The 461,373-nt window shown below is 41.2% G+C and carries 371 protein-coding genes, 9 tRNA genes, 1 rRNA gene, 1 other RNA gene, 1 pseudogene and 1 riboswitch (1 of these 384 only partly in view); of the genes and pseudogenes, 161 read left to right on the plus strand and 222 right to left on the minus strand.

What is annotated here, in order from left to right; all coding sequences use genetic code 11:
• Window positions 1-520 (minus strand): 16S ribosomal RNA (locus DC083_RS00005); the annotation flags it as partial.
• A gap of 936 nt (window positions 521-1,456) precedes the next feature.
• Between DC083_RS00005 and DC083_RS00010 the strand changes: the two genes are divergently transcribed.
• Window positions 1,457-2,929: a catalase gene (locus tag DC083_RS00010; RefSeq protein ID WP_109188262.1), complete on the plus strand. Its 1,473-nt coding sequence runs from the start codon at window positions 1,457-1,459 to the stop codon at window positions 2,927-2,929.
• A 73-nt stretch (window positions 2,930-3,002) separates the two neighbouring features.
• Here DC083_RS00010 and DC083_RS00015 read toward each other — a convergent pair whose 3' ends face one another.
• Entirely contained in the window at window positions 3,003-4,442 is a 1,440-nt protein-coding gene (locus DC083_RS00015; protein ID WP_109188263.1) for an aminotransferase-like domain-containing protein, read from the minus strand.
• A 517-nt stretch (window positions 4,443-4,959) separates the two neighbouring features.
• On the opposite strand from DC083_RS00015, the gene DC083_RS00020 reads away from it, so the two are divergent.
• Window positions 4,960-5,745 (plus strand): restriction endonuclease, encoded by a 786-nt coding sequence (locus tag DC083_RS00020; protein WP_157954848.1) that lies wholly within the window; start codon window positions 4,960-4,962, stop codon window positions 5,743-5,745.
• 185 nt (window positions 5,746-5,930) lie between these two features.
• Here DC083_RS00020 and DC083_RS00025 read toward each other — a convergent pair whose 3' ends face one another.
• Entirely contained in the window at window positions 5,931-6,512 is a 582-nt protein-coding gene (locus tag DC083_RS00025; protein WP_109188265.1) for a HutD/Ves family protein, read from the minus strand.
• Between the two features lie 378 nt (window positions 6,513-6,890).
• Here DC083_RS00025 and glmS point away from each other — a divergent pair, with 378 nt between their 5' ends.
• Entirely contained in the window at window positions 6,891-8,732 is a 1,842-nt protein-coding gene (gene glmS / locus DC083_RS00030; protein ID WP_109188266.1) for a glutamine--fructose-6-phosphate transaminase (isomerizing), read from the plus strand.
• A gap of 168 nt (window positions 8,733-8,900) precedes the next feature.
• Here the strand turns inward: glmS and xseA are convergent, their stop codons facing one another.
• Together xseA and mazG are read right to left on the minus strand one after the other, a co-directional pair.
• A complete protein-coding gene (gene xseA, locus DC083_RS00035; RefSeq protein ID WP_109188267.1) occupies window positions 8,901-10,316 on the minus strand; it encodes an exodeoxyribonuclease VII large subunit in 1,416 nt (471 codons plus the stop codon).
• An 87-nt stretch (window positions 10,317-10,403) separates the two neighbouring features.
• Window positions 10,404-11,201: a nucleoside triphosphate pyrophosphohydrolase gene (mazG, locus tag DC083_RS00040; protein WP_109188268.1), complete on the minus strand. Its 798-nt coding sequence runs from the start codon at window positions 11,199-11,201 to the stop codon at window positions 10,404-10,406.
• 584 nt (window positions 11,202-11,785) lie between these two features.
• Between mazG and kdsB the strand changes: the two genes are divergently transcribed.
• The 5 genes from kdsB (at window position 11,786) to rplI (ending at window position 14,824) form a co-directional block, all read left to right on the plus strand.
• Entirely contained in the window at window positions 11,786-12,562 is a 777-nt protein-coding gene (gene kdsB / locus DC083_RS00045) for a 3-deoxy-manno-octulosonate cytidylyltransferase (RefSeq protein ID WP_109188269.1), read from the plus strand.
• A gap of 19 nt (window positions 12,563-12,581) precedes the next feature.
• A complete protein-coding gene (asd, locus tag DC083_RS00050; RefSeq protein ID WP_109188270.1) occupies window positions 12,582-13,439 on the plus strand; it encodes an archaetidylserine decarboxylase in 858 nt (285 codons plus the stop codon).
• A 243-nt stretch (window positions 13,440-13,682) separates the two neighbouring features.
• Window positions 13,683-14,087, plus strand: a complete 405-nt coding sequence (rpsF, locus tag DC083_RS00055; protein ID WP_109188271.1) for a 30S ribosomal protein S6 — start codon at window positions 13,683-13,685, stop codon at window positions 14,085-14,087.
• A 46-nt stretch (window positions 14,088-14,133) separates the two neighbouring features.
• The gene (gene rpsR / locus DC083_RS00060; RefSeq protein WP_026879079.1) at window positions 14,134-14,358 is read left to right on the plus strand and encodes a 30S ribosomal protein S18; all 225 of its coding nucleotides are present in this window, start codon (window positions 14,134-14,136) and stop codon (window positions 14,356-14,358) included.
• A 19-nt stretch (window positions 14,359-14,377) separates the two neighbouring features.
• Window positions 14,378-14,824 carry a 50S ribosomal protein L9 gene (gene rplI / locus DC083_RS00065; protein ID WP_109188272.1) on the plus strand — a complete coding sequence of 149 codons (447 nt, stop codon included), beginning with the start codon at window positions 14,378-14,380 and terminating at the stop codon, window positions 14,822-14,824.
• A 281-nt stretch (window positions 14,825-15,105) separates the two neighbouring features.
• On the opposite strand, the gene DC083_RS00070 is transcribed toward rplI, so the two are convergent.
• From DC083_RS00070 to artP, 12 genes are all read right to left on the minus strand, one after another.
• Complete coding sequence (locus tag DC083_RS00070; protein ID WP_109188273.1) at window positions 15,106-15,852, minus strand: SapC family protein; 747 nt, start codon at window positions 15,850-15,852, stop codon at window positions 15,106-15,108.
• A gap of 91 nt (window positions 15,853-15,943) precedes the next feature.
• The gene (locus tag DC083_RS00075; RefSeq protein WP_229822269.1) at window positions 15,944-16,432 is read right to left on the minus strand and encodes a (2Fe-2S)-binding protein; all 489 of its coding nucleotides are present in this window, start codon (window positions 16,430-16,432) and stop codon (window positions 15,944-15,946) included.
• Window positions 16,433-16,572: 140 nt separating this feature from the next.
• Window positions 16,573-19,509: a xanthine dehydrogenase family protein molybdopterin-binding subunit gene (locus DC083_RS00080; RefSeq protein WP_109188274.1), complete on the minus strand. Its 2,937-nt coding sequence runs from the start codon at window positions 19,507-19,509 to the stop codon at window positions 16,573-16,575.
• A gap of 369 nt (window positions 19,510-19,878) precedes the next feature.
• Window positions 19,879-21,066, minus strand: a complete 1,188-nt coding sequence (locus tag DC083_RS00085; RefSeq protein WP_109188275.1) for a cupin domain-containing protein — start codon at window positions 21,064-21,066, stop codon at window positions 19,879-19,881.
• Window positions 21,067-21,211: 145 nt separating this feature from the next.
• Window positions 21,212-21,928, minus strand: coding sequence for a YoaK family protein (locus DC083_RS00090; RefSeq protein ID WP_109188276.1), 717 nt, complete (start codon window positions 21,926-21,928; stop codon window positions 21,212-21,214).
• A gap of 25 nt (window positions 21,929-21,953) precedes the next feature.
• Complete coding sequence (locus DC083_RS00095) at window positions 21,954-23,765, minus strand: carbon-nitrogen hydrolase family protein (RefSeq protein WP_109188277.1); 1,812 nt, start codon at window positions 23,763-23,765, stop codon at window positions 21,954-21,956.
• A gap of 512 nt (window positions 23,766-24,277) precedes the next feature.
• A complete protein-coding gene (locus DC083_RS00100; protein ID WP_133243353.1) occupies window positions 24,278-25,978 on the minus strand; it encodes a hypothetical protein in 1,701 nt (566 codons plus the stop codon).
• 424 nt (window positions 25,979-26,402) lie between these two features.
• Window positions 26,403-26,493, minus strand: a tRNA-Ser gene (locus DC083_RS00105).
• 123 nt (window positions 26,494-26,616) lie between these two features.
• On the minus strand, window positions 26,617-27,282 hold the full coding sequence (gene artM, locus DC083_RS00110) for an arginine ABC transporter permease ArtM (protein WP_026878494.1): 666 nt from the start codon (window positions 27,280-27,282) through the stop codon (window positions 26,617-26,619).
• A gap of 9 nt (window positions 27,283-27,291) precedes the next feature.
• Entirely contained in the window at window positions 27,292-27,984 is a 693-nt protein-coding gene (locus DC083_RS00115; RefSeq protein ID WP_109188722.1) for an ABC transporter permease subunit, read from the minus strand.
• Between the two features lie 128 nt (window positions 27,985-28,112).
• The gene (locus DC083_RS00120) at window positions 28,113-28,850 is read right to left on the minus strand and encodes a transporter substrate-binding domain-containing protein (RefSeq protein ID WP_109188279.1); all 738 of its coding nucleotides are present in this window, start codon (window positions 28,848-28,850) and stop codon (window positions 28,113-28,115) included.
• A gap of 217 nt (window positions 28,851-29,067) precedes the next feature.
• Entirely contained in the window at window positions 29,068-29,793 is a 726-nt protein-coding gene (artP, locus tag DC083_RS00125) for an arginine ABC transporter ATP-binding protein ArtP (protein WP_109188280.1), read from the minus strand.
• A 646-nt stretch (window positions 29,794-30,439) separates the two neighbouring features.
• On the opposite strand from artP, the gene DC083_RS00130 reads away from it, so the two are divergent.
• A complete protein-coding gene (locus DC083_RS00130; RefSeq protein ID WP_109188281.1) occupies window positions 30,440-31,285 on the plus strand; it encodes a hypothetical protein in 846 nt (281 codons plus the stop codon).
• Window positions 31,278-31,685, plus strand: coding sequence for an Mth938-like domain-containing protein (locus DC083_RS00135; RefSeq protein ID WP_109188282.1), 408 nt, complete (start codon window positions 31,278-31,280; stop codon window positions 31,683-31,685). Before DC083_RS00130 ends, DC083_RS00135 begins: the two co-directional genes overlap by 8 nt.
• An 877-nt stretch (window positions 31,686-32,562) precedes the next feature.
• On the opposite strand, the gene DC083_RS00140 is transcribed toward DC083_RS00135, so the two are convergent.
• The 3 genes from DC083_RS00140 to ttrB form a co-directional block, all read right to left on the minus strand.
• Window positions 32,563-35,679 (minus strand): molybdopterin dinucleotide binding domain-containing protein, encoded by a 3,117-nt coding sequence (locus tag DC083_RS00140; RefSeq protein ID WP_109188723.1) that lies wholly within the window; start codon window positions 35,677-35,679, stop codon window positions 32,563-32,565.
• Between the two features lie 196 nt (window positions 35,680-35,875).
• A complete protein-coding gene (nrfD, locus tag DC083_RS00145; RefSeq protein ID WP_109188283.1) occupies window positions 35,876-36,988 on the minus strand; it encodes an NrfD/PsrC family molybdoenzyme membrane anchor subunit in 1,113 nt (370 codons plus the stop codon).
• Complete coding sequence (ttrB, locus tag DC083_RS00150) at window positions 36,985-37,725, minus strand: tetrathionate reductase subunit TtrB (RefSeq protein WP_109188284.1); 741 nt, start codon at window positions 37,723-37,725, stop codon at window positions 36,985-36,987. Before ttrB ends, nrfD begins: the two co-directional genes overlap by 4 nt.
• A gap of 576 nt (window positions 37,726-38,301) precedes the next feature.
• On the opposite strand from ttrB, the gene DC083_RS00155 reads away from it, so the two are divergent.
• From DC083_RS00155 to recQ, 3 genes are all read left to right on the plus strand, one after another.
• Window positions 38,302-40,206: a sensor histidine kinase gene (locus DC083_RS00155; RefSeq protein ID WP_109188285.1), complete on the plus strand. Its 1,905-nt coding sequence runs from the start codon at window positions 38,302-38,304 to the stop codon at window positions 40,204-40,206.
• Window positions 40,207-40,298: 92 nt separating this feature from the next.
• Entirely contained in the window at window positions 40,299-40,898 is a 600-nt protein-coding gene (locus tag DC083_RS00160) for a response regulator transcription factor (RefSeq protein WP_229821999.1), read from the plus strand.
• Window positions 40,899-41,162: 264 nt separating this feature from the next.
• The gene (recQ, locus tag DC083_RS00165; RefSeq protein WP_109188286.1) at window positions 41,163-42,992 is read left to right on the plus strand and encodes a DNA helicase RecQ; all 1,830 of its coding nucleotides are present in this window, start codon (window positions 41,163-41,165) and stop codon (window positions 42,990-42,992) included.
• A gap of 334 nt (window positions 42,993-43,326) precedes the next feature.
• Here the strand turns inward: recQ and DC083_RS00170 are convergent, their stop codons facing one another.
• The 3 genes from DC083_RS00170 to DC083_RS00180 form a co-directional block, all read right to left on the minus strand.
• Window positions 43,327-44,688, minus strand: coding sequence for a class I SAM-dependent methyltransferase (locus tag DC083_RS00170; RefSeq protein ID WP_157954849.1), 1,362 nt, complete (start codon window positions 44,686-44,688; stop codon window positions 43,327-43,329).
• A 54-nt stretch (window positions 44,689-44,742) separates the two neighbouring features.
• Window positions 44,743-45,009, minus strand: a complete 267-nt coding sequence (locus DC083_RS00175) for a putative periplasmic lipoprotein (RefSeq protein ID WP_109188288.1) — start codon at window positions 45,007-45,009, stop codon at window positions 44,743-44,745.
• 314 nt (window positions 45,010-45,323) lie between these two features.
• On the minus strand, window positions 45,324-47,042 hold the full coding sequence (locus DC083_RS00180) for a DEAD/DEAH box helicase (protein ID WP_109188289.1): 1,719 nt from the start codon (window positions 47,040-47,042) through the stop codon (window positions 45,324-45,326).
• 300 nt (window positions 47,043-47,342) lie between these two features.
• On the opposite strand from DC083_RS00180, the gene trxA reads away from it, so the two are divergent.
• The 5 genes from trxA (at window position 47,343) to DC083_RS00205 (ending at window position 52,668) form a co-directional block, all read left to right on the plus strand.
• Entirely contained in the window at window positions 47,343-47,666 is a 324-nt protein-coding gene (gene trxA / locus DC083_RS00185) for a thioredoxin (RefSeq protein ID WP_026878652.1), read from the plus strand.
• A 326-nt stretch (window positions 47,667-47,992) separates the two neighbouring features.
• A protein-coding gene (gene prfB, locus DC083_RS00190) for a peptide chain release factor 2 (RefSeq protein WP_109188290.1) occupies window positions 47,993-49,094 on the plus strand; the annotation gives its coding sequence in 2 pieces (ribosomal slippage) (window positions 47,993-48,067 and window positions 48,069-49,094; 1,101 coding nt in all).
• A gap of 51 nt (window positions 49,095-49,145) precedes the next feature.
• The gene (gene radA, locus DC083_RS00195) at window positions 49,146-50,504 is read left to right on the plus strand and encodes a DNA repair protein RadA (RefSeq protein ID WP_109188291.1); all 1,359 of its coding nucleotides are present in this window, start codon (window positions 49,146-49,148) and stop codon (window positions 50,502-50,504) included.
• 303 nt (window positions 50,505-50,807) lie between these two features.
• A complete protein-coding gene (locus tag DC083_RS00200; protein WP_109188292.1) occupies window positions 50,808-52,031 on the plus strand; it encodes a sugar transporter in 1,224 nt (407 codons plus the stop codon).
• A gap of 43 nt (window positions 52,032-52,074) precedes the next feature.
• Window positions 52,075-52,668, plus strand: a complete 594-nt coding sequence (locus tag DC083_RS00205) for a LemA family protein (protein ID WP_109188293.1) — start codon at window positions 52,075-52,077, stop codon at window positions 52,666-52,668.
• 137 nt (window positions 52,669-52,805) lie between these two features.
• Here the strand turns inward: DC083_RS00205 and DC083_RS00210 are convergent, their stop codons facing one another.
• Window positions 52,806-64,769, minus strand: a complete 11,964-nt coding sequence (locus DC083_RS00210) for an autotransporter outer membrane beta-barrel domain-containing protein (protein WP_109188294.1) — start codon at window positions 64,767-64,769, stop codon at window positions 52,806-52,808.
• Window positions 64,770-65,158: 389 nt separating this feature from the next.
• Between DC083_RS00210 and DC083_RS00215 the strand changes: the two genes are divergently transcribed.
• Window positions 65,159-66,520 carry a TPM domain-containing protein gene (locus tag DC083_RS00215; protein WP_189364497.1) on the plus strand — a complete coding sequence of 454 codons (1,362 nt, stop codon included), beginning with the start codon at window positions 65,159-65,161 and terminating at the stop codon, window positions 66,518-66,520.
• 132 nt (window positions 66,521-66,652) lie between these two features.
• Here the strand turns inward: DC083_RS00215 and DC083_RS00220 are convergent, their stop codons facing one another.
• The 4 genes from DC083_RS00220 to DC083_RS00235 all read right to left on the minus strand — a co-directional run bounded on the left by DC083_RS00220 (window position 66,653) and on the right by DC083_RS00235 (window position 71,312).
• The gene (locus DC083_RS00220; protein WP_109188296.1) at window positions 66,653-67,090 is read right to left on the minus strand and encodes an ExbD/TolR family protein; all 438 of its coding nucleotides are present in this window, start codon (window positions 67,088-67,090) and stop codon (window positions 66,653-66,655) included.
• Between the two features lie 8 nt (window positions 67,091-67,098).
• Entirely contained in the window at window positions 67,099-67,827 is a 729-nt protein-coding gene (locus DC083_RS00225; protein ID WP_109188297.1) for a MotA/TolQ/ExbB proton channel family protein, read from the minus strand.
• A gap of 227 nt (window positions 67,828-68,054) precedes the next feature.
• Window positions 68,055-68,933, minus strand: a complete 879-nt coding sequence (locus DC083_RS00230) for an energy transducer TonB (protein WP_109188298.1) — start codon at window positions 68,931-68,933, stop codon at window positions 68,055-68,057.
• A 162-nt stretch (window positions 68,934-69,095) separates the two neighbouring features.
• Window positions 69,096-71,312: a TonB-dependent receptor domain-containing protein gene (locus tag DC083_RS00235; protein ID WP_109188299.1), complete on the minus strand. Its 2,217-nt coding sequence runs from the start codon at window positions 71,310-71,312 to the stop codon at window positions 69,096-69,098.
• Window positions 71,313-71,623: 311 nt separating this feature from the next.
• Between DC083_RS00235 and DC083_RS00240 the strand changes: the two genes are divergently transcribed.
• Window positions 71,624-73,048, plus strand: coding sequence for an MFS transporter (locus tag DC083_RS00240; protein WP_109188300.1), 1,425 nt, complete (start codon window positions 71,624-71,626; stop codon window positions 73,046-73,048).
• A 98-nt stretch (window positions 73,049-73,146) separates the two neighbouring features.
• Here DC083_RS00240 and DC083_RS00245 read toward each other — a convergent pair whose 3' ends face one another.
• From DC083_RS00245 to DC083_RS00355, 23 genes are all read right to left on the minus strand, one after another.
• A complete protein-coding gene (locus tag DC083_RS00245; protein WP_109188725.1) occupies window positions 73,147-74,040 on the minus strand; it encodes a prephenate dehydrogenase in 894 nt (297 codons plus the stop codon).
• A 355-nt stretch (window positions 74,041-74,395) separates the two neighbouring features.
• Window positions 74,396-75,487 (minus strand): transaldolase, encoded by a 1,092-nt coding sequence (gene tal, locus DC083_RS00250; protein ID WP_109188301.1) that lies wholly within the window; start codon window positions 75,485-75,487, stop codon window positions 74,396-74,398.
• Between the two features lie 227 nt (window positions 75,488-75,714).
• The gene (locus DC083_RS00255) at window positions 75,715-76,884 is read right to left on the minus strand and encodes a lytic transglycosylase domain-containing protein (protein ID WP_229822001.1); all 1,170 of its coding nucleotides are present in this window, start codon (window positions 76,882-76,884) and stop codon (window positions 75,715-75,717) included.
• A 506-nt stretch (window positions 76,885-77,390) separates the two neighbouring features.
• A complete protein-coding gene (argH, locus tag DC083_RS00260) occupies window positions 77,391-78,773 on the minus strand; it encodes an argininosuccinate lyase (protein WP_189364500.1) in 1,383 nt (460 codons plus the stop codon).
• On the minus strand, window positions 78,754-80,961 hold the full coding sequence (locus DC083_RS00265; RefSeq protein ID WP_229822003.1) for a sensor histidine kinase: 2,208 nt from the start codon (window positions 80,959-80,961) through the stop codon (window positions 78,754-78,756). Before DC083_RS00265 ends, argH begins: the two co-directional genes overlap by 20 nt.
• A gap of 2 nt (window positions 80,962-80,963) precedes the next feature.
• Window positions 80,964-81,716 (minus strand): DUF4390 domain-containing protein, encoded by a 753-nt coding sequence (locus tag DC083_RS00270; RefSeq protein WP_109188303.1) that lies wholly within the window; start codon window positions 81,714-81,716, stop codon window positions 80,964-80,966.
• 227 nt (window positions 81,717-81,943) lie between these two features.
• Complete coding sequence (rsmB, locus tag DC083_RS00275) at window positions 81,944-83,281, minus strand: 16S rRNA (cytosine(967)-C(5))-methyltransferase RsmB (RefSeq protein WP_109188304.1); 1,338 nt, start codon at window positions 83,279-83,281, stop codon at window positions 81,944-81,946.
• Complete coding sequence (fmt, locus tag DC083_RS00280) at window positions 83,282-84,208, minus strand: methionyl-tRNA formyltransferase (protein WP_189364521.1); 927 nt, start codon at window positions 84,206-84,208, stop codon at window positions 83,282-83,284.
• A 70-nt stretch (window positions 84,209-84,278) separates the two neighbouring features.
• Window positions 84,279-84,797, minus strand: coding sequence for a peptide deformylase (gene def / locus DC083_RS00285; protein ID WP_109188306.1), 519 nt, complete (start codon window positions 84,795-84,797; stop codon window positions 84,279-84,281).
• A gap of 266 nt (window positions 84,798-85,063) precedes the next feature.
• Window positions 85,064-86,287, minus strand: a complete 1,224-nt coding sequence (locus DC083_RS00290) for an SGNH/GDSL hydrolase family protein (protein ID WP_109188307.1) — start codon at window positions 86,285-86,287, stop codon at window positions 85,064-85,066.
• A 150-nt stretch (window positions 86,288-86,437) separates the two neighbouring features.
• On the minus strand, window positions 86,438-87,973 hold the full coding sequence (locus DC083_RS00295) for an SGNH/GDSL hydrolase family protein (RefSeq protein WP_109188308.1): 1,536 nt from the start codon (window positions 87,971-87,973) through the stop codon (window positions 86,438-86,440).
• Between the two features lie 9 nt (window positions 87,974-87,982).
• Window positions 87,983-89,443, minus strand: a complete 1,461-nt coding sequence (locus DC083_RS00300) for an MBOAT family O-acyltransferase (RefSeq protein ID WP_109188309.1) — start codon at window positions 89,441-89,443, stop codon at window positions 87,983-87,985.
• A gap of 341 nt (window positions 89,444-89,784) precedes the next feature.
• On the minus strand, window positions 89,785-90,435 hold the full coding sequence (locus DC083_RS00305) for a HEPN domain-containing protein (RefSeq protein ID WP_109188310.1): 651 nt from the start codon (window positions 90,433-90,435) through the stop codon (window positions 89,785-89,787).
• Between the two features lie 177 nt (window positions 90,436-90,612).
• Window positions 90,613-91,560, minus strand: coding sequence for a ferrochelatase (gene hemH / locus DC083_RS00310; protein ID WP_229822004.1), 948 nt, complete (start codon window positions 91,558-91,560; stop codon window positions 90,613-90,615).
• 237 nt (window positions 91,561-91,797) lie between these two features.
• Complete coding sequence (locus DC083_RS00315; protein WP_109188311.1) at window positions 91,798-92,778, minus strand: malate dehydrogenase; 981 nt, start codon at window positions 92,776-92,778, stop codon at window positions 91,798-91,800.
• Window positions 92,779-92,937: 159 nt separating this feature from the next.
• Window positions 92,938-94,020 carry a phospho-N-acetylmuramoyl-pentapeptide-transferase gene (gene mraY, locus DC083_RS00320; RefSeq protein ID WP_109188312.1) on the minus strand — a complete coding sequence of 361 codons (1,083 nt, stop codon included), beginning with the start codon at window positions 94,018-94,020 and terminating at the stop codon, window positions 92,938-92,940.
• 87 nt (window positions 94,021-94,107) lie between these two features.
• Window positions 94,108-95,478 carry a UDP-N-acetylmuramoyl-tripeptide--D-alanyl-D-alanine ligase gene (locus DC083_RS00325; protein ID WP_109188313.1) on the minus strand — a complete coding sequence of 457 codons (1,371 nt, stop codon included), beginning with the start codon at window positions 95,476-95,478 and terminating at the stop codon, window positions 94,108-94,110.
• A gap of 4 nt (window positions 95,479-95,482) precedes the next feature.
• Window positions 95,483-97,030 carry a UDP-N-acetylmuramoyl-L-alanyl-D-glutamate--2,6-diaminopimelate ligase gene (locus DC083_RS00330; RefSeq protein ID WP_109188314.1) on the minus strand — a complete coding sequence of 516 codons (1,548 nt, stop codon included), beginning with the start codon at window positions 97,028-97,030 and terminating at the stop codon, window positions 95,483-95,485.
• A gap of 204 nt (window positions 97,031-97,234) precedes the next feature.
• A complete protein-coding gene (locus tag DC083_RS00335) occupies window positions 97,235-98,968 on the minus strand; it encodes a peptidoglycan D,D-transpeptidase FtsI family protein (RefSeq protein WP_109188315.1) in 1,734 nt (577 codons plus the stop codon).
• Between the two features lie 98 nt (window positions 98,969-99,066).
• Window positions 99,067-99,384, minus strand: a complete 318-nt coding sequence (gene ftsL, locus DC083_RS00340; protein WP_109188316.1) for a cell division protein FtsL — start codon at window positions 99,382-99,384, stop codon at window positions 99,067-99,069.
• Window positions 99,381-100,316, minus strand: a complete 936-nt coding sequence (gene rsmH / locus DC083_RS00345; protein ID WP_109188317.1) for a 16S rRNA (cytosine(1402)-N(4))-methyltransferase RsmH — start codon at window positions 100,314-100,316, stop codon at window positions 99,381-99,383. Before rsmH ends, ftsL begins: the two co-directional genes overlap by 4 nt.
• A 246-nt stretch (window positions 100,317-100,562) precedes the next feature.
• Entirely contained in the window at window positions 100,563-100,985 is a 423-nt protein-coding gene (locus DC083_RS00350; RefSeq protein ID WP_109188318.1) for a hypothetical protein, read from the minus strand.
• Window positions 100,986-101,203: 218 nt separating this feature from the next.
• A complete protein-coding gene (locus DC083_RS00355) occupies window positions 101,204-101,803 on the minus strand; it encodes a pilin (protein WP_109188319.1) in 600 nt (199 codons plus the stop codon).
• A 324-nt stretch (window positions 101,804-102,127) separates the two neighbouring features.
• On the opposite strand from DC083_RS00355, the gene DC083_RS00360 reads away from it, so the two are divergent.
• Window positions 102,128-102,922 carry a M48 family metallopeptidase gene (locus DC083_RS00360; RefSeq protein ID WP_109188320.1) on the plus strand — a complete coding sequence of 265 codons (795 nt, stop codon included), beginning with the start codon at window positions 102,128-102,130 and terminating at the stop codon, window positions 102,920-102,922.
• Between the two features lie 42 nt (window positions 102,923-102,964).
• Here the strand turns inward: DC083_RS00360 and DC083_RS00365 are convergent, their stop codons facing one another.
• The 14 genes from DC083_RS00365 to tpiA all read right to left on the minus strand — a co-directional run bounded on the left by DC083_RS00365 (window position 102,965) and on the right by tpiA (window position 113,543).
• The gene (locus DC083_RS00365) at window positions 102,965-103,933 is read right to left on the minus strand and encodes an AAA family ATPase (protein ID WP_109188321.1); all 969 of its coding nucleotides are present in this window, start codon (window positions 103,931-103,933) and stop codon (window positions 102,965-102,967) included.
• A complete protein-coding gene (tmk, locus tag DC083_RS00370) occupies window positions 103,930-104,577 on the minus strand; it encodes a dTMP kinase (RefSeq protein ID WP_109188322.1) in 648 nt (215 codons plus the stop codon). The genes DC083_RS00365 and tmk overlap by 4 nt, the downstream gene beginning before the upstream one ends.
• 46 nt (window positions 104,578-104,623) lie before the next feature.
• Window positions 104,624-105,691, minus strand: a complete 1,068-nt coding sequence (gene mltG, locus DC083_RS00375) for an endolytic transglycosylase MltG (protein WP_109188323.1) — start codon at window positions 105,689-105,691, stop codon at window positions 104,624-104,626.
• Window positions 105,691-106,935: a beta-ketoacyl-ACP synthase II gene (gene fabF / locus DC083_RS00380; RefSeq protein WP_109188324.1), complete on the minus strand. Its 1,245-nt coding sequence runs from the start codon at window positions 106,933-106,935 to the stop codon at window positions 105,691-105,693. Before fabF ends, mltG begins: the two co-directional genes overlap by 1 nt.
• 150 nt (window positions 106,936-107,085) lie before the next feature.
• Window positions 107,086-107,319: an acyl carrier protein gene (gene acpP / locus DC083_RS00385; RefSeq protein ID WP_026878288.1), complete on the minus strand. Its 234-nt coding sequence runs from the start codon at window positions 107,317-107,319 to the stop codon at window positions 107,086-107,088.
• Window positions 107,320-107,441: 122 nt separating this feature from the next.
• Entirely contained in the window at window positions 107,442-108,176 is a 735-nt protein-coding gene (gene fabG, locus DC083_RS00390) for a 3-oxoacyl-ACP reductase FabG (protein WP_109188325.1), read from the minus strand.
• A 215-nt stretch (window positions 108,177-108,391) separates the two neighbouring features.
• Window positions 108,392-109,108: a cell division protein ZapD gene (gene zapD / locus DC083_RS00395; RefSeq protein ID WP_109188326.1), complete on the minus strand. Its 717-nt coding sequence runs from the start codon at window positions 109,106-109,108 to the stop codon at window positions 108,392-108,394.
• Between the two features lie 40 nt (window positions 109,109-109,148).
• Window positions 109,149-109,766: a dephospho-CoA kinase gene (gene coaE, locus DC083_RS00400; RefSeq protein WP_109188327.1), complete on the minus strand. Its 618-nt coding sequence runs from the start codon at window positions 109,764-109,766 to the stop codon at window positions 109,149-109,151.
• Between the two features lie 27 nt (window positions 109,767-109,793).
• Window positions 109,794-110,573 (minus strand): prepilin peptidase, encoded by a 780-nt coding sequence (locus tag DC083_RS00405; protein ID WP_109188328.1) that lies wholly within the window; start codon window positions 110,571-110,573, stop codon window positions 109,794-109,796.
• Window positions 110,570-111,613 (minus strand): type II secretion system F family protein, encoded by a 1,044-nt coding sequence (locus DC083_RS00410; RefSeq protein WP_189364502.1) that lies wholly within the window; start codon window positions 111,611-111,613, stop codon window positions 110,570-110,572. The genes DC083_RS00405 and DC083_RS00410 overlap by 4 nt, the downstream gene beginning before the upstream one ends.
• Window positions 111,614-111,853: 240 nt before the next feature.
• Window positions 111,854-111,938, minus strand: a tRNA-Leu gene (locus DC083_RS00415).
• 409 nt (window positions 111,939-112,347) lie between these two features.
• Window positions 112,348-112,432, minus strand: a tRNA-Leu gene (locus DC083_RS00420).
• 16 nt (window positions 112,433-112,448) lie between these two features.
• Window positions 112,449-112,772 (minus strand): preprotein translocase subunit SecG, encoded by a 324-nt coding sequence (gene secG, locus DC083_RS00425; protein WP_109188330.1) that lies wholly within the window; start codon window positions 112,770-112,772, stop codon window positions 112,449-112,451.
• 21 nt (window positions 112,773-112,793) lie between these two features.
• Entirely contained in the window at window positions 112,794-113,543 is a 750-nt protein-coding gene (gene tpiA, locus DC083_RS00430; protein WP_109188331.1) for a triose-phosphate isomerase, read from the minus strand.
• Window positions 113,544-113,737: 194 nt separating this feature from the next.
• Between tpiA and DC083_RS00435 the strand changes: the two genes are divergently transcribed.
• The 9 genes from DC083_RS00435 (at window position 113,738) to pckA (ending at window position 124,795) form a co-directional block, all read left to right on the plus strand.
• Window positions 113,738-114,787 (plus strand): rod shape-determining protein, encoded by a 1,050-nt coding sequence (locus DC083_RS00435; protein ID WP_194508279.1) that lies wholly within the window; start codon window positions 113,738-113,740, stop codon window positions 114,785-114,787.
• A 238-nt stretch (window positions 114,788-115,025) separates the two neighbouring features.
• Entirely contained in the window at window positions 115,026-115,883 is an 858-nt protein-coding gene (mreC, locus tag DC083_RS00440) for a rod shape-determining protein MreC (protein WP_157954850.1), read from the plus strand.
• Window positions 115,870-116,361: a rod shape-determining protein MreD gene (gene mreD / locus DC083_RS00445; protein ID WP_157954851.1), complete on the plus strand. Its 492-nt coding sequence runs from the start codon at window positions 115,870-115,872 to the stop codon at window positions 116,359-116,361. The genes mreC and mreD overlap by 14 nt, the downstream gene beginning before the upstream one ends.
• 7 nt (window positions 116,362-116,368) lie before the next feature.
• Window positions 116,369-118,522 (plus strand): penicillin-binding protein 2, encoded by a 2,154-nt coding sequence (gene mrdA / locus DC083_RS00450; protein ID WP_157954852.1) that lies wholly within the window; start codon window positions 116,369-116,371, stop codon window positions 118,520-118,522.
• Complete coding sequence (gene rodA / locus DC083_RS00455; RefSeq protein WP_109188336.1) at window positions 118,512-119,648, plus strand: rod shape-determining protein RodA; 1,137 nt, start codon at window positions 118,512-118,514, stop codon at window positions 119,646-119,648. Before mrdA ends, rodA begins: the two co-directional genes overlap by 11 nt.
• Window positions 119,645-120,742 (plus strand): lytic murein transglycosylase B, encoded by a 1,098-nt coding sequence (gene mltB, locus DC083_RS00460; protein ID WP_229822006.1) that lies wholly within the window; start codon window positions 119,645-119,647, stop codon window positions 120,740-120,742. The genes rodA and mltB overlap by 4 nt, the downstream gene beginning before the upstream one ends.
• Before the next feature lie 2 nt (window positions 120,743-120,744).
• Window positions 120,745-121,893, plus strand: coding sequence for a septal ring lytic transglycosylase RlpA family protein (locus DC083_RS10150; protein ID WP_157954853.1), 1,149 nt, complete (start codon window positions 120,745-120,747; stop codon window positions 121,891-121,893).
• Between the two features lie 14 nt (window positions 121,894-121,907).
• Complete coding sequence (locus DC083_RS00470) at window positions 121,908-123,080, plus strand: D-alanyl-D-alanine carboxypeptidase family protein (RefSeq protein WP_034855190.1); 1,173 nt, start codon at window positions 121,908-121,910, stop codon at window positions 123,078-123,080.
• 104 nt (window positions 123,081-123,184) lie between these two features.
• The gene (gene pckA, locus DC083_RS00475) at window positions 123,185-124,795 is read left to right on the plus strand and encodes a phosphoenolpyruvate carboxykinase (ATP) (RefSeq protein ID WP_109188338.1); all 1,611 of its coding nucleotides are present in this window, start codon (window positions 123,185-123,187) and stop codon (window positions 124,793-124,795) included.
• Window positions 124,796-124,960: 165 nt separating this feature from the next.
• Here pckA and DC083_RS00480 read toward each other — a convergent pair whose 3' ends face one another.
• Genes DC083_RS00480 through DC083_RS00490 form a run of 3 tightly spaced genes read right to left on the minus strand, consistent with a single transcriptional unit; the run spans window position 124,961 to window position 129,150 of the window.
• Window positions 124,961-125,998, minus strand: a complete 1,038-nt coding sequence (locus DC083_RS00480) for a class I SAM-dependent methyltransferase (protein ID WP_109188339.1) — start codon at window positions 125,996-125,998, stop codon at window positions 124,961-124,963.
• On the minus strand, window positions 125,982-126,710 hold the full coding sequence (locus tag DC083_RS00485; protein WP_109188340.1) for a pseudouridine synthase: 729 nt from the start codon (window positions 126,708-126,710) through the stop codon (window positions 125,982-125,984). The genes DC083_RS00480 and DC083_RS00485 overlap by 17 nt, the downstream gene beginning before the upstream one ends.
• Window positions 126,703-129,150, minus strand: a complete 2,448-nt coding sequence (locus tag DC083_RS00490) for an ATPase, T2SS/T4P/T4SS family (protein ID WP_109188341.1) — start codon at window positions 129,148-129,150, stop codon at window positions 126,703-126,705. Before DC083_RS00490 ends, DC083_RS00485 begins: the two co-directional genes overlap by 8 nt.
• Before the next feature lie 233 nt (window positions 129,151-129,383).
• Between DC083_RS00490 and DC083_RS00495 the strand changes: the two genes are divergently transcribed.
• From DC083_RS00495 to DC083_RS00525, 7 genes are all read left to right on the plus strand, one after another.
• A complete protein-coding gene (locus DC083_RS00495) occupies window positions 129,384-130,391 on the plus strand; it encodes a PhoH family protein (protein ID WP_109188342.1) in 1,008 nt (335 codons plus the stop codon).
• 214 nt (window positions 130,392-130,605) lie between these two features.
• Entirely contained in the window at window positions 130,606-131,085 is a 480-nt protein-coding gene (ybeY, locus tag DC083_RS00500) for an rRNA maturation RNase YbeY (RefSeq protein WP_109188343.1), read from the plus strand.
• Between the two features lie 134 nt (window positions 131,086-131,219).
• Complete coding sequence (locus tag DC083_RS00505; RefSeq protein ID WP_109188344.1) at window positions 131,220-131,729, plus strand: hypothetical protein; 510 nt, start codon at window positions 131,220-131,222, stop codon at window positions 131,727-131,729.
• 690 nt (window positions 131,730-132,419) lie between these two features.
• A complete protein-coding gene (locus DC083_RS00510) occupies window positions 132,420-133,607 on the plus strand; it encodes an acetate kinase (protein WP_109188345.1) in 1,188 nt (395 codons plus the stop codon).
• 178 nt (window positions 133,608-133,785) lie between these two features.
• Complete coding sequence (pta, locus tag DC083_RS00515) at window positions 133,786-135,459, plus strand: phosphate acetyltransferase (RefSeq protein ID WP_109188346.1); 1,674 nt, start codon at window positions 133,786-133,788, stop codon at window positions 135,457-135,459.
• 187 nt (window positions 135,460-135,646) lie between these two features.
• The gene (locus tag DC083_RS00520; protein WP_109188347.1) at window positions 135,647-136,090 is read left to right on the plus strand and encodes a type II toxin-antitoxin system RatA family toxin; all 444 of its coding nucleotides are present in this window, start codon (window positions 135,647-135,649) and stop codon (window positions 136,088-136,090) included.
• Window positions 136,071-136,409: an RnfH family protein gene (locus DC083_RS00525; RefSeq protein WP_109188348.1), complete on the plus strand. Its 339-nt coding sequence runs from the start codon at window positions 136,071-136,073 to the stop codon at window positions 136,407-136,409. Before DC083_RS00520 ends, DC083_RS00525 begins: the two co-directional genes overlap by 20 nt.
• A 280-nt stretch (window positions 136,410-136,689) precedes the next feature.
• On the opposite strand, the gene DC083_RS00530 is transcribed toward DC083_RS00525, so the two are convergent.
• Window positions 136,690-137,160, minus strand: a complete 471-nt coding sequence (locus DC083_RS00530) for a tRNA (cytidine(34)-2'-O)-methyltransferase (RefSeq protein WP_109188349.1) — start codon at window positions 137,158-137,160, stop codon at window positions 136,690-136,692.
• Between the two features lie 115 nt (window positions 137,161-137,275).
• Entirely contained in the window at window positions 137,276-138,886 is a 1,611-nt protein-coding gene (locus DC083_RS00535; RefSeq protein WP_109188350.1) for a CTP synthase, read from the minus strand.
• 317 nt (window positions 138,887-139,203) lie between these two features.
• Here DC083_RS00535 and tkt point away from each other — a divergent pair, with 317 nt between their 5' ends.
• The 7 genes from tkt (at window position 139,204) to DC083_RS00570 (ending at window position 153,982) form a co-directional block, all read left to right on the plus strand.
• Window positions 139,204-141,171, plus strand: a complete 1,968-nt coding sequence (tkt, locus tag DC083_RS00540; RefSeq protein WP_109188351.1) for a transketolase — start codon at window positions 139,204-139,206, stop codon at window positions 141,169-141,171.
• A gap of 622 nt (window positions 141,172-141,793) precedes the next feature.
• On the plus strand, window positions 141,794-142,174 hold the full coding sequence (yajC, locus tag DC083_RS00545; protein ID WP_229822013.1) for a preprotein translocase subunit YajC: 381 nt from the start codon (window positions 141,794-141,796) through the stop codon (window positions 142,172-142,174).
• A gap of 123 nt (window positions 142,175-142,297) precedes the next feature.
• Window positions 142,298-145,138, plus strand: a complete 2,841-nt coding sequence (gene secD, locus DC083_RS00550; protein WP_109188352.1) for a protein translocase subunit SecD — start codon at window positions 142,298-142,300, stop codon at window positions 145,136-145,138.
• Between the two features lie 340 nt (window positions 145,139-145,478).
• Window positions 145,479-148,754: a DNA translocase FtsK gene (locus tag DC083_RS00555; protein WP_109188353.1), complete on the plus strand. Its 3,276-nt coding sequence runs from the start codon at window positions 145,479-145,481 to the stop codon at window positions 148,752-148,754.
• A gap of 135 nt (window positions 148,755-148,889) precedes the next feature.
• Window positions 148,890-150,275, plus strand: coding sequence for a leucyl aminopeptidase family protein (locus DC083_RS00560; RefSeq protein WP_109188354.1), 1,386 nt, complete (start codon window positions 148,890-148,892; stop codon window positions 150,273-150,275).
• Between the two features lie 260 nt (window positions 150,276-150,535).
• Entirely contained in the window at window positions 150,536-151,846 is a 1,311-nt protein-coding gene (locus DC083_RS00565) for a D-alanyl-D-alanine carboxypeptidase (protein WP_109188355.1), read from the plus strand.
• 666 nt (window positions 151,847-152,512) lie between these two features.
• Window positions 152,513-153,982 carry a DASS family sodium-coupled anion symporter gene (locus DC083_RS00570; protein WP_109188356.1) on the plus strand — a complete coding sequence of 490 codons (1,470 nt, stop codon included), beginning with the start codon at window positions 152,513-152,515 and terminating at the stop codon, window positions 153,980-153,982.
• A gap of 376 nt (window positions 153,983-154,358) precedes the next feature.
• Here DC083_RS00570 and ung read toward each other — a convergent pair whose 3' ends face one another.
• On the minus strand, window positions 154,359-155,039 hold the full coding sequence (gene ung, locus DC083_RS00575; RefSeq protein ID WP_268248481.1) for a uracil-DNA glycosylase: 681 nt from the start codon (window positions 155,037-155,039) through the stop codon (window positions 154,359-154,361).
• Between the two features lie 76 nt (window positions 155,040-155,115).
• Here ung and DC083_RS00580 point away from each other — a divergent pair, with 76 nt between their 5' ends.
• Window positions 155,116-155,502 carry a fluoride efflux transporter FluC gene (locus DC083_RS00580; RefSeq protein ID WP_109188357.1) on the plus strand — a complete coding sequence of 129 codons (387 nt, stop codon included), beginning with the start codon at window positions 155,116-155,118 and terminating at the stop codon, window positions 155,500-155,502.
• 315 nt (window positions 155,503-155,817) lie between these two features.
• Here the strand turns inward: DC083_RS00580 and ychF are convergent, their stop codons facing one another.
• From ychF to DC083_RS00605, 5 genes are all read right to left on the minus strand, one after another.
• The gene (gene ychF, locus DC083_RS00585; RefSeq protein ID WP_026878252.1) at window positions 155,818-156,912 is read right to left on the minus strand and encodes a redox-regulated ATPase YchF; all 1,095 of its coding nucleotides are present in this window, start codon (window positions 156,910-156,912) and stop codon (window positions 155,818-155,820) included.
• Between the two features lie 18 nt (window positions 156,913-156,930).
• The gene (gene pth, locus DC083_RS00590; RefSeq protein WP_109188358.1) at window positions 156,931-157,491 is read right to left on the minus strand and encodes an aminoacyl-tRNA hydrolase; all 561 of its coding nucleotides are present in this window, start codon (window positions 157,489-157,491) and stop codon (window positions 156,931-156,933) included.
• Window positions 157,492-157,573: 82 nt separating this feature from the next.
• On the minus strand, window positions 157,574-158,233 hold the full coding sequence (locus tag DC083_RS00595; RefSeq protein WP_109188359.1) for a 50S ribosomal protein L25/general stress protein Ctc: 660 nt from the start codon (window positions 158,231-158,233) through the stop codon (window positions 157,574-157,576).
• Between the two features lie 81 nt (window positions 158,234-158,314).
• Complete coding sequence (gene parC, locus DC083_RS00600) at window positions 158,315-160,558, minus strand: DNA topoisomerase IV subunit A (protein ID WP_109188360.1); 2,244 nt, start codon at window positions 160,556-160,558, stop codon at window positions 158,315-158,317.
• Window positions 160,559-160,738: 180 nt separating this feature from the next.
• Window positions 160,739-161,404 carry a protein-L-isoaspartate O-methyltransferase family protein gene (locus DC083_RS00605; RefSeq protein ID WP_109188361.1) on the minus strand — a complete coding sequence of 222 codons (666 nt, stop codon included), beginning with the start codon at window positions 161,402-161,404 and terminating at the stop codon, window positions 160,739-160,741.
• Between the two features lie 187 nt (window positions 161,405-161,591).
• On the opposite strand from DC083_RS00605, the gene glyA reads away from it, so the two are divergent.
• On the plus strand, window positions 161,592-162,851 hold the full coding sequence (glyA, locus tag DC083_RS00610) for a serine hydroxymethyltransferase (RefSeq protein ID WP_109188362.1): 1,260 nt from the start codon (window positions 161,592-161,594) through the stop codon (window positions 162,849-162,851).
• Window positions 162,852-163,348: 497 nt separating this feature from the next.
• Window positions 163,349-163,990 carry a YdcF family protein gene (locus tag DC083_RS00615; protein ID WP_157954854.1) on the plus strand — a complete coding sequence of 214 codons (642 nt, stop codon included), beginning with the start codon at window positions 163,349-163,351 and terminating at the stop codon, window positions 163,988-163,990.
• A 73-nt stretch (window positions 163,991-164,063) separates the two neighbouring features.
• Here the strand turns inward: DC083_RS00615 and dbpA are convergent, their stop codons facing one another.
• The 6 genes from dbpA to DC083_RS00645 all read right to left on the minus strand — a co-directional run bounded on the left by dbpA (window position 164,064) and on the right by DC083_RS00645 (window position 172,490).
• A complete protein-coding gene (gene dbpA, locus DC083_RS00620) occupies window positions 164,064-165,443 on the minus strand; it encodes an ATP-dependent RNA helicase DbpA (RefSeq protein WP_109188364.1) in 1,380 nt (459 codons plus the stop codon).
• Window positions 165,444-165,799: 356 nt separating this feature from the next.
• Window positions 165,800-166,732: a MetQ/NlpA family ABC transporter substrate-binding protein gene (locus tag DC083_RS00625; RefSeq protein WP_229822021.1), complete on the minus strand. Its 933-nt coding sequence runs from the start codon at window positions 166,730-166,732 to the stop codon at window positions 165,800-165,802.
• Between the two features lie 53 nt (window positions 166,733-166,785).
• Complete coding sequence (locus tag DC083_RS00630; RefSeq protein WP_109188365.1) at window positions 166,786-167,946, minus strand: acyl-CoA dehydrogenase family protein; 1,161 nt, start codon at window positions 167,944-167,946, stop codon at window positions 166,786-166,788.
• A gap of 311 nt (window positions 167,947-168,257) precedes the next feature.
• Window positions 168,258-168,932, minus strand: a complete 675-nt coding sequence (locus tag DC083_RS00635) for a methionine ABC transporter permease (protein ID WP_109188366.1) — start codon at window positions 168,930-168,932, stop codon at window positions 168,258-168,260.
• 3 nt (window positions 168,933-168,935) lie between these two features.
• Window positions 168,936-170,018, minus strand: a complete 1,083-nt coding sequence (locus DC083_RS00640; protein ID WP_109188367.1) for a methionine ABC transporter ATP-binding protein — start codon at window positions 170,016-170,018, stop codon at window positions 168,936-168,938.
• 396 nt (window positions 170,019-170,414) lie between these two features.
• Window positions 170,415-172,490, minus strand: coding sequence for a bifunctional (p)ppGpp synthetase/guanosine-3',5'-bis(diphosphate) 3'-pyrophosphohydrolase (locus DC083_RS00645; RefSeq protein ID WP_109188368.1), 2,076 nt, complete (start codon window positions 172,488-172,490; stop codon window positions 170,415-170,417).
• 693 nt (window positions 172,491-173,183) lie between these two features.
• Here DC083_RS00645 and DC083_RS00650 point away from each other — a divergent pair.
• Complete coding sequence (locus DC083_RS00650; RefSeq protein ID WP_109188369.1) at window positions 173,184-173,531, plus strand: DsrE family protein; 348 nt, start codon at window positions 173,184-173,186, stop codon at window positions 173,529-173,531.
• A 152-nt stretch (window positions 173,532-173,683) separates the two neighbouring features.
• On the opposite strand, the gene tsaA is transcribed toward DC083_RS00650, so the two are convergent.
• The 7 genes from tsaA to DC083_RS00685 form a co-directional block, all read right to left on the minus strand.
• The gene (gene tsaA / locus DC083_RS00655; protein ID WP_109188732.1) at window positions 173,684-174,604 is read right to left on the minus strand and encodes a tRNA (N6-threonylcarbamoyladenosine(37)-N6)-methyltransferase TrmO; all 921 of its coding nucleotides are present in this window, start codon (window positions 174,602-174,604) and stop codon (window positions 173,684-173,686) included.
• A 1-nt stretch (window position 174,605) separates the two neighbouring features.
• On the minus strand, window positions 174,606-176,663 hold the full coding sequence (ligA, locus tag DC083_RS00660; protein WP_109188370.1) for an NAD-dependent DNA ligase LigA: 2,058 nt from the start codon (window positions 176,661-176,663) through the stop codon (window positions 174,606-174,608).
• Window positions 176,664-176,870: 207 nt separating this feature from the next.
• Complete coding sequence (locus tag DC083_RS00665; RefSeq protein WP_109188371.1) at window positions 176,871-177,923, minus strand: cell division protein ZipA C-terminal FtsZ-binding domain-containing protein; 1,053 nt, start codon at window positions 177,921-177,923, stop codon at window positions 176,871-176,873.
• A 156-nt stretch (window positions 177,924-178,079) separates the two neighbouring features.
• Window positions 178,080-179,207: an RDD family protein gene (locus tag DC083_RS00670; RefSeq protein WP_109188372.1), complete on the minus strand. Its 1,128-nt coding sequence runs from the start codon at window positions 179,205-179,207 to the stop codon at window positions 178,080-178,082.
• A 149-nt stretch (window positions 179,208-179,356) separates the two neighbouring features.
• Window positions 179,357-180,013, minus strand: coding sequence for a UbiX family flavin prenyltransferase (locus DC083_RS00675; protein ID WP_109188373.1), 657 nt, complete (start codon window positions 180,011-180,013; stop codon window positions 179,357-179,359).
• A 205-nt stretch (window positions 180,014-180,218) separates the two neighbouring features.
• On the minus strand, window positions 180,219-181,115 hold the full coding sequence (hslO, locus tag DC083_RS00680; protein ID WP_026878540.1) for an Hsp33 family molecular chaperone HslO: 897 nt from the start codon (window positions 181,113-181,115) through the stop codon (window positions 180,219-180,221).
• Window positions 181,108-182,685 (minus strand): TerC family protein, encoded by a 1,578-nt coding sequence (locus DC083_RS00685; protein WP_189364527.1) that lies wholly within the window; start codon window positions 182,683-182,685, stop codon window positions 181,108-181,110. Before DC083_RS00685 ends, hslO begins: the two co-directional genes overlap by 8 nt.
• Window positions 182,686-182,794: 109 nt before the next feature.
• On the opposite strand from DC083_RS00685, the gene mutS reads away from it, so the two are divergent.
• The 3 genes from mutS to DC083_RS00700 all read left to right on the plus strand — a co-directional run bounded on the left by mutS (window position 182,795) and on the right by DC083_RS00700 (window position 186,519).
• Complete coding sequence (gene mutS, locus DC083_RS00690) at window positions 182,795-185,446, plus strand: DNA mismatch repair protein MutS (protein WP_109188375.1); 2,652 nt, start codon at window positions 182,795-182,797, stop codon at window positions 185,444-185,446.
• A gap of 108 nt (window positions 185,447-185,554) precedes the next feature.
• Window positions 185,555-186,346, plus strand: coding sequence for an alpha/beta fold hydrolase (locus tag DC083_RS00695; protein ID WP_109188376.1), 792 nt, complete (start codon window positions 185,555-185,557; stop codon window positions 186,344-186,346).
• 88 nt (window positions 186,347-186,434) lie between these two features.
• A tRNA-Leu gene (locus DC083_RS00700) sits at window positions 186,435-186,519 on the plus strand.
• A gap of 132 nt (window positions 186,520-186,651) precedes the next feature.
• Here DC083_RS00700 and DC083_RS00705 read toward each other — a convergent pair.
• Together DC083_RS00705 and DC083_RS00710 are read right to left on the minus strand one after the other, a co-directional pair.
• Window positions 186,652-186,849: pseudogene (locus DC083_RS00705) on the minus strand (Txe/YoeB family addiction module toxin); the annotation flags it as partial.
• Window positions 186,850-186,866: 17 nt separating this feature from the next.
• A complete protein-coding gene (locus DC083_RS00710) occupies window positions 186,867-187,124 on the minus strand; it encodes a type II toxin-antitoxin system Phd/YefM family antitoxin (protein ID WP_109188378.1) in 258 nt (85 codons plus the stop codon).
• 147 nt (window positions 187,125-187,271) lie between these two features.
• On the opposite strand from DC083_RS00710, the gene DC083_RS00715 reads away from it, so the two are divergent.
• Window positions 187,272-187,976: a YoaK family protein gene (locus tag DC083_RS00715; protein ID WP_109188379.1), complete on the plus strand. Its 705-nt coding sequence runs from the start codon at window positions 187,272-187,274 to the stop codon at window positions 187,974-187,976.
• Window positions 187,977-188,285: 309 nt separating this feature from the next.
• On the opposite strand, the gene DC083_RS00720 is transcribed toward DC083_RS00715, so the two are convergent.
• Together DC083_RS00720 and sufU are read right to left on the minus strand one after the other, a co-directional pair.
• The gene (locus DC083_RS00720; protein ID WP_026878547.1) at window positions 188,286-188,675 is read right to left on the minus strand and encodes an iron-sulfur cluster assembly protein; all 390 of its coding nucleotides are present in this window, start codon (window positions 188,673-188,675) and stop codon (window positions 188,286-188,288) included.
• A 59-nt stretch (window positions 188,676-188,734) separates the two neighbouring features.
• Window positions 188,735-189,181, minus strand: a complete 447-nt coding sequence (sufU, locus tag DC083_RS00725) for a Fe-S cluster assembly sulfur transfer protein SufU (RefSeq protein WP_109188380.1) — start codon at window positions 189,179-189,181, stop codon at window positions 188,735-188,737.
• A gap of 457 nt (window positions 189,182-189,638) precedes the next feature.
• Here sufU and accD point away from each other — a divergent pair, with 457 nt between their 5' ends.
• From accD to DC083_RS00840, 23 genes are all read left to right on the plus strand, one after another.
• Window positions 189,639-190,508, plus strand: a complete 870-nt coding sequence (gene accD / locus DC083_RS00730; protein ID WP_026878549.1) for an acetyl-CoA carboxylase, carboxyltransferase subunit beta — start codon at window positions 189,639-189,641, stop codon at window positions 190,506-190,508.
• A gap of 238 nt (window positions 190,509-190,746) precedes the next feature.
• Window positions 190,747-192,081 (plus strand): bifunctional tetrahydrofolate synthase/dihydrofolate synthase, encoded by a 1,335-nt coding sequence (gene folC, locus DC083_RS00735; RefSeq protein ID WP_109188381.1) that lies wholly within the window; start codon window positions 190,747-190,749, stop codon window positions 192,079-192,081.
• Window positions 192,074-192,961: an SPOR domain-containing protein gene (locus tag DC083_RS00740; RefSeq protein ID WP_109188382.1), complete on the plus strand. Its 888-nt coding sequence runs from the start codon at window positions 192,074-192,076 to the stop codon at window positions 192,959-192,961. Before folC ends, DC083_RS00740 begins: the two co-directional genes overlap by 8 nt.
• Before the next feature lie 49 nt (window positions 192,962-193,010).
• On the plus strand, window positions 193,011-193,613 hold the full coding sequence (locus DC083_RS00745) for a CvpA family protein (RefSeq protein WP_157954855.1): 603 nt from the start codon (window positions 193,011-193,013) through the stop codon (window positions 193,611-193,613).
• Between the two features lie 178 nt (window positions 193,614-193,791).
• A complete protein-coding gene (gene ubiG, locus DC083_RS00750) occupies window positions 193,792-194,481 on the plus strand; it encodes a bifunctional 2-polyprenyl-6-hydroxyphenol methylase/3-demethylubiquinol 3-O-methyltransferase UbiG (RefSeq protein WP_109188384.1) in 690 nt (229 codons plus the stop codon).
• A gap of 380 nt (window positions 194,482-194,861) precedes the next feature.
• Window positions 194,862-195,587 carry an SDR family NAD(P)-dependent oxidoreductase gene (locus tag DC083_RS00755; protein WP_109188385.1) on the plus strand — a complete coding sequence of 242 codons (726 nt, stop codon included), beginning with the start codon at window positions 194,862-194,864 and terminating at the stop codon, window positions 195,585-195,587.
• Window positions 195,588-195,641: 54 nt separating this feature from the next.
• The gene (locus tag DC083_RS00760; RefSeq protein ID WP_109188386.1) at window positions 195,642-197,120 is read left to right on the plus strand and encodes a M16 family metallopeptidase; all 1,479 of its coding nucleotides are present in this window, start codon (window positions 195,642-195,644) and stop codon (window positions 197,118-197,120) included.
• Entirely contained in the window at window positions 197,113-198,537 is a 1,425-nt protein-coding gene (locus tag DC083_RS00765) for a M16 family metallopeptidase (RefSeq protein WP_109188387.1), read from the plus strand. The genes DC083_RS00760 and DC083_RS00765 overlap by 8 nt, the downstream gene beginning before the upstream one ends.
• A gap of 535 nt (window positions 198,538-199,072) precedes the next feature.
• Window positions 199,073-201,022, plus strand: coding sequence for a DNA repair helicase YoaA (locus DC083_RS00770; protein ID WP_109188388.1), 1,950 nt, complete (start codon window positions 199,073-199,075; stop codon window positions 201,020-201,022).
• A 20-nt stretch (window positions 201,023-201,042) separates the two neighbouring features.
• The gene (plsY, locus tag DC083_RS00775; protein ID WP_109188389.1) at window positions 201,043-201,645 is read left to right on the plus strand and encodes a glycerol-3-phosphate 1-O-acyltransferase PlsY; all 603 of its coding nucleotides are present in this window, start codon (window positions 201,043-201,045) and stop codon (window positions 201,643-201,645) included.
• Between the two features lie 252 nt (window positions 201,646-201,897).
• Window positions 201,898-203,442, plus strand: coding sequence for a 23S rRNA pseudouridine(2605) synthase RluB (gene rluB / locus DC083_RS00780; protein ID WP_109188390.1), 1,545 nt, complete (start codon window positions 201,898-201,900; stop codon window positions 203,440-203,442).
• Window positions 203,443-203,639: 197 nt separating this feature from the next.
• Entirely contained in the window at window positions 203,640-204,599 is a 960-nt protein-coding gene (locus DC083_RS00785) for an ABC transporter ATP-binding protein (RefSeq protein ID WP_189364504.1), read from the plus strand.
• Window positions 204,592-205,365: an ABC transporter permease gene (locus DC083_RS00790; RefSeq protein WP_109188392.1), complete on the plus strand. Its 774-nt coding sequence runs from the start codon at window positions 204,592-204,594 to the stop codon at window positions 205,363-205,365. The genes DC083_RS00785 and DC083_RS00790 overlap by 8 nt, the downstream gene beginning before the upstream one ends.
• Window positions 205,366-205,537: 172 nt before the next feature.
• Window positions 205,538-206,329: an MlaA family lipoprotein gene (locus tag DC083_RS00795; RefSeq protein ID WP_109188393.1), complete on the plus strand. Its 792-nt coding sequence runs from the start codon at window positions 205,538-205,540 to the stop codon at window positions 206,327-206,329.
• A 90-nt stretch (window positions 206,330-206,419) separates the two neighbouring features.
• Window positions 206,420-207,226 (plus strand): 16S rRNA (uracil(1498)-N(3))-methyltransferase, encoded by an 807-nt coding sequence (locus DC083_RS00800; RefSeq protein WP_109188394.1) that lies wholly within the window; start codon window positions 206,420-206,422, stop codon window positions 207,224-207,226.
• A gap of 170 nt (window positions 207,227-207,396) precedes the next feature.
• Window positions 207,397-208,398: a glutathione synthase gene (gene gshB / locus DC083_RS00805; protein ID WP_189364506.1), complete on the plus strand. Its 1,002-nt coding sequence runs from the start codon at window positions 207,397-207,399 to the stop codon at window positions 208,396-208,398.
• Window positions 208,399-208,478: 80 nt separating this feature from the next.
• Window positions 208,479-209,540 (plus strand): M42 family metallopeptidase, encoded by a 1,062-nt coding sequence (locus tag DC083_RS00810; protein WP_109188395.1) that lies wholly within the window; start codon window positions 208,479-208,481, stop codon window positions 209,538-209,540.
• Between the two features lie 100 nt (window positions 209,541-209,640).
• Window positions 209,641-210,507, plus strand: coding sequence for a YicC/YloC family endoribonuclease (locus DC083_RS00815; protein ID WP_109188396.1), 867 nt, complete (start codon window positions 209,641-209,643; stop codon window positions 210,505-210,507).
• Window positions 210,508-210,585: 78 nt separating this feature from the next.
• Window positions 210,586-210,662 (plus strand) — tRNA-Arg (locus DC083_RS00820).
• A 131-nt stretch (window positions 210,663-210,793) separates the two neighbouring features.
• Complete coding sequence (locus tag DC083_RS00825) at window positions 210,794-211,825, plus strand: metal ABC transporter substrate-binding protein (RefSeq protein WP_109188397.1); 1,032 nt, start codon at window positions 210,794-210,796, stop codon at window positions 211,823-211,825.
• A 232-nt stretch (window positions 211,826-212,057) separates the two neighbouring features.
• Window positions 212,058-213,704, plus strand: coding sequence for a glutamine--tRNA ligase/YqeY domain fusion protein (locus tag DC083_RS00830; RefSeq protein ID WP_109188398.1), 1,647 nt, complete (start codon window positions 212,058-212,060; stop codon window positions 213,702-213,704).
• A 2-nt stretch (window positions 213,705-213,706) separates the two neighbouring features.
• The gene (locus DC083_RS00835; RefSeq protein WP_229822049.1) at window positions 213,707-214,405 is read left to right on the plus strand and encodes an ABC transporter permease; all 699 of its coding nucleotides are present in this window, start codon (window positions 213,707-213,709) and stop codon (window positions 214,403-214,405) included.
• Complete coding sequence (locus tag DC083_RS00840; protein WP_373296732.1) at window positions 214,405-215,094, plus strand: ABC transporter permease; 690 nt, start codon at window positions 214,405-214,407, stop codon at window positions 215,092-215,094. Before DC083_RS00835 ends, DC083_RS00840 begins: the two co-directional genes overlap by 1 nt.
• Before the next feature lie 604 nt (window positions 215,095-215,698).
• Here the strand turns inward: DC083_RS00840 and dnaG are convergent.
• The 8 genes from dnaG to DC083_RS00880 all read right to left on the minus strand — a co-directional run bounded on the left by dnaG (window position 215,699) and on the right by DC083_RS00880 (window position 227,683).
• The gene (dnaG, locus tag DC083_RS00845) at window positions 215,699-217,435 is read right to left on the minus strand and encodes a DNA primase (protein WP_157954856.1); all 1,737 of its coding nucleotides are present in this window, start codon (window positions 217,433-217,435) and stop codon (window positions 215,699-215,701) included.
• Window positions 217,436-217,837: 402 nt separating this feature from the next.
• The gene (locus tag DC083_RS00850; RefSeq protein WP_109188402.1) at window positions 217,838-218,281 is read right to left on the minus strand and encodes a GatB/YqeY domain-containing protein; all 444 of its coding nucleotides are present in this window, start codon (window positions 218,279-218,281) and stop codon (window positions 217,838-217,840) included.
• A gap of 220 nt (window positions 218,282-218,501) precedes the next feature.
• Window positions 218,502-219,980 (minus strand): hypothetical protein, encoded by a 1,479-nt coding sequence (locus tag DC083_RS00855; protein WP_109188403.1) that lies wholly within the window; start codon window positions 219,978-219,980, stop codon window positions 218,502-218,504.
• A 131-nt stretch (window positions 219,981-220,111) separates the two neighbouring features.
• Window positions 220,112-221,110, minus strand: a complete 999-nt coding sequence (gene dusA, locus DC083_RS00860) for a tRNA dihydrouridine(20/20a) synthase DusA (RefSeq protein WP_109188734.1) — start codon at window positions 221,108-221,110, stop codon at window positions 220,112-220,114.
• 289 nt (window positions 221,111-221,399) lie between these two features.
• Window positions 221,400-223,238 carry an RNA polymerase sigma factor RpoD gene (gene rpoD, locus DC083_RS00865; RefSeq protein ID WP_109188404.1) on the minus strand — a complete coding sequence of 613 codons (1,839 nt, stop codon included), beginning with the start codon at window positions 223,236-223,238 and terminating at the stop codon, window positions 221,400-221,402.
• A gap of 219 nt (window positions 223,239-223,457) precedes the next feature.
• The gene (locus tag DC083_RS00870) at window positions 223,458-224,537 is read right to left on the minus strand and encodes a sigma-70 family RNA polymerase sigma factor (RefSeq protein WP_109188405.1); all 1,080 of its coding nucleotides are present in this window, start codon (window positions 224,535-224,537) and stop codon (window positions 223,458-223,460) included.
• A 324-nt stretch (window positions 224,538-224,861) separates the two neighbouring features.
• Entirely contained in the window at window positions 224,862-226,031 is a 1,170-nt protein-coding gene (locus tag DC083_RS00875; RefSeq protein WP_109188406.1) for a MalY/PatB family protein, read from the minus strand.
• A gap of 212 nt (window positions 226,032-226,243) precedes the next feature.
• Window positions 226,244-227,683 carry an aminoacyl-histidine dipeptidase gene (locus tag DC083_RS00880; protein WP_109188407.1) on the minus strand — a complete coding sequence of 480 codons (1,440 nt, stop codon included), beginning with the start codon at window positions 227,681-227,683 and terminating at the stop codon, window positions 226,244-226,246.
• Window positions 227,684-228,097: 414 nt separating this feature from the next.
• Here DC083_RS00880 and modA point away from each other — a divergent pair, with 414 nt between their 5' ends.
• The 4 genes from modA to DC083_RS00905 all read left to right on the plus strand — a co-directional run bounded on the left by modA (window position 228,098) and on the right by DC083_RS00905 (window position 231,533).
• Window positions 228,098-228,871, plus strand: coding sequence for a molybdate ABC transporter substrate-binding protein (gene modA, locus DC083_RS00885; protein WP_109188408.1), 774 nt, complete (start codon window positions 228,098-228,100; stop codon window positions 228,869-228,871).
• 432 nt (window positions 228,872-229,303) lie between these two features.
• Window positions 229,304-229,999, plus strand: coding sequence for a molybdate ABC transporter permease subunit (gene modB / locus DC083_RS00890; protein ID WP_109188409.1), 696 nt, complete (start codon window positions 229,304-229,306; stop codon window positions 229,997-229,999).
• 83 nt (window positions 230,000-230,082) lie between these two features.
• Entirely contained in the window at window positions 230,083-230,757 is a 675-nt protein-coding gene (locus DC083_RS00895; RefSeq protein WP_109188410.1) for a molybdenum ABC transporter ATP-binding protein, read from the plus strand.
• A gap of 299 nt (window positions 230,758-231,056) precedes the next feature.
• Window positions 231,057-231,533, plus strand: coding sequence for a hypothetical protein (locus tag DC083_RS00905; RefSeq protein ID WP_109188412.1), 477 nt, complete (start codon window positions 231,057-231,059; stop codon window positions 231,531-231,533).
• A gap of 270 nt (window positions 231,534-231,803) precedes the next feature.
• Here the strand turns inward: DC083_RS00905 and DC083_RS00910 are convergent, their stop codons facing one another.
• From DC083_RS00910 to tehB, 6 genes are all read right to left on the minus strand, one after another.
• Complete coding sequence (locus DC083_RS00910; RefSeq protein ID WP_109188413.1) at window positions 231,804-232,331, minus strand: hypothetical protein; 528 nt, start codon at window positions 232,329-232,331, stop codon at window positions 231,804-231,806.
• 368 nt (window positions 232,332-232,699) lie between these two features.
• Entirely contained in the window at window positions 232,700-234,118 is a 1,419-nt protein-coding gene (locus DC083_RS00915; RefSeq protein WP_109188414.1) for an MATE family efflux transporter, read from the minus strand.
• Between the two features lie 529 nt (window positions 234,119-234,647).
• Window positions 234,648-236,828: an exodeoxyribonuclease V subunit alpha gene (gene recD / locus DC083_RS00920; RefSeq protein ID WP_109188415.1), complete on the minus strand. Its 2,181-nt coding sequence runs from the start codon at window positions 236,826-236,828 to the stop codon at window positions 234,648-234,650.
• A gap of 120 nt (window positions 236,829-236,948) precedes the next feature.
• Window positions 236,949-240,758 (minus strand): exodeoxyribonuclease V subunit beta, encoded by a 3,810-nt coding sequence (gene recB, locus DC083_RS00925; RefSeq protein WP_109188416.1) that lies wholly within the window; start codon window positions 240,756-240,758, stop codon window positions 236,949-236,951.
• Window positions 240,759-241,069: 311 nt separating this feature from the next.
• On the minus strand, window positions 241,070-241,621 hold the full coding sequence (locus DC083_RS00930; RefSeq protein WP_109188417.1) for a Smr/MutS family protein: 552 nt from the start codon (window positions 241,619-241,621) through the stop codon (window positions 241,070-241,072).
• Between the two features lie 41 nt (window positions 241,622-241,662).
• Window positions 241,663-242,289, minus strand: coding sequence for a tellurite resistance methyltransferase TehB (gene tehB / locus DC083_RS00935; RefSeq protein ID WP_026878609.1), 627 nt, complete (start codon window positions 242,287-242,289; stop codon window positions 241,663-241,665).
• A 495-nt stretch (window positions 242,290-242,784) separates the two neighbouring features.
• Here tehB and DC083_RS00940 point away from each other — a divergent pair, with 495 nt between their 5' ends.
• Window positions 242,785-243,795: an NAD(P)-dependent oxidoreductase gene (locus DC083_RS00940; RefSeq protein WP_109188418.1), complete on the plus strand. Its 1,011-nt coding sequence runs from the start codon at window positions 242,785-242,787 to the stop codon at window positions 243,793-243,795.
• 163 nt (window positions 243,796-243,958) lie between these two features.
• Window positions 243,959-244,216, plus strand: a complete 258-nt coding sequence (locus DC083_RS00945; RefSeq protein WP_026878611.1) for a hypothetical protein — start codon at window positions 243,959-243,961, stop codon at window positions 244,214-244,216.
• Between the two features lie 121 nt (window positions 244,217-244,337).
• Here the strand turns inward: DC083_RS00945 and rlmB are convergent, their stop codons facing one another.
• Window positions 244,338-245,087, minus strand: a complete 750-nt coding sequence (gene rlmB, locus DC083_RS00950; RefSeq protein WP_109188419.1) for a 23S rRNA (guanosine(2251)-2'-O)-methyltransferase RlmB — start codon at window positions 245,085-245,087, stop codon at window positions 244,338-244,340.
• A 388-nt stretch (window positions 245,088-245,475) separates the two neighbouring features.
• On the opposite strand from rlmB, the gene DC083_RS00955 reads away from it, so the two are divergent.
• Window positions 245,476-246,804 (plus strand): cytochrome ubiquinol oxidase subunit I, encoded by a 1,329-nt coding sequence (locus DC083_RS00955; RefSeq protein ID WP_109188420.1) that lies wholly within the window; start codon window positions 245,476-245,478, stop codon window positions 246,802-246,804.
• A gap of 3 nt (window positions 246,805-246,807) precedes the next feature.
• Window positions 246,808-247,818 carry a cytochrome d ubiquinol oxidase subunit II gene (locus tag DC083_RS00960; RefSeq protein WP_109188421.1) on the plus strand — a complete coding sequence of 337 codons (1,011 nt, stop codon included), beginning with the start codon at window positions 246,808-246,810 and terminating at the stop codon, window positions 247,816-247,818.
• A 570-nt stretch (window positions 247,819-248,388) separates the two neighbouring features.
• On the opposite strand, the gene fbaA is transcribed toward DC083_RS00960, so the two are convergent.
• Together fbaA and DC083_RS00970 are read right to left on the minus strand one after the other, a co-directional pair.
• Window positions 248,389-249,474: a class II fructose-bisphosphate aldolase gene (fbaA, locus tag DC083_RS00965; RefSeq protein WP_109188422.1), complete on the minus strand. Its 1,086-nt coding sequence runs from the start codon at window positions 249,472-249,474 to the stop codon at window positions 248,389-248,391.
• Window positions 249,475-249,810: 336 nt separating this feature from the next.
• Window positions 249,811-251,010, minus strand: a complete 1,200-nt coding sequence (locus tag DC083_RS00970) for an aminotransferase class I/II-fold pyridoxal phosphate-dependent enzyme (RefSeq protein WP_109188423.1) — start codon at window positions 251,008-251,010, stop codon at window positions 249,811-249,813.
• 654 nt (window positions 251,011-251,664) lie between these two features.
• Between DC083_RS00970 and typA the strand changes: the two genes are divergently transcribed.
• On the plus strand, window positions 251,665-253,488 hold the full coding sequence (typA, locus tag DC083_RS00975) for a translational GTPase TypA (protein ID WP_109188735.1): 1,824 nt from the start codon (window positions 251,665-251,667) through the stop codon (window positions 253,486-253,488).
• 344 nt (window positions 253,489-253,832) lie between these two features.
• Here typA and DC083_RS00980 read toward each other — a convergent pair whose 3' ends face one another.
• From DC083_RS00980 to DC083_RS01005, 6 genes are all read right to left on the minus strand, one after another.
• Window positions 253,833-254,141 carry a hypothetical protein gene (locus DC083_RS00980; protein WP_109188424.1) on the minus strand — a complete coding sequence of 103 codons (309 nt, stop codon included), beginning with the start codon at window positions 254,139-254,141 and terminating at the stop codon, window positions 253,833-253,835.
• A 615-nt stretch (window positions 254,142-254,756) separates the two neighbouring features.
• A complete protein-coding gene (gene nagZ / locus DC083_RS00985) occupies window positions 254,757-255,731 on the minus strand; it encodes a beta-N-acetylhexosaminidase (RefSeq protein ID WP_109188425.1) in 975 nt (324 codons plus the stop codon).
• Between the two features lie 321 nt (window positions 255,732-256,052).
• Entirely contained in the window at window positions 256,053-256,859 is an 807-nt protein-coding gene (locus DC083_RS00990) for a ferritin-like domain-containing protein (protein WP_109188426.1), read from the minus strand.
• Window positions 256,860-256,914: 55 nt separating this feature from the next.
• Window positions 256,915-257,973 carry a Holliday junction branch migration DNA helicase RuvB gene (gene ruvB, locus DC083_RS00995; protein WP_109188427.1) on the minus strand — a complete coding sequence of 353 codons (1,059 nt, stop codon included), beginning with the start codon at window positions 257,971-257,973 and terminating at the stop codon, window positions 256,915-256,917.
• A gap of 239 nt (window positions 257,974-258,212) precedes the next feature.
• Entirely contained in the window at window positions 258,213-259,025 is an 813-nt protein-coding gene (gene folE2, locus DC083_RS01000) for a GTP cyclohydrolase FolE2 (protein WP_157954857.1), read from the minus strand.
• Between the two features lie 219 nt (window positions 259,026-259,244).
• A complete protein-coding gene (locus DC083_RS01005) occupies window positions 259,245-259,760 on the minus strand; it encodes an LPS-assembly lipoprotein LptE (RefSeq protein WP_157954858.1) in 516 nt (171 codons plus the stop codon).
• A gap of 360 nt (window positions 259,761-260,120) precedes the next feature.
• Here DC083_RS01005 and lpxL point away from each other — a divergent pair, with 360 nt between their 5' ends.
• From lpxL to fabB, 3 genes are all read left to right on the plus strand, one after another.
• A complete protein-coding gene (gene lpxL, locus DC083_RS01010) occupies window positions 260,121-261,032 on the plus strand; it encodes an LpxL/LpxP family Kdo(2)-lipid IV(A) lauroyl/palmitoleoyl acyltransferase (protein ID WP_109188430.1) in 912 nt (303 codons plus the stop codon).
• 379 nt (window positions 261,033-261,411) lie between these two features.
• Complete coding sequence (gene fabA, locus DC083_RS01015) at window positions 261,412-261,927, plus strand: 3-hydroxyacyl-[acyl-carrier-protein] dehydratase FabA (RefSeq protein WP_109188736.1); 516 nt, start codon at window positions 261,412-261,414, stop codon at window positions 261,925-261,927.
• 20 nt (window positions 261,928-261,947) lie between these two features.
• On the plus strand, window positions 261,948-263,168 hold the full coding sequence (gene fabB, locus DC083_RS01020; RefSeq protein ID WP_109188431.1) for a beta-ketoacyl-ACP synthase I: 1,221 nt from the start codon (window positions 261,948-261,950) through the stop codon (window positions 263,166-263,168).
• Window positions 263,169-263,566: 398 nt separating this feature from the next.
• On the opposite strand, the gene DC083_RS01025 is transcribed toward fabB, so the two are convergent.
• The 7 genes from DC083_RS01025 to rsfS form a co-directional block, all read right to left on the minus strand.
• A complete protein-coding gene (locus DC083_RS01025) occupies window positions 263,567-265,246 on the minus strand; it encodes a glycerol-3-phosphate dehydrogenase/oxidase (RefSeq protein ID WP_109188432.1) in 1,680 nt (559 codons plus the stop codon).
• 80 nt (window positions 265,247-265,326) lie between these two features.
• Complete coding sequence (glpK, locus tag DC083_RS01030; RefSeq protein ID WP_109188433.1) at window positions 265,327-266,835, minus strand: glycerol kinase GlpK; 1,509 nt, start codon at window positions 266,833-266,835, stop codon at window positions 265,327-265,329.
• Window positions 266,836-267,059: 224 nt separating this feature from the next.
• Window positions 267,060-267,908: an MIP/aquaporin family protein gene (locus tag DC083_RS01035; RefSeq protein WP_109188434.1), complete on the minus strand. Its 849-nt coding sequence runs from the start codon at window positions 267,906-267,908 to the stop codon at window positions 267,060-267,062.
• A 450-nt stretch (window positions 267,909-268,358) separates the two neighbouring features.
• A complete protein-coding gene (locus DC083_RS01040) occupies window positions 268,359-269,210 on the minus strand; it encodes a c-type cytochrome (RefSeq protein WP_229822271.1) in 852 nt (283 codons plus the stop codon).
• Between the two features lie 194 nt (window positions 269,211-269,404).
• Window positions 269,405-270,058, minus strand: coding sequence for a c-type cytochrome (locus tag DC083_RS01045; RefSeq protein ID WP_109188435.1), 654 nt, complete (start codon window positions 270,056-270,058; stop codon window positions 269,405-269,407).
• A gap of 587 nt (window positions 270,059-270,645) precedes the next feature.
• Window positions 270,646-271,116, minus strand: coding sequence for a 23S rRNA (pseudouridine(1915)-N(3))-methyltransferase RlmH (gene rlmH / locus DC083_RS01050; RefSeq protein ID WP_109188436.1), 471 nt, complete (start codon window positions 271,114-271,116; stop codon window positions 270,646-270,648).
• Window positions 271,117-271,205: 89 nt separating this feature from the next.
• A complete protein-coding gene (gene rsfS / locus DC083_RS01055; protein WP_026879699.1) occupies window positions 271,206-271,535 on the minus strand; it encodes a ribosome silencing factor in 330 nt (109 codons plus the stop codon).
• Window positions 271,536-271,701: 166 nt separating this feature from the next.
• Between rsfS and hemL the strand changes: the two genes are divergently transcribed.
• From hemL to DC083_RS10155, 10 genes are all read left to right on the plus strand, one after another.
• The gene (gene hemL, locus DC083_RS01060; RefSeq protein WP_109188437.1) at window positions 271,702-272,982 is read left to right on the plus strand and encodes a glutamate-1-semialdehyde 2,1-aminomutase; all 1,281 of its coding nucleotides are present in this window, start codon (window positions 271,702-271,704) and stop codon (window positions 272,980-272,982) included.
• Between the two features lie 12 nt (window positions 272,983-272,994).
• The gene (gene rpe, locus DC083_RS01065; RefSeq protein WP_109188438.1) at window positions 272,995-273,675 is read left to right on the plus strand and encodes a ribulose-phosphate 3-epimerase; all 681 of its coding nucleotides are present in this window, start codon (window positions 272,995-272,997) and stop codon (window positions 273,673-273,675) included.
• Window positions 273,676-274,743: 1,068 nt separating this feature from the next.
• Window positions 274,744-275,847, plus strand: a complete 1,104-nt coding sequence (locus DC083_RS01070) for a type IV pilus twitching motility protein PilT (RefSeq protein ID WP_109188439.1) — start codon at window positions 274,744-274,746, stop codon at window positions 275,845-275,847.
• 124 nt (window positions 275,848-275,971) lie between these two features.
• Window positions 275,972-276,208 carry a 50S ribosomal protein L28 gene (rpmB, locus tag DC083_RS01075; protein ID WP_026879696.1) on the plus strand — a complete coding sequence of 79 codons (237 nt, stop codon included), beginning with the start codon at window positions 275,972-275,974 and terminating at the stop codon, window positions 276,206-276,208.
• 10 nt (window positions 276,209-276,218) lie between these two features.
• Entirely contained in the window at window positions 276,219-276,374 is a 156-nt protein-coding gene (gene rpmG, locus DC083_RS01080) for a 50S ribosomal protein L33 (RefSeq protein ID WP_026879695.1), read from the plus strand.
• A gap of 546 nt (window positions 276,375-276,920) precedes the next feature.
• The gene (locus DC083_RS01090; RefSeq protein ID WP_109188441.1) at window positions 276,921-279,677 is read left to right on the plus strand and encodes a valine--tRNA ligase; all 2,757 of its coding nucleotides are present in this window, start codon (window positions 276,921-276,923) and stop codon (window positions 279,675-279,677) included.
• Window positions 279,678-280,556: 879 nt separating this feature from the next.
• Window positions 280,557-281,957, plus strand: coding sequence for an alanine/glycine:cation symporter family protein (locus tag DC083_RS01095; RefSeq protein WP_109188442.1), 1,401 nt, complete (start codon window positions 280,557-280,559; stop codon window positions 281,955-281,957).
• A 233-nt stretch (window positions 281,958-282,190) separates the two neighbouring features.
• Window positions 282,191-282,496: a hypothetical protein gene (locus DC083_RS01100; RefSeq protein ID WP_109188443.1), complete on the plus strand. Its 306-nt coding sequence runs from the start codon at window positions 282,191-282,193 to the stop codon at window positions 282,494-282,496.
• On the plus strand, window positions 282,493-282,693 hold the full coding sequence (locus tag DC083_RS01105; RefSeq protein ID WP_109188444.1) for a hypothetical protein: 201 nt from the start codon (window positions 282,493-282,495) through the stop codon (window positions 282,691-282,693). Before DC083_RS01100 ends, DC083_RS01105 begins: the two co-directional genes overlap by 4 nt.
• Before the next feature lie 352 nt (window positions 282,694-283,045).
• Window positions 283,046-283,195: a hypothetical protein gene (locus DC083_RS10155; RefSeq protein ID WP_157954859.1), complete on the plus strand. Its 150-nt coding sequence runs from the start codon at window positions 283,046-283,048 to the stop codon at window positions 283,193-283,195.
• Between the two features lie 120 nt (window positions 283,196-283,315).
• On the opposite strand, the gene DC083_RS01110 is transcribed toward DC083_RS10155, so the two are convergent.
• From DC083_RS01110 to DC083_RS01130, 5 genes are all read right to left on the minus strand, one after another.
• A complete protein-coding gene (locus DC083_RS01110) occupies window positions 283,316-287,665 on the minus strand; it encodes an autotransporter outer membrane beta-barrel domain-containing protein (protein ID WP_109188445.1) in 4,350 nt (1,449 codons plus the stop codon).
• 929 nt (window positions 287,666-288,594) lie between these two features.
• Entirely contained in the window at window positions 288,595-292,137 is a 3,543-nt protein-coding gene (locus DC083_RS01115; RefSeq protein ID WP_109188446.1) for an autotransporter outer membrane beta-barrel domain-containing protein, read from the minus strand.
• A gap of 503 nt (window positions 292,138-292,640) precedes the next feature.
• Complete coding sequence (locus DC083_RS01120; RefSeq protein WP_109188738.1) at window positions 292,641-293,819, minus strand: linear amide C-N hydrolase; 1,179 nt, start codon at window positions 293,817-293,819, stop codon at window positions 292,641-292,643.
• A 136-nt stretch (window positions 293,820-293,955) separates the two neighbouring features.
• On the minus strand, window positions 293,956-294,507 hold the full coding sequence (locus tag DC083_RS01125) for a hypothetical protein (protein ID WP_109188447.1): 552 nt from the start codon (window positions 294,505-294,507) through the stop codon (window positions 293,956-293,958).
• A gap of 236 nt (window positions 294,508-294,743) precedes the next feature.
• Complete coding sequence (locus DC083_RS01130) at window positions 294,744-296,702, minus strand: PhoX family protein (protein WP_109188448.1); 1,959 nt, start codon at window positions 296,700-296,702, stop codon at window positions 294,744-294,746.
• A 324-nt stretch (window positions 296,703-297,026) separates the two neighbouring features.
• Between DC083_RS01130 and DC083_RS01135 the strand changes: the two genes are divergently transcribed.
• A complete protein-coding gene (locus DC083_RS01135) occupies window positions 297,027-298,391 on the plus strand; it encodes an AAA family ATPase (RefSeq protein WP_109188449.1) in 1,365 nt (454 codons plus the stop codon).
• Between the two features lie 443 nt (window positions 298,392-298,834).
• Here the strand turns inward: DC083_RS01135 and DC083_RS01140 are convergent, their stop codons facing one another.
• A complete protein-coding gene (locus DC083_RS01140) occupies window positions 298,835-299,167 on the minus strand; it encodes a hypothetical protein (RefSeq protein ID WP_109188450.1) in 333 nt (110 codons plus the stop codon).
• Between the two features lie 339 nt (window positions 299,168-299,506).
• A complete protein-coding gene (locus DC083_RS01145) occupies window positions 299,507-300,292 on the minus strand; it encodes a HesA/MoeB/ThiF family protein (RefSeq protein WP_109188451.1) in 786 nt (261 codons plus the stop codon).
• A gap of 142 nt (window positions 300,293-300,434) precedes the next feature.
• Between DC083_RS01145 and hslV the strand changes: the two genes are divergently transcribed.
• A complete protein-coding gene (hslV, locus tag DC083_RS01150) occupies window positions 300,435-300,974 on the plus strand; it encodes an ATP-dependent protease subunit HslV (protein WP_109188452.1) in 540 nt (179 codons plus the stop codon).
• 200 nt (window positions 300,975-301,174) lie between these two features.
• Window positions 301,175-302,515 (plus strand): ATP-dependent protease ATPase subunit HslU, encoded by a 1,341-nt coding sequence (hslU, locus tag DC083_RS01155; RefSeq protein ID WP_109188453.1) that lies wholly within the window; start codon window positions 301,175-301,177, stop codon window positions 302,513-302,515.
• A 197-nt stretch (window positions 302,516-302,712) separates the two neighbouring features.
• On the opposite strand, the gene DC083_RS01160 is transcribed toward hslU, so the two are convergent.
• The 3 genes from DC083_RS01160 to DC083_RS01170 form a co-directional block, all read right to left on the minus strand.
• Window positions 302,713-303,852, minus strand: coding sequence for a hypothetical protein (locus DC083_RS01160; RefSeq protein WP_109188454.1), 1,140 nt, complete (start codon window positions 303,850-303,852; stop codon window positions 302,713-302,715).
• 237 nt (window positions 303,853-304,089) lie between these two features.
• Window positions 304,090-305,754 carry a hypothetical protein gene (locus DC083_RS01165; protein ID WP_109188455.1) on the minus strand — a complete coding sequence of 555 codons (1,665 nt, stop codon included), beginning with the start codon at window positions 305,752-305,754 and terminating at the stop codon, window positions 304,090-304,092.
• A gap of 116 nt (window positions 305,755-305,870) precedes the next feature.
• Window positions 305,871-306,230 (minus strand): YajD family HNH nuclease, encoded by a 360-nt coding sequence (locus tag DC083_RS01170; protein WP_109188456.1) that lies wholly within the window; start codon window positions 306,228-306,230, stop codon window positions 305,871-305,873.
• 423 nt (window positions 306,231-306,653) lie between these two features.
• On the opposite strand from DC083_RS01170, the gene DC083_RS01175 reads away from it, so the two are divergent.
• The 7 genes from DC083_RS01175 to DC083_RS01205 all read left to right on the plus strand — a co-directional run bounded on the left by DC083_RS01175 (window position 306,654) and on the right by DC083_RS01205 (window position 309,813).
• Window positions 306,654-306,902 (plus strand): hypothetical protein, encoded by a 249-nt coding sequence (locus DC083_RS01175; protein ID WP_109188457.1) that lies wholly within the window; start codon window positions 306,654-306,656, stop codon window positions 306,900-306,902.
• A gap of 147 nt (window positions 306,903-307,049) precedes the next feature.
• The gene (locus tag DC083_RS01180) at window positions 307,050-308,315 is read left to right on the plus strand and encodes a multifunctional CCA addition/repair protein (RefSeq protein WP_109188458.1); all 1,266 of its coding nucleotides are present in this window, start codon (window positions 307,050-307,052) and stop codon (window positions 308,313-308,315) included.
• A gap of 70 nt (window positions 308,316-308,385) precedes the next feature.
• Window positions 308,386-308,462, plus strand: a tRNA-Pro gene (locus DC083_RS01185).
• Window positions 308,463-308,499: 37 nt separating this feature from the next.
• Window positions 308,500-308,576 (plus strand) — tRNA-Arg (locus DC083_RS01190).
• Between the two features lie 65 nt (window positions 308,577-308,641).
• Window positions 308,642-308,717 (plus strand) — tRNA-His (locus tag DC083_RS01195).
• A 72-nt stretch (window positions 308,718-308,789) separates the two neighbouring features.
• Window positions 308,790-308,866, plus strand: a tRNA-Pro gene (locus tag DC083_RS01200).
• A gap of 497 nt (window positions 308,867-309,363) precedes the next feature.
• Window positions 309,364-309,813, plus strand: coding sequence for an MORN repeat-containing protein (locus tag DC083_RS01205; RefSeq protein ID WP_109188459.1), 450 nt, complete (start codon window positions 309,364-309,366; stop codon window positions 309,811-309,813).
• Between the two features lie 119 nt (window positions 309,814-309,932).
• Here DC083_RS01205 and DC083_RS01210 read toward each other — a convergent pair whose 3' ends face one another.
• The gene (locus DC083_RS01210) at window positions 309,933-311,348 is read right to left on the minus strand and encodes an MFS transporter (protein WP_109188460.1); all 1,416 of its coding nucleotides are present in this window, start codon (window positions 311,346-311,348) and stop codon (window positions 309,933-309,935) included.
• A gap of 470 nt (window positions 311,349-311,818) precedes the next feature.
• On the opposite strand from DC083_RS01210, the gene rnpB reads away from it, so the two are divergent.
• The 3 genes from rnpB to DC083_RS01225 all read left to right on the plus strand — a co-directional run bounded on the left by rnpB (window position 311,819) and on the right by DC083_RS01225 (window position 313,973).
• Window positions 311,819-312,171, plus strand: an RNA gene (rnpB, locus tag DC083_RS01215) — RNase P RNA component class A.
• A gap of 20 nt (window positions 312,172-312,191) precedes the next feature.
• A complete protein-coding gene (gene prmC / locus DC083_RS01220; RefSeq protein WP_109188461.1) occupies window positions 312,192-313,043 on the plus strand; it encodes a peptide chain release factor N(5)-glutamine methyltransferase in 852 nt (283 codons plus the stop codon).
• 123 nt (window positions 313,044-313,166) lie between these two features.
• Window positions 313,167-313,973 (plus strand): IclR family transcriptional regulator domain-containing protein, encoded by an 807-nt coding sequence (locus DC083_RS01225; RefSeq protein ID WP_109188462.1) that lies wholly within the window; start codon window positions 313,167-313,169, stop codon window positions 313,971-313,973.
• Between the two features lie 273 nt (window positions 313,974-314,246).
• Here the strand turns inward: DC083_RS01225 and htpX are convergent, their stop codons facing one another.
• The 5 genes from htpX to DC083_RS01250 form a co-directional block, all read right to left on the minus strand.
• Window positions 314,247-315,128, minus strand: coding sequence for a protease HtpX (gene htpX, locus DC083_RS01230; protein ID WP_109188463.1), 882 nt, complete (start codon window positions 315,126-315,128; stop codon window positions 314,247-314,249).
• A 454-nt stretch (window positions 315,129-315,582) separates the two neighbouring features.
• Complete coding sequence (gene rplS, locus DC083_RS01235) at window positions 315,583-315,954, minus strand: 50S ribosomal protein L19 (RefSeq protein ID WP_026879683.1); 372 nt, start codon at window positions 315,952-315,954, stop codon at window positions 315,583-315,585.
• Window positions 315,955-316,043: 89 nt separating this feature from the next.
• On the minus strand, window positions 316,044-316,664 hold the full coding sequence (locus DC083_RS01240) for an L-threonylcarbamoyladenylate synthase (protein WP_026879682.1): 621 nt from the start codon (window positions 316,662-316,664) through the stop codon (window positions 316,044-316,046).
• Between the two features lie 648 nt (window positions 316,665-317,312).
• Entirely contained in the window at window positions 317,313-317,960 is a 648-nt protein-coding gene (locus DC083_RS01245; RefSeq protein WP_109188464.1) for an NUDIX domain-containing protein, read from the minus strand.
• 99 nt (window positions 317,961-318,059) lie between these two features.
• Window positions 318,060-318,686 (minus strand): YcbK family protein, encoded by a 627-nt coding sequence (locus DC083_RS01250; RefSeq protein WP_229822057.1) that lies wholly within the window; start codon window positions 318,684-318,686, stop codon window positions 318,060-318,062.
• Window positions 318,687-319,068: 382 nt separating this feature from the next.
• On the opposite strand from DC083_RS01250, the gene dnaB reads away from it, so the two are divergent.
• On the plus strand, window positions 319,069-320,463 hold the full coding sequence (gene dnaB / locus DC083_RS01255) for a replicative DNA helicase (protein WP_109188466.1): 1,395 nt from the start codon (window positions 319,069-319,071) through the stop codon (window positions 320,461-320,463).
• Window positions 320,464-320,888: 425 nt separating this feature from the next.
• On the opposite strand, the gene recO is transcribed toward dnaB, so the two are convergent.
• The 16 genes from recO to DC083_RS01335 form a co-directional block, all read right to left on the minus strand.
• Entirely contained in the window at window positions 320,889-321,656 is a 768-nt protein-coding gene (gene recO, locus DC083_RS01260) for a DNA repair protein RecO (RefSeq protein ID WP_133243354.1), read from the minus strand.
• Window positions 321,657-321,680: 24 nt separating this feature from the next.
• Entirely contained in the window at window positions 321,681-322,214 is a 534-nt protein-coding gene (mlaD, locus tag DC083_RS01265) for an outer membrane lipid asymmetry maintenance protein MlaD (protein ID WP_109188468.1), read from the minus strand.
• A gap of 110 nt (window positions 322,215-322,324) precedes the next feature.
• Entirely contained in the window at window positions 322,325-322,927 is a 603-nt protein-coding gene (gene rnhB / locus DC083_RS01270; RefSeq protein WP_109188739.1) for a ribonuclease HII, read from the minus strand.
• A 314-nt stretch (window positions 322,928-323,241) separates the two neighbouring features.
• Window positions 323,242-324,447 (minus strand): lipid-A-disaccharide synthase, encoded by a 1,206-nt coding sequence (gene lpxB, locus DC083_RS01275; protein WP_229822066.1) that lies wholly within the window; start codon window positions 324,445-324,447, stop codon window positions 323,242-323,244.
• A gap of 450 nt (window positions 324,448-324,897) precedes the next feature.
• Window positions 324,898-325,686, minus strand: a complete 789-nt coding sequence (lpxA, locus tag DC083_RS01280; protein WP_109188469.1) for an acyl-ACP--UDP-N-acetylglucosamine O-acyltransferase — start codon at window positions 325,684-325,686, stop codon at window positions 324,898-324,900.
• Entirely contained in the window at window positions 325,686-326,150 is a 465-nt protein-coding gene (gene fabZ / locus DC083_RS01285) for a 3-hydroxyacyl-ACP dehydratase FabZ (RefSeq protein ID WP_373296733.1), read from the minus strand. The genes lpxA and fabZ overlap by 1 nt, the downstream gene beginning before the upstream one ends.
• Window positions 326,151-326,343: 193 nt before the next feature.
• The gene (lpxD, locus tag DC083_RS01290; protein ID WP_229822069.1) at window positions 326,344-327,399 is read right to left on the minus strand and encodes a UDP-3-O-(3-hydroxymyristoyl)glucosamine N-acyltransferase; all 1,056 of its coding nucleotides are present in this window, start codon (window positions 327,397-327,399) and stop codon (window positions 326,344-326,346) included.
• A complete protein-coding gene (locus tag DC083_RS01295; protein ID WP_157954861.1) occupies window positions 327,386-327,925 on the minus strand; it encodes an OmpH/Skp family outer membrane protein in 540 nt (179 codons plus the stop codon). Before DC083_RS01295 ends, lpxD begins: the two co-directional genes overlap by 14 nt.
• 20 nt (window positions 327,926-327,945) lie before the next feature.
• The gene (bamA, locus tag DC083_RS01300; RefSeq protein ID WP_157954862.1) at window positions 327,946-330,480 is read right to left on the minus strand and encodes an outer membrane protein assembly factor BamA; all 2,535 of its coding nucleotides are present in this window, start codon (window positions 330,478-330,480) and stop codon (window positions 327,946-327,948) included.
• Window positions 330,481-330,570: 90 nt separating this feature from the next.
• Window positions 330,571-331,944, minus strand: a complete 1,374-nt coding sequence (rseP, locus tag DC083_RS01305; protein ID WP_109188473.1) for an RIP metalloprotease RseP — start codon at window positions 331,942-331,944, stop codon at window positions 330,571-330,573.
• Between the two features lie 28 nt (window positions 331,945-331,972).
• Window positions 331,973-333,160: a 1-deoxy-D-xylulose-5-phosphate reductoisomerase gene (dxr, locus tag DC083_RS01310; RefSeq protein ID WP_189364513.1), complete on the minus strand. Its 1,188-nt coding sequence runs from the start codon at window positions 333,158-333,160 to the stop codon at window positions 331,973-331,975.
• A 64-nt stretch (window positions 333,161-333,224) separates the two neighbouring features.
• Window positions 333,225-334,100 carry a phosphatidate cytidylyltransferase gene (locus DC083_RS01315; RefSeq protein WP_109188474.1) on the minus strand — a complete coding sequence of 292 codons (876 nt, stop codon included), beginning with the start codon at window positions 334,098-334,100 and terminating at the stop codon, window positions 333,225-333,227.
• Between the two features lie 6 nt (window positions 334,101-334,106).
• Window positions 334,107-334,817, minus strand: a complete 711-nt coding sequence (gene uppS, locus DC083_RS01320) for a polyprenyl diphosphate synthase (RefSeq protein WP_268248483.1) — start codon at window positions 334,815-334,817, stop codon at window positions 334,107-334,109.
• 18 nt (window positions 334,818-334,835) lie between these two features.
• Window positions 334,836-335,393: a ribosome recycling factor gene (gene frr, locus DC083_RS01325; protein ID WP_109188475.1), complete on the minus strand. Its 558-nt coding sequence runs from the start codon at window positions 335,391-335,393 to the stop codon at window positions 334,836-334,838.
• 500 nt (window positions 335,394-335,893) lie between these two features.
• The gene (pyrH, locus tag DC083_RS01330) at window positions 335,894-336,622 is read right to left on the minus strand and encodes a UMP kinase (RefSeq protein ID WP_109188476.1); all 729 of its coding nucleotides are present in this window, start codon (window positions 336,620-336,622) and stop codon (window positions 335,894-335,896) included.
• A 326-nt stretch (window positions 336,623-336,948) separates the two neighbouring features.
• Entirely contained in the window at window positions 336,949-337,437 is a 489-nt protein-coding gene (locus DC083_RS01335; protein WP_109188477.1) for an accessory factor UbiK family protein, read from the minus strand.
• 263 nt (window positions 337,438-337,700) lie between these two features.
• Between DC083_RS01335 and DC083_RS01340 the strand changes: the two genes are divergently transcribed.
• Both DC083_RS01340 and epsC read left to right on the plus strand, forming a co-directional pair.
• A complete protein-coding gene (locus DC083_RS01340) occupies window positions 337,701-338,510 on the plus strand; it encodes an RNA methyltransferase (protein ID WP_229822074.1) in 810 nt (269 codons plus the stop codon).
• A gap of 181 nt (window positions 338,511-338,691) precedes the next feature.
• A complete protein-coding gene (epsC, locus tag DC083_RS01345) occupies window positions 338,692-339,477 on the plus strand; it encodes a serine O-acetyltransferase EpsC (protein ID WP_109188478.1) in 786 nt (261 codons plus the stop codon).
• Between the two features lie 250 nt (window positions 339,478-339,727).
• On the opposite strand, the gene DC083_RS01350 is transcribed toward epsC, so the two are convergent.
• From DC083_RS01350 to DC083_RS01395, 10 genes are all read right to left on the minus strand, one after another.
• Entirely contained in the window at window positions 339,728-340,390 is a 663-nt protein-coding gene (locus DC083_RS01350) for a GntR family transcriptional regulator (RefSeq protein ID WP_109188479.1), read from the minus strand.
• An 82-nt stretch (window positions 340,391-340,472) separates the two neighbouring features.
• Window positions 340,473-341,090 (minus strand): malonate decarboxylase holo-ACP synthase, encoded by a 618-nt coding sequence (locus tag DC083_RS01355; protein ID WP_109188480.1) that lies wholly within the window; start codon window positions 341,088-341,090, stop codon window positions 340,473-340,475.
• Window positions 341,081-342,760, minus strand: a complete 1,680-nt coding sequence (gene mdcD, locus DC083_RS01360; protein WP_109188481.1) for a biotin-independent malonate decarboxylase subunit beta — start codon at window positions 342,758-342,760, stop codon at window positions 341,081-341,083. The genes DC083_RS01355 and mdcD overlap by 10 nt, the downstream gene beginning before the upstream one ends.
• A complete protein-coding gene (locus DC083_RS01365) occupies window positions 342,750-343,049 on the minus strand; it encodes a malonate decarboxylase subunit delta (RefSeq protein ID WP_109188482.1) in 300 nt (99 codons plus the stop codon). The genes mdcD and DC083_RS01365 overlap by 11 nt, the downstream gene beginning before the upstream one ends.
• The gene (locus DC083_RS01370) at window positions 343,030-343,965 is read right to left on the minus strand and encodes a triphosphoribosyl-dephospho-CoA synthase (RefSeq protein ID WP_109188483.1); all 936 of its coding nucleotides are present in this window, start codon (window positions 343,963-343,965) and stop codon (window positions 343,030-343,032) included. Before DC083_RS01370 ends, DC083_RS01365 begins: the two co-directional genes overlap by 20 nt.
• Entirely contained in the window at window positions 343,966-345,606 is a 1,641-nt protein-coding gene (gene mdcA, locus DC083_RS01375; protein ID WP_109188484.1) for a malonate decarboxylase subunit alpha, read from the minus strand.
• Window positions 345,603-346,517, minus strand: a complete 915-nt coding sequence (locus tag DC083_RS01380) for an ACP S-malonyltransferase (RefSeq protein ID WP_157954863.1) — start codon at window positions 346,515-346,517, stop codon at window positions 345,603-345,605. The genes mdcA and DC083_RS01380 overlap by 4 nt, the downstream gene beginning before the upstream one ends.
• Before the next feature lie 10 nt (window positions 346,518-346,527).
• A complete protein-coding gene (locus DC083_RS01385) occupies window positions 346,528-348,111 on the minus strand; it encodes a purine/pyrimidine permease (RefSeq protein WP_109188486.1) in 1,584 nt (527 codons plus the stop codon).
• 124 nt (window positions 348,112-348,235) lie between these two features.
• Window positions 348,236-349,333: a M42 family metallopeptidase gene (locus tag DC083_RS01390; RefSeq protein WP_109188487.1), complete on the minus strand. Its 1,098-nt coding sequence runs from the start codon at window positions 349,331-349,333 to the stop codon at window positions 348,236-348,238.
• 387 nt (window positions 349,334-349,720) lie between these two features.
• A complete protein-coding gene (locus DC083_RS01395; protein WP_109188488.1) occupies window positions 349,721-352,606 on the minus strand; it encodes an insulinase family protein in 2,886 nt (961 codons plus the stop codon).
• A gap of 556 nt (window positions 352,607-353,162) precedes the next feature.
• Here DC083_RS01395 and lepA point away from each other — a divergent pair.
• The 7 genes from lepA to DC083_RS01430 all read left to right on the plus strand — a co-directional run bounded on the left by lepA (window position 353,163) and on the right by DC083_RS01430 (window position 360,417).
• Complete coding sequence (lepA, locus tag DC083_RS01400) at window positions 353,163-354,956, plus strand: translation elongation factor 4 (protein ID WP_109188489.1); 1,794 nt, start codon at window positions 353,163-353,165, stop codon at window positions 354,954-354,956.
• 55 nt (window positions 354,957-355,011) lie between these two features.
• On the plus strand, window positions 355,012-355,848 hold the full coding sequence (gene lepB, locus DC083_RS01405) for a signal peptidase I (RefSeq protein WP_229822089.1): 837 nt from the start codon (window positions 355,012-355,014) through the stop codon (window positions 355,846-355,848).
• A 1-nt stretch (window position 355,849) separates the two neighbouring features.
• Window positions 355,850-356,518, plus strand: coding sequence for a ribonuclease III (gene rnc / locus DC083_RS01410; protein WP_109188490.1), 669 nt, complete (start codon window positions 355,850-355,852; stop codon window positions 356,516-356,518).
• Between the two features lies 1 nt (window position 356,519).
• The gene (era, locus tag DC083_RS01415; RefSeq protein WP_026878419.1) at window positions 356,520-357,410 is read left to right on the plus strand and encodes a GTPase Era; all 891 of its coding nucleotides are present in this window, start codon (window positions 356,520-356,522) and stop codon (window positions 357,408-357,410) included.
• A gap of 124 nt (window positions 357,411-357,534) precedes the next feature.
• The gene (locus tag DC083_RS01420; RefSeq protein ID WP_109188491.1) at window positions 357,535-358,473 is read left to right on the plus strand and encodes a DMT family transporter; all 939 of its coding nucleotides are present in this window, start codon (window positions 357,535-357,537) and stop codon (window positions 358,471-358,473) included.
• A gap of 305 nt (window positions 358,474-358,778) precedes the next feature.
• Window positions 358,779-359,837: an aminodeoxychorismate synthase component I gene (locus DC083_RS01425; RefSeq protein ID WP_157954864.1), complete on the plus strand. Its 1,059-nt coding sequence runs from the start codon at window positions 358,779-358,781 to the stop codon at window positions 359,835-359,837.
• A complete protein-coding gene (locus DC083_RS01430; protein WP_239990946.1) occupies window positions 359,797-360,417 on the plus strand; it encodes an aminotransferase class IV in 621 nt (206 codons plus the stop codon). Before DC083_RS01425 ends, DC083_RS01430 begins: the two co-directional genes overlap by 41 nt.
• 45 nt (window positions 360,418-360,462) lie before the next feature.
• Here the strand turns inward: DC083_RS01430 and purU are convergent, their stop codons facing one another.
• Window positions 360,463-361,311, minus strand: coding sequence for a formyltetrahydrofolate deformylase (purU, locus tag DC083_RS01435; RefSeq protein ID WP_109188494.1), 849 nt, complete (start codon window positions 361,309-361,311; stop codon window positions 360,463-360,465).
• 648 nt (window positions 361,312-361,959) lie between these two features.
• Here purU and DC083_RS01440 point away from each other — a divergent pair.
• The 12 genes from DC083_RS01440 (at window position 361,960) to DC083_RS01495 (ending at window position 375,614) form a co-directional block, all read left to right on the plus strand.
• On the plus strand, window positions 361,960-363,198 hold the full coding sequence (locus DC083_RS01440; RefSeq protein WP_109188495.1) for a uracil-xanthine permease family protein: 1,239 nt from the start codon (window positions 361,960-361,962) through the stop codon (window positions 363,196-363,198).
• Between the two features lie 150 nt (window positions 363,199-363,348).
• Window positions 363,349-364,560, plus strand: a complete 1,212-nt coding sequence (mutY, locus tag DC083_RS01445) for an A/G-specific adenine glycosylase (protein WP_109188496.1) — start codon at window positions 363,349-363,351, stop codon at window positions 364,558-364,560.
• Window positions 364,561-364,710: 150 nt separating this feature from the next.
• Window positions 364,711-367,452, plus strand: a complete 2,742-nt coding sequence (locus DC083_RS01450) for a tetratricopeptide repeat protein (protein ID WP_109188497.1) — start codon at window positions 364,711-364,713, stop codon at window positions 367,450-367,452.
• A 70-nt stretch (window positions 367,453-367,522) separates the two neighbouring features.
• Window positions 367,523-368,350: a symmetrical bis(5'-nucleosyl)-tetraphosphatase gene (locus DC083_RS01455; protein WP_109188498.1), complete on the plus strand. Its 828-nt coding sequence runs from the start codon at window positions 367,523-367,525 to the stop codon at window positions 368,348-368,350.
• A 229-nt stretch (window positions 368,351-368,579) separates the two neighbouring features.
• Window positions 368,580-369,200, plus strand: a complete 621-nt coding sequence (gene yihA / locus DC083_RS01460) for a ribosome biogenesis GTP-binding protein YihA/YsxC (protein WP_189364514.1) — start codon at window positions 368,580-368,582, stop codon at window positions 369,198-369,200.
• Entirely contained in the window at window positions 369,190-370,173 is a 984-nt protein-coding gene (locus tag DC083_RS01465) for a glucokinase (RefSeq protein ID WP_109188499.1), read from the plus strand. Before yihA ends, DC083_RS01465 begins: the two co-directional genes overlap by 11 nt.
• Window positions 370,174-370,187: 14 nt before the next feature.
• A complete protein-coding gene (locus DC083_RS01470) occupies window positions 370,188-371,021 on the plus strand; it encodes a MurR/RpiR family transcriptional regulator (RefSeq protein ID WP_109188500.1) in 834 nt (277 codons plus the stop codon).
• A 134-nt stretch (window positions 371,022-371,155) separates the two neighbouring features.
• On the plus strand, window positions 371,156-371,980 hold the full coding sequence (gene truA, locus DC083_RS01475; RefSeq protein ID WP_229822108.1) for a tRNA pseudouridine(38-40) synthase TruA: 825 nt from the start codon (window positions 371,156-371,158) through the stop codon (window positions 371,978-371,980).
• Between the two features lie 328 nt (window positions 371,981-372,308).
• Window positions 372,309-373,316, plus strand: a complete 1,008-nt coding sequence (gene trpS, locus DC083_RS01480) for a tryptophan--tRNA ligase (protein WP_109188501.1) — start codon at window positions 372,309-372,311, stop codon at window positions 373,314-373,316.
• A gap of 196 nt (window positions 373,317-373,512) precedes the next feature.
• On the plus strand, window positions 373,513-374,298 hold the full coding sequence (locus DC083_RS01485; protein ID WP_109188502.1) for a segregation and condensation protein A: 786 nt from the start codon (window positions 373,513-373,515) through the stop codon (window positions 374,296-374,298).
• Between the two features lie 165 nt (window positions 374,299-374,463).
• Entirely contained in the window at window positions 374,464-374,829 is a 366-nt protein-coding gene (locus DC083_RS01490; protein ID WP_229822110.1) for a ComEA family DNA-binding protein, read from the plus strand.
• Between the two features lie 152 nt (window positions 374,830-374,981).
• Window positions 374,982-375,614, plus strand: a complete 633-nt coding sequence (locus DC083_RS01495; RefSeq protein WP_133243355.1) for a GspH/FimT family protein — start codon at window positions 374,982-374,984, stop codon at window positions 375,612-375,614.
• A gap of 80 nt (window positions 375,615-375,694) precedes the next feature.
• Here the strand turns inward: DC083_RS01495 and DC083_RS01500 are convergent, their stop codons facing one another.
• Window positions 375,695-376,771: an AI-2E family transporter gene (locus tag DC083_RS01500; protein ID WP_109188504.1), complete on the minus strand. Its 1,077-nt coding sequence runs from the start codon at window positions 376,769-376,771 to the stop codon at window positions 375,695-375,697.
• A 458-nt stretch (window positions 376,772-377,229) separates the two neighbouring features.
• Here DC083_RS01500 and DC083_RS01505 point away from each other — a divergent pair, with 458 nt between their 5' ends.
• Together DC083_RS01505 and nth are read left to right on the plus strand one after the other, a co-directional pair.
• Window positions 377,230-377,871 carry an RnfABCDGE type electron transport complex subunit B gene (locus tag DC083_RS01505; protein WP_109188505.1) on the plus strand — a complete coding sequence of 214 codons (642 nt, stop codon included), beginning with the start codon at window positions 377,230-377,232 and terminating at the stop codon, window positions 377,869-377,871.
• Between the two features lie 286 nt (window positions 377,872-378,157).
• Window positions 378,158-378,790 carry an endonuclease III gene (nth, locus tag DC083_RS01510; RefSeq protein WP_109188749.1) on the plus strand — a complete coding sequence of 211 codons (633 nt, stop codon included), beginning with the start codon at window positions 378,158-378,160 and terminating at the stop codon, window positions 378,788-378,790.
• A gap of 318 nt (window positions 378,791-379,108) precedes the next feature.
• On the opposite strand, the gene DC083_RS01515 is transcribed toward nth, so the two are convergent.
• From DC083_RS01515 to lon, 5 genes are all read right to left on the minus strand, one after another.
• Window positions 379,109-380,164 carry a nitronate monooxygenase gene (locus DC083_RS01515; protein WP_109188506.1) on the minus strand — a complete coding sequence of 352 codons (1,056 nt, stop codon included), beginning with the start codon at window positions 380,162-380,164 and terminating at the stop codon, window positions 379,109-379,111.
• Window positions 380,164-380,937: a TatD family hydrolase gene (locus DC083_RS01520; RefSeq protein ID WP_157954865.1), complete on the minus strand. Its 774-nt coding sequence runs from the start codon at window positions 380,935-380,937 to the stop codon at window positions 380,164-380,166. The genes DC083_RS01515 and DC083_RS01520 overlap by 1 nt, the downstream gene beginning before the upstream one ends.
• A gap of 99 nt (window positions 380,938-381,036) precedes the next feature.
• Window positions 381,037-381,573 (minus strand): YecA/YgfB family protein, encoded by a 537-nt coding sequence (locus DC083_RS01525; protein WP_109188508.1) that lies wholly within the window; start codon window positions 381,571-381,573, stop codon window positions 381,037-381,039.
• Between the two features lie 190 nt (window positions 381,574-381,763).
• Window positions 381,764-382,042, minus strand: a complete 279-nt coding sequence (locus DC083_RS01530) for an HU family DNA-binding protein (RefSeq protein ID WP_026878398.1) — start codon at window positions 382,040-382,042, stop codon at window positions 381,764-381,766.
• Between the two features lie 130 nt (window positions 382,043-382,172).
• Entirely contained in the window at window positions 382,173-384,623 is a 2,451-nt protein-coding gene (gene lon / locus DC083_RS01535) for an endopeptidase La (protein ID WP_109188509.1), read from the minus strand.
• Window positions 384,624-384,806: 183 nt separating this feature from the next.
• Between lon and uvrB the strand changes: the two genes are divergently transcribed.
• The 8 genes from uvrB (at window position 384,807) to DC083_RS01575 (ending at window position 396,914) form a co-directional block, all read left to right on the plus strand.
• On the plus strand, window positions 384,807-386,849 hold the full coding sequence (gene uvrB / locus DC083_RS01540) for an excinuclease ABC subunit UvrB (protein ID WP_109188510.1): 2,043 nt from the start codon (window positions 384,807-384,809) through the stop codon (window positions 386,847-386,849).
• Window positions 386,850-386,977: 128 nt separating this feature from the next.
• Entirely contained in the window at window positions 386,978-387,811 is an 834-nt protein-coding gene (proC, locus tag DC083_RS01545) for a pyrroline-5-carboxylate reductase (protein WP_109188511.1), read from the plus strand.
• Window positions 387,812-388,496: 685 nt separating this feature from the next.
• A complete protein-coding gene (locus DC083_RS01550; RefSeq protein ID WP_109188512.1) occupies window positions 388,497-389,060 on the plus strand; it encodes a YggT family protein in 564 nt (187 codons plus the stop codon).
• A 244-nt stretch (window positions 389,061-389,304) separates the two neighbouring features.
• On the plus strand, window positions 389,305-389,817 hold the full coding sequence (gene tadA, locus DC083_RS01555; RefSeq protein ID WP_109188513.1) for a tRNA adenosine(34) deaminase TadA: 513 nt from the start codon (window positions 389,305-389,307) through the stop codon (window positions 389,815-389,817).
• A 62-nt stretch (window positions 389,818-389,879) separates the two neighbouring features.
• Window positions 389,880-391,013 carry a cell division protein ZapE gene (gene zapE / locus DC083_RS01560; protein WP_109188514.1) on the plus strand — a complete coding sequence of 378 codons (1,134 nt, stop codon included), beginning with the start codon at window positions 389,880-389,882 and terminating at the stop codon, window positions 391,011-391,013.
• A gap of 257 nt (window positions 391,014-391,270) precedes the next feature.
• Window positions 391,271-394,270 carry an FAD-binding and (Fe-S)-binding domain-containing protein gene (locus DC083_RS01565; protein WP_229822112.1) on the plus strand — a complete coding sequence of 1,000 codons (3,000 nt, stop codon included), beginning with the start codon at window positions 391,271-391,273 and terminating at the stop codon, window positions 394,268-394,270.
• Between the two features lie 232 nt (window positions 394,271-394,502).
• Window positions 394,503-395,471, plus strand: coding sequence for an NAD(P)H-quinone oxidoreductase (locus tag DC083_RS01570; RefSeq protein WP_109188515.1), 969 nt, complete (start codon window positions 394,503-394,505; stop codon window positions 395,469-395,471).
• 357 nt (window positions 395,472-395,828) lie between these two features.
• On the plus strand, window positions 395,829-396,914 hold the full coding sequence (locus DC083_RS01575) for a YeiH family protein (RefSeq protein ID WP_109188516.1): 1,086 nt from the start codon (window positions 395,829-395,831) through the stop codon (window positions 396,912-396,914).
• Between the two features lie 52 nt (window positions 396,915-396,966).
• Here DC083_RS01575 and DC083_RS10285 read toward each other — a convergent pair whose 3' ends face one another.
• The 11 genes from DC083_RS10285 to DC083_RS01630 form a co-directional block, all read right to left on the minus strand.
• Window positions 396,967-397,626 carry a methylated-DNA--[protein]-cysteine S-methyltransferase gene (locus tag DC083_RS10285; RefSeq protein ID WP_275667216.1) on the minus strand — a complete coding sequence of 220 codons (660 nt, stop codon included), beginning with the start codon at window positions 397,624-397,626 and terminating at the stop codon, window positions 396,967-396,969.
• 102 nt (window positions 397,627-397,728) lie between these two features.
• Window positions 397,729-398,907: a dual-specificity RNA methyltransferase RlmN gene (gene rlmN / locus DC083_RS01585; RefSeq protein ID WP_109188517.1), complete on the minus strand. Its 1,179-nt coding sequence runs from the start codon at window positions 398,905-398,907 to the stop codon at window positions 397,729-397,731.
• Window positions 398,908-398,999: 92 nt separating this feature from the next.
• The gene (ndk, locus tag DC083_RS01590) at window positions 399,000-399,437 is read right to left on the minus strand and encodes a nucleoside-diphosphate kinase (RefSeq protein WP_109188518.1); all 438 of its coding nucleotides are present in this window, start codon (window positions 399,435-399,437) and stop codon (window positions 399,000-399,002) included.
• Between the two features lie 128 nt (window positions 399,438-399,565).
• On the minus strand, window positions 399,566-400,510 hold the full coding sequence (locus DC083_RS01595; RefSeq protein ID WP_109188519.1) for an ABC transporter substrate-binding protein: 945 nt from the start codon (window positions 400,508-400,510) through the stop codon (window positions 399,566-399,568).
• Between the two features lie 152 nt (window positions 400,511-400,662).
• On the minus strand, window positions 400,663-402,570 hold the full coding sequence (locus tag DC083_RS01600; RefSeq protein WP_109188520.1) for a TonB-dependent receptor plug domain-containing protein: 1,908 nt from the start codon (window positions 402,568-402,570) through the stop codon (window positions 400,663-400,665).
• A 22-nt stretch (window positions 402,571-402,592) separates the two neighbouring features.
• Window positions 402,593-402,719, minus strand: a riboswitch (cobalamin riboswitch).
• A 147-nt stretch (window positions 402,720-402,866) separates the two neighbouring features.
• The gene (locus DC083_RS01605; protein ID WP_229822114.1) at window positions 402,867-403,964 is read right to left on the minus strand and encodes a FecCD family ABC transporter permease; all 1,098 of its coding nucleotides are present in this window, start codon (window positions 403,962-403,964) and stop codon (window positions 402,867-402,869) included.
• 12 nt (window positions 403,965-403,976) lie between these two features.
• The gene (locus tag DC083_RS01610) at window positions 403,977-404,720 is read right to left on the minus strand and encodes an ABC transporter ATP-binding protein (RefSeq protein WP_109188521.1); all 744 of its coding nucleotides are present in this window, start codon (window positions 404,718-404,720) and stop codon (window positions 403,977-403,979) included.
• Between the two features lie 132 nt (window positions 404,721-404,852).
• Entirely contained in the window at window positions 404,853-405,815 is a 963-nt protein-coding gene (gene tolA / locus DC083_RS01615) for a cell envelope integrity protein TolA (RefSeq protein ID WP_109188522.1), read from the minus strand.
• Between the two features lies 1 nt (window position 405,816).
• On the minus strand, window positions 405,817-406,668 hold the full coding sequence (locus DC083_RS01620; RefSeq protein ID WP_109188523.1) for a hypothetical protein: 852 nt from the start codon (window positions 406,666-406,668) through the stop codon (window positions 405,817-405,819).
• A 188-nt stretch (window positions 406,669-406,856) separates the two neighbouring features.
• On the minus strand, window positions 406,857-408,830 hold the full coding sequence (locus DC083_RS01625) for a UvrD-helicase domain-containing protein (RefSeq protein ID WP_109188524.1): 1,974 nt from the start codon (window positions 408,828-408,830) through the stop codon (window positions 406,857-406,859).
• A gap of 16 nt (window positions 408,831-408,846) precedes the next feature.
• Window positions 408,847-409,821: a KpsF/GutQ family sugar-phosphate isomerase gene (locus DC083_RS01630; protein WP_109188525.1), complete on the minus strand. Its 975-nt coding sequence runs from the start codon at window positions 409,819-409,821 to the stop codon at window positions 408,847-408,849.
• 333 nt (window positions 409,822-410,154) lie between these two features.
• Between DC083_RS01630 and DC083_RS01635 the strand changes: the two genes are divergently transcribed.
• From DC083_RS01635 to recN, 3 genes are all read left to right on the plus strand, one after another.
• Complete coding sequence (locus DC083_RS01635) at window positions 410,155-411,108, plus strand: arsenic resistance protein (protein WP_109188526.1); 954 nt, start codon at window positions 410,155-410,157, stop codon at window positions 411,106-411,108.
• A gap of 51 nt (window positions 411,109-411,159) precedes the next feature.
• Complete coding sequence (locus DC083_RS01640) at window positions 411,160-411,390, plus strand: glutaredoxin family protein (RefSeq protein WP_109188527.1); 231 nt, start codon at window positions 411,160-411,162, stop codon at window positions 411,388-411,390.
• Window positions 411,391-411,551: 161 nt separating this feature from the next.
• A complete protein-coding gene (gene recN, locus DC083_RS01645; RefSeq protein WP_109188528.1) occupies window positions 411,552-413,225 on the plus strand; it encodes a DNA repair protein RecN in 1,674 nt (557 codons plus the stop codon).
• A gap of 322 nt (window positions 413,226-413,547) precedes the next feature.
• On the opposite strand, the gene DC083_RS10290 is transcribed toward recN, so the two are convergent.
• Both DC083_RS10290 and DC083_RS01655 read right to left on the minus strand, forming a co-directional pair.
• Entirely contained in the window at window positions 413,548-417,609 is a 4,062-nt protein-coding gene (locus tag DC083_RS10290) for an autotransporter outer membrane beta-barrel domain-containing protein (RefSeq protein WP_109188529.1), read from the minus strand.
• Window positions 417,610-418,099: 490 nt separating this feature from the next.
• Window positions 418,100-418,537 (minus strand): DNA polymerase III subunit chi, encoded by a 438-nt coding sequence (locus DC083_RS01655; protein WP_157954866.1) that lies wholly within the window; start codon window positions 418,535-418,537, stop codon window positions 418,100-418,102.
• 95 nt (window positions 418,538-418,632) lie between these two features.
• On the opposite strand from DC083_RS01655, the gene tgt reads away from it, so the two are divergent.
• The 3 genes from tgt to lptG all read left to right on the plus strand — a co-directional run bounded on the left by tgt (window position 418,633) and on the right by lptG (window position 422,048).
• Entirely contained in the window at window positions 418,633-419,754 is a 1,122-nt protein-coding gene (gene tgt, locus DC083_RS01660) for a tRNA guanosine(34) transglycosylase Tgt (protein ID WP_109188753.1), read from the plus strand.
• 169 nt (window positions 419,755-419,923) lie between these two features.
• A complete protein-coding gene (lptF, locus tag DC083_RS01665) occupies window positions 419,924-420,979 on the plus strand; it encodes an LPS export ABC transporter permease LptF (RefSeq protein WP_109188531.1) in 1,056 nt (351 codons plus the stop codon).
• A 31-nt stretch (window positions 420,980-421,010) separates the two neighbouring features.
• A complete protein-coding gene (gene lptG, locus DC083_RS01670; RefSeq protein WP_109188532.1) occupies window positions 421,011-422,048 on the plus strand; it encodes an LPS export ABC transporter permease LptG in 1,038 nt (345 codons plus the stop codon).
• A 307-nt stretch (window positions 422,049-422,355) separates the two neighbouring features.
• On the opposite strand, the gene DC083_RS01675 is transcribed toward lptG, so the two are convergent.
• From DC083_RS01675 to hfq, 5 genes are all read right to left on the minus strand, one after another.
• A complete protein-coding gene (locus tag DC083_RS01675) occupies window positions 422,356-423,654 on the minus strand; it encodes an adenylosuccinate synthase (protein ID WP_026878373.1) in 1,299 nt (432 codons plus the stop codon).
• A gap of 67 nt (window positions 423,655-423,721) precedes the next feature.
• Window positions 423,722-424,777 carry a protease modulator HflC gene (gene hflC, locus DC083_RS01680; RefSeq protein ID WP_026878372.1) on the minus strand — a complete coding sequence of 352 codons (1,056 nt, stop codon included), beginning with the start codon at window positions 424,775-424,777 and terminating at the stop codon, window positions 423,722-423,724.
• A gap of 18 nt (window positions 424,778-424,795) precedes the next feature.
• Window positions 424,796-426,142: an FtsH protease activity modulator HflK gene (hflK, locus tag DC083_RS01685; protein ID WP_109188533.1), complete on the minus strand. Its 1,347-nt coding sequence runs from the start codon at window positions 426,140-426,142 to the stop codon at window positions 424,796-424,798.
• Window positions 426,143-426,421: 279 nt separating this feature from the next.
• Entirely contained in the window at window positions 426,422-427,738 is a 1,317-nt protein-coding gene (hflX, locus tag DC083_RS01690) for a ribosome rescue GTPase HflX (RefSeq protein WP_109188534.1), read from the minus strand.
• Window positions 427,739-427,857: 119 nt separating this feature from the next.
• Window positions 427,858-428,124 carry an RNA chaperone Hfq gene (gene hfq / locus DC083_RS01695; RefSeq protein ID WP_109188535.1) on the minus strand — a complete coding sequence of 89 codons (267 nt, stop codon included), beginning with the start codon at window positions 428,122-428,124 and terminating at the stop codon, window positions 427,858-427,860.
• 310 nt (window positions 428,125-428,434) lie between these two features.
• Here hfq and DC083_RS01700 point away from each other — a divergent pair, with 310 nt between their 5' ends.
• The 11 genes from DC083_RS01700 (at window position 428,435) to DC083_RS01750 (ending at window position 438,090) form a co-directional block, all read left to right on the plus strand.
• Window positions 428,435-429,232, plus strand: a complete 798-nt coding sequence (locus tag DC083_RS01700) for a Cof-type HAD-IIB family hydrolase (protein WP_109188536.1) — start codon at window positions 428,435-428,437, stop codon at window positions 429,230-429,232.
• Window positions 429,233-429,498: 266 nt separating this feature from the next.
• Window positions 429,499-430,296: a phosphatase PAP2 family protein gene (locus DC083_RS01705; RefSeq protein ID WP_109188537.1), complete on the plus strand. Its 798-nt coding sequence runs from the start codon at window positions 429,499-429,501 to the stop codon at window positions 430,294-430,296.
• A gap of 331 nt (window positions 430,297-430,627) precedes the next feature.
• Window positions 430,628-431,392 (plus strand): peroxide stress protein YaaA, encoded by a 765-nt coding sequence (gene yaaA / locus DC083_RS01710; RefSeq protein ID WP_109188538.1) that lies wholly within the window; start codon window positions 430,628-430,630, stop codon window positions 431,390-431,392.
• Between the two features lie 326 nt (window positions 431,393-431,718).
• Window positions 431,719-432,255 carry an oligoribonuclease gene (gene orn / locus DC083_RS01715; protein ID WP_109188539.1) on the plus strand — a complete coding sequence of 179 codons (537 nt, stop codon included), beginning with the start codon at window positions 431,719-431,721 and terminating at the stop codon, window positions 432,253-432,255.
• 151 nt (window positions 432,256-432,406) lie between these two features.
• Window positions 432,407-432,889 (plus strand): phosphatidylglycerophosphatase A family protein, encoded by a 483-nt coding sequence (locus DC083_RS01720; protein WP_109188540.1) that lies wholly within the window; start codon window positions 432,407-432,409, stop codon window positions 432,887-432,889.
• Between the two features lie 14 nt (window positions 432,890-432,903).
• Window positions 432,904-433,518 (plus strand): thermonuclease family protein, encoded by a 615-nt coding sequence (locus DC083_RS01725; protein WP_109188541.1) that lies wholly within the window; start codon window positions 432,904-432,906, stop codon window positions 433,516-433,518.
• A 76-nt stretch (window positions 433,519-433,594) separates the two neighbouring features.
• Entirely contained in the window at window positions 433,595-434,701 is a 1,107-nt protein-coding gene (locus DC083_RS01730; RefSeq protein WP_109188542.1) for an MlaE family ABC transporter permease, read from the plus strand.
• Between the two features lie 12 nt (window positions 434,702-434,713).
• Window positions 434,714-435,541, plus strand: coding sequence for an ABC transporter ATP-binding protein (locus DC083_RS01735; protein ID WP_109188543.1), 828 nt, complete (start codon window positions 434,714-434,716; stop codon window positions 435,539-435,541).
• Window positions 435,525-436,469 carry an MlaD family protein gene (locus DC083_RS01740; RefSeq protein WP_109188544.1) on the plus strand — a complete coding sequence of 315 codons (945 nt, stop codon included), beginning with the start codon at window positions 435,525-435,527 and terminating at the stop codon, window positions 436,467-436,469. Before DC083_RS01735 ends, DC083_RS01740 begins: the two co-directional genes overlap by 17 nt.
• Window positions 436,470-436,606: 137 nt before the next feature.
• Entirely contained in the window at window positions 436,607-437,200 is a 594-nt protein-coding gene (locus DC083_RS01745) for an ABC-type transport auxiliary lipoprotein family protein (RefSeq protein ID WP_109188545.1), read from the plus strand.
• A gap of 26 nt (window positions 437,201-437,226) precedes the next feature.
• Window positions 437,227-438,090 (plus strand): NUDIX hydrolase, encoded by an 864-nt coding sequence (locus DC083_RS01750; RefSeq protein ID WP_109188546.1) that lies wholly within the window; start codon window positions 437,227-437,229, stop codon window positions 438,088-438,090.
• A gap of 338 nt (window positions 438,091-438,428) precedes the next feature.
• Here DC083_RS01750 and cls read toward each other — a convergent pair whose 3' ends face one another.
• The gene (cls, locus tag DC083_RS01755) at window positions 438,429-439,913 is read right to left on the minus strand and encodes a cardiolipin synthase (protein ID WP_109188547.1); all 1,485 of its coding nucleotides are present in this window, start codon (window positions 439,911-439,913) and stop codon (window positions 438,429-438,431) included.
• A gap of 199 nt (window positions 439,914-440,112) precedes the next feature.
• Here cls and DC083_RS01760 point away from each other — a divergent pair, with 199 nt between their 5' ends.
• Together DC083_RS01760 and ilvA are read left to right on the plus strand one after the other, a co-directional pair.
• Window positions 440,113-441,012: an adenylyltransferase/cytidyltransferase family protein gene (locus DC083_RS01760; protein ID WP_157954867.1), complete on the plus strand. Its 900-nt coding sequence runs from the start codon at window positions 440,113-440,115 to the stop codon at window positions 441,010-441,012.
• A gap of 177 nt (window positions 441,013-441,189) precedes the next feature.
• The gene (gene ilvA, locus DC083_RS01765) at window positions 441,190-442,701 is read left to right on the plus strand and encodes a threonine ammonia-lyase, biosynthetic (RefSeq protein WP_109188549.1); all 1,512 of its coding nucleotides are present in this window, start codon (window positions 441,190-441,192) and stop codon (window positions 442,699-442,701) included.
• A 258-nt stretch (window positions 442,702-442,959) separates the two neighbouring features.
• Here the strand turns inward: ilvA and ispH are convergent, their stop codons facing one another.
• The 31 genes from ispH to rplD form a co-directional block, all read right to left on the minus strand.
• Window positions 442,960-443,916 carry a 4-hydroxy-3-methylbut-2-enyl diphosphate reductase gene (gene ispH, locus DC083_RS01770; protein WP_109188550.1) on the minus strand — a complete coding sequence of 319 codons (957 nt, stop codon included), beginning with the start codon at window positions 443,914-443,916 and terminating at the stop codon, window positions 442,960-442,962.
• The gene (locus DC083_RS01775) at window positions 443,909-444,535 is read right to left on the minus strand and encodes a beta-class carbonic anhydrase (RefSeq protein ID WP_109188551.1); all 627 of its coding nucleotides are present in this window, start codon (window positions 444,533-444,535) and stop codon (window positions 443,909-443,911) included. The genes ispH and DC083_RS01775 overlap by 8 nt, the downstream gene beginning before the upstream one ends.
• A gap of 209 nt (window positions 444,536-444,744) precedes the next feature.
• On the minus strand, window positions 444,745-445,275 hold the full coding sequence (lspA, locus tag DC083_RS01780) for a signal peptidase II (protein ID WP_109188552.1): 531 nt from the start codon (window positions 445,273-445,275) through the stop codon (window positions 444,745-444,747).
• On the minus strand, window positions 445,268-448,045 hold the full coding sequence (gene ileS / locus DC083_RS01785; RefSeq protein WP_229822283.1) for an isoleucine--tRNA ligase: 2,778 nt from the start codon (window positions 448,043-448,045) through the stop codon (window positions 445,268-445,270). The genes lspA and ileS overlap by 8 nt, the downstream gene beginning before the upstream one ends.
• Before the next feature lie 90 nt (window positions 448,046-448,135).
• Window positions 448,136-449,077 (minus strand): bifunctional riboflavin kinase/FAD synthetase, encoded by a 942-nt coding sequence (ribF, locus tag DC083_RS01790; RefSeq protein WP_109188554.1) that lies wholly within the window; start codon window positions 449,075-449,077, stop codon window positions 448,136-448,138.
• 61 nt (window positions 449,078-449,138) lie between these two features.
• Entirely contained in the window at window positions 449,139-449,522 is a 384-nt protein-coding gene (gene rplQ, locus DC083_RS01795) for a 50S ribosomal protein L17 (protein WP_026878354.1), read from the minus strand.
• Between the two features lie 29 nt (window positions 449,523-449,551).
• The gene (locus DC083_RS01800) at window positions 449,552-450,556 is read right to left on the minus strand and encodes a DNA-directed RNA polymerase subunit alpha (protein ID WP_109188555.1); all 1,005 of its coding nucleotides are present in this window, start codon (window positions 450,554-450,556) and stop codon (window positions 449,552-449,554) included.
• Between the two features lie 60 nt (window positions 450,557-450,616).
• Window positions 450,617-451,237 (minus strand): 30S ribosomal protein S4, encoded by a 621-nt coding sequence (rpsD, locus tag DC083_RS01805; RefSeq protein WP_026878352.1) that lies wholly within the window; start codon window positions 451,235-451,237, stop codon window positions 450,617-450,619.
• Window positions 451,238-451,264: 27 nt separating this feature from the next.
• A complete protein-coding gene (gene rpsK / locus DC083_RS01810) occupies window positions 451,265-451,654 on the minus strand; it encodes a 30S ribosomal protein S11 (RefSeq protein ID WP_026878351.1) in 390 nt (129 codons plus the stop codon).
• A 22-nt stretch (window positions 451,655-451,676) separates the two neighbouring features.
• Window positions 451,677-452,030: a 30S ribosomal protein S13 gene (rpsM, locus tag DC083_RS01815; RefSeq protein ID WP_109188556.1), complete on the minus strand. Its 354-nt coding sequence runs from the start codon at window positions 452,028-452,030 to the stop codon at window positions 451,677-451,679.
• A gap of 68 nt (window positions 452,031-452,098) precedes the next feature.
• Window positions 452,099-452,212 (minus strand): 50S ribosomal protein L36, encoded by a 114-nt coding sequence (gene rpmJ / locus DC083_RS01820; RefSeq protein WP_084331415.1) that lies wholly within the window; start codon window positions 452,210-452,212, stop codon window positions 452,099-452,101.
• A gap of 23 nt (window positions 452,213-452,235) precedes the next feature.
• Window positions 452,236-453,660: a preprotein translocase subunit SecY gene (gene secY, locus DC083_RS01825; RefSeq protein ID WP_109188557.1), complete on the minus strand. Its 1,425-nt coding sequence runs from the start codon at window positions 453,658-453,660 to the stop codon at window positions 452,236-452,238.
• A gap of 2 nt (window positions 453,661-453,662) precedes the next feature.
• The gene (gene rplO, locus DC083_RS01830) at window positions 453,663-454,097 is read right to left on the minus strand and encodes a 50S ribosomal protein L15 (protein WP_026878348.1); all 435 of its coding nucleotides are present in this window, start codon (window positions 454,095-454,097) and stop codon (window positions 453,663-453,665) included.
• A 14-nt stretch (window positions 454,098-454,111) separates the two neighbouring features.
• The gene (rpmD, locus tag DC083_RS01835) at window positions 454,112-454,294 is read right to left on the minus strand and encodes a 50S ribosomal protein L30 (protein WP_026878347.1); all 183 of its coding nucleotides are present in this window, start codon (window positions 454,292-454,294) and stop codon (window positions 454,112-454,114) included.
• 3 nt (window positions 454,295-454,297) lie between these two features.
• Entirely contained in the window at window positions 454,298-454,816 is a 519-nt protein-coding gene (gene rpsE, locus DC083_RS01840; RefSeq protein ID WP_109188558.1) for a 30S ribosomal protein S5, read from the minus strand.
• 15 nt (window positions 454,817-454,831) lie between these two features.
• Entirely contained in the window at window positions 454,832-455,185 is a 354-nt protein-coding gene (rplR, locus tag DC083_RS01845) for a 50S ribosomal protein L18 (RefSeq protein WP_109188559.1), read from the minus strand.
• Window positions 455,186-455,194: 9 nt separating this feature from the next.
• Window positions 455,195-455,731: a 50S ribosomal protein L6 gene (gene rplF, locus DC083_RS01850; RefSeq protein WP_109188560.1), complete on the minus strand. Its 537-nt coding sequence runs from the start codon at window positions 455,729-455,731 to the stop codon at window positions 455,195-455,197.
• Between the two features lie 13 nt (window positions 455,732-455,744).
• Complete coding sequence (rpsH, locus tag DC083_RS01855) at window positions 455,745-456,143, minus strand: 30S ribosomal protein S8 (RefSeq protein WP_109188561.1); 399 nt, start codon at window positions 456,141-456,143, stop codon at window positions 455,745-455,747.
• A gap of 11 nt (window positions 456,144-456,154) precedes the next feature.
• Window positions 456,155-456,460 (minus strand): 30S ribosomal protein S14, encoded by a 306-nt coding sequence (gene rpsN, locus DC083_RS01860; protein ID WP_109188562.1) that lies wholly within the window; start codon window positions 456,458-456,460, stop codon window positions 456,155-456,157.
• A gap of 17 nt (window positions 456,461-456,477) precedes the next feature.
• The gene (rplE, locus tag DC083_RS01865; protein ID WP_026878341.1) at window positions 456,478-457,020 is read right to left on the minus strand and encodes a 50S ribosomal protein L5; all 543 of its coding nucleotides are present in this window, start codon (window positions 457,018-457,020) and stop codon (window positions 456,478-456,480) included.
• A 195-nt stretch (window positions 457,021-457,215) separates the two neighbouring features.
• On the minus strand, window positions 457,216-457,449 hold the full coding sequence (gene rplX, locus DC083_RS01870) for a 50S ribosomal protein L24 (RefSeq protein ID WP_109188563.1): 234 nt from the start codon (window positions 457,447-457,449) through the stop codon (window positions 457,216-457,218).
• Window positions 457,450-457,467: 18 nt separating this feature from the next.
• Window positions 457,468-457,836 (minus strand): 50S ribosomal protein L14, encoded by a 369-nt coding sequence (rplN, locus tag DC083_RS01875; protein ID WP_109188564.1) that lies wholly within the window; start codon window positions 457,834-457,836, stop codon window positions 457,468-457,470.
• A gap of 2 nt (window positions 457,837-457,838) precedes the next feature.
• Window positions 457,839-458,108, minus strand: a complete 270-nt coding sequence (gene rpsQ / locus DC083_RS01880; protein WP_109188565.1) for a 30S ribosomal protein S17 — start codon at window positions 458,106-458,108, stop codon at window positions 457,839-457,841.
• Entirely contained in the window at window positions 458,108-458,317 is a 210-nt protein-coding gene (gene rpmC / locus DC083_RS01885; RefSeq protein ID WP_026878338.1) for a 50S ribosomal protein L29, read from the minus strand. Before rpmC ends, rpsQ begins: the two co-directional genes overlap by 1 nt.
• 15 nt (window positions 458,318-458,332) lie before the next feature.
• Window positions 458,333-458,746, minus strand: coding sequence for a 50S ribosomal protein L16 (gene rplP, locus DC083_RS01890; RefSeq protein WP_026878337.1), 414 nt, complete (start codon window positions 458,744-458,746; stop codon window positions 458,333-458,335).
• 2 nt (window positions 458,747-458,748) lie between these two features.
• Complete coding sequence (gene rpsC / locus DC083_RS01895) at window positions 458,749-459,441, minus strand: 30S ribosomal protein S3 (RefSeq protein ID WP_109188566.1); 693 nt, start codon at window positions 459,439-459,441, stop codon at window positions 458,749-458,751.
• Between the two features lie 15 nt (window positions 459,442-459,456).
• Window positions 459,457-459,789, minus strand: coding sequence for a 50S ribosomal protein L22 (gene rplV / locus DC083_RS01900; protein WP_109188567.1), 333 nt, complete (start codon window positions 459,787-459,789; stop codon window positions 459,457-459,459).
• Between the two features lie 14 nt (window positions 459,790-459,803).
• Window positions 459,804-460,076, minus strand: coding sequence for a 30S ribosomal protein S19 (gene rpsS, locus DC083_RS01905; protein ID WP_026878334.1), 273 nt, complete (start codon window positions 460,074-460,076; stop codon window positions 459,804-459,806).
• Between the two features lie 23 nt (window positions 460,077-460,099).
• Window positions 460,100-460,924, minus strand: coding sequence for a 50S ribosomal protein L2 (gene rplB / locus DC083_RS01910; protein ID WP_109188568.1), 825 nt, complete (start codon window positions 460,922-460,924; stop codon window positions 460,100-460,102).
• Window positions 460,924-461,232 carry a 50S ribosomal protein L23 gene (gene rplW, locus DC083_RS01915; protein ID WP_109188569.1) on the minus strand — a complete coding sequence of 103 codons (309 nt, stop codon included), beginning with the start codon at window positions 461,230-461,232 and terminating at the stop codon, window positions 460,924-460,926. Before rplW ends, rplB begins: the two co-directional genes overlap by 1 nt.
• Window positions 461,229-461,373: the 3' end of a 50S ribosomal protein L4 gene (gene rplD, locus DC083_RS01920; RefSeq protein ID WP_109188570.1), read on the minus strand. It continues 464 nt past the right edge of the window; 145 of the gene's 609 nt are visible here — the last part of the coding sequence; its start codon lies beyond the right edge, outside the window; the stop codon is at window positions 461,229-461,231. Before rplD ends, rplW begins: the two co-directional genes overlap by 4 nt.

The raw sequence follows: 461,373 nt of genomic DNA on the forward strand, positions 1-461,373 counted from the left end.
CTGGCACGGAGTTAGCCGGTGCTTATTCTTTAGGTAACATCAGATTCAGTAGGTATTAACTACTAAACCCATTCTCCCTAACAAAAGTGCTTTACAACCCTAGGGCCTTCTTCACACACGCGGTATTGCTGGATCAGGCTTGCGCCCATTGTCCAATATTCCCCACTGCTGCCTCCCGTAGGAGTCTGGGCCGTGTCTCAGTCCCAGTGTGGCTGATCATCCTCTCAAACCAGCTAGAGATCGTCGCCTTGGTGAGCCATTACCTCACCAACTAGCTAATCCCACATAGGCTCATCTCTTAGCGCAAGGTCCGAAGATCCCCTGCTTTAAACCGTAGTCCACATCCAGTATTAGCTACCCTTTCGGGTAGTTATCCTAGACTAAAAGGTAGATTCCTATGCATTACTCACCCGTCCGCCACTCGCCACCAAAGAGTAAACTCTCCGTGCTGCCGTTCGACTTGCATGTGTTAAGCATACCGCCAGCGTTCAATCTGAGCCAGGATCAAACTCTTCAGTTTAAATCCTTAATAATGTTTTAAATCATCAGATCTAACCCATTTACTCAATTACTGCTACTATTCCCATTATTAAAAATAGTGCTGGAATTGTTTGGTTAGACTTCTATCTTTTTTGCTCTCGCAAAGCGATACAAGCCCCCATACAAACTTACTTAAGATTAATTTGTTAAAGAACGCTTAGTGAACAGTAAAAGTATTCATCACCCGAAGGTCCGTTTACTTGTTTCTCACTGCCCTAAGCAGACGAACAATACTACAGATCGAGATGCTTATTGTCAAATTTATTTTTGAAGTTTTTTAATCTTTTTGAAATCAGTTCTCAATGAATTTTTAAAGCCCATTAAAACCAACACTGAGACTAAACACTTCTAAATCTGACCGTTTTAAAAGTTAAAATAAAAATTAAACATAACTCCCAAAACCGCTCTCTTCTATGCCACCTCGAAAGGTGTCGTCTGAATCAAGAAGGAGAATTCTACACTCTTTTTGAGATCTTGCAAGGGGTTTTCTGAAATAATTTTACTATTTCCCCACAACAACACTTAACCACTTGTATCGAATAAGTATTACTGAATACTTATTTTATTATCATCCCTGCAACCCCTCAACATCACATCATGAGAATGAACTTATATATGATATCTAGGGATAAAGCATTTATTCTTCATTTTGTTTACAAATAAATAAAATAACCTAAACTTGATTTACATCTTAAGTCAATAGAGCTTAATTCAATATACTAGCTAGGGTATGTAATTTATAACTCATCAACAACTCATCCAATAATATAGCCCTCTTATTAATATTTTTTATAAGCCTATTTATATTCGATGCAATATCTCTTATCAAAACTATTCAATTTTCATATAGAGATCGATTCACTATGCTAGCTACAGTTCAAAAATAACTTATCCGTTACTTAAGGAGTATTAGTATATGCCTGACCACAAGAAACATTTCACTACCGCCGCTGGTGCACCTGTCGCAAACAACCAAGATGTCTTAACTGCCGGTCAACGTGGCCCTATGTTACTGCAAGATGTTTGGTTTCTAGAAAAACTCGCCCATTTTGATCGAGAAGTAATCCCTGAACGCCGTATGCATGCAAAAGGTTCTGGCGCATTTGGAACATTCACTGTCACTCATGATATTACCCAATATACTGCAGCGAAGCTCTTTTCAGAAGTAGGCAAACAGACAGAGATGTTTGTTCGCTTCTCTACAGTCGCCGGAGAACGAGGTGCAGCCGATACCGAGCGGGATATTCGTGGATTTGCAATGCGATTTTATACAGAGGAAGGAAATTGGGATTTAGTAGGTAATAATACTCCTGTATTTTTCTTTAGAGATCCGCTGAAATTTCCAGATCTAAACCATGCAATCAAACGTGATCCTCGCACTAATATGCGTTGTCCTAACTCAAATTGGGATTTTTGGACATCTCTTCCTGAAGCATTACATCAAATCACTATTACAATGAGTGATCGGGGTATTCCAAGATCTTATCGCCATATGCATGGCTTTGGTAGCCACACATTTAGCTTCATCAATGCAGAAGGCCAACGTTATTGGGTAAAATTCCATTTCCATACTCAGCAAGGTATTGAAAATATTACCGATGAAGAAGCTGAAAAAATCATCGGTAAAGATCGTGAGGCGAATCAAAAAGATCTCTATGAAGCAATAGAATCTGGCAACTTCCCTAAATGGGATATGTTTATCCAAGTAATGACTCTAGAACAAGCGGAAGCAATGGAGATGAATCCTTTTGATCTTACAAAAGTCTGGTACAAAAAAGATTTCCCATTAATTCCAGTGGGTACATTTGAACTTAATCGCAATCCTGATAACTACTTCCAGGATGTTGAACAAGCAGCCTTCAATCCTGCACATGTTGTTCCTGGAATCGGCTTCTCTCCAGATAGAATGTTACAAGGGCGCCTCTTCTCCTACGGCGATGCACAGCGTTATCGTTTAGGCGTGAACCATCATCAAATTCCTGTAAACTCTCCTCGTTGCCCTGTCCATAGTTATCATAGAGATGGCGCTATGCGGGTTGATGGTAACCAAGGTAGCCGTATTGCTTATGAGCCTAATAGCTACAATGAGTGGACGGAAGCTCGTCACCTCCAAGAGCCTGAATTGAGTTTAATGGGGCCGGCAAGTCGCTGGGATTTCCATGAAGATGATAATAATTACTTTGAACAACCGGGCAAACTCTTTATGTTGATGAGTGACGATGAGAAAGCAAGATTATTTGCAAATACAGCTCGTAATATGAACGGCTGTGAAACACATATTAAAGAGCGCCACATCAAACATTGTTATCAAGCTCACCCTGATTATGGTCGTGGCGTTGCCGAAGCGATGGAGATCCAAATTGAACCGCTTATTGCAACCCTAGGGTAATAAATCAAATTCAGCTTTGAATAGATAGAGAGATTATGGTCAACATAATCTCTCTTTTATCTCTAAGCCTTCTCTAAGCCACACTTTTTTCGCCTAACAATTGTATTAACCCCCCCAATGTTTGCATAGCCCGATCTAACCGATCATTCCATTTCATCCCATAATTCAAGCGAATATAGTGCTGATATTGTTGAGAGGCTGAAAATATTGGGCCTGGTGCAATACTAATATGATGTGTTAAAGCTTCATCATAGAGCGCTAATGCTAAAATATTAGCAGGTAATTTTAGCCACAAGAAATATCCTCCCTTTGGAACCATCACAATTTCAACTTGCGTAGGGAAATAACGATGAATTGCAGCAATCATTCTCTGCTGTGACTTTTGAAACTCTACTCGAAGCTTTGCTAAATGCCGGTCGTAATGCCGATGTTTTAAATAGTGAGTAATCGCTAACTGTGATGGCACTGACGGTGAGATTGTGGTCATTAACTTCAATCGTTCGATTTTAGTGGCATAACGCCCTGCCGCAACCCATCCCACTCTAAATCCTGGCGCTAGCGACTTACAAAATGAATCACAATGCAGAATCAACCCCTCTTCATCAAAGCTCTTTAAATAATCTGGTAACGCCGTCCCATAGTAGATCTCAGAATAAACATCATCGACAACTGCCGGAATTTGATATTTTTTAATCAGCTGATACAGCGCTTTTAAGCGACTCTTAGGCATCGTACTACCAACAGGATTTTGAAATTTCGTCATCAAGACGATCGCTTTCAAATCAAACTGCTCAATGGCTGATTCTAATTCTTCAATACGCATCCCCCACTCAGGATCAACCGGGATTTCTACTGCGCGCAACTGTAATCGCTCTAGAATCTGTAAGATTGCATAAAAACAGGGAGATTCTATCGCTACTATATCACCGGGGTTCGTGATTGCCTGTAGTGATAAACTCAATGCCTCCATAGCTCCACTTGTAATCACAATTTCTGAGGCATTGATCTTGAGACCATTTAAAAAGTAACGGAACTCAATTTGTCGTTTAAGCTCATTACATCCCCCATTCATATCAGTGACTAATTCATAAGGTGTTGAAGCTAAGTTATTCAGCCCCTTTGCCATACTTACCGCAAGATGATTAATCGGAAAGAGTTCAGGGCTTGGAAATGCCGAGCCAAAAGGAACATTGGTCTGATCTTTATGCGCATTTAAAACGGAGAAGATAAACTCACTCATCTCGACCTCTTGCCCTGTTAAAGGATCAACAGCAATCGGCTGAGTCATCGCTTTCATCTCGTTAAAAATCGGTGTAACATAAAAACCTGAACGCTCTTTAGCGTAGATAATACCTTGTGTTTCTAATAAATAATAAGCTTGTTGAATCGTTGCAGGACTCGCATCAAACATCTTACTCGCTTTACGAATCGAGGGAATCTTTTCCGCTGGCTGTAATATTCCTGATTGAATTAATTGGCTAATTTCATTAGCAATATTTTCATAACGTGTCATACATTCTTCCTTGAATAGACTTTATTCACCCATATAGCGAAAAAGTAATTACCTACCCTATATTTAAGACCTAATTTATTACCCTCTACATATGTTAATAAATTAATAAACTAGACCTCAGATTCCTTAAGGGCAATTGATCATTATAACAAGGCTTTTTTAATTTCCCGGGCAAACTTTCTATTTATTCACAATATTTACCATAATCACCCAGAGGAAGCACTCTATTTTATATAAATAATTACTAATAATTTCAAAAGGTTAAATTCAACGAAGTGATAGGAAATAAAATAAAATTAATCTATCTAACACATCAATGCTGAAATACTTTTCTCGCTCAACCTTGCTATTTTGCGCCCTTTTGCAACATTTTCCTGATTGTTCGATAAATGATGTGTTAATATGTAACTCCTCTATTTACCTAGCTTTTGCGCAACACCTTATTTAATAATCGATAATTACACCTGAAATGAATTGCGCATTTACTATTTCAAAATATCTATTTAGTTATTTTTTAATGCCTTTTACTATCCTATGCGCTTTAGCATTTTTAGGGTTCAATTTTTTACGCGCCGAAAATATGCTACTTTCTGGTTTTGGGACTATTAATATCCTGCTCCTTATCCTCATTCCTGGCTTATCATTTGCCAAACTTCTGAAGATATCACCGGCAGAAACCACGATTGGCATTTTGGTCATTAATCTATTTCTACTCTATATTACCTTTCTCCATCATACGAATCCTCTATTTCTACTTTTAGGACTAATAGTCACTTATATCCCCACATTTAAAATGTTAGGCGATGAGATATTGCAGCTTGGGTCATATATCACTAATCGTCCTCTATTTCGCAAAATATTTCATAAAATCCCAATATTACAGAATCATTATCATAAAGATCGGAATACCAAAAATTATACCCTTGCCGAGATTGATGAAATGGATGGGGAAAAATTTGAGCATTATGTGGCTAATCTCTTAGCGCTATATGAATTTAAGAATATTAAAGTTTCACCCTATAGCCAAGATCAAGGGCTCGATGTCTATGCCGAACATCAAGGCATTAAATACGGCTTTCAATGTAAACGTTGGGGGAAAAATATCCCGCTATCGGCCATTCAAGAGATTTATACCGCCAAAGAGCTCTATCAAATTGATCGAGCCATCGTCATTACGAATAGTGGGTTTACACGCGCGGCGATTAATGCAGCTTTAAAGCTCGACGTGATCCTCATCGATCGTAATCGCCTTGATGAGATGATTAGAAATATTCAAAATCCCGATCGCGGTCGACTTTTCTAATATATTACAGATGCTCCATTAACAGAGAGAAATTGAAAAATTCTGTAGATAAAATAAATTAAAGAGTTATGAATAAACTCGCAATCAAATTGATAAAAGAATATAAAAGAACATAAAAACACCACAATTAGTCAATTGTGGTGTTTGTCTTCTGCAGTTGATCTGTAGTACTGAAGCAGTAATAATTACGCCTCGTTCCAAATTTCTGTAACCAACATATCTACTGTATCTTGATCATTCTCAAAAGAGAACTCTACAGCATCCCGCTCTTTAAAGAGCACTGAATCAAATTCGGCCATCGGTACAACATTACCAGCAACGATTAAATCACAGGCATTGAAAACAGTAATTAATGTAAAATCACCACGACGTGTATAAAGCGCTTTTTTAGAGAGAGAAACATAATTCAGCTCATGACTTACAGCTTTATCGCGGCTCATGACGTTATAATCAAGCACAGGCCCATTGGCACTTAATACTTCTGCATGATCTCCGCCATCAAAGCGTAGAATTTCACCTTTGTAAGATAATGTTTTAGTCGTTTCACCAAGTTTAAGTTCGGCACTTTTCCCTGATAATACGCCTAAGCTTCGACTGACTTCAGGATAATGTGAAAAATGTCCCGGGAAGATAATCGAAGCTGCACTCACACGCCACTCAAAATTGGATAAGTCTGCATCTAATGGCCAAATCACGATCTCACGAGTGGTTCCAAGACCATTTTTCCAAGGTTTTTCCTCTAATGCACTGTAACGAATGAGTTCCATAATTAATTGTGTCCTCTATGTTATAAATATATTCTTGATTCTACTGTCACTACTGATACATCTATTAATATATTAAGTAACTATTAACTTCAATATTTTCTTGATAGTAATTATTTAACAATCTTAATGATTAAGATTACTACGACAATCATCATAAAAATTCTTCTGTGATTTTGCAAAGATTCTTCAATAAATATCAAAAGACACATTTAATAATAAGTAGGATAGCAGATATCAGAATGAGGATAGTATTCAAATCTAGATAAGAATTGCAGTGAATAATGACATGAACATGCTTTTATCAATCGTGATTAGTAGGTTTTCAATAGTTTTTCTAGTATAATTACCGGCAGTTATATTTAAAGGAGCAGTTACAGAATGTGTGGCATTTTTGGTATCGTAAGTCAAGAAGACAATATCCTCCCTACCTTATTAAAAGGTTTAGAACAATTAGAATATCGTGGTTATGATTCTGTCGGTATCGCCTTTTTATCCGATAATAAACTCAATCGTATTCGAGCGGTAGGTAGAACACAGAACCTCCTGACAGAAGCAGCTCACTATCAAAGCTCTATCGGCATTGGTCATACTCGCTGGGCAACCCATGGCGGTGTTAGTGTTGAAAATGCTCACCCGCACCAATCGCATAATTTGATGATTGTTCATAATGGTATTATTGATGACTATGAAACGCATAAACGTCGCTTAATCGAAAAAGGTTATCAATTCACTTCGGAAACAGATACCGAAGTACTTGCTCATCTTCTCCATGAAGCACAACAACAAGAGAAAGATCTGCTGTCTGCCGTAAAATCGGTCATTGCTACCATCTCCGGTAACTACGCTTTTTTAGTGATCGATGAAAATAATCCTTCACAAATCATTGCCACAGCGCAAGGCTGTCCACTTATTCTCGGCGTGAGTGAAAATGCGACCTATATCGCTTCTGATATTGCAGCTATTGTGAGTGAAACCAATCGTTTGATCTACCTTAATGCCGGAGATCTTCTTATTATGGAAGCAGGAAATATTCCTTACTTCCGTACACCTGAAGGCGTTGAATTAAGCGCAAAAGAGATCGAAGCTAAAATTCATATTACTGATCTCACTATTGAAAAACTTGATATCGGTACTTATGAGCACTTTATGCTCAAAGAGATTTTTGAGCAACCCGCGGTGATTGAAGCAACGGCACAATCTGCATTTAAAACCCAATTTGCGCCTGAAATCTTTGGCGACCGAGCTACAGAGATCTTCTCTAAAATTAAGCGTATTCAAATTTTAGCATGTGGAACCTCCTACTTTGCAGGTTTAGTGGCTAAATCTTGGCTAGAAGGTTTTGCAAAAATCCCCACAAGCGTTGAAATCTCTAGTGAATATCGTTATCGCGATATTATTATGGAAGAAGATACGCTTATCGTGACGATCTCACAATCTGGTGAGACACTCGATACTATTGAAGCAATGAATCATGCTAAAGAGAATGGCGCAATGGCAACGCTCTCAATCTGTAATGTCAAAGAGAGTGTTTTACCTCGTACAAGTGATTGTCGTTTCTATACAGAAGCTGGCATTGAAGTAGGCGTTGCCTCTACTAAAGCATTCACAACGCAATTAGTGGCGCTCTATATTCTTGCCAACACGCTTGCAAAACATCGTAATACGCTTGATCAACCTACATTATTGAGCCATTTACAAAAACTGCATGAATTGCCTGCAATGATTATTCAGAGCTTCAATTGCCAAGAAGATGCAAGTCAATGGGGAACGCTCCTTATTGAAGCAAAAAGCGCTCTCTACCTCGGCCGAGGAATCCATTTCCCCATTGCCGCAGAAGGCGCTTTAAAGCTCAAAGAAATCAGCTATATTCATGCAGAATCTTATCCTGCGGGTGAGTTAAAACATGGTCCGCTTGCGCTAGTAGATGAACATATGCCGATTATTGCGCTATTGCCACACGATGCACTTTTTGAAAAAGTCCGAGCAAATCTACATGAAGTATTAGCTCGTAAAGGGCAGCTCTTTATCATCACAGATAGCAAAGAACCTCTTGATGATCTAAAAGGTGCGCATATCATGCATGTACCAGAAGTGAGTGATAGCTTAAGCCCTATTCTATTAACAATTCCAGTACAATTAGTGGCTTATTATGCGGCGTTAGTACGTGGTGAAGATATTGATAAACCTAGAAACTTAGCGAAATCATTAACCGTTGAGTAGATTAGCAATCACTATTAATGTTGTAACAACTAAGATTTAATCAGTATTCAAATCATTAAAAAACTCTACTTCAATATGAACGTAGAGTTTTTTACTACCTAAAAATGCATTCGATGGAATAATCTAAATGCGAACTCACATAGGCGGGCTGTTATTTATACACAGCCTTTACTCTATTGCTATCACCTTTGCACTAATAGTCCCATCTGCAACTTGAATCGATAATGAGTCACCACTTTGTACCTGGGTAATACTCTTCACAATCTTGGTCGTCCCTTTTAAAGTTGTTACGGAATAGCCTCGCAATAAGACATTCAATGGGCTCAGCAGCGTCAATTTTTCAACACTAAATTGAAACTCTTGCCTGCATTGATCTAGCTTTATCTGCATAGCTCTCGTTAGACGTAAGGTTAACTCCTCTTTTGTAGTGGTCAATCTCTGATATTGTCTCTGCAATAACTGAGGAGATAAACGCTGTTCTAACGTTGATAATGTCTGCTTTTCTTTAGAAAGATGAGATTGCAATTGATGATTAAGGCGCTGTTGATAATAAATCAATTGCTGCCGAAAGTGTTGCAACTGTAATTTTGGCTCTTTGAGCTGTAGACGATGATAATACTGTTGAACCTTTGAACGTTGAGCCTCGATTTTAGTGACTATTCTGGCAATTAACTGCTCCTGATATTCGGCTAATATCTGATATAATTCATCCTTTGATTGTGAAGAATATTTAGCCGCAATAGAGGGTGTGGGCGCTCTAAGATCAGCGACAAAATCAGCAATTGTACTATCCGTTTCGTGACCTACACCGGTAATAATCGGAATATTCGATGCAAAAATCGCACGAGCAACAACCTCTTCATTAAAACACCATAGATCCTCAATACTACCGCCCCCACGAATCACTAACAGTAGATCGCAACTATTTTCATGATTTGCCCGTTCAATGGCACTTGCAATCTCTAACTCAGCGCCATTACCCTGTACTCTTGTTTCATAGAGTGTTAAAGGAATATCCGGCCGATGTTGCCGAAACACATTCAATACATCTTGTAGAGCAGCCGCCGTTGGAGATGTAATGATTCCGATTCTCTTTGGATGCTTAGGAACAGCTTTCTTATATTCTGGCGCGAAGAGGCCTTCTTGCGCTAACTTTAGTTTCAGCGCTTCAAATTGTAGATGTAGATCTCCTTTACCCGCCTCTTCTACACGGGAAATCACTAATTGATATTCTCCTCTCGGAGCATAGACAGTAATTTTGCCTGTGACTTTTACTTTTTGCCCATTTTGAATAAGCGCTCGATAAAGCATAGCTTGAGATCGCCAGATAACCCCCTTTACAACAGCTTGATCATCTTTCAAATTAAAATAGATATGACCTGATTGCGGAAAAGCGGCATTAGAGATCTCCCCTTCCACTTGACAGTAGAAAAGATTCCCTTCTAACAGCTCTCGAATCGTGGCATTTAATTTTGAGACACTCATCACAGAAGAGGAATCTGATGAATTATCAATAACACCATCTCTATTCATCATTGATGGACTTGTTCTGTGATTCCATAGATCGGGGAGTTTTCCTACCATTTATACAATCCTTCAGCTGATCAAATCTAAATATCTACGTGAACTATAGTAGTTATAGTCATTTTGATAAATTTTAGTGAGTGAATATTAACGCTTCTCATCCATTTTCGCTTCATCCCAATAACGATCTAATTCGGCTAAGGTCAGTGTCGTTAAAGGCTGATTAGCATGTCGCTCAATATAATTAAAACGACGTTTAAATTTCTGATTGGTTCTATTGAGTGCTTTTGAAGCATCTATCTCTAAAAACCGAGAGAGATTCACAATTGAAAAGAGTAAATCTCCTAATTCTGCCTCAATTTCATCCTTGTCTTTCAAGGCGATTGCTTCCATCAATTCAAGCTTCTCTTCATCCACTTTCGCAATCACATCTTCAATATGATCCCAATCAAACCCCACTTTAGCCGCTCGAGCTTGTAATTTTGTTGCTTGATCTAAAGCAGCTAATGCATTTGGAATACCCGATAATAGCGACTGATCCTCTAAAGCAGGCAATCCTTTCTCAGCGCGCTCTTCCGCTTTTATTCGCTGCCAATCAGCTTTCTGCTCTTCAATAGATAGATACTCTTTACCGGCAAATACATGAGGATGACGCCGGATAAGTTTCTGCTCTAACAAATGCATCACATCTTGAAAATCAAAATGACCTAATTCAGCCTCAATCTGGCTATGTAGTAGAACTTGAAATAACAGATCAGCGAGTTCCTCTTTAAGTGCTTCAGGATGATTCTCCTCAATAGCATCAATCACCTCAGCACCCTCTTCTTGTAGAAAAGGAATTAAAGTTTGATGAGTCTGCATCCGATCCCATGGGCACCCCCCCTCTTCCGAACGCAATTGTGAAACTACTTTCAAGAGGTTATCCAACTGCTCTCTCTTTTCCATCTACTATCCTTTCTAATCTTATTCATTCTTCTATCAATCGTGATCATCATAACAAAAAAAATAGAAAAAAATCTGGACAGATAACAAAAAGCTGATTACTTGACTTTTAGAGTTTTATCGATCTATTAAAAGATACCCACAGAACCTGTGGATAACTTTGGGGATAAATGTCTTAAAAAGATCAAAAGGGTCATACGAATGCTTACTTTGAATTAATGTCTAAAAATTAGACACCCTTATAACCCTCTAATAGCAGTCTATTTCAAGAATTGTAAAAACACTTTCTTGTAATATTGGGAAAAGTCACTGGTTGCTTAAACTTTGAAACATTGTGAATAAGTCAAGTCCTAAAAATAGAAAATTTAACCTAAATTTTTGCTCTCTAGCTTCTCATCAAAATTGCTCAATTTTTACGATAAAGATCAATTTTTTTATCTCTCCCAAAAATGAGGATTTTTTTCCTTCAAAATCATCTACCCATTCATCTATCCACGAATCTAGAAATCAATCTATTCTATAATTCTGTTCTATAATATTAATTTGTTATAATTGCTCTTTTGATCCTCAATAAAAGGTTCTTCTCAATGGATTATATTATTGTTATTCCAGCAAGACTTAAGTCTTCCCGTCTTCCACAAAAAATGCTACGTTCTTTAAATGGCAAACCGCTTATAGAGTGGACTTGGCGAGCAGCTCTAAAAAGCAGTGCTAAACAAGTGATCGTTGCCACTGATGATCAAGCTATTTACGATCATCTTACAACCATTGGCGCAACAGTAGTCATGACAGCTGATAATCATGAATCAGGCACAGATCGACTCAGTGAAGTTGCACAAAAGTTATCGTTTAATCCTGATGAAATAATCGTTAACTGGCAAGGAGATGAACCTTTTCTTCCCGCTCACTTTATTGATCTAGTGGCAGAATCATTAGCGAATAATCCATCAGTCGCCATGAGTACGCTTGCAACACCTATTTACGACTGGGCTGAGATTCAAGATCCCAATGCAGTGAAAGTTGTGTTAAATGAAGCCGATGAAGCACTTTATTTCTCCCGTGCGCCCATTCCTTATTTGCGAGGTGAAATGAAAACAGCAGGAACCATTACCGGAGAAACACCTTACCTTCGCCATCTTGGTCTCTATGCTTATCGCGCCGAATTTCTCTGCCAATATCCTCATTTAATCCCTTCGCCGCTAGAATCACTAGAAAAATTAGAACAATTAAGAGCACTTGCGAACAATTATAAAATCGCAGTAGCAATCTCGTTAAAATCTCCGCCTCCAGGCATCGATACAGAAGAAGATCTCGAGAAAGCCACAAGTTGGCTGACAGAACATCAAGCGCAGTCATTAAAATAGAAATAGGATAGATCCCATTATGTTCAGAAACAGTTCAATTCAACGTGCCTCTTCATGGCTATTTCGAAAACTTACACGCATTAAAACAACCTGGTTCAAAAACCTATTTATCACTCAATTTGCCAAACTCTACAAAATCGATTGGCAAGATTGCGTACGGCAAAAGCCACAAGAGTATCTCCACTTCAATGACTTCTTCACAAGAGAACTCAAAAAAGATGCTCGTCCCATTGCCGATAACGCGATTGTTTCTCCAGCAGATGGACGAATTGCGGCAGCAGGCTCTCTCTCTAACACAGATTTTATCAGAGCCAAAGGTCATGATTTTACCCTAGAAGCGCTCATTGCAGATCCATCTCTTGCAGAACTCTTTAGGGATGGCCATTTTGCAACAGTTTATCTCTCACCTCGTGATTACCATCGCATCCATATGCCTGTAAGCGGCAAGTTACTCCGTACCATTCATATTCCTGGAAAGCTCTATAGTGTTTCAATGAAGATGGCGGATAAAATCCCAACACTTTTTGCTGAAAATGAGCGCCTTGTATCCCTTTTTGAGACAGAGTATGGCAAAGTGATGGTCATTCTAGTAGGTGCGATTAATGTTTCAAGCATTGAAACTATTTGGGCTGGCACAATCACACCACCTTACGGTAAAGTATTGCAATATAGCGATTACCAACATGAAAATATCACCATCGAAAAAGGACAAGAGATGGGGCGCTTTAATATGGGGTCTACTGCAATTGTGATCACCGAGAAAGAGGGGTTATCACTGCTTACCAATATCCAAGAAGGTGCCGTCATTCGATTAGGTGAAGGACTACTCGATACCATAGCCCATTCAAATAGTGAAAAAACACCTGAAGAAAAATAGACAAACCTTACTCATTTCATTAATCACTCTTCCCTTTCAAAGAAAGAAGCGATATAATGCCGAGCTTGATTTTGACCTTTTATAACGATGTAATGGAAGTTGATTATAGATAGTGGTTTTCTATTACGAGAAACAACGATTCAATAATATGATTTCTATTTCTAATAAGAGGGCTTGGTCTCCTTGTCTTTTGTTTGGTGCAAAAGACTTTAAATATTTTTAAATCCATAAGGAGCATGAATAATGCGTCATTACGAAGTAGTTTTCCTGGTTCATCCAGATCAAAGTGAACAAGTTCCTGCAATGGTTGAGCGTTACAAAGCCATTGTGACTGACAATGGTGGTGCTATCCATCGTTTAGAAGATTGGGGCCGTCGTCAACTTGCTTACCCTATCCAAAAAATTCATAAAGCTCATTATATTCTAATGAACATTGAATGTGGCAAAGAAGCTTTAGCTGAACTTCAAAGCGCGTTCCGTTTCAATGATGCAGTCATCCGTGACTTAATCATCAATAAAGAAGAAGCGATCACTGAAGTTTCTGCAATTGCAGCAAAACCTGAGCGTACTACTGAAGTTCGCGAAGAAATCGAAGTTGAAGAAGATAGTGAAGAAGCAACAGATGCTGATGACAGCGCTGAAGCTTAATATTTCATAGCTATTTCTTAAATCTATTACAAAAGGTAAATAAATTATGTCACGTTTTGTTCGTCGTAGAAAATATTGTCGTTTTACCGCTGAAGGCGTTAAAGAGATCGATTACAAAGATGTTAATCTCTTAAAAAATTACATCACTGAAACTGGTAAAATTGTACCGAGCCGTGTAACGGGTACAAGCGCACGTTATCAGCGTCAACTTGCAACTGCAATCAAACGCGCACGCTACATTGCATTGCTCCCATATACTGATCAACACTAATCGTCCAAAGGGAGATACAATGAAAGTTATTCTTTTAGAAAAAATTGAAAATTTAGGTTCTCTTGGTGATACTGTCGATGTAAAACCAGGATATGCGCGTAACTATCTTTTACCACAAGGTAAAGCAACTGAAGCAACACCTGCAAACATTGAGCGCTTTGAAGCACGTCGTGCTGAGCTTGAAATGAAACAAGCAGATCTTCTTGCATCAGCAACTGCGCGTGGTGAGAAATTATCTGGTTTAGTGATGACTGTTGCTGCAAATGCAGGTTCTGAAGGCCGTTTATTCGGTTCAGTCACTGCACAAGATATCGCAACACACATTACTGAAGCAGGCGTTCCTGTTGATCGTAAAGAAGTGCGTATCAATGATGGTGCTATCCGTCATTTAGGTGAGCATATCGTTACACTTCACCTCCATGCAGATGTGAATGTAGAGATCACTGTAAACGTTATCGCAGAATAAATTATTGATAATTGTGCCCTACTCTTCATACGGTAAGGTACAATCATTCAAACTTAAAAATTAATAAAAATTCATCCTAAGACAATGAATCAACAAAAACCACTGATATGCTCAGTGGTTTTTTATTATCGAGGAGTTTATTCTCTAACTGTCTAGATCTTTAAATCTAATACCTACAGTTATCTATAACAAAAGGCCACTCTATTTGATTAGAATGACCTCTGATTCCATACGTAAATTTTACAAGTAGCTTCTATAACAAACTATTTAAAGTCTACTGATTAGTTTGCTTTACTCTTTTTCTCACGCGCATTACGGAAACGTTCAAAAAGTGCAGGGAAATTATTTAAAGACACTAAATGTGCAAATACCCATCCCAACATACCTTGTTTATTCAATGCGTGAAGCGTTTCACCATCTAATTCCATAAATTTAGCTTCATCAATGATATATACATTCTGTACTGCAAATGTTTCACCATCTGGGCTTTGAATAGTCACATTCTTGCTCTCGAACAAATTTTTCTCAGCTAATACTTTCACAAATTCTTGTGTACGCTTCATGTCAATATTGTAGCTAGAGAGTAATGCTAAAGCATTTTCTAAAAATGGGGTATTTTCACCTTTTTTTGTGAAAAGTGCTTCCCCTTTTTTCTTATCCCAACCTTCATAGTCGGCATCAATACAAACCGTTAACTGATCTTTTTTCCCAGTTTCTGCCAAAATAAATGGATAGCGACGGATAAATGCAGGAATATATGCATCTTTTTCCCATTGACCTGATGCATCAATAAAGAGATTTTTATCTTCTTCTAAGCCTGTTAATGCAACAGGGATATAGTTCTCGCCTTCTTTTAAAAAGATAACCGGATATTTAGTAGATGTGCTAAAAAACTCAATTCCGGCTAAAGGAATACAATGATTTTTAAGTGCGAAATTATATTGTTTGGTAGGCTGTAATTTTAAATTAACATGCTCCTCTTTTGATAAAGGTTCTACATTTTTATAAAAAAATACACTATTGGCCATCTCTTATCTCCTAGATAAAATTTTAAATATAGATAACAATTGAGGAAATATTAATATTTTAGCAAATCTAAAACTATTTTATATCAATATATTACTCATCGATTACGCAACCCGGCGTTGCTAAGGCAACATCCCGAATTGCTTCATAATATCGGACATATCCCGTACAACGACAGATATGTGGATCTAATGCTTCCTCAATAGCTTGCTCTAAATGAGCTCGCTTAATAGGTTCTCTATTTAATTTATCTAAAAATACTGTCGCTCCCGCCACAAACCCCGGCGCACAATAACCACATTGAAATGCAAAATTATCAATAAAGGCTTGCTGAATAGGCGTTAATTGCAACTCACCATTCTTATCCTCTATTGCTTGCCCTTCGATTGTCACAATATTTTTACCCGCAAAGAAATGAGCGCCATAAATGCAAGTTCGTAACTCTTCTTTACTTCCATCAGGTAGAATCTCAACAACAGTACAGGCATGACAAATCCCCTGTCCGCAACCAAAATGGGTTCCTGTTAAATCTAGATACTCATGTAAAAAATCGATCATTAACATATTTTCAGGAACATCCATCGGTCCGATCAATTTACCGTTAATTGTTAAGGTTAAGGGCTTTTTCACTAATAATGCCGAGATTTCTTGATTGATCTGTTCACGATCTTTCGCTGTTAAATCAGTAATTTGTGCCATAGAGGCTGAAGTTGTCTCTTTCATTATGCGTTATCCTCTTCTGCTAAAGCCGCTAAAATCTTCTCTGCTGTTACAGGGAACTGATAGAACCGTTTACCTGTCGCATGCGTCAACGCATTCCCTACTGCAGGTAAAATAGGAATCATTCCTAATTCTGCCATTCCTTTCGGTGGAGAGGTTTCTGATAAAGGCGGAAGATAATCTGCACTTTGACTCCAAACGGCAACTTCACTTGCTCGTGGTAAATGATAACGGTTAAAATTCCAAGTCCCATCACCTGGCCCATCTGCATACAAAGGGAGCTCTTCATAAAGCGCATGCCCAATACCCATCGCTGTTCCACCTTGTACCTGTCCTGACACTAACTCTGGCACAATCATTTTTCCAGGGTTCATCATCATATGGTGATGTAAAATTTTCACCTCTCCTGAGGCTCGATCTACATCTAATGCTACGATACAAGATGCCGGGGTTACTGTCGTAGGATCAGCGCCTGAACGATCTGTCGGCGGGAAGAATGCTTCTGTACGCTTAATAAAATCATAGCCGCCCGTTGTCATTCGATCTTTCAATTTTTGAGGTGCGCCATCTCCATACTTAACAGCGAGCGCATCTAATGGCAATCGTCTACTACCGACTGTCGGAATATCAAATTCCGCTTCAGCCCATTGCCAACTTGAATAAGCATGTACAGCAACGCCTGTAATAAGCCCCATCTCGTGTGCTTTTTTCGCTAAAACTTCAAATGGAATCGGAGGCATTCCTCCTCCCGTTAACCCCTCTTCTGTGACTCGCAGATCTTCAACTGTTACATGTAGGCTATTCATCACTCCGCCACCATAGCCCTCACTCCAAATAGCTTTCGCTGCAGGCCAGAGGCTATTTTCAAGCAAAAACTTACCTGCTTGTCTTGTACCAAATCCGATATAGTAGACCCCACTCGAAGAGCTCATATCTGGAATTAAGCCTGGCGTCCAATAAGGATCTGTTTTTGCAAGCTTATCTTGTTGTTTCTGATCAGCCCAACTCGTATGAAGCGGTAATTCCTCAAATTCTGTAACACCAAACTCCACATAATCGGGGGCTTTCCCTAAGGCTTGCCACACCATTACCTGTTGTGAAGTCGTTCCACCTGTTCCAATCTCTTGCACACAATGGCGCATAGAGAGTCGACCCTGAGCATCAAACTCTAAAGAAAGAATAGTCGGCACACCACTTGATCCATATACCTGTTGAACATGGGCAAAGCCAACGCCATATAGATGACCCGGGTTCTTTGCCTCATACGCCTTTTTGTCAGCTTCTCGATTTTGCCATAAGGGATATTTTGCCGCCATATCAAGCATCTCAATATTACGAGGATCGCCGGCAAAAACACCACCTTGTGTATTCACATAGCCTGTTTTTACCGCATTTCGCCGACGAAGCTCAATCGGATCTATTTTTAGTTCATTGGCAATTTCATCCACCATCAATTCTGTAATAGCCATCGATTGCAAAGAACCAAAGCCTCGCATTGAACCCGCTTCAACTGCTGGCGTTGCCATTGCCAGCGCGGTAAGATCGGATTTTGGGAAATAGTAGATGGATTGCGCACCACGAACTGCTACATGAGAAACGGCGACAGATAAATTCTCTCGACCACCCCCATTACAACTGTAGGTCCCTTTTAAGATCTCAAATTGTCCACTTTGACGATCAACACTGATCGCTACATCCATCTCAACGGCATGTCGCTTCATTCCCATTTGGAACTGTTCATAACGGTTATTGGCCATTCTAACTGGCAATCCACCGCTATAGAAGCTCGCCGCCATCGCATAAATAGGATAGACAGAGTAATCTTTAGAACCATATCCCACCGTTGATCCGGTTAATAGCACAATATTCTTCACATCGGGATGAAAATGACTATTCTTAACTAGATCAGCTGCCATAGTAGCAACACCCGCCGGTGATTGAGTGGCGGTTAAAATATGAAGCGTTTGTGTTGAAGCATCATACCAACTATTACAGTTATCCGGTTCCATCGCCGATGGGTCAATAGATTGTGAAAAACCTTGACGCTGTAATACAAATTTATCAGGATTATGAGTCGCAGCTTCTAACTCTTGACTAATTGCATCAGCATGTTCCATCGCAACACGCTGAATCTCAGGTTTTTCATCTGCCTTTTTAAGCGCACGAATAAACCCACCGCTACGTTCTTTATGCAATAAACTAGGCACTAACATTGGAGCCGCGATTGCTTCAGGAGGCCAAACGACATTATTACCATCAAATACCCCTTTAATCGCCGAATCTTGATAAGGCGAAAAAACAGAAGGCGAGGTTGGTGTTTCACCGCCAATACGGACATATCGTGCAGCACCATAATTTTTAGGAGGTTTAATCCCTGTTTCTTCGCCATACAGCACGACATCATCTCGGAATTGTAACCGACGATAAGCAGCACTATAACGATCAAAATCTTTGTAGATTAAAATTGCGACAGGATGACCATAGATAGGGGGCGTTTCCCCTTTAGGCACTAAAATATTCTCCCCATAAAACTCAGACCCCATTCCGGTATCTCGTGGAATATTAAGGCCATCTTGGATAAGATCTTCCTGTAAAACTAATCGATCTGGTTGTAACTCATCCCCTAAAAGAGAGAGATTAATTCCCTCAAAAGTTCGATCAGCTTGAGTACTTTTTAACATAAAAGCATATGCTTGTTCCTGTGGCCAGCCGGGGATATCTTTCGCGCGATAATCTCTAGCAAAGTTCTTCTGCCCAGTGACTTTACGAATAGCATCCCAGCGATATTTAACTTTACCATCTCGACCAATCCAATCGGTAGAGGTTACACCTGAATTCATCTCCGTTGCATAGGCCATCGGTAATTTACCAACCATAACAGTAATACCGGCAATAACACCCAACTTAATAAATCCACGACGTGAGATCCGCATACTCATCGACTTATCCCCTATAACAGTGAAAGGAACACAACCTTAATATTTTGCTATCTGCCCATATTTTCAAAAGATATATTCGTGAGAGATATATTTTAAGAGTTATATTCTTAAAGAATATATTGCAATATGATGTTTAAAACAGATACGGCGATTTTTAATATCCCAAAAACCTTAAGACCGTTAGCCTTAAGATCATCATAATCAATAAAAAATATCAGCCATCCTAATTAGGATAGCTGATATTTTACCGTATAGACCTTACATTATAAATATATATTTAATATATATTTATAAAATATAATTTATGATCTATTAAATTTACATTCCTGTAAGCCAAAAACGATTAAAACACTAATAGTATGAAGACTTCTACTCAGGTTTTTTATACCAGATCACAGGTTCAGAACGATCGGTATGAGGAAGTGCTTCAGCTTCTTCTAAAGTTAAGTTCAAATGGTCTGCCACAATCTGTGTCGGCGTACTTGCAAGCCAAGCATTCAAAGAGATATCTGAATAACGTGAGATAGGATAAGCATCCGGGCGTTTAAATACTTCAATGAAGCGTACAGGTTCATCCCCAATATTTTGGATATAGTGCCCCGCTACAATCGGTACAACACCGACATCCCCTGCTTGATAGTTAAAGGTTCTTGCGGTTCCTTGAGAGTTAAAAACAGTCATACGTGCCTTACCCTCTAAGAAATAAAGCCATTCAGAAGCTCTTGGGTGCCAATGGATCTCACGCATTCCCCCTGGTTCAATCTCAACAAAAGCAGCTGAAATAGTTTTCGCAGCTGGGAAATTACGCTCATCAACAAAATAGACACTACCCGCTTCACTCTTATAAGGCGTGACACTATCTCTATGGAAAGTAAATGGTGAAGGGACATCGCCATGTTGATTATGCTTACGTACAACATTAATCGGCCCCGGCACTTCCCCTTTGAAGATATACTTCTCAACTTGCGGTAATTTTTTGATTGTCTCTAAATCGCTTTTAAAATTAGCAGCTAAAACATCTTGGGGAATATGTGCGACAAGCTCTGTTAAAAGGAAAGTATTATTTTCAGAGAAATCGGCTTCACTAAAGACTAATAAAAACTCACACCCCTCTTCTAATCCTTGAATTGAATGGGGAATCCCTGCTTCAAAGTTCCAAAGGTCTCCGGCTTTCACATCATCAATAAAGATGCGACCATCTTCATCAATCGCCGTCACGCGCGCACTACCATAGAGCATATAGCCCCATTCAGCTTCTTTGTGCCAATGTAACTCCCGATACGCACCTGGCTCAAGTGACATATTCACACCAGCAACATCTAATGATGCAGGCAATTCACGATTCGTTACTTCCCGAGTCCAACCACCCTCTTCAAGACGCATGTGCGCATCTGAAAAGCTAAAGCGAAGATTTGGAATTGTGCCATGATCAGTTTTGGGTGGCACCATTAGATCTGGATTCTCTCGGTCACGCGTTAAATTACGAGGACCATGATCAATCCAACCTTTACCATCAGATTCTCTAAATGGCTGTGGAATATTTGTATCTTTCGACATATTTATTTCTCCTTATCAATTAAAATACACAGAAAATATCAGTTTGAATCTATGTGAAAATTGAGTGAAAAATAACCGCTTCCCTGCTTATCATTTTTCAATGACACACAATAGCTATACTCATTAAGTTACTAATATTTAATCTTTAAGTGGGATCTACGGCTTCTGCTTTTTCTACTTTCATAAAGAAAGTATAAATGGCCAATAACACTAACATCCCTGCCGGCAACAGTAGAGATAACTCATCATATTTAAGGGTTGTTAATGTCCCGATTAATCCACCCGCTGCAAACCCCAATAATACTAAGAAAAAGAGGGCTGCTGTTTTTAGAGCGGCTCTCTGTCCTCCGATAAATTGCATCAGATAATTAAATGCTAATTGCACCACTAAAGTAACAGCCACATTACCGTAAAGCATTCCTTTAATCTTATGGAAACCATTCCCTTGCATTCCTGCGATAAATGAGATCACCATACAGATCTGAACAATTGTTAAAGCCTCATTTAAGAAACCTAATGCAATCACTCCTAAAATCGCAGCTTCAATCAATAGAATGATATAAGTCCAAGTATGACGACTCTTAATATTGATTAAAATCTCCACTAACATCGTAAACATCGAACCTAAACCGAAAGCTAAAACTGTCATCGCAATGGTTCGCAATCGCTCCCAATCTTGCGTAGCTATCGTTTCCCCTAGCAGAATAATATTACCTGACTGAACGGTACTAAATACATGTGAAACATGGTAGGTATAACCATTCATCATGCCGGCAATAATCGCCAAAATAAAAGCAATATAAGGGCGCTCCATTAATGGCAATGCACCTACTAAAGCACTTACAGACTTTTTCTCCTTCATAATGTCTCCTTCCTAATTATTAGTGTTAATTAAACTGATCACTCACAAGCGGAGGGAACCAAATCGCTTCTTGCCCATGAATCAGTCGTTCCTGATTAATCCAAGTAAAAGGTGCTGGCACACGACTCTCTAACGAAACGCGCTTATCACCTGGAGCAGCTAATAGAGTCGGTGTCAATACAATTGGCTCTGGCCCATAAATGCCACTTGAAGTAAAAGCCCCTACTTCACGACCTCCGCACACGACCCAAAGCTGCTGTAATGTTGCTGTCGCATAAGGATAATATTCCGCAACGCCTGTCGGTGCGGGAGATACTGCATAAAGCCGGGCATCTGCTTCTACTTTTAGGCTAGTAGGTGCGCCTGACGGAACAGCTACAATATCCGCTCTTAAAACACTATATAACCCAGAAAAATCCACAATTTCCAACTCATACGAAGCCGCTAATGCAATTCGACCCATCGCCGTCTCAACAACCGTTGGGCGCTGACCTGCTTTTGCCCATCCTTGATCCCGCTCATTAAGATGCGTGACACGATGTCTTGCAAGAATAGTCCCCTCAGGTCCGGCTAATACTACAGTGTGATAGAGATGATCCTCCTCGATTTCAGGATAACTCCCTACCACATAACCTTGTCCTTTACCTGCAATCGCCATTAGTTGCTGTTCAAATAGGCCATTAGGATGATCACTCGCTTCTAAAATATCCCCTTGACTCTCTGACAGCGCTATTGCGGAAAACTCCGGCAATACTAATAACTGATCTTTCCCAACACTAATTTCACCACGATCCACTAGATCTTGTAGCTTATCTTGTGGTTGCCACTGAGCGCTGATCATCGTAATTTGAGCAGGAGTCTCCCACACTGCCGAACGATTGCTATCCGTTGGCGCACGATGCAAAGCTAATAAGGGTCGATAGAGCTCAGGGCGACGTCTTTGTAAAATCGCCATACGGGCATTATCAGCATCTTTTAAATCAATAATCGCAGTATATATCCCATTCAAACCAGGCGTAATCTCAACAGGCGGGATAACCGGCGCTTGTGTCACTTTATGCCCTTCCGGCGACCAAATACTTGAACCACCATTGTAATAGAGTGCCTCTTTGGTTAGAGGATTACGTTCAATGCCACTACGGGTTGCACAGACTGCCCAGACACCATTCATCGCACTCAGATGCTGTACATGCGCAACAGTTGAATGATCCCCCAATTTCTCGATTGGACTCGCTGTTGGCATTACACGATCGGACACAGAGTGCCAACCAATAATCTGCGCCCCTTTCAACATCGCAATGCGGGGATATTGCCAATAAGTATCGTCATAGCAGATCAGAAGCCCAATGCGGCCAATCGGCGTATCAAAGACTTCAACATCACAATTACCCGGTGCAAATAATTTTTGATCTTGAGAATTCAAACCAATCTTACGATATTTCCCAATAATCCCTTCAGGCCCCATTAAAACAGCACTGTTATAAGCAACACCTGTGGCAACATCTAACTCGGCAATTCCAATACTGATATAGAGATTATAAGTCTTTAATAAGGGTAAGATCGCCTCAGTTGTTTTACCTGGAATCGTATCTAGATAAGGATAAATCTCTTCATAATCTGAAAAGAGATAACCACAAAGGGCTGTTTCAGGAAAGACAGCATAATCGACATCCTCTTTCGCAACTTGCTCCACCGCAGTCACTAAACGCGTAATATTTCCCGATAAATCTCCCCAGGCAGGAATAAAATCAACCGCAGCAACTTTAATCGGCTCCGATCTCTGCATTTCACTATCAATGCTCTGTTTATTAAAATTGTTATGATTTTGATTGGCCATTGAATCCCTTTAATTAGCAACTAAATATCAAAAATATTAATAAGTTATATTTAAATATCTAATAACTAAAATTAAGACTATTTAAAATATAATTAAATTTATAATAATTAAATATTTTTTTCAATTGTTTTAATTTTATAATTTTAATTATAAAAAATAATCTATAAATCCACGGCTATTCACTCAGAAATTTATAGTAATATCGGTTCTAAATAAGCTTATTTAAATGCCGGCGCATCAGCTGTAAAAAGCGAGGAAGCCATTCTATCCGGCATCTTGCAAGTGTTGTTTAGCACGGTTTTATGTTCTTTTAAACCCCCACAATAGCTGTTTAAAAACCATTTCTCTTAAACCAAATTTACTATAATAAAAAAGGAATCTCGTAAGATTCCTTTCAAAGTTTCAAATGTTTTGAATATCTTATTCCCTTATATCTAGATCATTAGAGAGTAGATCTTCAGGAAATAGATAGTAAGATCAGCTCATTGGGCTCATTCTCTACTTTTTACTCTTTAATCATTCTCTAGCGCCACATTTTTTCGAGGTAAACGCCAGCCTTTTTCTCGTGCTACGGTTAGAGCCGCTCTCTGTAATAATCGAGGAACCGCATAATAAGAACCTTCAGCCCCCGCACTCATTCCCATACTCATTCCAAAGACCAGATCTCCATAGATATTAAAACCTTGATAATTAGCGCCAATAGAAGTGACTTTATCTGAAAGCTCTGAATCTTTAGTTACTTCCGCTTCTGCTGCCGATTTCAAAATCTCGATAATCTGATCAATATCATCTCCATAGTGGCTATAATCCAGAATAAATTTAGTGCTCGCAAGATACCCCACAGAGATATTCTTAGGCTTTCGATTCACAAAATCAGCAGTATCATACTCAATTGCAGAACCATAATTATCTAAATAAATCGTTTCTGGCGTTTGCCGTACAATTTTGGCATAGACGCCATCAATAATGACGGTATCGCCGGCCATTGTCGGATAAAAGGCTTCACTATGCGCCACTTCCCGAGAAATCATATTTTCTAAACAATCGATCGTTAGACGAATACGACCATTATCCAAAAGAGGATTGACTAAATAGACGGAATAGAGATTAATATGCTCAATTTCCCAAGGAATCCCTTGATAGATTACCCGCTCCCCTTCTCGTGCAAGCCCCATATTGAGAAACGTTCTCAATCGTTTAAAGTAGGCCGGCACAGAGTTTCTAAAGCTGATAATCATCGCTAAGATAATCAAAATGGCAAAGCCGAAAAGCACCATATCGCCCGATGAGTGTAAAATTACGAGCATCGCCGTAAAGGCAATAATAAAGGAAAAGATCTCATAAAGTAGTAACATCAAACGCCACGCCAGGCTTGTTTTACGATGTTGTCTGTGCGCTTGCAGTTTCTTCTCGTGACGCTGTACTAACTTACGCAAGATCCAAGAGAAGAGATAGAGTAAGCCGAAGAAAGCCCCCAAGCTCAAGAGCAACGTCTTTCCTTGATTACTAATAAAATTCCACGCGCCTTGAGAGACACGCTCCGCAAAGGTTCCCTCTTTCTCAAGCTCCCGATATTGTAAATTAATCAAATCTAGCTGATTAGCATAATAGGTACGTTTTAACTCCCAACTATTTTTAATCTTATCAAGCTGTTTGATAGACGCTTCTGAGAGTTGGGATTCATCAATCTCGTTCAGATGTTCAAGCGCATCATCAATGGCCACAAGATTTTGCTGTAACTCTGAACGAGTGGTTCGAATAAAATCCCGTTTTCGCTGAGATTCTGTCAAATTTTGCAGTGAACTAAAGACAGGTTGAACAATCTTAATTAGCTCTTTTTGCCAATCATAATGAAGAATCTCCTCCTCTTCATTATCAGAGACATCATAGAGTTCAACCTCTAAGCCGCCGAGCGCACTCTTTTCAAACATTCTCTCAAAGTTGCGCTTCTGCTGATCGAGTTGCGATAATGTAAATTCAAGGCTCTCTTTCTGCTCAGGATCATCCACGACTTTAAGCTCGGCAATCACCTCTGCCCGTTTGTTATTCACCTCATCTAGATTCCCGCGAATCTGATTGAGCGATAAAGTCGTCTCCTCAATACTGACATTATTCCCCTTCACTACCTGCGAAAAGCTAGGTATAGATAAGGATAGAACCATCATTAGCCAGAAAATAGCAAAATATGTAATACGCTTTTGTTGTTTTAGCAAAATTATTTCACCCTATATTTCATATTATTAATTGATAAATATAGAGTATATTTTACATATATTGATATTAATTACAAAGATCAATGTATTGCATCAAAGGAATTACTCTCTTTTGGCAGTTTTTTAATTTTGAAGGAATAGCAGCAGCGATTTAATATCTCTAAGTAAGTTAAACTAATTCCATTAGCATCAACCTAAGATCAATATTCTAATTTTGATATTTTTTTAAAAAATTTCCTAAAACCTTTTCTAATTTTCTTTATTAATTATTCTTTCATTCGTCGCATCACCATATACCAGAAATTCAAGTTTATTTATTATCACCTCTACGGATCTTTTATTCATTGGCTAATGAGATAGAGAGTACGTCTTTTTGACAAATAACAAAAAACCCTTGATCCGAAAATCAAGGGTTATTGAATAATGGCGGAAAAGGAGGGATTCGAACCCTCGATACGCTATTAACGTATACACCCTTAGCAGGGGTGCGCCTTCAGCCACTCGGCCACTTTTCCAAATTGTGCTACTTGCTGTAAGTAGACGTCTATTATAATAATTCTTTTGCAGATGTAAAGTCTAAAATGTTTACAATCCTACTTATTTGCTCTAAAGCGCAAAATTAATGCAATTATAGGTGACTACTTCTCAAATGCCAGCGCTCTACGCTCCATGAGTTTGGCAAAAATAATGAGAATTGCGTTAATCACAAGATAGATTAATCCCGCCATTGCATAGTAAGTCACCGAATCATAGGTTTGGCCGGCAAGCTCTCGAGCTCGTCCCATAATATCTAATAGCGTAATACCTTGCACAAGGGAGGTACTTTTAAAGATAAGGACAATCTCATTCGAGTAACTCGGTAACGCTCTGCGAAGTGCAAGCGGAATCAGAATCTTCATTGCTTCAAAGCGACTCATTCCTAACGCTAAACATGCTTCCCACTGATTCTTAGAGATATTTTTTACTGCACCATAAAAGAGCTGTGCTGTGTAAGCAGCTGAATTAAGTGATAATGCTAAAATCGCACAAAACCAAGCTTGTGAGAAGATATCCCATAAAAATGAATTTCGGATAAAACCAATCTGCCCCGGCCCTGTATAGAAGAGTAAAATCTGTACGAGTAACGGTGTGCCAGTAAAGAAGATAATAAAACCGCGGGCAATTTTGGCTGGCCAGCGCTTTTCCCATAAGGTCAAAATGCCGGTTAATAATAAGGCAATAATAAAGCCACAAAAGAGTGAAGCGACCGTTAATGCTAAGCTAAGGGGTGCGCCTTCTAATATAAATAAAAATTGATCTAACATAGTACGCTCCTATTTCGCCGGCTCAAGGTCGTATGCAGTGATACGATTATAGAGAAGATCCTGAATCTTTTGACTCACAAGAGAGATCACAAGATAGATCAGTGCTGCAATTGCGTACCAGATAAAATCATTCGTGGCACTATAGATATAGTCCGTTTCCTTCATCAACTCATGCACACCGATTAGAGAGACAAGCGCCGTATCTTTGAGCAACACAAGCCATTGGTTACTTAATCCCGGAAATGCATGGCGCCACATCTGAGGCATAACAATATAGAAGAATGTAGCCGGTTTAGAGAGCCCTAATACAGCCCCTGAACTCCACTGCTCTTTGGGAACGGCTAATAGCGCTCCTCGAATCGTTTGTGAAGCATAAGAAGCGTAGATCAGTGAGAGCGCAAAAGCGCCTAATCCAAAGAAGAGGTATTCACCGTAACTATCGAGTAGCGAGAAATAGGCATCCATTACCCACTCAGGTAATACCATCTCATATTCTAAAAAGAGATAAGGTAATCCTAGCCCGATCAAAAAGATCACGATCAATTCCGGCAATGAGCGAATCACAGAAACAAAAAATGTCACAGGCCAGCGGATAATTCGCCATCGACTTAATTCTAAAACCGCTAAAATATTCGCCCATAAAAATCCGAGCACCAACGCCACTAACGCCAATAAAATCGTTGTCTTTGCAGCGATTAACATTGATTCAAAATAACGCGTCGTAAAGAGCTCAAAAAAACTGATTATGCCACTCACTGTATCTCCTCTATTTGCAAACAAAAAGCGATGTAGTTCATCGCTTTCTGCTCTACTGCTATTTCATTACACAATTACTTCTGTTCAAACCACTTGCTGTAGATCTCATCATATTGACCGTTCTCTTTGACGGTTTTTAATGCTTCATTGATCTCTTCAACAAGCGCTTTATTTCTTAAACCTGTACCAATGCCTAAACCTTGACCGAAGTATTTAGGATCAGTCACTTTCTCGCCTACCATCACAAAATTATCGTTGCCTTGAATATACTCATTGACTACTTCGCCATCGCCGAAGACGACATCTACACGACCTAGCGCTAAATCATTCATCGCTGACGGATATTGTGGGTATACAGAGATATCGCTACCATTGTAGGTATCTTTGATATATTGCTGATGCGTTGAACCGGAAAGAACGCCGATTTTTACATCTGCAACGTCATTGATTTTATCTGCTTTATCTTTAGTCGTGATATAGATTGAGTAGTTTTGATAATAAGGGTCACTGAAGGCTAACTGTTTTGCACGCTCTTCAGTAATATCCATTCCTGAAATAACCGCATCGTAACGGCGGAGTCGAAGATTAGGGATCAATGCATCAAATTCTGCTTCAGAAAAAACACACTCTTTTTGCATCGCTTCACATACGGCATTCATCAGATCGATATCAAAACCGAGTAATTCATTATTTTCCCCTTTATACTCAAAAGGAGGATATGCCGGGTTTGTACCGATATTTAATTTATCTTGTGCCATTGCTGTTGTGCTCATTAAGCCTGCAGCAAGTAGTAAAAGTCCTAATTTTTTCATAACTCAACTCCATCTATTATTTTTTATTGATGATCACTCTATTTTGATCAATCCAATGATTCTTGACATTCAATGATTTTTGAATTGATCATTAAGTCATTGTCTTAATTGCTTTTTTATAACAAGAAGCATTAAGTTTGACTGAATCAGATCCCTTATTTCCAAAAATCCCTTTGAAAATGAATCCTCATCTTTTGCAGTATAGCGCGAAGATTATTTAATGGGAAAGATACTGTTTAAATTCTTCTGTTTTTGGCGAAACAAAGATTGATGCATCGCCCTCTTCCACAACTTTACCTTGCTCCATATACACCACATACGTTGCAATTCGTTTTGCAAAATCGACATCGTGCGTAACAACAATTTGCGTAATGCCTGTTTGTGCTAACTCTTCAATAATCGTTGCCACTTGTGACGTAATTTCAGGGTCGAGCGCCGCCGTAGGCTCATCAAATAGCAGTACATCAGGGTCCATCATTAAGGCTCTTGCAATCGCCACTCGTTGCTGTTGACCCCCCGAGAGTTTCAGTGGGTAGCGATCTTCTAACCCTTCTAGCTTTAAAGAGTGAAGCGCTTCAACACCTCGTTTTTTCGCCTCTTCTAGAGACATTTTGCCTAATTTAACCGGCGCATAAGTGAGATTTTGTAAAACGGTACGATGTGGCCAGAGATGATATTGCTGGAAGATCATTCCCACTTTCTGCCGAAGATCACGAATCGTCTTCTCAGAGATACTCTGCGAAAAATCAAATTCAAAACCGGCAATCTCTAATTTCCCTTCTTTAGGGCGCTCAAGAATATTTAAAATTCGAAGCAGAGAGCTTTTACCTGCACCACTTGGGCCCAATAACACAACAATCTCACCTTTTTTGGCTTGCAGTGAAACATCAAATAGTACTTGTGTTTCCCCATAAAAGTAGTTTAAGTCTTTCAGCTCAATCATTTCATCCTGTCTCTCTACTTAGTGCATCGATCATTAAAGTTAGTTAAAATTCTGTCATTCAACTCAGGCAATTAAACAATTAAAGTATTTCAAATCAAAGCATTTCATCTGTGGCTTATCTTTAGAATAATGCCGATACCGATTTCTATGCCGATGTTGATCTTGATTGAATAACCCGCATTTTCAACTATTACATTTAATATGATACGTGCGATTTATACTCATCCGATACTGGGTTTGTAACAATAGAATTATCCCCTGCTACCTCTCTATCACCCTATTTTGAGTATCGCGCTTCTTCTTTTTGACTCATATTATTATTTTTAAACCTGCCTATTCTACGGTATTTTTTACTTTTCTGCTGAACCTTTTCCAAAATTTTCTACATCAGAGCAATATCAGAATCATATCAGAGCCATACGAGGCTAATAATCGTATGATATTTATAGAAAAACTCTCTGCAACAATGAATTTCTCTGAAATAAAGTGCATCCAACATCGCAGAAATAAAAGATACTTTGCGCCGATTAAAAGTTCTTTGCTAAGATGAGGAGAATTTTGTAAATATGCTGGGTATGGTAGCTATCTAAATCGCAATCCCATTCCCTAATTATCTATTTCACTACCTTTGTAGAGCACGACGACCATGACTAAACAAGATCGCCTATTACAACTTCTCAATCAGCCTCAAAAACGCATTGCCCTTATGGGAATGAGTGGTGTTGGAAAAACGCATCTCTCCAAAAAGATGCCGGCATCTCAATGGTTTCACTACTCTATTGACTACCGCATTGGTAGTTTTCATCTCAAAGAAGCAATTCATGACTTCCTATTAGAAGCAGCGCTTGAGCAACCTCTGTTAGCGAATCTGATTCGACAAGGAGCCATCTCAGTACAATCGCAGCTCACTATTAGTAATTTAGCGCCACTCTCCGCTTATCTTGGAATGGTCGGTAATGAAGCACTCGGCGGCCGTCCACTTGAGCTCTTTTTAGAGCGACTAGAAAAACACCGTTTAGCAGAGATTGCAGCAGTCAAAGATATCCCCTATTTTGAGCAAAAAGCCTCTAAGCTTCTCAAGTTCCCCCATTTTATGATTGATTTAAGTGGTAGCTTTTGTGAGTTACAAGATGAAGAGAGTTGGGATCTGATTGGTCAGCAATCGCTCTTGGTCTATCTCAAGGCTTCAGAGAAGGCCAAAAACTATCTCATTGAACGGGCGGTGACCCATCCTAAACCGCTCTATTATCAGCGGGATTTCCTACTCCCTAAAATCACCGAATACCTTGCAAATAACCAATTAAATGGCCCTGAAGAGATTGATCCTGCTGATTTTACCCGTTGGATTTTCCCTCAATTGATCGAGCACCGACTAGCACTCTATGAGATGCTTGCAGAACGATATGGTGTTACGATTGATGCAGAAAAACTCTATCACGTTGCTAATGAAACCCAATTTTTTGAACTAATTAAGGAAGCAATTTATGGATAATCAAGCAGGCGCTACCATCAAAAAAGAGGTAACCGATAATCTTCATATTAAGAGCTATGCCCCAAACTTCTTCCGTCTAAACGATGAGAGCGAATGGCACAATACATCGATTTTGTTACAAAACAAAGAAGTCTTAACAGATACCACATTACTCCCCGCCACATTTGATGAGATTACCGAGGCACATATTCAAGCTTGGATTTCTCGAAAACCGACACTTGTTCTAATCGGTACCGGCAATAAAATGGAGTTTCTCGCTCCACAATGGCGCGCACTACTCTATCAAAATGGCATTGGCGTTGAAACAATGGCCACAGAATCTCTCTGCCGGACATTTGCGATTTTAGCAGCCGAAGATCGTAATGCACTTGGAGTCTTCTTCCCCATCATCGAAGCATAATTAGCCAATATAGTCTCTTCTATGAATAGTTGTAAGACTGATGATTACGCGAGTCTAAAAGAGAGTCATTCACCTAATCCACTCTAATCTAATTGACTCTAAAAATGCTCAATAAAAAACCCGCAGCCTTTATGGTTACGGGTTTTGCACATCATCTTGATGCTAATCTCTTCCTTGATTGCTATGATCCTTCATAACAACCTCTCAATTCTGTGCATCCTGCACACCTCATCCTGAGAATTGACCGAATAATCCATCAATGTTGAACGCTCTCCTGAGATTGAGGGAAACTCCTATTTCATCCTTGAGATGTAACATCCTTGCTACGTGAATTAATTTTAATATTAATGTGTTAGCGGTTCCAATTAAAAAAATTAATCATATTTTAAAGTTTTATCACAAAAATAGTGGTAATAAACCCCTAAATAAACATTTATTCACCATTTGTGAATACCTCAATAAACAACGAATTCCCCTTCCACTATTTGTTCAAATATCTTTTAAAATATCTTCTAAGCGAAATATCATCATCTTTCTAGAGTAATGTCGGTTTAAAATAAGTTTATTTAAAATAAGTTTATTTAAAATAAGCTTATTTAAATGCCAGCGCATCGGCTGTAATAAGTGAGGAAGCCATTCTATCCGGCATCTTGCAAATGTTGTTTAAAATTCTTTTTCTTAAACCAAATTTACTATACCTAACCGTTAAACGATAAAACAAAAAAGAAGCAGATTCAAGAAAATCCCTCTGACTCTCTTGCCTCTGCTTCTTTAAACGCCGCAATATAGTGATTGAATAAAACTGATTTATAAACTCATTTTTATAGCCTCATTTTATAGGCTCATCGTTTATCCGCTTATAATGATTTGCTGATGATTACAGTTTTACAATACGTGCTGGAATACCTTGCCGTACAGCTGCTCCTGTTGCCCAATCAAGCCAAGGAGCAGGGATTGGGCGAGATGGATCTGCAACGGCTAAATCATTTAGATTTAAGCCACTGCCCACATGCTGACTAAATTGCATCGGAACACCATCGATCATATGCGCTCTAGCACCCACATCACGCCGGCCATAACCATGTTCTACCGCTAATACGCCTGGTTTAACACCATCGAGAATCATAATTTGTGCTTCTTGCGCGCCATTAGGCGACTCAATTCGAACAAGATCTCCATTCTCAATATTCCATTTCAAAGCATCCACTTCGCTAATTGCAACAATATTCGTCGGCTTAATCATTCGTAATCGTAATGTTGAACCTGAAGTACTGCTCACAATATTCGATTTAAAAGAGGTTAATAGCAGTGGCCACTCCTGTTTCGGAAATCTCTCCTCTACACTACTGCCATCTGCAAATCGTGGCGGATAATAGGTTGGCACACCACTATAGCGCTCACCATTGGCAAAATGTCGATGAACACCTACCGTCTCATTCCAAAGCTGTAAAGTTGGTGCCCACTTCTTCGTCATAAGATCCCCTTGCCAGCCGGTATCATAACCCGCAAATCTGCCACCACGCGCATAGACATAAGCCACCCGCATCTGCTCTTCGGGCTTTAAGACCCTTTCAATCGCCGGCATAATTCGATCAACGCCGGTAAGGACTAATTCTTGACGATTTGATTCAGGTACTGGCGAACCATCAAAGGCCATATTAGCGGCTGCTTTAAGATAGAAATCTTCCGTTGTATTCACAGGGTAGAGTTTTCCGGCGCTATCGGCAATGGCATTCTCTCCAAATCCTGGTAGTTCCATCTTTTTCGCCACTTCAATAAAGAAACTCTCCATCGAAATGGGGCGACCCGCTTGATCCTTTTCAACACGAGGTTCTACAATCGGCCATCTAGCTGTCGAAGTTTTAAAAGGCACACCAGCCCAGGCATTACCAAAGCCCCAGCTCTCAAAATTATGAGTATCAGGAACAATATAATCCGCCATTGCTGTCGTTTCATTAATAAAGGCATCTACAGCAATAAAGAGTGGCAGTACTTTAGGATCTGCTAATTTATCAAGCAGTAATTCTCTAAATCCGGCAATACCATAAACTGGATTGGTCATATTACTAATCCAAGCTTTAAGCGGATAAGGATCAGCATTGAGTGCTGAGATCAACATCTCGGTGGCTTGCCCGCCGGCAAAAGGATACCAAGGACGACTTGCAGGATAGGGGTTCTCTCCTTTCGCTTTCCGTGTTTTATACTCAGTGGAGCTCTCATAAGGCTTCTTCGCACGTCCAATCATAATGCCTTTAGGCTGAACCATTCCTGGAAATGTTTCAAAATTGTAACGAGGACCTGCCGCATAATCGGCATATTTCCCGCCATTAACGTGCATCCCTCCTTTATAATTCATATTACCAATTAAGACATTGAGTGCCATTACAGACCAAGTATTATAAAAACCATTACCGCTCATCATCCCACCATGAGTAATCACTGCGGCTTTATGGCCATGGCTTGTAAACTTACGAGCTAATCCTGTAATTGTCTCAACGGGCACTCCACAAAATTCACTATATTCCTCAAGGCTAAACTTATCGGCTGATTGCTTTAATAAGTGAAAACTAGTCGCAACAGCCACATTACTCCCATCGGGTAGAGCCACATTACCGGTATAGTCGAGCACACCTTTCTCAATCGTATCGATATCTTGCAGGAAATGGCTCACTGAATCTACCGCTAAAATCGGACTATTTCCTCGTTCTCCACCCTCAATATCCGCTAAACGTAAAAACTGACCATATAGCGGATGATCTTCCGAAGTTACGACTAAATGCGTGGCATTGGAATGACTTGGGAATTTTGAGACTTCCATGCCTGCTTTACCAGGGACACTTAAGTAAGCATCGTTGTAACGTTTCTCATCGAGAATATAACGAATCATTGCCATCGCCATCGCTGAATCGGTACCAGGCAAAATTGGAATCCAAGTGTTATTCGCCGTCGCTAATGTATTGGTCATCGGTAAATTAGGAGCAACTACGGCATAACTAAAATCTTGTGCTGATTTAGTACGCGCTTTTGCTAATAACCGTCCTTGACGTTTAAATGGGTTTCCCGATTGTGCCGGTGATGTTCCCATAAAAATGGCAAATTCGACATTATCTAAATCTGGTTTCGCATGGGCATTTTTATTCATATCGTTCATTAATGCCCCAGAACCTAATCGATACGCTAAACCACAATAAGCACCATGCGCCGTAAAGTTTCGAGTACCAAAAGCATTATTAGCGAAACGCTTTACAAAAAATTCCCGCCCTTCATTACCGGCATTCGATACTAATAGCTGATTCGCTTTCACTCCATATTCCGGATTTTCAGGATCAATCAAAGTTTCTAAATCTCGAATTGCCTTTAAACCATCGACATGACCCTCACCAAACAGGTCACCCCCATTGACTACTTCATCAATCAATTGTTCAAAGCTAATTCTCTCCCACTTCCCTTCGCCTCGTTTTCCAACCCGCTTTAACGGCCAAAGTACGCGATAAGGACTTGATACAGATTCCCCCATCTGTGCACCACGAGCACATGCAGTAGAGCGATCCTCTAAACCACTTTCCCCACCAAGCTTCACCCAGGCTTCATTGATCGGCATTGTATAGTTAAATTGCTCTTCATTCGAGAGCGGATGATAAGGATTACCGGCGATACGAATCACTTCATTTTTAGCTTTATCGACCCGAACACGCACACCGCAAACAGTCCAACAACCAAAGCATTGCGTATTAGCCATCGCTTGTGCGGGATTTTGTACCCATTGACCATTCTCTATATCGCCCTCAACCTGTAACGCATTACCAAAAATAGCATTTTCAGTAGGCTCTGCCGAAGTACCCTCTACTAACCCTGTCACTATATTTTTAACAGTATTACTATAGCCCACCGCAAATGCCGCAAGCCCGCCGGCAGCCGCAACGCCTTTTACCACATTACGTCGTTTTTGACGTGCCGAATCCTCTGTAGAAGCGCTATGATCTCCTGTTTCCATTGCAACATTATTCAATTGCTCTTGATTATTGGGCGCTTGATGTGACTCTTCTCTGTTGTGATCTTTGTTATAACTCATAATTTCTCAGCCTCGCTTATATCTTTCTTATATCTTTTTATTCAGAACAATATCTGCCTTAATTGACTCAATTGTTTTAACTACCTTGAACTACCTCATAGACACGATTATCTAGATATTAAGCGGGTTGCTGACCTCCTTCTACTTGACTAAGGCGAGGGGAAAACTTGAACCAGTTATCCTGTAATAGACTCCAAACGATGACGAGCATAGTAAGCCACAACCCAAAGGTTGATAAAATCCCTAAGAACCCACTAAAGCCCCAATCTAAGTGATAAGGATTAATCACAATATTGTATTTTGGTAATGTTTGTGTCTGCATCAAAATTGCCCAACGAATAGTCCACGCTAATGAGAGCGACATTAAAGCTAATAAGAGATCGACCCAACGACAATGAAGACGGCGCTGATTAAAATTCATTAAGCTATAGATTAAGAGCAGCGCCCAGTAGATAAAGAGGCTAATCCCAATAGTCCACCAAACAGACCCATTATTGGGAAGATCTCTAAAAGCGGCTCCGGCAGGGGAATCACTTATCGCCCACCCGATAAGTGCAACAGCAACGCCGAGTAGTGCTACCACTTGAATACGACTTAAAATTGCTGTTTCATTAGGTTGAATGGCCCATCTTGATGAAAAGGCACACCAAGCTTTCACACACATCGGAACCACTTGTAGTGCCGTAAAAAAGAGTGCCCAAGGTAACCAAGGTGTAAACCATAATGCTTGTGATTTAAGCACATTGAGTTCTTTTCCGGTATAAAGCAGAATCATAAAAGCCGATACTAATAGCCCCATTGCTGTCCAAGGAAGCCATTGAGAGGCATTAAAACTCCCCCAATGCAGTGCTCGAAACCATTTATAAGTCCCTTCTTTACTACTGTTTTCTCGTAATAAAAGTAGGAATTGTAGGATTAAAAAGAGAACAAATAACGGCACAAATAGTGCGCCGATCCACATCCAAGACCAAGGGGCCATCTGTGTATAGAAGTTAATAAAGCGCCCGGGCTGATGAAGATCTGCTAATAGTGCAATAGGTCCGACAATACCGGCGGTAATTCCAAAACCTACCACGACTAATTCTAAGGATCTCAATTCACCATGTTTCCACCAACGCAATCCAACAGCAATCAGTGCACTACTTGCTGCAATGCCGATAAAGAAGAAGTATTGCACCGCCCAAGGAAGCCATGCGATATCTTGAGGTAAGGTTAATAATTCCCGAATCATAATACAATCTCCTGCCATAACATTGCTTGCCCTTGTACTTGCGATTGGAACGCTTCATCAAGGCCGATATAGAAGACTTGTGGCATAGTACCCTGCGCAGGTTTAAGGACTTTAATTTCATCCTCAAACTCCACCAACATTTTGCTGATCGTACTATTAGGGTCTTTCATATCCCCAATAATCCGCGCACCCCCGACACAAGACTCCACACATGCCGGTAATAACCCTGCATCTAATCGATGAGCACAGAAAGTACATTTATCTGCCGTACCCGTTTCCTCATTAATAAAACGTGCCTCATAAGGACAAGCCTGTACACAATAAGCACAACCCACACAAATTTTATTATCGACAACTACAATGCCATCTTCCCGTTGATAAGTGGCTTGGGTTGGGCAGACAGGAACGCATGGCGGATTATCACAATGATTACAAAGTCTTGGTAATACCACATTTGTCGCTTGATCTTGAGCTTCATCAATTACCTGATATTGACGAACAGTGGTTCTAAATTGCCCAGCTGGCATCTGATTTTCCACAGTACAGCTTACGGTACAAGCCTGACAACCGATACAGCGCCGCAGATCGACAATCATGCCATAGCGTTTATTAGGATCCCCCTCTCTACGAGGCGGCACTCTCTTTGCTTCGGCCCTAGCCTCTTTGAGCGTTAATACCGTAGCTCCTACGGTTAAAGCTCCGATCTGTTTTAATAAATTACGACGAGTAATACTCATGCTTCTCTCCTTGTATAATCCCTTTTCACTACCTTTTTCACCCGTTCATTCAAGACTTTTGATACTCTTCTTGATGCTCATATCCCATTGATTAAAAGGGTGTAAAATTAAAACGATACTGAAATTCAAGATTATTTAAATTGCACTTTTCATAACACTCATCTTGCAAGCTTTCAGAAAATCTCTCTATTGTGGGAAACCACATACAAGGTTACTTATTGATCTAGGGCAAAGCTTTAGAAGAGATTTCAACTAAAACCACTGTTGATTTCGAAAAAATCAGTTAAGAGGTTACTAAGCGATTAAAATAATGGCATTATTCATCTACCGTTGCCGGCTTTACCCATTCAAGATGTTACCCATTCGGTATAAATTATAGTGAGATCGGTTCAAAATAAGCTTATTAAAATACCGGCGCATCGGTTGATAGAGGCAAGGAAGCCGTTCTATCCGGCATCATGCAAGTATTGTTTAAAAGCCATTTTTCTTAAACCAAATTTACTATATGTATTCAAGATTAAGTACTCAATACAACGCGCGTTATTCAAGAGCGAATAATCAATAGAGAGGATTTTGATGTTTTTAGGCCTATACTATTTTTGTCAGCCGCAATCATATCGCCAATCGTATCGGCGAATATATGCCTTTATTCTCGGCTGTTTATTGAGTCTGCTAATTCCCCCCCTATATGCGTTAACGAACGAAACCTTGCCCCTAAAAAACTCAACTTATGCCGGCTGTGGTATCCCACAATCAGAAGAGCCACCTACAAATAGGCGGGTAAAAGAACAACAGATTTCTACAGCAAAGAGAAATATCGTCGTGGGTATTTTGGCACCTTATGGCGAGCAAGTAGCCGAAAAAGAGTGGTGTCCTTGGATTACGGCACTCAATGATGCATTGCCGATGCTACATTTCATCCTCAAGCCACTTCAAATTCATAATATTGAACGGGAGGTTGCAAGCGGAGATCTAGATCTTTTACTCTCACACCAAGGGACTTTTATCAATTTAGATGCGCAGTATCCTATTCGCGCAATGGCGAGCCTCAAGAAGAATGTCCATTTAGAAGATGATACCCCCAAAATTGGCAGTGCCATTTGGGTACGACAAGAGAGCCCTATTCATACATTATCGGATCTCAAAAATCGCACAGTTCACGCAGTAAGCCCACAAGCATTAGGAGGATTTCTCTTAGCCTACTATGAAATCATGCAATATGATCCTACCTTACAGCGCTCTATCGATTTTCAATATCATGGATTTCCCATTGAACGCCTGTTTCAGTATCTTACAGATGATAAACCAGATTCCAAACAAACGGCGATTATCGTGCCTGCTTGTCTTTATGAGCGATTAGAACGACAAGGGTTACTGCCAACGGCACAGCTTCGCCTCATTCATCCGATCACATTACCTGACTTTCCTTGTCAAACAAGTAGTGAATTAATGCCTAGCTGGTCTCTAGGCGCACTCTCTTCACTCGATGATACGACAGCTAAAATGATACAAGCGACCCTTTTTAATCTCAAATCCCCCAATCTCCCTATTTGGCAACTACCCTACACGCTAACTGATATTACCCAATTGACCTATGAGTTAAAACGTTTCGAAAATCATGAAACACTCTGGGATACCTTAATTCGACTCGCAGATACCTATAAAATTTGGCTCTTCCTCTTAATCATTGTGCTCTTGATGCTTCTTGTCAATCATCTGTGGCTAAGTTACGCGGTCACTAAACGCGGAAAAGCCTTAGAACAGGCCTATCAACAGATGCATCACTATGAAGCAATGCTCTCAAAAGCAGATCGTATGAATATTTTAGGCGAAATGGCAAGCGGTATTGGTCATGAACTCAAACAACCTCTCTCCACCATTCGCAATTATGCAGAAGGATCGATGTTAATCCTTCAAAAAGAGCCCGATGAATCCCAAGCGCGATCTTTGCTGCTACCCTTGCAGAAAATTAGCGAACAAGTGACACAATGTCACCATATTATTAATAATCTTCGCACCTGGGCAAAACCGAAAGCGGAAATAACGCAAGAAACCATCATTCTTAAACATTTCCTCGAGCAGATCATTGAAATCACTCGACTCCGGGTTCAAGATAAAGCGGAAATTAGCATCGATGTCCCCGAACATTTTACGATTAATAGTACCCCCTCAATTTTAGAACAAGTCATTGCTAATTGCCTAATGAACTCCGCACAAGCCGGCGCGACAGAACTTGCTATCCGCCTTAAAATTTATCCTAATTATATTAAACTCTTTATTAGCGATAATGGACCAGGATTCACCGCTGAAGAGCTCTCCTCGCCCTTTGTCCCTTTTCGGACTTCTAAGCAAGATGGATTAGGTCTCGGGCTGGTGATTTGTCAGCGTTTAATTGAGAACTTAAATGGTAAAATGCGAATTGCTAATCGGAAAGATGGTCATCAAGGAGCTGTTGTCCGGCTGATTTTACCAAGATCATAATGAGTACAGCAGAGAAAATATTTAAATATCAAGTCTCACTAATCATCTACAATCACCTACAATCGTATTATTAGAAGAATCGAGGTATCCTGATGCAACATCCCCTGACCGTCCATATCGTTGATGATGAGCCGAGTGTTCGAGAATCTTGTCAATTTCTCGTATCAACACTCAATTATAGAACCCAGCTTTGGGAAGATGGTCGCGATTTTATAGATAAAGTTAATCTCTCTTTACCGGCGATTGCTATTATTGATCTACGAATGCCAAGGCTTACCGGCGATGAAGTAGTGACCCTACTTCATAATGCTAAAAGTCCTATCAGCGCTATCATTCTTACAGGACACGGAGAGGTTGCTACAGCCGTTAAAACACTCAAAGAAGGGGCGATCGACTTTTTAGAGAAGCCGGTAGAACTTCCCCAATTAGTCGATGCTTTAAAACGCGCTGAAGAGATCTCACAGGCACGTTACGCGCGCAATCAGCGCTTAGCGTGTTTTGAGCGCTTAACGGATAGAGAAAAGCAGATTGCAACGCTAGTTTATGAAGGATTGACGAATAAAGAGATCGCCGAGAAAGTGCTAGTCTCTGTTCGTACTGTCGAAGTACAACGCGCTAATGCGATGAAAAAGATGCAAGCTGAAACGCTCGCTGAATTTATTGCCTATCTCACAGAAATCCATACACCCTAATATGGATTGAATCTCAATTGCTATCACTTATTTAAGTGACACTCTAGATTATGCTCTAGATTCAATGAGTTTTCTAATTATGGAATGATCCTCTCGTGCTATTGTCCCAAAGTAATTAATGGTAAACTATACTCCTTTTCAGAAGCGCTCTGATCAAAGCGTATGACTCAATGAAATCGACTAAATTCTTATTTTAGGGGAAAAGATATCAATCGTTTCAATTCATCCTCCCATAAGCACGAATCGCTCCAACACTCGAGTGAATTGGTAGCGCTCTCCCATTCACCGCTTCTTGATGCCACCGATGCATTACAGAACTATTTTGGTTATACCGAATTTCGTGAAGGGCAAGCACCGCTTGTGGAAGGCGTACTATCTGGCCAGGATGTTCTTGGAATTATGCCCACAGGGGGCGGTAAATCTCTCTGTTATCAGATTCCGGCACTCCTTTTACCTCATATCACGCTTGTCATCTCTCCGCTGATTTCCCTGATGAAAGATCAGGTGGATGCACTACTTGAGATTGGTATTTCCGCTACGTTTATCAATAGCACCTTAGATGAAGCAACACTCCGAACCCGCCTCATTGAGATACGGCAAAAACAGTATAAACTGATCTATATTGCGCCGGAAAGGCTTAATAGCTATCTTATTCGCTCGCTCTTTAGTGCGCTGCCCATTAGTTTTATTGCCGTAGATGAAGCCCACTGTATCTCCAAATGGGGCCACGATTTTCGCCCTGCTTATGGTGAAATCATCGATTTTGTCCATCAACTGCCCAATCGCCCTGTTATTGGTGCCTATACAGCAACCGCCACATCGGAAGTGATCCACGAAATTAAAACGTTGTTACAGCTACATAATCCTATCGAATCGATTATCAGTTTTGACCGCACGAATCTCACCTTTGAAGTGCTAAAAGTCTCTGATAAACGCCGATATATCATCAATTTTATACGCCGATTCTACCCCAATGAATCGGGAATTATCTACTGTGCAACCCGCAACAATGTGGAAAAACTCACAGAATTTCTTAAAAATGCCGGTCTTAAAGTCTTGGCTTACCACGGCGGAATGGAGCATCACGAGCGGGAAAAGAATCAAAATGCATTTATTCGCGATGAAGTGCAGATTATTGTGGCTACCAATGCCTTTGGTATGGGTATTGATAAATCGAATGTCCGCTTTGTGATTCACTATAATATGCCCCAAAATATGGAAGCTTACTATCAAGAAGCGGGGCGAGCGGGCCGAGATGGCGCACCGGCGCACTGTTTACTACTCTATGCACCAAGAGATGTCTCCAATCAAAAGTATCTGATTGAGCATAATGATTTTATTACCGATCCCGAGCGTAAAGATATTCTCTACCATAATCTTGAAGCGCTCATCGATTACTGTCATACCGAAGAGTGTTTACGTGCAGAGATTCTTCACTATTTTTCTGAGACACCTCAATTCGATCACTGTAATAATTGTAGCAATTGCACCAACACAGCGCCGAAGATTAATATCACTATCGAAGCCCAAAAGATTCTCTCCTGTGTCTATCGTGCCGAACAAAATTGTGGCATTACAACCATTATTCAGATTCTACGAGGCTCGAAAAATCAACACATTCTCTCCCGTAATCTCGATCAGCTCTCTACTTATGGCATTATGCGGGAATATTCGGAATCGGGACTCAAAGAGATGATTATGACGCTAATCGCAAGAGGTTACCTCTATCAAACAACCGAAGCAAGACCGCTACTTAAGCTCAATATTGGCAAAGCAAAACTGATTTTAACCGGACAAAAACAGCTCTTTCATCGACAAGATCTGCTACTGCATAAAACTTTTTCAGCACCGGAAAATCACTATCATTCACCGCTCTACGAAGAGATTCGCGCTTTTCGCTTAATGCTCTCTAAAGAGCGAGATGTGCCGGCATACACCATTTTTAGCGATAAAACTCTCAGAGAACTTGCAGAGAAACAACCGACTACGCAAGGACAGATGTTGCAGATTCACGGTATTGGCGTTAAGAAATTTGATCTCTATGGCGAGCGCTTAATGGAATTAATTCGTCATCATCAAGCGCATCAAGCCTAAATGATCAGTAGTGTTAGTGAGGTCATTATGAACGATTTTTATATCGTACATTTAATTTAAGGAAAATGGTTTTTAAGTAACGAATGTTGGATTTTAAAAGAATATAAAACCGTACTAAATAGCACTTGCAAGATGCCGGATAGAACCGCTTCCTCACCTCAATCAGCCGATGCGCCGGCATTTCAATAATGCTTATTTTGAACTGATCCTACTATAAAACCATACTAAACAGTACTTGCAAGATGCGAGATTGAACCGTTTCCTCGCCTCAATCAGCCGATGCGCCGGCATTTCAATAATGCTTATTTTGAACCGACATTACTATACTATCAATTTACAAATGATGCGCATAATCGTGAATTGAGAAGCCTTGTAGCGCCTCTTCAAAGTTTTTACCTACTGCTAATACCTTAAAGCGCTCACCCATCTCTTCAGGATGAATCAAGTGTTGAACCCGCTTTGAGAGCTCAAACCAAGCTAATTCCCGGGCAACCTTACTGTCTGTATCATCATCCGCCGTCTCTTCTGCCTCCATCGCTTCCACCTGATTCTCCTCAATACGCGCTTTCTCCTCAGCAATCATTGTTTGTAGATGATTCCCCATCAAGAAGTACGCTTGTGCGGTATAGCCCAAAAACTCCAATCCCATATCCACTAAAATCGTCGCTACTTCTGTGAAATTCACATTCGCAGTGAGATCTTGCAATCCCGGATAGAGATAGAAATCTTCGTGAGCACGATGCTTATAATGAGCAATTAAGGTTCCGGTCATTCGCTCCGGGCGATAATACTCTTTCTCGTCATAACCATAATCGATAAAGAGCGCAACACCCCGCGTTAAATGGGTGAAAAATGGGACTAACCACGGTTGTAACATCGGACAATATTCGCTCTCATACCCATCAGGAAAGTGAAATCCTTTCTCCACTAAAGATTGATAATAATCATTGAGTGCCTGATCTGCTTCTCGTAAGTGAGGTGCAAAATGCAGGGTCGAACTTTCTGAGAGAGTTGAGCTTAGCTCTTCTGTAGAAGCGACCTTATTTGATGACTCTTGATGATCCCGATCTTCAGCAAAAGGCGCTAATGTCACATCTACGTAATAGGGCTTTCCATCGACAACCCGAAATCGCTCAACGGGAAGCGCATCTAAAACTTCATTCGCTAAAATCACTCCTTCCCAAGCAGATTCCGGCGGTGTGTCAATCCATTGTACTTGGGCAATATACTCGGGAAGATATTCCGTTAAAAGTGCTTTTTGTCTTTCACGCAAATTAGGGGAGACTTCTAAAATAAGATATTGCGCCGGCAATTGATCTTTCTCAGCTAGATGCAACAGAAGATCTTTCGCCATCGTGCCATTACCTGCACCGATCTCTAAAATTTGCCAATTTTCAGAGAGATGTTGACTCACCTCGATCACTTGTTCGGCAAGAGATTTTGAAAAAAATGGCGAGATTAGTGGTGCGGTAATAAAATCCCCTTCCCGTCCAAATACTGCCTGTGGACCTGTGTAGTAACCATATTGTGGATGATAGAGCGCCAGCTCAAAAAAACGAGAAAAAGGGATCGCCCCTTGTCGTTCAATTTCCGAAGCAATCTCCGCCACTAAAGCCGATGACAAAGCATAATCTTCCGCTGTTGGTTCTAGGAAATTCTCAATATTCGCTTGCTCGGCATCCGTTCTAAATGTCACACACAGCTCCTCTAGGGTTCATTAATACAATATATTCAGATCAAATCGATCAATCTACAGCGCGGTAACAGAGCCAAATCCACGACTATTTCGTTTAATACTCACTTCTTGCCCAGGATAAACTGTCGCTTCTCCTGAAACGATTACCGGAATATGTTTCTTATCCGCAGTTTCCACATCAATTTCACTATTACCCTCTTCGTTCATCACGATCGAAACCACTTTCCCTTTTCCTGAATAACTGCCTAAACCATCTTCTAAACCTGTTGCACAGCCGGCAAGTAATAATAGTGTTGATCCGATTAACATTAATTTTTTCATTGTAGATAATCCTTCTTATCTTATTATAATTTTAGGGTTCTTTACGCTATTCGTAAAAGCTTCTGAAAAAGCGATGTGAGAAAAAGCTATTTGAGAAAGCCCATTATAGAATGGGCTATGATCTCTATAATAGAAAGGGATCTCCCTAATAGTAGAGAGATCCTTTTTGAGTGTAACAGCATTAACTTAACGCAAGCTTAATACTGACCGAAGCTATTCATCTATGCATCTATGCATCTATGCATCGATTCATATTTACCAAAGAGATAACGAATGGCATCAAATGAGTGATGATCGCAATAATCATTGCGTTCCTATGATTCAGCCCCTTCCGATTTATTTTGATTCGCTTGATTAGGGCGGCGATTGCGGCGTAACGTTCGGCGAGGGCGGCGCTGTGTTTTACGCTCATTATTTTGCCCTTCGCTCTGCTCTACGACCTTACTATGGTCAGCGGGTGCAGTACTATTAGCACCGCTCTCTTCTCTATTTTGTGAATGCGCTTCTCCACTTTGTCTTCTACGAGGTGCACGACGTGGTGTCCGAGGCTTACGGCGATTATTGTTCTCGCCATTCGCCTCATTCTTTTGCTGATCACTCTTTTGCTGATCGTTATTTTGCTGACCGCTATTTTCAGCCTGCACGCTATTTTGGGTATTCTCTACGATTTGCTCACTCGCTTTTGCTTCATCGTTATGAGCAGCATTATCGCTACGATTAGGGTTACTCCGAGCGTTATTACGGGAATTATTACGATTATTGCCTCGTCCCCGATTATTATTGCGCTCGTTGCCTTGATTGCCATTTGCAGAACGTGGGGTACGACCTTTACGAGGATATTTACGTTTCTCTGCCGTCACTTCAGGGGTAATAAGCAGCTCTTCTGTAATCGTAGCAACAGGAATCTCCTCTTTAATATAATCTTGGATATCCATTAAAGAGTAGACATACTCTTCACAAGCAAAACTAATTGCCGTACCTTCAGCCCCTGCACGAGCCGTTCGGCCGATACGGTGAACATAATCTTCCACATCTTGCGGTAGATCGTAATTGAATACGTGAGAAACATCAGGAATATGTAGACCACGCGCCGCAACATCCGTTGCCACCATAATATCTAGCTCACCATTTTTAAATTCTTCCAGCAGTTTTTCCCGGCGATTTTGCGGAATATCCCCTGACAATACCGCCGCTTTAAAACCATTGGCATTTAAGGTATCAAAAACCTGATCCGCTGCACGTTTAGTATTCACAAAGACGATAGATCGCTCTGCTTTTTCTTTCTTTAGAAGTCCAAATAGGAGCGGTAATTTTTCATCCGATGAGACGTGATAGAGCTGCTGCGTAATTCGTGCGCCGGTGACTTGTTCTGACTCGACTTTAATGGTTAAAGGATCATTCATATGCTCATAAGCTAGCTCTAAAATTCGTTGCGAGAATGTGGCTGAGAAAAGCATATTTTGACGCTCTGTCGCTTTCGGCATCTGTCTCAAAAGGAAACGAATATCATTGATAAAACCTAGATCAAACATTCTATCGGCTTCATCTAATACAAATACTTCTACATTGCGCAGATTAAATTTTCGCTGTTTAAAGAAATCTAAAATTCGTCCTACTGTACCAATAACGATATCAGGATCCGCTTCTAAAGCTTCACTTTGAGTACCATACGCAGCGCCACCATAAAGAAGCGCATATTTAAGTCCGGTATAGCGGCCGAGCATTTTTGCATCATCATAAATCTGAACTGCAAGCTCTCGAGTTGGCGCCATAATAATGGCATAAGGACCTTTCTTTCCTTCTTCGACCGGCGTTGTCATTAAGTGGTTTAATGTTGCTAATAAGAAAGTTGCCGTCTTACCGGTTCCTGTCTGTGCTTGGCCTGTGACATCGCGCCCTTTAAGTAGATCGGGCAATGCTTTTTCTTGAATCTCGGTACAAAATTCGTACCCGTTATCTGCTAAGCTCTCTTTCAGTGAATCGTGTAAATCTAAATCTGCAAACTTCATCGAAGTTAAATGTGGTTTTCCCATAGATGACAACTTAAACCCTTAATATATAAAATGTAATAGTGATTATAATCGCGTTCATTATATCGTTTATTGTTATCGGTTCAACTGAATAAACAGATCCCTACAATGCCCGTTTCCATGCTATTTCTATAAAATTCTTTAATCACTACATTTGAAAAATATTATTCAACCTAAACCTTGTCATTTACCCTGTTTTCGGTTGTAATAGCTTTGGTATTATCATATTTTATATAAGAAATTCCAAATCTAATTTTGGATATCTTGATCAAATTCAATCAAATTCATTAAGGAGAGTTAATAATGAGTCAATTAATCAATGCAACCGATGCAACATTTGCAGATGAAGTACTCAAAGCAGATCTTCCTGTTCTCGTCGATTTCTGGGCAGATTGGTGTGCACCTTGCCGAATGATTACTCCTATCATTGAAGCAGCAGCAGAAGAGTATGCGGGTAAATTAAAAGTCGTTAAATTAGACGTGCAAAATAACCAAGAAGCTGCGGTACAATTCCAAATTCGTAGTATTCCTGCACTTATGATCTTCAAAGATGGCAAAATTGTAGGACAACACGTTGGCGCATTAAATAAAAACCAATTAGCGCAATTTATCGATAGCCATATCTAAGTAAAGATATCTCGATAAGCAATATTCGTAAACTTCTTACAGATATTGCCTTTAGTGAATCGCTAACATAAAAATAAACCGATGACAGATTTCTCTCATCGGTTTTGTTTTGTCATATTTTTTGTTTTATCCACTTATTTCAGAATGATGAGTATCAATGGTATCAAGGGTAGCAATACTCTCCACAGCTTCTCTAAGGACTAATGAAAAACAACATCTCTATTGAAGATCAAGTATAATAGTGGGTTTTCATAAGAATCAAAAAGAATCAAATCTACTCAATCCCACACACTCAGCTTAATAATTCATATAAGGGTGCAATCGACATGGAACTGATTAATACTCTCAATCATACTATTGATGATCTTTTACAACGAGCGACCGACCTTCGGAGGTATCTTTGACTTCGATCAGAAGCAAGAGCGCTTAACCGAGGTCTTAATGGAACTTGAAGATCCTAATATCTGGTCTGATAATCCTGAAAAAGCCCAAAAACTCGGGCAAGAACGCGCAACATTAGATGATTTTGTCAGCGGTATGATAACACTTGATACTGCGCTGAAAGATGCTAAAGAATTAGTAGAACTCGCGGCAGTTGAAGAAGATGAAGCAACGCTAGAAGCGATTTCTGATGATCTTAAACAATATCAGAAAGAGATTGAGGCTTTTGAATTTAAGCGAATGTTTAGCGGTGAAATGGATGCTTGTAATGCCTTCTTGGATATTCAAGCAGGCGCCGGTGGAACGGAAGCACAGGATTGGGCTTCAATGGTGCTACGGATGTATCTAAGATGGGGAGAAGATCATGGCTTTAAAACTGAGCTTCTTGAAACCTCTCCCGGCGATGTTGCGGGCATTAAATCGGCGACTATTCGATTTGAAGGGGATCATGCTTACGGCTGGCTTCGGACTGAAACAGGCGTACATCGCTTAGTCCGTAAGTCACCATTTGATTCCAATAATAAACGCCATACCTCATTCTGCTCTGTCTTTGTCTCACCTGAAATTGATGAAAATATCGAGATTGAGATCGATCCCTCAGATCTGCGGATCGATGTTTACCGGGCATCAGGTGCCGGTGGTCAGCACGTTAACGTGACAGAATCAGCTGTTCGAATTACCCATATTCCCACAGGTGTTGTCGTACAATGTCAAAATGAACGTTCACAACATCGCAATAAAGATGTGGCTATGTCGCAGTTACGTTCAAAACTCTATGAGCTAGAGTTACAGAAAAAACGCGATGCTGCCGACGCATTGCAAGATTCAAAAGCCGATGTGGGCTGGGGAAGTCAAATTCGCTCTTATGTTCTCGATCAAGCGCGAATTCGCGATGTTCGTACAGGCTATGAAGTCGGCAACCCACAACCTGTGCTTGATGGAGATCTCGATCAATTTATCGAAGCAAGCCTAAAAATGGGATTATAAGCTACACTTTCAATTACAACCGACCGATACCTATTCTCAAGGAGTGTCACTATGAGCAAAGAGAGAAAACAATTTGTCTGCCGAGATTGTGGCGCTATTGCGACTAAATGGGCGGGACAATGTTTAGAGTGCAAATCGTGGAACTCCATTGAAGAGATGGTTGTTGAGAAAACCCCTACCCGCTTATCCGGTTATTCAGGAACAGCGGGAACAGAGGGTGTGCAGATATTAACAGATGTCCAAAAAGAGGAACTCTCCCGTTTTCCAACTGGCCTCAATGAATTAGATCGAGTATTAGGCGGTGGCTTAGTACTGGGTTCAGTCGTTTTAATTGGCGGCGATCCGGGAATTGGTAAATCTACTATTTTGTTACAGACCTTAGTTCATTTAAGTCATAATCATAAAAATGTGCTCTATGTAACAGGGGAAGAATCTCCGAGCCAAGTGGCATTACGCGCAGATCGATTACAACTTGATGGTTCAAAACTGCAGCTTCTCTCCGAAACCAATGTAGAGAAGATCCTACGAGTTGCCGAGCCAATGAAGCTCGATGTGATTGTCATCGATTCTATTCAAACAATCTTCACAGAGCTTTTGAACTCGGCACCGGGGAATGTGGCACAAGTGCGGGAAAGTACCGCTCTCCTTACCCGCTTTGCTAAGCGAACCGGTGTCTCCATCTTCCTTGCAGGTCATGTGACGAAAGAGGGCGCCATTGCCGGCCCACGTGTCCTTGAACATATGGTTGATTGCGTTCTCTACTTTGAGGGGGAAGTGGATTCTCGTTTTCGAATTATGCGCTCTTATAAAAATCGTTTCGGCGCACTTCACGAAATTGGGGTCTTTGCGATGACAGAAACAGGACTTCGGCCCATTAGCAATCCATCGGCCATCTTCCTCTCCCGTCAACCTGAAAGAAGCTCCGGTAGCGTCATTATGGTGACTCGGGAAGGAACTCGCCCGCTCCTCATCGAAATTCAATCGCTAGTAGATGATTCACTTGGAGGCCAACCTCGGCGTGTTACGCTGGGTCTTGAACAGAATCGTCTGACGATGCTTCTTGCAGTCCTTCATCGTCATGCGGGCATTGCGATGATGGATCAAGATGTCTATGTTAATGCGGTAGGCGGTGTAAAAGTCACAGAAACAGCTTCTGACCTTGCCGTTATCGCTGCCGCATTTTCAAGTTTTAAAAATATTATTCTTCCTTCTGACCTTGTCATTTTCGGGGAAATCGGTCTTGCCGGAGAAGTTCGTCCTGTACCTCATGGTGAGGAGCGCCTCAAAGAAGCCGCCAAACATGGCTTTAAACGGGCTATTGTTCCTATTGCCAATAAACCAAAGAAACCGATTCAAGATATGGAAGTCATTGGCGTTGCGAAGATTAATGAGTTAATGGATCATCTATAATAGGCAATTGTTACTCTTCTCATCCTTCACCCTTCATCCTTCAATGAAGTTTTTTGAAGCTACAAGGATCGACCATAAAAGGGCTTTCCATCAATACATTCCTCATTAAGCGATCTCATTTTTAACATATTTATATTGAAAGATATTTACACGATAATTCAATGATTATTGTAAGAAGTGCGTTAAAATAGATGCGCATTTGTGAGTAATGACAAAAAGATCAATCACAACACAATCGCTATAAAGCAGTTTAATAAAAATCTATCATTTCCCTCTTTTCAACAGATAACCAAGGTAAAATTAATGTTACATGCTCCTCATGATAATAAGCAGTTTAATCTTGCGTGGATTCGCGTCATTGCACTAGCAATTGCGGCCTTTGTATTTAATACCACAGAATTTGTCCCTATTGCGCTCTTAACCGATATCGGTGCAAGCTTTGGAAAAACAGCTGAACAGACAGGAATTATTATCACTATCTATGCTTGGATTGTCGCAATCGCCTCTTTACCACTCATGTTATTAGTCGGTAAATTTGAACGAAAACGACTTTTAACAGCGATTTTTATCCTCTTTGTCGTTAGCCATATTGTGACTTTCCTTGCAACTAAATTTGAGATTCTAGTCATTGGCCGTATCGGTGTTGCAATCTCCCATGCAATTTTCTGGTCAATTACAACGGCTTTAGCCATTCGTGTCGCACCGCCCGGCAAACGTTCACAAGCCTTGGGGATTTTGGCAACCGGTACCGCTCTTGCAACGGTCTTAGGGATTCCTCTAGGTCGTATTATTGGGCAGATGATTGGCTGGCGTTATACTTTCTTGTTAATTGGTGGCGTTGCCTTTGTCACCCTCATTATCCTCTACTTTATTCTGCCACGTTTACCGAGTCAAAATGCAGGATCAGCGAAGAGCATACCTATTATTTTCAAGCGCCCGGCTCTTGTAGGAATCTTCTTTATTACAGCCATTGCTGTATCGGGACACTTTACCGCCTATAGCTATATTGAGCCCTTTAGTGAGATGATTGCAAAAATTAGCCCGAATCAAACAACGCTCTTACTTCTGATTTTCGGTGGTGCCGGCATTATCGCAAGCTATCTCTTTAGCCGCTTAAATGCGAAATTCCCGCTTCTCTTCCTGCCAGGAGCAATTGCACTCATTATGATCTCATTAGCATTAGTCTTGCCAAGTACTCATATTCCGAATGGGATTCTCTATCTCTCGGTATTATGGGGCGTTTCATTCACCTCACTTGGTCTTATTATGCAATTAAAAGTCCTAGAACTTGCACCTGATGCTACCGATATCGCAATGGCGATCTATTCTGGTATTTTCAATATCGGTATTGGCGCCGGCGCTTTGATCGGTAATATTGTGATTACGAAGAGTTCATTAGTCGAAGTGCCATTAGTCGCTTTCGGCATTATGGCTGTCGCATTACTGATTGCGAGTTTCTGTTTTATTCGCTATAAAGGAGCCTTCTTAGCGGGCGCTTCTGCAAAACAAGATATCGTTATTCATTAATCACTTATAGACTATTCAACATCTATTTTTAAAGGATTACATTATGAAACCTGCCAATTGGGCTTTTATTCCTATTGCTTTGATTGTCATCGTTGTTGGATTTCTCTCAATGGGATATTACAACACTATTCAAGATTTAGCGGAAAAACAGAATGCAACTGCTGCTGAAATTATCAATCAATATCAACGCCGAGCAGACCTCATTACGAATCTTGCTAATACTGTGAAAGGTTATTCCAATCACGAGCAATCCATCTTCACCGAGATTGCCAATTCACGTGCGAAACTTGGTTCAATGCAGATTAATCCCGATGATTTCAGAGATCCTGCCAAACTCGAAGCATATGAAGATGCACAGCAAACATTACAATCGCAGCTCTCTAAATTAATGGTGATTGTGGAAAATTACCCTGATCTAAAAGCGAGTAATCTCTATCAAAACTTAATGGTACAATTAGAGGGGACAGAAAATCGGGTAGCCGTTGCTCGCAATCGCAATATTGAAGCTGTTCGAGAATACAACACGCTCATTCGCCGATTCCCTTATGTGCTACTTGCCAAAGTATTAGGCTATAGCCCACTACCACAAATGAGCGCAGCTCCCGGTATCGAACAAGCACCGGTGATCTCTTTTTAAGAATGTTGTAAACAACAAAATTATTCATTAAAGAAAAGCCCAATACTTCTTATCAAGTATTGGGCTTCATTATAAAAATATATAAGTCAATATAATATTATGAAATAGTAGAGTTCATCTTCTAGTCAATCAAAACATTATTTCTCGAAGTTATAGCGAAGACCGAAGCTTACAGAGATATCTCGATAGCTATGAGAACCGCTACGATAACCTACGCCTCCCCAGAGATTTAACCCTGGTTTTACTTCACCCTCTACGCCGGCTTTGATCTCTCCCACATTTTTCATTCCTCTTAACTCCGCTTTTTCACCATCAAACGAAGTATAGAATGGTTTAGAATTATGGTAGTAATTCACTTCAAGATAAGGATTGATCTTATGACCATTCTCCAGCGTTTTCTCCATAAAGAGACGCACACCTAAACGGGTTTCAAGATTATTTTCACTTCCCGTAATATGCGTACCGCTATGATCGGTCATTCGTTTCATATGCGCGCCCATCCAAGTCAACTGACCTTGTGGCTGGATATAGATATCCTGATCAATCTGCCAGGTATAACCTGTTTCCACTGATCCTATGAATCCACGAATCTTCATCGTTTCATCTTGAAGACCTTCACCAGAAACTTTATTTCTAAAGTTCACATATTGCAGATAGCTATCGAAATAAGCCCCCTCTTTCAATTGATCCCCTAAAGTCACGTAAGCCCCTACACCAAAGCCATTACTACGACCTTTTGCTGAATAGTAATAATCTTGTCTATTCGGTTTACGCTGCTGTTTAGCATCAATACTACTGTGACCATAAGCTGCAAATAAACCAACGGTAATTGGGATATTCTCATCTAACTGATCTTTAATTAAATCTCCCCCAATCATCATTCTAAAGCTATCAACGGTTACCTTATTTCCTTTATTACGATCATAAGCTTTACTAAAATCTCCGCCTACAATCGTCCATAAACGATTGGATGGATCGAGATAGTTACGATCAGATAACTGATGTGCAAAGAGTCGGTTCGCCGTATCTAAGCCTGCAGTATAAACGGCTGTTTCAGGTCGTAATATTGGTCCATCTCCATTGCTTCCAGAGCCGTTACCACCAGATCCATTACCGCCGGAGCCGTTTCCACCAGATCCATTCCCGCCGGAACCATTACTGCCAGATCCGTTACCGCCAGAGCCATTACCGCCAGATCCGTTACCGCCAGATCCATTGCCTCCAGAGCCGTTTCCACCGGAACCATTACCTTCAGAACCGTTACCGCCGGAACCATTACCTTCAGAACCGTTACCGCCGGAGCCGTTTCCGCCGGAACCATTGCCGCCAGTATCATTTACTAACCACCAGTTGCCATCATCTTCTTTCACTAAGAAATAATCGTAAGCACCGCGAACCACTCGACCCTGTTGTTTAAGATCTAATGTATTCACTTTTCCACCAATAGTGACGACTTCTACTTTTTTCGTACCATCAGCCAATTCTGTTAAAGGTTGGCCATGTATATCATTCACTTGTAGCGAGCTATTTCCTTCGGCATTTCCGGTAATGATTAAGCGACCAGCCTCTTTACCATCACTTGCAATACGAATCAAACTTCCATCAACAGCCTTAAAATCTCCAAAAATCGTAAAGTCACCTAAAGGTCCTCCTGTTGTACGGGACATTGTGCTACCTACATTCAATTGTCCTTGTAATAGCACATTACCTTGTACAGCGCCATAACCGCCTAAGAGACCATTATCTGCAACTGTAATAGTACCTTCACCATTACCATAAATCGCATCTTTGATAATGTTCATACGGCCATTTTGGACAGTGGTATTGATACCCACAGAATGACTACCTTCGATAGTTAATTCGTCATCGACTGTTTGACCTACAAAGTTTAATTTCCCAGCAGTTCCTAAAAGCGTCCCCCCTTTCAATGTACTGCTTTGACGAACTGTTAGATCTCCTTCATTAATATTGAGTGTTGAGTCATCACTGATCGCTAAAGTATCCACAATCTGGGATTGACCACTCAAATCAAAATGACCCTTGTTAGAGATGGTTAAATTACCTGATTTACCAAAGACATTATTCATCCCTGCAGTAATTGAAGTTCCATCGATTAAGGTGTTGCCGGTATAACTATTTTCATTCCCTGATAGGATTATTGCTTCACTGCCCTTAAAGATAAATCCACCTTTACCAACAAGTTCTACCCGCAGATCTCGGCTATCTGTTTTCACATTATCTGAATTAGATAAAACAACCACATTCTTATCTTTAAAGGCTTCAAGCTCATCAAGCCCATAATTGAGATGAATTCCCTTATCATCAGTTTTAAGGCCATTAAAACCATAGTAGGCTTTGCCGGCATCATTCTGAATGAGCGCAGTACTTTGAACTACATCGTTCGATTCAATCAATTTCCCATCTTTATCCGCTAAGAAAATCGCTTCAAAATCGGGATTCACCACGCCATTATTGTCTTGAACAATGACGTTACCAGAGATTAAAGTTTCTCCATTTTCACCAAACTGCTGGTCTAAGAATGAGATCTTTTGATCCACATCTTCGAGTTTTAGTGGGTTTTTAGGGATTTTATTAGGATCTACTTTAATGAAGTTTTGATCGCCGATTAAGGTGATATCACCGCTCACTTTAAGATGATTCATCAATCCAGGTTGACTATTATTAGGATCAAGATAGATCGAACCTTTGTCAAAGGTCAGATTGGCAAGTGTTTGATCATCCACATTTAGATCCGCCTCTCCACCTAATAACCCTAAATTCGCATCCGTTAAAACGCCAAATGCAGTTTTATCTAAGAGTAGTGAACCTTTTTTGACATTCATCGTACCGGTGAAGTCTTTACCGTCACCATTCAAAATTTGAATGGTCTCTTTTGCTGTAACATCTATCAAGCCTGATCCCGCCAAAGCATAGTTGATATTATAATTTTCTGTGCCAGATACACTCCAAGTTGAACCTTCATTTAAAGTCAATAACCCCTTAAATTCATTATGCATCCCTGTAACATTGAGTGTATTACCATTGAGCTTAATTTCACCATCGCCGGTAAAGGCATTCTTGAAATCGCCACTTACTGTTGAGTTAGCAAAATTGAGCTTTCCGGCAATATCCACTAATCCGGTTCCAAGATTACGCAGACGATTGACATTAGCTTGAGCCTCTTGCGCAATATTAACAGTGCCGGCATATTCGCTATTATTACCTAAGAGATTAATCTCACCACTATTTAAGTTAAGCGCATGATTGCTATCTTTCCCGGTAAGATTATTGGCAAAGTCGCCACCACCATTGATATCAATGCTATTAGCGCCGAGTAGATTGAGATTCCCTTTACCAAGCGCATCTGCGTTTGCCAATGTTGCGGTTACCTCTTCACCGAGATTGATTGCAGCGGTGAGATCAGCATTATTTGAACTCACCGTAAGTGAACCTTGCTCCACATTGAGCGTTGAACTACTATCGCCCTTGATTGCGCCGTCAATCATATTTTTACCATCCTTCAATGATAAAGTACCACCAGCGAGATCAAGCTTAGAGTCTTTATCAGCCATTAACTGATCCGCTCTCTGCTCAAAGCCGGCAAGATTGAGTATGCCACTTGTGAGCACTAATGCACCCTCACTTCCGAGCGCATTATCAGCACCGAGATTAACGGCACCACTCTCAACTGTGGAAGTACCTTGATAATCATTCTGCTTGCCGGTCACAGTAATTGCTTTATCGCCGGTATAGGTGAAGCCACCATCGCCGGTTAACTTCACAAAGAGTTTCTGTTCATCAGCACCGCTACTATCGATTTTGATTGACTGACCACTATTCGCAGAGAGCGCTTCAAGCCCATAACCTGCGTGAATGCCGATATCATCAGCGACTAATCCCGTATAATCATAGATACCATCGCCGGCAGTTTCCTGCCCTTTGAGCTGAATATGAATATCCTTCACTTCGGTAATCTCATTACCATTCGCATCAATCAGGGTAATCATCTCTTTATCCCCTGAGGTTTCTCCTTTGGCAAAGAGCTCACCGAGATTAGCGATATTTTGTTGATCTAATAATCCTTTATCAGTATCAATTTCGGCATTACCTAAGAGCTCTTTATTGTCGATTTCAACTTTCGTGTCGCCTTGAAGCACAATACCACCGCTTGCAGTGAGGATATTAAACTTCCCATCTTGATCTGTCACTTTTAGGGTGCTGTTATCGAGCTCAAGCGAACCGACAGTAATATCTTGCAGAACAGTTCCTTGACTGCCATTAGAGAAGTGGAGATTCCCTGTCTTAAGCGCATTTTGAGCGCCATTATCTAATTTCAAATTGCCATTTTTCACATAGAGATGACCGCTAAAATCACTCTTATTTTCATTTGTAAATTGGATATTGGCAGGATTTTTAACATCCCCTCTTTCTACCGCAACCGTCATCGAACCATTGCCGGAAAGTTGATAGTTTGCACTATAATCCTCGTGTCGTTTAATGACCCAATTCGCTTTCTCACCGAGAGCTACAAGACCAGTAAAGTACTGATGTGAGCCATTTGCCGCTATCTCACTATCTGTTAAAGTAATTATCCCTTTGCCTTTAAAAACGTTAATCAAATCACCATTTGCACCTTCTTTAAAGGCTAAATCTCCGGCAATCCCGATCACTCCAGTTCCTAAGTTATTCAGTGCATTGACATTTGCTGTCGCTTTTTCAGCAATATTGATAGCGCCGGCATAGTCAATGTTATCCGCCCTTAAGTCGACCGCTTCTTTGCCATCATTCTCATTGATATTGAGCGTATTAGTAGCATCGCCGGTGAGTTTATTGGCAAAGTAACCACCACCATTGAGGTTAATCGTGTTACCACCCTGATTCAGCGCAATAGTGCTTGCCCCTAAACCATCAGCTTTTGCAAGATTCAATTCTACATTTTTACCAAGATCCACACTGCTTTGAAGCTCACTATTGCTTGAATTAACATTCACAGTCCCTTGGTTAATATTGAGCTTAGAATCTTGATGAGTGCCTAATAGTGATCCAGCAATAATCGATGCTTTATCATCTAAGAGCGTTAATGTACCTTTGTTAAGGTTAAGAGTCGAGCCTTCGTTAAGATCGAGCTTGCTGACCTTTTGGGCATATTGATCAAGATCGAGCTTCGCTCCTTTCCCGGCTTCAGTTGTCAGCGTTAACGCTCCTTGCTGACCAAAAATATTGTCACTTTTTGCGGTAATATTCGCGCCCATTATCTGGGTATCACCTTGATAATCATTGGCAAAGCCATCGATTACAATCGCTTTATCCCCTTTAAAGATAAATCCGCCTATACCGGTTAATTTTGCTCGAAGGATATTGAATGTAGTGGTATTCTCATTCGTTGAATTCACTTCAATATTCTTATCTTCAAAAGCATTCAGCACCGCTAAACCGTAATTGAAATGAATGCCATCATCATCGGGACGAAGTCCATTAAAGCCAAACAATGCAGTTCCACTCCCATCTTTTAAGTCTTGGGAACTCATTGGAACATCTTTCGCTTCAATCAAGTTTCCATCTTTATCGGCAAGGAAAATCGCACCATTTTTCTTATCTACTTGACCTTTAACAACTGTTTCACCCGAAATACCATATTGTTGCTCAATAAAGGAGAGCGATTCTAATTTCTCAAGTGCATCTTCGTCGAATTCTTTACGCACAATGGAATCTGCCGAGTCAACTTTTATATAGTTATCTTGCCCAATAAGTGTCACTTTTTCAGAAACAGAGAGGTGATTTAACCGATCCCCATTATTAAACGGGGCAAGATAGAGCGATCCGTTATTAAACGTTAGATTTTCTACCTTTTGCCCATCAAGCATGAGATTCGCCTGCCCACCTTTTAAGCCTAAAGAGGCATTAGTGAGAACATCAAAACCTGTTTGATCGAGTAACAGTTGCCCTTTAGTAACATCAAAGTTTCCTGTAAACGATTTTTCGCCGGCATTTTTAAGCGCAATGATCCCGCCGGCATTCACGATTGCTGTCCCGTTACCGGAAAGTGCATAGTTGATATCGTAAGGATCTTTTTGGGTTACACTCCATGTTGCTGTTTCACCAAGATTCGCAACACCGGTAAAACCTGCATGATCACCTTTAATATTAAGCTCATTATCGGTTAATGTGACAGTTCCTGCACCTTTTAGCATATTATCGAGATCACCATTGACACCCTCATTGAAGTGTAAGGTGCCATCAATCCCTAATAGCGCTTCACCTAAGTTATTGAGATTCGTTACATTCGCTTTAGCATTTTCGGCAATATCGAGCGTTCCAGAATAGGCACTATTATCACCTAATAAGGTCACATCACTATCTGTTCCTTGAATATTGAGCGCAGCACTGCTATCGCCCATTAACTCATTCGCAAAATTACCACTGCCATTGACATTAATAACGCTATTTTCAGCTAAATGGATCTTCCCTTTTCCAAGCGCATCTGCTTTCGCTAGATTAGCAATCACGTGAGAATCTAAATGAACCTTTGAGGCTAGCTCTGCATTACTCGATGTAACATTTAACGCGCCCTTCTCAACGGTGAGAGAAGATTGATCTGTTCCGCTTAAAGCGCCTTCAAAAGTAGAATCTTGCTCACCAGTTAAGGTTAAGTGACCACTATTGAGATTGATTGTCGACTCTTCATTTTGCGTTACACTATCAGCGACTTGGGAAAATGCACCTAAATCGAGACTGCTAATACCGCTAAAGATCAATGCCCCTTTCTTGCCGAGGGCATTATCTGCGCCGAGCGCGACTTGACCCTCGGCAAAAGTGGAATCTCCTAGGTAATCATTATTTTCGCCAGTAACTGTGATCACTTGATCGCCGGTATAGGTAAAGCCCCCTTCGCCGGTAAGCTTCACAAAAAGTTTCTGCTCTTCAGCACCAGCACTATCGATTTTGATCGAGTGATCCTTATTTGCCGAGAGCGCTTTGAGTCCATAACCTGCGTGAATACCGATATCATCAGCGACTAATCCCGTATAATCATAGATGCCATCGCCGGCAGTTTCCTGCCCTTTGAGCTGAATATGAATATCCTTCACTTCGGTAATCTCATTACCATTGGCATCGATCAGGGTAATCGACTCTTTATCCCCTGAGGTTTTCCCTTTGGCAAAGAGTTCACCGAGATTAGCCATATTTTGTTGATCTAATAACCCTTTATCGGTATCAATTTCGGCATTGCCTAAGAGATCTTTATTGTCGATCTCGATTTTTGTCTTTCCTTTAAGGGCAATACCATTCGTTGCGGTGAGAAGATTAAACTTGCCATCGGTTGCAGTGACTTTCAAAGTACTCTTATCAAGCTCAAGCGATCCCACGATTAAGTCATTCTCAACCGTTCCTTTTGTGCCGGCTAATAGATGAACATTCCCCGTTTTAAGTGCATAACCTGCTGTGGTATTGAGCACTAAATTGCCTTGATGAACATTGAAATTACCACTGTAGCTCTGATTCTCATTTTCGTTATTGAGGAGAATATTTTGTTCTGCACCCACATTCATTGTGCCATTGCCTGCAAGGGCATAGTTGATATTGTAATCCCCCGATCGATCGGTCACGGACCAAGTGGCATTCTCAGCGAGATTGAGCAGACCTGTAAATTTATCGTGTTCGCCGGTAACATCGAGTTCATTACCATTGAGCGTAATCTCTCCATCACCTTTAAATTGATTATTAAAATTACCAGAAGCCTCAGAATTAAAAGCAAGATTACCCGCAACCCCGATAATACCGGTTCCTAAGTTATTAAGCGTATTCACATTCGCTTTAGCGTCTTCAGCAATATTGATCGCGCCGGCATAACCACTATTGTCAGCCACAAGATCAACCGCCACTTTGCCATCATTCGCATTGATATTGAGCGTATTAGTGGCATCGCCGGTGAGTTTATTAGCAAATTGACCGCCACCATTGAGGTTAATCGTGTTACTACCCTGATTCAGCGCAATAGTGCTTGCCCCTAAACCATCAGCTTTTGCAAGATTTAATACCACTTTTGTACCCAGATTCAGAGCACTTTGTAATTCACTATTGCTTGAATTAACATCGACAATACCTTGATTAATATTGAGCTTAGACTTTTGAGTTCCTTGAAGTGAACCATCAATTGTTGAAGTTTTTGCATCTAAAAGCGTTAAAGTTCCTTTGTTAAGGTTAAAAGTAGAGCCTGCATCAATATTGAATGCACTCACCTTCTGCTGGTATTGATCAAGATCGAGTTTTGCCGCGGTACCATCATTGGTTCCAAGAGTTAATGCACCCACATGGCCAAAGATATTGTCACTTTTTGCGGTAATATTCGCGCCCATTATCTGGGTATCACCTTGATAATCATTATCAAAACCATCGATTACAATCGCTTTATCCCCTTTAAAGATAAATCCGCCTATACCAGTTAATTTCGCTCGAAGGATATTGGATGTAGTGGTATTCTCATTCGTTGAATTCACTTCAATATTCTTATCTTCAAAAGCATTCAGCACCGCTAAACCGTAATTGAAATGAATGCCATCATCATCGGGACGAAGTCCATTAAAGCCAAACAATGCAGTTCCACTCCCATCTTTTAAGTCTTGGGAACTCATTGGAACATCTTTCGCTTCAATCAAGTTTCCATCTTTATCGGCAAGGAAAATCACACCATTTTTCTTATCTACTTGACCTTTAACAACTGTTTCGCCGGAAAGGCCATATTGTTGTTCAATAAAGGAGAGTGATTTCAATTTCTCAAGTGCATCTTCGTCGAATTCTTTACGCACAATGGAATCTGCCGAGTCAACTTTTATATAGTTATCTTGCCCAATAAGTGTCACTTTTTCAGAAACAGAGAGGTGATTTAACCGATCCCCATTATTAAACGGTGCAAGATAGAGCGATCCGTTATTAAACGTTAGATTTTCTACCTTTTGCCCATCAAGCATCACATTCGCCTGCCCCCCTTTTAAGCCTAAAGAGGCATTAGAGAGTGTGTCAAAACCTGTTTGATCCAGTAATAGCTGTCCTTTAGTAACATCAAAATTCCCTGTGAAAGATTTTTCCCCGGCATTTTTAAGCGCAATGATCCCACCGGCATTCACAGTCGCGGTTCCATTGCCTGCGAGTGCATAGTTAAGATTATAGTCATCTTTTTGTGTCACATTCCAAAGGGCTTTCTCACCAAGATTTGCAACACCGATAAAACCTGCGTGATCACCTTTAATGTTAAGCTCATTATCGGTTAATGTGACGGTTCCTGCGCCTTTTAGCCCATTATTAAGATCACCATTGACACCATTATTAAAGTGTAAGGTACCAGCAACGCCGATCATTCCTGTCCCTAGATTATTCAGCGCCTTAACATTCACTTGCGCTTTATCGGCAATATTGAGTTCACCGGCATACTTACTATTATCCGCAGTCAAGGTTACGGCACCATCTGTACCCTTAATATTGAGTTGGTTGGAATGATCCCCTTGCACACGATTGGCAAAATCCCCGGCACCATTGATTGTAACTTGATTACTACCCGCAAGCTGAATATCGCCTTTCCCTAAACCATCCGCTTTAGCAAGCGTCGCAGTTGCATTAGATCCAAGATTAATATTCGCTTCTAGTGTGCCATTACTCGAATTAACAGTTAAAGCGCCTTGATTGAGGTTTAAACTCGAATCTTTTCCGCCTTGTAATTGCCCATCAATCGTACTCTCTTGATTCGCTGTCAGATTTAATTCACCACTATTGAGGTTGAGTGTTGAGGCTTTATCTACCGAGGTAAAACCAGCACTTTGCGCAAATGTGGCAAGATTAAGATTACTCTTATTCTTTAGTAGCAGAGCCCCTTGTTGCCCTAATGCATTTTTAGCGCCTAAATTGACCAGACCATTATCTAATACAGAATCACCAAGATAATTATTCTCGCTATTGGTCACTGTTATTAATTTGCTACCGGTATAGGTAAAGCCACCATCTCCAGTCAGTTTAACAAAGAGTTTTTGCTCCGTTGCATTGCCACTATTAACCGATACTGATTGACCTTTATTCGCCGAAAGTGTTGTTAAACCGTAGCCAGCGTGAATTCCGGTATCATCAGCCACCAAACGGCTATAATCATAAAAGGCGGTTCCTTTATCTTCTTGCCCAACAATCGCTTTAGAGGTTTTTACAACATCGGTAATCGTATTTCCATCGCTATCCACAAGCGTAAGAGAGTTTTGATCGCCACTCGTTGAACCTAATGCAAAAGTTTCCCCTGTCACCACTTGATTCTGCTGATCAAGCAGAGCGCCACTCGGCTTGATATTATTAATTGCTGAAGTTTTTCCTAATAGCTCTTTATTGGAAATCTCAATCTTGTTATCCCCAGTTAAAGTAATGCCCTTAGTTGCCGTAATGAGATTAAATTCATTATTGCTATCATTCGTTACTGTTAATTTACTATTATCAAGTGTGAGACTCCCTACAGTTACATCATCTAATACTTTTCCACTACTATCATGACTTGTTAAAATTAGATTTGCTTTCCCCAAGACGTTTTGGCTCAATTGATCAAGGCTCAATACACCGCGATTGACAGTAAAGTTCCCAGTGAAATCTTGATTCTCTGTCGTGTTTTTAAAGGTAATTCCTTGCTTCGCACCTCCAGCAGTGATCGCAACATTACCCTTGCCTTGCAGCTGATAACGGAAATCATAGTTAGCAGTTTTGACCAAATTCCAGGTAGAATCTTGAGTTGCGACATTGACAATCCCGTTAAAATCACTATGTTTTCCTGTTACTTTAATGTTATTAGCGCCAACATTAATCAAACCTCCTGAGCTAATCGTATTATGAAATTCATTCACACTACCATCTTGGAAAGTTAGGGTGGAAGTTGGTCGTATCCAGACAGTCCCTTTTTCCCCAAAAGCATTATTAGCGGAGACCGTTGCTGTCATCCCTGCCGTAATATCCGTATCCCCTGTAAATCGGTTTTGTGTCTCTGTAAAGTCATTATTCGCTCGTATAGACAGCTTACCCGCACCGACTAACTGATTGAGGAATTGACCATCTTCCTTGGTATCAAGCACAGATTCAGCGGCTAAATTTAAGGCGATGGAACCATAAGCATCAAGTTTATAAAGCCGGACGATAGATTTGCTACTTCCATTACCGATATTAACAATCCCTTTAAAATCAGGATTTGATGTTTTAGCATTAACGGTGGCATTCGTTACATTATAAATCCCAGTACCATCGCCCATAAGGCGTAAATTATCATTAGATGCGGGATTATCCACATTATCAGAACCGATGTTTAGTACACCCCCATTGGTTAAGTTAATGAATCCTTTCTTGTTTCGATCGATTTCAATGACAGGGGGAAAACCTTGAATAAGGTAGGTATTAGTACTACCAACATTAAAAGTGGCACCATTCGTAATTTCAACGCCACCAGCTATTCCTAGTTTAAGGCTCGGCGCTAAAACGGTACTCCCATTATCCACTTTCACAACAAATTGATGGGTTTTATTCAACTCTGTTGTAGGACCAACATAAAAGCTATCATTCACTTCCAAGATACTTTTATTATCAATCAATGTGTAATAGGTGCTAGAATCGGGCTTTGTTACGCCCGATGGATCTACTCCAGTGTAAAAACGTCCATTGACAATTAGCTTACTATTGTCCATCGTGAAGTTAGTTGAACCTGGTATTCCACCATTATTAACCCACTTTATTTCGTGGTCATCTTTGATCGAAGAGCTAAAATTCAACGTATAAATCTGATCTTTCATCACAAAAGATTCGCTAGTATAGTAAAAAGCTCGTTTTGAAGACGTTCCCTCAGTTTGACCATTATTTAATAGATCTTGAAGACGCTCAGCATAACTGAATGAACCAATACCTGCCCCTAATATCAGTAACAGTGACAATGCTATCTTTGATTTTGACCCATTGAAGTTTATAGGCTCTGTTTCAATATGATGCACCACTGTAGTTGAACCACTATTTTTAACTGTTTTCGCCAACTCAGAAGCAACAACCCACAATTTTGATACTTTATTCCAAACAATTTTAAAAATATTACGATTCATAATGGCCTCGCTGGTCGTTATTCTATATTTATTAAATTAAAATGTAGCTATCGATAAATTTATTAAAATAAATCTTAATAAACAAATGTTTAATTACATATAAGTACAATTTACATACGTAAAATATATTTACAATAGTTAACGTTTTTTTATTATCGAAACAAAATAAAATATCAATAAGCAATATTAATGATCACCTAATATAAAAAATCCCTACATCAGACTGTAGTCACGTAAAATATTCTAATCTCAAGAGTCAATAGATCATTTACCTAGAAGCAGTTATCATAGTGTTATTATTCAAATAGATATTTCTATCCTATACCGAGCTTTTCAGCATGACATTTAGATCTTATTTACAACGCCTTTTTGATATAGGACATCCACAAATGTCCATTTCATCAATACGCCCTATTTCAAAAATCATTGAACGGGCATTGATCTCTTTTACGATCTTATTAATGCTAAGTCTCTCATTAAACCAGCTAAGTATTGCGCAGACTGTAATCCCCAAACTCACTGCCGGCGTGATGGATGAGGTGGGATTATTATCAAGCGTCGAGAAAGATCGAATTGATAGTAAGATTATGCAACTTGAGCGGGAATCAGGCTCGCAAATTGCGGTACTGATTATTCCCTCATTACAAGGCGAGGATCTGACTGATTATGGCGTGAAAGTGATGGAATCTTGGCAATTAGGTCGTAAAGGGATTGATGATGGCCTACTCTTATTAGTCGCGGTCAATGATCGCAAAATGCGTATTGAAACCGGCTATGGCTTAGAAGGAGCCATTCCAGATCTATTGGCAAAGCAGATTATAGATCAATATCTAGTACCCCAATTTAAGATTGGTCAATTTAGTCAGGGTATTGATCAAGCAGTTGATGCCATTATTAGTCAAATCAAAGGAGAAGCGCTTCCCTCTCTTAAAGAGGCCCCCTTTATCCCCGTCACAGATCAAACAGACAATCGATCTACCACAAATCCATCTCATAGCACTTTCTCCCCCTTCGACTCTTTTGGGGGCTATCTACTCTTAATTGGCGGTGGATTTATTCTCTTTATTGGGCTTGCGACCTTTCTCTTTGCACGCCGGCAAACTGCGACTAATAGTATCGGCTGGGAAGAACATCGCCGACAACAAGGCAATAAACTCGCAAAAGGGGAAATTGATCACAATCAAGCGCCCACAACGATGGTACAGAAAGTGCCCTCAAAAATGACAAAATGGGAAGAGAGAGCCAAGAACTTAGAAAAAAGCCTTAATGTTCCGAAAGATCAACCGGCCCCCTTTAAAGTTGCAGCACTGAAAGCGGCAGGTTCCGCATTTGTTGGCGGTATTTTTATAGGACTATTTCTCGAAAATCTTCTACTCGGCATCGGTGCTGGTATGGCGATTTTTATCGGTCAATTCTTCTATCACGCCACCTCTTTTAAGAAATATCGCTGGTTTCAATCGCTCTTTGCCGCACTTCCTTCCTCAATCATCTTAGGTTTCGCTGTGACCTTGATGATGGGATCCCCCATGGGTATCTTAATTGGCATTGGACTTTTGTTAATACAGACGATTGCCTTAACGCTCGGATGGATGAAACGCCCCATTAATATTGCTATCGGTAATGGCAGCATTAATACAAGTAGTGGAGGATCTCGTTCTGGCGGATCAAGTAATCGATCAAGTGGCGGTTCTAGTGGCCGAAGTGGCGGTGGTGGCCGAAGCGGTGGCGGTGGTGCTTCCGGCGATTGGTAATCACTCAAATGTATAGCAAGCAACCATACAAAAAAGCGATAACTTTATGAATCCCAAGTCATCGCTTTTTAATCAATCTGATATGGAAATCTCGCTATGAACTACACCGCTCAATAGCACTTACAAATCAAGCTATTGCCCCTCTTCCGGCAAGCTCACAAAACCGATATTGGCAAGTCCAACTTTACTGAGAATGGTCACAATTTTATTCACCTCTTCGTAAGGCACAGAGGCATCAATATGTAGTTGTACCATTGGTAACTTTTCTCCGGCTTCTAATTTAATGAGTGCAAGCTTATCAAGCGCTTCTTCTTGAGAAACTAATTCATCATTCACAAAGAGTTCTGAGTCCGCATTAATCGCAATTAATACAGGCTTCTCTACCTCTTGTGCCGCCACCGTCTCTTTAAGATCCACCGCTTCTGGTAATTTCAATTTCACAGATTGCGTGACTAGAGGCGCTGTCAAGATAAAAATGACCAAGAGTACCAACATAATATCAATAAGTGGCACCATATTAATTTCAGCCCGGGATTGCTCTCCACCTTCCCGTAAACGACCAAATGACATATTGCCTCCTATTGCTGTGCCGGCGCTGTTTTGGGCGATGTTGTTTGTGCTTCTGCTTTTTGTGGCGCACCATCTAATACTGCTAAAAGTTCAAAAGCAAAGGAATCTAAACGCCCCATCTGTAAACGATTACGACGCACTAACCAGCTATGGGCCATAACCGCAGGAATTGCAACGGCTAGACCTAAACCAGTCATAATCAAAGCTTCACCAACAGGACCTGCGACTTTATCAATCGTACCTGCACCCGTTGAGCCAATCTCAATCAGTGCGTGATAAATACCCCATACAGTACCAAATAAGCCGACAAAAGGCGCAGTCGCCGCTACAGTGGCTAGAATTGCAACCCCATTTTCAATCGTTAATTGAATCTTATCAAGCGTCACTCGCAAAACCGAAGTAAGATACTCTGCTCTCGTGCCATTACTCTGAATATTAGTTAAACCAGACTGATATTTCTGCAATGCAACAAATCCCTCTTTAGCCAATAATTCTGGCGGCGTTGTTGGTTTTTGCGAGACTAATTTCGCAGCCTCGGGTAAGGTTTTTGCCTGCCAAAAAGCGTCTAAAAAACGCTTTCCTTGAATACGATCAACAATACCTTGAAAGAATTTCAAAAAAATTACAAGCCAAGACAAAATCGACATAATAATCAGAATCACAAATAAGGTTTTTGTGACCATATCACCTTGGCTAATAAAGCTGACAAATCCTAAATTTTCTGCAACAGGTTCCATCTTATTCCTTTCTCTTGTTTAGATGATTCTATTTGACCTTGATAACACTTATCACTCAATCGTCTCTTACAACGTTAAGCAAACCTTATTACCCTGTTCTTTATTAAAGCTTCTTTATTAAAGTTTCTTTATTAAAGCTTATTTTAAAACATTCTTTCTTACCCTATTCAGAGCTTGCGTAGTACTCATTGTGTAATGCACTACGATCAATACCCTTTCAATTTACCTTACAATTTAAATTGATAGCTGATAGTGACATTAATCGGTGTCGCAACCCCATTGATTTTAACAGGTTTTAATCGAACCTTCATTGCCGCTTTCTCCGCTGCACTATCTAGCAATTGATGACCTGATGAACGGGCAATTTTTACCGATTGTGGTACACCTTGCGCACTCACTTGAATCAATACTTGTACCGTTCCCTGCATTCTACGTTGTAATGCCGCTCTTGGATATCCCGGCATTGGTTTACTCAATACACTCACATCTGTTTCGCTATACACCGCTTTGGCTTGTTGTGCCGCTCGGTTGCTCTCTGCTCCCGCCTTAGGCTTTGGTTTCGGCTTGGACTCCGTTTTAGGCTTTGGTTTCGGCTGAGGTTTTGGTTTTTCTACCGGTGCTTTAGGCTGAACAACTTTCTGCTCAGAGGGTGCTTCTGTTGCCACCACTTTCTCAACAGGTGCTTCGACGACTGGCTCAGGTTCCTTGATAGGTTCTGGTTCGATGACTGGCTCTACAATGGGCTCAGGTTCCACAATAGGTTCTGGCTCGACAATCGTCTCCTCTACTACAGGTTCTTCTACTATAGCTTCCTCTATTACGGGTTCTTCAATGACAGGCTCTTCGATCGGTTCAATACTCTCTTCTGGCTCAGCTGTGTCCGGAACATCTTCTCCGGCTTCCGCTGAATCTTCGGCATTCCCCTCTACCGCTTCAGAAACACCATTTAACTGAAACTGATGCATCGTTAACATCGATGCATCACCTTCTTGCATCAATGAAACAGGCGTTTGCCCTACCGCTGTTAAGCCGACATAAGCCCCTGCGTGCACTAAACTCACACAGAGTACTGCCACTATAATGGTAAATCCATTGCCTCGTTTCATACTATCCTATTGATATTTAACTATCTGACCGCTTGTAACATTCACTGGTAACATTCATTGATCATTCAATATTTTGTAACACTATACAATTGGCTAAAAGTATAATACTCAAAGAACTTATCTCTACTATCAGAGATAAGTTTTTGATATCCCTAACAATCATTAAAACTCATAATTCATTTTTAACCAAAGGCGACGACCTTCTTCAACTCGCGCATAGCGGTTTTGGAACTCTGTACTCGCTGTCGGTGCTTTAGTCCCTGTTTGTGCCACTGAATAATCCACAAAGTCCTTATCGAAGAGATTATCTACCCCAAAGTTAATGGTCATTTCACGAGACGGCTTGTAACTTGCTCCGATATTCACGAGCGCATAATTACGATAATAGACCTTCTCTTTATTCCAATTAAGATCATCATACTCTTTCGCACGATATTCCCCTTCTACCCAAAGATTCCATTGTGCGGCAACTTTCCAATCCGCTCTCAAGTTCACCATATGTTGTGGCGTCGTACTGAATGGGATTTTTTGCCCTTGGTTATTGGTATATCTGCTGTGAGTATAAGTATAGTTCGCAGATAAGCCTAGATTCTCCAATGCTTGGAATTTAGCCCCTAATTCAAGTCCATATAATTTGGCATCATCCACATTGAAGCGCTTGCTGAAAGTCTCTGAGTTCTTATCATCCCCAGTGATTGAAACACATCCGGCAGATGGATCTAGTCGGCAGTTAGCAACCGTTTGTGATTCGATACGATCTTTAAATTTGGTATAAAAAGCAGTTGCATTAAATCTAAAGTTATCTTGATTATCAAATGAGAAACCAAGTTCCGCAGAGGTTGCAGTTTCAGGTTTAAGATCAGGGTTTCCTAATAGTGGCAAACGTCCTTGGCGACCAAGCCCGATAACACCGGGACTCATTAACTGCACATCAGGCGCTTTAAAAGCGCGGCTCACGCCACCTTTGATTTGCCAATTATCATTAATATTCCACACTAAGTAAGCACGTGGACTGAAGTGGCTACCGAAATCTTCATTCTTGTCATAACGCAGACCTAACGTACCGATAAGATTATCATTGAGCATCCACTCATCTTCTGCAAACAGTGCCCATTGATATTGTTTCTTATCAATATTGGCACCTTCTAAATTATCTTTTAATTTTTGTTGACGGTACTGCATCCCGGCACTAATGAAGTGATCACCAAGGCTAAACATCCATTTATTATCAAACACAATATTGGTATATTTGATATCGCGTTGAGCTCCGGAAAGTGAGGTATATCCTGTCGCAGAATTTTTATCAGCCACTAAAGGATTTAAACGACCTAATGTTTTAGTTTGGTCCCATAATAATCCTGATTCAACTGTCGCAAAATCAAGTTCTGCACGATGTGTTAAGCCGATGCGCTCACGGGTAAAGTGCATATGATCTGCATATCCGCCGCCTGTTTTACCCGGTGCAATTGTACTATTTTGTGTTCCTAATTGATTATCATCATTTTCATAACGCTGCACACCACGGTCATAGCTTAAAACAAATTCTTGGTTTTCTGGGGTAAAGGTTAAACGCGCGCCATAATTAAAGTTCTTACGCTCGCCTAAACCACTAAAGTTCGCAAGTTTCCCTGTATGTACGCCACTTGCAACTTCTGCTTCATTAATGGCATAGGTTCCTTTTGCATTACGTTTAGTTTGGAAGCTTCCCATTAAGGCAAGGCCAATCAGATCATTCTTAATCGGGCCGGCAACATAAAATGATGTAGTATTACCACCGGAGAATTTGCTATCGGTCGGCTCTTCAATAGAGAAAGAGACTTGCCCGCCCCATTTTTCAGGGACTTTCTTCGTAATCACATTGATAACACCACCGAGCGCATCTGAACCATAAAGCGTAGACATTGGCCCACGAACTACTTCAATTCGTTCAATTGCAGAGCTTGGGGGAATAAAACTTGAATCTACATCGCCAAAGCCATTAGGACGCGCCCCCGAGCTATTTTGGCTCAAGCGTTGCCCATCCACTAAAAGTAGAGTGTAGTCATTTCCTAATCCCCGAATACCGATATTGACCCCACCCGATTTACCACCTCGGCTAATATTCACTCCTTCTACATCTTTAAGAACATCGCCAATATTGTTAAAGGGTTTTTCATTAATGGTCTCTTGACCAATGACAGAGATAGAGGCTGGTGCATCTTTTACTTCTTGCGCAAAGCCTGAGGCCGTTACAACTAATGAGCCTAGATCAATACTATTCGTAGTATCTACATTCTCTTCACTACTCACCACTTGAGCGGAAGCGATTGTGAACAATGAGGATGAGGCTACAAGAAAAAGGGCGATATTAAGTTGTTGAGCAAGAGCATTCCGACGCATGAATGAAGATCCTTCCAGATAAAAGTGACTAATCTAATAAAAATAAAGCTTTGCTAAAAAGCAATATGATTCACATCAGCAAGTGTTAATATTTGACTAATAGGAATTATTCCTATTAATAAAGATAAAGTCAATGCCAATGATAACTATTTTCAATTAAGAGCGACTTTTAAAGAATTTGTAAAATAAGTTGGCTTTATTTTTTATCTTTACGAAACTTTGCGATATCATAGCGTTACAAAATAGATCTATTGGAATAGCGATATTACTTTTATTGCGTTTAGCACGCCCTGACTTAACACAACTCTCTTATGCTACGAACGATTACCACTTTCTCTTCGCTCTATCTCGCAACGCTCTTTATGCTCTTTGCGAATGGACTTTTGACGACCTATCTAGCTCTCGATCTTGAAAGTAAAGGTGTCGGTGATGTCATTATCAGTAGCTTAACATCCGCCTATTATGCCGGCTTAGTCATTGGTGCAAAATTTGGCCATCGTCTCATTGCTCGAGTGGGACATATTCGTAGTTATGCGGCTTGCGCCGGTATTACTGCAGCAACTGTGATATTAATGGCTTTAATTGACTATACGGAATTTTGGTTGGCAGCCCGCTTTTTGATGGGCTTAATGATGATGTGTCAATATATGGTCATCGAAAGTTGGCTCAATGATCAGGCGGAACCTAAGCAGCGCGGAATTGTCTTTGGGATCTATATGGCAGCAAGTTCTCTTGGAATTTTATTAGGTCAATTGGCCATCTCACTCATCGATCCAATCGATGTCAGAATGATGATGATTGTCTCGATGTTCTTCTCGCTCTGCCTTGTCCCGCTCTCTGTTACACGCGCTATTCACCCCATTCCACTAAAAGCGGCTCCTTTAAATCTCTTCTACTTTCTCAAAACGCTACCGCAAATTCTCTTAATTGCGTTATTCGGTGGAATGATGGTCGGTTCATTTTATGGTCTTGGTCCTATTTTTGCCACACGATTAGGCTTAGATACGCAAGATGCCGGGATCTATATGACCATCGCTGTCGGTGGCTCACTGATTATTCAGTGGCCTCTCGGGTTACTCTCAGATCGTATGAACCGTCTCTTATTAGTCACGATTGTTGCCCTTATTTTATCCCTATTAGCGATCTTTATTAATCTACCGGCAATCAGTAATCTTTACATTATTATTGCCAGTTTCTTAGCTATTGCATTGCAATTTACCTTTTACCCGCTTGCTGTTGCCATTGCTAACGATAATATTGATGAAGATAAGCGGGTTTCCCTAAGTGCTATTTTACTGATGCTCTTTGGTATTGGCGCAGCAACAGGACCGCTTATCTCTGGTTATTTGATGGAATACTTTGGGGCAAAAGGGCTCTACATTTTCACTCTTGGCGTTGCAGGGGCTACTATTTGGCTTAATCTACTTCGAGCAAGTCGCAAACTACACACGCCGGTGGAAGAATCGCTTCCTCACGTTATTATGGCCGATGCAAATATCTCCCCTATCGCCGCAGCCACTTTAGATCCTCGTATTGACGAAGAAGCTGTGAAAGAGGTGATGAAAAATGAAGAGGCGGAAGAGATTAAAGCCGCCCTTCGAGAAGAGATTGAAGCGGATGAACTTGAAAAGAGCAAATCAAAAATTGAGCGTTATGCGTTAATTCCTTATGGGGAATATAGTTATCAACGCTTCTTGCAACAATATGGTAAACCTGATAATGAACAGGAATCTTAATGCCTCCTATCTGCGGGCGCGGGATTTGTCTGGATTTGCAAACATTCCCTCCCGCCCCAAATCAGCTTTGATTCAATATCAATAGCATCAATAATTATCTACTGTGGTTCTTTGTAGAAATTATCCCGAGCGTGTTTTGCTCTAGCAAAGATGGTTCGTAATACTTCACGATCTTCATCTTCAAGTGCATGGCGTAACATATCGATTTTTTTCTGATATGCCACTAAAACTTCTAAAATTGATTCTCGATTTTGCAAGCAGATATCAGACCAAAGTTCTGGATCTGAAGCTGAGATACGGGTAAAATCTCGGAATCCCCCGGCAGCAAATCGAAATATCTCCGCACGATCATCTAAATTTGCCAAGGTATCAACGGTTGCATAGGCTAAAAGATGAGGAATATGGGAGGTTGCGGCTAATACCTGATCATGATGCTTTACGCCCATCTCTTCTGTTTCAGAACCAGCCGCGACCCACATTTCATGAACAGTCCGCACTGCATCATGGCTATTTTCTAAATGAGGAATCACTAGGGTTCGGCGTTTTTCAAAAAGTGTTGCAAAGGCATTCTCAACCCCATGCTTTTCTGTACCGGCAATGGGATGAGCAGGTACAAAACGCTCAGGAAGATAGCCTAATTCTGCCCGGATACTATCAATTACAGAACCTTTTGTTGATCCTACGTCTGTCAGCACCGCATCAGGTTTTAAGTGTGGCATAATTTCCCGAACAATGGCTCCCATTGCTGTAATGGGGGTTGCAAGAACAATAATATCGGCATTTTCTGCAGCTTTAATGGGATCATTGTAAACTTCATCCGCAACCCCAAGTGCTAAAGCTCGCTCAAGCGCTTCTTCATTACGATCATATGCAATAATCTTGCCAACCGATTGATTCTGTTTAAGCGCTAAGGCTAAAGAACCGCCAATAAGACCAATTCCCATAATTGCAATGCGTTCTTTAAAAAAGGGTTGTGATAATTCTATCTTCATGCCACTCGTTCCTAATTTTCCTACTTGATTAGTTTTACTTTTAGCAATACCTCTAGTCATTAACTAGAGTTTCTAACTTTCATTATTATGTAATCCAAATACTCAATACGATTTTGGTATCTTTCCATTATGTCATTGAGTATCCGATTCAATCCTATTTACAGTATAGCGCTCCCATAAAAAAGGCAACATATTCCCTTGAATATATTGCCCTAAGTTTAAACACTCTTAGCGAGACTTGTTAATGACAGATTGATGGCATCACACAAAAAGCACGCTTTTCTCTCTCATTACCCATCGACTCTAATCTACAAAACTCTAATATAGAAGATCTATAGTCTACGAGTCTTAGAATCTATGCTTCACTGCGCGCATGTTCAATTGTCGAGAGTAGAGAATCAAAAGCAGATACAAATTGTTCAATGCCCGCGGCTTCTAAGTTATCACAAATAGCATTGAGATCGATTTCTAGTGATTTCAATTCGGCTAAACGCGCCTCGGATAAAGCAATCTCTTCGGCAATCTCGGCTTTGACCTCAGCTTGAGCTGCTAAAAAAGCTTGATAGGTTTTCGGCGGCACTGTATTGACGCTCTCTGCCCCCATCAATTGTTGTAGATAGAGTAACTCAGGATACTCTGGGTTCTTCACGCCGGTCGAAGCCCATAATAGACGTTGTGGCTGCATTCCTGCTTTTTTGAGTAATTTTGCACGCTCTAAGCCCATCTCAAAGAGATAATGTTGGTATGCCATTTTGGCATTATCTACCGCGATTTTCCCCATTAAATGAGGCGCTTTTTCTGCCACTAGACTATCAACAACGCTATCAATCCGAGAGATAAAGAAACTTGCCACAGAAGCGATACGATCAATAGGTAATCCCGCCTTCACACGCGCCTCTAATCCTTTGAGGTACGCCTCTAGTACTGCTTTATAGCGATTAAGCGAAAAGATTAAAGTGACATTCACATTAATCCCTTCAGCAGTTAATGTCTCAATAGCCACTAATCCTGCTTTTGTTGCCGGTACTTTGATCATTAAATTCGGACGATTAACCTCTTCCCATAAAACACGCGCTTCCATAATCGTGCCATTCGCATCATGGGCTAAATCAGGGGAGACTTCTAAGCTCACATAACCATCTCGATACTGCGTATCCTCATAGGTTTTAGCAAATAGATCACACGCTTGACGAATATCTTGAATGGCAAGATGAAAAAAGAGTTCTCTTGCCGTTAAAGCTTCATGCGCTTCATTACGGATATCGGCAATATAAGCATCACTGCCGGCAATCGCTTTCTCAAAAATAGCAGGATTTGAAGTGATACCTAACAATCCTTCCTCTTCGATCATTTTCGCTAAAATGCCCGATTCTCCGAGCATTTGGCGTTCAATATTATCAAACCAAATACTTTGACCAAGGCTTGCTGCTTTTCGAATGTTTCCCATAATATTGTTTCTATCCTTTTTACAGAATCTGTGTTCTCAAATAGAAGATGAAGAATTTCAAGGAGTTCCTCATAGTAACTCCTCATCCTCTCTAACCTTCACTACTTTAAGCCCTTATTGGCCGTTTTTCTACTATTTTTCTACCGATCAATCTCTCTTTTGCTAGATCCTTAAGGCATTTTAGTGCTTATCTATAGATTATGACTATTCTTGCATCAGATTGAATATTACGGCTGAATTTTACTCAAACGATAAAAGCCTCTATTTTGAATCTGTTTTGTCGTGCCCTTCGGAAGCCAAATATCGTAATTAGCAGGGATTTCAGCTTGATTATTCAAAATATTACGTAACCAGGCAGGATTAAGATCCACTAATAGAGAAGCCGGTACATTCACCGCTCGAGAGAGATCTTCTAACTTCATCGGCACGACTAACTCGATCCCTTCAATACGACTTGGGTAGACACGATAACGAAATCCTGGGAAATAACGACTAGGATTTTCTGCAATTCGTTTAGCAGCTAAGAATTCAGCATAGAAGTTACGCGATGCAAATTTAAAGGCACCTTCATTATATTCAAATACAATTTTGCCGATATTCTTACCATAACGCTCTTTTGCACGAATACCATGACCTGCCCCCGAATTATAAGCTGTAATCGTTAAAGGCCAATAACCTAACTCTTTATGATTTGCTCGCATTAGGTTCGCAGCTCCCTGCACCGCATGATAAGGATCATAGCGAGAGTCGATGACATTGGCCCGCATTGGCATAAAGCCTCTGGCTGTCGAGGGCATAAATTGCCACATTCCTGCAGCGCCCACTTTTGAACGGGCACCTGTATTAAAAGAAGATTCTACATGAGGTAGATACGCTATCGCTTCTGGTAATCCTGCATCACGCATGACCGCTTTGAAGTAAGGAATATAGATTTGACTCCGCTCTAATCCCGCAAGGAATTCAGATTTAAGCCCCCGTTGCCCTCGTAGACGTTCAGCCGCGCCTATAATGGCACGCGTTCCGCCGGCTTTTACCAACATATTTTTCATCCGGGTTTGTGCTGAGGTTAAAGGACGTTTATCAACCAAGGAGGCTTCTACAATTAAGAGATCATCTTGAATAAGTCGAGAAGTCGTATCCCAGGCAAGTCGATCTCCACGAGGAATCACAGCAACATCATAAATGACATCCATATAACGATCATCATGGAAAGCCACTTCGTTGGTTTCCCAAACGCTATAGACTTTTACCCAAAAATCAACCATAGGTTCCATGGCCTTTGGTTCTTCAAATCCGACTTTTGAGCGCGATGAAGAAGCACAACCTGCAACGATTAATATTGCCATCATTACAATCAGTAACCGGCGCCACATTACCATTTTTTTTCCTAATGCCATTAATGAAACAATTCCTCTTCTATTCTTTTTGTATTAATAAAAAATCCGTTAATCAATGATTGAATACATGAACTTATACTATAACCTATACGGCAAGCTACACTAACAACTCACGACATAACCCATTGATCTAATATCATAAGTATATAATCTTCTATTTATTAGTAAAATAGGTTCAAAATAAGCATTATTGAAATGCCGGCGCATCGGTTGTAATAAATAAGGAAACTGTTCTATCCGGCATCTTGCAAGTGTTGTTTAGTACACTTTTATGTTTTTTGAAATCCCACAATAGCTGCTGAAAAAACCATTTTTCTTAAACCAAATTTACTACATAACAGATCATGATTATACCTGATATAGCTCTCTAAAATGTTCCCTAAAATTTCGCATATTCCCTGTAAATAATCGCAAGGAAATGAAAAAGATCTATCAATCTCGGCTTATTTGCCTATTCTGATAGATCTTTTGCGCTCATTATCGTAAATAATGAATTAAATAATCAATTAGATCATTGCTTTCGCGCGCTCAATGGCAGCGAGTACCTGTTTAGGTGCAGTGCCACCATGATGATTACGGGCCGCTACAGAACCTTCTAAGGTGAGATAATCAAAAACATCCTCTGCAATGAGATCAGAGAATTGCTGTAACTCTGCTAATTCCATCTCCGAGAGATCACGTCTTGTCTCAACACCTAAACGGACAGCATTCCCCACAACTTCATGGGCATTTCTGAAAGGCATTCCTTTACGCACAAGGTAATCTGCCAAATCCGTTGCTGTTGCAAAGCCTAATTTGGTTCGAGCATACATATTCTCTTTTTTACTTGAAATCGCCGGAATCATATCCGCAAATGCACGTACTGATCCAAGAATGGTATCCACTGTATCAAAGAGTGGCTCTTTATCTTCCTGATTATCCTTATTATAAGCTAAAGGTTGGCTCTTCATGAGCGTTAATAGTGAGAAGAGATGACCATAAACGCGACCTGTTTTACCTCGCACTAACTCTGGTACATCTGGATTTTTCTTCTGAGGCATAATCGATGAGCCGGTACAGAAACGATCTGGCAGATTAATAAAATCAAATGCCGGCGTTGCCCAAAGCACTAATTCTTCAGAAAAACGGGAAAGATGCATCGCTAAAATAGCTGCATCTGCCGTAAATTCAATTGCAAAATCACGATCAGACACAGAATCAAGCGAGTTTTCTGAGGGCGCACTAAACCCTAAAAGTGAAGCTGTTAAGTGACGGTCAATCGGATAAGTCGTACCCGCAAGAGCAGCTGCACCTAATGGTGAAATATTGAGGCGTTTACGACAATCCTGGAAACGTTCCCGATCGCGCTTAATCATCTCAAACCAAGCCATCAGATGATGACCAAAAGTGATCGGCTGCGCCACTTGTAAATGGGTAAAGCCCGGCATAATGGTATCATGCTCTTTCTCAGCAACGGATAAGATGCCTTGTTGTAGACGCTTTAATTCAGCATCAATACGATCTAATTGATTGCGCAGCCAAAGACGAATATCAGTAGCGACCTGATCATTACGTGAACGCCCTGTATGCAGGCGTTTTCCGGCAATACCAATCTTCTCTGTTAAACTTGATTCGATATTCATATGAACATCTTCAAGCTCAATAGACCATGGGAAATGACCCGCTTCAATCTCCGCTTTCACCGCCGCTAAGCCCTCTTTAATCAAGTTGAAATCTTCCTCTGTTAAGATTCCTTGTGTAAAGAGCATCTCGGCATGTGCCAATGATCCCGCAATATCTTCGGCATACATTCTCTGATCGAAATCCACCGATCCTGTAAATGCTTGTACAAAAGCATCTGTGCTCTCTGAGAAACGTCCACCCCACTGTTTATTGACTTTGTTCGTCATGATTTTTCCTATCCTCTAACTGTTCTTGACCTATGGGTAACACAACTTCCACCTGCGTTCCTATTCGCTCTTTACCCGAATAGATCGCAATCTGACCACTATGTTCTTCCACTATTTTTTTAACAACTGATAAACCTAAGCCTGTTCCTTTCTCTTTGGTTGAAACATACGGCTCAAACATACGATTGATAAGCGATTCATCAATACCATTACCATTATCTGTCACTGTTAAGATAACATGATTTTCCAACTCATCCATCTTCAAATCCACTGCAACACGACCATGTAAAATCTCATGATTCTCTTGGCAAGCTTCTACCGCATTCTTAATTAAATTATGTAATAACTGCCGCAACCGAATCTCATCACCGTTAATAAGTATCGCTTGTTTTGGCCGATCTAAAGTCACCTCAATGCCCCGCGCATAATCGCTGTATAAAAATGTCACCTCTTCAGAAAGCATTGAAAGATCAATCTGTTTTAGATGTAATTTCGGAGCTCTTGCATATTGACTAAAAGCATTGACCATCTTCTTCATCGCATTGACTTGCGTGATGATAGTTTGTGTTGATTTCTCTAATAACTGCTGATCTTCAACCGCTAACTTCGGTTGTAATTTAAAGGCTAAACGTTCCGCTGAGAGCTGAATTGGCGTTAAGGGGTTTTTAATTTCATGGGCAAGGCGGCGAGCAACTTCTCCCCAAGCGGCTTCCCGCTCAGAATTAATGAGCTGAGTGATATCATCAAAGACAATGGCGTAACCACTTGGTAAACTACGATTTTCTAAAGGTTCTGAAGTACGAATAGAGATAATTTGCGCAATAGCCTTCTCTACGCGCATCACCTCAAATCGATCCCCTTCACTACCTTTCGATTTTTTCTCTAGATAATCATGCAGGGGCGAGAAAAAGAAGTGTAATGATTCATCAATCGTCGATGAATCCTCTAGAATAATCTTTTGTAGCATCTCCCGTTTGGTACGTAAAATTGAGAGTGCCGCCTCATTATAGGTTCTAATTCGCCCGTGATTATCAAGTACCAGAACACCCGATGAGAGATTCGCAAGTACCGCTTCTAAATAAGATCTCTGTGCAAAAAGTAGACGTTGAGAAGCTTTCTCTGCTTCATTTGCTTGCCGTAATTTGATCATCATCTCATTAAAAGACTCTGTTAAAAAGCCAATTTCATCATTTGATTTAACAGTCAATTCTCGATCAAAGTCCCCTTCTGAAACCGCCTTTGAAGCAATTGAGAGTTTACGAATAGGATTGACTAAACGTCTTGTTGCAAAATATGATCCCCCTAACGCAAGCAGAATTGCTAAGAGCGAAACAAGCGTTAAGATCGCCATTAATTGACCTTTAAGCGATTGCTGTAAGGTTTTATACTGCTTATAGCTCTCCACTGAGCGTTGAGTTGATAAGCCTAGCTCCGTATAACGCGGGGGAATTTCATAGATCGCTTGTACAACTCGTGGCGCTTCTGAATCAATTCGAATAATCACTCGAACCTGCAATTCATCATCCCCCACAGGTTCAAGCCAGACATAATCCATATCATTGAAGACACTCATCAAGACAATATCATTGGGCAATTCGGGGAGATTGACAGTCGTATTACTTGAACTCGTCGCTAAAATTCGACCCCGATGATCAAAAACTGTCAAATCTAGGGCATTCGCATCAAAACGAAGATTCTCTAATTCATACGCAAGGTCTAAGGAATTGAGATCTGCAATTCGACTGCCAATAGCTTGAGTAATCTCAAGCGCATCGATTCTTCGTGTTTCAAGTGCCGACTGCGCCAAAGTTAAGGCATCATCAAAGCCTTGGTCAAGCGATTCATCGAACCAACTATCAATGCCTCGCTGAATCATAATGCCAGCAAAGAGAAAGAGTATCACAATGGGCACGATTGAAAGCCCTGAGAAGAACATCATCATTCTTGCATTCAATCGAGCACCAAGGCGCTTCTTTCTCACGCCTTGCAGTAACTGCACCAAAAAATAGAGCACTAAGCACATTAAAGAGAGGAAACAGACTGCACCGGCAATAATAATCCACGTGTAGTAGCGCGAATAGAGTACGGCCGACTCAATCGAACGAAGCATAACGGCTAAAATAATGGTTAATAGCAAGGAAAGCAGTAGAAAGATTGTAAAACCTTGTTTACGGATAAAATTCATCATTATCAAAATTCCCACTTAAACCATTGTGAATTGAGCCACCAATTAGGCGATAGATAGGCAGGAATACGAAGCGGTGTTGGTAGGGCTTCAATATCTAACCACAACTTAGCTCGACCTTGATACTCCTTGAGCACAAGCCCCGCCGAATCCTCTAAATGAAACTCAATATCTGTCGGTGTTGAGATCGACAAAATCGCAAGACTTAAGGTGGGATAACTATGCTGCTTGCCATTTTCAAGATTTCGCACTACAAATTGTTTTGAAAGCCCATGATAGTAGAGCCGATAGTGAATCTCTTGCATATAACTTTGTGTAGCCCAAAAAAGACCGGGCTTCTCGATTCGCACTTCATAAACAAACGTGAGCGGTATCCCATTTAAAAGCATCTGTTCTTGTGCATCACTCATCACAATTTTACTACGAAATGAGAGCTCAATATCGAGCGCTGTAGGATGTTCTTGATAGAGTTTTTCTATATCCTGTAGGCGCTGATTAGGATGTTCAGGCAGATAAAATTCTGTTTCTACCTGTTCAATCGCCAATGAGGATTGCTTCATTTGTCTAGTATGTTGTGGTAGATCATTTGTACCTGCAATCGCGATAGAAGTCATCAAAATGATGATGATAAAACTCCATAAGAAAAAGCCCATTAAGCCATTTTGAGATGTAAAACCCTCTCTTAATGATCGATCTTCTAACTCAAGTCCCTGACTTGAATATCTAAGAATCAGCTGTTTCTCGCTTACTATCTGCATCGTTTCTCTATCTATTCCTACTAAAAATAGCGCTTCACTCTCAAAAAAATAACCGCTTGCATCTCCATTTCAGCACGACTTCATCAAGCATACTGAGCCTAATGAAGTATAGTCCCTAATCATCTGTTTTACTAATACTTTTCAGCCTTCAAACTGAGAAGCGGATCATTTTATAAAACCGATACTTTCTCTTATGCTTTCCCTTATGCTTTCTCTGATGTCTTCTTTTATACTCTCTTCTCTAAAAGCGCATAATAGAAACCATCAACGCTCTGATCCATATCGAAATAGAGTGGCAAAATCTGATGTCCTACATCGCGACTTTCACCAAAGGGAAGCGATAATTTAAGCTCAACCGCACCAGGTTCGGCTTTTAAGAATCGACGAATCTGCTGCTCATTTTCATCTTTTAAAATAGAGCAAGTGGCATAAAGTAAACGTCCACCCGGCGCAAGTAGTGTCCAAGCATGCTCTAATATGGCATATTGAATGGCTCTTAACTTTTCAATGTCTTGAGCTTGACGCAAACGCTTAATATCAGGATGTCGATGCATAATACCGGTTGCAGAACAAGGCACATCTAATAAGATCCGATCAAAAAGAACCGGCGCTTCATACGTTTCTGCAGGTGTTGCCACGACTTCTACTGAGGCAGGTACTTCACCACAAATGCGAGCAATATTCTCAAAAACCCTCGATAATCGCTCTTCAGAGCTATCAAGCGCTACTAATTGCGCTATCCCTGGCGCATATTCTAAAATCGCAGTACTCTTCCCTCCGGGGGCTGCACAAGCATCAAGAACCCGCATTCCTGCTTGTGGCGAGAGTAAACCTGCCGCTAATTGTGCAGAAGCATCCTGCACACTAACAAAACCTTCCTCAAATTTTGGCAATTTTTCCACATTCACCGCTTGTTCAAGCACAATCGCACTCTCTACCCATTGGTGAGCTTCTGCACTAATACCGGCAGCTGCAAGCAGAGCAAGATAACTTGCTCGATCCGTCTTTTGTCGATTGACTCGCAGAATCATCTCAGGATGCAACTGATAAAAAATACCAATCTTCTCGAGGCTCTCTTTACCCCATTGTGTTTCAAGCCGTTTTGCTAACCACGCTGGCAGATTACATTTCCCGGCTAAACTCTTCGCCGGTGGCAACTGCCCACGTTGAATATTACGCAGTACTGCATTGGTTAAACCGCTCGCCCAAAGCTTATCCATCTCTTTAATGAGATTGACCCAATTATTTAAAATAGCATACTCCGCGGTTGCCATTTCAAGAAGTTCGTAAGATGCTAAAATTAACACTAATTTCACCTCCATTTCTGAAGGCTTAATAGGCTTTGAAAGCATTTGTGCAACACGATCTTCTAACGCATCATATTGCCGTAAAGACCCATAGAGTAAATGTTGGACAAAGCGACGATCTTGGTCAGAAAGTTTCTCCGTATAGTGTGGCAGTGCATCACTGAGTGAGCTACCATTTAAAACTTGTCTTATAATCTCTACCGCAACAAAACGAGGATTTTTCATTAATTTGGGATAGAGCGCTTCTTGAATTGTCATCTATTGACATACCTTTTGATTAAGTTCATGGCCTTTGATAAAGAGGGTACTCTCCATCTTCCGTTTGCCGGCTGCTTGTAATTCTAATATTTCTAAGGCTAATCCATCGCCGGCGATTACAAATAATCGATCATCGATCACATGTAAACTTCCAGGAACAGCTGAGATTGCCTTATCGCTCTCAATCACTCTAAAAATTTTCAAAAGAGCCCCATCCAGTGAGGTATAAGCCCCTGGAAATGGATTGAAAGCGTGGATTTTACGCTTCAGAGTGAGTCGATCTTCCTGCCAGTTGATCATAGCTTCCTCTTTTGAGATCTTCTCGGCATAGGTAATACCCACCTCTGATTGAGCAGTAGGATGTTGATCGCCGGCAACAATCATTGGAATGGTATCCACTAAAAGCTTAGCGCCCACGCTCTTCAATTCATCATGTAATTCACCGGTGGTCATATTCTCATCAATTTTAACAACCGCTTCACGCCATACTGCACCGGTATCTAAACCTTGATCCATCTGCATAATCGCAACGCCACTCTCTTGATCCCCTGCTTCAATAGCACGATGAATAGGGGCAGCTCCCCGCCATCTTGGTAGTAACGAGGCATGAATATTCACACAACCATACCGAGGCATCTCTAAGACCGCTTGCGGTAAAATGAGCCCATAAGCCACGACAACCATTAGATCGGCATTCAATGCTTTAAGTTCTTCTTGTGCTTCCATATTTCTAAGCGAAACAGGTTGCATCACCGGGATATTATGAGAAACCGCCACCTCTTTCACCGGGGTAAACTGTAACTTCTTCCCACGCCCTCGGGGCCGATCAGGCTGCGTATACACCGCCACTACCTGATGTTCACTCGCAATTAATGCTTCTAATACCTCTACCGAAAATTCTGGCGTTCCGGCAAATACAATGCGCAAACTCATGATTTTCTCCCTCTATGAAATGATCTTTTGCTACCATCGCAATACATATCTTATGTAAACAATACTACTGCTCTTGATCACGCTCTTTGAGCACTTTTTCTAATTTTTTTAAAATCCGATCTTGTTTCATTCGTGAGAGATAATCGATAAAGAGCACACCATTAAGATGATCTAATTCATGTTGAATACAGCGAGCAAGCAGACCTTCCGCTTCTAATTCAAACCATTCACCTTCAACATTTTGCGCTTTAACGGTCACTTTAGTAGGGCGAATCACAGGACCACCATACATCGTGGGCAATGATAAGCATCCCTCTTCCGCCGCATCTGTCTCTTCTGATGCTGCAATAATTTCAGGATTAATAAAGACCATCGGCGCATCACGTTCTTCTGAACAATCAGCAATAAATAACCGCTGCAATATATTCACCTGATTAGCCGCAAGCCCAACGCCTTTTTCCTCATACATTGTGTCAAACATATTTTCGACTAATGTTTTTAATGCATCGTCAAATGTTGTCACCGGTAAGGCCTTCTCCCGTAACGTAGGATGTGGAACGGTAATCACCTCTAAAATGGCCATAAAACTCTCTCTACCTCTTTTTTAATCAAACAATCACATAAACGAGCCATTTTACACCAAAACCCCTTCTCTCGATAGCATCTAAATGGAGATTTTCATTTTTATAATCGATAGAAAAAAGCGCCTATCTGCTCGATAGGCGCTCCCTATAAAAAGTCATTTTTATCAATGCACTATCTTATTTAATAGAAAATAAGACCCTATAAACATATATAATAAACAACATCTTATAAATCGAATATGATCAATTACTCTCTCAGAATAGCCTAGTGACGTAATCCAGCAAATTGCATTAGATCTTTATAGAACATCTTCGCACTTAAACGATAACCCGCCGCACTTAAATGAACTTTATCGCGTCCGGCAAGCGTCTCTTTCTGCCACTTTTCAATACTGCAACGACCGCCCATCGCTTTCTGCCAATCCCAATAGAGTAAGCGCTCTGATTTCGCAACTGATAACTGCACTGCTTTCACCATCTCGTATGATGGCGGATATTTATCAGAACAAGAACCCTGCTTATTCTGCATTAATGCATCCGGCGGGCTCATTAATAGAATCGCGGCATTCGGTAATTGTTGACGAATGGTGCGAATACTCGTTAAGAGCTGTCGTTTATAATCTTCTCGATCTAAGGTATCGTTGAATGCTTCATTCGTCCCATACTCCAAAATCACCAGATCACTCTGTGTTGCCGCTAATTCCGCAACCCACTCAGGCGACCACCGATCCCAGATAGAGAGCTGTGCGCCATTCGTAGCGATAGAAGAGACAATTGCCCCCGGTTGACCACTTCTTTGTAGCCATAATCCACCGAGTGCTACATTGCGCTCAAGGGCTTCAATACGAAAAGGCATTGCTGTACGAATGCGGAGCTGTTTCCAACTACCATTCCCCACCAATGCATTCTCTAAATTTAAACGGCCACGATCATTACTAATCGCAAACGCTTCACTATTAGGGGCTTGAACCACTAATCGTGCATCCCATAACCCTTGATATTGCTCCGGCTTTTCGAGTAACACATCAATCGTTGCTCCAACTCTATTGGGCGTTGCTCGATAACCTCCCATTGCAAAAGGTTGATCCGACACAGTACGACTACTTGCTAAATCCCAACGTTGACTCTTCCAAGCGACCTCAGCACTGCGCTGCCCACGCACAGACATTGGCGTTACCCAACCAATCCCGGCATTCCCTAACCGAGATTGTAAGTGATCTCGCAGTCCGCCGGTAAAAAAGTCCGCAGCAGAATGAGAATCACCAAATTGAGTCACCGTTAACACTTGATTTCCCCCTTGGGCAAGTTGGATCATCTTCTGTTTTAAAAGATCCGCGTTACGTTCACCATAATTGGTAATGCCGGGGCCAATTTCCCGGCGATAATCACCGAGGTCATCCGCACTGCAAGCGGCAATTAAGAGCATTCCCGCACATAGTAATAGGCTATTTTTTAGATATAGCCCTAATTTTGCCTGTTGTTTTTTCATCTGATTATCCTTTGTCTAGATTATTCATCCTTGAATATTCCGTTCTTCATCTATTTAGATTTAGCACCATATCCTCTCAATATGTAAGAGCGCTATAACCGTACAACGCAATGAACCTACTCGCTGATTGATAGATTTATCGATTCATTCTTACTCAATTGAAAGTAATTTAATCATCGGTACCTGATTAACTTTAAGAGGGTTCTCCTTAATTGAGGGCGTTTTTTCTGCATCTGTTGAAGTTGTATTCTCTAAATGAACTGTTTCCTGTAGATTTTGAATAACGGGCTCATTATTGGTTCTTTTCTGTAGATCTGTCTGAGTATCTACCTGGATATCTGTCTGAATATCCTGACGAGTATCTTGATCAGAATCTTTTGGCAACCTATCTTCTACATCTGCTTCTACAGAATGCCTGTCTTTAGCAACATCATTCACACCTTTCATCTCTATTGAAACGTCCGGTGCTAACTGCGTTTCACTCTCTACTTCAACTTCAGGAAGAATCACCAATTCCGCAATAATACGATCCGCTAACAGCCGTTGCCCTGTCACCGTAAAATGAATCCCATCGTTTGTTCGTACTTTCTGATTCCCTTTTTCCGTCTGTGCATAGGCCTCATAACCAGCATCACTACATCCTAAAATGCCACTAGTCGGAATGTAATGACCATTAAAGCGGGTGACTTCTGATTGATAGAGAGTGTTAAGATAAACCATATCTTTGTGCAGTTTATCTTTACGCATACAAGGCGCTCCCAACCAGATTACAGGAAGATTATATTGCTGCGCCGAGAGTAAGATATTACGTATTCGCCCACGATAAGCGCGCTCCCATTCAGGACTCTTAAATTTCAGGTATTTTTTACGCCCAGGGATTGGGAAATCCCAAGGATCATTGGGTCCAAGGTAGACCACAACCGCTTTAATACCACCATCTTGTTGTAAGGTTTCAGCCACCACTTTGGGCCAATTATAAAAGTTCGGATAAGCAAGACCTGTACTCTGCTTACTGAGATCTACACCATCAATATTATCCCGTTTATAGAGAATTTGACGCACGCGCGGTGCAACGCCTTGCATTAGAGAATCCCCGACAAAGAAGATCTTATCACCCGATTCTAAAATCACATCCCAAGGTAATTGGGGTATAGTTGGCCCCACAAATTGTTCCGTTTCAACATTAAGTCCGGCAATACTCCCTAACTCTAGCGCCGGGATTTCAACATTATCAACAAGCTGTTCTTCGCCATCAACACTCTCATTTATTGTTAAATCAGTATCATTTGTAGCATCTGATGATTGAAGAGTGCTTTCAGCTATATCGATAACAGAGTCTGTAGCGGATTGTGATGCAGATTGGCTAGCAGTATCTTCCCTAACCTCTACATCTGTCACTGCGACTGTTTCAGTATCCCTATCGATCACAGCTTCAGCAAGATCACGATGCTCTTCTGTATCTTGAGTATCATCTTGAGTCTCGTCCTGAATGCCGACTTGATCAGATTGAGTTGCTATAATCGTTTCATCAGGATTTAGCCAATGATGAATTTGCCGTTCAACTGCCACGATAGGCGAATCTGTATGATAGGTTTGTATCCAATAGACATTAATCGACTCTTTATAGAGAAAAAGCATCCCTAGAAGCGTAATGATCAGAATATAAGCTACTTTAAACTTTGCCATTGTCGCCTCCTAGAAACTTGCGTAGATAAATTGTGGAATGCCGGACGGTGCCATATAGATCGCCCCCCACAATATCGCGATAAAGAGAAATGGCAATAGCAGCCAAGGAATCTTCTGACTCCAAGTAACAAACCATCCTGGCACTTTTACTAACCAAGGATAAACTGCAAAAATAAGCAATATTAAACCTAAGAGTAGCCCTAGCGAATGCGCTGGGAAGAGTTCAAATTGTAAGTTATGCCAAAGTGATTCAAGGTAAACTAATGAGTCATCAAAGCTTTCGCTACGGAAAAAGATCCAACCTAAACAGATATAGTTAAAGGTTAAGAAGCGATAGAGATAGACTTTCCAACCTGCCACTTCGGTTTTAAAGTAGGATTTCACCTCGGCATCAGATAGACCTTGTGCCACTAAGCGCCCTTTTACAAGGTGATCTTTAAGATTTAAAAAGACAACGCCAATTCCATGAATCGCGCCCCAAATTAAGAAGTTGAGCGTTTCACCATGCCAAAGTCCAGAGAGAACCATCGCAATCATCACGTTGATCTGTGCTCTCGTCAAACCACGCCGACTTCCTCCTAATGGAAAATAGATATAATCCCGAATCCAAGTTGAGAGCGAGATATGCCATTTATCCCAAAATTGCTTGAGGCTAGTCGCAAGATAAGGTGCATTGAAGTTAATCGGTAACTTAAAGCCTAAGAGCAACGCAATACCAGTTACTAAATCGGTATAGCCTGAAAAGTTGAGATAAATCTCAACCGCATAAGCGTAAATTGCTAAAATTAACTCAATCGTATGAAATTCACTGGGGTTATCAAATACAGGTCGCACTAAGGCTTCAGAGAAGAGCGCGCTGACCCAATAGACTTTGATAATCGCAAGAATAATCAACATAAACGCGCGATGCGGTTCTAACACATCTCGATGTTCTCTAGTTTGAATCTGTGGTAAAAAATCTTTTGCGCGATTAATCGGGCCTGCGATGACGCTCGGGAAAAATGAGAGAAAGAGTGCAAAATCAAAAAAGTTCACCGGCTCAATCTCTTTCCGAGAGAGCGATACAAGATAACTAATCGAGTGAAATGTATAGAATGAAATCCCGATCGGTAGGATAATCTCGGCAATCGGAAAACTAAAATCAAAACCAAAACTCGATAATTGCTCCGATAAAGTGGGGGCAAAGAAATTATAATATTTAAAGACTGCTAAATTCCCAATTCCTACAATAATTGCTATGGCTAACCATAATTTGGGCTTTCGGCTACTGTGAATCGCAGTCGATAAGAGATAGATCACGACAGTGTAACTTGCCAAAATAATCGCAAATTGTAGACTAAATAGCCCGACAACCAGATAACTACTCACGAGTAGCAACCCATTTTGTAAACCGACAAAAGGGCGAAGACTCCAATATAGTAGAAAAAAGAGGACAAAAATTGTCGCAAATTCTATAGAAAGATAACTCACTCGTAAACCTTGCTTATGCTATTTTGACAGGATCTCATCTCAGAAAAATCATCTTATTTAGATCAATTTAGATAAAATTAGATAATCTTCTCAATGTACTCAACAATCATTCACAATATATATATAACATTAGCTTAATGTTATTTCCCCGATGTCAATGACTGAGCAATTCTATCACTTGTTATCCATAAATAGTAATGCCTTCTCATTGTTTTACGATGAAAATTCTAATTGATACGAAGAAACCCAATAAGATTGATCAATCACACTGATCGCTCTCGTTGGGTTTTCTTGGTTTTCAGCTCAAGCTTGATAACTTATGAGTCATTACGCTTGCAATGTTACTCTTGAATATACGGATAATAGGGTTTTCCCCATTCGCTCTCATCCGGATTTTCCAAAATCACTTGTAAAAAGAGTTCGGTATAAACTTCTAAGAGATCACATGCATTGATTAATGCCCTGCGATTCGCTTTACTCCCATAGGTTGCACCGCCATGAAAGACTTGATTACGCAACGTATAGATTCGATTGAAAAGGATGAGTAGTAAACCTGCTGAATCTTGTGTTTCAAGCGAGCGTTTTGTTCGCTCTTTCTCACTCGCAAAATCCTCAAGCCAAGCCTCTTCTGTAATCTGACCATTATGGAAATCCCAAAAGCCTTGAAATACAAATTTATTCTCTAAGAAAATCCGTATTTCACTTGAATACTTTTTCCAAGTAATTTGATAGAGCTCTTCGCCTGCCCGATTATTGATAAGGTGGATAAATTGATTAAAAGCTGATTTATCACTCACCGCAAATTCAACATCTTTGGCATAAATCGCATTAAAAGCAATCCAGAGCGAAATAAAACGCATATCAAGATCGCCTTGCGCTTCCCTAGCCTTTTTTAACCAACTTAAACAACGATAGGTTCGTAAATTCACTGCTTTGGGAATATCAAGCTTAATCTCTTCAAATAATTGTTTTAAATTCTCTAAATTACTCATCTCTCGTCCTTATCATGGGTCATTACCTAATATTCAATGGAGATTATCCATCATCAATCTCGCACTTTTCTACCATCCATTCAATTTTATAGTCATTTTTATAACTATTAATTCATAATCTGTTTAGTATACTGAATATATGGCTATTTACCAAAATCATAGGGATAATCTTTTCACTTACTCTATCACAATCTCTTGCATCATCTCTATGTGTAGCTCATTGTTATTAATACATGGGATGAAATGGTAACTCTCTCCATTGGCACCTAAAAAAAGATCCCGATTCTCCATCGCCATCTCTTCAAGCGTTTCTAAACAATCGGCACTAAACCCTGGGCAGAAAACGGCAATATTTTTAATGCCTTTTGCAGGTGCGGTTTCAAAAAACTCAGCGGCATAAGGTTGTAGCCATTCAGCCTTTCCAAAACGAGATTGAAAAACTGTTTCAAAGCGCTCTAGTGGCTCACCCATCTTTTCTGCGATCAATTTGGTCGTTTCCATACAATGATCATAATAAGGATCCCCATCTTTGTAGGTCTGTAGCGGCATTCCATGATATGAGAAGACATAACGATCAAGGGATTTCCCTTCTGTTTCTTTACGAATCTGATCGACACAAGCTTCAATATAACGAGGATGTTGATAATAAGCACCTAACACTCGAAGCGCCGGGAAATAACGTAACTCTTTTAAGACTTCCCCTACTTTATCCATTACAGAAGCTGTTGTTGCAGCAGAATATTGTGGATAAAGCGGAAAAATGACAATCTCATCCACTTTCTCAGCAATCATCTCTTTAATCGCGGACTCAATCGAGGGATTTCCATAACGCATCGCGATATTAACTCGATAATTGTCCGGCAATAATGCTTGTAGCTGCTCGGCCTGTCTTTTCGTAATATTGAGCAACGGTGAGCCATTATCCCAGACAATCTGATACTTTTCGGCCGATTTTTGAGGACGAACATTTAAAATAATCCCGTAAAGAATCGGATACCATTGCCATTTAGGCAGTTCTATCACTCTAGGATCTTTGAGAAACTCCTCTAAATAGACTTTTAATGCAGCTTTAGTCGGTGCCTCAGGAGTTCCTAGATTGGTTAATACAACGCCTATTTTTTTCATATTAATGATCTTCTCTTTCATTCTGATAGAAATAACTTTAACGCTACGTTGCTCTTGATAAAAGAAGCACGCTTTGTGGGTAGCTTACAATATAAAAAAGCCACATTCACTTAGGAATATGGCTTATTCTATCAGTTATTTCAAAGTTATTGCTAATGAATCTCATTTATCAGACTAATTATCTTATATTAAATAATATCTGATATTCACAGATCTTCATCGATTCACTGACGGCAATTAACCTAATAGACCTTTAACTGCATCTGCCTCTTCACGAAGCTCTTTCTCTGTTGCATCAATTTTAGCTTGCGAGTAATCAGAGATTTCAAGCCCTTGAACGATTTCAAAATCACCGTTTTTGCAGACACATGGATACGAGAAAATAATCCCTTCTTGAATACCGTAAGAACCATCAGCAGGTACAGCCATTGAAACCCAATCCCCTTCTTTAGTACCGAGTGCCCATGAACGCATATGATCAATAGCCGAAGAGGCTGCAGAGGCCGCTGAAGAAGCACCACGCGCTTTAATGATTGCCGCACCACGTTGTTGAACTTGTGGGATATAATCATTCTCATACCATGCTCGATCTACTACTTCTAATGCAGGTTTACCGTTGATTGTTGTGAAAGTTAAATCAGGATATTGTGTTGATGAGTGGTTACCCCAAATTGTCATCTTCGTAATATCATTAATATGCGCACCTGTTTTCTCTGCAAGAAGACTTAAACCACGATTATGATCTAAACGAGTCATTGCATGGAAGTGTCTTGGATTAAGATCTGGTGCATTTTTCATAGCGATTAATGCGTTTGTATTTGCAGGGTTACCTACCACTAATACTTTTACATCACGGCTCGCATGATCATTTAAAGCTTTACCTTGTGGGCCAAAGATTGCGCCATTTGCTTCCAATAGGTCTTTACGCTCCATACCAGGGCCACGAGGACGCGCACCGACTAACATTGCATAATCTGTATCTTTAAATGCCACATTTAAATCATCTGTAGCAACAATACCTTGTACTAATGGAAAAGCACAGTCATTGAGCTCCATTACAACCCCTTTAAGCGCTTCTAAAGCCGGTGTAATTTCGAGCAATTGTAAGATGACAGGCTGATCTGGACCTAACATATCGCCGGCTGCGATACGAAATGCCATTGCATAGCCGATATTACCGGCAGCACCAGTGATTGTTACGCGTACAGGTTTTTTCATAATGAACTACTCCTATTAAATAAAATATCAGATATATAAAAATATAAGATCTATGAATTTGTAGTGAAAATGTAATAAAAATTTGTATTCGCTATTATACGCCAATCACGATGAATGTCTTCTATTTTAGCGATTTTTCCTGTACGTTATGTAGCATCATTAACGCAATTTTAGAGAGGCAAGTCCGATTAATACAAGGATAAAGGTGAAAATCCAGAAGCGAACAATGACCCTAGGTTCAGGCCAACCTTTTAACTCAAAGTGATGATGAATTGGTGCCATACGAAATAGGCGTTTCTTGCGAAGTTTGTAAGAACCTACTTGTAAAATAACCGACAACGTTTCCACTACAAAAAGCCCGCTCATAATAAAGAAAACAAGCTCTTGGCGTACAATGACGGCGATCACACCTAAGACTCCCCCTAAGGCTAATGCCCCAACATCGCCCATGAAGACTTGGGCAGGATAAGTATTAAACCATAAGAAACCAAGGCCAGCGCCAACAATCGCAGCACAGACAATAAGCACTTCCCCAGCACCATCAACAAATGGCAATGCCAAATAATCACTATAGATTACATTCCCGGCAATATAGGCAAAAATTCCTAAAGCACCACCGACCATAATCGTCGGCATTATCGCAAGCCCATCTAGACCATCTGTCATATTCACGGCATTACTCGCTCCTACAATCACAAGGTAAGTAAAAGGAATAAAGAGAATCCCTAAAGGAATCGTTAGATCTTTAAAGTAAGGAATTAAAAGTGCGGTATCTGCTTCTGTTTTTGCCGTAAAGTAGAGCGCGCAGGAAGCAATGAGGCCTGCAATCGTGAGATAGAGATACTTCTCTTTAGCACGAAGCCCTAGCGATTGCTTTTTAATGACCTTTTTATAATCATCTAAGAAGCCGACAGCCCCAAAAGAAACAAGGACAAAAAGAACAATCCAAATATCGATATTACGTAAATCAGCCCATAAGAGTGTCGCAATCAGAATACCAAAGATAATGAGCAAGCCCCCCATAGTGGGCGTCCCCTGCTTTGAAAGATGACTTTCAGGCCCATCATTACGCACAAACTGACCGATCTGTTGTTTTTGTAATAAACGAATAAAAGCAGGACCAAAACCAATACTAAAAACGAGCGCCGTTAAAGCCGCCATAATACCGCGCATCGTAATATATTGAAAAACACGTAATGGGGACCAATAATCGGCTAAATGGGAGAGTAGCGCGTACAACATAATGTTAAATTAATTCCTTTCCTTATAAAATATTGATCGGTACTATCCCTAAGATCAGTGCCGCTCTATAGCTAAAATGATTAAAATCTATCGAATTTCACTAGGGGCTAATGTTTCATAAAAATATTGCATATTCATACTATTAGACCCCTTCAATAGAATCGTTAAAAGTGCATCCCCTTGATATTCTGCAATAGCCGATTGTAAAGCGGTTAATAGTGCCTCATGATTCTCGTAGCTGCTTCCCCCATCACCGAAAGCAACTGCCGAATGCGCAGCTAACTCACCTAGTGCAAAAAGCTTTGTAAACCCGGCCTCTTTTGCATAACGCCCAGCATCTTGATGAATCACAACTTCTTCACTTCCCAATTCTCGCATATTGCCTAGCACTAACCAACGAACACCGGCATGGCAAGCATCGATTCCGGCTCTTAATGAATTAGGATTTGCATTATATGCATCATTGATTAACTGCACTTTATCTTGAATTTTGACAACCTGTAACCGCCCTTTTACCGGCGCTACCGCCTCAAGACCTGTAACAATTGTCTCTATCGTCTCGCCCGCACTATAAGCCGCAGCGGTTGCTGCAAGGGCATTTAAAATATTATGTCGGCCTAAAAGCTGTAATGTGACATCCGCCTCAAGCGCTGAAACTTGAGATGAAGGCTCCCCCGATTGAATCGAGAGATGAAAGTGTTGTCCATCAAGCGCACTGGCCATCACATTTGCAGGATGATCTATTCCGAAAGTCATAACCTTCTGCCCTTCTAAATTACTCTGCCAAAATTCGGCAAAAGCATCATCAGCATTAATAATGGCGGTACCACTTTCACTTAATCCCATAAAGATTTCCGATTTTGCTTTCGCAACACCCTCAAGAGAGCCAAATCCCTCTAGATGACAAGCGCCGGCATTATTTAAAATTGCAATATCAGGTTGTACGATCTTCGTCAAAAACTCAATCTCTTTTGGGTGGTTTGCACCCATTTCGATGACTGCATGTGTATGGTGGGTATTTAAACGCAATAACATCAATGGACAACCCACATGATTGTTATAATTTCCTTCCGTTGCGAGCACTTCGTGTTTCACTGAAAGAATTGAGGTAATCATCTCTTTCAGTGTTGTTTTGCCATTAGAACCGGTCAGCGCAATCATCGTCCCTTTCCATGCTTTGCGCCAAGCCTTTGCAATTTTTGCAAGTGCCTTTTGACTATCTTTTACCACAATTTGGGCAATTTGTGCTGAGGGAATAAAACGTTCAACCACTGCACAAATAGCCCCCTTCATCTCTGCACTTTCAAGATAATCGTGCGCATCAAATCGTTCACCTTTCCAAGCAAAAAAGAGCTCCCCGGGTTTTAACTTTCGTGTATCACTCGCTGCCCCAAAAAAATAGGCATCTTGCCCAATAAGCTCACCATTCATAATTTTTGCGGCTTCAGATAGCTTCATAGATTTATAATTCCTCATTATTCTTCTTAACTTCAGCAAGATCAGAAAAATAGATCTCTTTATCACCTAAGATTTGATAATCTTCATGTCCTTTACCAGCAATTAAAATAATATCGCCGGGCTGACTGCGCATAATCGCTGCTTTAATCGCTAAAGCCCGATCTGGCTCTACCACGATATGCGAACCCATTGGATTTTGTAACCCTGCTTTAATATCTTCAATAATCATTAAAGGATCTTCAAAACGAGGATTATCACTCGTGATCACCACTTCATCAGCATATTTTTCAGAAATTTCCGCCATTAATGGCCGCTTCCCTTTATCGCGATTTCCTCCACACCCAAAGAGCGAGATTAATTTCCCTTTTTCTAAATGGGCGCGCAGGGAAATGAGTGCTTGCTGTAATGCATTCGGTTTATGCGCATAATCAACGACTGCCACCGCTCCATTTTTGAGATGCACCATCTCCATTCGTCCTTGTACATAGGCAATCTCTGGAATAACCGTCATAATACGAGTAATCTCCAATCCAAGAGAGAGCAATACGCCGATAGCTGCTACTAAATTATAGGCATTAAATGCCCCATAAAGATGACTTTCAACAGGATAATCATGGCCTTGATAGCGAAGAATAAAATTTAAACCTTTCTCATGCAGTTTTAACTCAGCAATCTGTAGATAATGCGCCGCTTCGTATGGTTCACTACCAAAAGGATAGTAACGAATCTCTGTATGAGTTTGTTGTAATGATTCATATAACTTCTTGCCAAATGAATCATCAATATTAATCACACTACTTTGCTGCGGATATTCCCAAAAAAGTCGAGCTTTAGCGGCACCATAAGCTTCGACAGTGCCATGATAATCAAGATGATCGCGATTTAAATTAGTAAAAACAGTTGTTTGAAAATGTAAGCCCTCAACCCGTTTCTGATCTAATGCATGAGAGGTGACTTCAAGCGCCACAGGTAAGCGACCATTCTCTAAAGTGTGTAAGCCTTCGACCTTAGCAATATCATCAAGCGACTGATAGAGTGCTAATAGATCCGGCGTTGTGTGAGTATTCTCTTTGAGATCCCCCAAAATACCGATACCATTTGTACCAATTACGCCACAATCAATTTGAAACAAATGAAAAGCCTTTGCAATAAACTGTGTCACAGAAGTCTTTCCTTCTGTTCCCGTTACACCGATCAAGGCTAAATGATCTTGTACCGATTGATAGTATCGTTGTGTCACTACTCGCATTAATGCATCGATCGAAGAGACCTCTAAAGCATAGATATCATTAGGTTTAGTTATTGCCTCATCTTTCTCATAGATAATGGCGGCAATACCGATCTCTAATAATTGTGGGAGATAGTCTAACCCATGAGATTTCGCCCCTTTTTTCGCAAAGAAGAGATCCCCTTTACGAGCATAACGGCTATCAGAAGAGAGCCCTGTAATTTCAATCTCCGGAATCTCTGGTAAATTCGCAAGGATATTAGAAACTTCTGGTGGAACTGCACCATTTCCTTGTTCTATTTGAAGCAATTCTCGTAAAGTCATTCTATACTCCTTCTCTTTTTACTCGCGACTCATTCCGCTCTTTATACTTTTGATGATACTTGTGAATGGCTCATTATGGTAACGGTCATTTTTGAGCAATCACGTTTGATCTATAAAATCTGCTAACAAAGATCTGCTAACGATTTATAATAAAATAGGGATTATCGAACCCCTATTCACCTCAATGATTAATCTTTCCTCATTTTACCTTGCGATTAACTTAATATTTACATCATCTAACAAGGCATCGGGCTTCGTTCCCATAATCCGTAATGTACTTCGCATTACTTCACTGAAGATAGGCGCTGCCACTAATCCCCCATAATAACCCTCTTTCTTCGGATCATCTAACATCACTGCAACTACATATTGTGGATCTGAAATCGGGGCAATTCCCACAAAGAAACTGCGATGATGATCGCTACTATATTTACCATTGATAATTTTACGAACCGTACCTGATTTACCACCAATTCGGAAATTAGGAACATTAGCCCGCCAACCGCCGGCCCCTTTCGCTTTATTGGTCGCCGCTTCTAACATTAAAACCACTTGTTCTGTGACTTTAGGGCTAAATATCGCAGTCGTTTCAGGATAATAATCATCTTTTACGAGACGTAAAGGTCTAAAAGAACCTTGATTACCAAAAACTGTATACATCTGCGCTAACTTGAGGGTATTGACACTAATACCATAACCATACGCTTTAGTGGCATATTCAAAAGGATCCACTTGCCAACGACGAAGTGAGCCCAATCTTCCGGGCTCTTCTCCTGTTAACCGGATCTCACTCTTCTTACCAATGCCAATATGATCATAAATCGTATAGAGAAGTGCCGGATCTAATGTTTCGGCAATTCTTGCAACACCGATATTACTAGACTTCATCAAGACGGTTGTAACATCCATCGAATCAGAAGGCGACACATCTCGTACCACATTTTTACCAATCCGATAGCCCCCGCGCCCTGTTTTGACGACAGAGTTGGGTTTCCACTTGCCCGATTCTAGTCCGGCAGCGACAACAAAAGGTTTGATTGTAGAACCAGGTTCAAAGGTATCGGCAATTGCTCTATTTTTAAGTAGAGATGCTTGACGATCGGCCAAACGATTAGGATTACCAGCCGGCTGATTTACCATCGCTAAGATATCGCCGGTACGCATATCGGCTACCACCACAGAACCGGCTGTGGCATTATGTTTAATCATCGCTGCTTTAAGCGCACGATAAGCAGAAATTTGTATACGTCGATCAATAGTCAACGTCAAGTCTTGGCTTGCATGGTAATTCTCAAGATCAATAATTTCAGTACGCTCAATCACACGTCCTTTTGCATCTTTACGAATACGCGTGACGGTATCATCCCCTTTAAGCCAATCTTGATAGGTAAGCTCAATCCCTTCAATTCCATTATCATCAATATCCGTAAAGCCTAAGATATGAGAGGTGATCTCGGCATCAGGATAGTAACGTTTATACTCTACTTGCTCATAAACGCCGGGAATTCGAAGATCCATAAGCACTTTCGCTTCATGCGGAGGTAATTGACGTTTGAGCCAATAAAAACGAGATTCTTGACGGGAAAGTACAAGTTGCTTGAGATCCTCTTCGGGACGATCTAGAAAATAAGCCAACTTGGGTAATTCATGCAGATTTTGGCTTAAAATACTAGGATCAATCCAGATAGATCGAACCTCTGTCGAGATAGCAATAGGTTCACCATTACGATCATAAATGGTACCGCGTACTGCTTGGTTCTTAATGTGGCGTACAAAACGGTTATCACCCTGCTCTAGCAGAAAATCCGTATGATAATATTGTAAGTAGAGTCCACGACTAATCACCGCAATCGCAACGATTACAAAAAAACTGAGCACAAAATATTTTCGCCAGCGAATATCTTTAGTCTTTTTAGACTTTTTAGATTTATTTTTCATCAGTTATTTTTCAATCTCTCTACAAGCTTTTGTAGGAATGAAATCCCAAATTTTATCAAATCGGATTCCGCAATATCCAACAATCCATTACACCTATTTTATTGCGCATTAATAGTAGGCTCTAATCCTACATATTTCACATCTGTATCCGTTTCAATAATATAAACAACGGCAGTTTCATCAGGAACGACCATGTGTAACTGCTCTCTCGTCTCTTGATCAAGAAGCGCTTCGGTTACTAGCATACTCTCTTCTAAACGTAGGCGACCATATTCTTCCTGAAGACTACGATTTGCACGCTCTAGATGATCGATCTCATTCCAAAGTTTATAACCTTCTTGAATAGTCATTGCACGATTAACACCAAGGCTAACCACTGCAAGCATGACAACAATGATTAATTTTTCTACTCTCATATTACCCTCTCTGCAACTCGTAAAATGGCGCTTCGAGAACGCACATTATCTCGACATTCGGCTTCACTTGCCTTGACAGGCTTGCCAATAATTTTTAAAGGGGCTTTCCCCGTACTAATTAAGATCGGTAGATCAGGATAGAGATCCTTTTCAGTTGATTGCGCTTTCATAAAATGTTTCACTATTCGATCTTCTAAAGAGTGAAAACTGATAACCGCTAATCGACCTTTGGGCGCTAATAACTCTGATGCTTGTGATAACGCACTCTCTAACTGATCAAGTTCCCCATTTACTGCGATACGGATTGCTTGAAACACTCGAGTTGCGGGATGAATTCGTCCTTCTTTAAAAGGCATAGCATCGCTAATAATATTCGCTAACTGTACAGTTGAAGTGATGGGCGTTTCTTGTCGGTAACTGTCTATTGCTCTTGCAATCCGACTAGAAAAGCGCTCTTCTCCATAAGTTTTAAATACCCGAATCATCTCATCTACATCGGTGTCTGAAATCCATTTCTCAGCGCTCAATGGTGCATCTTGATCCATTCGCATATCAAGAGGTCCTTCCTTCATGAAGCTAAACCCACGTTCAGCGACATCAAGTTGTGGAGAAGAGACCCCGATATCCATCAAAATTCCATCGACCTTATCAATCCCTAAATTTTGAATTAAAGTCGCCATATTACCCATCTCTCCCCGTACAAAACGAAAGTTTTCAAACTGAGAAAAATGTTCTAAAGCATAAGCTTGTGCTGTTAAATCGCGATCAATACCGATCAATAATCCATCTTGATTTAGATGTTTTAAGATCTCTCTCGAATGCCCACCTCGTCCAAAAGTCGCATCAATATAGGTCCCTTCGGGCCGAATATTGAGTGCTTCAATCGACTCTTCTAGGAGCACAGAGATATGTTTATTTGATGTGGTCTTCACAGCAACCCTTTAATTCTATTTAGTAATCAGGAATATTACACTTTATTGTTTGATTTTGCCACTTTTCCCCACAATTCTCCACAAAATTTATTTTTTACCAAAAAAAACGCAACCATTTGTTGCGCTTTTAGTAATTTCTAATCCAACGGGATACTCTTTAGTCGTTACTGCTTAGAGTTCACAATAATCGGGCTAAAAATAAGCAAAATCCCTCTATTTCTATTAAAAATATCGGATTTTTATCATTTATAATCGACATTGAGTAGGCGTTTTTCGATTAGGTAAAGAACTTTCAATACATTTTACTTTGCCTGAACGTAACTCCGAAAACGACTTAAATGCAAACAGTAATGAGGGTCCCTCTTTCTGTGATTTCCCTTGATATTGCACATAAATCTGCTGATTAGGGTAGAAAGTGATTTCTGCTATTTGGGGCATTTTTTCAGAAAGATAATCCCCTGGAACAGTCATCGGCATCGGTAGGCCATCTTGCGGTAAATTCGGTGCAATCACTGTAAAAATGGCCTTTAAGGACTTAATATCTTCATCGATTTGCCATTTTTTCCAGTAATCCCACACAATTATTCCACTTAGCCCCACTACGATAAAAAACAAGACCAACATGATAGTAGATTCTGGTTTGATTCGATCTAACAGTTTTTCATTCACAGCTCTATCCCACTCTCTCTTTCGGTTAATACTCAAATGCCATTAAACAATAATATTGAATAGCCTTACATCGAGTTTCATAACATAAGCCTCTAGAATATCACGAAATATCCCTTTTTTTTGCAGGAAAATTCTCAAGTTATAGCGCTATGACAACAATCAGTCATAATCTTTGAACCCTCTCACACTACCTAAACAGATCTTTTAATATCAATCAATTAAGACTTACAACTACTTGGAAGATCTGATTCTTTTATGTTTATTCCCTCACATTTCCAACGAATTAGACCACTATCCACCACATTTCCCGTTAAAATGAGTTGTACAGCGCCATCCTTCTCCCCAGAAATATCATCATTAAATGTAACCGTAATTGTCTCTCCTTCTAATTGAATGGAATCGACACTATTTCCTCGATAACTCTCCGCATCAGGAAGTCCCAATACTTTATTATTATCGGGCCATTTACCATTTAAGGTGTAGTAGACTTCAGCATCTAACTGCATTGCACTTGCCAGCGTCATACCTTCAGTAATTTTCGCACTCTGTACATAATTCCGATAAATAGGGACTGCAATCATACTCATCACCGCCACTAAAGCTAAAACAATCAAAAGTTCCATGAGCGTAAAACCTGCCTCTTGATTCGCCTTATCTTTTAAATGATTCGCATAGAAAGCTGATGAAATTTGATGATTCTGCTTTGATTGATCATTCGATGAATAATGCGATGGATAATCCAATAATATTTTAGGCATTATTTGCGAGGATACTTGATTTTTCCAATGATTTATTACTGCTTTCCATAGATTTTTCATTTGCTTTTACCTCTTTGAAGTACTATTCAAAGTACTCTTTAAAATAATCAAAATGGTGATATACCCATTTTAAAGTTAGTACAGCATTGCGAAATATGGAAAAAAACATAATAATTAACAATAAATGGATCAGTTAATATCGTGTAATGATCAGATGCCATAGATTCAGTATCATTAGTTCTGTGAAATGAATTCGTGTAATAGATTTATATAATCGAATGATGACTTGAACTAACATAGATACAATCTACAGAAAAGCCCCTTTATCAATAAAATCCGAATTCCACTATACTATTCAATATTTCAACTCATAGGAATGAGCACATGACACTACTATTTCGTTCTTTTGCACTCTTGCTTATTGGATTATTCTTAACGGCTTGTGCTAACACTACACAAATGGGATTAACTGGCGTAAAACGTTCACAGCTTCAATTAATTCCAGCCGAAACCCTTAATAATCAATCTAAAGAACAATATATGGGGCTTATTTCAGAAGCAAAGCAACAAGGTGCAATTGATAATAATTCAAAAACAGCCCGCCGAGTGACGACAGTCTTTAAAAAGCTCGTTCCTCAAACTCGCCAATTTAGACAAGATAGCAATCAATTTGATTGGGAAATTAACGTTATTCGCAGCAATGAACTCAATGCTTTTGCGATGCCCGGCGGGAAAATGGTGGTGTATAGTGGTATTGTTGAACGATTAAATCTCTCTGATGATGAAATTGCCGCGATCGTCGGTCATGAAATGGCCCATGTATTACGGGAACATAGTCGAGAAAAAGTATCGCAAGAGGTCTTAAAATCATCAGGGATCTCAATTGTCTCACAAGTATTTGGATTAGGAGATGCCGGCGACTCACTACTACAACAAGCTGGGAACCTAGCCCTTTCTCTCCCCTTCTCTCGCACAATGGAAAGTGAAGCAGATGTCATTGGGCTTGAGCTAATGGCTTTAGCGGGATATGACCCGAATGCAGCAGTCACACTATGGCAGAAAATGGGACAAGCCGGTGGCAATAGCGGGAGTTCCCTTCTTTCAACGCATCCCTCCGGACCTGAAAGAATTACCAATTTACAAGCACAAATTCCCAAAGTCAGTCATTTGAAAAAATAACATTCAAACCACTCAAAAGAGATTGAAGAAACATTAAGAGAATTAAGAGAAATTAATGAACCATGCTTCAAGTGCCCAAGAGGTGCGTGTTTGCGTGGTTCTTGCACGATTAATCTCTACTAACTGTTCATATTGTGTTAACCGCTTTTGTGCCGAAAATTGCTTAACTGATTGAACTATCGCTTGTAACTCTACTGGGATCTCTCCTCGATAAAGATCAAGCGAAGCAATCATCACAAAAAAGAGCAAAGCAAAAGTGAGCGATTCAACTGTGATAAGTTCATTCACTTGACCAATTTCTTGAAAATCTCCGACAAAAAGGCATTCCAGAATCGCTATGATGTCACGCCCTTTCTCCTGATAACTCGGTAGTAATGCTAAAGCAGATAAAGGCGCATTTAAACTAATTGCGAGCAAAAGTGCTAAATCTTGGGGCAAAGCCGATCTGTGCGTCATGAGCTCTAAGCTGTGCAAAGCTTCAAGCGGTTCTGGTGAAGCGATATAATCGCTCTGACAACGACTTCTTACAGTGATTGGCAAGCGTTCCATAGCACTACTCTCTAGGATAAAATAGAGCTCTGCAGGGGGTTCTTCTAAAACCTTTAAAAGACTATTCGCAGCGTTAATATTGAGCCGGTCGGCCTCTTTAATCACCACAATTTTCCGCCCCGTTTCCGGCGTTAATTGAGCAAAATGATGAATTTTTCGCACTTCATCAACTTTAATCTCTTGCTCCCCCCCCATAGTATAAAGATCAGGGTGAAATCCGGAAGCAAGCCAACGACAACTCTGACATTGCCCACAAGGCTCCAAAGTTTCACTGACCGATTGACATAAAATTCCGGCAACAAGATGATCAATCAAAATCGATTTACCAATCCCTCGCTCACCGTACAAGAGCAAAGATTGAGGCGGCGTCAGATCTGATTGCTGATAACGGATCATTAATCGCTGATAATCGTCTAACAACCAAGGAAGCTGATGAAAATGCACGATTTGAGGAGTAGTCATAATCCTTGAATCCCCTTTACCGCATGCATAGCAATGAGTTGATCTAATTTTTCCTCGATCATCGCTGTCACTTTCTCAATCGATTGAGTCGCATCGATACGATAAAATTGTGAGGGACGCTGTTCAGATAATGCTTGAAAACCACTTGCAATGGACTCAAAAAAAGCAATATTTTCCACTTCAAATCGATCCTGCTCCCCTCGGCGATTAACCCGCTTCATTCCTTCTAATATAGGAATATCAAACCAAAAAGTACAATCAGGGCGCAGATCCCCCTGTACAAGTTGCTCAAGAATTGCAATATTCTCTAAAGGCATCCCGCGACCATAGCCTTGATAGGCATAACTCGATTCTGTAAAACGGTCACAGAGCACCCATTTCCCAGCCTGAAGCGCCGGGAGAATCACCTGTGATAAATGCTCAGCACGGGCAGCAAACATCAGCAGCAGCTCTGTCATTTGGCTCATTTTTTGTGATTTATCGAGGAGTAAACCTCTAATCTGTTCACTAAGCGCTGTTCCACCGGGTTCACGAGTTGTAATCACTTCTAAACCTTGTTGTTGCAGAAATTTTGAGACAGCCAAAATTTGTGTACTCTTTCCTGCACCCTCTGTCCCTTCAAAAGTGATAAAACAGCCTTTCATCTATTCCTCTTCTTCTCTTTTCTCGGTGCATTGACTGATCTTACAATCATTGCGATGATTTTTTCTGTGTCGCTTCCCACTGCCGATAAGCCCGCACAGCTCTATTATGTTCTTCTAGCGTATTGGAAAATTGATGCCCTTCCGATACATATCCTTTCGCCACAAAATAGAGGCTTTTACCAGGCTTAGGGTGGCTTGCAGCCCAAATAGCTTCGCGACTCGGCATCGCAATCGGTGTCGGCGGCAAGCCATCTCGCGTATAGGTATTGTAAGGCGTATCTCGCTGCAGATCACTTCGATAAATTTTCCCATTACCTGCATAACGCTCTCCTAACCCATAGATGACTGTGGGATCTGTTTGTAAACGCATCCCTTTTTGCAGTCGACGGACGAAAACCCCAGCAATTTCAGGCCGCTCTTCAGGAATGGCACTCTCTTTCTCAACAATAGAGGCTAAAGTTAACAATTCATGAGGGGTTTTCACTGGTAAATTCTCATCCCGCTTTTCCCAAGCTTGAGATAAGACCTTATCCATCGCTTCGTAACTTCTCTTAAGAAGATCTGCATCACTATAATTTTTGGGGAAGAAATAAGTATCCGGCAAAAAATACCCCTCATAAGGTTTTCCTTCAAGCCCTAATGCTACCATCACTTCATCGGGTGTAAGACCTTTCAGTGTCTGCTTAAGATAAGGGGATTTTTCTAATGCTTCTCTAACTTGCGTAAAATTCCAGCCTTCAATAATCGTAAAACTGTATTGAATACCGCGCCCACTCGTTAAAATAGAGAGCAGTTCAACAGGGGTTAACATCGGTTCAAGGGCATATTCACCCACTTTAAGCTTGCTTGCTTCCCCCGTCAAACGCGCATACCACTTAAGATAGTTGCCATTTTTTAAAATATTGTCCCGCTCAAGTTCCGCAACAACATTCTCAATGGTCATACCTGAACGAATATCTAACACCATTCCTGTTTCGGGTAGATTAAGTGGTGTACGTAAATTTGTCTCGATTGTTTGTACCGAAACAATTAAGCCACAAAGCACAACTCCCAAACAGAGAATGGCGGTAATTTTAGAAAAAAGGCAGCGTAATAAAAATCTTAGAAAACGCATTATTCATCGATCTTCTTGAAGATTAAACTACCATTAGTGCCCCCAAATCCAAAAGAATTTGAAAGTACGATATTGAGAGATGCAGGTTGTGGTTCTTGACCAATAATATTAAATTCCGCAGCAACAGGCTCTGGTGATTCAAGATTAATAGTTGGCGGAATAATCTGATCTCTTAACGCTAAAATAGAGAATACTGCTTCAATACCCCCTGCAGCACCTAAGAGATGGCCCGTCATAGATTTAGTTGAGCTAATAGCAACTTTACTGGCAGATTCTCCAAATGAACGTTTTACCGCTTCAAGCTCCATTAAGTCGCCCACCGGCGTAGAGGTACCATGCGCATTAATATAATCAATTTCTGAAGCTTCGATACCTGCATCTTTAATTGCTGCATCCATACATTGTGCGGCACCGGCTCCATCTGGCGAGGGGCTTGTAATATGGTATGCATCAGAACTCATTCCAAAGCCGATCAATTCTGCATAAATATGAGCTCCACGTGCTTTAGCATGTTCATACTCTTCAAGCACTAATACACCCGCACCATCTCCTAATAGAAAGCCATCCCGATCAACATCCCAAGGACGAGAAGCTTTTTCTGGTGCATCATTACGACGAGAAAGCGCTCTAGCTGCTGCAAATCCTGCAATACCTAAAGGGGTTGTCGCCATTTCAGCACCACCGGCGAGCATCACATCCGCATCACCATAGGCAATTAATCTTGCCGCAAGCCCAATAGAGTGAGTAGCTGAAGCACAAGCTGTTACCGCTGCAATATTAGGACCTTTCAAGCCTTTTAAAATTGAGAGCTGTCCTGAAACCATATTCACGATAGAACCGGGTACAAAAAAGGGGCTAACTTTACCAGGGCCTTTTTCTAATAATACCGAATGATTCTCTTCAATCCCCGGTAGCCCCCCGATACCAGAACCAATCATAGCACCAATTCTGTCGGCATTTTCTGCAGTTACTTCAATCTTTGAATCAGCAAAAGCATCAAGTCCGGCTGCAATTCCATATTGAATAAAAAGATTCATACGACGTGCATCTCTTGGTGAAATATATTGAGAGATATCAAAATCTTTAACCGGTGCAGAAAATGTCACAGGTGAATTTGTGGCATCAAAATGTGTAATCGGTGCCGCACCACTTTTCCCTGCTAAAATATTCTTCCATGATTCTTCAAACGTATTTCCTACTGGAGTTACAGCTCCTAAACCTGTCACGACCACTCGGCGTTTCATTAAAAGTTCCCCTTTTACATTTTCTGATCTGCGATCCTAAATATGATCTTCAATAAAAAAACGACTGTGTAGAGCTTAAAAAGATCTAAACAGTCGCTTCTATTTCACTCGATTTAACCTAAAAAATAGGATAAATGCTTAGTTCAACTATTATAAGTTAGCATTCACGTAGTCGATAGCTTGCTGAACTGTAGTAATTTTTTCCGCTTCTTCGTCTGGAATATCGCAGTCAAACTCTTCTTCAAGAGCCATTACTAACTCAACAGTATCAAGTGAATCCGCACCTAAATCATCAACGAAAGATGCTGAGTTTACAACTTGCTCTTCTTTCGCATCAAGTTGTTCCATGATTACTTTTTTGACTCGTGTTTCGATGTCGCTCATAACTTCAAATCCTTAAATATTATAACAAAATGGTCTTTGCCAATTCTGTACTAAAAAAACGACTGTTGAATTAACAGTTCACCAAAATTAATACATTGGCAATTATAACGAATAAAAAAAAATTAGTCCATTAGCATTCCACCATTCACATGAATGGTTTCACCTGTAATATAACCTGCATCAAGAGAAGCAAGGAAAGTAACCGCTGATGCCACCTCTTTTGGCGCACCTAAACGGCCTAATGGAATATTAGCCAAAAGTGTCTCTTTAACTGATTCTGGTAGATCTTTAGTCATATCTGTATCAATAAATCCTGGCGCAACACAGTTCACAGTAATCCCACGAGATCCTACTTCTTTTGCCATTGATTTAGTAAAGCCGATCACACCCGCCTTCGCTGCGGCATAGTTCGTTTGCCCTGCATTCCCCGTAATACCAACCACTGATGTGATATTAATAATACGACCAAAACGCGCTTTCATCATCGGACGTAATACCGCTTTAGAGAGCGTATAGACACTCGTTAAATTGGTTAAAATAACATCATTCCACTCATCATCTTTCATACGCATTAAGAGCTGATCTTTCGTAATGCCGGCATTGTTGATCAATATTTCTACAGCACCTTTTTCTGCACTGATCGTTTCTAGTACAGATTCGATGCTTGTTTGGTCAGTAACATTGAGCACTAAGCCTTTACCTGAATTACCCAAATATTCACTAATGGCATTTGCACCATTCTCTGAAGTCGCTGTTCCAAAAACATAGGCACCTGCGGCTACAAGCTCTTCAGCAATTGCACGACCAATACCACGTGTTGCACCTGTTACCAATGCGATTTTTCCATTTAAATTCATCAACTTTCCTCTTTGAATAAATCATATGAGCTCAATAATTAATACTCTTTCTATATACTACTATTTTGTATTGTATTATTTATGCTCACTAAAATATTTATTTTTTACTTCCCTATACTTTATTTTTCTATACCGACAACATTAATACTCAGTATAAAACAGACCAGTGTTACATTATAAACATGTAACGCTCAAAATATGACTATCAACAATGGTTATACACCGCAAATTTCCACTTTCAAAGTGATATCCGTATCTACTTGTCTTGGTGGCTCCCATGGCGTTTCTTGCTCTACTAAACGAATACTCAATTGATGACGATTTCCACTAAATTCAGGGAAAAAATGATAGCCCGATGTATTAATACGCAATAAAGCGGCACGCCATTTCACAGATCGATAATAAAAACCATGCTTAAAAACACACTCTTCTTCTACAGAATTTTGGCGAATATAAGATAAAACGAATTTTACCGCATTGAGGATATTGTCAATCACCTTCATCCATTCATAAAAATGTTGTTTACGCACCTCAAAAGGCTGACTCAACCAATTATGCAATACAGGTAAATCAAAAGCACAAATTCCTCCGACAATCACGAACCGTTGCCGAAGTGTATTTAAGAATACATTTTCCTTGATTTCATCATAAGCCCGAAAAGATTGATGACCTAAAATATCTTTCAGCTCAGCAGCTTTCTGCCGCTCCTCTAAAGAATTAGAAGTGGTCACCATCATCGTATCAAGCTGTTTAATAAGCTCAATTTTTGTGTCATTTTTAGAAACTAAAGTCACAAGGTCTAACAGTGCTCGAACAGCTGCAATTGTACTATATTCAGAATCATGCTCGATATAGACTAAAGATTGCTCAACAAGCATCTCAATGCGCAAAAATCGTCTAATGCTTTCAGTTAATGGAAATTCGTAAATCATTATTTTCCTTAGTAAATTCAATATTTAATTCGTTTATTGCCTACATATCAGCATAATACTGATGAAGCTGATCAAGAATGCGTTCAACAAAAGATCTATTCTGATTCACTATAATATACCGACCTAGTAAACGTCTATCTAGCCTTGAAATTTGTGATTCGATCATTTGCTCTGCTAACGATCTATCAATCTTATCACGCTCAATCAATCTCTGTAACTGTAATTCATAAGGCACTTCAACCACTAACACCTCATCACATAGTGATAAATAAGGAGATTGTGAAGATATTAAGGGTACTACCACTACATAATAAGATGATTGTGTAGGGATAGAAAGCCTCTCTTTTACCACTTGTAGAATCCGCTGATGCAGTAGCGATTCTAAGATTTTTTTAGCGCCTTCATCTGCAAAAATCAGCGCACGCATTTTTTGTCGATCAAGTGCGCCCTCTTGCGTCAGAATCCCATCTCCAAAATTTGCCACAATCTCTTGTAGCACCATTTGGCTCTCAGCACTTTTACCTTCAGTCAATGAGCGAGCAATCAGATCGGTATCAATGATTTCAGCACCTTTGTTCGCCAAATAGTCAGAAATAGCCGTTTTCCCACAAGCAATACCACCCGTTAATAAAACGCTATATTTCTTCGATTGACCCATTTTTTACACCCTGAATGCGCAATAACCTTACCTAAACGAAAACAACATTAAGTAGTGAATTATACCTGAAATCCCAAGAAAAGGACCAAAAGGAATGACCTGCACCCTTACCCTTTGCCTAATCTGTTTCAATACGATGCATGATAACGCCAATAAGGTAGCCAATAGCAGTACAGAAAAAATGGCCTCCAATCCACACCATGCTGCTAAAGCGGCCGATAATTTCAAATCTCCAAGACCTAAAGCATCTTTTTTCCCTGCCCACTGATAACTCATTCGAATCCCCCAAAGCAAAAGATAGATCAGAATGACTGCAATAATCGATTCTTCAAGCGAAATCACACTTATCCCTAAGAGCGCTACCACAACGCCACTCCATAAAAGTAGATAATTCAAAGGATCTGGTAGCAGATAATAACGTGCATCGAACACTATAAGGCTAGCAACTAAAGTATAAAAATAAGATATTAGACCCAAAGCGACTAATACCTCATCAAAATTGTAATCATTAAATTCACTCACAGTAAAAACTTGGGCAGTAAAGAGTGAAAGCATGAGCAACAATATGACGATCGCTAATAATCCATAGGTAGCTTTTTGCGACTTAATCCGGCAATAAAAGAATGTGCTCCACCACCTTATAGATGATAAATCGGGTCGCATAAGATCAATAGCAGGCAAATTCTTGGCAATCACTCCGCGCTTTATTTCAAAAAAAGTGACAATCCCCAAAATAATGATTGGTGCAATAAGTGATATCAAGAGTAACAGCACTATTAATAAAATAATATCGATTGAGAACATCATCCTATCGCCATTCCCATACTAAATAGCGGGAGATAGAGTGCGATCAAAATAATGCCGACAATGATACCGACAAATAGTAAGGCAATAGGGTCTAATAAGGCGATAAATCGAGTTATACGAGTTTCGACAATGACTTGATGATATTCACCTGCTTTTGTAAGCGATTGTGCAAGCTGACCACTCATCTCGCCTACTGCAATCAAGGTCAACATCACATCGGTAAAAATAGGGATATTTTCACCTGAAATGGAAAGAGATTTCCCTGCACTTATCTGTTGTGATAATAACGATACTTGCTGCTGTAAATAACGATTATCAATACCCGCATTAAATAAGGCCAATCCTTTCATCATTGGCACGCCTGATGTGATCATAATCGCCATGACCGTCCCGAATCTTGCATTGAAACTCGCCATTAAAATAGGTCGGAGAAAAGGGACTTTTAAACTCAACCGATCCACTTGATATCGAATAAGACCCGATTTCTGATACACTTTCAACAATAGACTTATCAGAATAAAAATAATCAAAAGTCCACGAAAGCCGACATCTGATAAAACCCATTGTGAAAGCGACATAATATGTTGCGTCAGCAGAGGAAGTTCAGTACCACTAGAAGCATAGAATGATTCAAAGGTCGGTACTACAGCAATTAAGATAAATAAAAGCACCCCGATTGCCACCACAAATATCATCAAGGGATAGAGTAATGCTTTTCTGATTGAGCAGATCATTCCCTGCCTCTCTTTTTCAATTGTCACAATATGAGATAGAAGCATTGGTAATTTTCCGGCGCTCTCTCCTACCTGCATTAATGCAATATAAAGTTTAGGGACTCCTTTGATATTCGCAAAAGTCTCTGATAAAGGCGATCCAGATTTAATTTGAACTTCTGATTTTTCGAGAAACTTTCGAAATCCTCGGCGAGCTGCCATCCTTTGAAGTAACTGTATTGCAGAAACAATAGCCACGCCTGCACCTAACAATAATGCAAGTTGCTCCATTAAAAATAGTTGCTCTTCTCGCTTTAATTGCACCATCCCCAATATCCTTACAAAACTTTCAAACACCGATTGTGTCATCTAATGAATAAGGAAAATATAGTAAACAATATCTGAACGTGGGAAGATCAACCTCTATCAACTTAAAACATCTGTAAACTTAAAATATCCCTAGACTTAGAAGTTATAGCTTCCGCTTTAAGCTTTATTCTTGTGCAATGTAGTACAAATATTAGAAATGCAAAAAACCTAGTAGATTTCTCTACTAGGTTTTATATTTGGTACCGACGCCCAGATTTGAACTGGGACGCAGTTACGCACTACCACCTCAAGGTAGCGTGTCTACCAATTCCACCACGCCGGCATTTCAACTCAACTCGAAATATAAACTACTTCTTGAATCGAGAAAAAGATTATATCTTCTCCCTAGAAAAAAGCAATTGTATGGGCAAAAAATAAACAGCATTTTCTTCTACAATCCCCCTATAAATACGCATCTCTTTCATCTCATTACATATCTCTATATCAGTTATATTACCAAGTACTATAGTAATATCGATTCAAAATAAGCTTATTTAAAGGCCGGCGCATCAATTGTAAGAAGTGAGGAGGCCGTTCTATCCGGCACCTTGTAAGTGTTGGTGAGTCAGGCTTTATATTCTTTTACCCCCCACAACAGCTGTTTAAAAACCATTTTTCTTAAACCAAATTAAAGCTTCACCAAATTTCTAAATAGAAAAAGCTCTAGTACTTAACATACTAGAGCTTTTATATGGTACCGACGCCCAGATTTGAACTGGGACGCAGTTACGCACTACCACCTCAAGGTAGCGTGTCTACCAATTCCACCACGCCGGCATTAAACTGTTGCAAATTATTGCGATTGAGAAGTTGTTGGAGCTTGCCCGCCAATCATAGGAACTTGTTGAACAGGTAACGAATCAATCACACTTTTGCTAGCGGTAATCTTACCAGAGTTAAACATCATTACAAGGCTCGTGATAAAAAATAGTACAACCATCCACTTGGTCATTCTTGCAAGGAAATTTGCTTTACCGGCAGCGCCAAAAACCGTACCTGAAGCGCCTTGCCCAAAAGAAGCACCAATATTAGCACCTTTACCTTGTTGTACAAGCACAAGACCAATAATGATAAGACATACCACTACATGAAGAACATAAATTAGATTCTGAAACATCTTCTCTACCTTAATTTGCAATTATGCTAAAGCGATTTTTGTAAATCCTTCAGCTTCTAACGATGCGCCACCTACTAGCGCGCCATCAATATTTTCTTTAGCAAAGAGTGATTCGACATTTGAAGCATTCACACTTCCACCGTACACAACTCTCACTAGATCGCAGATTTTATCACTGTATTTCATTAATGTACAGTGAATAAAATCATGCACTGCATCCGCTTCTTCTGGCGTTGCCGTCTTACCTGTACCAATTGCCCATACAGGCTCATAAGCAATAATGGCGTTATTAAATGCATCAATCCCAATAGTATCAATCACTGAAGTAAGCTGAGTCGCAATAACCGCTTCAGTTTGACCATTCTCTCTTTCTGAAAGCGTTTCGCCGACACAGATGACTGGCGTTAAACCCGCTTCAACGGTCGCCTTCATTTTGCGTGCGACATCGGCATCAGTTTCACCAAACAGAGTACGGCGCTCAGAGTGACCAATTAATACATATTCACAACCAAACTCTTTGACCATAGCGAGCGAGATTTCACCTGTAAAAGCCCCTTTGGGTTCAGGTGAGATATTTTGCACACCCACTTTAATATTGCTATCTTCTAAAATTGTACTTACTTGTTGTAAATAGATTGATGGTGGGAACACAACCACTTCAGCAGTCGCATCTTTTAGCGAATCGCTTAAGTCATTAAGCAATGCACGATTAGTAGCTAAACTACCATTCATCTTCCAGTTTCCTGCTACAAAGCGTCTTTTTTGACTCATCTTGTTACTCCTTTAAATTACATGGATACAACATCGTAAAATACAGCATAAAAAATAAAAATTTACCAAATATTTAATCATTGAATGCCATTAATTGCTATAATCGTACCTTATTTTCCTAGGTCTGCCTACTTTTGCAATTTTATTTGGTAGTGATAACACGATAACTGATTTTTCATTGAGTACATAATATGATCCCAAAACGTTTGAAATCCTTTTTTTCCCGCGATCTTTCAATTGACCTTGGTACAGCAAATACACTGATCTATATGCGTGGCCAGGGAATCGTTCTCAATCAACCATCTGTTGTAGCCATTGAGCGTGACCCTAAAACAGGTAGACCACGACTCTCAGCTGTTGGTCAAGAAGCAAAATTAATGTTGGGTAGAACGCCTGATACAATTGAAACGACTCGACCTCTAAAAGATGGTGTTATTGCGGATCTCCCTAAAACAGAAATCATGTTAGAAAACTTTATTAATCAAGTTTTGAAACGTAACTTTTTCTTAGGTCGACCTAACCCTCGTGTCATTGTTTGCGTTCCTTCAGGAGCGACACACGTTGAACGCCGGGCAATTAAAGAAGCCGCTGAAAGCGCCGGAGCATTAGAAGCGCGCCTAATTCCTGAACCAATGGCAGCGGCCTTGGGAGCTGGTATTCCTGTGCATGAAGCAACAGGATCTATGGTACTTGATATCGGTGGGGGAACTTCTGAAGTTGCAGTGATCTCTCTTACAGGGATTGTTTACGCTAATTCTGTCAGAATTGGTGGCGATACATTCGATGAAGCAATTATTAATTATGTTCGTCGAAACTACGGTATGCTCATTGGTGAACCGACAGCTGAACGTATCAAACATGATATCGGCACAGCATTCCCTACGGCTGAAGTATTAGAAACACAAGTACGCGGTCGTAACTTAAGTGAAGGTCTACCACGGACATTCTCTCTTACTTCAAATGAGATTTTAGAAGCATTAATGGAACCGCTACAAGGAATTGTCAGTGCAGTTCAATTAGCGCTTGAATCAACACCACCAGAGCTTGCCGCTGATATTTCAGAACGCGGCATTGTCATTACCGGCGGTGGTGCATTACTTCGTAACATCGACCAACTGATCTCTGAAGAGACAGGGCTTGATGCCATTATTGCAGATGACCCATTAACCTGCGTTGTTCGCGGTGGTGGTAAGGCACTCGAATTACAAGGATTATATGGTAGTAATGCCTTTGGTCTTGAGTAGTCGTATTGAGTAATCGGCTTAACTAATGAATAAAAGATTGATACCCATCAATCTTTTATAGTTACTTTCTAAGGTTTTATAGCTATTTAACTATAAAAGTAACCACTTATAACTACCTGTCACTATTTAACTTACTCTATTTGCTCATCAGAATTCAACAACCTAGTATTTTGATGTATGTAATATCAGTTATATCAATATAATGACATCCCAAGAACTTTCTCATAATCGTAGATCCATGGATAAAAAAGAACAAGGTCAAACACAATTTGATTTCCATGCCTTTGGATTAAAAGGAAAGGCGGTACTCTTCTGCCTTTTTTCGATTGTGCTCATGTTCTTAGACCATAGAACTGATTATCTTCGTCTTCCCAAATATTATCTAGAAGAGATCACGCACCCTCTTTCACTAATTGCAGAGTCACCATCTAATGCATTGAATACTTTTAGTGATTGGTACACCGAGAAAGAGAAACTTTTACAACGAATCAAAACCCTAGAAGAAAAAGAGCTCTATCTTGCCTATGAAACTCAGCAGATGGCCGCACTAACTGCAGAAAATCGTCGGTTACGACTATTATTGCAATCTTCTTCTAAATTAGAACATACCACGATCATTGCCGAACTGATTAATATTAGCTCAGACCCTTATCGTCATATCGTACTTTTGAATCAAGGGGCAAACCAAGGCGTTGAAGAGAATTTCCCTGTACTCAATAATCTGGGAATCGTAGGTCAAACAGTGTCTGTTTCCCCCTCATCAAGTAAAGTGATTCTCCTTACTGACCCGCATCACTCTCTACCTATCGAAATTAATCGAAATGGTATTCGGGGGATCGCCAATGGTAACGGAAAATTGAATGAGATCGAAATTACCAACATTGCCTTCGATGATGATGTAAAAGTGGGTGATTTATTAGTAACCTCTGGGCTTGATGAACGCTTTCCGCAGGGTTATCCTGTTGCCATTGTTAAATCAATCACCCTTGATTCAAGCGGTTACTTTGCCAAAATCATCGCAACACCGACTGCGAAATTAGATCGTATCCGCGAAGTATTAATTCTCACGAATGGGGACAATCATGATATCGATTAAACGTAGCCTCATTATTCTCATTACCTTTGGAATCGCAATTGTTTTAGATACCATTTCGATGCCTCCCTTTTTTGAAGCTATTCGTCCACATTGGGCAACGATGACAATGCTCTTCTGGTCGATTAAACTTCGCTATCACTTTAGTATTGGCTGGGCTTGGTTTAGCGGTCTTTTATTAGATATTTCTAAATCGTATGTATGGGGATTGCATGGTTTTATCTTCACACTACTCTGCTATCTTATTAAACGCTACTATCCTAGAATTAGATCTCTCACATTACCTGAGCAGACGATTCTAATCCCGGTTGTTTTTATTGCTCAATCGCTTATCGCTATTTGGGTCAATGGTGTTTTAGGTAACGCGACACCTAGTTTTATTCATTGGATCATGCCCATTATCGTTTCGAGTCTTTTCTGGCCTATTCTCAATATTATTTTGAATGAAATATGTGAGATTTTTGGCATTACGGATCAATAAATCTGCTATGAAAAGAGATACCCCCCAAAAAAAGCACCTTAAAAAGCAGAACAACAGTAACCCGCATTTTTTAGGGCGGGCTATTATCAGTTCTTTTCTAATTTTAATAGGACTCATCTTTTTAATTGCGCGCCTATTTCATCTGCAAGTCATTGAGCATGAGCTCTATACAACCCGTTCAAATGACAATCGTATTAAACTGTTACCGCTGCCACCGACACGCGGACAGATCTTTGATCGTAATGGAAAAGTTTTAGCGACCAATGTCCCCACTTACAATCTTGAAGTCATTCGGCAGAATCTTACAGTTCCTCTAGATGAATTAGTTGAGAATGTAAAAGCACTTATTCCTTTAAGTGAGAATGAACTCAAACAGTTTGAAAAAGCACTTCGCCGAGCTAATCGTCAAGAGAGTGTAGTGCTCAAAAAAGGTCTAACCGAAGAGGAATCAGCCCTTATCGCAATCAATCTTCATAAACTCGGCGGCGTTCATTTACAAGCAGATCTTGTGCGAACCTACCCTTACAAAAACCGAGCTGTACATGCGATCGGATATGTGGGACGTGTCGATCCTCGCGATATTCGAGAAATTGAAGCGCAAGGCTTAGAGCATGAATACAATGGTATTACCCATATGGGTAAACGAGGGGCCGAAAAGAGCTTTGAGAATATTCTTCGCGGTTCAATGGGCTTTGAGACAGTTGAAGCAAGCTCATCGGGTAGAACCGTACGAAAAATCAGTGAAGTCCCCCCCGTTCCCGGCCAAAACATCTATCTTACCATTGACCTGCGATTACAGGTCATTGCCGAAGAAGTATTGGAAGATTATGATGGTGCCATTGTTGCGATTGATCCGCAAACAGGCGATATTCTAGCCTTCGTATCTAAGCCCACTTATGATCCTAATCTCTTTGTTGATGGCATCAGTCACGATGATTTCAATGCCCTCAATACAGATCCTTCAACCCCCTTTCTTAATCGGGTCATGCAAGGACTCTATCCACCAGGCTCAGTGATCAAACCCCAAATTGGACTTGCAGGCCTCGAGAATGACTTTATCACTGACAAAACCATTATCAATTGTAAAGGTTACTTCTCTGTTCCCGGAAATAATCATAAATTCAGGGATATGGGTTATTATGGCCCCTCTGATCTTCGCAAAGCGCTGGAACGCTCTTGTGATGTCTACTTCTATGAACTTGCCTATAATATGGGGATTAATACCCTAACCGATTTCCTTGCACCATTTGCTCTTGGAACCAAAACGAATATCGATCTTTTAGGGGAATCAAGCGGTGTTGCGCCAACCCCCGAATATAAACGCCAACGCTTTAAACAACCTTGGTATACCGGTGATACCATTACAGCCGGAATTGGTCAAAGTTATTGGCTGACAACACCGTTACAAATTGCTCAAGCCACAACAATTGTCAGTATGCATGGTAAAGCCTTTGAACCCCATATTTTAGGGGCAACTGCTTCACCGACAGAAACTGAGAAACACTTTATTGAACCTACACCGATTAAACCTATTGTCCTAAAAGATGATCGTTACTGGGATACGGTAATAGATGGCATGATCGCTGTTGTCCATGGTACACGAGGTACTGCACGAGCCACTAAATCCAATGATTATTTAACTGCCGGAAAGACGGGAACAGCACAAGTTAAAACTATTGCACAAGGCGCTAAATATGATGCTAAAAATTTAGATCGCCGACACCATGATCATGCTTGGTATGTGGCCTTTGCACCTGCCAAAGATCCTAAAATTGCAGTTGCGGTTATTGTTGAAAATGGTGGGTCAGGGTCACGTGTTGCAGCGCCGATGGCTCAGAAAGTGATGGATGCTTGGATTAAAGATTTCGATACACCTTATGCCATTGAAGTCTTAAATAAGTTTCAAGCGGAAGAAAATACTATTTTGCAAAGCAATAATAGCGAACTCTTCTTACCTGTTTTACAATTAGAATCCACCCCTTACCAAGAGCTAGATCTCTATCATTCGCCATCAGAAACTGATCAAACACCGGAATCGGACAAAGAAAAAAATGTTAAATCACTGATGAATATCCGCCTTGGAAAAGATGATCGTCCGAAATCCACAGAGTCAAATGGATTAATTCGGATCGAAACAGAGAGGAGAGAACATGAAATATGAAGAGTTGTATCATACCGAAGAGGTGAAGCCAAAAGGGCTGCTCACTTTCTTCCACCTTGATACAGTTTTAACCTTCCTGATCTCGATGCTGACACTTTTTAGCATTCTTGTGCTCTATAGTGCCTCTAATCATAATATGGCTTATGTGACTTCACAGGCATTGAAGATCGGGGGCGGTTTTGTGCTGATGATTATCATCGCTTTTATTCCGCCGGCTCGAATTAAACAACTCACACCGCTTTTCTATATCTTTGCACTACTCTTACTAACTGCCGTTATTTTTATCGGTGTAGAAGCCAATGGTGCGCATCGTTGGATTGACCTTAAAGTCATTCGATTTCAACCCTCAGAAATCGCTAAATTAGCTGTTCCGATGATGGTTGCTTACTATCTTCATAAAACGAATTTACCCCCTAAGCTTATCAATATTGTAGGCTCCCTAATTCTGATCGGTATTCCATTTGCACTGATCTTTATGCAACCGGACTTAGGAACCGCGCTCATTATTCTCTTCTCAGGATTAGCAGCACTCTTTCTCGCCGGTATTCAATGGCGCTATATCTTTATTGCGACTGTATCTGTGGCTATTGCTATTCCTTCGATGTGGTTTTTTGGTATGAAAGAGTACCAAAAAGATCGAGTCATTACCTTTTTAAACCCCGAAAGCGACCCGCTTGGTAAAGGCTATCAGATTATTCAATCTAAAATTGCGATCGGTTCTGGCGGAATATATGGTAAAGGCTGGCAAAATAGTACGCAGGTTTCTCTACAATTTCTCCCCGAGGCGACGACAGACTTTATTTATGCCATCATAGGGGAAGAGTTTGGTTTAATCGGTACTTCATTTCTAATTATTGTCTATCTCCTGATTATCTGGCGAGGACTCTATATTGCGCTTCATGCCCGAGATAGTTATTTTCAATTAGTCGGCGGCGCTATCTGTCTAGTATTCTTCTTCTATGTCTTTGTTAATACAGGGATGGTGAGTGGCATTTTACCCGTTGTCGGTGTACCCTTACCTTTTGTCAGTTATGGGGGTACCGCAATCATGACACTCTTTGTTTCATTTGGTATCTTAATGAACATCTATTCTCACCCGGCTTCAATTACGAAAAGGATTCAATGATGAGATTATCACTATTAACGTTCACCTTAGTCAGCGCACTCTCTCTTACCGCTTGTGCAAGTGATTCAAAAGGGAATTTGACACAATCGAATAAGAGTAACAATGCTTATACGCCCGTAACGCAACCTGCACCGCCGAAAAGTTTAGAGAGTTACCCTGAAACGAATTTAGCTGCACGGGCTGATGTTAAAGCATTTATTGCGAAAACAAGCCGGGAAAATAATCTGGATGCAAAATGGATGACGGATATTCTCAACCATACAACACTACAGCCTAAAATTGTAGAAGCGATGAATCGCCCTGCAGAAGGTGTCATGAATTGGGGTCGTTATCGTCCGATCTTTATGACCGAAAAACGTATTAATGATGGTATTAAATTCTATAATCAGTATGAAGATGCCTTTGCTCGAGCAGAAGCGGTGTACGGCGTTGATCGTTTTGTCATTGCGGCAATTATTGGCGTTGAAACAGGTTATGGTCAAAATAAAGGCTCTTGGAAAGTCGTCGATGCACTCTCGACACTTGCCTTTGATTATCCGCGCCGAGCCGATTATTTCTCTAAAGAATTAGCCAACTTCTTTAATATTCTTGCAGAAAATGGGGGCGATCCTATGAGCTATAAAGGCTCATATGCCGGCGCTATGGGTTACCCACAATTTATGCCTTCAAGCTATCTTGCTTATGCTGTCGATTTTGATGGCGATGGTCATCGGGATCTTTGGAATAATCCAGTGGATGCCATTGGTTCAGTTGGCAATTACCTCATGAAAAGTGGTTGGGTAAGAGGTGGCAAGATCGCTGAGCAAGTTTCAGTCAGCCCAACTAACAGCGCTTATCAAGCACTTAAACAGACAGGTCGCTTAACACCGCCGAAAGAGACGGTAGCACAGCTCAAACAAGCAGGTGTCATCACCAATGCAGATCCTTCGGCAAAAGTGACCCTTTTTGAATTTGAAGTCACGAGCAATCCAAAGGTAGATGAATGGTGGTTAGGCTATCAGAACTTCTATGCAATCACGCGCTATAATCATTCAAAACTCTATGCTTTAGCCGTTTATCAAGTCTCTGAGGCGATTAAACGAGGAGTCCGCTAACAATGTTAGAGCTCAAAAACCATTTGAAAGGATATAAAGGGTTACTACTGATCGCTCTCTCTTGCTTCATTATTGCAAGTTGTGCCTCAAAAAACGCCTCTGAAGCCAAGCATAGTGGCGTCGGTGCAACTCCGAAAGCATTACCACTGAGTAAAAGCGGTAACCCTGCGAGCTATGTTGTCTTTGGTAAGACTTATCATCTATTACCCACCACCAAAGGCTATAAAGAGAAAGGCATTGCCTCTTGGTATGGTGATAAGTTTCATGGAAAACGGACTTCTAGTGGCGATACCTATGATATGCATGCCTATACAGCAGCCCATAAGACGCTCCCTATCCCAAGTTTTGTGACGGTCAAAAACCTAGAAAATAACAAAAGTATCACGGTCATGGTCAATGATCGTGGGCCTTTTGTGAAGGGACGGATTATCGATCTCTCTTATGCGGCGGCAAAAGTATTAGGCGTTGATCAAAAAGGAACCGCGCCGGTAATTGTTGAAGCACTTTCACCACACCAATATTTAGATCCAAGTAAGAAACCTGCTGCTGATAAGAAAGATCCTCCGGCAAAGCGTGCGCAATCAGGAAACACTACGAATACTGCCAATAAAGATGCTGTCAATAAAGTGGTTGTCGTCTCTACGCCTGAAGCGCAAAATGATAAAGCGATTGAAGCCTCGCTCAAAGAACCATTCTCAGATCTTGAAACGTGGGCTGATCTTGCACAAAATCAATCGCCTACTCCCACGAATACCACTACTTATGGCAATACCACTTATGGGAATAACAGCCCTGTCTCATTCCCTGCGCCATCAAACAGCGCATCAAGTTCCACATTAAATCAACCTAATAATGTTGTAGTAATCGAGCAACAATTCTTTGACTCGCCACCTACGAGCGAAAATACCGCAATTGATCGGGTATTGCCAAGTAGTTCACTGCCACAATATCATATTCAATTAGGTTCATTTAGTAGCGAAAGCAATGCGCGCAACTTTCAACAGAACATGACAAATCAACTGCCATATCCTGTGAAATTGCAGTATCATGGTGGACTTTATAAGGTCTATGTCGGTCAATATAGCCATGCAAGCGAAGCGGAAAATATCGCTGCAACTTTACCTGTTAAATCAACTATTAGCTATTTTTAGAGATGAAAAGAAATATGTTTAAAAAAATTCTGACATTTTGCGCTATCGCCGTATCGTCAATGACGATCAGCATGGCACAATCTCCTAGTAATACATTACAGTTACCGCAATATGCGGTGAAATCCTGGGTTATTATGGATTACGATACAGGAGCAATCCTGGCGGAAGCCAATAGCCAGACACAATTTGAACCTGCCAGTATTACTAAAGTGATGACAGATTATGTTGTCGCCGATGCGATTAAAAAAGGCAAAATCCACAAAACAGACAATGTCTTAATCTCTCCAAAATCTCGTCGTATGCCGGGTTCGAGAATGTTTGTTGAAGAGGGGTCATTAGTATCGGTTGAGAACTTACTCCAAGGTCTAATCGTACAATCAGGTAACGATGCTGCGGTCGCGCTTGCAGAGCATACCTATATGACAGAAGAGGCTTTTGCCGAAGTCATGAATGAGAAAGCCGCCGAAATTGGTATGAAAAATAGCCACTTTAAAAATGCCAGTGGTTTACCTGATCCTGAGCACTTAACGACAGCATACGACCTTGCTCTACTTTCTCGTGCACTCATTAAAAACTTCCCGGATCATTACAAATATTATTCTCAAAAGAGTTTTACTTGGAACAATATTTCTCAGAAAAACCGCAATACATTACTCTACGAAGATCCAACCGTCGATGGCATCAAAACGGGTCATACTGAGAGCGCGGGCTATGGGTTAGCTTCGAGCGCTGAACGTAATGGATTTCGGATTATTGTTGTTGTAATGGGGGCAGATAGCGAAGCTTATCGTCAACGTGTTTCTCGGGAACTGATCAACTTTGCATTCCAAAATTTTGATCGGAAGAAAATCTATGATGCCGGCCAAATTATTGCACGTGCCAATGTGCTTCACGGTATTGATAAAACTGTACCCGTTGGCGTTGCAGATAGTATTACTGCGACTCTCCCTAAAATCCAATACAATAATCTGAAAGCGCAAATCCAAGTAAATCCGGGCCTTGAAGCACCTATTTCACAGGGTGAACAAGTAGGAAATCTTGAGTTTTATATCGATAATCACATGCTCTATAGCTTTCCGGTAGTAGCCCTTGAAAATGTAGAAAAGGTGGGGATTTTTCATCGTTTATGGTCGAGTTTTTTAATGAAACTTAATAATAGAATCAATAACTTCAAAGAAGCGCTCTAAATTTAGACAATTTTTTGTAGTAATTTTGTAGTTTATTAGATATGATACTTCTCACGCCAATGATGCGCGTTTATTTTTTGACTTAAATTTTTAGGAAACGAGACATGTCACAACAGATTATTGACGATCTAAAAGCTCAAGGTATTACCGCAACTGAAGTATTATATAACCCAAGTTATGAAGTACTCTTTCAAGAAGAGACTGATCCAAGCCTCACAGGCTACGATAAAGGTACTGTCACTAATCTTGGCGCTGTAGGAGTAGATACAGGTATCTATACAGGCCGTTCTCCTAAAGATAAATATATTGTTCGCGATGCCACTACAGAAAATACTGTATGGTGGGCGGATTCAGGGAAAGGTAAAAATGATAATAAGCCCATTACTCAAGAGATTTGGAATGAGCTTAAATCACTCGTACTCGAAGAGTTAGATGGCAAACGTCTTTTTGTTGTAGATGGTTTCTGTGGTGCAAATGCTGAAACACGTTTAAGTGTTCGCTTCGTAACAGAAGTAGCATGGCAAGCACACTTTGTGAAAAACATGTTTATTCGCCCAACAGAAGAAGAACTCAAAAACTTTAAACCTGATTTCACCGTATTAAATGGCGCAAAAACATCCAATAAAAACTACAAAGAGATGGGTTTAAACTCAGAGACTTTTGTGGCCTTTAACCTAACCGAAAATATGCAATTAATTGGTGGTACTTGGTACGGCGGCGAGATGAAAAAAGGTCTCTTCTCTGTGATGAATTACCTCTTACCATTGAAAGGCATTGCTTCAATGCACTGCTCTGCAAACGTCGGTAAAGATGGTGAAACGGCTATCTTCTTTGGCCTTTCAGGTACAGGTAAAACAACGCTTTCAACTGACCCAAATCGTCAATTAATTGGGGATGATGAACATGGTTGGGATGATGATGGTGTATTTAACTTTGAAGGCGGTTGCTATGCCAAAACAATCAACCTTTCACAAGAACATGAGCCAGAGATCTATGGTGCTATCCGCCGTGATGCGCTTCTTGAAAATGTCGTGATTAAAGAAGATGGTTCTGTAGACTTCGCAGATGGATCAAAAACTGAGAATACTCGTGTCTCTTACCCAATTTACCATATCGATAACATCGTAGAACCTATCTCTAAAGCGGGTCCTGCGAAGAAAGTAATCTTCTTAACTGCAGATGCATTCGGTGTGATTCCACCTGTATCTAAATTAACGCCTGAGCAGATGCAATACTACTTCCTTTCAGGCTTTACCTCTAAATTAGCAGGTACTGAACGTGGTATTACTGAGCCAACGCCAACATTCTCAGCTTGTTTTGGTGCAGCATTTCTTCTACTTCACCCAACAAAATATGCTGAAGTATTAGTCAAACGTATGGAAGAATCTGGCGCGACAGCTTACCTCGTCAATACTGGTTGGAATGGTACTGGTAAACGTATCTCTTTGAAAGATACACGTAATATCATCAACGCAATTTTGAGCGGCGAGATCGATCAAGCTGAAACAGAAACAATCCCTGTTTTCAATCTTGATGTGCCTAAAGCAGTAACTGGCGTTGATAGCACATTATTAGATCCTCGCAATACTTATGCTGATAAAGCACAATGGCAGGCTAAAGCAGAAAACCTTGCTGGTCTCTTTGAGAAAAACTTTGACCAATACACAGATACCGAACTCGGTGCTGAATTAGCAAAAGTTGGCCCTAAAAAATAGGCACTCAAGACCAAGAGGAAATCGAATCCATCAAACCTAAGTGATGATTTTAGTGATTAAACTGAAATCATTAGATGGAAATAGAAAATCCCAACAAACATTGTTGGGATTTTTTATATTCTTTATTTCCTGCGGTGCGATCTGCAATAGATCAATAAACACTGATTATTTAAATCGTTCTAACTGCATAATTTTAAATTGATTATTACTAGCTATTTGCTGACAGCGAACCGATTGTTCTGAACAGATCTTTTCGATCGCAATAAATTTATTCACTACAAGATAAGCAATACCTTTACGGCGTAATAATCGCTTACAATTTTGTACAAATTTTTCTGTTAAAGGTTGAGAAGTACCAAATCCCTGATGAAAGGGCGGATTACAGATAATACGATCAAAAGTACGATCTTCTAACATTGAACCACAATCATCGAGTGTCACTGTTGCAGGAATATCTAACTGCTGCAAATTATACTCACACAATACAACGGCCGGCACATTACAATCGGTCGCCACTAATTCTGTTATTTCGGGATGATCCCCAATAGAGCCCGCCAAATAGCCATAGCCACAGCCTAAATCGAGCACTTTCCCTTTAATACTGTCGCCTATTTCTGAAAGTGTCTCTACTAAAAAACGACTGCCTTCATCAATTTTCTTATAACCATAGATTCCGGGTTTACTCACAAAGTCGAGAGATTGCTCAAAATCCTCAAGCACTAATAATTCTCGATATTCAAATCCCCCTAACTCTAATGTCGCACCAGCACGTTTCGTAATATCGGCATAACGCACTCCTTTACCAACAAGCGTTAACTCCATATCACCCATTGCAGAAGCGTGCTTAATAACACTTTTAATCCCCTCTTGATTGTGCCCTGTTAAGATCAGATGTCCACCTGCTTTTAAAATACGCGCGATCTGTTCTAATAGATAGAAAGTTAAAACCTTAGATTTATTCAATCGAAATAGAACAAAATCAAGACTCTCATCTGCCACTTCTTCCAAAATAAAATCACTTAAATTGCCGGCAAAACCCATTGCATCTAATTGATTAGCAATATCTTTGCGATTGGTCATATATTGGATATTATCCCGCACAACAGCGCTCTCAATTACAAAGCTCTCATCGGCAATCAATAACCCCTTTCCTTCACTCATTAGGGATTGATTCTGAAATAATGCACTACTTGCTTCTGCCATTTATTAATCCTTCTCTCTCTTCTATCGTTAACGCTCGATACTCTCCGACCGCTAAACCTTCTAATGTAATATTACCAATGGCTGCCCGATGTAGCTTCTCTACACGATTCCCTACCGCCGCCAACATTCTTTTGACTTGATGATAGCGCCCTTCTATTAAAATCAATTGGATATGTAGAGTATCGATCATGATCACTTCCGCTGGCTTCGTGATTGTTGTTTCACCATTGAGCATCACGCCTGTCTCTAAAGCTCGGATCATCTCTACCGTAATGGGTGCAGCTAATTCCACATCATAAACCTTTTTCACCTTGTCGAGTGCTTGATTCCCCTTAGGATGTGTGACTGCATGCGACCAAGCACCATCATCCGTAATTAGTACTAATCCTGTAGTGTCTGCATCTAATCGCCCGGCGATATGAAGATCTTCAATTGGCTCATCTAATAATGTAAAGAGCGAAAGATGACCATCGTGACGATGACTTGAAACGTACCCCGCCGGCTTATAAAGGACAAAATAGCGATACTCATTATTATGAATTAATAATTCATCATCAAGATAGATTTTATCTGTTACGGATACTTTATAATCTCGTGCAGTAACCGTCTCACCATTGACCGTCACCCAACGGCCCCGGATAATTTTTCCTGCTTCTTTGCGAGAGACGCCTGCTGTTTTTTGTAAAAATTGATCTAGTCGATAATCAGTCATGTGTGACCCGTAAAACCTCTTCTAAGGAAGTAACGCCTTCTAAAACCATCTCAATGCCAGCTTGTCGCAATGTTTTAATCCCTTCCCGTTCTGCTTGTCTTTGAACCTCAATAGTGCCGGCATCTTCTAAGATCAAAGCTTCCATTCGTTTTGAAATGGACATCACTTCAAAAATAGCCCGGCGTCCTTTATAACCATCTCGACATTCAGAACACCCCTTTGCTCTAAAGAAACGACTGGCCGCTTGTTTTGGAGTAAAGCCTAATGATTCTAAATAGTGGGAATCTACAATATCCTCCTCTTTACAATGACAAAGGGTTCGCACCAAACGCTGAGCGATAATGAGTTTAACCGTTGAAGCAATATTGTAAAGCTCAATCCCCATATTTTTAAGGCGATTGAGTGTTTCAATGGCAGAGTTTGTATGCAGTGTAGAGAGAACTAAATGCCCTGTTTGTGCTGCTTTCACTACAATATCTGCAGTCTTATAGTCTCGAATCTCTCCCACCATGACAACATCTGGATCTTGTCGTAAAAAAGCCCGTAATGCTTCAGCAAAATCTAAACCAATTTCCGGATGAATCTGCAATTGATTAATACCTTCAAGATTAATTTCTACCGGATCTTCTATCGTTGCAATATTCCGACTCGCCTGATTGAGTACATTCAGCGCCGCATAGAGTGTCACCGTTTTACCAGAGCCCGTAGGCCCTGTCACCAAAATCAAACCTTGTGATCGTTCAATCGCCGCCTGAATAACTTGTCGATCGTGATTTGATAACCCTAATTGATTCAAAGTTAATGCAACTTCATTACTATCAAGTAGACGTAGTACAACCTTCTCCCCCCAAATGGTTGGGATCACCGAAATACGCGCATCAACCGATTCACCATTTGCATCATCTTCATCTAATTGAATGGTTAAATGACCATCTTGTGGTAGACGCTTTTCTGCAATATCAAGCTCAGCCATCACTTTTAATCGAGAGGCAATGCGTTCACGATACTTTTCCGGAACTTGATAGGCTTCTTGTAATAATCCATCAATACGGAAGCGAATACGATAATGAGATTCATAAGGTTCAAAGTGAATATCAGATGCTTTTTGTGTCACAGCATCTAATAATACAAAATTGAGATAGCCCACCAGATCATCACTCGTAAGTTCCCCTGGAAGATCGGACTTCAGAGCCATTGATGGGGAATTGGTAACACTCACTTTAGAATTAAGACGGTCGAACTCAAGATGTCCATCGTTCTCCGTTAAATCAACGTCTAATTCTATCAGACTGTCATTGTCTACTGCTTGTTCTTCAGACTCTAATTCTTCAGCCTCTAATTCTTCAGTCTCTAGTTCTTCAAGTGTGGATACTGTCGCCTCTGAAATGACTACTCCCTCTGTCATTACTCTGGCCTGCGATATTGAATCTTCATCGGCATCGGCATATTGATAACTCAATTCTCGAGCTCCGTTATCTTGATCGTCTTCATCTACCATTCGATATTGATCTGCCTGTGCATCAATCTCAGCTAAATAATCATCATCGACCGGTAATACCACTTCTTCAGTATCTTGTCGGTAATCTTCATCATGATACGCCTCTATTACACGATCCGTTCCATCGGAATTATCTTCGGCAAGATCGTCCTCTATAGAATCGCCTTTTATAGAATCACTCTCTACGACATTTTCTCCTCTAGAGTCTTCCCTAGGGTTTTCGTCAAAATGATTCTCTTCAATGGCATCAACAACCCTACTATTCTCAGCCTTCTCCATCCGATCTCGATCCGCATTGTTTTGATCGATAGACTCATGCCCCTCATTTGCTTCCGCCGATTGACGCTCCTGATTAGTTTGTGCTTGAAGTAATTGAGCTTTTGCGGATGCTTCTCGCGCTTCTCTCTCTCTTTCTTTGAGCGCTTCCTGCTCTTGTTCCGCCCGCTCTTTCGCTTCTTTTGCTTTAACCGCTGTTTCTGCTTTTTCAGCTCGCTCACGCATACCTGCAATTTGGGCAATTAAAATTTGAATTTGCTGACTATCAGCGAGCCAATAATCTACTGGTGCCGGAAAATGTATTTGCTTTAACAGAGCCACTGTTTCGATATCTGCGACCGCAATTTTCAATCGCCCATCGATCATTCCAATCGGTGCAATAAAATAATCATTCATCTGCGAAACAGTAAGAGGCGTACCAATCGCAATCACTTGTGCTAAATTAAGACAAGCTAAATCCACGACTAATAATGAGTGCTTAGCATTAATATTAGCAAACATCGCCCCTTCAAAAATAGCGTCACTCGATAGACCGTGAGCCCGTAATTTACCCACTACCGATTTTTCATTTTCATACATTTTAGCCGACAACAATGGAATCGCCTCTTTCGAGATCCATTTTAAGGCAATCAATGCTTGAATGAGTTGATGTTCTTCGAGTTTCACAGTGACCCCTTCATTTTATTTCGTTATAAACCTTGTTTTTAATACTTTTATCCCAAAATTGTAGCTATTATAGCACTACTTCTTGAGTCTCTTCTGTTCATAATGTAGAGTTATAACACTAATTTTATGTTATTTTCACCAAACTCCTACACTATTCTTATGTTCTCTTTTGTGAAAATTTCATCAATAAATCAGAATCATCACTCTTTAATATAAGGATTATAAAAAGCCGAATGAGTAAAATCACACTCTCTTTTGACGATGACAACGAACGTCTCTCTAATCTTTGCGGTAATTTAGATGAGCATCTGCGACTTATCGAAAAGCGAACCATGGTCGATATCAATAATCGTGGTGCATTATTTCAAATTGTGGGAAATCATACAGATATTGAGAATGCCCGCGCAATTTTAGAAGAGCTCTATCGGCAAACAGATGAAAAATGGCTTGAACCAAATGATGTTCATCTCGTTATTCAAGAGCTTGGGCCTGAATTTCAAGAAGTAGAGCAAACAGTTCAAGATCGAGTGATTAAAACTAAAGCCGGCCTTATTCGTGGACGCACGCCGGCACAGAAAGCGTATCTCTACAATATGGGCCAAAATGATATCAACTTTGGTATCGGCCCTGCAGGTACCGGTAAGACATTCTTAGCTGTTGCGGCCGCAGTGGAAGCACTGCAAAAAGATGAGGCACGCCGAATCATCCTTGTACGCCCGGCAGTTGAAGCGGGTGAAAAACTCGGCTTTCTCCCTGGCGATTTGACGGAAAAGATCGACCCGTATCTTCGACCGCTCTATGATGCACTCTATGAGATGCTTGGCTTTGAAACAGTCAATAAGCTGATTGAACGCCATACCATAGAGATTGCACCACTTGCTTTTATGCGGGGTCGAACACTCAATGATGCTTATATCATTCTTGATGAAGCGCAAAATACAACTATTGAACAGATGAAAATGTTCTTAACCCGTATCGGTTTTGGTTCCACAGCGGTCATTACCGGCGATGCTTCGCAAGTGGATCTACCACGTCACGTTAAGTCAGGTTTAAAACACGCACTTGAGATCTTAAACAATGTTGAGGGAATCTCTATTAGCCACTTCTCTTCTGCCGATGTCGTGCGTCATCCGATGGTTGCCAAGATTATTGATGCTTATGAGAAAGCAGATGAAGCAGAACGCGTTGCCAAAGAGAAGCGAGAAGAAGCCCGTCGTGCTGAGCGAGAGTCTGTTCAATAAAATAGCATCAAATGCAAATGCAAATGCAAACGCATTGATCATATAAACTGATAAGATGATTGCCAAACGATCATCTTATTTTATTTTAAGTACCCTATTATTCTCAGCATCTTAGATATCGACTATCGGATATCCGATATCTTCTATTTAACTGTAATTAACCCTGTTACGCTATCATCCTATGACATTACAATCCAATATGAGTATTATTACTATGCGTGATCTTTCACTTTTAACTATCGATTGCCAACGAAATATTGAAACATCCCTCCCCTCCGATGAAAAAATCGCAACTTGGGTCAACCTAGCACTCTCTGTTGCCGGCTTTGAAAAGGAAGCGGAAGTGACTATTCGCTTTACGGATAATGAAGAGATACAGGCGCTTAATCGAGAATATCGAGGCAAAGATAAACCTACTAATGTGCTCTCTTTCCCTTTCGAAGTCCCTGATTTTCTTGCGGATGAAATTCCCACATTAGGCGATATTATCATTGCAATGCCGGTCATTGAAGCGGAAGCCGCAGAACAAGGAAAATCAATTGAGTCACATCTTACCCATATGACCATTCATGGAACATTACACTTATTGGGCTTTGATCATATAACCGATGAGGAAGCGCAAGAGATGGAAGCCCTTGAGATAGAGATTTTGGCTCAATTAGAAATTGCTAACCCTTATCAAATAGATGAATAATTCTAGATGGGTAATTCTAGGTGAGTAACCCTTAAAATAAGTTATGCTATAGTAATACTCTATTCGAGGTATCTACTATTTAATTTATCTACTATTTAGACGTCATTCATCCTATTCATTTTAAAGGTCGTTTTATGAGTTCCGATATCCCAAAAAAGCAAGCGCCCAAACCACGAACTATCTTCATTATCGCTTGGATTGGTCTATTTATTTTTAACCTACTCTTTGCACGCTTAACTACAACGGTGCCGGTTTCGCTGATCTCAATCTTTATGCTTTTTACTGCCGGCGCACTCTACAAAGAACGTCCACATTTACGTCCAATGGCCATTGTTGCACTGATTATTGCGCTCATTTTTCTCGCTATCACCTATTTCGGTACTATTTGGCTCCGTTATGAAGTCGTCAGCCTACTCGATATTCGAGGACCGAAGTTTTTCCAAGTGGGATTCTACCTCTTTAGCTTCCTCAATGCAGCAGCGTTCACGACTGTAGGTATTGGTCTTTTTAAGGGCTACAGTCGTAATAAAACAGGATTTATAACACTCATTGTGACTGCCTGGATCTATTTCGGTATCGCTTTTCTACTCAAAGATTTTATTCAAACACTTCTTGAGATTACAGCACAAATGCCACAGGGTTAGCTAGTTATTTTAAACGCATCATTCACCTATATATGCAACTTTTTAAATACAATTCTGCACATCATACTCCTCGTTTAATCGAGGTATTGCACTATATCTTTTAAAATCTCCTCTAAGCACTCTTTCTAATAACCTCATCCTCTTAGATAAAATTAGATATAGATCATAAGTAACGCGATCCATTTAACTGTATATGTAATCAATCTAAATAGAAAACTATTATGCAATAAGAGAGGCATTTCAGCCTTAATATTCACAAAATAAAATTTTAATTAAAGAAAATTAAATATAAGTCAAACTCCAATACAATTTCATCCATTTATGTGCAAAATAGTGTTATAAATAGAGATGGTAAGTTTAATCCACTGTTAATTTAAGTTACTTTATTTTTTGGTGCCATTTTTTGATACCCAAAATAAATTAATACTGATAAAATTAACCGGATTTAATATCATAATAGGTAATCAATAAAGCTTTTTATATAGATTAATTGTATTAATTAAATATGTATTAAAAATTCATATATGGTTAGGTTATAAAGAGAAAGATCTCTCTACAACGATAACGGTATTAGTGAGTACAATCACAAACATTCTCACTTATACATTTAGATCATCTTTCAATCGTAATGCTAACTTTAATTGTAAAGTAATTGTCCATTAAGACAAACCTATAAGGAGTTAAACAGCTATGTATGCCTTAGTCATTAATTGCGGAAGTTCCTCTCTTAAATTTGCCCTCATTGAAACTAAAAATCGTCAAACAGTCATTAGTGGTACTGCCGAGCAGCTCAATACACCAGAAGCCACTATTACCTTCAAACATGAAGGCAAAAATACAGAATCATTAACAGATGGTACTCATGCAGGCGCTTTCCGAGCTGTATTTGATTATTTACAATCACGGGATCTTGCTGGTGAAGTGATTGCCGTTGGTCACCGTGTTGTCCATGGTGGGGAATATTTCCAAAAATCAGTTGAAATTACCCCTGAAGTTATTGAAATTATCAAACGTTGTGCGCCACTTGCACCAATTCATAACCCTGCAAACTTAACAGGGATTTTAGCGGCACAAGAAGTATTCCCAACATTACCGCATGTTGCAGTATTTGATACAGCTTTCCATCAAACAATGCCGGAAGAAGCATATCTCTATGCGCTCCCTTATGAGCTTTATGAGGATTTCAATATTCGCCGTTATGGCTTCCATGGTAGTAGCCATCGCTATATCACTGAAAGAACCGCTGAAATTCTCGATATTCCATTAGATAAAATCAATCTTATTAGCTGCCATTTAGGTAATGGTGCTTCAGTAACCGCCGTTAAAGAAGGAAAATCTGTCGATACAAGCATGGGATTAACGCCACTTGAAGGATTGATGATGGGCACTCGCTCTGGTTCAATTGATCCAGGTTTAGTCCCCTACTTAGTTGAGCGTCTTAACTATGATATTTATGAGCTTGATCATCTTTTGAACTTCAAGAGCGGGCTTTTAGGGATTTCTGGTGTATCAAATGATTGCCGCACATTAGAGTTAAAAGCGAATGAAGGCGATAAACGCTGCCAATTAGCCCTCGATATGTTCGCTTATCGTGTTGCTAAAACAGTCGCATCCTATTTACCTGCGCTCCAAAAATTAGATGCCATTGTATTCACCGGTGGTATCGGGGAAAATTCCTCTTATGTGCGTGAATTAATTATGGAACAACTCGCATTCTTAGGTTATGCCTTTAGTCGCCCTTCAAATGAACATTGTGTTCGTGGTACAGAAGGTGTGATTGCAACAAGCTCTGCCTTTGGTAAAGCCTTAGTTGTGTGTACCGATGAGGAAGGGATGATCGTCCAAGATACTTTAGAAATTATCGGTAAAAAAGCGTAGTAATAGGCAAAACTACGCTTAAAAATGTCGTAAAACAATACAATGAAAACGATATAATAGATACTAATAGGTTAGATAGAATATATGACTTACATAAGGCTTATTTCTATCTAATTTATGGTTTAAAGCTAGATATTCAATATAGCAACACAACCCTTACAAGGAGTCGTGCATTATTATGAAAACATTATTTATCGCCCCTGTTGGCAAAATTCAGAGTTTAGCATCCACTTCCCTCGCTCTTGTTAAAGCCCTCAAAGATTCAGGCATGAATGTGGGATTTATCAAACCTATCGGTGCTGACCACAATCGTTCATCTGAACTCTATCGCGCCCTCTTTCAAGATGAAACGCCTTCCCCTATTTTAGAAGCCGATGTCAACGATGCGATTCGTCATAATCAATATGATGAGCTACTTGAAAATGTTGTTGCAAAAGTCGCAGAAGTGAGCAAAATTCACGATATCGTTGTAGTAGAAGGTTTGACCTATCAAAGTGATCGTCCATATACCCATGATCTCAATGCCGATATTGCAAGAACCCTCTGTGCAGGTGTTGTCTTTGCCGGCAATGCACAAGAAGATAGCGCAGAAGAGGTCGCTGCACAATTTGATTTAAATGCTTATATCTACAGTCAAGCACATGTATGGTTTGCAGGCTACATCATTAATCATGTCACTAATCCCGATGCGATGACCCAAATCACCCATCTTTGCCAAACAGATTTCTGCCGTAGCCTTGATCTGATGGGCATTATTACTGAAGCGGAATCTGCTAAAGATGATCAAGCTGCCGTTGCCCATATCGCTCAATCGCTTAATGTAACCAAACTCATTGAAGCACTTAAACAGCCATCACCAAATAGAATGCCGCCTTCCGCATTCCGTTACAAACTCATTCAGAGTGCGCAGCAAGCGAATCGCCGAATCGTACTTCCTGAAGGGGATGAGCCTCGGACTCTACGTGCAGCAGCAATCTGTGCTGAACGTGGTATTGCACGCTGTGTACTGCTTGCAAATCCTGATACGGTTGCGGAAGTTGCTAAAGCGAATAATATCGTTATTCCAACGCAAGGTATTGAAATTATCGATCCTGCAACCATTGCTGAACAATATGTTGCCGGCTTTGTCGAGCGCAGAAAACATAAAGGCGCAACTGAAGACACTGCACGAGAAGCACTAAAAGATAGCGTTGTAGTTGGTACCATGATGCTTGCCGAAGGTCATGTTGATGGACTTGTTTCGGGTGCTGTACATACAACAGCTGATACTATTCGTCCGGCCTTCCAATTAATTGGTACGGCGCCTGATTCTAAAATGGTATCGAGTATCTTCTTCATGTTGATGAAAGATCAAGTTCATGTGTATGGAGATTGTGCCGTTAACCCTGAACCAACTGCAGAACAATTAGCTGATATTGCCGTACAATCTGCTCGTTCAGCCGCTATTTTTGATATTGAACCTCGTGTTGCAATGCTCTCTTACTCAACAGGTACATCAGGTGCAGGCCCACAGGTAGAAAAAGTGGCAGAAGCGACTAAGATTGCACAAGAGAAAGCCCCTGATCTAATGATCGATGGACCACTTCAATTTGATGCTGCAAGCGTCTTAAGCGTGGGTAAACAGAAAGCCCCAAATAGTAAAGTCGCAGGACGTGCAACAGTCTTTATCTTCCCTGATTTAAATACCGGTAATATTACCTATAAAGCGGTACAGAGAAGTGCTAATGTTGTCTGTATTGGTCCAATGCTTCAGGGCTTAGCTAAACCTGTGAATGATCTTTCTCGTGGTGCTTTAGTCGATGATATCGTTTATACAATCGCTATTACAGCACTGCAAGGAAATCAACAATAAACTCCCTATGAATCGACAAAATATCTATTTCTAATGGATAATTCCTAGACAAAATAGAGCCCAATCAAAGATTTCATTATGAATAGCACTCATTGAGCTCACTTTTTTTGTTATACTAAGAAGCTACTCAAAATTTGAGTAGCTTTTTTATCACTCTACTGATTTATTTAACTAATCGAGGATTGCTGTGCCCATTATTCGTCGATCACAAAAAGAACCTTTCTCCGCCAAACAGATGTATGAACTGGTGAATGATGTGAATGCTTACCCCACCTTTTTACCATGGTGCCGAGGTGCACGCATTATTAGTTCTACACCAACAATGATGGAAGCCTCCATTCTGACTGCGAAAGGCCCTCTCAATAAATGGTTTACGACACGCAATACTCTCGTTGAGAATGAAAAAATCACACTGAACTTAGTGGATGGTCCTTTTAAACATCTTCGTGGTGAATGGAGATTTCAAGATCTTCCTGAAGGCGGTTCTGAAATTCATCTCATGATCGATTTTGACTTCTCTTTTGGACCTGCCCGTCTGATTTTGACACCCATTTTTGAGAATATTGCCGGCAGTATGGTGTCTGCTTTTAGTGCTCAAGCAAAGGTACGTTATGGCCGAGAACTCGCCTAATTCACTCTTTATTACTATTGAGTTTGTGCTTGCTTTACCTAACGCGCAACCTCGTGAACAACAGAAGTTTCAGCAAGGCATCACACTTAAAGAAGCATTACCTTTCTTTTCACTCTACCATCGCGCATTGAAAGAGATCGAAAATCCACAATGGGGTATTTTTAATCTTAAAGTAGAGGATGATTACCTATTAAAAGATGGGGACCGTATCGAAGTTTACAGACCACTCATTATCGACCCCAAACAAGCTCGACAAATTCGTGCTTCTCGGGATGCCCGTTTTCAAAGAAAAGGTACCCGCCCTAAAGCAGAACCGTAGAAATCAGTAGATGGTATTTATCAAATACCATCTTCGCATTTTCACTCTCTCCACTTTCCACCTCTAATCCGCATCTTATAGTAAGATCAGTTCAAAATAAGCATTATTTCAATATCGGCGCATCAATTGTAAAAATCAAGGGAACTGTTCTATCCCGTATCTTGCAAGCGTTATTTGGGACGGTTTAGTGTTCTCTTTAAGATCCACACTAGCTACTTAAAAACCATTCTTCTGAAACCAAATTGACTATACCCATACAGATTTGCAGTTCTTCATATAATTACTCAGAAAACTCGAACTGCCTCCACGCTTCATATACCGCAATAGCCACGCTATTAGAGAGATTAAGGCTACGACCGGCATTCTCTGCCATTGGTAAACGTAAGCGATATTGTGGATCTAAATTAAAGATAAAATCTTCCGGCAATCCACGCGTTTCAGGACCAAAAATAAGCGCATCATTCTCTTCAAATTTCGCTTCAAAAAAGTTACGACTACCTTTAGTCGTCATTGCATAGATGGCATTAGGTTTAATCGCCGCAAGACAGCTCTCTAAATTAGGCCACACTTGCATATCCGCCCATTCCGCATAATCAAGCCCTGCTCTTCGAAGGGCTTTCTCCTCTAAGCTAAATCCTAAGGGTTCGATAAGATGTAATTGCGCCCCACTATTAGCACATAATCGGATAATATTCCCAGTATTCGGGGGGATTTCTGGCTCATAGAGAATGACTGATAGTTTTTTATTCATACTGATAATATCCTTAATAAAAAAGATCTTACGATTTCCGTAAGACCTTTTCGAGATGTACTGAAATAATTTAAAATAATTTGAAAAAGAATCAAACTAAGTTATTCAATTCCGCTTACTTTTGTTGTGCTTTTGCTGCTTCCACAAAAGCAATAAAGAGTGGGTGACCATCGCGAGGGGTTGATTTGAACTCTGGATGTGATTGTGTTCCCACAAACCAAGGATGCTCTTTAAGTTCAATAAAATCAATTAAACCGCGATCTTTTGTACGACCTGAAACAACAAAATTGCCATCTTGTAACTGATCGATATACTCAAGATTCACACCATAACGATGACGGTGACGCTCACTTACATCCGCTTGGCCATAAGCGGCAAATGCTTTTGTACCTTCTTGTAAGGTTGCAGGTTGCGCACCAATGGTCATATAACCTTTAAACTCATCTGTTTCGCTATCTCTTTGCGGATCAAGCATCTGAATAACAGGGTATGCAACTGTTGGATCAACCTCACTTGTATTCGCGCCTTCAAGTCCTAAAACATTACGCGCATATTCCACAACCGCTAACTGCATACCTAAGCAGAGACCTAAATAAGGAATGCCATGCTCACGCACATATTGAATTGCACGAATTTTACCCTCAATACCTCGCTCACCAAAACCACCCGGAATCAGTACGGCATCCACATTTGCAAATACTTGATCAAGCTCCGCACTATCCATTGTCTCTAAAGATGAAGCTTCGACATAATGTAGTTTTACAGCGGTCTTAGTCTGAATACCTGCATGGAAAAGCGCTTCATTAATCGACTTATAAGTATCGTTTAATTCGGTATACTTTCCAACAATCAAGATATTGGCAATAGAGTCTGCTGCTGCAATATTCTCAAGCACTTGATCCCATTCAGAAAGATCTGCTTCAGGTGCGGTCATATTAAATTGTTCTAATACAATACGATCTAATGATTGATCATGAAGCATTCTTGGAATTTTATAAATTGAATCTGCATCCACACAAGAGATCACTGCTTCTTCAGCAACAGAGGTAAAGAGTGCAATTTTACGACACTCATCTTGAGGAATCGGCGCTTCTGTACGACAAATTAAGATGTCAGGTTGAATACCGATTGAACGAAGCTCTTTTACAGAATGCTGTGTAGGTTTGGTTTTCACTTCACCCGATGCTTTCAGATAAGGTACCAATGTTAAGTGTAAAAAGAGTGAATTACGAGGCCCCACTTCTGTACGAATTTGGCGAATCGCCTCTAAGAATGGTAATGATTCAATATCACCTACTGTTCCACCGATTTCGATAATGGCAATATCCGATTCACCGGCGACACGATAGATTCGATCTTTGATTTCATTGGTAATATGAGGGATAACTTGAACAGTATTACCATGATATTCACCGGCACGTTCACGCTCGATAACGGTTTTATATACACGTCCTGCACTGACACTGTTCCGGCGAGTTGCGGTCATACGCACGAAGCGCTCATAATGACCTAAATCTAGATCCGTCTCAGCACCATCATCGGTCACGAAGACTTCACCATGTTGAAATGGACTCATTGTCCCGGGGTCCACGTTGATGTAAGGATCGAGCTTCATCATTGTAACCTTAAGGCCTCTCGCCTCTAAAATCGCACCTAAAGAAGCTGCTGCAATACCCTTGCCTAAAGATGAAACTACGCCACCTGTGACAAATATAAAATGTGTCATGAACCCACCCTGAAATTTATGTGAATAAAAAGTCTATCAGGGATCGTATTGTAGTATATTTTGCACTAGATTTCGATAACTATTACACGTTAATTTTCAGTCAAAAAAGTTTTCGTCCCCAATTTCTCTTGTTAAGAAGAGTATTAATCGACTGATTATTCAATCAAGTCGATTATGATTGATCAATTTTACCTACAAGAGATATTCAATCTATCATGATACTAAGGAAGCAATTTATGCAGAGATTGCGTATAATTAAATTTCACGCATTTTCTATATCTCGATTTCTTAGTGCTAGAAAGGTTTAAACAAATATTATGTCAAAGATCAATACACAATGTGCTAATGCAATTCGTGCTTTAAGCATGGACGCGGTTCAAAAAGCAAACTCTGGTCACCCAGGCGCACCGATGGGAATGGCTGAAATGGCAACAGCACTTTGGGGGCTCAATCTCTCTCATAACCCTAACAATCCTCATTGGATCAACCGAGACCGCTTTGTTCTCTCAAATGGCCATGCTTCCATGTTGCTCTACTCTCTTCTTCATCTAACAGGTTATGCGCTTTCGATTGAGGATCTTAAAAACTTCCGTCAGCTCGATGCTAAAACAGCAGGTCACCCGGAATATGGTTTTGCAGATGGTATTGAGACAACAACCGGTCCATTAGGTCAAGGGATTGCCAATGCCGTTGGATTTGCGCTTGCAGAAAAGATGCTTGCCGGCACTTACAATACCGATGATTTAACAATTATTGATCACTATACTTATGCCTTTCTAGGCGATGGTTGCATGATGGAAGGAATCTCGCATGAAGCTTGTTCTCTTGCCGGTACGCTAAAACTCAATAAACTGATCGCACTCTATGATGATAATAGCATCTCAATTGATGGGGATACTAAAGGCTGGTTTACAGATAATACGAAAGAACGTTTCTTAAGCTATGGCTGGAATGTCATTGGTCAAATCGATGGCAATAACATCGAAGCCGTTGATCAAGCGATCAAGGAAGCGAAAAAATCAGACAAACCCACTCTCATTATCTGTAAAACCTTGATTGGTAAAGGATCTCCTAACAAAGAAGGTTCTGAATCGACTCATGGTTCACCATTAGGTGCAGATGAAATTGCCGCTACAAAAGCAAACATTGGCTGGAATTATGGCCCCTTTGAAGTCCCTGAAGAGATCTACAATGCTTGGGATGCTAGAGAAGCAGGTGATGCGCGGGAAGAGGCGTGGAATGCACTCTTTGATCAATATGTTGCGAAATATCCTGAAAAAGCAGATGAATTATTACGCCGTATTAGTGGTGAATTACCCGAAGATTTCGAGAGTACTTTAGAGACCTCGTTACAAAATCTTCAAGTAAAAGGCGATAATATTGCAACACGAGTTGCGAGTAAAAATGCCCTTGATCTTTTAGCAATGAATCTGGCTGAAATTGTCGGCGGATCTGCAGATTTAACACCTTCAAATAATACTTTCTTTAAAGGTAGCAAAGATCTTAATATCACAACTGGCGAAGGTAACTATATTCGCTTTGGGGTTCGTGAATTTGGTATGGCTGCGATTATGAATGGGTTAGCGCTTTACGGTGGCTTCATTCCTTACGGCGCGACCTTCCTTGTCTTCTCTGATTATGCACGTAATGCAATCCGTATGAGTGCATTAATGGAGCAACGCGTCATTTATATCATGACCCACGATTCAATTGGCCTTGGTGAAGATGGCCCAACACATCAGCCCGTTGAGCATGTCGAATCACTTCGCTTAATCCCGAACTTAAATGTATGGCGTCCATGCGATGCTGTTGAAACATTAGTAGCTTGGGGCAATGCCCTACAATCAGAAGGAACACCTTCACTCCTTGCCCTTTCACGTCAAAACTTGCCACATCAAGCACGTGATAGTAAGACGTTACAAAATATTGCGAAAGGGGGTTATGTACTGCTTGAGAATCAAGATGCCGACATTACGCTATTAGCAACCGGTTCTGAAATTGCACTTGCAATGGATGCAGCGAAAGAACTCAATGCCCGCGTTGTGTCTATGCCATGTGTTGAACTCTTTAGAGCTCAATCAAAAGCGTATAAAAATGAAGTATTAGGCACACATAAAATTCTAGCGATTGAAGCAGGTGTTACACGGGGTTGGTATGAGTTTGCCGATGCGGTATTAGGCATTGATCATTTCGGTGCTTCAGCGCCTGCCTCTGATCTCTTTAAACACTTTGGTTTTACAGTAGATCATGTCATTGAAACTGCACAAGCATTATTAGCGGAATAAGTGACTATTTAGATTTAGTCTAAAATATATTATTCTAAAGATATAAGATAGCTATCCTTTCGGGTAGCTATTTTTTATTGCCCTTAACTTATGGCCTTTAATTTATTATCTTTAAGTATAGTAAGATTGATTCAAAATAAGCTTATTGAAATGCCGGCGCATCGGCTGATCGAGACAAGAAAACCATTCTACCCGGTATCTTTCAAGTACTGTTTAGTACGGTTTTATCTTCTTTTATACCCCTACAATAGCTGTTTAAAAACCATTTTTCTTAAACCAAATTGACTATATTAAGTTTCATATTCAGACTCTCAAAACTACGGGCATCTTAGGATATTGCAAAAATTCAACACATTGACAATTTCCAATAAAAATTACGCTATGATGTCCGGCGTTAGTGCCGATAAATCCTAACCAATAGATATACCAATCGACAGAATTGAATGATGAGCTTTACTGATAAAACTTACAAGATCTATTGATTTGCTAAAAAACTGACTAAACTCCCCTATTCTATCCGAGTAATATCAAGGAATGAACGGAAGTTTTAGGCGTCTAAAAAATATAATGTTAGAATGATCGGCTATAATTCTATTTTTAACTCACTTTTATGGGAGCATTTATGAAGCGTTTAATGTTAGCGTTTACTGCCATGGCATTTTCACCTGTTTTTGCACAGGCACCTGAACAACAAAGCATCGTTCCAACCTTAATTCTATTTGGTGGTATGTTTGTTGTGATGTACTTCCTGATGATTCGTCCGCAACAAAAACGTGCTAAACAGCATCGTGACCTGATCAACTCACTTAAAGTAGGCGATGAGATCCTTTTAAGCTCAGGTTTCGTGGCGCGCATTCGTGCAATCGATGAAAACTATGTGAGCGCAGAAATTGCACCAAACGTTGTAATCAAAGCACAACGTCAAGCAATCAGCTCGCTTCTTCCAAAAGGAACTTATAAAGAGAAAATCGATTCTAACAATACTGCTGAAAAAGCTGAGTAATCGTTATACTCTTGGTTTCTGTTCGCAAGCCTAACTCTGTCCTATTATCCATAAGATAAAATCTACGGCAGAATTAGGCTTGCGACTTATTTGATTTAATATAGATAAAAAGTAACCCATATTATGCTCAATCGATATCCACTTTGGAAAAATATCCTGATTTTCGGGGTCATTATCCTCTGTACTATTTTGGCACTGCCCAACTTTTTTGGTGAAGATCCTTCTATTCAGATCTCTCCCACAAGAGATACCCAGATCAATCAAACATTAGTCGATCGCATTGATTCAGCCCTTAAAGAGAAAAATTTTGATGTCAAAGCGATTGAAGAATCGCAAGATCAAATTTTAATTCGCTTTAGAGATACTGAAGAGCAATTGAGAGCGAAAGATCTTCTCGACGGCATGCTTCAAGATCAATATCTCACTGCCCTCAACCTTGCACCCGATATGCCCGATTGGCTCTCTAAGCTTGGCTTACAGCCGATGTATCTTGGACTTGACCTTCGTGGTGGGGTTCACTTTTTACTTGAGATCGATATGGATGGGCTCATTACACAGCTCACCAATAGCTATGCCGAAAGTATTCGAGCAACCTTAGTTGATAAAGGGATTACGCCACTGATTGAAGTGACTGATCCTCAAACAATCAAAATCGCTTTTGGTAGCACCAATGATGCGAATCGTGCTCGCACACTGCTCTCCACTAATCAAGCCTTTATGGAATTAAGCTTTGATCCCAGTGGTAATGATCTGATTGCTCGTATTAGCAATAAAGAGATTAATGAGCGAAAAGCAAGTGCTGTCACACAAAACATCACAACACTTCGTAAACGTGTCAATGAACTTGGTGTTGCCGAGCCTGTCATTCAACAACAAGGGCTTGATCGTATTGTTGTGCAATTACCGGGGATTCAAGATACTACGCGCGCAAAAGAGATTTTAGGTACCACTGCAACGCTTGAATTTCGTATCGTTGATGATCGCTCTGCAACTGAAGCCTATAAAGCTTTAGAAACAGGCCGTGCACCTTTAGGTACTAAACTCTATCTGACAAGAGATGGTGTTCCCTACCTTCTCAAAAGACAAATTATCCTAACCGGCGACTCTATTGTAAAAGCAACCGCCGGCATTAACCCTGAAACCAAATTACCTGAAGTTTACATTACCCTAGACTCAAAAGGGGCTGATCGTTTTGCCGAAGGGACTAAAGCCAATATCAAAAAGCCAATGGCAACGGTCTTTATCGAAAATAAACTACAAACTTCCTTTGATAAGGATGGTAATGAAGTTCGTAAGAGTGTGACCACTGAAGAGATTGCCAATGTTGCAACCATTCAAAGTCAGCTCTTCTCTAACTTCTCAATTTCAGGCATCAACTCACTCCAAGAAGCTAATAATCTTGCGATCACCTTAAGTTCAGGGGCTCTAGCCGCGCCGATCCATATCATTGAAGAGAGAACCATTGGGCCAAGCGCCGGTAAAGAGAATATCCAACGTGGAGTCGATGCCGCAGTTTATGGCCTCTTAATGGTGATGGTCTTCATGATTATTCGTTACCATGGTTTTGGTATGGTGGCCAATGTTGCTCTTGTGGCGAACTTAATCTTAGTGCTCGCTGTCCTTTCGTTACTTCAAGCCACATTAACCCTTCCGGGAATTGCCGGTATCGTACTGTCGCTCGGAATGAGTGTCGATGCGAACGTTCTGATCAATGAACGGATTCGAGAGGATCTGAAGAAAGGAAGCTCTCCACAACAAGCGATTAATAATGGTTTCGGTAAAGCATTCGGTACGATTATGGATGCTAACCTCACGAGCCTCTTCTCAGCAATTGCGCTCTTCTTCATCGGCTCAGGTCCAATCAAGGGATTTGCGGTTACGCTCTCTGTAGGGATTATCACTTCTGTTTTCACTGCTGTTTACTTTAACCGTGCGATTATCAACCTTATTTATGGTGGTCGTCGTCAAATTAAGAAACTCTCGGTGGGAAGCAAAGAACGCTTTAAAATCTTCTCAGGCGAAACCACTTATGACTTCATGAAATATGCGAAGTTCTGGGTTGTTACTTGTGTTGTAATCTGTGTATTAGCTGTGGGTATTTCTGTCGTTAAAGGTTTTAAACTTGGCTTAGACTTCACCGGTGGTACAGAAATTGAAGCGGTCTATAGTGCACCTGTTGAGATCGATACCGTACGGGATCGATTAGAAGAAGCCGGTTTTGAATCTGTCGTTGCACAACATTTTGGTTCAGCTCGGAATGTCTTAATCAATATTCCAACGACTAATGATATTGAGCAATCTACAGTCATTACTGAGACATTGACCGCAGCTTTAACTCTTCCTGATAATCCGATGTCGATTCAAAAAATTGACTATATCGGCGCAAAAGTGGGTAGTGAATTAGTCTCTGATGGTGTGATGGCTTCTGCCTTAGCAATCTTCTTGATTCTCGTCTATATTTGGTTCCGTTTCGAATGGAAACTGGCATTAGGTACGATTCTCTCGACGGTGCATGACGGGCTATTTGTAGTTGCGGCCTTCTCGGTACTCGGACTTGAATTTGACCTTACATCATTGGCGGCAATCTTAGCTGTTATCGGTTACTCAGTGAATGATACCGTTGTTATTCTTGACCGTATTCGCGAGAACTTTAAATCAGATCGCGTCAGTACACCGAAAGAGATTATTAATGCCTCGATCAACCAAACGCTTTCAAGAACGATCATGACATCGATCACGACATTCTTAGCGGTATTGGCACTCTATATCTTTGGTGGTCAGGTGATTCATTCTTTCTCACTCATCATGCTAATCGGTATTGCCGTAGCAACTTACTCTTCGATCTTTATCGCAGCAGCAGGTGCTTACGTCTTTGGTCTTAAACGTGATGACTTAATCCCAGCGCCCATTACAAAAGAAGGGACTGTGATTGAAGAAGGTGATAAAGATAGCATCGCACCGTAACTGATGGTGACAATTTAACACCTCATTACAGATACAGAAATATCTTGAAATATAATCTCAAAAACCTTTACCGCAGGAATGCAGTAAAGGTTTTTCTTCATCTAGTGATTTTGCTAGAATAGGGAGCATTCATTTTATATTCATATTTATATTTGTTTTTATTTTTAATACTATCGTATTGATATATGTGTATTGATCATCTTCTATTTTGATTGAAACTTTTATTCAATCTTTTCTTGAGATTTTGATCATGCTCTAACGATTATTGAGCTATCATAGAGCATCACATTTTCCGACTCGACCGATAACTTACTACTAAAGATTATTAAAGGATCATATCTTGCGGCAGGCTGCTCCCTCACAAAATAAACCCTCAGTTCTTGCGCTCTTTGCTAAAACAGCAAATGTGACGCTCTTTGTTGCAACTATTTTAATTGCACTATTGATGCTGATTAGCTTCTATAGCTATCATCCCCATGATCCTGCATGGAGTAGCGCAACCGTCTCTTCTGAGGTCATCCACAATTATGCCGGAGAACAAGGTGCCTATTTTGCCGATATTATGTTTTCGGCGATTGGTAAAACAGCTTGGTTGATTCCCTTCTTATTAGTGGGCTTTGGTTATCAACTCTTCCTCAAAAGACAGCTTCTAACGGTTTCCTTACATGTAGTCACAATCCGAATTATTGGCTCTTTACTTGCTATTTTTGCACTGTCTGCACTACTCGACCTTCACAGTGGTAATGGCGGTATGATGGGCGGATTTATTGGCACCGAATTGACGAATTTCTTAAGCGTTGCCTTCTCTATGGACAATGCTTTATTGGTCTATATCGCTAAAATATTCTTCGCTATTTTAACCTTAGTCGGTTTCTATTTTATTACCGGCAGAGGCCCGATTGGTTGGGCTGATTATTGTGGTTTTGTTGCACTTTGGCTGATTCAGCAAATTTTTCCAAAAAAAAACAGTGACACAATCAACGACACAGTAGCGCCATTACCTGAGGCGCATATCTCAACAGATGATTCTACAGATGGCCCTTTTAAGCAGGAAGCCATTGATCGTATGCTAGATCAAGATGAGCGCAAAGCACCCACCTTCTTTAATAAGCTCTTCCCACAAAAAGAGGAAGAGACGACAGCTGCCTATATTGAGCTTGATGAAAAATTACTACAAGAAGATGATTACGAAACGAATACGCCTATTCAACATCAAGACAATAATAGTTATCGCTACAATCCTGTTGAACGTGAAGCCCAAGAAGATTCGGAAATGAGCAATAATCATAATGGTAATGATAAATCGACAATCCCACCTATTTTCCGCAATTTACAGCGCCCTAATGAATCTACCACTCAACAAGGAACAAAAAGTGAGGGTACAGAGCATAAAACCTTAGATCCTTTTAATCGTGAACTGGAAGATTGGGATCAATTTATCCGTACACCCCATACTGAATCTGAAGATAATACCGAAGCAGAAGTGCAACCTGTTGAGAAAAAAGGCATCCCTTCTATCTTCAAAAACCTCTTTAAAGCGAGAAAGCGTCCGGTACAAACACCCGCACCTGTCGATTCTCCGATAGAACCAACGTTACACTTAAATGATGATAATGCTGTTTCTGAAGACAGATCAATAACTACCAATCAGGTAGCTCCTCAATCTGCAGCAGCAATGACCGCTACCACTCAGGCTACTCATTACACCACTGCACCAGCTGAAGAAGAGCCGTTAGTAATCGAACCTTCAGGTTTGCAATTTGCCATTCAAGATCCGAATGAACTGAAAGCTCCGGAAGAGACACCTGAATTATCACAACCTGAGCCACTGAATATCTCATTTGCCGACAATGATGATTATGATGATAACGAGATTACCGGTAACTTTGCAGAAGATGTCATCTCTCCAGATATCACTTATCATCAAAATGGGCAGCATCAAAATACCGTATCACATGATATCGCTATCGATACAACAGCACCGCAACCGGCAGCTGCACCAACAGACACAGCTACAACTATTGAATCTTCGCAAACAGCCAGTGCAACAACAGGAATGGTCTACAATCCTCAAACGGGCATGATGGAAGCCAAACAGGTGCTCTATCCAATGGCAGGAAAACTGCCCGGATTAGAGTTACTAGGTAATCCGCCGGCAACAGGTGAAAGCTACGATCCGGAGGAATTACAAGAACTAGCGGAGCTGATCGAAAGCCAATTTAAACACTTCAATATTGAGGTGAAGGTTGTCAATACAGAGCCTGGCCCTGTCATTACTCGCTTTGAACTTGATCTTGCGCCCGGCGTTAAAATTGCACAGATTAATAATCTTAATAAAGATATCGCTAGAGCATTATCGGTTGCGAGTGTTCGTATTGTAGAGATCATTCCCGGAAAGCCCTATATTGGTCTTGAAATTCCGAATAAAAATCGACAAACAGTCTACTTCAAAGAGGGGCTTTATGCCGATGAATATCGAAATAGTCATCATCCTCTGACTATTTTATTAGGTAAAGATGTCTCCGGAAAACAAGAAGTTGCGAATCTAAAAGATATGCCGCATCTTCTGATTGCCGGAACAACGGGTTCAGGGAAATCGGTCGGTATTAATACCATTTTACTCAGCCTGCTCTATAAAGCATTGCCGGAAGATCTGCGCCTTATTCTTATTGACCCCAAAATGTTGGAGCTCTCCGTTTATGATGGCATCCCTCATCTTTTAGCCCCTGTTGTAACGGATATGAAAGAATCGGCTAATGCGCTACGTTGGGCAGTGGTTGAGATGGAGCGCCGTTACCTTTTAATGAGTAAATTACGAGTACGTAATATCAATGGCTTCAATAATGAAGTCAAAGCGGCAATTGCGGCGGGCGAGCCGCTGGATGATCCACTCTGGAATCCTGCCCATGAAGTCTCTGATTATGCCAAAGCACCGAAGCTTGAGCCACTTCCCTATATTGTCATTGTGATCGATGAGCTTGCCGATATGATGATGAGCGTGGGGAAAGCAGTTGAAGAGCTGATTGCTCGCTTAACGCAAAAAGCGCGTGCTGCGGGCATTCACTTAGTAGTAGCGACACAGCGCCCTTCTGTGGATGTCATTACAGGACTCATTAAAGCGAATATTCCTAGCCGAATTGCGTTCCAAGTCTCCAGTAAAATCGATTCTAGAACCATTCTTGATCAACAAGGGGCTGAAAACCTCCTTGGGCAAGGAGATATGCTCTTCTTCCCAACACGTGCACAATTCCCTATTCGTGTACATGGTGCTTTTGTTACAGATGATGAAGTCAATCGCGTCACAGACTTCCTCCGCTTAACCGGCGCACCTAACTATGTCGATGATATTCTTAAAGAACCGACGGAAGAGATTCCTGGGTTATCAGAGAATGCTGCAGGCTTCACGCCATCACCTGATGATATTGAAGATGTCTTATATGATGAAGCAGTGAAGATTGTACTCGAAGATCAAAGACCCACCATCTCTTATGTTCAACGTAAGCTACGTATCGGTTATCAACGCGCCGCTCGCTTAATTGAAACGATGGAAGAACAAGGCATTGTGTCGGCGCCTGCCAATAATGGTAATCGAGAAATTTTAGTGAAATATGATTAACTCAATATTCACATTGATTTCAGATCTATTCGACAGTGGCAAATCAACATAAAAAGCGCATATTGAAGAGCAGAGTAATTATTCATCAATATGCGCTGCAATAATAAAATAGTATCTATCTTGAGGAGAGATCTCATGTTACAAACTGAATTAGACCATCTTTATACAGATTCCCCAGAACATGCTATTCCTGTTGAGATCATTGAATCTCTAGAGGATACCGATCTCTCTCTAGCCCAACAGCAACAGCTTCGCCACTTACATCCAGATTCATCACTTAAGGCTAATGAATTTATTCCTATTTTTGATGAAAAAGGGGTCCTAACTCGAGTCTTAGTTGGTCGTAATATGCTAGAACCCTTTTTCACTCTAGGTGAAGCCTATCAAAAATTGCCTGAAGGGCACTATCAATTATCTGCAGGTCTCTCTGATAATGCACTGTTTGAACACTTGCTTGCCTTTGGCTTAGGGGCTTATCAATTCGATCAATATAAGACTAAAAAAGAACGAAAAGTTAGCTTCTATCTACCCTATATTGTTCAAACATCTGTTAAAAATGCGCTCAGTGCACACTATTTAACCCGCGATCTTATTAACGAGCCGGCTAATGCCTTAACCCCTGATAATTTTTCCACACAAATTCGGGCTGAATTAGCGGGTTTACCCGTTGAAGTCAAAGAAATTGCCGGTACTGATCTCTTAAAACAGAACTTCCCATTGATCTACACCGTAGGCGCGGCTAGCCGTTATCAACCGCGATTGATCGAAATTACCGCCGGCGATGCAACTGCCCCTCAATTAACCTTGGTAGGTAAAGGTGTCACCTTCGATTCTGGAGGGCTTGATATTAAACCTTCCAATGCGATGCGCTATATGCAAAAAGATATGGGCGGTGCGGCACACATGCTTGCACTTGGTAAGTGGATTTTGCAAGAGGAGTGGCCTATTGCGCTACGGATCTTATTACCCATTGTGGAAAATAGCGTCTCTGAACGATCTATGCGTCCAGGTGATATTGTTAAAAGTCGTAGTGGGATCAGTGTTGAAATTGATAATACCGATGCCGAAGGTCGATTAATTTTAGCAGATACCCTCACCTATGCGCTTGAGCAATCAACGGATTTACTGCTTGACTTTGCAACTTTGACGGGTGCGGCCCGAGTAGCATTAGGGCCTGAGATTCCAGCACTATTTAGTAATCATGAAGAGTTTGCGAATCTAATGATCCAGTCGGGAAATAAGGCATGTGATACTGTCTGGCGCCTACCCTTTCATCAACCTTATCAAGATTGGATTGAGAGTGAACAGGCAGATATTAGCAACTCAGGTTCTGTGCCTTATGCAGGTGCGATTACCGCAGCACTCTTTCTTGAACGTTTTACTCAACCACAAGTGCCTTACGCTCATATCGATGTTATGGCTTGGAATATTCGTCATCGGCCTGGACGACCTAAAGGGGGAGAAGCAATGGGATTACGGGCAGCCTTCTTCGCATTGAAATCTTATTTTAAATTGACATAATGGCTAAAGAGTCCCCAATTGTTACCCATAAGAGTAACATGATTGACTAAAATTCCCCGAGCGAGTGCATGAAATTCAGGAATAATGGTGGCTTGTAATAGCACTTCTGATGATTTTCATTTACAATAATTTTGCGTATCTTTCATACTATATGCGTTAAAATCTATGAATATTACGATGACTTATCATAATCATTAGAGATTAAAATGACCTGATACTATTTTAAGTTTCCCCTTTGACTTGTAATCCTATTGAAGACGATGAAACAGACTCTCCGAACGCTATTTTTATTACCGATCATCCTTTTTAGCTTATTGACAATGGTCTTAGCTGAAACAGGTTTCTCTGCGTATATTGTCGATCATAAGAGCGGCAAATCAATTTATGAGCATGATGTAGATGCTAGGCGTTACCCTGCATCATTGACGAAGGTGATGACACTTTATATTATCTTTGAGGATCTCTCAAAAGGAAAAATCTCTCTAGATACCAGAATTCCTTTCTCTGCCAAAGCAGCCGCACAGCCCCCTTCAAAAATTGGGGTACCGGCAGGCGAATCAATTTCCCTCGATCTTGCGATTAAAGCTTTAATTGTCAAATCTGCCAATGATGTGGCACTTGCTGTTGCCGAAAAGATTGGCGGATCACAAGAAGGTTTTGCAAAACGGATGAATGCTACAGCAAAACGTTTAGGTATGCATAGTAGCCATTTTGTCAACCCGCATGGTCTATTTGATGAACAGCAATATACAACGGCGCGAGATATGGTTAAACTTGGAATGGCCATTCATAATCAATTTCCTAAATATTACCCACTTTTTAAGACTGAAACTTTCGTCTACAACGATGTTGTATTTAAATCTCATAATCGCGTCAACAAAGATTTTCCCGGTGCAGACGGTATTAAAACAGGCTATATCCGTAAATCAGGTTTCAATCTTTTAACTAGTGCTAAGCGCAATAATAATCGCGTTTTTGCGGTCGTTTTAGGAGGTAGAACAACGCAATTACGAGATGATCTAATGATCTCTATGTTAGAAGAGAGCTTTAATAGTGGTTATAAGGGGCGCTCCGTCCGGGAGATTTCACCAGCCATTACCCGAGATATGACGGTTCTATTTACACCGACCAAAGCACAACCTTCTGATAAAACATTATTGACCGATTCTAAACGTAAATTATCGCAACCCAATACGGCTGTCGCAACAGCACCTGTTAAGCTTAAAACTGCACCTGATCTTGACTTAGTCGTAACACCTGAACTTGTATTACAGTCCTCATCGGAATATAGTGCCGGTGATTACTCAGTTGGCAATGAACCCATTAGAGGACCGATCATCAGTGCCTCTAATGCGAGTCATGCCGTTCAGGTCGGTGCTTTTAAAGATTATAATGCCGCAAGGGATAGCGCTCGTAAAGCATACGAAAAAGTTCGCAGTGGTACCGTTCAGATCTTCAATACTGGCGAATATTATCGCGCCCTTTTGTCAGGACTAGATGAGAAAGAAGCCGAAAAGACTTGTAGTAACCTACGGAAAAAAAGCGTAGAGTGTTTTGTCATTATTTTATAGGTTATTTTGTGGTCATCAAGGATCTGCGATACACACTATAAACTAGATGCAAGTAACCTTTTTAAAAAATAAATTTTTGAAAAATAACCTTTTTGAAAATAACGTGTTTGATTAAGTCAAGACTACCCCAAAATTATTACTTTGGGGTATTTTTATAAGTGTTCTCTCTCAAATTATACCTATCTTATCACGTTCTATTTTATACAAACTCGAAAGTATAAAGAGACTCGAATCAGGATCTATTTTTTAAAATTTTTATAGAAAAGACTGTATTAGATCAATATTCCTTGGAAAAGTTTCTCACTCTCATTTAACCCAATATTATTTAACAAAACTATATGCTATCTTTAAAGAGAAAGGAAACAATCCTCACTGTATCAAAGAGGCATTATATTTGAACTTCTTCAATATTTATAAATAACGGGTATAATATTAAGTTTTTTACTACACTTTATATTTACATAACTTAAATAATAAACTCATATTTCTGTTTTGTTTGGATTTTTATTATTTTATTGGTATTTGTATTCACATTTTTAATAGTGTTTTATTAGTTTTTTATTAGTGTTTTTCTATCCTGCCTATATACTTTTTATCCTTCATCAGTAGTGAACTAAAGTATATAAAACTATTAGATTTTAGATGATGACCTATAAAGGAGATCTCATGGAATCGTTGAAACCCGTCAAACCTATTCCCGGCCTGATCGCGCTCGGAATTACCCTTGTTATTTGGTTTATTATCCCGCCACCGGAAGGTGTTCAAGAGAATGCTTGGCATCTACTTGCGCTCTTTATCGGAACAATTGCGGCCATCATTGGTAAAGCCCTTCCTATCGGTGCTATTTCAATTATTGCGATTGCAACCGTCGCAGTCACTCAAGTGACCAATCCCGGCAATGCGAAAGCCGCTCTTGATGATGCTCTAAGTGGTTTTTCAAATAACCTTATTTGGTTAATCGGGATTTCCATGATTATCTCTATCAGTATTACCAAAACAGGATTAGGAGCTCGTATTGGTTATTGGCTCATCTCGCTCTTTGGTAAGAGAACTCTCGGAATTGCATATTCCCTCACCTTCTCTGAGCTTATTTTAGCGCCAGTCACCCCCAGTAATACAGCTCGTGGTGGTGGAATCATTCATCCGATTATGCGCTCTATTGCCACAAGCTTTAACTCTATGCCTGATGATCATGCATCCTCCAAAAAAATGGGGAGATTCCTAGCACTAGTCAACTACAATACGAACCCGATCACCTCAGCGATGTTCATTACGGCAACGGCTCCTAACCCTATGATCGTTAATTTAATCGCAGAAGGTTTGGGTTCAGAATTTCGTTTAAGCTGGAGTGCGTGGGCTATTGCTGCAGCTGTTCCTGGAATTCTCTCGCTTATTATTATGCCGTTAGTGATCTATTTCATCTGCCCGCCTGAAATTAAGAAAACACCTAATGCGCCTGAACTTGCCCGTGCAGAGCTCAAAAAATTAGGTAAATTCTCATTAGCAGAAAAAATTACCACAGGAGTATTTATTCTCTTGCTCTTAATGTGGGCTGAAGTACCTGATCTTCTCTTTGGTTTCCCGATTAATGCAACGACTGCAGCTTTCATCGGGCTTGCAATTCTACTTCTCACCGGTGTTCTGACTTGGGATGAGGCGCTTAAACATAAAAGTGCTTGGGATACCGTTGTTTGGTTCTCCGCGCTCATTATGATGGCTACCTTCCTTGGTAAACTTGGTCTTATCAAATGGCTTGCGGGTGCGGTGAGTAGCAGTATTGACGTCCTTGGTTTTGGCTGGATTATTTCAATGCTCATCCTTGTGCTTGTATATGTTTATACACATTACTTCTTCGCAAGTACCACAGCACATATTACCGCGATGTTTGCCGCTTTCTTAGCAGCAGGTGTCGCACTCGGAGCTCCACCGATGCTATTAGCCCTCACCTTAGCATTCTCCTCATCACTGATGATGTCATTAACTCACTATGCAACCGGTACTGCTCCCATTATCTTCGGTTCAAATTACGCAACTTTAGGCGAATGGTGGAGAGTTGGATTTGTCATGAGTGTCGTCAACCTTGCCATCTGGTTCTACGTCGGTGGTATGTGGTGGAAAATGCTTGGTTATTGGTAGACAGAAGAGAAACATCCTTTCTACTCAAAAATAACTAGATAACATATTCAATATGATGCCATATATACTGATATATGGCAGAGATACAAAAACCGGCGATCTTTAAAGAATAACCTTTTGAGATTGCCGGTTTTCTTATGTCAGAACTGAATCAATCACTCAAACGATATCGATTACACGAATGATTATTCATAGATTCAAAACATTATAGTAGATTTGATTTAAGAAAAATGGTTTTTCAATAGCTATTGTAGGATTTTTAAAAGAACATAAACCCTGACTCACCAACACTTGCAAGATGCCGGATAGAACAGTATCCTTGCCTCGATCAGCCGATGCGCCGGCATTTGAATAGGCTTATTTTGAACCGATATTACTATAATTGCCATTCAATGGGTTCTTTACCTTGTGCTACTAAATAGGCATTCGTTTGAGAGAAAGGACGAGAACCTAAAAAACCTCGGTAAGCCGATAGTGGCGAGGGATGTGCACTTTCTAATATCAGATGTTTAGATCGATCAATCTTAGCCCCTTTCTTCTGCGCATGACTGCCCCAAAGAATAAACACAAGATTTTCACAATTCATCGCTAAATAATCGATGACTGCCGAAGTAAACTGTTCCCAACCGATCAATGCATGAGAATGAGCCTTCCCCTCTTCCACTGTCAATACTGTATTCAATAAAAATACCCCCTGCTCGCTCCAAGCGGTCAAATCCCCTTCTTGAGGAATTTTAAACCCCGGGATATCAGTCGCTAATTCTTGATAAATATTTCGAAGAGAGGGCGGGATTTTAACGCCTTGATGGACAGAAAAGGCTAAACCATGCGCCTGCCCAAAGCCATGATAGGGATCTTGCCCTAGGATCACCACTTTGATCTTATTCGGCGCACAGTGAAAAGCACTGAAAATATCCTCTAAAGGAGGAAAAACGCTGATGCCCTTCTCTAGCGAATGCGCAATTCCCGATTTTATCTTGTCAAAATAAGGCTTTGCCATCTCATTTTTGATAAAATCAATCCAATTCGGATCAATATTTGTTAAATCAAACTCCACAAATACTCCTTATAGTTACGATACAAACCTTTTTCATACCTCTAAATTGACCTCATTGTAATCAAGGAAGATTAATATGCCAAACATCATTCAAAATCTCCTACTCGTCATGTTCGGTGCTTCCCTTGGAGGTGGCTGTCGTTATCTTTTCACCCTCATTGAAACAAAGCTCACAACCCCTATTCAAATCTCAACATTACTCGTCAATATTATCGGCGGATTATTGGCAGGTCTTATTGCCGGTTACTTATTGCAAAAACCGGATCAAACAATTCGTCTATTTCTCATTGTCGGATTTTGTGGGGGATTGACAACCTTCTCTAGCTTCTCACTTGAGGCAATGAATCTACTGCAAAATCGCGCTTATCTCTATGCATTTTTGCTGATATTACTCCATTTTGTGGGAGCCATTAGCGCGACTTTTGCGGGCTTTACCTTAATGCAACGTATTATACTTCATTGATCTCACTATAATGTGTAGTAAATTTTGTTTAAAAAATAGTTTTTAAACAAATAGTATGAGGTTTTAAAAAGAACATAAAATCTTACTAAACAACGCTTGCAAGATGCCGGATAGAATGGCTTCCTTGCTTATTACAGCCGATGCGCCGGCATTTCAATAAGCTTATTTTGAACCGATATTACTATAAATAAGCCCTCTTTGAGTCAATCTTACAGTATTCATTTCAGACCCTATAAAAAATCACTGCCCTTTTAAAGAGCAGTGATTCATTAAAACAAGATCGTCATCACTAAAATATCAATGCGTGAATCAAACTTATACATTGAAACGGAAATGAATAATATCGCCATCCTGGACAATATACTCTTTTCCTTCTAAGCGCATTTTACCTTTCTCTTTAGCACCATTTTCACCACCGAACTCAACAAAGTCATTATAAGCAATCACTTCTGCTCGAATAAAACCACGTTCAAAATCGGTATGAATAACGCCGGCGGCTTGAGGTGCAGTAGAGCCTTTTTTGATTGTCCAAGCACGAACTTCTTTAACACCCGCGGTGAAATAAGTTTCTAAATTTAAAAGCTGATAGCCCCCACGAATAACGCGGTTTAATCCTGGCTCCTCAAATCCCATATCCGCTAAGAACATCTCTTTATCTTCTTCATCTAATTGAGAAATCTCTGCTTCAATTGCCGCACAGATTGGCACCACAAATGAATTCTCTTCTGCTGCATACGCTTCTACAGCATCCAGTAACGGATTATTCTCAAACCCATCTTCATTCACATTGGCAATATACATCACCGGTTTTAATGTCAAGAAATGGAAATCCCGGAGCAACAATTTCTCTTCTGCATCTAAGCCTAATGAACGAAGACTTTTCGCTTCATTCAGAACAGGTAATGCTTTATTTTTTAACAGCTCAACTTGTGCAATCGCAGTTTTATCGCCACCTTTCGCAATACGCTCAAGGCGCTGAACACCTTTCTCAGCACTTGCTAAATCCGCAAGCGCTAATTCTGTATTGATTACTTCAATATCATCAATAGGATTAATTTGCCCTGAAACATGCACAATATCATCATTCTCAAAACAACGAACCACATGAGCAATGGCATCCGTTTCACGAATATTCGCTAAGAATTGATTCCCTAAACCTTCCCCTTTTGAAGCACCTGCAACTAAGCCTGCAATATCTACAAAGTCGATATAGGTTTGTTGCACACGCTCAGGATTCACGATTTTAACAAGGGGTGCTAACCGCTCATCAGGGACATTAACACGACCGACATTCGGTTCAATAGTACAAAATGGATAGTTTGCCGCATCAATTCCCGCATTGGTTAATGCGTTAAAAAGTGTTGATTTACCAACATTCGGAAGACCTACAATTCCACACTGAATAGCCATACAAGATTCCTTTAAAATTTATTGACGATGAAGCTCATTCATCGCTTTTTCATATTCACCTGTCACGAATTGAGGCAAGACACTTCGCGCTGCATCAATCGATCTAAAAATAGCATTCTCATCTGCCTCAGGTGTCTTTGCTAATACATATCCCGATACTTGAGAAGCATGCCCCGGATGACCGATACCGATCCGAAGCCGCATAAAATCTTTTGATCCTAAGAGTGCCATAATACTTTTAAGACCATTATGTCCCCCATGACCGCCCCCTTTTTTAAAGCGCGCAGTTCCGGGCTGTAGATCTAACTCATCATGAACCACCAAGATCTCTTCTGGCAAAATCTTATAAAAAAGTGCCAGTGCTACTACCGATTCCCCACTTTTATTCATAAAAGTTTCCGGCATTAAAAGATGTACCTTTTGTGTACCAAAAAGTTGTTCGCCCACTAATCCTTTAAAACGATTATTGAGCGCTAGGGGGCTATTTCTAATACTATCAATAAACCAAAAACCCGCATTATGGCGGGTTCTTGCATATTGAAGCCCTGGATTACCAAGGCCTACAATCATTTTTATCATACTGAAATACTCAAGTTATGAGAGACAGTGAAGCGATACCCATTAGTGATAATACTAATTAAATATCGCAACGTCTCTAAAATTACTCTTTATCTTCAGCTTCTTCTTCAGCTGCAGCTTCTTCAGTTGCTTCACCCTCTTCTGCATCTGTCTCTTCAGTTGCAACACGAGGTTCAACGATTGCAACAACAGGTTGATCGTTCATTTCATCTTCATTCATGATGTTCACGAATTCAACACCTGGAATAGCAGGAATGTCAGAGATCATGATGTGTTCACCGATATCAAGATCAGCAATATCCACTTGGATTGCATGTGGAAGATCTTTTGGTAAACATGATACTGCAAGTGTTGCTTCATGAAGAAGAACGATACCGCCGTGAACAACACCTTTCGCTTTCTCGTCATTGATTAATTCAACAGGAATATCAACTACGATAGCTTCGTTTGCACGAACGCGGAAGAAGTCTAAATGGGTAATGATTGGCTTGTATGGGTGACGTTGAACATCACGTAAAATTACAGCTTCATCTTTACCATCTACTTTCAATGTTAAAATTGATGTGTAGATATCTGCATGACGGAAGTTTTTTAATACCGCATTGTGATTTAACACTAAGCTTACTGCATCTTTATCTGCACCGTAAACGATTGCAGGAATATTACCTTCGCGACGTAGGCGGCGGCTCGCACCTTTACCCATATCTGAACGAACGGTAGCTTCAAAAATAAAATCTGACATTGGTAACTCCAATAATATATTGTTTAAAATGCGTTACAACCGCGACCAGTTGTAACAGTCAAGCTCGTGATTATACGGCGATTACACTTCATTTGCAATGCTTATCGCTTTTAACCGCAAATTAAGACGTAACTCTTTTCCTCGTTTCCCTCGCTCATCAATCAGTAATGCCCACTCTTCCGGCATTAACTTGAAGCGACGCTTACCATATTCAACCTCTAGCGTATCCTCTTTTGAGATCACCAAAATGCCTACAAGAGAATCCTGTTTTGCTTTAAATTGCGCACCTGGAATCGCGATCAATTGATTACCTTTCCCTTTTGCTAAGACAGGTAACTCTGATAATGGCACCACCAAAAAACGACCTTGCTCACTTACTACAATCGCCCATTGATCGGCAATACTCTCAATTTTACGGGGTGGCAAAAGGGTTGCACCGCCAAGATTAACCGTTACTTTTCCGGCTTTCTGCCGCGTTATAAATTCACTATATTGTGCAATAAAACCATAACCATTTGAAGCAGCTAACAGATAGTGACTATCCTCTTTATCTAAAATGATATGCTCAATTTTGGCATCATCGGCAAGATTAATTCTTGTAGTAATGGGCTCCCCAGCGGTTCTTGCCGTCGGTAATGTATGTGCCGGTGTACTGAACGTTCTTCCGGTACTATCAAAGAGGACTAATTGCTGATTATTACGACCGATGCAAGAGGTAAGATAACCATCGCCCGTTTTGTAATTGAGCGCTTCAGGATCGATATCAAGACTCTTTGCGGCACGCACCCAACCCATTTTAGAGATCACCACCATTACTGGTTCATTCGATACTAATGCCGATTCATCAATCGCTTCAGCGGCTTCTCGCTCCACTACTTTGGACCGGCGATCATCTCCATACTTTTCAGAATCTTCCATCACTTCTCGCTTGATCAGATCATTGATCATCTCAGGGCTTGCAAGATGTGCCAGGATATCATTGAGTTTCGCTCGAAGATCAGATTCTTCTCCTTTGAGCTTCATCTCTTCAAGTTTAGCAAGTTGACGTAATTTAGTTTCTAAAATGTAATCTGCTTGCATCTCGCTTAAATTAAAGCGCGCCATCAATTCTGCTTTTGGCTCATCTTCAAAGCGAATAATTCGAATCACTTCATCAAGATTTAAAAAGGCAATTAGCAAACCTTCTAAGAGATGTAATCGTTTTTCGATCTTATTTTTGTGGAATGTCAAACGCTTAATAACCGTATCTCTACGGAACTCAATCCATTCCAAAAGAATCTGGTTGAGAGATTTCACTTTCGGTTTCAGATCAAGGCCGATCATATTCAGATTCACGCGGAATGATTTTTCAAGCTCGGTCGTAGCAAAGAGATGATTCATGACCATCTCCACATCAACACGATTCGATTTTGGCATCAAGACGATCCGCACCGGCTCATTATGATCAGACTCATCCCGAATATCTTCGATCATTGGCAATTTCTTAGCCTGCATCTGCGCGGCAATATCTTGCTGAATCTTTTCCCCTGAAACTTGATACGGTAATTCATAGATCACAATCGCATCATTCTCGCGGCGATAACGTGCACGCACTTTGACAGAACCACGCCCCTTCTCATAAATAGAGAGTAGCTCCGCTTTAGGCGTAATAATCTCACCGCCTGTAGGATAATCGGGTGCTGGAATAATCTTCGTTAATTGGGCAAGGGATAATGTGGGTTCATCAATGAGTGCACAGACACCTTGTGCGACTTCCCGCAGATTATGAGGGGGAATATCGGTTGCCATCCCTACCGCGATCCCTGTTCCTCCATTTAAGAGGATATTCGGCAAACGTGCTGGTAATAGCTTGGGCTCTTCAAGTGAACCATCGAAATTAGGGATCCATTCAACCGTTCCCTCCCCTAATTCTCGTAATAATGTTTCAGCATATTTAGAGAGTTTTGATTCAGTATAACGCATCGCCGCAAAGGATTTCGGGTTATCTAACGAACCAAAGTTTCCTTGTCCATCCACTAAAGGATAACGATATGAGAAAGGCTGCGCCATTAAGACCATCGCTTCATAACAAGCAATATCGCCATGAGGATGATATTTCCCGAGCACATCTCCGACCGTACGCGCCGATTTTTTGGGCTTAGAGCTGGCATTTAAACCGAGCTCACTCATTGCATAGACAATCCGACGCTGTACTGGCTTCAAGCCATCACCGATATAGGGCAATGCTCGATCCATAATCACATACATAGAATAGTTTAGATAAGCCTCTTCGGCAAATTCAGCCATTGGCCGTACTTCAAAATTGTTATTCGATAACTGACTCATATCTCTCTCATCAATAATCTTTAAAAATACGCAAATAATGCGTGCTCAGTTGCGTAGATATTGTCAAATTGCATCATAAGCAATAAGCTACAAGCTATAAAACAAAAACCCATCTAAATAACTGATTATATAGATGGGTATCTATGATGTGCAATTTTATGCGCGCGCAATAAAAAATGCCTAAAAGATGAATTGTGGCTGATCTTCAAATCCTACTAAACGCTCTAAGTCTCGTTCTAACACTCGCTCTGTGCGGACTTCATTCGCAACTTTAGTAAAAATAGTCACACCCATCGCATTTTCAGGCCCTACTACTGCTAAAATACGCCCCTTTTCATTCAATAGAGCATAGTATTCTTCTGGCATTTCTGGCATAGAACCTGTAAAAATAATCGCATCAAAAGTGCCTAGTTTATTATAGAGCGCTTTGATATCGCCTGTTTGATACTCAATATTGGTAAAACCTAATTCGCGAGTAATGCTTTCAGCAGTGGTGTTAAAGCGTTCAACCAAATCTACGGCAACCACTTCCTTGCCTAAACGTGAAGCACAAGCTGCTAGAAAACCGCTACCGGAGCCCACAATTAATACACGTTCATGATCTTGAATCGCAATCTCTTGCAAAAAACGCCCTTCAAACACAGGGGACAACATCAGATGATTTTCATCAAGCGGAATACGTGCCTCAGAAAATGCAACGGCTTCATACTCTTTCGGTACAAATTGATTACGGGAAACCGTATCAAAAACATCTAATACTCGCTGATTCAAAATGTTCCAAGGTCTTAACATCTGTTGAATCATATTGGTTCGAGCTTGTTGGATTTTCAGTTCGTTATCTAACATTTTTCCACCTTTTCACAGCCTTTTAAAGCAATTGGGTACAATATCTAAATTGGAATGATTGTAACATAATACCACTATTCAAAAATGGGTTGAAATTATTAAACAAGAACTCTTGCAAGGAAATTACAGAAAAACTACACTAACAGAGCACCACTCTCTTATTCTTCAATTTCTAAGGAATAGATACATGTTTACAAACATCTCTTTAAAAGCCTTTGACCCTGCACTTTTTGAAGCTGTGGAGTTAGAAAATCGTCGGCAACAAGATCATATTGAACTCATTGCCTCTGAAAACTACTGCTCCCCTTTAGTAATGCAATTACAAGGTTCACAATTAACCAATAAATACGCAGAGGGGTATCCTAATAAGCGTTATTATGGGGGTTGTGAATATGTTGATATCGCCGAATCTTTAGCAATCGAAAGAGCCAAAGAATTATTTGGTGCAGATTATGCCAATGTGCAACCACATTCAGGCTCTCAAGCCAATGGCGCAGTCTATCTTGCACTCTTAAATCCTGGCGATACTGTCCTCGGAATGAGCCTTGATCACGGTGGCCATTTAACACACGGCGCAAAAGTCAACTTCTCTGGTCGTACTTATAACGCCGTACATTATGGTGTCGATAGTAATGGTTTAATTGATTATGATGAAGTAGAACGTTTAGCGCTCGAACATAAGCCTAAAATGATTGTCGCAGGTTTCTCTGCTTACTCAAAAACTCTCGATTTCCCACGCTTTAGAGAGATTGCCGATAAAGTCGGTGCTTACCTCTTTACCGATATCGCCCACGTTGCAGGTTTAGTAGCCGCAGGTCTTTATCCTAATCCTATCGATTATGCGGATGTTGTGACAACTACCACGCATAAAACTTTACGGGGTCCACGTGGCGGTTTAATCCTCACTAAAAATCGCCCTGAGCTTGAGAAAAAACTCAATTCTGCGATCTTCCCTGGTATCCAAGGTGGCCCATTAATGCACGTCATTGCGGCGAAAGCGGTCTCTTTCTTAGAAGCGCTTCAACCTGAGTTCAAAGAGTATCAACAGCAAGTGATCACTAATGCCAAAACAATGGCCCGTGTGTTCCAATCTCGTGGCTACAAGATCGTGTCAAATGGTACAGATAACCACTTAATGCTCGTAGATTTAATCGATCGTGGTTTAACTGGTAAACAAGCTGATGAAGCATTAGGTCGTGCAAATATCACTGTGAATAAAAACTCAGTGCCGAATGACCCCCAATCCCCATTTGTGACTTCGGGTATTCGTATTGGTACACCGGCAATTACAACACGCGGCTTCAAAGAAGCACAATGTGATCTACTCACCAATTGGATCTGTGATGTGCTCGATAATATCGAGGATGATTCTGTCATTGAGCGTGTCGCTAAAAATGTTGTATCACTTTGTGAAAAATTCCCGGTCTATCCTAATTCTGTCATCTAATAGAGCACTATCAAGGATTACTGTAAAGAATCATTATAAATAAGAGAGTTTGAGAGATCTTAAAACCTCAATTTACAACTTAGACAAAATTTTACACAATAAAGTAACGAGTTAAAAAACCCGCATAACTATCTATATTTATGCGGGTTTTCTTATCTCAATAGATACTAAAAATAGTATACAAAAAAACAATAGGCTATTTTTAAGGAACGAGCTTTCCTTTAACATTAGGTAAAATAAGCGAAACAAAATATAATCGTGATCGATCATTCTTTTCGCCTTATCGACACTCAAGCCTTGTGCTATATCAATCGATGATACAATAGGCATAAGCCTCATAGAGAAACCTATATATACTCTATATCACAATGTATCACTACATATAAATATAGCTATATATAAGCTTAAAGCTCCATAAGGATATGATCAGATCACACTCTATTCGCTTTGATCCCTATTCACTTTCTTTTAATGGATTTCTAATACTAATACGCGTTATGGCTCAACAATCTCATCCATTTGTGCATTTTCTAGGTTTTGTCGGCCGCTCTATTATCGCAATTAGTGTACTATTTGTGATCCTCATCTCTATCGGCAATGCTGTTATCTATATTCAGAGTCAATACCTACATCCCGCGCAAGATGCCGATACCATCTTAATTTTAGGTACGGGCGTTGAGGGCTCTCCCACGATGCCTAATCAACGGTTAAAATCCCGTTTAGATGCGGCGCTCGATTATTGGCGCGCACATCCTAACGCTCAAATTATCTCAACCGGCGGACAGAATCAGCAGACGAATAAGAGTGAAGCTAAGGTAATGCAAGAATATCTTATGGCTAATGGGGTTCCTGAAGCGAAAATTACCCTCGAGGAAGATTCTACCCGCATTGCCCATCAATTTATTAATTCGAGCGCCTTACAACCTTTTGGTAAAAAAGTCGTTGTCGTGACGAATGATTATCAGCTTCCAAGAGCAATGATGCTTGCGAAACGTTCAGGATTAGACAATATCTCCGGCATTGGCGCACCGACACCACAAGATTGGAACTCTCGCTTTCGCGCTTATATTCGTGAACCCTTAGCACTGATTAATGCGTGGTTTTTTGAAAACCCCGTACCAAGAAGAAGCCGCTCCTAATTCAGTGATCTGATTAGAAACGGCGCTGTTATTGAGGTATCGATCTTTCACAGAGACTTTTACTCAATAAACCTCACTTCACAATCCTCGCTTTACAACGTAAGCCTTTCAACGGACGGGCTTCAATCTGTTTAACGGCTACAGAAGCGAGTTCTTTTGCGATAGCAACATAAGATTGAAAGGTAAAACGGGTAATCTGACCGATATCTGCTCCGGCAATGCGTTGATTTGCCGTTAATGCCCCGACAATATCGCCGGCACTCACTTTCGCTTTCTTCCCTTCATTAATCTCTATCGTCACCATCGGGGCTACAAGCGGTTCAATAGTCGATGACAAATCATCACTCGACATTACAGGAATAGATCGTTCTAAATATTTTTCAATCTCAGTGACTCTAAACCCTTTGCCGGCAAGACTCAACATAAAGGCTAAACCACTTTTCCCTGCCCTTCCGGTACGACCAATACGATGAATATAGACTTCAGGATCGAAAGGAATATCGTAGTTAATTACCATCGCCAAATCATCTATATCTAAGCCTCGTGCTGCTACATCCGTTGCCACTAACACTCGGCGACTCTGATTGGTAAACTGTAGTAATACCCGATCCCGCTCACGCTGATCGAGATCACCGTGCAGAGCAATCGCCGAAATATCTTGTTCAATCAGGTATTCCACCAACTCAATCGTCGTTGCAATGGTATTACAGAAAACGACTGTAGATTGCGGTTGATATTGAGATAAAAGACGCGCAGTAACATTCATCTTATCGCGCCCATCGGTTAATTCAATCACCTTCTCCTCAATATCAGGCTTCTCTTCCGTTGTCACCGCTATAGTCACACGCTTAGGATGATGTTGAATACGTTGACTCATTCGCTCAATATCATCCGGAAAGGTGGCCGAAAAGAGCAGTGTCTGCCGTTGAGCGGGGGTATAGCGGATAATCTCTTGCATATCCTCCATAAAGCCCATATCGAGCATTCGATCAGCTTCATCAAGTACCAAGACTTTCACTGCCGAAAGATCAAGCGTCCGGCGCTCAAGATGATCTAATAATCGCCCCGGCGTTCCCACCACAATGTGCGGTGCGTGTTGCCCCATTGAATGAATTTGCTGGCGAATCGGTGTACCGCCACAGATAGCCGAAATCTTTAAGTTCGGTAGATAACGCCCTAACCGGCGAAGTTCTTGACTTACCTGATCTGCTAATTCTCGTGTCGGACAGATCACAAGGGATTGTGTCTCTAATCGTTCCACATTGATTTTAGCTAATAAACCAATACCAAAAGCCGCCGTTTTACCGCTCCCGGTCTGTGCTTGTGCGATCAGATCTTTACCCTGTAAGACGATCGGTAATGCGGCCGCTTGAACCGGTGTCATTGCATCATAGTGTAATGATGCTAAATTTTGTAATTGCGCTTTTGAGATCGGTAGTTGGCTAAAAGCCATAGATGAAGCTGACTGTGACAAAGTAAATCCTTCCTAAAATAAAACACCACAAAAAAAGTGGTAACTTCCATTAGTATACCACTCTTCTATCTAGATCCTGATGAACGATTGCAAGGAATCTAAGTTGTCAATACTTAGTCGATACCTAGTCGATATTTCAGAAAGTATCTTATAGTAATATCGGTTCAAAATAAGCTTATTAAAATGCCGGCTTATCGGTTGTAAAAAGAGAGGTCACTATTCTATCCGGCATCTTGTAAGTGTTATTGAGTACGGTTTATGTTCTTTTAAAATCCCGCAATAGCTGTTTAAAAACCACTTTTCTTAAACCAAGTTTACTATGCTATACAACAATCTTAAGGCCGGTTTTCCCAAGCTTGCGGTAAAATAAAACCATCATAGAGTGGATTATTCTTAATATAAGCTTCAAATTCAGGGGATTCATAGGCTGCTTTCACTGCTTTAGCCCAAGGTTTATCTTGATCTTCGCTACGAATAGAGACCATCACAACGTGCTGTATCGGTGTTTTTTCGACAACCAAGGCATCATTCATTTTAAGGCCGGCATTGGCCACATAATTCCCATTAATCACCGCAAAATCCACATCCTCTAATACGCGAAGCCCTTGTGCCGGATCGATTTCAATCACTTTAATACCATTCCGCGATTCGATATCTCGCACACTAAAGCGGGACACATCCTCATTATGCACTGTAACCCAACCTACCGATTCTAAAATACGGGCAGCACGCTCGGCATTCACCGGGTCATTAGGAATCGCAACGGTCATCCCCGGACGTACATCCGCTAATGATTGATGTTTCACCGAGCGAAGTGTTTGTGGGGCGCTTGCCGTATCTGCAAGTTTCACCATCTCCATATTCAGCTCCCGATTCATCTCTTCCATATAAGCAATACTCTGATGACCGGCGAGGTTGATCGCCCCCTCTTTCAAAGCAGGATTGATCTGTAAATTTTGCGATAGTACTTTAACCTCAACTTCAAACCCTTCTCGCTCAAGAATCGGGCGAATACCCTCTTCAAATTGCACCACATACGTTGAGGGACCAAAGCCGGCAATGACCTTTTTATCATTCTCCTCTTTTGCCCCACAGGCGACTAATAGCCCTGATAGCGCAACAATCGATAAAGTCTTCACTGATAATAATGAATACCAAGATTGCCCTTTTTGACGTTCCCCCCTATTCTCGCACGACCCACGTTTTTCCCTTTTCACGCCTGTGATACCCGCAACTTTCGTGATCTTTGCTATTTTCCTAATCATCATTCTCTCTCCATTCCCTCGATTTTAGAGCGTTTCATTTTTAGAATATTGTACTTTTAAAGCGTTAATACCGATTTTGCCAATTGGGTATACACCATATCTTCCATCGGCGGATTATGTAGTCCTGCTCGCACATCTCGATAAGCTCGAGAGAGCGGATGTTTTTGCGATAAGCTGCGCGCACCCACGATTCTCATTGCCAAATCAACCACCGAAAGTGCTTGATTCACAATAGCGACTTTCACTGCGCCTAATTCATCGCCCATTTCGAGGCGCTCTGCTTCCGAGGCTTGATCCCATTTACGGGCAACGCCGAAGAGTAGATATTCCATCTCTAATAGTTTGACGCGAATCTGACCAATTTTCTGCTGAACAGTGGGGAATTGCCCAACAGTACCGCCTTTCATTGCATTCGATGAGTAACTATTGGCAAAATTTACGGCTTCCTCAAAAGCACCTTTTGAAATTCCAAAATAGACCGCCGGAATATGCAATAACCAACCTTGTGGCACTTTTTTCCCCGGCGTTAAATATTGTGCAAGATCTTCAGGACGCAGTTTTACCTTATCTAATAGAAGATCGTGACTGCCAGTTGCACTCATTGCAATAGAATCCCAAGTCTCTTCGATAGAGACACCAGGAAGATCTCGTTTTACTAGAAAGCTTCCGACCTGCTCTGAACCCTCAATACCGGCACTCACCGCAATATAATCGAGTACCGGTGAGAGTGTCGTAAACGTTTTACGGCCAGTTAACACCCAACCATCAGCCACTTTTACAGCGGTTGTTTCAGGACGGCCACCTCGTGTAGGGCTTCCGGTTGCCGGTTCTGAAGCAGCATTATTAATCAAAGCGCCTTTTGCAATCACATCGGCGGCAAATTCCCGATAGAGTGCGTTATCCCACGCATCTGTTTCCCCTAAGTTCTTGCTAATGCCCATATGCCACCCAATCGCCAATCCTGTAGAACCATCATTTTTGGCAATTTCAGCTTGTAAGCGTAGCATCTCTTCTAAAGAGATACCCGCACCACCTAGCGCTTTAGGGATCGTTAATGCCGGAAAATTAACCGCCCGTAAATCCGCATAATTCTCCATAGGGAAAGTACCGGCAATATCGTGTTGATAAGCGCGCTCTTTAAACTTTGCGGCTAACGCTTGAATAGTGGCAAGGCGGGTTTCTGGGCTCTCTTTGACTAGATCGATCACAAAAGACATACATTTCTCCAAGGTAAAAAAGCTACTACACGCTAAAAAGCGCATATTAAATAGCGGTAAAAGGGTAGGAAGAAAAGGTAAAGAAGAGAGGAAAATTAATGTTGTCCGCGACTAAACGCCTTACGAAGTAAAATCCATTTCGCTACGGTTTCCTATACTTCCTTATATAGGTTAGTCACCATTAATTTTCCCCAAATATAAATGGGGAATCACGATATTGCCGATACTCGATTGATGCCAAATCTCAAAATTAAGTGCAAGATCAATATCGTGATAGATTCAATTATTATTTCTGTTTAGATTGTTTCTATTTAGTGATAGCGTTTCGCGAGGAAATTCCCTAATGATTGAATCGCTTGAACAATCACGATTAAGAGTACGACTGTATAGAACATCGCCACGCTATCGAATCTCTGATAACCGTAATTAAGCGCTAAATCCCCGATACCGCCACCGCCGACAGCACCCGCCATCGCCGTTGCTCCGACTAAACCAATCGTTGCCGTTGTAAAGTTGAGAATGAGTGAACCTCGCGCTTCCGGCAATAAGAATTTCCAAATCAATTGGAAAGTAGATGCGCCCATTGAATCCGCAGCTTCCACAATCCCGTGATCAACTTCTAAGAGAGAACTCTCTACTAAGCGACCGATAAACGGGGAAATATAGATAATCAGTGGCACAATCGCCGCTGCAGTTCCGATTGAAGTACCTACGACCATTCGAGTAAAAGGAATAATCGCCACCATTAGAATAATAAAGGGTAATGAACGAACGATATTCACAACTGTATTGAGAACTTTATAAAATACCGGCGAAGCGTGGATGCCACTCGGTCGTGTTAAAACCAAAGTAATCCCAATAATCGAACCTAGTATCGTTCCGATTACAAGGGAAACGCCTACCATCACAAAGGTTTCCCAACCGGCTTGTAAAAATTGTTCTAATGTTACCTGTGTTTTAAATGTTTCTGTATACCATTGCCACATAATCTATGCATCCTTTCTCAAACAGTCAAAATTTAACGCTTTTTCCGTTACATTAATACAATGTTTTGTCCCTTCTGGTGTCACTCGTACACCGTGAGAACGAAGAAATGCAATTGCTTTCGTCACTTTATCAGGCTCCCCTTTCATCTGTACGAAAGTACTGCCTAAAATCTGCCCATCAATTTCGATCATATTGGCAAAGAGGATATTAATCACCACTTCCCCTTGCAAAATAAGCGCATTGATCACCGGCTCTTGCGCTGAGCGTTCTAAGAACTCAAAGCGGTAGATATCTGTTAATGTGGGATCATCGAGTTTCGCAAGCACACGCTCCGGGATAGAATCTCCAATGACTGTACGCACAAAGCTCTTCGTCGTTGGATGTTGTGGATTCCCAAAAACTTCCACTGTCGGGCCGGTTTCAATCACTTGCCCTTGCTCCATCACCGCCACTTTATTGCAGAGATATTCCACCACTTCCATCTGATGTGTCACCATCATAATAGTAATTCCCTGCTCTTCATTGATCTTTTTCAGAAGATCTAAGATCGAGATCGTGGTTTGTGGATCAAGCGCCGATGTTGCTTCGTCACAAAGTAGAATCTGTGGGCTATTAGCCAATGCGCGGGCAATCCCTATCCGCTGTTTCTGTCCACCAGATAACTCTCGGGGATAGGAATCTTTTTTATCGGGTAATTCTACAAATTGTAGCAACTCATCGACTCGTTTATTGATCGCTGATTTTGAAAGCTCTCCGCTTAACACTAGAGGCATTGCAATATTCTCTGCCACTGTTTTGGTTTCTAGCAAATTAAAGTGCTGGAAAATCATACCGATATTGCGTTTTGCCATACGAAGCTCTTTCTTGCTATAGGTTGCGAGATCTTGCCCATTGACAATCACGCGCCCGCTCGTAGGGCTTTCAATATCATTGACTAAGCGAATCAAGGTACTTTTACCGGCGCCACTATAGCCGATGACACCAAAAATATCGCCCTCAGCAATCTGTAGCGATACATCTTTAAGCGCTTCTGTTTCTACGCCATTACGCAGATAGGTTTTATAAATATGTTCAAACTGAATCACGGGATTACTCCATCTATTCCATTACTTCACTGTTACTCACTATACAAAAATTATCATTTGACGCTTTACTATCTCACATTTTATGGAATTCTGCCCTGCACATATTTAATACGCTATCTCGTTGATGATTCATCACTATTTTTCCCTACAATACTGTTCACTTAGATTACTTCCCTAATCTCAATCAATCATCTATTCAAATGTTGATCAGTTTATGACTACTAATAAAACATACTTAACATATAAAAACAATATACTTTTAAAATTTTTTCAATGAAAAAGAGAAATCATCTCCCAGCGATGTAATTACTCTTCTTAGTTGTTTCAAATAAACGGCCAACAAAAAAGCTCTAAAACCATCTTTAGAGCTTCTATTATTAATGATGAGGATATCAACTATCGCCGGTAGGCTTTGAGTACCGCCGGAATTTGATTGATTCGATCGAGTAATCGACTCAACTGATCAACGTGTTTAATCTCCAGCGTGAAACTAATGGAACGGGTATCATCGCTCTCTTGCTTCATATCCATATTGGTAATCTTCAGATGTTCTGCTGATACCAATTGGCTGATCTCTTGCAGTAAGTCCACATTTGCATAAGCGGTAACGTGAATATCAGCTTCTACCAAACGCTCATCACTTGTTCCCCAGTCCACATCAATGCCTCGTTCTGGATTCTGCTCAAGCATATTTTGATAGTTAACACAATTAAGCCGATGAATCGTCACGCCCCGATTGATCGTGATATAACCCCCAATGAGATCCGGCGGTGCAGGTTTACAGCAAGTCGCAATGGTTGTTAATAATTTCCCCATTCCTTTCACTTGAATACCGCTCGGCGCTTTTTTACTCTGAGGACGCACCATCAATTCAGGGTCAAAGTTATTTTTAGGCTTCTCTCCCGGTAAACGAGCAATCAGTTGCGCCATTGTAATATCGCCGGCCCCCACTTGCGCATAGAGATCATTAACGCCGGTACAATGAAGTTTTCCGGCAAGGCGTTTAAGCTCCTCTTCTGAAAGCCGAATATTCAGACGAGAGAATTCTTTCTCTACCATCTGCTTACCGGCTTGTAGATTGCTCTCCATCTCTTGCGCTCTAAACCACGCCCGAATCTTAGAGCGAGTACGGCTAGAACCTGTATAGCCTAGATGAGGCGACATCCAATCTCGACTAGGGTTCGGCACTTTTCCGGTTAAAATCTCCACCACATCTCGATTTTGCAGAACATAAGTGAGCGGTACAATCGCACCATTGACTTTCGCGCCTCGACAACGATTCCCTAAACCTGTGTGAATTTTATAGGCAAAATCAAGCGGTGTAGAGCCGGCAATAAGTTCAATCGGCTCACCCGCCGGTGTCATTACATAGACATTTTCATTGAAGATCGACTCTTCTGTAATGAGCTCTTCGCCCTCTTCTAGCACGCGATTAAGATGATCCCGTAACCAATTTAAGTCCGCTTGATCAATAGAAGTACCGCGACCCTCTTTATATTTCCAATGGGCAGCAACCCCCATCTCTGCATCTTGGTGCATTTTATGAGTTCGAATTTGCACCTCTAAAGTTCGATCCTCCGGCGCTAGTACAACGGTATGCAGTGACTGATAACCGTTGGGCTTAGGATTCGCAATATAATCATCAAATTCTCGCGGAATCGGCACCCACAATTCGTGAATCATTCCTAAAACGGCATAGCAATCCGCCGTACTCTCCACTAAAATCCGCACTGCACGAATATCATAGAGCTGTTCAAAGGCGAGATTTTTCTGACGCATTTTACGGGCGATACTATAGATATGTTTTACCCTGCCTGTGACTTGCGCTTCAATCTTATGATCTTGAAGCAATGCTTCTAATCGACCAATCACACTTTGAATATACGCTTCTCGAACACTACGCTTGCCATCTAGCTTAGAAGCAATTTCTCGATACAATTCTGGCTCTAAGAAACGAAAAGCATAATCCTCAAGCTCCCATTTGATCCCGGATAACCCTAAACGGTTCGCAATCGGTGCAAAAATGGTATTGGTATTTTGTGCAATCGCCCGCTGCTTCTCTTCTTGAGAATCCCGAGCATTACGCATAATAATCACTTGATAAGCAAGCATTACCACAATCACGCGCACATCTTCCGCAAAGGCTAAGAACATTTTACGCAAGGTTTCTGGAGATTTTTCGTGCGAGATCGTACCGGAGGTTAATTGATTCACGACCGCTAAATATTGGATAAATTTGCGAGTTGATTCAGGCTGCGCCTCAACGGGTGCGCCGACAATAAAGAGAATAGTCGCCACTTGAGGCAAGGCTTCAATATCTAATTTCTCTAGATAGTAAGCTGTTTCAAGGGCAATCTTAAAGAGTGGATGATCCTGAAACGCCATACACGCTTCAAAATACTCCGGCTTCCAAGAAGATTTTTTGCTCTCTAGCCACTCAAGAAGAGCGGTCAATGTAATTGATTTTGACACCTCTACTTCTCCATATTACTGATCATTTTACCCATCGAAAAATAGTAAGCAATTAGCCCATCTAACGCAATCACTCATTTTCTAAAGTGCAATTATTAAATTGATATCCCTATATATTTTACTCAATAACACGTGACAAGTCGCGTCTACCAGTCGCTACCGAACCACTTTAGCTGCTATGTTAGACTCTAATATTACACTATTATCCTCTTACAGTTGCTAGCAATTTATTAAAAATCTTATTACTTAGATTAGTAGTTTTAGGAATGATCTTTGAAAAGAGCTATTTATTGTAGCTATTTTGTAGTATTAATCAATGAATCCGGTCAAGAGCTTATCAATTATATTTGTCTAAATAGTATTCAATTAGTGTTTAATCGATGACGCCAATAATCTATTCCTATTGTATTCTGAAACTGAAAGAGTATAAGTCCTCTGAAGTATCCCCTTGTTCAATCGCCCGATATTAAGAAGTGATTGAATTAAATCAAATAATATTATATTTTATATGTGAAATTTTATTTTTTATGTTTTATATATTTTATATTTAATAAAAAAATAAATAATAAACAGTAAATACAGAAATCTGAGTGATAAAATATCAATAGCCGTTACAATATCAGATAGCTTTAACTTGTTTCGCTATTATTTTATCTCTCCCTATCGATTTAATAATTACAAAGGAACCTTACAATGTTTAAACTTGTGATTCATATTAGCGACAAAAATCTATGGCAAAATGCGATTAATAATGCCCATAATACAATCAAAGCCTTACACGGCTCTTTTGATATTCGCGTGATTGCCAATGGTAATGCAGTACAAGGTTATTTAGATCCTGAAATCCGTCAAAAAATTACCGACATTAGTCACCCGAACTTACAATTTATTGCCTGTAACAACTCACTTGTTGGGCAAAATATCACGAAAGAAGCGCTCAATCCCGCCGATGCTAAAGTCACCAATATCCATATTGTGCCAGTTGCGATTATTGCCATCGTAGAAGCACAACACGAGGGCTTCGGTTATATCAAACCATAATAATAGAAAGTATCAAGGTATCATTGATGATCTCTCTCGCTATAATAGAGAGAAAACAAGAGAGCAGGAAGTTCCTCGCTCTCTGTTCTATTGTTACAATATCACTACAAAATCGCAATGATTTCCATAGAGTTGACGGATTATGGGATATTTTAATTAGTTGATTCTGATGCAACCTCAAGAATAACAATGCAACTTTCCGGTATTTTATCGCTCTCACTGTATTCGATCTTGCGATTCATTAAAGCGGCACGCTGTTGCATCTCACTCAGCGTTGTGGCATCCACTACTCCATTGAGAGAGTCGAGATTTTCCCAAGGGATATGGCGAAAACGTATATTGAAGCCGGCGATGCTGACCCCGTAAATACGCGCATAATCTTGATGAAATTGTGGAATCGGATTTTGCCCGACCACCTCTTCAATCAGAGAGTATAACTGCCCTTGCGTCATTGATGTTGTTGCTGATTTTGATGTCGTGGATTCTGGTATCGTGGATTCTGGTATCGTAGATTCTTCTGAGCTTGAATTCTCTTTGATGACAGCCGTTTTTGCATCACAACTCCATAACAAAGGCCACTTTTGCGGCGGATCGACAGCAAAGGTACTCGTGGCGCTCATAATGGCATCCGCAAAGGGAATATATGGCTTAATGCAATAGATCGGCGTACCATCAATCAGATCAAGCCCTGATACTGTCAATGTCATCGCTTGATAATCTACTGATTCCAATTTAACAGCCGACAACCCTAAGCCATTCGGACGAAAAGAACTTCTTGTGGCAAATACCCCCATCCGCTCATTGCCCCCTAACCGCTGTGGCCTCACTTTTGCTTTGCCATTCCACTGATTTTGATGAAAACCAAATGTGAGCCAAAGATGAGAATAGTGCTCTATCCCTTCAATATAGTGAGGATGATTATACGGCGGTAAAAATCGAATGATGCCCTCTGCAGAGGGGGCAATTCCCGCTTGTCTGGGTACCCCAAATTTCTCCGGAAAACAGCTCTCTACAAGCGCAATAGCTTCAATCTCCCGGCGATAATGAGGATTCTCACGCAATGAATCTTCCATCTTATGCATTCGCTAAACCATAATCCGCTAATAAGGCTAAGAATGTGGCTTCATCGACAATAGTTACGCCCAATTTCTCCGCTTGAGTGAGCTTGCTCCCGGCCTTTTCACCGGCAAGTAGTTTAGTCGTAGATTTTGACACACTGCCGGTGACTTTCGCCCCAAGACTTAAGAGTTTCTCTTTTGCCTCATTACGATCATAATGACTTAACGTCCCGGTAATCACCCACGTTTCACCTAAGAGCGGTAATTCGCTACGACCATTCTCTGTTTCTTGGATCGGTGCAGGATATTGAATCTCAATACCGGCATTTAATAGCGCCTGCACCAATTCCCGATGATGTGGCAGCGCAAAAAATTCGACAATACGCTTAGCAACCACAGGTCCAATATCAGCTAACTGCATCAATGTGATCTCATCTGTGGCCATTAGCTCAGATAATGAGGGAAAGTGTTGTGCTAAGGTTCGAGCAGTTGCTTCCCCCACTTCTCGAATACCAAGCGCATAGATAAAGCGGGCAAAAGGGGGATTTTTACTCCCTTCGATACTCTCGAGCATCTTTTCAGCCGAACGCTCCCCCATTCGAGGAAGTTCCAATAATCGCTCTTTACGCAGATGATAGAGATCTGCGATTGAATCGATCACTTTCTCTTTGAGTAAAATCTCAAGCCATTTCCCCCCGACACCATCAATATCCATTGCCCCGCGAGAAACAAAGTGTTTTAATCCCTCTAACTTCTGCGCATCACAGGTTAGCCCACCACTGCAGCGGGCAATCGCTTCCCCTTCTAACCGAATAATCGGCGAGCCACATATTGGGCATTCTGTGGGGAAGATAATCTCTCTTACACACTCAGGATTACGATCTTCAATCACAACGCGTGTCACTTTAGGAATCACATCGCCGGCACGATGAATCATCACTTCATCATTAATCATTACCCCTAAACGGGCGATCTCATCTTGATTATGAAGCGTGGCATTCGATACTACAACACCGCCCACTTCCACCGGCTCTAAACGTGCCACCGGCGTAATCGCTCCAGTTCGTCCCACTTGAAAATCCACATCTAACAATCGCGTTCTCGCTTCCATTGCCGGAAATTTTACAGCAATCGCAAAACGGGGGGAACGAGAGACAAATCCCAAGCGTTCTTGTAGTTGTAATGAATCGACTTTAATCACCACGCCATCAATTTCAAAGGGTAGCGAATCCCGCTCTGCTTCAATTTTTTGATAATAAGCAACAAGATCTTGGAAATGATCGATTTTCTCATTGAGCTGAGAAATAGGAATCCCTAATGTATGAACATATTCTAACCAAGCAGAATGTTGTTCAATGGGTGCCACAGATTCAGGAACCTCTTCAAATAATCCAATCCCATAACAGTAGAAACTCAATTCGCGACTTGCTGTAATTTTTGAGTCAAGTTGACGTAGCGACCCTGCGGCAGCATTACGCGGATTAGCAAAGGGTTTTAAGCCTCTTTTCAGCTGTTGAGTATTGATCTTTTCAAAGACAGATTTACGCATAAAGACTTCGCCGCGAATTTCAAGCCTTGCCGGAAAAGGTGCTGTTAATTGATGTGGCAGTGCTCGAATAGTACGAATATTCTCGGTAATATCTTCCCCTACAACGCCATCTCCGCGGGTAGCCGCTTGCACTAAACGACCATTTTCATACAAAATACTCACCGCTAAACCATCTAATTTAGGCTCCGCATAGTAATCAACTTGCGTAATATTCCCCAACCGCTCTAACACTCGTTGATGAAAGCTTAACAAATCCTCAGCATTAAACGCATTATCGAGAGAGAGCATCGGTTTTTCGTGACGAACTTCTGTAAAGCCCGTTAAAATTTTTCCGCCCACTTTTTCTGTTGGGCTGTTGGGATCTTTATATTGCGGATACTCCGCTTCAAGCTTCTTCAATTCTTGAAAAAGCGCATCAAATTCGTGATCTGGAATAAGTGTCTCATCAAGCACGTGATAGTTATAATTGAGCCGATTAATCGTTTCTACTAAAGTATCCATCTGCTCTTTGATTGCTTCACTCATACGTTTTACTCCATCTTTCATTACAATGCTTATCATACCGACACTTTTTTGCTATCAAGCTTGATCAAAACACCACAAAAAAAGTGCTATCAAATAATAGCACTTTTTCTTACGCTTCTCTTTGCTTCTTCTTGGCTTTTATGACTTTTTACACATCAATCAACAATCAATCTATAAACCGAAGAATAGCAATAAAATGTTAATCCATTAACTCTTACGCGCCTCATAGGCCTCATAAGCACGCTCCCACTCTTCACTATCAATCTTGTTGATTTTATGAAAGAGCGCAATGAGATCATCATTACTCATTGGGCGTTGCTGTGCATCTAAGATCGTTCCCCCCAATGTTGAATGGAAATGGTGAATGCCCGCTAATAACTGTTCAATGGTACTGATATCGGGATCAGGCCCTGGGATTTTTGAGAAGAAGATCAAGCCCGGCGTTGTATCATCTAGATGATGACGCACTAAATTCTCATCAAAGGTACCATCGCCTAATAGATGAGCAATGCTATACATCGGCTCATCACCATAATGCGTCGTTGTTAAAAGCTGAATAAATCCACCATTTTCTACTCGAAGATCTAATTCGTGCGCGACAGAGAGCACCTCTTTAAAAGTAAAAGGTTGTTCAGGCGCGGCACTTAAAATCAATGCCACCGTATCCACTGAAGCGGGACGCATTAAATTACCATCATCACTAAAGACTTCGATTTCAGGCCGTTTATTACGGAAGAAACCGCCAATCTTTTGCCAAAAACCTTTCTCTTCTTGCTCATTGTCATCGAGTAAAATATCCTCGATTGTCTCTTCATCAAGTGCATTATCAGCCGTTAAAGTCGGTTCTTTGATGCTACTGTCTGTGGTTCTAGGCTCTGTCATAGTGGACGTTGCTATCGTTGGTTCCGCAGTTTTAGAGGGTCTTTTGAGAAGATCTGCCGAATTCAATTTTTTCGGCGGTTCATTATCATTTTTGATTGATCGTTCTTCCGTCACTTTCTCTTCTTTAGGATAATAGGCAAGATCCTCGTGCTGAATTTCGCCTAATCCAGAAAATGTTGATTGATCTACCGCCTCTTTCTGCTGATCCGCATTGCCCGATTGAACGTTTGCCTCAGCACCGTCAGCAAACATACTATTAAGATCAGGTTCAACCTTATCAGCAACTTCTTCTTGAGTGTTATTTCGGCGCTCTAGACGCATCCAGAGAATGACGCCCACGATCAAAAAAAGTATGATTAATATATATAGCATCGTCATAATAATTCTGTATTCCTATACACCTATCTGTAATAGTCAACAATAAAGGGTAATCGATCAGGATCAATCAATAGCGGCAAAATCTACCTAATATCTATAAATAGGCAGATTATCTTCCTAATATTACCCTATTTTTCATTTTTTTACCGCTTACGATCATTTTATTTCTCTATTTTCAATGGAACCCACCACCGTTTTCGTCACGCGATCATAGAGTGAACGCCGATAGAGAGGATCACGAAGCGCAATAAACATCGTCATTGCAAAGAGAAAAATACCAATCACAGGAATATAAGAGAGCACTTGTAATCCCAAAAAGAAAAATATTGTTCTTAACACCACTGTATTCCAACGAAGTACCGAACCCGTTACTAAGCTATAAATACGAATACGAAAGAGTTTCTTTCCAAGCGTTGCGCCATAAAAACGCTCTTGCAATACAAAGTAAGCTAAATAAGTAATCACATACCAAGGTGCAAGCGACATCACAATCTGATTCAATGCATCGATCATATCCGGATTATTGAGCATCGTTTCTAATGAACCATTGCTCTCATTCAAAAGCCCTAAATAGCGTTCAAAAATATTGCCATCCACAAGACCAAGCATAATAAGCAGATTTAAAACAACAATCTGAAACACAAAGGATAGAATCACAAAATCGATAATAAATGCGCCTAAACGCTTTAAGAGGCTCGCCGGACGAAAATCTTTTAATTCTTGAGGAATAAGGGCAAGATTCAGCTGCGATAATGTCTGCTGTAGCTTTTCTAACGTCATCTCTCCCGATTGATTATGCTTGAGCATCTCTTCTAACTCGCGGCGTGCTTTCTCATTAGGATCTATATTTTCATCCTGATTGTGAGAATTTGCTGAAGCTTCTTGAGTGGTTGATTGTTCTGATGATTGTTCCGGCGATTGTTTTGATATCGATGTCGCTGTATCAGATCTCGCTTGATCATTCGCAGAAGCGTTAACGCTTGTCGCTCTATTTTCAGCATTGAGCGAGGCATCTTCTACAGGAGAAACGTCAGCATCTGAAAGCGATTCAATGTGAACTACCATCCCTTGCTGCCGGAAATAACCTTCTAGTTGCAAGGCTTCTTGATAAGTAGCCTCTTCTCGTAGATTCACGCCGCCCGGCACGAACCAACGAGCGATATTATCCGGTGCTTGATTGTAAGCTTTCGCAACGGCAAGAATCACACTCTCTTTGCTATAACCTGGTAATAATTCGCCCTTAAAACGGACGCGATATACTCTCTCTTCTCTTTGATTCTGCATTATTTTCTATCCATCTTTTTGCTGATGATATTTGATCAATTGTGCATTACAACTAATCTTGTTAATCTCTCTATATATTTTTCTCGTCTATTTATTCTATTCTGTTTTTTCTATTCTGTTTGATACTTCTGAATACCAAAACACACCATCTAAGCGTCATTGCCCCAACGAGTCATTAATTGATGCTCAATCGCTAGCTGATCCAAAATCCGCGCCACCATAAAATCAATCATATCTTCTACGGTTTGAGGCTTATGATAAAACCCAGGATTCGCCGGAATAATCTGCACGCCTAATTGACTTAACTTTAACATATTTTCTAAATGAATTTGATTGAATGGCGTTTCTCGTACCACCAATAACAATGGCCGGCGCTCTTTAATCATCACATCGGCGCTGCGCTCCATAAGATTATTAGATTGCCCAGTCGCTACCGCCGCTAACATTCCCATTGAGCAAGGACAGATCACCATCGCCCCTGAGCAGTTAGAGCCTGATGCCATCGGCGCACACCAATCTTTCTCGCTATAAACAGTCAATAACTCTGAATCTGTTAACGAAAACATCTCCATCAGACGACGCTTTTGCGCCTTCACTTGACTACCTAGATGAATATCCATCTCAAGTGCAAGCACCATTAACGCTGCTTGAGTCAACAGCACATTCACAGGAAAACCTTGCTGTGTTAAAACCTCTATCAATCGTAAGCCATATTGAGCACCCGATGCCCCTGACAATGCGACCGTAATACGATCTCGCTCCCGATAGGGTGCTGTGGGTATCGCTCTGATATTTATACTAGCCATATCATTTCCTTATTTTTACACTATTGCATTATTATTCTATTGCATTAGCTATCTATCGAATCCTATAAAAAAGCGCCCTATGAAACAATCCATAGAACGCTTCTGCTGATTCTAGTATTAATCAATGAATACTACTTAACGCTCATATTCCGACTTAACATAATCTATTTAAACAGTACTTATGATAAGTATGGCCTGTTATCAATTAAGCATCTAAGGGTTTCTCTTCTTCCGGCGCGCAGAGATCGAAATCGATATCTGGTTCACTAAAGAGATAACGCTTACCACAGAATTCACAATCTACATAAACCGTACCATCCTGCTCATCCAGTAACTCGTGTAATTCTGTTGCACCTAAATGATAGAGCATTGAGAGTGATCGTTCTTTAGAACAGTTACACTCAAAGTGAAAGCTCTCGGGCTCAAATACGCGCGCTCTTAACGTTTCATCAGTCTCATAAAGACGATATAGTAATTCATTTGTCGAAAGCGTTAATAGCTCTTCCGGCGTTGCGGTTTCGGCTAATAAAATTGCCCGATTAAAGAGATCTTCATCGTGAATTTCCCCCGGTAAACGTTGAATCAATAAGCCGGCAACAGCTTGATCGGATGTGGCTAAGAATAACCGAGTCGGTAACTGCTCCGAACTTTCGAAATAATGCTCAATCACTTTAGCAATCGAACCTTCTGAGAGCGAAATAATCCCTTGATAAGGTTGTTTAAAATGATTCGCATCAATCGTAATCACCACATGGCCTTCACCACAGAGATCTTTAAGTCCTTCTAACCCTGTGACATCCCCATCTATTTTCGCAGTTGCTCGTAATCCATGAAGATGATTGACCTGAACAACTAATAAACTCACAGGACCATTACCTTGAATTTGAACCGTTAAGCGGCCCTCGATCTTGATCGTTGCCCCTAAAAGTGCCGTTGTGGCGATGAGTTCCCCTAATAATTTAGCCACATTTTCAGGGTAATTACGGCGCAGCAAGTGCTCACGCCAAGTATGCTCTAAAAGCACACGCTCGCCACGAATCGGTAGCTGATCGAAAATAAATCGATCTAAATGATCTACCGTTTTATCTTTACTATTAATCATGAGGTTCCTCTCCTATTTCATCTGTGTCTGCTTCAATACGTTTTACATTCACCATTAAGATGCGTTTATCATCCACATCCACAACTGTAAAACGGAAGCCTTCGATATCTAAGGAATCCCCTTTTTCCGGCAGACTATCAAACATATCTACCATCATGCCACCGAGCGAACTATAATCCCCATCTTCATCCACTAGTCCGCGAATATTCAGAGTATGTTCCACGAGTAACAGATCGCATCCTGCATCGATATTCCATTCATCATCCGAGACCTTCTCTACCGAAAGTCTCTCATCTTCATCGGGGAATTCGCCGGCAATTGCCTCAAAGACATCTAGTAATGTAATCACCCCTTGAACACCGCCAAAGTCATCGGTTACCACCACTAAATGTGCTTTACTATCACGGAAGATATCCATCATTTTCAATACGCTTGTAGAGCGATGAGAGAATATAACAGGTTTGACACTCTTCTCTTGAATCGCCCCAAACGCGATGAGATCCATAACGATATCTTTTGAACGGGCAACACCTTTGACATTATCGAGGGTTCCATCACATATCGGAAATTGATTATGGGGATTCTGCTCCATGCTTTCAAGCAGCTTCTCTTTAGAATCTTGAATGTTGATCCAAGAGATATCATTCCTCGGCGTCATAATTGAACGAATAGTGCGCTCTCCAAGTGTTAAGACACCACTAACCATATTGCGTTCATCTTCCCCAAAGAGCACAGGTTGCTCCTCTTTCTTATCTTCCCCTTCCTCATCATCAGAAGGTTCATCGGGTTGATTACCGAGCATTCTTAATACCATATTCGCGGTGCGTTCTCTTCGCGAGTATTGATTATAAACAGTTTGCTGTTTCCGCGAGATCAGCTGATTAATAATCTCAATAAAGATTGAGAAACCTATCGCTGCGTAGATATAGCCTTTTGGAATTTCAAAGCCAAAGCCTTCGACAACTAGCGTTAAACCGATCATCAAAAGAAAACTTAAACAGAGCACAACGACAGTGGGATGACGGTGAACGAAGATCGTCAGCGCCCGCGCTGCGAACATCATCATTCCCATAGAGAGTGTCACCGCAAGAATCATCACCCATAAATGTTTTGCAATACTCGTTGCAGTAATGACTGCATCAAATGAGAAGACCGCATCAAGTACGATAATTTGTGCGACAATCGGCCAAAATTTCGCATAAGATTTTGATTTACTGGTAAGCTCTACTTCCCCCTCAATCCGTTCATGGAGTTCTCTTGTTGCTTTTTGAATCAAGAAAAATCCACCAAGAATCATTATAATGTCTCGGAAGGAGAATGGATGCCCAAATATAGGATCGGTAAAGAGCGGTTCTTTGAGTGTAATAAGCCATGACATTAACGATAGCAGACCAATCCGCATAATAAGTGCTAAGGACAAACCGACGACCCGAGCTCTATTTCGTTGATGAGGTGGAAGTTTATTGGCTAAAATAGCGATGAAGATAAGGTTATCAATCCCCAAAACCACTTCAAGCAGTAAAAGTATAACAAGTGATACCCAAACTGATGGATCCATTAAAGATCCCAAAAATACTTCCATGATTCTCCTTCTAAGAATGTATGGTATATGAAGTAAAATAGAATGACCCATTTTACACGATATTTTCAAGAAATATAACAGATAAAGAAGTAAGGCAATGACAAATAAAGTAAAAGATCAAAAAGAACATACGCCAATGATGAAGCAATATTGGGAAATTAAGTCTCAATATCCGCATATGCTTCTCTTTTATCGAATGGGTGACTTTTATGAACTTTTTTATGACGATGCCCGAAAAGCCGCTAAGCTTCTCGATATTACCCTGACACAACGAGGGAACTCTGCCGGCGAGCCCATTCCTATGGCCGGTATCCCCCACCACTCTTCTGAAAGCTATCTTGCGCGTTTATTGAAACAAGGGGAATCAGTCGCTATTTGTGAACAAACAGGGGAAGTGACTGGCAAAGGGCCTGTCAAACGAGATGTCGTACGAATCTTAACACCGGGAACATTAACAGATGATTATCTCTTAGATGCCAAAAGTGAAAGTATTACCGCGGCGCTCTACTGCCATGAAATCAATGATAAAAAGCAATGGTTTATTGCTTGGATTAACCTTGCAAGCGCGCAATTTGCACTCTTACCACCTCTTAGTCAAGAAGCGATGGCCACCGAGCTACTACGCATTAAACCTTCAGAAATCATCTATAATGAATCACGCACCTTGCCGGGAAATATTCGCTCACTTTGCCATTTTACCGCTTATCCTGATTGGCATTTTGATCAAGCGCGCAACTATACGCTACTCTGTGAACACTTTAAAACGCAAAGTTTACAAGGATTCTCCTTAGAAGCGGATAACCCCGGCATTCAAGCAGCCGGTGCGCTTCTTACTTATGTTAAAGAAACACAAAAGGATCCTGTCAGTTATATCGATCATATTACGATTGAGTCTATCGATGATGCCATTATTCTCGATGTGACAACCCGCCGCAATTTAGAGATTGAGCGCACCCTTTATGGTGAAACTGATCATACAGTGAGAGCACTATTAGATGAATGTCAAACGCCGATGGGTTCACGCCTTCTCTCTCGCTGGCTTAATCGTCCGCTTCGAGATCATAAACTGCTCAATCAACGACTCGATCTGATTGAAGCCTTAGAGAGCGATCACTCGCCTCTTCGAGAAGCCTTACAAAATATCGGCGATTTAGAGCGTCTCGTGACCCGTATTGTGCTTAAAACCGCTCGTCCTCGAGACTTAACACAACTACGTAAAATTCTGCAAAACACACCTGCTATTGAAACAATTATCCGAGACAATAGCATCCTACTTGCCATCGATCCTATTTGGCTTGATTGGTTAAAACCCCAAGCAGAACTTTGTGCCCTACTTGAAACCGCTATTGTCGATGAACCCCCTCTTTTGATTCGAGATGGGGGTGTATTGAAACAAGGATATCACCAAGATCTTGATGAACTCATCGAGCTTAGTACAAAAGGGGATCAATATCTGCTTAATCTTGAAGTAACCGAACGAGAACGACTTAATATTCCCACTCTCAAAGTAGGCTACAATCGAGTTCATGGCTACTATGTTGAGGTTTCAAAACTCCATAGCGATAAAGTCCCGACCGAATATGTTCGCCGGCAGACACTCAAAGATGTTGAGCGTTATATTTACCCTGCACTCAAAGAATTTGAAAATAAAATTCTCTCCGCAAAAGAGCGCTCCCTTGCCCTTGAGAAAGCGTTATGGGATGAATTATTAGATATTATCGAACCTCATCAAACAGAGTTACGACTACTGAGTGAAGCGCTGGCCAATATTGATATCTTCATCACTTTAGGCCGTCTTAAAAATCGCTATCGTTGGTGCCGCCCACAATTTCAAGCACACATTGGTATTGAGATCACCAAAGGTCGTCACCCCATCGTAGAACGATCACTCTCGCGCTCCTTTATCCCTAATGATTTAACCATTGGGCCAAGTCGTAATATGCTCATTGTGACTGGTCCTAATATGGGGGGTAAATCCACTTATATGCGACAAACAGCGCTAATTGTGTTATTGGCACATATCGGCTCATTTGTGCCGGCAGATGAAGCAAAATTAGGTCCGATTGACCGGATCTTTACCCGAATTGGAGCACAAGATGATCTCAACTCGGAACAATCCACCTTTATGGTCGAGATGACTGAAACTGCAACAATCCTCAACTATGCAACGCATCAAAGCTTAGTGTTAATGGATGAAGTCGGACGTGGAACCTCAACCCTTGATGGATTATCATTGGCTTGGAGTGCAGCGGTCTATCTGACAGAAAAAGCCAAAGCGATGACCATTTTTGCAACTCATTACTTTGAAATGACTGAATTAGAAGAGCTCTATCCTACGGTCAAAAACCTCCATCTCGATGCGGTTGAGTATCAAGATGAGATTATCTTTATGCATGAAGTAAAACCTGGCGCAGCTTCAAAAAGCTACGGATTACAAGTGGCGGCGCTTGCCGGCGTCCCTAAAGCCGTCATCGAATCTGCAAAGCAGAAACTTTCGGAGCTTGAAGCGAGTTTCTCTCAGGTATCGGTGAATCAATCTCACAACACAATTCAGACAGAGATACCGCAGTCAGAAATCATCACCAAACAGCGTCAACAATCGCAAGCATCGCCTCAAAGTGAATTACCACTTTTTATGGATCTTCCCCCTTCAGAGATCGAGAATGAAATTAAAGCACTCGATCCTAATGATCTCACGCCAAGAGCCGCGCTTGATCTGATCTATCAATGGCAGAAAAAATTGCGGTAATCGAGAGGCAGATATCAATCATCGCAAGAATAACTGCTTCATCTTACGATTCAAATCACGATTAAACTTACGATTCAAATTATTTTTTACATTTCAGTAGGAGCTATTATGCAACCGCTACTCAATTATAAAATTACCGAACCTACAGTACCCAAACATCCCATCCCGATTCTTCTAATGCATGGTTTATTCGGCGATATGAATAATCTTGGCATGATTGCCCGCGGTTTAGAGGAATATCGTGTGATTCAGATTGATGCCCGTAATCATGGGGATTCTTTTCATAGTGACACCATGACGTATGAAGCGATGGCGCAAGATATTATCGCCCTACTCGACGCCCTTGAGATCGAAAAAGTGATTCTCATCGGTCACTCAATGGGTGGTAAAGCGGTCATGAAAGTCACTCAATTTGCCCCCGAAAGAGTGGCTGAACTCATTATGATTGATGTAGCGCCTGTTGCCTACGAAGAACGCCGACACGATGAGATTTTAGCCGCGCTCAAAGCGGTGACTGCTTCTACTGCCACAGATCGTAAAGAAGCCGCCGAAATTATGCGTCACTATATTGATGAAGAATTTGTGATTCAATTTCTCTTAAAATCATTCCGAGAGGGTGCTTGGCGTTTTAATGTCCCTGTATTAGATCGAGATTATGATGAAGTTGCCGGTTGGAGAACAATACCTACCTGGCATGGCCCGGCACTCTTTATTATTGGCGACGATTCCCCCTATGTTCTCAAAGAGTATCAAGCTGAAATCCAAGCCCAACTCCCTGATGCAACGGCAACAGTGATCGCCGGCGCTGGTCATTGGGTTCACGCACAAAAGACGGATTTAGTACTCAAAGCAATACACCGTTTCTTGAGTGACAATGAGGCTACAATCGAATCCCCTTAAAATCCGACTCTAAGGCAATAATTTCTATTGACAGAGTAGAAGTATAAGCAGTAGAATAACTCCCCTACCAACAAGTAGTAAACACAATGCCGGAGTGGTGGAATGGTAGACACGGAGGATTCAAAATCCTCTGCTTAATAGGCGTGAGAGTTCGAGTCTCTCCTTCGGTACCAAATGCAAATAGCGATCTCTCAAGGATCGCTATTTTTTTGTTTGTTGGATAATGGGTGGATTGTACCCTTATCTGTACCCTTGTTTTTAACGATAAGTTTACAATTAAAAATTGGGACTAAGATTCAACCCTTTCAATAATGAAATCTACATTGAATAATTGAGATTTTTTCATCACTTACTTCATACACTAGACGATGCTTCTCATCTATTCGCCGACTCCAAAATCCTGAAAGATTTGCTTTTAGTGGCTCTGGTTTTCCTACACCTTCAAAAGGTGTTCTTTGACACTCCTTAATCAAGGCATTAATTCTTTTAGGGGCTTTTTTATTTCCATTCTATGCTTCTATTATTCATCTTCAATCAATTCACACTCAATAATTTGACCTGATCGTAATTGCACAATAGATTCATTCAAACGATTAGCATTATTAGGGGAGGATAGAAGATATAATGTTTCCATTATACTATCATAATAATCTCGCCCCATAACTACGGCATGGCCCCTATCTTTTCTAGTGATGAGTGCTACCTCAGCATCTTCAACGACTTTATCTAAAATTAATTTTAGATTTTTACGGGCATCAGAATATGTGTATATATGCATCGTTCATCTCCTTGTATTTCTTTCACTTATCAATAGAAAATCAACAAAACCGCTTTAATATTTTTTATTAGCTGATATAAATATTATTATCTAATATATTGTCAGTAAGATATAAAATTCTCCTTTAACTAAAGTAATTCATTCATCATGCCTCAAACCAATTCATCCCAAATTCCTGCTGTTGAGTCGTCTTCGATGGCGTTTCTTTTGGCGCTTATTGCCGGCTGTCTTAATGGGTTTACTTACCATAAGATTAAAGCTTTTAGCACACTGCAATCGGGCAATTTAATTCTGCTTGGCGATAGTATTGCGATGGCTGATTGGGATCATCTGACTAAAATTATTGCGGTCACGATCGCCTTTGGGTTAGGTTCTATGACAACCGCCTTTATTGCTTATAAGGAGCTAGAACATAAACGGATTTGGTCCTACTCTATTTTAATCATTGAAGCGATAATTCTTGCCGTCATTGCAACCGGCATTTTAAATGAGATTCTCTCTATTACCCATATCTGCTTAATTATCTCGTTCATTGCCGGTATGCAGGGAAATGCGTTTCATAAAGTCAAAGGGATGACCTATGGTAATGTAGCCATGACACCTGTGGTACAAGCGGCGTTTAACTATCTCATGATTGCGCTCTTTGGGCGATTACAGGCTTGGCTTAAAAGTATGGTCTTTTTCTATGTTGTGATCGGCTTTGCGCTTGGTGGCTTAGTCGGCACCATTATGACGGCTTATACCGGGGAGAAATCTCTATTGTTGCCGGCATTTATTTTAATTTTGATCTTTATTCGGCTACTTTATGAACAAAAACGATATTCCAAGCCGATTGATTCTACTTATAATTGATCTTCTTTATAGTTATAGTAAATTTGGTTTAAGAAAAATGGCTTTTAAACAACTATTGTAGGGTTTTAAAAGAAGATAAAACCTGACTCACCAATACTTGCAAGACGCCGGATAGAACGGCTTCCTTGCTTTTTACAGCTGATACGCCGGCATTTAAATAACCTTATTTTGAACCGATCTCCCTATAAATTTTCTTTATAGTCAATTTAGAGAGAATTGAAAGCACAATAAAAGGGAAGCAAAATCACTTCCCTTTCCTTGCTGCTGTCATTGAAAATAATTGAATATCAAGCGATATCAATTATTCACCTAGAGCATATTGAGCTCTAATTTAGCGCGCAATGACATTCGTTGAGGTGTCCAGAATGGTTCCCATACGAGATCGACCATACACTCTTTAATTTCTGGAATTGAGTAGACTGCATTAGAAACCCATCCCGGCATTTCACCCGCGACAGGACAACCCGGTGCTGTGAGCGTCATATCAACTCTTACCCGGATATTATTTTCAGTCAGATCTAAAAACTCAATCACATAGATTAATCCTAACTCAAAAATATCTACTGGAATCTCAGGATCATAGACCTTTTTAAGCGCATCGATAATCGCTTCGATTAACTCATTCGGCGCTTCTGCAGGATTGACCCCTTCTGCAAAGAGAATTTGTGGGTAATTCGGTTCGTCTTGATTTACATCCATCGTACTATCCTTCACTTCTGTTTTTGATTCAAATTATCACAACCTGAATCTATTCAATATTATTCTGTTTTAGCGACTTCATCTTTTTCATGAATCGCAGAATGCAGCGCATGCCAAGCTAATGTGGCACATTTTACTCGTGAAGGATATTCACGAACGCCAGTTAAAACCCGTAATTTACCAAGGCCTTCACTATCTTCCCCATCGAGCATCACTGCATCATGAAATAGATTGAAAAGTTGATCAGCCTCTTCTACCGTTTTACCCTTAATTGCTTCAGTCATCATCGAACTTGATGCCGTTGAAATCGCACAGCCATCCCCTTGGAAAGAGACATCCGTAATGATGCCATCTTCAATCGTTGCGTAGACTTCAATCTGATCGCCACAAAGAGGATTATAGCCCTCTGCGTGATGGGTACAAGGATCAATCACTCGGCAATTACGTGGATGACGATTATGATCTAAGATCATCTCTTGATAGAGCTCTTTAATATCAAAACTCATGATAAATATTACCACCTTAGAAATAGAACTAAATTTGTACTGATTATAACGGATCAAGTCAACCTTGACGAGTATTGATTACGAGAATCGATCAAAACACCTCTTTAATACCCCTTTATGTTGTTATGCTAAATAGATCATTTAGCATAATTAATTATGATTTTCCCAGCGACTTATGCTACATAGTATTCTTTTAGAAAAAGAAAAACTTTTGCATATTTCTAATAAGCGTTCACTCAAGATCAGATAAAAGAACGCTAAAATGAATAATAGCAATCATGTTTACACTTTAATTCAAGATCTTCCCACCTATCGGATAAAAATCCTCGTTGGCTATTTTGCCTATTTGTGAGAAAATCAAAAGTCAATTTGAAATTGCCTCGTGTTATTTCACAAACAAATTCATATATAATTGGTACAAATTCATTAATGAATAATAGAAAAGGATGGTTACTGAATGAACTGGTTTGAACGCATAATTCCCATGATTCGTACCCAGAAAAAAGGAAGTACGGTTCCCGAAGGCGTATGGGCGAAATGTCGTTCTTGTGACGCCGTTCTCTATCAGCAAGAACTGAGCGCAAACTTACAAGTTTGTCCAAAATGTGATGCGCATATGCGAATTGATCCGCGTACGCGCCTACTTGCATTTTTAGATGAAAACTCAGCAACAGAACTAGGGACTGAGATTGAATCTGTCGACTTCTTAAACTTTAAAGATAGTAAGCGCTATCGTGATCGTTTAGCTGATGCACAAAAATCCACCGGCGAAACAGAAGCATTAATTGCAATGCATGGTACGCTTAAAGGTATGCCCATCTCGGTTGCTGCATTTAACTTCAACTTCATGGGCGGTTCGATGGGCTCAGTAGTGGGCGAGCGTTTTATTCGCGCGGTCAATTATAGCCTTGAAAACAATGCCCCTTTAGTCACCTTTATGACCAGTGGCGGTGCTCGGATGCAAGAAGGCTTAACATCACTCATGCAGATGGCAAAAACCTCAGCGGGAATTGCACGCCTCAATGAGAAGCATATTCCTTTTATCTCTGTTTTGACTGATCCTACCTTTGGGGGTGTATCAGCAAGTTTAGCCATGTTAGGCGATCTTAATATCGCAGAACCTCAAGCGCTAATCGGTTTTGCAGGCCCTCGCGTCATTGAGCAAACCGTTCGAGAAAAATTACCAGAAGGTTTCCAACGTTCTGAGTTTTTACTTGAAAAAGGGGCGATTGATATGATCATTGACCGCCGGCAGCTCCGCAATGAGATCGCAAGTATCCTTGCAAAATTAACCCATCAAGGCCAACCTTTAGATGAGGTCAATTAATCAATGGTTAATCATTTTAGGCTACAGATTTTAACTAAAGCTTTTTAATTAAAACTTTTGACTAAAATGAACTTTTGATTTGCTAGACAATAAGATATCACTCTCAAAAATATCAAGCTATCTTCTTCAAACATCCCATTACGATGTGAGCGAATAGAAGATAGCTTTTTTCTTGATTAGATAAGTTCTATAATAACGCGGTTTTATCTTATCCCTATCTACCCTATACGAGATCATCATGGCGCCAACACACTCCCTGCAATCTTGGTTAACTTATCTAGAAGCGATTCATCCACTTTCGATGGATTTCAAACTTGCGCGTATTCAAACAGTATATGCGCGGTTAAATCTTGCCCCTATTGCCCCTTTAATTATTACCGTTGCCGGCACGAATGGTAAAGGATCAACGTCTACCACCATTGCCAACCTCTATCGTGCAGCAGGTTATGAAGTCGGACTATTCACATCCCCCCATATTCATCGTTTTAATGAACGTATTCGCCTCAACCTCGAAGAAGTAGCAGACTCTCAACTAATTAAGGCGTTTGAGCAGATTGAGGCGGCAAGAGGCGAGATCACCCTAACCTATTTTGAATTTGCGACATTAGCGGCCTTTATCATCTTTAAAGAAGCCAAAGTTGATGTTGCTGTTCTTGAAGTCGGATTAGGCGGACGATTGGACTCTACTAATATTGTAGATGCGGATATTGCCATCATTACCCCTATTGGACTTGATCACACAGCCCAATTAGGCAATACTCTCCACGAAATTGCCGGCGAAAAGGCGGGGATTATTAAGCCTCATGCTTTCGTTGTCACTGCGGAAACAACGCCTGATAGTGCAATTATTGATAAAGCACAGCAAGAGAGAGCAACGCTCTACATCAACGGCAAAGATTATCGTTACCATGTATTAGACAATGGACAATTTGAGTATCAATGGCAGGAAAACTCTGCCATCCAACTACTCGCACCGAAATTACAGGGGTTACATCAATATCAAAATGCGGCCGCTGCGATTTCAGCGCTCTACCTCTCTCAATCGATTCAAAAGCCTACATTTAAAGCAAAACCCTTCGATCAAGCCACCATTCAAGCGGGTTTGCAATCTGTCAAACTAGAGGGGCGATTCCAAGCACTTACCCGGCAAGACTTTCCTCGAGTTTTTCTTGATGTTACCCATAATCCGCAAGGGGCAACAGCTTTACGCGAGCTTTTAGAATCCATTAAACAGAAGAGTCATCAAGCATTGCCCAACCAATCGATTAAAATCGTCGCGCTTCTTGGCATGCTACAAGATAAAGATGCTGCCGGATTAGTTACGCATCTTGCACAGGTCATTGATGAATGGGTAACCGTTTCGCTTGAGGGAGATCGAGGACAATCGGCAGCGGATTTAGCGTCAAGAATCACACCGCTTATCGCAAAAGCGCCCCAACAAGCCCCTACAATTGCTACGGGCTGCTCGCTTGCTTTAAGTGACTGTCAAGTTTATGATATTATCCTAGTATTTGGTTCTTTCCATATGATTGCGGAAAGTCTCGCTTGGTTTAAAGAGAACAATTATGTCTAAAACTACTTCAAATTCTATTACACAACGTATCGTTGGCGCAGTAGTATTACTCGCACTTATTGCATTGATTGCCGTATTACTATTCCAACCATCTGACAAATTACCAAGTACTGCCTCGAAAGGTCAAAGACCAACGACGACAGCACCAGAAGCGACTATCCGCCCAGGAAGCAATCAAGCACCACCGATTATTGTGCTTGAGAGCACGCCGGGGAATCAGGGGACTATTGCTCAAGGAACCATTAGCCAAGGCAATAATGTTACGCTTCCCAATATTACAGCTCCGGAGACTAATGCACCGTCAGTAGAAGTGGTAGATGAAGCAATTTGGCAACAAGTAGAGCAAGCAACCGCACAAGTTAAACCACCTGCACCCGCTAATAATCGCCCTATCGCACAAGGTTTTAACGCTTCAACACAAGCAACTGCACCGGCAGCACTGACTCACAACAATACAGCACAACAAAAACCAAGCTCTAAACCTAATAATGGAGCCGCTACGGCAAATACAGCTAAAAAGCCGGAGCCTACACCGCCTAAATTAGAGCTTGTTTCTAGTAGCCAAGCTAGCCAAAATCGAGCACCAGCGGCGACACAAAATAGCAAAGCGCCTGCTCAAACGGCGACAAAATCTGCGGCAAAACCGGCTACTCAAGGAGGGTGGTATGTCCAGTTAGGTGCTTTTGGTAAAGCAGAAAATGCACAGAAAACTTATAACCAATACAAACAATTAGGTTACAATGTGCGCATTCAAAAAGAGAATAACATTCATCGGGTACAAGTAGGTCCTTATGCTTCCAAAGAAGCCGCTGAACAGATTAAAACTCGCACCCGAAACTCAAAAGAAGGGATTAATCCTTCGGTTATTCGTATACCTTAAATTTCCCACCGCTCGATTCAATCGGGCGTTATGCTAGGAGCTTTTCATCGTGGATATTTCGACCATTATTGATGCCGTTATTATTGCCATTATCGCCATTTCAGTTGTTGTGGCATTTTTCAGAGGCTTTATCTCTGAAGCACTTTCACTTATTGTCTGGATTTTAGCCTTTGTGGGCGCTGTTAAATATTATGAATCTGTTGGTGAAATGCTCCCTAAACTTTTTGGAAATAGCATGAGCATGTTAAGCGGAGAGGATTCAATCTTCGGTGCACTCATCAGCTTTGCTATTACCTTCATTGGTTTATTGATTATTTTAGGGTTATTAAATCTACTCATTACATTCTTACTACGTAAATTCAATATCTCTTGGCCTGATCGCCTACTCGGGGCTTTTTTCGGCTTACTTCGTGGTATGTTCATTGTGGCCATTATTTCACTCTTTATTATCGAATCACCCTTCAAAGATAATGAATATTGGACACAAGCAAAATTAAGCCCGATTGCCTCATCTTGGGCGAATACACTTGCTGGCTTTATCCCTGAGAACTTCCTTGAAAGTATCAATACCTCAGTGATTGCACCAGCTAAAGCCTCAATTGAGCAAAATTCTGATACACTCAGATCTGAAGCTTTAAAATCTGTACTCTAATCCTATACAGATAGCATTCATACCGCCATAATAAAGCACCTTCAATAAAACGAAATAAAGGGGCATTAAAATGGATTAGGATGTGACATGTCAGTTGCATCATCATTTACCAATGCCCATTTACAATTATATCTTCACGAATATAGTTCACGGATATAACGTGACAGGAGAATCAACTATGCAAAATGTCGCACAGGATGAGATCGAAAAATTCAACGATCAAGATTGGTGGAACACGGATGGACCGCTTAAAACCCTACATGATATCAATCCTACCCGTTTTGAATTTATCAATACTTATGTGGATTTGCATAATCAGAAAGCGCTTGATATTGGTTGCGGCGGCGGCATCATTGCCGAAGGTTTAGCGCAACGTCATGCCCATGTTACAGCAATTGATATGGCACCTAATGCCATTGCGATTGCAAAAGCACATGCGGCCCAAACAGCTCTGCAAATTGACTATCAAGTAGTGACTGCCGAAGCGTTTGCAGAATCGCACAGTGAGGCTTTCGACGTTATTACCTGTCTTGAGATGCTTGAGCATGTACCCTCACCCCACTCTATTATCAATGCTGCCAGTCAGATGTTAAAACCCGGCGGCGCGATCTTCTTCTCAACCATTAATCGAACCTTTAAGGCTAAAAGTTTAGCGGTATTTGCAGCCGAAAATGTATTACGAATCGTCCCCAAAGGAACGCACGATTACAATAAATTTATTACGCCTCTCGAACTCTATGAGATGTGTGATGCGGCAGGTCTTGAAGTGAAAAAAATTCAAGGGATGAGCTATAATCCTTTTAATCGGGTAGCAGCACTGACTGATGATGTCAGCATGAATTATCTTCTCTATGCAAAAAAACGATAATTATTCTTATTTTCATTATTAATGATAATAACTATATCGATATAGAGTATCTATATGGAGAGTATCGATATAGAGTATTCATATAAGAGGTTGCCATCGGCAGCCTTTTTTTATGGCGATTGATAGATGAACGCCTCATAGCGTTACGACAGGTTCGCATAAATGGCTACTGAAAAGCCTCTTCAGTCTACAAAGAATCCGATGATACACTTGATAGATCCGTTTATCATCCCCATTATTCTAAATTAGAAATAATTGATACAACATCGAAGTCATACTGAAGAGTTTTAAAAGTAGCGCGATGTAATTTGATATCATAGTGACTTTATACGATTTACGATATCTGTCACATTTAGTTTAATCATGAGGATTTTTAAAGTATGAGCAAACCATTAACGGGCCGCGTTATTTTAGTTACCGGTGCTTCAGGCGCTATCGGCAAAGAGTCTGCCTTACGTCTTGCAGATCAAGGAGCGACAATCATTCTAATGGGCCGTAAAGAAGCCAAGCTAAATCCTATTTACGATATTATCGTCAATCGTGGTGGCGCAACGCCGGCGATTATTGAGATGGACTTTCTCAAAGTGACCGATCTTGATTACTACAATCTTGCACAAAATATTGCTCTAGAGTTTGGCAAATTAGATGGAATTATCCATAGCGCCATTAATCTAGGTTATCTCACCCCGCTTGCTCACAACTCCCCTGAAAAGTGGCATCATAGTCTACAAATTGGACTTCATGCACCATACTTCTTAACTCATGCAATGTTACCGCTACTCGATCAATCAGAACGTGCATCTGTGATCTTCTTCGATCATGCGGAAGTCGCTTCTGGTGATAAAGCTTACTGGGGAAGTTATGCGGTTGCAAAAGCAGGATTACACACTTTGATGAAGCTCTTTGCCCTTGAAAATGAATCTACTGGCAAAATTGCTTTTAATGCAATTGATCCAATCTGTATCAATTCATCCCTTCGCATGAGCGTAATGCCTGAAGGCGCGCCTGATGCGAAAGAGCTCCGTAAAGTGATCGATTTAGTATGGAAATTAAATGATCCTACCGAACCTTTTATTACCGGTACAACGCTCACTGTGGATGCCTAACATCCCCATAATATCGGCTTTGTACACCCCTTATTCTGATCTAGGAGGAGAATTATGATCAAATCTCACTCATTGAAGAAACTTTCAGCGATGCTGTTAGCCTCTTTAACACTTTCAACTGTAGCACTTGCGCAGCAATACCCTGAGATTGCAACTATCGATCAAACTCATGAGACTATTTTAGATAATGGACTTAAAGTGCTTGTACGGGAAGATCATCGCTCACCCGTCGTAACTACAATGATCTGGTATAAAGTCGGCTCAGTCGATGAACCTCGTGGTTTAGGTGGTATCTCTCACATGCTTGAACATATGATGTTTAAAGGCACCGATACTTTAGGTCCAAATGAACACTCTACCATTGTCGCAAACCTCGGCGGCCGAGATAATGCCTTTACTTCCACCGACTATACCGCTTACTTTGAAAGCTTACCCGCTTGGGAGTTAGAGACAGCGCTTAAACTAGAAGCCGATAGAATGGAGAATCTTGAGTTACGCGCTGACGATTTTACACCGGAACGCCTTGTTGTTGCCGAAGAGCGCCGGCAACGAACCGATAGTAATCCGCAAGCGAAACTCTATGAAGCATTTAATGCAACAATGTTTACCACCAGTGCCTATCGTAATCCTGTCATCGGTTGGATGCCTGAGATTGAAGGTTGGTCGCTTGAGGATCTACAAAATTGGTATCAACAATTTTATGCCCCTAATAATGCCACCGTTGTCATTGTCGGCGATGTTGATCCGAACAAAACGATCGAGATGGTGAATCAATACTTTGGTCACATTCCAAGTAGCGATAATATTGTCCGACCTGCCAATTTTGAAGTTGCACAAACAGGTGAAAAACGAATTGATCTTGCCTTGCCGGCGAATCTTCCTGTGCTCTTTATGGGTTATAAAACACCTAGTATCAATGAAACAGAAAATGAGATGGAAGCTGCGACCTTACTGCTCACCTCATTAATCCTCGATGGTACTCGCTCTTCTCGTCTTGAAAAAGCGTTAGTGCGAGATCAACAAATCGCACTACAAGCCGGTAATTACTATAATTATGGGGCTCGTTATACAACGCCCTTTACTTTCATCGGTGTCCCGGCAGAAGGTATTTCACTCGAAACATTAGAGAACGCCTTTAAGCAAGAACTACAGAAGCTACAGACCGAACCTGTCACTCAAGCAGAAATTGATCGTATTATCGGTCTTTATGAAGCAAGTAATATCTATGCACAAGATTCCGTCTATGCGCAAGCGATGTTACTCGGCCAAGCTGAAACAACCGGCGAAGGCTGGCAAAATGCCGAGAAAAGAGTGGAACTCTTAAAACAAGTGACGCCGGAAATGATTCAAGCTACTGCACAAAAATATTTCCAAGATGACCTTGCCACCGTTGCCACGTTGCATCCTAGCAATAAAAACGGTAGTGAGCGCCTCAATAACAATGAGACCACTGATAACACACTACTCATCGAGGGAGATGCTGTTACAACCGAAGAAGCTACAACAGACATAAAAGGAGCGGATCATGAATAAATTATTCCCACTCACAGAATACGCCCAATCAAAACGCCTTAATCTCAAAAAAATCGCTGTCACATTGATGACAACCACTGCGTTATTACTAGGGACAGCACATGCTGATACGGCAACAGCCAACAGTCCAAGCGAAACAAAAACGCGTACAGTGGAGACTTGGAAAACAGCAGAAGGTGCCGATGTTTATTATCGTTATGCGCCCGAAATTCCTATTGTCGATCTGATTGTTGCGGTCGATGCCGGCAGCTTTCGCGATGGTGAGCAATATGGTCTCGCTTCTATGACGGCAAATATGATGACAAAAGGCAGCGGTGAACTGGATGAAGAAGCCTTTTTAATTCAACTTGATCAACTACAGAGCAGCATTGGTGTCAGTAGCAACTTACAGCAGACTCGCTTTAGTTTACGTTCTTTAGCTGATGAGACACATCTTCAGCCGTCCTTAACGCTCTTTTATGATGTATTAGCACATCCACAATTTGATGAAGCAATCTTTGAGCGTGAAATTACGCAAGCCATTGATGGTGAGAAAGCCTTACTCGATGATCCGGCATCTATTGCTTCAGAGCTCTACTATCAAACCCTCTACCCTAATGGTTATCTCGGAGTGACCTCAGAGATGCTTCAAGCCTCTTTGAAAAAGCTAAAAGTAGAAGATCTGAAACAATTTAGAGATCAGTTCTATCATGCGAATCAAGCAAAAATTGTTTTTGTTGGCGATCTTTCCCAAGATGAAGCGAAAAATATTGCATCGCAAGTGAGTAAACTCCTCGGAAAAGGTGAAGCGCACACTGCACTTGCAGAAAAAAATGAAAAAGTAGCGCCTACCCGCGTTGAACGCTATTTCGATAGTCCTCAGACACAAGTGATTTTAGGACAAGCGGGCATTGATCGTTTTGATCCTGATTATCTTCCGCTTATTGTCGGTAACCATCTTTTAGGTGGCAGTGGTTTAACTTCAATGTTAATGACGACTATTCGAGAGAAAGATGGCTTAACTTACGGCATCTATAGTAGCTTTATGCCACTTTCAATTGCAGGCCCTTACTCTATTCGTTTCTCTACTAAAAATGCAAGCGTAGATGAAGCAATTGATAAGACAAAAGCGGTGATTCGTGATTTTATTGCCAATGGTCCTGAAGCGGAGGCATTACAACGTGCGAAGAATAATTTCGTAGGTTCATTGGTGCTTGATCTAGATAGTAATGCAAAACAGGCAAACTCTATCTTGAACTTAGCAACGTATGGCTTACCGCTAGATTATTACGAGACTTTGCCAGAAAAAGTTGCGGCAATCACACCGGAAGAGATACAAGCGGCTTTTAAAGCGCATGTCAACCCCGACGAGATGGTCACTATTATTGTCGGCGGTGACGTTGCACAAAAAACAGACGACACTACAGAAACAAAATAGCGTCATATCAATTGATTGCCAATAAAAGCAATACCTAAAACGCTATCCCCACCTTTCCACAGAAGCTGTGGATAAGTGTTGGGATAGCGTTTTTATATTGCCATTGCGTTCGATAAAATCGTCATTTCTAGTTGATGCGTGAAAATAATACAGTATAAATTTTATCTTTTTACCCATTTCCTCTATATTGATAGATCCCGCCTCTTAAAGCTTTCGATTTTATCGAGGACAATCTGCATATAATCTACAGATAATCAATAACCAACCACATCGAGGTTGAGCCACTCTTACCTAGCGCTATATAGCAAGATTTCCCATAATCCTATTCCATTATCTACCTTTTCTGAATAGACCATTTTGTAAATAAAAATGAGTTGCTTAGAATCAAGCGTTAAATCGTTCTATAATGGCAAACATATTTACCAATTTATATTTATCAATTTAAATTCATTGGCAGATCATGTAGATCCTTTCCCATATTTCAAATTTTTCGAATTTTTCAAATTTCAATAGTAAAACAACATAGATAATTGGCATGAATAGAGAGAATATAGTGCAGTTTTTCGCGAAAGATGGCCCTTTGAGCCAAGCAATCAAAGGTTATCAGCCTCGCGAAGAGCAGACCTTAATGGCAACAGCCATTGCTGAAGCGATTGATGAGAAAGAGACGCTCATAGTAGAAGCTGGCACCGGAACAGGTAAGACCTTTGCTTATCTTGTCCCTGCACTACTTTCCAAACAGAAGACGATTATTTCAACGGGCACTAAACATCTTCAAGATCAGCTTTTTGAAAAAGATATTCCACTACTTATTAAAACGCTTAAATTTCCTATCTCAACAGCGCTTTTGAAAGGCCGCAGTAATTATCTCTGTCTCTACCGTACAAAAACATTGCGAGCTCGAGGTCGTTTTGAAAATAAACGGCAAGTAGAGCAATTTTTCCGAATTGAGCGCTTTGCTCAACAAGATAGCATCGGCGATGTGACTCAGCTCTCCGGAATTACAGAATCCGATTTGTGGTCACAAGTGACCTCAACAACTGAAAATTGCCTGCACAACGAATGCCCCGATTTTGAAGAGTGTTTTGTGTTTAAAGCCCGAAAAAAAGCGATGGATGCAGATCTCGTTGTGATTAATCATCATATTCTCTGTGCGGATTTAGCCCTCAAACAAGAAGGCTTTGGGGAATTGCTACCGGAAGCAGAGATCATCATTATCGATGAAGCGCACCAATTAGCCGAAACTGCTGGACTTTTCTTTAGCACGCACCTCTCTACTAAACAACTTCATGATTGGGTTGATGATCTGAATAAAAGCGTTGCGGTTGAAGCCTCTGATTTTAGTGAACACGATGTGACGGCTGATGCCCTCTTTAAAGCATTAGTAGAACTGCGTAAAGCGCTCCCCTCCTATAATCAACGTTATGCCTTAGCGGACTTTGCCGAAAACGGCGCGATTACCGATCTCTACAAAGAAGTGTATGATATCCTAAAGCATCTCCATGATATCTGCGAGCCCCTCAAAGTCCGGGCGCAATCTTTTGCCAAATTATTAGAAAGATTAGAAGAGTACATCAGCACTTGGAAAATTCTATTACTAGCCGAAAAAACTGAACATTCAGTCAATGCCATTAATTGGCTTGAAACCTTTACCCATACCATTACTTTTCATTCAACACCGCTTGATATCTCAGAGCAATTTCGGAAAAATAGTGGCCTTCTACAAGCAAGCTGGATTTTCACATCTGCCACATTAGCCGTCAAAGATGATTTTAACTACTTTGCTCGCCCCTTAGGATTGAGTAGCAAAAAGAGCCTTAAATTAGATAGTCCTTTTGATTATCCGCGCACTTCTCTTCTCTACCATCCAGATCATCTACCGCTTCCAAATGATCCTCGTTTCTTACCAGAGATGATCGAGACGATTATTCCGATTTTAGAAACCACTAAAGGGCGCGCTTTTATTCTCTTTACGAGCTATCGAGCATTGAATGAAGCGAAAATGTTATTACAATCGAGGGTTGATTATCCGCTCTTTGTACAAGGGGATCTACCGAAAATGGCACTCATTGAGAAGTTTAAAGAGTCCGGCAATGGCATTTTACTTGGCACAATGAGCTTCTGGGAAGGGGTTGATGTGAAGGGTGATGCACTCTCTTGTGTGATTATTGAGAAATTCCCCTTTGCTTCACCGGCTGACCCGATCGAACAAGCGAAAATGGCACTGATCAAAGAGCAAGGTTATGATCCATTTAATACCTATCAGCTACCGAAAGCGATTATCGCCCTAAAACAAGGCGTTGGTCGACTGATTCGCGATCATGATGATTATGGTGTATTGGTTATTGCCGATACAAGACTTTCAAAAAGTCGTTATGGTAAACGCTTCTTAGAGAGCCTACCGCCGATGACCAAGACCTTAAAACCGGAACGGGTTCAACGTTTTTTTGACTATATCGAAAATAAACGAGAAACTAAGCAATAATTTTACCCTTGAGATCAATTATGGATACTTCAATTTTTGGCATTATCTTTATCATTCTTGGCTATCTAATCGGATCGCTCTCCTCTGCCATTATTCTCTGCCGTTTAGCAGGACTTCCTGATCCACGCACCGAAGGTTCTGGCAATCCTGGCGCAACGAATGTGATGCGTATCGGTGGTAAAAAGCTTGCAGCACTCACGCTACTTGGGGATCTATTAAAGGGATTGATTCCGGTGTTGATCGTTCGGCTTCTTGGGGAATCGGCACTCACCATTTCTCTCGTGGCCGTTGCCGCATTTTTGGGGCATCTCTATCCTGTTTTCTTCGCATTTAAAGGCGGAAAAGGGGTTGCAACAGCATTTGGTGCAATTCTTGGATTAAGCCCGCTTGTAGCGCTCTGTGCTTTTGGTGTTTGGCTTGTTGTATTTGCAATTAGCAAAATCTCCTCACTCTCCGCACTTATTGCGGCTATTTCCGCACCTATTTTTCTCTACCTTTTTGATGCTTCGGGCGCAACGGTTTGGGCAGTGATCATTATGGATCTCTTCTTAATCTATCGTCATAAAGGCAATATCGAAAGATTACTCAAAGGCGAAGAAGGTAAATTGAAGGCGAAAAAATAAGAGAAGCCTATGCAAAAGATCCTGGAGATACTTTTAAGAAATCGCAATGGATAAAGTTGCTTTCAAATTCTCTTAAAATTTTCTTTTAATTCACTCAGTAAGGATCATTGAGAAAGATATTATTTCTATGAAAAGAGCGTTTTATCAAGGCGCTCTTTTCTACTAACAAAGCTTTTCTATCGCCGATTCTACTATTCACTTAGAGAATCGGCTATAATAAGCTCTATTTAAAATTCCTATTTTAAGGACATCATGAAAGAACGTTTACAAAAAGTTTTAGCAAACCTGGGATTAGGTTCGCGCCGAGAAGTTGAAAATTGGATTAGCGAAGGTCGCATCAAAGTAGATGGCGAAACCGCAATCCTTGGCTGCCAAGTGGATGGTACAGAGAATATCACGCTTGATGGTCGCAAAGTCGAGATCAGCAATGAGCAACAAGAACGCCGAGTTTTAATCTATTATAAGCCTGAAGGTGAAATCACTTCACGTCACGATCCTGAAGGTCGCCCAACGATCTTCGATAGCCTGCCACGTATTAGTCAAGGCCGCTGGATTACCGTAGGTCGTTTGGATATTAATACCCAAGGTTTACTACTTGTGACGAATGATGGTGAGCTTGCCCATCGACTTATGCATCCTTCTCATGAACTTGAACGTGAATATGCTGTCCGTGTTATCGGCGATTTTACCGATGAAATGGCAGATAATATGCGTAATGGCATCGAATTTGAAGATGGCGTTTCTAAATTTGAAGAGATCCTTTGGTCTGGCGGTACAGGTGCGAACTTTTGGTACCATGTTACCGTAAAAGGCGGTAAAAACCGTGAGGTTCGCCGTCTTTGGGAATCACAAGGCTTAATGGTTTCGCGCCTAATCCGTATTCGTTATGGCAATGTCGAACTTCCAAAAGGGCTTAGAGAAGGTCAATTTATCGATATCGATCCTGAAACACTCAAAGAATTAGTGGAATCTGTCGGTCTTGAGCATCAACGTGTCGTCCTCGATGAGAAAACAGAGCGTCAACGCTCTAAAGCTCGACGAGTAAGCGGTAGCCAAAGAGAACGCCGGGCAGAATTGAGTCGTGATCATCGTAGCAGTGATCGCCGCAGTAATGATCGCAACCGATCTGAAGGCAGAAGCTTTAATAGAGATGGTGAGCGCCGTAGCTTTAGTGATCGCGATAATCGTAATAACGACCGTAACCGTTCTGAAGGCAGAAGCTTTAACAGAGATGGCGAGCGCCGTAGTTTCGGTGATCGTGATAATCGTAGCAATGATCGCCGTAGTAATGACCGCAATAACGATCGCAGCCGTTCTGAAGGCAGAAGCTTTAATAGAGATGGTGAGCGCCGTAGCTTTGGTGACCGCGATAATCGTAGCAATGATCGCCGTAGTAATGACCGTAGCAACGACCGTAACCGTTCTGAAGGTAGAAGCTTTAACAGAGATGGTGAGCGCCGTAGCTTTGGTGACCGCGATAATCGTAGCAATGATCGTCGTAGTAATGACCGTAGCAACGACCGCAACCGTTCTGAAGGTAGAAGCTTCAACAGAGATGGCGAGCGCCGTAGCTTTGGTGACCGCGATAATCGTAGCAACGATCGTCGTAGTAATGACCGTAGCAACGACCGCAACCGTTCTGAAGGTAGAAGCTTCAACAGAGATGGCGAGCGCCGTAGCTTTGGTGACCGCGATAATCGTAGCAACGATCGTCGTGGTAATGACCGCAATAACGACCGCCGAGACAATAATAATGGCCGTTTTGAACGTTCGGCGCCAAAGCGCACACGCGATTAAGTTATCGTAAATATATAGAAATCTACAATAATCCTAAAGCGCTTTTACGGCGAAAGCTCTGCTGTAAAAGCGTTTTTATTTGGAAAATTCAAAATAAGGTTATCCAAGAATCAATTTCTATCATTTACTTCAATACCTTATAATACACTGCAATATTGATCAAACAGATCAATGATCACTTAGCGAGAGGAATTATGATGAGTACAACACCATTAGCACTTAAAATTACCAATCTAAAAAAACAGTACAAAAATGGCAAAGTCGCGCTTAAGGGAATTGATCTTGAAGTCAAAGAGGGCGATTTCTTTGCCCTACTCGGCCCCAATGGTGCCGGAAAATCCACCACTATCGGGATTATCACAGATTTGGTAGAACCCTCTTCTGGAAATGTGGAAATTTTTGGCGTTAATGCGCAAAAAAACAAAAATCTTGCTAAATCGATGATCGGCTTAGTGCCGCAAGAATTTAACTTCAATCCTTTTGAACCCGTCGAAGAGATTGTCATTAATCAAGCGGGATACTTAGGGATTCCCCGATCAGAAGCGAAAAAACGGACAGCCGAATTACTAGCACTACTCGATCTTTCAGATAAAGCCAAAGTGATGGCAAGAGAGTTATCAGGCGGAATGAAGCGTCGCTTAATGATTGCACGTGCGCTTGTGCATAAGCCTCGTCTACTCATTCTTGATGAACCCACTGCCGGCGTTGATATCGAAATTCGCCGACAAACCTGGGAGTTAATGCAAAAGGTCAATCAATCCGGTACTACGATTATTCTCACGACCCATTACCTTGAGGAAGCAGAACAGATGTGTAAAAACATCGCCATTATCAATCATGGCGAAATCGTGCAAAGAAGCTCGATGAGTTCACTTCTTAGAGAATTACAATCAGAGTCCTTTATCCTAGATCTGAGCGAAGAGATTCAGGAACTCCCTGAAATTGAGGGGATTCGTTTAAAAGTGATTGATCCTATGACTTTAGAGGTTGAGATCACCAAACCGTATACAATTAACGATCTCTTTATGGGGCTCAATACTAAAAATATCAAAATTGATACGATGCGTAATAAATCTAACCGACTAGAAGAACTCTTCTTACGTATCACACAAAAAAGCAGTCATCACAGCACATTAGAAGGAGGCCAACATGAGTAATCGCACCTATTGGATCGCGTTCTACACTATTTTAACCAAAGAGATTTATCGATTTATTCGTATCTGGCCACAAACATTACTGCCACCGCTGATTACCACTATTCTCTACTTCTTAATCTTCGGTAAAGTGATCGGTGATCGAGTGGGTTCAATGGATGGCGTGACTTATGCGCAATTTATCGCGCCTGGCCTTATTATGATGACAGTCATCAGCAATAGTTATTCAAATGTGGTCTCCTCATTTTTCAGTGCAAAATATACACATCATATTGAAGAGATACTCGTTGCACCGGTACCGAATCTTGTCATTATTGCCGGCTATGTGATGGGAGGTGTTGCTCGAGGGCTTGCGGTAGGCGGTATTGTGACCATTGTCGCGCTCTTCTTTATTGATATGCCAATTGATAATATTTTCTTGATGATCTTAATATTTCTCTTAACTTCGTTGGTCTTCTCACTGGCAGGATTGATTAATGCAGTTTTTGCGCGAAACTTTGATGATATTTCGATTATTCCGACCTTTATTTTAACGCCACTGACTTATCTTGGTGGCGTATTCTACTCTGTGTCGTTATTGCCATCATTTTGGCAAAATCTCTCTTACTTTAATCCGGTACTCTATATGGTGAGTGCTTTCCGTTATAGTATTTTAGGCGTTTCAGATATCAATATCTGGACCGCTATCACACTATTAATCGGTTTCTTTGTCGTGCTTTTTGGCGTTGCTTACTATTTACTTCACAAAGGAATTGGTCTTAAATCTTAATAAGATATTGCCTTTTCATAGCAAGATATTGATATGATTAATATCAGGCACTGTAAAATTTGAGATCGTTGTCATAATTAAGATTCTACTATCAAAAACAGTCTATTTTATGACACAATAAAACGTTAAAGTTACATCACCCTATCTATTCACAACTGAGAATATTCGCTTTATGAAATATTTAAAATACTTAGGTTTATTTGTTGCTGCCTCGTTTCTAGGGGCTTGTGCGGGCAATCCACCAAATCCTTACGATCCTTATGAGGGATTTAACCGCCCTACTTACCGATTTAATACCGCGGTAGATAATGCTATTGCCAAACCGGTTGCCAAAGGGTACGTCAAAATTGTACCTAAAACCGTTCGTAAAGGTGTGGGTAATGCGCTCAATAACCTTGGTGATACACGCAATATGGTTGTGAATTTAACCCAAGGCGAAGTCACCGCTTCTCTTGAGAGCTTACATCGTTTTGTCTTTAACTCAACCTTTGGTCTATTAGGTTTAGTGGATGTTACAGAGCTCTTCAACTTACCGCCTAAACGTGTGAATGATATGGGCACCACCTATGCGAAAATGGGTTGGGCAAATAGTAACTACCTTGTAGTACCTTTTATGGGACCATCTACTTCACGTGATACCGTCGGTGTAATTTCTGATGCTTTTGCAACACCTTATACCTATGCATTCAATGAGTGGGTAGATCTTGGAGTACTTGTAATGGGGGTTGTGAATTTACGAAGCGAGCTATTAGATGTCGGCTCAGTAACGCAATCAGCCGCACTCGATCCTTATGTTTTCCAACGTGAAGCGTATATCCAATACCGTAATCAACAGCTTAAAGATCGCGGCGTAAAACATATTAAATCTGCACATGAACGCGAAATGTTGCTAGATGATGCTGATTACGATGAAGAAGATGATAGCTTGTCGATTGCTGATCTTGCTCGCCAACGCAATCAGTAGTACGAATAACCAATATCTGGCTAAAAAGGCGCTTAGTCGAATGGATTAAACGCCTTTTATTTATCAACATTTATAAAGGATTGATGGTCTATGATACGTCGTTTTTTAAACCTCCCTCTAAACATTGGAGAAGATCTTAGCCTCAAAGATGATGATTACAACTATATTGCCCGAGTGCTTCGTAGTCGTGAGGGTGATCCGATTGTACTCTTTAATGGCAAAGGTGGAGAATATCATGGCATTATTACTGAAATCACCAAACGTTACCTTACCGTCAAAATCAAAAAATATAATCCGGTAAATCGTTCAAGTTCAATCAAGATCCATCTATTACAATCCCTCGCCAAAGGCGAAAAAATGGACTTTATTCTTCAGAAGAGTACCGAATTAGGAGTGAGTGAAATCACACCGCTTACGACAGAACGTAGCGTAATCCATCTAAAAGCCGATCAAGTAGATAAACGCCTAGAACGTTGGAGCCATATCATTACCGCTGCTTGTGAACAATGTGGGTTAAATATTCCGCCTAAACTCAACGCACCTGTTTCTCTTGATGGCTGGCTTGCCAATATCCATCCGAGTGAACATAATTTAGTCCTAACGTTAGCGCCCTCAGCGCTCTCTTCTCTGGGGCAATTCCTACATGATGTCGTAGCTGAAGACCCTGAATTTTTCTCGGAAGATCACGAAAAATCAGATCGAACATTGACTATTATCATTGGGCCAGAAGGAGGATTAAGTGAACGTGAAATTGAGCTACTTGATCGACATGGCGCCAAAAATGTCACATTAGGGGAACGGATTTTACGGACAGAAACAGCAGCATTAGCGGTTATCGCCTCGATTCATAGCTCCATTGGTGATTGGTCAATAGATCGCCTTCGCTCCCCATTTTAAGCGAATTATCCTATCGATATTTGCTATATACTGAGATCTATCACAACCATTATTTACGACCATCATTTGCGATCATAATTTACAATAACCATTTACAGTAACACATTTACAGTAACAAGTTAACGATGATCAATGACTACTAGCATTATGCTAAAGCTAGAGGAATCACTATGACAACCAAGAACATATCGAACCTACGCATTATTTTTATTACCGATCCAATCCATACATTACCTGCCAAAAAAGATACCACTATTGGCATGATGATGGGCGCACATAGCTTAGGCTTACCGATCTACTACACCGAGCAACCACAAATCTACCTCAAAGAGGGGACGGTTCACACAACTGCGAAGCGAGTTCATCTAAAACTTGCCGGCGAGAACAAACTCGCATCTGAGCAGGATTGGTATGATGTGGAAGCGCCGGAGAACTTCACCTTTGGCCCGAATGATATTGTGCTACAGCGTAAAGATCCACCTTTCAACATGCACTATATCCATACGACTTATCTACTTGAACTTATTGAAAAGCAAGGTTCATTAGTATGTAACAATCCCCGTTCACTTCGGGATTGCAATGAAAAGATGTTTACTACTTGGTTCCCTGAGCTCTGCCCTACGACATTAGTCAGTAGTCAAAGTCATCATATCAAAGCCTTTATTGCAGAACATCAAGATACCATTGTTAAACCACTAGATGGCATGGGCGGCAGCTCAATTTTCCGAGTGAAAGCTGATGATCCAAACCTCAATGTCATTCTTGAAACCATGACAGAACATGGGCAGACATCGGTGATGGTACAACGTTATATTCCTGAGATTACAAAAGGGGATAAACGTATTATTCTGATTAATGGCGTACCGGCACCTTATCTTTTAGCGCGTGTACCGGCAAAAAATGAGACTCGTGGCAATCTTGCGGCAGGTGCAACCGGTGTTGTCCAAGCGCTCTCTGACCATGATCTTAAAATTTGCCAAACCTTGGGCCCTGAACTCGTTAAACGGGGACTCTATTTTGTCGGACTTGATGTAATTGGTAATTACCTTACCGAAATCAATGTGACAAGCCCCACAGGTATTCGTCAAATTGATGCGGAAAAAGGAACTTTCTTAGGGAAAGATCTGATTGAAGCATTAATTAATGTTTGGCAGAGTCGTCACGCTCAATAACAGCGCTGAATAACATGTAGTAACATGCTTAGTAACGGCGATTTTATCACGTCAAAGATATGGCAAGGATTTCTACAATAATGGTCAATAGAGCTACAATCCCACAATTCCCTTCCGCTGAAGTTTTAGCCTTACTTGAAACGATGGTGAAGATTCCTTCACCTTCGGGCTTTACTGAGTCGATTTTAAGTGCCATTACCGAGCGTCTCTCTGAACTCAAAATTGAGATTCGGAAAACGAATAAAGGGGCAATTATTGCTCATATTCCCGGTGAAGACCGAACACAGGCGCGCCTCTTAACTGCGCATGTCGATACGCTTGGGGCGATGGTCAAATCGATCAAAGCAGATGGGCGATTGCAATTGAGTAAGATCGGGGGCTTTAATTGGAATGCCGTGGAAGGGGAATATTGCACGATTCATACCCGTAAAGGCGACACATTTACCGGTACTATTTTACTCCATGAAACTTCGGTGCATGTCTATTCTAAATCAGGTGAAATTCCTCGAGATGATCAGCATATCGAAGTGCGCCTTGATGTTGAAAGTCACACAAAAGCTGAAACTCAAGCGTTAGGAATTGGGACTGGGGATTTTGTCTCTTTTGATCCTCGGTTTCACTATACGCCTAATGGTTTTATTAAATCACGACATTTAGATGATAAAGCAAGTGTTGCCCTGCTTTTAGCACTGATTAAACAACTACAAGATACACCACAATTGCCCTACTCTCTCTACTTCTACTTTTCGAATAATGAAGAGATTGGCTTTGGTGGCAATTCTGCGGTGCCGAGTGAGGTGGTTGAATATTTAGCAGTTGATATGGGCGCGATGGGCGATGGGCAGACAACGGATGAATATTCGGTCTCAATCTGTGCGAAAGATTCTTCCGGTCCTTACCATTATCAATTGACGAATCAACTTATCCAATTAGCAGATGATGCAGAGATCCCTTATCAAGTGGATATTTATCCCTTTTATGGTTCAGATGCCTCAGCGGCAATGCGCGCGGGATTAGATCTACGTCATGCCTTAATTGGCCCCGGCATTGAGTCATCTCATGCCCTTGAACGCACACACCAAAAATCATTAGAGGCAACCTATCAACTGCTTTACCGTTACTGTTATGCGCCGATGATTTGAGCTATTTTGCCCGATAAGCCTTTAGAGAGATGCTATAATATCGGGCGATTTAATATTATGCGTAATCGTTTCACATTATAAAATATTCATAAAGGATACTATGTTACGTTCTATGACGGGATTTGCCCGTGAAACTGCGCCCACTGAGATCGGGCAATTGAGTCTTGAAATTCGTAGCGTAAATCATCGCTACCTTGATCCAACCTTCAAAATGCCGGATCTTCTGCGTGCATTAGAACCTGAACTACGGGAAAAATTACAAAACGCCATTTCACGCGGTAAAGTAGAAGTAGGGATTCGGATCGATTTTGATGATGCTGAACATAGCAACCTCCACTTCAATCCAGCAATTGCACAATCTCTATTAGCAATTCATGCTGAAGCGAATGCGCTCCTCGGTGCTGATAGCAAACTGACCGCATTACAGCTTATGCAACTTCCCGGCGTGATGAAAGCCTCTAGTGTTGATGCAGAATCGATTAAAGCACCGCTCTTTTTCGCATTTGATCAGGCTTTAGTTGCGTTTATCGCCCATCGTGAACGAGAAGGTGCGCGCCTACAGCAGATGATTGAAGAGCGTCTTGCACAAATGGAAGCCTTAGTGGAGAAAGCAAAAGCACAACGCCCCGTTGCAATTGAGAAGATCGAGCAACGTCTTCGTACTCGCCTTGAAAATCTCAATATTGAGCATGATCCTCAACGCCTTGAGCAAGAACTCGTCTATGTGATTCAAAAACTCGATATTGATGAAGAGATTGACCGTCTAACGGCTCATATTGCTGAGATGAAGAATGTATTTAAACGGAAAGAACCGATTGGTCGTCGCCTTGATTTTTTAACGCAGGAACTCAATCGAGAAGCCAATACCCTAGGCTCTAAATCCCAAGATGTTGCTCTCACGCAAATAGGTGTTGATCTCAAGGTCTTAATCGAGCAGATCCGCGAACAAATTCAAAATATCGAGTAGAAGTTCGGCAATAGCTTAGGTTTGCTAAAATTTTGCTTTGCTGAAAAAATATTGATGGTATAATAACAAACTTCTTAAGCGCCCATAGCTCAGTTGGATAGAGTGTTGGTCTCCGAAGCCAAAGGTCAGAGGTTCAATTCCTCTTGGGCGCGCCAAAATCAAATAATCCCGTATAATGAATCGACATCAATGCCGGTCACTGTACGGGTTTTTTATAACTTATAATAAAAATTGATCACTTACTGATCAGATAAAAAACTTGCCTCTATTTACCAAAGGATAACTTATGAAACGTCTACTACTCGCTACTGCTAGCACTCTGCTACTCTCTTCTTCCCTGGCATTAAGTGCCCCTTTAAAAGTGGTCACGAGCTTCTCCATTCTAGAAGATCTCACTCATAATATTGGACAAAAAGAGGTGGAAATTACCTCTATTATTGGTCGCAACCAAGAAGCCCATGGCTTTGAGCCAACGCCCAAAGATATCTTAACGATTCAACAAGCAGATGTTGTTGTGCTCAATGGGGCAGGTTTCGATAGTTGGCTTAATCGTATTTTAGAAGCCAACAATTATGAAGGGATCGTGATCGATGCAAGTCGTAATGTCCCGCTACTCTCTTGGGAAGGCGAAGCGCATGCTCATCACGATCACGATCACGATCACGATCACGATCACGATCACGATCACGAGGATCATCATACAGATGAACAAGCACATGCAATGGTAGAAGATCATGAGCATAGCCACGACCACGACCACGACCACGACCACGACCACGACCACGACCATGGTGATTTTGATCCACATATTTGGCAAAATCCACTCAATGTTGTCATTATGACAGATAATATTCGTGAAGGATTAAGCCTTGCGCTTCCGGAAGAAGCGCCCTATTTTGCCAATAATTTCCAAACTTATAAAACAGATTTAGAAGCACTCAATCAATATGCCAATGACACCTTACCTGCAAATCGTAAGGCTCATTTAATGGTGCTTCACAATAGCTTTGGTTATTTAGCGAAGCAATATGACCTGCATTTTATCGCCGTTTCTAATCTCAATCCGCTCGCTGAACCTTCTGCGAAAAAGATGGCCGAACTCTATGCACTTGTGAAAGCCGAAGATATCCGCGCTATCTTTAGTGAAAATATCGCACCCTCTCGCTTTATTAAAACATTAGCGCAAGATCTCAAACTTGAAAATGGGGGCGTACTATACTCAGATGCATTAACGGATTCCCCTGAAGCAGATACCTATTTACACCTCTTTAAACATAATATCGATCGCATTGCCGACGTCTTAAAGCATCAAGAATAAGCAGTGATTGCATCAAAAATAGGGATATTAGCGAAAACTACTATTACCGCAAAGAGACACTCTTTATTAATGATTTTTAGAGATTGTCTCTTTATTATTTCTCCCTTTATGGCTTACTGCCGACTATGTGATTTTAAAATCGAAAATTATTAGGAAACGTGCTAATATTCTAGCTATTTGAATCACACTTATTAAAATTTAGAATAATTACAAGATAAAGGTCGTTCGGTTTATGTCTGATAATATTGTACGTACAAACTTCATTCGCCAAATCATTGATCAGGATCTCGAAAGCGGTAAATATGGGAAACCTTCAGATATTCATACCCGTTTTCCACCTGAACCTAATGGCTATCTACATATCGGACATGCAAAAGCTATCTGTCTAAACTTCGGTATTGCCCAAGATTATGGCGGTCGTTGCAATCTTCGCTTTGATGATACCAATCCCACAAAAGAAGAAGTGGAATATGTTGAAGGAATCAAGAAAGATGTAGAATGGCTCGGCTTTAAGTGGGATTCTCTACATTATGCTTCAGATTACTTCGAAAAATTTTATGAAATCGCAGTCAAGCTGATCAAAAAAGGGCTTGCCTATGTTGATGACAGTAGTGCCGAAGAGATCCGTGCAATGCGCGGGACATTAACTGAACCTGGAATCGAATCACCTTATCGCAATCGCTCTATTGAGGAAAATCTCGATCTTTTCGAGAGAATGCGTCAAGGGGAATTTAAAGATGGGGAAAAAATTCTCCGCGCCAAGATTGATATGGCTTCCCCTAATATCAATCTACGTGATCCTGCGCTCTATCGCATTCGTCATGAAACCCATCACCAAACGGGCGATCAATGGTGCATCTATCCCATGTATGATTTAGCGCACTCTATTGGGGATGCGATCGAAGGAATTACTCACTCTCTCTGCTCTTTAGAGTTTGCAGACCATCGCCCGCTTTATGATTGGTGCGTTGAACATGCAGAGATGCAACATACCCCTCATCAATATGAGTTTTCACGCCTCAATATTGAATATAATGTGATGTCTAAGCGCCTATTAACGCTTCTTGTGACTTCAAAAGTTGTAGATGGCTGGGATGATCCTCGCATGCCGACGATCGCAGGCCTCCGTCGTCGTGGATGCCCTCCGGAAGCGATCCGTCTATTCTGTGATCGTATAGGTGTGACCAAATCAGAAAACCTCATTGAGCTACAACAATTTAGCCAAGCGATGAGAGATGTGTTGAATGAGAAAGCGAATCGTAGAATGGCTGTGCTTGATCCACTAAAAGTCACTTTAACGAATCTTGAAGGAGATCAGCTTTTAGATATTGCCAATCATCCACAAGATGAAACCCGCGGCACCCGTCAAATCAACTTCAGTAATACACTCTATATTGATCGTGCGGACTTCCAAGAAAGTGCTAATAAGAAGTATAAACGTTTAGTCTTAGGCGATTTTGTTCGTCTCAGAGGCGCTTATATCATCAAAGCGACCGATATCGTCAAAGATGAAGCGGATAATATTATCGAGATCATTGCCGAGATTGTCCCTGGATCATTGGGCAAAAATGTCGAAGGGGCTAAAGCGCGCGGTGTTATCCAATGGGTTTCTGCAAAAGATGCGGTTGATATCACAATTCATAACTATGATGTACTCTTTACCGAGAAGAACCCTAATGCAATGCCGGGGGAACTCACAGACTATATCAATCATGATTCCTTAGAGGTTATTCATGGTAAAGGCGAACCATCCCTTGTTGATGCGCCGATTGAAGAGGCTTATCAGTTTGAACGTATTGGTTACTATGCCCGTGATTCAAAATATGAAGGGCTTATCTTTAACCGAGTCGTTGAGTTAAAAGATAGTTTCGGAGAATAACTTTGAGTGAGATAATTCAATACGGCCCCTCACTCCTTGAGGGGTTTTTCATCACTATTACTTTAGGGATATTGTCGTTTATTATCGCTGTCGCCTTAGGATTAGGTTCCGCCCTACTCTCCTTTAGCTCACTTCGGTCATTGCGTTTTATCTCAAAGGCCTATACGACTATTATTCGCGGTATTCCCGATATTGTCCTGATATTTCTGCTCTTCTTTGGATTACAAACACTTCTCAATGAATTGACAGACTTAATGGGATTGAGTCCGATTTTTCTTAATCCCTTTGTTTCAGGCATTATCACAATTGGTTTGATCTTTGGAGCCTTTATCTCTGAAACATTCCGCGGCGCTTTAATGGCCGTTCCGAAAGGGCAATTTGAGTCTTGTATCGCTTTAGGGATGTCAAAAACCCATTTCTATCGCCGAGTGATCTTCCCACAGGCAATGCGTTTTGCTCTTCCGGGTCTGAGTAATAACTGGTTAGTGATGCTTAAAACGACCGCATTAGTGTCCTTGATTGGACTACATGATCTTGTCTTTATCGCTAATAATGCAGGTAAAGCAACACGTATGACTTTTGATTTCTATATGGTGACAGCGGTTGGCTTCTTAGTACTGACGACTCTTTCGATTCTGCTCATTAAGTTTCTAGAGAGACACTACAGTACCGGTTTTACAAATGAGGTATCATCGCTATGATGGAAGATATTATTGCAGAATTACCGGATCTTCTACCGGCTATTTGGCTAACAATAAAACTTACCGTAATTGCCTCTGTTATTGGTTTGCTTTTTGCCATTCCCTTATCGATCTTTTCACTGTCTAAGAATAAAATGATTCGCTTACCAATTGAAGCATTTAGTTACTTCTTTCGGGGAACACCGCTTTTGGTGCAAATTTACCTTATCTACTTTGGGCTCGGGCAATTTGAAGCTGTGCGCAATAGTGGTTGGTTATGGGACAATGTCTTAACAGATGCTTACAAATGCGCCTTAATTGCATTTACACTCAATACATGTGCTTATACTATTGAGATTTTTAAAGGAGCGCTTAAGCATACACCTAAAGGAGAAATTGAAGCAGGGATTGCCTTTGGGATGAATAAATTCACGCTCTTTAGACGCATTATTTTCCCTTCAGGTTTTAGACGCGCATTACCCGCTTATAGCAATGAAGTAATCTTTATGCTCCATGGCACCGCGCAGGCATCAGTTCTCACTCTAGTGGATATTCTTGGTTGGGCTCGTAAGGTTTATAGCATTACCTATTCACCTTTTATCCCATTCTTAATTGCCGCAATCGTCTATCTCATTTTGACTTTTGCATTAGTTGCAATCTTCCGCTATTGTGAACGCCGTTGGCTCTCTTATCTGAAACCCACATTTTAAGGTTTTGATATTTTAAAAATAGAATGGAAATAAAGTATAGTAAATTTGGTTTAAGAAAAATGGTTTGTAAACGGCTATTGTGGGGTTTTAAAAGAACATAAAACTTGACTCACTAACACTTGCAAGATGCCGGATAGAACAGTTTCCTTGCCTCGATCAGCTGATGCGCCGGCATTTGAATAAACTTCTTTTGAACCGATATTACTATAATAACAATGCGTATCCCTCAAATGAGATACGCATTTTTTATAGTAAATTTGGTTTAATAAAAATGTTTTTCAACAGATATTGTGGGGGTTAAAAAAACATAAAACTTGACTCACCAACACTTGCATGATGCCGGATAGAACAATTTTCTCGTCTCGATCAGTTGATGCGCCGGCATTTGGATAAGCTTATTTTGAATCGATATTACTATATCTCTCCAGCTGACCTGATCATTACTGCCCTATTGGAAGATACTCAATTTGCCGGCACAGGATTATGAAAAGAACAAGATTATTCTCCCCGGCAATACAATCAATTTTCTTAGTTTTGACATCTCTACCTATTAAGGACTATTAACACACACTGATAGTAAGAGAAGAAAGAGAAGAAAATGGATCTAACGAGAACTTCTGAGAAGTTGTAGCTCATCTGCGGTCAAAGGCTCATTATTTTGTAATTTCGCCAATACTTTCTTTAACGGAGATTCCCCTTTGGTGAGTTGTAAAAAGAGATCTTGCAGCTCACTCTCTTGTAAGGACTCATCAATTAAACTCTCCTGCATCGTCAATTGCCGTAGCCAACCATTCCACTGCTCTTCATCAAAGAAATGAAGAATCTGTGCAGCATTTTCAAGCGTTGGATACTCCTGAATCGCCATAATCACTTCATATAGACGGTTTTGTTGCAAATCATCACTCTCTAATAGAAAGTGCAATCCTTGCAGTGATCTTGCTAATGCCGGTTGATTCAGAATAATCACCAAAATCCGTTCGACTAATGTCTGCCCATTATTATAAGCTTGCCGCGCTCGACTCTCCCCTTGTCGACCGGCACTCACATAGCGATTTAGCAGATTATCTGCAAGACTGGCTCTTCTGCCTAACTCTGCCCGTAAAAAATCTCGAAGCGGAATATCTCGCATCGCATTGATCTTTTCGGCGGTCATCTCTAAAAATTGTGAGCGACCTTCAAAGGTATTCATATTCACCTCTTCCTCCATTGATTCAAAGAGGAATTGAGATAGCGGCTCTGCATTCTTCACTAATGAGATAAAACCCTCTGTTCCTGATTTTTGCACATAGCTATCAGGATCTTCTCCATCCGGTAGAAATAGGAATGAAACTTCTTTACCGGCAGTCAATGCGGGGAATGATTCATTCATCGCTTTATGAGCTGCCGCTCTTCCAGCACGGTCTCCATCAAAACAGAAGACAATTCGAGAAGTATAACGAAACAGCAATTCAATCTGACGTTGAGCAATCGCCGTTCCTAAAGTTGCCACGCTATTATTGACGCCATAATGCGATAACATTACAACATCCATATAGCCCTCAACGACAATAATCTCCTCATAATCCCGCGCTGATTGCCGTAACTCATAGAGCCCGTATACTTCTTCGCCTTTTTTGAAGAGCACTGTTTCAGGAGAGTTAAGATACTTCGGCTCCCCTTGATCGAGAATTCGTCCACCAAAGCCAATTGTATCCCCTTTTCGATTACGAATGGGAAACATAATCCGATCTCGAAAACGATCATAGCGGCGATGTTGTTCTGACTCACTGAGTAAGCCGCCTTCAAGCATTAATTGCTCAGAGATATGATGTTTACTCAATTCAGAAAGCAGTGCATTCCAACTATCAGGCGCATAACCAATGCCATATTTTTTGGCATCATCCCCATTTAAACCTCGTTTTTGTAGATACTCAATGGCACGATCATTGTTCTCTTTGCGCAATTGTTGTCGATAGAACGCTTCGCTCATCTTCATCACTTCTAACAAGTTTTTCTGCGCTTCTACTTTTGCCTCAGAGTAACCCTCTCCCCGCTCATAAGGAATCTCAACGCCTTCAATTTGCGCTAGAACCTCCACCGCTTCCAAAAATTCAAGACGTTCATAATTCATTAAAAATGTCAGAACACTACCGCTCGCATTACAACCGAAACAGTAATAAAACTGTTTAGGCTCACTAACGGTAAATGAGGGCGTTTTCTCATCGTGAAATGGGCAACACGCTTTGTAGTTACTCCCGGCCTTCTTTAAAGGCACACGCTGATTAATCACCGACACAATATCCGCTCTTGCGATCAATGAATCGATAAAATCTCGTGGAATAAATCCTTTGCCTTTACTCATTTTCCCCTCATCTTCGTCCAAAACGGCTCGTATCAATATCTTATAGTCATATCGGTTCAAAATAAGCTTACTCAAATGCCTACGCATCAGCTGATCGAGACGAGAAAACTGTTCTATCCGATATCTTGCAAGTGTTATTTAACATGGTTTGATATGCTTTTAAAATCCTGCACTAACTACTTTCAAACTATTTTTCTTAAACCATCTTAAACCCAATTTACTATAAATACGGTCATAGATCCTACAAGATCAATCTTACCATACTGTAAAGCGGTGAAAGATTGCCTGCTGAGTTTTTATCCCCATCGACACCCTATCACCGCTTCTATTATACCGCCATTCACCCATTATGAATGAAGGGCAACTTTGTCATATTGCTCAGCGACTACAATACTCAAGATATTAGCCCGCTAAACGTGCTTTAACGATGCCACTGACAGCAGACATATCTGCTCTACCTAATAATTGTGGGCGAATAGCACTCATTAATTTACCCATTCCACTCATACCTTCAACCCCTAACTCGGCGATAGCGGCATCAATAATAGCAATCACTTCCTCTTCCGTTAATTGCGCAGGAAGATAAGGTAAGATGTATTGAAGTTGCTCTTCCTCTTTCTCCACAAGATCATCACGCTCTGCTTTTTTGAACTGATCAATTGATTCCCGACGTTGATTCACCATACGATTTAAAATCGTCAGATACTCTTCATCTGTCAATTCATCGCCCCGTTTTTGTAATTGTGCTTCTTGAATCTCCGCTAAAATAGCGCGTAATGTCGTCACTTTTTCACGCTCTTTCGCTTTCATTGCTTCTTTAACATCACTTTGAAGACGTGCTTTCATAATTTTCTATCCTTTTGATATGTTGTGATATTCGTGTATTAAATAATACTATATCCATTCTATATGTTTTCTATACTCTTTCTATACTCAACATTATCATTAGAATATAGATTTATAAATTTACAGATTAACAGATTTATAGATATAAACTTAATACGCTCAATAAAAGAAGGGAGACTCATAGCCTCCCTCACTTGATCATTCTATTTTACACTACTTATTAACCAAATAATGCGGCAATGGCTTCTAAGTCTACAACTTGATCATTCACTAACCAAGTGCCATCCTGATATTGTACATGAATACGAGCTTTACCACCAACAAACTCAACTAACGGAGTTTCAGCATTGATCAAAGTTGCCATCAATTGGAACTGTTGATATAACTCTCTCATCTCTTTACGCGCACTATCCACATTCACATGTTTTCCTGAGGCGATTAAGATATTACTGCCTAATTCAATTACATAGTTTTGATCAACAGAGAGTTCTAAATCGATAGCATCGATATATTGATTTACAAATTCAAAGAAAGTTAAACCTGCAAACATCTCATCGACTTCATCAGGATTATTAATAAAGTCTACTTTTGCTAATTGATCAATCAGTTTGCTGCTTGGTGTAATATTCAAGGCATTTTGAGAACCAAAATCTGCTAACTTCCCATCTAAAGTAATTTTGACGCTACTGCCATCTACAAACACTTTTTGCAGGTAAGCATAAGGATTCATTTGATCAGCATTGAGTATATATTCATTACTAAGGGCAAGAAAATCTTGAGATAGAATCTCTTTTGTAACCGGCGCAATGTTAAATCCTAATTTAAAATCCCCTAAAGCTACTTCTGTATCAGAAATCGCAGGCTGAAGCTTCAGATCTTTAACAACAAAATGGGTAAAAATACCTGCTCCATCTGCGACTTTTTCAACGCCTGAATCATAAGTAAATTGTGCGATATTAAGATGACTAAAACCAGAACGAGTTACTGCTTCCGGCATTACCTCAAGAGCGATACCATTAAAGATAACTTCTGTCTTCTGATAGAGATCACTAGGCTTAATCACAGAATTAATAGTACTATCATTGACTACGAATGAACGTAGCCCTTTCGCTTCATTTTTCAGAGTTATCTTACCAATCTGATAAGCGGCATCAAAATTATCAATCACTTTAAAATTATCAGTGAATGTAAATAGTCCTTTCCCTTCCGCGCCAGCAATATGGAAATAACCCATATCTGAAGAGTCAGACTCTAATAAGATTTCAGGATATTGTTGTGTAAACTTATATTGAAGATTTTCCCGATCAATTTGTGTTTGTTGTGCAATATCTTTAAGCACAAAAACTTCTTCATCACTGTTAGCAATGATCAAATCAGCTTTAGAGATAATCGTCGCAGCCCCTTTACCTTCTGCATAGTTGGTAAAGACCACTTCTCCATTCTCTGTTGATGTGATATTTGTCTCGTCATCTTGTAATAAAATCGAAGTTGTTGCTTGGAAATTTGCAATATTCTCACTCGTAGCATCTGCTTCGATAGCTGTATCTATCTCTTTAACAATAAAGCCATAGGACTTATCTAATAACGCTTCCGTTATTGTTTCATAATCTTGGGTAAACAATTCGATCGGTGCTGCCACGCTCATCGAGCTAGTTGCTAATAGTAATGGCACCGCATACGCAAGTAGTTTTTTCTTCATTAGATATCCTTAATAGTTAATAAGTTAAGTAAGATTCTTTGATTATAGGAGATATTCTAAATAGTAATCAATATAGTTGAGCATATTATCTCATAAAAAGAGTATATTATTGATTCTGTAATATATTCGTTCTATCTTTCATCTTGCATTCGTTGATAAGCGGTTAATACTGTATCAAAATTCGCCCCATCTTTATGCATATTTTCACTTAAATATCGGCGCCATAGGCGGCTTTTCGGTACTTCATGAAATAATCCTAGCATATGTCTCACAATATGATTTAACCTTCCACCTTTGTCAATATGCGCTTCAATATAGGGTTTCATGGCCATAATCACCTCATAGCGACTTTTAATAGAAGTCTCTAGTTCTAATCCTTCTGATTCTTCAATATCCTCGTTAAAAAGAGAATCCACTTGAACCAATTGATAAGGATCATGATAAATCGCCCGCCCAAGCATTACACTATCGACTTGTCCGATATACTGTTTCGCCTCTACGACCGAAGGCAAGCCACCATTTAAACCTATCTGAAGCGTAGGATAATCTTGTTTCACTTGAAAAACACGTTCATAATTAAGAGGAGGAATATCGCGATTTTCTCTAGGAGAAAGCCCTGAAAGCCAAGCTTTTCGTGCATGGATAATAAATTGATCACATCCTCTTGCCGCGACTGTTTCAATGAAATGAGTTAAGAACGCATAACTCTCTTCATCATCAATCCCGATACGGGTTTTAATGGTGACCGGAATCGAAACAGCCTCTTGCATCGCTTGATAACAATCCGCCACTAAACTTGGCTCTTTCATCAAACAGGCACCAAATCGCCCTTTCTGCACTCGATCTGAAGGGCAGCCACAGTTAAGATTAATCTCACTATACCCATAGGATTCCCCAATTTTCGCCGCAATCGCAAGATCTTTAGGATCAGATCCGCCGAGTTGCAGTGCAACAGGTCCTTCTTCTTCAAAATAGAGATGACGATCTCTATCACCATAAATAATTGCCCCTGTTGTCACCATCTCACTATATAAAAGTGCAGTTTTACTCATTGTTCTATAGAAATAACGACAATGTCGATCTGTCCAATCCAACATTGGTGCGACGGAAAATGGGGGCATTTTAACCATATTTTTCATTTTTTTTACTTTTACATTAATCCCTTACTACAAGGTAAGGATTGTGAGGGTAAGGATTATGAGAGTTACGAGAGGTTGCTAAATCAATCATATAGTGAATCAGGTTTAAGAAAATGGTTTAAACAGCTATTGTGGGGTTTTAAAAGAACATAAAACCAAAAATAGAGATATAAATAAACCCCTAGATTTTACAAGATCTTCGGGGTTTATTATTGAATCCTTCAATATCATGACCTACTATCGACGAAAGATTCGCAGAGGTAGATCGACTTATTGAACCTTACTCCACATCTAAGAAGCTTTTTAGACTCTCTGAGCGATTAGGATGACGTAACTTACGAAGGGCTTTCGCTTCAATCTGACGAATACGCTCACGGGTTACATCAAATTGTTTGCCCACCTCTTCAAGCGTATGATCAGTATTCATATCGATACCAAAACGCATCCGTAATACTTTCGCTTCACGAGCAGTTAATGTATCTAACACTTCACGAGTCGCTTCATTTAAGCCTTCATCCGTTGCCGATTCCATAGGTGAAATTGCATAGACATCTTCAATGAAATCGCCCAAACTTGAATCTTCATCATCCCCGACAGGTGTTTCCATAGAAACAGGTTCACGAGCGATTTTAAGCACTCGACGCACGCGCTCTTCCGTTTCACCCATTGCTTCTGCAATCTCTTCTGGCGTAGCCTCACGACCAAGCTCTTGCAGCAACTGTCTTGAGATACGGTTTAACTTGTTAATTGTCTCAATCATATGCACAGGGATACGAATGGTCCGAGCCTGATCTGCAATTGAACGAGTAATCGCCTGACGAATCCACCAAGTTGCATAAGTTGAGAACTTATAGCCCCGGCGATATTCAAATTTATCTACCGCTTTCATCAAACCGATGTTCCCTTCCTGAATCAGATCAAGGAATTGTAGACCACGATTGGTATATTTCTTCGCAATAGAGATTACAAGACGTAAGTTTGCTTCGATCATCTCCCGCTTAGCTCGGCGTGCTTGCGCTTCACCAATGGAGATTTGACGATTGATCTCTTTAATCTCATAGATGGTAAGATCTGTCTCTTGTTCGATCTTCGCTAAACGATCCTGGCATTCAAAAATATGTTTCTCATAGGTTTTGAGTTCTTCCACATATTTTGCTTTACGTTTAAAGATGTCTTCGGTAAAAACAGCTCTATCGGCTTCATTACGGGGAAATACTTTTAAAAACTCTGTGCGTGGCATTTTTGCTTTCGCCACACAGATGTGCATAATTTTACGTTCTAACGGACGAATGCGATCAATGGTCTCACGAAGCTTATCATACATCTCTGTTTGGAATTTCGGTGCTAACTGAAACTCCATGAATTTTTCACGTAGACTCGCTCTAACTTCTTTAATCTTATCCGATTTACTCGTTGCGCCTTCTTTTTCTTTGACTGCATTGAGTTTATCAACGATTGCTTGTAGTTCTGCAATTTTTGTCGCTAGAATCTCAGGGTCAGGGCCGTTGGCATTATCTTCAACTTCAACAACCGCAACTTCTTCATCCTCATCTTCATTTTTCTCTTCATCTTCGAGATAGAAGCTAGGATCAATAAACCCTAATACGAGATCAGTAATTCGACCTTCTTCTTTAATCGCCGCATGATAAGAATCGATTAAGTGATAAGTTGCAGGTACGTAGAGCGCCAATGAGTTCAGAGATGAATGCAATCCTTCTTCAATTCGAATCGCAATCTGTTTCTCTTCTTCTCTTGTTAAAAGATCAACGGTTCCCATCTCCCGCATATACATACGAACAGGATCTGTCGTTCTACCAATCTCTTCATCATCAATATGCGCGAGAACTTCAGCGGCTTCCTCGACCGCATCATCACTATCGAGCGACTCACTGAGCATTAAAGTATCTTCATCGGGGGCTTCTTCATGCACCGCGATCCCCATATCTTCAATCATTGCGATGATACTTTCAATCTGCTCTGGATCGACCATTCCTTTTGGAAGATGATCATTCACCTCCGTAAAGGTAAGATATCCTTGCTCTTTACCATAAGCGATCAGCTTTTTGATTTGCTCTTTTTTAAGTTGATCTTGTTTTTTTTGATCTGAATGATTGCTCATAATTTAGAATGACATCCTTAATCTAATAAGTTCACGACTATCGTATTATTTTAATCTAAAGCAGACTATTATAACAGCTTTCCCCTATTTCTGATATAGCAAAGAAAAGAGAAACCCTGTGGTGTAATCTATTGACTACACCATTAATGGGGACAACTTTAGAGGAAAACAACCCTTAGTGTAAGTGATTTCCAACCCAGATCAATATTTCACATAAAATTAGGCTAAAACATCATTTAAACTCACATTATGTTCCTCTAACATTAAACGTATTTTCTCTAATGTTTTTGTCTGTAAATATCGCACTTGATCTCTTGTTAATCCTAAAACTTTCCCCGTTTTATCCAATGTCTTGGCACTTCGCCCATTCATACCAAAACGGCATTCTATAACCTCTCGCTCTTTCGGCTCAAGTTCAAATAAAATATGCTCAAGCAGATTAAACGCCTCATTTTCAACAAAAAAATCAACGATTCTATTCTGCTTATTTTGTAACATGTTAGGACTAGACATTGTGATAGCAGGAATCTCTGTATGATCAAAAGATAGAGATGCTTTTTGATAAGCTAGAAGTTCCATAATTTCATAAAGACTTTGTCCTGTTACTTCAGATAACTCTTTTACAGTAGGCCTTCTCTGCAGGACTTGAGATAATTGTTGCAACTCACTCATCAGCTTTTTAAGGGCCTTGTTAATATGAATCGGTAACCGAACCGTCCGCCCTTGATTCATAATCGCCTTTTCGATGTAGTGACGAATCCACCACACCGCATAAGTCGAAAATCGACACCCTTTTTCGGGATTAAACTTTCGCGTTGCATGCATTAACCCAAGATTTCCCTCAGAAATGAGATCCGCCTTATCTAAGCCACGATCCTCATAACGCTGAGCGATCATAATCACTAATCGCAAATTACCTAGAACAATTTGTTTAAAAGCATCTTGATTCCCTTCTTGTACTGCTTTTCCGAGCAACTTCTCTTCTGTTGCGCTCAAAAGTCGATAATGTCCGACTTCAGAAAAATAGAGATACAAATCATTTTCATACTCTTCATATTTATTATCTCTGTTTTTCAGAATATCTTCTAATTCGTTACTTTCAGCGGATCTAGAATACTCAAGCACTTTTGAGATTGCAGATTCATTGTGCCAAAAATTCAGGGTTGCTTCTCGTTCTATACTCAGCGCTTGTTGTTTCTCCGTTAAATCTCCTTTTATTGATAGGGTATTTAATTTTTCAGATATCTCATATTGCATTATCTGAACGTTTTTTAATTTTAAGGATTGCTTACGATTCATGACGTCTCCCTAGTTCGTCAGAACGTCCTTGTTGGTCATTTCCTTTTTTGATCTATTTTCCTATTAGCATAAGCTTCAAGGTACCTTTTTTACCTACAAAAAAACCTCTCTATTGATAATAGAAAGGCTTAATATTATATTGTAAAATACAACTTACTATTATAATTCGTAATTATAGTAGTAGTTTAAAATATTAGTGAATATTGTTTTTATTTTTTTATGATTTATTTTCAATAATTGAATTCAAACCTTATAATACAACATATAATTCAAGTAGATACCTCGAAAACAAAGCTGTCATGAGCAATATCAATGAACAATATTCTATGCCAATGTTTCCCGAATAATCTCTACCGCTTTTTCAATATGTACACGCGATGTGCCAAAATTGATGCGAGCATAATTCCCATCAGCCCCAAAGGTATTGCCATCATTCAATGCTAAACCATGATCTAAAAGCGCCTGATAGGCTTTGCCCTTAATCGCCGTTTCAGAGAAATCGAGCCACATTAAAAAGGTCGCTTCTGGTACGGTAAATTTAAGGCCTTCAATCTTCGAAAGCTCAGCGACTAGATAATCACGATTAGCGATCAGATAGGTTTTAAGCTGCGAAAGCCACTCATCGCCATAATCAAAAGCAAGCTCGGTGCCTTTCATGGCAAATACATTCATACGAGGGATAAAGCCCATCATCGCTTTCTCATAGGCTTCACGAAGTTCAGGATTCTCAATAATCGCAAAGCCACCACTTAACCCTGGTAAGTTAAAAGTCTTACTTGCAGAGATAAGCGTGATCGTCTGTGCTTTTGCCTGTTCACTTAAGGTTGCGTAAGGAATATGTTCCCCTTCCCATAAAAGCTCCGCATGGATCTCATCTGAAAGAACAATTAAATTATGCTTCTCAGCAAATGCCTCTAATGCTAATAACTCCGCTTTTGTGAAAACACGACCAGACGGGTTTTGCGGATTACAGAGCATAAAAATCTTAGTATTGTCCGTAATAGAGGCTTCCATTTTGTCAAAATCGATCTCATAACGCAGCGTATTTCCCTCAACTTTTTCAATAAGAGGCACTGCAATTCCTTTGCTTCCCACATTTTTCTCAATGGCAAAAAAGGGGGGATAAGCCGGCGTGTGAAAGAGATATTCTGCATTAGGATTGTCACGAAGTGCCAAATTAGCGGCGATATTAAAACCACTCACAAGGCTTGGCAACATAACAATGCTCTCTTTCGCAATTGTCCAATTATACAGGCGCTGTAGGCGATAGACAATTGCTTCTAATAGGCGATCAGGACGCGCTTTCCCATAACCATATACGCCGGTTTGTGCCATCGCCGTCAAACCATCTACAATCTCATCCGCCGCTTTGAAATCCATATCGGCAATCCACATCGGCAGAATCTCTTTCGAATAAGCACACCATTTATCTGAGTTATTATTACGACGATTAATAATCTCATCAAAATCATAAATTTTAGTTGAAGCTGTCATACTATCCTCTTCTCTTTTGTTAATGATTCTTTGTAATAGGCTTTACCTCTCTTACAATAGCATATTCTCTCTCCGAGAGGGTATGTTCATCAGATAGTTAAACCCATCTTTTTATATAAAAAAACGAGCGTTCCCAATGGAGGCTCGTTTTAGAGTGACATTAATATCGTTGAATATCGTTGAATATCTGTCAATAGAGACTTTCGATAGGGCTACTTCAAGTTTTTCAATAGTAACTTTAAGAGATGATAGAAACGATCAACGCTTGGGATATTCACTCGTTCATCAGGAGAATGAGCCCCTTTAATTGTAGGACCAAAGCTCACCATCTCTAAATGAGGGTATTTCTGACCTAAAAGCCCTGTTTCAAGCCCGGCGTGCAATACGGAGATTTTCATCTCTTCTCCTGTTTCCGCTCGATAGATCTCTAATAAGCGCTGTAATGGCACTGAGTCAAGATTAGGCTGCCACGCAGGATAATCATTACTCTCTTCTGAGAATGCACCACTGAGTAACGCTGCGGCCTTAATACGTGTCCGCACCACATCTAGGCCTCGATCTGTGATTGATCTTGCTAAAAGATCGATCTGTAATTGATGTTCAGAATCAATGCGGACAACGCCGACATTACAACTTGTTTCAACAACAGGAATCTCTACCGATTTACGAATCACACCACAAGGCAATAACAACAACAAATTGAGCACTTTTGCACTCTCTTCAGCATCAATTGTCGGTTGTGGTTCAGAAGCCACAAATCGAACATTCACACCATCATCAGCCCCTTTTAAACGTGCTTTAAAGGATTGATTCATCTCTTCAAGATAGGCTTCAAAATCTGCTTTATGCGCTTCGTGCACAGAAACAACCGCCACCGCTGAACGCGGAATCGCATTGCGTAATGTCCCGCCGGTAAAAGATGCCAAACGTAGCGCCGAGCGATGCGCAAATCCGGCAAGTAGTTCTGCTAAGAGCATATTGGCATTCCCAAGCTCTTTATGCACATCAATCCCGGAATGACCGCCCCGTAACCCTTCAACAGAGACACGATAGAAAACACCTCGTGCTTCTTGATCGAAATTCAATGCTTTTGTCACCGCAAAATCAGAGCCACCGGCACAACCGACCGTACATTCTCCCTCTTCTTCACTATCAAGATTGAGAAGATATTGCCCCTCTAACCAATTCTCCCGAATATTCTGTACACCGCCCATACCTTGCTCTTCATCCACCGTTAAGAGCACTTCTAATGGACCGTGTTCTGCTGTCTCATCTTCTAAGATCGCAACCGCTGCGGCAACACCAATCCCATTATCCGCCCCTAAAGTCGTATCGGTTGCATAGAGCCAATCCTCTTTGATCTGTAGCGCAATCGGGTCATTATCAAAATCGTGATCACTCTCATCCCGCTTTTGGCAAACCATATCAATATGACCTTGTAAGATCACCTTCGGTGCATTTTCATAACCCGGTGTTGCCGGCTTTTTAATCACAATATTACCGATCTCATCCTCATCAAAAGCGAAGCCTTTCTCTGCCGCATACGCTTTATAGAACGCGCGGACTCTCTCCTCTTTTTTAGAGGGGCGAGGAATAGCGCTTAACTGTGCAAAATGTTGCCATAAAAGTTGGGGGGATTTTTGTTCAATCATTGTTTCTCTCTTTTTATAAGTCGATCTATCTACTAAAGGGTTCAGGTTTTCAGATAAAAACCACACTCATCCAAAACTCACTCATTTATTTCTTCAGTCGATAGATTGTTTATTATTCATAACGAATCATATTATACGCCTCTTTTACAAGTTCTACTTGAAAAGCCTGATCCGCCTCCTCTTAATCTTATAGCGCACCCGACAAGATTTCTAAAGCTTTTTCCCTGTATTCTTCCCCCATATTGTAACAACAAACGCTCTCCATCCTGACTCATCTAGTTATATTGGGTAGTTACATATTTATGATAAATGACTTATGTTAAATACGTTTATGGGATTTTTAAGGGAATGTACTCCCTCTATTTTTGAATCTTCACCCACACTGTTCACAGTTACAATATTGAGGAATAAAATATGAAACTTTTTAAAAGAAGTGCGCTTGCGCTCCTTATTCTCCCTGCAAGTTTAATGGCTCAAGCAGAAAACATCACTGTTTTCGCAGCGGCATCACTCCAAAATGCAGTGGATGAGATCACTGAAGCATACGGTAAAATCGACAGTAAAGATCATATCGAATCGCTCTATGACTCTTCATCAAATCTTGCACGCCAAATCGAACAAGGCGCACCGGCAGATATCTTTATCTCAGCAAACCAAAGCTGGATGAACTATCTTGAAGAGAAAAACCTCATCGATAATCCAACGCGCACCAATATTGTTAAAAATGAATTAGCGCTTATCACTTACAAAGAGAATCCTACAGAATATAAAGTCGAATTTGCATCTAATGAATTTTGGAAAGATGCGCTAGCGAAAACACATATTGCCTTAGGCGATCCTGATCACGTTCCGGCAGGTCTCTATGCCAAAGAATCTTTTGAAAAATTGGGCGTTTGGAAGACTGTTGAACCTCGCGTTGCCGCAGCACAAAACGTGCGCGCAGCCCTTCTCTTAGTAGAAGTGAAAGAAGCAGATTTAGGAGTTGTTTACTCCTCTGATGCAAGTGTCAGTGAGAAAGTGAAAACGGTAACCACATTCCCTGCGGATCTTCACGAGCCGATTGAATACCCTATTGCCATTATGAAAGATCGCGCTTCAGAACCTGTTGAGGGATTCTACAAATATCTTTTAAGTGATGATGCGGCGGCTATTTTCAAAAAATATGGCTTTGCAGCACCGACTAAATAGATTGACTCGAAAACCTTGTCATCAACACAATTAAGATATTCATCTAGTAGTATTCATCTATTAGCAGCTGAATATTTTAAGATTGTTTCAAGGTTATCTTCGGATCATTTTCGAAGAGTTTTCGAATAGTTTTAAGATAGATATTCATATCTAATGGCTCGATATCTCCATTTGCCATTGATATGAATATTCTTTTTTAGAGGGATCGTCGAATCACAAATGCCCTAATAAGCTATAATCATCTCTCTTTTCACGATATCTAACAGTACTATAGTAAATTTGGTTTAAGAAAACTGATTTTAAACAACACTTGCAATATGCCGGATAGAATGGCTTCCTTACTTATTACAGCCGATTCGCCGGCATTTAAATAATGCTTATTTTGAACCGACATTACTATATTTAACATCAGAAACAAGGACGCGATACCTAATGATTCTCACTGAATATGAATGGTCAATCATTGTTTTAAGCTTAAAGATCGGCGCAGTTGCCATTATCTTTAGCCTCCCTTTTGGTATTCTATGCGCTTGGGTTCTTGCTCGAAAAAATTTCCGAGGTAAAACCATCCTCGATAGCGTCATTAATCTTCCCCTTGTTTTACCGCCGGTTGTTATTGGTTATCTCTTATTGATCACAATGGGACGCAATGGCTATCTTGGGAAATGGATTGATCAGATCTTCGGCATCTCTTTTAGCTTTAATTGGAAAGGGGCAGCCCTGGCATCTGCCGTTGTCTCATTTCCGCTCTTAGTGCGCGCTATCCGCATTAGTTTTGAATCCATTGATCAAAATCTCGAATTTGCCGCCCGTAGCTTAGGGGCTTCTCGGCTCAAAATGTTCTTTACCGTGACACTGCCCTTAGCGATGCCCGGTATTATTGCCGGCGTTGTCCTTGCCTTTGCCCGTTCACTGGGGGAATTTGGTGCCACGATTACTTTCGTATCGAATATCCCCGGCGAAACTCGGACTTTGCCGTTAGCAATGTATACCCTCATTCAAATTCCCAATCAAGAAGCCGCGACAATGCGTCTCTGTATTATTGCTATTGCCATCTCTTTTATTGCACTTTTCCTCTCCGAAGTGTTACAGAGAGCCCATAAAAAACGGTTGGGTTTGCAATCTTAGTCGATTTTTATCGAGAAATACCCGGCAGAATCAATCTGATAATTCACTATTTGACCCATTCTATTAAACGACAAGTCCCTATTATGATTACGATCGACATTACCCATCCTTTTCAAGATTTCACCTTTGAAGCGCACCTTGAGCTTCCTTCAACCGGTATTATCTCTATTTTTGGGCCATCAGGTTCTGGTAAAACGACGTTACTCAATTTCATCTCCGGTAAAATGACACCGCAAAAAGGTTATATTGCTATTAATGGAACCGTTATTCTCGATACGGATCAGCATATTTCGCTGCCGATTCATAAACGGGGGATTGGCTATGTCTTTCAAGACCCGACCCTTTTCCCTCACTATTCTGTTGAGAAAAATCTCCGCTACGGAGAAAAAGAGAAAAACCCTGAATTATTCACCAAAATTGTGGCGCTCCTTGGTATCGAACCGCTTCTCAAAAAACGTATCGCTTATCTTTCCGGCGGGGAAAAACAACGGATTGCCATTGGTCGAGCACTCTTAAGCTCACCGCAGATCCTCTTAATGGATGAGCCACTCTCGGCATTAGATCAGGCGCGCAAAGAGGAGATCTTAAAATACCTCCTTGAAATCCCCGATCAATTCCAAATCCCGATTCTCTATGTAACCCATAATGTCAAAGAGGCCGAACAATTGTCGCAACAATTTATCGCTATCAATAAAGGGCATATCTCATTAGAGCCGATTAGCGCCATCGAATCCTTTTATGAAGCGGAAAAATCATAGCCTCAAAATATACTCAATTGGGTTCAAGAAAAATGGTTTTTAAACAGCCATTGTAGGGTTTTAGAAGAACATAAAACCAGACTCACCAACACTTGCAAGATGCCAGATAGAACAGCTTTCTCACTTTTTACGGCTGATGCGCCGGCATTTAAATAATGCTTATTTTGAACCGATATTACTATAATAAGAAATAACCCGAATAACCCGATCATTCTTTGCACCCTTTATCAGAATCTTCTACACTGTGGGCAAGAATCACTATAATTGTGGCTATCATTAATATTTAAATAGGGAATTTTATGGCATTACATCCACTTTCTCGCATTGCAATAACAACATTGATTGCCGGCGCTGGCCTATTAAATCTTGCACTTGCCGATAGTGCGCAAGCAAAACGTATTGCTAAAGCGAATTACCAATATTGTATTCAAGAATCATTGGCAAACCCTTACTACTGCGATTGTATCTCTAAAGTCTATGAAGAGAATCTTGGAGATGCTAATCTCTCAAAGACTGAAGAAAACTTTGTGATCAAAGTATTAAGTGGCAAATTAGCGCTCGATGCATTAGGCCCTCAAGAACTCGCCCTATCAGAGCTTGTCACCCAAAAAATTGATGCTGCCCAATTTGAGAGCAGTTTCACGCAGTGCTTTGGTTATTTAGAAGAGAGCTTTGAACCATCGACCACGCAACCGGATACCATTTCTCAAGATCAGCAAAAAGCTATTGAGGAAGCGGAAGCAATCGAAGAGATTGAGGGCGAAGAGGGAATTTAATAGCCCGCTCCTAATGGCGTGAATGTTCGAAAATAGAGAGATCTATTTCGACAATATTCTCTTCAGACAATACAACAAAGGCAACGACTCAAAATCGTTGCCTTTATATTATAGTCATTTCGGCTTAAGAAAAATGATTTTAAACCACACTTGCAAGATGCCGGATAGAATGGCTTCCTTACTTATTACAGTCGATGCGCCGGCATTTAAATAAGCTCTTGAATTCTTATTTCAATGCCAATGCATCGGTTGCTTGTGACCAACTATCTGTTATCGGCTATCAATCTCACGTTTCGTCGATTGTTCGCTCTTTGATTGTTCCTGCTTTAATTGACGTTGCTTTGATTGACCCTGCTTTGCTTGATCATCCTTTGAATCCGTATCTGCACTCTGCCACGCATCCCAATCATCCCAAGATTTCCACTGATCATCTTGCTCATCATTTTGAGTATGCTTCTGGTCCTCCTCCGGAAAGAGTGGCGAATCATCAAAATCTTTACTCGAGGGCAGTACAGGCGGATGCTCGGCCTCATATTTTCGTAGGCGACGCATATCTAAATAAGGCATCACAAAGAGCCAGAAAACCGCAAAAGCAAGCCCTAAGCCCCAATGAATCCAGAAACAGATAATAAGAATCACTAAATTTCCAAGTCCGCTGACCGCCATTCGAGAGTAATTCATCTTGCGTACATCTCGTAAGCCACTTGCGATCTTCTCTTGCCGATCTTGCCCTTTTCCTACAGTTGACTTTGAAGTTGAATTTGAGATAGATGTTTGACGCTTATTCTGCTCAGCCATTGTGATCTCCTTTAACGATGAGATATGATTGCTTTCATCTTACTATATTTCCAAAGAAAATAGCTGATCTCTCGTGGATAATGAGGGATGATCATAAAGAGGGGATCCTGTTATAGTAAATTGGGTTTAAGAAAAAGGGTTTTAAACACCATTTGCAAGATGCCGAATAGAACGTCTTCCTTGCCTCGATCAGCCGATGCGCCGGCATTTAAACAAGCTTATTTAAACGAGCTTATTTTGAACCGATATTACTATATTCACCACTCTGCTTATTCTAATCAGATAAAAAAAGCGACCCTCAGATCGCTTTCTATACGTCTACTGATGAGATAGCGATGAGATACCTCATAAGATAGATAAGTGAATAATTAAGCTTCTTTTTGTGCTTTCGCCATTAATTCAGCTTCGTGGGCTAAACGCAATTTCTTAAATTCCCGCAACTGTAACCAGAGGAAAAGCGCCGCTGTAAAGGCGGAGATAAAATCGGCCGTTGGAATCGAGAACCAAACGCCGAAAATGGGTTTATAGCCCCACTCGGTAAAGAGTCTTGGTAAAATAAAGAGCGCCGGGATTAAGAAGATAATTTGTCGGCTAAGGCTTAAGAAGATTGAGTGCCCTACTTTACCAATACTTTGGAAGAAAATAGTCACGACCATCTGAAAGCCTACCAAGGGGAATAACATCGTTACAATACGAATGGCACCCATTGTTTCAACCGCCAATGTTTCAGAGGGGTTAAAAGGACGCACTAAGATCGCCGGAAAGAAGATACCGATAGAAGAAGCAATAATCCCAATCATTACCCCTACTTTAATGGTATAGAGTAAGGCTTCCCGTAACCGATGATAAGCCCCGGCACCGTAACTATAACCCACGATCGGTTGCATTCCTTGCGTAAGGCCTAAAAGCACTAACACAACTAACATTAAGGTCACATTGGCAATGGTATAAGCTGCAACGCCGATCGAGCCCCCGAAAATTTTCACCTGATGAATAATGATAAAGATAATCACCGCCGAGACGATATTCATCAAAAATGGGGACATTCCGATACTCAAGACGGCTTTGGTAATCTTCCAATTGAAACGAATTTTAGAAAGGCGAAACCGCAATAGCGTATTCTTGCCGACAAAATGCCCCATTACAAAGATCGTCCCGATCACCATTGAAGAGACAATCGAAATTGCCGCTCCTTGAATTCCCCATTTTAAGAAATTAATAAAAAATGGCGCTAAGATTGTATTCACCACGAGCGTTAATAGCATCGTATACATCGCTTTACGAGGATAACCCGAGGCGCGCATCATATTATTAAAACTAAAGCAGAGATTTGAGAAGATTGCCCCCGGCAAGAAGATCCGTAAGAAATCATAAGTATATTGATAAGTCTCTTCATCTGCCCCGAGTTTATAGACAAGCGGCTCTAAAAAGAGAAATAGCCCATAAGAGACGGTGAGCGTAATAATCAGCGTCAAAAGTAGCGATGTCCCGACAACACTTTCGGCTTTATCGTAATCTTGATTGCCTAGAAAAATGGAAATCCGACTCCCCGCGCCTGCGCCCACTAACATCCCAAATGCCGCGATTAATGTCATTACCGGCAACGCAATGCCCATCGCACTTAATGCGTGATCATCTAAGTAACTCGCATTCCCGACGAAGTAACGGGTAATAATATTATAAAGTGCCGCAACAGAGCTCCCAATAATCGCCGGCAAAGAGTATTTCCATAAAAGTTTCTTAATCGGCGCTTCTTTGAGCTCCTGCAATTGATCTACTTTTGCCATAGATATCCTTTCTATTGATCTGTTTGTTATTAAATTGTTGAATGTTCCCGCTATTGTCTTTCTATTACTTTGCTTACCTTTTGATAGCCTTTTGATAGCCTTTTGATAGCCTTTCACAGTCCCTATTATCCGTACCCTGTACGCGTTACCATCATCTCTATAATCATTTCTATCATCATCACACTATTATTTATTATTCATTTTAATAAATAGTGTTTATAGAGTTATTCATAACTAATATCTTAAAATGATATCTTAAAGCCTATTTTCAGGATCGGATTTTCAGATCTGCTGATAACTATCTAGATAGCTTAATTTTATAGAGTCTATTTTTAAGCCACTATTACAATCAACAATAGCATCGACCTACCTTGAAAGAGAATGTGTGACCACATTTCCAAAGTAGGTGAAATGAGAATTTATGTCATTTGAATGATTGTTAATTATCACCCCTAAAAGTGAAATTCACAAGCCATAAACCACAATTTTTTCACTTTTTTCATCGCTTTTTCAAGTTCCAAATCCTTGTTTATTGCATTGCTTTCAAGCGTTGATGAATAAAGCTAAAGCGATCAACGCGCCCCGAAAGCGCCGAGAGAATCGCCGGCGTTCCAGCAAAGAGATCCACCGCTTCTTTCGCGCGCGTAATGCCGGTATAGAAGAGCTCTTTGGTCAAAAATGGCGAACCTTCCGCCCCTAAAAAGAGCAAGACTTTGGTAAACTCACTCCCTTGTGATTTATGAATCGTCATCGCAAAGGCGGGTTCAAATTTCGGCAAGGCGTGAATCGAAAAAGCTCGCGCTTCTCCCACGCCTTCAAAATAGGCTCGAAGCTCCCCTTTCTCATCTCTTAAAATAAGCCCAACATCGCCATTGAAGAGCTGATTCTCTGCACTATTTTGTGTCACCATAATGGGTAATCCGTGAAAGAAATTATAGTGCGCTAATTGCGGAAAGAGAATCTCCCGAATCTGCTGATTAAGCCGAACAGCCCCATATTCCCCCGTTCGTCTTGCCGAAAGTACACCAATTTGCGTAAAGACTTTAAATGTTTCGCTGGCAAAACTCGCGCCTTTCCCGGTTTGAAGCTGTGCGAGATAGGGTGCAAAAGCCTCTTGAATTTTCGATTCAAAGAGACGATTCTCCATCGGCAAATCGGTTAGGGTTAATAGCGCCTTGCCCCCATTCAATGCCGATTTTTCTGCCTTTTTAAGTAATCCCTGAATCGTATGCCATTGCCAATCTCGATCGGTATTTGCCTGATTATTAATAATCTTCGCTAATTGCCCAAGGGCTGAATTTGCATCAAAACGGTAACTCTGCTTTAAGAAGCTCAGATAATTAAAGCTCGGCATTCTTGCATTCACAAGCGTCTCTTTAGGCAGTCGCTCACTCATTAAGATTGAAAGCGCATTAAAGTGGGATTCAGAATAATTTTCAGAGACACATAACTCGTGCATAATCGCTCCGGCTTCCACTGAAGCAAGCTGATCTTTATCGCCTAAAAAGATAATCTGACCATTCTCCGGCAATGCACGGATGAGTTGTACTAACATCTTCTGATCAATCATCGAGGCTTCATCGACAATCAAGAGATCAAAATTGAGTGGATTATTTTGATGAAATTGCGCTTGCTGAGTAAAAGGATGAATCATTAAAAGACGATGAAGTGTCTGCCCTTTAGTGGGAATGAGCGCTAATTGCCGTTCAAAAGCGATGCGTTGATCCCCCTCACTCTCGGCATAGCGCTCTTGAAGTTTCCGCATCTGTCCTAAAATCGATTCAGATAGACGCGCCGCCGCCTTACCGGTAGGGGCTGCTAATAAAATAGAGAAAGGCGTGTCTGCTTCCGACTGCCAATAATGTTGATCAATTAGGGTCTGTAAGATTTTAAAGACTGTGGTTGTTTTCCCGGTTCCAGGTCCGCCTGAGATCACTGAAACACGATTAAGAAGTGCATTCGCCGCCGCTACTTTTTGCCAATTAACTTCATCACTGATGCCAAAATATTGATCTAACCGAGCGCGTAAGAAAGCCTCTTGCTCATTACTCAACTGAACTGCGTGCGGGCTTCCAAAAAATTCAACAATTTCACTCTCTTGGGCATAATTGCGATCAAGATAGAGTCCATTGTGAGTAACAATAATCGGCGCTTGGATGACTGCGAAAATCGGTTGCCAACAATCCTTTAATGAAGAGTAGATCTTTATTGATTCATTATCCGAATCTCGATGATCTTGATCATCGAGATCGAGGTCATCTTGCAGTGACACCTGAAACAAGAACTGCAAGAAATCTTCAATCACAGAGATTCGATCAAGATCATCATTTTCATTCAACCATTTATGTGGCTGATAGAGATAGTGAAAAGGCAACGCCGTATGCCCATAGCCATAAGCACGGCTTAATAACAGAAGCAGAAAGCGATATTGTAACCGTTCAATCAACGGTAAATCTTGCTTTTGCGAGATGAAATCAGAGAAGTAGAGATCGATATGAGAAAAGTAACGGCGCTCCGTCAATAGTTGCAGATAGGCATTAAAATGTTGCTCAATTGTCCGCTCTTTTTGTGACTTCTCTTTTTGTGACGTCCCTTTTTGCAACTTCTCCGTAGCTGTTTCCGCCATCTCACGCCGATAGGATTGCAATGCCAACCCTAAAGCGGATCTTGCACTCTCTAGCGCCAACACCATTCCACTCATATCCCCCATTTTACTTCCCTCTCTTCAATTCTGATTTTAAGATCTTCTCAACATTTGATCCGATCTTTAATTCAATAACCGACTTCACCACCAATGCAATATCGATGCTTCTCAATATCGACTTCATATCTACGCCACTTCCTCTGACGCCGCTTCACCAAATAGTGCTAAAAGCTCTGCAATCACACTATAATCGGGTTTTACATAGTAGATACCGGTTGTGTCACCGGCTTCCATTCCCCGTAGATAAAAGTAGAATACGCCGCCAAAATCACGATCATAATCAAAATCAGGCTGTTGATTTTGCAGAAATTTCACCATTGCCACCGTATAGATCAAATATTGCAGATCATAATGGGCGTGTTTAATGGAATGTAACATCGCCGTTTCATCATATCCGGCCTTTGTCGGCGCTAAGGTATTACTCTTATAATCCGCCACATAGTAACGGCCATCTACCTCAAAAAAGAGATCGATAAACCCACGTAAGAAGCCCCGCATCTCCTCAAAAGAGAGGGATTCTGCCTCTGTTCTTGGGATATAACGATTTAAAATAGCATTGAGTTTTTGGGCAGTTAATAAGGTGCGAATAGGAAACATAAATTCAAGCTCTTTCACATTACGAGAACCTGATAAGATCTGCCGTAGATTGCTCTCGATTGGCAAACTTGCATCAAAAATATGTTGTAGCCAATGTTGTAATTCAACTACCAATGCCGGCAAACGCTCTTCCGGCACTAAATGGGCAAAATGACGCGCCACTTGTCGCTCTAATAATTGGGGATTCTCTAACTCTTCCGGCGCAAATCGCTCTAAAAGATGATGAATAAAGTTCCCTGTCACGGCTCCTTTAGGGAACAGGCTTTCAGCTATAGGTGTTTCGGAAATGAGGGAAATATCTGTTAATGCTCCATCATTTGCTTCCTCCACTCTTTCTGATACCGACGGTTCGAATCCCTCCTTTTCCGCCTCTGTCTCAATCTCTTTCTCATCGGCTAACATCGGCGTAAAATGGTTCCACTTCAGTTGATAAGAGAGATTTGAGAAGCTCGTAAAGCGCCACAAGGGCCCCAATTTCCGGGTAAATTGTGCAGGGATTTGCGATTCAGGTTGTTCTTCAACAGCACTATAATGAAGCGGCGCGTTAAGATCTTCGTAAGCGACCGGTAAATAGGTCAATGCCTCATTGAAATTGGCATAAAAATCTTGTGCATCGCCGGTAATATTCATCAGATAGGCTAATGGACTATTCTCTAGCGCTTTATCCGCTAATTGTTGGCTAAAGCCAATAAAGGTATGGAATTTTGCTCTTGTTAATGCCACGTAGAGTAGCCGTAGATCTTCTGCTAAGGCTTCTTGTTGGAAATATTGTAGCTCTTCCTCTTCTGCCGTTCCTTCAAAGATATAGCGCCGTTTTTGCGTTGGATCTTGAGCCGCTGAATCGACAATCACCCCCGATTTCTGCTCCCGGGATTTAAAACTGCCAAACGGTAAAAATACGATTGGAAACTCTAACCCTTTAGATTTATGAATCGTCATAATCTGAATCGTTTTAAAATCACTCTCTAAACGAAGCTCCGCCTCGCTATTCGGGCTAATGCCATACATCTTTTCATAGAGCCACAGTAATAGTGCCTCTTTACTGTTAAAGGACTCTTTCTGCAGCAATTCCCCAAGATGAAAGAGGTCGCTCGCTAATCGCTCACCATTTTCCAAAGCTAATAAGCGCCCTAAACGATTATCCTTCACAATGAAACTACGAATCATCGCCAATACACCACTTCGATCCCATATTTCATTTAAGCGATTACGCTCCACAAGTAGCGCTTCAAATTGCGCTGAATCTCGCTTAATCTCCTCATATTCAGTCACTGAGAAACCATAGAGCACCGAGCCCAAGGATTGCAGTAATGCTCCTCGCTCGTGGCGGAAGACTAAGCTTCGTAAAAAGAGATAGAGATCGCCGACAATACTCTCTTCAGGATCAAAAACAGAGTTTCGCTCAGAGAGATAGACACTATTTAAGCCCGCTTTACGAAAAGCCCGCTGAATATAATCCGCCTCACGATTACTGCGCACTAGGATTGTAATATCTTCCGGCGCAACTGCGTTCTCTCCTTCGTTTGTGACTAATCGCCCCTCATTGAGCAGTTGTACTACCATTTTGGCACACACTTCGGCAATACGGGTTTGGAATGTTCCTTGAGAGAGCTGCTCCTTTTTAGTCTTCTTATCTATTTTTAACTCAAATGCTGGCGCTTGATAATCGAGCAGTGTCATACCGGCAGGATCAAGCGTCACGCCGGTCAACATTGTCTGCTTCGCCTTTTCCGGCGTACCAATGGTAATAAAAGGAATCTGCTCATAGATAAAAGGCGGATTGATTTCTGCACGCCGACCAAAGAGCTGATTCACCGCATCAACCTGCAAGGTTCCCGAGCGATAATTGGTATTGAGGGTATAGATCTGATCCACATCCCCTTTAATGCTCAAATACGCATTAATATCCGCGCCCCGAAAGCCATAAATCGACTGTTTTGGATCGCCAATCATTACAAAAGGGATCTCAGGATAATCGAAAAAGAGCCGGCGAAAGGTATCGAGTTGCAGATGATCGGTATCCTGAAATTCATCAATTAAGACCACCCGATATCGCAGATGCAGCGATTCAATAAATTGTGTTGAGAGCGACTTAGTCTGCTCATTAAGCTCCGTTAAGAGATCGCTAAAACCGAGCACCGACTCGGCTTGCTTCAGTTGTTGAATAATACGAACAACCTTATAAGCGGCATAGTGTAGTAATTTAGGTCGATCTTGATCGAGCTTAGCAAGATCCTCAAAGAGATCCCAATGCTCCGGCTTCATCCGCCGAAGATCCCCCTCCGGCTGCAGCCGACTCTCCATATACTCAAGAGTAAATTTCTCAAGGCTACTAAAGCCCCCTTGCGCATCGCTCTTCGCCCAAGTCTGCATCTCTTTATGATATTTCTCAACAAGATTCGTCTTGTAAGAGGCCTTCTTCAAGCCCACTTCATCAATCAGATTCCGAAAATCGGCTTCTGTAAAGGCTAAACAACGCGCCTTGATATCATCAATCAATCCCAACTTGTCGCTTAAGAGTGCTTTTAACGAGGTTTGCTCAAAATGATCATTCTCAATCAATGAGGGATCTTCAATCAATGGCCGAATTAAACCTAACAAGTTTGTCGATCCATACGTCGAACGATCAATCGGTACGCCATAGAGATGTTGCACTATTTGTGATAATCGAAGATCAAGAGGATAGCACTCTTCCCGCCAAAAATGGTAAACCGCTTCCCGATAGAGCACAGAGAGATCTTGCGATAGTTCAAAATGGAATGATTGCCCAAGGTCGAGCGCATTCTCTTTCAGTAAGCGATGAGAGAAAGCGTGAATGGTAAAGATAGAAGCCTGATCAATCGCCCCTTCAGCATCCGTTAAGAGCGCAATCGCCTTACCAATAGCTTCGACTGGCGTAAGACCCTGCTCTTCACGCATTGCGATAAAAGCCTCAATAAGCGGTAATAACGCAGGATCTGGCAGTATATCGATAGACTCTTTCTGCATTAAAATATCAGTATAGAGAAAAAAGCTCTCTTTTAACTCCACAATCTTGCTATAGATCCGCTCTTTCAACTCCGCCGTCGCCGCATTCGTAAAGGTCACAATCAATATCTCCGGCAACTTACGCGCACTATTGAGCGCTTTTTCATTCTCATCTACTACAACAAGATCACTGCCGGCAGATGTGAGAGAAGCCTGATCACCTTGATTTAACCCCAATAACAGACGTAGTACTAAGAGCGTAATGGTATACGTTTTCCCTGTTCCTGCTGAAGCTTCAATCATCATATTGCCGGTAATCGGCACTGTTTGCGGATCTAAAACCTGATAAGCGTGCGTAGTATCGAACGACATAGATGAACGACCTCTTTCTTGAAAGGCGCTTATTGAAGTAGCGCATTGATTGGGAATCGATATTTTATTATAGCAATAATCCGTATATTATTTATATTGATATTCAGGTTGATATTATATGGTCAATTTAATTTAAGAAAAATGGTTTTAAACAGCTATTACGGGATTTTAAAAATATCAAAGCGTACTCACCAACACTTGCAAGATGACGATAGAATGGCTTATTTACCTCGATTAACTGATGCGCTGGCATTTAAATTAGCCTTATTTAAGCTTCTTTTGAACCGATCTTACTCTAGATTAGTTACTCATTAATCAAACTTTCCAAAAGGATCTTGTGATTTAAGAACACAGAGCGTGACACCTCGTCCGCCATATCGCTGCGGCGGATTGGCAAAAGCTAAAATATCCGCCTGTAACGGTAACCAACGCGCAATTAACCCTCGAATAATAGGATCGCCCTGCGAAGAATGCCCTTGTCCGTGGACAATCTTGATACAGAAAAGATTCTGTTTGAGCGCAAAATAGAGAAACTCCTGCAACGCGTCTCGCGCTTGGCTTGCCGTTAATCCGTGTAGATCAATACTCGCTTCCGGCGAAAAATCCCCTTGCACCAACTTACGTAAAATCCTAGGCGATACCCCATCTCGGCGAAAACGCATCTCGGTATCTATATCGGTCTCAATCCAAGTGGGATCATCGCTCATCAGATCCTGTAGTATCATCTCTTCTCGCAAGGGTTTATGGATAATAATCGGGCGCTTAGGTCTTGGGTGTTGCACTTTTTCCCTAGGATTTGTTACCCGCTTTACCCGCCCAATTGTTGCCCGGAACAGGGCTTTATCCGCATCGCTAATCGCCATTCATATTCCCTTTTGAATTATTGCGCTATCCAATAGATCCTTTACGCTACTTTTTGTGCCAAAATAGTCGCAAATTGTAGTTTCATTCGGTTGCCATCAGCATCTAACCGATGAAGTTCTCCGACATTTTCATCATAATGCAGCATCTTCCAATCTTGATAGAGCCCTGATAATTGTCCTTCAGCAAAGGTGCAAGGAAATCCATCAAAAGGATACGCCGCTGTCGACATTGCCGACACAATGAGGTTATAACCGCCCACATTGGTCTGCGCTTGCATATTCTCAATAATCGCTTCAATACGATCTTGCTGCACAAACATTAAGACAACTGTAGAGATAATCAGATCATACCGCTCGCTAATGGCCGCTTGATTAATATCGTATGCCTGCGCTTGAATATTACGAAGCCCCTCTTTCGCGGCGATCTCAATTAAACCATCGATCGACATCTGATTAAGATCGACCGAAGTGAGCTCAAACCCACGCTCTGCAAGATAGAGGCTATTTCGCCCTTGTCCACAGCCTAGATCTAAGGTTTTACACGGCGCAATCTGGTACTGCTCCACTAAACTCACAACATCGCTATGAGGTAGCGTTAAACCATATTGCTCGTGGTAATATTCTTTAGGCTTAGCAGTTGATTCTGTTGCTAATTTGTCGTTCGTCATTATGAGTGATCCTTCTGATCTACAATGCAATTCATAGTAAATTGGGTTTAAAAAATAGTTTTAAGTAGCTAGTGTGGGATTTTAAAAGAATATAAAACCTGACTCACCCATACTTGCAAGATGCCGGATAGAACAGCTTCCTTGCCTCGATCAGCCGATGCGCCGGCATTGAAATAATGCCGTATTTTGAGCCGGTCTTACTTATAAGACAATGTACCATTAATATTTATTGCGCAATATTGTAACACAATTCACGAAAACTCGGGGTTAAGCCCTCAAGCAAGCTTGATCGCTCTTCCTATCATAGAATCTCGACACTCGCTCACTGCTTATTCTGTTCTACTACTGATCCTCTACGGCTCGCTCCCTAGGACTCTTCTTTATCATTGCAACTTTAGATACACTAAAGGCATAATCATCAATAATCACCACAGATGATCACCATCAATCATAATGATCAAGCCCCAAAATTGAAGATCAGGCAAGGAACTACTTATGGAACAAGCCACTAACAATGCGTTAAATATTCTCTATCTTACCGAAAATGGTCGAGGATTTGATCGTTGGCAGGCGATGTTTACGAAGCGCCATCTCAATAATAATCTCAATAATAATCTCAATACCGAGATAACACTGAATTTAATTAATTATCAAGATATTACCGATATCGAGCAATTTGATTTTGCCGGCATTGATGTGGTGCTTGCTTGGAAACCGCCTCGGGGAATCTTTCCACGTCTAACCCATCTTAAACTCATTCAATCCTTAGGAATGGGCGTTGACCATCTCTTTGCGTGCCCTGATTTGCCGTCAGAAATTCCTATTGCGCGCATTATCGATCAAGATATGATTACCCAAATGGAAGAGTATTGCTTATATGGCACACTCACCGCTTTCCGGCAATTTCAACGTTATCAAAAACAGCAACAAGAATCCTTTTGGCAACCGCTTCCCCGTCATCGTCATTCAGAGTTTCAAATTGGGATTTTAGGCTTGGGGGAACTGGGATTATCGGTCGCTAAAAGACTCTATCAAAATGGTTTCACAGCGCTAAGAGGCTGGGCGAGAAGTGAAAAATCGATCGATTTTCTCAAGAGCTTCGCCGGCGAATCCACACTAGATCAGTTCGCCTCTGAGCTGGATCTTCTGATCTGTCTATTGCCCTTAACGCCAGAAACACAAGGAATTTTAAATCAGTCACTCTTTGCCCAACTCAAACAAGGGGCTTACCTCATTAATCCTGCGCGCGGGGATCATCTTATTGAAACCGATCTCCTCTCAGCCATCGATCAGGGGCAACTCTCCGGTGCGCTTCTTGATGTCTTCTCTACAGAACCCTTGCCGGAAAATCATCCTTTTTGGCATTCTTCCGAGCTGATTATTACGCCCCACGTTGCTGCCTCAACTAACCCTGATACCGCTACAACGCAAGTATTAGAGAATATTACCAGAGTGATCGCCGGCGAATTACCTCACAATGCTATCAATCCACAACGAGGTTATTAACTGCCTCTTAACTACCGCTTGACCATTTTCGAGAATAGATGCACTACGGATTCGCTATATTAGCTCTTGATAATTTATGATATATTTAGACAATCAATGTGTGAAACACTTCTTTTTGAAGTCTTTCCACTAAAATAATTCACTCGCTAAAAGGTTCTGTACGATGTTAGCCCTCAATAAATTTATGTTTTACGCTGGAATGATTATCTCACTGATCGGAACATTGATCGGGATTCCGGTATTAATCTTTGGTTCACAAAAAATCGGCATCTATCTTGTGACGATCTGTGTTCCTTTCGGCTTTCTGCTCTGGTTTACCGGATTTGTGGCTTATACCTTTTTACGCCCTAACGATATGCGTCGCAAAGATGATCAAGCCCATAGTGAAGCAGAACAGTATCAACGTCGCGTGCCGGATTAATGACAAAAGTTATCTCAAGAAAAGCAAAAGGATAGATTCATTGAAAATCTATCCTTTTTTATCTCTGCTCATTACTGACCCAATTAATCGCTTGATTCCTTGAGCGAATATCCGATTGAGGCTATTTACCCAAATGACGTTGACGATAAGCCTCGGCTAATGTGACGCCCGTTGCCACTGAAACATTAAGGCTTTCGATCTCCCCTTCCATCGGGATCTTCACGATAAAATCACAATTCTTCTCCGTCAAACGACGCATTCCCGATCCTTCTGAGCCCATCACAATCGCTAACGGCCCCCGAAAATCCGCAGTAAAAATGGTCGTATCCCCGCCGCCGGCAAGCCCTGAAACCCAAATACCGCGCGCTTTGATCTTCTCTAACATTCGAGAAAGATTCGTCACTTCAATAAAAGGCACACGTTCAGAGCTACCACTCGATACTTTACGCACAATCGGCGTTAAAGAACAGGCATTATCTTTCGGTACAATCACCGCATCTACACCAAAGGCTTCGGCACTGCGTAGACAAGCCCCCACATTATGGGGATCTTGGACTTCATCTAAGATCAAGAGAAAAGGATGCTCCCCTGCTTGATCAATCTCATCGAGCAATTTATAGAGGAATTCTTCCCCCTCCGGCGCACGGACTTCAATCAGCGCAAGCACGCCTTGATGACGGCTATCAGGCATCTGTTGGTCAAGTGTCGCACTATCAACACGCTCTACTTTAATATGGAATTGTTCTGCTAAAAGATAAAATTCCTGCATTCGCTTATCTTTACGGCTTGGATCAAGCATCACTCGAATCACTCGATCTTCTCTAATTGCCGCTTCTACTGCGTGAAATCCATAAATCCACTCTTGTGCCATAATAACTGCTCATCCCTTTTTCGCCCGCCGGCGATGATCTACTGATACTGATGAATAAATAATGAAAAATAAAGAAGCGTTAATCATACACCGATTGTCAGATTATTTCTAACTCATACCATGAAACCCTTTGAACGCTAATTCTAGCAATCAAATGATCCGATTTTTCACCCTATTTTCATCTTATTTTCATATTGTTCTCAATCAATTTTGATCTTCCAAAATATTGGAAATGTCTCTTTAAAATACTCATAAAATCAAATTGTAGAACAACTATTTACCTTTTTGTAAATTTAAAACAATTTATATTTTTCTATATTTAGATTTATCAATAAAATGCTCTATAATAGCCCTACTTATTATTTTGTAATTTCCAAGAGGGCTTTATATGGAACTCGATCCTATAGTACTCGCGCGAATACAGTTCGCCATTAACATTACGTTTCACATTATCTTCCCTAGTATCAATATTGCACTTGCCTGGATATTGCTCTTCTTTAAACTGCGTTATGAGAAGACCAACAATCAGCAATGGCTCAATGCTTACAACTTCTGGGTTAAAATCTTTGCTCTAAGCTTTGCTATCGGCGTTGTCACCGGCGTCACTATGAGCTTCCAATTTGGGACTAACTGGCCTGGATTTATGGAACACGTGGGCAATATTGCAGGTCCATTATTAGGCTATGAAGTACTCACTGCATTCTTCCTAGAAGCAACATTCCTTGGGGTGATGCTCTTTGGGCAGAAACGTGTTTCTCCTTTTATTCACAACCTCGCGACTTTCTTAGTGGCGGTCGGAACCACTTTGTCTGCTTTTTGGATTATTGCACTCAACTCTTGGATGCAAACTCCCGCAGGCTACGAGATGATTGATGGTGTTGCACACGTGACGAGCTGGTGGGATGCGATCTTTACCCCTTCATTCTTAACACGCCTTGCCCATATGTTACTCGCTTCAGGCTTAACCGCTGCATTCTTAGTGGCAGGGATCTCTGCCTATAAGATTATGAAAGGCGACCCTTCAGAAGCAAGCCGTAAAGCACTGAATGTGGGTGTAATTGTGGCGGCTATCTTAATCCCTATTCAAATCTTTATTGGCGACCAATCAGGGCTTTTAGTCTTAAAACATCAGCCGGATAAGTTAGCGGCCATTGAAGCCATTTGGGATACCGAAGCACCTATGGCATTTAATGTAATTGCTTTCCCCAATGAAGAGACGCGCAGTAATGACTTTGCCCTGTCTATCCCTCATTTAGGAAGCTTAATCTTAACCCATAGTTGGGATGGCCAAGTTCTCGGATTGAATGAATTTAAAGAGCATCCGCCGGTTGCGATCGTCTTCTGGAGCTTTAGAATCATGGTGGGTATTGGTTTATTAATGCTCCTCACTTCTTGGATCGGTGCTGTGCAGTTAATGCGCCGGAAAGAGATTGGCCGGAAGATGATTCGTGTCTTTTTTATGATGACATTCTCAGGCTGGGTTGCGGTTATCTTTGGCTGGTACACTACTGAAATTGGGCGTCAACCTTGGATTGTCTACGACCTCATCAAGACAGCGGATGCCGTTGCCCCCCATGGCGTTTCAGTCATGATTCCATCGTTACTGATCTATTCTTTAATTTATCTATTTGTCCTCGTCAGCTACTTATCAGTTCTCTTCTACATGATTAATAAGACTGTTAAGCGCAATATTGCTGCAGAACAACAAGGAGCGTAAATCATGGATGCTGCTACAATTTTACCCGTAATATTTGCCGGCCTGATGGCGGCAGCTGTTTTCTTCTATATTATCTTCGATGGTTACGATCTCGGCGTTGGGATTCTCTTCCCGTTTATGCGTAAGCGAGAAGATCGAGATCAAATGGTCGCAACGGTTGATCCTTTCTGGGATGCCAATGAGACTTGGATTGTGTTAGGAATTGGAGTCATCTTTATCGCCTTCCCGAAAGCCTATGGGGATATTCTTGTGACACTCTATATTCCAACGGTCTTAATGCTCGGTGGACTGATTATTCGCGGGGCGGCTTTTGACTTCCGTAATACCGCGCAAGAGCATCGTAAAATCCTTTGGGATCGACTCTTCTGCTTCGGCTCTTACCTTGCCACAATGTCTCAAGGGGTGATGATCGGGATTTATGCTACAGGCCTTGAACATACTGTCGCTAACTGGATCTTCGCACTCTGCGTGGGCGTTGCTGTCTGCTTTGGTTATGCGTTATTAGGCTCAGCGTGGCTTATTTTTAAGGCAGAAGGACATATTCGTCTTTTTGCAGCAAAAGCTATTCGTCACTCCATCTTCCTCGCATTCTTGGCAATTATCCTCGTTTCTGTCGGTATGCCGTATACAAGCCCGATTGTCTATGAGAAATGGTTCTCTTATCCGCACCTACTCTATCTCATGCCTATTCCTGCGGCTTGTGTGATCTTTGCTTTCATCATCTTTATGGTGACAAAATTTATCGAATCAGATACCACTTACAAGTATGATTGGGTCCCTTACCTCTTCTCAGTCTTGATCGTACTCTGTACCTTCATCGGCTTTGGTTATAGTATTTTCCCAGATATTATTCTTGGAAAACTCACTATTTGGGAAGCAAGTTCAGCCCCTAAATCACTCGAATTCACCCTTTGGGGTGTTGCGATTGTTTTACCCCTGATCTTGATCTATACATTCTATGTTCATAAGATCTTTGGCGGTAAAATCAGACCTCATGATCATGATGGCTATTAATCACTTAGTAGAAGATTAGTGACAATTCATCATAATGATAGAAAGGGTTACCACGGGTAGCCCTTTTTTGTAGATTTCTATTTATTAAAAATAAGAATAGTCATCCCATCGCCGGGGCGAATAATCCCGTTCTTCCAATAATCCCGCGCCGGCAGTTGAGGCATCTATCAATCCTCCGATATTCCAGTCGATCGAAAAGCTTTAAGCTTCTCACCTGCGGGCGCTCGCTCTGTCTGGATTTGCAACCATTCCCTCCCGCCGTGAGTAAGCCTCTATTTATAGTAAATTTGGTTTAAGAAAAATGATTTTAAACAACACTTGCAAGATGCCGGATAGAACAGCTTTCGCACTTCTTACAACTGATGCGCCGGCATTTTAATAAGTTTATTTTGAACCGATTTCACTATAAATAACTCAGAAGATTGATCCCGTCGTCGGTAGTTGGAGCTTTTTTTACACTTAAATCTAAGGCATTAAAAAAGCCCAAGTATTTAAAATACTTAGGCTTTCTCATTGATCATTGACCGCTAACAACGGTTATACAATCAATTGAATTGTAATAAGTAATTATTAGTTACGATTCATACCATTCAAATCTTCATACGCGACTAATACACGTTTCACAAGGCTCTCTTGACCTTTACGAAGCCAAGCGCGTGGATCGTAGTAAGCTTTATTTGGACCAAATGGATCTTTTGGATTACCCAATTGAGATTGAAGATAACCTTCATTCTCTTTGTAGTAGTTCAATACGCCTTCCCAAGTTGCCCATTGTGTATCGGTGTCAATATTCATCTTGATCACGCCATAACTAATCGCATCACGAATATCTTTCAAATCTGAACCTGAACCACCATGGAATACGAAGTTCAATGGTTTTTCACCTAAATTGAATTTCTCCGCCACATATTTTTGTGAGTTATCAAGAATGATGGGTTTCAGCTCAACATTTCCTGGTTTATAAACACCATGCACGTTACCGAAAGAAGCCGCAATAGTGAATCGTGGGCTCACCTTGCTCAATTCTTCATAAGCATAAGCAACATCTTCAGGTTGAGTGTAGAGAAGCGCATTATCTACTGATGAATTATCAACGCCATCTTCTTCACCGCCGGTGATGCCTAACTCGATTTCAAGTGTCATCCCCATTTTCGCAAGGCGCTCAAGATATTTTGCACAAGTTGCGATATTATCTTCTAAAGTATCTTCAGAAAGATCAATCATATGAGATGAAAAGAGCGGTTTACCTGTTTCTGCGTAGAATTTTTCACCCGCATCTAATAAACCATCAATCCAAGGAAGTAATTTACGTGCAGCATGGTCTGTATGTAAAATCACAGGAACACCATAAGCTTCCGCCATAGCGTGTACATGTTTAGCACCGGCAACAGCCCCTAATACAGCCGCACCTTGGCCATTGTAGTCTGCTAATTTTAAACCTTTACCGGCATAAAACTGCGCACCACCGTTAGAAAACTGAATAATCACAGGTGATTTTGCTTTCGCAGCTGCTTCTAATACCCCATTAATAGATTCAGTATTGACAACATTGATCGCAGGAATCGCAAAGTTATTCTCTTTTGCAATCGCGAACACTTTTTGTACATCATCTCCAGAGAGAACGCCTGGTTTTACTACATCAAGTACTTTAGTCATACTACAACACTCCTACATAAATTGAAAAACAGTTCTATTTTAACCGATATAAACGCCGATATCTACCGTCTTTTTGCCCCATTTCTCGACGATTCGCCAGATCTTATAACAAAAAAACTACAAGCTATTGTCTATATGGAAAAGTTTCTCTATTCGTCAGGTTTTAAATAAATTAAAGCAAATTAAAAGCCATTTATCATCATGATTAAATGGCTTTTAATTATAACATACTACATTCTTAACCTATTGATTTACCGCAATTTCAATCAACCTAATGCCGTTATTTCTGCTATTTTCTTACGCTTAATTTGATAAGCCTTAGGGTAAAAATCACCGCTAGAGTAACCCATCTTTCACAAATAATGCTCTTAGGTTTTCAATCGCCTTCTCCGTCCGCTCTGAATCAACAATCAACCCAAAACGCACATAACCCTCACCACCCTCACCGAAGCCGATACCGGGCGATACGGCTACAGAAGCCTCTTTAATGAGTTTCTCAGCAAATTTCATCGAACCTAACGCTTGATATGCTTCAGGAATTTTTGCCCATAAGAACATCGATGCTTTCGGTTTCTTTACATCCCAACCAATCGAGGCTAAGCCTTCACAGAGTTGATCACGACGGGTTTGATAACGTAGACGAATCTCTTCAACACAATCTTGAGGCCCTGTTAAAGCAACGGAAGCGGCATATTGAATTGGTGCAAATGAGCCATAATCCAGATAGGATTTCATCTTCGTAAGCGCCGCAATTAATGTTGCATTTCCCACCATAAAACCAACGCGCCAGCCGGCCATATTATAGCTTTTAGAGAGTGTATAAGCTTCAACAGCAATCTCTTTAGCCCCTTCCACTTCTAAAATGGAGGGTGCGCGATAACCATCAAAAGAGAGGTCAGCATACGCTAAATCATGCACGATCCAGATATTATGCTTTTTCGCAAGTGCAACAATACGCTCAAAAAAGGCGATATCAACACATTCAGAAGTGGGATTCGATGGATAATTGAGAATCATCATCTTCGGTTTAACCGGTGAATTTTCAATTGCAGCTTGTAGATTTGCTTCAAAATCATCTTCAGGACCGGCCGGCACCTGAATCACTGTCGCCCCTGCAATAATCGGCCCGTAAGTATGAATGGGGTACGCAGGATCTGGTACAAGGACAACATCGCCTTTATCGAGTACAGCTAACGTTAAATCCGCTAATCCCTCTTTAGAACCAATGGTATAAATCGCTTCTGTTTCAGGATCAAGTGTCACAGCAAATTTCCGCTGATACCAATCACAGATCGCTTTACGCACTGGCACAATCCCTTTTGAGGCTGAATAACGATGATTCTCTCCGGCTTGGGCGGCATCCACTAAGGCATTGACAATATGTTGCGGTGTTGGCTGGTCTGGGTTACCCATACCAAAATCAATGACATCTTGACCATTGGCGGCGGCCTCTGCTTTTAACTGATCAATCACGCTAAAAACATAAGGGGGCAGCAAATCAAGACGTTTGAAGTCTGTGGATGGTTGTTGTGACATGAAGTTCCTCTTTGTGAATACTTTCTTGTAAATAATCTATTAATAAATCTATTCAATAATAAAAAATAGGACAGCTATTTAGTACCTCTACATTTAGTATCTCTATATCTAAAGTCTCTACCAAATCTAGCGTCTCTATCGAATACCATTAATATAACAGCCTTTATAGGATAAGCTAGTGATCACTCATTGATATTTCTGGTTAACCGCTGACTGACGCTTCATAACCTAATATTGATTCATAACCTCTGTTACATAACCTCTGTTATTTTTCACTCACCATGCATCAATCATGCTTTTATAGTAAGACGTTTTATTTAATGAGGAATCCGAATGCGCTTTAGAGAGCTAAAACCTTGAGATTTTTAACTGTCGACCTTCTCGCAAATTACGCATAATTTCAAATATTGTCAATCATCGAAAGAAGTCTATTTATTTTACAAATGAAGATTTATCACTACTTTTTTGTAATTCATTGTATTTACTATCCTTTTAAGCCTATCCATTCTCAATACCTTAAAGTAAATTAACTCAAAAAAAACGAAAAAAATAAGCTATAATATCTGCCTAGAAAACAGACAACCTTAATGCAACACGCCTGATGCAGCCCTTCTAGATTGCCATTAGGCACTGAAAATGACTAAAGAAGAGAAAATGATAGAAAAATTAAGAAACATCGCCATTATTGCCCACGTTGACCATGGTAAAACAACGCTCGTTGACCAATTGCTCAAAAGTTCAGGCACATTTGATGCACGAGAAGAAGTGGCAGAGCGAGTCATGGACTCGAATCAGCTCGAAAAAGAGCGTGGTATCACCATTCTTTCTAAAAATACTGCGATTAATTGGAAAGATTACCGTATCAATATCGTAGATACGCCGGGACATGCGGACTTTGGTGGCGAGGTTGAACGGGTTCTCTCTATGGTTGACTCTGTATTATTACTCGTTGACTCTGTTGAAGGTCCTATGCCTCAAACGCGTTTCGTCACACAAAAAGCGTTTGCAATGGGCTTTAAACCGATCGTAGTGATCAATAAAATTGACCGTCCTGGCGCTCGTCCTGATTGGGTTTTAGATCAAACATTTGAGCTCTTCGATAAACTCGGCGCAACAGATGAACAACTTGACTTCCCTGTAGTTTACGCTTCAGGTCTCAATGGCTTTGCCGGTTTAACGGATGATGTTCGTAGTGGTGACTTTGAGCCACTATTCCAAGCGATTGTAGATCACGTTCCTGCACCTAATGTTGAAGTCGATGCGCCATTCCAACTACAAGTCTCCTCATTGGACTACAACTCTTATGTAGGTGTGATCGGTATTGGTCGTATCAAGCGCGGTAAAGTACATAAAAATATGAACGTGGTTGCGATCGATCGTGAAGGCAATAAACGTTCTGGTAAAATTCAACAAATCCTTGGCTTCCACGGCCTTAATAAAATCGAATTTGAATCAGCACAAGCTGGCGATATCATCAGCTTTACAGGTTTAGATCCACTCTTTATTTCAGATACGATCTGTGATCCACAAAACGTAGAAGCTTTACCACCATTAACAGTGGATGAACCCACCGTTTCTATGATGTTGCAGGTAAATACTTCTCCATTTGCAGGTAAAGAGGGTAAATTTGTCACTTCACGTCAAATCAAAGAGCGTCTTGAAGAGGAACTACTTCATAACGTTGCCCTTCGTGTTGAGCCGACAGATAGTGCCGATGTCTTTAAAGTATCAGGTCGTGGGGAACTTCACCTTTCAGTCTTAATTGAAAATATGCGTCGTGAAGGCTATGAGATGGCGGTCGGTCGTCCTCAAGTCATTATTCGTGAAGAGAACGGTGAGAAACTTGAACCTTACGAAACACTAACGTTCGATATCGAAGAGCGTCACCAAGGTGATATTATGGCGCAAATGGGAACCCGTTTTGCAGAATTGCAAGATATGGTGCCAGATGGTAAAGGTCGTATTCGTATCGACTATATCATTCCTTCACGAGGTTTGATCGGTTTCCAAACAGAGTTTATGACTCTTACCAATGGTACAGGTTTAATGTTCCATAACTTTGATCATTATGGTCCTATCAAAAAAGGTACCGTAGGCCAACGTCAAAATGGCGTATTAATCTCAAATGGTCAAGGTAAAGCATTAGCCTATGCGCTCTTTAACCTTCAAGAACGTGGTCGCCTCTTTACAAGCCATGGTGATGAGATCTATGAAGGTCAAATTATCGGTATTCATAGTCGCGACAATGACTTAGTTGTGAATGCGCTTCGGGCAAAACAGCTAACCAATATTCGTGCGGCAGGTACCGATGAAGCATTAACACTTTCAACGCCGATTAAGTTAACACTTGAGCGTGCTATTGAGTTTATTGATGACGATGAGTTAGTAGAAGTTACACCAAAATCTATCCGTCTTCGTAAGCGTTATTTAACTGAAGCAGATCGCCGTAAGTTACAGCGCTCAGCTAAAGATCAATAGGTTCGTTAATCAATAGATCCGAGTCAATAGATTCTAGTCAATGGATCTATTGTCAGCGCTTAACGGTCATTTAAGCTCAAATGATATAGATGAAAAACAGAAAACCGCTCAATTAATGAGCGGTTTTTTATGGTCATCACATCTCGAAAATATCATTTAAAATCAGCATGATACAATCATACCAACATTATCCCCGAGCTATGATCATCTTATCCTGAAACTTATCCACAGAAATTGTGGGTAACTTTAATCGATTTGAGGATAACGAAAAAGATCACGATTCAAGAACGAAAATAGTTGCCCTGCTTTTCTCTCTTAACCTCTTCTCTCTTGAATATTATGATTTACGATTTAGGCTCTTCATCTGAAGCTTCGCTGTTCCCTTCGGTATCATCAGCAGATTTTTCTGTCGTATCCTCATCTGTCTCAGTTGGCTTTTTTGAATCGTCGCTTTCCTCTTGCGTCGTCTCTGCTTTTACTTCTTCAGCACCAGATGCCTCTGTTTTAACGGCTTCTGTTTTAGACTCCTCCGCTTTAGCGGCTGCATCTTCTGCTTTAGATTCGGTTTTGTGATCATGGGTATGATGATGCTCCGCTTTTGCTTTGCCCATCAATTCTGCAATTTTCTCTTTAATCATCTCAATAAAACTCATTTTAACCTCCATACATTGTTACGAGTATCCATCAAATGTATTGTTAAAATAACATATTATATTAATAATTTTAAGTAAATATTATTTTTAAATAAAATAACACCAAATAAAGAGATCGAATTATTATAGTAAATTTGGTTTAAGAAAAATGATTTTAAACAACGCTTGCAAGATGCCGGATAGAAAGGCTTCCTTACTTATTACAACCGATGCGCCGGCATTTAAATAATACTTATTTTGAACCGACATTACTATCATACTGAAAATTAAATATATGCTTTATAGTAAATTCGATTTAAGAAAAAGGGGGTTCAAAAATAGATAAAACCTGACTTGCCAACACTTGCAAGATGCCGGATAGAACGGCTTCCTTACTTATTACAACCGGTGCGCCGGCATTTGAATAATGCTTATTATTAACTACAATCACTACAATTAAAATTAAAATTATAATTATAATTATAATTTATACATTAAGACATTAAGACATTAAGACATTCAAAAATTATGACATAAATATTATAACATTCATGTTTTACGGTCTCGCAGAGTTTCTCTCAGTTTACTTTTTTCATTGCTTTTTCAGTGCTCTATTGCACTCTAATATTTCATCACTCAATCTATTTTTAATAATGAGCGAATCGCTACCATGTCATTACAGAGTAGTACAATATTAATACCGGCATCAAAACAGGCTGTTACTTTCTCTTCCACACTTCCTAAGTGATTTGCACCGCCCATATCAAGATCATCACTAATAATGGCACCGCGAAACCCGAGCTGATTACGAAGAAAGTTAAGCCATTGCTGAGAAGTAATCACTGTATGTTCAGCATCTAAGCAAGAGAAGATAATATGCGCAGGCATCAAGCCTTCAATTCCTGCCTGAATGAGCGTTTTAAAAGGTAATAAATCGCTCTCTTCTAATTCTGCTAACGATCGATCATCGCGGGCTATTGCTAAATGAGTATCCACATTGACAAATCCATGTCCCGGGAAATGCTTCGCAACACCAATAGAGCCTCCCGCTTTTAGCCCCTCATAAAGTGCTGAAACAAGCTTTGCAACGACTTTCCCATCTCGATGAAAAGCACGATCTCCAATGGCAGGATTGACGCCATAATCAAGATCACACACCGGTGCATAACTAAAATCAACCCCCACCGATTGTAACTCTCTTGCAATGGTATAACCGGTATTAAAAGCAAGCGTTAATGCCTCTTCTGGTGTGTTGTCATAATGATCCCCTAACGCTCGCATCGGCGCTAAAGCCGTAAAGCCTTCTCGAAAACGCTGAACGCGCCCGCCTTCATGATCGACAGAAATCAGTAATTGGGGATTAATCGCCTTAATACTTGCTGTCAACGCCTTTAGTTGCTCAATATCCCGATAATTACGACTAAAAAGAATCACGCCACCAACTAGCGGATGTTGTAGCCATTCCCGCTCTTCCTCTGTCAAAATAACACCGGAAATGCCGATCAATACCGATGATTTCAGTGCCAGTAACTTCGACTTCACGTTTTCATGATTTGCGATATAGTACGTTTGATCATGAGTTTGCTGATCTAATTCATCAATCTGTTTCATCCGATTCCTTCTCGATATTAAGGGTTAAGCCACAACGACCTTTTGTCGCTGATTATTGGTAAGTTTAATCTAGGGTTTTATAGTAAATTTGGTTTAAGAAAAATGGTTTTTAAACAGCTATCGTGGGATTTTAAAAGAACATCAAACCTGACTCACCAACACTTGCAAGATGCCGGGTAGAACAGCTTCCTTACCTCAATCAGCTGATGCGCCGGCATTTAAATAGCGCTCATTTTAAGCCGATATTACTATACTTGATGCTTATATTTTGTGATTACCTTTGTGATTATCTTTGTGATTACGCAATGATGATCTGCAAAACTACTTCAAATCAATAGAATCTACTAAGAAATCAATCTCTTCTTGGGTAAAGCCTGAGCGTAATCTTGCCTCGATATTAAAGGGCGGCTTCAATGTTTGCCCATACTCATCAAGCAGTGCAAAAAAAGTCTCTTTCGGGGGTAAATTGCGAGCATTGCAGAGATAACGATACCAATGATTCCCTACTAATACATGCCCCTCCTCTTCTTCTAGAATAATATGAAGCATCGCCACGACCTCTTCTTCTTTCGCCTGTTTAAGCTTATTGATAATACCCGGCGTAACATCAAGCCCGCGAGCTTCTAATACTCTTGGTACAAGCGCCATACGAATTAAAGGGTCGTGAGCTGTTCTCTCTGCAGAATCCCATAGACCGCTATGGGCTTCAAAAGCGCCATAATAGCTGCCTGCCCGTTCTAGATATCCCGCTAGTAATCCAAAATGTTTCGCTTCATCATTCGCCACCGAAATCCAATCTTTATAAAATTGTAACGGCATATTACGAAAGCGATAAGCAGCATCTAGCCCTAAATTAATGGCATTAAATTCAATATGGCAAATGGCATGTACGAGTGCCAAAATCCCCTCTTTACTCCCTAGACCTCGGCGAGGCACATCGCTTGGATGCACTAAACGAGGGGCTTCCGGTCGTCCTGCGGGTAAAATCTCGGCAATATCATGATCACGATAAGGCGCAATCTCACCTGTTTGCAAAGCCTCATGTAAACTTCGCACTTTACTGCATTTTAATGCAGGATCTGTTTCATAGAGCGCATCGGCTACTTGTTGATAAAAATCGTTGGTCATCTCATTCTCACAATACGGCTACAAACTTACTCATACAAAATCTATTAACACAACGCTACTCTTTCGGCGATAGAGTATCCGCTGTAACCTCTATTTCTGTTTCAAGGTCACTATCAATAGTCAAACCAAAATAGCGCCGGCAATGATTAGTCGCCACGCGCCCTCTCGGTGTGCGCATAATAAATCCTTCTTGTATTAAGAAAGGCTCAATCATATCTTCAAGCGTCCCTTTCTCTTCCCCTATTGCGGCTGCTAAAGTATCAATACCGACCGGTCCGCCATCAAATTTATCCACGATTAAACGTAGGAAATTGCGGTCATGTTCATCTAAACCGGCATTATCGATATCAAGCATCGTCAATGCTCGCTGTGCAATCTCAATGGTAATATCCCCATCGGCTTCTACCTGTGCTACATCTCGCACTCGGCGCAGTAATCGGTTCGCAATTCGCGGCGTACCTCGAGAACGCCGACCAATCTCAAATGCGCCTTCCTCAGTAATCGGGGCATTCATCAAACTCGCCGAACGTTTAACGATCTTCGTGAGCTCTTCGTGGGTATAGAACATCAAACGCGAGACAATTCCAAAACGATCTCGAAGTGGAGAGGATAATAATCCGGCTCTTGTAGTGGCACCTATCAGTGTAAAAGGGGGAAGATCGATCTTCACTGAGCGCGCGGCAGGCCCTTCTCCGATCATAATATCAAGTTGATAATCCTCCATCGCAGGATAGAGCACCTCTTCTACCGCAGGATTGAGCCGATGAATCTCATCAATAAAGAGAATATCATTCTCTTCAAGACTCGTCAGAATCGCGGCTAAATCCCCGGCCTTTTCCAAGATCGGTCCTGAAGTCTGCTTCAACCCCACGCCCATTTCATAAGCAATAATATGCGCGAGTGTTGTTTTACCTAATCCTGGTGGACCAAAGAGTAAAACATGGTCGAGCGCTTCTTGTCGCTGCCTTGCCGCTTGAATATAGATATTAAGTTGCCGGCGAATCGGTAATTGCCCGGTATAATCGGCGAGTTGCCGAGGACGAATCGCACGATCGATCACCTTCTCTTCTTCAAAAGGTTGATCGCTCGCAATTAGGCGATCGGATTCTATCATCTATATCTCCTCAATAGATCGGTGCCCTAAATGACACACGTGAAACATTGCTAATATGTAATATTGTACTATCTTAACAAAAAGTAAGCCTCAATGATCATTTCTCTCTGGAAATTCATTGAGGCTTTTTGTTAAACCGCGCTATTACCGAGTGAATGGTATTAATGACTCGATCTGAATGACTCGATCTGAATGACTCGATCTGAATGACTCTATTTGAACGACTCTATCTGATTATCCTAAAAGATATAATTTACTTTCGCATAGGCTTGATGATTATGAATCGATTCAAAATTTTCCGACTGAACTGAAAATGCTAATAAATCAGTTCGTTCACGCAGTAGAACCACTAAATCCCGCACTAAATCCTCTACAAATTGTGGATTTTTGTAAGCATGTTCCGTGACATATTTCTCATCCGGACGCTTCAAGAGCGGATAGAGTTTTGAGGAACCGACTGATTCCATCGTTTTCAATAACTGGTCGATCTCTAAAGCAGCAAAGCTGGTAAAATCTTTAAATTCTAAAGTGATCGTTAAGTGAGAACGCTGTGAATGGGCACTAAATTCAGAGATCTCTTTTGAACAAGGGCAAAGACTTGTAACCGGCGCCATCAGATGAAGCGTGTAACTTGAATCCGCCTCATCCTCACAGAGTTCTACATCAATGCCACATTCAAAATCCATTAAGCTCTTCGCTTTTGAAACAGGCGCTTCTCTTTCAAAAAAGAGGGGGAACTGTAGTGAAGCCTGAGCCTGAGGTGCATCAAGCTTAGTTTTAAGATCTTGCAATAGAATGCCGACACCTTCAAGTGAAAACGGTTTAGGCTGCATATCCCATACTTCGATAAAACGTGACATATGCGTGCCTTTACGTTCTTTTTGTAGCGTCACCGTAAAAGCCGCTTCCATCACCGTATGTTGACTCTTCCCACCATTGGCAAACTCAAGCGGAAGACGTAACCCGCTAATACCTACTTGAGAAATCTCTACATTTCGTTCATCTTCATACGCCTGTACATCTTTAATAGTGGTTAACGCTCCGTTACTCACAATAATTCCCTCTTTCTTTGTTGTTCTTTATTATTAAACAATCTTGACTGAATATGCTTTGGCTAAATAGCCTTCTACTGAATAATCGCTCTATCTGACTTGCCCAGTGATAACATCATACATCCATTCCCATAGCTGCATAATGATCATTACGACTGAGCAGTTAGATAAATCTCATTTTAAATTCAACTCCCGATTCCATTTTAGATTTCATTCCAATTAACGACTCCGCATCTGTACACCAAGACGACGGATAAAATCTTGGCTCAACTCAATCGCAAGCTCCCGTTTAATCGCTTCCTCGGCGGTTGTTTTCGCTAAAGGTTCCCGCTCATCAAGGGTGAAGCTCTCTGATTTTGAGAATTGTTCTGGTCTAAAAATCAATTGGCCACTGCGATCACTTATATAGATTGTGGCAAATAGTTCGTTAGTATAGGTTCGGTAGATCCCTGTGGTATTACTCGAGACAATCCGAGAATCATAGGTTTCTTGGACATTGATGATCATATCCGCCTCTTTAACATTGTCCACAAATGTGACTTGTGAACGAAGCGCTCTTTGAATATAGAAGGCCACGCTATCGAGTGAATAAGCAGGTTCATTACTTTCGATAAAGGCTTTCTGATACGCCTCCGGAAATTGTACATTCCCTCGCAGATGAAAACCACATCCTACAAGTGCCAATACCGTAACACAAAGCAGTAACCATTGTGCCCATCGTTTCTGTAATTGCATAAAAAGACCTTCTATCATAATGAAATTGTCTGAATCAAAATTGCGCTATATGGAAGTTATGATCATGAAATCGACTATTCATGTTTTATCATTTTCACAAGGATTTGAAAGGCTGATTTTAACGCATATTGCCAATAAAATCCCATTAAATATCAATTGCACCTAGAAAGATAACGCATTCGTTTGTGACCTTCACCGATAGGTGCTTCCATTCTATGAATTCAACATAGTGAAAAACAGCGGTGATATTCCCGTGATATTGCCTCTAAGTAGTTTAAAATTCATACAATGATCAACAATCCCCGACAACGTAAAAAAATGATATAATCAGTGCAATTTATATAGAGTTAATAAACGAGTATGCAGACAAGAACCGCGCCAAAAGCCTCTGACCATAAGTTGCTCGCTTTTGGAATATTTCTCGCCAAAATCGTAGCGCACCTCCCCTTACCTTTCCTACTATTTTTAGGAAAGATCGTCGGATTTTGCTCCTACTATGTGGCCGGCAGTCGCCGCAAAATTATCAGACGTAATATTGAGCTCTGCTTCCCAGAACTCGATCAAAAAGCGCAAAAAAAACTAATTAAAGCGAACTTTCTCTCGATGGGAATGGCGATTTTTGAAGTGATTATTGCGTGGTATATGCCACGTAAACAGCTGGAAAAACATCTTGTTTATGAAGGATTAGAGAATCTTAAAGCCTTTGAAGCAAGTGGTAAAGGCGCGCTGCTCTTAACCCTGCATATGACGCCGCTTGAACTCGGCGGTCGCGCGATCTCGTTTCAAACGAAAGTGCGTGGCATGTATCGCCAACATGAAAATGAATATTATGAGTATGTGCAATATCAAGGGCGTTTTGAGCAATCAGGGCTTGAGCCTATCACTCGAGATGAAACACGACGTATGATCAAATTACTGCGTGCCGGCGATCTAATCTGGTACGCACCTGATCAAAATTATGGTAGTACAGACCATGTCTTTATCCCTTTTTTTGGAGTGGATGCGCTTACGATTACTGCGACTTCAACGCTCTGCCGATTAGGAAAGGCCGCTGCACTTCCTTATTATGTTGTTCGTAAAGGCAGCCGCTATCATATCCGTATTTTGCCAATGTTAGAGCATTTCCCCACCGAAGATTTAGAAGCGGATACACTTCGCATTAATCAGATGTTTGAATCTTGGATTATGGAAGCGCCTGAACAATATCTCTGGGCTCATCGTCGCTTTAAAACTCGCCCCGAGGGAGAAGAGAGCCTCTATCAAGATTTATAGATTGAGAGATTTAGGGATTTAGGAATTTAGGGATTTCTAGATGATAAAGGGCTTATACAAGGTTTATAAGAATTTATCAGGTGAGCAGTGAAAAAGTCCGTAAAAACGCCCACTCTTTCCCATCTCAAGCGAAGATATAAAAGACAACCTCAAGAGACGATCTAGAGCAAATTATGAATAGCGTACGATAGAGTGTTATAGTCCTTTTACTTTTTTTTCGGTATAATCTCAGATTAAAAATTATTTTCTTTTTCGTTTTACACTTATAATTAATATCGGACAAATAGCAATAATCAAACCCATTGCGAACGATAAATCAAAAACAGATAGAAGATAACCAATTTATCTCATTTCATAGGATCAATTAAACGTGTCAAGAATTACAACCCAATCAAGTTTTACATATGAAGAACTCATTGAGTGTGCAAAAGGCAATCTTTTTGGTGAAGGTAATGCACAGCTCCCAATGCCACCCATGCTCATGATTGACCGCATCGTCTCTATCACCGAAAAAGGTGGGAAATATGGCAAAGGTTCAATCACAGCAGAACTCGATCTAAACCCTGATCTCTGGTTCTTCCCATGTCACTTTATTGGCGATAGCGTAATGCCGGGTTGCTTAGGTCTTGATGCGATGTGGCAGCTTGTGGGATTCTATCTTGGCTGGATGGGCGGCAAAGGTCGCGGTCGTGCTCTAGGCGCAGGACAAGTAAAATTTACAGGCCAAGTCTTACCGACCGCTAAAAAAATCACCTACAACATCCATATGAAGCGTGTTATTTTAAGATCTCTAACCATGGGAATTGCCGACGCTACAATGGAAGTTGATGGCAAAGAGATCTATGTAGGTGAAGATCTAAAAGTTGGCCTCTTCACACAAACAGACAATTTTTAATTTCAGGAGGAATTTTTTTGATGAAACGTGTTGTTATTACAGGCCTTGGTATTGTGTCGAGCATCGGCAACAATAAAGATGAGGTCTTACAATCACTCCTCAATACGCAATCTGGAATCAAATTCTCTCAAGAGATGGCAGACTTAGGCTTTCGCTCTCAAGTTCATGGCGCTCTTAATATTGATCTTGCGGCGCATATTGACCGTAAACATTTTCGCTTTATGGCAGATGCTGCGGCGTATGCTTATATAGCAATGAAACAAGCGATTGAAGATGCAGGTCTCTCTGAAGAGGAAGTCTCAAATCCTCGCACTGGCTTAATCGTCGGTTCTGGCGGCGCTTCTACCAAGAATCAGATTGATAGTATCGACATTCTTCGCAAAAATGGCGCCACTAAACGTATCGGTCCTTATATGGTTACGCGTACGATGGGTTCAACTGTTTCTGCCTGTTTAGCGACCCCTTTTAAAATTAAAGGGGTAAACTACTCAATCAGCTCCGCTTGTGCAACTTCTATTCACTGTATTGGTAATGCTTATGAGCAGATCCAACTCGGTAAACAAGATATGGTCTTTGCCGGCGGTGGTGAAGAGCTTCATCCTTATATGAGTGCCATGTTCGATGCGATGGGCGCACTCTCTTCAAAATATAATGATCGCCCTGAAGTCGCTTCACGCGCTTACGATAAAGATCGGGATGGTTTTGTGATCTCTGGCGGCGGCGGTATCGTTGTGGTCGAAGAGTTAGAACATGCGCTTAAACGTGGTGCAAAAATCTATGCAGAGATCACCGGCTACGGTGCAACATCTGATGGTTATGATATGGTTGCCCCCAGTGGTGAAGGCGCTGAACGTTGTATGCGTATGGCGCTTGAAAATGTCAAGGGCGAAATCGATTATATCAACACGCATGGTACTTCAACACCTGCAGGTGATACACCTGAATTATTAGCGATTGGCCGTGTATTTGGCGATAAAGTGCCACATATCAGCTCAACGAAATCACTCACAGGTCATGCGCTTGGTGCTGCCGGTGTAAATGAAACGATTTACAGTTTATTGATGATGCAAAATAATTTCATCACAGAAAGCGCTCATATTGATGAAGTAGATCCGGCATTAGCGGACTTCCCCATTGTGCGTAAACGTATTGATGATGCAAAACTCGATCATATCCTCAACAATGGCTTTGGCTTTGGGGGTACAAACTCGGCCTTAGTATTAAGTCGCTACAAAGGGTAATCGTTATAAGTGCAGATACCCTGTTGAGTAATACTCAAAGAGATAAAAAACCGACCCTCAGGGTCGGTTTTTTTATAACGATTGTATCGTTTGATTCAAATAATCCGTATGACAATAGTGCTTGCAAAACTTCTTGCAAAACAACACTTGCAAGATGCCGGATAGAACAGCTTCCTTGCTTCAATCAGCTGATGCGCCGGCATTTAATAGTGCTTGTAAAACTTCTTGCAAAACAACACTTGCAAGATGCCGGAGAGAACGACTTCCTTGCCTCGATAAGCTGATGCGCCGGCATTTGAATAAGCTGATTTTGAACAGGTCTTACTATTCATCATCACTATGCAAATAGCTCTTTTTTCATACGCTGATCTACATGAGCTTAATTGACTGCTATTTAATTAAGCATTAAGGCTTGCTTTCTCCGGAAAATTAGCGGCATCTGCAATCGCTAAGGCCATACGTTCTGCCATTTTGACTAACATCGCATCATCCCAATTGAAGAATTTAGCCATCTCTGCAATGACGGCATCTTTCTCCGCTAATAAACCTTCAATATTGAAAAAGAGCATTCCAGTACGGCGAATTAAGAAATCATCAGGATAGAGTACATTCTCATAATTAAGCGCATACCAGAGGCGAAGTGCTGTTAAACGAGATAATTCAGGCTGATCTTCTATCGGATTCTCACTGAAATGGGTAAAGAGAATATCAGAGTTTGTACCATAGTAACGCGCTAAGAAATGGCTCTCTGCTTCCGTCAATCCGGCCGCTTTCCCCTTCTCTACCTGAGCTGCAATAAAGCTGGGGAATGCACTTGAGCCGCCCATATCTCCCCCCGAGATCGGTTGATGTTTTGTAGCACAAGGATCAAATGAGAGATTATAATCCCGCTTTAACACTTCCGCTAAACGATCCACAATCTCTTCCGCCATATGACGATAGCCGGTTAATTTACCCCCTGCGATTGTCAAAAGACCTGTTTCAGATTCCCAGATCTCATCTTTACGAGAGATCTCTGAAGGATCTTTCCCCTCTTCCCAAATCAGCGGACGAATACCGGCCCACGAGGATTCAATATGCTCTTTAGTGAGGTGAACCGTTGGGAACATATAGTTCACCGCATCGATAAGATAATCCCGATCCTCAGCTGTTGCGACAGGATGTGCTTTATCCGCTTCATACACCGTATCGGTCGTACCAATGTAGGTCTTTCCATCTCTTGGAACCGCAAAGATCATGCGTTTATCTTTTTCGGTATCAAAATAGACAGCTTGCTCTAAAGGAAAATGGGATTGATCTACCACAAGATGAATCCCTTTTGTGAGGCGAAGATGTTTATTATTGAGCTTCGCCTTATCTTTTTGACGCATCTCATCCACCCAAGGACCCGTTGCGTTAATCACTTTCTTCGCTTGAATCTCAAAGGTTTTGCCTGTGGTCAGATCTTCTACAGCAATCCCATTCACCTGATTATTCTCATCATAAAGAAAGGCTGTCGCTTTCGCATAATTGAGTACCGTTGCTCCAAATTCCACTGCGCGCTTCATCACTTCAATGGTTAAACGCGCATCATCTGTACGATACTCCACATAGTAACCGCCGCCCAGTAACCCGTCTTGCTTCACAAGCGGTACTTTCGCAATAGTTTGCTCACGATTAAGCATTGTACGGCGTTCTGATTTCTTCACTCCCGCTAAAAAGTCATACACCATTAAGCCAATCGAAGTTGAAAAAGGCCCAAAAGTCCCGCCTTTATGCATCGGCAATAACATCCACTCCGGCGTTGTCACATGGGGTCCATTTTCATATACCACTGCCCGTTCCCGCCCTGAATGCATGACCACTGAAATTTGTAACTGCTTTAAGTAGCGCAGCCCACCATGAATAAGCTTTGTTGAACGACTACTCGTACCGGCCGCAAAGTCCTGCATCTCAACCAAGGCAACCTTCATCCCCCGTTTTGCTGCATCTAAGGCGATCCCCGCACCAGTAATCCCACCGCCCACAACGACAACATCATAGGCCGTTTCGGCAAGTGTCTGAATCATCTCTTGTCGATGTAAAGCTGAAAAGTTCATATTTTGACTCCTTTAAGAGTACTCCTTCTCCCCAAAGTACTCTCTTTTTAAATAAAACTAAGGTTAGAAAAAAGCTTCATTTAAGCTTCATTCGCCTCAGGCTTGAAAAGTTGTGTGGCTTTAATCGCACATTGCCAACCATGATAGAGCTTATTGCGTGTCTGCTCATCCATCTCTGGTTGATATTGTTGATCTAGTCTCCAAATTTGATCAATCTCTTCAATAGAAGACCAATAGCCAACGGCAAGTCCAGCAAGATAGGCTGCCCCTAATGCCGTTGTTTCACTAATCTTCGGACGATCCACTTCAACCCCCAAGATATCACTCTGAAATTGCATTAGGAAATTATTCAAAGAAGCCCCACCATCGACTCTCAAAGAACTCAACTCAAGCCCAGAATCTTTCTGCATTGCATGAAGCACATCAGTTGCTTGATAAGCGATCGATTCTAATGTAGCCCGAATAAAGTGCTCTTTTTCAGTTCCCCGAGTAATTCCAAAGATCGCACCCCGCGCATCAGGATCCCAGTAAGGTGTTCCTAGACCAACAAAGGCCGGAACGACATACACGCCATTAGTCGATTCTACTCGCTTCGCATAATCTTCCGACATTTTGGCATGTTGGAACATCCGCAGACCATCACGTAACCACTGTACTGCCGATCCCGCTACAAAAATGGAGCCTTCTAAAGCATATTGCACCTTACCATCAATTCCCCAAGCGAGGGTTGTTAATAAACCGCTATCAGATCGTACTTGCTTTTCACCGGTATTCATCAACATAAAGCAACCGGTTCCGTAGGTATTCTTCGCCATTCCCTCTTTAAAACAAGCTTGCCCAAAGAGTGCCGCTTGCTGATCCCCGGCTGCGCCTGAAATAGTAATCTCTTCACCGAAGAAATGTTGTGGTGATGTAATGCCATAAACCTCGGATGAAGAGCAGACTTTCGGTAACATTTTTGCAGGAATATTTAAGATAGAGAGTAATTCCTCATCCCACTTTAAATCATAAATGTTATACATCAATGTTCGGCTAGCATTGGAATAATCGGTCACATGCACCGCTCCACCCGTCAATTTCCAAATCAACCAGCTATCGATTGTGCCAAAGAGCAACTCACCCTTTTCCGCCCGACTTCTCGCCCCTTCAACGCGATCTAAAATCCAAGCAACTTTTGTGCCTGAGAAGTAAGGATCAATGAGTAGACCTGTTTTATTTTTAAAGGTTGCTTCATGCCCTGCTTGACGGAGTTGATCACAGATCTTTTCTGTCTGTCTTGATTGCCATACAAGCGCATTGTAGATCGGTAACCCTGTGGTTTTATCCCAAACAACCGTTGTTTCTCGCTGATTGGTAATCCCGATTGTAGCAATCTCTTTAGGGCTAATACTATTCTCTGCCAATACTTCTGTCATGACCGATAAAACGGAAGCCCAAATTTCAGTAGGGTCATGCTCCACCCAACCCGGCTGCGGGAAAATTTGGCGAAACTCTCGCTGTGAACTACCTTTAATATTCCCCGCTTTATCAAAAATAATCGCTCGAGTACTTGTCGTCCCCTGATCGATGGCCATTACATATTGCTGCATATTGACTCCTTATGAATCTTATAAACCCTAATAACTACAAACTAACATTACTCACTCATAACAATGGCATAACTACTTTAAGTCTACTTTAAGACGATTTCATTACCATTGAGATGAATCTCTAACATGGATTTTTCTAGTGTTAATTTTTCTAATATTGATTCTTCAAATCTATTTCCCGCAAAAAACGCGCAAAACTAAGTAAAAATCAGGATACCAAACCTTTAATATTGATCTGGACTCTCTTCAATTTTGTGCTTTATTGCCTGCTTCTTACCGGCATAACGAATACCATAATAAGTACCGCCAATGCCCATTAAAAGCCATACAAGCGCCTCAAAAATTCCCATGCTATTATCGGCACCCTCTCGGTAGAGTAAACCATATAATGAAGCCCCTAAAATAGTTCCCACAATAGGCCCTAAGACTGGCACAAAAGCGTAAGACCAATTAGAGTCTATTTTTCCTGGAATCGGCAAGAGAGCATGCATAATACGCGGGCCTAAATCACGTACAGGATTAATGGCATAACCCGTTGTACCGCCAAGGCTTAAACCGATTGCCATAATAAGAAACCCTACCACAACAGGTTGTAGCCCTCCTGTAAATTCATTGATTCCGATAAAAAGAATGGCAAACATGAGAATTGCCGTCCCGATAATTTCTGATACGAGATTATGAGGATAACTCTCAATCGCCGGTGTCGTACAGAAGATATCTCGCTTTGCTATGGCATTCTCTGTGACGGCAAAATGGGGTTTAAAATGAAGCCAAACTAGGTATGATCCAAGCATTGCCCCTAACAACTGAAAGAGAAAATAGCCGGGTACATGCGCCCAAGGAAATTTACCCGTAATCGCCAAGCCTAGTGTCACCGCCGGATTAAAGTGACCACCACTATATTTCCCGACTGCAAATACCGCTAACATCACCGCAAATCCCCAACCCATAATAATCACAATCCAACCACCGCCAGATGCTTTTGAGCGATTGAGTACCACGTTTGCCACTACACCGCCACCAAAGAGAATCATGACAGCGGTTCCGATTAATTCTGCAATATAACTTGGCATAATGCCCCCTACCTTACTGAGATTTATACTATCTACTTTTGTCCACAGAGATCTGTTTCAATCAGCATTCAACCGATTGTTAACGATCGTTATCTTTATTATCAGGCAATTATAACAAAATAATGATCATAATATGAGGGCTTACTACAAAAAATATACAGGTAACAGACAAAAGTAGATTAATATTGAATGATAGTGAATGTAATTTAAGAAAATATAAAACTAGACTAATCAACACTTACAAGATGCCGGGTAGAATGGCTTTCTCACTGATGACAACCGATGCGCCGGTATTTAAATGAGGCTTATTTTCAACGAATCTTTCTACCCATTTTACTACCCATTGATATTTCTATTCTCCGAGTAATCAGCAATAAAAAAGCCCGATTCATCATCGGGCTTCTCGACTATTATCGACTGATTCGGTGCAATATGATTATCTGTTAGACGTTAATTCGTTCCTTGACCGAGAATCACGCCATTGACCTCAACACCGTAAAGATTCACACCATCATTGGCATGATATTTTTCCCGCGTTTTCTCAACAGACCCCTCGATTAAACGAGGATCTTGTGGGCGCTCATGGCTATTCATAAAAGCAGCAACATCCCAAGCTTCTTGATCCGTTAAGGTATTCCCTTTTCCTAATGGCATATTCGCTTTAATAAAATCGGCAGCCGTATTGATTCGATGCATACCTGCACCCCAGTTATAAGAATCTTGCCCCCATAAAGGTGGAAATACATAGTTATCGCCTACTTTCTGGCCTAAACCATCGGCGCCATGACAAAGTGCACAATTCTCTTTATAGACAATTTCACCGCGCTCAATGCTATATCCATCTGTAGGTTTAGGAACCTCAGGATAACCTCGTCCTGGCAATGATACGCCTGTAGGGGCATTTTTCGCCAACCAATAAGAGTAGGTAATGAGTGCTGTCATAGCCTCACTATCTGCGGCTGGTGCAGTACCATTCATACTAAATTGGAAACACCCTTGAATCCGCTCCGCATAAGTATTGACCTTATTATTCTTACTACGATAAGCAGGATACATCACATAAGCAGCCCAAAGCGGTGCGGCATTAGGCATCTTTCCTTGATCCATGTGACAATTAGCACACGTCATACCATTACCGACATATTCCGGCACTTCACGCTTGGTATCCACAAAGATCGCTTGTCCTTTACGAACCATCTCACCAAAGGCATTATCCGGGATTTCGCTTTCACTTGGTGGCTGGTGATATTCAGCACCGGCTTTAATTTTCGGGGCTTGTGGCAATTGTGATTGATCATCCATCGCTACCACATTATCAACACTCTTCTCTGCTATCTTCTCTGCTGCGATCTCCGGTGTCGCATTCTCTTGTGCCATCGCCACTGAAGCCATCAAACCCGAGACTATTAAACCCGATGCGAAGAGCGAAGTTGCCATGATTGAAGTCGTTACTTTGGCAATCTTTTTCATTCCGTTTGTCATCTCATCTCTCATAACTATTTCCCCGCTTGCTCTACTGTCGGCATATTGGCAAAATACGCCGCGACTGCTTGAATCTCTTCATCTGTCAAATTACGAGCAATATGCCCCATCAAATCCGCTTGATCGTTGTGGCGTGTACCATTTTTCCAAGCATTCATCTGATTGATAATATAGAGCTCACTTTGCCCTGCTAGTTTCGGGAATGCTTCCCCAACCCCTACACCGCTTGGACCATGACAGGTAATACACTCAGGAATATGACGACTCCAATCACCTCGAAGTGCCAATTGACTTCCCAAGTCTGTAGGCACCGATGCACGCGTAATTTCAACAATCTCCGGCGTTGGCAAATTTTGCATATAGAGAGATACCGATTCAATCTCTTCTGGCTTTAAGTTTTTGGCAATGCTATCCATCACAGGATGACTACGTTCACCTGTTTGGAAATCTTGTAATTGCTTAGCAAGATATCCCGCTGACTTACCTGCAATATTCGGATAACCGGCAACTGCCATTCCCTCACCTTGCATACCATGACAGGTCATACAGGCGATTGCCATCGGGTTTTCACCCCCTTTGGTATAGACTTTCTCCCCTTCATCCGCACTCGCTATCATCGGCAATAACGTTAGAAGCGAGAGACAAGTCATTCGATAGATCTTTTTCATAAGTCCTCTTTCTACTCTTGTAATTTTTAGTTTAAGTTTTAATTTAAATTTTAATTCTAGTGATAACTGATCTATATCATTTCGATGAGTATAAATTATTACGCACAAATTATACAAAAATTTACACTTCTAAACAGCTATTGAGGGGGTTTAAAAGAAGATAAAACCTGACGTACCAACACTTGCAAGATGCCGGATAGAACCGCTTCCTCACTTCTTACAACTGATGCGCCGGCATTCAGATCGGCCTATTCTGAACCGATTTACCTATACAAAAATTGACACTTTTAAACGGCAGAGCATTAGGTATTCTTGATTGCAAAAATAGAAGCGATAAAAAAATCGTGCTGCACGATACAACACGATCTTCTAGTAGAGTCAATTTGGTTTAAGAAAAATGGTTTTAAACAGCTATTGAGGAGGTTTAAAAGAAGAAAAAACCTGACGGACCAACACTTGCAAGATGCCGGATAGAACAGCATCCTTGTCTCTTACAACCGATGCGCCGGCATTTAAATAATGCTTATTTTGAACCGATATTACTATAAATAACATGACTCTTTTATAAATCATTGCATTGATCAGATCTATTCACGATGATAAGGATGATTATTCAAAATACTCCAAGCGCGGAAGAGCTGCTCTGCCACTAATACCCGTACCATTGGATGAGGAAGTGTTAATTTAGAGAGCGACAATGATTGTTCAAAGAGTGATTTGATCTCCGGCGAGAACCCTTCAGGTCCACCGATTAAGAGCGCAATATCTCGGCCCGATAACATCCAACTAGCCATCTTTTCACTCAATTGCGGCGTGGTAACCGCCTGACCAATCACATCAAGCCCGACAACCATTGCGCCTTTTGGAATCGCTTTTTGTAACTTTTCCCCCTCTTCTTTGAGGATACGTTTTACATCCGCATTTTTCTTACGGGGCAATGCCGGAATCTCAATAAGCTTAAGCGTTACATCCGCACGCAAACGCCCGGCATACTCTTCATAGCCCATTTTGACCCATTGGGGCATATTGCTACCTACAGCAATTAGATAGATCACCATAATTTAACGCACGAACCTCTTATCTCTTTTTACGCCTATCATCGCTTTGACTTAATAAACATTTAATTATTTAATGCAGCATCAGAGGCTTAGTCTGCGCGCACAAAGAGTTTTTCAAGGTTATAAAAATCACGCTTCTCTTCTGTAAAGAGATGCAAGACGATATCGCCAAAGTCGATCAAAATCCATTCAGATGAACCATTATTTCCTTCAATACCGATCGGTTTGATGCCGGCTTTGAGCATTGCTTCTTCAGATTTACGCACCATCGCTTTCAGATGTGGATTTGAAGTGGCCGACGCGATCACAACCCAATCAGCGTAACTTACGAGTCCTTCTACATCAAATGCTACAGGATTAATGGCTTTCACTTCATCGAGTGCTTCCATCAATTTATCTTTTACTTCATTGATCATCATTTATGAACTTTCCTTCAATTAATTGTTAGACGCTATTGTAGTGAATTTCTCTCGGTTGAACAAATAGAGATTTAGTTCCATAATAAGAGATATCACTATTTATCGTTGTTTATTTCAATTTTATTGCAATGTTTATTCAAACTAAAACAGAATAAAGGATCCATTTATGAGTCAATTTGACGCATTATATCAAGAAGCACAGAAATATATTCCCGGCGGTGTTAACTCCCCTGTTCGTGCTTTTAAACAGGTCGGCGGCGCGCCTGTATTCTTCAAAAAAGGGGAAGGTGCCTATGTTTATGATGAAGCCGGCAAGCGATATATCGACTATGTGGGTTCTTGGGGACCGATGATTGTCGGTCATGCTCATCCTGAAGTGATTGAAACCGTTGTAGAAACAGCTAAAAATGGACTCTCATTCGGTGCACCTACCGTTTCAGAAACTGAGCTCGCCAAACGTGTTCTAGAACTTGTGCCCTCAATGGATCAAGTTCGCATGGTCAGCTCCGGGACAGAAGCGACAATGAGCGCTATTCGCCTTGCTCGTGGTTATACCGGGCGCGATAAAATCGTTAAATTTGAAGGATGCTACCATGGCCACTCTGATTCTCTACTTGTAAAAGCAGGATCAGGGCTTCTCACTTTTGGCGAGCCCTCTTCTCCTGGCGTGCCTGCAGATTTAACACAACATACCATTGTGATTGAATATAATAATCCTGAAGCTGTTAAGGCGGTATTTGCCGAGTATGGCGATGAGATTGCTTGCGTGATCGTAGAACCTATTGCCGGTAATATGAATTGTATTCCTCCTCAACCTGGCTTCCTTGAAACGATTCGTGAATGCTGTGATCAACATGGCGCTGTCTTTATTATCGATGAAGTGATGACGGGTTTTCGAGTCGGTAAATACTCTGCCCAAGGGTTATATGGCGTCACACCCGATCTCTCAACCTTTGGAAAAGTGATCGGCGGCGGAATGCCTGTGGGCGCTTTTGGCGGTAAAAAAGCGATTATGGATCATCTCTCGCCAAATGGTGCGGTCTATCAAGCGGGAACATTATCCGGCAATCCTGTAGCGATGGCTGCCGGCATTAAAACGCTAGAACTGATCTCTAAAGAGGGTTTCTATGAAGATCTGAGCGCTAAAACAGATTACCTGATCAAAGGCATTACAGACGTTTTTGCTAAACACAATCGTCCACTCTCGACTAATCACGTTTGCGGAATGTTTGGGCTCTTCTTTACTGAGGGCGAAGTGAAGACATTTAGCGATGCTACTCGCTCTGATATCGACTTCTTCCAAAAGTTCTATCATGGTTTACTCGATGAGGGAATCTACCTTGCACCTAGTGCTTTTGAAGCGGGATTCCTTTCAAGCGCTCATACTTATGAAGATCTAGATGAGACCATTGCCGCTATGGATCGTGTTTTAACTAAACTTGATTAAGGATCAATAACCATGAAACAACCTTATGCAATAGCACCTTCTATTCTCTCTGCGAACTTTGCCAAATTAGGTGAAGAAGTGGATGCAGTCATCGCAGGTGGTGCTGATATTATCCATTTTGATGTCATGGATAATCACTATGTGGAAAATCTCACTTTTGGTCCTATGATCTGTAAAGCGCTCAGAGACTATGGCATTACAGCACCCATTGATGTTCATCTAATGGTTTCCCCTGTTGATCGAATGATCGAAGCCTTTGCCAAAGCAGGTGCAACTTACATTACCTTTCACCCAGAAGCATCTCTGCACGTTGACCGTTCATTACAGCTCATTAAATCATTAGGTTGCAAAGCGGGTTTAGTGCTCAATCCTGCAACACCGATCTCAGTATTAGATCATGCGTGGGAATATCTCGATATGGTATTAGTCATGAGTGTCAACCCAGGATTTGGTGGACAGAAATTCATTCTTTCAAGCCTTGATAAACTTAAAGCATTAAGAGCCATCATCGATGAGAAGAGTGAAGCACTCGGTCGCCCTATTCGCCTTGAGATTGATGGCGGTGTCAACGAGCACAACATCAAAGAGATTGCTGCCGCAGGAGCTGATACATTTGTCGCCGGCAGCGCGATCTTTAACAGCCATTTAAGCTATCAAGATATTATTCAAAAAATGAAAGCAGAATTAAAATAAGGCTTATTTCTCGAGAGTGGTTACTCAAAAAGAGCGTTATGACAATAGCGCTCTTTTTTTACGATTTATCGCATCGCCGGGGCGAATGATCTCGTTCTTCCAACAATAGTGCGCCGGCAGTTTTGGCATCTTTCAATGCCGAGAATAACCGTTTGAGAAGTCGAGAGATTGCTCTTCTGCGGGCGCTCAATTTCTCTGGTTACACAATGGTTCTATCCCGCACTGGATGAGATTTTATTTGGAATGAATAAGAGGATTTATCGCATCGCCGGAGCGAATGATCTCGTTCTTTCAACAATCGTGCGCCGGCAGTTGTGGCATCTTTCAATGCAGAGTGATTAGATCGCTCATTTGCGGGCGCTCAATTTCTCTGGTTACACAATGGTTCTATCCCGCACTGGATTAGCTTTTATTTGGAATGAATAAGAGGATTTATTGCATCGCCGGGTCGAATGATCCCGTTCTTTCAACAATCGTGCGCCGGCAGGTTTAGCGCTCTTTTGCGCTGAAATAAGAGGATTTATCGCATCGCCGGAGCGAATGATCCCGTTCTTCCTACAATCCCGCGCCGGCAGTTGTGGCATCTTTCAATGCAGAGTGATTAGATCGCTCATTTGCGGGCGCTCAATTTCTCTGGTTACGCAATGGTTCTATCCCGCACTGGATTAGCTTTTATTTGGAACGAATAAGAGGATTTATCGCATCGCCGGGCCGAATGATCCCGTTCTTTCAACAATCCCGCGCCGGCAGTTGTGGCATCTTTCAATGCCGAGAATAACCGTTTGAGAAGTTGATAAATTGTTCAATTGTGGATTTGTTAATGCAGAGTGATTAGATCGCTCATTTGCGGGCGCTCAATTTCTCTGGTTACACAATGGTTCTATCCCGCACTGTATTAGCTTTTATTTGGAACGAATAAGAGGATTTACCGCATCGCCGGGGCGAATGATCCCGTTCTTCCTACAATCGTGCGCCGGCAAGTTTGGCCTCTTTCCCCATATTATCATCGGCTAACTATACTTAGATCATAAAACCTTTCTATCCATTATTAATCGTAGGAGATAAGAAATGGATTATTGTCAAGTCACTGCCGATCATCCTTATTCGCCTCTTGAGCAACTGCTAATTGCGGCTGATATGGCTGGCGCTTCTGATCTGCATCTTACACCTCGAAGAGCGCCCTATATTCGCTATTTAGGGGAACTTAAACCCCTAATAAGTGACGACATTCCTGAAATATTACCTTCGCAAACGACGCTCTTTCAATGGTTATTAGCAAAGTGTACAGAGCAAGAGAAACAGCAGCTCAAAAAGCAAGGCTCTCTTGATTTCGGGGATTCTCTCCTACTTGCCAATGGTGAGCAACTTCGTATTCGAGGCCACTATTTCTATAATCATGCAGGATTAACCGCTATTTTCAGACTGATTAAAGCAAATATTCCCTCGTTAGAAGCCATTCATGCGCCGCCTATCTTCCAATCCCTTCTTCATCAAAAACAGGGATTGATTCTGATTACCGGCGCGACAGGCTCCGGAAAATCAACCACTTTAGCCTCGATGATCGAAACCATTAATGAGCAGCAAGCGAAGCATATTATTACCCTTGAAGATCCCATTGAATTTATCTACCCGCAAGGACAATCCTTAATCGAACAGCGGGAACTTCATCGTCATACCGGTGCATTTCACAAAGCACTCAAAGATGCGCTTCGAGCTGATCCCGATATTCTCCTCATTGGGGAGCTTCGTGATCGAGAATCGGTTCAGTTAGCGTTGCAGGCAGCGGAAACGGGTCATCTTGTTTTTGCGACACTTCATACCAATAGCGCCGCTAAAAGTATCGATCGTCTTTTGAGCTACTACCCGCTTGATCAATCTCTGGAAATTCGCCAACAACTCTCAGAAAGTTTGGTCGCAGTGATCTCTCAACAACTATTGACGATAGAAGCAAAACGCTTTGCGCTTTTTGAAGTTTTAATCCGAACGACTGCTGTTGCCAACCTTATTCGAGAAAATCAGATTGCGCAAATTCCCAATATAATTCAAACAGGAAGCGGTGATGGCATGCAAACAATGCAACAACAACTAGAATTTTTACGAAAAAGTGGTATACTTTCCGACTTGTTCGTCGAAAAGGCGCAAAATTTACTTAATCCCGATATCTATTCGTAAAAAGAGCTTCAAATTATTGCAATAGGGAGAACTTTCCACTATAATTCGTGGGTTCAGTCCGCACATGAAATTTTTTAGCTGGCGGCCGGGGTTAATATTACAATTAAGATCAGGGTTATTAATCATGAGTAAAGTATGTCAAGTAACTGGGAAAGGGCCAATGACTGGTAACAACGTTTCCCACGCAAACAATAGAACACGTCGTCGTTTCCTCCCAAACCTTCAGGTTCATCGTCTTTGGGTTGAGAGCGAAAACCGTTTCGTATCACTTCGTATCTCTCCTGCTGGTCTTCGTACCATTGACAAAAAGGGAATCGATGCCGTTTTAGCAGATCTTCGCGCTAAGGGCGAAAAAATCTAAGGAGTAGGTCATGAGAGAAAAAGTAAAATTAGTATCTTCAGCAGGTACAGGTCATTTCTATACGACCACTAAGAACAAACGTACAACAACTGAAAAGTTAGAGTTCAAAAAATACGATCCAGTTGTTCGTAAACACGTTCTTTACACTGAAGCCCGCTTAAAATAATCTTTTAAGATTAACCGGTCTCAGCAAAAACTAGCTTTCGGGCTAGTTTTTTTTCGTCTTGAATTTCAAATAAGACCTGATTCCCGGTGGGAGAGAATGTTTAATCATTCCAAACAGAATCTAATCCAGTGCGGGATAGAACCATTGCGTAACCAGAGAAATTGAGCGCCCGCAAAGGAGCGATCTCTCGACTTCTCAAACAGTTATTGACCGACACAAAAGGCGACAACTTCCGGCATAGATAAGGCTTTACAAGCTCTCGGCATTGAAAGATACCACAATTGCCGGCGCGCGATTCTTAAAACTTCCCAATCAATAGGCAAGCGATTGTGCTTGGAAATATGCTATACTTTTAGCAATTTTGTAGGGTTTATTGGCGAGTATTTGCCAATGAGTTCCTAACACCGATTGAGCATTCTCTCTATTGTTTTCCTGCCGGGCTTTCTTACTTGATGTTGATTGCCCTGCTTTTACAGTCATATTATATATTGCCATTCGCATATTAATAACTTCACAATAGAGATCACACTAACCTTGGATGAATAGATGAAACAGAGTTATCAACCAGATCAGATAGAAAAAAAATGGTACCAGTTTTGGGAAGAGAATAACCTTTTTAAGCCCAGTGGCGATACAAGTAAACCCGCTTACTGTATTGTCATTCCGCCACCGAATATCACCGGTAGCCTACACATGGGACATGCGTTCCAAGATACGATTATGGATCTTTTGATTCGTTATAATCGTATGCAAGGAAAAAACACCCTCTGGCAACCAGGAACGGATCACGCCGGTATTGCCACACAAATGGTCGTAGAGCGTCAACTCAATGCCAACGGTCAAACGCGCCATGACTTAGGTCGTGAGGCTTTCGTTGAGCGTATTTGGGAATGGAAAGCGGAATCTGGTGGTAACATTACTCAACAGCTTCGCCGAATGGGCGCGAGTGCCGATTGGTCGCGTGAGCGCTTTACGATGGATGAAGGGCTCTCAAAAGCTGTACAAAAAGTCTTCGTATCACTCTATAAAGAGGGCTTAATCTATCGCGGCAAACGCCTTGTTAACTGGGATCCGATTCTCAAAACCGCTGTTTCTGATATCGAAGTGGAATCGAAAGAAGAATCAAGCTCAATGTGGCATCTTCGTTATCCGATTGCCGGCACAGATGAATATCTAGTCGTTGCAACAACGCGCCCTGAAACCATGCTAGGAGATACAGCGGTAGCGGTTCATCCTGAAGATGAGCGCTATGCCCAATATATTGGCAAAATGATTGATCTGCCATTTTGTGATCGTCAAATTCCTATTATCGCCGATGATTATGTCGATCCTGAATTTGGAACGGGTTGTGTAAAAATTACCCCTGCCCATGATTTTAATGACTATGAGATGGGTAAACGTCATAATCTACCGATGATTAACGTCTTCACCGATGAAGCAAAAATCAATGATGAGATGCCGGCAGCCTATCGTGGTCTTGATCGCTTTGATGCTCGTAAACAGATCGTGGCAGACTTCGAGAAAGCAGGTCTTTTAGAGAAGATCGAACCGCATACTTTAATGATTCCCCGTTGTGATCGAACCAATCAGATCGTTGAGCCTTATCTGACAGATCAATGGTTTGTGGATGCGAAAACATTGGCAAAACCTGCAATTGAAGCAGTTAAGAACAAAGATATTAAATTTATCCCTCAAAACTGGGAAAATACCTATTTTGAATGGATGAACAACATTCAAGATTGGTGTATCTCTCGTCAACTCTGGTGGGGACATCGCATTCCGGCTTGGTATGATGAAGACGGAAATTTCTATGTCGCTGAGAATGAGGAAGCAGTACGCCGGGAATATAATCTAGGTGCCGATATAGCACTTCGTCAAGATGAAGATGTGTTAGATACTTGGTTCTCCTCTGCCCTTTGGCCGTTCTCAACACTCGGCTGGCCTGATCAGACAGATGAGTTGAAAACCTTCTACCCTACCTCTGTCCTTGTAACCGGCTTTGATATTATCTTCTTCTGGGTAGCACGAATGATTATGTTCGGTCTGCACTTTATGAAAGAGATCCCCTTTAAAGAGGTCTACTTCCATGGTTTAGTGCGTGACCAAGATGGTCAGAAAATGAGTAAATCTAAAGGGAATGTACTCGATCCTATCGACTTAATTGATGGTATTGATCTTGAATCTCTCGTTGCAAAACGCACCACAGGCTTGATGCAACCGCAAATGGCACCGCGCATTGAAGCAGATACACGTCGCCACTTCCCTGATGGGATTCGTGCCTTTGGTACTGATGCACTACGCTTTACCTTTACTGCACTTGCCACCAATGGTCGGGATATTATCTTCGATGTAGGTCGAATTGAGGGCTATTCGAACTTCTGTAACAAAATCTGGAATGCATCGAAGTTTGTCTTTATGAATGCAGAAGGAAAAGAAGTTCAAGAAAATCCTGCGAAGCTCTCTCATATTGATCGTTGGATCAATTCCCGTTTGAGCTATATGCTAACTGAAGTGAATCGTCACATTGAAAGCTATCGTTTTGACCTTGCAACCCAAGCGCTCTACGATTTCACCTGGCATGAGTTCTGTGACTGGTATTTAGAGCTCACGAAGCCGATTCTCAATGGTGAGTATTCAGAAGAAGAGAAAGCAGCAACACGTTACAATCTGCTCTTTGTCTTAGATGCGATCCTCAAAGCGCTTCATCCATTTATGCCTTATATCACTGAAGAGATTTGGCAGAAATTGATCGAAATCGCGCCGAGCTTTAAGACAGCAGTGAGCATCTCTGTCACAGAATTCCCTGCCGTTGATGCGCGAGATACAGCACTTGAAGCGGAAGTTGAGTGGTTACAAGAAGTATTATTAGCTGTTCGCCGGATTCGTGGTGAGATGAATATTTCCCCTGGAAAACCACTTGCTGTGCTTTATGAAAATGCCTCAAGCGAAGATCTTGCCCGTATTGAGCAAAATATGCCATTCTTACAACGGATGGGCCGCCTTGAAAACTTTACAAAAGTAAAGGGTACAGCACCGGAATCTGCGGTAATGGTGATCGGCAAAATGCGTCTCTTAATTCCACTTGCCGGTTTGATTGATAAAGAGCAAGAGCTTGCGCGCCTTAATCGTGAGATTGGTAAAATCGAACCGATTATTAAAGCCTTAACCGCAAAATTGGCAAATCCTGGATTTACCGATAAAGCACCGGCAAAAGTGGTTGAAGGTGAGCGAGTGAAATTGAGTGATGCAGAAAATCAGCTAGCAGAATTAAAGCAACAGTTAGTGAAGATTGAAGCACTCTAATCACTCTTATGAATCATTATTCATAATATAGATAAGCCTAAAGGGTTCGATCAAAATCGAGCCCTTTTTATATTTCAAACTAAGAAAATTATTCGCATCGCCGGGGGGAATGAACGCGTTCTTTTTGCAATCACGCGCCGGCAGATTTGGCATCTTTCAATGCCGGAAGTTTGTAAAACATTATCTATGTCGGAAGTTGTCGCCTTCTGTGCCGATGAATAGTCGCTTGAGAAGTCGAAAGATTGCTCACTTGCGGACTTGTTAATGCCGAATGATTAGATCGCTCATTTGCGGGCGCGGGATCTGTCTGGAGTTACAAGCATTCCCTCCCGCCTTGAATCAGATTTGATTTGAAATAACTAAAAAATTTACCGCATCGCCGGGGGGAATGAACGCGTTCTTTTTGCAATCGCGCGCCGGCAATTGTGGCATCTTTCTAGTGCCGGTAGTTATGACGTGAAATAAGAAGATGTATCGCATCGCCGGGGGAATGATCGTGTTCTTCTCATAATCGCGCGCCGGCAGGCTTGGCATCTTTCAATGCCGGAAGTTTGTAAAACATTATCTATGTCGGAAGTTGTCGCCTTTCGTGCTGGTCAATAACTGTTTGAGAAGTCGAAAGATTACTCACTTGCGGACTTGTTAATGCCGAATGATTAGATTGCTCACTTGCGGGCGCGGGATCGGTCTGGAGTTGCAAGCATTCCCTCCCGCCTTGAATCAGATCTGATTTGAAGAAAATACACCTGTTTAAGTAGTAAAACTTCCCTGTAGAACAGATATTTATTGACGAATATTGAATTTTAAGTAGATTTATTGGATTAATGAAACTATGCTATAGAGTCTTTTGCCTTTATTTTGTACTACTTTGGAGTAATTATGAGTCTTATTAACTGGTTAGTAGGCCCGTTGAATGATTTTATTTGGACCTATATTCTGGTCGCATTTCTCATCATTTTAGGGATTTACTTTACAATTCGTACCCGCTTTATCCAAATTCGTCTCTTTAAAGAGATGTTTCGCTTAACTGTGGAAAAGAACCCTAGTGATGATGGCGTTTCTGCTTTCCAAGCCTTTACGATCAGTGCGGCAAGTCGCGTTGGAACGGGGAATATTGCCGGCGTTGCCCTTGCGATTGCTGTCGGCGGACCGGGTGCGGTTTTCTGGATGTGGGTGATTGCAATTATCGGCATGTCTACCGCCTTTATCGAAAGTACCCTCGCACAAGTCTATAAAGTGAAAGATGGCGATACTTTCCGCGGTGGTCCTGCTTACTATATGCAAAAAGCGCTCGGTTGGAAAAATTTAGGCATTATCTTTGCTATTCTCTTAACGATTACCTTCGGCTTTATCTTCAACTCAGTACAATCGAATACGATCGCACAATCGTTCCATTCTGTATTTGGCATTGATACGATTGTCATTGGCGCACTATTAGTAATTGCCACCGGTTTAATTATCTTCGGTGGTGTTCGCCGCGTAGTTCACTTTACCCAGATTTGTGTACCTGTAATGGCGGTATTCTATATCGGTATTGCACTCTATGTAGTTGCGGTGAATATCACTGAAGTCCCCAGAATGTTTATGCTCATTGTTGAAAATGCCTTCGGGATTCAAGAGTTTGCCGGCGGTGGTCTAGGAATGGCCATTCTTCAAGGAACTCGTCGTGGGCTCTTCTCCAATGAAGCGGGAATGGGATCTGTGCCTAATGCGGCAGCAACTGCCAATGTCAGTCATCCTGCAAAGCAAGGTTTAGTGCAGAGTTTAGGCGTATTCTTCGATACAATTGTGATCTGTTCGGCAACAGCATTTATTATCCTACTGTCAGGCATTTATGCAGATGGAACAAGTGCCGGTGGTGTTGTTTTAACGCAAAATTCTCTAGCGCAACAAGTGGGCGATTGGGCGCAATATTTTGTCGCCATTGCGATCTTCTTTTTTGCTTTTAGTTCGATTATCGGGAACTACTATTATGGAGAAACGAATATCGAATTTATTAAGAGCAATACCACAGCTCTGCTCTTCTATCGCCTGATTGTGTTGATGATGGTGATGTTTGGAGCGGTGATGAGTATGGGAATTGTTTGGAGTTTAGCGGATCTCTTTATGGGATTAATGACCATTATTAACTTAGTTGTCATCGCGATCTTAGGCAAAATCGCCTTTAAAGTAGCGGATGATTTCTACCGTCAGCTCAAAGAGAAGAAAAATCCTGTATTCAAAGCAGACTCAATCCCTGGTTTAAAAGGGGCTGAATGTTGGGAAGATTCGAATCAATAGATTGATATCAGAGGATTCACTGAAAGGGTGCAGCTTTAAATTGCGCCCTTTTTTATTGTTTACCATTTAAGATAGATGATCGCCGGCATTATTAGTGCTCTTTGGCGTTGGGAATAAGAGAATTTATCGCATCGCCGGGGAGAATGATCCCGTTCTTCCGCATATCGTGCGCCGGCAATTGTGGCACTTCTTGATGCCGGGAAATCGTTATTGGATAAGTCGGGAGATCGCTCATGGGGGCGATTATTTTGAGACAGTTGAGAGGCTATGAGCTTCTCATAAGCGGGCGCTCGATTGATCTGGATTCGCAAGCATTCCCTCCCGCCTTGAATCAGGTTTTATTTGAGAATAATAAGAAGATTTATCACATCGCCGGGGGGAATGATCCCGTTCTTTCTGCAATCGTGCGCCGGCAGGTTTGGCATCTTTCAATGCCGGAATCGTTTGAGAAGTCCAGAGATTGCTCTTTTGCGGGCGATCGGTTTCTCTGGTTGCGCAATTGTTCTATCCCGCACTGGATGAGATTCTATTTGGAATGAATAAGAAGATTTATCGCATCGCCGGGGGGAATGATTGTGTTCTTTTTGCAATCGTGTGCCGGCAATTGTGGCATCTTTCAATGCCGGAATTGTCGCCTTTCGTGCCGATGAATAATCGTTTGAGAAGTCGAGAGATTGCTCTTTTGCGGGCGCTCGGTTTCTCTGGTTGCGCAATTGTTCTATCCCGCACTGGATGAGATTCTATTTGGAATGAATAAAAGAATTCATCGCATCGCCGGGGGGAATGATCCCGTTCTTCCGCATATCGTGTGCCGGCAGGTCAGGCATCTTTCTAGTGCCGGTAGTTGTGACGTGAAATAAGAAAATTTACCGCATCGCCGGGGGAATAATCCCGTTCTTTTTGCAATCGTGCGCCGGCAGGTTTGGCATCTTTCTAGTGCTGGGAATTGTGACGTGAAATAAGAAGATTCATCGCATCGCCGGGGGGAATGATCGTGTTCTTTTAGCAATCGTGCGCCGGCAGATTTGGCATCTTTCTAGTGCCGGGAATTGTGGCGTTTTCTTGTGCTGGATTAGATTCTATTTGGAATGAATAAGAAAATTTATCGCATCGCCGGGGGGAATGATCGTGTTCTTTTTGCAATCGTGCGCCGGCAGGTTTGGCATCTTTCTAGTGCCGGGAATTGTGGCGCTCTTGGGTGGGTTTATTGTGGGCATAAAAAAAGCCATCTCTGGTGAGATGGCCCGGCGATTTCACTATCGGGTTGAAGTGAAATGACCGTTTGTATAAGGAGGCGCTATATCAGATCCCTAAGTTATAGCGCTTCCCTATTGGGAGACTTGTAAACTAATCGTTGATTAGAAATCGTAACGGTAATTTACGTCCACTTTAGTATCACGGTAGCTGTCTTTACCGAAGGTATGAGATACTTCGCCGCCGATACGTGAGTGATTGTCAATCTTGAAGTCAGAACCTACTTTAAGTTGGAATAAGTTCTTACCACCCGTTAATGAAAGATCATGGCTATCTTTGTGTAAGCTATCGCTGATCTTCACTTTGTTGTTGCTTGTGTTGTGGAAGTAGTTCACGCCAACATAAGGTGTACCACCATTCATTACGCCATTTGCGAATAATGTCGCACCTAAGCGGAATTGAACGTTGCCACGGCTGCTGCCGTATTGAACACCATCAATTGCACGATGATCTTTCGCTTTCACACCCATGTAAGTGATTTGACCTTGTGGGACAACTGTCACTGTATCAGAGAGTTTGAACGCATTACCTACTTCGATCGATGCTAAGAGACCATTCGCATTGTATTTCTCAGTTGGGCGACCGTCACGCTCTACTTTGTTACGAGTATGAACGTATTGTGCCCATGCATCAACGTAGCCTGCTTCATCAAAGTAGTATGTACCGTATGCACCTAATGCAAAACCGTCTACTTTGTTATCTGCACGACGACCAGTGATATTGCTGTCAGAGTGACCTGAAGCATGACCGTACGCCGCCATGATACCTGCAGTGTATTCGTTAGTGCTCACTAAGTCCTTACCGATACGAAGTGTGAAGTAGTTCACTTTAGAATCGATTTGATCTTTAGTGATGTTACCTTTGAACTTACCGAATGAACCGCCGACGCTTGTCCATAAGCCGTTACCATCTGCTAAGTACTCACGATCTTCGTAGCTTAATGCAAACATTCTGTTAGACGTTACTAAGTTCGCAAGGTAAGCATTTGCATCCACAGAATATTTGTGTACTGGTTTAGCTTCTGGTTTTGGCTCTGGTTGTGGTTTATTACCATTGTCTTCGCCAGGTCCAGGATTAACACCTGTATCTTCGCCACCATCTTCAACTTCTGACCAGTCACTTGTTAAGAACCACTGTGGACCTTCGCCTAACTTAGCCACTTCAAGACCTTCAGGTGCTTCTTGTGATAATGGTTTCAATGTGTACTCATAAAGACCACGAGATACTGGCTCTGCTAATGTTGGGTTGAAGTTATCCGCGCCACCATTTGCTACTGCTGAAGCATCGATTAAGAGAACATTGCCTTGTGCATCACCTGTTAAGGTTGCGCTCATGACAGGAGATACAAATACTTTTGCTTTACCATCTGCTGATTCTAAGATCGTTAAGCGGTCAGCTTCATTACCACCTTCTGCAAGTGAGAAGTGAAGATTTGCTGTACCTCTTGTTACTTTTAATGTATCAACTGCTAAGTGACCGTAAGTTGCACCTTCTGCAGTTCTGGTTGCAGCTTCTGCTTCACCTTCTACATTACCGAGGTTTGCATTTTTGAATGCATTACCTACATAAAGATCTGAACCATTTTCGAGGTTTAATGTAGTCACATAACCATTACCTGCTAATGCACCACCTGATTGAACAGTAATAGGTGAATCAACTTTTAATACCGCTTGAGTATGATCCATACCTGCAGTTAATTGTAATTCAGGTTTGACTGGTTTAACTTCAGTTTCTGCTTTCACTTCTGGCTTCACTTCAGGTTTTACAAACTCAAAGTTCGCATTACCATCAAGCGTTAACATACCACCATCTTTTACAGTGATTGCATTGTGTTCCTTACCGCCAGCCATTTTTGTGCTGAAAGTTGAAGTAATCGCAGGTTTCGCATCATCTGCTTTCTCTGCCACTTCTACTTTCGCAAGATCAGCTGCTTTCAATGTTGTGTTACCACCATTGATAGTGAGCTTATTGATAGAGAGTTTTGCTGGATCTACTTCTGCAACCTCTTTAGCTTTTGGTGCAGAATCTAAACCTACCGCTAATGAGCTTTCGCCTTCGTTTAAGGTAAGATCTTTCACATCAAACACACCGCCATCTGCATGTGTGAATGTCACTGCGTTCATGTTGACAGTTGCTGCTTTATCAAGATTCACAATCTGACCACCATCAATCACTACTTCATTGATGCTTGTGAGGTCGAGTTTTTTAGTATCGCCGTCAACACCCTTTAAAGTAACAGTTGATTTATCACCCGCAACTTTCTCGCCTTCTTTCTTACCATCTACTTCACCATTGGTTAATACCAATTTATCAGCAGTGATGTTAAGAGAAGTTACTTCGTCTTTAGTAGTCATCGCTGACTTATCAACAGTCATCGCCGCACCATTGGTCAATGTGATGTCGCCATCTACAGTAACGGTTGTGGTGTTTGTACCTTCATCATTAGTATTACCTTCAGGATGCGCAGTACCCACCTCAAACTGCGCACCATTAGAGACTGCAATGCTCTCTGCAGTGAGGGTTGAGGTTGCATGTAAAGGATCGGAGCCGTCCTTACCACCATCACCGCCCACAGTTAGGGTTGATGTGTGTGTAGGCTTACCTTCTGCTGTTGCTTTCAAACCATGACCATCCACAGTGATCTCTTTCGCTGTGAGGTCTGCGTATTTACCAACTTCTAATGCTGCACCGCCGGTGATTGATACGTTGTTAGCTGTAACAACAGCATTTTGTGGTACTGTACCACCCTCATTAATTCCACCTTCAGGAAGAGGTTTAGGTGCTACACCAGCAAATGTTACTGTAGAAGCAGGGCCTAAGTTATCATCTTTATCAACTTTACCAACACCTACAACTTGCGCATCTTTTACAAACTCGCCATCAACATTCAAATCGCCTTTGATGTTTAAAACAACGCCTGACGCTTTACCTTGAACATCTAACACACCACCGTTTTTCACGTTTACATCGTTATTTACAGTGAGTTTAGAGTCAGTCACAGTCGCTTTACCGCCTAGACCTGCATTTACTGTTACTTTACTTGATGTTTCATCTTGATTATTTTCAGTGTTAGTTGTGGTTTTAGATGTTTCACCGGCAACAAGATTCAATGAATCAATCGTCGCATCTTTAGCGTTTGTGATTGTTAGTGTTGATTGGACATCAGCCATATTTGAGATAGCACCACTCGAAATAGTAGCTTTATCAGCAGCAGCAAGCGATCCGCCCACAGTCACATCTTTAGCAGTGAGGTTATTTGCATAGATCTCAGCTTTACCATCTACTACATCAAGGTTGCCCATTGTGAGGGATTTGATTGGGGTTGCAGCAGCAGTACCAACATTTAATTCAGCTAATACAACAGCAGATCCAGGGGCAGCATCAACCCCACCCTTCACACTCACATTACTCATCGTAAGCGTTAAGTCTTTACCTTTAGCGGTTAGGCTTGAAACAGCTTTATCATCTTTAGCACCAACAGTCACATCACCAATTTTGATGTTAGAGGCATCTTCAAGATTAGTATTATCAATCTTACCCTGCGCACCACCAGTCAATGAGATTGACTTGATATCGCCTTTGGCTACGTTTTCGATTTTGAGGGCATTCTCAGCTTTAGCCGTTGCCGCCACAGACAACGCACCTGTGTTGAGGGTGTTGATGTTTTCAAATTTAACGGCATCTGCTTTAGCTTCAGTTACTGTAATATCACCTTTTACATCTACAGTATTATTTTTGCTAAATGTAAGTGCTGTATCACTTCCTTTTGCAGTAATACTCTTGGTCTCTACTTTATTAAAACCAGAGATATTAATTTCTGCTGCAGCAGGTGCTTTAGTATCACCCACATCCGCAGTGAGTTTTGCAGTGCCAAGTTGTTTATCTTGAGCTACGGACGTACCATCATTCACATTTTTAACTGCAGCATTCCCTTCTAACGTCAACTGAATTTTATCACCAGTCATCTCACCAATAGAAATAGTGCGATTGAGGTTCGCTGAATTGATTGTTAGCCCCCTATCTCCCTCAAATGCAACTTTCTTGATATCAACATCTTTAGTTGTAAGAGAGTAATCACCCCCTTCATCTAGAGTAATTTTACCAGTATTATTATCAATTTTATTAGCAACCGACACTCCACCTGCGGCATACTGACTAGAGAATTTGAGGCCATTTTCTCCATCATTAACTTCTAGCTTCTCGACCTTACCTGAACCAATCGTTGGCGTTCCATCATCACCTATTTTAGTAACTGTAAGATTTATTAAAGCTTGATCCTGAGCACTTACCTCCGCCATCGCAACGCCACCTAGCGCTAATGCACCGGCGATGACTGACACCGCTACTTTGGACATTGTGCTACGTTTTGCTTTCTTACGTGAGCTGCCGATTTCAGAAGTTACATCCCATCTATTCATGGACTTATTCCATACAACTTTAAATACTCTGTTCATATTATAAATTTCCTATCTATTTAAGATATATCTTGAATTGACAAATACTTAGAACCGCAAAAACGCGTCTAGGTGATTCCGGATTATTATTATATATCTATTTATTTTGTCAATTTATTTATAGATATTCATATTCAAATCGAATTTAGTAAATAATATTATATTTTGTGAGAATTTCACATAAAAACGGCGAATTACCCAAAATTTTCAACCAATCTGAGTCTAAATTTCCCATAAAAAAGATTTATTAGGGGTTATATCTTCATAATTTTATAAAAAATGTTAAATATAAAACGATTATAAAAACCGATTTTTTTGCTTTAAAACGCATTTTTGACTATATTTTTTACAAATTTTAATCGACAAAATCGCAAAAACCACTCAGATAGAACGCCGATTTTTGCACAATATAACTGTATGATTCTATTTTAGTTTTTAGGGTTCCCCGATTTGAATGGGGATTTATGACAGGTTGTGTCATAACTTATCGCCGATAAAGCGGGATTCATGGGGAGGAAATCGGGGGAGATCGCCAAGAGAGGCGCAATAAAAAAGTCACCAGCGAGGGGCTGATGACTTCGATTGATATATAGTTATGTCGGTTCAAAATAAGCTTATTTAAATGCCGGCGCATCGGCTGTAATAAGTAAGGAAGCCATTCTATCCGGCATCTTGCAAGTGTTGTTTAAAATCATTTTTCTTAAACCAAATTCAACTATACATCAAGGCGAGGTTGATCACGCGATTGATCAGGGATACGCAATAATGACCGCTATTATCCCCATAATGGCCTGAATAATGACGGCCATAATATTACCCTAAAGGGATTTTCGGGATAATCTCCTGCCTCATGGCTGCGCTTCCTGCTTTCTCTCGCTGATGATCGTGCTGTGCCGATCGAGTGCGCCGGATGCGTGGATAAGGCTCTGTTAGAGATCATAGCGGAGCTTGAGATCAACCTTTGTATCTCGATAGTGATCTTTGCCGAGCGTATGAGAGAGCGCCCCGCCGATCCGCGCTTGACGATTGATTCTAAACTCTATGCCGGCTTTGAGTTGCCAGAGATTCTTCGTGCCACTTATGGAGAGATCCCGTTTCCCGGTGGCAGAATCGGCAAGGGTGACCTTCTCTGCTCTGCTGTTATGGTAGTAGTTGAGCGCAAGGTAAGGCGTTGCCCGCCCGGCGAATGTCTGCCCGTAGAGTGTCGCCCCGAGGCGCAGTTGTAGATTGCCCCGATTGCTGCCGTAGGTGACGCCATCATGGGCTTGATGCGATTGGGCTTTCACGCCCATATAGGTGAGCTGCCCTTGGGGTAGGAGCGTGATCTTTTCGGTGAGCGCATAGGCTTTCCCCACTTCGATCGAGGCGAGTAGACCGCGCGCCTGATATTTCTCTGTGGGTTTCCCCCGGCTTTCTACCTTATTATGGGTCTGCACATATTGCGCCCAGAGATCGAGATAGCCGGTGTCATCGAAGTGGTAAGTGCCATACGCCCCGAGCGCAAAGCCATCGACCTGATTCTCCGCCCGGCGACCGGTGAGCTTGCTATCGGAATGACCGGAGGCATGACCGTACGCCGCCATGAGACCAAAGCGCCAAGATGCCTGACTGATGAGATCCCGCCCAATGCGCAGCGTATAGCGCTTCATCTTACTCTCCACCTGATCGGAGAGATTCCCCCGGAACTGACCAAAGGAGCCATCCACCTGTGTCCAGAAGCCGCTACCATCACCGAGATATTCCCGATCCGCAAAGCTTAGGGTGAAGAGCTGATTCGCCGCGAGGATATTCGCCAGATACGCATTCGGCTCAATGGCATATCGCTTCATCGTCGATTGCGCGGTGTCATCGGTATTGTCGCTATCGCCGCTGTTCCCTGTCTCGCCGGTCGGTTTGTCGCCGACGGAAGGTTTGTCTTCTCCGGTCGGTTTATCTTCGCCGGAGGGTTTATCGCCATCGGTAGGTTTATCGCCATCGGTCGGTTTATCTTCTCCGGTCGGTTTGTCACCATCGGAAGGTTTATCTTCGCCGGAAGGTTTATCGCCGCCGGTCGGTTTGTCTTCGCCGGTCGGTTTATCGCCGCCGGAAGGTTTGTCTTCGCCGGTCGGTTTGTCGCCTTCGGAAGGTTTATCTTCGGGATCGGTTTTCGGGACTTGCCATTGGCTGGTGAGATACCATTGCCGGCCATCGCCTAATGCGCCTTGACTTTCATCGCCCTGCTCTTCGACTAATTGATAATCATATAAACCGCGTGATACGGGGTTCGCGAGGGTGAGATTGAGGCTATTATCCGCCGCTGTAACATGAGAGGCATCGACAATCAGCACTTTCCCTTCGGTATCTGCGGTCAGCGTGGGGCTCATCACCGGTGATACATAGACATTTCCCTCACCGGAAGCGGCTTGTAAAATCGTCAAAAGATCCGCCTTCGCCCCGCCGGCCGCTAGTGAGAAGTGCAGATTCGCCGTTTTCCCCGCTTCAATCACGAGCCGATCCACCGTAAGATGCCCGTAAGTGGGTTCTATTCCACTGCCGGCACTCGCCCCCTTGTCGCCCCAATGATGATTCTCATACGCATTTCCCACATAGAGATGCGCGCCATCGCCTAAGGTGAGCGTATTCGCAATATAGCCATTGCCTTGAATAATAGTATGCTCCGCCGCCGTCACTGCGGTATTGAGCTGCATCACCGCCCGCTTTGCATCGCCATTAATCATGGGTGTAAAATCATCGCCGGCTTTCACCATCTTAAAATCATGATGACCGCTGAGCGTTAATGCCGCTTTGGGCTTGAGCGTGATTGTCGGTTCATCGCTCGCAAAATAGGCGATATCCTTCAATTGATCCCCTTTACGTTGACCGGCCATAAAATGGGCAGACGCGCCAGATTCAACGGTGAGCTTATCTAACCGCAATTGAGAGCGCTCCTGATCCTCCGCAAGCGTTTCCGGCGCACCGGCAGCAATCTCAAATCGGCCATTACCTAAGAGCGAGAGATCTTGAATATGCAGCTCCCCACCGGCAACATCCTCAAAAGTAAGATGATTTACCTTCGTCTGAAAATCCCCCAAATTCCCCCCTAAACCATCGAGATAACCGCCGGCTAAATGTAGATGATGAATCGTAGTGAGATCGAGGACATTGGTTTCTTCAAGTATCTCTTTGATCTGACCGGCGTTATTGATAGCATCGAGATTATCAAGTTTCATCACGGATCTTCGATCGGCTGAATGCTGTTCGGGATCGATATCATTCCCCAGAAGCAACGTATCCGCCACATTGAGATTTAAACGCGCGATCTGCGTATCCCCTTGTTGCTCTGTGGAGATTGCGGATTTTTGAAATCCAAGTGTGGCATATTGATTGAGGGTGATATTGCGCGCAGTGACTGTGGTGGGAGTTGAAGAGTAAGAATCTCCTATTGAAAGGGTATCGGGTGCGTAGTAATTATATTCGCTTTTAACACTTGAAATCGTCATATCTTGTGCATGGAAATACACATTAGATCCTAATGCTAATTTACTGCCTTCCTTCACTTGAATGTTTTGAGCATTTACCGTAGTTATCAGATTTTCGTCGGCATTAACAGATAAGTAGTCCCCATTTATGTAACCAGCGCCTGTAAGATTTATATCTCCTATATTATAGTGTGAGGAGACATCACTAGAGTGAATCATAACTTGCACACCATCTTTCGTTGTTAATGAAGCAATGTCAGCACTTTGAACATTTGTTAAGTATAAACTTGCATCATCAGCCCCCATAAATAGATTTCCCATTGTGAGTTGAGATACCCCATCAATAAGTATATCTGACGCTTCATATCTATCATGCTGAAAAGTAAAATCTTTCATTTGTAATGTATTTATATTCGAAAAAGATAAAGCACCAGCAGCTGTAATGTTTTTTAATTTCACTATATCAAGATTCCTAATCTCCATCTGTAGATAAGGATTTTCTTCAAGACTACCAATATCACTATTGATAGTCACTCTGCCAGTTAATAATTCAGATGCCACCGAATCTCCGATTATAGATAAATTCATTAACCCATCAGGGTTATTACTAGGCATCTCTATAGAATCTATTTTAATAATTTGTGGGTTCTCTCTATTATTATTGGCCATAATAGAAAACCCACTCCAAATCCCCTTATAGACAATATTTCCAATCTCCACATTCCCCGCAGGTAGATTTGCAGCACCTTCACCATCGGTCGAATAAGTAAATGATTTACCATTAAGATCCATCTTCTCAATCTTGCCATTCACAAAGGCCGGCTGTGGGTTCGCTTTGACTTCATCCTCATCATCTGCCATTGCTATCGGCATGCCGGTGACGGTGAGGATGCCGGCGAGTGCGAGGGCGATTGTACTATGACGGCGGGCTTTGTGCCGGTTGGTACTGAGCTCGGAGGCAACGACCCAACGCTGTAAGATTTGATTCCAAATCACTTTAAATATTCTATTCATCTTTGACCTCCCGATCTCTCATCGACTGTGATTTGCCTCCTTGCAATGACGTATTGAATCCTTCCAGTTGTCAATTTATTTAAATTTATTTCAATAAATATCTTCACATACAGCGTAACAGCTTCAAAATAGAATAAAAAGTGATCAGATTATTGTATTTAATTATCAATTATTTATTACAGATATAATATAGTTATATAAATATTTTGATTAACAGATCCTAACGCTGGTAAGGTTTCCCTTATTAGATGTAAGCGCTGCATCAACCGGCGACAAGTGGGATATTATAGTAATATCGGTTCAAAATAAGCTTATTTAAATGCCGACGCATCGGCTGTAATAAGTAAGAAAGCCATTCTATCCGGTATCTTGCAAGTGTTGTTTAAAATCAGTTTTCTTAAACCAAATTTACTATATGGACCATAAAAAAGGGCGCTCTCGCACCCTTTCTCTCCATTCGCGTTATTCCCGAATGTCTTTTATTACTGTAGTGTCAAGCGCACTTATGATTGCGGCGCACTCACAGCCGGTTCTTCAAAAACTGCCTCTTCTTCGGCGTCAAGCACTGTATTGAGCGCTTCCTCTTGCTTCATTGCAGCTTGCAGTTGCGCTTCGGTAATGCCGAGAAATTTAAAAGGTTGTGTGGTGACAAATTCGCCGGAGACTTCTCCAGAGAAGATATTCGATTGATCTTTGCCTAGATCTAGTTTCTTCACATCGGCGCCGGGTTTAAAATCCACTTTATTAAGATCAACCCAGAAGATAGAGGGTGAAATCGCGGATTCAAAGAAGTAGCGCCCGGCTTGATGATCGATCACAGTGCGCCAGCGAGTAGAAGAGATATTCGGTTCCTCTTCGGTATTAAGACCATAAGGGACTGAAACATTGCGAATCACGCTGAAAACGCCGGCAAAGGTATCCCGCTCATTGCCATCTTTCGGAATTGCATTAATATAGAATGCCGCACGCGCAAAACGATCTGCCGCGCGATTCGTACCGGGAAGCATGGTCGTGCCGCCGATCTCTTGCCAATATTCGTTAAGTGCTAATTGCTTATCGAAAGTGGGAGAATTGGTCATCACTTGGTAACTGCGATCATGGTGAATGACTTGCTTTCCATCAATATACTCAACAATAGCGCTATCTCCAAAGCGATCAGAGAGCGACAGATGCAGGGTAGCAAGGCGATTCTCACCGGGAACGTGTGCCGTCACCACGACAAAAGGTTCAGTTTCAAGAAATGCCACCGCTTCGGCGACAGTTGCGAAGTTATCAAGCATATATTGCGCCCAGAGTGAGAGCGCAAGCGTTGGCTTATCGCTATTCATCGGGTGCGGATAATCGGATTCCACCAGCCATAGGAGATTGGCATTGAGCCCTGCTTCATTCATGCCATCGGTTGTAGCGATATCGTAACCCGTTGCAACAACGCTACCATATTTCGCCGTCCACTCAATCGAACGATCCCCCGCTTCCCCATTGCGCTCAATGCCTTGGGGTAAAATCCAAAGATTCGTCCCGACATCCCGCTTCCAATCCATCGAGCGCGCCGTAATATTACGCCCATTATCCCCATGAAATAAGACCCGAGTACAAGCCTCTGCCGTTACAGTGAGCGACAATAAAGCAGTCACCGTCAGCGCTAATTTCTTCAGCGGTGAATGAGTAGATAGGGTATTCATTTTACGAGCCAGTTTCATTTTAAAACTCCTTATCTGATCGATAATCAATAAGGGTTAATAGTAACCATTAATAGTAAAGATTAATAGCAAAAATTCCGAAGGGAGTTGAGAGGATTGGATAATAAGAATATTCATTCTAAATAAAAGCTCCCTCATTCCCGGCGATGCGAGATATCTTCTTATTATTTTCAAATAAAATCTGATTCAAGGCGGGAGGGAATGCTTGCGAATCCAGATCAATCGAGCGCCCGCTTATGAGAAGCTCATAGCCTCTCAACTGTCTCAAAATAATCGCCCACCCATGAGCGATCTCCAGACTTCTCAAACAACTATTTCCCGGTATTGAAAGATGCCAAACCTGCCGGCGCACGATTGTGATAAGCGCACGATCATTCCCCCCGGCGATGCGAAATATCTTCTTATTATTTTCAAATAAAATCTGATTCAAGGCGGGAGGGAATGCTTGCGAATCCAGATCAATCGAGCGCCCGCTTATGAGAAGCTCATAGCCTCTCAACTGTCTCAAAATAATCGCCCACCCATGAGCGATCTCCAGACTTATCCAATAACGATTTCCCGGCATTGAAAGATGCCAAACCTGCCGGCGCACGATTGCAAAAAGAACGAGATCATTCCCCCCGGCGATGCGAGATATCTTCTTATTATTCTCAAATAAAATCTGATTCAATATCGGATAGAAAATAAAAGCATCCTGATAAAGCGTGAGCTAGAAAATAGATTATTCTACATCTGAAAAACGAAAAAAAACCCCGAGAATGTCGCGAGATTCTCAGGGCTTAGCTATCGGTAGCTTCGTCAATTTTGTCACTACCGGTTACTCAAATTGTTTGCATCGATGTTGATGCGACCGATCTTTGAACCGATGTTAGGAATCGATTCAGGGATCAGATTTATCTGTAGTGATTAACTACCAATCACGCCGCCATCACGTTTTTGGATCACAACGGTTGCCGCACGAGGACGACCTGCCGCAGGACCATCTGGCCATGATGAAATTCCAACAGGATTGTTATGATCAGACGTTCCACTATCAGGCTCACCAGGATGCTGAATGTTGATAAACATTGTTTTGTTATCTGGTGTGAAAGCAATACCGGTGACTTCACTTGCGGTTGGTGCAGTTAAGAAGCGCTTGAAGAAGCCATCTGCTGGGTCAACTGCAAGCATTTGATTATTTCCCATTCCTTGATACGCATTTTTATTGATCGTAGAAGAAGAAACATCTGTTTGCACCCAAAGGATACCGTTATGGTCAAACTCAAGACCATCGGGTGAACCAAAGGCATCGCCGCCATTTTGTGCTTGATGACTTGAAACAGTGGCACTATCAGAACCTGCAAGCGCAAGGATATCCCAATCAAAGGTTAATGCACCGACATCGCCATTTTTCTCATGCCAATGAATAATATGACCGAAAAGATTATTATCACGAGGATTCGCTGCATCCGTACCTGGATAACCTGCTTTACCACGATTACTATTATTCGTTAAAGTACAGTAGATATTACCGGCATTGATCGGATCAGCGGCAATCCACTCAGGACGATCCATCTTCGTTGCGCCCACCACATCAGCCGCCGCACGCGCATTGATCACGATATCGCCTTGATCATTAAAACCATTGGCTGCTGTTAAACCATTTTGACCATGGACAAGCGGTAACCATACACCGGTACCATTGTCATCAAAACGTGCAACATAGAGCGTACCATCGGTTAATAATGCGCTATTCGCTTTGCCTTTGGCAGGATCATATTTGCCATTACTGACAAATTTGTAGATATATTCAAAGCGCTGATCATCGCCCATATAGACGGTTAAACGTTGATCAGGACCGACTACCGCTTTTGCGCCTTCATGCTTGAAGCGACCGAGTGCTGTGTGTTTAATCGGGGTTGAAGTAGGATCTTCAGGATCGATTTCGACCACCCAACCAAAGCGATTAGGCTCATTCGGAGTTTTATTCACATCAAAACGCTCATCAAATTCTACCCAGCGATAAGTATCATCCGCAGGTGAAATACCGTAACGTTTCTCAAGAGGATTGAGCTCAGCATCTGCTTTTACAAAGATATCTGCCCAGTTCTCTTCACAAGTGAGGTAAGTGCCCCAAGGGGTTTGACCATTCGCACAGTTTTGCATCGTTCCAAGGATTTTGCTGCCGCTTGGATCTGCTGCTGTTTGCATTAATTTATGGCCTTTTGCAGGACCAGAAACGGTCATCTCAGTTAATGGCGTTATGCGGCGCGCATATTTAGAAGGACGAACCACTTCCCACTCGCCATTGCCATTTTTAGCCACTTCAACCACTGAAACGCCCATGGCATTTTGTGATTTACGGACTTTATCGAGTGACCAGTTTTCAACGCCATCTTTGAACAGAAGACCGTTATCTACATATTCATGATTCATAGCAAGAAGACCATGACTTGAGGCTTTATCGCCCTCTTCTAATGGGAAATAAGCGATCCCATCATGATGCATCCCTGCTTGTGCTGCTTGATCTTCAGTTGTGTTAGAACCATCTTTTTTGAACTCAGGACTATTACCTGGAATCCCGATTGGGTCGCCCCATTTATAGAAAGCAACGGCTTTATAGCCTTCAGGAACAATAACGGTATCTAAAGTTGAGTAAGGAATCGCTTCAAAAGTCACACGACCACCATTGACGGCTTTTGTGATCTTTTCTGCTTGTGCTTGCGCAAATACTTTCGCTGGAAAGAGCGAGAAAATACCTAAGCTAACGCCTAAACCACCCATTTTAAAGAGCGATCTACGAGAAAGACGTGCATCCATTACTTCAGAAAAGGGTGCTGTCGATGTTTGATTGTTGACTTCTAACTCATCACGTTTCAGTGTCATGCGAATTCTCCAAATAATTCAAATCTCAAATTTCCCACATCCATTGTAGGAATAAGGATATGCTAAAGAATGAATATGACACTTTCGTGACAAGGTGATGATTTTATGGGTTTTCTATATTTTTCAGCCGCCGTTATATTCCATCGTCATTGTTAATATCGCGCTATATCTTCTAGCGATAGCATTTCAACATGCCATATCAATCTATGGCTCTTAATCTGTTACCCTTAATCTGTTGTCCTTAAAGATAGAGTAATACTATAAATTTATATTTTTTAGTGCTAATCTACACATATTAGATGTATAAAATAGGGGTATAAAATTGTGTTATTAGATTTTTCTATTAAAAACTTTGGTCCCATTAAAGATGAGCAAATACTCTCATTTGAAGCGCTACCTTCAACACGTTATGAGGAGTATTACATCATTCACCCAATGCTTGCTAATGGTAAGCTAATCTTGCGTCAAAATGCGCCGATACGTCTCTTAAAATTAGCCGTTATCTACGGTGCGAATGCCTCTGGGAAAACAACCATTCTCGAAACATTGGATTTTTTCCGACAATTAGCCTTAAACGAACGACGAGATAAAAGTCAAAAACTCGACTTTCTACCTTTTGCCTTTAATACCACAAGCCCCAAAGAGCCTACCCAGTTAAAAATTCGTTTTTTTCAAAAAGGTATTCTATTTGAACATCAATTTGAAATTAATCGACACTGCATTATTAAAGAAATAGTGCATTATTGGGATTACAATACATCTGGCAGAAAACGGTTATTATTTAAAAGAGATACTCACCCTCATGATCAAGTCACCGAATTGACCAAAATCAGCAATCTTGTCATTGCTGAAAATGATTTAACACAGCAAGCCATAGAATCTCTACAACTTGCCACGCTATGGAATGAGTCGATTCTTGTGGGTTTCAATAAGGTTAATTTTATCTTTAAAGAATTGCAGTTAATGCGCGAATGGTACAGCGATGTTTTAGAGCCTATGATTAATAGTCATAATAGCGTTGATAAACGCCTTCTTATGATTGCAGAAGAAGATCATGAAGCAAAAACCTTCATGACAGAGTTTTTACAACAATCAGATTTCAATATCGAAGGTTTTCAAGTAGAAAAACGCCCTTTTCCCAAACTATCAGAAGAATTAGAGTTGGTGCTATCCCATTTTCAATCTCTCTTTGCAAAAGTCAAAAACGAAGATCATTCTGAGAATAATAATCTGTTAGAAAAAATTAAAGATCAGCCTATCAAAACGATTCAAGTAGAGTATCTCGTTGAAGGGAAACATTATCTTCTCCCTTTTGAATACACCTCTTTAGGCACTAAAAGAACCTTTATTTTAGCGGGATTACTCTATCTCCTCATGAAACAGAATAAAGTATTGATGATTGATGAATTTGAAAGTTCCCTGCACCCAGATCTTGCTGAGTTTTTCTTACTCACATTCCTTAAAAGCGTTCAGCATTCTCAACTTATCCTCACAACGCACTCAAGAGATCTAATGAAAATCAATGAATTAGTTGATCGGCGCGATATTATCTGGTTCACAGCTAAAAATGATCTCTTGGAAACAGAGCTCTATTCCCTTGGTGATTTTTCCACACGAGAGATTAGACCGGAAGCATCAATCTATAATTTATATAAAATTGGCAAATTAGGCGCAACACCGAATATTTAGTTCATCACTTAATCACTTAATCACTTAAACCAAGGATGGTTCTATAACCTATGACAACATAAGTGCTATGAGTAAACAAGCAAGACAAAAACGCAATGGATCTCTCAAAATATCATACAGAAATTAGATCCTTATCTTCAATCCGCTATCATTAGAGCAGTTAATCTCTACCAATCATCTACTATGGATATTAAAGCAAGAGCGGATCTAGGTGTTATCTTTAATAGATTGATGAAAGAACTCAATATAACTCATGGGGCTTAATAGCAAGAAACATCGAACGTAGGCCGTTTTCAACCTGTTTTATATGGGATTGATATGCAATTGATAAGATTTTGAAGAACTACTTATCTGCGGGTGAATGATCTAAAAGATCTCGACCATCTCTCCCCGCAATAAGTTAACTTCTCATTTGAAACAACAATAGTTGCTAGAAAATGCAACTACTTACAACGCTCAACTAATGCAATGATACGGGGATCTTGGCTATCTGCGCGGGCGTAAGTGCTATCAATTGCGCGGTAAACTTCCACTGTAAAATTCCCGGCTTTAGTGAAGCGAATATCATTATTGGCGATCTTCTCTTCTTTCGCATTATAAGGCGCAAGCGCGCTACGAATACAGCTACTAAACGCATTGATATTTTTATCGGATACCAACTCTAAATCATGTTTATCTTGCTTGTAGTTCGCATAACTCACATTCTTGTTGCTATTACTGGCACAACCTGCAATTACGAATACGCCGGCGATGATCATTAAAAGATGTTTTTTCATTGAAACCCTCTTATCGTCTTGTTTGATGAGACTCTATTGGCTCAGATTAATATTGCATAGATTCATGACTAGATTCATGACTATATTCATGACTATTATGTTCTACTGCACTGTTACTCTGCTGTAATGCTTTGTAATCTACTATACAACAGCTCAATCAGCAATGATCTGATCATGATTATTTTATGACCATTTTAAACAGCGCCTTCCCTATTGAGCTGCCCTGTGACTGCTCTGTGGCTGCTCTGTTATATAGTCAGTTTGGTATAAAAAAATGGTTTTTCATCAGCCGCAGCTTCCTTGCTTTTGACCGCTGATGCGCCGGCATTTCAATAACGCTTATTGTGAATCGATCTGACGATCACCATCTGCATCTTCTAAATGCACCGCACAGTGCGGATTACGCCGATAATTAAAGGCTTGCCAACTAAAATCGAGCGCATTATAGATATGGAGTTTATGGGTTGCTAATGTGCCGATACCGAGGAGGAGCTTTAGAGCCTCTTGCGCTTGTGTGATGCCGATAATATGAACAACCGGGGAGAAGACACCGAAGAGCGCACAATTGCCATCATCGGCATGATCGCCGGTAAAGAGGCACTCATAACAGGCAGAATCAGGATCACGAAAATCAAAGAGAGTAAGCTGCCCTTCATACCGCACCGCAGAACCAGAGACTAAGGGGACTTTTGCCCTAAAGCAAGCGCGGTTAAGATCTTTGCGTAATTGAAAATTATCACTGCAATCGAGGACAACATCCGCCGCTTGGACAATCGATTGTAGGGCTGTGAAATCCACTTTCTGCTCAATGGGCTGAATGTTGATATCGGGATTGAGATTAGTCAGATGCTGCGCTGCTTGTGCTACTTTTGAGAGCCCGACATCGGCCATTTTATAACCTGTTTGTCGATGCAAGTTTGAGAGATCGACGGTATCAAAATCAATGAGCGTAATCTGGCCGATCCCTGCGCCGGCGAAGAGCGGAAGCGCCGCCATGCCTAGCCCCCCACAACCGACGACAACCACATGCGCTTGAGCGAGCTTCTCTTGTCCATCGATATCAAATTGCTCAAGCATAATATGGCGTGAATAGCGTAATAAGGCATCATCAGTCAGGGTTGTCATAGTCGCAAAGCCTCACGGTCAAAGGGATAGGGAAATGATGGGTGAATTTAGTGCGATTTAACGCGCTCTCTTGAAATCATTTAAACGAACCTCATTATAGTACCATGCTAAAACGCAATTTAAATATGATAAGGAGTCAATTGTGGAACAGTTTCGTGGTACAACCATCTGTGCAGTACGTCGTGGGAATGAAGTCGTCATTGGTGGCGATGGCCAAGTCTCTATGGGCAATACGGTCATGAAAGGCAACGCGCGTAAAGTGCGCCGGCTATTTAATGGCAAAGTGATCGCAGGGTTCGCCGGTGGTACGGCTGATGCCTTTACCCTCTTTGAGCGCTTTGAAGAAAAACTAGCGCAACATAGCGGTAACCTTACTCGCGCGGCAGTTGAACTCGCTAAAGATTGGCGTACTGAACGCTCACTGCGTAAACTCGAAGCGCTCCTGATTGTCGCTGATGAAACCGCCACCTTTATCATTTCAGGCTTAGGGGATGTCATCGAACCAGAACACGATATCGCAACCATTGGATCAGGTGGCATGTTTGCCCATAGCGCAGCGCTTGCCCTAATTCAAAATACAGAGCTTTCGGCTGAAGAGATTGTCCGTAAAAGTTTAGAGATTGCCGGCAGCGTCTGTATCTATACCAATACTAATTTGACCGTTGAAAAACTCAGTTTCTAAGGCCGTATTATCTAATTCAATATTAGATATTAGCCATATCGGATATTAGAGAACGGCGATACTAGAAAAGATCTATATAAACGTCAATATTTACATCAATATCGATACAGATATTGATATCAATAATAAACATACCTCTCTCTCTCACGATATACGTCTATAGAGAGATAAAAGAACAATACATAGAAGGAATCTATTTTATGAGCTCAATGACCCCTAGAGAGATCGTGCAAGAACTCGATCGTTATATTATTGGCCAAGATGAGGCGAAACGCTCTGTTGCGATTGCGCTGCGTAATCGTTGGAGAAGACAGCAAGTCAACGAAGAGATCCGTAAAGAGATCACTCCAAAAAATATCCTGATGATTGGACCGACCGGTGTAGGTAAAACAGAGATTGCACGCCGTCTTGCAACGCTGGCAAATGCGCCTTTTATTAAGGTTGAAGCGACTAAATTCACCGAAGTGGGTTATGTGGGTCGAGAAGTAGACTCTATTATTCGGGACCTTGTGGAAGCGTCTGTCAAGAAAGTGCGTGAGCAGATGATTAAAGAAGCCTACCCTAAGGCAGAAGAAGCGGCCATTGAGCGGGTTTTAGATGCGATTTTACCGCCGCCGAAAAGTATTGGCTTTGCTGATGAGCCGAATGCCCCGAAAGCCGAGAGCAGTACACGTCAAAAATTCCGCGAAAAAATTATTCGTGGAGAAATGGATGATAAAGAGATCGATATCGAAGTCTCAAGCACCGGCGTAGGAGGCGTGAATATTATGACTCCTCCGGGCATGGAAGAGATGGCAGATCAACTGCAATCGCTCTTCCAACAATCGGGCATGGAGAAGAAAAAATCGAAAAAGATGAAGATCAAAGATGCGCTTAAAGTGGTTCAAAACGAAGAAGCCGCGCGCTTGATTAATGATGAAGAAGCAAAACAGAAAGCCATTGAAGTCGCTGAAAATCAAGGGATTGTCTTTATTGATGAGATCGATAAAGTCTGCCGTAAAGGAGAGACTTCAGGGGCGGATGTTTCTCGTGAAGGGGTTCAGCGTGACCTTCTCCCACTAATTGAAGGTTGTACTGTTTCCACGAAATATGGAGCGATTAAAACTGATCATATTCTCTTTATTACATCAGGGGCTTTCCACTTAGCAAAACCATCTGATCTCATTCCTGAGTTACAAGGTCGTCTGCCTATTCGTGTTGAGCTTAAATCCCTCAATGCCGATGATTTCTTCCGTATTTTGACTGAGCCATCTTCAGCACTCATCAAACAATATCGTGCCCTCCTCTCAACAGAAGGCGTTGAGCTTGAGTTTGAAGAAGGCGCACTTCGTAAGATTGCGCAAATGGCGTTTGATGTGAATGAGAAAACCGAAAATATCGGTGCTCGCCGACTACATACTATTTTAGAGCGCCTATTAGAAGAGATCTCTTTCAACGCCTCAGATCGGGAAGGTGAAAAATTCATCGTCACTGAAGAGTATGTGAAAAACGAGCTTGATGATTTAGTAGAAGATGAAGATTTAAGCCGCTTTATCCTCTAATCATCAATTGAATAGAGTCTTAAATAACCAAAAGCCACAGATCAATAATGAACTGTGGCTTTTTTGTGCTCTTCTTACTGCATTCGCTGTTGCTATTGATTGATAGCATGCCGGATAGAACGGCTTCCTCACTTTTTACAGCGGATGCGCCGGCATTTGAATAAGCTTATATTGAATCGATATTGCGATATCTATCTCTACACACCAAACTTCATATCATCAACGACAAATTGCCAATAATGCTCCGTACTTAAGACTAAACGGGTAATATTGCGATAATCGGCATCGAGCCAGAATGGCCCTAAAGCAGAGAGTTTGAAAGCATCTTTTGCGATTAGCTCCCCACCGCGCCAAGCTTCTACGTGTAAGGTTTCCCCTTGTGCGCTATTGAGCCAAGCCGCCGTAAAGTAAGCGCCGTAAAAATCAAAGCCCTCTTCCTTTTCAATAAAGACAGGATAGCCTGACGTATTGTAAGCAACATATTCACCGGAAATGGTACCGTTACTATAACCCTCCCCTTCAAAAGCATAATGAATCACATTCAGATTACGCCATTTGAGTGAACCCACACCATTTGGCATCTTCTGCACATTACGATCTGTAATATTTTCAAAATCTACCAAGACTTTCTGCGGCTTATGGGGAACCGCCTGTGATCCAGCACCAAAGACCACGTTACTCACTTTGATCGGCGCTGTTTGAAGTTCAAATATCCGTTGCTGCACTTCAGAGCCATAGCGATATTCCAATTGCCATTGCCCTTGGTAGCCTTCAAATGAGTACTCACCATCTGCATTGAGCGGTATTTCAATCTTCTCTTTATTAGGTGCGATGGCCGTAATCTTGACTGCTTTAATATCATCTTTCCGGGTAAAGCCATCTTCACCTTTCAACAATACGGCGCCTGAAATCGTTAAAATTTGCGCAAGTCCAATCGGTTCAGGCACATTGTCACACACAATACCAGGACGAGTATTCGGTTTTTCAACATAAGTGATCTTCTGAATCGCATTACCGGTCGTCACCATCCAACCATCTGGCAGGATCACTTCAAAGGTATAAACACCCGGCGCACGCACCTCGACCTTCTTCGCCACTTCAGAATGAGGATCGACAATCGAATTGTTGAAATTCACAAAGCCATTCAAATTTGATCGGCGGACAGCCCAAGAACCATCTTCCCGAGTCATTCTCACCGCAATTTGAATCAGAGGACGATCTCCAATGTCGTAGATTCCATTTCGATTTAAATCATGGAATATATAATGGGAGACATTGGCATAACCAGGATTCACGGCAGGCCAATTTTGACGATCTTCGTAATATTTAAAACTCATTATTCTATTCCTATCGGATTGATTCAGTTAGATAATTCTTCAATAAAATTCATATATCGTAAGATTGGTTCAAAATAAGCTGGTGCAAGTGCCGGCATATCGGTTACAAGAAGCAAGACAGCGGTTCTACCGAGCATCTTGCAAATACTGTACTTCACACCTGCATTGAAGTTCTTTTAAAATCCAATATTAGCTACTTAAAAACTATTGTTCTTAAACTCCATTGACTATAGTAATTTAAACAGGTTCACCATAGTTCTTTTGAATATAATCAAGGATCGGCATTAATTCTGTGCGCTGCTCATCTGTTAAATTTTGAATATCAGCCGCAATAGCTTCTCGTAATCCCGCTAATGGGATTTTGGGATTCACATCGATAAATCCCGGAATGTACTTATTATTTAGCTGAAAATTTGACTCATAAACCCAGGCAGCAAGTAACGCATGACAATCATAATTAGGATATTCCTGATAAGGGCTTAATTCCTGCAATTCTATCATCTGATCGACTAAGCGTGTAAAAGCATAAATGACACTATCGGTGCCATAGAACATAATGTCAGCAATGCCCGTTGTTGGCCAGATTCGACTATAAAACACATTATTTTCAACACCCTTGAAAAATTCGGGGGTGATTTTTTCTGTAACCTTAACATCTGGGCGCACACGAATGATGATGTCATACTTGCCATTTGCTAAAGCAAGGTCAAAGGCCTGCTTAATTCCCCAAAACATCTTAATTTGATTTAATGTACCGCGATGACGAGAAAATCCCTCAGGATGAATCAGAGAATCGGTAAATCTCTTTTCACTCTCGACAATCATTTTTTGGGGCTTAAAAATTCGTTCAAAAAGCTCAGCGTTAATCGGTCGCGTCAATGGTGTTCGCAATATTTTATTCGCTTTAGGGATCAGAGGCGTTAGACGCTCTAAATCACGGTGATATTTTTCAGGCAATACTTTTTGCGCATCTGAGCCAAAGGTTCTCCATACACTCGGCGCGCCGCCATATCCCGTCCAATAAGACATCTGATCCCAAGTGTGAATATAGACATCCGCAGCTAATGGATCAATTAAGTTTTCTTTCACACTCTCTAAGCAGTGTTGATGATTACGGTAGCTCCCCGAAATACAGACCGCGAATTTTAGTTTTTTAGGATAGCGCGATAAATCATTATTTTTCTTGATATTATTCTTAAATATCTCAAACAAGGTATCTCGGAGTGATAGCTCTAAATACGGAGTATCTACTATTGCATGTTGAAGATAGGTTAAATGATTAAAGTTCTGCTTCGGTAAACGGAAAAACCCTTGAATATCATGCGCTAACACATAATCAAAGAGTTGTAAGTAACAGGTATTACGACGCAATTGTTCCGTTTTTTGGGCATTTTTAAAAAAAACAATAAGATCAATGACCTGATTACGATCGAATACTATTGTAGAACTTTCTAATAACAGCATAAGATAGAAACTAATCACCATATTGGCAAAAAAAGTATCTTCTCTCTTCTCATCGCTGACCATCGTCAACAATAGTTGTTTCAAAGAGAGCAACTTCTCTTCACTTAATTCATACATCGATAAAGGTTGCCATATCTGCAAACGCCGATCATTAGTAAAATCATAAATACGCTTAATATTCGGCAGCTCCGTGACAAATTGCCCCAACAAGGGATTCGCAGCATCGACATAACGCATGAAATAGAAAACAACATCTAATCGCCCGACATCACAACAAAAAACGACAAAGTCACTGTACGCTTTTGCATGATCAAAACGTTTGACTGATTTTGCCCGTATCGCTTGCCATAGCGCTTCCGTAATGCTTAAAGATGGTGCACTTTCTATTTTTGAGGGGGCAATGGTCAGATTTAACAGTGTTTTCTTGAATGACAGCATAGTTCTCCATTTCAAAAATGATGATTAGTTGAAGTCGATCAATTGACCTATGAATCAATTGACCTATGAATATCGCGACTTCTTATCACTACTTCTTATCACTACTTCTTATGGCTCTATTTCTTCAACATCTTCGCTAAATCAGCAAAAGGATTATGGGTTGCAATGGCTGTCTTCCCATCCGTATTGGCTGTCGCATTCGTGCGAGCTTCTTCTAAACGTTGATGTTCATTATCATGACAATAGAGACAAAGTAACTCCCAATTACTCCCATCTGCAGGATTGTTATCATGATTATGATCCCGATGATGGACTGTCAGCTCTCGAACATTGCGATGATCAAATTCCCGCTGGCAGCGCCCGCAAATCCAAGGGTACATTTTAAGTGCTTGCTCTCGATAACCTTGCTCACGAATACGGCGATTTTGGTGGGTTTCGGCAATGATTTGATCTAAACGTGAAGATGATTGCGTCATAAGAAGATCCTTGAGTATAAACCTTTGAATATAAATCTTTGAATATAAATCTAATATAAATCTTTGAGTATAAAAACAAAGTAAGACAAAATAAGACAAAATAAGACCAAATAAGTCTAATCTAATGCGAAATTGAACAATCGCATCATTAAACGGTATCGCCTATTATAGCGTGTGCAATGGTAGAGCATAATGAATATCTTATATCGATTGTCATTATTTTATCTATCTAATCTTCAATGTATTGTACTAAGGGTAATATATTCAAACAATTCAAAAGCATTATAAGATATTGGATAAAAGCCTGACTTTTACAGCAGTTAAACCTGATGATTTGATACCTAAGAAAAAAGAATCAAAGTCAAAAAGCAGTAGGGTCAAGATGTAGTCTTTATTTTTAACATATTGAATAGGATATTTTTTATGAACACTATCGAATTTGAATCAATGAATTTTATGAGGAAAGATGCTTTTTCTGAATCTGTAATGACGGCAATCGCATTTATCGGAAATAGAACCTTAAATAAACACCCCAAATTAAATGAAATGATCCTCTTAAAAGAACAAATTGAAAGCACGAAAGCGGAAGATATTAACGAGCTTTACGAAGCCAATATTAATAAAGTTACGAAGATCATAGACGAGTTAAAAACTATGCCTGTTTTAATTTAAATCTAGATCGTATTGATCGGGGTAATATTTAAGATAACGATTGAGAGCGTATTACTCCTATAGCTAATGTTTTAAAATCTGCGAGCAACAATAGATAATAGAAAATAAGGTATAATGGTTTCTTATTAAAATTTATGAAATATGATTATGAACCATTCTACAAAACAGACGAAAAAAACCTACCTCGTCGGTGGTGCTGTTCGCGATAAACTGCTTGGCCATCCCTATCATGAACAAGATTGGGTTGTGGTCGGTGCAACACCTGCCGAGATGGAGAGTGAAGGCTTTCTCTTAGTGGGTAAAGATTTCCCGGTTTTTCTCCATCCTGAGACTAAAGAGGAGTATGCCCTTGCCCGTGCTGAGCGTAAAGTGGCAAAAGGTTATCGAGGATTTGAGATCTCTGCGGACCCCTCGATTACCCTTGAAGAAGATCTTCGCCGGCGGGATTTAACCATTAATGCGATTGCAGAAGATGAAGATGGCACATTATTTGATCCCTATAACGGGGTGGCCGATATTGAGCAACGAATTTTACGCCATGTAAGTGAGGCGTTTATTGAAGATCCGGTGCGAGTGTTGCGGTTAGCGCGATTCTATGCCCGCTATGCGCCTTATGGTTTTACCATTGCCGAAGAGACTAAGGCCCTTGTAAAAACAATGATTGCAAATGGGGAGCTAGAAGCACTCACGCCTGAGCGGGTCTTTCAGGAGCTCAATAAAGCTCTAAGTGAGGCGGAACCACAACAATTCTTCTATGCTTTGCAAGAAGTGGGCGCTTTAAAAATCCTCTTCCCGGAAGTTGATGCCCTGTTCGGCGTACCCCAAACCGCTCAATATCATCCTGAGATTGATTCAGGAATTCACACAATGATGGCGCTTGAGATTATTGCCAAGATGACGGATGATCTGCCGACTCGTTTTGCGGTACTCTGCCACGATTTTGGGAAGGCGATTACCCCGCAATCAGAATGGCCAAGCCATAAAATGCATGAGATTCGCGGCGTTCCGCTTGTGGAGGAGTTCTGCCGGCGCTTAAAAGTTCCGAATCATTATCGCGACATTGCTTTAAAAGTGACAGAGCACCATCTTTTGATGCACCAAGCTTTTGAGCTTCGCCCGAAAACATTGCTAAAGCTCCTCAAAAATCTCGATGCCATTCGTAAGCCTGATAATTTACGCCGTTTTGTCGATGCGTGTAAAGCTGATGCAAGAGGTCGACTTCATTTTACAGATCGCCCTTATCCGCAGCGTGAATATCTATTAGCCATTCGAGAGGCGGCTTCACATATTGATGTGCAGTCTGTCATCAAAGATATTGATAAAAAAGCGATTCCTGAAGCAATTGAAAAGGCGCAGTTACAAGCGATTCAAAGTTATATTCGAGAATACCGAGAAAATACGCTTAAAGATTAAACAAAAATTTGACGGTTTAGGTTTAATGCCCTATCATACAGTTCTTCTTGGAAAGCAAGAATAAAATTTTCGGGGCATAGCGCAGTCTGGTAGCGCATCTGGTTTGGGACCAGAGGGTCGGGGGTTCGAATCCCTCTGCCCCGACCAATTTTACAATTCCTATGCGGCCCTAAAGTGCTTTAAAGCGCTCGTAGCTCATCTGGATAGAGCATCGGCCTTCTAAGCCGAGGGTAGCAGGTTCGAGTCCTGCCGAGCGCGCCATTAAGCATTACTTTGTAATCGGGCGCACAATTCTAAGAAGCAAACAGAGACAGTAAATCATTATGGTGGGCGTAGCTCAGTTGGTAGAGCCCCGGATTGTGATTCCGGTTGTCGCGGGTTCAAGTCCCGTCGTTCACCCCAATTTACTCTCTTCACTCTTATTGTAAGAATAGCAACTATTCATTAATACAATCTGAGTCACCATTTTAAGTGCGGGGCATAGCGCAGTCTGGTAGCGCATCTGGTTTGGGACCAGAGGGTCGGGGGTTCGAATCCCTCTGCCCCGACCATCTTAAAATTCTCTCTATAGAAAATCTCCTCTCTATAAACTCCCCCTATAAACCTTATCTCAATAAACCTCATCTCAATAGACTCTCTCTACAATATTTAAGTCTTAGCATTAGTCTTAGATACGATGTTTGTCTAGGCGCTCTCTATCTGCATTCTCAATATCTGCCATTTCAGCACCTATTGCCTCGTTCTATTATCTCCCTCCTTCTCTATTCCCTCTAAAAATGCACGAGGATTTGCCCTCATTCACCCATTCAGATAAGATTTGACAATATTATTGTAATATCGGTTCAAAATAAGCTTATTGAAATGCCGGCGCATCAACTGATCGAGACAAGAAAGCTATTCTATCCGGCATCTTGCAAGTATTGGTGAGTCAGGTTTTATCTTCTTTTAAAAGCCCGCAATAGCTGTTTAAAAACCATTTTTCTTAAACCAAATTTACTATATTGTTCTCTTCTTGATTATTGTCTTCTTATCTACTCAATGAGGTCTTATGAAACGTCTTCTACTTCTAACAACTTTCGCCTTTGCACTCTCCGCCTGCGCCACGCATCTCCCAACACAACCGGCAGCGAATGCACCTTACATTGAAGCGCTACAAGAGATTAAAGCCCTTTCACCTGATCAATATCTCAAATTACCGAATGAATCGATCTATATCGGTGAGATTATCGAAGGTCAAGCGAATGGCTTCGGCAAAATTATTACGCCCGATGGCTCTATCTATCAAGGCGCCATTAAAAATGGACAACCCAATGGATTTGGCAAAAGCACAATGAGTAGCGGTGAAATCTATGAAGGGGAACACCGGAATGGTATCTTTGACGGACGCGGACGACTCACCTTAAGCGATGGCTCCACATTTATCGGCACTTTCAAAAATCACAAAGTCGATCGTGGCGAGATGATCTTCCCTGACGGACAGCGTGCAAGCAAACGATAATGATAGATTAATTGATTAATTGATTAATTGATCATCAGCAACAGATCAATCATCAGAAAACAGACAAGCTATGCAGTAGCCGGCATCGAATTACGCCGGCTATTGATCAGTAATGTCCACTATTTCACACTACGACCTGCAAGAAAATCGCCATCCTCTTTTTTCAATTTGGCAAAGATATAAGTCGCAATCAAAGTCAAAACCCCCATTGTAATAAAGGTCAGTTGGAAAGCTTTTTCGGTATTTTCAGTCGGAAACCAATGCTGCGCAATATAGAAGTTCAGAAACAGCGCTGCAAAGGCAACCCCCAAAGTGAGCGCTAGTTGCTGGTTCACTACCATTAAACTATTACCACTGCTCATCTGCTCTTTCCCTAAATCCCCTACCGTTAAGGTATTCATTGCCGTAAATTGCGTTGAGTTACAGAGCCCTAAAATATAGAGCTGAATCACAAGCGCCCACATCGGCATATCACGCCCGAAAATCCCAATGGTAATGATAAAAAGACTAATCAATACTGTATTCCAAATGAGAATCCGGCGATAACCTAAGACATGTAGAATCTTCGTCACAAGCGGTTTCACCGTCAATCCACCCACCGCAATCGGCACTAAAAGCCAACCCGCATCACTTGGCGAATATCCTAAAGCCACTTGGAAAAAGAGCGGCAATAGAAATGGCATTGCGCTAATCCCCAAACGTGCCACAAGGTTTCCATTTAAGCCAATTCGAAATGTCCGCACGTCTAACAGCGTTAATGAGAAGAGCGGTTTATCTTTATGTTTTGCATAGAACCAATACCAAACAAGAAAAAAGAAGCCTCCGAGAATCATCGGTATGGCTAACCACTTAATCTCTCCTCGAATAGAGTATTCAAGCCCAAAGGTAATGAGAAATATCGCCAATGCGAAGATAATATATCCTCGAAGATCAAAATGAAATGGGGCGCCTCTGAAATCGGGCATAAAGAATGCCGCTAGAATCAAGACAATCAACCCAATCGGTAGATTAATCAAGAAGATCCAATGCCAACTCGCATATTGCACCAGATAGCCCCCTAATAGAGGTCCTAGAATCGGCCCGATCAATGCCGGCGTAATCGCATAATTAATCACTCGCAGGTAATCTTTACGATCGTAAGCTTTCATCAACGCAAGACGCGCCACCGGCGTTAACATCGCGCCACCAATCCCTTGTAGAATCCGAGAAAGCGTCAATTGCGTTAAGCTCATCGAAAGCGCAGCAAAGAGCGATCCTAGCGTAAAGAAGATCACCGCAAGCAAAAAGGTATGCTTCGTGCCAATCTTATCGGCAACAACGCCACTAATCGGGGCACAGATTGCTAATACCAAGGTATAACTGATGAGAATCGACTGAATCTTTAATTCTGGCTCATTTAAGCTCAATGCAATACTCGGCAATGCTGTATTAAGAATTGTGGTATCGAGCATCTGCATAAAAATCGCTATCGCCAAAATCACCGGCAGCAATCGCTTCGACCGACTCTCCTTCTCTGAGAGTATTTCTGCACTCATTATTGTCTCTCCCTTCCCTATTCTTATCTTATTTTCTCACTATCATCTTACCTTATAATCATAGGCTGATTGGCTAAGAAGATACAGAGATATAAACTTTTTAAATCAATGCAACCTCTATTACTTTCCAATTCAAATAAGAGCTGACACAAGGCGGGATAGAACGATCCTGTAACCAGACCAAGAGTGCGCCCGCAGGTGAGCGATTTTATAATCCCTCAACACTCACAATTGTTTAAACTATCAACACAGGATGAATTTAACATCTTCAGCAACAGGAATTGCTCAAACTGCCGACACGAGATTGTTAGAAAAACGAGATCATTCTCCCCGGCGATGAATCAGTTTTATTGCTTTCAACAACTTTTTCTTCTAACACTTTTCAATAACAGAATCTCCTTAAAATCATTTCCCCATAAATTAGATTTAAACATTGCGTTAAGGCACAAAATTAGGCACAATGTGCGACTTGAGTTAGCCAGATAATCGCTCGTCTCATTAGAGGCTAGAGGAAAGTCCGGGCTCCTCGGATCAAGGTGCTAGATAACGTCTAGAGGGCGCGAGCTCATGGAAAGTGCTGAAGAAATTAAACCGCCTAAAGATCGTTAGATCTCGGTAAGGGTGAGAAGGTGCGGTAAGAGCGCACCGTACGAGAGGTGACTCTTCGTAGCTGAGGTAAACCCCACCTGGAGCAAGACCAAATAGGAGTACATTAGACGTGATCCGCGTTGTACTCGGGTAGGTCGCTTGAGGTTAGGAGCAATCCTAACCCTAGATGAATGATTATCCACGACAGAACCCGGCTTATCGGCTAACTCATCCCCTTTTTTATCAAAGCGTACTATGATGATTACGATTGCAGAAGCACTCACTCTCGGTGCAGAGAAACTTCAACATCTCCCCAATCCTCCGTTTGAAACCACTCTTCTCCTTGCTTTCTCATTGAAAGTGAATCGAAGCTACCTCATTGCCTTCCCAGAGAAAGAGATCACGCAAGAAACCTATCAGCAATATCTCAACAGGCTTGAACGGCGTGCGAATGGCGAACCGTTTGCCTATATTACCGGCGAACGGGAATTTTATGGCTTATCCTTTCAGGTCAATCAGGAAACATTGATTCCGAGAGATGATACCGAGATTATTGTCGATCAAGCGCTCTCACTGATGCCGCAAGCAACACAAACTGATTATCGCTTGCTCGATTTAGGTACCGGTAGTGGCGCTATTGCTTTAGCGCTCAAAAAATGTCGACCAGATATTACTGTCACAGCAGTGGATTATTATGAAACAACGCTCAAGATCGCAATAGCAAATGGCGAACGAAATCAGTTAGAGATCAACTGGCGTCAGAGTGATTGGTTTTCCGCATTACCGCAACATCACTTTGATATGATCGTCTCTAATCCCCCCTATATTGACCCGCTCGATCAACATCTTGAGGGCGACGGCGTAAAGTTTGAACCTAAGCGGGCACTTATCGCCCATGATAACGGTTTAGCAGATCTCTATCATATCATTGATACCGCGCCAAACTACTTCCGCAAAGAGGGATACCTGCTTCTTGAACATGGTTATGACCAGCGAGAAGCCCTGCAACTTAGAATGCAAGAACGAGGCTATCGTGAGATTCGAACGGTGAAAGATTATGGCAATCAAGATCGGGTGACCATCGGTTTCTTTCCAAGATTACCGTAGAACAATAGCGATTATTACAAAAATCCCTTATTATAGAGCGCACTAACAGATGTTTGTAACTTTATTATTCATTGATCTTCACAAACACAACCCCATGAGATCGACCCGCAATAGAGAGATTCTATGTACCAAGCTATTATTGATGAAATGAATCCCATTCTTGAACAACATGCAGAGGATTCCGATTTTATCACTGCATTTGCAAGAGGCATGATGATTTTTCAAATTCTCTCAGTCAGTCAACGTCCGATGACGATCTCTGATATTGCAAAAGTCACAAGCTTCCCGCGCGCAACCGTCCGCCGAGGACTCTACACGTTACTACAGCTCGGCTATGTGATACAGGAAGATCGCTATTATGAGCTCTCCTCTAAAATTCTTACGTTAGCGCATAGTTACCTCGCATCACAGAGCTTACCCAATATTGCTCAACCGATCTTAGAAAATATGGCACGAGAAGCAAATGCGCCAGCCTCTATGGCCATTTTAGTACACAATGAGATTATCTACATCGCCCGCGCTTCTGTGAATAATGGTCGTATTATCGCAGATACTTTGACGATTGGTAGCCACCTCCCTGCTTACTGCTCCTCTATGGGACGCGTACTTTTAGCAGCAGAGCCTACTGAGAAACAACTTGAGATCCTCAATAAATCACAACTTCGTCCTTATACTGAACATACTATCTATGAAATTGAGGCGCTTCTTAAAAAATTCGATGAAGTGAAAACACAAGGTTATGCACTGATTAATCAAGAACTTGAAATTGGTCTCTACTCTATTGCTGTACCGGTATTTGATAAAAGCGGCCATACAGTTGCAGCACTGAATATCAATATCCACTCACTACAACAACAAGCCGATGAAGTGGTTGCTAATAATCTCCCTATTCTCCAACGTGCAGCAAATCTCTTAACAAGTTTTATTTAAGATTCAGCCTGATCTAAACTTCCATCGATTATTTTCTCGTTCCCATAGAAAAAGCCTCAAGAAATCTATTTTCTTGAGGCTTTATTGCTTGATATCACTTCCATCATTGTATAATAAGATCGGTTCAAAAGAAGCTGATTGAAATGCCGGCGCATCAGCTGTAATAAGTAAGGAAGCCGTTCTATCCGGCATCTTGCAAGTGTTGGTGAGTCAGGTTCTATACTTTCTTAAACCAAATTTACTATAATACTCAGAGATGATGAAAGGCCCTATCTAACCACGTTGATCTGCGGCTAATAGTGCTTCAATACGCTTCTCTAATGGCGGATGAGTACTAAAAAGGTTACGAATCGAACCGGTAAAACCAAACGCCGCAAACTCTCCAGGAAGATCTTGATTCATCTCAGGGCGACGACGTAGTGCATCTAAGGCATTGGCCATTTGCTGATTAGAAGTGAGTTTTGCACCGCCGGCATCCGCTCTAAATTCCCGATGACGACTGAACCAGCTTGCGATAATTTGCGCTAAGAAGCCAAAGACTACCTGCAATACTAATGTGGTAATAAAGTAGACACCGGAACTTGTTGCATTACCCTCCGAATTACCGCGAGAAGCAACGACTTCGGCAATAATCCGCGAGAAGAATACAACAAAGGTATTGAGCACACCTTGCAGTAGCGCCATCGTCACCATATCACCATTTGCCACGTGTGCCATCTCATGTCCAACGACTGCTTCGATCTCATCTTTATTCATAACACTCATCAAGCCAGTACTAATCGCTACAAGAGAGTTATTTCGACTAGCTCCTGTTGCAAAAGCATTCGGCTCAGGAGAGTCAAAAATACCGATTTCTGGAGTATTAATGCCAAGCATCTCCGCTTGACGCTTCACAATATTCACATACCAAGCTTCAAATTCGCTTTGAGGAGATTCAATAATATGCACGCCCATTGTGCGCTTTACTAAGCTCTTTGACATCAAGAGCGAGATGATAGAGCCAGCAAAACCGACAACAGCACAGGCAAGCAACATAGGCCCATAACCTCTACCCCCCGAGATAGCTGTATCTAATCCCGTAATTTTAAGGATAATCGTAATGACAGCGATGACGGCAATATTCATGCCCGCCCATAATAAAATTCGTTTAAACATAGCACTCCTTTAATTTTGCAAAAAGGGAATCATTTTAAAACACCTTTGGAAAGTTTTATCAAATCATACCAATATTTCTAGATATATGGGGATTTTTCCGCAAAATACAAGCAACTCATTGATTATATTTTATATTTCAAATTCAGGTTAACTCAGTGCGGGATAGAACAACCGAGCCACCAGACAAATCGAGCGCCCGCAGGTGAGAAAGCTCTCAACTTTTCAACTCCTCAACTTCTCAAATGGTTATTGACCGGCATTGATGAAGCCAACCCGCAAACCATTGAAAGATACACAATCTGCCGGCACACGATTGCAAAAAGAACGGGATCATTCTCCCCGGCGATGCGATGAATGTTCTTATGGATTCTAAATAGATCAATAGAAAATAGAGATAGAAAAAAACCTTGATGATAAATCACCAAGGTTCTTCTCGAAAGAATAATTGAGTAAATTATGCAGTCGCTGCAGTTTTGCGCGCTGGTAATTTCTCTTTGATTCTTGCTGCACGACCTGAAAGCTCGCGAAGATAGTAGAGTTTCGAACGACGAACGCTACCACGACGTTTAACGCTGATGCTTGCGATCAATGGGCTGTAAGTTTGGAAAGTACGCTCCATGCCTACACCATGAGAAATACGTCTAACGATGAATGAAGAACCTAATCCACGGCTCTTAATTGCGATTACAACGCCTTCAAATGCCTGAATACGCTCGCGATCACCCTCTTTAACCCGAACATTTACGATGATAGTATCGCCAGGGTTGAAAGCAGGAAGCTCTTTGCCTTGCATTGCTTCTTGCTCTAATTGTTTAATAATATTCATTTGTAAAACCTTCTAATGTAATAACCATCTTACCCAGATTTATTCTAAGCAAAGCATTATACACCAATAATTAGATATTGGTACCACTTTTATTCAAATAAAGTCGTAGAACCTTGCCCTTGACGTAATACTTCTGGAGCACCATTGCTCAAATCTACTACGGTTGTCGGCTCCATGCTACAAGCGCCACCATCAATAATTCCATCGACATGTTGGCCGATAATCTCATCAATCATTGAAGCATTATTGAGCTCATATGCTTCATAACCAGGCACTTTTAGCGTCGTTGAGAGGATAGGAGCCTTGAGCGCCGCTAAAACAGCTTGGATTATAACATGATTTGGTACACGAAGTCCTACTGTATTTCTTTTAGGCATTAAAAGTTTTTTAGGGACTTCTCGTGTTCCCTTCAAAATCAAGGTATAAGGCCCTGGCAATATCGCTTTTAATAGACGATATTGCGGATTATCCACCAAAGCATAATGCGATAATGAAGAGAGATCTTGACACATTAAGGAGAAATAGTGGGATTTACTGCTCTCTTGGCGAATTTTTAAAATTCGATCCATACCTTTTTGATTCCCAATCATACAACCAATGGCATAACTAGAATCAGTGGGATAGACTAATATTCCTTCATTTTGCAAGATATCAACCGCTTGCTCAATCAATCTTGCTTGAGGTGTTTCTGGATGAATATGTAGTAACATCGATTCCTCCTTATTATTCTAAATAAATCTTAGTATAGCTCAATTTACGATCAAATCTTATCTAATCTTATTGAGGTTCTTTTTATAGAAAATATGGTTAAAAAGAAAGATTTTTTGAGCACCCAATATGAGATTTTAAAAGAGCATCAAACTGTGTACTAAACAATACTTGCAAGATGCCGGATAGAACAGCTTCCTTGTCTCTATCAACCGATGCGCCGGCATTTGAATAAGCTTATTTTGAACCGATCTCACTATAAAAGAACATCAAACCGTACTAAACAACACTTGCATGATGCCGGATATAACGGCTTCCTTGCCTCTATCAGCCGATGCGCCGGCATTTGAATAAACTTATTTTGAACCGATCTCACTATAAAAGAACATCAAACCATACTAAACAACTCTTGCAAGATACTGGATAGAATACCTTCCCTGCCTCGATCAACCGATGTGCCGGCATTTGAATAAGCTTATTTTGAACCGATCTCACTATAAAAGAACATCAAACCATACTAAACAACACTTGCATAATGCCGGATAGAACGGCTTCCTTGCCTCGATCAGCCGATGCGCCGGCATTTGAATAAGCTTGTTTGAATCGATATTACTATATAATTCTTCTATGATAAGACTGATCAGAATGAACTATGACGATTGCAAATAATCTTGATAATGCAATTTCAACCAGAGTATCGCAATCATCGTAAAACCATTATCTAAAATCCCTTCATCTAACATTTCAAAAGCTCGCGCTCTTGAAACCACAAACGCCTCAATATCTTCCCCCTCTTCCTCAAGCCCATAATAGCCGCCGGCATTTGAGAGATCACATAATCCAAGATAGAGATGCATTTTACCGGCATCACTGCCTGTTGAGGGGAAATAGCTATAGATCGAAATCAAGGATTCAAGTTCAACCCCCGCTTCCTCTTTCGCTTCCGCCCTTGCCACTTGCTCAGGCGTTGCTTGCCAATCGATAGTACCGGCAATAATCTCTACCGTCCAAGGGCTTTCTCGCTCTGCACGATCTAATAAAGGTACTCGTATCTGCCGGACAAAGAGAATGAGATCATGATGAGGGTCATAGAGCAAAACACTGACCGTATCTGCACGCTGAATCACTTCTCGGCGAATATTATGAAATCGACCACCATTGAAACAATCATGATCCACAGTCACAGCATCGACTTTAAAGAAACTATCTAAAATTCGTTCTCGTTTTGTGATCTTCACATTATGACGATCTAGTTGGCTTGTTAATGTCTCTGTCGGTTGTTTGATCTCTTTGGCCATATTATTCCATCCCTCTTAAACTTTTAACGACATCCCTAAAATCCATTCCCACAAAAAAAGCCATTCCGAAGAATGGCCTTTATCGATTCTAAACTTGATTTAGCTACCCCAAGTTCTCACTTGTCCGCTGTCGATATGCACAAATGCCGAACGACTATAGTAGCCTACACCGCCCGCTTTAAGCGAAAGCGCTGCATTTCTTAAATTCCGTGTAGAGATACCAGGCATACGAATATCAATTGCTTTTGCCTTAGTATGGAAACTGCTCTTCGCAACACCACGCATTGTGTGTCGGAGCATTTCATTGGTTTTATTTGAACGGTAACCACTTAAACCGTGAACAGGTTTGCCGTAACCTAATTGTAAGGTCAATGCATAAAGTTGATCTAATACATGTGGGTCATATAATTTTGCAGTTTTAGTTCTTCTATCACGAAGTGCCCAAGAGATCTCATCGAGTGACTCACGAATATAACCTTCGCCTGGAACCCAATATACTGTACGAGTTGTCTCACCTAATGCCGGTGTATAAAGCACTAACTCACGTTCATTTGAGAGCGCTTGTTTCGCCAATGCTGGATTAAAACCAAAAATCCCAAATACTGCAGAACCTGCTAAAACACCTGTCGCCGCTTTGAGAATATTACGACGATTATCACAGATAATCTCATTATGTTTTTCTATATATGTCTCTGTATCTGTAATGATTAATTTATTATTATCCATGTCACCTGACCTCATAGTGCCTGCAAAATACAGACTGTACAACTAAACCTGTTTGAATTGAGTTAGTCTAATAGTCGTTATGTAAAATTGCAACCCAAGTTTTGTAAAACATTAAAATATATGTCAATTTCTATTATTGACACAATATTGATAATGATTAATACAGCTGAAATATTAAGATATTACACTTTATCTCTCAAGTAAATTAAAGGTTAACCGATAAATTTAGTGAGTCTACTCCCTTCTATCGAATCTTCATAGCTATGGTTCAGATCTATGATAAAATAACGCTTCATTTACGGTTCCATATCGTTTTTATTACGTTTTTTATCACGTTTTTATCAATTTTTCATTCGTATTTATTTCTTGATCTGTAGGACCTATGCAAAATAGACAATCATATAATGATTCCGATCTCTCCCAAATCAAAACACCGCCCCACTCTATTGAAGCGGAGCAGGCTGTTTTAGGGGGCTTATTGATCGATCGAGATGCGTGGGATCGCATCGATGGTATTTTGGGCCCTGGTGATTTTTATAGTAAAAACCACCGTATTATTTTTGAAACGATTCAATCGCTCTACCACGAAAATCAGTCCGTTGATATTTTGACGGTCAGCGATGATCTTAAACAGCGCGAATTATTAGATGAAATCGGTGGCATTCCCTATCTTGCAACGCTTGCCCAAGATATGCCATCCGTCAGCAATATTAAGGCTTATGCCAATATCGTTTATGACCGTTCAGTAATTCGTCAGTTAATCGGTGTCGGAACAGACATTGCCGATTCAGGATTTAATCCACAAGGTCGCACCAGTAATGAACTGATTCAATTTGCAGAGCAAGCCGTCTTTGCCATTGCCGAACAAGGCACTAAGCAGAATGCCGGGTTAATCGATATTCGCGAAGTTTTAAAGAGCACTATCGCTCGTATTGATGAACTTGCACAAGCAAAAGGTGGGGTGACGGGTGCGCCGACAGGCTGGGATCAGTTTGATGAGATGACATCAGGATTACAAAGTGGTGATATGATTATCGTTGCCGGTCGTCCATCAATGGGTAAAACAACCCTCGCAATGAACATGGTAGAACGTGTGGCAATGTATACTAATAAACCCGTTGCCATCTTCAGCTTAGAGATGCCCGCCGAACAGCTAGTAATGCGGATGTTCGCCTCTATTGGAGGAATTGAACAGGGGAAAATTCGTACCGGCGAACTTAATGACCTAGAAGCCAAAAAGCTTAGTGATGCCACACAAACCCTTGCACGCACTAAGATATTTATCGATGACACGAGTGGATTAAGTCCCTCAGAAGTACGCTCAAGAGCGCGAAGATTGCAACGTGACCATGGGCAACTCGGTCTTATCATGGTGGATTACCTGCAATTAATGAGCGTTCCCGGCATGTCTGATCAACGTGTTGCCGAGGTTTCTGAGATCTCTCGGTCACTTAAATTAATGGCAAGGGAGCTCAATGTCCCGGTTATTGTTCTCTCACAGCTAAACCGAAGCCTAGAGCAACGTCCGAATAAACGCCCTGTAATGAGTGACCTTCGTGACTCAGGGGCGATCGAGCAGGACGCTGACCTTATCTGCTTTATCTACCGAGATGAAGTTTATAATGATGAATCCCCTGAAAAAGGGGTTGCCGAAGTGATTATCGCAAAACAGCGTAATGGTCCTATTGGTACCGTTAAACTTAGCTTCCAAGGCAAATTCTCTCGCTTTATGAATCTCTCAACCCGAGATTTCGCCGATCAATTTATGGAAGAGTAATCCGGATTTCACACTTGCTGATATCTCATCGAAATAGAGCCCCTCATTAAAGAATAAAGTGAGAGGCTCTATTTTTATTCATCGGTAACGATCAATGCCGAGCGATTAAAGAATCACTCAACTGCGGGCGCACGATTGATCTGGTGACTCGCTCTTTCTATCCCGCACTGCATTAGATTGTATTGAGAAAAATAAGATAAGAATAAGACAACTTACCGCATCGCCGGGACGAATGATCGCGCTCTTCTAACAATCCCGCGCCGGCAAGTTTGGCATCTTCAATGCCTTGCTGATCGACATCATTAGCACCGGTCAATAATCGTTTGAGCCGTTGAGAGATCACTCACTTGCGGGCGCACGATTGATCTGGTGACTCGCTCTTTCTATCCCGCACTGAATTAACTTCTATTTAGAATCACTTGGTTTTACCGGCCTTTACCATAGAGTTTTTGCATCCAAATGCGCGATTGTAGTGGCTTACCTTCCAATAAGGGCTCAAAAAGATAGCGCATCATATTACGATACTCGACACTTTCTATCTTGCTCAACGGCGCTTGTGCCAATATTTTGAGAATCAGCTCGCCAACAATCGGAAAGGTGCCCGGTAATGAGATCGGTAACAGTCCCTCTTCAAATGAGAGATAATAACGGCGCCCGGCAATCACTTTTCTCCCCTCATAATCTTCAGTTAAATCAGGTAAAACCCCTAATTCTCGCAATAACTGAAGCTCAAACTGTCGTAAAAATGGGGTAATATCTAAATCCGATTGCTCTGATTCTAATAAGGCTTCTAAAGCTAATTGATAATATTCAAAGAGTGCCGGTGCTTCTTGATGTTGTGGCAATAATTTCAAGAGTAATTCGTTGAGATAATAGGCAGTCCAGATCGCTTTACCACTTAATAGACGCTGTGTTACAAGATCCACCGATTCAATAAAATGAAAACTCTGCCCCACTTTTAAATGCCAATCACTCGTGGTAAATAGCTCCAAAAAATTGAGCGGCTTTTTGGGATTTGAGCGCCCACGGGCTAGCAGTGGAATCCGACCATATTCCCGAGTAAATAGTTCCACTAAAAAACCGGACTCTTTAAAGGGACGCTTATTGAGCACGATCCCTAAAGTCCGGTCTAATGAATGAGATATCGCCATCATCTCGTCCACTTCATTATAGGATTGAAGCCATCGCTGCACATATCACTTCAATCACCTGATCAATTAATCAAGCAGAGATGCAGGTTTAAAAGGCGCATCATTGCCCTTTTCTTCTACCTCTGCAGTATCACTCTTACCGCTACCACCAAATGAAGCCATCAACTGCCCAATAAGGCGTTCCATCACGAATGCGTCTTGCGTCATGCGGATTTTATCGCCATTTTGTAATAACTTCATCGCACCACCGGGATCAAGGGCAATATATTGCTCACCCACTAAACCAGAGGTGTTTATTGCTGCAATTGTATCTTGTGGAATGGGCACAGAACTATCAAGTGATAATGAAACCACTGCTTCATAATTATCATGATCTAAGTTGATGCCGGTAACCTGCCCTACACGCACGCCGGCAATCATCACCGGTGCTTTCACTTTAAGCGAACCGATATTGGTAAAAGAAGCCGTTACTTGAATGGGCTTACCGCCACCTAAGCCCACCGTTGCATTACTTGCATTAAACGCAAGCCAAGTAAATGCCACAATGCCACTTAGAACAAAGATACCGACTACAAAATCAAGCCATTTAGAATTTTTCATTGTTGACCTTTCCCTCAATAATTTGCCATATTCTACTATGTTTTACCCTAATTGTCTTCAGGGTAGCAAAATCGCCATAATATTTTCTTTTATTTTAATGATATCGTTTATTATTGTGAAAATTTCTCTAACACTTTTCTCACAGGAGCAAAAGAGCTTCGATGTAACGGTGTTGCACCATACTCATTCAGCGCTTCTAAATGCGCTTTTGTGCCATACCCTTTGTGCTTCGCAAAGCCATATTGAGGATAATTTTGATCCGCTTCATACATTGATTGATCTCTCGCATCTTTCGCTAAAATAGACGCGGCACTAATCTCTGCAAAGAGTGCATCCCCTTTGATAATACAAGTTGCCGGAATAACACTCTTCGGATCTTGATTACCATCGACCCGAAGAAGATCAGGTTGAATCGCTAATCCTTCAACAGCTCGGCGCATAGCTAGTAAAGTCGCTTGCAGAATATTGAGTGAATCAATCTCCTCAACGGAGCTTGAAGCAATCGCCCACGCTTTAGCTTTCGCCTTAATTTCAAGGGCTAAAGCAGTTCTACGTTTTTCTGTCAGTTTTTTTGAATCAGCAAGACCACTGATCTCAACCTCCGGATCTAAAATCACAGCAGCGGCAAATACCTCACCACACAGAGGCCCACGCCCGGCTTCATCAACACCGGCAATCCATAATGGCTCACCACTATCTTTAGTGGATTCCATCGTAAAAAGGGCTAAATCTTCCTGTTGCATATATTCTCTTCTTATATTGAATTAAACGGGATTCACCGCATGAGGTTACTATTTGACTGAGCTATTTGACTGAGTTATTTGATCGAGCTATAGGATCGGCCTATTCAAGACTTGGTATAGTAAATATGGTTTGAGAAAAATGTTTTTTAGACAGCTATAGTGCCGGATTAAAAAAACATAAAACCGTACTAAACAACACTTGCAAGATGTCGGATAGAACGGCTTCCTTGCCTCAATCAGCTGATGCGCCGACATTTCAACAAGCTTATTTTGAACCGATATTACTATAAAATCTTTCTCTGCTTGAGCAGTGAAATCACCGCATCCGCCGCTGCACTATCGGCATTTCGACGTAATTCCTGATGAAGCGCTGTAAATTTAGCAATTTTAGTACGATTCTCCTCATTGTCCGCAAGCGCTTTCTCCATCTCATTGACAATATTCTCCGGCGTGACCGCTTGTTGAAAGAGTTCCGTCACAAGAGTGCTTCCTGCTAAAATATTTGGCAATGAGAAATGACTAATCTTCACAATCTTCGGCGCAAGCCAGGCAGTAAAAGCATTGAAACGGTAACAAACGACCATTGTTTTCTTCAACAGCATCGCCTCAAGTGCCGCAGTACCTGAAGCCAAGAGTACGGCTTCAGAAGCGGCCATGACATTGCGTGATTCTCCCTGAAATACACCAATGCGCTCTTGTAATGATGCAGGCATAGAGTGAACCATTGTCATAATCATCTCATAGATCGCTGGCGTTGCTGCCGGGATTAGAAATCGAAGAGAGGAATCTCGTTGACTCATCGACTCCATCGCTTGTAAAAAGATCGGCAATAATCGACTAATCTCGCCTCGACGACTTCCCGGTAAAACAGCGACATAACGAACTTTTAGACCAGAATTTTCCGGCGTCAATCCTAAAGTTTGTTGCGCTTGTGTGGAATCAACCACTAAAGGAATTTCATCCCCTAACCGATGACCGACACAGACAGCATCCACTTGATGTTTCTGATAAAAGTCCACCTCAAAAGGAAAGAGACAGAGTACTCGATCGATCACTTTACGGATTCCCTTTACTCGACCTTCACGCCAAACCCAAACAGAGGGAGAGACATATTGAAATGTGGTGATATCTAATGATTTTAAATCCTTCGCTAAGCGTAGATTAAAATCAGGCGCATCAATACCGATGAAACAGCAAGGTTTTCGGGATATTGCAGCTGCAACTAATCGTTTTTTTACGCGAAACAGTTTCGGAAGTTCTTTTAACACTTCCACTAACCCCATAATCGACAAGGTTTCTAGCGGCTCTAAAGATTCAAGTCCTTCCTTCATCATCTCAGGTCCGCCAATGCCAAAGAAAGAAGCTTCAGGGTAAGCCTGCTTCAATGTTCGGATCAAACCGCCACCAAGTAGATCGCCGGATAGCTCACCTGCCACCAACATAAAGACAGGCGCACCCTGCATCACTTGATCATCTACCCCTTGTTGCATCGTTATACCTCTGTCTAGTTGAATGAATGTTGAAATATCCTACAATGAATCTACTTCTTATTACGATTATCGGGATAATATAGTAAATTTGGCTTAAGAAAAATGATTTTTAAGTAGCGAGTGAGATTTTAAAAGATCATCAATTTTGCTAAACAACACTTGCAAGATGCCTGATAGAAAGGCTTCCTTGCTTATTACAACCGATGCGCCATCATTTCAATAAGCTTATTTTGAACCATTCTTACTATATCAATCGCATCCTACTCTTCGATAACAAAAAAGAGAAAATAGTCCTTTGATAAAACGTCGGATTGTTGATCCAAAACGCTATCTATCCCCTATTTCCTCTTCCTATTTTCTTTTTACATCGCTTCATAGTGCGATCTTTTTGATTTTCTAATCTTTTTCAAGATCCCTGTTTTGTTAAAATCACCGCTTTACTGACACTCTCTAGCGAATAATCCCGCGATCTTCTGTCTCTTCTAAGAATTTCACCATTTTCGCTAAATGCGGTGCTTCTGCCACTAATCCCTTAATCTCAGTAATCGCGTCTTGCAGCGTAAGATCTTTACGATAGAGAAAACGATAGGCTTCTTTCGTGGCTTTGATCGCCTCTGCTGAGAAATTCCGGCGACGGAGACCTTCAGCATTAATCCCTGAAGGAACCGCGCGATAACCCGCAGCCGTAATAAACGGGGGAACATTACGATGAATGCCTGATGAGAACCCTGTAATCGCTCCTTCACCCACACGGCAACGTTGGTAGATCATAGAGTAACCACCTAAAATCACATCATCTTCGATCACTGCATGACCTGCAAGTGAAGCGCCATTAGCAAAAATCGTTCGATTACCGACAATACAATCATGGGCAATATGGCAAGTCGCCATAATCCAGTTGTCATCCCCAATTTTGGTAATACCATGATCTTGAATCGTACCGCGACTTACGCTGACATATTCGCGGATCGTATTTCGATCCCCAATCTCAAGGAAAACGCGATCGCCGTCTTTAAATTTTTTATCTTGCGGTACTTCACCAATAGAACAAAATTGGTAAAAAGTATTATCTTCACCAATAGTTGTCGGCCCTTGAATCACCACATGAGAAGTGAGTACCGTTCCACGCCCTATTTTAACTTCCGGCCCGATCACACAGAAAGGCCCAACTTTAACGCTAGGATCAAGCTCTGCTGTAGGATCAATAACCGCAGTAGGATGAATGAGAGAATTTGTCATTATTCAAACGCCTCACGACGGGTACACATTAATTCTGCTTGGCAAACGAGCTGTCCATCAACATAGGCTTTGCCTTCAAATGCCCAAATACCACGTTTAGCACGTAAGAACTGTACTTTAAGGTCAAGTGTATCGCCGGGTTCTACAGGGCGACGGAAACGCGCTTTATCAATTCCTACAAAGTAGTAAATTGATTGATCTGTTGAATCATAATCTTCTACTGATTTAAAACTCAAAATGCCTGTTGCTTGCGCAAGCGCTTCTAAAATCATCACGCCTGGCATAATGGGCTTAACGGGGAAATGGCCTTGGAAATAAGGTTCATTGAATGTGACATTTTTACGAGCATGTAAGGTCTCATTCGGTGTGTAATCAAGCACCCGATCAATCATTAAAAAAGGATACCTATGAGGTAGGTACTGCATAATTTCGTTGATATCAATGACTTTATTATCGCTCATAATTATTATTCTCTTTATTTCTTCTTTATTGTTTATTGAATAGCCTAATTAAAACTCTAGTGAAAAACTATAGTGAAATCTCACCTGTTTTTCTGATTCTCACAACTTACATTCCGTTTATAAATGAGTCGCGGCATTATTGGTAATCGGTATTATTGGTAATATTATTAGTGATATTACCCTTTTCTATCCTTAATTATTCGTCTTTTAGTGCCTTGATCTCTGTCTCAAGCGCTTTTACCCGATCAAAGAGATCGCCTAACCGTTTAATACGTGCGCTGTTATAACGCCATTCTTTGTTCTCTAAAACTGGTGGGATTGACGAATATACCTTACCCGCTTTCAGTGGTTGACTCACCTGTGTACCACCGGTAACCACTACATTATCTTCAATTTTCATATGACCATTCATGCCGACACCGCCACCAATGACCACATTATTGCCAATATCAGTAGAACCCGCAATACCGGTATAACCGGCTATCACAGTATTTTCACCGACAATACAGTTATGCCCTAATTGGACATGATTATCGATTTTAGTACCTCTCCCAACAATCGTATCTTCAATAGCCCCTCGGTCAATACAACTTCCAGCCCCGATATCAACATCATCTGCTAGAATCACACGACCTAATTGCGCTACCTTAATATAACCCGATTTACCCCGTGCAAAACCGAAACCTTCGGCACCAATCACTGCATTGGGATGAAGTACAACACGATTCCCTAACTGACAGGCATAACGTACCGTCACATTGGAAAAGAGATAACATTCTTCCCCCATTCTGACATTACGTTCAATGGTACAGTGTGCATCAATATAGCTTCCCTTACCAATGACCACATGTTCACCTATCACGCTATAAGCACCAATAGTTACATCAGATTCGATTACAGCACTATCAGCAATAATAGCCGTAGGGTGAATTCCAGAAAAACTCCGGTAATCCTCTTGAAATAATTGTGTCACATAAGCCCAAGCCACATGCGTATTCCCACAGATAATCGCTGCCTGTGTCACATGTTCAACATTACGAGCATCTACTAAAATGGCGGCTGCTTTTGTCGTTTCTAAATATTGTCGGTAGCGAGGGTTATGAAAAAATGAGAGCGTATGATCTCGCCCATGTTGAATCGTTGAGAGCCCTTCGATCAAAATATTACCATCGCCTTGCAATGTAACCTCTTCCCCTTTTCTCCGTAAATAATCAAAGATCTCTTGTAATCTCATCTGCTTACTCTGCTTCATGGGCGGACTCCTGTCGTTCTTTGACTAATGTTTGGAAAATAGGCTCGGTTAAGTAGAGACTCTCTTTGGCAAAGAGCAAACCTGATTCTAAAATCAGATCATAATCATTGTCTTTAGCATATTGTAGGATCGCTTGATTGATCTCTCTTTGCAATTTGTAGAGCTCTTCATTTTTACGAAGATTAAATTCTTGTCTGGTATCGTTACTAAGGCGAACAAATTCTCGCTCTAAGTTAACAATCGTTCGCTCTAGCTCCCGGGTATTTGTCTGCTCGGCACTACTATTCATGAGTTCACGGCGTAAGCTTTCGATCTGATCCCGCTTATTAAGAAGATATTGATCACGGGCGAAAAACTCCTCATTTAACAGAGAATAGATATCCTTCTCTTCAATATATTTCTCAAGTAGGACATTAATATCCACCACGCCGACCCGTAGCTCTTTTGCAAAAGTGAAGGGGGAGAAAATAAGGAGAGCAGCCATCATACAGACGGCTGCCCCTTTACGAAATAGTGTCTTTGCCATCAATTTCTTCATCAATTAAATTAGTAAGGAATACCAATCGAGAACTGGAATTTTTGCTCCCGATCATCATCTTTCACTCTAAATGGTTTTGCATAAGAGAATGCCAATGGTCCAAGTGGAGAGATCCATACAAAGCTAATACCGGCTGAATATTTCACATCACCCCAGTCAGGTTTACTGGGTTTCGAAGTCACGTTACCTGCATCGAAGAATACGCTCCAACGTAGATTATTACTGTCAACAAATCCCGGGACTTTCATAATCATTTCGGCACTTGCATTGTAACGGAAAGCGCCCCCTTTCGAATCATTAGTGCCTGGATATTTAGGACCAATTGAACTTCCACGGAAGCCACGAACAGTTCCTAAACCACCCGCGTAGAAGTTTTCATAGAAAGGAAGATTCTTCGTTGAGCCATAGCCCCAACCCGCCATCGCATCAGCACGTAGAGAGAAGACATAATCTTCTGTATCCGTTAATGGATAATAGCTCTGATGTTTTAGATGTAATTTATAGAATCGATCTGTTGAACCCGGAAGTGTTCCTGAAAGTGTTGCGCTATTGAGCGTCCCTTCTGAGGCAAATACCGTTCTATTACGGGTATCACGAACGATGCCGAGATTTGCACGATAGAGATTACGCTTACTCTTATAAAGCGGCGTACCATCTGGACAGAATGCGCCATTACCACAATAAGCACCACTAATCGCTTCTACAACTTCAGCAGGTGATGAGTGTGTAGTTTTGAGGTTTAAGCGTTCATAACCGATTCCGGCACGGATCGCAGTATATTCACTAATCGGGTAACCGAAGTTAAACATGAGCGAGAGACCATCGGCGATATAGTTCCCCGTATCATCGTAGTCATGTTTTTGTTTGTTATACGCTAATGAAACACCGGCACTTAATCCATCTTTAGTGAAGTATGGATTCATATAATCGATACCGTAGTAACTTCCGCTTCTATTCGTTTCAGCTTGAAGATTCAACTCATGACCGGTACCCATGAAGTTTGGCTGGTTAAATCCACCATTGATACCAAACTTACTATCCATACCATAGCTTAAGCCGAAAGTAATTGAACCCGCACTGCGCTCTTTAACTTTATAGGTTAAATCTACAACTCCATCCGCTACAGGCTCTGTTGCCACCTGCACATCTTCAACATGGCTTAAACGTTGAATTCTCACCCGAGAGCGCTCGATATCACTCGCAACGAAGCGTCCTCCTTCCATTTGACGCAATTCACGACGGAATACTTCATCCTGCGTACGATCATTGCCTTCAATATTGATACGATTGACGTAGACACGCTCACCTTGGTCTATTGCAAATGAGTAAGAGACCGTATCATTTTGTTCATCAATTTTAGGAATCGCATTAATACGCGCCTGCGCGTAACCTTCATCTCCTAAACGATCTTGTAGCGCTTTAATACTTGCCGTTACATTGCGAAGACGATAGAGACCCCCCTCTTTAATATCGATCAAGGACATCAACTCTTCTTTATCAACCGCTGGATAATTTCCGACAATATCAAATGTACCGAAGTGATATTTTTTGCCTTCATTCACATCAATATCGAGATAGACTGAATCTTTCTCAGGGCTAATCGTTGCGCTTGAGTAATTAACTTCCGCTTTCAAATAACCGTTGTTTCGATAATAATCTTGAACTTTATCCAACTCTTCCTGAATGGTATAAGGATCGTAGCGATCTGCCGATGAGAAGAGTGTTTTGAAGCTAGATTCTCGAACACGCATCTGTCTTAATAGTTTACTATCTGAGACATTATGGTTACCGGTAAAGTTGATTTTTTCGATCTGACCCGTTCTACCTTCTGAGATATTAAATTGCACTTCTGCTCTATTACGAGGTAACTCAATAATTTTAGGCTCAATATTGACCGCATATTTACCGCGGGTTTCATAGGCTTTAAGCAGATTATTTTTCGCATTTTCTAATGCAGCTTCACTGAGTGTGTCCCCAGCTCTTAAATTTGCTGCACTGACCACTTCCGATAATTGTTTGTCTTTAAGATCCCGATTACCATTGAAGCTGACACGAGAGAGCATAGGGAACTCTTGTAATTCAATAATAAGATTTGAACGAACTGTCTGCTCTCTTGGCTGACAACGGGGATCTTCAATCGTACAAGGAATCTCTTCATATACATATTCGATTTCAGGCTCACTTGCCTCGGTACGAATATTTCCAAAGACGCCACCCTGACGCACTGAACTCTGCTTCGGTCTTGCAACCTGTACTGTAATCGATTGTGGCATAACACGACCTAGGATTCTCCCGTTCTCTGTTTTTACCACAATATTCTTAAATAGCCCCGTCGCATAAAGTCTTTCAACAATATCCTTAACGTTTCCTCTTTGAACATCTGCATCAGGATTTAATCCTAAAGTCGTAAAGACTAAACCAGGATTAATCTGCTCAAGACCTTCTAATTGCACATCTCTCACTTCATACTTTTGTGCAAAAGCAGCGGAGCCTAAGAGTAAACTTGTTGCAAATAAAACTTTCTTTATATCGACAATTGCCATTTTAAAATTCTCTATCATTAGGGCATAGAAATGCATCTATAAACTGCGTTAATATACCGAATAACTACAAAAAAACCAATATTTATCCTCTTAAAACCATTTCGTAATATCGTATAAAACGATAAATGCCATAAATAGAAAGAGGCATAATGCACCGATTTGCATCACCCATAAGGAGAGCTTTTTAGGGATTCTATCGCGACCGACAACCGCTTCAATTCCAAATCCGACTAATCGTCCACCATCTAATACCGGCAGTGGTAATAAATTTAAAATTCCTAAATTAACGCTAAAAATTGCCATTAATTGAATGAAGTAGATCCATCCAGCACTTAAACGATCACCGGCAACTTCTGCAATAGTTACAGGACCCGCCATCGTATTGATATGCACCTCTCCCGTAAACATTCGTTTAATAAACTTAAAAATCAGAAGTGAATTGCGGTAAGTATCTTGTAATGCATAGCCGAGTGCATCTAGCGGAGAGTATTGCTGCAAGGTGCGAATCGTCTCAAATTCTGCCAATGTTTCAGGAGAGAGCTCCCCTGTGCCAACGCCTAAACGAAAACCCGCCTCATCTCGTGTCAATGGAATCGTAAGCGGTAAGATCTGCTGATCTCTTAATACTGCCACATTTAAGAGGATTTCATTATCAGACTGATTCTGCCCTAATTGATGCATATAACCTAGTAATTGCTGCCAGCTCTCGATCGGGGTTGCTTCGATTGCGACAATTTGATCTCCCTTTTGGATGCCTGCCTTACTCGCCGCGCCCCCTTCAACCACTAATCCGACCACTGAGGGAATAATAGGGAGATAAGGCTTCACGCCTAATTGTGTATCGACATATTCGCCGGCTCGTAGATAGAGTGGCTCTGCCATATCGATCTGCAATGACCTTAATTGTCCATCACGAATCACATCCACTGTCGCTTTACCATCGTTGAGATGCTCCACAAACCCCATCATCATCTCTTCAAAAGTCTTCACAGATTGCCCTTCAATTGCCACGATCTCATCACCCCGCTCAAATCCTGCTATCGCTAGAGTCGATTCAGGTGGAGGGGTATCGATCTTTGCTTTCAGAGCAGGTAGACCATAAAGATAGAGACCGAAAAGTAGAATAACGGCAAATAGCAGATTCACTCCAGGGCCTGCGGCTACCACTAAAGCGCGCTTCCAAAGCGGTTGAGCGTTAAAGGTTAATGATTGTTCTTCAGGCTTCACCTCGTGCGCACGCTCATCGAGCATTGCCACATAACCACCTAAAGGAATCAAGCCAATCCGATACTCAACGCCATCTTTCCCTGTCCGGCTCCAGAGTTTTTTACCAAAGCCAATACTAAAGGTGAGCACTTTAAAACCTAATTTCTTGGCGACATAGAAATGCCCAAACTCATGAAGCGTAACTAGTACGCCCATTAAAATTAGAAAACCAAAAATAGAGTTAAAAAATGTCATCATTACCTTATCTCGTCATTAATGCCTTAATCTAACACAGATTTTCCGCTTCCGCTCTAATCTTCCCATCAAAGGCAAGTAGAGCCTCTTCATCTTGTAAATCAGAATCAGAGATTGTGACACCCTCTAAAATACGTGCCACATTTTGGGCAATCTCTGTAAATCCGATCTCTTTCGCTAAAAATTTCGCCACAAAAATCTCATTCGCCGCATTGAGAGCCACTAAATGTGCCGTTCCTGCAACTAAGGCTTCTTGTGCTAGACGAAGTGCCGGGAAAAGTGTCAAATCAGGGGCTTCAAAAGTCAATGGGGGCATCTTCGTTAAATCTAAAAAACTCGCTCCGGAAGTAATTCGTTCAGGATAAGCCAATGCTTGCGCAATAGGAATCGCCATATCCGCACTACCCATCTGTGAAATCAGCGATCCATCTTCATATTCGACGAGTGAATGAATCATACTTTGAGGATGCACAACAACATCTATCTTTGTCGGCGGCATATTAAAGATAAAATGAGCCTCAATAAACTCCAATCCTTTATTCATCAGCGTTGCAGAATCAATGGTGACCTTCGCGCCCATCGACCAGTTGGGGTGTTTTAGTGCATCTTCTACTGTCACCTTCGCTAATTGCTCAGCACTATATCCTCGAAATGGTCCACCTGATGCGGTCAAAATCAACCGCCTTACACCCTCATAAGCTAATGCACCATCTGCTGATTTTGGCAACGATTGAAACAGCGCATTATGTTCGCTATCAATGGGTAAAATAGTGGCACCACAGCGATCTGCTTCCCTCATAAAGAGGGCTCCACCTACAACAAGCGTCTCTTTATTCGCAAGTAGAATCGTTTTACCCGCTCTTGCGGCCGCTAAACTAGAGAGAAAACCTTTAGCGCCGACTATCGCCGCAACCACAATATCCACTTCCGGCGCTTCTACCATCTCAATTACAGCATCATCACCCGCTAAAACTTCTGTTTTAATATTCTCTATTTGCAATTGCGCCGCTAATAGCTTTGCTGCTTGATGATCTGCTAATACTGCATATTGTGGTGTAAATTCTCGGCATAACGCGACCATTTTCGTGACATTTTGCTGTGCCACTAATGCAAAGAGCTGATAACGATCCCGATTATTACGCACTACTTTAAGCGTTGAATCGCCAATAGAACCTGTTGCACCGAGAAGCGTGATACGCTTTATCTTCTTATCTGTCATAATTTTACTGTACTTGAAATAGCGTTTTGAAAAAGCACTCTGAGGGAGAACCTTACAATGATCTTTAAATAAAGGTCAGACCTACAAAAAAGAGCGGAGCTGCAGCTGTCAACGCATCGATACGATCTAAAATCCCCCCATGTCCCGGGAGAATATTTCCACTATCTTTCATGCCCGCATGACGCTTAACAACGCTTTCAAAGAGATCCCCCGAGATTGAAACAATCACCACAAGTGCACTTAAGGAGACAAAATTAACGATTAATAAGGTCTTATTAGCTGTCATCAAAATGGGATTTTCACCACCTGAGAGCCATAAAACAGCTACAAATGCGTAGAGTATGCCTAATACAATCCCACCTACTGCACCTTCAACGCTCTTTCCTGGACTAATGGTCGGTGCAAGCTTATGCTTTCCGAGTTTACGCCCCACAAAATAGGCACCGCTATCGGCGATAATGACTAGCAGAATAAGATATAGAAGCAGAATTACACTCTGTTGTAGCGTCACCAGTGTGACCATCAACGCAGCAAGCGTTAAGATACTTGCGACAAATAAAAACTCTCTATTGACTAAAAATGCCACCGGTCTACGTGCATGAATCGAGAGAATAAAGGGCATAAAGAGCCAAAAAATAGCCATAAAAGCTAACAATCCATAAAAGAGCGGGTGCTTTTGAATATAGACCACTAAAAGACCATCGACACTCTCTTTTACCCCCATCAACATTGTGACGGTGACTAAAAGCAGTGTGATACCTCCCACAACTAGGTAGACCGCTTTTGCCGGCATTGCTAATTTAAGCAGACGACTCCATTCAAAGAGCCCGACGATTGCAATGGCAAAAACCACCCAAGCAAAGGCAAAGGTGGGTAAAAATAGGATCGCTAATAATGCGATAATGCCGGCGATTGTTCCCGTAATGATTCGTTGCTTCATAGTAAATTATCTCCCCCCAAAACGTCGTTCACGCTGATAAAATGCGGTTAATGCAGCTTCAAATTCAGCTTCATCAAAATCAGGCCAATGACATTCAGTGAAATAGAGCTCTGCATAGGCTAATTGCCACAACAAGAAGTTACTCAAACGTTGCTCTCCACTCGTGCGGATCAAAAGATCTACCGGCGGTAAATGACTCAGCGCTAAAGAGTGATCAAATAGATCTTCTGTAATCTCTTCTGCGTTAATCTCACCACATTTCACTTTTAGTGCTAATTTTTGGCAAGCCTGGACAATCTCTTGACGACCGCCATAATTAATGGCCACGACTAAATCTAACGCACTATTGTTGACAGTTAAGGCAACCGCTTCTGCGAGCTTTGTTTGTAATTTAGGATCTAAAATTGTCAAATCACCGATAAAAGAGAGTCTTACATTGGCTTTATGCAATGCTTTGAGCTGTTTCCCGAGTGTTTGATAAAAAAGATCCATTAAAAAAGAGACCTCCTCAGAGGATCTCTTCCAATTTTCGGTAGAAAAGGCATAGACGGTTAACGCCTCTATCTGATGCGCAATGGCAGCTTCTACACTTCGCTTAACGGCTTTAACCCCTGCTCTATGACCTAAAGCACGGGTTAACCGATTCTTCTCTGCCCAGCGACCATTACCATCCATAATAATGGCCACATGCCGGCATTTAGCGTTGCTTTCGCTCACTATTAATCCTTGACGTGGTTAAATTTCCATTAACTCTTCTTCTTTTTGTGCCAATACTTCTTCGATTTTTTTCGTTGTGGTATCGGTTAATTTTTGAATCTCTTCTTCAGCGCGACGTTGGATATCTTCAGAGATCTCTCCCGCTTTCTCCATCGCAGCAATTTGGTTATTGGCATCGCGACGAATATTACGAACAGCTACTTTAGCCTGCTCCGCTTCACCGCCCACTACTTTCACAAGCTCTTTACGACGCTCTTCTGTTAATGGCGGTAACGGCACACGAATTAAGGTTCCGGTTGTTGCAGGATTTAGACCCAAATCACTATTGATAATCGCTTTTTCGATAGGGCCTACCATTGTCTTTTCCCATGGTGAAATCCCTAAAGTACGAGAATCTTGCACTGTTAAGTTCGCAACCTGTGATAAAGGCACCATTGAGCCATAATATTCCACTTCAATATGATCTAAAATTGAAACATGCGCACGACCAGTACGGATTTTACCTAAGGCAACGCCAAGCGCTTCCACAGATTTTTCCATACGATTTTTCGCATCCTTAATAATATTTTGTGTCATTGATTACTCTCCAAGTTCTTTTTCTATATTAAATAATAAGGGTATATGCCATAAATGTTGTCATTCTAGCATAATTAAATAGGGGTATACCGTCACATATCCTGATTCAAGTCTATTTTAGCGATTAATCAAGAGATAATGAATAGATCATTATAGCCTTTATTGATACTGATGAGTGATAACTATTAATGATTGTCATTCACGATTATCCTGTATCAGTACAAACATTTTATAGTAAGATCGCTTCAAAATAAGCGCATTTAAATGCCGGCGCATCAGCTGCTCGAGGTAAGGAAGCTATTCTATCCGGCATCTTGCAAATGCTATTTAATGTGGTTTGATGTTCTTTTAAAGATCCATCCTCGCTACATAAAAACACTTTTCTGAAACCAAGTTTACTATAGAAATAATAAAGACAAATAACCTCTCAAATGAGAGGCTACAATCTTTCGTCGATCATCAATAATCGATCAATAATAAATCCATTATTATCTCTATACTTATGGTGTCTCTTCAGATACTAATGTTCCAACATTATCGCCTAAAACCACTTTTAATAGATCGCCTTCATTGAAAATATTGAAAACTTTAATCGGTAGATTATTTTCCCGGCACATTACGAGTGCTGTCGCATCCATCACGCCGAGATTCTGTGTTAAAGCATCCGTAAATGAGATATGTTCATAACGGGTTGCGGAGGGATCTTTCATCGGATCCGCCGTATAAACGCCATCGACTTTCGTTGCTTTGAGCATAATTTCTGCATTAATCTCAATCGCCCGAAGTGCTGCGGCTGAATCCGTCGTGAAGAATGGATTGCCGGTACCCGCCGCAAAAATAGTGACGCGTTTTTTCTCTAGGTGACGCACTGCACGGCGACGAAGATAATCTTCACACACTTCATTAATTCGAATCGCACTCATCACACGAACATACACATCACGTGCTTCTAATGCATCTTGGAGTGCTAAAGAATTCATAACCGTTGCGAGCATTCCCATATGGTCAGCCGCAACACGATCCATCCCCGCTTCTGCTAAACCGGCCCCACGGAAAATATTACCGCCACCAATCACAACACCGACTTCGACGCCGATACGATTTAAGCCTTTAATCTCATCTGCAATGCGGCCAATTGTTACAGGATCGATCCCGTAATCCCCATCTCCCATTAATGCTTCACCACTTAATTTTAATAAAATACGTTTATATTTAGGAGCTTGACTCATAATTGCACATCCTTTTCCATGAAAATTTTGAGATTAGTTAAATAGTCACTATCTTACTCTATTTATAAAATATTGGGTAGGCTCAAACGGGGGCTCTTTACTACTTAGAATAATTCACACTCGAAGATAACGTAGATTAAGAGATGATATTGATCGATAATTATTTGATTTATCACTTAACAATAGGTATTTCAAATTCCCTAAAAATTACACAATAAAGATGAGATATCAATCTAAAGCTTCGGCAATAGTGAATATTAAAATGCTTCATCTCTACTATTTGCTGCTGATCATTCTAATTATGGATCGTTCTAATACAGACCCTTTCAATCTTGACGTGAATGTTTCTCGCTAAGATTTTCATTAGGCTTCTCATTAGGCTCTTCACTAGACTTCTCACTAGAGTTACCCTCTAATTTTTCACCCGCTTTTTCATTCTTCTCTAACGACGCATCTTCAGTAGTGACAATACTTACTTCAACTGTTTCTGTAACTGCTATAGACTCATCTTTCGCTTCTGAGACCTTAATTGACTCATCAATCATAACAATATCGCTATTTTGAACAGCCGTCGCCGCTAATAACGCTTCAAGCGCTTCCACTCGCTTAGTTAAAGCCTCTAGTTTTTCTCGAGTTTTGAGCAATACTTTCTGCTGAATCTCAAACTCATCATAACGGACTAATTTAAAGTTTGAGAGTGCAGAATCAACACCTTCTTTCACTAATCGTTCGGCTTCTCCCTGGGCATTTTTAACACCATCAGGTAAAGATGCTTGAAGTTTATCGGCAAGATCTTGAAAAAAGTTTTTCGGCATAGAAGCCTCCCCTGTCTTTAGAAAATTGTTATAATCTTTAACGCTTACAATCCTTGATATAGTAAAATAGCGCTTTCGGCTTCAATACGGCTACCTTAGATTGATCTACGGATGACGTTATGGATTCCGGTTCGATATTAGCCAACATTCTATCATAGAAGCCTGTAATTCCTGATCATAGATCATTAACCCTAATCATCTGGCCATATTCATCTATCCATCATCCTTTCAACAATAGATCTGAAACAATACCTTACTTATTTATGCCGACATCCACTCAATCTACAGAAACCACAACCTCAAAAATGAATCGTACACCTTCAGCTTTAGATGCCATTAAGGTAGTTATGGTCAATACCTCTCATCCCGGCAATATTGGCTCAGCAGCAAGAGCTATGCGTGTCATGGGACTTTATAATCTCACGTTAGTCTCCCCCAAAAAATTCCCAAGTAAAGAGGCTACCGCACTAGCAAGCGGGGCTTTAGATGTGCTAGAGAATGCTCAAGTGACCGAAACGTTAAGTGAAGCGATTCAAGATTGCCACTATGTATTTGGTACTAGCGCAAGAAGTCGCCACATCAATAAAGAAGAGAAATCCATTGAAGCCGGTGCACTGCAAATTCACGAGATATTACGGGAAAAACCAGAGGCTAAAATTGCGATTCTCTTCGGCACCGAACGTACCGGCCTCACCAATGAAGAGGTTGATCTTTGCCAGGCACTCTTCTATATTCCTACAGAAAATAATTATAATTCGCTTAACATTGCAGCTGCCATTCAAATTATTGCTTATGAATTACGTCGGCAAAATGTGATTGATGACCGACTCGAAAAAGTTAAAAAACCCCATTATGTAGGGGAACTCCCGGCAACTGATGAGGCATTTGAGAGCTTTATTCAACATTTTGAGCAATCTCTCATTGAGACACAATTCTTAGATCCGGCTAATCCTAAACACCTCATGCGTAAAATTCGCCATCTCTATAAAAAGGCCGAATTAACCCAAGAAGAGATCAATATTTTACGGGGCGCTCTCACTGCTTCGCAAAAAGCGATTGCTAAAGATCAGTAGTATTAGCAGTAATATTAGAATAGATAATAGTGCTAACAAATATTAGAATCGATAGATACTCGAATAAGTTGTCTACCGATAGGATAACAATCTACAGACTGAGCAAACGATTCGCAATTCACAATATACTAAATAAAAATCGATAATCGATAACAGACAATCATCAAAAGACCCTTTTACTATGTTTAAAACCATTCGAGAAGATATTCAAAATATTAAAAAGATCGACCCCGCAGCGCGATCCTCTTTTGAAGTATTATTAGCTTATCCTGGGCTCTGGGCGATTTGGCTTCATCGCGTTGCTCACTGTTTGTGGCATAAGAAACTCAAAACACTCGCCCGTTGGCTCTCTACTTGGAACCGGTTCTTAACCGGTATTGAGATCCACCCCGGCGCACAGATTGGCCGACGCTTCTTTATTGATCATGGAATGGGGGTTGTCATTGGGGAAACGGCGATTATTGGCGATGATTGCACGCTTTATCACGGCGTTACACTTGGGGGTACCAGCCTGAATAAAGGTAAACGCCATCCTACGCTTGGTCATCATGTGGTTGTCGGTGCTGGAGCTAAAGTGTTAGGGCCTATTACTATCGGTAATGGTGCAAGTATTGGGGCAAATTCCGTTGTTGTAAAATCGGTACCTGATAATACAACAGCAGTTGGAATTCCGGCCCGTATTTCAAAACCCGATACGCCCAATCTTAAAAAAGCAATCGCGAATCGTCTCTTTAATGCCTATGGAATGAGTCATGCGGTAGAAGATCCAGAAGCGAATGCGATTAATCTACTTCTCAACCATATTGAGAAGCTTGATCAAGCGCTTGCTCAAATGGATAGCGCACTTAAAGCACGAGACATTGATCTTGGAATTGATTGGCCTACCATCCAAAATTGCTCATTTGATGAAGAGGGATTACATATTCATCCTGAATCAAATTCTGAAAAAGCGGGATCACAAAAATAGAAACGAATAAAAACAGATAAAAATACCGATAGTCAATTTGGTTTAAGAAAAATGGCTTTTAAATAGCTATTGTGGGGTAACATAAAACCGTACTAAACAACACTTGCATGATGCCGGATAGAACGGTTTCCTTGCCTCGATCAGCCGATGCGCCGGCATTTTAATAAGCTGATTTTGAACCGATTTCACTATACTTCAACAAATCTCAAACAAGAGAGCTTGAAGCATAATGATCAGATCAATGATTCATTTATGCCCCTAACCTCTGCATCACTGTCCGCTGTAGTAGCGCTAAGACATCTTTCTGATGCGTCAATAAAACCTTGGTTAACTTATCAAAATCTCGGACTTTTAATGCTTCAATCAATTCATCATGTTCATTCACAGGTTTTTCGATCTCTGAACGGTGATGATGATATAGCTCATTTTGAATAAAGGCTAAACTCACATAAAAAGAGGGATAGCGCTCAATTAATACTCGACTCCCTGAATGCTCTACTAGGGCATAATGAAATTGATAATTATAGAGGCTTAATTCAGCAACATTACGCATCGCATCTTTCATCTTCGCAGAAAGTAATGTTAATTCAGCGATCAGCTCTGAAAAATCTTTGATTCTTGGATATTTCTGAATCGCTTGTTGCTCTAAGAAAAAGCGTAGATGATAAAGGTCAATATGCTCCTCATAAGTAAAACTATTGAGAAAAGTTCCTTTATTCTCAATCTTTGTCGCGATCCCTTCGCTGACTAACATAAAAATTGCCTCACGCACTGAGGCGCGGCTTGCACCCATTTTCTTTGCATACTTCTCCTCTAAGATCTTATCCCTTGGCTGAATTTCACCAGTCATAATATCTTCGATGATTGTTGCCTTAATCGAATTGGGTAGCGTTTTTGCCCGTTTTTCTGTCATAACAATCCATAGCTATTGAAAATTGAAAGAATTGTAACAAATATCGCACACTTCTTTCTACTATTGCAATATTCACCGCGAGTCACCGCCAAACATCTTCAGCAAGAGAGTAACCATCTATTTTCTTTAATAAAATTTCTTTATTTCCCCGCGCATATTCCACCAAATGAAAAGCTCCTTTCGCTGTTTCTACCTGAAAGTCCACTTTTTTTGCGCAATGATTACTGAGACTTAACCATTGATTAGCCCATTCCCGAGAAAACTTTTGTGAGGGATAGAGAATAATATCAAGATCACTATTGTCGGTAATCGTCGCCTGCCCCGTCGTTAACTCATAACCTAGACTTCCGCCAATGCCCCACTCAATATCTGTCAAAATATCGGCCATCGTTTCAATTGTCGTGAACATCTCAGGGAACTGATCAGCTCTTGCCCAATGATGCCAGGCCTGATTAACGATCAAATCTTGAGGCCGGATAATCTCTTCAATCCAATCAATAGGAATATAGCAGCCAAATCGCTCTCCTCGAGAAGTGCCACGAATGCCTATCGGTATCTCGTTATCACGGACTATAGCTCGACGAATGACGTGATAAGGCGATTGCTGCCAACGCTCTAAAGCCCATTGTGGCAAGAAAAGCGTATCCAATGATACGCCTTCCTTTACCTTCACAATATCGTGCGGATAGACTATTGCCATACTTCATCCAAACGACTACGCACTTTATTGGTTTCTACCCGACCAAAGCTTACAGCTTGTGGATTGGTATAGCGGAATGTTAAATCTGTTGCATCATCCCCTAGACTATCAATAGCTTCTTGGGATTTTGCTAACAATTTCGCGACATCTGCCTCTGTGGGATCATCGGCATTATCCACCGTTAATAGATCGTAGAGCGCACCGAGTTTTTGGAAACTACGAATATCGTAAGCAATAGCCGGGACTTTTGCTGAAGCCGCATCAATCTCTTCCACTGTTCTCAAAGTAACGCGCGCGGCAGATTCTTTCGACATCGCTTGAACGTTAATCGCTTTATCATCTAAAGCAATCAAACGATTTGACTGTAAACCGTGAGCTAAGAACGCCCCTGAAATCGCATTCCCAACGATAAGACCAATCACAGGATGTCCCATCTGACGAGCTGTTGCATACGCATCAGCACTGGCCGCTAAAGCGAGATGAATACCGATCAACTCCTCTTTATAACCATACGCTTGGCTTGGAACATCGATGACGAGCATAATAGGCCGTTTTTCTGCTGTATCCTTATCTTCCTCAATCGCTTGCCAAATATATTTTGCAAGTACAAAGCCCTCTTGTAATCCTACCTCACCATTGCGCACACGATGAAAACGATTCGTTTGATTAGGCACGACTGCAAGATAGCGACGCTGTTGCCCATTTTGCACCACGTCCGCTGCTAATACTGAGGGTACAGGACTTGTGGGATGCGGAATGCCGGTTAAACGAGAAAACCAAGTATAACCCCGTCCGGCGCTTTGATCTTTTGCTCCTGCTGTGGCAAGTGGATAATCAAATACTTTATCAGCCGTTGTCTTTGCAAAGAGATCTGCATATTGATCTGGCGTTAAAGGCGCTTCAAAATCAATCACCTCTAATAAACCTAAGAAACGATCTAACTGCCGAGAACGGAAGTTTTTAGGAGGATTAGTGATTACTTTTTCAATAGTTTGACGAATAGTGGCAATATCATCTTCCACCACTTCATCCACTAAACCGGTCTTCGCTTTCTGATTAACGCCGATCGTATCCCAGATTAAGGCTTGATCGCTTGAATCAAACTCTCGCACACCCGCTTCTTGTTCAATAACCTGCGGGCCATTTAATCCCACACGCGCTCTATTCGTAGCGATTAAATAGGAGGTTACTGCAGAAGTAATCGACATTCCACCAAATGACCCCACCAATCCAGGCACAAGACCAATCACCGGAACGTGCCCTCGTAGCGCTATAATCATATTCTGAATTTCAGAGATTGAAAGCAACCCATAATTCGCTTCTTGTAAGCGCACTCCCCCTGTATCAAAGATAATAATAGGATAGACTCGATTCCCTGCTTCATTCTCTTCTAAGGCTTTCCCCAACGCCGCGACAATTTTGGCACCACTGACTTCGCCAATTCCGCCACCTTGGAAATCCCCCTCAATCGAGATCACAATGGCTTCTTGACCAGCAAGCTGGCCACGCATCAAAATAACCCCATCGTCACTCTGTGGCACAATCCCTTGCGGCATCAAGTAAGGACTCATCAACTCTTCAAAAGGCCCTAAAAACTCCTGTGAACTCCCTTGATCGAGTAACGCAATCGCCCGTTCACGTCCATTTAATTCCACAAAACTATTTCTCATTTTTCAATTCCTCCAAGGCTTGTGCTAAACGAAGTGAAACAACGCCCGGCGTTGCACCGAAATCATGAATCGTCACTTTCACTAACAGCGGATAACGGGTAAAAAAGCGATTAAGTACCTTCTCCCAGACAGCTTCAAAACCATCACTGCCGGTAATCACCGAAATCTCGGCATGATCACCTTCAATAGGTTCAAATAATACTTCTAAATCACCAGAACCTACGACCCCTACATGCGCGCGATTGTTGATCGCCTCATGTCCTTGATATTTAAAACGTAACTGTTCCATTGATAACTCCTACTTTTTCTAAAAATATAATGGCTGCTAATAGATCTGCGCTGCCCCCTGGTGAGAGATAAGCCTCAGTGCAATATTGGCATAACTGTTGATAAGCCTGCTGTCCTACTTCTGTGGTAATACCTAAGATCAAAATATCAGAGGCAGTCTGTTGGACTCGATGTAAAGTTGAGAGATCGCTTCGAGAAATAATACAGGTATCTTCAACTACGCTCATCAGCTGCAATAGTCGCTCGATCCAGTAAAGATCCCCCTCTTTTGCCGTAGTAGGCAGTGCAATCACCTTTCTAAGCGTTGGAAATCCTTCCTGTGCTTCCTCTAAAGCCCCACGAATACCATATTTCCGTCGGCTCTCTTGCCCTTTTGTCAAAGTACGCGCTTGATAATGACGATCAGTAAATGAGGCTAATTGACCACAATTTCGTAATAGCGTCGTCAAAGAGATCAAAACAGACTCTCCTCTTACCATCGCCTTACTCATTTGATGAGCCAATACAGCAATTATCAAGCCCAAAACCCAGATCGCCCCCTTATGAGTATTTACCCCGCCGGTCGCTTGTAGCATCTTCATCTCCCCCCCTCGACCAATCTTTGCAATCTTTTCTCGCAGAGATTGATCAAGGGATGCGCTATAACCTGATAATGCTATTTGATAAAAAGTGTCGTGCAGAGCCCTCGCAGAAGCGACTAACAGTGCCCAATCCATATCCTTATGCGCATTACTGCGCTTAAAATCGACAAGACCGGGCTTCGGCGTTAAGCTCACTTCCTCAATCAGTGCAGACACCGCTTGATCAGCAAGCACTGTTGCAATCTCCTTTTGAGATGCATAAATAAGGCTGCCCACAAAAGGAATACCGAGTTCCCGAAGCTCACCACTGCCACCACGCTCAATATCTCGATTCATTTAAGACCAACTTCTAAATTTAGCAGGGGGAACATAAAGACCATCAGACCATTGCACAAGATCTTCGATAGAGTGCGCAGCTAATAGAGAGCGCTTCGCTTCTGTACGAGCCACTTGTAGATCTTCCGGCAATGCGACAATCCCTTTATCTCGAAGATCCCGAACTTTAGCCTCATCCACATTGTCCCCAATCGGCGTTACCCCGGCGACTGCTGCAATCGCCGCTCGGCGCTCCTCTAAACCTTCTGTTTTATAGAGATAGGCAATACCCTCTTCCGTCACCAAATGCGTTGTATCATCGCCGTAGATCATAATCGGTACAATATCGAGCCCTGCTTGTTTTTTCACTTCGATCGCATCTAAACGATCCACAATTACCGGTTTCTTATTCGCACCATAAGTTTCCACCATCTGAACGACAATTTTACGACCTTTCGCTAACTCATCTTTCCCAGCTAGATCAAGCCAAGCAGGTGTTGAGTGTCGGCGACCACCGGGATCGTGTCCCATATTGGGCGCGCCCCCAAACCCCGAGAGACGACCTAAAGTGACAGTGGAAGAGTTTCCTTCCTTATCAATCTGTAAGGATGAACCGATAAACATATCCACCGCATATTGTCCTGCCACTTGACACATCGCCCGATTTGAACGCATTGAACCATCGCTGCCGGTAAAGAAGATATCAGGACGAGCTCGAATATAGTTCTCCATCCCTACTTCGCCACCAAAACTATGAATACTCTCAACCCAACCCGATTCAATGGCTGGAATCATCGTAGGATGCGGATTAAGTGCCCAATGTTTCGCAATCTTACCTTTTAGACCTAATTGTTCGCCATAGGTTGGTAACAGCAATTCAATCGCCGCTGTATTAAAACCGATTCCGTGATTGAGTGATTGCACTTGATGACGTTCATAAATCCCGCGAATGGCCATCATTGCCATTAAAATCTGAATCTCGGTAATCGCTTTAGGATCTCTCGTGAAGAGTGCTTCAAGCGCATAAGGTTCATCTGCAACGACAATCGCATCCACCCAAGATGCCGGGATATCGATACGAGGCAATTGATCGACCATCTCATTGACCTGCACAATGACAATACCATCTTTAAAGGCGGCAGATTCAATAATAGTCGGTGTTTCTTCGGTATTAAAACCGGTGTAAAGGTTTCCCTCTCTATCTGCTTTATCGGCAGCGACTAACACTACATTCGGAATTAAGTCGATAAAGAGACGACCATACAGTTCCAAATAGGTATGAATATCGCCTAATTGCACCACCTGATCTTCAATCATTTGCGAGATTCTTAGGCTCTGCGCACCGGCATAAGAGAAATCGAGCTTCTTCGCAATCCCTTTCTCAAAAATTGTGAGATGTTCGGGGCGCGATACACTTGGCATAATCATATGCAGATTATTGACCTTAGCGGTATCTACCTCTAAAAGTTTTTGAGATAAAAAAGAGGCTTGTTTCTGATTATCGCCCTCTAAAACCACTCGATCGCCGGGATTGATCAGCGCTTCTAAGGCTGAAACGATATTATCGCTACTGATATATTTCCCATTTAGCATCGGCGCAATTTTAGCCATTTTCGCTATTTTTGCCTGCCGTTTTAAATCCCACTGTTTAGCTGTTTTCATACTTCCTTACTCCGTTTATTAAATAAAAAAATCGTATCTTCAATTCCATATTGATCGACGCAGTAGGTCAAAGCGCTTGGATAACTCCGTTTGACAAGATTGGTAAGTGTTGAGCCCGGCGGTAATTCGATAAAATGCTTCATTCGATTTTCAATCGCCACCTGCATCATATCGAGCCACTGTACGGGATGAACCACATTTTGAATAAGATCTGTCACAATCTCTGCTTTCTCAGTTAAAAGCCGCCCGGTACAATTGCTCAAATAAGGATATTTAGGGGTATTAAAGTGCATCTCTTTAGCCAATAAGGTCAGTTCATCTGCCACCGGTTGCATTAAAATAGAGTGGGACGGTGTTGGCACAGAGAGTCTTTTGGCCATACTTGCGCCATTCTCTTTCGCCTCTTGAATTACCCGATCAATTCCAATCCACGCGCCTGAAATGGTGAGCTGCAACTCCTCATTTTGATTTGAGACATAGATCGGCGCATCAGCTGTGAAACAGCCCTCTACTAACCGTTCGACTTCACGACGAGTCAACCCAACAATAACGCCCATCCCATAACCTGTCGGATAGAGTGATTCCATCAGCGAACTACGTTTATACACCAATGCAATCGCATCTTCCTCAGAGAGCACGCCGGTACACGCGGCTGCACTAAACGCCCCCAAAGAATGACCGGCGACAAAATCAGGTTGAAGTCCCGCCGTTTTTAAAGCTTTAGTCCCACTCATTTGAGTAATCAAAAGTGCTAACTGAATATCAATGGTGTGATTATAATCGGGCAAAGTCACACGATAATCTCGACCTGTAATCTCGGCAACCATCTCAAAATAGCACTCTTCAACAGGCTCTAACATCGCTAAATTTTGCGCCCCTTGCCCGGGATATAACCAAATACTGCTACTCACATTACACTCCTTATTCCCTACTATTTTCGTGTTTGTTGTCGTGTTTGTTGTCGTCTTTATTGTCTTGTTTATTGCTTTGCTTGTTTTCATCCATTGCCGGCTGTTTGACCACTTCTACTTCCTCATCACTCACAAAGCCCTCTACAGTTTCAACCGGCATCACTTTTGCCTTGGAATCGTGATCTTTATGAGTCTCTGTATGAGCCTCTTTATGCAATTTTGACTTCGCTTCGGCTTTAGAGACTAATCCCTTAATAGATTCGATTAAACCGCTTAAGGTTAAGGGTTCTGGTGTAATGCCGGCTTCCTCTTGTTCTCGTTTTTTGAGCATAGAGCGCTCCAGAATAATGGCAAATGCCGTACCGACAATTAAACCATTACTTAAAATAGAGACGGTTAATGCTGACATATTGGCAAAGGCAGTACTTGGCATAAACATAATACCAATGCCGATAAACCAAGCAGCAGCGGCGACAAAGTTACGAATATCAGGGTATTTCGCGAGTGCAAGTTGATTTTTTGCGATAATAATCGTCCCAAAGCCAAAGGTCGGAACTAAGGCTGCAAAGCCTACAGCAGTGGGTAGAGCTGCAAATAGGGCTGTCACTTTTGGCGATAAACTAATAGCAATAATCAGCACATTTCCAAGAATAAAGGGAAGTTTTTCCGTAATACGAGTTTGCGCAATAAAGGCCGCAGAACCCGAAATAGGTACAGGTCCGATTGCACCGAAAGCACCTGCCATAATATGGATTAATCCAGAGACAATTCCGGTCTCTTTAAGGCGATTTTCAGGTTGAATATTGAAAGTTTCTAACGTAATTTGTACCGCTTTTACACTAGCCATCAAATTGGTGATTAAGAGCACTGTCAATAGCACAACATTAAGTACCATTCCAATCTCAATACGGGGCATTCCAAATGGAAAGAGCTCTGGTAATTGGAAATAGGTCTCTGTAGGAACAACAGGATTCCCTTTACCGAAGATAATGAAGAGCGCCCAACCTACTGCTATGGAAATTAAGGTGCTATAAGCTGCCACTGATTTAAAGCGTTTTACATAGAAAGCACTTGCTACCGTAATGATCGATAAGAACATCACGAGTAGATCCACTGTATCTCCCGGTGCATTAACACCCATCATTCCTTTGACGAAAGTGCCTGAAAGCTGAACCACCATTAACAGTAGATAAACACCAATAATCGTCGGAGTAAAGAGCTTCGCGATCTTCTCGATCCAACCAAGATACGCAAAGAGAATAAAGACAAAACCACTTAAGATAAAGCAGAACCCCAATACCCGTAAGGTTTCAACATTGTCTTCATTACCAGGGCCAAACATTGCGCCGCCAATCCCGAGATAGAGCACAAACACTGCCCACCAAACGCCGGCAGGCCCCTCGATGATAGGCATTTTATGCCCCCAAAAAACCTGAATAATACCGGCAACCCCTAAAACAAAAAGTGTTCTAGAGACAAATGTCACTAAAACATCCCCTGTTAAACCATAGGTTGAGCCGACTGCGACAGGAATAACGATACTTCCCATCAATATAAATAACATCCATTGGAATGACGCTAAAGGAATTCTCATATTTAACCCCTATTGATCTGCGCTGATCACTGTGCAATATCGATAACCTTGTAAGGTAAACCGATGCACGTTGTACAAGGAAAGCCCCGCTACGAGAGGTAGCAGAGCTTTATACTCTTTTGAATTAGATAAATGAGGTATTCATATTCTCATTATCTTTGATAAGACCTTGAAGAATATTGTATACATCTACACTATCATTTAAATTCGTTAACTCAATAGGTGAATGAGAATAACGGCGCGGAATCGCTAATGTGGCACAAGGAATACCGCCCCCTGCGTGCGAAAGTTTCGCCGCATCCGTCGTATAACCGCCGCCTAAAAGCGTTAATTTTTGCAGGTTAATATTTTGCGCAGATGCTTGTTTCTCAATCGCTTTACGCACAGCTGGATGAATCATACTAAAGAAGATTGGCATTACTGCATCGGCAAGTGGAAGACCTGGGCCTTGACCTAAACGTACAGGCAGATCACGATCTGTATTCACATCAGGTGTATCGCCTGCCGGAATGGTATCTAATACAATCGCATAATCGGGCGTATAACGATCTCCAACTTTCTTCGCACCATAGAGACCCACTTCTTCTTGTACCGTAAAGACCCCATGAACCGTTCCGGCGAAATCATCTTTAGAGAGGTTTTTGAGAAGTTCAATTAAGATTGAGCAGCCTAAACGATCATCAACCGCTTTCATTGAAACATAGTCAGGATCCACCATTTCGGTAAACTCACCAGAAATAATTACTTGATCGCCAACGCTAACACCATGAGACTCCACTGCTTCACGAGAAGGTAGCGCCATATCAACATAACATTCTGATACTGTTTTAACGCGTTTTGCTTCTTCAGGTGTTTGTAAATGCCCAGGTTTTGTACCAATGACACCCGGAAGATTATTTTTACCGATATAGACTTTACGTCCGAGAAGTAAATTATCAGGTACACCCCCTAATTTCTCAATTAAGAGAAAACCATTCGGAAGAATGTTTTTAACAATCAGACCAATCTCATCTGTATGCGCTGCAATCATCATTGTTAACCCATCTTTATGGCCTTTTTTGATTGCATGCACATTACCATTTTGGTCTACTTTTAGTTCATCAACATGCCCTTTTAAAGCTTTCATCACATATTCAATCGCAGGTTGCTCTTGCCCAACACCTGCATTAATCATCGTAAGATCTTTTAATAAACTCTTAATATTATTTTTTACATTCGCCATCACAAATACCTCTTTCAATTTAAAGTATTGCTAATCCGTTAGCTGTTTTACTACGCTTTTTAAATTGTCGACAATTTTGTCGACAAGTAAAATGTAACTGAAATCATAGGGGAAAGCAAAAGTATTATGATAGGAAAGAATTATCTATTGACTTATATCAAAGGGATATTACGACTCAAAACCTAAAAAAATCCCTGATGTCCGATCACACCAGGGATTCCATTATTAATACATATTAATTTAAAGATTATTGATTTTAATACTTACATTGATATTTGTATTGATATTTATGTTGATATTTATATTGACAGTGATGTCAACAAAATCGATTAATATTCACTTCAACAAATTTAAAGTTAGCCAGTTAGTCCTTTAACAAAGTGGCAATTACAGCTGTTTTACCTCAAATCCAGCTTCTTCAAGTGCCGCTTTCGGCCCTAATACTGCTGTATGAGTATGACGATCTTTAAAGTAGGTATTCACTACCCGTTTAAGATCATCAAGCGTCACTTTCAAAACGGAAGCGCGATAGGCTTCTAGATCTTCCGGTGTACGCTCATAACGTTGCATAAAATAGCGATCTCCAAATTCTGCTGCCGGCGCTTTAGGTCGATCAATCGCACTAATCACGCCTAATACCGCCTCTTCTAACTGCTGCTCTTCATGATCATTTTCTAATAACCAATCAAGAGCTGCATCGAAATCCTGAAGCGTCTCTTGTAGACGAGGATCTCGATAACTAAAGAAGTTAAATGCACCAGAAGCCGCATTGTAAGTTGCACCACCGCCATAAGCACCGCCCTGCTCACGAATCGCTCTATGAAGATAACCATTACGTAAGAAGCCAGTTAGTACCTGCAATACAGGCGAATCTGCATGATCTCTGGTGACCGTTTTATAGCTCTTCGCGCAGTAGAACACAGGGGCATTAATCGCCCAACCTAAAGAGATCACGTCATCTTCTTGAAGCGTTACAGGTGCTTTAAAGCCCGGCGTTTTCTCATCAATATGGTGTGCCATTACCGCTGCAAACTCTTGCCCAATCGCTTCAATATTCTCAGCATCATTTAACACAATGAGTTCATAAGGGCTATTTTGCAGTTTAGTGAGTAGATTAGATAACTTCTCACCAAATGCTCGGCAAGCCTCATTATCTCGCATTGTCTCTTCAATGGTACGGAATGATTTAATCGACTGCATACCGCTTAGACGTTGATCTAATTGTGAAATAAGAGAGATATTTTGACTCGCAACGCCCATTGCATAAGCATGACCGTTACTCACAATCCCTTGCTCACGACCAAGTTTAATCTGCGCTAAGATCTCTTGCATGCGCTTTACTTCATCAAAACGGGCATTAAAGAGAATATCTTGTAGTAATTCTCCAAGCTGATGATGATTCTCTAACAACGCTTTCCCTGATAATACCCAGAAACCTTTAATATCATTCTTAAAAGGCTGATACATAGTACGCGCCGAAACACCGCCGGTAATCGCAGAAATACGAGCTTGTTGTTCACGATAAGAGAGCTCACCGGCTCCCATCTCGGTAATAAAGGCATCTAAAAATGGCAACATATCCATCTCTTCTGCCGTCAATTCAGGTAGATCCACCACAATAGATTGATAAGTCATACCATTAGTCGTGGGCGAACCTAAAACGACCTCTTTATGACTATAATTCAATTCAGGGAACGTCAGCTTTTTAGGTATATCCGCTCTGGTGACCATCGGTAAAATCGAGTCATCATCCACTTGCCCTTGACGTGCTTGTAACGCTTTAGCATCGGCAATAATTTTCTCCGCTTCCTCCGGTGTTAAGCTTGCTTGAATCTCTGCTAAACGCGCTTTCTCATTTGCTACTAACTCTTCTGCTAATGTATGACTTGGATTGACCGTTAACATCACACGATGTGGGTTATTGAGTAACAAACGATCAATCAAATTAGGGATGAATTGACGATCTTGAATCTCTTCACGCATTTTCTTTAAAGAATCGTCAAAAGAGAGCGTATCATACGCCTCGCCACCATGTAACACTGGCGTTAAAGTATCCACAATCAGGCGAAGACCATACGGATAACGATCTCCTGAGATCTCTCTCGAAGCAAGTTCTAATTGATGTAATGCTGCTTCAATACTCTCCTGTGGGACACCCTCATCACGTACTTGCGTTAAGGTATCAATAATTAATTGATTAATCTTATCTGTATCTTCCCCATTAGCTCCCTCTAAACCGCAAGAGAAGAAGGCTTCTCTCGTTCCCTCTTCAAGTCCACAGAACATCGAAGGCGCGGTCCCTAAATCAGTGGACTCAAGGGCATAACGAAGTGGTGAGCTCGCATTATCGACTAATACACTACTTAAAATACGCGCACGCATTAACTCATCAGCATCGGTAATTTTATGTAAAAGCCAAGAATTGATCACATGACTCTGCTTCTCAAGCGGCTCTTCCTTAGGTAATGGATAAGTCGCGGTGAAAGATTGAGGTTCAGTGTAGCGTTTCTCATCCGGCACACTAAAGTCAAAATCTTGGTAGCTAAATTTTGAGAGCGCTTTTGCTTCAAAGACTTTCTGATGCTCTAGCGGATCCATATTGCCATAGGTCATTAAGACACTGTTTGACGGATGATAATGTTTCTTATGGAAATTCACTAACTGCTCATGGGTTAAATTCGGGATATCTTTCGGGTCGCCCCCTGAGTTATTGTGATAGGTCGTCGTTGGGAATAATGCTTTAGTCAACTCTTGATAAAGTACCGAACCAATAGAGCTCATCGCCCCTTTCATCTCATTAAAGACAACGCCTTTATAGACTAATTCACTTTTTGGATTCTCCATTTCAGTGAACTCAAGACGATGTCCCTCTTGTAAGAAATCCAAATAATCTAATTTTGGGAAAAAGGCTGCATCTAAATAGACATCCAATAGATTATAGAAATCTTTCTTATTTTGGCTTGCAAAAGGATAAGCCGTCCAATCTGATGAAGTGAATGCATTCATAAAGGTATTAAGAGAGCGACGGATCATCATAAAGAAAGGATCCCGTACAGGATAATTCTCAGAACCGCAGAGCGCCGTATGCTCTAAAATATGCGCCACACCGGTCGAATCCTCCGGTACCGTTAAAAATCCCACTAAAAAGACATTATTACTATCATCACAAGCAAGATGAATATGCTTAGCCTTAGTGACATTATGCTCATACTCCTGCAAGGTAATATTGAGTGATGGAATAAATGTTTCTTTAGTTTTGGTAAATGTCTGCATCAATTAAGCCTCTCTTCTTGTATCTAAATTAAAGTATCTATTCAATTATTATCTATTCAATTATTATCTATTCAATCATACATTCATTGAATCACTTCATTGAGATACACGTTCTTTAATATATGGGTAATGTGTCTTGTGTCTGTTTTGTTGTTATAGAGATAGATGATGAGTCTGTTATAAAACCACAATCTCTAGTGGCAACAGAATCGATATTCAGTTCCCTATCATAGCAATAATCTATCGCTTCCTCTAAACTTCTCAAAAATTCCTATCTAGAGATTAGGGAAAGCCTCTCTAATAGATGGTCTTAAAAATGCAAATTTCAAGTAAAGCATTGCAAATGCTACTCAACATTTACCAAACTCGCATACCACCTTTACCAAATATTGACTAAATCAAAAGGCAAATTCAATTTCGAATCCTTTCCACCCTTACGGCACAAAATCATTGTAAAATAGTCGATAATATTTAAATTTATGTTGGTAGACATTATTTGCTAAGATAGAGCTCTTTTAAAGTACGATCAATCACCTTTTATTAATAGAAAGAATCGATGAAGAATATTAGAAACTTTTCAATCATTGCCCATATTGACCATGGAAAATCCTCTTTGGCCGATCAATTCATCAGAATTTGCGAAGGTCTCTCCGAACGTGAAATGGAAGATCGCGTACTTGACTCGATGGATCTTGAGAAAGAACGGGGAATCACAATCAAAGCGCATTGTGTTTCACTCGATTATAAGGCAGATGATGGTGAAACATATCACCTTAACTTCATCGATACACCAGGACATGTGGATTTCTCCTATGAAGTATCACGTTCACTTTATGCCTGTGAAGGTGCACTCTTAGTTGTAGATGCCGCACAAGGTGTAGAAGCGCAATCTGTAGCGAACTGTTACACTGCCCTTGATCAAGGGTTAGAGGTGATTCCTGTCCTCAATAAAATCGATCTTCCGGCAGCGGAGCCTGATCGCGTGGCAATGGAAATTGAAGATATTATCGCGATCGAAGCACTTGATGCGGTACGCTGTTCAGCAAAATCGGGCATCGGTGTACGTGATGTCCTTGAGGATATGATCAAGAAGATTCCTGCGCCTAAAGGGGATGTGAATGCACCCCTTAAAGCGCTTATTATCGATTCTTGGTATGACCAATATGTGGGCGTTGTCTCACTTGTACGAATTTTCGATGGTGTGATTCATAAAGGCGATAAGATCAAAATTATGAGCACCAAAGATACGCACGAAGTCACCCACGTAGGGGTATTTACGCCGGCACGAGTGGATAAAGAGAAGCTCTCAGCAGGTGAAGTAGGCTTTATCATTGCCGGCATTAAAGAGATTGATGGCGCACCTGTGGGGGATACCATTACCCTCGATAGAAATCCTGCCGATGCACCGGTTCCAGGATTTCAACACGTTCAACCTCGTGTTTTTGCAGGGCTCTTCCCTGTGGATTCCGAAAAATATGAAGATCTTCGGGAAGCGCTTAGAAAGCTTCGCCTGAACGATTCTTCACTCCATTTTGAACCTGAAACATCGCAAGCGTTAGGCTTTGGTTTCCGCTGTGGCTTCTTAGGAATGCTCCATATGGAAATTATCCAAGAGCGTCTTGAGCGAGAATATGATCTTGACCTCATTACCACTGCGCCCACTGTAATTTATGAAGTAGAAAAGAATAATGGTGAAGTGATCTACGTGGATAATCCCGATGGATTGCCGAAAGTGACCCTCATCAAAGAGATTCGTGAGCCGATTATTGAGGCGAATATCTTAACGCCACAAGAATTTATCGGCAATATTATGAAGCTCTGTATCGAAAAACGGGGCGTACAACTTGATATGGTCTATGCCGGTAATCAGGTACAGCTCCGTTATGAACTCCCCTTAAGTGAAGTGGTACTCGATTTCTTTGACCGTCTAAAATCGGTCTCTCGTGGCTACGCATCATTTGATTACAAATTTATCCGTTTCCAAGCCTCTGATCTTGTGAAGGTGGATGTTTTAATTAATGGCGAACGCGTCGATGCCTTGTCTCTCATTACCCATAAAGATAATGCGCAATACCAAGGTCGTAAACTTGTTGAAAAGATGAAAGAATTGATTCCAAGACAACAATTTGAGATTGCGATTCAGGCGGCTATTGGGGCGAATATTATCGCAAGAACCAACGTTCGTGCACTTCGTAAAGATGTAACAGCAAAATGTTACGGTGGTGATGTAAGCCGGAAGCGGAAGCTCCTTGAGAAACAGAAAGAGGGTAAAAAACGGATGAAACAGGTGGGTAGCGTAGAGATTCCACAAGAAGCTTTCTTAGCAGTTCTTAAAGTGAACGAAGAGTAATCGAAGAGCACCATTGAAACAGCCATTGAAAAGCCATTTAAAAGAGTAATAAACTATGTCGATATTTGCCAATTTTACCCATTATCTCTCAGTCTTAATTATCCTCGCGATTCCTGTGACGGGGTTAATTTGGTTAATAGATGCCCTTGTCTATAAGCAAAAACGGAAACCGGGTAAGAAAGAGCCTTGGTTTGTGGATTGGGCAAAGTTTCTCTTCCCGGTTGTGCTCTTTGTCGGCGTACTACGCTCTTTTATTATCGAGCCTTATGTCATTCCCTCCGGTTCAATGCAACCGACCCTCTATGCTGGCGATATGATTGTAGCTGATAAATGGTCTTATGGTGTGAGAATGCCGATTACCAATCAACGCCTCTTCTCTAAACCCGGTGAAGGTATTGAACGGGGTGATGTGGCGATCTTTAAATACCCACAAGATGAAAAAATTAACTATATTAAGAGAGTTGTCGGCATACCGGGCGATGTGATTGATTATCAAAACAAACAACTCACTATCAATGGTCAACCCCTTGAATATAGTGTTGTCGGTGCAGCACGTGCGCCTGAAGAGGAAGATCTGATTGTGACCGAAATGATGCCGATTGGAACGGTTGATCAGCCTGAAACCGGTGAATATAAAACACATCAAATTCAGACTTCTCGAATGATTACCCAAGCAGATAGAGGTCTAGGCCTACATCAACGATTCCCTTTCACCATTCCTGAAGGAAAATTCCTAATGATGGGTGATAACCGGGATAATAGCTTTGATGGCCGCTTCTGGGGCTTAGTGGATGATGAAAAAATCCTCGGCAAAGCTCGCTTTATCTGGATGAATTATAACTGTGTCACCTCTTTTGAAGACTGTGATCACATCTTTACCACAATTGAATAATATGCAACGACTTGAGCAGAAATTAAATTACACTTTTATGGACAAACGGCTACTAAAACGCGCCTTTGTTCATCGATCTTACTCACAAGATAATAACGAACGCCTAGAATATTTAGGCGATGGTTGTTTGAACTTTATTATCGCTGAAGCGCTCTACCATAAGTTGCCGAAAGCCAATGAAGGGGAACTGAGCCAATTGCGGGCGCATCTTGTCAAAGAAGATACCCTTGCCGAAATTGCGCTACAACTTGAACTCAATAAATTTCTGATCTTAAGTGTGGGGGAGAAGAATAATGAGGGGGAATATCGCCCGAGTATTCTCTCCGATTGCTTAGAAGCCCTCTTTGGTGCGCTCTTTTTAGATTCTGATTTTGAGACCACACGATTAGTGATTCTCTCGCTCTATGAACCTTACTTTCAAAATATTATTGAGAAAGCGAAGAAAGATCTGAGCGATATCTTTAAGAGCCCGAAAAGCCGGCTTCAAGAGAAACTACAAGCCCTTAATCGTGAAATCCCCACCTATGATGTAATTGAGATCACCGGTAGAGATCACGAGAAAGTCTTTAAAGTACTCTGTACTTTTGAAAATTTACATACGATTGCCGAAGGCACCACCAAAAAACGTGCCGAACAACGCGCAGCTGAATTAATGCTGGAGAAAATATAAGATGACCAAAGCCGGATTTGCATCCATTATCGGACGCCCAAATGTAGGAAAATCCACCCTAATGAACCAAATTTTAGGGCAAAAAATTAGTATCACATCCAATAAACCCCAAACAACGCGCCACGCAATTACCGGGATTTATACGGATCAAGAGACCCAAATTATCTTCCTTGATACACCAGGGATTCATACCAATATGCAATCAGCGCTCAACCGTCAACTCAATAGAACGGCAATGAGCTCAATCAACACAGGCGATGTGATTATCTTTATCGTAGAAGCGCAGCGCTTTAATAAAGATGATGAGAAAGTACTCGCAAAACTTAAAGGGGTCGAAACGCCGGTCATACTTGTGATTAATAAGATTGACCGCGTAGAGAATAAAGAAGCGCTCTTCCCCTTTATTGCCGAGATGAGTGAAAAATTCCCCTTTGCAGAAATCGTACCGCTCTCAGCCAAGCAAGAGAAATCCGGACAACGATTAGTAGAAGTGATCGAAAAATACCTCACAGAGCAGCCTTTCCCTTATAGTGAAGATGAGATCACCACCGTTTCAAGTGCATTCTTAGCGGGCGAAGTTTTACGGGAAAAGCTCACAAGACGACTCAATCAAGAGCTACCTTATACGATTGCCGTTGAGATTGAAGAGTTTAAAATTGAAGGCAACCTCTATCGTATTCTAGCGGCTATCTCTGTCGAGAAAGAGAGCCAAAAAGGGATCGTCATTGGCAAAGGCGGTCAAGTGCTTAAAGAAGCAAGCACACAAGCCCGTATTGATTTAGAACGCATTTTCGATGCCAAAGTTTTTCTACGTGCCTTTGTGAAAGTACGAGAAGGTTGGTCAGATGATGAACGTGCGCTCAACGCACTAGGTTACAAAGATCTCACCTAAGCGATCAATAGATAATCATCAAGGTCTTCTTTTCAGAAGGCCTTTTCATTTAAGAAGCTCATTACCCTAGCTTTAATTTTCTTGCCATTGATTACACGCCTATAGCGAGACCTATTTGACCATTATGAATCGCTTACAATATCTCTTAAAACGCTATACCGACAATCAACACTACTCGCTCTATGGCGCACTCTGGATGATTCTCTCCGGCATTGCCTTTGCCGGCATTAATGTTGTTACACCGCTAATCGCTGAACATTTCATAATCAGTTCAAGTTGGATCGCTTTCTATCAATATCTCTTTGCCCTCCTTTTTATGGCGCCCTTTCTCTTCAAAAGAGGATTGAAGCAGATTTTAAAAACGCACCATTTTATGACCCACTTTTGGCGAATCTTAATGGCGGTCATTGGGATTCAATTTTGGGTTAAAGCACTCTCTCTACAATTCCCCATTGGCGAAGGGGTTGCACTTCTAATGACATCGCCGCTGTTTGCCAGTCTTGGGGCATTTTTACTTCTTAAAGAGCGTTTTACTTGGCCTCGCGTGATTGCCACGCTCCTTGGATTTGTCGGAGCCATTATTATCTTAGCGCCTAATCGACAACACTTTAATTGGGCGGCGATCTTCCCGATTCTAGCGGCATTCTTCTGGGCGATGCACGCGCTTTTAATGAAACATCTCTCCGATAAAGATCATCCATTAACAATGGTGAGTTATCTCTATATCTTGATGGTGCCCATTAATCTTCTAATTGCCCTTACCGATAATTTTAGCCATAACCCTGATCCCATATTTATTCCTGATTTAGCGCTTTTAGGGGCGTTATTACTGCTAGGATTACTCACCGCAATCGCCCAATATGCCGTTGCCAAAGCGTATGCGCACGCCGATGTCATCTTTATTCAGCCCTTTGATTATCTCAAATTACCGCTCAATACCTTCTTAGGTTGGATTGTCTTTGGTTGGGCTGTGACGACACAATTTTGGTTAGGGGCAGGATTGATGATTATTGCATTATTAGCCATTAGCTTCTTTGAGATGCCGCGATCTTCAACAAAATAGGCTATAAAAATAGGCTATAAAAATAGCTTTAAATGCCGGTGCATCGGCTGATCGAGGCAAGAAAGCTATTCTATCCGGCATCTTGCAAGTGTTGTTTAATAAGTTTTTATATTCTTTTGAACATCCGATGCTGACAGCTAAAAACCATTTTTCTTAAACCCAATTTACAATAATAGGCATCGATAAAAAATTCCCATAAATGAAAAACTTCTCTGAATGTAAATGATTATTACTTGAACTCATAACCGTACCTGTTCTACCCTAATAGCTCTTTCGGTTATTGCTCTATTCAAAAGGATTTTATTGTGCCCATTACGCTCTACTCATCACAAGATGCGATTCAAAAAATCAATCAGCTTAGTCAAGCAGGAACGCCTTTTCTCTTTATCATCAATTATAATTGCACTCAAAGTGCAGTGATTCCCTTAAGTGAGATCAATCCGCAAGAGATTGCTTATGATTTTCCTCATCACAGTAACCTACCTGAATTTGAAGCTAAACATCAATCCTTACTTGCGACGCTGCAAACACCCATTTGGCACGTCACACCGGTCACTAAAGCGGATTATCTCAAAGCCTTTACCCCGCTAATGAGCGCGCTACAACAAGGCTCAATCCAATTAGCGAATCTCACTTTCCCCGCACAGATTCGTTGTAATTTAACCTTTCCTGAGATCTTTCACCGCACCAATGCCAAATATCGTCTCTATTTCAAAGATCACTGTCTCTCGTTTTCTCCTGAAACATTTATCACTATTGATGAAGATGGCACGATCAAAACCAATCCGATGAAAGGGACGATTAATGCGCAATTGCCGAATGCTGAAAAGCAAATTATGGAAAATCCAAAAGAGATCGATGAACATCAAATTGTGGCCAAAGAAGGATTAGCAGATATTGCGCTTGTGGCAGACAATGCAACGATTACTCGCTATCGTTATATCGATCGTATTAGTCGGGGTAACGGGGAAATCCTACAAACAAGTACCGAGATTCAAGGTCAATTGCCAAGTGATTATCGTGAGAAGTTAGGGGATATTCTCTTTCGCTTACTGCCGGCGGGCTCTATCACCGGCGCACCTAGAGCCAAAGCAACGGCACTGTTAAGTGAGATTGAAGCGTACGATCGGGGTTTTTATACCGGTATTGCCGGGATTTTTGATGGTAAAACACTCGACAGCACCGTCTTAATTCGTTACCTTGAACCTCAATCGCAAGCGATGACCACGACCCCTGAAGCGCAACAGTCGAATAACGCGCTTTTCCATTACACCTTTAAAAGTGGCGGTGGTATTACCGCACTCAGTGATGCTACAAGTGAATATGATGAACTTATCGAAAAAATCTACCTGCCGATTTCTTGAATCCATTAAGTTAGAAGATGGCTTCTTCTCTGCACTCTCTTATCATCAAGCGCGAATAGATGAAACAAGGCAACATTTCTATCCTGAAGCCCCCACTATCTCGCTACCACTTGCCTTGATGAAACAGGGTAAAATTCCGCCTAAAGGGCTCTATAAAGCGAGAGTGCTCTACAGTGAGAGTATTGAAGAGATCGAATTTGTGCCTTATAAGCCAAGAGAGGTTGCCACTTTAAAGCTGATCGAAGCAACGTGTGATTATGCTTTTAAATATGAGAAGCGCCCGGTACTCAATACGCTCTTTCAACAAAAAGGAAAATGTGATGATATTCTTATCACGCAAAATGGTTATCTTACCGATACTACCATTGCGAATATCGCACTATTGAAAGATGGCATTTGGTACACGCCGGAAAAACCGCTCTTAAAAGGGACAAAACGCGCAGCGCTTCTTCATCATCAGTTGATTACGGAAGCACAACTTCATCAGGATCAATTAGCAGAATTTGAAGCGATTCGACTCTTCAATGCAATGATTGAATTTGGGGAAATTGAGCTTCCTATTCGGCATATTATTCGTTAACTTTTTGTTAAATATTCGTTACATAGGAAGCGTCAGTGTAATAGCCTAGAATACGACGGTTTTATTACCCTGAACAATCACACGATCTTCAAGATGATAACGTAAGCCTCGGGAGAGCACGATTTTCTCGATGTCTTTCCCGCGGCGAACCATCTCTTTCACGCTATCGGCGTGCGATACCCGAATCACATCTTGCTCAATAATCGGGCCCGCATCGAGCTCTTCAGTCACATAATGGCAAGTAGCTCCGATCAATTTCACACCTCGAAGAGAGGCTTGATGATAGGGCTTAGCCCCAATAAAAGAGGGTAAAAAGCTATGGTGAATATTGATAATGCGATGACGATATTGCTCACATAAATTCGGGGGAATAATCTGCATATAACGGGCTAAAACAATCGTATCCGCTTTTGAGGCTTCAATCAGTTCATTCACTTGAGCAAAACTCGGCGCTTTATCCTTAGAATTGACCGGCACATAGTGATATGGAATTCCGTACCATTCCACAAGACTCTGAAGATCGGCATGATTAGAGATCACACCGACAATCTCACAATCAAGCTCTTCTGCATGCCATCTTGATAGAATATCCACTAGACAGTGCGCCTCTTTACTCGCCATTAACATCACTTTATGCTTTTTAGCCGTATCCACTAAACGCCAATCAAGCTGGTATTGCTCGGCAATCGGTGCAAATAGCGTAGCAAACTCAGCAGCCTTAAAGGGTAAGCTCTCCGCTTTAATCACATGCCGCATGAAAAACCGTCCAGTTTCAAGATCCGAATGATGATTTGCCTCCATAATCCAACCGCCATGAGATGCAATAAATTGGCTCACAGCGGCAACAATACCCACACCATCGGGGCACGACATCACTAAACGGTAAGTACTCATTTTTCCTCTCTCCTCTTCTAGGACAATTATGGTCAATCATTATTGATTACAAGATATCAATGCTAAGATCACGCATCTCTCGTTGCGCTGTTATGACTGATCTCTTATGCGCATCTTTTATTTCTTCGCTTTTACTTCTTTGCTTTTATTTCTTCGCTTTTACTTCTTAACTTTTACTTCCCCTCTATATATCTCAAAAAATGATCATCATTACAACTATTAGTGATATATAAATTTTCATAGATGAGATCAATGCTCAGCTTAATAATTAGGAAAACAAGCTAAATACATTGACTTATCGACTATTTCAGAATTTTACGAGGCGTAAATAACAGGTAATATTTTGAAATGATTGAAGCGTTATTTCCCCTTTTATAGACAAATTTATTGCAAAAATTCCCAATTTCTCCCGTACTACTTCGCTATTACCTGCTATAATCGCCGAGGATTCTCTTTTAGTGCACATTTTATAGGCATCATTGATATTCTCTTATTTCATATCAATCTCACGATTATAGATCATCGACAGTATTGATCTACCCTTTAAAATGTCTACTAAAAGCCCAATCTCGATATTCAGCAGATCGTTATCAACTTGAGTAATGATCACTCAACCATCCTCTTTACTTCGCATATAGGAGCTCATCTATGCAGGTTCTTCATAACGCCGTCGCGGGGCTACAAATTCTCTTTGTTGCTTTCGGTGCCATGGTGCTTGTCCCCCTTTTAACAGGTCTTAATCCCTCAATGGCACTACTCGGTGCCGGTATTGGCACCATTCTTTTCCAAGCCGTCACAGGTTGGAAAGTCCCTATCTTTTTAGGTTCCTCTTTTGCCTTTATCGCCCCTATTATCTTCTCCATCAGTACTTGGGGAATGGGCGCGACATTCTTTGGACTATTCGCCGCTGGGTTTATGTATTTTGTGTTTGCATTTGCCATCAAGCTCAAAGGGCTCGATAGCGTTCATAAACTCATTCCGCCTGTTGTGATCGGCCCTGTGATTATCGTCATCGGTCTCTCTGTTGCCGTAGTGGCTACGCAGATGGCGATGGGGAAATCCAATGGCGAACAAGTGATTGATTATAAGCTCTCTATTTTAGTATCGGCGATCACCTTTGCCACCACCGTGATTGTGACGATGTTTGGCAAACGTTTTTTACGCTTAGTCCCTATTTTATTAGGAATTGCCGTAGGCTATATCTTAGCGGCATGTTTAGGTTTAGTGGATTTTGCACCCGTTGCAGCAGCGCCTTGGTTCCAAGTTCCCCATTTTGTGAGCCCTGAAGTCAATTGGATGGCAGCACTCTTTATGTTACCCGTTGCTATTGCGCCAGCTATTGAGCATATCGGCGGCATTATGGCTATTGGGAAGGTTACGGGTAAGGATTACGCCACGAATCCTGGGCTTCATAGAACGCTCGCAGGGGATGGACTCGGAGTCTGTGTTGCTGGTCTCATTGGTGGTCCTCCTGTCACCACTTATGGTGAAGTCACTGGCGCGGTGATGATTACTAAAAATGATAAACCGCTGATTATGACCTATGCGGCAATCTTTGCGATTGTTATGGCATTCTTTGGAAAATTTAATGCTTTCTTGAACTCCATTCCGCTTCCTGTTATGGGCGGTATTATGATTCTTCTCTTTGGGACAATCGCTAGCCTTGGTTTAAAAGCCTTGATTGATGCTAAAGTAGATATCACGATTCCTCGTAATCTTGTGATCATTAGTGCAACACTCATTACCGGCGTGGGCGGTTATACCATTGAAATTGGTTCATTCCCATTTGCCGGCGTAGGCCTTGCTTCTGTACTTGCGATTGTACTTAATCTAATTCTGCCTCACCCTAAAACAGAGAAAGCAGAAGAGTTAGAAGCTGATCTCTAATCTCTTATCAGTAATATGAATAATGCATCTATCCTCGATAGGTGCATTTTTTCTGGGAATCGTTTATCCTCTTCTCTCAATATTTCTCTCAATATTTTCCCGATTCCACCATTTTAGATATAACGCTATTTAAGCAATTAATACCCTTTTATGAATCCTCAATTACCCTCTGATACCCTCTCGCTGGATCAATCTCTTCCTCAGGATGACACACTGCTTGCGCCCATTACTGCACAGCAGATTCGTTATTTTCAAGCACGGCTATTAGAGTGGTTTGAGCGTGAAGGTCGACACGATCTTCCTTGGAAACCTCAAGATTGCTTCTCCCTCAAGATTAATCTCTATCGTATTTGGATCTCTGAGATTATGTTGCAGCAGACACAAGTAGCAACGGTGATTCCCTATTTTGAACGCTTTATGACTGCATTCCCCACTCCGGAAGCCTTAGCCACTGCCAGCGAAGAAGCCGTACTTCATCATTGGCAAGGATTGGGCTATTACTCTCGGGCTCGTAATTTACATCAAGCGGCTAAAATGTTAGTGGAACAACATCAAGGGCTGATTCCGCCTGATTTTGAAGCCATTCGTAGCCTTAAAGGAATTGGTGATACCACCGCAAGCGCCATTTTAGCGCAAGGTTATAATCTCCCCTTTGCCATTTTAGATGGCAATGTTCGCCGAGTACTCGCCCGGATAACAGGTTTACAAGCGCCAAGAACAGAACAAGATAGACGATTAAAACCCATTAGCGATGCCTTTCTCTGCCGGCAAAATCCCGCAGATTATACTCAGGCCATTATGGATTTTGGTGCAACACTCTGTAAATTAAAGCCGGCCTGCGATCGATGTTTTTTAACCGATATCTGCCAAGCTTACTTACATAATGCCACGAATACTATTCCGGCAAAAGCCATTAAGAAGACGCGCCCTGTAGAATCAGTAGCGCTCTTGCTCTTTCACAATGCCAAAGGGGAGATTCTCCTTGAAAAACGGCCGGCGAATGGGATTTGGGGTAATCTCTATTCCCTTCCTGAAATAATCCTTCAAGGGCGTAACGCCAAGAGTCAATCAAGCGCTATTTTTCAGCTTGATGACAAAACGTATCAATTAACCGACTTCCAAGACCGGAAACAAGCCGCCGCTTTCCAACATCAATTTACGCACTATACCTTAGAAGCCACGCTTTTTACCGCCACCTTGCCGAAAGAGCTTCAACATAGGTTAGATGAAGCATCTACACATAATAAGGATGAACGCTATCAATGGGTTGCGATCAATCAACTAGCCCACAAACCGAAGCCACAGCCGATTGCCATATTATTTGATCAACTCTATCCTGAAAATGATCTTTTTACGCCTTAAATAATGGGAACCCCAAATTTTAATCTTGACCATTTTATCTTGTAAAATCACCCATTTCCTTCACTGATTTTCTTGCATCTAAAATTTGTAGTACAATAGCAAAGTCTTTCGGCATTTCAATACCTTCCCCACTTTCGATCAGAGACTTTAATGAATAGATATCTATTATCAAGATTACGCCATTCGCTATTCCTCGTTCGTAACTATCTTTTTGCGCTATTAATGATTCTTACATTAATAGTCACAATGACCGCTACTCGTGCCGCCGAATCGCACGAAGCACTGCCTATTATCTCGAAAACCTTCACCGCTTATCAGGCTGGGCAACAAAAAACTACTGAAACACCTTCAGAACATTCTTCCCAAGAAGCCCCTGTAGAGATTTCCTTAGAGATTCCGCCATTGACGTTACAATCTCAATCTATCACGGAAAATGGCGCTGCTGATAATTCTGCTATTAATAACGATACTCCTAGTGATACAGCGCCTAACAAAAACTTACCTAATCATAACTTATCTCAGAATCAGGATAAGGGGGGAAATCAACCTGATGTAGCTCAAAGCCCAATCGTTCTCTATTCACCGCTTGTATTCTCTTATTGGGAACAATTACAAGAAGCTCAGGTCGCCACTCCGAAACTCACAGCCCAAGAGATTGTGAATAATGAGTTTCTCCACGACACCATTACAGATCTCATTTCGCAACATGAAACCCCGATCAATGAGACTATTGAATTACTCTCTGCACCGCTGCAAACAACGGCAAGCACGAATACTGTAGAATCAACACCTGTTACTTCTGAAATCGCTGTAACTGATACTGCTATAACTGATACTACTATAACCGATACACCGATCGAGTTACTCTCAACCGCAACGCCTATTGCAACGACATCTAACGATTCCGAAAACAATGAGAATGGCAACCAGATGACGAGTGTTAATGTCACGACGACTTTTAATTCTCCTTATTTGACACTCATTTCTCGCACCACAGAAAAGAATGACGTGGCGGAGCTATCTACGCAAGCAATTATCCCTCAAGAGACGATACCGGCAGAAGAACCTCAAGTTGAATCTAGCTATCTACCACTGCATCAAGATGATCTAACCGATAAAGAGATTGCGAATGTATCTACTCATGTAGAAGTGATAAAACCACTCGACCAACCCGAGACCTCAAGTGAATCATTATTGACGGATATCGCACAGCAAGAGGAAGCTGATCCGATAGAATCTGATATTGCTGAAATCACTGAGATTGCTGCTGTAACTGAGATTACACAAAATGACGAAAATCCTAGCCAAGAAGATTTCGTTAAAGATCCTTTCGTTAAAGACAATCAAGCAGATGACAATCCACTTGTAGAGGCAATAGAACCTGAGCTCTCTGATGAGACTATAGTGACTACAGAGGTTGATTTAGATGTAGATATAGATGTAGATGCAGATACAAATATAAATTCAAATGTAGATAATGTAACGGATCACACTGAAGAGCCGATCAATAATTACCTACTCTATGCACTCTTTCCTCACCATAAAAAAAGCGTGATCGAAGCCCCACTCTCTAAATCTTATAAAGAGAATCATGAGGCTAATGATAATCATGAAAGTGACTTATCGATCATGAAATTAGCAGATAAAATTGATCATTCATTGAGTTTTAATGAAGAGATGAATGAGGAGGAAATGGAAGGAACTATCGATGAAGATGCCGGCTTAGAAGCAGAATTAGCAGAAGGCTATTTTGATAGTTACCAAGATTATCAACAACACTACAAAACACTCGATGAGGATGAGGTGCTCTCCTTAGAATCTCAAGCTTATCCTTATGTGCAAGATCCCCAATTAGAAGAGGCATTAAGTTCTGCTGAATTTGAAGATCTCTCCATTAATCAGCAAATTGAACAACTGCTAACGACCGGAGATTACTACATATTAGCGGATGATGTTGTCAAAGGACGACAATACTATATTCAAGCTGTTCGCATTGGGGCAAAGGATAAAAACTCTCCGATTTATGCTAAAGCTTTAGTGAAGCTTGCTGATCTAGAAGAAAACCCTTACCTAGCCCGTTTTCAATATACCAATGCACTCGATATTTATGAAACCCATGTGGGTTTTGATATGGAGATTGCCGATATTCTCGTCAAATTAGTGTGGACCTTTGATGTCACCACTGAGCGAATTGTTATCTATGAACTTCTAACTAGCGCTAAGCAGATTCTCGAGAAATATAGCTATTCACCGCAATATACCATGGTACTTCGTAATCTTGCGATCTACTATGAAGCAGTCAATGATTTTGAAAATGCCGATGCCCATTATCAAGCCGCACTCGCGCTGGACCTTGAACACCTTACTACGAATGATATTCGTACGATTTTAGCGCTTGAGAATTACGCGGCATTTTATCTTAAGTTTCGGGAATATCAGAAAGCTGAGGAGATTCTCCTCTTTAAGCTCAAAGCACATGAAGAAGCAGAAACACCTGATTACTATAATTTAGGGCGGACGCAATCGATGTTAGGTTGGACTTATCTACAGCAAAAAAACTTAGATGATGCACTTCACTACTACAATGCAGCGCTTGGTAATATCAATTACAGTATTACTAAGAATCGCTTTATGCCCCATTACTATTCGCTACCTGCAATCTTTGATCTCATCTACTTCTTTAATGTCACAGAAGATCCTGATCGAGGGGTTCCTTACTTTGAAGTTGCTCAAGCCTTACTTGAGGGAGAAAATGAAGCGGCCATTTTAGATTATCTAAAAGAGACCCCCAAAGAGATGATCGACTTAGGTCGTATTGTCAATTATCCATGGGCGGCAACAGCAGAAGTTGAAGGGCTCATTACTATGATGCACTACATCGATGAGCAGTAATCTGCGACTTAACACGACTCAATTGAACACAGAAACTATAACAAGATAACTTAAAAGGGATTGGGAAACGATGGCAATCTACATTATGGGCGATATTCACGGCTGTTTCGAGGAGTTTGAAATGCTACTCGCGAAAGTGGCCTTTAATCATCAAACAGATCAGCTCTATCTTGTCGGAGATCTCATAAACCGTGGCCCTAAATCTCTTGAAGTGATGCAATATCTCCTCGCGCATCAAGACTCTATCCTGCCAGTTCTTGGTAATCATGATCTCTCTTACCTTGTCTATGTTGAAGGTAAAACTAAGCTACGCAAAGGGGATACCTATGATGTTGTTGCACAAAGTAATGAAGCAAAAGCTATCAAAGAATATCTACGACATCAACCTTTAATGCGAACAATCCCGGAACTCAATATCGCGATTGCCCATGCCGGTATTCCACCCTTTTGGTCTATTGATGAAGCGATGAAACTTAATCAAGAGGTGTCTGACCTACTTGCAACGGATAAGAAAAAGGCTTACAAAAAGCTCATTGCTGAGATGTTTGGCAATCATCCTGCGGCTTGGTCTCCGGCACTTGAAGGGCTAGACCGTGTTCGAGCGATTATCAACTATTTCACAAGAATGCGTTATCTCAATCTCGATCAATCCCTCGATTTTGATAATAAACGTGAAGAATATGATGCAACCCAAATGCTCCCTTGGTTTAAATTTAATCGAGCACTCGATCAAGATACCCAAATCATCTATGGCCATTGGGCTTCTCTAGGTATCCATCATGAAAATAATACCCATTGTCTTGACTCTGGCTGTGTATGGGAAGGAGAACTCACCATTGCACGAGTGGATCAAGGAGAGATGATACTTACTAGCGCATCAAGAGATAAAACTGAATAAGTAAAACCAAGCATTTTGTTAAAATTCGTTAAAGTCATCGGAATTTTTAATTAAATGACAGAAGACCATTTAATCAGCAATAAATGATACAAAATAAAATCCTTGTATCACTAAAGAGAGATAGAGACTCTCTTGATTTGGCCTTATCTTTTGCCTTTTAATGCAATTTACCCCATTTAAGGGTAAAATATGCCGTTACAATTACAATCATGAGAGGATAAGCCACGTTATGCAACCGATTCGGAATTTACTGCGAAAGACAACTTTTGCCACGAGTGCAAATGGCTTAAATCAACTGCCTGAAGATAGTATTGGTGAAATCGCCTTTGCCGGTCGTTCAAATGCCGGTAAATCGAGCGCGCTCAATCTCTTAACAGGTCAGAAGAACCTCGCAAGAACGAGTAAAACACCAGGACGAACACAGCTTATTAACTACTTCACCATTCAAGAAGGACTCTATTTAGTGGATCTTCCTGGTTATGGCTATGCGAAAGTTCCCCTTCCGATGCGGGAACATTGGCAGAAGATTCTTCAAGGTTATTTTGAAACACGCACCTCGTTAGATGGCCTTATTATGTTGATGGATTCACGTCATCCGCTTACAGACCTTGACCGGCAAATGCTTCATTGGTGTGAATTTCAAGAGTTACCTACCCATATTTTGCTCACTAAAGCCGATAAACTAAGCAAAAGTGAAGCAAATAATACCCTTTTTAAAGTGCGCAAATCGCTAGAAGCTGACTTTACGACACCGATTACCGTACAACTATTCTCATCCACCAAACCAGAGATTGGTCTTAATGAAGCATTAGACTATTTAGGAAGTTGGATATCACATCATGAAGAATAAACCATTTGAAGTGATTATCGCAGATATGGGGGCAACCTATTCTCGAGTCGCTCTACTCGATGAATACCAAGCCATTCGCCATGTTAAAACCTATGAATCAAACAAGTTTGATTCACCTTCGATGGTGATTAATGCGTATCTTGCAGAACAAGCATTGATGGTCCCCGATCTTGTGCTTATTGCCGTTGCTGCGCCAATTGATCAGGATCGACTCAATCTCACCAATATTCATTGGGATTTTAGTCAACAAGATGTTGCCCAGGATCTCAATACAAAAGTCGTTTTTCTCAATGATTTTGAAGCGCTCTCGATGGCACTTGATCATATCTCTGATAGCGATCTTCTGCCACTAACTACCAATAATCATCTTCCCTCTATGGCGTTAACGCCACAAGCTAAAATCGTCATTGGAACAGGTACAGGCTTTGGCACCGCCATGGCGCTCACGCTCAATGGCGAGACGAAATCTTTTCCTTCAGAAGGTGGGCATTCTCTCTATGCACCACAAGATCTACTTGAAGTTGCCATTATGCAACAATTAATGGATCAACTTGGTCGCCCGATAATTACCGAAGATATATTAGGCTGCAAAGAAGGAATTACTCGGCTGATCACGATTATGGCAGATCTTGAAGGGATAACACTGGATTTTGAACCTACGCCGGAAGCGCTTGTAATAGCTGCTTGTGACAAACAATCCCCTTTTGCCATTCAAGTACTCAATCGTTACTGTATGATGCTTGGCAATGCGGCGAGTAACCTTGTCCTCAATACAGGGGCTACAGGGGGTGTTTACATTGGCGGGGGATTTGCCCCACGATTTGGTGAGTTCTTACAACAATCAGATTTCTATGCCGCTTTTCTCAATAAAGCAAAAGTAGAATCCCTACTTGCAAATGTCCCCATTTACCTTATTACACACCCTTACGCCACGTTGGTAGGCTTACAACATATTCTGCCAAGATATCTTTAGATTGGAGGTGTTTCATGCTGTCCCATATTCAAAATCACTATCATCAACTTCGTAAATCAGAAGCAAAAGTCGCCGATTGGGTGATGGCGCATCCTAATGAGACAGTTGATCTCTCTATTAGTGCGCTTGCAGAAAAAGCAGGCGTTTCAGAACCGACGATTATGCGCTTTTGCCATGCACTGAACTATGATGGTTTCCATATCTTCAAGCAGCTCTTGGCGCAAAGCTTAAATTCAGGGGTTCCCTTTGTTCATGGTAGCATCTCACCTCATGATTCTACGTCAAGTATCATCAACAAATTGATCGACCAATCGAGTGCTGCGCTTTTAAATATGAAGCAGTACCTTAAAGAAGAAGACCTTGATCAAGCCATTAGTCTGCTTGAACATGCTAATCAAGTAATGTGTATTGGTCATGGGGTTTCGGGCGTTGTGGCAAATGATATTCAACAGAAATTATTACGCGTCGGGATTCCTGTTTCTTCTTATAACGATCATCATGTACATAGTCTCGCAGCTAGTCTACTAACCTCGAAAGATGTGCTGATTGCTGTCTCTCATACCGGTAAGAGCCAAGATATTATCCATTCTGCCGACATCGCACTCTCTAATGGAGCAAAAGTCATCGCCTTTGCGCCCAAAGGTTCGCCATTGAGTTTCCATGCCACGGTTGTGCTAGAGTCAGGAACACAAGAAGATACCTCAGAATATATGCCGATGATTTCACGTCTTGCTGATTTGGCAATTGTCGATATTCTCTTAGTGACGCTTGCCCTCAAAAAAGGACCTGAATTCCGTATCGCCATGGAAAATGCGCTCAAGATTATTGACTCAAAACGCATGAAATAACGTAATCATACAATGAAAAGCCACTATCAATGTGCACAAAGTACTGAATACTCTTCATCTGTTAAGCCTTTCTGTTTAACATTATTGACATCCCACTTATCATTCGAATAACAATCTCTACAGATATGCAGCCAATGCTACAACAAGACATGACAATCGCCACACCTCGTTATAAATATGCGCTCCTTGTTGAGTATGATGGTCGAGATTTTAAAGGTTGGCAAAAGCAACTAAATCCGCCTGTACGATCTGTGGAAGCAGTGCTTGAACGTGCGATTAGTTTTATCGCCAATGAAGAGATCAAAATCATCTGTGCCGGTCGTACAGATGCCGGCGTTCATGGCCTTAATCAAGTCATCCATTTTGAAACCAGTGCAAAACGCTCTGAACGCGCCTGGCTACTCGGCGTTAATTCGAATCTTCCTGATGATTGTGCTGTAAAGGGTATCGCAACAGCTCATGCTGATTTCCATGCCCGTTTTAGTGCGATTAGTCGCACTTATCGTTATCGAATTTATCATCATCCTCTACGAAGCCCGCTCGCTCGTTTTTATAGTCATTGGTGCTATCACCCTCTCGATCTTGAAGCGATGAATATCGGTAGCCATTATCTTATCGGAGAACACGATTTTTCCGCTTTCCGCTCTACCGATTGTCAAGCTCATACCACGATTCGTACCATTGAATATATTCAATTTTGTAAAAAGGATGGCTATATTGAGATGGAAATCAAGGCCAATGCCTTTTTACATAATATGGTGCGTAATATTGTCGGGACGCTACTCGAAGTTGGACTCGGCAAAGAATCGCCGGAATATGTGAAACACGTTTTAGAGAGTTTAGATCGCACAGAAGGGGGAATTACTGCACCACCGCAAGGGCTCTATCTCTATGATGTTGAATATCCCGAAGCGATTAAACCTCAATTTAAAGATTATCAAAACTGCTTTCGGATATAAGAAGATCGTACAAATTAAACAACATATTACCAACAACACGACAATGATCAGCAAATAAGTATTGCATTAAAGAGATTCAAGCAAATACTTAATAAAATCGTGCAATTCCCTTACAATAGCCTATGGGTAATCATCCATTACCAGATATTCAGCTAGATGCTCAATAGGATGCATCAACGAATGCTCAACGGATACAATGAATAAAACGCATGTAGCGATGAAACAGATTTATATCACTCACTGAGTGTGAGTTTGTAATTCAAATAATTCAAATTTATATATTTATTAATGATGCGCCGACGTTAGGCGACTCAATAGAGGATTAGACATGACACAGAAGAAGGTTTTAACAGGTATTAGTACAACAGGCACGCCACATCTTGGGAACTACGCCGGCGCTATTCGCCCTGCAATTGAGCTAAGCAAAACCCATGATCAAGCCTTCTTCTTCCTAGCAGATCTTCATTCATTGATCAAATGCCAAGATCCTGAATTAGTCAATCGTTCCCGTCTAGAGATTGCGGCTACTTGGATGGCCCTTGGTCTTGATACGGACAAGGCGGTTTTCTATCGTCAATCGGATATTGAAGAGATTCCACAAATTACTTGGCTACTCAATTGTGTCACTGCAAAGGGGACAATGAATCGTGCTCACGCTTATAAAGCCGCCGTTGATGAGAATAATGCTGCCGGGAATGATCCTGATAAAGGGATCACAATGGGGCTCTTCTCTTACCCTGTGTTAATGGCCGCCGATATCCTCACCTTTAATGCAGATTTAGTCCCGGTCGGTAGCGATCAGCGTCAGCATGTAGAGATTGCTCGGGAAATTGCACAACGCTTTAACCATATCTACGGTCAAGAATTCTTTGTGATGCCTCAAGAAGTGATTGATGATGAGACAGCAATTCTTCCAGGACTCGATGGTCGGAAGATGAGTAAATCTTATAACAATACAATTCCACTCTTCTTACCTGAGAAACAGCTGCAAAAATCGATTAATCGCATCGTCACTAACTCTCTTGAACCAGGAGTTCCAAAAGATCCTGATGATGCGCATCTCTTTGAAATATATAAAGCTTTTGCAACGGAAGCTCAAACAGCTGAGTATCGTCAAGCATTCTTAGATGGGATTGGTTGGGGCGAGGCGAAAAAGATGCTCTTTAATCTGATTAATGATGAACTCAAAGACGCGCGTGAGAAATATTACGCGCTTATGGAAAATCCAAAACAGATTGAAGAAACACTACAACAGGGCGCAGAAAAAGCCCGTATTCCAGCTAGAGAAATGCTACGTAAGCTCAAAGATGCCGTAGGTTTGCGCAACTTCATCTAATTGATACAATTGAACAATTAATAAATCCTAGCAGGCAAACATTAGAAAACAAATAATAAAACACAGGTAACGATCACACAGAGATTGTTACTTGTAATTTATTCTTTGTTCTTAAATGATTGTGATTCATTATTTGCTGTTGATTGTTGATCGTTGATTAATTTAATAAACCATAAGTGTCGGGAGATTTGAATATATGAGTGAGACGGATAGCACTATTCTCTTTAAAGGTGAGCAATTACAGCTGCCTTTAGATCTCTTTATTCCGCCCGATGCCTTTGAAATTTGGTTAGAAGAGTTTGAAGGGCCGCTTGATCTCCTCTTGCATCTCATTCGTAAAAATAACTTCGATATTCTCGATATTCCCATTCGCGAAATTACAACGCAATATATGGCGTATATTACTCATCTTGAGGAAGAGCGCTTTGAATTGGCTTCTGAATATCTTGTAATGGCGGCTTGGCTTGCAGAGATTAAATCCCGCATTCTTCTGCCGATGCCAGAATCCGACAACCCGGATGAAGAGGAGCTTGATCCTCGCCAAGAACTTATTCGCCGGTTACAGATCTATGCTCAATATAAAGAGGTCGCTATTGCCCTCTCTAAAAGCCCTCTCTTCTATCGAGATACTTTTCCGATTGCACCAGGAACACCTGACATTAAGATCACACCTGAACCGCCTACGGTTGAATTATCACAACTTGTTGCCGCATTACAAAAACTCCTTGCGCGCGCGGCTCTACGAGAAAGACATCAGGTTGCTTCTGAAAAGATCTCTATTACAGATCGTATGGCGGAGATTATCACACACTTATCAGTCGAAAAACCGATAGCATTCTCTGACCTCTTTCATCCTCACGAAGGACGCTACGGCATTACCATCTCTTTCTTATCGCTCTTAGAGTTAGCGAAACAACAATCTATTATTATTGAGCAAAATGAGGCCTATGCTGAAATTATGATCTCATTAAAAGCAGCTTAAAAATTATTTCAGAAATAATTTCTGAAATAATTACTACCATTTTCCCCTAAATAAAAAATGGTTGCCTACAGTTATAACACCTAACCGGAGGGATGCATGAACGTTAAGATGCAACCTTCCTTTCTATATTCGATATTTTTAATCAATATGAGGTTTGTTATGACTATGTCTACTACAAAAATGATCACTAGAGCAATTACTAACGGCGTAAACCCTATCAAAACCGCATTAGTAAAATTTACAATTGGTGCACTAGCCCTCGGTTCCTTGACCCTGGGTACATTAACACTCGCAGCACCTATTAATATCAATACTGCAGATCTCCCTACCATTATGGAAAATCTAGTGGATGTTGGACCTGTCAAAGCCGGTGCAATTGTTGAGTATCGAGAGCAAAATGGCCCTTTTAAAGTCGCCGAAGATCTACTCTCTGTCAAAGGCATTGGTGCTAAAACATTAGAGAAAAATCGCAACAATCTCCTCTTTCTTGAGGTCGAAGAAGTAGCGATTCCTGTAGAAAACACAAAATAAAGTGATTTCACAATAGTGAATTAATAGAGGATTAACAGAGGATTAGTAAGAAACGGAATATTCAGTCATAAAGCTGTATTAAGTAACTATTATTACTGTCTATGTTTTCTCTTCCTCGCCCCTCTTGAATCGTGGCAAATAGGATCGTTCAAGTGCATCAGTGCCGAAGCAAAAATGCATCAAAAATTCCCCAAACAGCTTCTGAGCAGGGATTCTCACTTATTGAGTGTTTGATCACCTTACTGTTGATTGCTTTGATCGCCCTCTTTGCCACACCTTTGTATCACAATCTCAAAATCACGCTTCAAGCTGAAAAGCTACAATTCCTACTAACACAAGATCTGCAGTTAGCGAAAAGCCTTGCTTCTATAGAGCATCGCCCTATCTCCCTCTGTGGTACTGAAAATGGTCATCAGTGTGTGAGTCCACAAACAGAAGTCTGGCTCGGCTGGATTCTCTTTTATGATGATACTGCGAACTTTATGCCCACATCTGATACGATTATTCACTCCGTCAATCCTGATGAACTTACACCTCATTTTATCCTTAAAAGTACAGTGAATATTGCCGGTGGTATTAATATTGCCCCGAGAAGAGAGTACGCTTATGGTATGGGGAGATCGCTCCCAAATGGCCGAATCAAACTCTGTCCTCAATCCTCTAAGGCCTCAAACAATACCCCGAACTCTCTCCCTTCCACTCATCAAGATCTCGACATACATACAGAATGGATTATTAATGTTTATGGCTACTTTCGCATGAGTAAAGAAAAAGGACGCTGTTAAACGTCCCTTTGTATTTATGCTATGCTTGCTCTACAGAGAGTCAGCACTTATCGCACGATTATCATAATCTTACACTCTGATTACGAGGCGCGATGTTTGCCATTATAGAAATCGCTATTAACATACCAGTGGTATAGACGACGAAGCGCAACCATAAGCACTGCACAAACAGGAAGTGCTAAAAGGATTCCTACAAAACCAAATAGGCTTCCGCCTACCATCAAAGCAAATACCACAGCAATCGGATGCATGCCTAATTTATCCCCAATCAAAACAGGAGTTAAGACAAAGCTTTCCATTAATTGACCAATACCAAAGACTATACCGACTAGGATCAAATGCGTTAAAGTCCCATATTGGAACCAAGCAACTAATAAACCCATAATCACACCGGAAGTTGCGCCAAAATAAGGAATAAAACTAATTAAGCCAGCGATCAAACCTATGACTAAACTATATTCCACACCAATTAAGCTCAACCCTATACCATAGATACAAGCTAAACAGAACATAACGGTTAATTGTCCACGCAAGAAACTGCTGAGCATAAAGTTAGCTTCATGCAGAAAATCCATCGTTTGAGGGAATATTGAACGTGGAATTAAGGTCTCCATCTTCTCAGTGATGGTCATCCAATCGCGCATTAGATAGAAAGTAATCATCGGGATCAAGACTAAACTTGCAATAAATCCTACAAGACTCAAGATCAAGCCACTAATAGAGGGGGCTAATCTCGAAGTAATCTCGCCTAGAATATTCAATGATTTACTTAAGGCACGCTGTATAGATGCTTTATTCATCTCAAGGCTTTCAAGTGAGAGATAATGTTCTAAGCGCGGAAAAATATTGTCTTGAAGCCAGAGATAGTAAGTCGGAATCTTATCTAAAAAGACTAAAATCTGATTAATAATTTGTGGAATAACGACCAGTAAAATGAGCAATAGCAATAGAAATAATCCAACAAATACTATACTCACCGCCCAAACCCTAGAAATTCGCTTCGATTCAATTTTTAAAACCAACGGATTTCCTAAATAGGCTAAACCAAAAGCCACTAGAAAAGGGATTAAAACCGAAGAGAGCCGATGAATAAGATAGACGGTTAGAATAATTCCCAACCAAAAAAAGATTAATCGGTTAACGCGATCAAATAACATGTAAACTCCTAATGGGGCTTATAAGATTGATAAAGTAAAAGTGATATAGACTGCCATTTATCTCAAAGATCACTCTCTGTAAGTCATTCTCTTTAAGTCACTCTCTTTAAAGATAAACTTCAACTATATTTCTCTCTATAAATACACTCTTAAAATCGGCTATGAGCAATAAAAGATAGATCTCTAACGAGATCAAATTCACTTAATCATAGCAAGCATTGCATTATTGTACGCAAAATCCTGTCTTTTATAATGTTTTTTCTAAAAAATTGCTGAACAGATCCATCCTATTGTAAGCAAATCGATGTAGGATCGATAGAGGAAAGATCTCGAGCAATAAGGTATAATCTTGTGTCTAAATCAATTCATCATACTACTCACTGTCCTCTTACAATCAAAGCTGAGAAATCATCTCTCCTTGTAACAATCGGACATTATTACAATATAAATAGAGATATATGGCCAATAGTACTGAAACAGATATCGAATTAGTAGATCAGCTTCTGCCACAAACACAGTGTGAGCAGTGTGAATATGAGGGTTGCTACGCTTATGCTAGCGCAATTATTACTGAAAATGCCCCCATTAATCGCTGTCCTCCCGGCGGTAAAGCAGTGATTCGTGCACTGAGTCAATTACTCAATCAACCGGAAATTCCGCTCGATACAACACTCGGCGAATATATACCGCCACAAGTCGTGCGAATTGAGGAAGATTACTGCATTGGTTGTATGAAATGTATTTTAGCTTGCCCGGTAGATGCCATCGTGGGGGCACGCCGGTTAATGCATACGGTTATTCGAGATGAATGTACCGGATGTGCGCTCTGTATCCCCCCTTGCCCGCTGAACTGTATTGTCATTGAACCGCTCAATGTCACTATTCCCGCGGATCAAATAGGGCTCACTGAATTTGAACAGCAACGTGCTGAACAATCACGCCGGCGTTTTAATGCCAAAAAAGCACGAGAAGCGGCTCGCAATAGTATTACCGACACACAGCCTCCGCAAGAGAAGAAGCTCGCCGAACCCGTATCTAAAAATAAGATGCTCGATCTGATTCAAATGGCGCGTAAAGAATTTAAAAAGAAAGGCTCCTAAAGCGTATTACAAACCATTTTTATGAATGGTAGGCTATAAAACAGAACCCATCAAAGATAGATCATATAATTTTAAATTGGATATCCTTATGACAGACGCTGAAAAAAAGTCATCGATGACTCAAAAAGTAACAACTGAAAACGGAGCTAGCCCAAAAACGAAAAGGTCTACTAAAAAAGCCTCTTCGACTAAAAGTGATTCTGCTAAAAAGTCTACCGCCAAGAAAACTATCGCTAAAAAACGGCCGGTTAAAAAATCCACAGCTCAAAAGCTTTATCAAAGATTGATGACAAAAGATGAAATTGAGGCCTTTTTCACTATCTTACAACGGGAAAATCCCCATCCAACGACTGAGCTTAATTATAGTTCTACTTTTGAATTACTCGTTGCTGTACTTCTATCAGCGCAATCTACTGATGTGGGTGTCAATAAAGCCACCGTTCATCTTTTTAAAGCTGCGAATAAGCCCGATACGATGTATGCCTTAGGGGAAGAGAAAATCCGAGACTATATCAAAACTTTAGGGCTCTATAATGGTAAGGCTGCAAATCTCTATCAAACCTGCCATATTTTAGCTACGCAATACAACAACGAAGTACCCGATACTCGAGAAGCCCTCGAAGCCCTTCCTGGCGTTGGGCGAAAAACAGCCAATGTTATTCTCAATACCGCATTTCGACAACCTACAATGGCAGTAGATACCCATATTTTCCGACTCTCAAATCGTACCGGTTTAGCGCCAGGAAAAGATGTCCTAGAAGTAGAACAAGAACTGCTAAAACGAATCCCGCAATCTTTTCTATTAGATGCCCATCATTGGCTGATTCTTCACGGTCGCTATACTTGTGTCGCCCGCAAACCTCGCTGTGGCGCTTGCGTGGTATATGACCAATGCCAATTTTTAGAAAAGACAGAATAGATTATTCTCTAAAAGTATTTATAGTAATGTCGGTTCAAAATAAGCTTATTTAAATGCCGGCGAATCGGCTGTAATAAGTAAGGAAGCCATTCTATCCGGCATATTGCAAGTGTTGTTTAAAATCAGTTTTCTTAAACCAAATTTACTATAAATATACTAATTGGCCGGCGCACAATTATGAGAAGAACGGGAACATTTTCCCCGGCAATGCGAAAAGCTATCTTATTTATTTTAAATAAAATATCTCTTACCGCGGGAGAGAATGCTTGCAATTCCAGCAAAACCCAGCACCCGCAGTTGAGATTAATAAAATATTGCCTAATTCACTAAGGATGCCATTAAAGCACCTACCGATAGACGTTGGCAAAATGGCGCATTGACGCTTGCCCAAATCGGTTGAAACTCTTCGCTTTCGCTACCAGACTCTAACTCATCAATGGTTGCGGCATGAATTAAAAAGAGTTGTTCAGGAAATGGTAATGTGGTTTTCTTTACTCGATTGAGCGCTTGTGCTCCTTGATTACTGAAACAGCGCCCCATAATCCCAGTCCAATGTGCTGTTAAGATCGTATCATATTCATTACCTGATAAGATCTTATCCGCTTCTACCTCTGTTAAGCCACTCTCCGGCGTTAACATAAAGGCTGTACCAATCCCAACACCATCAGCGCCTTGGATAATCAACGAAGCGAAAGAAGATTTATTATATACACCACCAGACACAATAAAAGGCTGCTCAAGCACTTGATTCGCTTGTGTCACTAATGTTGAAGCACTGAAACTATGCCGTTGAGGATCACCAACAAAAGTACCGCGCATTCCCCCTGATTCACTGCCTTGCAACAGGTGAATATCTACCTCTTTCTCTTCCCAAAGCAATGCTTCAACCATATGTGTTGAATGCCCCATAATCTTAATGCCGGCATCTTTGAGGAGCGCAATATTGGTTTCATCAGGAATACCAAAAGAGAAACTTACCACAGCCACTTCCATCTCAATCAAAATATCGATGAGATCCTCAATCGGAGATAGCTCCCAAGCCTCAGTATTGAGCGCATCCACTTCAAGTTGCGCCGCACCCGCAAAACCTTCAATCGCTTTTATCGCCGCTTGATAACGAGATTCGGCAAGCTCATGCTTATTCGCGATCAGCAGATTCACGCCAAAAGGCTTTTCCGTTAATGCCCTCACTGCTTCAATCTCATGTTGTAGGGCTTCCGGTGTTAGCAATCCACCTGCAATCATCCCCAGCCCACCTTCATTTGAAATAGCGGCCACTAATTCTGTAGAATCCCCATGATAGAGCGGTACTTGCACAATAGGATACTCAATACCGAGTAATTGGGGTAATTTTGCAGGTTTTTTAATAGTCATTACAGCTCCAAATTAAATAGTTGAACTACATTCTCTGTGGTTATCTTAGCAAGATCTTCAAGTGTGAGCGATCTTTGTTGCGCAATTGATTGGGCAATTTGATAGAGATCTTCAGGATAATGCATCTCTCCTTTTGTGCGGTAAGCCCCTACTTGATAAGGACCATCGGTTTCAAGTAGTAATCGAGAAAGCGGGATCTGCAATAAATTTTGCTGCATCCGTTTCGCTCGATGATAGGTAACCGCACCACCCATTCCAATATAATACCCTAAATCCATAATCTGCTCGAGCTGTTGTAAGCTCCCATTAAAGCTATGGAATACCCCTCTCACTGTGGGATAATGCCGAAGAATCTTTAATACCTGATCTACGGCCTTATAAGAGTGAATGATTAACGGAAGATTCAATGATTGTGCCAGCTCAACTTGTGCTTCAAAAACCATCAATTGCCTAGCCTTTTGAGTAATAAGCTCGTCCGTTGAAAAGTCAAGCCCACACTCACCAATCGCAATCGCTTGATGTTGAAGCAACGCGTCCGCCAATACTGCCTGCCAGCCATCAGAGATACTCGTCACATACCAAGGATGCACTCCAAAACCATTGTCTATCCCTTGATAGGCCGTCTTAAGCGATACTTGCGCCTCAATATCCGCAAGCCCCGTTCCTGGCACAATCCAACCGCTAATGCCTAACGATCGTGCTTTTGAGAGAATGTCTAATAAATTTTTATATAGCAGAGAATTGAGATGAATATGGGAATCTATCAATTGCAAAAATAAGATCCTTCTAATGAGTCCCATTGTGAAATAACATAATTTCACAATTTTAGATTAATAGCATTAATGAATTATCTTAATACCTTTGAATCTAGATTAATGTACTTTAGGTTGATCCTTTAGATGAAAATAGAGCATCAAAGCACCTACTCGGACAAATTCAACGAGCTCTTCTACTGCTAAACGATCCTCTTCTGAGGCGAGATCACCCATCACACTTTCAACATCTAAAGATGAAAATTCAATCACATAACGAATAAAATCCCGACCATCCTCATCAAGCCCTTTGTAGAGTTCACTTGAGAGACCAAAGCCATAACTAAAACCATAGCACCAACTGATAAAGCCTTCGATACGCTCTTTAAGATGATCCTCTTCAGCGATCAAAAGCCGCAGATTAAACTCCGTTGAATCCATCTCAGCAACAGTCTTTTCATAGAGAATTTTAAGAATCTCTTCATTAAGAGGTTGATTACCCTCTTGAATACGATGAAGCTCTTGCATCCAATCTTGGAAATGATCAAATGAAGTTCCACATAAAAGCGCCACTAAAATACCCTGAGCTTCAGCTAAATTGAGCCCTTCAAATTGTGACTGTAAGAGATCATAAGTGATCGCGGGTGCTTCTTGCATTCTTTACTCCCAAATTCAATAGTGTCAATCAATAGTATTAAAACGTTCTATTATAGCGATATAGCCCTTAATAGACTATCGGTAAACAGAAGAAATTCACGCTAAAATTTACCCATAAATTACTCATGAAAAAAGGCTTTAGTACAAATGCACTAAAACCTTCTAAATTTTGGATAAGAATGAAAAAAACTTACTTATTTACAGACTCACGTAATCCTTTACCTGCTTTAAATGCTGGAACACGTGACGCTTTGATTTGAATAGTTTTTTCAGGGTTACGTGGGTCACGACCAACACGAGCTGCACGATCGCGCACAGTGAAAGTACCGAAACCAATTAAAGTGACGCTGTCGCCTTTTGCAAGCGCTTCAGTAATTGTTTCCATTACTGCTTCAACTGCTTTCGCAGAAGCTACTTTCGTCATTTCCGTTTTTTCTGCTACTGCAGCAATCAATTCAGTTTTGTTCATAAAATTTTTCCTACTTTTTAATAAAACATGTGATTTGCACCGATTTTTAGTGCTTATGTCTAATCAAACTAACAAAATTTGTTAATTCTGTATAGTTTTATACGTCCGTATAGCCAGCAAGTCAAGTATTTCAATGTGTTTTCGCACTATTTTTGATCTTATCTTGATCTTCATTCACTAAGCTAAAGCTACTAAAACGCTCCCAGCTATCCGCTCTTGTAAGTGATTGAGTCAAGGCATAATCCACGACTTCATCAAATATTTTCACAGGAATTATCTCTAATGCTGTTAAAACATTATCAGGTACATCTTCTAAATCTTTTAAATTCTCTTCTGGGATTAATACCGTTCTAATTCCGGCGCGTTCTGCCGCAATCAGTTTCTCTTTTAATCCACCGATAATCAAAACGTGACCGCGAAGTGTGATTTCACCCGTCATGGCAATATCTGAACGGATTGGCACCCCTAAAAGCGCTGAGAGAATCGCCAATGTAATCGCTGCCCCTGCGCTTGGACCATCTTTCGGTACCGCTCCTTCCGGTGCATGAACATGGATATCCCATTTCTTATAGAAGTCTTCTGGTAAACCATAGAGATTGCTACGCGCACGAATGACTGTTAGCGCAGTTCTCACAGACTCTTTCATGACATCGCCAAGGCTACCCGTTGCGATGAGTTCACCTTTACCCGGCACTAATTGCACTTCAATCCCTAAGAGATCACCGCCCACTTGTGTCCAAGCAAGACCATTCACATAACCAATTTCATGGGCATCTTCCTTAATACCATGACGATATTTCGTTGCACCCAGATAATGTTTAATCCGCTCAGGCGTAACCACTTCCCCTTGCCGATTTTTATCTTTGGCAAGCAGACGCTCTTTAATAAATTTCCGGCAAATCGTATTTAACTCTCGATTTAAATTCCGAACACCCGCTTCTTTTGTGTAGTGATTAATCAAAAAGAGTAGCCCTTCATCTGTAAAGCGAATCTCTTCTTTTGAGAGCTTATTCTCTTTATAGCACTCCGGTACAAGATGCTCTTTAGCAATCGCTAACTTTTCAAGCTCGGTATAACTTGAGAGCTCAATAATGTCCATTCGATCTCGAAGTGGGCCGGGAATATTGTAGCTATTCGCTGTGGCAATAAACATCACTTCAGAGAGATCGATATCCACATCGAGATAATGATCATTGAAGTTACTATTTTGCTCTGGATCAAGCACCTCTAATAATGCATCTGCAGGATCGCCTTTATGGGTACTCCCTGTTTTATCAAGCTCATCGAGTAGAATCAGTGGATTTTTCGTCTTCGCTTTTGTTAAAAGCTGGACTAATTTCCCCGGCATTGCGCCAATATAAGTCCGGCGATGACCACGAATTTCCGCTTCATCATTCACACCGCCTAAACTCATACGCATAAATTCTCGCCCCGTCGCTTCGGCAATCGAACGCGCAAGCGATGTTTTACCCACGCCCGGAGGCCCGATAAAGCAGAGGATATCCCCTTTTTTACTTTTGGTATGACTGATCACTGCTAAATGATCGAGAATATGATCTTTTACTTTCGTTAAGCCGGAATGATCTTTATCTAAAGTCTTCTTCGCCGTTGCTAAACCATAACGTAAGCGAGAACGCTCATTCCAAGGCATTTTGAGTAACCAATCGATATAAGTGCGAGACACTGTGCCTTCTGCAGACATTGTCGGCATCGATTTCAAACGTTTTACTTCATTTAAGGCTTTCTCTTCCGCATCAAGGGGCATCTTCGCCGCTCGAATCTTCTCTTCAAGCTCTTCTAACTCAGAAAGCCCAGAATCACTCAATTCATCAAGCTCTTTATTGATCGCTTTGATCTGCTCATTGAGATAATATTCCCGCTGATTTTTGCTAATTTGCGTCTGCACCAAACCGTGAATACGGCGCTGAAGATCGATAATATTGAGCTCAACCGTTAAACTATGAATCAACGCATCCGCTGCGCCACCGAGCTCATCTTCTGCTAAAATCGCCTGTTTTTTCTCCACACTCATCGGAATTTCTGTGGCAAGCTTCATTACAAGCGGATAGAGCGTCCGATCTTCTAGTAACAATTCCGGTGTTAATTGTTTAATCTGCGCATTTTCTAACAGTTTTTTGACCAATTTTTCAAAGGTTAAGACATAAACCTCTTTCTCTGCTAAGGAGAGATGATCTTCAAAAGGTGCAAGTTCATACTGCCCCATCACAAAATCATAAACATAACCTTCACTATTTTCATATACAAGCGCTTTAGTGGATTTTAGTTTAACGCGCTCAATCGCTTCTACAGATACTTGATACGAGCCCCCTTTTGAAAGCTTACTCGATACAACGCGCACCACAACACCGGTGTGATAGACTGAATCCATTGTGATCGATTCATCATCAGGATCTTTTAAACTCATTAAGAGCACCCGATGATCGACTTCAACCGCCATCTCTAAAGCACCGATAGAGAGCGGCCGCCCCACTAATAATGGCGTTTTAGTTCCCGGAAATACCACTAAATCCCGCAGTGCAAGAATGGGTAGTTCCGCATATTGATTCTTTTTTTGAGACATCTCTGTTTTATCTCCGATCTTTTATAATTTTATAGGGCGTTTGTTATTGACTCTTAAGATCTTAACACCTAACAGCCTTTGATAGAAGTTATGCTATAGTAGCCTTTTAACATTCGCTTTTATATTTCCTATCTCATTTTTTACAATATTTCTTTCAATATCTTATAGATAATCGAGTTTAATATGGTGTCAGATCCAATCAATTTCAAGATTTCTACCCACTATTCTCCCGCCGGGGATCAACCTAAAGCGATTGAAGCTTTAACTGAGGGACTAGAGGACGGGCTTGCCTATCAAACATTGCTTGGTGTAACAGGTTCCGGCAAGACCTTTACTATGGCCAATGTGATTCAAAACACTCAAAGGCCTGCGATTATTCTTGCACCCAATAAAACGCTAGCAGCACAGCTCTATGGCGAAATGAAAGAATTTTTCCCCAATAATGCCGTAGAGTATTTCGTCTCCTATTATGATTATTATCAGCCTGAAGCTTATGTGCCGGCCTCCGATACCTTTATTGAAAAGGATGCCTCAGTCAATGATCATATCGAACAGATGCGGCTCTCCGCCACTAAAGCGATCTTAGAGCGTCCTGACACCATTATTGTCGCCACCGTTTCTGCAATTTATGGACTCGGAGACAAGGATCACTATATGAGTATGATCCTTCACGTCACAAAAGGAGAAAGAATCGATCAGAGGGTGATTATCCAACGTTTAGTGGAATTGCAATATACACGTAATGATACCGTCCTTGAGCGCGGAAACTTTCGGGTTCGCGGGGAAATTATCGATATCTTCCCGGCAGAGAGTGAACGAGATGCAGTGAGAATTGAGCTCTTTGATGATGAAATTGAGAATCTCTCCTACTTTGATCCGCTCACAGGTCACGTCTCACGTTCTGTAACTCGCTTAACTGTCTATCCTTCAAGCCACTATGTGACTCCAAAAGATCGACTCTTAACCGCGGTTGATGAGATCAAAGTAGAATTAAGTGAGCGCCTAGAAGAGCTTCGTGCCGACAATAAATTATTAGAAGCACAGCGAATCGAACAGCGCACTAAATTTGATATCGAGATGATGATTGAGTTAGGTTACTGCCAAGGAATTGAGAACTACTCGCGCTATCTCTCCGGTCGTAACCCCGGAGAACCGCCACCTACGCTCTTTGATTATCTACCCGAGAATGCCATTTTATTTGTGGATGAATCTCACGTCTCCATTCCGCAAGTCGGTGCAATGTATAAAGGGGATCGCTCCCGTAAAGAGACCCTTGTCAATTATGGATTTAGACTGCCCTCTGCCCTTGATAACCGTCCGTTACGCTTTGAAGAATTTGAAGCATTAATGCCACAAACGATTTTTGTGTCGGCCACACCAAGTACTTATGAAGCGGAACACGCGGATCAAGTGGTCGAACAAGTGGTTCGCCCAACCGGCTTACTCGATCCTATTGTTGAAGTTCGCCCGGCAGATACCCAAATTGATGATCTCTTCTCTGAAATTGCCCTAAGAACGGAAAAAGGGGAACGAGTATTAGTGACCACTTTAACCAAAAAAATGTCCGAAGATCTCACTGAATTTCTCACGGAACATCAGGTCAAAGTGCGCTATCTCCATTCTGATATTGATACTGTTGAGCGAATGGAAATTATTCGAGATCTACGTTTAGGCGTTTTTGATGTCTTAGTTGGGATTAACCTTTTACGTGAGGGATTAGATATTCCCGAAGTCTCCTTAGTGGCGATTTTAGATGCAGATAAAGAGGGTTTTCTACGCTCAGAGCGCTCATTAATCCAAACCATCGGCCGAGCAGCTCGAAATGCCGAGGGAAAAGCGATTCTCTACGGGAATAAGATCACCAAAGCGATGCGCTACGCCATTGATGAAACAGAGCGCCGGCGCAAGCTTCAAGAGGAATTTAATACTACGCATAACATCACGCCACAAACCATTCGTAAAGCGGTTCAAGATGTGATGTACGATGCCCGAGATAGCACTCCTAAACAGGAATATCTCAAAGAATATCGGGGTAAATTAATTGTCGATGAAAAAGCGATTAAGCAAGAAGAAGCCTTCAGAGCAAATCCGAAATTATTGGCAAAACACTTACGACAATTAGAGAAAGCAATGCTCAATCACGCGCAAAACCTTGAATTTGAGGAAGCCGCGCGAGTTCGAGATGAGATCGAAGATCTTAAACGTCATCTACTTGAACTCTCATAATCAATGATGCTCCTCAAGCGATCATTAAATAGATCGTTGCAGTCATATAGAAAGATATCTAGATAGAAAGAATAGAGATACAAAAAATAGAATTTAAAATAGATACCCAAAACAGATAAGGATTTTCTATGCGTTATAAAATTGGTTTTATCGGCGGCGGGAATATGTCCCAAGCAATTCTCTCAGGTCTTACCGCCAAGGGTTCCCCTTATGAGCTCTATGTATGTGATCGTAATGAGAATAAACGTCATTTCTTTATGGAAACACTCGGCGTTCAGGCGACTCACGATTATCGAGAATTTATCGAAACAGTAGATGTGATTGTCTTAGCAATCAAACCACAAGGTTTTCCGGCGTTATTGGCGGAACTTAAACCGCTTATTAAGCCCCATCAACTGATTCTCTCTATCGCCGCTGGCATCCCGATTGAAGCGATTGCGCGGGGTTTAGGGCAAGCAGACAATCAAATTGCGATCGTCCGCGCAATGCCCAATACGCCATCTTCCATTGGCTTAGGTGCAACGGGGCTTTATGGGAATAGAGCAACGAATGATACACAAAAAGCCATTGTTTCAACGCTCTTTGAGAGCTGTGGCGTCATTACTTGGCTTCAATCTGAAGCATTGATTTCGGCGGTTGTAGCGGTGTCGGGCTCAAGTCCTGCTTACTTCTTCTACATTATGGATATTATGGCAAAAGTGGGCGAATCAATGGGATTAGATCCTGAAAGTAGTTTGATCTTAACCCAACAAGCAATGCTCGGCGCTGCTCGATATAGTCAAGAAGCAGGTATCCCTCTTGATACACTCAAGAAAAATGTTATGTCCCCTAAAGGCACCACAGAACAAGCCGTCTTTAGCCTTGAGAGAGATCATCTCGATGAGGTTTTACAACGTGCAATGCAAGCCGCTTACGATCGAGATCAAGTACTCTCAAAAGAGATTGGTGATACGATTGTCTAAGTTCTAAACCATTCTAAAGCTGATTCACCGCCGGGGCGAATGATCCCGCTCTTGCCACAATCCCGCGCCGGCAGTTTGGGCACTCGTCAATGCCGAAAGGTTCACAACACATTTAATTGCAGATGAAAAAAATTGATCCGGTTGAGAAGCTCTGTGCTTCTCACTTGCGAGCGCAGGATTTCTCTGGAATTGCAGATATTCCCTCCCGCCACGAATTAACCTTCATTGGAAATAACTCTAAAGATTAATCTCACCGCCGGGGCGAATGATCCCGTTCTTACCACAATCCCGCGCCGGCAGTTTGGGCACTCGTCAATGCCGAAAGGTTCACAACACATTTAATTGCAGATGAAAAAAATTGATCCGGTTGAGAAGCTCTATGCTTCTCACTTGCGGGCGCAAGATTTCTCTGGAATTGCAAGCATTCCCTCCCGCCACGAATTAGCCTTCACTAGAAATAACTCAAAAGATTAATCTCACCGCCGGGGCGAATGATCCCGCTCTTGCCACAATCCCGCGCCGGCAGTGGTATGCTTCAATATCGAGATAAAATCATTAGACAATCGTCTAAAATCAGAAAAGTTTTCAGGCTTTTAATGAGAATACCTTATAATTGTGAGTAATCAGTGCATTTCTCTAGCAGAGATGCTCCCTCTCTTTTAACTACGAGGTTCATAGGACAACGATGCTACAAAATATCTTTGAGTTTTTTATTGAGATCGCTTATAGCTTTGCGATGATCTTTATCCTGTTACGCTTCCTGTTGCAGTTAGCGAAAGCGAACTTTTATCATCCGATTGTGCAATCTATTGTGAAACTCACCAATCCCGTCATTCTCCCGATTCGCCGAATTACGCCCATTGTCGGTAGTGCCGATTGGTCTTGCTTAGTTGCTGTAGCGATTCTAACGATTGTGAAATATCTGCTTCTAATACTCATCGGTGCTGTATTACCGATTTCACCGCTCGTATTAGTGGGGGTGATTCTGCTAGAAGTGATCCGTAATATTATCTATATCTATCTCTTTGCTTATATTATTCAAGCAATCAGCAGTTGGATTGGTTCATCTCCTCGGCAGAATGTCTTTTTGAGCCTACTCAATCAATTAACAGACCCCATTAATCGCCGCTTTCCGGTAAAATTACAAGCGGGGATGATCGACTTTCGCCCGGCAGTGATTGTATTCCTGCTCTTTCTGGGGCTCAATACGGTCAATTACTTCTATGCACAATGGGTTTTCTTTACCTAAATAACCTTGCATAAAAATTATAAAATTAATTAACGCTCGATAATCCCTTGATGATGAAATAGTTCATCTACCCAAGGTTGATATCGAGCGTCTTTCATTATCTAGCCATTTTGATATAAAATAATGATTGAAAATCGGAAGTTAATTTATATTATTTTAATATTCAGTATAATAATGCTCTTCATTCATTTTCTGCCGATTCGTTTTCTCTTCTTAAGCATTGATGCAAACTTAAAGGATTTCTATGACTCTAAATGCTTCTCCCGAATACACTCCTGAAGAATTAGCGAAGCACGAGTACTTTATGCGTGAAGCATTTGCGGAAGCAAAAAAGGCAGAAAGCTTAGGGGAAGTTCCTATTGGCGCAGTGATTGTACTAAATGGCGAGATTATCGCCCGCGGTCACAATCGCTCAATCATCGATCACGATCCAACAGCTCACGCTGAGATTGTGGCCATCCGAGAAGCCTGCCAAGTAATGCAGAATTATCGTCTTCCCAATACGACACTCTATGTGACGCTTGAGCCTTGCACAATGTGCGCCGGAAGCTTTCTCCATAGTCGTATCACAACGGTCGTCTACGGTGCCGGCGATTCCCGTAATGGCGCACTAGGAACCCATCTTAATGTGAATGATTACCAAGCTTTTAATCACAAAATAGAGATTATTCCCCGAATTTTAGAGACCGAATGTCGCATCTTACTGCAAGACTTCTTTCGGGCTCGGCGCCAAAAAACAACGATAAAAAGCGAATAATATTCTGATAACAATGAATAGATTCCGCTATAGTCAATAAAACACCAAGAGGATAAATAATAATGACAACTATCAAAGATGCATACTTTAAACTCATTGAAGAGAAAGGATTTAATGTCGATCCTGTGCAGGTTTCAGTAGCGGAAGCCTATGACCGTTTAAAAACCAAAATTGCGCAGGACAAACCTGTGGCTAAAGAAGAGAAACGCTCCTTTATGCAAAAGCTCTTTAAGCCTTTTGGCGAGCCAGAAATGGAATATACCGATCCCCGAGGGCTCTATATCTACGGGCGTGTTGGGCGCGGAAAAACCTTTCTAATGGATCTCTTCTACAACAATATTGATGTACCCAAAATTCGGGAACATTATTACCATTTTATGCAAGACGTGCATAAAAAAATGCGAGAACATCAAGGGGCTGAAGATCCATTGAAATTAGTGGCCAAAGAGTTTGCCAAAGAGTGTAAAGTACTCTGTGTAGATGAATTTCACGTGATCGATATTACGGATGCGATGATTCTCTATCGACTGCTAGATGCGCTGCTCGCTGAGGGAATCTTCTTTATTACCACATCGAATAGAGCGCCTGATGAGCTCTATAAAAATGGCCTACAAAGACAACAATTTTTACCAGCCATTGAGATTATCAAGAACCGCCTTGAAGTAATTGTTCTCGATACCGAGCAAGATTATCGTATGCGTCATATCGAGAGTGCCGATGTCTGGTTTGTAGGCGACACTGAAGCACAAGAGACCCATTTTAGAAAACAGTTTGAAGAGATTGTCGGTACCACAAGTGAGCCTATTACACTCGATGTCAATGGTCATCCTTTTACGATGATCGAAATGGGCAATGATAGCGCTTGGTTTACCTTTGAAGAGGCTTGTAAAAAAGCCCGCTCTTCACAAGACTTCATCTATTTAGCCTCTATTTTTGAAACAGTCTTCTTTAGTGGTTTACCACAATTGACCCGCTTCTTAGAGAATGAAGCCCGGCGGTTTGTGATTATGATCGATGAATTTTATGACCAAGGCGTTAAAGTCGTCATCGGTTCAGATGTTCCTATGGAAAAACTCTATGAGCCAAAAGGGGAAAAAGCGCTCGATTTTGAATTTGACCGTACAATTAGCCGACTCATTGAGATGCAATCACAAGATTATCTCGATCAACCTAAGCGGGCAACGGGTAAGGCGTAGTTGTCGTTACGATCGTTGCAACCCTCGTTCAGTACATAATTTTAGAATAGGCTCTGCTTAAAAGCGCAATAAAAGGAATGATATGAGCTCTCATTCCTTTTTTGTTGCCATAATTTTCATTGAAATGATTTCGATCACTCTTATAATGCTTGATAAGGGGAATGATCGCTAGTCGTAAAACTAGCTGTGAATGATGCAAAATCCCATTCTCCAATAATAACAACCCTATCGTGTTACTTGAGCAGAAAAGAGAGACTATGACACAAGCCATTAGAGATCAACGGTCGGCAAATATGCAGGCTGATATAGAAGCATTTGTGACCGCGCTAAAAGCAACTGAATTTACCGGCGATATTGAATCGCAATATGGTCAACGTCTAGTCTCGGCAACCGATAACTCAATCTATCAAATAATGCCGGATTTGCTCCTCTTCCCTCGTAATAATGAAGATGTTGCCATTGTTCTCAAGCTTCTTAATGAACCACAATTTCAAGCACTCTCGCTCACAACTCGAGGCGGGGGCACCGGTACGAATGGGCAATCACTCAATCGTGGAATTATTCTAGATCTCTCTCGCCATCTCAATCAGATCCTCCATTTTGATGAAGAGAAGCGCCTCGTAACAGTACAAACCGGGGTTGTAAAAGATCAGCTTAATGCGTTTTTAAGACCATTGGGCTATTTTTTTGCGCCTGAACTCTCTACCTCCAATCGAGCCACTATCGGCGGAATGATCAATACAGATGCTTCCGGTCAAGGAAGCTGTGAGTATGGAAAGACAAGTCAACACGTCAGAGGATTACACGCTTATAGTATCGGCGGTGAGTTAATTACAACTGGTCCACATCAATCCTCGCCTAAAAGTGAAGCACTACAAGCGACACTATCAGCGCTTTTAATGCCTAAGCGGGCAGAAATTAAAGCTCACTTCCCTCCTTTAAACCGCTTTATTACCGGTTATGATCTTGATCATTTTACACAAGATCATAGCGATGATCATCATTATGGCAATTGTAATAGTAGCAGTAACCATTGCAGTAAGTTGAATCATATTCTCTGTGGTTCAGAGGGGACGCTCGCAGTGATTACTGAGGCAACACTCAATGTGCTCCCGATTCCTAAAGAGACAGCGCTAGTACTTATTAGTTATGATGACTTTATCAAAGCGTTAGAAGATGCGCCCTATCTGATGCAAGCGATTCCAAAGCCCACTTCCATTGAGGTGATCGATAATATCGTGATGGAGATTGCTAAAAATGATTTTATCTGGGCCACCACAGAGCAATATTTTACCGGAATTGATTATGGGAAACTCAAAGCGATTCAACTAGTGGAATTTAATGCCGATGATCAGGATGCCTTAACTGCAAAAGTGGATGCCTTTATGGCCTATATGGCTCAAACGGAAAACCCGCATCGCCTCTCTATTCGACCATTACAGGGGAAAAAAGCGGTCAATGAGATCTATGGACTACGTAAACGAGCCGTTGGGCTGCTAGGCGCAGTTCAAGGCAATCGCCGGCCGATTCCTTTTGTGGAAGATACCGCTGTTCCGCCTGAAAATCTTGCCCCTTTTATTACCGAGTTTCGCGCAATTCTCGATAAAGCGAATGTTCGCTATGGAATGTTTGGTCACGCCGATGCTGGTGTGATTCACGTGCGTCCGGCGCTTGATCTAAAATTAGCGGAAGATCGCCCTCTGATTCGGACTATTTCCGATCAAGTCTTTGCACTTTGTGTGCAGTATGGCGGTGCGCTTTGGGGTGAGCACGGAAAAGGGGTTCGTTCAGAATATGCACAATCTTTTTTTAGTGATCTCTATCCACTAATTCAACAAGTGAAAGCCACTTTTGATCCGCATAATCAGCTGAATCCCGGCAAAATTGCCTCACCTCATCAAGAAGCACTTTTAAAAATTGATGAAGTCCCTCTACGCGCCGATTTCAACCAACAAATTCATAGTCAATATTGGGCAGAAGCGGCTTATCAAACAACGCTCTACTGTAATGGCAATGGCGCTTGTTTCAATTATGATCTTGATGCAGCGATGTGCCCTAGTTATAAAGCCACTCGTGAGCGCATCTACTCCCCTAAAGGCCGAGCGGAATTGATTAAAGAGTGGTTACGACAACAGTCACACAATATTGAGAATCGCCCATTTGAAGCTGAAGTTTATCAATCGCTCTCACTCTGTTTGAGCTGTAAATCCTGCGCCGGAGAATGTCCTATTAAGGTGAATATTCCGGCAGCGAAATCGCAGTTTTTAGCGCAATATTATCAAAAACATCCTCGACCACTATATGAAAAACTGCTGATTAGTAGTGAAAAAATGGCCGTTACGAGCAATAAAGTTCGACCTATCTATAACTTTATAGCCGATAGCAAATGGGGACAAAAACTCTTTGCTAAAGCAGGATTAGTGGATTTACCAAAGCTAGAGAGAGCTGCGTATAAATCTGCCCACAAGCTATACACAGAGTTATCCACAGACAATATCCATTTATTAGCAGAGGTTGAACAGAAAGAGAATGCCGTTATCATCGTACCCGATTCTTTCTTTATGTTTTACGATGCCACTACGTTCAATGGTATTATCCAATTATTGAGTTATCTCGGCATTGAGGTCTTTATTGCGCCGTACCAACCTTCCGGCAAAGTGGCTCACGTTTATGGTGCGCTCAAACAATTTGAAGCCGAAGCAACGGCACAACATACGCTACTTGAAAAAATTGCCAGCTATGGAATTGCTTTAGTGGGCATCGAACCACCGATTACCCTTACCTACCGCGAAGAGTATCCTGCCATTGGTTTAAAAACGGTGCATGTAGCATTGATTCAAGAGTGGCTCAATCGTTATCTTGTACAGAAAGCAACCTCTAACCCTCTTCCGCAAATCGAACTTCAAGAGCAATTACAGCTCCTAAGTCACTGTACTGAGAAGACCAATGCAACTCACGCACCTAAAGCTTGGCAACAACTCTTTGCTCATTTTGGGATATCGCTAGAACTGGTCAAAAGTGGCTGCTGTGGAATGAGTGGGGGCTTTGGTCATATCAAAGAGAATCTTCCACTTTCAGAAAAAATCTATCAACAATCTTGGGCACCTATAGTGGCAGACAGTCAGAAAGAGAATACTCAAGGGGAAAAAAGAACACTTCTTGCCACAGGTTCTTCTTGCCGCACACAAGTGAAACGCTTTGATCAAGTGACTATCCTTCATCCGTTAGTGAAATTGCAGCAACTTCTGATGGGATAGGTTCCTTAAAGGACCCAATCTAGATAGTTATAATATAATGATGACCATTAAGAAGCAGCGATGAGAACCTTAGATAGAGGGGTGCTTGAAAGTTCCCTCCTGTTTATGCTCTAATCAATTCTAGAGATAAATTAAAGATAAATATATTGAATAATATTAGCAATAAATATCGATCTCAATCAATCCTATTGATAAATAGCATTCAATCAATCACGCACAATAAGGAGAGAAGATGAAAGCAGTAATCTTAACAGAATTTGGGGATCCTTCCGTATTGAAACTAGGCGAGAAACCTCGTCCTGAGTTACGCCCGAATGATATTCTCATCAAAGTCAAAGCGGCCGGCGTTAATCGTCCTGATGTCATTCAGCGTAAAGGCTACTACCCGGCTCCTGAAGGGGAACCTCAAGATATTTTAGGATTAGAAGTAGCGGGCGTTGTTGAGGAAGTCGGCAGTGAGGTGACCCGTTGGAAAGTAGGTGATGAGGTCTTTACCCTAATCGGCGGAGGTGGCTATGCAGAATATGTTCGAGTTGATCAATATCTTGCGCTTCCTAAACCCAAAAATTTAAGCTTCATCGAAGCGGCGAGTCTACCCGAAACCCTCTATACCGTATGGAGCAATGTCTTCCAACGAGGCGGGCTTAAAAAAGGGGAAAAATTCCTGGTACATGGCGGCAGTAGCGGCATCGGTATTACGGCCATTCAATTAGCGAAAATCATCGGAGCTGAAGTCTATACAACGGTCGGTAGCCAAGAGAAACAGGAGGCTGTTAAAGCCCTCGGCGCAACGATTGCTGTCAATTATAAAGAGGAAGATTTCTTAGAAGTTCTCAAGGCAATCGGAATGGATGTGATTCTTGATATGATCGGTGGCGATTATTATGAGAAAAATATCGATCTGCTCAACCCCGATGGTCGGTTAGTCTATATCAACTCAATGGGCGGCGCGAAGGTCACTGCGAATTTGATGAAGATTATGCAAAAACGCCTCACCGTCACCGGTAGTACACTGCGTGCTCGGGAATATGCCTTTAAACGAAGCCTCACTGAAGATATTACCCGAGATCTGTTACCGATCTTAGAAGCGGGTCACTTTAAACCTGTCATCTATCAAACATTCCCCTTAGCTGAGGCGGATAAAGCCCATGCATTGATGGAATCGAGTGAACATATTGGTAAAATTGTATTAGAAGTGTAGGAATAATTGGATAATTCACCTCTTTCATAATACTTTCATATAGATAACATCAAGCGTTTCTCATACGTATGAGAAACGCTTTTTTAATCGGGCTTTACTGAAACTTTTACTTCTTATCAAAAAAGCGTAGCATAAAGGTCAGTTATACAATCATGTATCTAATCTTAAAATCGTATTATATAGTAAATTTGGTTTAAGAAAACATAAAACCGTACTAAACAACACTTGCAAGATGCCGGATAGAACAGCTTCCTTACTTGTACAACTGATGCGCCGGCATTTCAATCAGCTTATTTTAAACCGATCTTACTATAAATACTATATTAACCCACTCTCCTGAAATTCTCCTGACCGATTATGTCCTTACTTAAATACCCTTCATTCATCCCTAAACCCCAAGAAATTCCTGGCATTCTTCCGGGATTAGCGGTTAGCTGTATCACTGCTCTCATTGCGATGTTGCTTGCGATGTGGATTCCGAATATTGGCGCAGGTCCCATCGCCATTGGCATTGGCATTCTGGCTGGTAATCTCTATTTTAAACAACCGATTTTATCTCAAGGGACCAAATTTTCAGAGGGCCGCTTATTAGAGTATGCCATTGTCTTATTGGGATTCTCTGTCACCTTTGAAACACTGGCACACTTAGGCTTTGCCGGTACGCTCTATATTATTCTGCAAATTAGTAGCACCATCATTTTGGCCCTTCTCATCGGCAAGTTATTACGCTTTAGTAAAAATTATGCGCTCTTAATGGCTGCCGGAAATGCGGTCTGTGGTTCATCAGCGATTGCCGCTGTTGCACCGGTTATTCGCGCTAAAGAGGCTGAGCGGGGTCTCATTATCACGATCGTCAATTTAATGGGCACCGTCATGATGTTCCTCCTACCTGTGATTGCTATCTATACCTATGATAGCAAGTTACTTCAAGGCGCTTTTATCGGCGGGATTTTACAATCTGTGGGTCAGGTGATCGCTAGTAGTAGTATGCTCGGTAGTGAAGTAATGCGGGATGCAACGCTCTTTAAAATTATGCGAATTGCTTCTCTGATTATTATCGTGTTGCTCTTTCATCGTCTAGCACAAAATGGCTCTCAAGCCCCTCAATCGCAGGAATCACAGGAATTAAACAAAGGAAATAACGCCGATCATCGTCACGCACCACGTTCTTTCTCTCAGCTCTTTAAACTGATTCCTTGGTATCTATTTGGCTTTATCATTGCCTGCGCTCTCAATTCTCTCTCATTAGTGTCTGACGCTATTGTTGCACTGCTCCTTAGTTTCAGTCATGGTTTTGAAGTCATTGCGCTTGCTGCTATTGGTCTACGGCTTAACTTTATGCTTCTAAAACAGCAAGGGGGGAAACTTGCACTCTATGCACTACTTCTTGGAGCAGGACAAATTATTATGGCGCTCTTATTGATTGGTCTCTTTTTGGGATAAAGAGTGTTATTTGAGACTCATTTCTCAAGGATACCCATTTTCAAAATTGCTTTTAAAAACGCGTATCTACAACACCTTCTAGCGCCAACAATTCCCGTTTAATGGCAACGCCACCACTATAACCGCCCAAATTTCCATCTGCCTGAATCACCCGATGACAAGGAATGATAATCGGCAATGGATTTTGACCATTAGCCCCACCCACTGCACGCACTGCTTTAGGATTATCAATCATCATCGCTAAGGTTTTATAGCTAATAGTCTGGCCATAAGGAATCTGTTGTAAAGCTTGCCAAACTCGTTGTTGAAATGGGGTACCGCTACTCAAATCTAGGGGAATGGTAAATTGCATCTCTTCACCCTGAAAATAGCACAATAACTCTGTAATTGCCGTCTGTAAATATCCGCCTAATACCGAATTAAACTGATCTCCTATCGGTAAAGGGGCATACTGTTTCTGCCAGCAGATTTTCGTAATCAGCTCTGGGCTATTATCCGGTAATCCTAGCTTTTGTCGCAATGATTGTTTTAACATTGTCTGCTTCAGATGATTTTGTGACCATAACGGTGCAATATTGGGATCATTTTCCCGAATGTGCGGATAGAGTCCTTCGATATCGAGGGCTTTAAGCCCATTTTCCCCCAACAAAAAACCAACCTCTCCCTGTAAGAAAGGTTGGTAATAGTAAACTGTCAATGTTTCTTGCTTCATATGATGCTCGCGATATAAGACTCATTCAAGGCTTTTATCGTACAGCAATATTCCTGAAAAACCTATCAGAACCCTATGAGAAGTTCATAAAAATAGTCTCGACTACGCAAGTTCAGTCATCAATGTTTCTTGAGTCAATTTTGTTTGATCTACTTCTTGACCCACGCCTTCTTGACTAATAGTCCGCTTAGTACGATCTTTGACGCGCCCTGCTAACTGTCCACAAGCCGCATCTACATCATCACCGCGCGTTTTACGAGTCACCGCAACTAAGCCATAGCCCATCAGGATTGAGCGAAAATGATCAATCTGTTTACGATCTGAGGTTTGATAATCAACACCATCAAAAGGATTAAAAGGAATCAAATTCACTTTACCCGGAATATTCCGAATCAGACGCGCAAGCGCATGGGCATCTTCATCGCGATCATTAACCCCTCTCAAAAGCACATATTCCCAAGTAATCTTCTTATTGGTTCCATCGATATAGTTACGACAAGCATCGAGTAGCTCATTAATCGGATATTTCTGATTAATCGGCACTAACTCATCTCGTAACGTATTGTAGGGTGCATGCAGTGAAATCGCTAAGGCGACATCGATATCTTCCTTAAGACGATAAAGCGCCGGAACAACGCCGGAGGTACTTAAAGTTACGCGGCGTTTAGAGAGACCAAAGCCATAATCATCGAGCATAATCTTCATCGCTGAAACCACATTGCGATAATTGAGTAGAGGCTCACCCATTCCCATAAAGACCACATTAGTGACTTTACGAGGGGTAAAATTATCGATCTCTTCAAAATCATTTAAGAGCAATTTAGCAATCATCAACTGCCCTACGATCTCTTCTACCGCTAAGTTACGGTTAAATCCTTGTTTCCCTGTTGCACAGAAAGAGCAATCTAATGCGCAGCCTACCTGTGAAGAGACACAGAGCGTACCGCGGTCATCTTCCGGAATATAAACCATCTCAATCGAGTTACCTGAATCTAAACGAATCAACCATTTACGGGTACCATCTTCTGAGAGATGATCCAGCACCACTTCCGGTAATGATAAGGTCGTAATCTCTTTAAGTTTTTCCCGTGTTTTTTTGGAAACATCGGTCATCTCATCAATCGAACGAACACCTTTATGATAGAGCCATTTCATAATTTGTGTGGCACGATAAGGTTTCTCGCCGATTGAGAGGCAAAATTCTTTTAAATCGTCAAACGTCAAACTATAGAGATTAGTCTGGGGTTTGGCATTTTCAACTTTGATATTAACGTCTAACATCAATTATTCTTCTATCCTGTAATTCTAGGGATTGCCGAGTAGCGCATACGCTTATCATAGACGCTACCCGAACAGATCACCAATAATGGCAATTATGCACACACTTTTGGTGCACCCACTGCATTAGGACCGAAGAAGTATTCGATTTCAACTTTTGCAGTTTCAGGTGCATCTGAACCATGAACGGCATTAGCATCAATTGATTCTGCATAATCGTGACGAAGCGTACCCGCTAATGCATCTTTAGGGTTAGTTGCACCCATTAAATCACGATGTTTAGCAATCACGTTGTCGCCTTCTAATACAGAGATCACAACTGGACCTGAGATCATGAATTCAACTAAGTCGTTGAAGAAAGGACGCTCTTTATGTACTGCGTAGAAACCTTCCGCTTCTTCACGGGTTAGATGCGTCATTTTAGCTGCAACAATTTTGAAACCTGCTGCTTCAAAACGTGAATAGATTGCGCCAACCACATTTTTGGCAACTGCATCTGGCTTAATAATTGATAAAGTTTGTTGTTTACTCATGATAGACTCCTACAACGAATTTGTTTAAGAATAAAGGGGCTTAGTCTAGCATATTTGCAAAATGTCTACTTAAAAATATGACGAATATCAAGTGACATTAAGCAATATGCTTCAGAAGAAATCACTGATTACTCCGTTTTTTCTCGCTGATCGCCATAGACTAACTGGCTTAATGTTTCTCCTAATTGCTCCATTGCTGCAACAGACGGAATTTGTGTATAAAACCCTCGAATCTCATAGACGTGTGACTGCTGAACAGCCTTAACGCCTGACAGAAATTCCCATTTAGGATGAATATTTTGTACCTCTAACACATTATAAGGTTGCTCAGGATCGGTAATCAGGCCATTGAGAATAAAGATCCATTCGGGGTTTAAGAGTGAAATAGCTTCTCTCGTTAATTCTGGTGCATTAAGCGAACCTAAATAGACATTCTCCATCCCTAATGTTTCCAATAACTCTCCATGAAAGCTCCGCCCTGCCGCTAATCTCGGTAATATTTTCTCCGAGCTCTCGCCATAGTTGTAGAGAATTAAAACCTTAGGATGATCTGTTACATTCTGTGGGACTTTGTACGCTAAAAACTCTTTTAACGTTAAGCCATCGATCACAATCTCCCCTTCACAGTAATGCCCAATCTCCTGTTTTGCTCCCTCCATTTCATCTAAGGTATCAAGCGCAAAAGCACGATTCTTAATTCCCAAAGAATCGAGACGTTGAGAAATAGGATTATTAGGCATCCCTTCAAGGAAGACGATATCTGGCCGCAACGACATGACTTTTTCAACATTCAGATCAAAGTAACCGCCCACTAACTCCCGATCTTTTTTCTCAGGCAATTTACAATAACGGGTCGCGCCGATCACATTATCCTCTAGCTTAAGATCCATCAAAATATCGCTAATCGCCGGCGATATTGAAACAATCCGCTGACAATTTAAGCTCTCCCCTTTTGGTAAAACTAAGTTTTCCGCTTGTGCAAATTGTGCAATAAGCAGAAGTATTCCCAAAGCGAACCATTTCCCGATCTGCATCCATCTCTCTTTCACGACGTTAATCACCTTATTTGTCATTGATGATTCCTCTATTCTACTCGTCTTTCTAACCGCATTAAACAGAATTTACCCTTATTTCGCATTCTCGATATAACAAAAAAGGCTAACGATCACGATGACCCTTAGCCTCCTCTTATTTCCTAATATCTGCGACTATGAATGGTCATTCATTACAAATCAATATTCATTCCTACATAGGCAGTGCGACCATTTTCACGATAACCTTTCGCAAATTCATAATCTTTATCAAAGAGATTTTGAATCTTTGCATCAACACTAAATCGGCGATTGATTTTATAACTACCGGCGATATCAAATACGGCAAAACTTGAGAGCTCTTTATTATTTATATCTTGGCGTTTACCATAATAAGTTCCGGAAGCATTTAAAGTCACTGATTCAATCGGTTTATACGTTACGCTTGCGGTGACCTGATGTTTCGGGCGACGAAGCATTTTTTCATATTCTCCACCATCCTTTTTCTGTTTTGCATCAAGGTAAGTATAGCTCCCTGATAATCCCCATTGATCATTGATCTCTACAGATCCAACGACTTCAAAACCTTTTATTTTAGCGCGATCCAAGTTACGGTATTCTCCCCAAGGTGCTTGATAAGCGCCGGGATAACCATAATAATCAATCATATTTTTATAGGTTGTATAAAAGTAGCTTAATCCGATTAAACTATCAGTAGTCGGCTTCACTTCAATACCAAGATCAAATCCTCGACTTGTTTCCGCTTTTAAATCTTTATTCAAATCACCATTCATATAATATTGATAGATACTTGGGGTTGTGAATCCTGTTCCAAAACTACCTTTAATCGCAACCATATCATTGAAATTATAACGAGAAGTTAAACGATAAGTCGTTTTACTACCAAATACTGAGTTTTTATCGTAACGAATACCTACGGTATTAAAGAATTTATCTGCGAAATTAAGTGATTGTTCGAGATAAATGCTCTTCGTATTTTGAGAGTGCTTAATACGGTCGCTTCCCGATCCTTCCTCTTTTTGATAAGCAAGACCAAAACGTGTTGCAAAATCTTTATAGAACGTCAGCTCATTATCAAAATTCACCGTCTGAGATTTTCCTCGATAACGATAATGTGACTCTTCAACACCAACAGGCATCCAGTTCGCATCGTAAACATCTGCGCCACTATAATCATCGCGATGAAGATTCATCAAAGCATAAGAGAGTGTTGAATTCCATTGATCTTCAAAAAAGCTTCCATTTAAAGCAACTCTTCCGGTAAAAAGCTTTGATTTTATATAATCGTTGTAGGGGGTTGTATTGAATAAGTTGTCATACTCTGAGTAACGATTATTGTAAGTAAAGGCTAAATCTACATCAAAATTTTCATTTAAAAGATAATTGAAGCGACCTGATAATTGACGGTTTTTATTACGATCTTTATCGTATTTGCTTTCTGGTTTAGGTACTGTTGTTGTCGCATCAATTCCGCGGGTATTTTCAAATAAACCACTCAATGAATAACGTAAATCACCAACTGCTCCAGTTGTCGTGGCACTTGTCTGAATAGTTTCATGGGATCCTGCCATTACTCTAAACTTAGTTCCGGGCTTATTTAAATCATTAGTGAAGATTTGAATCACACCCCCCATTGCAGAACTGCCATAAATAGAGCTTTGTGGACCTTTTAAAACTTCGATACGGTTCACATCTAAAAGCGATCCTAACAATGAAAAATCAACCGTTCTACCAGTACCCATTGGATCGCCTAAAGGCACGCCATCGACTAAGACTAGAGTGTGTTGACTTGCAGCGCCTCGCACAAAAATAGAACTAGGGCCTACTGTACTTGTTTGGCTCAAGATAATACCCGGCTGTGCCGCTAGGGCTTCTGTGGCTGAATGATATTGGCGATTTTCAATTTCTTGCTGATTAATGACGATTGTTTGGCTACCTACTTCGCTTAAAAGTGTAGGTGTTTTATTCGCGGTAAAAACAATCTCATCACTTTTTTCTGTAATGGCAACATTTTGTGCGAATGCAGTGGATGAAAGGATAGCAAAAAGAGCAAGCGCGGTGCGCTTTTGGGGGAATTTCATAGATGTGGCCTCTTAAACCTCGAGAGTAAATAAAGGGCTAGGTGGTGTCTGACTTAGATTACAACGATTAAAATCATGGCAACTTCACAGTGGCGGGTCCGTGAGGGAATTTCACCCTGCTTCCCGAGCCTAACCTCGAATTGGATAGATCTTCAAAGATCTTGGCCTGTAATAATAGCAATAATCGCTATTTATACAAGCCTATATAGATCATATTTTCCTTAAATCACTCATTTAAGCTTATAAAGTCCAATGATGTTTAAACAGTTCCTACCTCAATCAATGACCACAAACCGCTACCGAGGTTTCACAAAATGCGCTTGTCGCTGCTTTTTAAGTAGAATATAGAGGAAAAATGGTGCGCCAAAAATCGCGGTGACAACGCCCACAGGAATCTCGGCAGGTCGTAGCAACAAGGAACCCATGGTATCGGCGACAATAAGGATCGTGCCTCCAAGCAGAATAGATGCCGGGATTAACCAACGATGATCTGCACCAAACAATTTACGAACAACGTGAGGCACTAACATTCCCACAAAACCAATGGGCCCTGTTAAAGCGACAAAAATCCCTGTCATCAAGCTCACCACAAGAAAGAGAAAACCCATTGTTTTACTGCTATCAACACCGCGGGTAAATGCCACAACATCGCCTTGTTGCAATAAATTAAGTTGCCCTGAAAAGAGACTAATAATGCCAAGCCCCACGATTGTGACCAAGAGTAATTGCCACAACTCTGTCAATGAAATCATTGAAAACCGCCCCATCATCCAGCTCATCATCGCTAATGCCGAAGAGGATTTTCCAAGCGATTGGAGTAACATCAAAATGCTTGAGATAAAGAATGTTAAAATCACGCCCATCAATAGTAACTTCATAGGATCGGCTTGCCGGCGAAAATGCATCGTATAGATCAGCAACGTGATTAAAGTAGCGCCTAAAAAGGCGGCAAAAGAGATCCCGCTGAGTAGTCCAAGCGTAAAACTGAGCCCCAAATAGATATAGATTGCAGCGCCTAAACTTGCACCGGCGGCCACCCCTAATGTAAAGGGTTCTGCTAAGGGATTGCGTAAAATTGCCTGAAATACTAAGCCTGATACCGAGAGTCCGGCGCCTACGCACCAAGCGGCTAACATTCTCGGGAAGCGCATCTGCCAGAATATGGCCGATTGCTCACCCCAAGGCGTGATAAAGGTTAATCCAAACATAGGCGCAATCATAATGACGAGTAGTGACAAGCCCAAGAGAGAGATGAATAATCGTAATTTACGAGTATTAGCTAAATACAATAGATGCGCGGTATTGGCTGATAACATGGTTGACTGATCACCCCCACCCTCTTGCAAGTTTGTCGATTGCGAATCTCTGTCGACCTGATGAATCTGCTTTTTCATAGATGAGATCCTTTAAAAGTAGCGAGTAACGCCATCGTGATCGAGCGCTGTAAAAGCATAATCAAAAAGATGCGAAAGAAGTGCTCGATTTAAAGTGGAAGACCGTTCGCCAAAAGCCACCAATTCCCCCCCTTTTAGTGCCAAAATATGGGTATATTGCATTAAACCATTAAGATCGTGAGTGATCGAGAGAATTGTTTTATCCGTCAATTGTGCCAATAATTGATTAAGCGCTTCTCGGTATTTAGGATCTAAAGCAGCATTGACTTCATCTAAAAAGATCACCGGGGTTTCTTGTGCAATGGCTCCTGCCATATAAACCCGCTGCCGCTCTCCGCCACTTAAGCTCTCTAAAGTTCTCTCCGCAAATTCCAAAGCGCCGCTCATCAGTAATGCTTGTTCGATAATTTGTCGATTCTCTAATGCCGAAGTGGCATAAGGATATCGGCTCAATAAGCACCATTCCCAAGCAGTTGTTCCCTCCGCCGGTTGCTGTTGCTGACCGATATAACTGAGAAATCGTGCTCGTTGAAGCAATGTCATCGATTCAAAAGATTGATGATTGAGCTGATAACGATCAAACCCTGCAGGAATCAAGCCGGCAAGTGCGCGCAACAAGGTACTTTTCCCAGAACCATTCGCCCCAATAATCGCAACCCTCGCCCCTTTCGGGATCGATAGCGCCGGGATGTGTAGCACAGCTTGTCCTGTTGATAAGATGACTTGTAGATTCTCAACCTCTAAAGCGAATGGCATCTATGCCCCTTTTTCTCTCAACGATGAATGAAATGATCTCTTCAATATTATCTGTTCAATGAATGGTTGCAATAAATTGTTGCAATGGATCGGTTCAAAAACATTATGATTCAAACGGCTTTCCCAATTTTCTTAGCGCAATTGAAATCGAATGGGCTTCAAACGAAGCCCTTGCGCCGGAATTTGTGTTGCCGGCAATGATTGAACCGCCTTACTCACCGACTCAAGCGCACAACGATCTAATCGTGGAAACCCTGAACTATCTTCTAATTGGGGGACAATGCGATCTCCTTGACGTTGCAAACGAATATAGACAACACCCTCCTCACCCCGGCGCTTTGAGGCTTCAGGATAGCATCCTTGAATCGAACGGTGAATACCACCCGCTAATCGATCCGCTAAAGGATCTCCTTGTACCGGCGCTGCACTCATTGAATTAATATCACCACTCCCCTCTCGGCGACCAGCTTTCGGTTCTCCTGATCTTTTTGATTGTGCCGGTAATTGTGTCAGTTTTGAAGTAGGCTTTGAAATAGATTTTGAAGTCGGTTTTAGAGTATTTTTTGTCGCAGATTCAGTATCAGGCTTCTCTTCCCCTTGCGACTGATCCGCTAGCGCTTGCGATAATTGATCTTGCTTCGCTTGTTGATTATTCTCGGCATCAGATGTTGCTGAGACATCTTCAGATTTGATTACCTGAACTCTATCCTCATTGCTGATATCACTCTTTGTACTGATGATTGATATTGCAGGATCAGATTGAAACCTTTCTGGAGCCGTTTTTTTCTCTTCAGTCAATACCCTCGATTGATCATCTAATGTTGCTTCATCTATTATATTGGCTTTATCTGATCTATGTTGTTCGTCTGATCGATCTGCATCGGCTACCATCATCTCCCCTTGCGCTTCCACTTGATCTGCTCCCTCAGCGGTAAGCATCTGCACAAGAAGATACTCTGGGTGATACTGCATCGCACCGGCATTACTTGAGGATAGCGTGAATGAAATATTTGCATTGCGCCAAATATGCCATAGCACGCCACCGTTTAAGGTTACAGATGCGATCAATGCAATTACCACCATTCCCCGATGCATCTTATTGCCCTCGTAACGGCGCAATCAGCTCTAAGAATCGGTCATAATGGGTAAAGTATTCCATTGGAATGGAGTACAGCATCACTTTTATCGCACCGTAAAAGGTGAAGGCACAAAATAGTAGTAAAAGCCCCATCGCACTATATTTGATAAATTGACAACAAACCGATTTCGAGGTTGGTGATGTTGAAACTGATGATGTTGGGACTGATGATGTTGGGACTGATGAAGCATCTACTTGCGATCGATCATCTGATCGATTAGGAAGCAGCAATGCCGAGAGCCATAGCAACATATAGCCCCCTAATAAGAGATTAAGGTAGATCTTCTGTTGTAATAGCGCAATCCACGCCGGCGGAATGAGTTGCTCAAAACGGATCTCTGTGGGCGCTTTGATAAATTGTTTCAATTTTGCCGAAAATAACAGCAGTGAACTGCCCTGAAAAGCAAGATAGATACGATAGCCTAAGTAGATTAATAACCCGTAAAAGAGCAGTAACAGTAGTGCGCCTAACGAAGTGGGCAATATCGTCGCTTTAATACGGCAGAGATAGAGATAGCTCCAACAAAGGGCAAAAATCAGAAAGAGCCCCGCCCATAAATATTTCAGCTGAAAAAATTGCGTTAAAAGCGCTAAGATTTCCATCATTCCAATGGATTCTATCGACGCGCCTAATGGTAATTTCGCTTGTAGAAATCGGTAGAAACCGTAAATAATTGCGAGGATTGTCAATCCCATCACCAACAGTAGCAAGAGATTATAAAGACTATATCGCCCTACACTTAAAGAGCGCCATAATGCCCTAGATCGATCCTCTGCAGAATGATGATCAGGATCAGTAGAATAATTCATAGTGGAATCAGTAGCAGTCAGGGACTTGCATCTATCCCCCTTTCTCATTGTGCTTATCTCTGCCATTCTCTCCCCTCACTATTCTCTACTATTGCTAATATCGTTAGTTTCTAGACTGACCTTTAGAAACGATAGCGCTATCCGCGATAGAATTATTCACAATAGAACGCTCTCGATTCGCTTCAATTTTACCGCTCTAAGTTATTGAGCATCGCCTGTAAGCCCGCTAAGGTTTGCGCGGTATTTTGGCGCATCTCCTCTTTTGACGGGCCTTTATCTCGATTATGCCAGATAATATTGCCCTCAGGTAACTCTTCTAAGAAACGGCTCGGTTTACAAGATTCCCATTCTCCATAACGCTTACGTTGCCGGCAAAATGTGATATCGAGTTTCGCCCTTGCTCTTGTCACTCCGACATAGAAGAGTCGGCGCTCCTCTTCGACCATATCATTATCGATACTATTACGATGCGGTAAAATATCTTCCTCTAAGCCTACCATAAAGACATAAGGAAATTCCAAGCCTTTAGCACTATGTAACGTCATTAAGGTTACCGCATTCTCCTCTTTCTCTTCACTCTGATTCTCTAAGATAGAGATCAAGGTTAAATGCGATAAGATATCCGATAACGCGCCACGTTCTCCAGCGAACCATTCCCGTAACGCATTGACGCTATTCATCTTCCGTTCAAATGCTTTCGGCGAAGTAGATTGCTCCCGAAGATAATTTTCATAACCAATGGCGTGAATTAATTTATCGAAGAGATTCTCTACATCCATCTCATATTTCGCAAGCCCTCGAATCGTGTGGGCAAAAGTGGCGCATTTTTGGGCATTCTTACCCACAAAGCTGCTTAAATGAGGATGTTCTAATGCTTCAAAAAGCGTAAGCTGATGCGTTTGAGCAAATTCAGTGATTTTTTTGAGGGTTACTGCACCAATCTCCCGCTTAGGGATATTGATAATCCGCAGTAACGAAGGATTATCTTCAGGATTCATAATGAGCTTAAGATAAGAGAGCAGATCTTTAATCTCAGGTTGCTGAAAAAAGCTCGCCCCCCCGACAACTTTCACCGGAATGCCTCGCATTCTTAGGGCCATCTCGAAGATACGCGCTTGATGATTCCCCCGGTAAAGCACCGCATATTGAGTATAATCTTTGCCGTGTAACATCGTATCGTGAGCAATCGTCGTTGCCACATATTCCGCTTCCGCCTCGGCACTTTTAAATTCACGAATGGCGATCTTCTCACCCTCTCCAAGATTAGACCAGAGGGCTTTCTCATAGAGATGCGGATTGACCGCAATCACGTGATTCGCCGCTTGTAGAATATGACCAGTAGAGCGATAATTTTGCTCCAATTTGATCAATGTTAAATCTGGAAAATCGACTTTAAGTTGATGTAGATTCTCAGGACGCGCCCCACGCCACGCATAGATAGACTGATCATCATCCCCCACAACCGTTAAATGTCGCCCTGGGCCGATTAAGAGTTTGACCAACTCATATTGGCATAGATTCGTATCTTGATATTCATCCACCAACATATAGCGAATGGCTTTTTGCCAATACGCTCTTACTTCCGGAAACTGCTGCAGTAACTGCATTGGAAGCAGAATCAGATCATCAAAATCAATGGCATTATAAGAGAGTAGCTGTGCTTGATAAGTCTCATAGAGCTCAACTAACCGCATCTCAAACTCATCTGTTGTAGCCGCTTTCAAAGAGTCGAACGTTCGCATATCATTCTTCCACATCGAAATGCGATCGAGCGCTAATTTAGCGGTATCAAGATCGCCCTCCAATAGGGAATCCATCAATTGCAACGTATCTTTTTGATCATAGATCGTAAAGCCCTTACGAAGCCCTAAATGTGAGCCGTGCCGTTTTAAAATCGATAACCCAAGTGTATGAAACGTGGAAACCCGTACCTTTTTTCCTTGAGAATGACCGAGTGTTTGCCCTAAACGATACGCCATCTCTTTAGCGGCTTTATTCGTAAAGGTAACCGCATAGATTGAGCGAGGATCGTAAGCCTCTTTCTGCACAAGATACTTAATCTTCTCCGTAATGACCCGCGTTTTACCAGAACCTGCGCCGGCGAGCACCAGCAGAGGCGTATGAATATGATTCACGGCACTCGCTTGCTCGGGATTGAGCATTAATCTTCCCACAGCGTTAAATCACTCTTGCTTGTAATAGATGATGCATATTAATCAGCCCCAATACTTTGCCATTCTCCACAACCGGCAATGCTGTAATGCGTTTTGTTTCCATCAGATGTACCGCATCTACCGCAAGCGCATCCGGCGCTACCTTAAAGGGCTCGACCGTCATACAATCAGCCAATGTTAAATCGTGAATATCTCGCCCTGTCATCAATGAACGGCGCAGATCGCCCTCAGTGAAGATTCCTTGCAACATCCCCTCATCATCCATTGCCACCGCAGCCCCGAGTGGTTTTTGCGTCATTGCTAGTAAGGTATCGGTCAAAGTCGTATTAGCAGGCAAGGCTGCAAGCTCCGTTAAAGGTGCCATAATATCCGCCACCCGTAATAACAAGCGTCGCCCTAACTTACCGCCGGGATGTGAAAAAGCAAAGTCTTCTGAAGTAAAACCGCGCATCTCTAAGAGTGTGACCGCAATCGCATCTCCCATTGCAAGCGCTGCCGTCGTGCTTGCGGTTGGGGCTAAATTCAGTGGACAAGCTTCTTTCTCAACACGGACTAATAGATGAAAATCCGCCATCTTCGCCAGTGTTGAAGCCTCATTCCCGGTTAAGGCAATAAGAGGAATATTACGACGGGCAATAATCGGTAAAATGGCGATAATTTCATCGGTTTCCCCCGAATTTGAGAGCGCAAGCACCACATCATCCGGCGTTAACATTCCTAAATCCCCGTGGCTAGCTTCTGCTGGATGCACAAAAAATGCCGGCGTACCGGTACTTGCTAAAGTTGCGGCAATTTTGTTACCAATATGTCCCGATTTCCCCATTCCACTGACAACTACACGGCCTTTGCAATTTTTTAACAATTCACAGATCGCAATAAAATTGGCATCAATCTGTGATTGCAGTTTTAATACCGCATCCGCTTCAATGGTTAATACTTCCTTAGCGCTAGCAATATAATCTTGTGCTGACTCATTCATCTTGAGAATCCTTTTGATTGTTTGATCCTATCTGTCGCAATGTTTGACCATATACAATAGTCATCATTCTGCAAAATCCAATGATCGACAAAGTTGAATCATTTTTTCATAATTTTTGCCAATTATACCCGAAGCCGATTTAATACGCAGATCTGTTATTACTCTCCCCATTTATAATGCAACTATTTCACTTGATTTACCAAATAGTTACAAAACACTTCCGTTTCTGCGTTAAACACTCAATAATATTCAAAAATATCACTCAGCAAAAGATGATTTTATAAACCTCTTAATGAATGGGGTCATAATAGATGCCACTGAAGGAAATATTAGATGTTAGAAAAAATCGAAGAGCGACAACCCCAGATCTATGCCGTGACTATTGTGGTTGCGATTATATTCGCCCAATGGATTTCGCCTCAACTACAAAATCATTTACAAGTAGCGATTACGCCGGCATTAGCGGGATTGATGTTTGCGATGTTTGCTCAGATTCCTTTTCTTCAATGGCAAGAATCATTAAAAGCACGGCGTTTCTTCCTACTACTACTACTTATCAGCAACTATATTGCGGTTCCGCTCATTGTTTGGGGTTTACTAAAAATATTGATGCCGGATACGACATTGATCATCGGGATATTACTCGTACTCCTCACACCTTGTATTGATTATGTCGTGGTCTTTACCAAGCTCGGTAAAGGGGATGCAAGCTTAATGCTCAGCGCAACCCCGCTCTTATTTATCACCCAAATTATTCTGCTACCACTCTATCTCTCCCTCTTTTTAGGCAGTGACATTCTCTCAATTTTGGCGATTCAACCCCTCATTGAAACATTTGTTTATATGATCGTTTTACCCTTTATCTTCGCATTATTACTACAATGGTGGGCACAAAAATCGCCAATCGGGACAACGCTCCATCAATCATCTGCTTGGCTTCCTGTCCCGCTAATGGCGCTTGTACTATTCCTCATTATCACCACGCAAATGCCACTGATTTGGCACAATCGAACGCTTCTAATCCAACTGATCCCTATCTATATTAGCTTTATGATTCTCACGGCTCTGATCTCCTATGGACTTGGAAAATGGCGCAAGCTTCCGGTCATTCAGATTCGCACACTGATCTATAGTAGTGGTACTCGCAATTCCCTTGCCGTACTCCCCTTTGCCTTTGCGCTTCCGCCGGCGATACAAGGCTTAGTCGCAGCCACTATTGTGACACAAACCTTAGTGGAACTGATTGGCGAGCTCGTTTATACTCAAATCACGCCTAAAATTCATTAATATCCATTCAATATTCACTAACACTTATTTCGGTAAAAAAGCAGGATCTTTATGATTACACTCTATAGCACCCTCGATTGCCAACTGTGTGAAGCGGTAGAAGATCGCTTACAAGAAGCCGGCATTCCCTATCAATATATCGATATTTCAGAGGATGATACCTTGATTGACGCTTATGGTTGGTTTATCCCGGTGATTGAATGGCAAGGTCAGATCTATAAGAGTCCGCTCGCACTAGATGAGCTCATTCCACAAATTATTGCAGCGCAATCAGCTCAATAAAGGTAATCTCCATTTGATTCTTTCACAGAAATATTACAAAAAAGATTTAAAATATTGCAAAAATGTATTATAAATAGAGCCAATGATTTAAGATCCCGCTCTTTAGGGAATCTATACTAACTTTAGGAATTATTAACCTATTCCAAAGCACGAGGCTTTCAATGTTAATCGATCTCTATGTCAAAAACTTTGCCATTATTGAAGAACTACAACTCGATTTCTCGCCTAATTTAACCGTCATTAGCGGGGAAACGGGTGCCGGGAAATCGCTCACTGTGGATGCGCTCTCGATTGTTCTAGGTGGAAAAGCAGATGCGTCGATGATCTATCAAGGTCGAAGCCAAGGCGAAGTGATTGCGACTTTTGATATCTCTCGTATTCCAAGAGCAAAAGCGTGGTTAACCGACAATGCTATCGGTTTTGATGAAGAGCTCTGTATTTTACGACGTGTCATTAATAGTAATGGTCGCTCTCGAGGCTTTATTAATGGCCGAGCAATGCCGCTACAGGCGCTCAAAAATTTGGGTGAGCGCTTAGTCGATATCCACGGGCAACACGCGCATCAATCTTTAACCCGCGCGAATGCACAACGACATTTAGTAGATCAATATGCCGGTTGCTTAGATGAGGTGAATGAGCTAGCAACATTTACTCGCAACTTACAAGATCGTGAGCAGAAGCTTAGCGACCTGAAGAATCGCGATGAGAGCACACAAGATCGAATCAATTTTCTGAAGTTTCAATTAGCTGAATTTAATAATATCGCGCCACAAGAAGGCGAGTGGGAAACAATCAATACCCGCTTTAATCAACTCAATAACTTTGAGATGCGTATCTCGGCGATCGAAGAAGCGATTCAATATCTCAATCACGATGAATATGGTATTACCCGGCAGTTAGGGCAATTAGCACAATCATTGCAAAGTTTAGAGAACTTTGATCCGAGCATTAAAGATATTAGTGAAATGATCAATAATGCGCTGATTCTCTCCTCAGAATCAGAGAATGAATTGACCGGAAAGCTTGATCACGAGAGCTTTGATATGGAAGAGCTCCGGCAGATTGATAGCAGAATGCAAGCGCTCAATAGCTTAGCTCGTAAACATCGTATTGACCCTGAAAATCTACTACAAAAACAGCAAGAGCTTGAGCAAGAACTCAAATCGCAAGATGTCTCTGAAGAAGAGATCGCAGAGCTTGAAGCTAAAATTGCCGTAATGCGTATTGAATGGCAAAAAATGGCCGATGAAATTAGTCGTCAACGCCAAGAAGCAATCGAAGAGCTTGATCTTAAAATTACTGAATCAATGCAAGGATTAGCCATGGAAGGCGGGCAGTTTGCCATTCATCTGCAACCGAATACGCCCTATCATCCTTATGGGAATGAGGCGGTGGAATTTAGGGTTTCAGCCAACCCCGGCCAACCGCTTCAACCGCTCGGCAAAGTGGCTTCCGGGGGTGAATTAGCGCGAATTAGCTTAGCCATCTCTGTCATTCTCAGTATGCGCTCATCGCTCCCAACCCTGATCTTCGATGAAGTAGATACCGGTGTAGGCGGTGCTGTGGCTGAGATGATCGGTCGTTATCTTCAAGAATTAAGTATCGGTCGCCAAGTCTTCTGTGTGACCCATCTCCCTCAAGTGGCGAGCTTTGGCCATCATCACTTTGTCGTTGCTAAAACCAAAGGGGAAAACAGCACAACCACGGCTATTCGATCGCTTGATGAGAAAGGCCGAATTCAAGAGATTGCGAGGATGCTCGGAGGCGTAAAACTCACCGAAGCGACTTTTGAACACGCTAAAGAGATGATCGAACATAATCGACCGGCAGCGTAAGTAGGGATCATAAAATCGGTTAAAAATAAGCTTATTTAAATGCCGGCGTATCGGCTGATCGAAGCGAGGAAGCCACCCTAGCCGGCATCTTGTAAGTGTTGATTAATAAGGTTTTATGTTCTTTTGAAAAACCAATGCTGACTGCTAAAAACCATTTTCTTAAACCAAATTTACTATAAATAGAAAAGCAACGCCCCTCTTGGCTTATAGCCTTAAAGAAGCGTTGCTTTTTTATTATCGTCTAACTAGTCTAACTAACGATTAATGAGGCATTAGACTTTCATTAAACAGAGTAGGTAGAAGCCAATAAAGGTCGATAACATTAAAAATCATATTTTAAACCAATCGTAACTTTCGTATCCCGATAATGCTCTGATCCTGTTGTATGAGAGAGATTTCCCCAAGCATTTAAGTGACGATTGATTTTCGCATCCACACCTAAGCGGATCTCCATCTGATTACGTCCCCCTTGAATATCAGTTTCAACACCATCCATCCGTACCCCGATATTTTTTGAGTTATGCAACCAATTGAGCTCAGCATAAGGTTCAAAATCGAGACTATCAGAATGACCTGGAAGATAATGTTTCATTGATGCTCTAATGCCGAGTCGTGTTTGTACATTATTCCGTCCAACACCATCTACAATGGTTCCATTATGTTCAATATGCTGATCCATTTTCACTCCAGACCAGATCAATTGCGCTTGTGGCGTGAGGTAGAAATCTGATTGCATTCCATTTTGACTTACAACACTCCCTACTTGCCAAGCGTAACCTGTTTCAATAGAAGCCGTTACTCCTTTACTGTGATATTTCTCTGTTTCTAAGAAATCACCTTTGACTTTATGATTAAACCAGTTATAGAGAACCCAGCTATCTACATACCAGCCTTGCTGATTCTGATCATTTTGATACCAAGTACCGTAAAGACCTAAACTAAAACCATTAGTGGTACCTTTTGCACTAAACCCTGTGTAACGATTTTGATTAGTGCCCTCTTCTCGTCCATAACCAGCCATTACACCAAAGTAGAAACGATCACTATCTGTAAAAGAGTGTTCGAAAAGATCTCCCCCCATCTGAATGAGATAGCGGTTACCACTCCATTGGTTCTGCTCATTAGACATCCGTGATTTATGGTGACTACCTGCAACACGCGTCCAAATTCGGCTCTCTTTTAGCGCTCCTGTAATAGGATCTCGATACCAACTTGTCCCTTGTCGATCTGATAATCGAGAATTAAACATAGTCATAGCCGCGGCATAGTTATTGGCATAGCTTTTAACTTCTGGGCGGAATGTAGGTTTACTTGGTTCAGAAGGTTTCTCTGGTTCAGAAGGTTTACTTGGCTCAGAAGGTTTTTCTGGTTCAGATGGTTTCTCTGGCTCAGAGGGTTTCTCTGGTTTAGAAGGTTTCTCTGGCTCAGAGGGTTTTTCTGGTTTAGAAGGTTTCTCTGGTTCAGAGGGTTTCTCTGGCTCAGTGGGTTTCTCTGGTTCAGAAGGTTTCTCTGGCTCAGAAGGTGAATTCATATCATTGGTTAAATACCAATTATTGCTATTTCCACCCTTTTGATCTCCTTTTTGTAGATGATACTCATAGCTCCCTGCGACAATACGTCCTTCTTGAACAAAGGCTTTATCTTCCGAACTGCCCGTTTCAATAATCCGAATACCTTCTATAGTATTTGCACCTTGACCACCTAGATTCATGATACTAACTTTAGTCGTACCCGATGCTTTACCGGTGATAATGAGCTTATCTGTCAAGCTATCATCACCTTCCGCTTTCACATTCAATGTTACAAGCCCATTATTTCCAACCCAATTTCCTTCTTGGATATAAGTTTGACCTATTTGTGAATGCTCATCGCCAATGACTAAAACACCACCTTGATTCAAATTCATATCTCCTTTTACAGTAACTTTCTGAATCGAAGGATTAACTTTAAAATCATTGAGGTAGATTGTACCGGCATTATTGATCTCTTGAATGGTTTGATTATGTCCGGTAAGATCCAAACGACCCTGCTCAGAAATATTCATTACTGAGGTATTCGCTAGCGCATTATCAATCCCTAATCTCAATGTTCCGGTCTCAATATTGGTGGCACCGGTGTAACTATTTTGGGAAGTTAATGTTAAGGTTCCTGCGCCTTTTTTGGTTAAACTTTGCCCATCCCATAGCTCATTTTGTCGAGTTTTGCGATCGGCCAAATCTGCTTTAATCGTGACATCTTCACCATCTTTAAGATCAAAGGTCCCATGGGCTTTATCTCCTAATGCATACCAACTCAAGGAATATTGCAGATGGTGATCATCACCACTAATAGCAGTGTAACTCGAGGCATCTTTGCCATCTAACAATAGATCCCCTTCAGAAAAATCACCTGAAATTTTATTTTGGCTTTCCATCAAATTGATCGTTGATTGATCCCAATCCGTGAGATCCACTGAGAATAAATTATCACCAGCAAGCGTAAGGTTCTCGGCTTTAATGCCCCCAACATTGGTAAAATCAGCAGTCACCGATTTCCCCAAAGTGACATCCTTAAAAGTAGTCTCGGCATCACCTATAAAATAGAGTGCACTGCTATCGCCGGCATTTAAATGACCGTCCACGGCTGTCTCGGTTGTGCTGTCAAAAGTTACTCGATTATAATCGTGATGACTTTCTTCGGTCACTGCCTCTAAGACAATATCGCCCTCAATGGTTGAGCCTTCTTTAAGAGTGATTTTATTATCCCCCGAAGTGAGATGAATCGCTGTAGGATCCGCTCCTTCACCCGTTTTAATCAAGCCACTATTAATAATAGTCAGATCAGATCCCTCAATCGCAATACCAGCTTTACCAGCAAGACCATTTTCGCCATTCACGCCATTTCGCCCATAACTATCACCTTCACCACCAACGCCTCCGGCACCTGCTAATCCTGCTTTTCCGGCATTACCGCCGAGAATATTGCCACTGTTTTCAATGATGAGTTGTTGGCCTTGAATAGCGATTCCACCATTACCACCAGCACCGCCATTACCCCCTTGTCCTCCCGTATTCCCAGGGCCTAACAATGTCCAAGTATTCCCCCCCATACCACCTAAGTAGCCACTACCGGCATTCCCACCATCACCAGCTTTGATCGTGCCACTATTCGTAATATGACCTTGATTAATTTCAACCGCAGTACCGCCTTGACCGCCGGCACCACCGGCACCACCTTGTCCACCAATACCCCCAATAAATTGAGCACTATTGCCTTTGAGGTTATTACCACCAGCACCGCCTTGGCCGCTTAAGCCGCCCATATCATCATTATTGGCACCAGCTCCAAAACCACCAAGCCCCCCTTGTATCAAGCCTTCATTGTTGAGTGTGATCTCTTCCCCTTTTAGCGCATTACCACCTTGGCCACCGGCACCGCCTGAGCCGCCAGTGCCACCATTTGCACTTTGGGATTTTTCAAAGCCAAAACCATCAAATCCGCCCTCTCCACCTCTTCCCGGTTGATTACCATTGCCTCCTTGACCGCCAATGAGTGAACCTAAATTTGTGATAGTGAGAGTATTCCCTTCTATAGCATTACCGCCTTGACCACCAGCCCCACCATTGCCTCCGATAGCGCCAACGGCACCCTGACTAATGGCCACATTTGAGCCTCCGGCACTTCCTTGCCCGCCTTCAGCGCCTTCACCCCCATTACCACCAGAACCTCCAGTAATCGTTTTTCCACTATTATTGATGATAGTTAATTGATCTCCGATAATACCAGCCCCCCCTTGCCCACCGGCTCCGCCTTGCCCACCTCGGCCACCAGTAGCGCCAATCGCTAGATTCCCCATATCAGGATCATTACCGCCTTGAATAATAATGCCATTGCCACCGTTACCGCCATTTGCTGCATTACCACCTTGTCCACCGGTACCTCCGGCGATAGCGGCATTATTAGTCATAGTGATATTGTCAGCAAAGATGGCATCCCCGCCTTTTCCACCTAAACCACCATTACCACCGGCACCGCCTATTTGGGCGAGTTGCTCTCGATTATCCCCTTTATCAGTTGCATCATGACCGATAGCACCGGCTGTTGCATTGTTTTGAGCATTTCCCCCATTAATGGCGACAATAGTTTGATCGTTAGTGATATCTTCTGTTAGTTTTTGGTCTATAGAGCCTGATTGACCATTCGTACCATTTCTACCAGCTTCTGCAACAGGTTGATTAAGGGGATTATCATCACTATTGACGGGTAAATCAGCAAAAGCAAAGGGAATCGATAAAAGCAATGCCGCACCTATAGTAGTCGCTTTCTTACGACTTTTGGCTAATTCTCCTGCGACAATCCAGATACGAAGTGCTTGATTCCAAATAACACGATAGACCTTATTCATATTGCCTCCTCACAATCTCTGTAAATGAGAATGTAAATTTAGTTAAACTAATAACAATAATTTAACAGGAATAGAAAAAAGGGCTAATCAAAAGAAATAATGATTATTCCACTGTTTTTAAAATCAATATTTATCTAAAATAAATACGCAATTTAAAAAATAAAAATATTTAACATCCAATTAACACCTAATTAACATCGCATTAATATTAATAACCAACAATACCCGTGCATTCAACATGGAAATATTAGACAATAATAGTTAAAAACAACCAATAAATAACATATAAATGCAAGAAATAATGGAAATCGTGATCAAAGATACAAAAAAGAGTGATCCATAGCGCAGAAAAATTTATACGAACTATGAGATAAAATAAATAACTTATACAACAATATAGTTAACTTAATTATTACCAATAAAATAGAGACAATAGGATATAGATCTCAGTAATGAAGCTGATCGAAAGAGTACCGCTAAGAAATATTGACTATAATTTATGCGTTTTAAGCGAAAAACCGAGATCACGATAGAGACGATAGCGATTACGACTCTCTTCTAAAACTTGTGGATCTTGGGTAATCACTTCAAACACACGCGGATATTGCCCCATCTTGACCACTTCAGGCACCGTATGATGAAGATTAATAAAGAGAGAGCGAGGTTCAAGCGTCCAAGTTTGATCTGAGAGGTAGATAAAATCGTGAGGATTGATATCATCCTCACCCTCAATAATCGCGTGAGGTAAGAAATCAATATGGGGAATTTCCCATAATTTACGATCTAATGATTGAATCAATGCACGATTATCACTATAAAAAAAGGTGGGTTCTTCAGCCTGATAAGCCTTTTCGATAATTTTTAAGAGTAATTTCTCTCTTGTTGCTTCACTACTTGAGGGCAATACATAAAAACTCACTTCTACCATTCTGAAACCTTTTGACCTGTGATAAGGAAACTCTGCATTTTTTGCCATTTAAAGGTAAAATAGTACCATTTAAATTCTGGAAAACTAAGCATACAATGAAATTTGAACTTCTCAAGACTGATGGAACGGCTCGTAGAGGCCGTATTACCTTTGAACGTGGTACGATTGAAACTCCTATTTTTATGCCTGTAGGCACCATTGCAACCGTTAAAGGTGTCACCCCGCATAATCTCAAAGAGATGAATGCCCAAATTATTCTCGGCAATACGTTCCATCTTTGGCTCCGCCCTGGTCTTGATGTGATTCGCGCCCACGGTGATCTCCACGACTTTATGCAATGGGATAAACCGATTTTAACCGATTCCGGTGGTTTCCAAGTCTTCTCGCTTGCCGAACTTCGAAAGATTGAAGAGAAAGGGGTCACTTTCCGCTCTCCTTTTAATGGCGAGAAGCTCTTCCTTGACCCTGAAACCTCAATGGAGATTCAACGGGTTTTAGGTTCCGATATCGTGATGGCGTTCGATGAATGTACTCCTTATCCTGCCACATATGATGAGGCGCGTACCTCAATGGAACTCTCCATGCGCTGGGCCAAACGATCGAAAGAGGCTTTTGTCAATGGTGGTAATCCTAATGCGCTCTTTGGAATTGTTCAAGGTAGTATGTTTGAAGATCAGCGCCAAGAATCACTCGAAGCACTCACTGAGATTGGCTTCAATGGTTATGCGATCGGCGGACTTGCGGTCGGCGAACCTAAAGAAGAGCGGGATCGTATTTTAGAATTTCTAAACCCTCGTATGCCACAGGATAAACCACGCTATTTGATGGGTGTTGGTAAACCGGAAGATCTGATCGAAGGGGTTAAACGAGGCGTTGATATGTTCGACTGCGTCATTCCTACGCGTAATGCTCGTAATGGACATCTCTTTACCCGCTTTGGCGATATCCGCATCAAAAATGCCCGCTATGATAAAGATACTCGTCCACTAGATGAAACTTGTGAATGTTATACCTGTCAACATTTTAGTCGCTCTTATCTACGTCATCTCATTCGTACTAAAGAGCTTCTCGGTGCCCATTTAGCAAGTATTCATAATTTGCACTATTTCCTCTGGCATATGCAACAGATTCGCGATCATATCGATGCTGATACCTTTGAGCAATACTATCAGCAATTCTACCAAGAACGCGCAATGATTGATGAAGAGAACCAATAATTTTATCAATGAGTTATATTAATGAGTTACATCTATAGGCATAGCTATTAACATATCCATTGTCTATATCAATTGCCTATATCCATTAGCCCTTAATAATCCATAAGGATGATTGAAATTAATGGGTTATGATATAACCATTCTATTAGATGCAGGAGAATGATCCCGAATGAAGCTTATAGATCGCTATATCCGCAGAGAGATCTTAACCACTTTCGCGGCGGTGCTTTTAGTATTGATCTCAATACTATTAGTGCAGCGCCTTGCGTTCTACCTCAATCAAGTGATTAACGGCACGCTGTCACAATCCGCTGTTTTTTCCCTACTCGGATTACAGATCGTTCGCTTTATTACGGAACTTCTCCCGCTCAGTTTTCTACTCGCCTCTATTCTCGCCTTTGGCCGGCTCTATAAAGATAGCGAGATGACCGCCTTTTATGCGTTAGGAATGCCGGTTAAAAGGCTCTATCGCATTCTATTACAAGTGGGGATTCCACTCAGTTTTGTAGTACTCGTTTTAAACTTCTGGATCGTCCCGGAAATTGCTCAAATTCAAGAGATTGTCCTTAAAAAAGCCCGCGAAGAAGCGCAATTGACTATTCTTAAACCCGGCGTATTCCAAAAATTTGCCGAAGGACAACATATTGTCTATGTACAAAGAATCAATCCGAATACCGGCTATCTTGAAAATGTCTTTATCAAGAGCAATGAGGCAAATGGCAATACGGCCATCACCTTTGCCAAAGAAGGTTTACAAGAGATTGATGAGAATAATACTCGCTTTATCATTCTCAAAGATGGCGCGCGGACAACCATTACCCCTGAATATTCAGAAGTAGCCCACTTTGAAGTGATGCGTACTCGCTTAGATACCACCAAACAAGATAACTGGCCTAAAGCGATTGCTTGGAGTACGAAAGAACTTTTTGAGAATCCATCGCCCCTCTATAAACGAGAATTACAGCGTCGCCTCTCAGGCTCGATCTCGGTCTTCTTACTCATACTGCTGATTCCGGCTCTGTCACATTCAAGACCTCGTCAAGGACGCTTCAATAAGTTAATTATTGGCGTAATCTTCTATGTCTTCTACTTTAACCTGTTAGGAATGGGGCTGGCTTGGATGAAAAATGGCACCGTAAACCCGGATTTGGGAATTTGGTGGATTCATATCCTAATGTTTATCGTGGCGTTTATTGTCTATAGACGCTATAACCGATCGCTCTAATGATCACTTTTAACGAGGATAAGAGAATAATATGTTAAAAATTGATCGTTACACCTTTACCACATCGTTACTATTTACGCTATTTTGTCTATTACTACTCATCATTATTGAGAGTTTCTTCACTTTTCTCAATGAGTTACAAGATATCGGCGATGATCAATATCAACTCGTTGATATGATTAAGTTCTTACTCTACGATATGCCGGCGCGGGTTTATCGAATCTTCCCAATGGCACTCTTACTCGGAACCTTATTAGGATTAGGGCAACTCGCAAGCCACAATGAGCTCACAGCCATTCGAACAGCCGGCTTTAGTAAAGCAAGAACACTTCGAGGCGCAATCTATACAACGTTACTTCTGAGTGCTGCGATTGTCTGGGTTGGGGAATATATTGTGCCGCCAACACACGAGGAGGCGCTTGTCGTCAGCCATAAAAATAGTTCCAATAAAGGTTTTTGGGCGATTGATGGCGATTATATTATCGAGGTTAATTCATTAGAGAATTTAACACTCAAAAATATCAATGTCTATTCATCTAAGGATCAAGCACTTCACAAATGGATTAAAGCGCCGGAGATGGTCTTAAGCAATAATGAGTGGGTGATGCCTAGCTTTACGGAAATCACATTTAACCCGGATATCATTACCGATCAGAAAGGGCAAGATTTCGCGCTCAATACCCATATTGATAAGACTGCGCTCAATGCCTTAGTCAATGATCCAGAATATCTCTCAAGCCAGGATCTTTGGCGCTTCATTACCTATCTTGAACAGAATAATCTCGATAGTAGTGAATATCGCCTCGCATTCTGGAGTAAGATCTTTAATCCGCTGATCAATATCTCAATGATTCTGATTGCTGCCCCCTTGGTCTTTGCCCAACAACGCCGGCAAGGGATTGGTGAACGGATTCTGATCGGTGTCATTCTCGGACTAATCATCTATCTGATGACGCAGATGCTCGGGCATTTTATCCTCATTTCAGGATTCCCGCCCATCATCGGCGCACTCTTCCCGGCCATATTTGCAATGTTGATCGCTTACGGGCTCTTTAAGTTACTACCGTAATCAATCTACTCCCATCATTGATCGAAATCCTCAGATCATAGACCTAACAAAAAGCCCTAACAGATTTCTCTATTAGGGCTTTGTCTCGTTGGTAGTAAGATACCGTTCAAAACAAGCTTGTTTTTTAATGCCAGCGCATCGGCTGATTGAGGCAAGGAAGCTGTTCTATCCGGACTTTTGCAAATATTGCTTAGAAAGGGTTTTATGTTCTTTTAAAATCCTATACTAACCGCTTTAAAAACATTCTTCTTGAAACAAATTGACTATCAAACAACCACTCGTCAAAAACAGCATTAAACTGAATATCTTATTCGTTGTCGAACGGATCTCTTAATACAAGCGTCTCATTACGATCAGGTCCTGTTGAAATAATATCCACCGGCACTTTCAATAATGTTTCAAGGCGTTTGATATAGTTTTGCGCAGCAACAGGCAAAGCATCGAATGACATAATACCTACAGTGCTTTCAGACCAACCTGGCATTGTTTCATAGATTGGCTTACAGCGACCAAAGTTTTCGGCACCATAGGGAGGATATTCCACAACTTCACCATCTAATTCATAGCTTGTACAGATTTTAACTTCATCCATCCCATCTAATACATCTAACTTGGTTAAGCAGAGGCCTGATAAGCTATTGATATCAATAGAGCGTTTTAATACCGGCACATCAAACCAACCACAACGGCGCGCACGACCTGTCACTGAACCAAACTCGTGACCACGCTCGGCTAAACCTTGGCCGATTTCACAAGTTAATTCTGTAGGGAATGGACCTGAACCGACACGAGTCACATAGGCTTTCACAATCCCTAATACATAATCTAATGCTAATGGACCCACGCCTGTACCTGTTGCCGCACCGCCTGAAGAGGTATTACTTGATGTCACAAAAGGATAGGTTCCATGATCGATATCGAGGAAAGTACCTTGTGCGCCTTCAAACATCACTTTTGCACCACGATCCCGAAGCTGTTTCAGCTCATATGAGACATCCGCAACAAGCGGAAGAATACGTTTTGCCAGTTCCATCGTCTCTTCATAAACAGCCTCTACAGATAATGGCTCTTTACCAAGGTAGTTCACCAACATAAAGTTATGGTATTCCATCACGCTTTCAAGTTTTTGACGGAAAATCTCAGGATAGAAGAGATCAGCGACACGCACCGCACGACGCGCTACTTTATCTTCATAAGTAGGACCAATACCGCGGCCTGTGGTACCGATCTTATTTTTACCCAATTTCTCTTCACGCGCTTGGTCAATCGCCACGTGATATGGCATCACTAAAGGACACGCTTCAGAGATTTTAAGACGTTGATCTACATTAATACCACGACTTAATAACTCATCCATTTCAGATAGAAGGGCAGCAGGAGAGAGCACAACACCATTGCCAATATAGCAAGTGACGTGCTCACGCAAAATCCCTGAAGGGATCAGGCGAAGAACCGTCTTCTCTCCGTTAATTACAAGTGTGTGCCCTGCATTATGGCCACCCTGAAATCGAACAACGGCTTCAGCTTTATCTGTGAGAAGGTCTACAATTTTCCCTTTTCCTTCATCGCCCCATTGCGTTCCGATAATAACAACATTATTACCCATCTAATTTTTTCCTCATAAAAATAGAATAAGGCGACTAGCGCCTTAATTTAACAATCAATTGTTTTTGTTACTGCTTTTGCTGAAAGTGCTTAAAGAAATCACTGCCAGGATCGAGAATTAAGATATCTCCATCATTCTGAAAGGCATTCTTATAAGCCTCTAAGCTTCGATAAAATGAGTAGAATTCAGGATCTTGACCATAAGCTTGACCATAAATCACAGCCGCCTCTGCATCTCCTTCCCCGCGAATTTTCTCAGCTTCTTCGAATGCAGTTGCGAGTAGAATCACACGATTACTATCTGCTTCCGCCACTTTCTCAATGTAAGCTGCTTCCCCTTTAGAACGAAGCTCTGTCGCAACACGTTCACGTTCTGTACGCATACGATTAAAGACATTATCCGTCACATCATCGGGTAATTCAACACCATTAATACGAACATCAATAATCTCAACACCATACTCTTTTGCTTCCACTGAAAGCGCTACTAAGATAGTTTTTTCGATCTCTTGACGAACAGTATTATTCAGATCAATCTCTTGTCCTGCGATCACCGGAGTCACATTCTCTTTGCTACGAATCACGATATCGATATCTTCTGCATGAATCTCTTCGAGCGTTTTAGGGTCTAAGGCTAACGCATCACTTGGTTTATCCACAACGATCACTTTTGAATTATCGCCATATTTAGTACTTTTCGCGGCAACGTTACCCCCGACAACCGTTTGAACATCACGCTTACCGAATGCTGCACGGAAGTTGTTTTTCACAATAGGTTCAAAAAGGCGATTAAAAACACCTGGATTACCCGCGACTTTTTGGTAGTAGACTTCAGGATCAATGACGCGCCATTTGATAAAGGTATCCACGATCAGATTTTTCTTCTCTGAAGTGAGAAATGGCTCTGGCGGTGTATCTAATGTTTGAATACGACCATCAAAAATTCGTACATTATCAATCAAAGGAAGTTTAAAGTAGATTCCTGGCTCATCATAAACGGTTACGATACGACCAAAGCGCAATTGTAACCCTTTCTGCCACTCTTTCACCACGACTAATGAGCTCGTCAATACGACAAGAACAATCACCACAATGGGAAGAATAATACGTGTAAATAATTTCATATTGAATGACTTCTCCTATTAACGAGTGAGACGTGCACGACTTCTGCTATCATCGCTAGTCGTTGTCGAAGGGGTGGTCGTTGTCGATTTCTGACTGTTATTCAGTTCAGCTTTCGTTGTTTTTGCCGGAGTAGAGGACATTTGCACGCCACTATTAATCGGGGTTACACCCATATTATTGGCACTACTGTTAGCTCGACTATTGCTACCCTTGTCAGTATTATTGCTGTTATTGCTATTAATCATCTTATCTAATGGCAACATCATCAAATTATTACCGCTATCGGAACCCATATAGAGCTTATTGCTATTTTGTAACACTGTTTCCATATTCTCTAAATAGAGACGCTCACGCGTCACATCGGGGGCATTGCGATAGGCTGTATAGAGGCGATTAAAACGCTCTGCTTCCCCGCGCGCTTGTGCCATTTTACTTTCACGATAGGCTTCTGCTTCCCGTAAAATACGTTCCGCTTCCCCGCGCGCTTCGGCGTGTACTTTACTCTGATAGGCTTCTGCTTGGTTAATTCGGCTCTGCTCATCTTCCCTTGCACGAATAGCATCTGAGAAGGCATCTTGTACCGCTGCTGGAGCCTGTGCATCTTCTAAGTTGACGTTAGTAATGACAAGGCCAATCGCATAGTTATCTAAAATACTTTGCGCCAGTTCTTTCACTTCTTGCATCAACTGCTCACGACCATCTGTCAAGATATCATCTAGCGATGTCTGCCCCACTCGCTCACGAGTCGCACTATCCACCACTTCTTTGAGGGTTTTATCAGGGTCAACCGAAGCAAACCAATATTGCGCCGGATCATCATTATTAATCTGATATTGTACTTCAACATTCACATCCACAAGATTCTCATCTTTCGTCAACATCGAGGCTTTACGATTTCCCTTAGCCGTTGAACCAATTTTTTGTGAGAATCGGCGCTGAATATCGATGATACGATGTTCCCCAATAGGACTTGGGAAACGCCATCTTAAACCGGGATCTTTAGTCGCATGATACTGCCCTAGCAGTAGCTCTACCCCTTTTTGTCCGGCATCAATGGTATAAAACCCCGTTGCAAGCCAGCCGCAAAGCAGTACTGCACCACCGATTGCGATATATTTACCAATGCCACTTGAGTGCCCTTGTCCGCCTCTACCGCGAAAAGCGCCGCCAAGTTTTTTAAAAATTTCATCTAAATCAGGCGCTGAACCATTTTGATTATTGCGATTATTAGGGTCATTGGGGTTATTAGAACCATTATGCCCATTCTGATCTTGAGGTTTTTGTGGATTTGATTGATTTCCACCCGATTGATTTTGCCCATCTTTCGGTGCTTCCCAAGCCATCTCTAAGTTATTTTCCTTCATTTAATCCCTTTGATAATTCTGCTGACCATCTCAACAATGATCCTATGAATATTCTTTTTCAAATAATCCGCTAGATCTCAGATCTTATCCCATTTTTATAGCGACAATTCGACAAGATAGCAATTTTTTAGCCAATTTGCACCTATCATCGCATCGCTTTTCATCTTCATAAATATGATCTTATAATACTTTGCTTTAATCCCTATCACTCATTCTATTCAACTATGCGATCTCTCTATAACAACCCTTATTTCATAGAAAATTTTATTGCATAGAAAACTAACTAATCACTGAAGTGAAATAGCCTGAAGTCTCCGGCATCTCTTTTAAAAGACGCATCAAGCGATAACGCGCCAGATAGAGCTCTAAAATGAACTCTCCTTTCTCCCCAAATTGTTCATCTTTGACCGCATCTAACCGATAGAGTTCTGCTCGTAACCGCCCTTCGCTTGGCGGTAAGGTCACGGAAAGCGCTAGATGATTTTGCTGAAAATGCGTTGCAATAGCATCAATTAAGAGCGAGAGCCCTTCCTTTTTAACTACCGAGAGCCACACGGCTGTTGGTAAACCACGCTCATTTTCAGATATATGGGGATTAATTTCTGGTTTTAAATCAATTTTATTAAAAACTTGCAATCGAGGAACTTGATCCGCTTTAATCTGCTCAAGCACATTCGACACCTCTCGCATCTTCAATTCCCGCTCTTTATCGGCGACATCAATCACTTCTAAAAGTAGATCGGCCTCCACCGCTTCCTGCAAGGTTGATTTAAAAGCTTCCACAAGATCATGCGGTAATTTAGAGATAAACCCTACTGTATCCACCAATACAATTCGACCGACATGAGGAATTTCAATAGCTCTATGAGTGGGATCTAATGTGGCAAAAAGCTGATCCTGTACATACACACCGGCATCGGTTAACGCATTAAAAAGGGAGGATTTTCCAGCATTGGTATAACCCACTAGCGCCACAGTGGGGACTTCATTACGCTCTCTAGAGATGCGTTCTTGTGCCCGCATTTTAGTCACTGATTCTAATCGTTTTTTAAGCTGGCGAATACGATCACTAATAACCCGGCGATCCATTTCAAGGCGGGTTTCCCCAGGTCCTCGTAGACCAACGGCACCTCCTCGCTGTTGCGAAAGATTGGTATGTTTCCGCACTAAACGGGTTGCAAGCCGGGTGAGCTGTGCTAATTCCACTTGCAACTTCCCCTCAAAGCTCTGCGCTCTTTGGGCAAAGATATCGAGAATCAAACCCGTGCGATCGACTACTCGAATATCACAAAGACTCTCAAGATTACGATTTTGGCTCGGTGTTAAATCATGATTAATCAAGATCACATTCGCATCATAATCTTGCACAGCTTGGCAAATCTCTTCTGCTTTACCAGTGCCCACGAAATATTTATGATGCGCTGTCTGCCGGCTACCGGTAATCGTAGTGGCAATTTCAACACCCGCTGATGTGACTAATTCACAAAATTCTGCTAAATCCCCAGGCTCACTCTCCGGCATTTCCAAAGAGACGATCACTGCACGATCATGCGGATGGGATAATAGCTCTGAAGCTTCTTCAATAATTTCGGTCATTATAACTGCGAGAGTACCTCAATAAGAAAGAAAGGGCGATGAGCTTTAGCAGATCGCCTATTAGAATTAGATTTCGAGTTGAATTTCGACAATAATCGATAACTCAGTAATAGTATATCCTATACTTCGTCAGAAGCCGTCTCTTCGAAAGAGGCTTCATCATCAGTCTCAAGACCAAGATTGATATTGCGAGCCGGAACAATCGTAGATACTGCATGTTTGTAGATCATTTGACTAACGTTAGAACGAAGTAAAATCACAAATTGATCAAAAGATTCGATTTGGCCCTGTAATTTAATTCCGTTAATTAAAAAGATCGATACGGGAACACGTCCCTTACGCAGTAGATTTAAAAAAGGATCTTGAAGAGATTGCATTTTTGCCATGTTGGTTCTCACTTATTCGTTTTTATCATTCATTGGAGGAGTCCATCATTTATAGCGCTTCGCTACAAGACAGCCGACTCTGCTTAGTGAACCTCACAATAGAGGTTAATACCTTTGTAATTATAATGCATTTCAGCATTTAAAGAGAAATAACTTTTCTTTGAAATTAAAAATCGACACGATAATTCAAATATTCTTGTGAATCATTGTGATGATCATCGCAATCTAAGGTTGTCGAATGTGGGTGAACACTTTATACTTTTAGAGGGCATTAATCAGTGATGAATCAGATAACTAAAAGGAATATCGAATGACTTTTAAAGCACTCTTTTTGGACTTAGATGGCACAAGTCTCAATGATCACAACAGCTTATCTCCTGCATTACAAGCGATTCTCACAAAGCTTAGAGAAGATGGATTACAAGTCATTTTTAGTACCGGTCGAAGCTTCGCCGGCGCACTGCCTTTTGCTAATGCCATTGGTGGAATCGATTATATGATCAACTACAATGGCGCTCGAGTATTTGATTTCCGTAAGGATCGTGTACTCTATGAGGCGCTCTTACCGCGCCCTGTACTAGAACAAGTATTTGAATTTTCTAAGATTCATCAATACCCACCGATTTTCTATCACAATAATGTGATCTATACCGCCGATGGTTCTGCTCATCATCACACCTGTCCCGGCGAGCGATTTGCGATCCTAGATCCCGATTATAACTGGTTAGATGAAGATATCACGAAAGCGCTCTTTGTCGTTCCCTCAGAGCAATTAACCACTTATCTTGATTTTGCACATCAGCATTTCCAAGGCGCTTCGATCTCAACCTCTTCGGCAACTTATCTTGAAGTGATGCCTCAAGGTGTCAATAAATCTGTCGGCGTTCAACATGTGTTAGAACAACTCAATATTGATCCGAAACACTGTATTGCATTTGGCGATCAGCGCAATGATTTAGAGATGCTCTCATTAGTCGGTCATCCGTATGTGATGGGCAATGCAATCGATCCTCTAAAAGTACAATTTCCTGATCGTGTCGTTCAAACGAATCTTGAAGATGGCGTTGCTAAGACACTTGATCGGCTCTTTAAACTCAACTATTTCTAAATAGCGCCCCTTAGTTTCTTGAAAGCACTGCTTTGAAAGACATTTTTGAAAGACCTTTTTGAAAGGTCTTTTTACATTCAGTCCATAAACTAGCACAAAAGAGATCTTATAATCATCATTGATATTTATCGATATAAAATGATCAGCTTTGTGCCTTGACCTGCATTCTATCGTTATTCTTAATAGTTGCCTCTTCATAGAAAGATCGCTAGACTTGATCGTTTCTCATTTCTGAATTTTTCTACTGTTAATAAGAATAAACTATAATGATGACTGTAACTATTGCCCCTTTTTCTAAACTCGTCAAAAATTTGACCCTCACATTTATCCCACTCATTCTAATCCCTATCATCATTTGGCTGACAGGCTGGCATTGGGAACATACACAAGATTATCAATTTTGGGACTTTCTACTCTTTATCGTCACAGAAACAGGATCAACGCCCTACTTTGCGCTCTTAACATCATTAGTGTTAGCGATTGCACTGAGCATGCGTTGTCAACGTTTGCAACATCATTGGGTCATTATTTTCCTAAGTGTATTAGTTCTACAAGGTGCGACACAAATAGTAAAATCTGCGATCAAATATGCATTGGAAGAGCCCCGTCCTTACATGAGCTATGTCGTTGAGCAAGGTGTTGAGATCGACACTTTTTACGAGCTTCCCCGCAAAGAACGGGCAGAAATTATCGCTGAAACTGTAGAGGATGACACACAAACACCTTCATGGCTTCAAAATCATTGGCAACATGAAACAGGTTACTCATTTCCTTCAGGGCACACGATTTTTGCTGTGATGTGGGCGATGATTATTGTAGGATTTTTAACTCGAGAGCAAGATTCTAAAACTTGGTTATTCGGTGGACTGATCACAATCTGGGCTGGTTTAATGATGATTAGTCGTGTACGACTTGGTATGCATTTCCCCATAGATCTATTTGTGAGTACAATTTTAGCTTATCTTATTGCGCTACTCTTCTTCTATCTACTGGCTAAGAGAGATCAAGCTTTCTCTGCCGGGATTGAAAGGCCGGAAGTCCCGGAATCTCATTATCGACAATAATTCATCAGCAATAATGTCAATAAGAATAATTCAATGAGTATCAACGCATTTCAAGCTTTAAAATAATATCACCCATATTATTATGATAAAATTACTATAATATATTCGCGTTATTCCAAAAGTAAAAAAATAGTGAGCTAATCAACAAGGGATACAAATCTTTCACATCTATTCAAAAAAATCTTTGTAATCCCCTTGTATAAGTGCGTTATTTTCTATAAAACTAAATAGAAGACTTATTAGTTGCCTAGATCGCAATCAGTCATAATCTAGGCCTTTATCTTCAGAGATCACAGCGATAACAATAAATAGATAATCAATGAGGACAACTATGCTATTTCTACTCTCCCCTGCAAAAATGTTGGATGAACATACGCCCCCACCGATCACAAGTTTAGATCAGCCAACACTTTTAGAGCAGTCTCAACAACTTATCAATATTTTGCGTCATTATAGTGCTAGTGACTTACAGACTTTAATGAAGATCTCTGAACGTATTGCCGTTCAAAATCAAGAACGATTTGCACAATTTGAAACACCCTTTAATTCACAGAATGCAAAACCTGCAATCTATCTCTTTAATGGGGATGTTTATCAAGGTCTGTCTGCCTACAATCTTCCTGAAGAGTGTATTCAATTTTTGAATAAACATCTTGCTATTCTCTCAGGGTTATACGGCGCGGTTCGTCCTTTAGACCTTATCGCACCTTATCGTCTTGAAATGGGAACACCGCTCCCAAATGAACATGGCAAAAACCTCTACGATTTCTGGGGCGATACCATTACTGAATATCTCAACGATCGCATTGATGAAACCGATGCAAAAGTCGTGATTAATCTAGCATCGAATGAGTATTTTAAAGCAGTAAGACCTGAAAAACTCAAGGCTCGCGTGGTCACACCGATCTTTAAAGATTATAGTAATGGTGAGTATAAGGTCATTGGCGTTTACGCTAAAAGAGCTCGCGGATTGATGACTCGCTTTGCTTGTGAGAATAATATTACCGACCTACAAGATCTCAAAAAATTCAATCTCGAAGGTTATGCCTATAAACCTAATGATGTGACAGGTGAGATTGTCTTTATTCGAGGATAGACAATATTTCTCTTAAAATATATTTCTAGTCATTTATTTCATAAAAATCAATAGTGACTCTCATATCAAGCCCTCTTTCGCAGAGGGCTTTTTCATATCTAAAATTCAAGCTCAAATAACGTATCAGAACAACTATTGGATTCTGCCCCCGACATTACAGTAGACCTCCATTCATCACTTCAAGATAGCAAAAGCCGAGATTAGAATATTCCGTAATTCTCGGCTTTTGTTCATCCACTATTTCATGGATTGCTATATAACATGATATTTTCTGCTATTCATGCGAAAATAGCGCTCTTAACAATCGATGAAATGAGTATAAAGTTATGCAGAATAAAAACAATCTTCTCTGGATTGATTTAGAGATGACAGGCTTAGATGAAGAGATTCATCATATTATTGAAATTGCCTCTATTGTGACGGATAAAGATCTCAATATCTTAGCCGAAGGGCCGAGCCTTGCGATCTATCAACCTGAATCGATTTTAGCGCTCATGGATGATTGGTGCCAAAATACCCATGGCGCATCAGGATTAACTACCCGTATTCGTGAGAGTAAAACATCTGTCGAGATGGCGATGAATGCTACCATTGAATTTGCAAGTCAATGGATTCCAGCAGGCGCTACGCCACTTTGTGGCAATAGCATTGGTACTGACCGCCGTTTTCTCAAAAAATATATGCCGGCATTAGATCAATTCTGTCACTATCGCAATATCGATGTCAGCTCTTTTAAAGAGGTGGTGAAGCGTTGGTATCCTGAGGGGAAAAGCTATGAAAAACGCAATACGCACATTGCCTTAGATGATATTCGAGAATCAATCGCAGAATTACAATTTATTAGAACCCACTATTTTAAATAATTTCATGAATATCATTCCCAATGTAAAATCACCCATTGGCCAATAATCTTCTATAATATTGAGATTAACCACTGCATTGATTGTTCAGATAAGATCTTATATCTCTCTATTGAACATCCTTGAGTAATCGAACTATTCAAAGAGAAACATTATGACCCCAAAAATTACAATTAAAACTCCTTGGCAATTTTTTGCTTCTGGCTTTGGTTCCGGCATGTCTCCTGTTGCGCCAGGCACAATGGGAACGTTAGCATCTATTCCCTTCTGGTTCATTTTTGCAACGATTCTCCCAACTTGGGGCTACATCGTCATGCTGATTATCACAGCGCTAGTAGGAATTGTTATTTGCCAAAAAGCAAGCGATGAACTCGGCGTTCATGATCACGGCGGTATTGTTTGGGATGAATTTGTTGGATTATGGCTCACGATGCTTTTTGCACCGGTCAGTTGGACAGCGATCATCTTAGGTTTTCTTATCTTTCGATTTTTTGATGTATTAAAACCGTGGCCTATTAAAGTCATTGATGCACAAGTGGGCGGTGGTTTAGGAATCATGCTTGATGATATTTTAGCCGGCATTTTCTCATTAATAACGCTCCAAGTGATTCTTCATTGGATCATTCCGCTCTTCTAATAATTAAAGTCATTATGAGTTACTATCGAAAAGCCTTTTGGAAATATATCAAACAGATGGGAAGAGTTCAGTGGCAAAGAGGAAAAGGGCGATTTTTGATTGGCCTACTCTTTATCGTGATTTTAGGGGTCTCTTATTGGACATTAGAACCTGATTCAGCCTCTAAATCCACAACCACTATTGTTACCAATGATGAAGTCTATCAATGTAAAATCAAACGAGTAGTTGATGGTGATACAGTAATTGCTAACTGTCCCCCTAACAATCGAGAACAACTTCGAATTCGGGTATGGGGAATTGATGCCCCTGAAATGAAACAAGAAAATTGGGGTGAAGCGTCAAAAAGCTACCTCATTATGCTATTATCTCAAGCAGATCATGATATTATAGAAATTAAAGTTCGCGATATTGATCATTATGGCAGATACGTTGGTCAGCTTTTCCTAAACAATCTCGACCTCGGATTAGAATTAGTAAAAAATGGTGAGGCGGTAGTTTATAAACAGTACAATAACGAGGCAAACTATCTGCAAGCACAAGAGTCAGCACAAAAACAGAAGTTAGGTATTTGGAAAAAAGAGGGGGCGCAACAAGACCCCGCTACCTGGCGTAAACTCAATCCTCGGTAAGAAATATCAAATAGTCCTGTTAGTTAAGCCACTATTTACCGTCTAATTCTTACCTAATGACACAGAACCGTAACATATGATAACGCTTGAGAATAATACAATTTATATTGACGGCGCCTGGATTCTTGCTAACTTGCATACGATTCAGCAAGCAGCGCAACAGTTTCAAAAAACGCCCGTCACTACAGACGCTATCATCATTGATGGTAGTAAACTGACGAAGCTTGATACCATTGGGTGTCAAGAGCTCTATATTGCACTCAATAAACTCCCTGCTAATTGCAAAGTTGATTATCAAAACTTTGACAAAAAACAGATTGATCTCTTTCTATTTATCAAATCACGTATTGATGAAGCTGGTGTACAAAAGCAAGCGCCGGTCACAAGAGAACTCTTTGTCACGAAAGTGGGTAAACGTGTATTTAAACAATTTGATGGCATTCAGCGCTTTTTAGAATTTATCGGTGAAGTTTCTGTAATCGGTATTCAAAAGGCCTTTACCCCTTGGAATATTCGTTGGCGCGCCTTTTGGGCAAATATTCAATCTGCCGGTGTGATGGCACTCCCCATTGTAGGGTTACTCAATTTCCTCATTGGGGCGGTTATTGCTTATCAGGCAGGGAGCCTACTACAGATGTTTGGCGCAAATATCTATATCGTTGACTTTACGGCAGTTGCAGTATTACGAGTCTTAGGGCCGTTATTAACAGCGATTATTATCGCCGGTCGAACGGGGGCGGCTTATGCCGCACAAATAGGCACTATGGTGGTCAACGAAGAAGTTGATGCCCTTGAAACCATTGGGATTAACAAATATAACCAATTAGTACTCCCCAAAATGTACGCTTTAGCCATATCACTCCCTTTCTTAACATTGTTTGCCGATATCATGGCTATTTTTGGCAGTATGGTACTTTCAAATATCTACTTAGATATCTCCTTCATGGAGTTTCTACAAACCATTCCAAATACTGTAACTTGGCGTTCTCTCATGGTAGGAATTGTTCAAGCACCTGTATTTGCGATTGTCATTACCCTTATTGGCTGTTATCAAGGCTTCCAAGTTGCCGGGGGAGCGGATAGTGTTGGGCAACAGACCACAAAAGCCGTTGTGCAATCTATTTTCTTTGTCATTATCATCGTAGCACTCTTCTCGATTTTAATGCGAAATGTTGGTTTATAGAGGGAATCGATTATGCCAGAACAATTAAATACAACCACATCGACAACCTCTCAACCGAAAGCACAACCCGATGATGTGATTCGTATTGAGCACATCTATAATGCCTTCGGTTCTCATGTTGTCCACGAAGATCTCAATATGACGGTTCAGCGGGGTGAAATGATTGCACTTGTGGGCGGATCAGGCTCAGGTAAAACAACGCTACTTCGTAGCATCATCATGTTACAACCCCCGACAAAAGGGCAAGTCTATCTCTTTGACAAACCGGTTTGGGGCGCTTCTCACAGTGAAAAACAGAAATTACGACAAACCTTTGGCATGCTCTTTCAAAGTGGGGCACTCTTTAGTTCACTTACCGTATTAGAAAATATTATGGTTCCCCTGCAAGAGCACACTAAACTCAGTCGCAAAGATATGGAAGAGGTTGCGATGCTCAAATTAACACTTTCAGGGCTTAAACCTGAAGCGGCATCACTGCTTCCGAAAGATCTCTCTGGTGGAATGATCAAACGAGCTAGTTTAGCAAGAGCTTTGGCACTCGACCCTGAGCTCCTCTTCCTCGATGAACCTACAGCGGGGCTTGATCCTATTTCAGCGAGTGAATTTGATGGTTTAATGCGACAACTCAAAGAGTCGCTTAATCTCACAGTTGTCATGGTGACACATGATCTTGACTCAATCTGGGCAACAACCGATAAAGTGGCATTCCTCGGGAATAAAACGCTTATTGCCTATGAACCGATTCAAGATCTTGTTAAAAATAGCAATCCTTTAATTCAAAAATACTTCCAAGGTCCTCGTGGACGCGCGGTTGGAGAAGCTTATGGAACACAAATTTAATTACACAGTCGTTGGACTTTTCGTCCTTGGATTCTTAGCTTGCCTTATTACCCTGATTATTTGGCTAACAAACGGCTTTGAAAAGGTCAACACTATTGAATATAAAGTTATTACCAATGAGAGTGTTGCAGGCCTTTCAATCAACTCCCCAATCGATTATCGGGGGGTGAATGTCGGGAAAGTCGCGGCAATCGAACTGAATAATAATGATCCTCGTTATGTTACGATTTTACTCGATATCGATGTCGGTACGCCGATTAAGCGGGATACAGAAGCAGTCTTGATGAGTCGTGGTATTACCGGCATTGTCAATGTGAGCTTAACCGGGGGGACACCTCAAGCAGGTGACCTTTTGCCAACCAAAGAGGACCCGATTCCAACCATTAAAAATGGTCCATCTCTAGCACAACGCCTTGATGAGGCATTAGATGATATTACCCATTCATTAACGGATTTATCACAAAAATTAGGCTCGATTCTCACTACTCAAAATATCGATAATTTTAGTGATATTCTCAGCAATACCAATAGTTTTACTCAAGATCTTGCTGCAGCCGGTGGGAAAATTCGTGCCCTTACAGAGAAAGCAGGAACGACCTTAGATACTATTACACCGCAACTCAAAAGTGCCGCAGATTCGATCTATAACCTTGCGCAGCATACAAAAGACTCTGCCAAAAAACTCGATAGCATCATGACTAAAGCCAATACAGTGCTTGATAGTGCCAATGTTGCATTAGGCAGTGCAAATAGTACATTCAAAACTTGGAATGGTTTAGGCGAAGAGGCTAATGGATCGATTCAAAATATCTTCCCTACACTAGAAAATGCACTCTATAATTTCTCACTCTTAATGCAAGAGTTAGAAGCAACCCCGAATGCGATCATTATGGGTAAACCGAAACAAAAACCTGGCCCCGGTGAATAACAAGATTAAATTCATATTAAGATCAAATTTATATCAGAACAAATAGATTTATGAGTAACTTCATTAGTAACGCGATTAATCACGTTATCAATACATTCAGCAATAGAGTTTCACCGACTTTATAAGGACTATATCGTATGAAATCATTTAAAAATTGGCTGATAATCGCCATTTTACCTCTCGTAATAGCAGGCTGTGCTTCAGCGCCGGCTAAAACGAATTATCTTCTCTCAACAGAGACAACGCCGGTAGCCAATAGCGCTCATGCACTCCCTTCTCTACTTGTTTCTCAAGTACGCTCTCTCGGTCGACTCTCCACAGAGATGTTCTATAGTCGTAGCCCGAACGAAATTGAGAGCTTTACTCAAAATGAATGGGCAGCGCCTCCGGCACAGCTAATTCAAGCAGCGATTACCCAAGACCTCGATAACCGTGGTCTCTTTGAGTATGTGGTGATGGCGCCTACTAATATCTCAGCGGCTTACCGTTTAGATATGTCTATTTTAGAGATGCGTCAATACTTCCCTAATGAAACAGAGAGTTATATCACGCTTAAACTCCAAGCACGCTTAATTAATAATCGTAACAATCAAATTGTAAAAACCTATACCTATAATGAACAAGTGCCGGCACCCACTTATGATGCAGCAGGTGGTGTGAAAGCCTATAATAGCGCGCTCAATAGTATTGCAGATCGTTTAGCGCAAGCCTTAACTCGCACTGTTCGTTAATTTAAATAGGATAATAGACTTTCGTCATGCTGATAGACCTCTTCCCTTCCCTTGCCAAACCCGATTACCGTTATTATCATCCACTCTATTTTGATAAAACACCTGTAGGTTGGGTTCATCAAGCAAGAATTGAGGTCTTGACGCAATTTCCTGGATTATTTCTCATTCAAGCGAATGCTATCTATTTTCAATCTGATTTTTGTCTAGCGGATATCGCAACCCGCACGCAAATGATTGCCCACTTTTCAGAAACCTTAAGAGAAGTGGGAATTATTCAAAATTGGCGAGATGAAGCTTATGGTGTTTATCGCCCTGGAGAAGACCTACAAACACCCATTTTTACTATTGAACGAGGTGTCGCCCCATTTCTAGGCTTACGAGTTTATGGGATTCATATCAATGGCTATCAAGTTCCTGCCGATCTCGATGCACCTATTGAACGACTGTGGATTGCTCGGCGCTCTCACCTTAAAATGATTGAACCTCATAAACTCGATAATATCGCGGCCGGCGGTTTAAGTTATGGGGAAAAGCCTCTCGAAACGGCGATCAGAGAAGCGATGGAAGAAGCCGCGGTTCCCTACGATTTAGCACAACACCTCAAACCTGCGACTAAAATTAATTACATTGCAGAGTATCATCAGGCGATTCGTAATGAGTGTATTTTTGCATTTGATCTACCTTTACCGGCTGATTTTATACCGCAAATTAATGATGGTGAAGTAGAAGCCTTCTATCAAATGACACCCATTGAAATTGAGCAGGCATTACGCGCAAAAGATCAATTTAAACCCAATAGCGGCTTAGTGACGCTTGAGTTTCTCATCCGTCATCAACTTGTGCAATTACTGCCAGATGAAGCCAATGCACTATTAGAGGTTATTAGCTAAACAAATATCTCTATATCATATATAGTAAATTTGGTTTAAGAAAAATACTTTGTAAACAGCTATTATGGAGCTTTAAAAAAACATAAAACCTGACTTACCAACACTTGCAAGATGCCAGATAGAACAGCTTTCTTGCCTCGATCAACCGATGCGCCGGCATTTTGATAAGCTTCTTTTGAACCGATATTACTATAGTATAACTATCAAATAACAAAAAGCGTGGACTTGTTTGACTTCAACAATCGTTGAACTTGAACAATAGACCACGCTCTATTAATTTGAACTTACATTCTGATCATCGAGATTTCAGCCTGACTTCGAATCAACGATATAGATTCCTATAGAAGAGATGAAGCAAGATAAACAAATTTATCGGCAAATACACGATATTTAGGCCGCTTCTCCCACTCTTCTAACGTAACTTGCACCGCATTCTCCAAATCTTCATAGAATTGCGCAGTCATCTTCTCAGCAAACGCTTGGTCATACATAATGGCATTCACTTCAAAGTTCAAATCAAAGCTTCGAATATCCATATTCGCCGTACCAATCATCGCTAAACTTCGATCATAGACACTCGTCTTCGCATGAATAAAACCTTTCTGATAATGATAGATCTCAACACCAGCCTTTAAGAGATCAAGGTAGAGTGCTCGACTGGCCATTCGTACTAACATTGAATTGGTTTTTTCAGGCACAAGCAATTTCACTTTCACTTGGCTACGTGCCGCGATCTTCAACATCGTTAAAATCTGCTCTGTCGGAATAAAGTAAGGCGTTGTAATCAACACCTCTTTTTCAGCTAATGCAATTGCCTGCAAGATAGAATTCATAATAAAAGGCTCTTCTGAATCGGGTCCGCTGGCTACAATCTGCACTGCGGTAGTGCCTTTACTATCCTTAAGCGCTAATGGAAAAAGCTCTGCATTCGGTTCTACTTTCTGCTTCGCACAGAAGTTCCAATCCGAGAGAAAGAGATGTTGTAACGCATAACAGCTATACCCCTCTAAGCGCACATGCATATCCCGTAAAATCGGCTTACCGCTTGCCGGATCATTAATATAATCGTCACCAATATTGATTCCACCAACAAAGCCAATACGGCCATCAATGACAATAATTTTCCGGTGATTACGATAATTGACTCGGTTAGCCCAGAAGATAAAGAGAAGTTTCCGAAATGGAAAGACTTCAATGCCAGCTTGGCGCATCTCTTCGGCATATTTTTTACGAATATGTTTACTACCAAAGTCATCATAGATGAAGCGAACCTTAACCCCTTCTTTCGCTTTCTGAATTAAGAGATCTTTGATTTTATTACCAATTACATCATTTCGAACAATATAGTACTCAATGTGAATTGTCTCTTTGGCATTTTCAATCGCTTTAATAACTTCAGGAAATTTTCCTTCTCCATTTTTAAGCAGCATTACATCATTATTAAGACTCATCCAATGCACATCTTCCGTTGAAACAGAGTGTGCAAGGCGCTTAAACTGATCAATAACGGGATTACCAGTTGCTTCTGCGCCTTCTTCTATATGTTTGGTATATTGGTAAATCTCCTCTTTAAGATCACCGTTATATTCTAACTTCTTATCATACATCGCTTTATTGCGATAATTCACCCCTAAAGAGAGGTAGAGAATAACGCCAAATAATGGCAGAAATACGATTAAGACAAGATAACCTAATGTCTTACTCACGCTAGTGGTATCCATAATAATTTTAACGCAGACGGCTAAAATAAAGAGGATATAGATCGTCAGTGTAATCATACTGCCGGTCCATAAAAAACTGCCTTTAAGAATTGATGTAATCATATGCTTTCGTTCTATATTAGTAAGAGGTAAATGCGTGTTATTATACTACATTCATTATCAATAAAATATATTTGTCAATTTCTATAAAATGATCTCAAGATTATTCTAAGCAATCCCAATGAGATCATCATAAAATGAATATTAAGCATTTTGTTCGCAGCAATTGCTACCCACAAAAATGAAACAACAAGGGAATAGAATGGCACAGAGTATCGGCATGATTGTTGGAAAATTTTACCCTCTTCATCAAGGTCATATCAATATGATTCTACAAGCAAGGCAACTCGTAGATGAACTCATTGTCTTTGTCTGTAGTGATTCAGAACGGGATCTTAAACTCTTTGAAGAGAGCGCTATGACACGCCTTCCTACGAGTGAAGAGCGGACAAATTGGGCAAAACAGGTTTTTGCTACCATTCCTGGCATTCAAGTAGAATCCTTTATAGAAGATGGCATTCCCGCATACCCTAATGGCTGGCAAGCTTGGAGTGAACGACTTCAAGCAACTTTAAATGCGCTTAACATAAAGCCTACTATCATCTTTAGTAGTGAGCTTCAAGATGAAGCACTCTATCGGCAATATTTCAATCTCCCCGTACGCTTAATGGATCCTCCTCGCGCCCAATTTGATGTATCTGCTACAAAAATCCGAACCGAACCCTATCGCTATTGGCATTTTATCCCCTCACATATTCGCCCTTTCTTTACCAAACAAATAGTGATTGATACGAGATTTTCTGACACCTTACTATTGCAATCTGTCATCAAACTCTTTCAATCTGTTGATCAAAAAAATAATTCACAACTGCAATTTATCGCACTTGATCAGCACCAACTACCGCAATCTATTCACCATTATCATCAAGAGATGATCCGTATTAATGGCATTATCGGTTCACCTGCCTTTATCGAACAGGCATTAGGCACCATTGAGCAGATCAACCTTAACAAGATTCAAAATAGCCGAGATCTCCCATACTACAATATGATGGCTCCTAGCCTTTTTGAAGCCGATGAAACAGAAAATAATGCACTGATGCAATTTAATGAACTCAACCATTTCCTTGCACAAATACTCGAAATGCCGGCAACAAAATAGGTTACTCATTCGTAAACATGAGATGAAAGCAGATCGTATAAAAATCTCTCCGTAGAAAAGTTGCGTAATACTCGATTCTCAAGCTACTATGAAAAACATTTAATTTTTTATTGAATCATTCAATCACTTCGATGACTCAATGATTCAGATACTTTTTAATCAGATAAAGGTTCTACCATGAATGCATTAATCCGGGATATTCTCTCTGCCCGAGTCTATGATGTGGCTAAAAATACCCAACTAGACTACCTCCATCTTTTAAGTCAGCAATTACATACCCATATTTGGCTCAAACGTGAAGATCTACAGCCGATCTTCTCTTTTAAGATTAGAGGCGCATTCAACCGAATTTTCCAATTAAGCGAAGAAGAGAGAGCTAAAGGGGTGATTTGTGCATCAGCGGGAAATCATGCACAAGGGGTAGCCTTAAGTGGTCGCCACCTAAAACTTAAAACAACTATTGTGATGCCAACATCTGCCCCGGCTCTTAAAGTAAATGCTTGTAAAGAGATGGGTGCTGAAGTAATCCTCCATGGCAACAATTTCGATGAGGCCTATGAACACGCGCGCTATCTCTCTGAACAAGAGGGGAAAACATTTATCCATCCCTTTGATGATCTTGCCGTCATTGCGGGACAAGGCACCATTGGTAAAGAGCTACTTGATCAAAAGCCCGATCTTGATGCCATCTTTATTCCTGTCGGTGGTGGGGGACTAATTGCCGGCATCGCGGCGTATGTGAAATTTATTGCCCCTAACTGTAAAATTATCGGGGTAGAGCCAGAAGAATCTGCCTCAATGCTCGTTTCACTTCAAGAGAATCAACGGGTAAAACTTGCACAAGTGGGGTCCTTTGCCGATGGTACGGCCGTCAAGCTGGTGGGTGAAAAAACCTTTGAGATCTGTCAAAAATATGTGGATGATATCGTCACCGTTTCTACAGATGAACTCTGTGCTGCGATGAAAGATATTTTCAATAATACGAGAGCATTAAGCGAACCATCGGGAGCCCTTAGTGTTGCTGGTATTAAGAAATACCTTCATGAGCATCCCGATCATGGCTTTAAAAATGTTGCAGGTATTTTAAGTGGCGCAAATATCAACTTTGACCGTTTACGCCATGCAGCAGAACGCGCGGAATTGGGAGAGAAAAACGAAGCTTTAATTGCTGTCAAAATTCCTGAAATCCCTGGCAGTTTCCACAACTTCATCAATCTTATTGGCAAACGTAGCATTACAGAATTTAATTACCGCTATTCAGATCCCAAAGAAGCGGTTATTTTTGTGGGTTTGCAACTCTCTGCTCGCGATGAAGAGAAAGCGCAGATCTTAGAAAATCTACAAAATCATCAATTAGAAGTGATCGATTTAAGTGACAATGAAGTCGCTAAACTCCATATTCGTCATATGGTCGGAGGTAAATCTGATGTGGAAAATGAACGACTCTTCCGCTTTGAATTCCCCGAACATCCAGGCGCACTCATGCAATTTCTCGCAACTTTAGCGGGTCGTTGGAATATTAGCCTCTTCCATTATCGCAATCATGGCTCTGATTACGGTCGCGTCCTTATCGGTATCCAGGTGCCAGAACAAAATATTATAGATGGCTCTTTCAATGAATTCTTAGAAGAGATTGGCTATGAGTTTACAGACGAGAATGATAATCCGGCATTTAAACTCTTTCTGTAAAGTATAGTAAAATAGGTTCAAAATAAGCATTATTAAAATGCCGGCGCATCGGCTGTAATAAATAAGGAAACTGTTCTATCCGGCATCTTGCAAGTGTTGTTTAGTACGCTTTTATATTTTTTGAAATCCCACAATAGCTGCTGAAAAACCATTTTTCTTAAACCAAATTTACTATAGATCTCTTAACTAAATACAGCTAGACACAATGAAGCCCATTTATTGAAAATGGGCTCTCTTATATCTATTTCATTTTGATGCTTACAGCTTTTCTTCTGAGGGTCGGAGTAATTTTGGAAGCGGAAATACAATATCTTCCTCGATGCCCGGCATATTTCCCTCTAGTTTAAAACCGGCATTTTGTAGAAACTCAATAACCTCACGCACCAATATATCCGGAGCTGAAGCCCCTGCCGTCACGCCGATTAATGTATGATTTTCAAGCCACTTCATATCAATATCCGTCGCGCGATCAATAAGGTAACTCTCCGTTCCCTCTTTTTCAGCCAATTCCCGCAAACGATTAGAGTTAGAGCTATTTTTAGAGCCTACCACTAAAATCAGATCTGTCTGTTTAGCTAAGTCTTTAACTGCATCTTGTCGATTTTGCGTTGCATAACAGATATCACTCTTTTTAGGGCCTTGAATATCAGGGAAATGCGCACGTAATGCATCGATTACTTGAGATGTATCATCGAGCGATAATGTTGTTTGTGTCACAAAAGCTACTTTTTGGGGATCTTTAACCACTAAATGAGCGACATCATCAACAGTTTCTACTAAATGAATCGTCCCACCATATTGAGTGTCAAACTGCCCCATCGTTCCAATCACTTCAGGATGACCTTCATGACCAATTAAAATCGTATCCATCGCATCTTTGGCAAAACGACTTACTTCTAAATGGACTTTGGTCACCAAAGGACAAGTGGCATCAAAAACCTCTAACCCCCTATTTTTAGCATCTTCTTGTACCGCTTTAGAAACACCATGAGCCGAAAATATCACAATTTTACCATCGGGGACTTCATCCAGCTCATCCACAAAAATAGCCCCACCCGCTTTAAGCGTATCGACGACATATTTATTATGCACCACTTCATGACGCACATAGATCGGTGCCCCAAACAGTTCAAGCGCTCGCTCTACAATCGTAATTGCCCGATCAACACCCGCACAAAATCCCCGAGGATTCGCCAAAAATATCTTTTTAGTCATGATCTTCTATCTCTCTTTCCCCTAGTTCTTCAAGTAGATTGGTATGTTCTACATAGCCATTGACCACCGTATGTAGCTTCCCAGTGGTGGGATGAATGACTAAACCATGGACAACAACTCGACCCGGCATCAATGGATGATTCCGAATTTTATCAACAGTAAAACGGACGCTATCTGCCACGTTATCAAATCCACGCAACCACCCATCAAGATCAATGCCGGCATTTCGAAGTGTCGTGATCGTCGCATCAGTGATTCCAAATTTACGCGCTTTATCGAGTAGATGCTCAGGATCAAAGCCTCTCATACCACAATCGGTATGTCCAATCACCATGATCTCTTTCACATTAAATTCAAGCGCTGCAACTAATAGACTACGCATCACTGCACCCCAGGGATGGGTAATTAATGCGCCGGCATTTTTGATCACTTTTGCATCGCCATTTTTTAGCCCCATTGCCTTTGGTAATAACTCTACAATTCGTGCATCCATGCAGGTTAAAATTGCGAGCTCTTTATTGGGATATTTATCCGTTGAAAGATTGTCATATTCCTTAGAATCCACAAATTCACGATTGTAATCTAAGATGGTTTCTAGCATTGATTTCTCATCAGCCATATTTTCTATCCTGTAATATCTCTAATAATGGCAACTGTAATACCCTAGGCCACTACTATATTCATTTGATAAAATTGATTCTATAAAAAATAACCCTCAACTTAAGCCCCATTATAAGACCTCAGCGAGGATTATTCCTAAATATTCACTTTATTCATTATTGTAATCGGTAATCGCCGGCTCAATTCAATGATCTGGCATTTTAACCATTATTCGTCCTCTTGAATTTTACGTCGTTTTTCCGTTATAGAAGAGAGAATAATAAAACCAACGCCTACTGTAACAAAAATATCTGCCACATTAAAAATGGGGAAATGATACTGACCATAATAGACATGGATGAAATCGATCACATGCCCTAAGGCAACGCGATCTATTAAATTCCCAATCGCCCCCACTAATACTGAAGCCAAACCAATTCGAAGCAGCTGCTCCTGAGGCTTTGTTCGACGTATCCAGAAGAAAAGGATAATGGCAATCAAAGTGGTAATCCCAATAAAGAACCAACGTTGCCACCCTTCTTGATCTGCTAAGAAACTAAAAGCAGCGCCAGGATTATAGACAAGCGTCCAATTGAGAAAAGGGAGTACGGGTACACTCTGCCCATAGAGCAGTAGATGTTCAGCCGCATACTTGCTACCGATATCGAGTAACACCCCAGCTACCACAAAGAGTGACCAGAAAATCATATTCACTGGTCTCCCCTGTTTGCCATCATTCGCTTTTCGACGACTATGCATAGTGACGATCTTCCCCTTCAGGACTTAAATTTTCTACGCAGCGATCACATAATTCAGGATGTTCAGGATGTTTTCCAACCTCTTCCCGATGATGCCAGCATCTAACACACTTATGATACTCATCACCTAATGCCGTCACTTTAACCGCAAATTTTGTTCCCTCTAACTCCTGGACAGGCAATGATTCTTCCCGCTCAGCCAAAGGTTTAAGATCTGCATAAGATGAAAGTAGCACAAAGCGTAATTCATCTTCTAAACGAGCAATATCTGCAAAGAGTGCATCATCTGCGTAAACTGTAATCCCTGTTTGTAAAGATGAACCGACTTTACCTTCTGTCCGTAATTGTTCAATCTGCTTCGCAGCTTCACGACGAACTTCCAATAATCGATTCCAATAAGCGGTATCGAATGGTGTACCTTCTTCTAACGGTACAAGCCCATCATAAAATTCCGTTAAATAGACAGATTCTAAACGAGCATTACCACGATCACGCATTGCTTGCCATACTTCTTCTGCCGTAAAGGTCAAAATAGGTGCCATCCAGCGAACTAACGCTTCTAATACATGGTAGAGTGCAGTTTGGGCTGAACGACGGGCTAAAGATTCTTTTGCCGCTGTATATTGACGATCTTTAATAATATCAAGATAGAAACTACCTAAATCAATTGAACAGAAATATTGTAATTTCTGATAGACATTATGGAATGAATACTCAAGATAAGCCTCTTTGATCTCTTCTTGAATTTGCAGTGCTCTCGCTACAATCCAACGGTCAAGCGGTAACATCTCATCAAATGAAACCCCATTGGTCGCTAAATCAAATTCATTGGTATTCGCTAACAAGAAGCGAACCGTATTACGAATACGACGATAGGTTTCAGAAGTACGCTTCAAAATCTCATCAGAAACAGGAATCTCTCCACGATAATCTGTCGAGGAAACCCACAGGCGAAGTACATCTGCCCCCATCTTATCGATCACATCTGCAGGCTCTACACCATTACCGAGTGATTTAGACATCTTCCGGCCATTCGCATCGACCGTAAAACCATGAGTCAATAATGCTTTATAAGGTGCAACACCATTAATTGCCACAGAAGTAATAATCGATGAATTGAACCAGCCACGATGTTGATCCGATCCTTCAAGATAGAGGTCTGCAGGATATGCTAATTCAGGACGACGTCCTAATACGCTAAAATGCGTTGTTCCTGAGTCAAACCAGACATCTAGTGTATCTGTGTTTTTCTGATAGTGCGCGGCTTCTTCCGCAGGAAGATAATCTTCTACTGTTGCACCAAACCACGCTTCAAGACCTTTTTCCCGAATACGATCGGCAACATTTTCCATCAATTCATCAGTACGTGGATGAAGCTCGCCACTCTCTTTATGTAGGAAGAATGGAATAGGCACGCCCCAGTAACGTTGACGTGAAATACACCAATCACCACGACCTTCAATCATGCCGTAAAGACGTTCTCTTCCCCAAGTTGGGATAAATTGAACTTGGTCAATTTGATCCAAAACCTCTTGACGAAGCCCCTGTTTATCCATGCTAATAAACCATTGTGGGGTTGCCCGATAGATTGTCGGTGTTTTATGGCGCCAACAATGAGCATAGCTATGGGTAATTTTACCGCTATGAATTAGGATGCCTTTCTCTGTTAAGAAAGCAATCATCTCGGGCTCAATACCGCGAATATTTTTACCACCAAAATGGGGCACAGTCTGAATATAGGTACCGTCCCCTAAAACAGGATTTTCAAACTCAATACCATATTTAAGCGCAACAGCATAGTCTTCTTCACCATGTGCAGGCGCAGTATGTACAAAGCCAGTACCGGCATCTAAGGTCACATGATCACCTAAGATAACAGGTACATCTTTATCTTCAATAGGATGACGAAGCTTGATGCCTTCAACCGCTTTCCCTTCAAATTCAGCCAGAATCTCTAACTGACAATCCCAACTTTTTTCAAGTGCTTCAACTAAATCACGGGCAACAAGATACTCTTTACCATCTTTACGAACAAGTGCATAAATAAAATCAGCATTTGCTGAAACAGCGGCATTACCTGGTAATGTCCAAGGTGTCGTTGTCCAAATTACAACGGCCACATCATCTGATACTGCATGATTAATACGCTTCGCTAAATCCGCACTGTCCACAACAGGAAATGCAACATCGATACTATAAGAGACCTTATCGGCATACTCTACTTCAGCTTCCGCTAGTGAAGAACCACAATCTAAACACCAATGTACAGGGCGAGCACCTTTTTCAAGATGACCTTTTTTCACAATCTCTTTGAGTGCTAAAACAATATCTGCTTCAGTATCTTGATTCATCGTCAAATAAGGTTTTTCTTCATAAGAGAGAACGCCTAAACGTTTGAAACCTTTTGCTTGAATGGCAACTTGTGTTCCTGCAAATTCCCGACATTTCTCCCGGAATTGTGCTGGTGTTAACTGATCACCGACTTTACCAAATTTCTTCTCGACCACCAGTTCGATTGGTAGACCATGACAATCCCAACCCGCCACATAAGGTGAATCAAATCCTAATTGGCCACGAGATTTAACAATAATATCTTTTAAAATTTTATTAACTGCGTGCCCAAGATGAATCGCACCATTGGCATATGGAGGGCCATCATGTAGGATAAATTTAGGTTTACCAGCAAAGAGTTCACGCTGTTTATGGTAAAGATCAATCTGATCCCAGTACTCAATAAATTCAGGCTCACGCTTTGGCAAGTTCCCGCGCATCGGGAAATCTGTTTCGGGTAAGTTTAAAGTATCACGATATACGTGATCATTTTTTTCTTCACTCTTATTTACTTTACTCACGTTCACATCCTACTTTAGAAGATTGAAATAATCTCTTGAAACTTGAGCATCTGCGAGAATTTGCGCCTTTAACGCCTCTAAATTCTCAAAACGACGCTCATCACGAATTTTTGATAAAAACTGTACACTGACATCGGCTCCATACAGATTCCGATTAATATCATGTAAGTGTACTTCTAAATTGGGCTTAATGCCATTCACAGTTGGTCTATAACCAATATTAGCAACACCATTTAATTGCTCACCCGTTTTACAAAGTGTCGCATAAACATTATAAACACCTGTAAAGAGTGGTTTAAAACGTTTTAAAGGTAAATTAATCGTCGCGGTCCCTAATGTTCTTGCCAATTGATTACCATAGACAACTCGACTAATCATCGTATAAGGTCTGCCAAGATAGAGTGTCGCTTGATTAAAATTAGATTCTGCTAATGCTGATCGGATAAGGGTTGATGAGATACGCGTATCACCAATATAGTAATAATCCTCCTTGATTACTTCAAAAGGATAGATACGAGAAGCCTCTAAAAGATCTTGATATGAACCTGTCGCTTTGATCCCAAAACGAAAATCATCGCCAACGACAATCCCCTTAACACCTAATGTTTCTACTAAGAAATGTTGAATAAATTGCGCAGGTGTCCATTCCCGCACGGCATGAGTAAAGGGTAGAATAATGACCTCATCAACCGCGTCATACTCTTTTAAGAAAATCAGCTTTTCTTTCAAGGACATAATTCGTCCAGGCGCCTTATCCCCTAAGAAAAACTCATGAGGTAGAGGTTCAAAGGTGATCAATGTCCGCTTTGCATCAGGATAGCGCAATGCGAGTTCATTCAACCTTGCTAATAATTTTTGGTGCCCCAAATGTACACCATCAAAAGCCCCTAATGTTACTACACGAGGGACATTAGGTGTGTTTTGAGCGTCGCGATAAAAGAAAAAATCCATATTTTGACCATTCAATAAAAAAGCCGGCTATAAAATAACCGGCTAATAATTAATATTGGGTTTAGCTGGCATCAGCTTGAGTTTTCGCTGGGCGATCTACAAGCTCAATATATGCCATTGGTGCATTGTCTCCTGGACGGAAACCGCACTTCATGATGCGAAGGTAACCACCTTGACGATCTTTGAAAAGTGGACCATAAACTTCGAAAAGTTTTTGAACCATTTCACGAGATCTTAATGCAGCAAATGCTTTACGGCGATTTGCAACAGTATCTACTTTCGCTAAAGTGATTAAAGGTTCAACGATACCACGAAGCTCTTTTGCTTTTGGTACAGTTGTTTTGATGATTTCATGTTCAAGAATAGATACTGACATATTTTTGAACATAGCCTTTCTATGTGCTGAAGTGCGACTAAATGCACGACCTGCTTTACGATGACGCATTGTTATACTTCCTATTCAATAAATTAAAATTATGCTGGTGGTTTTGTCGTATCTAAACTAGGTGGTGGCCAGTTATCTAGCGTCATACCTAATGATAAACCATATTGAGCCAACACATCTTTAATCTCTGTTAATGATTTCTTACCAAGATTAGGTGTTTTAAGTAGTTCTGTCTCTGTTTTCTGAATCAGATCACCGATGTAGTACACGCTCTCTGCTTTCAGGCAGTTTGCAGAGCGAACAGTCAATTCTAAATCATCAACAGGTCTCAATAATGTAGGATCAATCTCGAACTCTGGCTCTTCCTGAACAGGCTCTTCTTCCGGCATTGCTTTCAAGTCTACAAAAACACTTAATTGTTCATGTAAAATTGTTGCCGCATTACGAATTGCTTGTTCTGGATCTAATGTGCCATTCGTTTCAAGTGCAATCACTAACTTATCTAAGTCTGTACGTTGTTCAACACGAGCTGACTCAACGCGATAACTCACACGATTCACTGGACTAAAAGTAGTATCTAACCGGAATAAACCTAAAGCAGAAGAGGCATTCTCACCCGCTTCGATTTCACGATTAGCAGCAGTGCTATAGCCTCTGCCACTCTCTACTTTTAAACGCATTTTCAACGAACCACTTGAAGTTAAATTTGCAATGACATGTTCTGGATTAATGATTTCCACATTATGTGGAACTTCCAAATCACCTGCTAAAACAGGGCCTTTGCTCTTCTTCTCTAAAGTGATATACGCTTCAGGTGCATCATGTAATATGATTGCAATACCTTTGAGATTTTGCAGAAGATCAATAACATCTTCTTGCATACCTGGAATTGCAGAGTACTCTTTAGAAACACCCTCTATCTCACATTCTGTAATCGCTGCACCTGGCATCGAAGATAGCAGAATACGACGAAGTGCATTCCCGAGTGTATGCGCAAACCCCCGCTCAAGAGGTTCTAACGAAATTTCAGAGAAATGATTTTCGTCGGTTTTGATCTCCACAATACGTGGAGTTAACAACTCATTTAAAGCCATATGTACTTACCCGATTGATCTAAAATAATAAGAAGGAACGAAATAAAACCAATATGCTTATTATTTTGAGTACAGCTCAACTACTAATGACTCGTTAATATCCGCTGGTAAATCCGAACGTTCAGGAACGCGTTTAAATTCGCCTTCCATTTTTGTTTTATCAACTGAAACCCAGTCAACAAGACCATTCGCTTCGGCAAGTTCCATAGCATAAGCAATACGTGCTTGCTTTTTAGAGCGTTCTCTAATAGAGACTGTATCCGTTGGTTTTAATTGGTAAGAAGGAATATTCACCTTTTCACCATTCACTAAAATTGAGTTGTGGCTTACTAACTGACGCGCTTCTGCACGAGTTGAAGCAAATCCCATACGATAAACTACGTTATCTAAACGGCTTTCAAGGATCGAAAGAAGATTTTCACCTGTTGAACCTTTACGTCTATCCGCTTCTTTATAATAAAGATGGAATTGTTTCTCTAATAAACCATAAATTCTTTTAAGTTTTTGTTTTTCACGTAATTGCAAACCGTAGTCAGATGTACGACCTGGTTTTGCACCGTGTTGACCTGGCGCCTTGTCATGATGACATTTCGATTCGAATGAACGAGCGCTAGATTTTAAGTGAAGATCAGTACCTTCACGTCTTGCTAATTTACATTTTGGGCCAATATAACGTGCCATGACTAATAATACTCCTTAAAAATTGAATTACACTCTGCGCTTTTTAGGCGGACGACAACCATTGTGAGGAATAGGTGTCACATCAGAGATACTAGTGATTTTATAGCCAATCGCATTAAGGGCTCTTACTGCAGAGTCACGACCAGGGCCAGGACCACTGATATTAACATCCAAATTTTTAAGACCATATTCTTGTGCAACTGTTCCCGCTCTTTCTGCTGCTACTTGCGCTGCGAAAGGCGTAGATTTTCTTGAACCACGGAAACCTGATCCACCGGCTGTTGCCCATGAAAGTACGTTTCCTTGACGGTCAGAAATAGTCACGATTGTATTGTTGAAAGATGCTTGTACATGTGCGATGCCATCTACAACACTTCTTCTAACACGCTTACGCGTTTTAACTGAAGGTTTTGCCATTTTTTAATATTTCCTTAACAAATTATTTAACTAGTCTTCTAGGACCTTTACGAGTACGAGCATTAGTTTTCGTACGTTGTCCTCTTAAAGGTAAGCTACGACGATGACGGATGCCTCTGTAGCAACCAAGATCCATCAAACGTTTAATGCTTAAAGAAACTTCACGACGTAAGTCTCCCTCTACGACATATTCCCCAACGCTTGCACGAAGTGCATCGATTTGGGCATCTGTTAAGTCTTTAACTTTTGTAGTAGGCTCAACTGCAGCTGCTGCACAGATTGCTTTAGCGCGAGTTGGTCCAACTCCATAAATAGATTGCAGTGAAATAATCACATGCTTTTGTACTGGTATATTGATACCTGCTATACGTGCCATATAAAACCTATCCTAAATATCTATCAAGCAGAACATTCTACCTGATAATTAAAATTTACACAATATTATTAGCCTTGACGTTGCTTATGACGACCATCTTCGCAAATAACTCTCACAACACCACTGCGTTTTACAATCTTACACTTGCGGCATATTTTCTTAACCGACGCTCTTACTTTCATTTACTTTACTCCAATTAATTTTATTAAAAGTTTGGTGGGGTACCATTCAATGCTGAACTAATGTTGGCTTTTTTCATTAAAGACTCATATTGCTGAGACATTAACAATGCTTGAATTTGTGTTACTAAATCCATAACCACAACTACTGCGATCAGAATAGAAGTACCACCAAAATACATCTGCACAGGACTGATGCCGTTGAATAGCTCAGGTAATAAACAGATAATCGTAATATAGAGAGATCCCCACAATGTAATACGCGTTAATACTCTATCTAAATATTGCGATGTATGAATACCTGGTCTAATCCCGGGAATAAATCCACCATTTTTCTTAAGATTCTCAGCGGTTTCTTTAGAATTAAACTGAAGAGCCGTATAGAAGAAACAGAAGAAGATGATGAGCGCTGCGAATAAAATCATATAGGCAGGCTGTCCAATGGAGAAGTATTTTACTCCATAAAATCCGAGCTTATTAAGTGTCAAGGATACATAATAGCTAAAGCTCCCCCAAAGCCCTGTATCCGCGTCAGTCAATTCAGGCACGTTAATTTTGCTTAAACCAGTACTAATTGTATAAACAAAAGATAGGAATGCCGAACCGAAGATTGCAGGAATTACACCTGACATATTGAGTTTTAATGGTAAATGATTCGTTTGGTTCCCCAAAGACATCATTCTACCTTGCTGACGTCTTGCATATTGGATTGTGATTCTGCGTTGTCCTCTTTCGATGAAGACAATGGCAAAGATAACAGCAAAAACCAATAAGAATAGAACAACAAGGAGTAACCACATTGCGCCACCTTGGGTGGTAGCAGTTTCAAATAGGAAAGCAACCGATGAAGGAATACCCATAAGGATACTTGCAAAGATGATCATTGAAATACCATTACCAATTCCTCTTTCTGTAATCTGCTCTCCTAGCCACACCAAGAACATTGTTCCTGTGACAAGCGTTAAAGTGGAGAGAGAGACGAAAAGGACTGGCGGAATCACAACGAGTTCAGCGTTTACAAACCCACCGTTCATAATTGCAATAGAATAGACAACTCCTTGTACTAGACCAAATGCAATCGTCATATAGCGAGTGTACTGCGTCATTTTACGACGACCTGCTTCCCCTTCTTTCTTCAACTGCTCTAATGGTGAATACACCACTGATAACAACTGAATGACAATCGATGCTGTAATGTAAGGCATAACACCTAACATAAAGACCGACATTTTCTCGAATGCACCACCCGAGAAGAGATTAATCATTGCAGATATACCACCTTGCTGACCTTGCTGTTCCATTACTTGTGATAATGTCACAGCATCGATACCTGGCAATGTGATATAGACACCAATTCTATAAACAACTAATGCCAAGACTAAAAACCATAGTCTTGACAAAAGTCCCGAAAAACGTCCGAGGTTACTAGCCCCTATTTGATTTTTTTGCATATTTACTCTTCAACAGAGCCGCCAGCAGCCTCGATAGCAGCCTTAGCCCCTTTAGTAACACTAATACCTTTCAAGGTGATTGCTTTATTGATCTCACCTGAAAGCATAACTTTAGCACGAGTATATTTTGCTGAGATTAGATTGCTTTCAATCAATGATGCAAAAGTGACTTCATTGCCCGCTACTTTGTTAAGTGCTGATAAAGGCACTTCCACTGTAACTAGACCAATTCTAGAGTTAAAGCCCACTTTTGGCAATCTTCTTTGTAGAGGTTGTTGACCACCCTCAAACCCAACTTTGTGATATCCACCAGATCTAGAATGTTGACCTTTATGACCGCGACCTGCAGTTTTACCGAGGCCTGAACCACAACCACGTCCTACACGGCGTCTATTAGTCTTACTTCCAAATGCAGGTTTTAATGTATTTAATTTCATTGTTATACCAATCCCTACTGTTCTACTTTAAGTAAGTAAGCTACTTTGTTAATCATCCCCATATTTTCAGGTGTATTTAACACCTCAACTGTATGATGAAGACGTCTTAAACCTAAGCCTCTAACACAATCACGATGTGATTGTAAGCGACTATTAGTGCTCTTTACAAGAGTGACTTTAATCGTTTTCTGCGTCATAACTTACCCTCTGATCTCTTCGACAGTTTTACCGCGTTTAGCAGCAATCTCTTCAGGTGTTAACATCGCGCTTAATCCTTTGATTGTTGCTTGAACAACGTTCACAGGATTACGAGAGTTTTGACATTTTGCAAGTACATCTTTTACACCCGCAACTTCAAATACTGCACGCATCGCACCACCGGCAATTACCCCTGTACCTTCTGATGCTGGTTGCATATAAACACGAGCAGCATTATGTGTACCAGTTACAGAGTATTGTAATGTACCACCATTCAGTGAAACATTTTTAATATTTCTTTTTGCTTGTTCAATTGATTTCTTGATAGCAACAGGTACTTCTTTTGCTTTCGCATAGCCGTAACCTACTTTACCATTACCATCACCCACAACTGTTAGTGCAGCAAAAGCAAATTGTCTACCACCTTTTACTGTTTTAGAAACTCGATTAACAGTTACAAGCTTCTCTTGATAGCCATCACTTGCTACAGCTACATTTTGATTTTCAACTTTTGTAGTCATCTATTTCCTTCCTTATTAAAACTCTAATCCAGCTTCTCTAGCTGCATCTGCTAGAGCTTTAACGCGGCCATGATACTTAAATCCAGAACGATCAAAAGCAACATTTTTAATACCAGCTGCTTGCGCTTTTGCTGCAATGTCTTTACCTACTGCAATCGCTGCTTCAACATTACCAGTACCTTTAACTTGTGATTTAACATCAGCAATTAAAGTTGAGCTTGCAACTAAAACTTTGTTCTCAACGCCACTAATAATTTGCGCATAGATATGTCTTGGAGTTCTGTGAACAGTTAAACGATCAACCTTTAACTCTCTCATTTTGATACGAGCCTTAAGGCTTCTTCTGTATCTTGCATCTCTTTTTTTCATTGTTCTCACCTATTTTTTCTTAACTTCTTTCAATGAAACAACTTCATCTGAGTAACGAACACCCTTACCTTTATATGGTTCTGGTGGACGATATGCTCTGATCTTAGCTGCAACTTGACCCACTGCTTGCTTATCAACACCTTTAATCACAATTTCAGTTTGTGTAGGCGTCTCACAAGTTACACCTTCAGGCATAGCGTGAGCGATAGGATGAGAGAAACCAAGAGTAAGATTAAGCGTTGCACCTTGTGCTTGCGCTCTGTAACCAACACCATTAAGAATAAGTTTTCTCTCAAAACCTTGAGATACACCTACTACTAAGTTGTTTACTAATGAACGCATAGTACCGGCAATAGCATAACTACCTTTGCTTTGTACCAAATCTGGAACGATTTCTAATTCATTCCCTTCTTGTTTAATTCCTACTGATGAATGCAATTGTAAATCATGCTCACCTTTAGGACCTTTTGCTTTTACGTTATTACCAGAGATTGTGACTTCAACACCCGCTGGCACAGTAATAATCTGCTTAGCTACACGTGACATCCGAACCTCCTAATTAAGCAACAACGCAGATTACTTCACCACCGAGCGACAAAGATCTCGCTTTATGGTCAGTCATCATGCCTTGTGAAGTTGAAACAATAGCAATACCCAAACCACCTAAAATTTGTGGAAGACTGTGTTTATCACGATAAACACGAAGACTTGGTTTACTAACTCTTTCGATACGCTCAATAACTGGCTTACCTTGATAATATTTCAACGCAAGAACAAGCTTCTTATCAGACACTTTCTCACCCGTTGTTTTAATATCAGCAATATAGCCTTCTTCAAGAAGTACGTTTGCAATAGATTGTTTTAAGTTAGAGAATGGAATCTCTACTTCTGTTTTTTCAGATATTTGTGCATTACGAATGCGAGTCAACATATCTGAAATAGGATCGTGCATACTCATTAATAATTCTCCTACCAACTAGATTTTCTTAAGCCAGGAATATCACCACGCATAGTGATTTCTCTTAACTTGTTACGACCAAGACCAAACTTACGATAAACACCATGTGGTCTACCTGTAATGCTACAACGTCTACGACGTCTAGATGGAGAAGAATCTCTTGGTAACTTCTGTAATGCTACTACCGCAGTCTCTTTCTCTTCTGCTGTAGCATCTGCACTAATAATAATTTTCTTTAATTGTTCGCGTTTCGCAGCGTATTTTGCAACTAATTTTGCACGCTTTTTCTCGCGATTAACCATTGATACTTTAGCCATAATATCCTGCTTTATAATTAATTACGAAATGGGAAGTTGAAAGCACTAAGAAGCGCTTTTGCTTCTTTATCAGTTTTTGCTGTTGTCGCGATACTAATATCCATACCACGTACTGCATCAACTTTTTCATATTCGATTTCAGGGAAAACGATCTGTTCTTTAATACCAAAGTTATAGTTACCGCGACCATCAAAAGAACGAGCGCTTACACCACGGAAATCTCTTACGCGTGGTAAAGAGATATTGATCAAACGATCTAAAAACTCATACATTGTTGTACGACGAAGTGTTACACGGCAACCTACAGGCCAACCATCACGAATTTTAAATCCAGCAACAGATTTTCTAGACAACGTTACTTGCGCTTGTTGACCAGAGATAGCAGTCATTTCTGCAACTGCAAAATCCATCACTTTTTTATCGAGAACGGCTTCACCAACACCCATATTTAATGAGATTTTAGTGATTTTAGGTACTTCCATAGGATTAGTGTAGCCAAACTCTTCAATGAGCTTTGGAACTACAACTTCATCATAATATTGCTTTAATCTTGCTTTCATGATATTCCTCAATGCCTAACGGATATGTCTTTTAACGCGATACATCCTATTGGACACAGTAATTATTTATAAAATGAGCTGGCTATGATACCAAAAGCATCGAGAATAGCCAACTTTTTTTACACTATGTTTTAAAATCTAATAAAGAGCATCTATATTAATTTCTCAATCATTACAGATACTCTATCTAGATTTTTATTTTGAAGCTTCAGGACTGTGAAGTTTAACGTTTGAAATGTCGATAAAAGACTCTTGCTCAACACGACCACCTTCAATCCCTAACTGAGGATTAGGTTTTACATGTTTGATTACTCTGTTAGCGCCAGCTACTTTTACACGACCGTCTTTAACTTCTAATACAGTACCGCGATGCCCTTTACTATTTCCGGTAATTACTACAACTTCATCACCTTTACGAATCTTTGCCATATTTAAAAAACCTCTTGACTAGATAACTTCAGGTGCAAGCGAAATAATTCTCATAAACTTATCACCACGTAACTCACGAGTTACTGGGCCAAAGATACGAGTTCCGATTGGATCCAAGTTATTATTAAGAAGAACTGCAGCATTACCATCAAACTTGATCAAAGATCCATCTTGACGACGAACACCTTTACGAGTTCTTACAACAACTGCATTGTACACGTCACCTTTCTTCGCACGTCCACGAGGAATTGCTTCTTTTACAGAAACTTTAATAACATCTCCAACGGTTGCATAGCGACGATGTGAACCACCAAGAACTTTGATACACATTACTTTACGTGCACCAGAGTTATCAGCAACATCTAAAACTGTTTGCATCTGAATCATTATTAACCCCTCGCTTCTTCAACGACGCGTACTAAGTCCCAAGTCTTTTTCTTAGAAATAGGACGCACTTGTTTGATCTCTACGACATCACCAATATTACATGTATTCGCTTCATCATGCGCATAGAACTTAGTTGAGCGTTTTACATACTTTTGATATTTAGGATGCTTAACTAATCTTTCTACATATACAGTAATGGTTTTATCACTTTTATTTGAAACTACTGTACCGATCACAGTACGAGCATGTTGTTGTTCAATAGCAGTAGTCATTATTTACCACCCTCTTCTTTTTCACCAAGTACTGTGTTAATTCTCGCGATTTCTCTACGAGACTCTTTGAACTGGTGAGACTTCTCGAGCTGACCAGTTGCTTTTTGCATACGAAGGTTAAATAAACCACGTTGCAATTGAAGTTTTTCTTCTCTTAACTCATTAACAGACTTCTCTCTTAATTGAGTTGCTTTAGATACTTTACTCATGAATACCCTCACCTATTAAAGAACTGTACGTTCAGCAAACGCTGTTTTAACAGATAGCTTTGCAGAAGCAAGTCTAAATGCTTCACGAGCAACAGTTTCCGTGACACCTTCAATTTCAAAAAGTACACGACCTGGTTGAACTTTTGCTACCCAGTATTCAACGTTACCCTTACCACTACCCATCCGGACTTCTAATGGTTTACCAGTAATTGGCACATCAGGAAATACACGAATATAAACTTTACCACCACGACGGATATAACGAGTAATCGCACGACGTGCTGCCTCGATTTCACGAGCATTGATGCGTCCATTTTCAGTAGATTTTAATCCGAACTCGCCAAAATCTACTTTATTACCTGCTGCCGCAACCCCACGGTTACGACCTTTACGCATTTTTCTAAATTTAGTACGTTTTGGTTGCAACATGATTACTCACCTTTCCTTCTTCTGTTTCTTTTCTTAGGTGCCGCTTCTTCCTGCTCTACTGCAAGGTAATCAAATACTTCACCTTTGTAGATCCAGACTTTAACACCCAAGATACCATAAGTTGTTAACGCTTCAGCTGTTCCGTAGTCGATATCCGCACGGAATGTATGCAATGGCACACGACCTTCACGATACCACTCAGCACGTGCAATTTCAGCACCGTTTAAACGACCTGATACATTTACACGAATCCCTTCAGCACCTAAACGCATAGTATTTGTTACAGCACGGCGCATTGCACGTCTGAACATTACACGGCGCTCTAATTGTTGCGCGATACCTTCAGCAACAAGATATGCATCTAATTCAGGTTTTCTGATCTCTTGAATAAGAACATGTACAGGACAACCCATGATTTTAGAAAGTTCTTTGCGAAGTACTTCGATGTCTTCACCTTTCTTACCAATCACAACACCAGGTCTAGCTGTATGAATAACAACTTGTGCAGACTTTGATGGACGGCTGATATGAATTTTAGAAACCGCAGCACCTGCTAATTTCTTTCTCAAATACTCTCTAACTCTAAAGTCAGATTCAATAAACTCAGGGAAGGCTTTAGAATCCGCGTACCAACGCGAATTCCAGTCTTTTGAGATCCCTAAGCGTATACCGGTTGGATTTACTTTTTGACCCATTTTGACTTACTCCTATTAAGCTTCAGCAACGACTACAGTGATATGACTGGTCTTCTTGAGGATGCGGTCACCACGGCCTTTAGCACGTGCACGCATTCTTTTAAGAAGAGGACCCTCATCAACCATAATTGTTTTCACAAATAGGTTATCGATGTCTGCTCCAAAGTTATTCTCAGCATTATCCATTGATGAAATTAATACTTTACGAATTAAACCTGCAGCTTTTTTATCACTGAATTGTAATAAAGTAAGTGCACGATCAACAGGTAACCCACGTACCTGATCTGCAACTAAGCGCGCTTTCTGAGGAGAAATTCGCGCATTGCGGTGTATTGCTCTGCTTTCCATAATATATCTCCTTATTAACGTGCTTTTTTATCTGCAGCATGACCACGATAAGTACGAGTAAGTGCAAACTCACCTAACTTATGACCAATCATGTTTTCAGTAATTAAAATCGGCACATGAATTTTGCCGTTATGAACAGCAATTGTAAGTCCAATCATTTCCGGAAGGATCATTGAGCGACGAGACCAAGTCTTGATAGGACGACGGTTGTTTGACGCTACTGCTTCATCTACTTTCTTTTGTAGATGATGATCGATAAATGGACCTTTCTTTATAGAACGTGGCATATTTTACCCTTTATTCGATGTAATTATTTAGTACGACGGCGAACAATATATTTACTTGTGCGCTTATTAGTACGTGTTTTATAACCTTTAGTTGGTTGACCCCAAGGCGTTACAGGATGTCTACCACCTGATGAACGACCTTCACCACCACCATGAGGATGGTCTACCGGGTTCATTGCCGCACCACGAGTTTGTGGACGAACACCTAACCAACGTTTTGCACCTGCTTTACCAAGTACGCGAAGGCTATGTTCACCATTACTCACTGTACCAATTGTCGCTTTACAATCAGAGAGAACTTTACGAATCTCACCTGAACGAAGACGCAATGTTGAATATGCACCCTCTTTTGCAATTAACTGTACAGATGCACCAGCAGAACGTGCAAGTTGCGCGCCTTTACCTGGCTTCATTTCCACACAGTGAACAGTAGTACCGATCGGAATATTACGAAGTGGAAGTGAGTTACCTGCTCTAATAGGCGCATTCGAACCTGCAAACAGTACATCACCTACTTCTACTTTTTGTGGCGCAATAATATAACGACGCTCACCATCCACATAGCAAAGTAATGCAATATGTGCAGTACGATTTGGATCGTATTCGATACGCTCAACTTTCGCTGGGATATTCTCTTTATCACGTTTAAAGTCAATTAAACGATAGTGCTGTTTATGACCACCACCGCGATGACGAGAGGTAATTCTACCATCATTATTACGACCACCAGTGCTGTGCTGACTTGCTAAAAGCGGTGCATAAGGTTTACCTTTGTGCAAACCTGGAGTAACAACTTGAATTAACCCGCGACGGCCCGGTGAAGTTGGTTTTGCTTTTTTTATACTCATTACATATCACCTAAAAAATCAATTTCATCTTCCCCGTCAGCAAGAGTAACGTAAGCTTTCTTCCAATCTTGCTTGACACCCATATGACGACCAAATGATTTGCGCTTACCTTTTTGATTAAGCACAGTTACTTTCGCGACTTTACGATTGAATAGTAATTCAACTGCATCAGCAATCTCTTTCTTATTCGCATCTTTTAATACACGAAAAGTTACTTCACCATTAAGCTCTTCTTGGCGTGCTGTTTTTTCAGACGCATGAGGAGCAATGATCACTTTCATTAATCTTTCTTTAACATTTAGACTCATGCTAACCACTCCTTAACTGCAACAAGCGCCTGTTTAGTCATTACCACTTTATCAAAACGCACTAGGCTAACCGGATCAATCGCTTCAACATCAAGCAAAAGAACATGTGGAACATTTCTTGCACTTAGGTATAAAGGAAAA

The sequence above is a fragment of the Ignatzschineria ureiclastica genome (assembly GCF_003121845.1).
GTDB lineage: Bacteria > Pseudomonadota > Gammaproteobacteria > Cardiobacteriales > Wohlfahrtiimonadaceae > Ignatzschineria > Ignatzschineria ureiclastica.

Coding starts and splice junctions, on each gene's coding strand:
- DC083_RS00485 (WP_109188340.1), bottom strand. CDS start 126,710: ATGACTGATTATCGACTAGATCAATTTTTACAAAAAACAGCAGGCGTC.
- DC083_RS00840 (WP_373296732.1), top strand. CDS start 214,405: ATGGAAGATATTATTGCAGAATTACCGGATCTTCTACCGGCTATTTGG.
- gshB (WP_189364506.1), top strand. CDS start 207,397: ATGACAACCAAGAACATATCGAACCTACGCATTATTTTTATTACCGAT.
- DC083_RS00605 (WP_109188361.1), bottom strand. CDS start 161,404: ATGTTAGATAACGAACTGAAAATCCAACAAGCTCGAACCAATATGATT.
- DC083_RS01760 (WP_157954867.1), top strand. CDS start 440,113: ATGGCACAGAGTATCGGCATGATTGTTGGAAAATTTTACCCTCTTCAT.
- rlmB (WP_109188419.1), bottom strand. CDS start 245,087: ATGGCACAAGAGTGGATTTATGGATTTCACGCAGTAGAAGCGGCAATT.
- lptG (WP_109188532.1), top strand. CDS start 421,011: ATGTTAAAAATTGATCGTTACACCTTTACCACATCGTTACTATTTACG.
- DC083_RS00675 (WP_109188373.1), bottom strand. CDS start 180,013: ATGGCTAGTATAAATATCAGAGCGATACCCACAGCACCCTATCGGGAG.
- DC083_RS00810 (WP_109188395.1), top strand. CDS start 208,479: ATGGTCAATAGAGCTACAATCCCACAATTCCCTTCCGCTGAAGTTTTA.
- DC083_RS00530 (WP_109188349.1), bottom strand. CDS start 137,160: ATGAATAAAAAACTATCAGTCATTCTCTATGAGCCAGAAATCCCCCCG.
- hflK (WP_109188533.1), bottom strand. CDS start 426,142: ATGAAGGAAAATAACTTAGAGATGGCTTGGGAAGCACCGAAAGATGGG.
- tgt (WP_109188753.1), top strand. CDS start 418,633: ATGAAATTTGAACTTCTCAAGACTGATGGAACGGCTCGTAGAGGCCGT.
- rpsQ (WP_109188565.1), bottom strand. CDS start 458,108: ATGACTACTGCTATTGAACAACAACATGCTCGTACTGTGATCGGTACA.
- DC083_RS00360 (WP_109188320.1), top strand. CDS start 102,128: ATGACACTACTATTTCGTTCTTTTGCACTCTTGCTTATTGGATTATTC.
- rplB (WP_109188568.1), bottom strand. CDS start 460,924: ATGAGTATAAAAAAAGCAAAACCAACTTCACCGGGCCGTCGCGGGTTA.
- DC083_RS00155 (WP_109188285.1), top strand. CDS start 38,302: ATGTTTTTAGGCCTATACTATTTTTGTCAGCCGCAATCATATCGCCAA.
- rplE (WP_026878341.1), bottom strand. CDS start 457,020: ATGAAAGCAAGATTAAAGCAATATTATGATGAAGTTGTAGTTCCAAAG.
- DC083_RS00720 (WP_026878547.1), bottom strand. CDS start 188,675: ATGGATGTAAATCAAGACGAACCGAATTACCCACAAATTCTCTTTGCA.
- DC083_RS00580 (WP_109188357.1), top strand. CDS start 155,116: ATGCCAAACATCATTCAAAATCTCCTACTCGTCATGTTCGGTGCTTCC.
- tkt (WP_109188351.1), top strand. CDS start 139,204: ATGTCAAAGATCAATACACAATGTGCTAATGCAATTCGTGCTTTAAGC.
- DC083_RS01730 (WP_109188542.1), top strand. CDS start 433,595: ATGATAACGCTTGAGAATAATACAATTTATATTGACGGCGCCTGGATT.
- tsaA (WP_109188732.1), bottom strand. CDS start 174,604: ATGGAAGATTCATTGCGTGAGAATCCTCATTATCGCCGGGAGATTGAA.
- rpmD (WP_026878347.1), bottom strand. CDS start 454,294: ATGACGCAGAAAACGATTAAAGTCACTCTTGTAAAGAGCACTAATAGT.
- DC083_RS00960 (WP_109188421.1), top strand. CDS start 246,808: ATGGATGCTGCTACAATTTTACCCGTAATATTTGCCGGCCTGATGGCG.
- mraY (WP_109188312.1), bottom strand. CDS start 94,020: ATGTTGTACGCGCTACTCTCCCATTTAGCCGATTATTGGTCCCCATTA.
- artM (WP_026878494.1), bottom strand. CDS start 27,282: ATGTTAGATCAATTTTTATTTATATTAGAAGGCGCACCCCTTAGCTTA.
- DC083_RS00595 (WP_109188359.1), bottom strand. CDS start 158,233: ATGTCAGATTTTATTTTTGAAGCTACCGTTCGTTCAGATATGGGTAAA.
- purU (WP_109188494.1), bottom strand. CDS start 361,311: ATGAGTACTTACCGTTTAGTGATGTCGTGCCCCGATGGTGTGGGTATT.
- DC083_RS00755 (WP_109188385.1), top strand. CDS start 194,862: ATGAGCAAACCATTAACGGGCCGCGTTATTTTAGTTACCGGTGCTTCA.
- DC083_RS01530 (WP_026878398.1), bottom strand. CDS start 382,042: ATGAACAAAACTGAATTGATTGCTGCAGTAGCAGAAAAAACGGAAATG.
- DC083_RS00200 (WP_109188292.1), top strand. CDS start 50,808: ATGTTACATGCTCCTCATGATAATAAGCAGTTTAATCTTGCGTGGATT.
- rpmG (WP_026879695.1), top strand. CDS start 276,219: ATGAGAGAAAAAGTAAAATTAGTATCTTCAGCAGGTACAGGTCATTTC.
- nagZ (WP_109188425.1), bottom strand. CDS start 255,731: ATGAAACAGATTGATGAATTAGATCAGCAAACTCATGATCAAACGTAC.
- DC083_RS01170 (WP_109188456.1), bottom strand. CDS start 306,230: ATGACGCAATCATCTTCACGTTTAGATCAAATCATTGCCGAAACCCAC.
- plsY (WP_109188389.1), top strand. CDS start 201,043: ATGGATACTTCAATTTTTGGCATTATCTTTATCATTCTTGGCTATCTA.
- DC083_RS00480 (WP_109188339.1), bottom strand. CDS start 125,998: ATGGCAGAAGCAAGTAGTGCATTATTTCAGAATCAATCCCTAATGAGT.
- DC083_RS01430 (WP_239990946.1), top strand. CDS start 359,797: ATGATGAACTTATCGAAAAAATCTACCTGCCGATTTCTTGAATCCATT.
- DC083_RS00915 (WP_109188414.1), bottom strand. CDS start 234,118: ATGGCAAAAGTAGATCAATTGCAGGAGCTCAAAGAAGCGCCGATTAAG.
- DC083_RS10290 (WP_109188529.1), bottom strand. CDS start 417,609: ATGAATAAGGTCTATCGTGTTATTTGGAATCAAGCACTTCGTATCTGG.
- DC083_RS00025 (WP_109188265.1), bottom strand. CDS start 6,512: ATGGAACTCATTCGTTACAGTGCATTAGAGGAAAAACCTTGGAAAAAT.
- DC083_RS00225 (WP_109188297.1), bottom strand. CDS start 67,827: ATGGAACCTGTTGCAGAAAATTTAGGATTTGTCAGCTTTATTAGCCAA.
- mdcD (WP_109188481.1), bottom strand. CDS start 342,760: ATGAGAAATAGTTTTGTGGAATTAAATGGACGTGAACGGGCGATTGCG.
- DC083_RS01370 (WP_109188483.1), bottom strand. CDS start 343,965: ATGAATCGAGATATTGAGCGTGGTGGCAGTGGTGAGCTTCGGGAACTC.
- DC083_RS00905 (WP_109188412.1), top strand. CDS start 231,057: ATGGCATTACATCCACTTTCTCGCATTGCAATAACAACATTGATTGCC.
- tolA (WP_109188522.1), bottom strand. CDS start 405,815: ATGCATCGGGGAATGGTGGTAATTGCATTGATCGCATCTGTAACCTTA.
- ispH (WP_109188550.1), bottom strand. CDS start 443,916: ATGACTAAAAAGATATTTTTGGCGAATCCTCGGGGATTTTGTGCGGGT.
- DC083_RS01600 (WP_109188520.1), bottom strand. CDS start 402,570: ATGAAATTCCCCCAAAAGCGCACCGCGCTTGCTCTTTTTGCTATCCTT.
- parC (WP_109188360.1), bottom strand. CDS start 160,558: ATGAGTCAGTTATCGAATAACAATTTTGAAGTACGGCCAATGGCTGAA.
- DC083_RS00080 (WP_109188274.1), bottom strand. CDS start 19,509: ATGAGTATGCGGATCTCACGTCGTGGATTTATTAAGTTGGGTGTTATT.
- rplQ (WP_026878354.1), bottom strand. CDS start 449,522: ATGCGTCATCGTAAAGCAGGTCGTGCATTTAGTCGCACTTCAGCACAT.
- rplX (WP_109188563.1), bottom strand. CDS start 457,449: ATGGCAAAGATTCGTAAAGGTGATGAAGTTGTAGTAATTACCGGAAAT.
- glyA (WP_109188362.1), top strand. CDS start 161,592: ATGTTTACAAACATCTCTTTAAAAGCCTTTGACCCTGCACTTTTTGAA.
- DC083_RS00710 (WP_109188378.1), bottom strand. CDS start 187,124: ATGCATATATACACATATTCTGATGCCCGTAAAAATCTAAAATTAATT.
- DC083_RS01240 (WP_026879682.1), bottom strand. CDS start 316,664: ATGTTACTACATATTCATCCAGAAACACCTCAAGCAAGATTGATTGAG.
- DC083_RS01390 (WP_109188487.1), bottom strand. CDS start 349,333: ATGGCGAATGTAAAAAATAATATTAAGAGTTTATTAAAAGATCTTACG.
- rpmJ (WP_084331415.1), bottom strand. CDS start 452,212: ATGAAAGTAAGAGCGTCGGTTAAGAAAATATGCCGCAAGTGTAAGATT.
- DC083_RS00850 (WP_109188402.1), bottom strand. CDS start 218,281: ATGAAAGCACGTCTTCAAAGTGATGTTAAAGAAGCAATGAAAGCGAAA.
- DC083_RS01070 (WP_109188439.1), top strand. CDS start 274,744: ATGGATTATTGTCAAGTCACTGCCGATCATCCTTATTCGCCTCTTGAG.
- lptF (WP_109188531.1), top strand. CDS start 419,924: ATGAAGCTTATAGATCGCTATATCCGCAGAGAGATCTTAACCACTTTC.
- DC083_RS01295 (WP_157954861.1), bottom strand. CDS start 327,925: ATGGCAAAGACACTATTTCGTAAAGGGGCAGCCGTCTGTATGATGGCT.
- DC083_RS01720 (WP_109188540.1), top strand. CDS start 432,407: ATGACCCCAAAAATTACAATTAAAACTCCTTGGCAATTTTTTGCTTCT.
- DC083_RS00365 (WP_109188321.1), bottom strand. CDS start 103,933: ATGACTACTCCTCAAATCGTGCATTTTCATCAGCTTCCTTGGTTGTTA.
- DC083_RS01800 (WP_109188555.1), bottom strand. CDS start 450,556: ATGGCTTTAAATGAGTTGTTAACTCCACGTATTGTGGAGATCAAAACC.
- DC083_RS01140 (WP_109188450.1), bottom strand. CDS start 299,167: ATGAAAAAACATCTTTTAATGATCATCGCCGGCGTATTCGTAATTGCA.
- DC083_RS00130 (WP_109188281.1), top strand. CDS start 30,440: ATGACTAAACAAGATCGCCTATTACAACTTCTCAATCAGCCTCAAAAA.
- nrfD (WP_109188283.1), bottom strand. CDS start 36,988: ATGATTCGGGAATTATTAACCTTACCTCAAGATATCGCATGGCTTCCT.
- DC083_RS01005 (WP_157954858.1), bottom strand. CDS start 259,760: ATGCAATTACAGAAACGATGGGCACAATGGTTACTGCTTTGTGTTACG.
- DC083_RS00535 (WP_109188350.1), bottom strand. CDS start 138,886: ATGACACATTTTATATTTGTCACAGGTGGCGTAGTTTCATCTTTAGGC.
- rpsF (WP_109188271.1), top strand. CDS start 13,683: ATGCGTCATTACGAAGTAGTTTTCCTGGTTCATCCAGATCAAAGTGAA.
- DC083_RS01485 (WP_109188502.1), top strand. CDS start 373,513: ATGAGTGAGACGGATAGCACTATTCTCTTTAAAGGTGAGCAATTACAG.
- rpsE (WP_109188558.1), bottom strand. CDS start 454,816: ATGACTACAAAAGTTGAAAATCAAAATGTAGCTGTAGCAAGTGATGGC.
- DC083_RS01455 (WP_109188498.1), top strand. CDS start 367,523: ATGGCAATCTACATTATGGGCGATATTCACGGCTGTTTCGAGGAGTTT.
- DC083_RS01550 (WP_109188512.1), top strand. CDS start 388,497: ATGCTACAAAATATCTTTGAGTTTTTTATTGAGATCGCTTATAGCTTT.
- rnc (WP_109188490.1), top strand. CDS start 355,850: ATGCAACGACTTGAGCAGAAATTAAATTACACTTTTATGGACAAACGG.
- DC083_RS01335 (WP_109188477.1), bottom strand. CDS start 337,437: ATGCCGAAAAACTTTTTTCAAGATCTTGCCGATAAACTTCAAGCATCT.
- argH (WP_189364500.1), bottom strand. CDS start 78,773: ATGACGAACAAAGTCAATAAACAGTGGGGTGGACGTTTCTCAGAGAGC.
- DC083_RS00175 (WP_109188288.1), bottom strand. CDS start 45,009: ATGAAAAAATTAATGTTAATCGGATCAACACTATTATTACTTGCCGGC.
- ileS (WP_229822283.1), bottom strand. CDS start 448,045: ATGCGCGGGAACTTGCCAAAGCGTGAGCCTGAATTTATTGAGTACTGG.
- DC083_RS01570 (WP_109188515.1), top strand. CDS start 394,503: ATGAAAGCAGTAATCTTAACAGAATTTGGGGATCCTTCCGTATTGAAA.
- DC083_RS00910 (WP_109188413.1), bottom strand. CDS start 232,331: ATGGCTGAGCAGAATAAGCGTCAAACATCTATCTCAAATTCAACTTCA.
- trxA (WP_026878652.1), top strand. CDS start 47,343: ATGAGTCAATTAATCAATGCAACCGATGCAACATTTGCAGATGAAGTA.
- DC083_RS00695 (WP_109188376.1), top strand. CDS start 185,555: ATGCAACCGCTACTCAATTATAAAATTACCGAACCTACAGTACCCAAA.
- radA (WP_109188291.1), top strand. CDS start 49,146: ATGAGCAAAGAGAGAAAACAATTTGTCTGCCGAGATTGTGGCGCTATT.
- rplS (WP_026879683.1), bottom strand. CDS start 315,954: ATGAATATTATTAAACAATTAGAGCAAGAAGCAATGCAAGGCAAAGAG.
- fabF (WP_109188324.1), bottom strand. CDS start 106,935: ATGAAACGCCGAGTGGTCGTGACAGGTTTAGGAGCTGTAACTCCAGTA.
- DC083_RS00070 (WP_109188273.1), bottom strand. CDS start 15,852: ATGGCCAATAGTGTATTTTTTTATAAAAATGTAGAACCTTTATCAAAA.
- rpsS (WP_026878334.1), bottom strand. CDS start 460,076: ATGCCACGTTCTATAAAGAAAGGTCCATTTATCGATCATCATCTACAA.
- recN (WP_109188528.1), top strand. CDS start 411,552: ATGTTAATCGATCTCTATGTCAAAAACTTTGCCATTATTGAAGAACTA.
- DC083_RS00270 (WP_109188303.1), bottom strand. CDS start 81,716: ATGCAGATAGTAAGCGAGAAACAGCTGATTCTTAGATATTCAAGTCAG.
- DC083_RS00765 (WP_109188387.1), top strand. CDS start 197,113: ATGAATAAATTATTCCCACTCACAGAATACGCCCAATCAAAACGCCTT.
- fabG (WP_109188325.1), bottom strand. CDS start 108,176: ATGAATTTAAATGGAAAAATCGCATTGGTAACAGGTGCAACACGTGGT.
- pyrH (WP_109188476.1), bottom strand. CDS start 336,622: ATGAGTCAAGCTCCTAAATATAAACGTATTTTATTAAAATTAAGTGGT.
- DC083_RS01630 (WP_109188525.1), bottom strand. CDS start 409,821: ATGAATGAGTCAGCACAAGATTATATTGCTAGCGCTAAGGAAGTATTA.
- rplF (WP_109188560.1), bottom strand. CDS start 455,731: ATGTCACGTGTAGCTAAGCAGATTATTACTGTGCCAGCGGGTGTTGAA.
- modB (WP_109188409.1), top strand. CDS start 229,304: ATGATTCTCACTGAATATGAATGGTCAATCATTGTTTTAAGCTTAAAG.
- pta (WP_109188346.1), top strand. CDS start 133,786: ATGAAAACATTATTTATCGCCCCTGTTGGCAAAATTCAGAGTTTAGCA.
- rpsC (WP_109188566.1), bottom strand. CDS start 459,441: ATGGGTCAAAAAGTAAATCCAACCGGTATACGCTTAGGGATCTCAAAA.
- DC083_RS00295 (WP_109188308.1), bottom strand. CDS start 87,973: ATGGCAAAGTTTAAAGTAGCTTATATTCTGATCATTACGCTTCTAGGG.
- DC083_RS00220 (WP_109188296.1), bottom strand. CDS start 67,090: ATGTCATTTGGTCGTTTACGGGAAGGTGGAGAGCAATCCCGGGCTGAA.
- DC083_RS01750 (WP_109188546.1), top strand. CDS start 437,227: ATGCTGATAGACCTCTTCCCTTCCCTTGCCAAACCCGATTACCGTTAT.
- DC083_RS00120 (WP_109188279.1), bottom strand. CDS start 28,850: ATGAAAAAATTAGGACTTTTACTACTTGCTGCAGGCTTAATGAGCACA.
- DC083_RS01160 (WP_109188454.1), bottom strand. CDS start 303,852: ATGAGTTTTAAATATTACGAAGATCGTCAAAATTGGCCTGCCGTGAAT.
- DC083_RS01725 (WP_109188541.1), top strand. CDS start 432,904: ATGAGTTACTATCGAAAAGCCTTTTGGAAATATATCAAACAGATGGGA.
- DC083_RS00470 (WP_034855190.1), top strand. CDS start 121,908: ATGTTTAAAAAAATTCTGACATTTTGCGCTATCGCCGTATCGTCAATG.
- DC083_RS00085 (WP_109188275.1), bottom strand. CDS start 21,066: ATGTCGAAAGATACAAATATTCCACAGCCATTTAGAGAATCTGATGGT.
- DC083_RS00855 (WP_109188403.1), bottom strand. CDS start 219,980: ATGAAGAAAAAACTACTTGCGTATGCGGTGCCATTACTATTAGCAACT.
- DC083_RS00235 (WP_109188299.1), bottom strand. CDS start 71,312: ATGCGTCGGAATGCTCTTGCTCAACAACTTAATATCGCCCTTTTTCTT.
- dusA (WP_109188734.1), bottom strand. CDS start 221,110: ATGGTTAAAATGCCCCCATTTTCCGTCGCACCAATGTTGGATTGGACA.
- DC083_RS00010 (WP_109188262.1), top strand. CDS start 1,457: ATGCCTGACCACAAGAAACATTTCACTACCGCCGCTGGTGCACCTGTC.
- DC083_RS00740 (WP_109188382.1), top strand. CDS start 192,074: ATGTCTAAAACTACTTCAAATTCTATTACACAACGTATCGTTGGCGCA.
- rpoD (WP_109188404.1), bottom strand. CDS start 223,238: ATGAGCAATCATTCAGATCAAAAAAAACAAGATCAACTTAAAAAAGAG.
- rlmN (WP_109188517.1), bottom strand. CDS start 398,907: ATGTTAGACGTTAATATCAAAGTTGAAAATGCCAAACCCCAGACTAAT.
- rluB (WP_109188390.1), top strand. CDS start 201,898: ATGAAAGAACGTTTACAAAAAGTTTTAGCAAACCTGGGATTAGGTTCG.
- DC083_RS01500 (WP_109188504.1), bottom strand. CDS start 376,771: ATGTTATTTGATCGCGTTAACCGATTAATCTTTTTTTGGTTGGGAATT.
- DC083_RS00615 (WP_157954854.1), top strand. CDS start 163,349: ATGGCTCAACAATCTCATCCATTTGTGCATTTTCTAGGTTTTGTCGGC.
- DC083_RS00565 (WP_109188355.1), top strand. CDS start 150,536: ATGAAACAGACTCTCCGAACGCTATTTTTATTACCGATCATCCTTTTT.
- DC083_RS01620 (WP_109188523.1), bottom strand. CDS start 406,668: ATGAATTATTCTACTGATCCTGATCATCATTCTGCAGAGGATCGATCT.
- ttrB (WP_109188284.1), bottom strand. CDS start 37,725: ATGAGTATTACTCGTCGTAATTTATTAAAACAGATCGGAGCTTTAACC.
- ftsL (WP_109188316.1), bottom strand. CDS start 99,384: ATGAGAGTAGAAAAATTAATCATTGTTGTCATGCTTGCAGTGGTTAGC.
- DC083_RS01450 (WP_109188497.1), top strand. CDS start 364,711: ATGAATAGATATCTATTATCAAGATTACGCCATTCGCTATTCCTCGTT.
- DC083_RS01525 (WP_109188508.1), bottom strand. CDS start 381,573: ATGCAAGAAGCACCCGCGATCACTTATGATCTCTTACAGTCACAATTT.
- bamA (WP_157954862.1), bottom strand. CDS start 330,480: ATGGCAATTGTCGATATAAAGAAAGTTTTATTTGCAACAAGTTTACTC.
- mltG (WP_109188323.1), bottom strand. CDS start 105,691: ATGCGTTTTCTAAGATTTTTATTACGCTGCCTTTTTTCTAAAATTACC.
- DC083_RS00525 (WP_109188348.1), top strand. CDS start 136,071: ATGGCCGAGAACTCGCCTAATTCACTCTTTATTACTATTGAGTTTGTG.
- hflX (WP_109188534.1), bottom strand. CDS start 427,738: ATGACCGAAATTATTGAAGAAGCTTCAGAGCTATTATCCCATCCGCAT.
- DC083_RS01365 (WP_109188482.1), bottom strand. CDS start 343,049: ATGGAACAGTTACGTTTTAAATATCAAGGACATGAGGCGATCAACAAT.
- recB (WP_109188416.1), bottom strand. CDS start 240,758: ATGTCGTTCGATACTACGCACGCTTATCAGGTTTTAGATCCGCAAACA.
- accD (WP_026878549.1), top strand. CDS start 189,639: ATGAACTGGTTTGAACGCATAATTCCCATGATTCGTACCCAGAAAAAA.
- DC083_RS01625 (WP_109188524.1), bottom strand. CDS start 408,830: ATGCTCAATCCCGAGCAAGCGAGTGCCGTGAATCATATTCATACGCCT.
- DC083_RS00115 (WP_109188722.1), bottom strand. CDS start 27,984: ATGTTAATCGCTGCAAAGACAACGATTTTATTGGCGTTAGTGGCGTTG.
- DC083_RS00955 (WP_109188420.1), top strand. CDS start 245,476: ATGGAACTCGATCCTATAGTACTCGCGCGAATACAGTTCGCCATTAAC.
- DC083_RS01105 (WP_109188444.1), top strand. CDS start 282,493: ATGAATAAGAAGATTTATCGCATCGCCGGGGGGAATGATTGTGTTCTT.
- DC083_RS01120 (WP_109188738.1), bottom strand. CDS start 293,819: ATGAATACCCTATCTACTCATTCACCGCTGAAGAAATTAGCGCTGACG.
- DC083_RS00410 (WP_189364502.1), bottom strand. CDS start 111,613: ATGGTGCAATTAAAGCGAGAAGAGCAACTATTTTTAATGGAGCAACTT.
- zapE (WP_109188514.1), top strand. CDS start 389,880: ATGACAACTATCAAAGATGCATACTTTAAACTCATTGAAGAGAAAGGA.
- DC083_RS00635 (WP_109188366.1), bottom strand. CDS start 168,932: ATGTGGCAATGGTATACAGAAACATTTAAAACACAGGTAACATTAGAA.
- rpsM (WP_109188556.1), bottom strand. CDS start 452,030: ATGGCACGTATAGCAGGTATCAATATACCAGTACAAAAGCATGTGATT.
- mdcA (WP_109188484.1), bottom strand. CDS start 345,606: ATGAAAACAGCTAAACAGTGGGATTTAAAACGGCAGGCAAAAATAGCG.
- DC083_RS01745 (WP_109188545.1), top strand. CDS start 436,607: ATGAAATCATTTAAAAATTGGCTGATAATCGCCATTTTACCTCTCGTA.
- mlaD (WP_109188468.1), bottom strand. CDS start 322,214: ATGAAAAATTCTAAATGGCTTGATTTTGTAGTCGGTATCTTTGTTCTA.
- artP (WP_109188280.1), bottom strand. CDS start 29,793: ATGATTGAGCTGAAAGACTTAAACTACTTTTATGGGGAAACACAAGTA.
- acpP (WP_026878288.1), bottom strand. CDS start 107,319: ATGAGCGACATCGAAACACGAGTCAAAAAAGTAATCATGGAACAACTT.
- mazG (WP_109188268.1), bottom strand. CDS start 11,201: ATGGAAAAGAGAGAGCAGTTGGATAACCTCTTGAAAGTAGTTTCACAA.
- era (WP_026878419.1), top strand. CDS start 356,520: ATGACCAAAGCCGGATTTGCATCCATTATCGGACGCCCAAATGTAGGA.
- DC083_RS00160 (WP_229821999.1), top strand. CDS start 40,299: ATGCAACATCCCCTGACCGTCCATATCGTTGATGATGAGCCGAGTGTT.
- modA (WP_109188408.1), top strand. CDS start 228,098: ATGAAACTTTTTAAAAGAAGTGCGCTTGCGCTCCTTATTCTCCCTGCA.
- DC083_RS00795 (WP_109188393.1), top strand. CDS start 205,538: ATGAAATATTTAAAATACTTAGGTTTATTTGTTGCTGCCTCGTTTCTA.
- hemH (WP_229822004.1), bottom strand. CDS start 91,560: ATGAAAAAAATAGGCGTTGTATTAACCAATCTAGGAACTCCTGAGGCA.
- DC083_RS00075 (WP_229822269.1), bottom strand. CDS start 16,432: ATGGATGTTCCTGAAAATATGTTAATGATCGATTTTTTACATGAGTAT.
- DC083_RS01465 (WP_109188499.1), top strand. CDS start 369,190: ATGAAGAATAAACCATTTGAAGTGATTATCGCAGATATGGGGGCAACC.
- pth (WP_109188358.1), bottom strand. CDS start 157,491: ATGATAAAAATGATTGTAGGCCTTGGTAATCCAGGGCTTCAATATGCA.
- DC083_RS00980 (WP_109188424.1), bottom strand. CDS start 254,141: ATGAGTTTTATTGAGATGATTAAAGAGAAAATTGCAGAATTGATGGGC.
- rnhB (WP_109188739.1), bottom strand. CDS start 322,927: ATGGAATCCACTAAAGATAGTGGTGAGCCATTATGGATTGCCGGTGTT.
- DC083_RS01385 (WP_109188486.1), bottom strand. CDS start 348,111: ATGAGAATTCCTTTAGCGTCATTCCAATGGATGTTATTTATATTGATG.
- DC083_RS10150 (WP_157954853.1), top strand. CDS start 120,745: ATGTTAGAGCTCAAAAACCATTTGAAAGGATATAAAGGGTTACTACTG.
- DC083_RS00870 (WP_109188405.1), bottom strand. CDS start 224,537: ATGAATCGTAAGCAATCCTTAAAATTAAAAAACGTTCAGATAATGCAA.
- lspA (WP_109188552.1), bottom strand. CDS start 445,275: ATGCATAGTCGTCGAAAAGCGAATGATGGCAAACAGGGGAGACCAGTG.
- fabB (WP_109188431.1), top strand. CDS start 261,948: ATGAAACGTGTTGTTATTACAGGCCTTGGTATTGTGTCGAGCATCGGC.
- DC083_RS01675 (WP_026878373.1), bottom strand. CDS start 423,654: ATGGGTAATAATGTTGTTATTATCGGAACGCAATGGGGCGATGAAGGA.
- rplP (WP_026878337.1), bottom strand. CDS start 458,746: ATGTTGCAACCAAAACGTACTAAATTTAGAAAAATGCGTAAAGGTCGT.
- lon (WP_109188509.1), bottom strand. CDS start 384,623: ATGTCTCAAAAAAAGAATCAATATGCGGAACTACCCATTCTTGCACTG.
- tehB (WP_026878609.1), bottom strand. CDS start 242,289: ATGACGAACGACAAATTAGCAACAGAATCAACTGCTAAGCCTAAAGAA.
- DC083_RS01700 (WP_109188536.1), top strand. CDS start 428,435: ATGACTTTTAAAGCACTCTTTTTGGACTTAGATGGCACAAGTCTCAAT.
- DC083_RS00880 (WP_109188407.1), bottom strand. CDS start 227,683: ATGATTGAACAAAAATCCCCCCAACTTTTATGGCAACATTTTGCACAG.
- DC083_RS00790 (WP_109188392.1), top strand. CDS start 204,592: ATGAGTAATCGCACCTATTGGATCGCGTTCTACACTATTTTAACCAAA.
- DC083_RS01110 (WP_109188445.1), bottom strand. CDS start 287,665: ATGAACAGAGTATTTAAAGTTGTATGGAATAAGTCCATGAATAGATGG.
- coaE (WP_109188327.1), bottom strand. CDS start 109,766: ATGGGTCAATCGAAGAAATATAGCGTTTTATTAACGGGTGGTATTGCT.
- DC083_RS00255 (WP_229822001.1), bottom strand. CDS start 76,884: ATGGCATTAGGAAAAAAAATGGTAATGTGGCGCCGGTTACTGATTGTA.
- yihA (WP_189364514.1), top strand. CDS start 368,580: ATGCAACCGATTCGGAATTTACTGCGAAAGACAACTTTTGCCACGAGT.
- DC083_RS00180 (WP_109188289.1), bottom strand. CDS start 47,042: ATGGGAAAACCACATTTAACTTCGATGAAGTTTGCAGATTTAGATTTA.
- mreD (WP_157954851.1), top strand. CDS start 115,870: ATGATATCGATTAAACGTAGCCTCATTATTCTCATTACCTTTGGAATC.
- hflC (WP_026878372.1), bottom strand. CDS start 424,777: ATGAAATTATTTACACGTATTATTCTTCCCATTGTGGTGATTGTTCTT.
- glpK (WP_109188433.1), bottom strand. CDS start 266,835: ATGCAGCAATATGTAATGGCCATCGATCAGGGGACGACAAGTACTCGA.
- DC083_RS01395 (WP_109188488.1), bottom strand. CDS start 352,606: ATGCAGACATTTACCAAAACTAAAGAAACATTTATTCCATCACTCAAT.
- DC083_RS01315 (WP_109188474.1), bottom strand. CDS start 334,100: ATGAAGCAACGAATCATTACGGGAACAATCGCCGGCATTATCGCATTA.
- lepB (WP_229822089.1), top strand. CDS start 355,012: ATGTCGATATTTGCCAATTTTACCCATTATCTCTCAGTCTTAATTATC.
- hfq (WP_109188535.1), bottom strand. CDS start 428,124: ATGGCAAAAATGCAATCTCTTCAAGATCCTTTTTTAAATCTACTGCGT.
- rplI (WP_109188272.1), top strand. CDS start 14,378: ATGAAAGTTATTCTTTTAGAAAAAATTGAAAATTTAGGTTCTCTTGGT.
- secD (WP_109188352.1), top strand. CDS start 142,298: ATGCTCAATCGATATCCACTTTGGAAAAATATCCTGATTTTCGGGGTC.
- DC083_RS00335 (WP_109188315.1), bottom strand. CDS start 98,968: ATGAAAAATAAATCTAAAAAGTCTAAAAAGACTAAAGATATTCGCTGG.
- lpxB (WP_229822066.1), bottom strand. CDS start 324,447: ATGCAACAAGGGGTAGATGATCAAGTGATGCAGGGTGCGCCTGTCTTT.
- DC083_RS00020 (WP_157954848.1), top strand. CDS start 4,960: ATGCCTTTTACTATCCTATGCGCTTTAGCATTTTTAGGGTTCAATTTT.
- DC083_RS00290 (WP_109188307.1), bottom strand. CDS start 86,287: ATGAAAAAACAACAGGCAAAATTAGGGCTATATCTAAAAAATAGCCTA.
- DC083_RS00090 (WP_109188276.1), bottom strand. CDS start 21,928: ATGAAGGAGAAAAAGTCTGTAAGTGCTTTAGTAGGTGCATTGCCATTA.
- DC083_RS01350 (WP_109188479.1), bottom strand. CDS start 340,390: ATGACAGAAAAACGGGCAAAAACGCTACCCAATTCGATTAAGGCAACA.
- DC083_RS00355 (WP_109188319.1), bottom strand. CDS start 101,803: ATGAAAAATCTATGGAAAGCAGTAATAAATCATTGGAAAAATCAAGTA.
- DC083_RS00095 (WP_109188277.1), bottom strand. CDS start 23,765: ATGGCCAATCAAAATCATAACAATTTTAATAAACAGAGCATTGATAGT.
- DC083_RS01025 (WP_109188432.1), bottom strand. CDS start 265,246: ATGAACTTTTCAGCTTTACATCGACAAGAGATGATTCAGACACTTGCC.
- DC083_RS01130 (WP_109188448.1), bottom strand. CDS start 296,702: ATGACACTGAAACGTGATGAGTTAGAAGTCAACAATCAAACATCGACA.
- DC083_RS01490 (WP_229822110.1), top strand. CDS start 374,464: ATGTCTACTACAAAAATGATCACTAGAGCAATTACTAACGGCGTAAAC.
- DC083_RS01735 (WP_109188543.1), top strand. CDS start 434,714: ATGCCAGAACAATTAAATACAACCACATCGACAACCTCTCAACCGAAA.
- ilvA (WP_109188549.1), top strand. CDS start 441,190: ATGAATGCATTAATCCGGGATATTCTCTCTGCCCGAGTCTATGATGTG.
- rplR (WP_109188559.1), bottom strand. CDS start 455,185: ATGAAAAAAAGAGATGCAAGATACAGAAGAAGCCTTAAGGCTCGTATC.
- rpsN (WP_109188562.1), bottom strand. CDS start 456,460: ATGGCTAAAGTATCAATGGTTAATCGCGAGAAAAAGCGTGCAAAATTA.
- def (WP_109188306.1), bottom strand. CDS start 84,797: ATGGCCATTTTAGAGGTGATTACCGTTCCACATCCTACGTTACGGGAG.
- DC083_RS00650 (WP_109188369.1), top strand. CDS start 173,184: ATGTTTAAACTTGTGATTCATATTAGCGACAAAAATCTATGGCAAAAT.
- DC083_RS00970 (WP_109188423.1), bottom strand. CDS start 251,010: ATGTCACAACAACCATCCACAGACTTCAAACGTCTTGATTTGCTGCCC.
- rodA (WP_109188336.1), top strand. CDS start 118,512: ATGAAATATGAAGAGTTGTATCATACCGAAGAGGTGAAGCCAAAAGGG.
- DC083_RS00325 (WP_109188313.1), bottom strand. CDS start 95,478: ATGAAGCTATCTGAAGCCGCAAAAATTATGAATGGTGAGCTTATTGGG.
- rsfS (WP_026879699.1), bottom strand. CDS start 271,535: ATGATGATCAATGAAGTAAAAGATAAATTGATGGAAGCACTCGATGAA.
- yajC (WP_229822013.1), top strand. CDS start 141,794: ATGAAGCGTTTAATGTTAGCGTTTACTGCCATGGCATTTTCACCTGTT.
- DC083_RS00330 (WP_109188314.1), bottom strand. CDS start 97,030: ATGACTTTACGAGAATTGCTTCAAATAGAACAAGGAAATGGTGCAGTT.
- mltB (WP_229822006.1), top strand. CDS start 119,645: ATGATGAGATTATCACTATTAACGTTCACCTTAGTCAGCGCACTCTCT.
- uvrB (WP_109188510.1), top strand. CDS start 384,807: ATGGTGTCAGATCCAATCAATTTCAAGATTTCTACCCACTATTCTCCC.
- DC083_RS00240 (WP_109188300.1), top strand. CDS start 71,624: ATGCTACGAACGATTACCACTTTCTCTTCGCTCTATCTCGCAACGCTC.
- frr (WP_109188475.1), bottom strand. CDS start 335,393: ATGACACAAAATATTATTAAGGATGCGAAAAATCGTATGGAAAAATCT.
- DC083_RS00670 (WP_109188372.1), bottom strand. CDS start 179,207: ATGCAGAATCAAAGAGAAGAGAGAGTATATCGCGTCCGTTTTAAGGGC.
- DC083_RS00815 (WP_109188396.1), top strand. CDS start 209,641: ATGTTACGTTCTATGACGGGATTTGCCCGTGAAACTGCGCCCACTGAG.
- DC083_RS01090 (WP_109188441.1), top strand. CDS start 276,921: ATGAAACAGAGTTATCAACCAGATCAGATAGAAAAAAAATGGTACCAG.
- fbaA (WP_109188422.1), bottom strand. CDS start 249,474: ATGACTAAAGTACTTGATGTAGTAAAACCAGGCGTTCTCTCTGGAGAT.
- DC083_RS01045 (WP_109188435.1), bottom strand. CDS start 270,058: ATGAAAAAGATCTATCGAATGACTTGTCTCTCGCTTCTAACGTTATTG.
- mrdA (WP_157954852.1), top strand. CDS start 116,369: ATGAAAAGAGATACCCCCCAAAAAAAGCACCTTAAAAAGCAGAACAAC.
- DC083_RS00770 (WP_109188388.1), top strand. CDS start 199,073: ATGAATAGAGAGAATATAGTGCAGTTTTTCGCGAAAGATGGCCCTTTG.
- DC083_RS01175 (WP_109188457.1), top strand. CDS start 306,654: ATGAACACTATCGAATTTGAATCAATGAATTTTATGAGGAAAGATGCT.
- DC083_RS01115 (WP_109188446.1), bottom strand. CDS start 292,137: ATGAATAGAATATTTAAAGTGATTTGGAATCAAATCTTACAGCGTTGG.
- glmS (WP_109188266.1), top strand. CDS start 6,891: ATGTGTGGCATTTTTGGTATCGTAAGTCAAGAAGACAATATCCTCCCT.
- DC083_RS00990 (WP_109188426.1), bottom strand. CDS start 256,859: ATGACCAACGATTTTTATCAACAAGTAGCCGATGCGCTCTATGAAACA.
- rpmC (WP_026878338.1), bottom strand. CDS start 458,317: ATGAGTAAAGTATCTAAAGCAACTCAATTAAGAGAGAAGTCTGTTAAT.
- DC083_RS01515 (WP_109188506.1), bottom strand. CDS start 380,164: ATGACTATTAAAAAACCTGCAAAATTACCCCAATTACTCGGTATTGAG.
- tmk (WP_109188322.1), bottom strand. CDS start 104,577: ATGAAAGGCTGTTTTATCACTTTTGAAGGGACAGAGGGTGCAGGAAAG.
- tpiA (WP_109188331.1), bottom strand. CDS start 113,543: ATGAGTCAAAAAAGACGCTTTGTAGCAGGAAACTGGAAGATGAATGGT.
- DC083_RS00215 (WP_189364497.1), top strand. CDS start 65,159: ATGTCCATTTCATCAATACGCCCTATTTCAAAAATCATTGAACGGGCA.
- ruvB (WP_109188427.1), bottom strand. CDS start 257,973: ATGATAGAATCCGATCGCCTAATTGCGAGCGATCAACCTTTTGAAGAA.
- trpS (WP_109188501.1), top strand. CDS start 372,309: ATGACACAGAAGAAGGTTTTAACAGGTATTAGTACAACAGGCACGCCA.
- hslU (WP_109188453.1), top strand. CDS start 301,175: ATGAGCTCAATGACCCCTAGAGAGATCGTGCAAGAACTCGATCGTTAT.
- DC083_RS01605 (WP_229822114.1), bottom strand. CDS start 403,964: ATGAAAAAGCAGATTCATCAGGTCGACAGAGATTCGCAATCGACAAAC.
- rsmB (WP_109188304.1), bottom strand. CDS start 83,281: ATGACAATTCAAGAAGCGCTCTATCCCAAATTAATGAAAAATCCTCGT.
- lepA (WP_109188489.1), top strand. CDS start 353,163: ATGAAGAATATTAGAAACTTTTCAATCATTGCCCATATTGACCATGGA.
- DC083_RS01505 (WP_109188505.1), top strand. CDS start 377,230: ATGGCCAATAGTACTGAAACAGATATCGAATTAGTAGATCAGCTTCTG.
- ybeY (WP_109188343.1), top strand. CDS start 130,606: ATGCGTGATCTTTCACTTTTAACTATCGATTGCCAACGAAATATTGAA.
- DC083_RS00505 (WP_109188344.1), top strand. CDS start 131,220: ATGAGTTCCGATATCCCAAAAAAGCAAGCGCCCAAACCACGAACTATC.
- rpsR (WP_026879079.1), top strand. CDS start 14,134: ATGTCACGTTTTGTTCGTCGTAGAAAATATTGTCGTTTTACCGCTGAA.
- DC083_RS00140 (WP_109188723.1), bottom strand. CDS start 35,679: ATGGAAACAGGAGATCATAGCGCTTCTACAGAGGATTCGGCACGTCAA.
- mutS (WP_109188375.1), top strand. CDS start 182,795: ATGACAAATAAAGTAAAAGATCAAAAAGAACATACGCCAATGATGAAG.
- DC083_RS00760 (WP_109188386.1), top strand. CDS start 195,642: ATGATCAAATCTCACTCATTGAAGAAACTTTCAGCGATGCTGTTAGCC.
- rplO (WP_026878348.1), bottom strand. CDS start 454,097: ATGAAATTAAATACATTAAAACCTGCATTTGGAAGTAAGACTAATAGA.
- truA (WP_229822108.1), top strand. CDS start 371,156: ATGCTACAACAAGACATGACAATCGCCACACCTCGTTATAAATATGCG.
- DC083_RS00895 (WP_109188410.1), top strand. CDS start 230,083: ATGATTACGATCGACATTACCCATCCTTTTCAAGATTTCACCTTTGAA.
- DC083_RS00800 (WP_109188394.1), top strand. CDS start 206,420: ATGATACGTCGTTTTTTAAACCTCCCTCTAAACATTGGAGAAGATCTT.
- mutY (WP_109188496.1), top strand. CDS start 363,349: ATGAATCCTCAATTACCCTCTGATACCCTCTCGCTGGATCAATCTCTT.
- DC083_RS00510 (WP_109188345.1), top strand. CDS start 132,420: ATGTATGCCTTAGTCATTAATTGCGGAAGTTCCTCTCTTAAATTTGCC.
- dnaB (WP_109188466.1), top strand. CDS start 319,069: ATGCAAAATAGACAATCATATAATGATTCCGATCTCTCCCAAATCAAA.
- DC083_RS00930 (WP_109188417.1), bottom strand. CDS start 241,621: ATGGCGATTAGCGATGCGGATAAAGCCCTGTTCCGGGCAACAATTGGG.
- epsC (WP_109188478.1), top strand. CDS start 338,692: ATGTTTAAAACCATTCGAGAAGATATTCAAAATATTAAAAAGATCGAC.
- orn (WP_109188539.1), top strand. CDS start 431,719: ATGCAGAATAAAAACAATCTTCTCTGGATTGATTTAGAGATGACAGGC.
- DC083_RS00825 (WP_109188397.1), top strand. CDS start 210,794: ATGAAACGTCTACTACTCGCTACTGCTAGCACTCTGCTACTCTCTTCT.
- DC083_RS00715 (WP_109188379.1), top strand. CDS start 187,272: ATGCCTCAAACCAATTCATCCCAAATTCCTGCTGTTGAGTCGTCTTCG.
- DC083_RS01180 (WP_109188458.1), top strand. CDS start 307,050: ATGAACCATTCTACAAAACAGACGAAAAAAACCTACCTCGTCGGTGGT.
- DC083_RS01355 (WP_109188480.1), bottom strand. CDS start 341,090: ATGGCAATAGTCTATCCGCACGATATTGTGAAGGTAAAGGAAGGCGTA.
- DC083_RS01565 (WP_229822112.1), top strand. CDS start 391,271: ATGACACAAGCCATTAGAGATCAACGGTCGGCAAATATGCAGGCTGAT.
- rpmB (WP_026879696.1), top strand. CDS start 275,972: ATGAGTAAAGTATGTCAAGTAACTGGGAAAGGGCCAATGACTGGTAAC.
- ubiG (WP_109188384.1), top strand. CDS start 193,792: ATGCAAAATGTCGCACAGGATGAGATCGAAAAATTCAACGATCAAGAT.
- DC083_RS01470 (WP_109188500.1), top strand. CDS start 370,188: ATGCTGTCCCATATTCAAAATCACTATCATCAACTTCGTAAATCAGAA.
- DC083_RS01635 (WP_109188526.1), top strand. CDS start 410,155: ATGTTAGAAAAAATCGAAGAGCGACAACCCCAGATCTATGCCGTGACT.
- DC083_RS01040 (WP_229822271.1), bottom strand. CDS start 269,210: ATGGATGATCAATCACAATTGCCACAAGCCCCGAAAATTAAAGCCGGT.
- ribF (WP_109188554.1), bottom strand. CDS start 449,077: ATGGATTTTTTCTTTTATCGCGACGCTCAAAACACACCTAATGTCCCT.
- rpsD (WP_026878352.1), bottom strand. CDS start 451,237: ATGGCACGTTATATTGGCCCAAAATGTAAATTAGCAAGACGTGAAGGT.
- DC083_RS00940 (WP_109188418.1), top strand. CDS start 242,785: ATGGAACAAGCCACTAACAATGCGTTAAATATTCTCTATCTTACCGAA.
- DC083_RS01610 (WP_109188521.1), bottom strand. CDS start 404,720: ATGCCATTCGCTTTAGAGGTTGAGAATCTACAAGTCATCTTATCAACA.
- ligA (WP_109188370.1), bottom strand. CDS start 176,663: ATGAGTGAAGCAATCAAAGAGCAGATGGATACTTTAGTAGAAACGATT.
- DC083_RS01705 (WP_109188537.1), top strand. CDS start 429,499: ATGATGACTGTAACTATTGCCCCTTTTTCTAAACTCGTCAAAAATTTG.
- DC083_RS00945 (WP_026878611.1), top strand. CDS start 243,959: ATGTTAGCCCTCAATAAATTTATGTTTTACGCTGGAATGATTATCTCA.
- DC083_RS00495 (WP_109188342.1), top strand. CDS start 129,384: ATGAGTAAAATCACACTCTCTTTTGACGATGACAACGAACGTCTCTCT.
- ychF (WP_026878252.1), bottom strand. CDS start 156,912: ATGGCTATTCAGTGTGGAATTGTAGGTCTTCCGAATGTTGGTAAATCA.
- DC083_RS01575 (WP_109188516.1), top strand. CDS start 395,829: ATGTCCTTACTTAAATACCCTTCATTCATCCCTAAACCCCAAGAAATT.
- kdsB (WP_109188269.1), top strand. CDS start 11,786: ATGGATTATATTATTGTTATTCCAGCAAGACTTAAGTCTTCCCGTCTT.
- DC083_RS00785 (WP_189364504.1), top strand. CDS start 203,640: ATGAGTACAACACCATTAGCACTTAAAATTACCAATCTAAAAAAACAG.
- DC083_RS01035 (WP_109188434.1), bottom strand. CDS start 267,908: ATGCCAAGTTATATTGCAGAATTAATCGGAACCGCTGTCATGATTCTC.
- DC083_RS01595 (WP_109188519.1), bottom strand. CDS start 400,510: ATGACAAATAAGGTGATTAACGTCGTGAAAGAGAGATGGATGCAGATC.
- tal (WP_109188301.1), bottom strand. CDS start 75,487: ATGGGAAACATTCGAAAAGCAGCAAGCCTTGGTCAAAGTATTTGGTTT.
- dnaG (WP_157954856.1), bottom strand. CDS start 217,435: ATGAGTAAAGGCAAAGGATTTATTCCACGAGATTTTATCGATTCATTG.
- DC083_RS01775 (WP_109188551.1), bottom strand. CDS start 444,535: ATGGCTGATGAGAAATCAATGCTAGAAACCATCTTAGATTACAATCGT.
- DC083_RS01245 (WP_109188464.1), bottom strand. CDS start 317,960: ATGGCCAAAGAGATCAAACAACCGACAGAGACATTAACAAGCCAACTA.
- rlmH (WP_109188436.1), bottom strand. CDS start 271,116: ATGGTGATCTATCTAATTGCTGTAGGTAGCAATATGCCCCAATGGGTC.
- lpxL (WP_109188430.1), top strand. CDS start 260,121: ATGCAGACAAGAACCGCGCCAAAAGCCTCTGACCATAAGTTGCTCGCT.
- DC083_RS01205 (WP_109188459.1), top strand. CDS start 309,364: ATGAAACGTCTTCTACTTCTAACAACTTTCGCCTTTGCACTCTCCGCC.
- DC083_RS01655 (WP_157954866.1), bottom strand. CDS start 418,537: ATGGTAGAAGTGAGTTTTTATGTATTGCCCTCAAGTAGTGAAGCAACA.
- DC083_RS00830 (WP_109188398.1), top strand. CDS start 212,058: ATGTCTGATAATATTGTACGTACAAACTTCATTCGCCAAATCATTGAT.
- DC083_RS01250 (WP_229822057.1), bottom strand. CDS start 318,686: ATGGATAATAATAAATTAATCATTACAGATACAGAGACATATATAGAA.
- DC083_RS01145 (WP_109188451.1), bottom strand. CDS start 300,292: ATGACAACCCTGACTGATGATGCCTTATTACGCTATTCACGCCATATT.
- rplV (WP_109188567.1), bottom strand. CDS start 459,789: ATGGAAAGCAGAGCAATACACCGCAATGCGCGAATTTCTCCTCAGAAA.
- DC083_RS01225 (WP_109188462.1), top strand. CDS start 313,167: ATGTACCAAGCTATTATTGATGAAATGAATCCCATTCTTGAACAACAT.
- DC083_RS10155 (WP_157954859.1), top strand. CDS start 283,046: ATGAATAAGAAAATTTATCGCATCGCCGGGGGGAATGATCGTGTTCTT.
- DC083_RS01340 (WP_229822074.1), top strand. CDS start 337,701: ATGCCGACATCCACTCAATCTACAGAAACCACAACCTCAAAAATGAAT.
- DC083_RS01440 (WP_109188495.1), top strand. CDS start 361,960: ATGCAGGTTCTTCATAACGCCGTCGCGGGGCTACAAATTCTCTTTGTT.
- nth (WP_109188749.1), top strand. CDS start 378,158: ATGACAAAAGATGAAATTGAGGCCTTTTTCACTATCTTACAACGGGAA.
- zapD (WP_109188326.1), bottom strand. CDS start 109,108: ATGATTTACGAATTTCCATTAACTGAAAGCATTAGACGATTTTTGCGC.
- DC083_RS00875 (WP_109188406.1), bottom strand. CDS start 226,031: ATGACAGCTTCAACTAAAATTTATGATTTTGATGAGATTATTAATCGT.
- DC083_RS01100 (WP_109188443.1), top strand. CDS start 282,191: ATGGGGGCGATTATTTTGAGACAGTTGAGAGGCTATGAGCTTCTCATA.
- DC083_RS00210 (WP_109188294.1), bottom strand. CDS start 64,769: ATGAATCGTAATATTTTTAAAATTGTTTGGAATAAAGTATCAAAATTG.
- DC083_RS00265 (WP_229822003.1), bottom strand. CDS start 80,961: ATGATGAATTTTATCCGTAAACAAGGTTTTACAATCTTTCTACTGCTT.
- DC083_RS01640 (WP_109188527.1), top strand. CDS start 411,160: ATGATTACACTCTATAGCACCCTCGATTGCCAACTGTGTGAAGCGGTA.
- cls (WP_109188547.1), bottom strand. CDS start 439,913: ATGATTACATCAATTCTTAAAGGCAGTTTTTTATGGACCGGCAGTATG.
- rpe (WP_109188438.1), top strand. CDS start 272,995: ATGAAACAACCTTATGCAATAGCACCTTCTATTCTCTCTGCGAACTTT.
- ndk (WP_109188518.1), bottom strand. CDS start 399,437: ATGAGTAAACAACAAACTTTATCAATTATTAAGCCAGATGCAGTTGCC.
- DC083_RS01210 (WP_109188460.1), bottom strand. CDS start 311,348: ATGAGTGCAGAAATACTCTCAGAGAAGGAGAGTCGGTCGAAGCGATTG.
- DC083_RS01165 (WP_109188455.1), bottom strand. CDS start 305,754: ATGCTGTCATTCAAGAAAACACTGTTAAATCTGACCATTGCCCCCTCA.
- lpxD (WP_229822069.1), bottom strand. CDS start 327,399: ATGAAGCAGAGTAAGCAGATGAGATTACAAGAGATCTTTGATTATTTA.
- DC083_RS00560 (WP_109188354.1), top strand. CDS start 148,890: ATGTTACAAACTGAATTAGACCATCTTTATACAGATTCCCCAGAACAT.
- prmC (WP_109188461.1), top strand. CDS start 312,192: ATGATGATTACGATTGCAGAAGCACTCACTCTCGGTGCAGAGAAACTT.
- rpsH (WP_109188561.1), bottom strand. CDS start 456,143: ATGAGTATGCACGATCCTATTTCAGATATGTTGACTCGCATTCGTAAT.
- DC083_RS00665 (WP_109188371.1), bottom strand. CDS start 177,923: ATGACGATGCTATATATATTAATCATACTTTTTTTGATCGTGGGCGTC.
- DC083_RS00305 (WP_109188310.1), bottom strand. CDS start 90,435: ATGAGTAATTTAGAGAATTTAAAACAATTATTTGAAGAGATTAAGCTT.
- asd (WP_109188270.1), top strand. CDS start 12,582: ATGTTCAGAAACAGTTCAATTCAACGTGCCTCTTCATGGCTATTTCGA.
- DC083_RS00135 (WP_109188282.1), top strand. CDS start 31,278: ATGGATAATCAAGCAGGCGCTACCATCAAAAAAGAGGTAACCGATAAT.
- htpX (WP_109188463.1), bottom strand. CDS start 315,128: ATGTTTAAACGAATTTTATTATGGGCGGGCATGAATATTGCCGTCATC.
- DC083_RS00245 (WP_109188725.1), bottom strand. CDS start 74,040: ATGAAGATAGAATTATCACAACCCTTTTTTAAAGAACGCATTGCAATT.
- rseP (WP_109188473.1), bottom strand. CDS start 331,944: ATGATGACATTTTTTAACTCTATTTTTGGTTTTCTAATTTTAATGGGC.
- DC083_RS01095 (WP_109188442.1), top strand. CDS start 280,557: ATGAGTCTTATTAACTGGTTAGTAGGCCCGTTGAATGATTTTATTTGG.
- mreC (WP_157954850.1), top strand. CDS start 115,026: ATGGATAAAAAAGAACAAGGTCAAACACAATTTGATTTCCATGCCTTT.
- dbpA (WP_109188364.1), bottom strand. CDS start 165,443: ATGGCTTTTAGCCAACTACCGATCTCAAAAGCGCAATTACAAAATTTA.
- recD (WP_109188415.1), bottom strand. CDS start 236,828: ATGGGGGATATGAGTGGAATGGTGTTGGCGCTAGAGAGTGCAAGATCC.
- xseA (WP_109188267.1), bottom strand. CDS start 10,316: ATGGTAGGAAAACTCCCCGATCTATGGAATCACAGAACAAGTCCATCA.
- DC083_RS00405 (WP_109188328.1), bottom strand. CDS start 110,573: ATGATGTTCTCAATCGATATTATTTTATTAATAGTGCTGTTACTCTTG.
- rplW (WP_109188569.1), bottom strand. CDS start 461,232: ATGAGTCTAAATGTTAAAGAAAGATTAATGAAAGTGATCATTGCTCCT.
- rplN (WP_109188564.1), bottom strand. CDS start 457,836: ATGATTCAGATGCAAACAGTTTTAGATGTTGCTGATAACTCTGGTGCA.
- typA (WP_109188735.1), top strand. CDS start 251,665: ATGATAGAAAAATTAAGAAACATCGCCATTATTGCCCACGTTGACCAT.
- sufU (WP_109188380.1), bottom strand. CDS start 189,181: ATGAGTTTTGATATTAAAGAGCTCTATCAAGAGATGATCTTAGATCAT.
- DC083_RS00205 (WP_109188293.1), top strand. CDS start 52,075: ATGAAACCTGCCAATTGGGCTTTTATTCCTATTGCTTTGATTGTCATC.
- DC083_RS00630 (WP_109188365.1), bottom strand. CDS start 167,946: ATGTCTTTTGTGATCGATCTAGTCAAAGAGAGCCCAGAAACCCGCCTT.
- secY (WP_109188557.1), bottom strand. CDS start 453,660: ATGCAAAAAAATCAAATAGGGGCTAGTAACCTCGGACGTTTTTCGGGA.
- DC083_RS00570 (WP_109188356.1), top strand. CDS start 152,513: ATGGAATCGTTGAAACCCGTCAAACCTATTCCCGGCCTGATCGCGCTC.
- proC (WP_109188511.1), top strand. CDS start 386,978: ATGCGTTATAAAATTGGTTTTATCGGCGGCGGGAATATGTCCCAAGCA.
- DC083_RS00230 (WP_109188298.1), bottom strand. CDS start 68,933: ATGAAACGAGGCAATGGATTTACCATTATAGTGGCAGTACTCTGTGTG.
- rpsK (WP_026878351.1), bottom strand. CDS start 451,654: ATGGCAAAACCTTCAGTTAAAACGCGTAAGCGTGTTAGAAGAAGTGTT.
- folC (WP_109188381.1), top strand. CDS start 190,747: ATGGCGCCAACACACTCCCTGCAATCTTGGTTAACTTATCTAGAAGCG.
- DC083_RS00015 (WP_109188263.1), bottom strand. CDS start 4,442: ATGACACGTTATGAAAATATTGCTAATGAAATTAGCCAATTAATTCAA.
- hemL (WP_109188437.1), top strand. CDS start 271,702: ATGAGTCAATTTGACGCATTATATCAAGAAGCACAGAAATATATTCCC.
- DC083_RS00625 (WP_229822021.1), bottom strand. CDS start 166,732: ATGATGATTAGGAAAATAGCAAAGATCACGAAAGTTGCGGGTATCACA.
- DC083_RS00315 (WP_109188311.1), bottom strand. CDS start 92,778: ATGAAAAAACCTGTACGCGTAACAATCACTGGTGCTGCCGGTAATATC.
- DC083_RS10285 (WP_275667216.1), bottom strand. CDS start 397,626: ATGAAGCAAGAAACATTGACAGTTTACTATTACCAACCTTTCTTACAG.
- secG (WP_109188330.1), bottom strand. CDS start 112,772: ATGTTTCAGAATCTAATTTATGTTCTTCATGTAGTGGTATGTCTTATC.
- DC083_RS01740 (WP_109188544.1), top strand. CDS start 435,525: ATGGAACACAAATTTAATTACACAGTCGTTGGACTTTTCGTCCTTGGA.
- dxr (WP_189364513.1), bottom strand. CDS start 333,160: ATGACAGATAAGAAGATAAAGCGTATCACGCTTCTCGGTGCAACAGGT.
- pckA (WP_109188338.1), top strand. CDS start 123,185: ATGTCACAACAGATTATTGACGATCTAAAAGCTCAAGGTATTACCGCA.
- tadA (WP_109188513.1), top strand. CDS start 389,305: ATGACTCTAAATGCTTCTCCCGAATACACTCCTGAAGAATTAGCGAAG.
- hslO (WP_026878540.1), bottom strand. CDS start 181,115: ATGATTAATAGTAAAGATAAAACGGTAGATCATTTAGATCGATTTATT.
- DC083_RS01420 (WP_109188491.1), top strand. CDS start 357,535: ATGAATCGCTTACAATATCTCTTAAAACGCTATACCGACAATCAACAC.
- lpxA (WP_109188469.1), bottom strand. CDS start 325,686: ATGACAAATTCTCTCATTCATCCTACTGCGGTTATTGATCCTACAGCA.
- yaaA (WP_109188538.1), top strand. CDS start 430,628: ATGCTATTTCTACTCTCCCCTGCAAAAATGTTGGATGAACATACGCCC.